Here is a 386,323-nt window from a genome sequence, read left to right as displayed (position 1 = left end):
GAACGGACGCTTCCATCACAACCCTGCCACAGGCCACTCCGGGCGCTTCCCTCTCGGTGTCACTACTTTAGCGGATTCTCTCGCGGGCTCCTAATCGGAACCTTAGGGCCGGTTTTTGGCGCACCAAAAAGCCGACCCCGTTGGGGAAAATCGTAGGTAGTGTTTGGTCGCATCCGGGGCGGCGTCTCCTCGGCTTCGAGGCCGTGGCTACCGCCAATCCGTTTCAGCGACTCGGTCAACATTAGGTCTTCGGGCCTCCGGAGTCAAGCGACCTTGGACGGTGCCTCCGTTGGTGTGGCCGGTACGGGCTCACCGTGGGGTCCTGGTCGATCCAGTACCGCCAGGGGTGTACTGCACCGGCTCCCCCCACACCCGTGCGAGGACCGCTGCGGAGCCGGTCGGCGTCGAAGCTCTCACCAGCCAGAACGCTCAGCGGCGCGTGCTTTTCCGTCGAGCAGACATCCGTACCGTTCAGAGTCCTGTCGACGTCGAGGGCCGTCGCCAGCCGGGCCGGACCCTTGGCCAGTTCCGTGCCCTTCCGCGCCTTCGGCCGTCGCTTCCGTGCGTGCTCCTCGCCCGTCAGGATCTCGCCGGCCCGCAGCAGCACACCGCTCGCGTGGCCCTCCCTGCCGCAGACGAGGTTGAGGCTGAACCACATCCCGTAGATGAAGTAGACGTACGCGTGCCCGGGCGGACCGAACATGGAGGCGTTGCGCTGCGTCCTCCCCTTGTACGCGTGCGACCCCGGGTCGGCCTCCCCCGCGTAGGCCTCGACCTCCGTGATGCGCAGGACGATCCGTCCGTCCGGCGCCGTACGGACGAGGTACCGGCCCAGAAGCTCAGGGGCGACTTCGAGGACCGGGCGGTCGAAGAAGGACCGGGGCACTGGTGTGTGGTTGTCGTCGTTCCCTCGCGTACCGTCTCCGCCGGTGATCATGCCGACCGAGGGTAACCGAGCCCGGGGGTTGTGCTTCGAGGCGGTGGGCCGATCATTCTGCTGAAGCCGGAACCGCCGGCCGTCCTCGGGCGTACCTCGTACCGGAGGACGTCGAGTACGTCACGAGTGATCCGAAGAGACGCACAGGAAGTGCCTGGGAGGGACTTGAGAGATGGGTTTCAAGAAGCTGTTCGCGAGCCTGGGGGTCGGAAGTGCGTCGGTGGACACCGTGCTCCACGAGCCGAACGTGGTGCCGGGCGGTGTCGTTCAGGGAGAGGTCCACATCGAGGCGGGCTCGGTGGACCAGCAGATCCAGGGGCTGTCCGTCGGTCTCATGGCGAAGGTCGAGGTGGAGACCAACGACGGTGAGCTGAAGCAGAACATCGAGTTCGGCCGGCAGCAGCTGGGGGGTGCGCTCGACCTGAAGGAAGGCGCCAGGCACACCGTGCCCTTCCGGCTGGAGGTGCCGTGGGAGACACCGATCACGATGTTCATGGGGCAGCAGCTGACCGGCATGAGCATCGGTGTGTCCACGGAGCTCGCCATCGCGCAGGCCGTCGACTCCACGGACATCGACCCCGTGAACGTCCACGCGCTCCCCGCCCAGCAGGCGATCCTGGACTCCTTCGGGACGCTTGGCTTCCGCTTCAAGACGGCCGACATGGAGAAGGGGCGGATCCGGGGCACGCGGCAGCAGCTGCCCTTCTACCAGGAGATCGAGTTCATGGCGCCCCAGCAGTACCGGGGGCTGTCGCAGGTCGAGCTGTCGTTCGTGGCCGACGGGCGTCAGATGGACGTCGTGATGGAGATGGACAAGACGCCGGGGATCTTCACCGGGGGAAGTGACTCGTACCGGGCGTTCCAGGTGGACCTGACCGACTTCCACCAGACGGACTGGACGGCGTTCATCAACCAGTGGCTCACGGAGGTCGGAGGGCGCCGCAACTGGCTGTGAGGCCGGACGCGCCTGCCTCCGCCGGACCGGCACCCGCAGGCGACGGGGGTCAGCCCAGGAGTACCGACAGAGGCGCGTCCCGCACGGCCCAGTAGCCGACCGCCGCCGTGAAGACGTTCACGGCGGTGGCGGCGGCCTTCGGGTCGGCCTGTTCGAAGCCGGGCCAGCCCGCGGTCATCAGCAGGTATCCGTCTGTCTCTCCCCACCAGGAGAGGTCGGTGAGGGAGTCGGCGAGGGCGTCCCAGTTGTGGCCGAACCAGCCGGGGAGTTCGAGGCCGGTCGCACAGCGGTTCATGAACTCGGCCTTGTCGGTGACGTCGCTGAGGTCGATCACCGCCCCGGTCCAGTTCGCGGCGTCAGCCTGCATCAGGACGTCGGGGCCGACGGAGTCGCAGCGGTACACCCCGGGGGGCACGGTGCCTTCGAAGAGGCCCGGCAGACCGCCGTCGGGCAGTTCGGGCAGTTCGGGCAGGTCCACGGGACTGGTCATCGTCGCACCATCGCTTTTTAGGTCTCGTCGTGCCTCCCATGGTGACAAAGACCGGGACAACGGCTCGTTAGGCTGGCCGGTGCAGCGATTCGCGCCATCAGGAGGTACCGACGTGACCGAGCAGAAGCAACCGCCGCTCCCGCACGACTTCCATCCGCCCGTCGCCTCTTTCCAGGTGGTGAGCGATGACGTCTCGGAGGGCGGACGGCTGCGCCCGGACCAGCTGTTCTCGGAGGGGAACACCTCTCCTCATCTGCGCTGGGACGGATTCCCCGCGGACACCCGCAGCTTCGCCGTCACCTGCTTCGATCCGGATGCCCCCACGGGCAGCGGCTTCTGGCACTGGTCCGTCTTCGACATCCCCGTATCCGTGACGGAACTGCCCCGGGGCGCGGCCAGCGGTGAGATGCAGGGGCTGCCCGAGGGTGCAGTCCACGTACGCAACGACTTCGGCACCCGGAACTTCGGCGGTGCCGCGCCGCCGCCCGGGGACGGCCCGCACCGTTACGTCTTCACGGTCTACGCCGTCCAGGACGAGAAGCTCGGGCCGGACGGGGACGCCTCTCCCGCGTTCGTCGGTTTCAACCTGCGTTTCAAGGCGATCGGGCGGGCTCAGCTGATCGGTCTGCACGAGGTGCACGCCGAGGGCTGAGCGGCGGGCGTGCGGTGGACGTCGCACGCCGAAAAGCCTTTGCGCCCCGTCGTTCCGGGATCGCACAGTGGTGACGGGCAGTCGGCACCGCAGTGCGGGGACGGCGGGGCGCTTGTGTCTGCGCCGGCAGTCCGTCGGAGCCTGGCCGAGGGCCGGCGACCGCGCCGACTGCCCTTTGGATTTCCGCTTTCCATACGCCGGCCGGCCTTCTGGCCATGCGCATTCCCGGGTTCTGTCCTTTTCTCCCGTTCTCTTTTCTCCGTTCTCTTCCCTTTCACCGTGCCGCCGGACGGCCGTCCGCTTACGTACGGCGGGCGGAAATTGCGTTGTCGGGGGATTCCCGTGGCGGCAGAGTGGGGCCACCGCCGCAGGGGCGGGAGGGAACCGGGAGGTGGAGGGAATGCGCGAGACCTTGATCCTGAACGCGGGCTTCGAGCCGCTTTCGACCGTGTCGCTGCGGCGGGCCGTGGTGCTGGTCATGCAGGACAAGGCCGTCGTGGAGCACGCCCACCCGGGGCTCCGCGTGCGGGCGGCGAGCATCGATCTTCCGGTGCCACAGGTGATCAGACTCTGCAGATACGTGCGTGTTCCGTTCCGACAACGGGCGCCGTGGTCGCGTCGCGGCGTCCTCGTACGGGACCGGCACCGGTGTGCGTACTGCGGGCGCAGGGCGACCACGGTGGACCATGTGGTGCCGCGTTCGCAGGGCGGTGGCGACACCTGGCTCAACACCGTCGCAGCGTGTGCGGCGGACAATCACCGCAAGGCGGACCGGACACCGTCGCAGGCCGGGATGGCCCTGTCGGTGAAGCCGTTCGAGCCGACGCCGGCCGACGCTCTGCTGCTCGCCCTGGGCCTCAAGGACGGCGAGGGCCTGCCGGAGTGGCTCGCGGTTCCCGGTCCGTCCGTCTCCGCGCCCGCGTTGCCCGCCACGGCCTGACGGACGGGCGGGGTAGGTGCGCTACGTACGCAACGTGCGCAACTCCGGTTCTCAGCCGAGGAGTTGCTGCAGGAGCGCCGCCACGCCGATCGTGACGACGACCGCACGCAGCGCGGCCGGCGGCAGTCTGCGTCCCACGAGGGCGCCGAACTGGCCGCCGACCGCGCTGCTCACGGCGATGAGCAGGACGGCCGTCCAGTCGAACTCGGCGACGAAGAGGAAGAAGACCGCGGCCGTTCCGTTGACGAGTGCGCCGAGGACGTTCTTCACGGCGTTGATCCGCTGCATGTCCTCGTCCAGGAACAGCCCCATGAGGGCGAGGTAGATGATGCCCTGGGCGGCGCCGAAGTAGCCGCCGTACGCGCTTGAGAACAGCATGCCCGTGGACAGCATGACGCCCCCGTTGGGATGCGGTGTCCTGCCGCGCTTCTCGCGGCGGCGTTCCGCGACGCGCGCGAACCACGGCTGTACGGCCACAAGCACCAGCGCGATCCCGATAAGCGCCGGAACGATCATGTCGAAGGCGCTGGAGGGCAGGGCGATCAGCAGTGCCGCTCCCGTCAGCGCGCCGACGAACGCCACGCCGCTCAGAAGCAGCACGCGGCGCCGCTGCCCGCGCAGCTCCCGCCGGTATCCGATGGCGCCGCTGACCGAGCCGGGGACGAGGCCGAGCGCGTTCGACACATTGGCGGTGACGGGCGGGAGACCGACGGCGAGCAGCACGGGAAACGTGAGCAGTGTGCCGGAGCCGACGACGGTGTTGATGGCGCCCGCGCCGACACCGGCCGCGCAGACGGCCACCATCTCCCAGATGGTCACGCGAAGCCCCTTCGAGATCAGTGCCGTACACACTGATCATGCCGGAGGGGCTTCCGGCGTGCGTGGGCGGGGCTCAGTCGATCTTCGGGCTCTCCCTCGGCGGCTTCACCATGCCGGCGGCCGGGGACCCCGCGCCCGCGCCGCTGCTGCCGCCGCCGGGCTTGAAACCGTCCAGCGCGCCGCCGAGGCCCTTGAGCGCGTCGCCGATCTCGCTGGGGACGATCCAGAGTTTGTTGGCGTCGCCCTCGGCGATCTTCGGAAGCATCTGCAGGTACTGGTACGAGAGCAGCTTCTGGTCCGGGTCGCCGGCGTGGATCGACTCGAAGACCGTACGGATGGCCTGCGCCTCGCCCTCGGCGCGCAGCGCCGCGGAGCGGGCCTCACCTTCGGCGCGCAGGATCGAGGACTGCTTCTCGCCCTCGGCGGTGAGGATCTGCGACTGCCGCACGCCCTCGGCCTGGAGGATCGCCGCGCGCTTGTCGCGGTCGGCGCGCATCTGCTTCTCCATCGAGTCCTGGATGGACGTCGGCGGCTCGATGGCCTTGAGCTCCACGCGGTTCACGCGGATGCCCCACTTGCCGGTGGCCTCGTCGAGCACTCCGCGCAGCGCGGCGTTGATCTCCTCGCGGGAGGTGAGGGTCCGCTCCAGGTCCATGCCGCCGATGATGTTGCGCAGCGTGGTGACCGTGAGCTGTTCGATCGCCTGGATGTAGCTGGCGACTTCGTACGTGGCGGCGCGGGCGTCGGTCACCTGGTAGTAGATGACCGTGTCGATGTTGACGACCAGGTTGTCCTGGGTGATGACGGGCTGCGGGGGGAAGGGCACGACCTGTTCACGCAGGTCGACCCTGTTGCGGACCGTGTCGATGAACGGAACCACGATGTTCAGGCCCGCGTTGAGAGTGCGGGTGTAGCGGCCGAAGCGCTCGACGATGGCGGCGCTCGCCTGCGGGATGACCTGAATCGTCTTGATGAGTGCGATGAAGACCAGCACCACCAGGATGATCAGGACGATGATGATGGCGTCCATCCGCCCCCCTGCGTCCATGTTGCTGTCACTGATATGACGTCATCGGGACCGACACGAATCGTCCCTCGCAAGTCGCTGTGTACTCGCGGTTGTTGAGGTTAGCCGCTGTCTGTCATCCCATCACGACCGCCGTGGCTCCGTCGATCTCCACCACGTCGACCTGGGAGCCCGCCTCGTAGGTCACGTCCGAGTCCAGGGCCCTTGCCGACCAGACCTCGCCGGCGAGTTTGATCCTTCCGCCCTGCCCGTCCACGCGCTCCAGCACGGTGGCCTGGCGCCCGCGGAGCGCGTCCACACCGCTGCTGAGCTTCGGATGCTCCCTGCGGGAGCGGCGGGCCATGGGCTGCACGACGAGGATCAGAGCCGTCGAGACCACGGCGAAGACGAGGACCTGCGCCACCATTCCGCCGCCGAGCCCGGCCGTGACTGCTCCGGCGACGCCGCCCATGGCGAGCATGCCGAATTCGGGCATAGCGGTGAGGACGAGCGGAATTCCCAGCCCCACGGCGGCTATCAGCCACCAGATCCATGCATCCACACGGCCATGGTAGGCGCGCGATCAGCTCAGTGGCAGACCCTGAGCGGTCCAGCGCTCTCCCCGGTTCTCCACGACGAGCGGCAGCCCGAAGCAGCGCGAGAGATTGCGCGAGGTCAGCTCGGTCTCCAGCGGTCCGGCGGCGAGCACCTGCCCTTGACGGATCATCAGAACATGCGTGAATCCGGGGGCGATCTCCTCGACATGGTGGGTGACCATGAGCATCGACGGTGCGTACGGGTCACGCGCTAGCCGGCCCAGTCTGCGTACGAGATCCTCGCGGCCGCCGAGGTCGAGCCCCGCGGCCGGCTCGTCCAGCAGAAGCAGCTCGGGGTCGGTCATCATGGCGCGTGCGATGAGGGTGCGCTTGCGCTCGCCCTCGGAGAGGGTGCCGAACTTGCGGTCGAGGTACTCGGTCATGCCGAGCCGGTCGAGGAAGGCACGCGCGCGTTCCTCGTCCACGTCCTCGTACTGCTCCTGCCAGTGCGCCGTCATGCCGTACGCGGCGGTCAGCACGGTGCGCAGCACGCTCTGGGATCGCGGGAGTTTGTCCGCCATGGCGATGCCCGCCATGCCGATGCGCGGGCGGAGTTCGAAGACGTCGACGGCGCCGAGCCTGTCGCCGAGGACGGTGGCGGTGCCCTTGCTGGGGAAGAGGTAACTCGACGCGAGGTTGAGCAGGGTGGTCTTGCCGGCACCGTTGGGGCCGAGGATGATCCAGCGTTCGCCTTCCTTGACCGACCAGGAGACATCGTCCAGCAGAGCGTGGCCGTCGCGGACCACTGATACGTCCACCAGCTCCAGTACTTCGCTCATGAGCGCGTTGTCTCCCAATGCAGTCGCCGTTACCCGTGCCTTGTGAGCAGAGTCCCCAGCCAAACCTACGCCACGCGTTCGAGGGTCCGTTCCCTAGGCTGGGGTCATGCTCGATGAACCTCGTTCGGGACGCCTCGCCGCTTGGGGAAATGCTCTGTTCGCCGCACTCGTCTCTCCCGATGAGGCCGCGCAGCGGATCGTCGGCGAGGACGCGGTGCACCGCGTGGTGGGGCTTCCCGCTTCGGCGGGGCCCTACGCGGATTCCGAGCCGGAGCCTGTGGGTCTGACCCTGGCGCTGGGGCGGCTGCGGTCGCTGGGTGCGCGGGGGCTGCGGGTCGCGCTGCCCGTCCCGGGGCATCCGCTGGGCCTGAGCGGGCCGCCGGAGTTCAACTCCTCCGCTCTGGAGGCCGGTGAGGCCGTGATCGCGGTGGGCGCCGGTACCGGACTGGTGCCCGAGATCCACGAGGCGGGGCCGCAGGGCGATGTGCACGTGGAGGTCACCTGGCGCTGTCTGCCCGTACGGGAGGCGCCGCCCGCCGACGTCCCCTCGCTGGCTGAGGCGGAACGCGAGCTGGCCGAGGCGATGCGGGAGGCCACCGAGGTGCTCACGGAGCTGGACGTGGCCGGCTCGGGCCCGGCGGCGGACGCGGCGCTGGAGGCGTACCGGGCACGTATGGAGGCCGGGAGGCGGCTGCTGGCGCCGGGGTATCCGCCGCGTGCGGTGCGGGTGCTGGAGCTGGGCCAGCGGGTGCGGGCGCTCGTCGCCATCGCGTACGGGGAGGAGAGCGGGTCCGGGCACGCCGGCGGGCCCGGAGCAGGAGGCGCCGGTGACGGCCGTGAGCACGGCGGTGCGGTGAGCGCCTCGCAGATCGCGGCGCGTGCGGAGGCGTTGCGGCCGGTGGAGCGTACGGCGAGGCGGGCGCAGGTCGCGGCGTACAACGCCTACGCGGAGGAGCTGGAACGCAAGAGGTCGTGACGTGTCGCCGGTCATGACGGCAAGGGCATGAGGTGACGCGCGCGGGGGCGGGCGCGCGAGCGGGCCGGGTGCGCTCACCCGGCGTGCGTGCAGGCACGTGGCAGCACGGGGTCGGCCGCGCCCCGCGCCTGTCAGTCCGTCAGCCCGTGCCGCACGGCCCACAGTGCCGCCTGCGTACGGTCGGCGAGGTCGAGCTTCATCAGGATGTTCGACACATGGGTCTTGACCGTCTTCTCGGAGAGCACCAGGGTCCGGGCGATCTCCCGGTTGGAACGCCCGTCCGCGATCAGCTCCAGCACTTCGCGTTCGCGTTCGGTGAGCACCGAGCCCCGGCCGGAGCCGCCGCCTCCGCCCGCGTCGTCCGCGAGCAGGGCGCCCGCCACCTCCGGCTGGAGGAGCACATGCCCGGCATGTATGGAGCGGATCGCTCCGGCCAGGGCGTCGGGGTCGACGTCCTTGTAGACGTATCCGGCCGCGCCGGCGCGCAGGGCGGGAACGACGGTGCGCTGCTCGGTGAAGCTGGTGACGACGAGAACCCGTGCCGGATTCTGCAGCCTGCGCAGCTCGCGCAGCGCCTCGATGCCGTCGGTGCCGGGCATCTTCACGTCCATGAGGACGACGTCGGGGCGCAGCTCCTCGGCGCATGCGACGCCTTCGTGCCCGTCCGCAGCCTCGCCGACGACCTCGATGTCGTCCTGGATCTCGAGGAAGGTGCGCAGTCCGCGCCGTACGACCTGGTGATCGTCGACGATCAGGACCCGGATCGGATCAGCCACCTGGTACCTCCAGTTCGACGACCGCCCCCTTGCCGGGCCCGGATTCGACGGTCAGGGCGCCGCCGACGCCGCCCGCTCTGTCCCGCATCGAGACCAGGCCGAGGTGGCGTCCCGCCTTGCGTACGGCCTGGGGGTCGAAGCCCCGGCCGTCGTCGGTGACGCGCAGCCGGGCTCCGGTGCTGCCGTAGGCGAGCGTCACCCCCACGTGTGATGCCGCGGCGTGGCGAAGGGCGTTGTGCAGGGCTTCCTGCGCGACGCGCAGCAGGGCCTCTTCCTGTGCGGCCGGCAGGGCGCGCGGGGCGCCCTCGCTGACGAACGTGACCTCCGCGGAGTGCGCCCTGTCGAGCACCTGGGTCTGGGTGCGGAGTGTGGCCACGAGTCCGTCCTCGTCGAGTGCCGCGGGACGCAGTTCGACCACGGCGGCGCGGAGTTCTTCGGACGCGTCGGCGGCGAGGCGGCCGATCTCGTGGAGCTCCTCCTTGGCGCGTGCCGGGTCGCGGTCGACCAGCGCCGTGGCGGCCTGGGCCGTGAGGCGGAGCGAGAACAGCTTCTGGGCGACCGCGTCGTGCAGCTCGTGGCCGATACGTGCGCGCTCGCCCGCGATGGTCAGCTCGCGGCTGCGCTCGTAGAGACGGGCGTTGGTGAGGGCGATGGCGGCGTGCTGGGCGAGGAGGCGCAGCAGGCGCTCGTCCTCCTCGGTGAAGGCGCAGCGCCCGCCCCGCTCCACTCCCCCGCCGGCCGGCTCCGCTCCGTCCGCGGCCGTTTCGTCGTTCTCCGCGCGTCCGGCAGCCCCGTCGCTCCGCTGCCGTTCGGGTGTGCACCTCTTGTTGGCGAGGAAGAGGGCGCCCAGCACCTCCTCACCGTCCGCGATGGGCATCCCGAGGAAGTCCGCGAGTTCGGGGTGCGTGCGGGGCCAGCCCCCGAAGCGCGGGTCCGTCCGTACGTCCACGAGGCGCTGGGGGGTCGCCTCGTGGAGCATCGCGGCGAGGATGCCGTGCTGACGGGGCAGCGGGCCGATGGACCTCCACTCTTCGTCCGTCACTCCGTCCACCACGAACTGGGCGAAGCCACCGTGGTCGTCGGGCACGCCGAGGGCCGCGTAGCGGGCGTCCAGCAGGTCACGGGCCGAGGTGACGATCGTCTGCAGGACGTCGCGCACTTCGAGCTGCCTGTTCATGGAGAGGATCGCGGCGCTGACCGCTGCGAGCCCTGAGCTGCGGAGCATGCCGTCACGGTACCGGCGGAGCGGGTCCTCCGGATCGGGCCCGGGAGGGGCGCGGGCGGGGGTCCGGAGACCTAGGCCCTGAGACCAGCAGTGTGACCCTGAGTTTATCGCTTCTACACACTGCGTACATGTAACCGGGTGTGTGGTGTGAGTCGCCGCATAGGACCCAGATCACGTACGAGCCTACTTAGTAGATGTTGTCCACTGACCGGACGTGCAGCGCAGGCACGTCAAGGCATCCGCTCTGCTCCAAATCCACTACCAAGGTTAGTAATGGTGATTTTTGCCCGGTGACTGACGGCAGCTGAGAATGACTGCCGCCGCAGCGGCCACCGTCGCTGCGGTCCGCGAACTGGAAGAGGTTTCCTCCCATGAGCGTTCCCAATCCCGAACGCCACGGCAGGCTGTCCCGTCTGCACAAGATCTCTGCGGCGACCGGAGCCGCAGCCGTCGGTGTCACCGCAATCGCGTTCACCGTCGTGCCAGGTCAGAAGAGCAGCGGAAGCGTGACTGCCGGATCGGAGATGGCGGCCCAGCCCATCGCCCTGCAGACTGCCGCGGACAGCCCGGCCGAGCAGAAGGCGAGCATCGACGCTCAGACCTCTGCCGCGAACGACCGCGCACGCGCCCACGCCAAGGCCGAGGCTCGCAAGAAGGCCGAAGCCAGGGCGGAGGCACGGCAGAAGGCGGCGGCCAAGGCCGAACGGGACCGTGAGCGCAAGCTGGCAGCGAGCCGCTCGGCGGAGCGCAGCAAGGCCAAGGCACCCTCGGGGTCGCCGAAGCAGATCGCACGGCAGATCATCGGCAACGAGTCACAGTTCCAGTGCTTCTCGAACATCGTCGAGAAGGAGAGCGGCTGGGACGTACACGCGCAGAACCCCAGCGGTGCGTACGGGCTGGTGCAGGCGCTGCCCGGCTCCAAGATGGCCTCGGCCGGCCCTGACTGGCGCAACAGCGCCGCCACCCAGGTCAAGTGGGGTGTGGGTTACATGAAGGACAGGTACGGCAGCCCCTGCGGCGCCTGGTCCTTCTGGCAGTCCAACAACTGGTACTGAGCGGCGGCCGAAGGGCCCGGGTCACGGCTCGGGCCCGTCGGCGTGAGCGCCGGAGGCGGCGGCATCCTCGTCCGGGATGCCGCCGCCTCCGTGTGCGGTGCCGTCTTCCTGTCTGCTCGCTACTTGCGCATGACCTCCGGCTCGTGGCGGCGCAGCAGCCGCGCCACGACGAAGACCAGAGCGACGCCGAGGCCCAGCAGTACGGCCATGTCCAGGACGTACGTACCGGCCGTGTGGTCCCACAGCGGGTCCGGATTGCCCTTCTCCCACGGCAGCAGCGTGTTCATGTCGGCGGTCGCGCCCATCGCGGCGACGGCCCAGCGGGAGGGCATAAGCCAGGAGACCTGGCCGACGCCCGGGGTGTCGAACAGCTGGAAGAGCACGCCGGTGAAGACGACCTGGACGATGGCGAACATGACCAGCAGCGGCATGGTCTTCTCCGCCGTCTTCACCAGGGCGGAGATGATCAGGCCGAACATCATCGAGGTGAAGCCGAGGACGATCACGGCGACGGTCATCTCGACCGCGGGGAGGTTCTCCCCGATGACGCCCTCGTCCGGCATCTCGCGCGGGACGAAGCCGATGGCGGCGATGATCACGCCCTGCAGGGCGGTGACGATTCCGAGCACGAGCACCTTGGACATCAGATAGGCCGAGCGTGAGAGGCCGGTGGCCCGTTCCCGCTCGTAGATGACCCGCTCCTTGATCAGCTCACGTACGGAGTTGGCGGCGCCGGAGAAGCACATTCCGACGGCGATGATGAGCATGATCGTGCTGGCGTCGCGGTTCGTACGGCCGTTCTTGAGCGGGCCGTAGCCCAGGCCGTAATCGCTGGGGATGAGCGTGCTGACCCCGCCGAGCACGACGGGCAGGATCACGGTGAGCGCGAGGAAGCCCTTGTCGGAGGCGATGACCGAGACGTAGCGGCGCACCAGCGTCCAGAACTGGGAGCCCCAGCTCTGCGGTTTCTGCGTACGGGCCGGCGGCGCGTGGACCTGCTGGGCCTGCTGCGGAGTGACGGAGTCGAGGTCGGCGGCGTACATCTGGTAGTGCTGCGAGCCGTGCCAGCGGCCCATCCAGTCGTAGTCGCGGTAGTTCTCGAAGGCGGAGAAGACGTCTGCCCAGGTCGCGTAGCCGAAGAAGTTCAGAGCCTCCTCGGGCGGGCCGAAGTAGGCGACGCCGCCGCCGGGCGCCATCACCAGCAGCTTGTCGCACAGGCCGAGTTCGGCCACGGAGTGGGTGACGACGAGCACCGTGCGGCCGTCGTCCGCGAGGCCCCGCAGCAGCTGCATGACGTCGCGGTCCATGCCCGGGTCGAGGCCCGAAGTGGGCTCGTCGAGGAAGATCAGCGAGGGCTTGGTCAGCAGCTCCAGTGCGACGGAGACGCGCTTGCGCTGGCCGCCGGAGAGGGACGTGACCTTCTTGTCGGCGTGCACGTCGAGCTTCAGCTCGGCGAGCACCTCCTCCACACGGGCGTTGCGCTCGGCCTCCGCGACGTCGCCGGGGAAGCGGAGCCGGGCGGCGTAGCGCAGCGCGGTGCGGACCCTCAGCTCCTTGTGGAGGATGTCGTCCTGCGGGACCAGACCGATGCGCTGCCGGAGCTCGGCGAAGTGCTGGTAGAGGTTCCGGTTGTCGTAGAGGACCTCGCCGACGTCGGCGGGGCGGTAGCCGGTGAGCGCGCGCAGCAGCGTCGACTTGCCGGAGCCGGATGGGCCGATGACACCGATGAGCGACTTCTCCGGGACGCCGAAGGTGACGTTGTCGAGGATCACCTTCCCGTTGTCGACCTTCACCGTGAGGTGGCGGGCCGAGAAGGTGACCTCGCCGGTGTCGACGAACTCCTCGAGCCGGTCGCCGACCAGGCGGAAGGTGGAGTGGCCGACGCCCACCGTGTCCTGCGGAGTGATCACTGTGGAGCCGGACTTGGGCAGCGGCTGGCCGTTGACGTACGTCCCGTTGTGCGAGCCCAGGTCGTGGATCTCGAAGCGGCCGTCGGGCGAGGCGTGGAACTCCGCGTGGTGCCGGGAGACCTGGAGGTCGGAGACGACCAGTTCGTTCTCCAGGGCACGGCCGATCCGCATCACCCTGCCGAGGGCCAGCTGGTGGAAGGTGGTCGGGCTGCGATCGCCCCCCTGCTGCGGTATCCGTCCCTGCTGGGCCCGCGGATGCGATCCGGGGTGCTGCTGGGGCACGCCGGGCTGATGTCCCGGGTGGCCCTGCTGCTGGGGCACGCCGGGCTGCTGTTGCCGGTGCTGCTGCTGCGGCTGGTGAGGCGCCTGCTGCTGGGGGTGCTGCGGCGGTTGTTGCTGCTGTTGCCAGCCCGCGTGCTGCTGCGGCTGCTGCTGCCAGCCCTGGGCCTGCTGGGCCTGCTGCTGAGGCGGTTGCTGCTGAGGCGGCACCTGTGCGGCCCTCGCCTGCGGCGCACCGGGGTGCCCGCTCCCCTGCTGCTGCTCCGGCACCGCCGTCCGGGCGCCGTGCACGTCCGCGTGGGGAGCCTGCTCGGCGCCGCTTCCCGAGAGGTCCAGCCTCGGTCCGTCGGTGGCGTTGCCCAAGTGCACGCTCATGCCGGGGCGGAGCTCCGTCTGCTGGACGCGCTGCCCTTGTACGTACGAGCCGTTGGTGCTGCCCTGGTCCTCGATGAGCCAGCTGTGCCCGCCCCATCTGATCGTGGCGTGCCGCCAGGAGACCCTGGCGTCGTCGATCACCACATCCCCCTGCGGATCGCGCCCCACGCGATACGGCCTGGACGGTTCGAGAGTCCAGGTCTTTCCGTTCAATTCCAGTACGAGTTCCGGCACTCCATGCCCCACAAAGTTGTCCCCCGAGTGACTCCCTGCGCGGGGAGCCTAGGGATGGTGAACATCGTGAGGAACTATTTCAGGCCCGGGGCCCGGACAGGAAGTCGGCCCATGTCACAACCCCACGTCAGCTGTGACGGGCCGGGAACGGCACCTTCCGGGGCGGAAACACGGCTGCTCACGGGACCCGCGCGGGCCGGCGGGCGCCGGGGAGTGCTTTCCGCTTGGCGGGAACCCGGAAGGTGTCCCGCTCCCACCGGCGATACCGTGGGACCACCATGACCACATCGCCGGCCACCCCGCCCTCGTACGCCGACACTCCCACCCTCCTGGTCAAGATCTTCGGAAGGGACCGGCCCGGCATCACGGCCGGACTCTTCGAGACCCTCGCCGCCTTCGCCGTCGAGGTCGTCGACATCGAACAGCTCGTGACCCGTGGCCGTATAACGCTGTGCGCCCTGGTCACCGCTCCAGGCCATGGAGCGGGCACGGCTGCCGCGCCCGTCACCACGGGCGAGGGCGAGCTGAGGGCCACCGTGCACGGCTGGGCCGAGTCGATGGGCCTCGAGGCCGAGATCATCTCCGGCACCGGGGACAACGAGCCGCGCGGCACCGGCCGTTCGCACGTGACGGTGCTCGGCCAGCCGCTCACCGCCGGTTCGACCGCCACCATCGCCGCCAGCATCACCGCCACCGGCGGGAACATCGACCGTATCTTCCGGCTCGCCAAGTACCCCGTGACGGCAGTGGAGTTCGACGTCTCCGGCGCCGAGACCCCCACCCTGCGCACGGCCCTCGCCCTGGAGGCCGCCAGACACGGCGTCGACATCGCGGTGGTCGCCTCGGGGCTGCAGCGCAGGGCGCAGCGGCTGGTCGTGATGGACGTCGACTCCACGCTCATCCAGGACGAGGTGATCGAGCTCTTCGCGGCACACGCGGGCTGCGAGGACGAGGTCGCCGCGATCACCGCCCGCGCGATGCGCGGCGAGCTGGACTTCGAGCAGTCGCTGCACGCGCGCGTGGCGCTGCTGGAGGGCCTCGACGTCTCGGTCGTGGACCAGGTGCGCAAGGACGTACGGCTCACACCCGGCGCGCGGACGCTCGTACGCACCCTCAAGCGGCTCGGATACCAAGTGGGCATCGTCTCCGGCGGGTTCACCCAGGTCACCGACGCGCTCCAGGAAGAGCTGGGCCTCGACTTCGCCGCCGCCAACACCCTGGAGACCGTTGACGGCAAGTTCACGGGACGGGTCACGGGTGACGTGGTGGACCGGGAGGGCAAGGCACGGCTGCTGCGCCGCTTCGCCTCCGAGGCGGGCGTGCCGCTGGTGCAGACGGTCGCGATCGGCGACGGCGCGAACGACCTCGGCATGCTCAACGCGGCGGGCCTCGGCGTGGCCTTCAACGCCAAGCCGGTGGTGCGTGAGGCCGCACACACGGCCGTCAACGTGCCCTTCCTGGACACCGTTCTGTATCTGCTCGGTGTGACGCGGGAAGAGGTCGAGGCCGCGGACTGCACGGGCGAGGACGACGACGGGCCGGACGCCGAACACGACGGCGGCACGGACCGGAACGCGGCCGGGGCGGCTGGAGCGGCTGGGGCCGCCGGGGCCGCCGGGGCGCGTCCCTCCGCCGGCTTCTGACCACGCGGTGCCGCGGCGGACGGGCCCGCACCGGACCCGGAACGCCGGTGACCCCGGGCCGGAAGGCCAGGGGTCACCGGAGGGCTGACGGATCGCGGATGCGGGCTCACTCGGGGGGCTCGTGCGGCTCCCAGTAGTCGGTGAGCGTGGCGACGCCGGGCTCGACCGACTTCCACGAGCCGTCGAAGCGGAGCACCGCGACGGTCGAGGTCGGGAAGCCGTTGCGCGACATCCGCTCCAGGGCGTCTCCCTTGGCGTCGCCTGTGAGGGCTTCGGCGACGCCCTGGATTCCGGGGTTGTGCCCGATGACGAGCAGATCCCGGACTTCCTCGGACACGTCGTTGAGCACTGCGATGATCTCGCCGGGCGAGGCCTCGTACAGACGCTCCTCGTAGACGGTCTTGGGGCGCTGCGGCAGGTGGTGGACGGCCAGTTTCCAGGTCTCACGGGTGCGGACGGCTGTCGAGCAGAGGGTCAGTCCGGGGGTGATGCCGTGGGTGGCGAGCCACTCACCGACGGCCGGGGCGTCCTTGCGGCCGCGGTCCGCGAGGGGACGCTCATGGTCTGCCACGTCAGGCCAGTCGGCCTTGGCGTGCCGGACAAGGACGATACTGCGGGGCACATCGACGCTCATGTTTCCCAGCTTCGCACGAAACGCGGCCCCGGGCGGAGGGTGTTGACAGTGCACAGACGGGTGCGGAGTGCTGACGTCTCCCGTTCGTCAGCCCAGCAACGCGTTCGCCACACGCTCCAGGACGGCCGCGATCACCTCTCCTGCCGGACTCTCCGCCTGCTGCGCCGCGCCGGCCTCGGAGCCGCCGAGGAGCAGGGCCAGCAGCAGCGTGAAGGCCAGTACGGGCAGTGCGGCGCCCCACCAGGGAAGCCGGGTCCTGCCCGCCCCGGGCGGGGAGTGCTGCCGCACCGGCGGCGCCGGGGCAGCGGGGCGGTGGCTGCGGGGTGGGGCCGTGGTCATGGGGCTCGCCTCCCGGTTTCCTGTATCGCCGACGGTGTGATCCGACGCTACGGAAACCGGCGGGCGAACCCCATCCGGTGATCCACCCACTTCCCCCTGACCCAGGCCCCCGAGGGGTGGTGGGGCCAGCACCACCCCGCCCGGTCCCCTGCCCCGGGGGACCACGGGCTCAGGCCCGGTCAGAGGGTCAAGGGCTCAAGGGCTCAGGGTCTCCGGAGGGATCGGTGGGGATCACGGGCCGGAGGAACAGGCGCCCGCAGGCGCCCAAGGGTCACGGTGCCGCGACGGTGGCGATGATCCCGATGAGGATCATGATGCCGAAGATCAGGGCGAAGATCTGGAGCAGCTTCTTCTGCCCGTTCTGCGGATCGGGTTCGAGCACTGGCATGGGCTCAGTCTCGCACCTACCGCCCGTCCTCGATGACGCGGTCCCGTCCGGCCAGTACGCCCGTCAGCGTCTGCGCGAGCAGCAGCCCCGCCATCAGCAGCAGCGGTACGTGCCAGCCGCCGGAGGCGTCGCGCAGGACCCCGACGAGCAAGGGCCCGGGGATGGACAGCAGATACCCGGTGCTCTGCGCGAAGGCGGAGAGCTTGACCACGCCGGCGCTGGAGCGCGACCGGAGGCTGATCATCGTAAGGGCAACCGGGAAGGCGCAGTTGGCGATCCCCAGCAGCAGGGCCCACAGCCACGCGCCGCCGGCCGGAGCGAGCCACAGCCCCGCGTAGCCGGTGAGCCCGCACAGGCCGAGAGCGACGACGAGCGGGCCCTGGTGCCGCATGCGGGCCGCCAGGCGCGGGACCACGAAGGCCAGCGGCACGCCCATCCCCATCGTGACGGCGAGCATCAGACCGGCGGACGAGGCGGAGACGCCCGCGTCACGGAAGATCTGGGGCAGCCAGCCGAGAATGATGTACGCGGCGGACGCCTGCAGACCGAAGAAGACGGCGAGCGCCCAGGCCGTGGGCGAGGCGCCGATGCGGATGCGGGCGGCCTCCCCCTCCGCGGTGGAGGCCGCCGCGGAATCACCGCCCGCCGGCGCCTCCGTACGACGGCTGCCCGGGTCCTTGAGCACCACCGCCCACGGCAGTATCGCGAGCACCCCGAGCAGCGCCCACGCTCCGAGCCCGGCACGCCAACTGCCGCCCAGCGCATCGGTCATGGGGACGGTGACGGCGGCCGCGCAGGCCGTGCCGAGCGCCAGCCCCATCGAGTACAGGCCCGTCATCGAACCGATCCGGGAGGGGAACCAGCGCTTGACGACCACCGGCATCAGTACGTTGCTCACCGCGATGCCGGCGAGCGCGAGCGCGCTCGCGGCGAGAAAGGCGGCCGTACCGCCGGCCAGTGGCCTCAGCGTCAGACCCGCGGCGATCGCGACCATGCCCGCGAACACCACGGGGGCGGGGCCGCGGCGGCGTGCGAGCCGCGGCGCGAGGCTGCCGAACGCGGCGAAGCACAGGGCGGGCACGGAGGTCAGCAGCCCGGCCACGGCGCCGCTCATCCCCAGGTCGCCGCGTATCTCCTTCAGCAGCGGGCCGAGCGCGGAGATCGCGGGACGGAGGTTGAGCGCGGCCAGGACGAGGCCCACCGCGACCACGCGTACCGCCCAGCGCGGGGCGGGGCCTGCTGCCTCGTGACGTACGGGCGCGCGGCGGGAGCGGGCCGGCCCGCGCCCAGAGGCCGCGGAGGCCCGGGGCTTCCCGTTTCCGTCGGTACGCTTCAGGCCGTCTTCCGTCATCACCATGGGCCCATCATAGAATCATGGGATGAATAGACTCTAACGGGTTCCTCCGTACCGGAGAACCCGCCGTGACGAAACCGGCTCCACCGGGAGCCGGCTCCGCCCCTGGGAGCTTCAGATGACCCTGTCCTCGCCGCAGCGATCCGCCCTGGCCGACCAGGTGATCGCCGCGCTGCGCACGCAGATCACGTCGGGAGAGTGGCCGGTCGGCAGCCGGATCCCCACGGAGCCGGAGCTGGTGGAGGAACTGGGGGTGGCACGCAACACCGTCCGTGAGGCGGTCCGCGCGCTCGCGCACAACGGTCTGCTGGACATCCGTCAGGGCTCGGGGACGTACGTCGTCGCGACGAGCGAGCTGGCCGGGGTCATGCAGCGCCGCTTCGCCGACGCCGACCCGGGCCATGTCGCGGAGATGCGCGCCGCGCTGGAGACCTCGGGGGCGCGGCTGGCGGCGCTGCGGCGCACCGAACAGGACCTGGCGCAGCTGGACGCGCTGCTGGCCAGGCGCGAGGCGGCATGGGAGTCGGGCGACGCGGAGCGCTTCGTGGAGGCGGACGCCTCACTCCACCTGGGCGTCCTCGCCGCGTCGCACAACGACGTACTGACGGCGGTCTACGCCGACCTCGGCGAGGTCATGCGCGACTTCCTGCGGCTGGACATCGGCGAGGAACTGCGCCCCGAGGCGCACATGGACCACGCGCGTCTGATCGAGGCGGTCCACGCGGGCGACGAGGAGGCGGCGGCACGGGAGGCCGCCTCCCACACCCAGGAGTGGCGCTGCGGTTCGGGACGCAAGGGCAACAAGGCGACCAAGAGCCCCAGGACTGCCGGGAGTCCGGCCGAGCGCCCCTGAACCGCGGCCACGCATTCGTGCGTACGGGGCGGGGTCAGGCACCCATCATGTGGACGCCGCCGTCGACGTGCACGATCTCCCCCGTCGTCTTCGGGAAGAAGTCCGAGAGCAGGCCCACGACGCCGCGCCCCGCCGGGTCCGGGTCCGTCAACTCCCAGCCGATCGGCGCCCGGTGGTTCCACACGTCCGCCAACTCCTCGAAGCCCGGGATGGACTTGGCGGCCATCGACTTGATGGGGCCCGCCGAGACAAGGTTGCAGCGCACGTTCCGCGCACCCAGGTCACGTGCGAGGTAGCGGCTGGTCGACTCCAGCGCCGCCTTGGCCACGCCCATCCAGTCGTACTTCGGCCAGGCGATCTTCGCGTCGAAGGTGAGGCCGACGACCGAACCGCCGCGCGGCATCAGCGGAAGACAGGCCATGGTGAGGGACTTGAGCGAGTACGCCGAGACCTGCACGGCCGTGCCGACGTCCTCCCAGCTCGCCTCCAGGAAGTTGAAGGCGCCCTGCGGCCCGAAGGCGATGGAGTGGACGATCCCGTCCAGCTCGGCACCCTCTCCGAGGTGTTCGCTCACCTTGTCCGCGAGGGAGTCGAGGTGCTCCTGATTCGTCACGTCCAGTTCGATGACCGGGGCCTCCTTCGGGAGGCGCTTGGCGATCCGCTGCACCAGGGACATCCGGCCGTAGCCCGTGAGCACGACCTCCGCACCCTCCTCCTGCGCGATCTTCGCCGCGTGGAAGGCGATCGAACCGTCGGTCAGGACACCCGTGACGAGGATGCGCTTGCCTGCGAGGATTCCGCTCATCTCAGTGCCCCATGCCCAATCCGCCGTCGACAGGAATGACGGCTCCGGTGATGTACGCGGCCTCCTCGGAGGCGAGGAAACGGACGGAGGCGGCGACCTCCTCCGGCTGGGCGTAGCGGCCCAGCGGCACCTGCTCGACGATGTTCGCGCGCTGCTCGTCGCTGAGCGCCTTCGTCATGTCGGTGTCGACGAAGCCCGGCGCGATCACGTTGCAGGTGATGTTACGGGAGCCCAGCTCACGGGCGAGCGAGCGGGCGAACCCGACGAGACCGGCCTTGGAGGCGGCGTAGTTGGCCTGCCCCGCCGAACCGAGCAGCCCGACCACCGAGGAGATCAGCACGATACGGCCGGTGCGCGCCCGCAGCATCCGCTTGGCCGCCCGCTTCGCCACCCGGAAGGTGCCGGTGAGGTTGGTCTCCAGCACCGTGCTGAAGTCCTCTTCGGACATGCGGAGCAGCAACTGGTCGCGGGTCACACCGGCGTTGGCGACGAGCACCTCGACCGGTCCGTGCTTCTCCTCGATCTCTTTGTAGGCCCCCTCCACCTGTTCGGGATCGGTGATGTCGCACCTGACCGCGAGGCAACCCAGGTCGGTGAGTTCCCTGGGGGGTTCGCCCGTACGGTAGGTGACGGCGACGGCGTCGCCCGCGTCGGCGAAGGCCCGCGCGATGGCGAGGCCGATGCCGCGGTTGCCTCCCGTGACGAGTACCGAGCGGCTCAAGGTGGGACCACCCTTTCTGCGATGTGGGCGCTGACTCTGCGATGCGGCGCTGAACTCCGCCGCCGCGTGCGTGACGAGGAGCCGGCGGGTGTCTGTCACTGTGAAAGCTATATGCGCACGGCTCGATTCAGGGAATCGGGCGGAGACAGGGGGACGTACGGTCTCCTGTGGGGTCCCCACAGATACCCGCGGAAACCGCGGCGAAGGAGCGGACGGCGGCCGACGGCGGACCACCGGGCACGAATAGACTCTGCGGCGACCCGATCCGCTCCTAGCTCCAGGACAGAACGTGACACGCCTCGGCGACTCCGTACAGCGCGCCAGCGGCCTGCTGGCCCAGGACCTCTCCTCCGACACCACCGTCGGGAAGCTGCTCGACGAGACCGGGTCGCGGCGCTATCTGGATCTGAGCGATCTCCCGGCGAAGGAGCAGGCGGCGCTGATCGGTGCGCGCGCGGTGGAGATCCTGCCGTCGGTGGAGAAGCTCGCCGAGACGATCGAGGCCAAGCAGGAGCAGGGCAGGGGCCTGCATGTGAAGCTCGGCATCGACCCGACCGCCGCGGACGTACATCTGGGCCACGCGGTGCAGATGATCATCCTCAGCCGCTTCCAGCGGATGGGGCACGATGTCACGCTGATCATCGGGGACTTCACCGCGAAGATCGGCGACCCGTCGGGGCGTACGGCCGAGCGGCCCGCGCTGACCGACGAGGACATCGCGAAGAACCTCTCCGGCTACCAGGACCAGGTGAGCCCGTTCTTCGACTTCGAGAACGTCAGCTTCCGGAACAACAGCGACTGGCTCGGCGAGATCGGCTTCGCCCAGCTCATCACCCTGCTTGCGCAGGTGCCCGCCTCGGCGCTGCTCCAGCGCGAGGACTTCCGCAACCGGCTCGCGCAGGGTTCCGGCCTGACGATGTCGGAGCTGATCTACCCCGTGGCGATGGCACTGGACTCCGTCGAACTGGACTGCGACATCGAACTGGGCGGCGTCGACCAGCTGTTGAACATGCAGATGGGACGGCGGCTCATGGAACTGCACGCGCAGCGCCCGCAGATGATCGCCGCCATGCCGCTCATCGAGGGCACGGACGGCTCGGGCGCCAAGATGTCGAAGTCCAAGGACAACTACATCGGCCTCACCGCCGGCGCGGACGACGTGTACGGCAAGATCATGTCGATTCCCGACCGGCTGATGGTGCCGTACCTGCGTGCCTGGACGGAGTGGACGGACGCGGAGATCGACCAGGCGGTCGCCCGTATCGAGGCGAAGACGCTGCACCCGATGGACCTGAAGAAGGTGCTGGCGGGCGATGTCGTCATGGCGCTGCACGGGGCGGAGGCGGCGAAGGCGGCGCGCGCGCACTTCAGGGCCCAGTTCTCGAAGAAGTCCTTCGCGGACGTGGAGACGCTGCCGAGCGTGGACGCCGGCGAGCACGGCGGCGAAGGGATCGCCGCGATCCTCACCCGGGTGCTGGAGTTCACGCCGAGCGCTTCCGCCGCACGGCGCATCGCCAAGCAGAACGGGCTGCGGCTGGTGGTCGAGGCGGAGGACGGCGGCGAACAGCACACCATCGTGCTGCCGGAGGCGGACGCGCTGCGTCCGCTCGCCGAGGTGGTGCCCGAGAAGCTGGCCGAGGCGGGCGTCGGCGGGACGGTGTATCTCAAGGCCGGGCGGCGGATCGCGCAGATCGAAGGTCTGTGAGGGCTTTCGCGGGCACGCCTTCCCGGGTGAGTTCGTCCTCCGGGGCGGGCGCGCGGCCGAGGGCGAGGTCGTCCTCCTCGGGGGCGGAGGCGCCTTCCTGCGGGAGCGCGCCGCGGTGGGCGAGGGGTTGCCGGTCCGTTGGCCCTCACCCTCCGCAAGGGCGGGAGCGGCCCGCGCGCCTCACATGCGCTGACGCTGCCCCCGCCTGCTCTTCCCTCTGATCCTCGCCCACAGCGGCGAGCCGACCGCCACCAGCAGTACGGCCCCGCCCAGTTGGAGCCCGTGACGGATCCAGTCGAAGCCTCTGGTCACGCCGACCCCGGCCCAGCTGGCGACCGCGTTGCCCAGGACGGCTCCCAGGAGGCCGAAGACCACCGTCAGCCAGAGAGGGATGGCCTGTCTGCCCGGGATGATCGCCCGGGCGATGACGCCCAGAACCAGTCCCACGATGATCGCCCACAACCAGTTCATCGCACCTCCATAGGGGCACAGGCGCCTCCGTGGACGCCTGGGCGCCATTTGCCGGGGCCCGCGTGGACCCTGGCCCCGCGTGGGCCCTGCGCCGTGCGCCGTGCGCCGCCAGCTTGGCGCCGTACGGAATACGCCGCATTGCGGAGTAGCCCGTACGGCCCCGGCCGCAGACCACCCGGTCCGCACGGCCGGTGGGCCCGGTCTCGAACCCGTCCGACCCGAGGCGTACGGTGAGAGAGGTTGCGAACCCCTGGCGGCAGGCCAGGCGGCCGGCCCGGGCGAGGTGGTGAGTGTGATGCGGAAGCAGCGCGGAGCCGAGGTCTTCCGGATCACCGGAGCCCGTCAGTCGCTGGCCGACGACGTACGCGGCAGGCAGCGGCGCTACGTGATCTCGATGCTGATCCGGACGCTCTCGGTGCTGCTGACCGTTCTCCTGTGGAACGTGCAACGGCCGTTGGCCGTTGTGACGCTTGTGGTGGGCGCACTGCTGCCGTACGTGGCGGTGGTGGTCGCCAACGCGGGCAGGGAGAACGCGACTTCGATGCCGTCGTCCTTCGTGCCGACGCACACGCGCCCGGCGCTCCCCGCTGCCGACGCCGTACCGGAAGGAAGCCCGGAGACTGCCGACCGGCCTTCCGGCGACCGCAGTTGAGCCTGCCCACGGCCTGCACGAGCTCTTCACACGGCGCTCCCCCTGCGTAAAAGCTCAAGAAAAGCTCAGATCAATCATGTTGTTCCGCTGCACCTCGCAGGGGTCCCCGTGCCATACTTCATAGGCGCTCCGCATCCCCCGTCGGAGCGACAGACCGACGCCGGGCGGCTCCCCCCGTGGCTGCCCGGCGTCGCTTGTGTCCGGACCCCGGGTGTTGGATGGGGGCCGTGTCTTCTTCGTCTTCGTCCTCACCGTTCCCCCCTGCAGGCGCCGGTGAAGGCCCCGAGAGCCCGATCTGCTCCGCGAAGGGCTGCCGCGCGCCCGCCGTGTGGGTACTGGCCTGGAACAACCCCAAGCTGCACACTCCCGAGCGCCGCAAGACATGGCTCGCGTGCGAGGAACACCGGGAGCACCTCTCGTCCTTCCTGGGCATGCGCGGCTTCCTCAAGGACGTGGTCCGACTCGAGGAATGGGAGGAGGGCGGGGGCCGGCCGGGCCCCGCCCCCGGGACCTCACCCGCCGATGGCTGACATCGGACGGTCCGGCTGCACGAAGGACGGGTCGTCGATGCCGGCGCCCGCCTTCTTGCCCCACATCGCCAGCCTCCAGCGCGAGGCGATCTCCCCGTCCTCCGCGCCCGAGCGCAGAGCGCCGCGCAGATCGGACTCCTCCGTGGCGAACAGGCAGGTGCGGACCTGGCCGTCGGCCGTCAGACGCGTACGGTCGCACGCGCGGCAGAAGGGCCGGGTGACCGAGGCGATGACGCCGACGCGGTGCGGACCGCCGTCGACGATCCAACGCTCGGCGGGGGCGGCTCCGCGCTTCTCCTCGCCCTCGGGGGTGAGCGTGAAGTGCTTGTTCAGCGACTCCAGGATGTCCCCCGCGGTGATCATGCCGTCGCGCTGCCAGCCGTGTTGCGCGTCGAGCGGCATCTGCTCGATGAAGCGCAGTTCATAGCCCTCCTGCATGGCCCAGGCGAGCAGCGCGGGCGCCTCGGCGTCGTTCAGCCCGGGCATGAGGACGGAGTTGACCTTGACCGGGGTGAGGCCCGCCTCCTGCGCCGCGGTCAGACCGCGCAGCACGTCCGCGTGCCGCTTGCGGCGGGTCATCCGCTGGAAGACCTCCGGATCGAGCGTGTCCAGCGAGACGTTGACCCTGTCCAGGCCGGCGTCGCGAAGGGCGGCCGCCGTACGTTCGAGCCCGATCCCGTTCGTCGTCAGGGAGAGCTTCGGGCGCCGCGGCAGCGCGGCGCAGCGCTCGACGAGGCCGGTGAGCCCCGGTCGCAGCAGTGGCTCTCCGCCGGTGAACCGGACCTCCTCGACACCCAGTTCGGTCACGGCGATGCGGACCAGGCGGACGATCTCGTCGTCGGTGAGCAACTCCGGCTTGGCCAGCCACTGCAGGCCTTCCTCGGGCATGCAGTAGGTACAGCGCAGATTGCAGCGGTCGGTCAGCGAAACACGCAAGTCGGTGGCGACCCGGCCGTAAGTGTCGAGCAGCATTGCTGGCGGCCTTCCCACGGTTGTGCCGATGCTTCGCAGCGTACGGGACGCCACCGACATTCAACAGATCGTTGAAGCCGGTGGCGTCCCGCAACTGTGGCGCTCAGAGCGCGCCGTGGCCCGTCAGCGAGCGCACCTCCAGCTCCGCGTGCTTCTTGACCGCTTCGTCCTCCTTGCCCAGGATCGAGCCGATCCAGCCCATCAGGAAGCCGAACGGGATCGAGATGAGGCCCGGGTTGGCCAGCGGGAAGAACGCGATGTCGGCCTCGGGGAACATCGCGGTCGGCGCACCGGAGACGACGGGCGAGAAGAGCACCAGCACCACGGACGAGGTGAGTCCGCCGTAGATCGACCAGAGCGCGCCCTGCGTGGTGAACCGCTTCCAGAAGAGGCTGTAGAGGATCGTCGGCAGGTTCGCCGACGCGGCGACCGCGAAGGCGAGCGCGACGAGCCCGGCCACGTTCAGGCCGCCGGCGAAGATGCCGAGGCCGATCGCCACGCCGCCGATGATCACCGAGGAGATACGTGCGGCACTGACCTCCTCCTTGTCGGTCGCCTTCCCCTTCCGGATCACGTTCGCGTACAGGTCGTGCGCGAACGACGAGGACGAGGCGAGCGTGAGCCCCGCGACCACCGCGAGGATCGTGGCGAAGGCGACGGCCGAGATCATCGCGAGAAGGATCGCCCCTCCGGTCGAGTCGGCGCCGCCGCCGATCTCCTGCGCGAGCAGTGGAGCCGCTGTGTTGCCCGCCGGGTCCGACTCCGTGATCGTCTTCTGGGAGAGCAGCGCCGCGGCGCCGAATCCCAGCGCGATGGTCATCAGGTAGAAGCCGCCGATGATGCCGATCGCCCAGTTCACCGACTTACGGGCGGCATTGGCCGTCGGAACGGTGTAGAAGCGGATCAGGATGTGAGGCAGCCCCGCGGTGCCCAGGACGAGCGCGAGGCCCAGCGAGATGAAGTCGATCTTCGACGTGGTCGAGACGCCGTACTTCAGGCCCGGCTCCAGGAACGCGGCGCCCTTGCCGCTGTTCTCGGCGGCGGCGCCCAGCAGGCTGGAGAGGTTGTAGTTGAACTTGTGGAAGACCAGCACCGTGACGACGAGCGTGCCGCCGATGAGCAGGACGGCCTTGATCATCTGCACCCAGGTGGTGCCCTTCATGCCGCCGATGGTCACGTAGAGGATCATGACGACACCGACGAGCACCACGATCAGGTTCTTGCCCGTCTCACCGGAGATGCCCAGCAGCAGGGCGACGAGTGCGCCCGCGCCGACCATCTGGGCCAGCAGGTAGAAGATCGAGACGATGATCGTCGAGATGCCCGCAGCCGTACGGACGGGGCGCTGCCGCATCCGGAAGGCCAGGACGTCGCCCATCGTGTAGCGGCCGGAGTTGCGCAGCGGCTCGGCGACGAGCACGAGGGCCACCAGCCAGGCCACGAGGAACCCGATGGAGTAGAGGAAGCCGTCGTACCCGGACAGCGCGATCGCGCCGGCGATGCCGAGGAAGGAGGCGGCCGACATGTAGTCGCCGGAGATCGCCAGACCGTTCTGGAAGCCGCTGAACTCGCGGCCGCCGGCGTAGAAGTCCGTGGCGTCCTTCGTCCTGCGGCCGGCCCACACCGTGATGCCGAGGGTGAGCAGGACAAAGACGGTGAAGAGTGTGACGATCAGAGTGCGGTGCTGGCTTGCGCCCTCGGCCGCGAGCTGCAGCTGCCCCGGTGACGAGGCCAGCGAGTGCGTGAGGCTCATGCTTCACCGTCCAGACGGTTCTTGATGGCCTCGCCCTTCGGGTCGAGCTTGGCCGCAGCGTGACGGGAGTACCACCAGGCGATGAGGAAGGTGGTCAGGAACTGGGCGAGCCCCAGGACGAAGGCGATGTTGATGTTGCCGACGACCTTGGTCGCCATGAACCCGCCGGCGTAGTTCGACAGCAGCACGTACAGCAGGTACCAGGCGATGAACCCCACGGTGAGGGGGAACGCGAATGACCGGAAAGCGCTTCGCAGCTCTCCGAACTCGGCGCTCTGCTGCACCTGCGCGTAGTCCGTGCCACCCGGTGGCGCGGACCTTTCGTTCTCTGGTGCTGAGTCCACGGGAACTCCAGTCGGTGTGAGTCTTCGGTGAGGAAAAGAGCAGGTCGGGGTGTAGATGCCACCAGTGCAGTGCGGCGCATCGTAGATCTTCACAAGGGGCTGGCAACAGGGGGAGGTCCTTGAATCACGGAAGAGTTATCGAAGACAAACCTGCCCATCTTCGGGATTCCGTTGCTGAGCGGCACCGACCGGCGCTAAGTTCCCATCTCTGTGGTCAACTTCGGACAACATGGAGATCCCATGGATTCTCAGCCTTCCAGGCGGTGGCGAAGACTCGCGATGCCGCTGGGACTGGTTCTCACTGCTTCGCTCGGACTGGCGGGAGCCGCCGTGGCCAGCGGACAGGACTCGCCCGCATCCTCGAAGAAGGACGGCGAGAAACTGAGCTACGTCGTCAACACCCAGGCGGACGCCGGCACGGTCAAGCGCGTGAAGAAGGAGATAGCTAAAGCGGACGGCAAGGTCGTCACCGCTTACGAGAAGATCGGCGTCATCGTGGCGCACTCGTCGGACGCGAAGTTCGGCGCCACCATGCGCTCGGTGAAGGGCGTGGAGACGGCAGGCGCGACCCGCACCGCTCCCCTCAAGGCCGCCACCACCACGGATGTGGGGAAGCCGAAGTATCTGAAGGTGCCGAAGTCTGCGACCGGCGCCCAGGCCAGGGCCCGGGCCGAGGCGGAGGGCAAGGAGCCCCTTGAGTCCCTGCAGTGGGACAAGCGGGCCATCCGGGCCGACAAGGCGAGCAAGATCAGCGAGGGCAGCAAGGACGTCACCGTCGGTGTGATCGACACCGGTGTCGACGACACGCACCCGGATCTCCAGCCCAACTTCGCGGCCGACCAGTCCGCGAGCTGCGTGGGCGGCAAGGCCGACACCAAGGACGGCGCCTGGCGTCCCTTCGACCCGGCCAACGACTACCACGGCACGCACGTGGCGGGCATCGTCGCCTCCCCGCGCAACGGGGTCGGCATCGCGGGTGCCGCACCGGGCGTGAAGGTCGCCTCACTGAAGGTGTCCGAGCCGGAGACCTCGCTCTTCTACAGCGAAGCGGTGGTCTGCGCGATGGTCTTCGCCGCCGATCACGGGGTCGAGGTCACCAACAACAGCTATTACACGGACCCCTGGCTCTACGCCTGCCCCGACGACCCGGACCAGAAGGCGATCGCCGACGCCGTCGGCAGGGCCGTGAAGTACGCGACCGACAAGGGCGTCGCGCACGTGTCGTCCGCGGGCAACTCCTCACACGACCTCGCCGCGAGCGAGATCGTGGACGACAGCAGCCCCAACGACACCAAGCCCGTCGAGCGCACCATCGACCCGGCGGAGTGCCCGGACCTCCCGAGCATGCTGCCCGGAGTGACCTCGGTCTCCTCCACCGGCGGTGAGGACGGCAAGTCCTACTTCTCCAACTACGGGCTCGACGAGGTCGACCTCTCGGCTCCCGGCGGCGACCGCCGATACCAGACGCCGAAGGACCCCGCCAAGGACGGCGGCGTGCTCTCGACCATGCCCGAGGGCGACTACGCCTACCTGCAGGGCACCTCGATGGCCGGGCCGCAGGTCGCCGGCGTCGCGGCGCTCATCAAGAGCAAGCACCCGGAGGCCTCCCCGAAGGAGATCGCCTGGATGCTGAAGGCACAGGCGAAGAGCGTCGCCTGCCCGGACGAGTACGACCCGGACGGCAAGGGCACGTACAAGGCCGACTGCACCGGGCTCAAGGGCAACAACAGCTTCTACGGTCACGGCATCGTCGACGCCCTCGCGGCCGTCAAGAAGTGAGAACACCTCCGGCACGGTGAACGGCGGTGCCCGCGCCGCCTCTTGACCTTCCGGGTCAGGAGGTGACGCGCGGCACCGGCGCATCGGCCGGTGAGGGGCCGGGCTGCTCAGGCGGCCCGGCCTCTTGCGTGCCGTCGGCGCTCCCCGCATGTGTGCCGGCATGTGTACCGCCGGCCCCCTCCGTGTCCGTGCCGGCTGCGGACTGCTCCGCGGGAGCCCACCCGGGCCCGCGGAAGAGCCTTCCCGCACGCTCGTGCCAGCTGCGTGCCGCACGCAGGTCGCGTCCGATCGCGGCGTACTCGTGCGTGGCCACGCGCAGCGGGTTGAACGTCGAGATGTTCTTCGTGAGCCCGAAGACACAGGGCTCCGTCTCCGGTGTGAAGGAGCCGAAGAGCCGGTCCCAGACGATCAGGATGCCGCCGAAGTTCCGGTCCAGATAGCCGCCTTGGGAGGCGTGGTGGACGCGGTGGTGCGAGGGCGTGTTGAAGACGAACTCGACCGGGCGCGGCAGCTTGCCGATCCGCTCCGTGTGGATCCAGAACTGGTAGACGAGATTCACCGACGAGCAGAAGGCCAGCGCCGCCGGATGCACTCCGAGCGCGATCATCGGCACGTAGAAGGGCCAGACCGTCCAGGTGGTCCACGGCTGGCGCAGCGCGGTGCTGAGGTTGAACTTCCGGCTCGAGTGGTGCACCACGTGGCAGGCCCACAGGATGCGGATGACGTGGTGCCCGCGGTGCGACCAGTAGTAGAAGAAGTCCTGCGCGAGCAGCATCAGCGGCAGCGTCCACCACTCGATCGGCACGCGCAGCGGCGTCAGCTCGTAGATGCCCACGTAGATCGCCACGATCGGGATCTTCCACAGGGCGTCGAAGACGAGGCTGCCGAGCCCCATGCTGATGCTCGTAGTGGCGTCCTTGGCCTCGTATCCGGCGGAGTCCTCGTCCGGATGGAGGCGGTAGCTCACGATTTCGATCACTGTGAGCAGGATGAAGGCTGGTATCGACCAGAGAACGACGTCAGGCAACTGAGACGGCATGTCAGCAAGGTAAGCGCGGACGGCGCCCCCCGCCAGGGGTTGTTACCGACTAGTACAAACTGAGTGACCGTCAGCCCTGCCGCCCGGCCCCGTCCCTCCCCCGGCGCGCGGCCCGCCACGGAGCGCTGCGGACCGCTCCCACCGGTGCGTCCGTGCGGCTTCCACGTGCGCCTCCGCGGGTGCCCGGGCGTCTGATTCCATGACCGCCGCCGCGCGTGCTTCCGTCCCGAAACTCCCGTGTAAGCACGGACATTGACGCATGGTCAGGACTTCTCCCCGATGCCCCGCATCCGGGACACTCCCCGGCAGGCCCCGCGGGAAGTGTCAGTGCCGCCCCGTATTCTCTGTGACCATGCTCGAAGACCAGACGGCACTCCCGGGCGAGCCCGAGGACCAGCCGGCGGCAGCCGGCCGTATCCCCGCTCAGTCACCAGCCGTCGGCGCCGGAGCCGGGCCCGTCTGGCCGGACGGCTATCCGCAGAGCTACGCGGTGGTGGACGTGGAGACGACGGGCCTGGCCCGCGACGACCGCATCGTCTCCGCCGCCGTCTACCGTCTGGACGCCCGGGGCGAGGTCGAGGACCACTGGTATTCGACGGTCAACCCGCAGCGCGATCCGGGCCCCACCTGGATCCACGGCCTCACCTCCGAAGACCTCGCCGACGCACCGCTGTTCACGGAGATCGCCGACGATCTGGCCACCCGTCTCGACGGCCGCGTCCTCGTCGCGCACAACGCCGTCTTCGACTGGTCGATGATCGCGCGGGAGTACGCACGTGCGCGGCGCACACCGCCCGTCCGCCAGCGGCTGTGCACGATCGCCCTCTCCAAGCAGCTCTCGCTCCCGCTGCCCAACCACAAACTGGAGTCGCTCGCCGCGCACTACGGGGTCGCCCAGCAGCGGGCGCACCACGCCCTCGACGACGCGCGCGTGCTGGCCGAGGCGTTCCGGCCGAGCCTCCATCTCGCCGTCCAGCAGGAGGTGCGGCTGCCGTTGCACGCCTGCCGGCCCCTGTCGGAGTGGCCGGAGCGGCCGGGGCCGCGTCCTGAGGGCACCGGCGGCTTCTTCGGGAGCCGGCCGTGGGGCGTGACGGGGCCGCGTCCGTACGGGTACGGCTGGCGCCGCTCACGGAAACGGCCCGCCTGCCCCTTTCCGAACCCGGGGCGCTTCGAGGAGGGCGGCCGGCTCGTGCAGGGGATGCGGGTCGCCATCTCGGGGGACACCTCGGTCGACCGCGAGCTGCTGGAGGACCGGGCGACGGATGCGGGGCTGCACATCTCCTCCCATGTCTCGCGTCTGACCAGCCTCCTGGTCACGAACGACCCGGAGGCCCTCACCTCGAAGGTCGTCAAGGCGCAGGCGTACGGCACGCCCGTGCTGGACGAGGCGGCCTTCCACCGGCTCCTGCAGGACGTGGCCCCAGCCTCGGAGCTGTGAGCACCGGGGAGTACCGTCGTCAGACGTGTACCGCTTCCTGTTGTCCAGGCAGTGGGTGATTCTCACCCTTCTCGGCCTCGCGCTCATCCCCGCGATGATCAAGCTGGGCTTCTGGCAGCTGCACAGGCACGAGTCGCGGGTGGCGCACAACGAACTGATCGCCTCCAGCCTCGCGGCCGCGCCGGTACCGTTCGACCGGGTCAGCGGCACCCGGCACGGCCCCGCGGAGGACGACCAGTTCCGTACGGCGAAGGCCACGGGGCGCTACGACACCCGCCACGAGGTCGTGGTGCGGCAGCGCACGGGAGCCGACGAGAAGTCGATCGGATACTTCGTCGTCACACCGCTCATCCGTGACGACGGCAGCGCCGTCCTGGTCAACCGCGGCTGGATCGAGGCGGGCGGCGACCTCACCCGCTTCCCGGAGGTGCCCGCTCCGCCCCGTGGCGAGGTGACCGTCACCGGCCGTGTCATGACCGATGAGACGAGCGAGGCCAGCGGCATCAAGGACAAGCCGGGTCTGCCGCCCCGGCAGGTGATGCTGATCAACAGCCGGCAGCAGGCGGAGGCGCTCGACCGTCCGGTGCTGCACGGGTACCTCCAGCTCACGGCCACATCGCCGGAACCGGGAGCAGGGCAGCCGCAGCGGATCGCCGAGCCGGACCACAGCAGCATCGGCGCGCACATGGCCTACGCCGTCCAGTGGTGGCTCTTCGCCGCGGCGGTGCCCGTCGGCTGGGTGGTCCTCGTACGGCGCGAACGCCGGGACCGCCGGGCCGCGGAGGCGGCGGGGTCCTCGGAGGCGGACGGCGCGGACGGCGCGGACGGCGCGAAGCCGTCCCCGGCAGCGGGCGCGGCAGCAGACCCGGCTGACGCCGCAGGCGCCGCGGACGGAGCGGACACCGCCGACACCACGGACCGTGCCGCCCCCGTACGTGCCGACAGCGAGCCGGAGACCGCCCCCTCCGCGGCGCCGGCAGGAGGCCGCACGGGCGCGGACTGACCCTGCGTGCGCGCGCCGGGATGCGGTGGAGCACACTGTGAGCCATGGATCTCGGGCTGAAGGACCGCGTCTACGTCATCACCGGAGCCACCCGCGGACTCGGTTACGCGGCGGCGGAAGCGCTTGTCGCCGACGGGGCCAAGGTGGTCGTCTCCGGCCGTACCGATGAGGCCGCCACCGAGGCCGCCGCGCAGCTGGGCTCGGGAGCGGCCGTCGGGATCGGCGCCGACAACGCCGCACCGGACACCGCGGAGCGCCTCATCGAGACGGCCAGGAGCAGCTTCGGGCGCTTCGACGGTGTGCTGATCAGCGTCGGGGGTCCGCCCGCCGGCGTACCGGCCGACTCGCTCTCCGACGAGCAGTGGCAGTCCGCGTTCGAGACGGTGTTCCTCGGGGCGGTGCGGCTGGCCCGTACGGCTGCCGGCGAGCTGGGCGAGGGCGGCGTCATCGCCTTCGTCCTCTCCGGTTCGGTGCACGAGCCGATTCCGGGACTCACCCTGTCCAACGGCCTGCGCCCGGGGCTGGCCGGCTTCGCCAAGACCCTCGCCAACGAGGCGGGGCCGCTGGGCATCCGCGTGCTCGGACTGCTGCCGGGCCGGATCGACACCGAGCGGCTGCAGTACCTCGACTCGCTCTCCGGCGACGGCGACGCCGCGCGTGAGCGCAACGAGGCCACGATCCCGCTGCGCCGCTACGGGACTCCGGAGGAGTTCGGGCGTACGACGGCGTTCGCGCTGTCACCGGCGGCGTCCTACCTCACGGGCGTCATGCTGCCCGTCGACGGGGGCGCACGGCGCGGGTTCTGAGCCGCGCACCCGCGGCCGCACACCCTCACCGCACCCGCGAAGAGCCGAAGACCGTGAAGCCGGGGTGCCGTGGAAGACGGCGAACCGTCAGACCACCCGCTCCGGGCGGTGCTTGGCCGCGCCCAACCGGACCTCTGCCGGCAGTCCGTCCAGCGACGCCGAGGTCCGTGCGTGTTCGAGCGCCTCGTCGGTGACGCGGCCCAGCACCGGCCCCGGCTCGGCGTGCGCCGAGAGCAGCAGTTCCACCGACGCGCGCGGAGAGGTGCGCTTACCGCTCAGGCGCACCGCTGCCTTGTCGACCCCGGGCAGCGAGGCGGCCTCGGCCTCCAGCACGTTGGAGAGCGCCCTTCCGCGCAGCAACGCGCCCTCGCCGTCGCCGCTTTCGACGAGGACCTCGCCCAGCCTGCGCCGTCGCAGAGTGACCAGCAGCCACCACAGCAGCAGGATCACCAGGAGGGCCAGAGCGGCGATCACGGCGGACCACCACCAGCTCTCCGAGCGCCATTGCGTACGGTCGGCGCGGGACAGCAGCACGTCGTCCGGTTCCGTCCACGGCCAGCCCGAGGGCATCGCGAGGTTCCACTGCCGCGCCAGGTCGAACCCGCCGGCCAGCAGCGCGAGTCCGAGAGCGAGCAGCAGCACACCCGCCAGTGCCAGCAGCACCCGGTTGCAGCTCCGCAGGGCCCGGTCCATTCCGCTCACCGCTTCTTCGGACGTTGTACGTGCACGGACAGCCCTGGCTGACGGGCCAGTCCGAGCTGCCGGATGCCGTCGCCCAGCGCGGAGTCGAGGTCTCCGCGTACCTCGTGAAGATCCCTGAAGTGCGCCTGGGCACTCGCACGTACCTTGCGCCGCCCCACGGCGACCCGAACCGACTGCACACCGGCCACCCGCATGGCCCGGTCCCGCAGCACCAGCGAGGCGGCACTGCGCTCCAACCCGGCCCGCACACCGGTGACTTCGCGGCGCATGGGAAGCAGCCCCCGGCGCCCGGGAGTGACGGCGAGCGCGATCAGCCACAGGCCCAGCAGCGCCACGACGGCGGCGGCCACGCGGACCTTGACGTCGTCCACGGGCGTCGCCGCCATCTCGTCGGCGAGCGTACGGCGCCAGGTCATGGCGGAGTTGCCGAGCCGTACGGACACCACGTCGTAGAGGAGCAGCCCCGCGACGGCGAGCGCCAGCAGCGAGACGATGCCGGCGGGCAGACGCCGCACCGACCAGAACCGCCCTGCGCGGCCCGCCTGTCCGGGCCGGCTTCCAGGGTCGTAGCCGGCGGCGGACGTGGCCTGCTCGAGGTCGCCCCCGCCCGCTCCCGGAGCCGTAGGCGGCTCCTTCTCCAGCGTCGGCAGCCGCTGGGTGCGCTCGTCACTCACCGGACCCTCCCGGACCTCTCGCCGTCCAGTTGCTCGGAGTGCAGCCGTCCCACGCCCACGGCCACCTCCGGCACATCCATGCCGACCAATTCCTTTACCCGTGAAACGACTTGTCGACGCACCGCGGCACACTGCGCGCCGATGTCGGAAGGGTAGCCCAGCTCGACGAGGACCCGGACCCGGGCGGTCCGGTCCCGCACACGGGCCGAGGCGCGGGGCCAACTGCGGGGCCCGGACGGCACTTTGAAGGCAGCGGGCGAGGTACGGAGTGCCTCCCTCGCGGCCTGCACGGCGACCTTCGCGACCACCCTCTCGACGACGGTGGTCGCGCCGCGTTCCGCTCCGTCGGTCTCCCCGCCTTTCGCGGACCCGGTCTCCGCGGGGTCCGGCTCTTCCGTCTCCGCCTGTGTCACCGTCCTGGTCCCGTCATCTGCGCCGGCTCTCGTCACGCATGCGGAAGAAGTCTTCCGCTCGCAGATCACCGTCGAGGAAGCGGCCCACGACGAAGCCGAAACCGCCCAGCGCCGCCACGAGCAGGAAGGCACCGAACCCGCCGAAGTACCCGGCGAAGCCCAGTGCCATCCCTGCGATCAAGCCGATCACGGCCATGCTCATCGTGCGCCCCTTCGTTCAGTACACATGTGTGCGCGGCCGGGTGGTCCGCCGCGCTGCTATTGCAGCCTCGAACGGCCGCCCGAGCCGCTCGACCCCTCTGATTCCTCGTCCTGTTCGTCGGGCAGCTTGACGTCGCTGACGGCGATGTTGACCTCGACGACTTCCAGGCCGGCCATCCGCTCGACCGCGGAGATGACGTTCTCCCGCACGGAACGGGCGAGATCGGTGATGGCGACCCCGTACTCGACCACGATCTCCAGGTCGAGCGCCGTCTGGAGTTCGCCGACCTCGGCGCTCACGCCGCGCGCGGCGGAACTGCTGCCGCCGGGAACGCGGTCACGCATGGCCCCGAAGGTGCGGGCCATCCCGCTGCCCAGCGCATGGACTCCGGGCACGTCACGCGCCGCGAGGCCCGCGATCTTCTCGACCACTCCGTCGGAGATGGTGGTACGCCCCCGGCTCGCCGGCTCGACCTTGGGACGGCGGGACTCCCCCGCGCCGTCACGTGAAGCCGTACGCGATCCCTGGCCGGGAGACTCGAACCGGTTTCCGGTCTTGGTGTCGGCCATTGCCTTCACCCCTTTCCGAGAAGGAAGCGGCCCTGAATCACCGCTCTCGTGCCACATTAGGTCTGATTCTTCCGGTTCGCCGTGTATGTACACCCGGCCCGGACGACTCGGGCTCCGCCGGGTCGTGCGCGGGAAGCCGTTGCCGGCACACGGCCGCACAAGGATTCACAAGAGGACGGAGCGTGGCTCGCATGGACGCCGAAGGGCTGTCACGGGCGGTACGGCAGCAGGTCGGGATGGGACGGCTGCTGCCCCTCGGGGACGCGGCGGACGGGGCGTGGCTGGCGGAGACCGCGGCGGTGACGACTCTGCGTACGGCCGGTTCGCGGGACCTGCCGGACGTACGCCTGGGCGCACTGCGGCTCTCCGCGGCCGACCCTGGGCGGGCAGTCGCCCCGGTCGTCACGCCTCCGCCCTCGGCACTGCCGCCGGGGCCGCTGCGCGTCGGCGCCGAGTTCGAATCGACCCCGCACGCACCGCTGACGACGATGGCGGAGCTGCTGCGCGCCACCCTGCTGACGGCGGCCGACCGGGAGCTGGGGCTGCGCGTGACCACCGTGGATCTGCGGATCACCGACCTGCTGGAGAGCGGGGACGGACACAACGGCCACGGCTCCCCCGGCACCTCAGGCGCGCGGAACCCGGCCGGGAACGGCGGCGGCGCGGGCGCGGGCACCGGCAGGCGGCAGGAAGGGCGGAAGCGGCACCCTCCCGGCGGCGGAGAGCATCCGCCGCCGGCCCCGGCGGACGATCCGCGCGGTACGGCGACGGCGCAGGCCGTCATCGCCGTACCGGGCGTCGCGCGGCTCGCGCCGGTGCTGGGGCCGCTCGGCCGCCTCCCCACCGAGGCGGTCGACGTCACGGACACCGTGGACCGGGACGGCTGTACGGCGGCCAGGCATCTGCTGATCCAGCTGGCGGTCGCCGAGGGCGCACGGGCTCTCGACGTGGTCCGGGCCGTACGCCGGGCCGCCGAGAAGGCCGCCGCCTGGGACGCGGAGGAGGAGGCGCTGCCGGTGACGGTGGCCGTACTGGTCAGCGCGATCGACCCGGCCGCCGGCCGGAGCCGGTGATCCGCGGGAGTGGGGCGGCACCCGGTCGGCACGGACGGTGCGCCGGAAGCGCCCCCCGCTGATCACCCGGCGACGCTCAGCGGCGGAGGCTCGCCCGGCTCCGCCCCTTCCCCGGCCTCGCCCCTCCGGCCCGACAGCCCAAGGCCCGTACACCCGGCGCCGGGTGTACGGGCCTTGGTTCACCCGGCGCGGCTCACTCGCCGATACCCGCCAGGTCGCGGAGCCTGCGCGTCTGGGCAGCCCGCTCGGCGGCGCACTGTTCCTCGTACGTGTGCCCGACGGCGCCCTGCAGCAGGGCCTTGGTCTCGACGACGGCGTTGCGCGGAGCTCCCAGCAGCGCGGCGGAGAGGTCGGCGACCGCGCCGTCCAGTTCCGCCGCGGGGACGACGAGATTCGCCAGCCCCGTGCGCTCCGCCTCCGAGGCGTGCACGTAGCGGCCCGTGGCGCAGATCTCCAGCGCACGTGAGTACCCGAGGATGGCCACGAGCGGATGCGTGCCCGTCAGGTCGGGCACGAGACCGAGGCTGGTCTCCCGCATGGCGAACTGCACGTCGTCGGCGCACACCCGCACGTCGGCGGCCAGCGCGAGCTGGAAGCCCGCACCGATGGCGTGCCCCTGCACGGCGGCGATGCTTATCAGGTCGGGCCGGCGCCACCAGACGAACGCCTCCTGGAAGCCGGCGATGGCCTCGTCGAGCGTCTCGTCGGACGCGTGCGCAAGATCGGCGAACGACAGCTCGCCGTCGATCCCACCGGGGCTGAACGCCTGCTTGTCCAGGCCCGCCGAGAAGGACTTGCCCTCGGCGCGCAGCACCACGACCCGCACGTCGCCCGGCAGGATGCGCCCGGCTTCGGTGAGGGCCCTCCACAGGGCCGGGGACTGGACGTTGCGCTTGGCCGGATTGGAGAGCGTGACCGTGGCCACGGCGCCGTCCACGGCGAGACGCACGCCGTCCTTGTCCAGCAGGGTCATCGACATCCTCCGGTGGTTACTCAGCGGTCAAGTAACCGAAGAGTAACCACCGGACGCGATGCCTGGAAGCCCTGTCAGGCCGAGGCGGACTTCTTGCCTCGTGTCGCTCCGCCGCGACCCCGCAGGGCCACGCCGGACTCGCTGAGCATTCGGTGCACGAAACCGTATGAACGGCCCGTCTCTTCGGCCAGCGCCCGGATGCTCGCGCCGCCGTCGTACTTCTTCTTGAGGTCTGCCGCGAGCTTTTCGCGCGCGGTGCCGGTCACCCGGCTGCCCTTCTTCAGAGTCTCGGCCACCCGTGCCTCCTCATGGGAAGTGCGCTTTGTGACTCTCATGATCACCCCTCCCCCTGCTTCTGGCCACCCATTCGGCAAGGTCCGTGGAAGTGCCGTGACCGGCGGACTACGGGCCGTTCCTGGTGGAAGGAGGGATTCCGGTGGCCGGATCTGCCCGGTCCGCCGCCGGGGCCCCTGTGAACGTCCTGGTCAGCGAGGGAGATCTTCGTCACGCAGCCACGGCCGGGGCTCCTGTCACAGGTGCGCGGGCACGGCGGGCGGCCACGCCGGGATACGAGCCGCCCTCACTCATATGAAGGATCAAGCGTCGGCCGAATGATCCAGCAGAGATTGATCAAGGCGAGGGCCGGGCCGTCAGGCCAGGGCGACAAGATCGGCGTACTCGTCGTTCCACAGGTCCTCGACGCCGTCCGGGAGCATGATGATGCGCTCGGGCTCCAGTGCCGCGACCGCGCCCTCGTCGTGGGTGACCAGTACGACGGCGCCGGTGAAGGTGTGCAGGGCGCCCAGGATCTCCTCACGGCTGGCCGGGTCGAGGTTGTTGGTCGGCTCGTCGAGAAGCAGCACGTTGGCCGACGAGACGACGAGCGTGGCCAGCGCGAGACGCGTCTTCTCGCCGCCGGAGAGCACCGCGGCGGGCTTGTCGACGTCATCGCCGGAGAAGAGGAACGAGCCCAGCGTCTTGCGGATGTCGACGAGGTCCATGTCGGGTGCGGCGGAGCGCATGTTCTCCAGGACCGTGCGGCCGGGGTCGAGGGTCTCGTGTTCCTGCGCGTAGTAGCCGAGCTTGAGGCCGTGCCCCGGTACGACCTTTCCGGTGTCGGGGTCCTCGATGCCGGCGAGCAGGCGCAGCAGCGTGGTCTTGCCCGCGCCGTTCAGGCCCAGGATGACGACGCGTGAGCCCTTGTCGATGGCGAGGTCGACGCCCGTGAAGATCTCCAGGGAGCCGTAGGACTTGGAGAGGTCCTCCGCCATCAGCGGCGTCCTGCCGCAGGGGGACGGGTCGGGGAAGCGCAGCTTGGCGACCTTGTCGGCCTGGCGCTCCTCCTCCAGGCCGGACAGCAGCTTCTCGGCGCGGCGGGCCATGTTCTTGGCGGCGACCGCCTTGGTGGCCTTGGCGCCCATCTTGGCCGCCTGCATGGAAAGGGCGGCGGCCTTCTTCTCGGCGTTGGCGCGCTCGCGCTTGCGGCGCTTCTCGTCGTCCTGGCGCTGGATGACGTACTGCCGCCAGCCCATGTTGTAGATGTCGATGGCCGAGCGGGTGGCGTCGAGGTAGAAGACCTTGTTCACGACGGTCTCGATCAGCGCCAGGTCGTGGGAGATCACGACCAGACCGCCACGGTAGGTCTTGAGGAAGTCCCGCAGCCAGACGACGGAGTCGGCGTCGAGGTGGTTGGTCGGCTCGTCCAGGAGCAGGGTGTCCGCGTCCGAGAAGAGGATGCGGGCGAGCTCGACACGGCGGCGCTGACCGCCCGAGAGGGTGTGCAGGGGCTGGCCCATCACCCGGTCGGGCAGACCGAGGCTGGCGGCGATGGTGGCGGCCTCCGCCTCGGCGGCGTAACCGCCCTTGGTGAGGAATTCCGTCTCCAGCCGCTCGTACTTCTTCAGCGCCCGCTCGCGGGTGGCCCCCTGGCCGTGTGCGATGCGGTCCTCGTTCTCCCGCATCCGGCGCATGACGACGTCGAGGCCGCGTGCGGAGAGGATGCGGTCGCGGGCGACGACGTCGAGGTCACCCGTGCGCGGATCCTGCGGAAGGTAGCCGACCTCGCCGCCGCGGCTGATGGTGCCCGCGGCGGGCGTGGCCTCGCCCGCGAGGCACTTGGTGAGGGTCGTCTTGCCGGCGCCGTTGCGGCCGACGAGGCCGATGCGGTCGCCCTTGGCGATTCGGAAGCTCGCTGATTCGATCAGGACGCGGGCGCCGGCGCGCAGCTCGAGGCCGGTTGCGGTGAGCACTGACTACTCCAGGCAGGGTGAGGTCGTACGTACGGACGGGGACGGGCGCGTACGTACGTCGCTAATGCGTCAGGTGAGTAGCCATGCGGCCATTCTAGCGGCGCACCGCAACTGCTTTCCCGGGCGATGTCAGTGGCCGCCGCCACACCGCGGACCGTCGCCGTTCCCGTTGTGAACGTGCTGTTCGCGCCGGCCGCCGGGCAGCTGTCAGACCCCGCCCGTGTGCACCTGGAAGGCCGCGCGGCGGACCGCCTTCGCGAGGGCGGGGTCAGGGTGTGCGGCCGCGAGGGCGACCAGCACCTGCACGGTGCGGGGATGTCCGACGGCGCGCACCTCCTCCAGCAGCTTCGGCACGGTGCCCTGCACGGCGGTCTCCAAATGGTCGACGAGCAGCCGCTGTTCACCGTGGTCCGTGACGGCTGCCGCGGTGTCGACCCACAGCCACGTCGCCTCCTGACGGCTGAGCACCCCCGGTGCACCGCCCGCGAGGTCCTCCGGGTCGGCCCCGTCGAGTTCGGCGAGCCAGAGCAGCGCGTAAGGGCGGAGGGCCGGCTCCGCTGCCGCTTCCCGTACGGCCGGTTCGGCGGGGGCTCCCACGACGCGCAGGGCCTCGAAGGCCAGTCCGCGGATGAGGGCGTCCTCCCCGCGGGCCGCCGCCAGGAGTTCGGTGACGGCGGAGCCGCCCGAGCGGGCGGCGATCCAGGCGCGGTACTCGTCCCGTGCCGGGCCGGGCGTGAGCCGGGCGCAGCCGCGCAGCATGTCCTGGGCGGCCTGTTCGATGTTCCCGGCGGGGCTCTGGGCCGCGACACAGATCTGTTCGAGCTTGGTCCACACCGCCCAGTTGCCGAGCGGGGTGAGCACCGCCGAACCCTGCCGTACGGCGGTCGTGGCAGCTGCGTCCGGTGCTTCCTGCCCGGCGGGCGGAGCCGCCCCCATGTCGGCGCAGCGGGTCAGGGCTCCCACGGCGGCGAAGCCGTCCAGCGCCCAGTCGAGCAGGCCGGGCAGGAGCACCTGCTCGGATTGGTCAGGGGCGGTGCCGGGGGCTGTGCCGGATGCGGCCTCCTGGGCGGAGGCCTCGTCGACGGCGTCGCGCTCCGCGCGCAGCTCGGTCACGCGCTGGGCGAGCAGGTCGTGCAGCGCGGGGAAGGTGACGGGCCCGGCGGTCAGATGCATCACCGACAGCAACTGGGGCGCGGCTTCGACCACTTCGGCGACGAGTGCGGGATCGGTGGGTGTCGGTGCCGGGTAGGCCAGTGACCAGGCGTCGAAGAGCGCCATCCAGCCCCGCAGCACCGCGCTGTCGTCCCGCTCCCATGCACGCAGCCGCCAGCCGGGGCGCGCGGTGTCGCCGTGCAGCTCGATCAGCCCGGCGAGACGGGCACGGTCCCAGTGGGTGCGTACGTGTTCGACGGGCATCCGCAGGGCGGCGGCCGCCCGTTCGCGTTCCGCTCCGCTGCCCGGGAGCGCCTCGTTCCGCTCGGCCCAGCGCGCGAGCACGACGGCGTCGGCGAGCGCGGCCCTGGCATGCCGGGCGAGCTGCTCGCGCGGCGGCAGCCCCGCGGGAGGCGGCGGGGACGGACGCGCGCGGCGGGCGGTCACGGTGCGCCGGGCCGCGGCGATCGGCCGCGTGGGGACGAGGCGGAGCGGGTTGTCTCGCGGGGTACGGGACGGCGTCACAGGAGCAGTCTTCACGGTCGGCGGGGCAAACCCAAAACGGGGGCCCGGAATTGCCGGATCCGCTTCCTGGAGCGGGGCGGATTTCCATGCAGCGATGAGCATTTGAGGTGCCAAACCGGGCGACGTCCGCGTGCTGTCCGCCTCCTGCGCGCGGCGCGGCCGGTGCCCGGGTCGCAGCCGCCCGGCGGCCCTTCGGCCGTGCCGCTGCCGCCGCCCCCGTCCACCTCCCGAAGGGAGCCGTACGCCCCTCACGGCGGGCTACATCAGAGGGGTCAGGAACTGGCGCAGCCGCTCCTCGTACGCCTCGGGGTCCGCGTTCCACATCGCCGCGTGCGGAGCGCTGGGAACCGTGTGCAGAGTTACGAACTCCTCACGGGCAGCGGCCAGTTCCTTGGAGCGCTGCCATGAGGCGACGGTGTCGTCCGGCCCGTGCAGCAGCAGCGCCGGGACGTCCAGAGCGTCCGGGTCCGCGACGTGCCGGAGCCTGTCCTGCTCCACGTGTGCACGCCCTTGCGCCGCGCGTACGGCCAGCGGCAGCAGCGCACGCGGAGTGTGCCGGGAGGCCGCCAGCACACGGACGGTGGCCCACCAGTCCAGCACGGGCGAATCGAGCACGAGGCCGGCGATCCTTCCGGCGGCGCTGCGGGCGCCCGGGCCGGGGCGGCGGCCGCTCAGCTCCTCCGCGGCCCGCAGCGCCATCGACGCGCCGCTGGACCAGCCGTGCAGGACGACCCGCTCAGCGCCGTTGCGCACCGCGTACTCGATCGCCGCTTCGGCATCGCGCCACTCCGTCCCGCCGAGGTGGCGTACGCCGTCGGGCGGCGGCGGCGCCCCGGCGTCGCCGCGGTAGGCGAGCCCGAGCACCGGGAGCTGCAGGTCCGCGTAGAACGGGAGCAGGGGCAGGGCCTGTGCGGTGGTGGCGCCGAGGCCGTGCAGCGTGACGATCCAGGTGGCGCGCTCGCCGGGCACGAACCAGGCGGGCAGCGGGCCGTGTTCACCGGGCACCTCGACCGAGGCACGGGCGGGGAGCCTGCCCGTGAAGCTCCTTCTGCGGTCCGCGCCGTCCGTGCTTTGCGTGCCGCGCGTGCTGTCCGCACCGTGTCCGCCGTCCGCACCGTCCTCGCTCTGGCCGAAGTCGTCCGTGCACACCTGCGGCGTGAACCACACCTTGGTGCCGGGCCTGAGTTCGCCGTGCCCGGCCCACTCCAGACGGCGTACGACCGTGTCGGCGGGCGCCTTCGCGGGCTCGCCGTCCACGACGGGCCCGACGACGGCGCGGCAGCCGCGCCCGACGAGGCCGTAGACGCCGGGCAGCTGCGCGGTCAGGGAGCGGGTGAGGGAGATCCGCCCGTCTCCGACGGAGTGCACCGTCAGCGGAGGCCCGCCGAACCCCGCGGGCAGCTGACCGCGCCCCGCGGGCGACCCCCGGCGAACGGGCCGCAGGGCCGCGTCGGCGGCATACCGTCCGGCGGCGACGGCCGCGGCACCGGCGGCCGTCACGGAGGTGGCGGCGAGGGCCGCGGTTCGCAGACGCATCCCGCCAGTGTCGTGGACGGAGCGACCGCCGGGCCAGTAGGAGGTGCCGCCCGGGTGGACGGATCCAGGCGCGGCGGGGGCACGGCGCCCGGCGGGGCCCGGCGGAGCGCCGGCGAACCGGGCGGCGCGCGGGCTCACTCCGGTGCGCGCCGCTGGCCGTATCCCTTCAACTTCTCCTTCACGCGTGCGAGTTCATCGTCCGGAATGAGCGAAGGCGTACGCCCGGGCAGTGACGAGGCCGCCAGCCAGACCTGGCACATCCACTCCAGCTGTGCGGTGCGGTCGTAGGCCTGGCCCAGGCCGTCGCCGAAGGCGACGGTGCCGTGGTTCTGCAGCAGACAGGCGTTGCGCCCCTCGAGCGCGGCGAGCATGTGCCCGGCGAGTTCGTCGCTGCCGTAGGTGGCGTACGGAGCGACGCGTACCGGGCCGCCGAGCTCGGCCGTCATGTAGTGGACGGCGGGGAGTTCACCGACGAGGGTGGACACGGCGGTGGCGTGCACGGCGTGCGTGTGCACGACCGCGCGGGCGGCGGTGTGCCGGTAGACGGCCAGATGCATGGGGAGTTCGCTGGTCGGGGACAGGCTCCCGGCGACGCGCCGGCCTTCGAGGTCCACCGCGCACAGATCGTCGTCGTGCAGGCGCTCGTACGGGACACCGCTCGGGGTCACGAGCACCGTGTCCCTCACCCGCACGGAGACGTTGCCGGAGGTGCCCACGACGAGCCCCGCGTCGTTCGTACGGCGCGCAGTTTCCACCAACTCCCGCCAGGCGCCGAGCATTTCAGCCGATCCCACTGTCTCCGCCTCCATATCCTGCGAACTTCGTGCCCCCGGTACAGGGCCGCACGGAGGTGGCCGGCGAGGGCGATGACACGCGGGGACACACGTGTGACGCCGCTCATAGTTGCCGTCGCGGGGTGACATCCGTATGCCCGCCGCAGTTCATCTTCCGTTCACTCACCATCCTTACGTTCACCTGGACATCAACCTTCGAGCTGATTGCGTCTGGGTGAATGGAACACATCACGCTTCTGATCGGGATCGTGATCGTCACGGCCTTGGTGTTCGACTTTACGAACGGCTTCCACGACACGGCCAACGCCATGGCCACCACCATCTCCACCGGGGCGCTCAAGCCCAAGACCGCGGTGGCGATGTCGGCGGTCCTCAACCTCGCCGGAGCCTTCCTCTCCATCGAGGTCGCCAAGACCATCTCATCGGGAATCATCGACGAAGGCTCCGGGATCCAGCCTGAAGTGATCTTCGCGGGCCTGGTCGGAGCGATCATCTGGAACCTGCTGACGTGGCTCGCCGGGCTCCCCTCCAGCTCCTCGCACGCGCTGATGGGCGGCCTCCTCGGCGCCACCGTCGCCTCCGTCGGCCTCGGCGCCGTGAACGGCGGCACCGTCGTGATGAAGGTGCTCATCCCGGCGATCGCGGCCCCGCTCGTCGCGGGCCTCGCGGCACTGCTCGCGACGCGGCTGACCTACCGTGCCGCCCGCAACGCCGACGAGCAGCAGACCGCCAAGGGATACCGGACGGGGCAGATCACCTCCGCCGCGCTGGTCTCCCTCGCGCACGGCACCAACGACGCACAGAAGACCATGGGTGTCATCACCCTGGCCCTGATCACCGGCGGCGTGATCGCCCCCGAGGCGGACCCGCCGATGTGGGTCATCGTCTCGGCCGGTCTCGCCATCGCGCTGGGCACGTACCTCGGCGGCTGGCGGATCATCCGCACCATGGGCAACGGCATCACGGACATCAAGCCCCCGCAGGGATTCGCCGCGCAGACCTCCGCCGCGGTCACGATCCTCGCCTCCTCCCACATCGGCTTCTCGCTCTCCACCACTCACGTCTGCTCCGGTGCCGTCATGGGCTCCGGGGTCGGCCGCAAGGGCGGCGTCGTGCGCTGGTCGACGGCGGGCCGCATGGTGGCGGGCTGGGGTCTGACCCTTCCGGCGGCGGGGATCGTGGCCGCCGGCGCGGCCCTGCTGGCACAGCAGGGCGACTGGGGCGTCACCACGGTCGCGGTGCTCGCCGTGGCGACGAGCGCCGGCATCTGGCTGCTCTCCCGCCGCCAGCCCGTCGACCACACCAACGTCAACGACGTCTCGCTGCCCGGGACTTCAGGGCCGGAGCCCGCCGGCGTGGTCACGGCGGCGCTGCGCAGCGTCTCTCCGCCGCCGCCCGCCGCGGCACCGGCACCGGCACCGGCACCGGCACCGGCGAACAGCAAGGCCGGCAGCAACGGCGGTCCGCACAGCACACCGGAGGACGCCGCGGCGCCGGGGCAGCACTCGGAGGCTGAGGCCGAACGGCAACGGGCCGCCTCCACGCTCGGCTAGAGCCGAGAAGGGCACCGGACGCGCCGGGCCCGCCCCACAGACCTTCGCAATCCACACAGCAGACAGGGAAACGCTATGGACATCGACTGGGCAGCGCTCGGCCAGGTATTCGGCGTCAGCCTCGTGGCCACGATCGCTCTGGTGGGCGTGTTCACGCTCGGCATCGTGGGCGCCTCCTCCGGCAGGACGCAGAGCGCACACGGCGGTGGCGCCTCCGTGCTGGCGCGCACCGGCTCGTACGCCTGCTTCGCACTGTGCGCCGCGGCCGTCGCGTACGGCATCTACATCATCACCGCGCCCTGAACAGCGCTGTACCGGCGGACTCTTGAGGGCGACGCCGACGCGAAGGGGGTACGGAGCGCTGCTCCGTACCCCCTTCGTCATCTCCCGGTGCACCCTGCCCGTGTGTCTCCTCACACTCTCCCGTCGCAGGTCAGCGGTTAGTTGACGCCCCTCCCGGTACGTGGTGGACTGCCGAATGCCCAACGGCGGCTGGGGAGGAAGCCGGTGCGAATCCGGCGCGGTCCCGCCACTGTCACCGGGGAGCGCACCCCCAACCGACGGCCACGGCCCACATGTTCGACGGGCTGGAAGGCCGGGGGACGCAGCGATCCGGGAGCCAGGAGACTCTCACCGCCGGCACGTCGAACCAGGGCGCGGACCCTGAGTGAGGACTCCGTCATGCTTGGCTTGCCAGCCTCTCCCACACCTGTGTCCGCCCTCGCTCCCGTACACGTCACGGCCCGCGCCCGCGGCATCGCCCGGCACCGCGACCGGCGGCCGGGCGCCGGCCCGCTGCTTCTCCGAGGCACGACGACGGCACGCTGACGGTGCGGGCTCATCGCACCCAACTCTGCGGCGCGGCCCTCGGTCATCTGGGCGATCTGCTGCTGGGCGACCCGCGCCGCGGACACCCGGTGGCCGCCTTCGGCCGGGCCGCCGCCGCTGCCGAGCGCGTCCTGTGGCGGGACCACCGCGGTGCGGGGGCGCTGCACACCGCGCTGTGCGTCGCGGGTGCCGTCACGGCCGTCACCGCGCTCTCGCGCACGGCACGCACCCTCGCCGGGGCCGGCGGCGCCACCCTCGTCGACGCGGCGGTGACCTGGACGGTGCTCGGCGGCACCGGGCTGCGGCAGGAGGCACTGGCCGTGGCCCGGGCCCTGCACGCGGACGATGTGGAGGGCGCACGGCGGCTGTTGCCGAACCTGTGCGGACGCGACCCCCAGGCCCTCGACGCGGACGGCGTCGCGCGCGCCGTCGTGGAGTCGGTCGCGGAGAACACCTCGGACGCCGTCGTCGGCGCCCTGGTGTGGGGTGCGGCAGCCGGTGCGCCGGGCATGGCCGCCTTCCGCGCCGTCAACACCCTCGACGCGATGGTCGGCCACCGCTCGCCCCGCCATCTGCGCTTCGGCTGGGCGGCGGCGCGCCTGGACGATGCCGCCGGCTGGCCGGGCGCGCGGCTCACGGCCGTACTCGCCGCGCTCGCCGGGCCGTCGCCGCGCGGGGCTCTGCGTGCGTGGCGCGCCGACGCGGGCAGCCACCCCAGCCCCAACGCGGGCCCTGTGGAAGCCGCGTTCGCCGGGGCTCTGGGCGTACGGCTGGGCGGCACCCTCAGCTACGGCGGACGCACCGAGCACCGGCCGGTGCTCAACTCCCGGGGACGCGCCGTCCGTAGGGAAGACATCGCCGCAGCGGTGCGGCTCTCGCGGCGGGTCGGCGCGCTGGCGCTGCTGGTGACGTCGGCCGCCGGCGCACTGAGGGCCGGCCGCCGGGCGGAGAGGGGCGCCCGGTGACGCACACGGGAGCGCACGCCGGGCGCCACGGCCGCCGCCCGGGCAGGTCCGCGGACGGAACGGGCGGCGGGCTGCTCGTGGCCGGCACGACCTCCGACGCGGGCAAGAGCGTGGTGACCGCGGGGATCTGCCGCTGGCTGGCGCGCAAGGGCCTGAAGGTCGCGCCGTTCAAGGCGCAGAACATGTCGCTCAACTCGTACGTGACGCTGGACGGCGCCGAGATCGGCAGGGCACAGGCCATGCAGGCGGCGGCGGCCCGCACCGAACCGGCCGCTCTGATGAACCCGGTGCTCCTCAAGCCCGGCAGCGACAGCAGCAGCCAAGTGGTGCTGCTGGGCAGGGCGGTCGGCGAGATGAGCGCAAGCGGCTACCACTCCGGCAAGCAGGAACGTCTGCTCGGCACGGTCGCCGACTGTCTCGCCGAACTCCGGCGCACGCACGACGCGGTGATCTGCGAAGGCGCCGGCAGTCCCGCGGAGATCAATCTGCGGCGCAGCGACATCGTCAACATGGGCCTGGCCAGGGCCGCGAGACTGCCGGTCGTCGTCGTGGGCGACATCGACCGCGGTGGCGTCTTCGCCTCGTTCTTCGGTACGACGGCACTGCTGGCCGAGCAGGACCAGGCGCTGCTGGCGGGCTATGTGGTGAACAAGTTCCGCGGCGACGTCGCCCTGCTGGAGCCGGGCCTGGAGATGCTGCACGGCCTGACGGGACGGCCTGTGCTGGGAGTTCTGCCCTTCCGGCACGGGCTGGGCATCGACGAGGAGGACGGCCTGCGGGTGTCCCTCCGCGCCACGGTCCGCGAGTCGGCGGCTGCCGCCCCGTACGGAACCGACGTGCTGCGCATCGCGGTCGTGCCGGTGCCGCTGATGTCCAACTTCACCGACGTCGACGCGCTCGCCGCCGAGCCCGGCGTCGTCGTCCGCTTCACGGACCGGCCCGAGGAGCTCGCCGACGCCGACCTGGTCGTGCTGCCCGGCACCCGCGGCACGGTGCGGGCCCTGGCGTGGCTGCGCGAGCGCGGACTCGCGGACGCGGTGCGGCGCCGGGCGGCCGAGGGGCGACCCGTACTGGGCGTCTGCGGCGGCTTCCAGATGCTGGGAGAGCGCATCGAGGACGACGTCGAGTCGCGGGCCGGGACCGTCGAAGGGCTGGGGCTGCTGCCGGTACGGGTGCGCTTCGCGCACGACAAGACCCTCGCCCGTCCGTCGGGCCGGGCCCTGGACGAGCACGCCGAGGGCTACGAGATCCACCACGGGGTCGCCGAAGTGCTCGGCGGCGAGGCCGTGTTCACCGGCGTGGACGGCACGGCGCTCGACGGCTGCCGGTACGGCGCCGTGTGGGGAACGCACTGGCACGGGTCGCTGGAGAGCGACGGATTCCGGCGGGCCTTCCTGCGCCGGGTCGCCGCCGACGCGGGCCGTGACGGGTTTCTGCCCGCGCCGGGTACCAGCTTCGCGGCGCTGCGCGAGGAGCAACTGGATCGCCTCGGCGATCTCATCGAAGAACACGCCGACACGGACGCGCTGCTGCGACTGATCGAGTCGGGCCCGCCCACGGGCCTGCCGTTCGTCGCGCCGGGTGCGCCGGAGGCACAACACGCGGGAGCCTCTTGATGAGCACTGTTCTGCTGCTGTCCACCTCCGACACGGATCTGCTCGCGGCCCGGGCGTCCGCCGCCCCGTACCGGATCGCCAACCCCACGCGGGTCGACGCGGACGCGGAACTGCCGGGCCTGCTGGAGGGCGTGGACCTCGTGGTCGTACGGCTGCTCGGCGGCAAGCGCGCCTGGGAGGACGGGCTTGCCGCGCTGAAGGCGTCCGGGGTGCCCACGGTGCTGCTGGGCGGTGAGGCCGTACCGGACGCGGAGCTGATGGCGGAGTCAAGCGTGCCGTCGGGCGTGGTCGCCGAGGCGCTGAAGTATCTCGTGGAGGGCGGCCCGGAGAATCTGCGGCAGCTCGCGTGCTTCCTCTCGGACACGGTGCTGATGAGCGGCGAGGGCTTCGAACCGCCCGCCGCCATGCCGGAGTTCGGGGTGCACGGCGCGTACGAGCGGCAGCCGGGGCGGCCCACGGTGGGTGTGCTCTTCTACCGGGCGCACGAACTGGCGGGCAACACCGCTTTCGTGGACACGCTGTGCGCGGCGATCGAGGAGGCGGGCGCCAACGCGCTCCCGGTCTACTGCGGTTCGCTGCGCAGTGCGGACCCGGCGCTGTACGAACTGCTGGGCCAGGCCGACGCGCTGGTGACCACGGTGCTGGCCTCCGGAGGCACACGGGCCGGTGACGCCTCCGCCGGCGGCGACGACGAGACGTGGGACATCGGCGCCCTGGCGGAGCTGGACGTACCGCTGCTGCAGGGGATGTGCCTGACGAGCACGCGGGAGGCGTGGCTGGCCTCCGACGCGGCGCTCTCGCCCATGGACGCGGCGATGCAGGTGGCGATCCCGGAGTTCGACGGACGGCTGATCACGGTTCCGTTCTCCTTCAAGGAGGAGGGGCCCGACGGCGTCCCCGTCTACGCGGCGGACCCGGAGCGCGCCCGCCGCGTCGCGGGAATCGCCGTACGGCACGCGGTACTTCGTCACAAGCCGAACGCGGAGAAGAAGCTCGCGGTGGTCTTCACCGCCTACCCGACGAAGCACTCGCGGGTCGGCAACGCCGTCGGCCTCGACACACCGGCCTCCGCGGTGAAGCTGCTGGACGCACTGCGCGACGCGGGATACGCCGTAGACGGACACCCCGACGAGGGCGACGAGTTGATCCACCGGCTGATCGCCGCGGGCGGCCACGACGTGGAGTGGCTGACGGAGGAGCAGCTTGCCGCCGCACCCGCGCGCGTGCCGCTGAAGGACTACCAGGAGTGGTTCGCGCGCCTCGACCCTGGCCTGCGCGAGGAGATGACGCAGGCGTGGGGCGAGCCGCCGGGTGAGCTGTACGTCGACGGGGACGAAATCGTCCTGGCGTCACTCCAGTTCGGCAACGTCGTCGTGCTCATCCAGCCGCCGCGCGGCTTCGGCGAGAACCCGATCGCCATCTACCACGACCCGGACATGCCGCCCTCGCACCACTATCTGGCCGCCTACCGGTGGATCGAGTCCCCGGTCTCCGAGGGGGGCTTCGGCGCCGACGCCGTCGTGCACATGGGCAAGCACGGAACGATGGAGTGGCTGCCGGGCAAGGGCCTCGGGCTCTCCGCGGCGTGCGCCCCGGACCCGGTGCTCGGTGAACTGCCGCTGGTGTACCCGTTCATCGTCAACGACCCCGGCGAGGGCACACAGGCCAAGCGCCGCGGCCACGCCACGGTCGTCGACCACCTGGTGCCGCCGATGGCACGCGCCGACTCCTACGGCGATCTGGCGAAGCTGGAGCAGCTGCTCGACGAGTACGCGCTGGTCTGCGACCTCGATCCCGCCAAGGCACCGGCGGTACGGAGCCAGATCTGGACGCTCGTGCGGGCCGCCGAGCTCCACCACGACCTCCATGTAGAAGAGCAGCCCGGCGAGGACGACTTCGACGACTTCGTCATGCACGTCGACGGCTGGCTCTGCGAGATCAAGGACGTCCAGATCCGCGACGGTCTGCACGTCCTCGGCGGTGGCCCCGTGGGCGAACCCCGCGTCAACCTGGCGCTGGCGGTGCTGCGTTCGGCGCAGGTGTGGGGCGGCGTCTCGGGTGCGCTGCCGGGGCTGCGTGCGGCGCTCGCGGCCCATTTCGGCCTGTCCGAGTCCGGCTTGCTGGCGGAGCCGGGTGCGCGCGCCGACGTGCCGGAGACGCTGACGAAACTGGTGGACGGGCCCGCCCGTACGGCCTCGGACGCCGTCGATCTGCTGGAGCGGCTGGCGCGCGCGCTGGTGGAGGAGATGGAGGCGCGCGACTGGGCGGAAGGGCAGGCGGCGTCGGTCGTCTCCGGCGTTCTCGGGGTTCAGCTGGACGACGCCGCGGACGTGCTGGAGTTCGCCGCGAAGGAGGTCGTGCCGCGGCTCGCGCGCACCACGGACGAGATCGGCAACGTGCTCCACGCCCTCGACGGCGGCTACATCCCGGCGGGCCCCTCGGGCTCCCCCACGCGCGGCCTCGTCAACGTGCTGCCGACGGGGCGGAACTTCTACTCCGTCGACCCCAAGGCCATTCCGTCCAGGCTGAGTTGGGACGTGGGCAGCGCCCTCGCGGACTCGCTGATCCAGCGGCACCTCGACGACACGGGCGAGTATCCGAAGTCGGTCGGGCTGACGGTGTGGGGCACCTCCTGCATGCGCACGCAGGGCGACGACATCGCGGAGATCCTGGCGCTGCTGGGCTGCCGTCCCCTCTGGGACGACGCCTCACGCCGCGTCACCGGATTCGAGGTGGTCGCCCTCGAGGAGCTGGGGAGGCCGCGCATCGATGTGACGGTGCGGATCTCCGGCTTCTTCCGCGACGCGTTCCCGCATGTGGTGGGCATGGTCGACGACGCCGTACGGGCGGTCGCGGACCTGGACGAGCCGGCGGGAAGCAACTTCGTACGGGCGCACGCGGACGAGGACACCGAGGCACACGGCGACCGCCGCCGCGCCACCTCCCGCATCTTCGGCTCCAAGCCGGGAGCGTACGGCGCGGGTCTGCTGCCGCTGATCGACGCCCGCAACTGGCGTTCCGACGCCGACCTCGCGGAGGTCTACGCGGTGTGGGGCGGTTACGCCTACGGGCGCGGCCTGGACGGGCGTCCGGCGCGCGGCGACATGGAGGCGGCGTTCCGCCGCATCCAGGTGGCGGCGAAGAACGTCGACACCCGCGAGCACGACATCGCCGACGCCGACGACTACTTCCAGTACCACGGAGGCATGGTCGCCACGGTGCGGCATCTGACGGGCGAGTCCCCCGAGGCGTACGTCGGCGACTCGGCCGTGCCCGACCGCGTGAAGACCCGCACGCTGGGCGAGGAGACACACCGCGTCTTCCGCGCGCGTGTGGTCAACCCCCGCTGGATGGCGGCCATGCGCAGGCACGGCTACAAGGGCGCCTTCGAGATGGCGGCGACGGTCGACTATCTGTTCGGCTACGACGCCACGGCCGGAGTGGTCGACGACTGGATGTACGAGAAGCTCGCCGCCGAGTACGTATTCGACCCGGAGAACCAGGAGTTCATGAAGCGCTCCAACCCGTGGGCGCTGCGCGGCATCGCCGAGCGGATGCTGGAGGCCGCCGAGCGGGGGCTGTGGGCGGAGCCGGACCCGCGGACGCTGGAGCAGCTGCGGGCCACGTATCTGGAGCTGGAGGGCGACTTGGAGGACGAGGGATGACCGTCCGGAGCGCACGCGCCGGCTGCGGCCGTGCCGAAGGCCGTTCGCACCGAAGCCGGCAAGGTCAGCCACAGGGAGGGAAGAGGGCATGAGCATCCCGTACCCGTTCACCGCACTCGTCGGAATGCGGGACATGCAGCTCGGGCTGCTGCTGAACTCGGTGAATCCCGCCATCGGCGGCGTCCTCATCCGCGGTGAGAAGGGCACGGCGAAGAGCACCGCCGTACGGGCGCTCTCCGCGCTGCTGCCCCGGCTGGAGGTCGTGCCCGGGTGCCGCTTCTCGTGCGACCCGGCGGCGCCGGACCCCGGCTGCCCGGACGGTCCGCACGAGAGCGGAGCCGAGGGCTTCAGCAGGGCCGCGCACATGGTGGAGCTGCCGGTCGGGGCGTCCGAGGACCGTCTCGTGGGAGCGCTCGACATCGAACGGGCCCTGTCGGAGGGCGTGAAGGCCTTCGAGCCGGGTCTGCTGGCCGACGCGCACCGCGGGGTGCTCTACGTGGACGAGGTCAATCTGCTCCACGACCACCTCGTCGACCTGCTGCTGGACGCGGCGGCCATGGGCTCGTCGTACGTGGAACGCGAGGGTGTCTCCGTGCGGCACGCGGCGCGCTTCCTGCTCGTCGGCACGATGAACCCCGAAGAGGGGGAGCTGCGGCCGCAGTTGCTCGACCGTTTCGGCCTGACGGTGGAGGTGTCGGCCTCGCGGGAGACCGACGAACGCGTCGAGGTGGTGCGGCGGCGCCTCGCCTACGACGCCGATCCGGCCGGCTTCGCCGCGGGCTGGGCGGCCGAGGAGGACGCGCTGCGCCGGCGGATCGCCGGAGCGAGGGAGTTGCTGCCGCAGGTACACCTTGGTGACGCGGCGCTGCGGCAGATCGCGGCGACGTGCGCGGCGTTCGAGGTGGACGGCATGCGCGCCGACCTGGTGATGGCCCGCACCGCGACGGCGCTGGCCGCCTGGTCGGGGCGTACGGAGGTGACGGCCGAGGACGTACGTCAGGCGGCGCTGCTGGCCCTGCCGCACCGGCGCAGGCGCAACCCGTTCGACGCACCCGGGCTGGACGAGGACAAGCTCGACGAGACGCTTCAGCAGCACGCCGGCCCCGAGGAGGGCGAGGACGAGGGAGACGGCGGGGACGGCGACGACGACCCGGACCCCGACGGCCCCGGCGACGGCGGTGGACAGCCCCCGCAGGACGGCCCTCCCGAAGATCCGCCCGAAGGGGACTCCCAGCGCGAGACGTCCCTGCCCGCGCAGCAGTCGCAGACGCAGGACGAGCGGCAGGACCAGCGGGCTCCGGTGCCTCCCCCCACCTCGGCCGGGAACGACGAGAACGGCGAGCAGGACGAGGACACGTCCGCGGGCGCCGCGCCCGAGAAGCCCGCGGCGCCCGCCTCCGAGCCCTTCCGTGCCCGCGCCCTCACCGTGCCGGGCCTCGGCGAGGGCGCCTCGGGCAACCGCTCCCGCGCCCGTACCGCGCACGGCCGGACGACCGGCGCGCGCAAGCCGCGCGGCACCCTGGGCCGGCTGCATGTCGCGGCCACCGTGCAGGCCGCGGCACCTCATCAGCGCGCCCGCGGACGTGAGGGCCGCGGGCTGTTGCTCCGGCGTGACGATCTGCGCGAGGTCGTACGGGAGGGACGCGAGGGCAATCTCGTCCTGTTCGTCGTGGACGCCTCCGGTTCGATGGCGGCACGGCAGCGGATGAGCGCCGTCAAGGGAGCCGTGCTCTCGCTGCTTCTGGATGCCTACCAGCGGCGCGACAAGGTCGGCATGGTCACCTTCCGGCGCGCGGAGGCGGAGGTCGCGCTGCCGCCGACGTCGTCCGTCGACGCGGCCGCCGCGCGGCTGGAGTCGCTCCCCACCGGGGGACGTACACCGCTCGCGGCGGGGCTGCTCAGGGCACGGGAGGTGCTGCGCGTGGAGCACCTGCGCGACCCGGCGCGCCGCCCGCTCGTGGTCACCGTCACCGACGGCCGGGCGACCGGCGGCGCCGAGCCGGTTGAGCGCGCACGGCGGGCGGCCCGCCTGCTGGCCGCGGACGGTACGGCGTCGGTGGTGCTCGACTGCGAGGCCGGGCCGGTGCGGCTGGGCCTCGCGGGCTCCCTCGCCGCCGAACTGGGCGGCACCGCCGTGACGTTGGAGGAGCTGCGTGCGGAGGCGGTCACGGACCTCGTACGGCACGCCACCGGCAGCACGCGCGGCCACGCTGCTGCGACGGCCCCCGCGCCGCCCTCCCCGGACGCCACGGCGGCCCCGCCGACCAAGCAGAACCGGAGGGCCGCGTAATGCCGAAGGGACAGCCGAGCGCCGTACCCGACGACGGGCTCACCACACGCCAGCGCCGCAACCGGCCCCTCCTCGCTGTGCACACCGGCGTCGGCAAGGGAAAGTCGACCGCCGCCTTCGGGCTCGCGCTGCGCGCCTGGAACCAGGGCTGGCCGATCGGGGTGTTCCAGTTCGTGAAGTCGGCCAAGTGGAAGGTCGGCGAGGAGCGTGCGCTGCGGGTGCTGGGAGCGAGCGGAGAGGGCGGCACCGTCGACTGGCACAAGATGGGCGAGGGCTGGTCCTGGATCCAGCGGGACGGCGAGATGAGCAGCGAGGAGGCCGCCCGCGAGGGCTGGGAGCAGGTCAAGCGCGACCTCGCCGCCGAGACCTACCGCCTGTACGTGCTGGACGAGTTCGCCTACCCGATGCACTGGGGCTGGGTCGGCACCGACGAGGTCGTGGCGGCGCTGCGGGAGCGGCCGGGCACCCAGCACGTGGTCATCACCGGCCGAAACGCGCCCCGGGAGCTCATCGACTCCGCCGATCTGGTCACCGAGATGTCCAAGGTGAAGCACCCCATGGACACGGGCCAGAAGGGCCAGCGGGGCATCGAGTGGTGAACACATGAACCGGCACCCGAACGGCCACGGGAACGAGCGCTGCGTGAACCCTCCGCGTCTCGTCGTCGCCGCGCCCTCCTCGGGCAGCGGCAAGACGACGGTGGCGACGGGGCTGATGGCCGCGTTCACCGAGGCCGGCCTGACCGTCTCGCCCCACAAGGCCGGCCCGGACTACATCGACCCCGGCTATCACGCCCTCGCCACCGGCCGCCCCGGACGCAATCTCGACGCGTACCTGTGCGGCCCCGAGCGGATCGCGCCGCTCTTCGCGCATGCCGCCGCGGGAACCCAGCTCGCCGTCGTCGAAGGCGTGATGGGCCTGTACGACGGTGCCGCCGGAGCGGGAGAGCTGGCCTCGACCGCGCAGGTGGCGAAGCTGCTGAAGGCGCCGGTCGTGCTGGTGGTGGACGCCTCGTCCCAGTCGCGTTCCGTCGCCGCGCTCGTGCACGGCTTCGCGTCGTGGGACCCGGAGGTGCGGGTGGCCGGCGTCGTGCTCAACAAGGTGGCCTCCACGCGCCACGAGGCCCTGCTGCGGGACGCGCTGGACGGCTCCGGCGTGCCCGTGCTGGGTGCGCTGCGGCGCGACGCCGGCGCGGAGACGCCGTCCCGTCACCTGGGCCTGGTGCCGGCCGCCGAACGGCACGCCGAGGCCGTGGAGTCCGTGGCCGCGCTGGCCGCCCGTGTGCGTGCGGGCTGCGACATGGAGGCACTGCTCGCGCTCGCACGCAGCGCTCCCCCGCTGCCGGTGACCCCGTGGGAGGCGGCTGCCGAGGTGCGCGGGCGGAGCGCCCCCGTACTCACCCATGGCCGGCCGCCCCGCATAGCCGTCGCGGGAGGCGCCGCGTTCACCTTCTCCTACACGGAGCACACCGAACTGCTGCAGGCCGCGGGTGCGGAGACCGTCACCTTCGACCCGCTGCGCGACGAGAGACTGCCCGAGGGCACACGCGGCCTCGTCATCGGCGGCGGCTTCCCCGAGGTGTACGGGCAGCAGCTGTCGGCGAACGAGCCGCTGCGCGTCGCCGTACGCGAACTCGTCGCCGCCGGCCGCCCCGTGGCGGCCGAGTGCGCGGGACTGCTGTATCTCTCCCGCGAGCTGGACGGCGAGGCGATGTGCGGGGTGCTGGACGGCTCGGCCCGTATGACGGAGCGCCTCACGCTCGGCTACCGCGAGGCCGTCGCGGTCGACGACAGCGTGCTGGCACCGGCCGGCCTGCGGGTGCGGGGGCACGAGTTCCACCGCACCGTCCTCACGCCGGAGGCGGGCGGCGAACCCGCGTGGGGGATCGTGCGCCCCGAGAGGCGCAGGGAGGGCTTCCTCGGCGGCCCGTCGGGCAACGTCCACGCCTCGTATCTGCATGTGCACTGGGCCGCCGCTCCCGTGATGGCCCGCCGGTTCGTGGAGAGGTGCGTCCCATGCCCAGACTGACCGGAGTGGGCGTGGGCCCCGGCGATCCGGAACTGGTGACGGTCAAGGGCGTGAGCGCGCTGCGCGACGCCGGAGCCGTCGTCGTACCGGTGATGGAGGACGGAGGCACGGGCCGCGCCGAGGCGACCGTGCTGCACTACGTCGAGGCCGGGAAGGTCGTCCGCGTCGTCTTCGCGCTCAACGAACGCAGCGACCGTGCCCGGCGGGAGGCCGCGTGGGACGCGGCGGGCAGGCGCGTCGCCGAACTGCTGGGCACACACGGGACGGTGGCCTTCGCGACGATCGGCGACCCCAACGTCTACTCCACCTTCGGCTATCTCGCGCAGACCGTCCGCGAGTCGGTGCCGGGGGTGGTGGTCGACACGGTCCCGGGTGTCACCGCGATGCAGGATCTGGCCGCGCGCAGCGGCGCGGTCCTCACGGAGGGGACGGAACCGCTGACGCTGGTGCCGGTGACGGCCGGAATCGCCGTGCTGAAGCGGGCACTTGAGGGCCCCGGGACCGTCGTGGCGTACAAGTTCGGACGGCAGGCCACCGAGGTCGAGGCCGTGCTTCGGGCGACGGGGCGCACGGAGGGCGCGGTGTGGGGCTCCTCCCTCGGCCTGCCCGCCGAATCGATCCGTACCGCCGCCGGACCGGACCCGTCCGTGGGCGAGCCGGAGGAGACCGGGCGGCTGCCGTATCTGTCGACGCTCATCGCGCCCGCCCGTCGTGAGGGACGAGGAGGAAAGCTGTGAGCGTGAACTCCGGTGGTACGGCGGCGAGTCCGGCGGCCGGTACGGCGGACGGTCCCGCAGAGGGCGGAGACACGGCCCGTACGGCGAGCGGGGCGGGCCGGGCGAAGGTGACGATCGTCGGCGCCGGTCCCGGTGCCGCCGATCTGCTCACCTTCCGCGCCGCACGTGCCATCGCCGAGGCGGACGTCGTCATCTGGGCGGCGAGCCTCGTGCAGGAGGAGGTGCTGGAACACGCGCGCCCCGGCGCGGAGATCCTCGACTCGGCGTCGATGTCGCTGGAGGACGTCGTCGCCGTCTACGGACGTGCGCTCCGCGAAGGGCTGCGAGTGGCCCGTATCCACTCCGGCGACCCGGCGCTGTGGGGCGGCACGCAGGAACAGGCCGACCGGTGCGCCGAGTTGGGCATCCCGGTGGAGATCGTGCCGGGCGTCGCGTCGTTCTCGGCGGTCGCGGCGCTGGCCGGACGGGAGCTGACCGTCCCCGAGGTGGCGCAGTCGGTGATCCTCACCAGGCTGGGCGGCGGCAAGACACCGATGCCGCCGGGCGAGGAGGTACGGGAGTTCGCACGGCACGGCACGACGATGGCGCTCTTCCTCTCCGCCGCGCGGTCCGGGCAGCTCCGTGACGAACTGCTCGACGGGGGCTACCCGGAGGACACGCCGGTCGTGGTCGCCTATCAGGCCACCTGGCCGGAGGAGCTGCTGCTGCGCTGCACGGTCGGCACCCTGGAGGAGACCGTCAAGGAGCACAAGCTCTGGAAGCACACGCTCTTCCTGGTGGGCCCGGCGCTCTCCGCCGAAGGCACGCGCTCGCATCTGTACCATCCGGGCCACTTCCACGGTTTCCGGCGGGCGGACCCCGAGGCGCGGCGCGCGCTGCGCGCCGCGCGCACGGCCGCGGCGGACGGCTGAGGGACGGCTGAGACATGACGACCGGTCACGGCACAGCCGACGACGGCGAGACATACGGGCCTGCCCCGGCCGAGGAGGCGGGCCGAGGGTCCGGTTCGCAGGGCGTGCACGGCTCGGGCCCGGGTTCGGGCTCCGCGGGCGTGGCGGGCACGGGCTCGGGGGGCGAGGCGGGCACGGGCTCCGGCGGCCTGCACGCGCGGCGGCGAGGGGCTGCTGCCGTGATCACGGTCATCGGCGCCGGGACGGGCACGGTCACCACGTACACGGGTAGGGGTGGCACGCCTGCAGATGCGGCAGCCGGCGACGGGCCGGCGCCCGCGGAGGCGCTGGCGCGGGCGACCCTCGTCGTGGGAGCGCGCCGGCATCTGCGGGATGCCCGGCTCCCGGACGGTGCCGAGCGCGTCGTGCTGGGCCCGCTCGCACCGGCGCTGGACGCCGTCGAGGACCATTTGTCCAAGTCCCGGGCCGGGGACGGCGGTCGGAGAGCGCCTCGCGTGGTGGTGCTCGCCTCCGGCGACCCCGGGTTCTTCGGGATCGTACGTGCCCTCGCCGAACGCTTCGGCCCCTCGGCGCTGCGCGTGTGGCCGTCGGTGCCCTCCGTCGCGCTGGCCTTCGCACGCGCGGGGCTGTCCTGGGACGACGCGGTCGTCGTCAGCGCGCACGGCCGTGACCCCCGTACGGCCGTCAACCTCTGCCGGGCGCACCCGAAGACGGCGGTCCTGACGGGGCCCGGCTGCGGACCCGCCGACCTGGGAGCCGCCCTCGCGCACACGGGCATCCCCCGCGTCCTCGTCGTCGCCACCGCCCTCGGCGGCGCCGGCGAGCAGGTCGAACGCCTCTCCCCCGCCGAGGCCGCGGAGCGCACCTGGTCCGACCCGGTCAGCGTCGTGCTCTGCTTCGACCCCGCCCGCGCGGTGCCGTCCGCGCAGCGCGCCGTCGCCGGCGGGCACCCGCGGCCCGCGGTGTGGGCGCTGCCCGAGGAGGAGTTCGAACACCGCGACTCGATGGTCACCAAGTACGAGGTGCGCGCGCTCGCGCTCGCCCGCATGGCCCCGGGCCCCGGCGACCTGGTCTGGGACGTCGGCGCGGGAAGCGGCTCCGTCGCGGTCGAATGCGCGCGCCTCGGTGCCGCGGCGGTCGCCGTCGAGCAGGCCGCGGACGGTGTCGGACGCATCCGCGCGAACGCCGCCGCCCACGGCGTCGACGTGCAGACGGTGCACGGTGCCGCGCCCGACGCGCTCGCTCAACTGCCCGATCCTGACTCGGTGTTCATCGGGGGCGGCGGACGGCGGCTGCCCGCGGTCGTCGCGGCCTGTGCCCGGCGTGCACGCCGGTGCGTCGTCGTCACACTCGCCGCGGTCGACCGGGTGCCCGAGGTACGGGACGCGCTGAACGGCGCGGGCCTGCGGACGGAGGGCGTACTGCTCAACTCCTCCCGGCTCGCGCCGCTTCCGGGCGAGGTGACGCGGCTCGCCGCGACCAACCCGGTCTTCGTCCTGTGGGGCACCGCCACCTCCTCCGGAACGTCGGGCACCTCCGGCGTCCCCGGCACGCCGGGCACGGCAGAGACGTCCGGCACGTCACGTACGAGCAGAACCACCGGGGACACCCCCGGGCCGCCCGGCACCACCGACACCCTTGAGAATCCCGGCACTTGCGAAGGAGCCGCACCGTGATCGGCCTCATATCCGCCACCGCCGCCGGCGCGGCCGCCCGCGACCGGCTGGCCACGGCGTGGCCGGACCGTACACGCGTCTACGGAGGCGTTCCGGTGCGCGAAGCCGTCGAGCGGGCGTTCGACGAGTGCGACGCGCTGGTCTGCTTCCTCGCCACGGGAGCCACCGTCCGCCTCCTCGCACCGCTCCTGGGCGACAAGCGCACCGATCCGGGTGTGGTGTGCGTGGACGAGGCGCAGCGGTACGCGGTGGCGCTGCTGGGCGGCCACGAGGGCGGTGCCAACGAGCTGGCGGCGTCCGTCGCCGGGGCCCTGCCGGGCTGCGAGCCAGTCGTCACCACGGCCACGGACGCCACGGGTGTGCCCGGCCTGGACGCACTCGGCTGGCCCGTCGAGGGCGCGGTGCCGTCCGTAACGCGAGCGATCCTGGACGGTACGCCCGTGACCCTCCGGGCGACCGCGCAGTGGCCGCTGCCCGCGTTCCCGGACAACGTGTCGCCGCCCCCGGCGACGGCTGCGCCGGAGGCGCCAACCGGCCTGCCGGACACAGCCGTCGAGGACCTGGCCGTGGCGGACGGCCCCCGTACGACGCTGTGGGTGACCGACGAAGTCCTCCCGCTCGGCCCGGACGAGGCGGTGCTGCGCCCGCCGTCACTGGCCGTCGGCATCGGTGCCAGCCGCGGCGTCAGCAGCGACGAGGTGATCGGCCTCATCGAGCAGACGCTCGACGACGCGGGCCTCTCCATGCGTTCCGTCGCCGAACTGGCCACCGTCGACGCCAAGGCAGGCGAACCCGGGCTGCTCTCCGCCGCGGACCGGCTGGATCTGCCGCTGCGCACCTACGCCGCCGGGGTGCTCGCGGACGTCGAGGTGCCCAACCCCTCCGACGCGCCGCTGGCGGCTGTCGGCACACCCTCCGTCGCGGAGGCGGCGGCCCTCACGGCAGCAGGCGAGGAGGCACGGCTGATCGTGCCCAAGGCCAAGTCGGTGCGCCTTGACGGCGCTCCCGCCATGGCGACCGCGGCCGTGGCCCGCCGCCGTCCGCGCGGCAGGCTGGCGCTCGTCGGCCTGGGACCGGGCGCCCGCGACCTGATGACGCCGCGCGCCCGCGACGAGCTGCGGCGGGCATCGGTGCTGGTGGGGCTGGACCAGTACGTCGAGCAGATCCGGGACCTGCTGCGTCCCGGAACCCGCGTGCTGGAGTCGGGCCTCGGCAGCGAGGAGGAGCGGGCGCGCACGGCGGTGGCCGAGGCCCGTGCCGGACGGTCCGTCGCCCTGATCGGCAGCGGCGACGCCGGCGTCTACGCGATGGCCTCGCCCGCGCTCGCGGAAGCGAGCACGGACATCGACGTGGTCGGGGTGCCCGGCGTCACCGCGGCGCTGGCCGCCGCGGCCGTCCTGGGCGCGCCACTCGGACACGACCACGTCTCGGTCAGCCTCTCCGATCTGCACACGCCGTGGGAGGTGATCGAGCGACGGGTGCGGGCCGCGGCGGAGTCGGACACGGTGGTGACCTTCTACAACCCCCGTTCGCGGGGCCGCGACTGGCAGCTGCCGAAGGCGCTGGCGGTCCTCGCGGAGCACCGGTCCCCCGGCACACCCGTCGGTGTCGTGCGGAGCGCGAGCCGCCACGACGAGCAGGTCACGCTCACGACGCTGGGCGCACTCGACGCCACGGTCGTCGACATGATGACCGTGGTGACAGTGGGCAACACCGCGACCAGGACGGTCGCCGGCCGGATGGTGACGCCGCGCGGCTACAGGTGGCAGACATGACGCGCGAGGACCGTCCGGGCAGGGCGGGCACCGTCGCCGTCCGTGTGACCGGCTGTGTGACCGGCCGTGTCGCCGGCCGCGCCGCGGGCAACGGCGAGCGCGTGGGGACCTTCCGTGTCGTCGCGATGGACGAAGTCCCGGGCGCGGTCCCCTTCCCGGCCGGTACGTTCGCCGCCGGGCTTCGCGCCATCTGCCGTACGGGAGGCCGCAGTTGACCAGTCCGACCGGCTCGCACAGCTCTCCGGGCACACACGGTCCGCCCGGCCGGACCGGCCCGGCCGGGCGGACCGTCCATCCCATCGAGCAGGAGTCGTACCGCATCCTGCGCTCACGCCTCGACACCTCGGCGCTGCCTCCGCTCACCCGCGCCGTGGTGGAGCGCGTCGTCCACTCCAGCGCCGACCTGGACTACGCCGCCGACCTCGTCACCGACGAGGAGCAACTGCGTGCCGCGCACACCGCGTTGCACCGTCCGGAGCCGGTGCCGGTCGTGGCCGACGTCGAGATGGTGGCCTCGGGGATCACTCGTCGCCGGGCGGTGTGCCGTCTGGCGGACGCGAAGTCCTCGCCCGGGCTGACGCGTTCGGCTCATGCCGTCCGGCTGGCGTACGAGGAGGTGGGCCCCGGTGCCGTGTGGGTGATCGGCTGCGCGCCCACGGCACTCTTCGAACTCATCGGACTCGGTGTCTCGCCCGCTCTCGTCGTCGGAATGCCGGTGGGCTTCGTCGGTGCCGCCGAGAGCAAGGCCGCGCTGCGCGAGAGCGGGCTCCCGGCCGTCAGCAACATCTCGGAGAAGGGGGGCTCGGCGGTGGCCGCCGCCGCCCTCAACGCCCTGCTCTACGCCGGGGGTTCCACAGGCGAAGGCTCACGGCACGGCCGGGGCCACGCCCCGGAGAACGCCCACGTCCCGGAAATTCAGCACAGCAAGGAGAACCAGTGACGACCCCTCCCGCCCTCCTCCTGGTCGGCCACGGCACACGTGACGACGACGGCGCCGAGGCCTTCCGTTCGTTCGTCGGCGACCTGGCGAAACGCAACCCCGAAATGCCGGTGGCCGGTGGCTTCATCGAGCTGTCGCCTCCGCCGCTGGCCGACTCCGTCGCCGAGCTGGTCGAGAGCGGCGTGGCCAGCTTCGCCGCCGTGCCGCTGATGCTGGTCTCCGCCGGTCACGCGAAAGGCGACATCCCGGCAGCGCTGGCCCGCGAGAAGTTGCGGCACCCCGGCATCTCCTACACCTACGGCCGTCCGCTCGGCCCGCACCCCGCGCTGCTGTCCGTGCTGGAGCGTCGCGTCGAAGAGGCGCTGGACGGGAACGCCCGTACCGACGGCACAGGCACAGGCACAGGCACGGGTACAGGCACAGACACCGGATCGGGCACGGCCCGTCGCTCCCCCGGTGACCGGGCCGATACGACCGTGCTGCTCGTCGGGCGGGGCTCCACCGACCCCGACGCCAACGCCGAGGTGCACAAGGCCGCCCGGCTGCTGTGGGAGGGGCGCGGATACGCGGGCGTAGAGGTCGCGTTCGTCTCGCTGGCCGCGCCGGACGTCGCCTCCGGACTGGACCGCTGCCGCAAGCTGGGCGCGAAGAAGGTCGTGGTCCTGCCCTACTTCCTCTTCACGGGTGTGCTGCCGGAGCGCGTACGGATGCAGTCGGAAGGCTGGTCCCTCGCCAACCCGGATGTCGAGGTTCTCAGCGCCGATGTCATCGGCGGCACCGACGAGTTGGCGGACCTCGTCGTGGAGCGCTACCAGGAGGCCGTCGAGGGCGAGGTCCGCATGAACTGCGACGCCTGCGTCTACCGCATCACGCTGCCCGGCTTCGAGGACAAGGTCGGGCAACCGCAGCAGCCGCACTTCCATCCGGGCGACGACGGCCACACGCACGGCCACGGTCACGGTCACGGTCACAGCCATGGAGAAGGCCACGGGCACGGCCACGGCGGCGGTCATTCGCACAGCGACGCCGGCGATGTGCACGCCCACTGAGTCCGTGCCCTCACAGGACGGCGCAGACGACGGGCTCCGGCATCACGGAGACGCCGAGGTCCGCGACGCCGGGCGGGAGTTGACCGATCTCGCGGTCAACGTCCGCGCGGGCACTCCCCCGCCCTGGCTCAGGTCCCGCATAGCCGCCTCGCTCGACGCGCTCGCCGCCTACCCGGACGGCCGTACCGCCCGCCGTGCCGTCGCCGCCCGCCACGGTCTCTCCGAAGAGCAGGTGCTGCTCACGGCGGGCGCGGCCGAGGCGTTCGTACTGCTGGCCCGCGCGACGCCCGCGCACCGGCCCGTGGTGGTACACCCGCAGTTCACCGAGCCCGAAGCGGCGCTGCTGGACGCCGGTCACAAGGTGGACCGCGTGCTGCTCCGCGCCGAGGAGGGGTTCCGGCTGGACGCCTCGGCAGTTCCGGCGGACGCGGATCTCGTCGTCGTCGGCAACCCGACCAATCCCACATCCGTACTGCACCCCGCCGGGACGCTCGCGTCCCTCGCGCGCGAGGGACGCACCCTCGTCGTCGACGAGGCGTTCATCGACGCCGTGCCCGGCGAACAGCAGTCCCTGGCACCGCTGTTGGGCCGAGAGGCGGCACCGTCGTCTACGCCGTACCCGCCAGCCCCGCCGTCCCCACGGCCTTCGCAGGCACCGCTTCCCGGACGCGTCGTGGTGTTGCGCAGTCTCACCAAGACCTGGGGCCTGGCAGGGCTGCGCATCGGCTACGTGCTCTCCGATCCCGCGACGGTGGCCCGTCTCGCCCGGCACCAGCCGCTGTGGCCCGTATCCGCTCCGGCCCTGGCCGCTGCGGAGGCGTGCTGCGAACCTCACGCGCTCGCCGAGGCCGAGGAGGCGGCGCGGCGTCTCGTCCACGACCGGAGCCATCTGCTGGCGCGACTGGGCGAGTTCGCACCGGCGGGTCTGTCCGTGGAGGGGGATCCGCGGGCACCGTTCGTGCTGGTACGGCATCCGCGTGCGGCCGCCCTCCGTGAGGGCCTGCGGTCGCTCGGATTCGCGGTGCGCCGCGGTGACACCTTCCCGGGGCTGGGAGCGCCGTGGCTGCGCATCGCCGTACGGGACGAGGAGTGCTCGGACCGGCTGACGGCCGCGCTCGGCCGGCTGCTTGCCGGGGACCGCTGAACGGGCGCACCGCACACGCCCGGCAGCTCACCCGGTCGCCCGCTCGCCCGGTACGCCGGCCCGCCGCTGACAGCAGGGCAGTCGCGTACAGCCCGTAGACAGGCGCGACGCACGCGAAGCCGTGCGAACGGGCCCCGCTTCAGGCCGCGTTGCTTTGGTGCCCTCCGGCCCGTACTCCGACGACCCCCCGCGCGACGCCCAGCCGCACCACGTCCTGGGGGCGCAGCATGAGTTCGTCCGCTGTCGCCGCGGCTTCCCGCTCCGGGCGCTTCAGGATCGCAGCGGCGAGCTCGGGAGCGATCACGGAGAAGTAGCTGTCCGGCGTGACCCACAGCCGTCCGGGGGCGGCGAGAGCCAGCGCCCCGCCCGAGCCGCCCTCCCCGATCAGGAGCGAGGTCACGGGGACTTCGGACTCCGCCACGGCGGCGAAGACCTCGGCGATGGCGGGTCCGGCGCCGGCGCTCTCCGCGTCTGCGTCGTTCGCCGCGCCGGGGGTGTCGATGAGCGTGAGGACGGGGATGCCGAGCCGGTCCGCGGTCCGGATGAGGCGGGCCGCGGTGCGGAAACCGGCGGGCCGCGTAGCGGTGCCGGTCTGTGCCGCGTAGGCGACCGTGCGGCCCTCCCGCAGACCGAAGCCGCAGATCATCCCGTCGTCGGTTCCTCCGCAGCGGTCGCCCCGTACGTCCTCTCGCCAGTCGAAGTAGGCGTCCAAGTAGGCGGTGGCGCGCGGCCGCTGAGCGCTACGGGCGCGCACCACCGCCTCCTGCCCGCTCAGGGGGACGGAGTCCGCGGGATGGATTCCGGCGGGCAGGGTCTGCGGGGACCCGGCGGACGGTGACGAAGAGGGGGACAAGGACGGTGACAAGGAAGGGCACTGGGCCTCGGCGTCGGCGGAAACGGCCTGACCCGACAGGGACGGAGCCTGCGGCGGCAGCGCTTCCGGGGTGGGTGCCGGTACGCCGGAGCCCGACGTCAGCAGGGTGAGCCAGCGCTCCAGCACCCCGGCCAGCCCGTCCTGCTCCACGATCCGGTCGATGTGCCCGGCGGCGTACTGGCCCTCGGCCGTGTACGCGGCCGGGTCGGCGCCCTCGGGCCGTACGCGGGAACCGGCGAAGGCGACCTGCGCGCCGGGGAGCGCCAGCACGACGTCCGCGCCCGCGCCGAGCGTGGCCCAGCCGCCGCCGGTCGCCGGGTCGCGCAACACGGCGACCTGCGGAACCCCGGCCCGGCGGGCGAGCACCGACTCCCTTGCCACGCGCTGCAGTTGGCTGAGGGCGACCATGCCCTCCTGCATGCGGCTGCCGCCCGTGGCGATGAGCGACACCAACGGCAGCCGGTGCGTGCGGGCGTGTTCGTAGGCGGCGACGATCCGGTCGCCCGTGCGTGCGCCGAGCGAACCGCCGAGATATCCGAACTCGAAGGAGACCAGCACCGCTTCGACACCCGCGGCGCCCTCGCCCGTACCGGCCGCGCCGGCACCGGAACCGGTGCCGCCAGTGATCCGGGCCGTGCCGCACACCACGGACTCGCATTCGCCGGTGCGCTCACGTGCCCGTTCGCGAGCCGCGCCGTACCCGCGCCAGCCGAGCGGCCCGTCCGGCTCTCCGCCGCTCCTGGAGGCCACGCTCTGACCGGCCGGCGGCTCCAGCTCCGTGAAGCCGGTCGCGACCGCCCGTACGGCGGCGCGCGCCGAACCGCCGGACGGACGGGACTCGCGGGACTCACGGGCGGGTTCACTCATGGAGCGCCCGCTTCATCAGCTTGCCCATGTCGTTGCGCGGCAGCGCCTCACGGAAGCGCACGACGCGCGGCCGCTTGTGCGGCGAGAGCTGCCGCGCCACGTGGTCGGCCAGCTCCTGCTCGCCTGGACGGCGCGCTCCGGGAACGGGAACGATCCAGGCGACGATGCGCTCGCCGAGGTCGTCGTCGCTCTCGCCGGTCACGGCCGCCTCCGCGACCTCGGGGTGTTCCAGCAGCGCGTTCTCGATCTCGCCCGCGCCGATCTTGTAGCCGCCGCTCTTGATGATGTCGGTGGCCTTGCGGCCGACGATCCGTACGTATCCGTCGGGATCGCGGGTGGCCATGTCGCCCGTACGGAACCAGCCTCCGTCGAAGGCCTCGGCCGTGGCGTCGGGCCGGTTGAGGTACTCGGTGAAGAGGTTGCGCCCGCGGACCTGGATCTCGCCCACCGTCTCCCCGTCCCACGCGTCCAGGGTCCGGCCGTCCTCGTCGACGAGCCGCAGCTCCACCCCGCCGAGGGGCAGTCCCACGGTGCCGGGCCGCCGCTCCCCGTCCGCCCGGACGCTGGTGTTCATCAGCGTCTCCGTCATGCCGTACCGCTCGACGATGCGCGCCCCGCTGGCGGCGGCGATCCGTTCGTGGTCGTGCACGGGCAGTGCCGCGGAGCCCGAGACGAGCAGCCGTGCGCCCGCGAGCGCCTTGGCCAACTGCCCGTTCCCGCCCACCTCTTCGGCGATGCGGTGGTACATCGTCGGTACGCCGAAGAGCATCGTGCCGTCCCCGTCGAGCGCCTCGCGCACACCCTCGGTGGAGAAGCGGCCGAGGTGGTGGACCGTGCCCGCCCGGCGCAGCGGCCCGAGCACGCCGAGGATGAGCCCGTGCACGTGGAAGAGGGGCAGCCCGTGGACGAGCACGTCCTCCTCCGTCCACTGCCAGGCGTCCTGGAGCGCGTCGAGGGTCGCGGTCAGGGCGCGGCGCGGCAGAACGGCGCCCTTGGGCGGGCCTGTGGTGCCGGAGGTGTAGACGATCACCGCGGGAGCTTCCTCGTCGGGCTCGGCCGGAAGCGGAACCGTGACGGGCGGGGGTGCCGTATCGATGCCGGCGCGGGGCAGCGTTTCGAGTGCCGCGGGCAGCTCCGCCCGGTGCTCGGCCAGTACGAGGGCGGGCTCGCTGTCGCCGATGATGTGGGCCAGTTCGCGCTCGCCGGTCTTCGGGTTGAGCGGCACCACCGGCGCTCCCGCGAGCAGCGCCGCGACGACCGCGACGCTCGTCTCCATGGTGGGGGTCGCCCAGACGGCGACCCTGCGGCCCGGGGCGAGTTCACCGGCGAGTGCTCCGGCGACGTCGGCGAGCTCTGCGTAGGTGAGGGACTGTTCGCCGAATCGCAGCGCGGTCTTGGCGGACGGCGTGCTCAGCGCCGGGAAGAGGGTGGACACAGGCGACTCTCCTCGCAGTCTTGCTCGCCGGTGGTGCGGCGTGTGTGCGGTCGGTGCGTCAGGGACGTGGGGCGGGCTCGCGGGCCGTGCGGCCGGACGGCGGACGGCCGGGCCCGGGTCCCTTCACGGTCCCGGTGCCCGGGGACCGGCAACCCGAACCCGGGTACGGCCATGGCCGGCCGGATCAGCGCCGGCACCGCCGCGGCCACCGCCGCGCAAACAGAAACTGTGACGCACTGGCGCAATGGCCAAGTGGCTGAACCACTCTCCTCGCGCGCGGTCCGGCTGTCAATCCTCGGAGCCGAATTGGTCCAACCACTCGACCAATCGGCCATCAGTCCGTTGATCCCCGGTGTTAGGCTCCTGACCTGTTCACCCAGGGGGCTGAGGGGGCCGCATGACCGACGACGCACTGCGACCGATGGCCCGCCCACGCCTGTACGAGCAGGTCCTGGACCGGCTGCGCGCTTACGCCGTCGATCATGACCTGAGCGCGGGCGACCGGCTTCCGCCCGAGCGCGAACTGGCCCAGCGCCTGGGCGTCAGCCGCTCCTCCGTCAAACAGGCCGTGGTCGTCCTGGAGGTGCAGGGGCTCGTCGAGACGCGGCACGGCGGCGGCACGTACCTCGTGGGCGACACTCTCGACGCGGAGCCGGTCGAGCGGCTCGTGGAACGCCGGCGGCGCCTGCCCGACGTGCTGGAGGCACGCGAGGCGCTGGAGACCAAGCTCGCCGAACTGGCAGCGGAGCGCCGCACCGAGGAGGACCTCGAAGCGATGCGTTCCGCCCTGCGCGCCATGGAAGCGGACATCGTGACGGGCGGCCACGGCGTGGACGGTGACCGCCGCTTCCACGCGGCCGTCACCGCCGCCGGACACAGCACGCTGCTCGCGGAGTTCATGGGCTCGATCTCCGAGTCCGTCGCCGAGAGCCGGAACGAGTCGCTGCGCCAGCCAGGCCGGCCCACCCGCTCGCTGGACCAGCACGCGCGCATCCTCTCCGCCATCGAGCGGGGCGATCCGAAGGGCGCGGCGGCGGCGATGCGCCGTCACGTGCGTACGGTCGCCAAGGTCCGTCTGCTGGAGTGGAATCCGGAGGAGACCGGCAAGGGCGGGACGGACGCGGCGGCCGGCGGGACGGACGACGGCAGCTGATCCGCCCCCTGGCTCCGCACAGGCTTCCGCCCCCGCCTCCGCCGCACGCGGGGGCGCACTTTTCAGCACTCAGCCGAGCAGCGCCGGCTTCACCCGCTCCACCCAGCCCGTCTCCCGCTCGTACGCGTGCGCAAGGCGCAGCAGCCCGGCGTCGTCGCGGTGCCTGCCGACGAGCTGGACGCCCATGGGCAGGCCGTCCTCGCCGAATCCTGCGGGCATCCCGATCACCGGTACTCCCGCCAGCGTCCAGGGCACGACGGTCTCCATCCACCGGTGGTAGGTGTCCATCCGCCGTCCCCCGACCCGGTCGGGCCAGTGCGTCTCCTTGGCGAAGGGGAACACCTGCGCGGCCGGCGCGAGGACGTAGTCGTACTCGGAGAAGAAGTCCGTCAGCGCCGCGTACCAGCGCTCCCGCGCCGCCGCGGCGGCCGCTACGTCCAGCGCGCTGAGCGTGAGGCCGCGCTCGATCTCCCAGACCGCCTCGGGCTTCATGCGCGCACGCGCGTCCGGGTCGGCGTACAGCTCGTGCCGCTCCAGATTGGCCCACCCGCGCCACGTCAGGAACGTCCGCCAGAGCTCCTCCGGCGGGAAGTCCGGCCGCGCCTCGGCGACTTCGCACCCCAGCGACTCGAAGACCGTCAGGGACCGGCGGCACACCTCCAGCACGCCCGGGTCGGTGGCCAGGTGACCTCCCCAGTCCCCGGCCCACGCGATGCGGACGCCCCGGAAGCCCCCGCCGCTCCGGCCGCCGGAGCTGCTCCGGCCGCCGGAGCCTCCCTCAAGGCCCTCCTCGAAGCGCCCGCCCGGCTCCGTCGCGGCCAGCGGGGCACTCATGTGGGGCCCCGCCATGACGGACAGCAGCGCCGCAAGATCCGCCGTCGTACGCGCCATCGGCCCCGCCGTGCTCAGCTGCGCGGTGAAGCCGGGCGCGGGGACGAGGCCCCAACTCGGCCGCATGCCCAGCACGTTGTTGAAGGCAGCGGGGTTGCGAAGCGACCCCATGTAGTCGCTGCCGTCCGCCACGGGCAGCATCCTCAGCGCGAGGGCCGACGCCGCGCCGCCGCTGCTGCCGCCCGCCGTCCGTGCGGGATCGTGAGCGTTCCCCGTCGTTCCCCACACCTCGTTGTACGTCTGTGAACCCAGCCCGAACTCGGGGGTGTTGGTCTTCCCGATCACCACCGCACCGGCAGCCTTGAGGCGTTGCACGATCAGCGCGTCCTGCTGCCCCACCCGGTTCGCGTACAGCGGCGAGCCTTCCGTCCACGGCAGCCCCTCGGCCTCCGTCAGGTCCTTCACCGCGTGCGGGAAACCGTGCATCCAGCCCAGGTGTTCGCCGCGGCTGAGCTGCTCGTCGCGCTCGCGCGCCTGCCGCAGCGAGATCTCCGGGTCCTGCTGGCCGACTATCGCGCCGACATGGGGATTGATCGCGCCGATGTGCGCCAGGTACGCCTCCATGACTTCGACGCACGAGACACGGCGCCCCGCGATCGCGCGCGACAGCTCGGCGGCGTCCCACGAGACGATCTCCTGCACTGTGGCCTCCAGCCGTCGCCAGTACCCCTCCGGTAAACACCGCCGGTCACGGCACTACCGCATCACCCGTCCCCGCAGCACCACATGCCGCGGATCCCCCAGCACCCGTACATCGGCCCGCGGGTCCTCCGCGAAGACGACGAGGTCCGCCGGTGCGCCCTCCTCCAGCCCGGGCCGCCCGAGCCAGCGGCGCGCGCCCCAGGTCGCGGCGGAGACCGCGTCGGCGGCCGGGATACCGGCCGTGACCAGCTCGGCGACCTCCACGGAGACCAGCCCGTGTGCCAGCGAGCCCCCGGCGTCCGTGCCCGCGTAGACGGGGATGCCCGCGTCGTAGGCGGCGCGCACGGTCTCATACCTGCGCTCGTGGAGCCGGATCATGTGCTGCGACCAGCGCGGATACTTCATGCCGCCCGCCGCGAGCTGCGGGAACGTGGCCGTGTTGACGAGCGTGGGGACGATGGCGACGCCGCGTTCGGCGAACAGCGGGATGGTCTCCTCGGTGAGACCGGTCGCGTGCTCGATGCAGTCGATGCCCGCCTCGACCAGGTCCCGCAGCGAATTCTCGGCGAAGCAGTGCGCGGTGACCCGGGCGCCTTCCTCATGTGCCGCCGCTATCGCCTCCTCCAGTGCCCAGCGGGGCCAGCAGGGGGCCAGGTCGCCCTCTCCGCGGTCGATCCAGTCCCCGACGAGCTTCACCCAGCCGTCGCCGAGCCTCGCCTCGCGGCGTACGTACGCGGCCAGGTCGCCGGGCTCGATCTCGTGCGCGTAGTTGCGGATGTAGCGCTTCGTACGGGCGATGTGCCGTCCCGCGCGAATGATCCGCGGGAGGTCCTCGCGGTCGTCGATCCACCGGGTGTCGGACGGCGAGCCCGCGTCGCGCAACAGCAGGGCGCCGGCCTCGCGTTCGGTCAGCGCCTGCTTCTCGCTGGTGGACTCGTCCACGGGGCCTTGCTGGTCGAGCCCGACGTGGCAGTGCGCGTCGACGAAGCCGGGGAGCACCCAGCCCTCGACGGTGAGGGTCTCCCGGCCGGTACGGGTGGGACGTTCATAGGTGATGCGCCCGTCCACCACCCACAGCTCGTCCCGTACGTCCTCGGGCCCGGCCAGAACGCGCCCCTTGATGTGGAGATTGCCGCGGTCGCTCATGCCACGCACCCTATGAGGCGGCACCCTTGTTCCTGCACCCGTCCGGCAAGGGCACTACGCTGGGGGCCCGTACACACAGTGGTGATCCCATTGCGTGCTCCGGGAAAAGATGCGACATCGAAGCCATCGGCGGAGAATACAATTCCACAGCCATGCGGAGCGTAGCGTCCTGTATTCTTCTTCCCGCTTTGGGATTCTTTAAACGCTAAGATTTTTCACCGGTTATCCCGGCGGAATTCGGCCGTGGATCGGCCTCGTTACGGCAATGTGACGGACTCCACAGGCCGCCCGGTCCGCCCTGGAAAATGCTGATATACGGGGACGAAACGTCCCCCTGGACGCACGTGCGCGCCTGCGCGCGATAACACAGGATCCCCCTTCCGCGTAACCCTGCCCCGCCGTGCGTTTTTGCAGTCTGCTGGGTAAATTTAATACCCATGACCGCCGCACAAGCAGACCATGCACGTGCCCACAGAGATTTCCTGGAAATGCCGGAAGGGCTGATACTCGACGCTCCGCGACTGGAGGAGGGAGCGGCGCTCTGGCGCATCGCCCGCGACTCCCGGACGCTCGACCTCAACTCTTCGTACAGCTATCTCCTGTGGTGCCGCGACTTCGCCGCCACCTCCGTGGTGGCACGCGACGCGGGCGGTGAGCCGGTCGGATTCATCACCGGCTACGTGCGCCCGGCGCGCCCCCGGACCCTCGTTGTCTGGCAGGTCGCGGTCGACGAGGCGGCACGCGGCCGCGGGCTGGCTGCGGCGATGCTGGACGGGCTGGCCGCCCGCACGGCCCGGGAACTGGGCGTCGACGGGATCGAGACCACCGTCACCCCCGACAACACTCCGTCCAACCGCCTCTTCACCTCCTTCGCGGAGCGCCACGGCGCGGCGCTGGAGAAAGAGGTGCTCTTCGATGCCGGAGTGTTCCCGGAGAGCGGTCACGAGCCCGAAGTGCTGTACCGGATCGGCCCGGTGGCGTCCCTGGCGGACATGGGCCGGCCAGGCGCGCACTGATAGTGCGCGCCCCGCCGCTCCGGCGCCCGCTTCGCACCCCCACCCATGGACTTCGAACCATCCGCGACCCCCTAGTCCGCGACGATCCGAACCCCCCGACCGAACTTCTTCGCACGCAACTCACTCCCAGGAGCATGCCGTGACCATCACCCAGCCCGACCTCAGTGTCTTCGAGACCGTCGAGTCGGAAGTCCGCAGCTACTGCCGTGGCTGGCCCACGATCTTCGACCGGGCCCAGGGCTCACACATGTACGACGAGGACGGCCATACCTACCTCGACTTCTTCGCGGGAGCCGGGACGCTCAACTACGGCCACAACAACCCCGTACTGAAACGCGCGCTGCTGGACTACCTGGAGCGTGACGGGGTCGTGCACGGCCTCGACATGAGCACCTCCGCGAAGCGGGCGTTCCTGGAGGCCTTCCAGGAGAAGATCCTCCAGCCCCGCGGCATGAACCACAAGGTGATGTTCCCGGGCCCGACCGGCACCAACGCGGTCGAGGCCGCCCTGAAGCTGGCCCGCAAGGTCAAGGAGCGCGAGTCCATCGTCTCCTTCACCAACGCCTTCCACGGCATGTCCCTCGGCTCGCTCGCCGTCACCGGCAACGCCTTCAAGCGCGCCGGCGCGGGCATCCCGCTGGTGCACGGCACGCCGATGCCCTTCGACGACTACCTGGGCGGCACCACCGACGACTTCGTCTGGTTCGAGCGGCTGCTGGAGGACCAGGGCTCCGGCCTGAACAAGCCCGCGGCCGTCATCGTCGAGACGGTGCAGGGCGAGGGCGGCATCAACGTCGCGCGCGCCGAGTGGCTGCGCGACCTGTCGGACCTGTGCCAGCGGCACGACATGCTGCTCATCGTCGACGACATCCAGATGGGCTGCGGCCGTACCGGCGCCTTCTTCTCCTTCGAGGAGGCGGGGATCAAGCCGGACATCATCACGCTTTCCAAGTCCATCGGCGGATACGGGATGCCGCTCGCGCTCACCCTGTTCAAGCCGGAGCTGGACATCTGGGAGCCGGGCGAGCACAACGGCACCTTCCGCGGGAACAACCCGGCCTTCGTCACGGCCACCGCCGCGTTCGAGACGTACTGGACCGACAGCCAGATGGAGAAGCAGACGCTCTCCCGCGGCGAGCAGGTCGAGGCGGTTTTGCGGGCGATTTCGGAGGAACACAGCGAGGACGTCGCCGACTTCCGCGGCCGCGGACTCGTGTGGGGCCTGGAGTTCCACGACAAGGACCGCGCCGACGCGGTCGCGAAGCGGTGCTTCGAACTGGGCCTGCTCATCGAGACGTCGGGCCCCGAGAGCGAGGTCGTGAAGCTGCTTCCCGCGCTTACGATCACTGCCGAGGAGCTGGACGAGGGCCTGCGTGTGCTGGCCCGGGCGGTGCGCGAAACCGCGTAGCTCACCCGTTCACGGCCCGCCCCGGTTGCGTCCGGGGCGGGCCGACCCCGTAATGAAGAGAGAAAGGTACGCCAGAACCGTGATTGTTCGTTCTTTCAAGGACATCGAGGACACCGACCGTCACATCAAGTCCGCATCCGGTACCTGGGAAAGCAAGCGGATCGTGCTGGCCAAGGAGCGTGCCGGCTTCTCCCTGCACGAGACCGTGCTGTACGCCGGGACGGAGACGTCGATGTGGTACGCAAATCACATCGAAGCCGTACTGTGCGTCGAGGGCGAGTCCGAACTCACCAACGATGAGACGGGTGAGAAGCATCTGATCACCCCCGGGACGATGTACCTGCTCGACGGGCACGAGAAGCACACGATGCGCCCCGTCACCGACTTCCGGTGCATCTGTGTCTTCAATCCGCCCGTTACGGGCCGGGAGGATCACGACGAGAACGGCGTCTACCCGCTTCTCACCGAGCCTGACGACTGAGCCCCACGGCTCGGCCGGCACAGGCCGCTCAGGCGGCTCCGGTCGCCGCGGCTTCGGCCGCTCGCCCACCGAACAGGGCCGTACGAGAGGAGAGGAAGGCAACACCATGACCACCGCACCCGAGCGCACCGCCGACCTGTACCCGACGCGCGGAGCCACCGAGGTGGCCACCCCACGCATGGACCCCGTCGTGTGGTCCGAGGCGGGTACTCCGGGGCCCATCGAGGCCGCGGTCCTGGCGGAATACGAGCGGGACGGGTTCCTTGCGGTCGACCAGCTCATCACCCCCGATGAGGTCGACATGTACCGCATGGAACTGGATCGGCTCACCACGGATCCGGAGGTCCGTGCCGACGAGCGCTCGATCATCGAGCCGCAGTCGGACGAGATCCGGACCGTGTTCGAGGTGCACAAACTCAGTGAGGTCTTCGCCGACCTGGTGCGGGACCCGCGTGTAGTGGGCCGGGCTCGACAGATCCTGGGATCGGACGTCTACGTCCACCAGTCCCGGATCAACGTCAAGCCGGGCTTCGGTGCCACTGGCTTCTACTGGCACTCCGACTTCGAGACCTGGCACGCCGAGGACGGACTCGCGATGATGCGAACCGTGTCGGTCTCGATCGCGCTGACCCGGAACTACGACACCAACGGCGGCCTGATGATCATGCCGGGGTCGCACAAGACCTTCCTCGGCTGCGCGGGCGAGACGCCGAAGAACAACTACAAGAAGTCCCTGCAGATGCAGGACGCGGGCACTCCGTCCGACGAGTCCCTGTCCAAGTTCGCCGACGCGCACGGCATCAAGCTCTTCACGGGCGAGGCCGGTTCGGCGACCTGGTTCGACTGCAACTGCATGCACGGGAGCGGTGACAACATCACTCCGTACCCGCGGAGCAACGTGTTCATCGTCTTCAACAGCGTGGAGAACGAGGCCGTGGAGCCCTTCGCGGCGCCGGTCCGCCGTCCCGAATTCATCGGGGCGCGTGATTTCACCCCGGTGCGGTGACGCGGCGCGCGGCGCGCTGAGTCCGCTGGATGAGGGGGGAGGCCGCATGACGGCTTCCCCCCTTTTCCGCCGGGCGGATCTTTGATGTGATCTCTGCCGGAACGGTCCATGGACCCCTCCGGAAGGAGAGCACAGTCATGGCCGGCACTGCCGCCGCCTACCAGGCCGAAGAGGGCGGTCCGCTCGACGTCGACCGCGCCTTCTACGACAGAGTCTCCGCGGACGCGGGCCGCGAACTCGTGGACAGCTTCACCGTTCCCGTGCGTTCAGGCCGCGCGTGGGAGGTGCCTGCCGGACATCTGTGCCGTCTGGTGACGGTGGACGGGCCCCAGGTCGGCGACCTCAACGTATGGAACCGGCACGACCCGCGCGAGCGGCTGTGGGCCTCCCGCACGCGGCAGTTGCAGCGTGCGCATGTGAGCGTCCACGACCGGCTGTGGTCCACGCTGCCCTTCCTGCGCCCGCTGCTGACCGTCACCGGCGACACGCTCGCCTCGTACGGCCGGGACGCCGAGGGCGGCAGGGTGCACGACCTGCTGGGCACGCGCTGCGACCCGTACGTCAACCGCATGCTGACCGGTGAGGACTTCGACTTCCACTGCCACTCGAATCTGGTGCGGGCCGTACTGCCGTACGGACTCACGGAGTTCGACGTGCACGACGTGCTGAACGTCTTCCAGTGCACCGGACTCAACGAGGACGACCAGTACTTCATGAAGGACTGCCCCGCACGGCCCGGCGACCACTTCGAGTTCTTCGCCGAACTGGACCTGCTGTGCGCGCTGTCGACGTGTCCGGGCGGCGACCTGTCCGTACCGATGTGGGGGCCGGGGTCCGATGTGGACCCGGTGGAGTTCTGCCATCCGATCGGGGTGGAGATCCACCGCGTCGACCCCGGGCTGCTCACCGGCTGGGCGCCGCCGGAGCGGGCCGCCTACCGCGGACTGCACGGCATCGCCCGCCCCGACTGGCGCAGTTGAGCACCGGGCGCCGCCGACTCCCTTGCGCGTCAGCGGCGTTCAGTTCTCCCAGCGGCCGTCCACGCGACGCGGCAGCCCCAGCGGGTTCGCGTCACGCAGCTCCGGGGGCAGCAGCGCCTCCGGCGCGTCCTGGTAGGCGACCGGGCGCAGCCAGCGCTCGATGGCAGTGGCACCCACGGAGGTCGACGTGGACGTCGTGGCCGGGTACGGCCCGCCGTGGTGCTGTGCCGGCGCGACGGCGACGCCGGTGGGCCAGCCGTTGACCAGGACACGGCCCGCCAGCGGCGTAAGCGCGGCGAGCAGCCGCGTGCCCTGGCCGCCGTCGCCCGCCGCCTCGGCACCGCTGAGGTGCAGGGTGGCGGTGAGGTTGCCGGGCAGCCGGGAGAGCGCCGCGGTGACCTCGTCCTCGTCCCGGTAGCGCGCGACGACGGTCACGGGCCCGAAGCACTCCTCCAGCAGCAGCTCGTACTGCGGCTGCGAGAGCTTCTCCGCGGGGACGGTGAGAAAGCCGGCGCTGACCGAGTGCTCGTCCTCGCCCGCGCCCGCGGGTACGGGCGAGGCCACGCCCTCCAGTTCGGCACGGGCGCTGATTCCGGCGAGGAACGCCTCCCGCATACGGGCGTCCAGCAGCGGGCCCTGCGCGGACTTGCTCACCGCGTCCCGCAGGGCGTCCAGCAGGCGGTCGCCGGCCTCGCCCTCGGGTGCGAGCACGAAGCCCGGCTTGGTGCAGAACTGGCCCGTGCCCATCGTCATCGAGCCGGCGAGGCCCTCCCCGATCTCCTCGGCGCGCTCGGCCGCGGCGGCGCCCGTGACGACGACCGGGTTGAGGGAGCCGAGTTCGCCGTGGAAGGGGATGGGCGTGGGCCGTGTGACGGCGGCGTCGAAGAGCGCGCGCCCGCCTCGTACGGAGCCGGTGAAGCCGACCGCCGTGACCAGCGGGTGCTTGACGAGTTCGACACCGGCCTCGAAGCCGTGCACGACGCTCAGCACGGCCTCGGGCAGGCCCACTTCGGCCGCGGCGCGGCGCAGCGCGGCACCCGTCAGCGCGGACGTCGCCGGGTGGTCCGGGTGTGCCTTGACGACGACGGGGCATCCGGCGGCGAGCGCGCTGGCGGTGTCGCCGCCGGGCACGGAGAAGGCGAGCGGGAAGTTGGACGCGGCGTACACGGCGACGACGCCCAGCGGGATCTTGTAGCGGCGCAGGTCGGGGCAGGGCGGCGTCGCGTCCGCGTCCTTGTGGTTGATGGTGACGCCGAGGTAGGCGCCGTCCTCGATCTCGTCGGCGAAGGCGCGCAACTGCGCCTGGGTGCGGGCCAGTTCACCGGTCAGCCGGGGCCGCCCGAGGGCGGTCTCCGCGTCGGCGGTGGTGATGATCTCCTCGCTCGCCGAGCCGAGCTGCCCGGCGGCGGCGCGGAGCAGCGCGGCCCTCACGGTGCGGTCGGCGAGCGGCTCCCTCGCGGCGTGTGCCGCCCGTACGGCCGCGTCGACCTCGCCGGCCGTCGCCTCCGTGCCGACCTGTTCCCGCTGCTTTCCGGTCCGGGGGTCGACGCTCCACACTGGTGCTGCTGCCACCGCGATTTCCTCCTGCCACGTGCTTGTCTCTGCGGAGACGGCGTTCGATATGCTGAACACCATCTCTGTCAGTGAACCTGCCGGGGAGCCTATGAGCGCCACAACAGAGGGGTCAAGGACGATGTCAGCTGGCGAGACGGGTGCATCGCAGGTCAAGTCCGCCGTGCGCACTGTGGAGCTGCTCGAGTTCTTCGCGGGAAGGCCGGGGATGCACTCCCTCGCCGACGTCCAGGAAGCGGTCGGGTACCCCAAGTCCAGTCTCTACATGCTGCTTCGGACCCTCGTCGATCTGGGCTGGGTGGAGACGGACTCCACGGGCACGAGGTACGGAATCGGCGTGCGCGCCCTGCTGGTCGGCACCTCCTACATCGACGGGGACGAGGCCGTGGCCGCGGCCCGGCCGACCCTCGACCGGCTCTCGGACGACACCACGGAGACCATTCACATGGCGCGGCTCGACGGCACGAACGTCGTCTATCTCGCCACCCGCCAGTCGCAGCACTATCTGCGTCCCTTCACTCGCGTCGGGCGCCGGCTGCCCGCGCACTCCACGTCCCTGGGCAAGGCGCTGCTCGCGACGTACGACGACGAGCAGGTGCGCAAGATGCTGCCCGGGACGCTCTCCGCGCTCACCGAGAACACCCTCACCGACCGCGAGGCGCTCATCGAGGAGCTGGCCCTCGTACGGGAGCAGGGCTACGCGGTCGACCGCGAGGAGAACACACTCGGGCTGCGCTGCTTCGGCGTCGCGATCCCGTACCGGACGCCCGCCCGGGACGCCATCAGCTGCTCGGTGCCCGTCGCCCGGCTGACGCCCGCGCACGAACAGATGATCAAGGACGCGCTCTTCGACGCCCGCGACCGGCTGACCCTGGCCACGCGCCGGCTGTGAGCGGGGCCCGCGGCTAACGTGGGGGCATGGCTGAGCTGTTGCACATCACGGAGCGTTCCGTGTGGGAGGCCGCCCGAGCGTCGGCGTCCGGCACGTACGAGATGTCCACGCGGGGCCTCACCCTGGAGGAGGTCGGGTTCATCCACTGCTCGCAGCGGCACCAACTGCCGCAGGTGGCGCGGATGTTGTACGGCGGACAGGACCCGGCGGAACTGGTGGTGCTCGTCATAGAGAGCGAGCGGATCTCCGCGCCGGTGCGCTACGAACCGCCGGAGCCGGCGGCTGCCTGCGCTGGCGACGCCAACGACGCGGACGGCGCGGACGGCGCGGACCGGGCGGGCGGCTCAGAGCGTCCGGAGGACGCGGCGGCCGGCGGGGCCCAGTTGTTCCCGCACGTCTACGGGCCGCTGCCGGTCTCCGCGGTCGTCGCCGAGGAGCCGTGGACCTGGAACTCCCCGGAGGTCTGACCGTTCGGCGGCCGTGCACCCGTGCGGTGCACGCCGCGGGCGGCCACGTCCCTCACTCCGCGCCGCCCGCGGCCGTACGGCCCGCAGGCCTCCCCCGGCTCAGGTCCCGCGGCTCACGTCCCCCGGCTCAGGAGGTCGCGGCGCCCCTCTCCCCCTTCTGCACGGGCCGCACCGCGCACTGGTCGGAGAAGCCCTGACCGGTGAGGCCGAGGGCGGCGTTGATGCGGGAGCGGCTGTTCTCGACGGCGACCATCGCGGTCAGCTCGACGAAGGCGCTCTTCCCCAGCCTGCCGATGAGGGCCTCCGCCATCTCGTCGGTCACCGTCGGCTCGGTGTCCGTCATCGCCTCGGCGAACTCCATGACGAGCAGCTCCAGTTCGGTGAAGCGCTCGCGGTGCTCGCGCCAGGCCGGCACGTACTGGATCTTCTCCATCGGCATGCCCAGGTCCTCGGCCAGCCAGTAGCCGAAGTCCACGCACCAGGAGCAGCCGATGCGGGCGGCGGAGACCATCTCGGCGAGGTGCTTGAGGCCCGGATCGAGGTCGCGCCACTTCGCGATCCGGGACTCGTACAGGAGGGTGGCGCTCAGCACCTTCGGGTTGTGCGCGACGGCCCTGACCGGGTCCATGGCCTTGCCGTACTTGCGGCGGGAGTACCACTCGGCGATGCGAAGCGAGATGCCTCGTGGCGGATCGAGCGAGATGCGTGCCATGGCTGGCGCTCCTTCGTCCCTTGGTTCGCGGGTGTCCGTTCCGGAGCGTGCGTGCCGTGCTCCGGCTGACACCTGTACGACGGGACGGCGCCCGCGGATGTGACACGCGCCGGTGGGTCACCCTGGCGGGTTGCCGGAACCGGCGTCCGCGGCGAGGCCCCGCAGGGCCTCCGCCACGGCCGAGAGGTCGGATTCCGGGGCCGGCCCGGCGTGATAGAGCCGCAGCTCGTCCGCGCCCAGAGCGCGGGCGTGAGCCGCGTCGGCGGCGAGGGTGTGCGGGGAGCCGCCCATGCCGGAGACGACGGTGAAGTTCGCGGCGACGGTGAAGGCCCGCGCCCCGGCGTCCCCGCCCGCGCCCTCGTGCCCGTGTCCCCGGGCGGCGTACGGCCCGAACGGGCCGAGCGCACCGGTGCGCTCGGCTGCGCCGCCGGTGCAGGGCACGACCACTCCGTCCGCGTCCTCGACGGCCTCGGCCGGTGCGATGCCCGCGTTCGCACCGACCCGGTGCGCCGCCGGGTCGGCGTGCAGCAGCACGCGGAAGCCCTGCCCGGAGTCCCCGCCGGATTCACGGCCGGGGTCCTGACCCGCTCCGGCCCGGTCCGCCGCGGCGCTCCGCACCGCCGCGACCGCCTCCCTGCGCAGCCGGCGCGCCGCCTCTCCCCGCCAGGACGCGCAGACCGCGGCCGAGTCGTCGCCCAGCAGCTCACGTACCCGCGCCCACTCCGCCTCACGGGCGCCGCCCGCCGCGTCCGTCTCCGTCGCCGCCGCCGGTGCTTCGCCGTTCCACACCGGCTCCAGGGCCGCCGCGACCCGGGCCCGAAGCTCGTCCGGACCGGCGCCGAGCGAGGTGTACCCGTCCCGGCACACCTCGCAGAAGCACAGCGACATCAGGTACTGGGCGGCGCCGTCCAGCCGGACTCCCGCGGTCTTGTCGTGCGCGCTGAGATGCGGCCATCCGTACCAGCCGCACGACTCCAGCTCCGTACCGCTGGTGTGGGGCCGCACGGCCGCCTCGCCCGCCAGGGTCACGGCGTATTCGCGCACCTCCGGGCGGGCGATGCACGGCGCCCAGGGATAGCGGTCGCCGTAGGCGTTGCGGACGGTGACGTGCCCGTGCTCCTCGCCGAGGCGGGAGTTGTGGGCCAGCACGACCCAGGAGTGCACTTCCAGACCGGCCTCGCTCAGCGCGCGTGCCGCCTCGCCGTACGCGCCGCCAGGATGGTCGCTGTTCACCCAGCCCTGCTCGTACGGGCGCAGCCCCCGACCGCGCCAGTTCTCCGTACGGGGCGGGTAGAGCACCGCGGAGTGCCGGGCGGTGACGACGCGGTGGCGCGGATGGCGCGGCGTGAGGGCCCGCACGGAGTGATACGCGGAGGCGAGGGTGACCTGCTGGACCCCGAGCGCCGCGAGGCGCCCCGGCGCGTCGGGGTCGCCCACGACGTCCCAGGGGTAGACGAAGGCGCCGGCCCGCATCAGCGGGCGCCGCCGTCCGCGTTCGGCGCCGCGCCGCCCCCCGGCCCGTCCACGGGTCCGTCGCCCGCGACCAGCGCGAGCCCCCGCTCGATCAGTCCGGCCAGCTCCCTCACATGTGCGGCGGAGGGTTCGGACAGCGGCGGACGCACCTCGCCCACGTCCTGGCCGCGCATCCGCACGCCGGCCTTCACCAGGGAGACGGCGTAGCCGCGGCCGCGGTCGCGGAGCTCGACCAGGGGACGGAAGAAGCCGTCGAGCAGCCGGTTCACGCAGGCGTCGTCGCCCGTGGTGAGCGCACGGTGGAAGGCGAGGGCGATCTCGGGGGCGAAGCAGAAGACGGCGGAGGAGTAGAGGGTCACGCCCAGGCTGCGGTAGGCGAGGCCCGTCTGCTCGGCGGTGGGCAGCCCGTTGAAGTAGCGGAAGGAGTCCGCCACTTCGGCCGGCACCTCGGTGCGGACCGCGCTGATGATCCGCTGCATCAGGTCGAGATCGCCGTGACCGTCCTTGAGCCCGATGACGCCCGGTGTGCGGGCGAGCCGCGCGACGGTGGACGGGGCGAAGACGGCGTTGTCGCGCTGGTAGACGATCACGTCCAGGGAGGTGGCCGCCGCCAGCGCGGTGTAGTGCCTGAGCAGCCCTTCCTGCGAGGGGACGACGAGATACGGCGGCATCGCCAGCAGGCCGTCCGCGCCCGCCTCCTCGGCGAGCGAGGCGAACTGGCGGGCGAGGGCCGTGCCGTAGCCCGCGCCGGCGACGACGGGCACCCGGCCCTGCGCCTCGTCGACCGCCGCGGCCACGCAGTCGTGGAACTCCTGCGGCGTGAGCGCGTGGAACTCACCGGTGCCGCAGCAGGCGAAGACGGCTCCCGCGCCCGCGTCCAGGCCCCCGCGCACATGTGCGCGGAACGCGTCGAGGTCGAGCCCGCCGTCGGGCCCGTACGCGGTCACCGGAAAGAAGAGCAGTCCTCCGAGGCGTTCGGCGAGCGGCCGGCGCCCCGGTGCCGCCGCCCCTGACGAGGAGGACGACGAGGACGACGAGGACGACGAGGCCGAGGACGCTGAGGAGGACGAGGCGGGTGAGGTCATTGCGCGCTCCTGCTCGGGGCGGTACGGAGGCGGGTCACGGCGCCGCACCGCCCACACCCCCGGATGCCGTACACGTTCGTACACGTTTCTGATCTGCGTCTATATTTCTGAACACACCAACGGTAGGCCAGCCCGACCGCACAGGTCAAGGCCGCACCGGGCGTCTGCCACCTCATCGGGCGACCGCCGACGACGGCTGCGACCTCTGCCCGGCCACCCTTGACGCCTCCGTCGAGCCTCCCTAGCGTGTCTCCATATATGAACCGTGTCTATGGACGGAGAATGCGTCGATGCCCGCTCCCCGCACCGTCCTGCTCACCGGCGCCGCCGGCGGCCTCGGCACCCTGATGCGCGGCCTGCTTCCCCGCCACGGATACCGGCTGCGCCTGTTCGACGTACGCCCCGTCGAGAGCGAACCCGGCGCCGTCACCGCGGACCTCGCCGACACGGACGCCCTGCGCGCGGCCGTACGGGGCGTGGACGCGGTGATCCACCTCGCGGGAATCTCCCTGGAGGCGCCCTTCGAGAAGATCCTGCACTCCAACATCGAGGGCACGTACCGGCTTTACGAGGCCGTGCGCGAAGAGGGCGTGCGCCGCGTAGTCTTCGCCTCCTCCAACCACGCGGTGGGCTTCACGCCCCGCCCGGCCGACGGCGGCCCCCTCATCCCCGTCGCCACGCCGCACCGCCCCGACACCTACTACGGCCTCTCCAAGTCCTTCGGCGAGGACCTCGCACAGCTCTACTGGGACCTGCACGGCATCGAGACCGTCTCCGTACGCATCGGGTCCTGCTTCCCCGAGCCGACCTCCGTGCGGATGCTGTCGCTGTGGCTGAGCCCGGCCGACGGCGCCCGCCTCTTCCACGCGGCGCTGACGGCGACGGACGTACGCCACACGGTGGTCTACGGCTCGTCGGCCAACACCCGCCTGTGGTGGGACCTTTCCTCCGCCCGCGCGCTCGGCTACGAACCGCGTGACGACTCCGAGCCGTACGCTGCCGAACTCATCGCGAAACAGGGAGAACCGGACCCGGACGATCCCGAACACGCCCGGCTCGGCGGGCACTTCTGTACCCGGCCGCCCATCTGGCCGCACTGAAGGAGCAGTCGGGGGGCATGATGGACCAGAACCGATCACGCAGGTCGCTCACGGGGAGGGCCCACCATGAACTTCATCGCAGACACCGATCCGGAATCCGCACTGTCGGGACTCATGGACTCGGGGCTGCTCAGCTGGCTGATCCTCGGCCTGATCGCGGGCACCGTCGCGAAGGTCATCCTTCCGGGACGCGACCCGGGCGGCCTGTTCGGCACGATCCTCATCGGCATCGCGGGCGCGTTCATCGGCGGCTGGCTCTCCTCCACGTTCCTGGACCGCTCCGTGGACCGGGACTTCGTCGACCCGGCGCTCTGGGTCTCGGCCATCGCGGGCTCCCTGGTGCTGCTCATCGGATACAGGATCTTCTTCGGCCACTCCCGGGAGCGCCGTCGCTGAGAGCCGCGGTCGCCCCGAGCCGCTGACGGCGGGCCGTCAGCCGCCCCAGCCCTTCCCCGTACGGTCCTCGAACACATCGGTGTCGGACGGCAGTACGGGCGTGTAGCCGGAGTCGATCAGCCGGGGAAGGAAGTCGCGCAGCGCGGCGACCGTCTGCGAGCGGTCTCCGCCCCCGTCATGGGCGAGCAGGACCGAGCCCGGGCGTACGGTCTCCAGGACTGTCGAGGTGATCTCCCGCGCGCCGGGCTCCTCCCAGTCGCACGTGTCCACCGACCAGCCGAGCGGGCTCATGCCGAGGGAGGCCGAGATCCCCAGGGCCCGCTTGTTCCACTCGCCGAAGGGGGCGCGCGCCAGGGCCGGCGCCTTGCCCACCGCACCCTCGACGACGTCGCAGGTGCGGGCGAACTGTTCATGTATCTCGTGGGAACGCATCCGCGTCAGCAGCGGGTGGCTCCAGGAGTGGTTGGCTATCTCGTGACCGGCGTCGGCTATGGCGTTGAGCAGCCAGGTGTGGGCGGCCGCGTCACTGCCTATGACGCAGAAGGTGGCCTGCACACGGCAGCGCCGCAGCACCTCCAGCACCTGAGGGGTGTAGACGGGGTCGGGCCCGTCGTCGAAGGTCAGGGCTATCTCGCGCCGGCGCGTGTCCAGGGTGTGTGCGACGGACGTGCTTCCGCGCACCTTCGGGCCTGTCTGGCTCACCTCCGGCTGCAGCCGGTAAGCCTGCGGGCGTGACGCGGGACGCGCGTGGCGCATCGCGTGCCGGGCGCCCCCTTTCGCGTCCGCGCCGGAGGAGCCGGAACCGCCCCCCGCGGCGTGCGCGCGGTTCGCGGCGCAGGCGCCGGCTATGAGCATCCCGCCGAGAAAGACGCGTCTGGTGTTCATGCGTGTCTCAGATGTCATGCGGGACGTACTGCCACGCCGGAGCGTAGTCACACGTAATCGGACGGTGACGCCGGTGGATTCCACCCGGATGCCGCAGTACGCCTCCGGCTCCGGCGGAAGTGCCTCTGCTATTGGACCTGTCTGCTACTGGGCCTGCGCGCCCGCGCCGCCCTGGCAGCCCTCCCGCACGAGGGCACCGCGGGCCATCGAGCGGGCGGCGGCGACCGGCCCGGCCACGACGTGCAGTCCGCCCAGCACCGTCGCCCCCTCGTGCAGCAGCACGAGCTCGTCGGCGAGCCGGCCGGGGTCGGCGGCGCCGGCCTCCACCGCCAGCTCCCGCAGGAAATCCCGCAGCCAGCGCTTCTGCCCGGTGATCACCTTCCGGCCGGGATGCCGCGGATCGGGCAGCTCCGCCGCGGCGTTGACGAAGCCGCAGCCCCGCGGGTTCTCACGGCGCACCCATTCCTCCAGGGCGTCGAAGGTGCGCAGGATGCGCTCACACGGACCCGCGCCGGCGTCACCGGAGAGCACCCGCGCGGTCAGCCACTCCCGCCAGCGCTCATCACGCTCTCCCAGGTACGCGGCGACCAGGGCCTCCTTGGAGCCGAACCGGTCGTACAGGGTCTTCTTGGTGACACCCGCCTCCTTCGCGATCAGGTCGACCCCGACGGCCGTGATGCCGCGCCCGTAGAACAGCTCCGCCGCCGCGTCGAGGATCTTGCGGGCCGCCGGCGTGAGCTCCGCCGCCTGCGTCATGGGGCCTCCCTGCACCGCGCTTGCATTAAACCGATCTGTTTAGTTCACTCTATACCCGGAGAGGTAAACAGATCGGTCTACCTCATTGATCCCGGCCCGATGACAGCCCGACGGCAGGACAGACCGTCCGACGACAGGAGCAGCCGATGCCTCCTCTCCTCCGCCCGCGACCCCCGGCCGGTGCCGCCGGCACCCACCTCACCGGCGCCGGGCTCGTCGTGATGTGGAGCTCCGGCTTCATCGGCGCGGAACTCGGCACCCGGCACGCCCCGGCGGACACGCTCCTGATGTGGCGCTTCCTCGCCGCGGCCGCACTCCTGGGGGCGGTGGCGCTCGTACTGCGGCTGCGGCGGCAGCGGCTGCGGACAGCGCGGCAAGGCACGCAGGGGGACGGTCACGACGAGGGCCGGCTGCCGCCGCGCGCCCTCGCGGAGCAGGCGTTGATCGGCCTGCTCTCCCAGGGCGCCTACCTCGGCGCCGTCGTCTGGGCGGCGGGCCTGGGCGTGCCGGCCGGATCATCCGCGCTGATAGCCGCCCTGCAGCCGCTCGTCGCCGGTGCTCTCGCGGGCAGGCTGCTCGGCGAGACGGTCACGCGACGCCAGTGGGCAGGGCTCGCGCTGGGCCTGGCCGGGGTCGCGGCGGTCGTACGGGACGACCTCACCTCGGCGTCGGCAGCGCCTCTCGCCTATCTGCTCCCCTTCGCGGGGATGGCCGGCCTGCTGGCCGCCAGCTTCCTGGAGCGCCGTGCCCGCCACCGGGTCGGCGCCCTCGACGCGCTGCCGGTGCACTGCCTGGTGAGCGCGGTCGTCTTCACGGCGCTCGCCGCCGGCGCGGGCGACGGGCACATGACTCCGCCGGTCACCGGGGCCTTCTGGCTGGCCGTGGCCTGGGTCGTGGTGCTCTCCACCTTCGGCGGCTACGGCTTCTACTGGCTGAGCCTGCGGCGCAGCGGCGTGACCCGTACGAGCGCGCTGATCTATCTGACGCCTCCCACGACTGTCGTCTGGGCGTACGCGATGTTCGGGGAACGCCCCGGCCTGTTCGCCGTCGCGGGGATGGCGGTCGCGGTGCTCGGGGTCGTCGTCGCGGTACGCACCCCCGCTCACGCGCGGGAGCGGAGCCGCACACAACCGGCACCCACGACGCCGCCGGCAAAGGAACCGCAAAGCACGGCCGCTCGTTACGACCGGCATGACGGCAATGACTCCCGGCTCGAACCTCCCGCTCAGCACTGCCCAGGTGGCGGTGGAGGTGACCGCACCGTCCCGCCTGGACGTCTCAGGACTGCTCCTCGGCGAGAACGGAAAGGTCCGCTCCGATGACGACTTCGTCTTCTACAACCAGCCGGCGGCACCCGGCGTGACGCACAGCAGCGGTGGCGCCGACGCCATCACCGTCGACACCGCCAAGGTGCCGGCCGATGTGCAGAAGGTCGTGGTCACGGCGAGTCCCGACGCTCCCGGCGCGTCCTTCGCGGGGATCGAGCCGACCGCCACGGTCCGCGACGCCTCCACGCGGGAGGTGATCGCCACGTTCACTCCGCCCGCCCTCGGCAACGAGACGGCGCTCGTCGTCGTCGAGGTCTACCGCCGCGGCAACGACTGGAAGGTCCGTGCCGTGGGCCAGGGCTACGCCAACGGACTCGGCGGCATCGCAACGGACTTCGGCGTCAACGTGGAGGAACCGGCCGCGCCGGCGGCCACCCCGGCACCCGCCCCCACTCCCCAGGCGCCCCCGCCGCCGCAGGCCCCGCAGGCCGTCCCGGCTCCCCCGCCCACTCCCGCGGCCCCGGCACCGGCTCCCGCGGGCAGCGGCAAGATCAACCTCGACAAGGGCAAGGTCAGCCTCCAGAAGAACCAGACGGTCTCGCTCACCAAGGGCGGCAGTCCGGTGCTCAGCAGCGTCCGTATGGGCCTCGGCTGGGAGCCCGTCTTCCGTGCGGGCGGCCGCGCCAAGGAGATCGACCTGGATGCGTCCGTCATCGCCTACGACGCCAATCGCAAGAAGGTCGACGCCTGCTACTTCGGCAAACTCGCCATCCTGAACGGCACCGTGCAGCACTCCGGCGACAACCTCACCGGAGAGGGCGGAGGCGACGACGAGGCCATCACCGTCCACCTCGGCAACCTGCCGCCCCAGGTCTCCGGCCTGGTCTTCACCGTCAACTCCTTCTCGGGGCAGAAGTTCACCGAGGTGGCCAAGGCGTACTGCCGTCTCGTGGACGCCGCCACCGACCAGGAGCTGGTCCGCTTCGACCTCAGTAACGCCGAGCCGCGCACCGGGGTGCTGATGTGCAAGCTCGTGCGGCAGTTCTCCGGTGAGTGGGACATGACGGCGCTCGGTGAGTACGTCGACTCCCGTACGGTGCGCGGCATGGTCAAGCCGGGCGGGGCCGCACTCTGAGCCCCGGCGAGCCTTAGCGCCGCGAATCCGGGGTACCGCGAGGGCACGGACACACGAGTGCGCGTACGCCCTGCGGGCCCCGGTTCGCCGTGCCCGGCTCCCGGCTCGCGGTGCCCCGGCCGCACGGGGCCGGACGGCTGCGCGTTCGTCGTGCACAGGCACCGAAGCAGCCGAAGGAGGCGCTCACATGGCCATCGCCACGGTGAATCCGGCCACGGGCGAGACCCTGAAGACATTCGAACCGCTCAACGCCGGCGAGATCGAAGAGCGCCTCTTCAGGGCGGAGCGCGCCTTCCGCGAACACCGCCTGACGAGCTTCGCGCAGCGGGCCGCGCTGATGCACCGGGCGGCGGACCTGCTGGAGGCGGACCGGGACGCCATCGCCCGCACCATGACGACGGAGATGGGCAAGCCGCTCGCCGCGTCCCGCGCCGAGGCGGCCAAGTGCGTCAAGGCGATGCGCTGGTACGCGGAGCATGCCGAGGCACAGCTCGCCGACGAGCACCCCGCACCCGCGGACGTGAAGGACTCGGGCGCGTCGCGGGCGTTCGTGCGCTACAGGCCGCTGGGCACAGTGCTGGCGGTCATGCCCTGGAACTTCCCGCTCTGGCAGGTCGTGCGCTTCGCCGCGCCCGCCCTCATGGCCGGCAACACCGGGCTGCTCAAGCACGCTTCGAACGTGCCGCAGACCGCGCTGTACCTGGAGGACCTCTTCCGCCGTGCGGGGTTCCCCGAGGGCGCCTTCCAGACTCTGCTCGTCGGCTCCGGCGCCGTGGCGGACCTGCTCCGCGACGAACGGGTCGTGGCCGCGACCCTCACGGGCAGCGAGCCCGCGGGCCGCTCGGTCGCCTCGATCGCCGGGGACGAGATCAAGAAAACGGTCCTGGAGCTCGGCGGCAGCGACCCCTACGTGGTGCTCCCCTCGGCCGACCTCGACAAGGCCGTACGCACCGCGGTCACCGCCCGCGTGCAGAACGCCGGTCAGTCCTGCATCGCCGCAAAGCGCTTCATCGTGCACACGGACATCCACGACACGTTCGTATCCAGGTTCGTGGAGCGGATGTCCGCGCTGAAGGTCGGGGACCCCATGGCCGAGGACACCGACGTCGGCCCGCTCTCCAGCGCGCAGGGCCGCTCCGACCTGGAGGAGCTCGTCGACGACGCCACACGCCGCGGCGCCACCGCCCTGTGCGGCGGCGGACGTCCGCTGCATCTTCCGGACGGCTGGTACTACGAGCCGACGGTGCTGACCGGAGTCACCGACGAGATGAGGATCCACCGCGAGGAGGCCTTCGGTCCCGTCGCGACCGTGTACAGCGTGGACGGCCTGGACGAGGCCGTCGAACTCGCCAACGACACCTCGTTCGGCCTCAGTTCCAACGCTTGGACGCGCGACGCCGCCGAGCAGGAGCGCCTCACCCGTGACCTGGAGGCGGGCGGCGTCTTCTTCAACGGCATGACGGCCTCGCACCCGGGCCTGCCGTTCGGCGGTGCCAAGCGTTCCGGTTACGGACGGGAACTGGCCGGCCACGGCATCCGGGAGTTCTGCAACGCGACCACGGTGTGGTTCGGGCCGGAAGAGTGACAATGGTGATGTCCGGCCCGTGAGAGCGACGGGCCGGACCGGCAGCACGCCGGGTCCGGCGGGGACCGGACGGGCGGGCCGCACTCCCGCTGAGGCGGAGCGGTCCGCTCGCCCGGCCTCTGCCGTACGGGACCGCCGTACGCGACCGGCGCGCCCGCACACCCGCACCCGCACGGCGCGCGGGCTCAGCAGGCCCCGTCGCGAGGTGCCGGATTCCCCAGCCCGAACAGCGGGCGCAGCTTCAGCCCCGCGACGGTGCCGAGCAGTGCCGCCGCACCCCAGACCCAGCCGTGCAGGCTGCCGGAGGCGATCCCCGCGAGGTACGCGCCGATGTTGCAGCCCCCGGCGATCCTCGCGCCGATACCCATCAGCAGTCCGCCGGCGACCGCGCCCACGGCCCGGCGCCACGGGATGCCGCGGTGCAGCGTCCAGACGCCCCCGGCGGACGCGGCCAGCGCGGCCCCGATCATGATGCCGATGTCGGTGAGGCTGGTCTTGTCCGCGAGCACGGGACCGGCGAGCTGAGGCGCGTTGTCCGGCTGCTGCCAGTACGCCCACGTCTCCGGCGAGGCACCCAGCACACCGGCGAGCTTCGAGCCCCACAGCGCGAAGGCGCCGGTAACTCCCCAGGCGCCGCCGGAGACGAGCAGCACCGCCGCACCCAGTACGCCCAGCACGAGGGCACCGGCCGCCATCGGCCAGGAACCGCGCACCACACGCGCGAGGGCGCCGCGCGCGGAGGGCGGCGGCGCCACCGGCGGCGGGTTCCGCCGGGCCTGTACGCGGCGTGAGACCAGGACGACCACAGCGAGCAGGGCGAGAGTCAGTGCCAGCGACCCCGGCCAGCCGAGCCCGTCGGAGAAGAGGACCGGGCCGAGTGCGGGCAGATCGCTCCACACCCCGTACTGCCATGCCGCGAGCGTCGAGCCGGCGATGAACCCGCCGAGGGTAAGCACGATGGCGCTCTGCCCGGAGCCCACGGCGAAGAGCGTGCCGGAGGCGCAGGCGCCGCCGATCTGCATGCCGACGGCGAAGAGGAAGGCACCGGCCAGCAGCCCGATGCCCAGCGGACCGGTGCTGGGTGCCGGTGCCGTGCCGAACAGGCCGGTGCCGGTGCCGATGACCAGGGCGAAGAGGGTCGCCGTGGTGCCGAGCAGCAGGGCGTGCGCCCGGAGTCCGGTCCCGTTGCCGACGGCCACCAACTGCCGCCAGGCGGAGGTGAATCCGAAGCGTGAGTGGAACAGCGCCAGGCCCAGCCCGACGCCGAGCAGGAGCAGGATTCCGGGTCGGGCGCCGTGCGCGGCCCACACGAAGACCGTGAGCGCGGCGCCGAGCACGCCGGCCACGGCGAGCGGCGCGCGCCGCGCGGATGGCAGTGCGGCCGCCTCGGGGACGGGCACGCGTGTGGGCGGGGGCGGCGGCAAGGCCGGCAGGCGGGAAGGACGGCTGGCACGGGGCGGCGCCCCGGAGGGGGGAGCGGTAGTCACGTGGCGACCTCGCAGGACGTGGTTGACCGAGGTGGGGGCCGGTGCTGCCCGCGCGGAGCGGGAGCTGGAACCGGCGGCCGGGAGGGATGATTCCCGTCGGTACGGGCGCGCGGAGGCGGGGAACGGAGAGCGGCGCCTGGCGGGCGGGCCGGTCGCGAACGGTCCGTCAGCGGGGACAGAGCGCGTCGTCGACGCTCCACGCCGTGGCCGCGAAGAGCGCGAGTGCCAGATGGCGTGCGGTACCGAACATGCACGGCAGGCTAGATCAAGCCTTCCATATGACGGAAATCCGTCTCGTCATCCGGGATACCCTCCGGGATCGGTCACCCGCGAGAGTCCGCCGGAGAGGCGCGCGGGGCCCGCCGGTAGTCTCAGCACCGCTCTCTCCCCGCCGCATGAAGCGGACCGCGCCGGCACGCCCCGTCATTCCCGGAGGTCGCCCCACCATGGCCGTACGTACCGAGAGGCAGGGGCCGGTCACCACGGTCGTCCTCTCCCGTCCCGCCGCACGCAACGCCGTGGACGGTGCCACGGCTGCCGAACTCGCCGACGCCTTCCGCGACTTCGAGGCCGATCCGGAGGCGCTGGCCGCGGTGCTGTGGGGCGAGGGAGGCACGTTCTGCGCCGGGGCGGACCTCAAGGCCATCGGCACCGACCGCGCCAATCGCGTCGCACCGGACGGCGACGGCCCGATGGGGCCCACGCGGCTGCGGCTGTCCAAGCCGGTCGTCGCGGCGGTCGCCGGCCACGCGGTCGCCGGCGGCCTCGAACTGGCCCTCTGGTGCGATCTGCGCGTCGCCGAGGAGGACGCGGTCTTCGGAGTCTTCTGCCGCCGCTGGGGAGTCCCGCTGATCGACGGCGGCACCGTGCGCCTTCCCCGCCTGATCGGCACCGGCCGCGCACTCGACCTCATCCTCACCGGCCGTCCGGTGCCGGCGGCCGAGGCGTACGACATGGGGCTCGCCAACCGCCTCGTACCGCAAGGGGAGTCACGCGCCGCGGCCGAGGAACTCGCCGCGCAGCTCGCCCGGTTCCCGCAGACCTGTCTGCGCGGCGACCTCGCGTCCGTACACGAGCAGGAAGGTCTGCCCGAGGACGAGGCGATGGCCCGTGAACTGCGGCACGGACAGGCCGCGTTGCGAGAGGCAGCGGAGGGCGCGGCCCGCTTCGCCGCGGGCGCCGGGCGCCACGGCGACTTCGAGTCGATCTGACCGCGCCCGGCTGTTCAGGCCAGCCGGCTGCGGGCCTTGAAGGCCGCCTTGCGCGCGTCCTTGGCGGTCTGCTTGTCGGGGTGTACGCGGCCCATCGCTTCGAGCACGTCGCCCGTAGCCGGGTGGTCGACCTTCCATGCCTTGTCGAAGAACCCCGCATGCTGGTCGACCAACCCCTGTACCAGGCCCTGGAGTTCGGCCGCCTCGCCCGCCGTCGCCAGCTGCGCGGCGATCGTGTCGACGGTCAGCCAGAAGACCATCTCCTCGTCGGGCTGCGGGACGTCCTGCTCGCCGTGCTCGACGAGCCATACCCGCGCCAGTCCGCCCAGTTGCCGGTCCTCCAGCACTTCGCGCAGGGCCGGCTGTGCCTCCGTACCGATGAGGGAGAGGGCCTGCTGGCATGCCAGCCGGCGGGAGGGCGCGTCCTCATCGGTGCCGCGGGACGCGGTGAGCAGTTCGCGGGCGGACTCCAGGGGCGTACGGGCTGCGAGCCAGGACTCGATCTCCGCCTGTGCGTTCTCCTCCGTGTACGCGGTCAGCGCGCTCAGCAGCGTCTCCGCGTCCGCTTCGGCGAGGTGGCCGACGGCCGGGGCTTCGACGCCCGCCTCCCGCATTCGTACGCGCACGCCGTGGATTCCCAGCGGGGTCAGCCGCACCATGCCGTACCGGGAGACGTCCTCCTCGTCGAGGTTCTCCGGCAGTTCGGCTTCCTCGTCCATCTCCTCCGTCAACGCCTCGTCCACGGGCTGGTATTCGACGAGCCCGGTCGGCGCGAGCATCCGGAACTGCTCGTCGAGCTTCATCATCGCCGCCGAGACCTCTTCGAGTACGGCGTCCGTGGGCTCCTCCATGTCGTCCGGGACGATCATCGAGGCTGCAAGCACCGGCAGCGGCACCATCGCACCGGCGGAGACGGCCTGATCGCTCGCGGTGAGGACGTAGAGATTGCCCAGCGTGCCGTCGAGGAAGTCGGCTTCCTTCTCCGGGTTCCAGTCGAGGGAGTCGAGGTCGATGGCTTCCGGATCGATCTGCCCGTCCTCGCCCGTGACGCCGTCGAGGCCGCCGATGAGGTCCTCGAAACTCGGGGTGGCGGCGTCGGCGAGCACGCTCTCCAGGCCGCCCTGCCAGATCTCCAGCACGTCCTGCGGACTGCCGGCGCGGAACTGGTCCAGCTCGTCCCCGGGCCGTGCGGTGCCCACGGGCTCCTCCGTGATCGTGACCGCCCGCGCCGCACCGGCCTCCGCGCCCGCCTCACCGCCTTCGGCGGCGCTGTCGCCGCCGTCCTCCTCGACCTCCAACAGACCGGTGTCGACGGCAAGTTGCCATGCCTGAGCCGTGTGCATCTCCCCGTCCTCGTCCTCGGAGAGCCCGAGACGGGCGACGGCCTCCTTCAACTGCTCCGCGAGCAGCTCACCTCCGGCACCGACGGGCACACCCGCGGCACCCTCACGGCCGGTGGCGCCGCCCTCTTCCCCGGCCCAGACCGCGAGGCGTGCGGCCCACGAGAAGAGCGGTGCGGCCAGTGCGTCCCGCGCGAGTTCGGCTTCGGAGGACAGCCGCACAGGCGGCATGGCGGGACGGTCGCCCCCGGTCGTTTCACCGGACATCAGCGCGTTCATCTCCTACGGGTGCTACATGCTGCGGGAAAGATGCGGCCCCCAGCGTAGACGGGAAGTGTCCCGCACTGCCCGAATCGCGCGGCCGTCACTCTCGCGCCTGTCGGTGACCGCGTGAGGACTCCGTGTGGCACCGGGCGGCGGCCGCCCGGGAGTTGTGTGGCACACGTGCTCAATGGTCCGCATCTGCTTGACAAGTGAGATGAGCACGACAGACTTTTACGCGCGTAGAGATTACCCGTCCGTAATGACCGCACGGACCTGGAAAGTTCGTAATCCGCCACCCCCCGGAGGCACCGTTGTCGTCCCGTCTCGCCCGTACCTCCGCACTCACCGTCGCGGCGGTGTGCGGATCAGCACTGCTCGTCATGACCGCCGTATCCGCGTCCGGGAACACGGCCGAGGAGCCGCGTCTCCACGACATCCAGGGCAAGACCCGGATTTCGCCGTTCGCCGGCAAGCAGGTCACGGATGTGCCGGGCGTCGTCACGGCGGTGCGCGGATTCGGCAAGGCGCGGGGCTTCTGGCTCCAGGACCCGAAGCCGGACGACGATCCCGCCACCAGCGAGGGCATCTTCGTCTTCACGGGCGAGAAGACGCCCGACGTCGAGGCGGGTGACTCCATACGGATATCCGGCGAGGTCGCCGAGTTCTACCCCGGCGGCGAGGAGGCGGGCGGCCAGTCCGTCACCCAGCTGACGGGCGCCGAGTGGAAGGCGGCCTCGAAGAAGAAGGCGAAGCTGCCCAAGGCCGTCGGCCTCGGCGCGGACCGCGTCCCGGACGCGTACGCGCCCGAAGGCAAGGGCGACGAAGGCAACATCGAGTCGCTGAAGCTGCAGCCGCGCAAGTTCGCCCTGGACCTCTACGAGTCTCTCGAAGGCATGCGCGCCGGCCTCAGGAACGCCCCCGTGACCGGCCCGAGCACCGAGTTCGGCGAGCTGTGGGTCACGGCCGACCCCGGCGAGAACCCCACCCCCCGCGGCGGCACCCTTTACGGTGCCTACGACCAGCACAACGGCGCCCGCATGAAGGTGAGTTCGCTGCTGCCGCGCGAGGAGAACCACTTCCCGAAGGCTGACGTGGGCGACGAACTGCGCGGAGCGACCACCGGGCCCCTCGACTACGACAACTTCGGCGGCTACACCGTACGGGCCACGGCCATGGGCGAGTTGAAGGACAACAAGCTGAAGCGGGAGAGAACCCGCAAGCAGAGCAAGGACGAACTCTCCGTCGCCACCTACAACGTCGAGAACCTCTCCCCCGAGAGCGAGCCGGCGAAGTTCGAGCGGCTCTCCGAGGCCCTGGTGAAGAACCTCGCCTCCCCCGACATCGTCGCCCTGGAAGAGGTGCAGGACGACTCCGGCCCGCAGGACGACGGCACCGTCGCCGCGGGCAAGACCCTCAAGACGCTCACCGACGCGATCGAGAAGGCGGGCGGCCCGGCGTACGAGTCGCGCCAGATCGACCCCGAGGACAACGCCGACGGCGGTCAGCCCGGCGGCAACATACGCGTCGCGTTCCTCTACAACCCGGACCGGGTCGACTTCACCGACCGCAAGGGCGGCGACGCGACCACGCCCGTGAAGGTCGGCGACGACGGCGGCAAGCCGAAGCTGTCGGCCAACCCGGGCCGCATCGAGCCGCAGGAAGAGGCGTGGAAGGAGAGCCGCAAGCCGCTCGCCGGCGAGTTCACCTTCAAGGGCCGCCAGGTCTTCGTCGTCGCGAACCACTTCAGCTCCAAGGGCGGCGACCAGCCGATGGAAGGCCGCTTCCAGCCGCCTGTGCGCGAGTCCGAGAAGCAGCGCACCGCGCAGGCGAAGCTCGTCAACTCCTTCGCCAAGAAGGTCGAGGCGATCGACAAGGACGCCGCAGTCATCGCCGCCGGGGACTTCAACGACTTTCCCTTCTCCCCCAGCCTCGACGCCATTCGCGAAGGCGGAGTCCTCACCAGCCCCATGGACGAGCTGCCCGCGGACGAGCGCTACGGCTACGTCTTCAACGGCAACTCGCAGGTGCTCGACCACGCGGTCACCAGCCCGGGCGTCGGCCCGGTCAAGTACGACATCGTGCACATCAACGCCGAGTTCCACGACCAGGCCAGCGACCACGACCCGTCGGTCGTCCGGATGAAGCCGTAAGCCGGCTCATACGGGCTGCACACGGCCCGTCCCGCCGGCGGGCACCTTCAAGGGGGTCCCCGCCTGCCGGCGGCCTACCGGGGGCTTCCCCCGTGAGGCCACGGGTCCTGGGACCCCGGCGTCTTCGGAGCGCTGATTCCGGGTGCCTGTGCCCGTGCGGGTGCCTGTGCCTGCGCCGGGCCCGGGCCCGGAGGCGGTCCGAACTGCCCGCCCTCGTCGCCGTACCGGCTCTCGCGCCGCTCGTTCTCGCCGGTCAGATCCCGTACGAGCAGCGCAGCGCCCGCGACAGCGCCGGGCATCAGCACGACCGCGACCAGCGGGACCAGGAACAGCAGCACCAGCGGGACGCCGAAGCCCAGCGCCAGCGCCCTGCGCGTACGCAGCATCCGCAGCCTCTCCCGTACGGGAATGCCGCGGCGCTGCATGGCCACGGAGACCAGTTCGAGGGTGAGGAAGAAGCCCGAGACGCAGAAGCCGAGCGCCGGGACGACGGTCTGGCCGACCGCCGGCAGGAAGCCGAGGAAGAAGAGCGGGACGGTGAAGAGGAGCATGCGCCACAGCACGAAGAGGCTGTCGCACAGCGAGATCCACACCTCCCGCCACAGGGGACGGTCCTGGCCGGGCGGTGCGCCGCCCTCCGACTCCTCGACCTGCTCCGAAAGCTTCTCGTAGAAGGGGTCGCCGATCACGAGCGTGACAGCGGTGAAGGTGACCACCGACAGCAGCAGCGCACCGACCCAGAGGAGCACCGCGAAGAGCCCGCGCAGGGAGTCCCGCCACAGCTCGTCCCAGCCGTCCGCGAAGGGTGTGGCCCAGGCGGCGACGTCCCCCGCGTAGAAGGCGAGCGCGGTGAGCGCCGCCGCATAGAGCACGAGAGCCAGCAGCGCGGGCAGCAGCCCGAAACCGAACCACCGTCCGTGGCCCAGCGCCCACCGCTGCCCACGCCCCAAGTACCGCATCCCCGCGGCGAGATCACGCATGCCCGTAAGCCTATGGCCTACGGGCATGCGAGGAGCAAGGCGGTCGGGCGCGCAGCGGCCCGGATGAGCGGCCGGACTAGGCGGGCAGCCGGTGAACGGTGCCCGCCCCGCGGTCAGTTGTTGCTGTGGAGCGCCTCGTTCAGTCCGCCCCAGGAGCCGCTGCGCTGGAGGACCTCGACCCTGCCGGTCGTGGAGTTGCGGCGGAAGAGCAGATTGTCCGCGCCGGAGAGCTCCAGCGCCTTGACGATCTGCCCGTCCGGCAGCGATACGCGCGTGCCGGCCGTGACGTACAGCCCGGCCTCGACGATGCAGTCGTCTCCGAGCGAGATGCCGATACCGGCCTCGGCACCCAGCAGGCAGCGCTCCCCGATGGAGATCCGCTGCTTGCCGCCGCCGGAGAGCGTGCCCATGATCGAGGCGCCGCCGCCCACGTCGGAGCCGTCGCCGACGACGACGCCCGCGCTGATGCGGCCCTCCACCATGGACGTGCCGAGGGTGCCGGCGTTGAAGTTGACGAAGCCCTCGTGCATGACGGTGGTGCCCTCGGCCAGGTGCGCTCCGAGGCGTGCACGGTCGGCGTCGGCGATACGCACGCCCTTCGGCGCGACGTAGTCGGTCATGCGCGGGAACTTGTCCACGCTGGTGACGCTCAGATGCCTGCCCGCGGCGCGCGCCGCCATCCGCACCTGCTCCAGCCGCTCGACGGCGACGGGCCCGAGGCTCGTCCAGGCGACGTTGGCGAGCAGTGCGAACTGGCCCTCCAGGTTCAGCCCGTGCGGCCGTACGAGGCGGTGGCTGAGCAGATGCAGCCGCAGGTACGCGTCGTGCGTGTCCGCCGGCTTGTCCTCCAGCGAGCCGATGACCGTACGCACGGCCACGATCTCGACGTCGCGCACGGCGTCGGAACCAAGCGCCCCCCGGGCGGTCTCGCCCAGTGCCTCGGCGGCCTGCTCCGGGCTCAGGCGCTCGCTCCCGACGGGGCCCTCGGGAGCCTCGACGAGCTCGGGGGCGGGGAACCAGGTGTCGAGGACGGTCTCCTCGCCGTCGCTTCCGCGGGAGACGGTGGCGAGCCCGGCGGCGACGGCGCCGGTCGTACGGGATGGGGTGGCTGCTTGGGTCATGCCGCGCACGTTATCGGCCCTCCCGCGGGCGAGGCCAACCGGTCTCAGCGGTCGGAAGACACCGGGTCGGGGCGAAGGGACGGGGCGGAGGCGGCACGGACGCGGGCCGTAGGCCGGGCGGCAAGCGGGCCGGGGCGGGGCGGCGGCGCACAGGCCACGCATCCCGCCGGGCTCTCAGCTCTCGCCCGTGACGCGGCCCAGCGCGGACCGCACCGCCGCACGGTCGAACGGCCGGTCGGTCAGCAGCAGTTGCAGCAGCAGCCCGTCGATCAGCGCGACGAGGACCCGCGCGGTGGCGGCGTCCGCGGTGTGCCGGCCGATGACTCCGGCCATCTCGTCCAGCCAGGCCGCGGCCACGGGCTGCAGTGCCGGACGCCGGAGGGCGGCGAGGTAGAGCTCGTACTCGAGGCGGATGCGGCCGCTGCCTCCACGCGCGTACTCCTCCAGAAGCCGGGTGAGCACATCGGCGAGCGGCGGTCCGCCGCCGGGCCGGGCGTCCGTCCCGGACAGCGCCTCCGCCCAGTCCTTCATGCCGCTGCTCGGCCCGCTGCAGACCCGCTCCAGCGCGGCGACGAGCAGGTCGTCGAGACCGGCGAAGTGGTACGTGGTCGACCCGAGCGGCACACCCGCCTCGGCGGCGACGCTGCGGTGGCTCAGCCCTCCGATTCCCTTGAGTTCGACGATCCGGATGGCGGCGTCGATGATGCGCTCGCGGCGCTCCGGATCGTAACGGCGTGCCATCAGTGGATCCCGCCGAGGTTGAGCACGACGACTCCCCCGATGACGAGCACGATGCCGATGATCTTCGCCACGGTGACCGACTCCCCGATGAAGACGATGCCGATCGCGGCGATGGCCGCGGTCCCCACCCCCGCCCAGATGGCATAGGCGGTGCCGACGGCCATCGTCTTGAGCGTCTGGGCGAGCAGTATGAAGGCCACGGCATAGCTGAAGCCCGTGATCAGGGACGGCACCAGCTTGCTGAAGCCGTTGCTGTACTTCATCGCGGTGGTGCCCACTACCTCGGCCAGGATCGCGCCGGCGAGCGTCAGGTAGACCATGCGTACGAGCGTACACAACGTTGTGTACGGGTGTACATACCCGGCGGCCCGGCGCGTCGCGCTTACCGGCACGCGAAACGGCCATGCCGCCGGGATTCCGGCGGCATGGCCGTTGATGCGTGACCTGCGCACAGGTACGGGGACCTGGGGCGGCCGAGGCCGTGTGAGCGGCGGCGTCAGACGTTGAAGCCCAGCGCCCGCAGCTGCTCGCGGCCGTCGTCGGTGATCTTGTCCGGACCCCACGGGGGCATCCAGACCCAGTTGATCTTCAGTTCGTCGACGATGCCCTCGGTCGCGGACTTCGCCTGGTCCTCGATGACGTCCGTCAGCGGACAGGCCGCCGAAGTGAGCGTCATGTCGATCGTGGCGATGTTCGACTCGTCGATGTGGACCCCGTAGATCAGGCCCAGGTTGACGACGTCGATGCCCAGCTCAGGGTCGACCACGTCGAGCAGCGCCTCGCGGACCTCGTCCTCGCTCGCGGGCTTCGCGGTGGTCTCGGTCATGCGGTCCTCTCCTTTACCGAGTCCTCGCCCAGCGCCTGGGCGGTGGCGTCCTTCCATGCCATCCAGCTCAGCAGAGCACACTTCACACGCGCCGGGTACTTCGAGACCCCGGCGAAAGCGACGGCGTCCTCCAGCACGTCCTCCATGGCCTCGTCCGGCTCCAGCTGCCCCCTGGACTGCATCAGCTCCAGAAAGGTCTCCTGAATCGTGCGGGCCTGGCCGAGCTCCTTGCCGACCAGCAGCTCGTTCAGCACGGAGGCGCTCGCCTGGCTGATGGAGCAGCCCTGGCCCTCGTAGCTGACGTCGCTGATCGTCTCGCCGTCGTAGCGCACACGCAGCGTGATCTCGTCACCGCACGTCGGGTTGACGTGGTGCACCTCGGCGTCGCCCTCACGCAGGCCCTTGCCGTGGGGGTTCTTGTAGTGGTCCAGGATCACTTCCTGGTACATGGAGTCCAGCTTCACGAGTCAGTCCGTCCGTCCAGTCCTCTGCGGCCCACGCCGTCGTCCTAGGCGAAGAAGTTCCGTACGTGTTCCACGCCTTCGGCCAGGGCATCCACCTCGGCCGGTGTGGAGTACAGATAGAACGACGCCCGCGTGGTCGCAGGAATTCCGTACCGCAGACAGACCGGCCGCGCGCAGTGGTGTCCCACGCGGACGGCGATGCCCTGTTCGTCGAGCACCTGGCCCACGTCGTGCGGGTGGATGTCCCCGAGCGTGAAGGAGATCGCGGCGCCCCTGTCCTCGGCCGTGGTGGGGCCGATGAAGCGCAGGTCCGGGATCTGGCTCAGCTTGCTGACCGCGTACGCGGTCAGCGCGTGCTCGTGCTCCTGGATCCGGTCCATGCCGATGGCCGACAGGTAGTCGACGGCCGCACCGAGACCCACGGCCTGTGCGATCGGCGGCGTGCCGGCCTCGAACTTGTGCGGGGCGGGCGCGTACGTCGAGGCGTGCATGGTGACCGTCTCGATCATCTCGCCGCCGCCGAGGAAGGGAGGCAGGTCGTCGAGGAGCTCCTGCCGGCCCCACAGCACGCCGATGCCCGTCGGGCCGCACATCTTGTGCCCGGTGAAGGCCACGAAGTCGGCCTGGATCGCCTGTACGTCCAGCACCATGTGCGGTGCCGCCTGCGAGGCGTCGACGACGACGAGCGCGCCGACCTCCTGGGCACGCCGGACGATGGCGTCGACCGGGTTGATGGTGCCCATGATGTTGGAGACGAGCGTGAAGGAGACGACCTTGGTCTTCTCCGTGATGACCTCGTCGACCGCGGACAGATCGAGCCGGCCGTCGTCGGTGAGGCCGAACCACTTCAGCTTCGCGCCCGTACGCTGCGAAAGCAGCTGCCAGGGCACGATGTTGGAGTGGTGCTCCATCTCCGTGATGACGATCTCGGTGTCGTGCTCGACCTTGTAGGGCTCGTCCGCCCAGCCGAGCATGTTCGCCACGAGATTGAGCGACTCGGAGGCGTTCTTGGTGAAGACGACCTCGTCGCGGCTCGGCGCGTTGATGAAGCCCGCGACCTTGTCGCGTGCCCCCTCGTACAGCGCCGTGGCCTCCTCGGCGAGGACGTGGACACCGCGGTGGACGTTGGCGTTGTGGCGCTCGTTGTAGTCGCTCATCGCGTCGAGCACCTGGCGCGGCTTCTGCGAGGTCGCCGCGTTGTCCAGGTACACGAGCTTGTGCCCGTCGTGGACCGTGCGGTCCAGGATGGGGAAGTCCTTGCGGATCGCCTCGGTGTCGAGCAGACCCGGAAGCGTCACGTCGCTCACGAAGCGGCGCCCCCCTTCACGTACTCCTCGTAGCCCTCTTCCTCCAGCTTGTCGGCCAGCTCCGGACCGCCGGACTCGGCGATCCGGCCCTTGGCGAAGACGTGGACGTGGTCGGGCTTGATGTAGCGCAGGATGCGTGTGTAGTGGGTGATCAGCATGGTGCCGACCTCGCCGCTCTCGCGGACCCGGTTGACGCCCTCGGAGACCACCCGCAGCGCGTCCACGTCGAGGCCGGAGTCGGTCTCGTCGAGGATCGCGATCTTCGGCTTGAGAAGCTCCAGCTGGAGGATCTCGTGGCGCTTCTTCTCACCGCCGGAGAAGCCCTCGTTGACGTTCCGCTCGGCGAAGGACGGGTCGATCTGGAGACGCTCCATGGCCTCCTTGACCTCCTTCACCCACAGACGCAGCTTGGGCGCCTCGCCGCGCAGCGCCGTGGCCGACGTACGCAGGAAGTTGGAGACGGAGACACCGGGAACCTCGACCGGGTACTGCATGGCGAGGAAGACGCCGGCGCGGGCGCGCTCGTCCGGAGTCATCTCCAGGACGTCCTCGCCGTCGAGGGTCACCGAACCGCCGGTGATCGCGTACTTGGGGTGGCCCGCCAGCGAGTAGGCGAGCGTGGACTTGCCGGAACCGTTCGGCCCCATGATCGCGTGCGTCTCGCCCTGCTTCACGGTCAGGTCGACGCCGCGCAGGATCTCGTTCGGGCCGTTCTCGGTCTCGACGGAGACGTGCAGGTCGTTGATCTCAAGCGTTGCCATGGGGACTTCAGGACTCCTGTGTGACGGAGACGAGCACGGCCGCATCGGGCCCTTCGCCTTCGATTCGTACGGGGTAGACGGGGATGGGGCGGGTCGCGGGCAGACCCGAGGGCTTGCCCGTGCGCAGATCGAAGCTGGAACCGTGCAGCCAGCACTCGATCTGGCAGTCCTCGACCTCGCCCTCGGACAGCGAGACGTTCGCGTGCGAGCAGATGTCGTTGACCGCGAACACCTCTCCCTCCGTATGGACGAGGGCGACCGGCACGCCTTCGAGCTCCACCCGCTTGGGGGTGTCCTCCTCCAGCTCGCCGAGGGACGCCACGCGCACGAAGCCTTCGCCGCTCATACGGACGCCTCCAGCTCCGCCTCGATCTTCTCGATGAGGCGCTTCTCCACGTCCGGCAGACCGATCTGCTGGACGAGTTCGGCGAAGAAGCCCCGCACGACCAGCCGCCGTGCCTCCTGCTCGGGGATGCCCCGGGCCTGCAGGTAGAACAGCTGCTCGTCGTCGAACCGGCCGGTGGCCGAGGCATGGCCCGCCCCGACGATCTCGCCGGTCTCGATCTCGAGGTTGGGCACCGAGTCGACCCGCGCGCCGTCCGTCAGGACGAGGTTGCGGTTCAGCTCGTAGGTCTCGGTGCCGGTGGCGGCGGCACGGATCAGCACGTCGCCGATCCAGACCGCGTGCGCCTCCGCACCCTGCAGAGCGCCCTTGTAGACCACGTTGCTGCGGCAGTTGGGTGTGTCGTGGTCGACGAAGAGCCGGTGCTCCTGGTGCTGGCCGTTGTCGGTGAAGAACAGGCCGTAGAACTCCGCCTCGCCGCCCGGGCCCGCGTAGTTCACACGGGGGTGGAGACGTACGACGTCACCGCCGAAGGTGACGACGACGGACTTGAAGGAGGCGTCCCTGCCCACCAGCGCGTTGTGCTGTGAGCAGTGGACCGCCGTGTCGTCCCAGTCCTGCACGGAGACGACGGTCAGCTTGGCGCCGTCGCCGAGGACGAACTCGACGTTGGCGGCGCGCACCGCGTCACCGGTGTGGTCGATGACGATGACGGCTTCCGCGAAGTCCTTGACCTCGAAGACGGTGTGCCCGTAGGTGACGCCGCCTTCACCGTGCAGGGAAACCCGCACCGGCTCCTTGAGCACGGCCTCCTTGGGCACCGTGACGACCGTGGCCTTCTCGAAGGAGGAGAACGCCTGCGCCGCGACCCGGTCGACCGGCGTACCGGCCCGGCCGACGCGCGAGTCGTCCCGCCCCACGGTCTCCAGAGTCACGCCCTCGGGCGCGTCCACCTCGGCCTTGAGCGAGCCGGACGCCTCGGCCGTGCCGTCGTGCAGCCCCTTGAGCCGCTCGATCGGTGTGAAGCGCCACTCCTCCTCCCTGCCGTGCGGCACGGGGAAGTCCGCCACGTCGAAGGAGGGCGGTGCGCTCATCCGGGTGGCGACGGTGGACTCAGCTGCCACCGCGATCGAGCCGGTGGTGTTCGAACCGACCGGTGGGGGTCCCCCCTGGACCGTGTTCTCGGGGGAGTTCTGAGCCTCAGCCATGGCGCTCGTGTTGCTCACTCTCTGGGATCGGAAGCCTCGCAGAGGCTCTGCGGAAGCTGCCTCGGGTCAAGTCGCTTGCGGTGCGGGCCGCCCGGCGCGCGCGGACCGGCGTCAGCCGACCGCGCCCTCCATCTGCAGCTCGATCAGCCTGTTGAGCTCCAGCGCATACTCCATCGGGAGCTCCTTCGCGATGGGCTCGACGAAGCCGCGGACGATCATCGCCATCGCCTCGTCCTCGGACAGGCCCCGGCTCATCAGGTAGAAGAGCTGGTCGTCGCTGACCTTGGAGACGGTGGCCTCGTGGCCCATCGTCACGTCGTCCTCGCGGACGTCGACGTACGGATAGGTGTCGGAGCGGGAGACCGTGTCCACGAGCAGTGCGTCGCACAGCACGTTGGACTTCGAGCCCTCGGCGCCCTCGGCGATCTCGATCAGACCGCGGTAGGACGTACGGCCGCCGCTGCGGGCCACCGACTTGGAGACGATGTTGGAGGACGTACGCGGCGCCATGTGCACCATCTTCGCGCCGGCGTCCTGGTGCTGGCCCTCGCCCGCGAAGGCGACCGAGAGCGTCTCGCCCTTGGCGTGCTCGCCCATCAGGTAGACGGCGGGGTACTTCATCGTGACCTTCGAGCCGAGGTTGCCGTCGACCCACTCCATGGTCGCGCCCTCGTAGGCCACCGCGCGCTTGGTGACCAGGTTGTAGACGTTGTTCGACCAGTTCTGGATCGTCGTGTAGCGGCAGCGGCCGCCCTTCTTGACGATGATCTCGACGACGGCGGAGTGCAGCGAGTCCGAGTCGTAGATCGGAGCCGTGCAGCCCTCGACGTAGTGCACGTAGGCGTTCTCGTCGACGATGATCAGCGTCCGCTCGAACTGGCCCATGTTCTCGGTGTTGATGCGGAAGTAGGCCTGGAGCGGGATGTCGACGTGCACGCCCGGCGGCACGTAGATGAACGAACCGCCCGACCACACCGCGGTGTTGAGCGCGGCGAACTTGTTGTCACCGGGCGGGATGACCGTGCCGAAGTGCTCCTGGAAGATCTCCGGGTGCTCGCGCAGCGCCGTGTCGGTGTCCAGGAAGAGAACGCCCTGCTGCTCCAGGTCCTCACGGATCTGGTGGTAGACGACCTCCGACTCGTACTGCGCGGCGACACCGGCGACCAGGCGCTGCTTCTCCGCCTCCGGGATGCCGAGCTTGTCGTAGGTGTTCTTGATGTCCTGAGGCAGGTCGTCCCAGGTCTGGGCCTGCTTCTCCGTGGACCGGACGAAGTACTTGATGTTGTCGAAGTCGATGCCCGACAGGTCCGAGCCCCAGTTGGGCATGGGCTTCTTCTCGAAGAGGCGGTGCCCCTTCAAGCGCAGCTTCAGCATCCAGTCCGGCTCGTTCTTCTTCCCCGAGATGTCGCGGACGACCTCGTCGGAGAGGCCACGCTTCGCGGTGGCACCGGCCGTGTCGGAGTCGGACCAGCCGTACTCGTACTTGCCCAGCCCTTCGAGCTCGGGGTGAGCAGTCTCCGTAGGAGAGGTCATGCGGGGTTCCTCCCGGCGGTGTTCGCAGGTGCTGTGGTGGCGTTGCTCGCCTTGGTCTTGCTCTTGTCGGTCTTGCTTGCGTTCTTGCTCGTCTTGCTCGGGGCCTCACCGGCGGGCCTGCCGGTGGTCGTGCTGCTGGTCTCTGTGACGTTCCGGGGCTGTGACGGGGATCCGCCTCGGTGTCCCCCCGCGGAGGACGCGGGAAGGCTTCGCGGGACGAAGGTGGTGCACACCCCGTCACCGTGGGCGATCGTCGCCAGCCGCTGGACGTGGGTGCCGAGCAGGCGGGAGAAGACCTCCGTCTCCGCCTCGCACAGCTGCGGGAACTGCTCGGCGGTGTGCGCCACCGGGCAGTGGTGCTGGCAGAGCTGCTCTCCCGCGGGGGCGCCCGCGGAAGCGGGCGCGCTGCGCGCAGTGGCAGCGTACCCGTCCTTGGTCAGTGCCTCCGCCAGAGCCCGGGTGCGCTCCTCGGGCGGCACGCGCTCCAGTGCGCGCCTGTACTGCTCCGCCTGTGCGGCCACACGGGCGCGGGCGAAGTCCGCCACCGCCGCGTCGCCGCTCTCGCCGCCGCCGGCGCTCTGCGCTATCCAGCGAAGGGCGTCCGCGGCCAGCTTGTCGTAGTCCTGGTCGAAGGCGTCCCGGCCGCAGTCGGTCAGCGCGAAGACCTTCGCGGGCCGGCCCCGGCCGCGGGAGCCGTAGACCCGCTTCTCATGCGGTTCGACGACGCCGTCGCCCACCAGCGAGTCGAGATGGCGGCGGACGGCGGCCTGCGTCAGCTCCAGGCGCAGCGCCAGCTCGGCGGCGGTGGAGGGGCCGTGGTCCAGGATGGAACGCGCCACCCTGTTGCGCGTGCCGCGCTGCTCGTCCTGGCCACCCGGGCCTCCGGACTGGCCGGCCGAGCCGGGCACGGACGAACCGCCGACGGCCGCACCGGCCGCCGATCGCGTCTCGTGTCCCTCAGCCGTCTTTTTCACAACGTCATTGTTGCGTAATTCTTCGTGACGCGGCAAGCCGCCTCCTGACCTGGCGGAATGTTCTGCATCACGTAAGGGGAGCCTTACTTCCCGCTCACGGCCGCCGCACGACCGCCCCGTGCCGGGGCCCGTCACGCATCTCAACCCCCGGCAACGGACGGCACTTCGGAATCCTTAGACTCCCCCGTATGGGTAGCGGAGGGGCTCTCGAGGTCGCGGGCCTGGTGAAGCGGTACGGCAGCAGGACAGCAGTCGACGGGCTCGACCTGTCCGTCCCGCACGGCACCGTCACGGCGGTCCTCGGCCCCAACGGAGCGGGCAAGACCACCACCGTCGAGACCTGTGAGGGGTACCGCAGACCGGACGCGGGCACCGTCCGCGTCCTCGGACTCGACCCCGTCGCACAGGCCTCCCGGCTGCGCCCCCGCATCGGCGTCATGCTGCAGAGCGGCGGGGTGTATTCGGGGGCGCGCGCCGAGGAGATGCTGGCCCACATGGCCGGCCTGTACGCGAACCCGCTGCCGGTCGACTCGCTCGTCGGCACCCTCGGCCTTGAGAGCTGCGGCCGTACGCCCTACCGGCGGCTCTCCGGCGGCCAGCAGCAGCGGCTCTCGCTCGCCATGGCCGTTGTCGGCCGCCCCGAGCTGGTCTTCCTCGACGAGCCGACCGCCGGCCTCGATCCGCAGGCGCGCCGTGCCACCTGGGAACTGGTACGTGCGCTGCGCTCCGACGGAGTCACCGTCGTACTGACGACGCACCACATGGACGAGGCCGAGGAACTGGCGGACGACGTCGTCATCATCGACGACGGACGGATCGTCGCCGGCGGCTCACCCGACGAGCTGTGCCGTGGCGGCGCCGAGAACTCACTGCGCTTCACCGGACGGCCCGGCCTGGATCTGGCGTCCCTGCTCAAGGCCCTGCCCGACAACTCCGCCGCCGCCGAACTCGTCCCCGGCGGCTACCGCGTGACCGGCACCGTCGACCCGCAGCTGCTGGCCACGGTGACCTCCTGGTGCGCGCAGAACGGCGTCATGCCGGACCGCATCTCGGTCGAGCGCCGCACCCTGGAGGACGTCTTCCTGGAACTCACAGGCAAGGAGCTTCGATCGTGAGCGCCGGCACCTACTCCCCTGCCCCGGGCGCGGCGCCGCTGTGGCGCATGATCGGCACACAGGCGGCCCTCGAGACCCGGATGCTGCTGCGCAACGGCGAACAGCTGCTCCTCACCGTCGTCATCCCGACGCTGCTGCTGGTCCTCTTCAGCTCGGTCGACGTCGTGGAGCTCGGCGGCGGCGCCCGCGTCGACTTCCTCACCCCCGGCATCCTGGCGCTGGCCGTGCTCTCCACCGCCTTCACGGGCCAGGCCATCGCCACCGGGTTCGAGCGGCGCTACGGCGTACTGAAGCGGCTCGGCGTCTCACCGCTCCCCCGCTGGGGTCTGATGGCGGCGAAGACCTGCTCGGTGCTGGTCGTCGAGGCGCTGCAGGTGATGCTGCTGACCGTGGTCGCGCTCGCGCTCGGCTGGTCGCCGCACGGTGATCCCGTGGCCGTGGCTCTGCTGCTGCTCCTGGGCACGGCCGCGTTCTCCGGTCTGGGGCTGCTGCTGGCGGGGACGGTACGGGCGGAGGCCACCCTCGCCGCGGCGAACCTGATCTTCGTCCTGCTGCTGGTGGGCGGCGGTGTCGTCGTGCCTCTCGACCGCTTCCCGGACGGGGTGCAGAGCGTGCTCGGGCTGCTGCCGATTTCGGTTCTCTCCGACGGCCTGCGCGAGGTGCTCCAGCACGGCGCGGGTGTCCCGTGGGGCGGCCTCGGCGTGCTGGCCGCGTGGGCGGTGGCCGGGCTCGCCGCCGCGGCGGCTTTCTTCAAGTGGGAGTGAGGGGCTCACGCTTCAAGTGGGAGTGAGGGGCTCACGCTGACGGTTCCGCGCCCCGTCCGCCCCTCTCCCGACCCCTCGTGAATGCGCGCACAAGCTCGCCCCTACGATGTCTCCCGTGCCTCACCTGCCGAACCCGCCGAAGCTGCTCGAACTCCTGCGCAACCCGGTCGCGTACGTCGCGAAGCGCTGGACGCCCGCCCCGGGCACCGTCCGCCGGGCAGCCCTCTCGGCGCTCGTGATGAGCGTCGTCATCATCGTGACCGGCGGCGCCGTGCGCCTGACCGGCTCCGGGCTGGGCTGCGAGACGTGGCCCAAGTGCAGCAGCGACAGCCTCTACGCCACGTCGGAGATGGGCGTGCACGGGGCGATCGAGTTCGGCAACCGGATGCTGACGTACGTGCTCAGTGCCGCCGTCGGCTGGACCATCGTCGCCGCCCGGGCCGCCAAGCCGCGCCGCAGGAGCCTGAGCCGCCTGGCCTGGTCGCAGTTCTGGCTCGTGATGGGCAACGCCGTCATCGGCGGCGTCACCGTGCTGACGGAGCTCAATCCGTACACGGTCGCCGGTCACTTCCTGCTCGCCACCGGGCTGCTCACGGTCGCCACGCTGACCTGGCTGCGCGCCGGTGAGGGCGACGTACCGCCTCGTCCGCTGGCGGGCCCGCCGGTGAAGAAGCTCGCGGTCATGCTGACCTCCGTGGCCGCGGCCCTGGTGGTCGCCGGCACCGTCGTGACCGGGGCCGGGCCGCACGCGGGCGACAGCAGCGAGGTGCCTCGCATGCCCGTCGACGTCGAGGTGGCCGCTCAGGTGCACGCCGCCCTGGCCTGGATCGTGGTCGCTCTGACGCTGGCGGTGTGGCTCGTCCTGCGCGCCTTCGACGCGCCCGAGGGCCCGCGGCGCCGCACCCGCGAACTGCTGACCGTGCTGCTCGCGCAGGGAGTCATCGGCTACGTCCAGTACCTCACGGACGTGCCCGAGGTCCTGGTCGGACTGCATCTGCTGGGCGCGGCCCTCGTGTGGATCGCGACGCTGCGCCTTCTGCTGTCGCTGCGGGAGCGCGGACTCCCGGTCGGCATCACCCCGGAGAAGCTCCGCACGGCGGCACCCGGCGGAACGCCTCGCGACGCCGGGTCCGCGTCCGGCGGCCCCGCCCCGGCGGCAGCTGTGCCGGCCCCCGCGGACGTTGACCGGGACAGGCCCGCCGCGGCCTCGCCGTCCGGTCAGTAGCTCCCGCCGGACCGTGCGCCGGTCCCTGCCGGACGTGCTCCCGGCGTGTGGCATCGGTCTCCCGTCCCGCGGGCCCGTGGCCGCCCCGTATACCCGCCGGTAGCATCGAGACATGGCAGACAGCAGCAAGCGGGCCGCCAAGCTCGCCAAGGAGATCACCGCGTTCGCGCAGCGGCACGGCGGCAGCGCGGACGGACAGATCGCCTACGTGGGTCAGGCCGGTGCCCGTATCTCCCTCGTCGGCGCGGACGGGACCTGGGGCGACCTGATGGCTCCGTCGGCCGGGACGGCCCGCCAGGCCACGGAGCTGGCGGGCATCACCGTGCACGAGTCGTTCGACGGCGAGATGGCCGCGAAGATGGAGACCGGCCCCTACGAGTGGAGCCGTATGGCGGGCATCCAGCTCGGCGGGGAGGCCGGCGGCAGCCGCAGCTCCGCCGGCGAGGGCTCCGCGAGCCCGGCGGGCTCTTCCGGCTCCGCAGGCGCCACTGGCTCGGCGGGCTCCTCCGGCTCCGCGGACGCCTGACGCCCGGCACCTGACTCAGCGCACCACGAACCGTTCCGGGGGGAGCGGTGAGGGCCCGGACCACCGTCACTGGTCCGGGCCCTCACGTGTGTACGGGCGGGACGTCGCGACGGGCGCCGCCTCCCGGCGCAGGCCGCGCCTCCCTGCGCGGGCCGCTCTTCCTCAGCGCAGGAAGGGGTCGACCGCGACCGCTACGAACAGCAGCGAGACGTAAGTGATCGACCAGTGGAAGAGCCGCATCTCCTTCAGCTTGGCGCCCGTCGCCCCGGACTTGGCCCGCGACAGCAGCGCGTGGGCCTCCCAGAGCCACCAGCCGCCCGACGCCAGGGCGACGCTGGTGTAGAACCAGCCGACGTACCCCAGCGGCCACAGCAGCAGCGAGACCGCGACCATCATCCAGCTGTACAGCACGATCTGACGTGCCACCGCGGAGTTCGTCGCGACGACGGGAAGCATGGGCACGCCGACGCGCGCGTAGTCCTCGCGCACCTTCATCGACAGCGGCCAGTAGTGCGGCGGCGTCCAGAAGAACATGACGAGGAAGAGGATGACGGCGGCCCAGCTGACCTCGTTGCGCACCGAGGACCAGCCGATGAGGACGGGCATGCAGCCCGCGATGCCGCCCCACACGATGTTCTGTGAGGTGCGCCGCTTGAGCACCATCGTGTAGAGCAGGACGTAGAAGAGCAGCGCGCCCAGGGAGAGCGCCGCCGAGAGCCAGTTGACGAGCAGTCCGAACCACAGAGTGGAGCCGACGGCCAGTGTCAGCCCGAAGACGAGGCCCTCGCGCGGAGTGAGGACCCCGGTCACCAGGGGGCGCTTCTCGGTGCGGTGCATCAGCGCGTCGATGTCGCGGTCGACGTACATGTTCAGCGCGTTGGCGCCGCCCGCGGAGAGATAGCCGCCGGCACAGGTCGTCACGACGAGCCACATGTCGGGGACGCCCTGGGCGGCGAGGAACATCACCGGAATCGTGGTGATGAGCAGCAGTTCGATGATGCGGGGCTTCGTCAGAGCGACGTATGCCTTGAGGCGGGCACCGAACGACCGGTCCACGGTGCTGGTCTCGAGCACCCCCGCTGGACGGGATCCGACGGCCGTCACTTACACCCCTGATGACTTCATGAATGCGAGCGTGAACGGGCCACGTTCCGTAGGGCTCGCGCGTACCAAGCCACTTTAGACCGCGCCGGTGTCCGGCCTGCGCGGGGGGTGCGGCGGCACTCCCGGAGCCGCCATCGGGGGGCAGGGGCGGGGCCTCCGGTCCGGCTGTGCCACGTGCGCCACGGCTGTGCTGAATGGCGCCCGGAGGGAATCCCGTCCGGGCGGTTCGCTGTTGCCGTAAGTGTCGGTGTGCCGTTGGTGAGCACCCGGAAGAGATGCGTGTAGCACAGGGGTACGCTCGACACCGCCGGTGAGCGCAACGCACCGGACACCGAACTTGTGGAGAGGAGCCCTGACCCAGGGTGAGCACGAAGCCGACCACCACAGACCTCGAATGGACCGATCTGGACCAACGGGCTGTCGACACCGTCCGGGTTCTGGCCATGGATTCCGTGCAGAAGGTCGGCAACGGCCACCCCGGCACGGCCATGGCACTCGCACCGGCGGCCTACCTGATCTTCCAGAAGCTGATGCGCCACGATCCGGCCGACCCCGACTGGCCGGGCCGCGACCGGTTCGTCCTCTCCGTCGGCCACTCCAGCCTGACGCTCTACATCCAGCTCTACCTTGCCGGTTACGGCCTGGAGCTGGACGATCTCAAGACCTTCCGCACGTGGGACAGCAAGACGCCCGGCCACCCGGAACACGGCCACACGGTCGGTGTGGAGACGACGACCGGCCCGCTGGGCCAGGGCGTCGCCAACGCCGTGGGCATGGCGATGGCGGCCCGCTACGAGCGCGGCCTCTACGACCCGGACACCCCCGCCGGCGAGTCCCCGTTCGACCACACCATCTGGGCGTTCGCCAGCGACGGCGACCTCCAGGAAGGCGTCTCGGGTGAGGCGTCCTCCCTCGCGGGTCATCAGAAGCTCGGCAACCTCGTCGTGATGTGGGACGACAATCACATCTCCATCGAGGGCGACACCGAGACCGCCTTCTCCGAGGACTCCGTCAAGCGGTACGAGTCCTACGGCTGGCACGTGCAGCGCGTCGATCCGCTGCCCAACGGGGATCTCGACCCCCACGCCCTCTACAAGGCGTTCAAGGCCGCGAAGGCGGAGACCTCGCGCCCGTCCTTCATCGCCGTACGCTCCATCATCGCCTGGCCCGCGCCCGACGCGCAGAACACCGGTGCGGCGCACGGGGCGGCGCTCGGCGAGGAGGAGGTCGCCAAGACCAAGAAGGTCCTCGGCTTCGACGCCGAGCGGCACTTCGAGGTCGGCACGGACGTCCTGGAGCACACCCGCAAGGCGTGGGACCGCGGACGCGAGTCACGTGCCGCCTGGGAGAAGCACTTCGCGGAGTGGCGTTCGGCGAACTCCGAGCGTGCGGCCGAGTTCGACCGCATCCGCGCGGGAGACCTGCCCGACGGCTGGGAGAAGGCGCTCCCTTCGTTCGAGCCCGGCAAGGACATGGCCACCCGCAAGGCCTCCGGGGCAGTGCTCAAGGCCCTCGGTCCGAAGATCCCGGAGCTGTGGGGCGGGTCGGCCGACCTCGCCGGCTCCAACAACACCTCGTTCGACGAGAGTTCGTTCCTGCCGGAGGGCAACCCGCTGCCCGGTGCGGACCGTTACGGGCGCACGGTCCACTTCGGCATCCGCGAGCACTCGATGGGCGCGACCATGAACGGAATCGCGCTGCACGGCAACACCCGCGTCTACGGCGGCACGTTCCTCACCTTCTCCGACTACATGCGTCCAGCCGTGCGGCTCGCGGCGCTGATGAAGGCCCCCGTCACGTACGTGTGGACGCACGACTCCATCGGTCTCGGCGAGGACGGCCCCACGCACCAGCCGGTCGAGCACCTGCCGGCTCTGCGCGCCATCCCCGGCCTGAACATCGTCCGCCCGGCGGACGCGAACGAGACGGCGATCGCCTGGGCCGAGGTGCTGCGCCGGCACGGCGACAAGCCCGCCCCGCACGGCCTGGCGCTGACCAGGCAGAACGTCCCCACCTACGAGCCCAACCACGAGGCCGCCAAGGGCGGGTACGTGATGTTCGAGGCGGACGGCGGCGAGCCGCAGGTGATCCTCATCGGCACGGGCTCCGAGGTCCAGCTGGCGGTCGAGGCGCGAGACGTCCTCCAGGCGGAGGGTGTGCGTACGCGGGTCGTGTCGATGCCGTCCGTGGAATGGTTCGAGGAGCAGGACCAGGCGTACAAGGACAGCGTGCTGCTGCCGACCGTGCGGGCGCGGGTGGCGGTCGAGGCGGCGGTCGGTCTGACCTGGTACCGGTACGTCGGTGACGCGGGGCGGATCGTCTCGCTGGAGCACTACGGCGCGTCCGCCGACTACAAGACGCTCTACCGGGAGTTCGGGCTCACTGCCGAGGCGGTCGTCTCGGCCGCGCGGGAGTCGCTCGATGCCGCCTCCCGCTGACGCCGCGCCCCGGCACGTACAGCGAAGCTACGACAAGCAGGAGATGCAATTCCCATGACAGACGCTCTCAAGCGCCTCTCCGACGAAGGCGTCGCGATCTGGCTGGATGACCTGTCCCGTCACCGGATCACGTCGGGCAACCTCGGCGAACTCATCGACGAGCAGCACGTGGTGGGCGTCACCACGAATCCGACGATCTTCCAGAAGGCCATCTCTTCCGACGACAAGTACGACCAGCAGGTCTCCGACCTCGCCTCTCGCGGCGTCACCGTCGAGGAGGCGCTCCGCATGATCACCACCGCCGACGTGCGGGACGCCGCGGACGTGCTGCGGCCGGTCTTCGACGCCACCGGCGGCAAGGACGGCCGTGTCTCCATCGAGGTCGATCCCCGGCTGGCGCACAAGACCAAGCCGACCGTCGCCGAGGCGCGTCAGCTGGCCTGGCTGGTGGACCGTCCCAACACCTTCATCAAGATCCCGGCGACCAGGGCGGGCCTGCCCGCGATCACCGAGACCATCGGCAAGGGGATCAGCGTCAACGTGACGCTGATCTTCTCCCTGGAGCGGTACCGCGAGGTCATGGACGCCTTCCAGGCCGGGCTGGAGAAGGCCAAGGCCCTCGGCCTCGACCTCTCGGCGATCCACTCGGTGGCGTCCTTCTTCGTCTCCCGCGTCGACACCGAGATCGACAAGCGGCTCGACGCGCTGGGCACCGACGAGGCGAAGGAGCTGAAGGGCAAGGCGGCCGTCGCCAACGCCCGCCTCGCCTACCAGGCTTACGAGCAGGTCTTCGGCCCCGCCGACGGTTCCTCCGAGCCGCCCGAGCGCTGGCGCGTCCTGGAGCGCGCCGGTGCCAACAGCCAGCGCCCGCTGTGGGCCTCCACGGGCGTGAAGGACCCCTCGCTCTCCGACACCCTCTACGTGACGGAGCTGGTCGCGCCGAACACGGTCAACACCATGCCGGAGGCGACCTTGAAGGCCACCGACGACCACGGTGAGATCACCGGCGACACGGTCCGCGGCAGCTACGCGGACGCGCAGGCGGTGCTCGACGCCGTCGCCGCCGCGGGCATCTCCTACGACGACGTGGTCCAGGTCCTGGAGGACGAGGGCGTGGAGAAGTTCGAGGCGTCCTGGAACGAACTGCTGTCTTCCACCGAGGCGGAGCTCAAGCGCCTCACGCCGAAGGAGGCGTAAGGAAGTTGACCGACGCAGCCAATCCGCTGCGTGACGCACTGGACCGGCGGCTCCCGCGCATCGCGGGACCGTCGGGGCTGGTCATTTTCGGCGTCACGGGTGATTTGTCACGTAAAAAGCTGATGCCCGCCGTATACGACCTCGCGAACCGCGGCCTGCTCCCGCCGGGTTTCTCCCTCGTCGGCTTCGCGCGGAGGGACTGGGAGCACGAGGACTTCGCACAGGTCGTACACGACTCCGTGAAGGAACACGCGCGGACGCCCTTCCGCGAGGAGGTCTGGAAGCAGCTCTCGCAGGGGATGCGCTTCGTGCCCGGCGTCTTCGACGACGACGAGGCGTTCCGCACGCTGAAGTCGACCATCGAGGAGCTGGACAAGTCCCGTGGTACGGGCGGCAACTTCGCCTTCTATCTCTCCGTGCCGCCGAAGTTCTTCCCCACCGTCGTCTCCCAGCTGAAGAAGCACGGCCTCTCGGAGAGCGCCGAGGGCTCGTGGCGCCGCGCGGTCATCGAGAAGCCCTTCGGGCACGATCTGCCCAGCGCCCAGAAGCTCAACGCGATCGTCCACGACGTCTTCCACCCCGACCAGGTCTTCCGCATCGACCACTACCTGGGCAAGGAGACCGTCCAGAACATCCTGGCGCTGCGGTTCGCCAACACGATGTTCGAGCCGCTGTGGAACCGCAGTTACGTCGACCACGTACAGATCACAATGGCCGAGGACATCGGCATCGGCGGCCGCGCGGGCTACTACGACGGCATCGGCTCGGCCCGCGACGTCATCCAGAACCACCTGCTCCAGCTCCTCGCCCTCACGGCGATGGAGGAGCCGGCCTCCTTCGGCGCCAAAGCCCTGCTCACCGAGAAGCTGAAGGTGCTCAACGCGGTGCGTCTGCCGCGTGAGCTGGGCAAGCACACCGTCCGCGGCCAGTACGCGGCCGGCTGGCAGGGCGGCGAGAAAGTGCGCGGCTATCTGCAGGAGGAGGGCATCGACCCGAAGTCGAACACCGACACCTTCGCCGCGATGCGTCTGGAGATCGACAACCGCCGCTGGGCCGGGGTGCCGTTCTACCTCCGCACGGGCAAGCGCCTGGGCCGCCGCGTCACCGAGATCGCGGTCGTCTTCCAGCGCGCACCGCACTCCCCCTTCGACGCGACCGACACCCAGGAACTGGGCCAGAACGCCCTGGTCATCCGCGTACAGCCGGACGAGGGCATCACCATCCGGTTCGGCTCGAAGGTGCCCGGCACGCAGATGGAGATCCGGGACGTGACCATGGACTTCGCCTACGGCGAGTCCTTCACCGAGTCCAGCCCCGAGGCGTACGAACGCCTCCTCCTCGACGTCCTGCTCGGTGACGCGAACCTCTTCCCGCGCCACCAGGAGGTCGAGCGGTCCTGGGAGATCCTCGACCCCGTCGAGCACTACTGGGACAAGCACGGCAAGCCCGAGCAGTACGCCGCCGGCACCTGGGGCCCTCAGGGCGCCGACGAGATGCTCGCACGCGACGGACGGAGCTGGCGCCGGCCATGAACATCGACCTCACGGACACCACTTCGAGCCAGATCAACACCACACTCGTACAGGCGCGCCGTTCGATCGGCTCCCCCGCCGTCGGCATGGTCCTCACGCTGGTGATCGTCACGGACGAGGGCAATCACTACGACGCCCTGAAGGCGGCGAGCGAGGCCTCGAAGGAGCACCCTTCGCGCATCCTCGTCGTCATCCGCAGGCCCGGCCGCTCTCCCCGTGACCGCGCGTCGGCCAGGCTCGACGCCGAAGTGCGGGTGGGCAGCGACTCGGGCACCGGGGAGACCGTACTGCTGCGCCTGCACGGCGAGTTGGCCTCACACGCCTACAGCGTCGTGCTTCCGCTGCTGCTGCCGGACGCGCCCGTCGTCGTCTGGTGGCCGGAGGACGCCCCCGAGCATCCGTCGGAGGACAAACTCGGCACGCTCGCACAGCGGCGCATCACCGACGCCGCGGCCGCGGAGGACCCGGTCGGTGCGCTCAAGCTGCGCGGCGAGACGTACGCGCCCGGCGACACCGACCTGTCCTGGACCCGGCTGACTCCATGGCGCAGCGTGCTCGCCGCGGGCCTGGACCAGCAGTCGCTGAAGGTGCGTTCCGCGGTGGTCGAGGGCGAGGGCGACAACCCCTCGACGGAACTGCTGGCGCTGTGGCTGGCCGAGCGCCTGCGCGTATCCGTGGAGCGCAAGGTCACGGAGGGCCCCGGCATCACCGCCGTACGGATGGGTACAGCCGACGGCGACATCTGCCTGGACCGTGCGGACGGCTCGCTCGCCGAGCTGGCCGTGCCCGGGCAGCCCGACCGCCATGTGGCACTGCACCGGCGCGGCACGGCCGAGCTGATCGCGGAGGAGCTGCGCCGTCTGGACCCGGACGAGGCCTACGCGTCGGCCGTGCAGTACGGCATCAAACAGCTGGCCAAAGCAGGCGGCAAGGGCAACGGCGGCGCAGCACGGAGCGCCGGACCGCCGCAGCCGGGCGCGGCGAAGAAGACCGCCAAGACCCCGGCGAAGAAGGCGACGAAGAAGTGAGCGCAGCCGCCCAGGTCTTCGTGCACCGCGACAAGGACGAGATGGCCCGGGCGGCCGCCGCGCGCCTCTCCGCCCGCATCGCCGAAGCACAGTCGGCGCGCGGCAGCGCCTCGGTAGTGCTGACGGGCGGGCGCAACGGCAACGGTCTGCTCTCCGCTCTGGCCTCCTCCGCCGGACGGGAGTCCGTCGACTTCTCCCGGCTGGACCTGTGGTGGGGCGACGAGCGGTTCCTGCCGGAGGGCGACCCGGACCGCAACGTCACACAGGCCCGCGAGGCCCTTCTGGACTCGGTGCCGCTCGACCCTGCGCGCGTACACGCCATGGCCGCGTCCGACGGTCCGTACGCGGGGGACGTGGAGGCCGCGGCCGAGGCGTACGAGACCGAACTGGCCGCCGCCGCACGCTCCGAGGACCGTCCCGGGGGCCGGGCGCGCGTCCCCGCCTTCGACGTGCTGCTGCTGGGCGTGGGCCCGGACACCCATGTGGCGTCGCTCTTCCCGGAGCTCCCGGGCGTACGGGAGACCGAACGCATGGTCGTCGGTGTTCAGGACGCCCCCAAGCCGCCGCCCGTACGCATCTCGCTCACGCTGCCGGCCATCCGCGCGGCACGCGAGGTGTGGCTGCTGGCAGCAGGCGAGGACAAGGCGCAGGCTGCGGCTCTCGCCATGTCGGGCCCCGGCGAGGTGCAGGCACCGGCGTCAGGCGCGTACGGCACGGAGCGCACGCTGTGGCTGCTGGACGAGGCCGCCGCGGCACGGCTGCCGGGCGACCTGATCCAAGGCGGGTGAGTCACGGGGATTGTTCTCCGGATCTCCGGATCTCCGCGGGACCGCGGCGGTCCGGAAACACCTCCCCGACCCGAAACCCAAGTGCCCTGCGACCGGCGGAAACCGGTGGCAGGGCACTTCCCGTTGCGCGTCAGCCCGGCTCAGGGCTGGGCGGAGTCCGCTTCGTCGGCGGGGCCCGGCCAGTACGCCGGGTAGGCGGCGGCCGGTTGCCGTCCGGCCTCCAGGGTGTTCTCGACCACGGCCGACCCCGGGAAGGCCGCGTTCGGGGCGTGCATGACGGCCTCGGCGAGGTCGGCCGCCTGGGCCTCGGTGATGTCCGGGGCGTGCGAGAGCGTGGCGGCCGCTTCTGCGGCCACGTCCGGGATCTGCGTCCCCTGCGGCGTCTCGGGGAAGAGGTCGCGGAAGGCCACGGCTCCGCCCATCTCGTCGATCATCCGCTGCGAGTTCTCCTTCGCGAAACGCACTCCCGCGGTCCGCACGGACGTCCCGCTCTCCGCGGCCCTGCTCAGCAGGTTCCGTACGAGCGGACGCATCTGCTCGGACAGCCGGGCGCACGCACCGGCGGGGCTGACCACCTCGCCGAGGATGACCCACCAGGCTCCGGCGGCGGCACCGGTGTTCGCGATGAAATCGGGGATCACCGTCACCCCGCGCTCCAGCAGACGCTCCTCGGCCTCGGGGGTGGTGGGCACGTTCGCCGCCTCCACCACGAACCTGCCGCGGATGCGGTCGCAGTTGTCCGAGGTGATCGTGTGTCCGACGGCCGCGGGCACCAGCACGTCAGCGTCCATGTCCAGCCACTCGTCGCCGGGTGCCTCCATGTCGTCCTCGCGCAGCACGGAGCGGTCGATGACACCGCCCGTCGTCCGTGCGGACAGCAGGAGTTCGACGTCGAGACCGCGCGAGGTGTTGAGGATCAGGCCCCGTGCGTCGGTGATGCCGACGATCTTCACCCCAGCACGTGCGAGGTAGAGCGCCGTCGATCCGCCCATCGCACCGAAGCCCTGCACGACCGCGCGCGCCGTCTCCGCCGGGATGTCCTCGTGCTCCAGGGCCGCCAGGGCGGACTCCGCGACGCCGTAGCCGCCGATGAGTTCCGAGAGCAGGAGCCCGTCCGTCCGCGTGGTGAACGCCTGCTGGATACGGGACCGGACCTCGGCCTGGTCCGGTGAACGGACCACGGCGGCGTGGAAGGAGGTCTCACCGATGCCGACCCGGGAGAATGCCCGGTCGAGCTGCTCCTGCTGCGTACCGAGGTCGCCGGCGGTGACCCAGAAGCGTTCGAGCAGCGGCCGGACCCCCTGGAGGAAGCGCTCACGCACCTCCTCGGCCCGCGGGTCCTCGGAGTCGAAGTCGATGCCGCCCTTGGCGCCGCCGACGTGAATCCCGAAGGCACCCATCTTCAGGGTCATCTCCCGGGCCAGTTCCGCCACTTCGCCGAGTGTGCACCCCGGCCGCATGCGCAGTCCGCCGGTGGCGATGCCGGTCACCAACTGGTCGATGACGACGAACCCGCGAGCCGAGGTCTGGTTGTCACGCCACGTGATCTGCAGATAGGGCTCATGCTCAAGCACCTGCAGTTGCGTCTCGACAGCTGTTTGTGTCACTTGGCACTCACCCTTTCTAGTTACTGATAGGCAGTTACTCACGCGTGGTGACTACTCACACGTGGGACTTACGGCGACCCGGCCGGAGAACCGGCAGTCGCTTTGTTACTCCCGGGGAACTGAAGACAGGAATTGTTGCGTTGAATCGAGCCGCTGCGCGCGCTCGGAAACCAGCGACGACCGTACAGGCAGGACGAATTACGCTCGCAGGGCACACTTGTGGCGAGCCCTCAACACGAGCGCAATAAAAGGTTCATCGGAATACGCAGAGAACGCATCTGGTTGCGTTGTGCGTAGCGCCCACTGTGAGGTCGGGCTTCATCCCTTGTCAAGCGGTCTCTTGGGTTGAGTCCGGGGCCGGTTTTCGCCCTCCGCACGGCCCTTTCGGACCGGAAAGAAAATGCAGCTCAGGGCGGTCGGCAGAACCGCCCGGGAGGGGGCTGACGGAAAATCAGCCCCGTACGGCCCTGACGGCAGAGGACGCCCTCGCGCGGCGAAAGCGTCCCCCATCGGTCACCGGCTTGGTCCGGCGGCCCCTCCGGCACAGCCGGAGGGGCCGATTAGGGTCTCAGCGGCCCCGCAGCCGGCGGTACCGGGCGACCAGTCCGGCCGTGGAGCTGTCGAGCCCCTCGACGTCCGCGCCGTCCGTCAGGGCCGGCTCCAGCCGCTTGGCGAGGACCTTGCCCAGCTCGACGCCCCACTGGTCGAAGCTGTCGATGTCCCACACCGCGCCCTGGACGAAGACCTTGTGCTCGTACAGGGCGACGAGCTGACCGAGCACCGAGGGGGACAGCTCCTCGGCGAGGATCGTGGTCGTCGGGCGGTTGCCGGGGAAGGTCCGGTGCGGCACCTGCGCCTCGGGGACGCCCTCCGCCCGTACTTCCTCCTCGGTCTTGCCGAAAGCGAGCGCCTGCCCCTGCGCGAAGAGGTTCGCCATCAGCAGGTCGTGCTGCGCGGCAAGGCCGCCCAAGCCGGGTGCGGGGCGTGCGAAGCCGATCAGGTCGGCGGGGATCATCTTCGTGCCCTGGTGGAGCAGTTGGTAGTAGGCGTGCTGGCCGTTGGTGCCGGGTGTGCCCCAGACGACGGGGCCCGTCTGCCAGCCCACGGGACGGCCCCCGCGGTCGGTCGACTTCCCGTCGGACTCCATGTCCAACTGCTGCAGATAGGCCGTGAACTGGGAGAAGTAGTGGCTGTAGGGCAGCACGGCGTGGGTCTGGGCGTCGAAGAAGTTGCCGTACCAGATGCCCAGGAGCCCCATCAGCATCGGTGCGTTGGCCTCGAAGGGCGCCGTGCGGAAGTGCTCGTCGACAAGGCGGAAGCCGCTCAGCATCTCGCTGAAGTGATCGGCGCCGATGGCGACCATGAGAGAGAGCCCGATGGCTGAGTCGTAGGAGTAACGACCGCCGACCCAGTCCCAGAACTCGAACATGTTCTCCGTGTCGATGCCGAACTCGGAGACCTTCCCCGCGTTCGTGGAGACCGCCACGAAGTGCCGGGCGACCGCCTCCTGCGCGCCGCCGAGGCCCGCGAGGAGCCACTCGCGGGCCGCGGTCGCGTTGGTGATCGTCTCGATGGTGGTGAAGGTCTTCGACGCCACGATGAAGAGCGTCTCGGCCGGGTCGAGGTCCCGCACCGCCTCGTGCAGGTCGGCGCCGTCCACGTTGGAGACGAAGCGGAAGTCCATGTCGCGCTTCGTGTACGGCCGCAGCGCCTCGTACGCCATCTTCGGCCCCAGGTCCGAACCGCCGATGCCGATGTTGACGATGTTACGGATGCGCCTGCCGGTGTGGCCTGTCCACTCCCCGTCGCGGACCCGCGAAGCGAAGAGCGCCATCTTGCCGAGCACGGCGTGCACATCTCGGACGACGTTCTCACCGTCCACCGTGATCTCGGACGAGACCGGGGCCCGCAGCGCCGTGTGCAGGACCGCCCGGTCCTCGGTGATGTTGATCTTCTCGCCGCGGAACATGGCGTCCCGCAGCGCCGCGACCGAGGTGCCGCCCGCCAGCTCGCCCAGGAGCCGCAGCGTCTCGTCGGTGATCAGCTGCTTGGAGAAGTCCAGGTGAAGATCGCCCACCTGCAGCCCGTACCGCTCGGGGCGCTGCGCGTCGTCGGCGAAGAGCGTGCGCAGATGTGTGCCGCCGAAATCCTCGCGGTGCTTGGCCAGCGCGTGCCACTCGGGCAGTTGATCGAGCCGGGCGGGGCGTGCTGCGTTCATCGGCGGTCGTCACCTTCTCCTCGTACTGAATACGCCGCGCACCAACCTAATTGACGGCAACGCGGGCCGCGCGCACCGCACGGGGCGGCCGGGGCGGTGACGGTGGACGGTACGGAACGCCCGCGGCGCGGAGGTGAAGGGAGGACGACGGGGAGCCGTCAGATCTCGCCGCGGAGCTTGGCGAGGGCCTCGGCGAGGATCGCCTCGCCGTCCTCGTCGCTGCGGCGCTCGCGCACGTAGGCGAGGTGGGTCTTGTACGGCTCGGTCCGCGGCGGGTCCGGCGGGTTCTCCTCGTCCGTACCGGCCGGGAAGCCGCAGCGGGGACAGTCCCAGGTCTCGGGGATCTGCGCGTCGCTGGCGAAGCTGGGCTGCGTCTCGTGCCCGTTGGAGCACCAGAAGGAGATGCGCAGGCGGGGCGCGGAATCGCCTCGCTCGGCCTCTCCCATCGGCCCCGCACCGACCCGGCTTCCCCGGATCGCGTTGCCACTTGCCACGGTCGTAACTCCCTGCCTCGCGGTGCCGCGGAACATCGACGGTGAGTCCGTCGCGGGCGCCCTAGTGTACGTAGGGCCCAACGCGCGTCCAGTGACCGGAGTTACTGCGTCGGCTCCGGACGCGAGCCTCATGATAGGCCGGGTAAGGCGACTTGCGGCTGCTCTTGCAAGGGCGGAGAAGCCCGCTGCGGCCCGGGCCGGCGCCCATGGCGCGCAAGCGGCAGGTGAGGGCGGGACGGCTCGGGCGCCGCCCCGCGTCAGGGCTCCGGTTCGGTCAGCTCTCCAGCTTCATCAGCAGACCGAGCACGACGATGATCGCGAACCAGACCAGCCCGACCACCACGGTCAACCGGTCCAGGTTGCGCTCGGCGACCGAGGAACCGCCGACGGACGACTGCATGCCTCCGCCGAACATGTCGGAGAGGCCGCCGCCCTTCCCCTTGTGCATCAGCACCAGCAGCGCCAACAGGAAGCTGAAGACGATGAGGGCGATAGAGAACCCCATGATCACGGCTGGACCAACTCTCTCGGACTTCGGCGGGACTACTTCACATGTGGGGGGGCCGGACGCGGGCCCGGCCCCCGACAGGGTACGACGGGCCGGGGCCCGGCGTCATACGGCTGCCCTTTCGGGGACGCCCCGGCTCTGCTCGTGCCGGGGTGTGCCACCGGTCGGGGCACCGGTCAGTTCACTGGTCGCGGAAACGCACGATCTTGACGAACTCCTCCGCGTCCAGGGAGGCACCGCCCACCAGCGCACCGTCGATGTCGGGCTGCGCCATGATCTGGGCGACGTTGCCGGACTTCACCGAGCCGCCGTACTGGATGCGGACGGCGTCGGCGGTCTGCTGCCCGTACAGCTCGGCGAGGCGGCCGCGGACGGCGCCGCAGACCTCCTGTGCGTCCTCCGCACCGCAGGTCTTGCCCGTGCCGATGGCCCACACCGGCTCGTAGGCGATCACGATGGTGGCCGCCTGCTCGGCGGTCACGTCCTTCAGCGCGCCGTCGACCTGGGCGAGGGTGTGCGCGACGTGGTTGCCCTCCTCGCGCACGGGGAGCTCTTCGCCGACGCACAGGATCGGCGTCAGGTCGTGTTCGAAGGCCGCCTTCACCTTCGCGTTGACCAGCGGCTCGTCCTCGCCGTGGTACTGACGGCGCTCGGAGTGGCCGACGGTGACGTAGGAGCAGTTCAGCTTGGCGAGCATCGCGCCGGAGATCTCTCCGGTGTACGCGCCGGAGGCGTGCGCGGACACGTCCTGGGACCCGTACTTGATCTTCAGCTTGTCGCCGTCGACCAGGGTCTGGACGGAGCGCAGGTCGGTGAACGGCGGCAGAACCGCGACCTCGACGGCCGCGTGGTCCTTGTCCGTCAGGGCGAAGGCGAGCTTCTGCACGTGGGCGATGGCCTCGAGGTGGTTGAGGTTCATCTTCCAGTTGCCCGCCATCAGCGGGGTGCGGGTGGTCACGGGGTCGGTCCTCCATTGTTCGCTTCTCCGCCCCTGCGGTGCGGAGGTGCGGGCAGAGTTGCCGCCTGCGGCTGGGCGGCCGCACGCGCGTCGCTCACGAATCCTCCAGTGCGGCGAGGCCGGGCAATGTCTTGCCTTCGAGGTATTCGAGGCTGGCGCCGCCGCCGGTCGAGATGTGGCCGAATGCGTTCTCGTCGAAGCCGAGCAGGCGTACGGCGGCGGCGCTGTCGCCACCGCCGACGACGTTGAAGGAGCCGCTGTCCAGCAGCGCCCGGGCGACGGCGCTGGTGCCGGCGGCGTAGTCGGGGTGCTCGAAGACACCCATCGGGCCGTTCCAGAAGACGGTCGCGGCGTCGGCGAGCTTCGCGGCGTACAGCTCCCGGGTCTCCGGCCCGATGTCCAGGCCCATCAGTCCCGCCGGGATCGCGCTGACGGGGACGGTGGAGGGCCCGGCCGGCGCCTTCGTCTTCAGGTCGGGGAAGCTCTCCGCCGCCAGCACGTCAACGGGCAGCACGAACTCGACGCCCAGTTTCTCCGCCTGCTCCAGGTAGCCCTTGACGGCGGGGATCTGGTCCTCCTGCAGCAGCGAACCGCCGACCTCGTGGCCCTGGGCCTTGAGGAAGGTGTACGCCATGCCGCCGCCGATGAGGATGCGGTCGGCCTTGTGCAGGAGGTGCTCGATGACGCCCAGCTTGTCCGAGACCTTCGCACCGCCGAGCACCACCGCGTACGGGCGTTCCACGTCCTCGGTGAGCTTCTTGAGCACCCCCACCTCGGTGGCGATGAGGCCGCCGGCGGCGTGCGGCAGACGCGCCGGAAGGTCGTAGACGGAGGCGTGCCTGCGGTGCACGGCGCCGAAGCCGTCGCCGACGTAGAGGTCGGCCAGCGCGGCGAGTTCACCGGCGAAGGCCGCACGCTCGGCGTCGTCCTTGCTGGTCTCCCCGGCGTTGAAGCGCAGGTTCTCAAGGAGCGTCACGCCGCCGTCGGCGCTCGCCTCCACCGCGGCCTTCGCGCTGTCGCCGACCGTGTCGGACGCGAACTCGACGTCCTTGCCGAGGAGTTCACCGAGCCGCTTCGCGACGGGCGCGAGCGAGAACTGCGGGTCGGGCGCTCCCTTGGGCCGGCCGAGGTGCGAGGCGACGACGACGCGCGCACCGCCGTCGGCCAGCTTGCGGATGGTGGGTACGGCGGCCCTGATGCGGCCGTCGTCGGTGATGTTCTCGCCGTCGAGCGGGACGTTCAGGTCGGCGCGGACGAAGACCCGCTTGCCGCCCACTCCCCCGGCGATGAGTTCGTCGATCGTCTTCATGCTTGCTGGTGCTCTCCTTGGAGTTCAGGCCCTCGTTGTCGCACGGCCGTACTCACGTGGCAGGGCTCGCAGGGCGCGTCGTCGCGCCCTGCGAGCCCTGCCACGGTCTGCCATCTCCCGGCGCTGCCCGGCCTCGTGTTCGGGAGTGCTCAGAGCTTGTCGCCGACGAAGGTGGTCAGGTCGACGAGACGGTTGGAGTAGCCCCACTCGTTGTCGTACCAGCCGACGATCTTCGCCTGCTTGCCCTGGACCATCGTGAGCGACGCGTCGAAGGTGCAGGACGCGGGCCAGTTGACGATGTCCGAGGAGACGATCGGGTCCTCGGTGTACTCCAGGATGCCCTTCAGCTGGCCCTCCGCGGCCTTCTGGAAGGCGGCGTTGATCTCGTCCTTGCTCGCCTCGCGGTCCAGCTCCAGGACCAGGTCGGTGACGGAGCCCGTGGGCACCGGCACGCGCATGGCGATGCCGTCCAGCTTGCCCTTGAGGTGCGGGAGCACGAGGGCGGTGGCCTTCGCGGCGCCGGTCGACGTCGGGATGATGTTCTCGGCGGCGGCGCGGGCGCGGCGCAGGTCCTTGTGCGGGAAGTCCAGGATGCGCTGGTCGTTGGTGTAGGCGTGGACCGTCGTCATCATGCCCTTGACGAGGCCGAAGTTCTCGTCGGCGATCTTCGCCATCGGCGCCACACAGTTGGTGGTGCAGGAGGCGTTGGAGATGACGTGGTGCTTGGCGGCGTCGTACTTGTCCTCGTTGACGCCCATGACGACGGTGATGTCCTCCTCCTTGGCCGGGGCCGAGATGAGGACCTTCTTCGCGCCGGCGGCCAAGTGCTTCGCCGCGTCGTCGCGCTTGGTGAAGATGCCGGTGGACTCCACGACGATGTCGGCGCCGAGCTCGCCCCAGGGAAGCTGGGCCGGGTCCTTCTCCGCCATCGTCCTGAAGGTCTGGTTGCCCACCGTGATCGTGTCGTCGGTGTGGCTGACCTCCTGCTTGAGGCGGCCCAGGATGCTGTCGTACTTCAGCAGATGCACCAGGGTCGCGTTGTCGGTCAGGTCGTTGACACCGACGATCTCGATGTCCGCCCCCTGCTCGAGCAGTGCGCGGAAGTAGTTGCGACCGATGCGGCCGAAGCCGTTGATGCCTACGCGGATCGTCACGAACCGATCTCCTCGTTGGTACGCCGGTACGGACACCGGCAAAGCTGTATGGGATGTCCCCGACCGCTTCCGACCCTACCGCGCTCCACTCTTTACGGTGACATCGGCCACCCGCCGTCCACGGGCCGGGACGCGGGGCGGCCGGAAGGGGCGCAGCCGGGGAGCGCGGACGCCCCGGGGCACGCGGCGCACCCCTGTAACGGAGGTGGAGGCACCCGAGCCAGAGGGACGAGGTGGGGCCCCAGGCCCCGAGGACCTGGGGGGAGAGGTCAGCCCACCATCTCTTCGGTGAGGCTCGTCTCCGTGCCCGGAATGCCCAGGTCCTGAGCGCGCTTGTCGGCCATCGCCAGGAGCCGGCGGATACGGCCGGCGACGGCGTCCTTCGTCAGCGGCGGATCGGCCAGAGCGCCCAGCTCCTCAAGCGAGGCCTGCTTGTGGTCCATGCGCAGGCGGCCCGCCGCGGCCAGGTGCTCGGGCACGTCGTCGGCGAGGATCTCCAGCGCACGCTGCACGCGCGCGCCCGCAGCGACGGCCGCGCGCGCCGAACGGCGCAGGTTGGCGTCGTCGAAGTTGGCCAGGCGGTTGGCGGTGGCGCGGACCTCGCGGCGCATCCGCCGCTCCTCCCACGCCAGCACGGACTCGTGGGCGCCGAGCCGCGTCAAGAGGGCGCCGATGGCGTCACCGTCACGGACGACGACGCGGTCCACGCCGCGCACCTCGCGTGCCTTCGCCGCGATCTGGAGCCTGCGCGCCGCACCGACGAGTGCCAGCGCCGCCTCCGGGCCGGGACAAGTGACCTCCAGCGACGAGCTGCGGCCCGGTTCGGTCAGCGATCCGTGCGCGAGGAACGCACCGCGCCAGGCGGCCTCGGCGTCGCAGGTGGCCCCCGAGACCACCTGCGGCGGAAGGCCGCGGATCGGGCGTCCGCGACTGTCCACCAGCCCCGTCTGGCGTGCGAGCTGGTCGCCGCCGGCCACGACCCGTACGACGTAGCGGCTGCCGCGGCGGAGGCCGCCCGGCGCCATCACGACCAGGTCGGAGCTGTGTCCGAAGATCTCCAGAACGTCCTTGCGCAGGCGGCGGGCCGCGATGCCCGTATCGAGCTCCGCCTCGATCACGATCCGCCCGCTCACCAGGTGCAGGCCGCCCGCGAACCGCAGGATCGACGAGACCTCGGACTTCCGGCAGCAGGTCCGGGTGACGGGGAGCCGGGAGATCTCGTCCTTCACTGCAGCCGTCATCGCCATGGGCCGATCCTTCCATGCATCCGAAAAATACGGTCGTACGCGGCGGCCAGCAGCTCCGGATCGTGCCTGGCTGCACCTCCCCCGGGGCCTTCGCCCTGGGCGGCACCTCCGGCCGCCGCGACCGGTGACAGCTGAGCCGTCGCTCCGAGCCTCTCGGCGGCCTGACACAGGGAATCCCGGTCGGGAACGGCGTTCTCGTCGGCCAGCACCACGTCGAAGGCGAGTTTAGGGGCGTGTCGGGCCAAAACGTCCAAATGACGCTGCGGGGAGAAGCCTTCTGTTTCTCCGGGCTGCGGAGCGAGGTTCAGCGAGAGCACCTTGCGGGCCTTGGTCTGCGTCAGGGCGTCGAGCAGTTCAGGGACGAGCAGGTGCGGGATCACCGAGGAGAACCAGGAGCCGGGGCCCAGTACGACCCAGTCCGCGTCGAGCACGGCCTTGACCGCCTCGGTGACGGCGGGCGGGTCGTGCGGAACGAGATGGACCTGCTGCACCTCGCCCCGGGTCAGGGCGACCGTGGCCTGGCCCCGTACGGTCGAGACCTCGTCGGGGCGCTCCGGGTCGTGGCCGCGCACCAGTGCCTGGAGCTCCAGCGGGACCGCGGACATCGGCAGCACCCTGCCGTGCGCCCCGAGCAGCTTGCCCACCAGGTCGAGGGCCTGGACGTGGTCGCCGAGCTGCTCCCAGAGCGCGACGATCAGCAGATTCCCCACCGCGTGGTCGTGCAGGTCGCCCCGGCTGACGAACCGGTGCTGGACCACCTCCGCCCAGGTGCGGCCCCACTCGTCGTCGCCGCACAGCGCCGCGAGCGCCTTGCGCAGGTCGCCGGGGGGCAGCACGCCGAGCTCGTCGCGGAGCCGGCCGCTGGAGCCGCCGTCGTCGGCGACGGTCACGACGGCGGTGAGGTCTCCTGTGATGCGGCGCAGTGCGGTGAGCGACGCGGACAGGCCCGCGCCGCCGCCGAGTGCCACGACCTTCGGCTGGGCGCCCTGCCGTGCCGTGCGTGTGTTCACCGGACGCCGCAGCCGGATGGTCCTACGAGGCATTCGCGCTTCTCACGTCCTCATTCACGTCCCATGTCGCGGTGCACCACGACGGTCTCCACGCCGGCGTCGGAGAGCCGGCGGGCCAGCTTCTCCGAGACGGCGACGCTGCGGTGCTTTCCGCCCGTGCAGCCGACCGCGACGGTGACGTAGCGCTTGCCCTCCCTGCGGTACCCGGCGGCGACGAGCTGGAGCAGTTCGGCGTAGCGGTCCAGGAACTCCTTCGCGCCCGGCTGGTCGAAGACGTAGTCGGATACCTCTTCGCTCGTGCCGTTGTAAGGGCGCAGCTCCGGGACCCAGTGAGGGTTGGGGAGGAAGCGGCAGTCGGCGACGAGATCGGCGTCAACGGGAAGCCCGTACTTGTACCCGAAAGACATCACCGTGGCGCGGAGTTCGGGCTCCTCCTCGCCCGCGAAGCGGGCGTCGAGCTTGGCCCGCAGCTCGTGGACGTTCAGGCCGGAGGTGTCGATGACCATGTCGGCGTCGCCGCGCAGCTCCCGCAGCAGGTCGCGCTCGGCCGCGATGCCGTCGACGATCCGGCCGTCGCCCTGCAGCGGGTGAGGGCGGCGCACCGACTCGAAGCGGCGTACGAGCGCCTCGTCGCTCGCCTCCAGGTAGACGATGCGGCGCTTGACCTGCCGCTGGGAGAGGTCCGCCAGGGACTCCTTGAGGTTGTCGAAGAAGCTCCGCCCCCGGACGTCGACGACGACGGCGATGCGGGCGACGTTGCCCTGCGAGCGCGCCCCCAGGTCGACCATGGTGGGGATCAGCTCGGGCGGGAGGTTGTCGACCACGAACCAGCCGAGGTCCTCCAGGCACTTGGCGGCGGTGCTGCGTCCGGCGCCGGACATGCCGGAGATGATCACAAGTTCCGGGATCACGGTCTCCCCGGCGGCGTCCGTGAGCGGGGACGCGTCCGCCCCCGTGGCTGTGTCCGCACCGGTGGCTCTGCCCGCGCCTGTGCCCGTGCCTGTGCCGGGGACCGGCTGCGCCGGTTCTCCGGCCCGGCCGGCGTCTCTGGCCTGTTCTTGCTCCTGCTCGCTGCTCATGCTCTCCGCCCCCCGTCCTCGTGACTCACTCTTCTTCAACGATCTCACCGGTCGCTGTGTTCACGGCCGGCCCGGAAGACTTCGTGACAAGCGCGGCGGCTACGGTCTCCGCCGTCTTGCGGCCCACTCCCGGCACCTCGCAGATCTCCTCGACGGTCGCCGCGCGGAGCCGCTTCAGGGACCCGAAATGCTTCAGCAGCGCCTGCTTGCGGGAGGCCCCCAGGCCGGGGACGGCGTCGAGCGGGCTCGCCTTCAGCGACTTCGAGCGTTTGCTGCGCTGATACCTGATCGCGAAGCGGTGCGCCTCGTCACGTACTCGCTGAAGGAGATACAGGCCCTCACTCGTGCGGGGCAGCACGAGTGGATCCTCCTCCTCCGGCAGCCACACCTCTTCGAGGCGCTTGGCGAGCCCGCAGACGGCGACGTCGTCGATGCCCAGCTCGTCCATCGCGCTGCGCGCCGCTGCGACCTGCGGGCGGCCGCCGTCCACAACGATGAGCTGGGGCGGGTAGGCGAACTTTCTGGGCCTGCCGTCCTCGTCACGCGCTCCGGCGCCCGCGGCGGAGCCCTCCGCGGGCTCCGGGCCCTCGCCCTCGGCGGGCTCCTCGCCCTCGCCGCCCCACTCGCCCGTGCGGCGCTTCTCCTGGAGATAGCGACGGAAGCGGCGGCTGACGACCTCGTGCATCGAACGTACGTCGTCCTGACCGGCGACCGACTTGATCTGGAAGCGGCGGTACTCGCTCTTGCGGGCGAGGCCGTCCTCGAAGACGACCATGGACGCGACCACGTCGTCGCCCTGGAAGTGGGAGATGTCGAAGCACTCGATGCGCAGTGGCGCCGAGTCCAGGCCGAGGCCCTCGGCGATCTCCTCCAGCGCACGCGAGCGGGTCGTGAGGTCGGACGCGCGCTTGGTCTTGTGCAGGGCGAGTGCCTGCTGTGCGTTGCGCTCCACCGTCTCCATCAGGGCCCGCTTGTCGCCACGCTGCGGGACGCGCAGGCTGACGGCGGAGCCGCGGCGTTCGCCCAGCCACTGCGCGGCCGGCTCCGGAGGCTCGGGAAGCGCGGGGACCAGGACCTCCTTGGGGACGCCCTCGCCGCTCTCCTCGCCGTAGAGCTGCTGGAGCGCATGCTCGACCAGTTCCGGTGTGGCGATCTCCTCGACCTTGTCGGTGACCCAGCCGCGCTGGCCCCGCACGCGGCCGCCGCGCACATGGAAGATCTGGACCGCTGCCTCCAGCTCGTCCTCGGCGACGGCGATCAGGTCGGCGTCGGTGGCGTCCGCGAGGACCACGGCGCTCTTCTCCATGGCGCGCTTCAGAGCGTCCATGTCGTCGCGCAGGCGTGCCGCCTTCTCGTACTCCATCTCCTCGGACGCCTGTTTCATCTCGCGTTCCAGGCGGCGCAGGTACGAGCCCGTGTGCCCGGCGACGAAGTCGCAGAACTCCTCGGCCAGTTCGCGGTGCTCCTCCGCGGTGACGCGGCCGACGCAAGGTGCGCAGCACTTGCCGATGTACCCGAGCAGGCAGGGGCGGCCGATCTGGGCGGAGCGCTTGAACACACCGGCCGAGCATGTGCGTACGGGAAACGCACGCAGCATCAGGTCGACGGTCTCGCGGATCGCCCACGCGTGTGCGTACGGACCGAAGTAGCGCACGCCCTTCTTCTTCGGGCCGCGCATCACCTGGACCCTCGGATACTCCTCGTTGAGGGTCACCGCGAGGGACGGATAGCTCTTGTCGTCGCGGTACTTGACGTTGAAGCGGGGGTCGAACTCCTTGATCCAGGAGTACTCCAGCTGGAGGGCCTCGACCTCCGTGGAGACCACCGTCCACTCCACCGAGGCGGCGGTCGTGACCATGGTGCGGGTACGCACATGGAGCCCGGCCAGGTCCTGGAAGTAGTTCGCGAGCCGCTGGCGCAGGCTCTTGGCCTTCCCGACGTAGATCACCCGTCGGTGCTCGTCCCGGAACCGGTAGACCCCCGGTGAGTCGGGGATCTCACCCGGTTCGGGACGGTAGGTGGAGGGGTCTGCCATGCCGCACAGCCTACGTCCGTGCGATGACAGCCCCGCTGCCTGCCGCCGGTGCCCGGCCTGTCAGCGGCGACGTGCGGCGGCCCTGCGCTGCCGCACCGTCAGACCGGCCGTGTCACCAGCCGCGCTCGCGCCACTCGGCGAGGCTGGGGCGCTCGGCGCCCAGGGTCGTGTCACCGCCGTGGCCGGGGTAGACCCAGGTCTCGTCGGGGAGTTGGGCGAAGAGCTTGGTCTCGACGTCGTGGAGCAGGCTCGCGAACGCCTCGGGGTCGTCGTGGGTGTTGCCGACGCCGCCGGGGAACAGGCAGTCGCCGGTGAAGAGATGCGGATGCCCGTGCGGGTCGTCGTAGACGAGCGCGATGGAGCCGGGAGTGTGACCGACGAGGTGCCGTGCGGTCAGCTCGTTCTCACCGACCCGGACGGTGTCCCCGTCCTCGACCAGTACGTCCGTCGCGACCGGGATCCCCTCGGCGTCGAAGCGGCCGGCGCACGTACGGGCGCCCGTGGCCTCGACGACCGGGCCGAGCGCCTGCCAGTGGTCGCCGTGCCGGTGGGTGGTGACGACGGAGCCGATGCCGTCGGAGCCGATGAGTTCGAGCAGAGTCTCCGGTTCGTTGGCCGCGTCGATCAGCAGCTGTTCGCCGGTCCTGCGGCAGCGCAGCAGGTAGGCGTTGTTGTTCATGGGGCCGACCGCGACCTTGGAGATCATCAGGTCGGTCAGCTCGTGCACGTCGGCAGGTCCCCCGACCTGCACCTCTCCGGTGTAAGCCATGACGACAGCCTAGGCGGTGCCCCACGGGGCCGCGCCAGAGCGGCGGCGTGGCGGATATGCGGACATGCGGTGGGGCGCGGGCGTTGATGCGCGCGGGCGGGCGGGGGCATGGGGGCGTACGGGCATGGCCGTGGCGCCGCCGGGCACCGCCGGAGCGCCCCCGGAGCGCCGCCGGTGCGCCGTCCGAGCGCCGTCGGAGGACCCGGCCGTACTACAGAGCCGGCAGTTCCGGGAGCGGGTCGCGCGCGGAGAGCCCGGTGCCGGAGCTGCGCCCCGTCAGCCAGGCGACCAGGGCCGTGGGAGTTCCGGCGACGACGACGGTCTTCGCGCTGTCGTCGCCGGCCGCGCCCGTACGCCAGCTGACGCCGTCCTCCGTACGGAGCTCGATGGGCGCGGCGATCCCGGGGTGACCGGAGAAGCGCCGCGCCATGTTGGCCAGTTCGCGCTCGATGAACGTGGCGGGCAGGTCGTCCATGGCGTAGCCGATGCCGAGGTCGACGTGGTGCAGCTCGACCTCGATCCAGCGCCGGAACGGCAGGGAATAAGCGCGGTCCGTCACGCCGTTACGCAGTTCCACGGTGCGCTCCCAGGCGGCGTCGCTCTGGGCGGCGAAGGCGCCGTCGAGGCGGGTGGCGCTCTCGCGCAGATCCGCGAGGTGCTCGGCCACGCTGCGTCCGGCGTCGCGCTCGATGTCGCCGTCGCGGCTCTCGGCGCTCGCGTACATCGGCCGGGCGGCGAAGACGTTCACCAGGGCGTCGGCGTTACGCGCGAGGTGGGCCAGCACATGGCCGCGGGTCCAGCCGGGCAGCAGCGAGGGCTTGGCGGCGGTGGCGTCGTCGAGCTGCTCGACTTCGGCGAGGAGCCTGCCGGTGGCGGCCCGCAGCGCGGCGGCGTCGGCGACGGGGTCGGGAGCGGAGGCGGCGGGGTTCGCTGACTGCGTCATGATCTCCAAGCTAGCCCCGGCACTCCTCCGGGTGGAAGACGGGGAAAGCGGCACGAGCCGAGGGACTTGCGCGAGGGAGGCTCAGAATCGAATGCACGTGCTATAAGCTCTGAGGGCGGTACCGACACGGTCCGGGACACACTCGGGCGGCACCGCCTCTAGTCTTGAGCCGGGGGGCTCCTGCGCAGTCGGGTCACCCTGCTTCTCACACGAAAGGTGCCAACCGGCGTGGCCTCTGACCGTCTCCTTGTCCGTGGCGCTCGCGAGCACAATCTCCGGAATGTCTCGGTCGACCTCCCGCGCGACTCCCTCATCGTCTTCACCGGTCTGTCGGGGTCGGGCAAGTCCTCCCTGGCCTTCGACACGATCTTCGCGGAGGGCCAGCGCCGCTACGTCGAGTCGCTGTCCGCGTACGCCAGGCAGTTCCTCGGTCAGATGGACAAGCCCGATGTGGACTTCATCGAGGGTCTCTCGCCCGCGGTGTCCATCGACCAGAAGTCGACCTCGCGCAACCCGCGCTCGACGGTCGGCACGATCACCGAGGTCTACGACTACCTCCGGCTGCTCTTCGCACGCATCGGCAAGCCGCACTGCCCGGAGTGCGGCCGCCCCATCACCCGCCAGTCGCCGCAGGCCATCGTCGACAGGGTGCTCGGCCTGGAGCCGGGCACCCGCTTCCAGGTGCTCTCGCCGCTGGTGCGCGAACGCAAGGGCGAGTACGTCGACCTCTTCAACGAGCTGCAGACGAAGGGCTACAGCAGGGCGCGCGTCGACGGGCAGACCGTCCAGCTGTCCGAACCGCCGAAGCTGAAGAAGCAGGAGAAGCACACGATCGAGGTCGTCGTCGACCGTCTCACCGTCAAGGAGAGCGCGAAGCGGCGGCTGACGGACTCCGTCGAGACGGCGCTCGGACTCTCGGGCGGCATGGTGATCCTCGACTTCGTCGACCTGGACGAGGACGACCCGCAGCGCGAGCGGATGTTCTCGGAGCACCTCTACTGCCCGTACGACGACCTCTCGTTCGAGGAACTGGAGCCGCGCACCTTCTCCTTCAACTCGCCCTTCGGCGCCTGCCCCGACTGCACGGGCATCGGCACGCGGATGGAGGTCGACCCGGAGCTGATCGTCCCGGACGAGGAGAAGTCGCTGGACGAAGGGGCCCTGCACCCGTGGTCGCACGGGCACACCCGGGACTACTTCGGCCGCCTCATCGGCGCGCTCGCCGACGCGCTCGGCTTCCGTACGGACATCCCCTGGGCCGGACTGCCGCAGCGGGCCAAGAAGGCACTCCTGCACGGGCACAGGACGCAGATCGAGGTGCGCTACCGCAACCGGTACGGGCGGGAGCGCGCCTACACCACGGCCTTCGAGGGTGTCGTGCCCTTCGTCAAGCGGCGTCATCAGGAGGCGGAGACCGACAGCAGCAGGGAGCGCTTCGAGGGCTACATGCGTGAGGTGCCCTGCCCCACCTGCGACGGCACCCGGCTGAAGCCGGTCGTGCTCGCGGTGACGATGCAGGGGAAGTCGATCGCCGAGATCTCGGCGATGTCGATCAGCGAATGCGCCGACTTCCTGCGGGAGATGACGCTCACCGACAGGGACAAGAAGATCGCCGAGCGGGTCCTGAAGGAGGTCAACGAGCGGCTCCGCTTCCTCGTCGACGTCGGCCTGGACTATCTGACGCTCAACCGCGCCGCCGGGACGCTCTCCGGCGGCGAGGCGCAGCGCATCCGGCTGGCCACACAGATCGGTTCGGGCCTGGTGGGTGTGCTGTACGTGCTGGACGAGCCCTCGATCGGGCTGCACCAGCGCGACAACCACCGTCTGATCGAGACGCTGGTGCGGCTGCGGGATCTGGGCAACACGCTGATCGTCGTCGAGCACGACGAGGACACCATCAAGGCGTCCGACTGGGTCGTGGACATCGGTCCGGGCGCCGGCGAGCATGGCGGCAAGGTCGTGCACAGCGGCCCCATGAAGGAACTCCTGGAGACCGCCGAATCGGTGACCGGCGACTACCTGGCCGGGAGGAAGAGCATTCCGCTTCCGCAGGTGCGCAGGCCGGCCGATCCGGAGCGTCAGCTGACGGTGCGCGGGGCGCGGGAGAACAACCTCCGCGACATCGACGTCTCCTTCCCGCTGGGCGTGCTCACGGCGGTGACCGGCGTCTCCGGGTCGGGCAAGTCCACCCTCGTCAACGACATCCTCTACACCCATCTCGCCCGCGAGCTGAACAACGCCAAGTCGGTGCCCGGGCGGCACACCCGGGTCGACGGCGACGATCTGGTGGACAAGGTCGTGCACGTCGACCAGTCGCCGATCGGCCGCACACCGCGCTCCAACCCCGCGACGTACACAGGGGTCTTCGACCATGTGCGCAGGCTCTTCGCGGAGACGACGGAGGCGAAGGTGCGCGGCTATCAGCCGGGGCGCTTCTCCTTCAACGTCAAGGGCGGCCGGTGCGAGAACTGCTCCGGCGACGGCACTATCAAGATCGAGATGAACTTCCTGCCGGACGTGTTCGTGCCGTGCGAGGTCTGCCACGGCGCGCGCTACAACCGGGAGACACTGGAGGTCCACTACAAGGGCAAGAGCATCTCCGAGGTGCTGGAGATGCCCATCGAACAGGCGACGGAGTTCTTCGAGGCGGTGCCCGCCATCGCCCGCCATCTGCGGACGCTCAACGACGTGGGCCTGGGTTACGTACGGCTCGGGCAGCCCGCTCCGACGCTCTCCGGCGGCGAGGCCCAGCGCGTGAAGCTGGCGAGCGAGCTGCAGAAGCGCTCCACGGGGCGCACCGTGTACGTGCTCGACGAGCCCACGACGGGGCTGCACTTCGAGGACATCCGCAAGCTCATCTCGGTGCTGGACGGCCTGGTCGACAAGGGCAACACAGTGATCGTCATCGAGCACAACCTGGACGTCATCAAGACCGCGGACTGGGTCGTCGACATGGGCCCGGAGGGCGGGTACGCCGGTGGCCTCGTCGTCGCCGAGGGCTCCCCGGAGCAGGTGGCGGCGATCCCTGCGAGTCATACAGGGAAGTTCCTGCGGGACGTGCTGGGCGACCGGGTGAGCGACGCGCCGCCGCCGGCCGGCAGCGGCAAGGCCCCGGTACGCAAGGGTGCTTCGTCCGGCGGGAGCGCGGCGCGGAAGCGGGCCTCGAAGACCAAGCGGTAGGTAGCCGCCCGCGGCCCGTCCGGCAGGGCACGTTGCCGGTCCCGTACGTTCACAGTTCACATCCGCCGCGCGGCGGCGGGGGATTCGGGAACATCTCCGGACTCCCCCGCCGCCGCGCGGTGCTCCGTCTTCGGCTCCCGTTTCCCCCGTGTGCTCCAACTGGACGGCACAGCACGGGAGTTGACGGCCACGGTTCTTTTCGAATTTTCTTCCGGACATCTGGTGCGGACCGGTCACCGCTGAGACCCTTTGCGGCGCTGTGCGCAGATAGCGCACGGAACACCCGTGTTTACAGGGGATGTTGTGATACGAGTAAACGTACGCAGAAGAGTCCTCGCCCGGTCACTGCTCAGCGCAGTGACCGCTTTTTCGTTTCTGACGGTGATTCAGCCGCCGTCGGCGAACGCGGCCGCGGCCGCCCCCGTACTCCCCGCGACCACTCGGATCAGCGCAGCGCAGCCGGCGGCGACGGGCGACCCCGTCGGCGTCCCCGGCGGCGAAGGCATGGAGCTGTCCCGCACCAGCCGCCCCGTGGCACCCGGCGCCCGGCTCACCTCGTTCCAGCGGCTGGAGCCGGACAAGTGGCTGCGGGCCGACGCTCTCAGCGTCGAACTCGGCGACGGCGGCAGCGCCGACGGGCACAGCAACAGCGACAGTGGCGGCGGCACCCGTGCCGACTACCTCTCCTCCGGTGAGGTCTCCACCCGCCGGCCGCTGAGCGAGCAGGCGGAGGCCCACGATCCGGGCGAGGGCCGCCGTACCGTCGCGGCCTTCAACGCCGACTTCTTCGACATCGACGAGACGGGGGCGCCGCTCGGCCCGGGCGTGCGCAACGGCCACGTGACGCACTCCCCCGCCGCCGGCAACAGCGACTCCCTCGGCTTCGGCCGGGACGCGGCCGGCCGGATACTGGGGCTCTACTTCGAGGGCACCCTCACCCTCCCCGGGGGCAAGCACTCGCTGACCGCCTACAACGCGGCCAACGTCCCGGAGAACGGCATAGGCGCCTACAACTCCCGCTGGGGAACGGCAGACCGGGCGCTCACCACCGACAGTGATCCCGAATCGACCGAGGTGCGGCTGCGGCACGGCCGCGTGACCCAGGTCGTCGACGAGCCCGGCAGCGGCCCGATAGCCGAGGGCACCACCGTGCTGGTCGGCCGGGACACCGGCGCGCAGAGACTGGACGGGCTGCGGGTGGGTGACCGCGTCTCGCTCGAATACCACGCCCGTACGGACGACGGCAGTCCCGTACCGCGCACCGCGGTCGGCGGCCGGGGCCTGCTGGTCGTGGACGGGCAGCCGCAGAACTGGGAGGGCAGGCCCAACAACGCGACGGCTCCGCGTACCGCGGTCGGCTTCTCCAAGGACGGCACGACGATGCACGTGATGTCGGTGGACGGACGCCAGGCGGCCTCCGGCGGTGTGACGCTCACCGAACTCGCCCTGATGATGGAGGACTTGGGTGCCTACAACGCCCTCAACCTGGACGGCGGCGGCTCGTCCACCCTCCTTGCGCGGGAACCGGGCACCGAACGCCTCCAGTTGGAGAACGCTCCGTCCGACGGGGAGGAGCGCGAGGTGCCCAACGGGCTGGCGCTGACCGCTCCCGAGGGCAGTGGAGCGCTCAAGGACTTCTGGGTGGAGACGGCGGCCGACCCGGCAGCCGCGCCCACCGCGGACAACATGCCGACAGGTCACCCCGAGCGCGTCTTCCCGGGCCTGACAAGGAAGTTGACCGCGTCGGGCTACGACGAGTCCTACGGTCCGGCCGACGGCAGTCCGCGCTGGTCGGCGGCCCGTCCCGGCGTCGGACGGGTCGACGGCGACGGTGTCTTCCATGCCCGCCGCGCCGGCTCGACCCGGGTCATGGCACACCGGGGCGAGGCGCGCGGATCCACGCATCTGTCGGTCATCGGCGGTCTCTCCCGCATCAGCCCGACCCGTGAACGTGTCGGACTGGCGGACGGCGGCGCCGAGGGTTCGTTCGGCATCGTCGGTTTCGACGCCGGCGGCACCAGCGCGCCCGTGGACCCGGCCGACGCGCGCCTGGAGTACGACCGTTCGCTCTTCTCCATCCGTCCGGACAGTGCCCGGGGCGGCTTCACCGTGACGGCACGGCCCGGCCAGGAGTCGGCGTCCGGCCTGGTGACGGTCGAGGTCCAGGGCCGCACGACGAAACTGGCCGTCACGGTCGGGCTGCACGAGGAGCGGACCGCCGGCTTCGACGACGCCGCGGACTGGAAGTTCAGCGCTGCACGTGCCGAGGGCTCACTCGCCGCAGATCCCGGCGGCAGGGAGGGCACGGGGCTGAGGATGACCTACGACTTCAGCCGGTCCGACGCCACCCGCGCCGCGTACGCGACACCTCCGGCGGAGGTGCCCGTACCGGGGCAGCCGCAGAGCTTCACCATGTGGATCAAGAGCGACGGCAAGGGCGCCTGGCCCTCGCTGCACCTGAAGGACGCCGGCGGCACCGACCATGTGCTGCGCGGCACCCATCTCACCGAGGAGGGCTGGCAGCAGATCGCCTTCGAGGTCCCGGAAGCAGTCAACTACCCGCTCAGGCTGCACCGCTTCTACCTCGCCGAGACCAGGCCCGCCGAGCAGTACACCGGCGAGGTCGTTCTCGACGAGCTGACGGCCCGCATTCCCCCGGACGTCGAACTGCCGGAGACGGCACGTCCGCACGATCCGCTGATCTCGACGGCGGCCGATGTCGCGGGACGCGACTGGCGCTTCGCCGTGATGTCCGACGCGCAGTTCGTGGCCCGCGACCCGGACAGCGCGGTCGTACGGCAGGCCCGCCGCACTCTGAGGGAGATACGGGCGGCGGCGCCGGACTTCGTCATCGTCAACGGTGACCTGGTCGACGAAGGGTCGAAGGAGGATCTGAGCTTCGCGCGCCGCGTACTGGAGGAGGAACTGGGAGAAGCCGTCGAGTGGTACTACGTGCCGGGCAATCACGAGGTGATGGGAGGCAGCATCGCCAACTTCACCGCCGAATTCGGCGCACCACAGCGCACGTTCGACCACAAGGGCACCCGGTTCATCACCCTCGACACCTCCTCTCTCACCGTCCGCGGCGGCGGGTACGCCCAACTGCAGGCACTGCAGAGGCAGTTGGACGCCGCTGCGGATGACCCCTCCGTCTCGTCGGTGACGCTCGTGCAGCACGTGCCTCCCCGGGACCCGACGGGACAGCAGGCGAGCCGGCTGACGGACCGCATGGAGGCGGACCTGCTGGAGGACTGGCTGGGCGACTTCCGCGCCCGTACCGGCAAGGGGGCCGCCTTCATCGGCGCGCACGCGGGCGTGTTCGACGCGTCCCGGGTGCGTGGCGTGCCGTACCTGGTCAACGGGAACTCGGGCAAGGCGCCGGCCGCACCGCCGGAGCGTGGCGGCTTCACCGGCTGGTCGCTGCTCGGCGTCGACCAGGACGCCCATCGGCACACCCGGGACTGGATCGCGGCTCAGACCAGGGCACATGTCGACGGCCTCGCGATGGAGGCTCCGGCCCGGCTGCGAGTCGGCAAGTCGGCCCGGGCGGCGGCCACCGTCACCCAGGGCGAGGGCGAGTCCGCACGGAAGGTGCCGGCCGGCTGGCCGCTCAGCGCGGACTGGTCCGGCTCCGGCAACCTCTGCGTCAAGGGCGGCCGGAACGCCGCGGACCAGGTCCGCTGCTCGGCTTCGTACGATCCGGGGACCGGCACGCTCACCGCGCACCGGCGGGGGACCGTCACGCTGGAGGTGGAAGTGGCGGGTGAGCGCACGGAGCGGCAGGTGACGATCACCCGCTGATCGCGGAGGGCGGGCGGAGCGGTGCCCGGCCGGGCCTAGCCGGGCCGGGCACCGCTCCGCTCAGGCGTCCACGTCCTTCTTGTCAGGTGAGGCCGCCTTCTTACGGGAGGCCGCGAGGCTCGTGAGGGTGGTGACGACGAGCACGGCGCAGATGACGCCCAGGGACACGGGGATGCTGATCTCCGGCACATGCACGCCGGCCTCATGCAGCGCGTGCAGCACCAGCTTGACGCCGATGAAGCCGAGGATGACCGACAGTCCGTAGGACAGGTGCACCAGCTTCTGCAGCAGGCCGCCGATGAGGAAGTACAGCTGCCGGAGGCCCATCAGGGCGAAGGCGTTGGCGGTGAAGACGATGTACGGATCCTGGGTGAGGCCGAAGATCGCCGGGATGGAGTCCAGCGCGAAGAGCACGTCGGTCGAGCCGATCGCCAGCATCACGATCAGCATGGGCGTCATCAGGCGCTTGCCGTTCTCGACGACGAACAGCTTCGTGCCGTGGTAGTCCTTCGTGGAGGGAAAGCGCCGCTCGACCATCTTCAGGAAGCGGTTCTCCTCGTACTCCTCCTCGTGGCCTCCGCGGGCGTCCTGGATGAGCTTCCAGGCAGTCCAGATGAGGAAGGCCCCGAAGATGAAGAAGATCCAGGAGAAGGCCGAGATCATCGCGGCCCCCGCGGCGATGAAGACGGCCCGGAGAACCAGCGCGATCAGCACACCCACCATCAGCACCCGCTGCTGATAGGCGGCCGGCACCGCGAACTTCCCCATGATCAGCACGAAGACGAAGAGGTTGTCGACGCTGAGCGACTTCTCGGTGATGAACCCCGCGAAGAACTCACCCGATGCCTCGGGCGTCCCGAAGAGCCAGAGCCCGACCCCGAAGAGTCCGGCCAGGACGATCCAGACTGTGGTCCACGCCCCGGCCTCCTTGAGGGAGACCTCGTGCGGTTTGCGGCCCCCGATGAAGAAGTCGGCGGCGATGAGGGCGCAGAGACCGACGATCGTCAGTGCCCAGACGTTCAGGGAGACATCCATGTATCAATCCTCCGGCTCGCGTGTGCGCATCGGCCGGAGGTCTCCTCCACCTGGCGTACGCCGTCGCGTGGCCGGGCCGGCGCCCCGGGACCGGTCACATCCGGTCCGTACTGACGGGGACACCGCTGGTGCCGGGAGTACTCCCCTCCGCACAAGGAAGAGTAAAGCAATGCCAAAGAAACGTAAAGAGAGCCAGGTCAGGGCATAGACCGAGAAGAACCGTGACTCAAGTCAGTGCTCAAGTCACGGCACAGTGCAGGCCGCAGGACCGACCGTGGCTCAGGAGGGGCCGGCCGCGAGGACGGTGGCCGTGAATGCGTGCAGCTCGGCCCGAACCGCTGTCCGGCTCAGCCCTCCGCCTCGTGCGTGCGCCGTGCGCGCTCCGACGCGACCTGGCCCAGCACCTGCGTCAGCACCTGGCTGCCGGGCGGCACGAGCGGAGGCTCGTACGTCCAGTGGTGGCCGACCCACGGATCGGCCAGGTGATCGTCCGGAACGGGCGTGATGCGCAGCAGCGCCCGCCACAACGGTGAGAGCACCGGGCCGTAGGCGCGGGCGTCCTCCAGGTCGGCGACCATCATCAGATGGACTCCGACGGACGGGCCCTCGTCGGCGAGATAGCGCAGCTGTGTGACGGCGCGGTCGTCGAACCCGTGCGGGAAATCGTGGACGACGAGGAGCTGTTCGGCGGTGTCGAGATCGGCGGGCAGCGCGTCCGTGGCGCGGCTGCGGACCGCCATCTGCACCAAATCGACGCGGCGGGTGAGCTGTTCGAGCACGGTGCTCACACCGGCGGCGCCCGCGGCGGGCGGCTCGGGCAGCACACCGCTCTCCACGAGCGGCGCGAGCGCGGCCGAGGCGGAGCCCGCCGGATCGATCACGTGGAGCGTGAAGTCGCCCGCGGGATGGACCGCTGCCAGCCGTGCGGCGACGGCTGTCGCGGTCTCGGCCGCAAGACGGCGCAGTTCGTCGGAGCTCACGACCGAGGCGGCGGCCGGGCCCGGCGAGGACGAGCCGGACGTGCCGCTGCGGCCGCTGTCGATCCACAGGCCCCGCTCAAGCGGCAGGCGCACCAGCATCGGGATGCGGAGGCCGGCGCTCTCGGGAAGGGCGAGGTCGCCCAGGCGCATGGCCATCGGCGTCTCCAGGGGCGGCCGGTATCCGTGCCAGACCGGGTTGTCCCAGCGGGCGTAGGCGGGCGGCAGCGCCGGCTCGACGACCTCGGCCTCCGCGCTCAGCTGCCCCAGGTCGCGGTCGAGAACCTCACGGGCCTGTTCGACGAGCCGGGCCTGCTTGGTGCGCGCCTCGCCGCGCGCCGCGTCGGCCGCGGGGCCGACGCGTGTGCGCGGATCGGAGAGCACCTTGTCCAGCTCCTGCTCCATCCGCGACTCGGCGAAGTCGACCGCGGAGCGGTAGGCCGCGACCGTACGGGCCAAGTCCTCGAACATGTCCCAGATCTGGTTGTAGAGCCGCTCGTCCATGCTCCAGCCATTGGCGTCGCCTGCGACCGGTACGTGCGGGCCCGGCTCCGGTGACCCAGGAGACCCAGGAGACCCCGGTGTCGCGGATGCGGCCGCCGGTGTCCGGCCGGGTGCGGCGGACGTACCGGGAGACGACGGCACGGAAGGCGGCGGCCCGGAAGGCGGCGTGGTGGCGCGGCCTGGATGCCGGTAGCTGATGGGGGCGTCTCCGGCGCCGGCCACGCCCGCGCCGCTGTCGGGGGCGCTCGCTGCGACGCTTCCCGCGGCGCCGACGGCGGCTTCACGGGAACGTTCCCCGTCCGTACGGGGCGGAGGCGGAGCCACGGAACGGTCCCGGCCGGCGGCCACCGCCTCGTTGATCGTCGCGGCCAACTCCTGGGCGCGGCCGAGTCCTTGGTCCGCGAGCATCGCGGAGAGCCCGCCCGCGTAGCCCTGCCCGACCGCGCGGACCTTCCACCCGCCCTGCCGGCGGTAGAGCTCCAGCGCGAGGACGGCGGACTCCGCGTCGAGCCCGGTGAGCGTGCAGTTCGCGACCCCGGCTCCGTCGAGCCCGGTCACGGTCACGAACGGCGGTGCCAGCTCCCCGAAGCGCACCGGCCCGCCTGCCCCGGCGGGCAGGGCCAGCAGCACGTTGACGCAGTGGACGGACTCGGGCAGGGCGTCGAGATCGACCGCCAGGCGGTGCTCGGCCGCCGCCTGCCGGGACACCTCCAGCCCGGGCAGCTGCGGCTGCGCGGGGTGGGCGATCCACCCCTCCTCCCGCATCCTGCCGTCCTGGTCGTTGAGCGTCGCACCGGCGATGACCGGACGCTCCGAGGTGACCCGGATCTCCAGACGGGACTGCGGCAACGGGTGGTTCTGTCCCCGTACCAGCTCGGCCGTCATCCTCACTCCCCCTCTTCTCACCGTCCGGCGACGGCCGCCCCCGCGGCCGTCTCTCCGTGCTCCCTGCTGAGCTGCGCCGCTCCCCCGCGGATCAGAGGTGGGGCACCAGCGCGGGCATCAAGTCCTGGAACGTACGGCCGTTGGCGGGCGCGCCGACGGCCGTCATCTGCCAGCCGCCGCCCTGGCGGTGCACCTTGGCCATGATCTGAGCGGTGTACTGGCCGCCGCCGGTCAGCGTGTAGCGCGCCAGCTCCTGCCCGTTGGTCTCGTCGACGAGACGGCAGAAGGCGTTCTCCACCTCTTCGAAGGTCTGTCCCGTGAAGGAGTTGACCGTGAAGACGATCTGGTCGATGTGGACGGGAACGCGCTGCAGATCCACCATGATCGCCTCGTCGTCGCCGCCCTGACCGGCACCGCCGACGAGGTTGTCGCCGGTGTGCCGCACTGAGCCGTCGTCGCTGACGAGGTGACGGAAGAAGACCACGTCCTTCGGCTCGGTGCCGGCGAACAGCACCGCCGAGGCGTCGAGGTCGATCTCCTTGCTGCGCTTGCCGAACAGACCACGCCGCGGGGCAGACTTCCAGCCGAGTCCCATACGCACTGCAGACAGGTTGCCCCCGTCGTCCTTCTGCAGGCTGATGGCCTGTCCCTTGGACAAGTTCACCGACACGTGACTACCCCTCTCACTTTCCGCCGCCGTCCGCTCGCGACGGCGGTCACTCTCCGACCCTACGCATGCACACGAAGCACCGGTCAGGGCCTCCGGCTTTGTGTCGCTCTTGCAACACTCCCCCGCGTCCCACCTGCGCCGCCGCCCCCGCCCACAGCTCCGCACGCACCGCAGCCCGCAGCGGCGCGGGGGCGCAGCGGGCTACTTGAGCCCTGCCTCCCTCATCTGCCGCAGCTCCTTCTTCAGTTCCGACACCTCGTCGCGGAGCCGGGCCGCCACCTCGAACTGGAGCTCCGCCGCTGCGGCCCGCATCCGCTCGGTCATCTGCTCGATGGTCTCGGCCAGTTCACTCGCGGGCCGGTCCGTGAGGACCTCCGCACCGCGTTCCTTGCGGCCAGCCGACTTCGCCGGAGTGGGCGCCTTGCCCTTGCCCGTACGGTCGCCGCCGGCCTTCTTCTCCTGGCGGTACCCGGAGCCCAGCAGCTGCTCGGTGTCGATGTCCTCGCGGGCGATGTCCGCGACGATGTCACCGATCTTCTTGCGCAGCGGCTCGGGATCGATGCCCCTTTCCTTGTTGTACGCGATCTGCTTGTCGCGGCGGCGGTTCGTCTCCTCGATCGCCTTCTCCATCGCGGGCGTCGCCTTGTCCGCGTACATGTGCACCTGGCCGGAGACGTTGCGCGCGGCGCGGCCGATCGTCTGGATCAGGGAAGTGCCGGAGCGCAGGAAGCCCTCCTTGTCGGCGTCGAGGATCGCGACCAGCGAGACCTCCGGCAGGTCGAGCCCCTCACGCAGCAGGTTGATGCCCACCAGCACGTCGAACTCGCCGGAGCGCAGCTCCCGCAGCAGCTCGATGCGGCGCAGCGTGTCGACGTCGCTGTGGAGATAGCGGACCTGGATCCCCAACTCCAGGAAGTACTCGGTCAGGTCCTCCGCCATCTTCTTGGTGAGGGTGGTGACCAGCACCCTCTCGTCCTTCTCAGCACGCGTACGGATCTCGTGCACGAGGTCGTCGATCTGGCCCTCGGTGGACTTGACCACGACTTCCGGATCGACGAGCCCGGTCGGGCGGATCACCTGCTCCACGAAGCCGTCGCCGCGCGAGAGTTCGTACGGCCCGGGTGTCGCCGAGAGATAGACCGTCTGGCCGATGCGCTCCAGGAACTCCTCCCACTTCAGCGGCCTGTTGTCGATCGCTGAGGGCAGCCGGAAGCCGTGCTCCACCAGAGTGCGCTTGCGGGCGGCGTCGCCCTCGTACATCGCGCCGATCTGGGGAACCGTCTGGTGCGACTCGTCGATGACGAGAAGGAAGTCGTCGGGGAAGAAGTCGAGCAGGGTGTGGGGCGCTGTGCCAGGGTCACGGCCGTCGATGTGGCGGGAGTAGTTCTCGATGCCCGAGCAGGTGCCGATCTGGCGCATCATCTCGATGTCGTAGGTGGTACGCATCCGCAGCCGCTGCGCCTCCAGCAGCTTCCCCTGCTTCTCCAGCGACGCGAGCTGCTCCTCCAGCTCGGCCTCGATGCCCGTCACGGCACGCTCCATGCGCTCGGGCCCGGCGACGTAGTGCGACGCGGGGAAGACATAGAGCTGCTCGTCGTCCGAGATGACCTCGCCGGTGAGGGGGTGGAGCGTGGAGAGGGCCTCGATCTCGTCGCCGAACATCTCGATGCGGACGGCCAGTTCCTCGTAGACGGGGAAGATCTCGATGGTGTCGCCGCGGACCCGGAAGGTGCCGCGCGTGAAGGACATGTCGTTGCGCGTGTACTGCACCTCGACGAAGCGGCGCAGCAGTTCGTCCCTGTCCGTTTCCTGGCCGACCTTGAGCGGCACCATGCGGTCGACGTACTCCTGGGGGGTGCCCAGACCGTAGATGCAGGAGACGGAGGCTACGACGACCACGTCGCGCCGCGTCAGCAGCGAGTTCGTGGAACTGTGCCGCAGGCGCTCGACCTCCTCGTTGATGGAGGAGTCCTTCTCGATGTAGGTGTCCGTCTGCGGGACGTACGCCTCCGGCTGGTAGTAGTCGTAGTACGAGACGAAGTACTCCACCGCGTTGTTCGGGAGGAGCTCGCGGAACTCGTTCGCCAACTGGGCGGCCAGGGTCTTGTTCGGAGCCATGACCAGCGTCGGCCGCTGGAGCTTCTCGATCATCCAGGCCGTCGTGGCCGACTTGCCGGTGCCCGTCGCGCCGAGCAGCACGACGTCCTTCTCGCCCCCGCTGACGCGCTGCGCCAGCTCACTGATGGCGGTGGGCTGGTCACCGCTCGGCTGGTAGGGGCTGACGACCTCGAAAGGCGCCACCGTACGTTCGATCTGGGTCTGCGGCCGCATGCAGACCACCGTACGACTCCGCACTGACAACCGGCTCACGCAGCGGGACGGAACAGTCGCACCACGTTCACACCCACGACACTCCGCTTCTGCTTCCGTGTATCGCACAACGGGAAGCCTTTAGCTGACAGTGTTCGCACGAACGCGAGGAGTCCCCGTATGTCGATGCGCCGTGCAGTAGCCGCCGCCACCGGTGTGCTCCTGGGCATGTCCGTTCTCACTCTCACCGCGTCCCCGGCCCAGGCGGCCCCGCGGCAGGACACCAAGAGCAACAAATCACCGGTCACGGTGGCACACCGCGGAGCTTCCGGTTATGCGCCGGAGAACACGCTCGCGGCGGTCAGCAAGGCCGACAAACTCGGCTTCGACTGGGTCGAGAACGATGTACAGCGCACCAAGGACGGCGAGCTCGTCGTCATGCACGACACCACGCTCTCCCGTACGACCAACGCCGAGTCCCTCTACCCGAAGCGCTCACCGTGGAAGGTCTCCGACTTCACGGCCAAGGAGATCTCACGCCTGGACGCCGGGAGCTGGTTCAGCGACGACTACGCGGGTGAGAAGGTCCCCACTCTGGAGCAGTATCTGAGGCACATCACCAAGAGCGGCCAGAAGCTGCTGCTGGAGCTCAAGGCCCCTGAGCTGTACCCCGGCGTCGAGGCGCAGACGCTCAGGGAGCTGCGCAGCGAGGGTTGGCTGGACAGCTCGCACCTGAAGAGCAAGCTCGTCATCCAGAGCTTCAACGCCAACTCGGTGAGGACGACGCACGTCCTGAACTCGGGCGTGAAGACGGGGTTCCTGGGCAATCCGAAGGTCTCCGAGCTGGACTCGTACGCGCAGTTCACCGACCAGATCAACCCGACGCACTCGACCGTGACGAAGGACTACGTCAAGGCGGTGCACGCGCGCAAGGGACCGCTCGGCAAGCAGATGCAGGTCTTCACGTGGACGGTGAACGACGCATCGACCGCGCGCACGGTCGACAAGGCCGGGGTCGACGGCATCATCAGCAACTTCCCCGACGTCGTACGGGACGCGACGGGCGGCTGAACCGGACCGTTCGCGGACGGATCCACACCGGACCGCTCCGCTCCGCGGCCCGTCCCACGGCCGCTTCCGTTCCCCACCCCCCACTTCTCGGCCCCACTCCCTGACCCGTACTTCCCCGACCCGCCGCTGTCCTGTCCCTCCGCTTCCCCGTCCCCTCCTTTCCTTGGCCCCCACTCCCCCCTGCCCGCATCTCCTTGATCGTCATCACGCATCCGGCAACTGTCAGAGGAGCCCTCTACGGTTGCCGCATGAGTGAGAGAACGGCGAGTACGGCAGCCCGCGCCTCCAGCTGGACGGTGCGGGACACCCCTGTCGGCCCCCTGCTGCTCGCCGCGACCGACGAGGGTCTGGTCAATGTCGTCTTCCACGCCGGACCGGCGACGGCTGACCGGGCCCTCGCCCGGATCACCGGCCGGCTGGGTTCGCCCCCGGTCCGCGTGGACGGGCCCGCGGATCCGGGATCCGTGGCAGGCGCCGCGGATCACGCCGGGGGCCACGTCCTCGCGGGCGCCGCCGCGGAGCTCGACTCCTATTTCCGCGGTGAGCTCCGCGAGTTCACCGCGGCGCTCGACTGGTCGCTCTCGGGCGGCTTCAACGAGAGAGTGCTCCGCGAGCTGCTGGCATCAGTGCCGTACGGAGCCACTGCCGGCTATCAGGATCTCGCCGACCGCGTGGGCGAACCGGGAGCCGCCAGGGCCGTCGGCACGGCCATGGGCTCGAATCCGCTCCCAGTCCTCGTCCCCTGTCACCGGATCGTCGAGAGCGGCGGCGGCCTGGGCGGTTTCGGCGGCGGGCTGGAGACCAAACGCACGCTGCTCGCCCTTGAAGGGCTGCTTCCGGAGCCGCTGTTCTGATGCGGGCGGCTGCGGAGGCCCGGCGAGGCGCGAAACCCCGTAGGCGTATGCGCCCGGGCCTGCCAGACTGCCTGGCGTGACCGACACCAACAACGCCGCGGACGCACCTGACAGGTCAGGCACCCGTGCCGGCTTGCCGCCGCTCCCCCGGGGCGCTGAGCTGACGCGGCTCCGCCGCCGTACCGCGGTCGTGCTCATGGTCAGTCAGATGCTCGGCGGTCTCGGCGTGGCCACCGCCGTGACACTGGCGGCCGTGCTGGCCAAGGAAGTCAGCGGTTCCGAGGCGCTGTCCGGGCTCGCCTCGACCTCGGCCGTCATCGGTACGGCACTGGTGTCGCTGCCCCTCGCGTCACTCATGGCGTCGCGCGGCCGCCGCGCCGGGCTGACTCTCGCGTACGTCATCGGGGCCGCGGGAGGCGCCGTGGTCGTCGCCGGAGCCGGGCTCGGCAACTTCCCGCTGCTGCTGCTCGGCACGACGGCGTTCGGCGCGGCCAGTTCGGCCAACCTCCAGGCCCGGTACGCAGCCGCGGACCTTGCCGAGCCGGGGCAGCGTGCGCGCGCCATCTCCCTCGTCGTATGGGCGACCACGGTCGGGGCCGTGCTCGGTCCGAACATCGCCGCACCCGCGGGCGACACGGTCACCTGGCTCGGCGTCCCCGCTACGGCAGGCGCGTTCGCGTGGGGCGCGGCGGTCTTCCTCCTCACCGCCGTCCTGGTCCATGTGCTGCTGCGTCCCGATCCGCTGCTCACGGCCCGCGCCCTCGCCGAGGCCGACGAGCCGGACGGCACCGTGACCGCCGCCGAGGCCGAGGCCGTCGCCGAGGCGGACGCCGATGCCGCTGCCGCCGCCTCCGCCGCCGGATCGGGCGAGACGGGCACCGTCGGCACGAGCCCGCGGCCGCCCGTGGTCGCGAAGCTCCGTCCCGGGAGCGCGGACCGTTCGCTGCGCGCCGGTTTCGCCGCTGTCGCCGCGTCCGCGCATGCCCGGCTGGCCCTGGTGACGATTGCCGTCGCGCACACCGCGATGGTCTCGATCATGGTGATGACACCCGTCGATCTGGGTCGGCACGGTGCCGGCATCGAGCTGATCGGCGTCGTCATCAGCGCGCACATCGTGGGCATGTACGCGTTCTCTCCGGTGATGGGCTGGCTCGCCGACCGCTTCGGCCGGCTCGCCGTCATCCTGTTCTCCGTCGTGCTGCTCGCCTGTGCCGCCGCGCTCGCGGGCACCGCGGGCGGCCACCACACCCAGTCGGGCGTGGGGCTGTTCCTTCTCGGCCTGGGCTGGTCGGCGGGGCTCGTATCGGGGTCGGCGCTGCTGACCGACTCGGTGCCGCAGCCGGCCCGTGCCGCCGTACAAGGCCTGTCCGATCTGACGATGAACGCGGCAGCGGGCGCCGGCGGCGCGCTGTCCGGGCTCGTCGTCGCGCAGGCGGGCTACGGCTGGCTCAGCGCGCTGGCGGCGGCGCTGCTGGTGCCGGTGCTCGTCCTGACGCTGCGAGGAATGCTGCCCCCAGCGGCCGTCACCGCGGATACAGCTCGAAAGTGACGCAGTCCCGGCCGCCGAACCGATCCGCGCCGAGTCCGACGGCCCACTCGGTGAAGGAGCGCGCATAGCTCTCCACGGGCTCGTCGCTGAGCGCGGTGATGTACGCACGGTGCTCGGACAGCGAAGCCACGGCCCGGTCGACCGCTTCCTTCCCCACCGGCACGGCATGCGTCGCCTGCGGTGAACCGGCCACGGCGACCCAGCGCACACCGCCCCAGGCGCCTTCGCCACCGGAGGCGAGCTGCTCGGGGAAGATCCAGCGGTTCCCCGCGTCGCCGGCCGCGTCCAGTACGGCCCGGCCCACGGCGCGGTGGTCGGGAGTGTTCCAGGACGTGCCGCCCCAGGTCTCCCTGTGATTGAGCGTCACGACGAGCTCCGGCCGCCACTTCCGCATGGCGGCGGCGATGTCACGGCGCAGCGGCACGCCCTCCTCGATCACGCCGTCCCTGTGGCCGAGGAACTCGACCGCGGTGACGCCGACCGTACGGGCGCTGGCGTGCTGCTCGGCCTCGCGCACCCGGGCGCACTCCGCGGGTTCCAGCCCGTCGATGCCCGCCTCGCCCCGCGTGACCATGAGGTAGGAGACCTGCTTGCCGGCGGCGGTCCATTCGGCGACCGCCGCGGCCGACCCGTACTCCATGTCGTCCGGGTGCGCCACGACCGCGAGGGCACGCTCCCAGTCGTCGGGCATCGCCGCCAGCTGGTCAGCGGTGTTCGGAGCCACCGTTCCACCTGCCTTCCGGTTCATGGGGTCCCGCCGCGCGTGCCGCCGTACGGGCCGTCGAGGTCAGCGCTGTTCGAAGGGGATCCATTCCAGTTTCTCCCCGGTGCCTTCCCCGGGACGTGTTCCCCACTTCCGCCTGCCGTCCCGCTCCATCATCGGATCGAGGCTCACGAACAGCGTGATCAGCAGCAGCAGAAGCACGGGCCCGATGAGTACGGGCGTGAGCGTGCCCAGCGACGATGAACTGCCGACCGCGCCGTCCTCGCTGTAGAGGCGTACCGACATCCCCGCCATGCCGGTGTAGTGCATCCCGATGAAGCCGAGCCCCAGGATCAGCGCGGCGGCCAGCGAGGCACCCATGTGCCTCACCCGCGTCGCGCACCACAGTCCCGCGGCCGTGACGACGACGGCGAGGGCGACGGAGATCGCCATGATCCGCTCGTCGTACCGGACCGTCCCCGGGACGCGCATGCCCATCATGCCCAGGTAGTGCGTGGCGGATACGCCGAGCCCGAGGACCGGGCCCCCGCCGAGGACCGTCAGCCAGGCGCGACGGCCGGCGACCAGGAACAGCGCTACGGCGGAGACGACGACGGCGAGGGCGAGGCTCCCGTACGTCATCACCATGTCGTACTCGATCGGCGCCTGACCGACGCGGAAGCCGATCATCGCCACGAAGTGCATGGTGAAGATCCCCATGCCCACGGCGACGGAGCCGAGGAGAAGCCATGCCGTGCGTCTGCGGCGTGCCGCGCCCGGTGTCCGGATGGCGCACCTCAGCCCGAGGGCACTGCCCAGGCAGGCCATGGCGTACGCCAATAACGGCGTGACAGGTCCGTACGTGAGTAACTCCGGCTGCGCCGCAGCGGTACGGAGCATCGTCCGTCACCCCATCAGGAAGGTGCGTGAACGGCCACAGAACCGTCACATGGTCAACACACGTGCGGGGGACTCATGTTAGGTTCCCGCGCCGCCTCGCGCGCCCCATTGGACAAGACCTTCACAGCCGATCCCGGGGTGTTTCGCCCGCCTTGCCCCGGTCCGCCCGACCGGCGGGGCCCGGGACGGGCCTGGCCCCGGTCCGCCGGACCGGAGAGGCCCGGGACGCTCCCGGGCCGGATGGCTCACCGCCAGGCGTAGATCTGCTGCAGGCGGTGCACGACGCGGTTGAACCGCGCCCTGTCGAGCGCGCACGCCTCACGCCGCATCCCGTCCGGGTGGACACGCAGCACCCGCTCCGTGCCCACCCAGGAGTCGCGTCCACTGCGGTCCCACGGGCCCGTGCCGAGAGGCAGCCACCCGGCCTGGCCGTCGCGTTCCCGGGAGGTCAACTGGACGCCGAGCACCGTTCCCCGGTCCTCCCGGGCCACTATCAGCACGGGACGGTCCTTGCCTCTGCCGTCGTCCTCCTCGTAGGGAACCCACGTCCAGACGATCTCGCCCGGGTCCGGGTCGCCGTCCGGGTCCGGGGCGTAGGCGGTGCGCACCCGGCCGACATCCGCCGGTTCCACTTCCTGCGTCGCCGCATGGCCGCTCCTTCCCGGGTACTCCGGTGCACCGTCGTGGAGCTCGTTGCTTGAATGGCTCATGCCGGGAACCTATCGCCGTCCCGGGGCAGGGGCTGACGACGGAAGGCGGGCGGAACGGTGCGTGCTCTCGTGGTGCAGAACACCCCGACGGGAGGTCCGGGCCGGTTCGGGAGCCGGCTCGCCCAGCAGGGTCTCGGCCTGGACGTCGTCCACGCCTGGGACGGCGGGCGGCTGCCGGAGGACCTGACGGGCCACCGGAGTCTGATCGTGCTCGGCGGCGGCTACATGCCGGACGCCGACGACCGCGCCCCGTGGCTCGCCCCCGTACGCGCACTGGCGGAGGAGGCGCTGCGTACGGGAGTGCCGGTTCTCGGAATCTGTCTGGGCGCACAGCTCCTTGCGTACGTCGCCGGCGGGACCGTACGGGCGGAACACGGGCTGCCGGAGTCGGGCAGCACCGAACTCACGCTGCGCCCCGAGGCGTTGGACGATCCGCTCTTCCAGGGGCTGCCCGCGCGCGTGAAGGCGGTCGAGCACCGTGTCGACGCGATCAGCAGGCTCCCGCGGAACGCGCGCTGGCTGGCGAGCAGCGAGCGCTGTCCCGTACAGGCGTTCCGTGTCGGGGAGTCCGCGTGGGGCGTGCAGTTCCATCCCGAGGCGACGCCGCAGCACATCAGGGGCTGGGACGCGGAGGCGCTGCGCCGGCAGGGCTTCGACCGGGACGAACTGGTCCGCACCGCCGAACGGGACGAGCCTGAATCCCTCAGGAACTGGCAGGGATTCGCGGACCGGTTCGCGTCCGTCGCTCTGAACGGCGCCTGAACAGCCGGGCGTTCCTCCTGCGGCGCCCGGCCCGCCGTCACGGCGGCGGCGGACTGCCGTGCCGTGGTGGGCCGTTCCACGCCGGGTGCCGCGGCTTGTCGGCGCGGACGCACACGTCGGCAGCCTCTTCGGGGGCCACTTCCTCGGCGTACCGGGCGAAGGCCGGCAGTCTCCACCGTTCGCCCACCGGGGTCTGCCGCTCCAGCGCCTTCGCGGAGAGCCCGAGATGTACCGACAGGTCGAAGGGGAACCAGTGCCCGAGCAGGAACGGCCCGTGCAGCACCATCACGCCGCCTCGGGGAAGCAGCACGTGCGGGCTGCGGGTGGGCCGGTCCACGGAGGGAGCGCGCAGATCGGGCAGGACGCGGCCGTCGCCGCCGCGGTCGAGAGGGCCGAAGACCTCACGCCACAGGGCTCCGGTGTCGTACCAGAGGTCGTAGTAGGCGTCGGGGTCCTGCTTGCCGAACTCGAAGCGAAGGGAGTCCGCGCGCAGGAACCCGTCGGCGTCCACGACCAGGACCGGCCTGCCGCGCAGCCGCAGGGCTTCGGCCAGCTCTTCCGCCAGCTCGCCGGTGGGTGCGGGCGGCGCGCCGTCGACGGCGACGCGCCGCCATGCACTGCCGTCCCCTGAGGCGGATGCCTGCCCGGCGACGTGTTCGGCGAGCTGTTCGGTGAGGATCTCCCAGGTGACCGGTTCGAGTCGCACCCGTCCATCGTGACGTGTGCCGGCCGCGACGCGCACGCGCGCCCATCCCGGAGAGCGGGGCGAGGCGGTGGCGCGGAGGGCGGCCGGCTCCGGCGTGGGACACGGCAGCCGCGGGCGGCGCCCATGACACAGGTCTCAATTCGGTTGACATCTCCGCTTTTTCATCACTACTTCTCCTCAACTTCCCCATAACGGGCCACACTTGCGGCCTCACTTCGCGAGGGGAGTCCTCATGCATCCCGGTCAGCCTCAGCCCCGGCCGTTCCCGCCGCACCCCGGCCCGCCCCGCTCTCCGGGATGGGCGCGCAAACGCGTCCTGATACCGGCGCTCTTCCTCACCTGGTTCTTCGGTTTCGCCCTGGGCACGACCGGTGCGGCCGGATCAGCTCCCGACGACGGCAGGAGGACGTCCGCGACACCCCGCCCGACGGCCACGGCGACCGTCACCGAGACGGCGACGCCGGAGGCCGGTCCGGCACCCACCGTCACCGAGACCAAGAAGGTGAAGGTCAGGACGACGGTCACCGTCACGGCGAAGGCGCCCGCCGCCGGAGACCCGGGCCCGGGAGACTCCGGCTCCGTTCACTACGGCAACTGCTCCGAGGCACGGTCCGCGGGCGCGGCACCCGTGCACCGGGGCGAGCCGGGCTACGGGCGGCATCTGGACCGCGACGGGGACGGCGTCGGCTGCGACATCTGACCGGCCCCGGAGACGGCGGTGCGGCCGCTTCCGGTGGATCACCCGCCCGGGATGTCCCTATCCTGGACGAGATCCACCGGAGTCAGCGCCCCGACCGCACAGGGCACAGGATGATCCACCGGAGGTGTCCGGCCGATGTACCGCAAGCGCGTGATCGTCTCAGGCGCCGTGCAGGGCGTGTTCTTCCGCGACACCTGCCGTGCGACGGCCACCGCCCAGGGCGTGAACGGATGGGTCCGCAACCTCCCGGACGGCGGCGTCGAGGCCGTCTTCGAGGGCGAGACGGGCGCCGTCGAGCAGCTCGTCGACTGGGCGCACGAGGGCCCGCCGACGGCCACTGTGGAGAAGGCGGAGGTCTACGAGGAGCAGCCGCAAGGACTCAAGGGCTTCGAGGTACGTCCGACGCCGCACGGTTCCTCTCCCCCGCCCGACGACGGCACGTGACACACGCGCAGCACATCCGGCTCCGCTTCGCCGGCGGTCTGCGCCTCTTCCTCGCCGCGCGGCACCGGCGCTCCGGCGGAACCGGCATGTCCCATGACGGCACGTCGACGCTGGGCCATGTCATCCAGTCCCTCGGCGTGCCGCTCACGGAGGTGGGCGGGCTGACCGTGCGGGGGCCGGGTGAGTCCGCGGGGCGCCGGGTCACGCCCGCGTACCGCCCGCGCGACGCCGAGGTCGCCGACGTGGCAGGCGTCCCGCGTCCGCAACCGGTTCCCGCTCCGGGGCCGCCCCGTTTCGTACTGGACGTCCATCTGGGTGCGCTGGCCAGGCGGCTGCGCCTGGTGGGGCTCGACACCGCCTACGGCAACGACGCCGCCGACGACGCGCTGCTCGCCCAGGCCAACGCCGAGCGCCGGGTGCTCCTCACTCAGGACCGGGGGCTGCTGCTTCGCAGGTCGCTGTGGCTGGGCGCGTATGTGCGGGGCGACCGTCCCGACGACCAACTCCTCGACGTCCTCGACCGGTTCGCACCTCCGCTGGAGCCGTGGAGGCGCTGCATGGCCTGCAACGGGACGCTGTCACCGGTCGCCAAGTCAGAGGTCGCGCCGCTGCTCCGGCCGGGCACGCGGCGTACGTACGACAGCTTCGTACGTTGCCGCTCCTGCTCCCGCGTGTACTGGCGGGGCGCGCACAGCGACCGGCTGGAGAGGCTGGTGGCGGCTGCCCGCGAGGCGGCGCTCGCGCGTACGGGCACGGCGGGCGGCGAAGGCACGGGCGGCGCGGAGAACGGCGCCGGTGCCAACGGCTCGCACCCGGGGACGCGTTCGGAGCCGGGCAGGGACCCGGGTTCGGACCCGGAACAGGCATAAGCCGCAAACCTGCCGCCGCCCTCCGGGGCCGGGCTCAACACCCCTGCGCCGCCTGCCGGTTGCTGGCCCTCCGGCACGGCGGCCGTACGGCTCGCGCGCAACGCGCGTCACATCCCAGGTCACAGGACCGGACCGATTTTGCCCGGAAGCATCACGAGGGGTGCGCGAGTGCTGCACGATGCGGTATGGCCGCGAGGTGCGGCCTTGACTCTCCCACTGGAGCTCGGATGAAAAGAAGACGCGTGATGGCCGTCTACGGCGGCGCGGCGGTCGTGCTGGCCGGACTGATCACGGCCATACCGGTCGCGGCGAACGCCGGATCCGCCGACGCCGACGGGCCGTCGGCCGGCGCCGGCAAACTCAAGTGGTCCGACTGCGCCACGGAGGACTACCCGGACCTGCAGTGCGCCAAGGTCCGCGTACCGCTGGACCACGGCAAGCCGGACGGCAAGAAGATCACCATCGCTCTCTCCCGTGTGCAGCACACCGCAGAGAAGTCCCAGGGTCCGCTGCTGGTCAACCCCGGCGGCCCCGGCGGCAGCGGGCTGACTCTCGCGGGCTTCGTCGCCAAGTCGCTGCCGAAGAAGGTCGCGTCACAGTACGACGTGATCGGTTTCGACCCTCGCGGAGTCGGCAAGAGTGAGCCCGCACTCGACTGCAAGCCCGGCTACTTCGACCCGGTGCGCCCCGACAGCGTGCCGCGGAGCAAGAAGGACGAGCTGGCCAACATCGAGCGCGCCAAGGGCTTCGCCGAGGCGTGCGGCAAGAAGCACGGCAAGCTGCTGCGCCACATCAACACGGTCAACGCGGTCAAGGACATGGAGCGCATCCGCACCGCGCTGGGCAGCAAAAAGATCAACTACTTCGGCTACTCGTACGGCACCTACCTCGGAGCCGTCTACGCCAAGCTGTACCCGGACCGCGTACGCCGCGCCGTGCTGGACAGCATGGTCGACCCCGACGGGGTCTGGTACGACGCCAACATCGCCCAGGACCACGCCTTCGAGTCCCGCCACAAGGCCTTCATGGCGTGGGTCGCCAAGCACGACGCGGACTACAAGCTCGGCAAGGACCCGGCCGCCGTGGAGAAGGCCTGGTACAAGATGCGCGACGCGCTGCGGAAGAAGCCCGCGGGCGGCAAGGTCGGCGCCTCCGAACTCGAGGACACCTTCATCCCGGGCGGGTACTTCAACGGCTCCTGGCCCGATCTGGCGGCGGCCTTCGCCGCGTTCGTCAAGGACAAGGACACCGCCCCGGTCGTCGCCGCCTACGAGGCGATGGGCACCGTGGACGCCGAAGGCGACAACGGCTACTCCATCTACACCTCGGTGCAGTGCCGTGACGCGTCCTGGCCGCGCGACTGGGGCACCTGGCACCGTGACATGGAGGAGACCTACGAGAAGGCACCCTTCATGACGTGGAACAACGCCTGGTACAATGCTCCTTGTGCCTTCTGGCCGGTGAAGTCCCAGAAGCCGCTGGACGTTTCGAACAAGAAGCTTCCGCCGCTGCTGCTCTTCCAGGCCACCGACGACGCGGCCACCCCGTACGAGGGCGGCGTCAACATGCACCGCAAGCTGCGCGGTTCGAGCCTCGTCGTCGAAGAGGGAGGCGGCAACCACGGCATCAGCCTGAGCGGCAGCAAGTGCCTCGACGGTCACCTGGCCGACTACCTCGCGACCGGCAAGGTCCCGAAGGGCAAGGGCAGCGGTGAAGCGGAGGCCACCTGCGAGGCGCTGCCGGATCCGGAGCCGCTGAGCCCCGAGGACGCCAAGGCAGCCGTTCCGGCACCGTACGGCTCCGAGGGCACCGCCGACCGCGGCGCCGAGCTGCACCGCCTGCTCGGAACCCGCGGCTGATATCCGGCGGCCTGTCGTCGGGCGGCGAGCCCGACGGCAGGCCGGCCGGCAGGTCAGCTTCACCCGTGATCGGCGCCTGGCACCCGGGTGCGGAGGCAGCAGTCCCGCTGCCCGGGGCCGGTCACGGACTGACCGGCCTAGCCGCCGAAGGTGATCGGCCCGGAGAAGTCGCGGCCCTGGATGACGGGACCGCTGACGCGGGCGTCGCCGGAGATGGTGTTGCTGACGGAGCCGCTGTCGACCCGGAGGGGGAACCCGTGCTGCGCGGCCCAGGATTCCAGGCCGGCGGCGAAGTCCCCGTCCCGTTCGCTCTCCTCGATCACGCGGGTGGTCAGGACGCGGACCTGTTCCTCGTCGCCCTCGTCCTCGGGAAGTGCGATCCCGTCTCCCGGCTGCCTCCCGCCGACGCGGCGGCACAGGGCGAGCAGCGACTCCCACGCGTGCCTGCCCGCTTCCGTACCGACGGAGCTCGCCGCCCCGCTGACCGCCGCGGCGATCGCGCTCGCTGAAGCCGTGTCCATGCTCTCCCCCTGCAAGTCCGCGCAGACGTCCAGCAGTTGATGGTACGCCTCACGCGCACAGCGGCGGGGCGCACACAGCCCGGCTCTCAGCCCTCCGTCAGGGCGTTCAGGGCCGCGACCGGGTCGCTGTCCGCGGGGCCCTCGGGCCACCACTCCTGCCGCTGCCCGTCGCCCGTGCGTTCGCTGCGGTACGGGTACCAGCGGCCGTCACGGCCGTAACGGAGCTGGAGGGTGCCGGTGGCGTCGGTGAGACGGTTGTGACGGATCGTCATGCGGGGCAGGCCGGCGGCGGCGAGCGCACCGCGTGCGCGGTCGAAGCCGCCCGCGGGCGGATCCCAGACGGTCTCCAGGACGGACAGGCCCTCGTCTCCTTGGCGCCAGGCCGCGGCGGCCCTGGCCAGACCCTGCGCGGTGTGCCCGCTCCCGCGCGCCAGCCGGGCGAAGAGGTCCGAGAACGTGCCACGGCCGGTGAGTTGAGGGTGGGTGGCCGCGAGACGTACGGCGTCGTGCGGTGGGGGGAGCCGTTCGAGGGCGGCGGGCCCGGTCGTGAGGGCCGCGTGGGCGCGCCGTGCCGCGCCGGTGGCGAGGAAGGTGAGGGCGGCGGGGTCGGGTGCGCCGGGAAGCTCGGGCAGCAACGGCGGTTCGCCGGGCGCGGCGGGCGGCTCCAGGGGTGGGGGCAGCGGCGGACGTACGGACGTGGCCAGCGCGTCCCGGGCCGGGATGCCCGGCGGGCTGTACGGGATTCCCTCGCCGGTGCCGGTGCCGGTGCCGGTGCCGCTGCCGGTTCCGGCGTGCGTGTCCGTGCCCGCACCTTGCGCGCTCAACTTGGCGTTGCGGCGGGCCAGTTCGTCGATCAGCCCCTCCTCGTCCTGTCCGCGCAGAAGCAGCAGCACGAAGGGGTCCGCGTCCAGGAAGCGGGCCGTCTGGTAGCACAGGGCCGCAGCGTGCTTGCAGGGGCGCCCGCTGTCGGGGCAGGAGCAGGCCGGGTCGGGTTCACCTGGCCCCGGCAGCAGCCGTACGCCCGCGGCAGCCGCCGCGTCCACCAGCGCGTGCGGCATGTCCTTGTCCAACAGCGCTGCGATGTGGGCGGGTTGGGCGCAGACAGCGTCCAGGAACGCCTCCCGTTCCCGCTCGGTCAGCACCCTCATGCGGATCACCGTGCGGTACGGGCGGGGGCGGCTGCCGCTCACGGGTGCGGAGATCCGGCCGGGCGTGACGGTGATCGTCCCGACGTGCCCGCCGCGCGCGTACGTACGCCCCCGGGAGAGCCGTCCGGCGTCCAGTGAGGAGTCCTCCAGGGCCCGCACCCAGGCGTTGCCCCACCAGGATTCCGCGAAGGGGCCACGGGCGCCCGGGCGGGGAGGCGCCGGCGGAAGGCTGCGCGCGCGGGCCGACGCCGGGCCGGACCCGGCAGCCGCACCGCCGGCCGGAGACCCGTCCGCCCGGATGCCGGGCCGCCCGTTCACGCCGTCCTCCAGTTCACGCCGTCCTCCTCAGCGAGACGAGGTCGGCGAGCTCCGCGTCCGTCAGTTCGGACAGCGCGGCCTCACCGCCGCCGAGCACCGCGTCGGCCAACTCCCGCTTGGAGTCCAGCAGCTGGGCGATCCGCTCCTCGACCGTGCCCTCGGTGATGATGCGGTGGACCTGCACAGGCTGGGTCTGGCCGATGCGGTAGGCCCGGTCTGTCGCCTGCTCCTCCACGGCCGGGTTCCACCAGCGGTCGTAGTGGATGACATGCGCGGCGCGGGTGAGGTTGAGCCCCGTACCCGCGGCCTTCAACGACAGCAGGAACACCGGGACCTCACCGCCCTGGAAGCGGCGCACCATCTCCTCCCGCCGCGGGACGGGAGTGCCCCCGTGCAGCAACTGCGCCGGCACGCCCCGCTGTTGCAGGTGGCGCTCGATGAGCCTGGCCATCGCGACGTACTGCGTGAAGACCAGCACCGCGGCGCCCTCCGCGAGGATGACGTCCAGCAGTTCGTCCAGGAGCTCCAGCTTCCCCGAACGGCCGGCGAGCACGGCGCTCCCCTCCCGTCCCGGCGCCGCGGCAGCCTCCTTCAGATACTGCGCCGGGTGGTTGCAGATCTGCTTGAGCGCCGTCAGCAGCTTCATGACCAGACCGCGGCGCGCCATGCCTTCGGCCGTCTCGATACGGGCGAGGGTCTCGCGTACGACTGCCTCATACAACCCGGCCTGTTCACGTACGAGCCCGACCGGGTGGTCCGTCTCGGTCTTCGGCGGCAGTTCGGGCGCGATGCCGGGGTCGGACTTCCTGCGCCGCAGCAGGAACGGCCTCACCAGCCGGGCAAGCCGCTGTGTCGCCTGCTCGTCCTCACCGCCCTCCACTGCCCGGGCGTACCGGGCGCGGAAGGACTTCAGCGGACCGAGCAGCCCCGGCGTCGTCCAGTCGAGGAGCGCCCACAGCTCGGAGAGGTTGTTCTCGACGGGTGTGCCGGTGAGGGCGACGCGTGCGGGAGCGGGCAGGCTGCGCAGCGCTCTCGCCGTGGCGGAGTGCGGGTTCTTCATGTGCTGCGCCTCGTCGGCGACGACCATTCCCCAGCGGTGGGCGGCCAGTTGGGAAGCGGCGGAGCGCATCGTGCCGTAGGTGGTGAGGACGAAGCCGCCTGCCTCCCCTTCCTCCGCGCCGCACGGGAGGCTTCGCCCCGGCCCGTGGAAGCGGGAGACGGGAACGCCCGGCGCGAAGCGTTCGATCTCGCGCTGCCAGTTGCCCAGCAGCGAGGCGGGGCAGACGACGAGGGTGGGCTCCCGTGAACCGGCCGCTGCGCGGTGCAGATGGAGCGCGATCAGTGTGACGGTCTTGCCCAGCCCCATGTCGTCGGCGAGGCAGCCGCCCAGACCGAGCGACGTCATCGTCTCGAGCCAGGCCAGTCCGCGCAGCTGGTAGTCGCGGAGAGTGGCGTGCAGCCCGTCCGGCTGGCCGAGCGGCGGCAGTTCGGCGGTCAGCCTTGCCCGCAGCCGGGCCAGCGCCCCGGCCGGTACGGCCTCCACGGTCTCCCCGTCGGCCTCCGCGGTGCCGGTGAGCGCGGCCGCCAGCGCGTCGGCCGGCTCCAGCAGACCAAGGTTGCGCTTGCGGGCCTTGCGTACGAGCCCGGGGTCGACCAGCACCCACTGGCCGCGCAGCCGCACGACGGGCCGGTGGGCCTCCGCCAGCGCGTCCATCTCGGCCTCGGTCAGCGGATCGCCTCCGAGGGCCAACTGCCAGCTGAACTGGAGGAGTTCGTCCGCCTCGAAGAAGCCGAAGCCGTCCGAGGCCGAGCCCGGAGCGGGCCGGATCACGGCGGTGGCGGTCAGCTCCCTTGCCACTTCACGCGGCCAGTGCACGGCGACACCGGCGGCGGCCAGCCTGGTCGCGGCTCTGCCGAGCAGGTCGCTCAACTCGTCCTCCGTGAGCGGCAGTACGTCCGGGACGGGTCGCTCCAGAATCCGGGCGAGCGGCGGCCACACGCGGGCGGCGCGGCGCAGCGCGAGCAGGGTGTCGATGCGGGCACGCGGGCCGAAGTGCTCGGCGCCGGCCCACAGTTGGGCCGCGTCCGCGACGAGCACGGGGTCGGCGAGGCTGTGCACCTGCACGACGGCCGCCGAGCCCCTGCGGACCTGCCCGTTACGGCCCCCCGCGGAGGGACCGTCCCCGGAGCGCGGAGCGTCACCGGAGGTTTCCTCTGCGGGCCCCGCGTCGAACAGGTCGTCGGCGGAGAGGTCGAGGCGGAGCGAGATCCGCACGCCCGTGTCCATGCCTGCCGCGACCTCGGCCGCCCATTCGCGTGCCGCCTCCGGCAGCCGCTGCGGCTCCCATGCGGCGAAGGGCGCACCGACCGCTTTCGGCGCCGCAGGCGTACGCGGCAGCGTGTCGGCCACGGCGTCGAGGAAGGACCGCAGCAGGCTCTCGGGAGCGGGCAGCAGCAGGGGCCTGCGGCTGCCCGGCACGGGCACCGCGTGGGCCTCGGCCGGCATGGCCGCAGCGATCGCCCGCACCTGGGCGGCGTCCTGGGCGTCGAGCGGCCCGGCCCGCCAGGCGTCGGAGTTCCCGCTGCCGAGGCCGGGCAGCAGACGGCCGCGCGCCACGAGATGCAGCGCGTGCAGCGCGGCCGCTCCCCAGCACGCGGCCGCGGGATGGGCTCCGGGGTCCTGCCGCGCACGGACCAGCAACGGAAGCGCCTCGGCGACTCCCGTGCTCAGCGCCTCGGCCGTACGGGCCCTCGCGCCCTTGCCGTGACGCCGCGCGACCGTCAGCGTCAGCCGCTCCGCACCCGGAACCCCGGCGTCACCCGGCTCCGGGAGCGCGCCGCCGTCCGGACGCCAGAAGGCGACTCTTCCGGTACGGGACGGGCCCGGCTCCCCCGGCAGGAAGACCGCCGCGCACCGCGCGAGACCGCCCCCCGGGGGCACTGCCATCCGCGCCACCGCTTCCGCTTCTCGTGCCGTGCGGACCGTGCGCTCCCCTGTGACGCACGGTCCCCACTCGAACGCGCCTGAGTCTACGGCGCACCACTGACAGTGCCCGCACACTTTTCCGACCAGCGATGTCCGTCCGGAAACCGCAGAGCGCGGACACCCGCGGGGTTGGTACGTTCGCGCAATGCCGGACGACGACGCGAGAGACCCTGCCCCTGTGGTGACCGTGACCGCCGACGACGTGCGCACGGCCGTACGGCTCGCCGTCGCCGCCCTCAGCACGGGAACGGGGGCGGACTGGAGCGTCAAGGCGGGCTCGCTGGAGTGGGACTGCTGGGAGACCGTCGAGCATCTGAACGACGACCTGTTCGGCTACGCCGCCCAACTCACCCCGGACAACCCTCCGTTGACGGACAGCATCCCTTTCGGCTTCACGCGGCGGCAGCCGGACGGTCCCGCCAACGTGGTGTTCGCGGACCGCGACGCCGGCCCGGAAGGACTGCTGCGAGTCATGGAGGCCTGTGGCTCGCTGCTGACGGCCATGGTGCGCACGGCACCGGCGGAGCTGCGCGCCTGGCATCCGTACGGCGTCTCCGACTCCGCGGGGTTCGCCGCGATGGGCGTCGTGGAGACGCTCGTCCACGTCCACGACGTCGCTCAGGGCATCGGCGTCCCCTGGGAGCCTCCGGAGGACCTGTGCCGGCGAGTGCTCGTGCGGCTCTTTCCCGATGTGCGGGTGGACGCGGCTCCCTGGCCCGCCCTGCTCTGGGCCACGGGCCGTACCGACCTCCCGGGCCACCCCCGCCGGACGGAATGGCGCTGGTACGGGGAGCCCGCCCCGGAGGAAGCCCGGGCTCCCGCCGCAGGCTGAGCCGCCGCCCGCCGCTCCCGTACGCGGGCGCGCGGAGGCCGCCATCTGCCCGTACGGCGTGTCCTCAGAGCACCCAGATCATGTAGAGGCACACCGCGATTCCGCCGCCGCCCCCGATGTACAGGTACTTCATGACCACCGCTGCCCGTGTGCCGCGGACACGCTGTCCGACGGCGAACGCCTGCTGCCTGCCGGGGAAGATGCCGGTCGCGGCGAAGGGCACGCCCAGGGCGGCGACGATCCACGCGAAGAAGAAGAGCGCGTTCCAGCGCCAGATCTCGCGGAATCCGACGGGCACGAAACCGTTCCCCGACTGCTGGACCTCGATCTTCTCGCCCTGGCGCAGCTCTCGCGTCACCTCCGCGCCGGGCACGGCCCGTGACCCGTCCTCGGGCCGGAAGGTGCCTGAACAGACCGTTGTGTCACTGGAGTTGCGGCTTCCCTGCTCGACCCTGCAGGCCTCGACGGTGATGGTTCCCTGCCGCCCGGCCATGCCCGCGGCGTGCGCACCGTTGTAGACGGAGAAGCACACGCAGACCAGAGCACCGAGGAAGAACAGCGCGCCCAGTGCTCTGCCCTTCCAGCTCGGGGCGGGCAGTGCCGCGTACGGGCTCGTCAGACCGAGTTCGGGAGTCAGACCGGACCGTCCTCCCCCGGTGCCGGAGCTGCCGAAGATCCCCTGTCGCCCCGTGCCCGACATGCTCTCCCCCTGTCACTGCCGCTGGTGCTGAAACGCGGCCGGTGCGGCACGTCCGCGCGGCAGCACACCCTAGCGGGGCGGCCCTCAGGAGGAGCGGGGAGGGTCGAAGGCCGCGGCCTCGACGAAGTCGGGCCGCGGATCCAGGGCCGCGGCCAGCCGGAAGTGCCGCCGCGCCTCGTCCTTGCGGTCGGCGCGCTGCAGCGTACGCGCGAGCGCGAAATGAGCGAACGCGTTGTCAGGCTCGCGCTCCAGGACGGTCTGGAACTCCATCTCCGCCGGACGCAGTTGCGCGCCGAGAAAGAATGCGCGAGCGCGCAGCAGCCGCGCCGCCGTGTTCTCCGGGTGCGCCGCGATGACCGTGTCGAGCAGCTTCAACGCGCCCCGCGGGTCGTGCGCGTTGAGCAGCTGCTCCGCAGCGCGGAACTCGATGACCAGGGTCTCAGGGGTGGCCTCGGACACGGTGCCTGCCTCCTCACCGGTGCCGGTGTGACGGTTGCGGTGCACTGGCGCCAGAACGCCTCATCCCCTGTAGCTATTCCCAGTCGCAACCGGCGGCACTCCGCTCCCACCGGAGCGGACTACGCACGGGTGGGCTGCCCGGTCCGTGGAACGCCCGGTCCCGGCGGGCGCCGGGCCGCCCGGGTGGTCGCCCCTACGCCCGTCGGCGCAGCTCCTCCCACACCTCACGCACCCGTGCCTCCAGCTCCTCCAGCGGGCCGTCGTTGCCGATCACGATGTCGGCCAGCGCAAGCCGCTCCTCGCGTGTCGCCTGTGCCGCCATGCGGGAAGCAGCCTCCCCCTCGGTCATGCCGCGCAGCCGCACGAGCCGGTCGAGCTGCGTCTTCGGGGAGGCGTCGACGACGAGGACGAGTTCGTACAGCGGCCCGAGCCCGTTCTCGGTGAGGAGCGGTACGTCGTGGACGATCACTCCGCCGCTGTCCTCCTCTTCCGCCTGACGTTCCAGCTCGGCGGAGCGTTCACCCACGAGCGGGTGAACGATGGCGTTGAGCGCGGCGAGCCTGTCCGTGTCGGTGAAGACGACGGCCCCGAGCCTGGGCCGGTCCAGACTGCCGTCCGGTGCGAGGATCTCCTCCCCGAACTCCGCAACGACGGCGGCCAGCCCCGGCGTTCCGGGCTCCACCACCTCCCGGGCGATCTTGTCCGCGTCGACGATCACGGCACCGTGCTCGTCCAGCAGCCGCGAGACCTCGCTCTTCCCGGCGCCGATACCGCCCGTCAGGCCCACCTTCAGCATGACGGCAACGCTATACGGTGCCCGGAATCCGGCCACGCCCAGGCCAACCAAACCGGGAGGACCCGTTCGCTCCGCCCGGCCGCTCTGCCTCGCCGGTCAGCTCGCGCTGTCCCCGCCGGTGCCTCCGTCGGCGCCGCCTCCGCTGCTGCTCCCGCCGCCCTCGTCCTCACGCTCGGCGAGGAAGCGTTCGAAGACCGCGCCGAGCTCGTCGGCCGAGGGCAGTTCACTGGGTTCGGCCACCAGGTTTCCCCGCGTCTCGGCACCGGCGAGGGCGTCGTACTGCTGCTCGAGGCCCCGTACGACCGCCACGAGGTCCTCGTCCCCCTCGGCGAGCTGCCGTTCGATCTCGTTCTGCGTCTTGAGCGCCTCGTTGCGCAGGGCGTGCGCGACGTCGGGCAGCACGAGCCCCGTCGCGGAGGTGATGGCTTCGATGATGACGAGCGCGGCGTCCGGGTAGGCCGAACGGGCGACGTAGTGCGGCACGTGCGCCACGACGCCGAGCACGTCGTGCCCGGACTCCGCGAGCCGCAGCTCGATCAGGCCGGCGGCACTGCCGGGGACCTCGGCCTCCTCGAAGAGGGCGCTGTGGCCCGGTACGAGATCCGTTCGCGTGCCGTGCGGCGTGAGGCCCACGGGACGGGTGTGGGGAACGCCCATCGGGATGCCGTGGAAGTTGACGGACATGCGCACGCCCAGGCGTTCGGTGATCTCACGGACGGCCGCGGTGAAGGCCTCCCACTGCACGTCCGGTTCCGGTCCGGACAGCAGCAGGAACGGCACCCCTGTCGCGTCCCGTACGAGGCGGAGCTCCAGCCGGGGCGTCTCGTAGGAGACCCAGCGATCGCTGCGGAAGGTCATCGTGGGGCGGCGCGCACGGTAGTCCACGAGCCGGTCGGCGTCGAAACGCGCGACGGTGACGCAGGGCTGGCTGTCCTTCACACGCTCGACGATCTGCTCTCCCGCCTCGCCGGCGTCCATGTAGCCCTCGAAGTGATACAGCATCACCAGGCCCGCGCCGTCGGGACCGCCGATGACGGCGTCGACAGCTTCGAGCCCGCTCTCGTCCCACGTGTACACGCTCTGCCCACTGTGCGGTTCAAGCACTGCTGGCGCCCCTAACTAGTCGCGTTCACACAGGACAACGGTGTGTGAGCCGCCGGCATTCCTGCGGCAGGCGCGCACGGGTGCGGACAGCGAAGTGGGGCCCGCTCCGCGAAGGAGCAGGCCCCACTCTCTGTACTGTCAGCCGACGCCGCCGCTCAGCGGCGGACGCTCAGCTTCGGCTTCAGCTCTGGCCGCCGGCGAGCTTCTCGCGCAGCGCGGCCAGCGCCTCGTCCGAGGCGAGGGCACCGGAGTCGTCGTTCGACTCGGAGGAGTACGAGCCGCCGCCGGAGGCGCCGGCCTGGCCACCGCCGCCGCCGTTGCCGCCCTGCTGCGGCTGCGCGCTGCCGCCGCCGGCACCGGCACCCTCGGCCGCCGCCTGCTCGTCGGCCTCGCGGGACTTGATGACCTGCGCCTGGTGCTGCTCGAAGCGCTGCTGCGCCTCGGCGTACTGGCGCTCCCACTCCTCGCGCTGCTTCTCGTAGCCCTCCAGCCAGTCGTTGGCCTCGGGGTCGAAGCCCTCGGGGTAGATGTAGTTGCCCTGGTCGTCGTACGACGCCGCCATGCCGTAGAGCGTGGGGTCGAAGTCGACCGTGCTCGGGTCCGCACCGAAGGACTCGTTGGCCTGCTTCAGCGAGAGGCTGATGCGGCGGCGCTCCAGGTCGATGTCGATGACCTTGACGAAGATCTCGTCGTTGACCTGGACGACCTGCTCCGGGATCTCCACGTGGCGCTCGGCCAGCTCGGAGATGTGGACCAGACCCTCGATGCCCTCGTCCACGCGGACGAACGCGCCGAACGGCACGAGCTTCGTGACCTTGCCGGGCACGACCTGGCCGATCTGGTGCGTGCGGGCGAACTGCTGCCACGGGTCTTCCTGCGTCGCCTTCAGCGACAGGGAGACGCGCTCGCGGTCCATGTCGACGTCGAGGACCTCGACCGTGACCTCCTGGCCGACCTCGACGACCTCGGACGGGTGGTCGATGTGCTTCCAGGACAGCTCGGAGACGTGCACCAGGCCGTCCACACCGCCGAGGTCGACGAAGGCGCCGAAGTTGACGATGGAGGAGACGACGCCGGAGCGCACCTGGCCCTTCTGCAGGGTGGTGAGGAAGGTCTGGCGGACCTCGCTCTGGGTCTGCTCCAGCCAGGCACGGCGGGAGAGAACCACGTTGTTGCGGTTCTTGTCGAGCTCGATGATCTTGGCTTCGAGCTCCTTGCCGACGTACGGCTGCAGGTCCCGGACACGGCGCATCTCGACCAGGGAGGCCGGCAGGAAGCCCCGCAGGCCGATGTCGAGGATGAGGCCGCCCTTGACGACCTCGATGACCGTGCCGGTGACGATCCCGTCCTCTTCCTTGATCTTCTCGATGGTGCCCCAGGCACGCTCGTACTGAGCGCGCTTCTTCGAGAGGATCAGGCGCCCCTCCTTGTCCTCCTTCTGGAGAACCAGGGCTTCGATCTCGTCACCGACGGCGACGACCTCGTTGGGGTCGACGTCGTGCTTGATCGACAGTTCGCGGGACGGGATGACGCCTTCGGTCTTGTAACCGATGTCGAGCAGGACCTCGTCCCGGTCGACCTTCACGATGACGCCGTCGACGATGTCGCCGTCGTTGAAGTACTTGATCGTCTCGTCGATCGCGGCGAGGAAGGCTTCCTCGGAACCGATGTCGTTTACCGCAACCTGCGGAGTGGTGGCGGTGGTCTCGGTGCTGCTCGTCATGTGTGAAAGGGTCTCCGGGTACGGACATGAAGTCGTAGGTTCTGCTACGCCGAGAGCCCGTTATCGCACCGCGCATGCAAGCCAGCCGGACACAGCCTTGAGAGCCACTAACCCGAGGGGATACACCACTGATGCGAGCGCGGCCTGCTCCGTCCGAGGCACGCAGGCCCGCAGCGCAACTTGTAGCATACGGGGGCCGCTGGGCATGGTCAATGCGCGAAAGAGCACAGCTGGGGTGGAACGTCCCATAACCGGCGCGCCCGTTACCGCGTGCACCCGTCAGAGCACTGAACGGCGTCCCCGCAGCCCCGCGGCGACAAGTGATGGAACGAGCGTACGACGGCGGGCCCGATGACCCAAGACCACGGCGGCGGCAGCAGCACGGCGGACCGGCCGGAGCCGGAGGCGGTGCGCAGGCACGCCGGAAGCACCGAGAGCAGCAGAGCCAGTCGCGGCTGGTGGGACCGCAACGCCGACGAGTACCAGGACGACCACGGCGCCTTCCTCGGCGACGACCGTTTCGTGTGGTGCCCGGAAGGACTCGACGAGGCGAAGGCCCGGCTGCTCGGGCCTGCCACCGAGCTGCGCGGCATGCGTGTGCTGGAGGTCGGAGCCGGCGCCGCGCAGTGTTCGCGCTGGCTGGCGGCTCAGGGTGCCCGTCCCGTCGCACTGGACCTCTCCCGCCGGCAGCTCCAGCATGCGCTGCGCATCGGCGACGGCCGGGGCGGCCGGTCCGGCTTCCCGCTGGTCGAGGCGGACGCGAGGGCGCTGCCGTTCGCCGGAGGCTCCTTCGATTCGGCCTGCTCGGCGTTCGGTGCTCTGCCCTTCGTCGCCGATCCGGTGCACGTGCTGCGGGAGGTACGGCGGGTGCTGAGGCCGGGCGGCCGCTGGGTCTTCTCCGTCACGCACCCGCTGCGCTGGGCGCTGCCGGACGAGCCGGGCCCGGAAGGGCTGACGGTGCTCAGCTCCTATTTCGACCGGACGCCGTACGTCGAGGAGGACGCGCGGGGCCGCGCGGTCTACGTCGAGCACCACCGCACGATGGGTGACCGGGTGCGGGACGTGGTGAGCGCGGGGTTCCGGCTGCTGGACGTCGTGGAACCGGAGTGGCCGGACTGGAACACCCAGGAGTGGGGCGGCTGGTCGCCGCTGCGGGGGCGGCTGATCCCCGGGACGGCGATCTTCGTGTGCGAGCGCGACGAGACGGCAGGGCCGGCGTAGGCCCGTGCGGCAGGCGCCGCCGGGCCGGCGCGTCCGGCTGCTATTCCTTGGTGACCGTCAGCTCGATGTCGTACGTGGAGCCGTCGGCGGTGGTGAGGCGCAGGGTGAATGTGCCGGTGCTGCCGTCGGTGTGGACGGTGGGGAGGTCGAGGACTCCCTTCTCGCCGAGCAGGTCGCCCGTGGACTTGGTGATGGCGCGGTCCTCATTGCCGAACAGGTCCTTGAAGTAGGGGCCCTTGGTGTTCTCCTCGCCGTCCTCGTCGACCATGGTGGCGGTCACCTGGACGCCGTCGGTGGCCTTGCTCTGGTGCTTGACCGTGACCTTGATGTCGGTGAACTCCGAATCCACCGGGGCCTTCAGCGCCCCTTCGGGTTCACGGGCGAAGGTGTACTTCGGTGCGACCTCGGCGCCCATCGTCACAGTGCGCAGGTCGCGGCCCACTGCCGTGGCGGTGACGGTGAACTTCCCTGCCTGCTTGCCCGCGGCGATGAGGGGAGCGGTGGCGAGACCATCCGCGCCAGTGGTGGCGGTGGCTTCTTTCTTGCCGCCGGGGAACCGCGCGCCGGTCGTGCCCTTGATCGTGTACTTGATGCGGATGCCGTCGACAGCCTCACCGGCCTTGTCGACGGCCCGTACGCGGGCACGGTTCTCGAAGTTCTCGCCTGTGAAGGCGTCCAGTTCGCCTGCGAGGACCGGCTTCAGGGCCGTCGCGGTGCCGGGGGCCGGGGACTCCTCGCCGCCACCGCCGTCCGGTCCGCCGCCGTCTCCGTCGCCGCCTTCGCCCTTGCCCGGCTTGCCGGAGCCGGAGCCGCCGTCCGGCGAGCCCTTGCCCCCCTTGCCCGGCCCGTCCGAGGCGCCCGCTCCGGGTGAGCCGGGCAGAGCACCCGAACCGTCGGGGACCTCGTGTGTGCCCTTGCGGTAGAACTCGTACCAGGCCAGCACCGTACGCAGGTAGTCCTGGGAGTTGTTGTAGCTGAGGATCGCGCGGTCGAGGCCGGCCTTGGTGCTCAAGTCCCGTTCGCCGGCGCAGAGGTATCCGGCCGCGGCCAGCGCGGCGTCGTGGATGTTGCCCGGGTCGCGGGTGCCGTCGCCGTTGCCGTCGGCGGACCAGCGCGCCCACGTGGAGGGTATGAACTGCATGGGCCCCACGGCGCGGTCGAAGCGCTTGTCGCCGTCGAGCCGTCCCCCGTCGGTGTCGGTGATGCGGGCGAAGCCCGCGCCGTTCAGCACCGGGCCCAGGATCGGCTTCAGGGTCGTGCCCGCCTTGTCGACCGCTCCGCCGCGTGCCTGCCCGGACTCGACCTTGCCTATCGCGGCGAGCAGTTCCCAGCGCAGCCCGCAGGCCGGGTCGGAGGCGTTCTGCGAGCGCGCAGCCTTCTTGTACGCGGCGAGCACCGACGCCGGGATGCCGGACTCGGAAGGCGTGTCCACTGAACTGCGGGGCGGGGCGGGGGATTCGAGAGGCGGCAGTTCGGTGTGGTACGAGTCGTCGCCCGGCGCGCGGTCGGGCTGGGCGTCGTCCGGGCGCTCCTTGCCGGGCCCGTCGGCACGGTGGTCCACCTCCGCGCCGGGCGCCTGCGAAGCGGTCAGCGCCGCCATCGTCGCGGCGGCGATGGCCGTGCCCGCCACTCCACGGCGGATCTTCCTGCCACCGCCGAGAAACCCGCGATACCGCACCATTGCCGGACCCCCTGCTTCTGCCCTGCGGTCGTCAACACGGTGACACTACGACAAGTGCCGGGCCACGTCTGCGGGTCGGGGCATTCCGCCCGGTGCGGAGTACGGGGTCAGTGCGCCGCGGACTCCCAGTCGTCGCCGACGCCGACGGACACGTCCAGCGGTGCGCGCAGCTGGACCGCGCCCGCCATCTCGCGGCACACCAGCTCCTCCACCGCGTCCCGCTCGCCGGGGGCGACCTCCAGCACGATCTCGTCGTGGACCTGCAGCAGCATGCGTGAGGAGAGCTTCTCCTCGCGCAGCGCGGCGTCCACGCGCAGCATCGCCACCTTCACGATGTCCGCCGCGGTGCCCTGGATCGGTGCGTTGAGCGCCATCCGCTCGGCCATGTCGCGGCGCTGGCGGTTGTCGCTGTTGAGGTCGGGGAGATAGCGGCGGCGGCCCATGATGGTCTCGGTGTAGCCGGTGGCGCGGGCCTCGGAGACGGCGCGGTGGAGGAAGTCGCGGACGCCGCCGAAGCGTTCGAAGTAGTCGTCCATCAGCTTGCGGGCCTCGTCCGGGGTGATGCCGAGCTGCTGGGAGAGCCCGAAGGCGGACAGGCCGTAGGCCAGCCCGTAGGACATGGCCTTGATCTTGCGGCGCATCTCGGCGTCGACCTTGTCCTCGGTGACGTCGAAGACCTGTGAGGCGACGGTGGTGTGCAGGTTCTCCCCGGAGGTGATGGCCTCGATCAGCTTCTCGTCGTCCGACATGTGGGCCATCACGCGCAGTTCGATCTGGCTGTAGTCCGCGGTCATCAGGCTCTCGTAGCCCTCGCCGACGCGGAAGGCGCGGCGGATGGCGCGGCCCTCGTCCGTACGGACGGGCACGTTCTGCAAGTTGGGGTCGGTGGAGGAGAGGCGGCCGGTGGCGGCGACGGTCTGGCTGAAGCTGGTGTGGATACGGCCGTCGGGGGCGATCGTCTTGATCAGGCCCTCGACGGTGGTGCGCAGCTTCTGCTGTTCGCGGTAGCGCAGCATCAGCACGGGCAGTTCGTGCTCGGTCTGCGCCGCGAGCCACGTCAGCGCGTCGGCGTCCGTCGTCCAGCCCGTCTTCGTCTTCTTCGTCTTGGGCAGGCCCAGCTCCCCGAAGAGCACCTCCTGGAGCTGCTTGGGCGAGCCGAGGTTGAACTCGTGGCCCACGGCGGCGTGTGCGTCCTTCACCGCCTGCTGGGCGGCGTCGGCGAACTGCTGCTCCAGGTTCGTCAGCCATTCGCGGTCGGCGCAGATGCCGGAGCGTTCCATCCGTGCCAGCACCGCGGAGACGGGAAGCTCCAGGTCGCGGAGCAGATCGGCGGCGCCGACCTGGTCGAGCCTGTCCTCGAAGACCTCGCCGAGGTCGAGGATCGTACGGGCCTTGACCATCAGCGCCTGCGCCTCGGCCTGTTCGTCGACGCCGAAGGCCAGCTGTCCGCCGCCCGCGTCCGCCGGGCCCAGCTCGCGGCCCAGATACTCCACCGACAGGGCTTCCATGTCGAAGGAGCGGCGGCCCGGCTTGTCGAGATACGCGCCGAGGGCCGTGTCCATCGTGACGCCCGCGACGCTCCAGCCGTGCTCGGCGAAGACCCGCGCGACCGCCTTGGCGTCGTGGACGACCTTGGGGCGGGCCGCGTCGGCGACCCACGCGGAGAACGCCCTCTCATCGGCCTCGCCCAGCTGGGCGGGGTCGAACCATGCCGCGGGGCCGCCGGCTGCCGCGAGGGCGATCTCGCTCACGCTGCCTGTGCCGAGCTTCCACACATCGACGGTGGCCAGCCCGAGCGTCCCGCCGGCGTGCTCCTCCAGCCACCCGGCCAGCTCCCCGGAGCCGAGCACGGTGCCGTCGATCTCCACGCCTTCCACCGACGGGGAGACCTCTTCCTCCTGCGCGCCCGGATCGACGGCGAACAGCCGCTCGCGGAAGTTCTGATGGCGGAACTCCAGGGCGTCCAGCACGACGTTCAGCGTGTCCCGGTCGTAGGCGAGGCGCTCCAAGTCCTCCGGGCCGCAGCTCAGTTCGACGTCGCGCACGAGCTCTGTGAGGTGACGGTTGAGCGTGACGGACTCCAGGTGTGCCCGCAGGTTCTCGCCGGCCTTGCCCTTCACCTCGTCCGCACGGCGGGACAGCTCCGCGAAGGAACCGAACTGACTGATCCACTTCGTGGCCGTCTTCTCGCCGACGCCGGGGATGCCGGGGAGGTTGTCCGAGGGGTCGCCGCGCAGCGCGGCGAAGTCCGGGTACTGCTCGGGTGTCAGGCCGTACTTCTCGAAGACCTTCTCCGGGGTGAAGCGCGTCAGCTCCGAGACGCCCTTCGTCGGATAGAGCACCGTGACGTCGTCGCCGACGAGCTGCAGGGCGTCACGGTCGCCGGTGACGATCAGGACCTTGAAGCCCTCGGCCAGCGCCTGCGTGGTGAGCGTGGCGATCACGTCGTCCGCCTCGAAGCCCTCCACCGCGAAGCGGCGCACCCGCATCGCGTCGAGCAGCTCCCCGATCAGCTCGACCTGCCCCTTGAACTCGTCCGGGGCCTTGGAGCGGTTCGCCTTGTACTCCGCGAACTCCGCGGAGCGCCAGGTCTTGCGGGAGACGTCGAAGGCGACCGCGAAGTGCGTGGGCTCCTCGTCACGCAGAGTGTTGGACAGCATCGACGTGAAGCCGTAGATCGCATTTGTCGTCTGGCCCGTGGAGGTGGAGAAATTCTCCGCGGGCAGGGCGTAGAACGCGCGGTAGGCGAGCGAGTGCCCGTCCATCAGGAGCAGGCGCGGTGCGGTCTTCTTCGATGCCTTCTCAGTCACGTAGCCGATCCTCCCACGGCCCACCGACAACGCCGTCCGCGAGCGCCCGCCTCAGCGTCCACGTCTGCGCGAGGCCCGGCGGCTCGCACTGCGTCACCGGTGGCAAGTCACCGGTGATCCGCGTCACTTCGACCTGAGCGCACGCTCAGCCACCTGATATGACGGTGCGGAACACCCGACCGCATCGACCGGTTGACCCTCACGTCACGACGTCGACCGACCACTGTGATCGGAGCCGCTGCTCATGGGCGAGCACACCAGGACCACGTTCCCTCAGGAGATCCTCGACCAGTGGGCGGGGCTCGGGCTCGATCTGCCCGGCCTCTTCTCGGCGGGGCACCTCGGTGAACGCATGGACCTGCGGATCCTCCATGCCTCGCCCGGGAAGGTCACCGGCACGCTGCCCGTCGAGGGCAACACCCAGCCCTACGGACTGCTCCACGGCGGCGCCTCCGCCGTGCTCGCGGAAACCCTCGGCTCCGTCGGCGCGATGCTGCACTGCGGGCCGGGCAGGCTCGCCGTCGGCGTCGACCTCAACTGCACCCACCACCGGGGCGTCCGTTCCGGGCTGATCACCGGCACGGCCACGCCCGTGCACCTGGGGCGCTCCACCGCGACGTACGAGACCGTCATCACCGACGACGACGGCAGGCGCGTGTGCAGCGCCCGGCTGACGTGTCTGCTGCGTGACGCCCCCACCGATGCCGATGCCGATGCCGCCACCCTGGTCACGCCGCCGGAAGGCCGCTAGCTTCCCGCACATGGGAGGCACGGGACGCAGACGCGGAGGGGCCGGCGACACCCCTCGAAGACCCCGCGCCCGGGGCCGGCCCGCATCCCCGGAGCCGTACCGCAGCCCGTACCCCGACCCGTACCAGGACCCGAACCAGAACCCGGTCCCCTACCAGGGTCCGCGGCAGCCCCCGCGCCAGGTCCCGTACCCGCCGCTGCCGCAGCCCCGGTCCCAGCCGCCACGACTGCAGCCGCTCCGGCCGCCGCTGCCACCGGCCAGGAGACAGTCATCGCCGCCGCGGCACCCCGAGGTGCTGGCCTCCGGAGGCGAAGGCCCCGGGATCGGCGAGCTCTGGTACGGCCTTCCCACGCGCGCCCGCCGCACCGCCGTCACCGCCGCCTGCCTCCTCCTGCTCGGCGCCGGCGGCTACGCGGTCGCCACGCAGATGCCCGGCTCCGGCGCACGGACGCAGCAGGAACAGGAAGGGGGAGAGGAAGCCGGACCCGCGCCGGGACCGGGCACGCCCTCCGCCACGCACAGACGCATGCCCTACCCGGCGCAGAGCGCCCGCATCACCTTCGACCGCCTCGCCGTCTCCGACCGCGCCCGACGCACCTTCACCGTCCAGCTGCACGCGACGGCCACCTCGCCCCTGACCGTCCTGGACGTGGGCCAGGGCTACGAGGGGGTCGACCTGAGCCTCGCCGGGCGGCCGCCGGTCACCGTGAACCCCGGCAACGCACGGACCCTGCTCCTCGAAGCGAAGGTCACCAACTGTGACGGTGTGCCGCTCCGTGCCCGTTCACCCTTCCTCAATGTCACGCTCCGTAACGATCGCGCGCGTCAGGAGTTGAGCGTGATCCCCGGCGAGCGCTACGCCGACGCGCTCGCGCACGCATTCCGGACGCTCTGCCGGCCCGACAGCCCCGCTGCCGCCCTCCAACCCTGAAACGATCTGCTGCTTCGCGCCTCCGAAACGTGTCCGCTACACGCGCGTCACACACCGGACCTTCCCGGACGCTTCCGTACGGACACGCCGCGGTCGGCCCTCAATAACAAGAACGTCACACCTTTGACTGGACCTCTGCCCCCCGCGATCCGACGGCCATAGAGTCACCGCCAGTCACCGCGCAGCCGGGTGTGCAGTGCAAAACCTGAACCGTTCCAGGCTCAGGGGCCCCGGCGCGCGACACGGCCCTTCATCTCCGAAGGCCGCGCCAGGGGAAAGGACTGATCGTGCGCCACCGTTCATTGCTCATCATCAGCACCGCGGCGGTCGCCGCGGGATCTCTCACGCTGTCGGCATGCGGCTCACGCGGCGAGGACAGCGGAAAGAGTGGTGGGGAGACCACTCTGACCATCGGTCTCGACGCCCCGCTCACAGGTGATCTCTCCGCGCTCGGCCAGGGCATCAAGAACTCGGCCGACCTCGCCGTCAAGCAGGCGAACAAGGAAAAGACCGTCGAGGGCGTCAAGTTCAAGCTGGAGGCGCTCGACGACGCCGCCCAGCCCTCCGCCGGGCAGCAGAACGCCAACAAGTTCGTGGCCGATGACAAGGTTGTCGGCGCCGTCGGCCCGCTGAACTCCAACGTCGGCCAGTCGATGCAGAAGGTGTTCGACAAGGCGAAGATGGTCGAGGTCTCGCCGGCCAACACCGCCCCCGAGCTGACGCAGGGCGTCGACTGGCGGACCGGCAAGAAGGAACGCCCCTTCGAGACGTACTTCCGCATCTGCACCACGGACGCCATCCAGGGGCCGTACGCCGCGCAGTACATGTACAACGAGAAGAAGCTCAAGAAGGTCTACGTCATCGACGACAAGAAGACCTACGGCAAGGGCCTCGCCGGCACCTTCAAGTCGGAGTTCGAGGACCTGGGCGGCGAAGTGGTCGGCACCGACCACGTCGACCCGAAGGAGAAGGACTTCACCGCGGTGGTCAACAAGGTCGCCAAGGCCAAGCCCGACTTCGTCTACTACGGCGGCGAGTACCCGGCCGGCGCCCCGCTCGCCGACCAGGCCAAGAAGGCCGGCCTCGAAGGCCCCGTCGTCGGCGGCGACGCACTGTTCAGCGCCGAGTACGTCAAGCTCGCCAAGAAGAACTCCGAGGGCGACATCGCCTCGTCCGTCGGCGCACCGCTCGAGACCCTCGACAGCGCCAAGAAGTTCGTCAAGAACTACGAGGCCGCCGGCTACAAGCTGCCCTACGAGGCATACGGCGGCTACGCCTACGACTCCACCTGGGCAATCATCCAGGCCGTCAAGGCAGTCGCCGAGAAGAACGACGGCAATCTGCCCGAGGACATGAACGAGACCCGCGAGCAGGTCGTCGAAGCCATGCAGGACGTCAAGTTCGACGGCGTCAGCGGCAAGGTCGGCTTCGACGAGTACGGCGACACCACCAACAAGCAGCTCTCGCTGTACGAGGTCAAGGACGGCGTTCACAAGCCCGTCAAGACCGGCACCTTCGAAGAAGACTGAGCAGGGCGACCGCCCCGTTCATCCACACCACTACGCCGCGCGGGGACGCGAACAGCGCCCCCGCGCGGCTGTATCCAGACACCACTCGGAGGCCCCGCGGTGAACGACCTGCCGCAGCAACTGGCCAGTGGACTCATCCTCGGCGCGATGTACGGCCTCATCGCGATCGGCTACACGATGGTCTACGGCATCGTTCAGCTCATCAACTTCGCCCACGGCGAGATCGTCATGTTCGGGGCCTTCGGCGGCCTGACGGCCTGGCTGCTTCTCCCGCAGGGAACAGCCCTCACCCTCGCGCTCCCCCTCATGCTCGTGATGGCCGTGGGAGTGTCCGTCCTCGTCGGCATCGGAGCGGAACGCTTCGCCTACCGGCCGCTGCGCAACGCACCCCGCCTGGCGCCGCTCATCACCGCGATCGGCCTGTCGATCATGCTCCAGCAGCTGATCTGGAGCTTCTACCCCGACGCCAAGAAGGCCCGCAGCTTCCCCCAGTTCAGCGGCGAAAGCGTCCAGCTCCTCGGCGCCAACGTCCAGCGCGGCGAACTCTTCCTCCTCATAGCCGCGCCCATCTGCATGATCGCCCTCGGCTTCTTCGTCGCCAAGACCCGCACCGGCCGCGCCATGCAGGCCACTTCGCAGGACCCCGACACCGCGAAGCTCATGGGCATCAACACCGACCGCATCATCGTCACCGCGTTCGCCATCGGCGCCGCGTTCGGCGGGGTGGCGGCCATCGCCTACGGCCTCAAGTACGGGCAGATCGACTTCAAGATCGGCTTCATCCTCGGCCTCAAGGCCTTCACCGCAGCGGTACTCGGCGGCATCGGCAACATCTACGGAGCCATGGTCGGCGGCGTCGTGCTCGGCCTCGCCGAATCACTCGCCACCGCGTACATCGAACACATACCCGGCATGGAACTCTTCGGCGGCGGCGCCTGGAAGAACGTATGGGCATTCGTCCTGCTGATCCTCGTGCTGCTCGTACGACCGCAGGGCCTGCTCGGCGAACGCGTCGCGGACAGGGCGTGATAGCGATGGCAACCACCGACCCCCAAGCGGGAACCACCGCCACCACCGCACCCGCCGAACCCCTCGACCCCACCGGCGCACCCGGCACCCTGCCGCTGCCGCCCAAGGCCGCCCGCACCCTCACCCTCGCGGGCGCCGTCGGCACGTTCGCGAGCACCATGCTCGCCTGGACCTGGACCGCCGAATTCCCCGGCGACCTCACCTACTACGGCTCACCCGTCGACCTGCAGACCCTCACCCTCGCCGGGTCGCTGCTCACCATCGCCTTCCTGCTCGCCGGCAACGGCGTACGCGGACTGCGCTGGCTCACCCCCGGCGGCCGGACCGCGCCCGTGACCCTGGCGGCCCTCGGCACATTCGGCGTCGCCTGGTTCACCGCCGGAGCCATCGCCGTCGTACTCGGCGGGTTCATCCACTTCGAACCCGGCATGTGGGTCGCCGTCTTCACGAGCCTCCTCACCGTCGTCGGCGCCCTCGGCCTCCGCGCCGACGAACCCTTCGACCCCGCCGACCCCGCACTGCGCGACCCCGGACCCTGGCAGCGCTTCCGCCACTCCCTCAAAGCACCCGCACCCGCCGCCGCGCGGGAACTGCCCGGCTGGGCCGAACTGCTCACCATCGCCGTCACCTTCGGCGTCGGGCTGTTCGTCTTCACCTACGGCATCGACACCCCGTACGGCGAACTCTTCATCGGCTTCCTGATCCTCGTGGGCTTCGGCGCCACCGCCCTCGCACGCGCCGGACTCAGCCAGCGCCTGTCCAAACTCACCGCGAAGCACCGCAACATCACCTTCACCGCGGCATTCGTCGCAGCGGCCTGCTTCCCCTTCACACAGAGCAGCGACCAATACACCTCCGTCGCCGCCAACATCCTCATCTTCGCCACCGTCGCACTCGGCCTCAACGTCGTCGTCGGCCTCGCCGGACTCCTCGACCTCGGATACGTGGCCTTCCTCGGCGTCGGCGCCTACGCGGCGGCACTCGTCTCCGGATCCAACACCTCCGTACTCGGCGTCCACTTCCCCTTCTGGGCCGCCGTCCTCACCGGAGCAGGCGCCTCGCTCATCTTCGGCGTCGTCATCGGCGCCCCGACACTGCGGCTCCACGGCGACTACCTCGCCATCGTCACCCTCGGCTTCGGCGAGATCTTCCGCATCGGCATGGAGAACCTCGACGGCTCCTCAGGGCCCGCCGTCACCAACGGCGCCAACGGCATCGCCAACATCCCCGACCTGGTGATCTTCGGCTTCAACCTCGGCGAGGACCACACGGTCCTCGGCGTCGAACTCGGCCCGTTCGCCAACTACTACCTGCTGATGCTCTTCTTCACGATCATCATCGTGACGATCTTCCGCCGCGCCGACCGCTCCCGCATCGGCCGCGCATGGGTAGCCGTACGCGAGGACGAGACCGCCGCACGCGCCATGGGCATCAACGGCTTCCGCGTCAAGCTCATCGCCTTCGCACTCGGAGCCACCCTCGCCGGTATGGCCGGAACCGTGCAGGCACACGTCACCTCGTCCGTGACACCCGAGCAGTACCAGTTCGTCGAAGTCGTACCGCCCAACTCCGCCTTCCTGCTCGCCGCGGTCATCCTCGGCGGCATGGGCACCGTGTCGGGACCCCTCATCGGCGCCTCACTGCTCTACCTCATCCCCGCCAAACTCCAGTTCATCGGCGACTACCAACTCCTCCTCTTCGGACTCGCGTTGGTACTCCTCATGCGCTACCGCCCCGAAGGCCTCATCGCGGACCGCCGCAAGAAGCTCGAATTCCACGAAACCGGCCAGCTCGACGTACCCACCGGCGGCCCCGGCCTCAGCAAGACGGAGGCATAGACGATGACCACCACGACCACCACCGGCACACCGCAGGCCCAACCCGCAGGACGCACCGACGTACTGCGGGCCAGCGGAGTCACCATGCGCTTCGGCGGCCTCACCGCAGTGCGCAACGTCGACCTCGACGTCGACAGCGGCGAGATCGTCGGACTCATCGGCCCCAACGGCGCCGGGAAGACCACCTTCTTCAACTGCCTCACCGGCCTGTACATACCGACCGAAGGCCAGGTCGCCTACAAGGGGAAAGTGCTGCCGCACCGCTCCCACCTGGTCACGAAGGCAGGCATCGCCCGCACCTTCCAGAACATCCGCCTCTTCGCCAACATGACGGTCCTCGAGAACGTCCTCGTCGGCCGCCACACACGCACCAAGGAAGGCCTGCTCTCCGCGCTCCTGCGCGGCCCGGGCTTCCGCAAGGCCGAACGCGGCTCCGAAGAACGCGCCATGGAACTCCTGGAGTTCACCGGCCTCGCCGGCAAGCGCGAACACCTCGCCCGCAACCTCCCCTACGGCGAACAGCGCAAGCTCGAAATCGCCCGCGCCCTCGCCAGCGAACCCGGACTGCTGCTCCTCGACGAGCCCACGGCAGGCATGACGGCCGGCGAGACCAGCGCCACCCGCGACCTCGTCCTCGCCGTACGGGAACAAGGCACAGCCGTACTCGTCATCGAGCACGACATGCGCTTCATCTTCAATCTCTGCGACCGCGTCGCCGTCCTCGTCCAGGGCGAGAAACTCGTCGAAGGCTCACCCGAGGCAGTGCAGGCCGACGAACGCGTCGTCGCCGCCTACCTCGGCACACCCTTCGAAGGGGAACCCGGCGAAGCCGAAGCAGCCGAAGTCCGCGAAGCGGAAACCCGCGAAGCCGCGGCACACGACGGCGGACAGACCGGGACAGGCGAGAACCCGAAGGGAGAGCAGCACTGATGCCACTCCTCGAAGTCGAAGACCTCCGCGTCGCCTACGGCAAGATCGAAGCCGTCAAAGGCATCTCGTTCAGCGTCGAAGCCGGCCAGGTCGTCACGCTCATCGGCACCAACGGCGCAGGCAAGACAACCACCCTTCGCACCCTGTCCGGCCTGCTCAAACCCCTCGCCGGAAAGATCACCTTCGACGGCGAAGTGATCAACGACATGGGCGCACACAAGATCGTCGCCAAGGGACTCGCACACTCCCCCGAAGGCCGCCGCATCTTCCCCCGCCTCACCATCGCCGAGAACCTCCAACTCGGCGCCTTCCTCCGCAAGGACGCCTCCGGCATCCAACGGGACATCGAACGCGCCTACACCCTCTTCCCCATCCTCGGAGAACGCCGCGGCCAAGCCGCCGGCACCCTCTCCGGAGGCGAACAGCAGATGCTCGCCATGGGCCGCGCGCTCATGTCCCAGCCCAAGCTGCTCATGCTCGACGAACCCTCCATGGGCCTCTCCCCGATCATGATGCAGAGGATCATGGAGACCATCACCGAGCTCAAGGCACAGGGCACGACGATCCTTCTCGTCGAACAGAACGCCCAAGCCGCGCTCTCCCTCGCCGACCACGGCCACGTCATGGAGATCGGCACCATCGCCCTCTCCGGCACCGGCCAGGAACTCATGCACGACGAGTCGGTACGCAAGGCCTACCTCGGCGAGGACTGACCCGGCGAGGACTGACCCACACAAACTGACCCGACACGGAACGGGGCCGCCCCAGCAGGGGCGGCCCCGTTCCCACGCACCCGGCTACTTCTGCTGGCTCTGCCCCTTGCGCTCCTCGCCGTCCGCGATCACGGCCTCCGCAACCTGCTGCATCGACAGCCGCCGGTCCATCGACGTCTTCTGTATCCACCGGAACGCCGCCGGCTCCGTCAGCCCGTACTGCGTCTGCAGCACACTCTTCGCACGGTCGACCAGCTTCCGCGTCTCCAGCCGCTGCGAGAGGTCCGCGACCTCCTTCTCCAGCGCCCGCAACTCCGTGAACCGCGACACCGCCATCTCGATCGCAGGCACCACATCGCTCTTGCTGAACGGCTTCACCAGATACGCCATCGCCCCCGCGTCCCGCGCACGCTCCACCAGCTCACGCTGCGAGAACGCCGTCAGCATCAGCACCGGCGCGATGCTCTCCTCCGCGACCTGCTCCGCAGCCGAGATCCCGTCCAGCACCGGCATCTTCACATCGAAGATGCACAGATCCGGACGGTGCTCCCGCGTCAGCTCCACCGCGCTGCGGCCGTCACCTGCCTCACCGACGACGGAGTAGCCCTCCTCCTCCAGCATCTCCTTGAGATCCATCCGGATCAGCGCCTCGTCCTCCGCGATCACCACTCGCGTGGTCAGCGGCGGCACATGCGCGTTCTCCTCCTCGGCACCGGAGGCGCCGGCGCCGGAGTGGTCAGGCTCGGGGATGTCCGCGGTGCTCACTGGGCTCCTCGTTTCCGCACAGGTGGAAGGTACGAGGGTACCGGGGTCCTGTAAGGTGGTCGCACAGCAGGTGGTCGCGAACCTTCGATTTGCACCTCGCCCCGGTAGACCAACGGCAGAGTCGATGGATTCAAAACCCATACAGTGTCGGTTCGAATCCGACCCGGGGCACTTCACCTTCGATTCGCGGGCTGCAAGCGATATCGCATTTCTCCGCTCGCACGAAGTAACGCAGCCTCGAATTCCCGCACGTCGCACATGCGCTCGCCAAGCTCGCGTACATGTACGACGTCACAGTGCGTGAACGGGCACTTGCACTTGTAGGGCAAGGGCGCAGCCTCAACTCCGTGAGCAAGCAGACCGGCATCTCCCGGTCGGCGCTCCGTGCCTGGCAGAAGCGGCTCCTGCCGGCCTCATCCGGTGCGGGCCGGTGCATCAGATGTGCGGACCCTCCCACGACTCCTTCGGACACCGCCAACTACGCCTATCTGCTCGGTCTATATCTCGGCGACGGCTGCGTCAGCCGGCTCGCCCGCACCTACTCCCTGCGCATCGCCTGCTCCGATGCCTGGCCGGGGCTCATCGACGAGTGCGCCAAGGCCGTCAAGACGATTCGTCCGTGCAATGCGGTATTTCGCGTACGAGGGAAGGGCTGCGTCATGGTCACCGCGTACAACCCGCACTGGCCTTGTCTCTTCCCGCAGCACGGCCCGGGACGCAAACACGAGCGGCGCATCGAACTCGGCGCCTGGCAGCAGGAGATCGTCGATGCGCACCCTTGGGAGTTGATCCGGGGACTCGTGCATTCCGACGGGTGCCGCATCACCAACTGGACGACGAGGATGGTGGGCGGGAAGCGCAAACGCTACGAATATCCCCGGTACTTCTTCACCAACAGATCCGACGACATCAGGAAGATCTTCAGCGACACTCTGGACGGGCTCGGAGTCCAGTGGACCACCCTCGCCCGCGGCAGCGATCCGCTCAACATCTCCATAGCCCGCCGCGCCTCCGTCGCGTTGATGGACGCGCACGTCGGGCCCAAGTACTGAGCCGGAGCTGCGGATTACTGCGGTGCGCCCGGACCACGGCGTGCGGGAGCATGGCGCGCATGTCAGCACTGACGCGCGATGAGGCGCAGACGCGGGCCGGGCTCCTCGATGTGGAGCGGTATGTCATCGATCTGGATGTGACGTGCGGCGAGGAGGTGTTCGCCTCGGCCACGACGGTGCGGTTCTCCGTGAAGGAGGGCCGGGGCGGGGCGGATTCGTTCGTGGAGGTGCGGCCCGAGGAGTTGCTGAGCGCGGAGCTGGACGGGGTGGCACTGGATCCGGAGACGGCTTTCGCGGACGGCCGGCTGTGGCTGCGGGGCCTGGCTGAGGGGGCCCATGAGCTGCGTGTCGGGGCGCGGATGCGCTATTCGCGGGTCGGTGAGGGGATGCACCGTTTCACGGATCCGGCGGACGGTCGTGTGTATCTGTACTCGATGTGTTTCCTGGCGAACGCGCCGCTGGTGTTCGCGTGTTTCGACCAGCCGGATCTGAAGGCGGTCTTCGAGGTCTCGGTGACGGCGCCGGACGACTGGACGGTGCTGGGGAACGGTGTTGCGCGGAGGGCGGCCGGGGGGCGCTGGGAGTGTGCGCCGACGCCTCCGCTGAGCACGTATCTGGTGGCGGTGGTGGCGGGGCCGTATCACTCGGTGCGTACGGAGCACGCGGGGTTGCCGTTCGGTCTTCATGTGCGGCGTTCGCTCGCGGAGTTCCTGGAGGCGGATGCCGATGAACTGCTGGACATCACGCGGCGGTGTTTCGACCGGTATCACGAGATCTTCGACGAGCCGTATCCGTTCGACTCCTACGACCAGGCTTTCGTGCCGGAGTTCAATCCGGGGGCGATGGAGAATCCGGGGCTTGTGACGTTCGCGGACACGTATGTGTTCCGGTCGGCGGTCACGGAGCTTGACCGGCGTACGCGTGGTGTGACGGTGGCGCACGAGATGGCGCACATGTGGTTCGGGGATCTGGTGACGTTGCGCTGGTGGGACGACATCTGGCTGAACGAGTCGTTCGCGGAGTACGTGGGTTATCAGACGTTGTTCGAGGCGACGCGCTTCTCGGGGATGTGGGCCGATTTCGCGGCGGAGCGGAAGAGCTGGGGTTACGACGCGGATCAGCGTCAGTCGACTCATCCGGTCGCTCCGGTGCCGGAGTCGGTTCCGGACGCTGCTTCGGCTCTGCTGAATTTCGACGGCATCTCGTATGCGAAGGGCGCGTCGGTGCTGCGTCAGCTGGTGGCGTGGCTGGGTGAGAAGGATTTCCTGGCGGGTGTGAACAGGCATCTGTCGCGGCATCGTTTCGGGAATGCGTCGCTGGCGGATTTCATCGATGCGCTGGCGGGTGCGTCGGAGCGTGATGTGCACGGGTGGGCGGAGCGCTGGCTTCGTACGACGGGGGTGGACCGGCTGTCGCCGCGTGTGGCCGAGGGCAGTGGTCAGTGGTCGGTGGCGCTGCGGCATGAGGGGAGCCGCCCGCACCGTGTGGGGCTGGGTCTCTACGATCTGGCGCCGGCGGATCCGGGGCGGCTGGTGCTGCGGGAGCGTCTTGAGCGTGAGGTGGCGGCGGACGAGGCGGAGTCGGTGGTGGTCGCCGGGGGGCCGCGTCCGGATCTGCTGCTGGTGAACGACGGGGATCTGACGTACGCGAAGGTGCGCCTGGACGAGGTGTCGTGGCGGTCGGTGCGTGGTGCGCTGTCGGGTCTTCCGGATGCGATGTCGCGTGCGGTGGTCTGGAACGCGGCGCGGGACATGGTGCGGGACGGTGAGCTGCCGCCGGGCGAGTTCCTGGAGGTGGTGCGTGTGCATGCTCCGGCGGAGGGGGAGGTGGCGGTGCTGGAGGGTGTGCTGTCGTTCGCGTGTGACACGGTCGCGGAGCGTTTTCTGCCGGCGGCGGGCCGTGGTGCGGCGCTGGAACTGCTGGGCGGTGTGTGCCGTGAGGTGTTGTCGGGTGCCGGGGCTGGGCGGGCGGCGGGTGCCGAGGGGGGTCCGGGCGGTGGTGGCGCGCACGCCGGCGGGGATGCCGCGGGGCGGCGGTTGACGGCGGTGCGACGGTTCATCGACTGCGCTGTGGATCCGGTGGAGTTGTACGGCTGGTGGGAGGCGGGTTCGGTGCCCGGGGGGCCGGTGCTGGATCCGGAGTTGAGGTGGCGGTTGTTGCTGCGTCTGTCGGTGCTGGGCGCGGTGGGCGGTGCGGAGATCGATGCGGAGCTGGCTGCTGATCCGAGTGCTGCGGGCGAGGAGGGTGCTGTCCGGTGCAGGGCCGCGTTGCCGGACGCCGGGGGAAAAGAGGCGGCGTGGGAGGCGATGTTCTTCTCGGACGGTCTGTCGAATTATCTGCTGAAGGCGACGGCGGAGGGTTTCTGGCAGGCGGGGCAGCGGGAGTTTCTGGACGGCGGGGGCTTCGCGGAGCGGTATTTCGCGGATGCGGTGCCGGTGGCTGCGCGGCGTGGTCCTGCCGTTGCGGCGATCGTGGGGCGGACGGGGTTTCCTCGTACGGTCGTTGACGAGTGCGTGCTGCGTCGTGGGGCGGAGTGCGTGGAGGGGGCGGGTGTGACGCCGGCGTTGCGCCGGGAGTGGATGGATCAGCTGGATGATCTGCGGCGTGCGTTGCGGGTGCGGGGGCTCGCGTAGCGGGGGTGGCCGAGGGGAATCGGCAGTGGTCTGCCGGCCGGTTGAGGCCGGCGGCGGTGCCGTACGGGGTTCGGTCGGTGTGGCCTGCGCCCTACTTTTCTCAGGTCTTAACTTTAGTCTTGACCAATGATTGGTCCAGGCCTACGGTCCTCTCACCATCCTGACACCGTCGAGGAGTTGGACCCCCCATGTCCCCCACTTCGCATTCGCCCCGCGGCGCCGAGGAGCCCGGTGAGACGCCGGCCGCCGTGGGCGCCCCCGCCTCGCTGCGGCGGCCCGCTGTCCGCCGCCGTACGGTGCTGGCGACGCTGGCCGCCGCCGGGCTCGGCGGCCTCGGTGCGGCCACCGCTCCCCGGGCCGCCTCCGCCTTCGGTCTCTCCGCGGGTTCCGGAACTTCCGCCGCGGAGCCCGACTTCGGCCCGAACGTGGCGGTCTTCGGCCCGGAGACCTCCGCCGAGGACATCCAGGCGAAGGTCGACTCGGTCTTCAAGGAGCAGGAGGAGGCCCAGTTCGGCAAGGCCCGCCATGCCTTCCTCTTCAAGCCGGGTTCGTACGAAGTCGACGTGAACGTCGGCTTCTTCACCCAGGTCGCGGGCCTGGGTCTGACCCCCGGCGACGTGAAGGTCTCGGGGTCGGTGCACGCCGAGGCCGACTGGTTCGACGGGAACGCCACGCAGAACTTCTGGCGTTCGGCCGAGGGCATCTCCGTGACCCCGTCGGGCGGCAAGGACCGCTGGGCGGTCTCCCAGGCCGCTCCGTACCGCCGCATGCATGTGAAGGGGGACCTGGAGCTGGACGACGGCGGCTGGTCCAGCGGCGGCCTGATGGCCGACACCGTGGTGGACGGGCAGGTGCGTTCCGGCTCGCAGCAGCAGTGGCTCTCGCGCAACACCGAGTGGAAGAGCTGGGAGGGCTCGAACTGGAACATGGTGTTCGTGGGTGCGAAGAACGCCCCGAGCGGCGGCGGCTTCCCGTCACCCCCGTACACGACGGTCGAGGCGACGCCGAAGGTGCGCGAGAAGCCTTACCTGTACGTCGACGGGGACGGCGGATACCGGGTGTTCGTTCCCGCGCTGCGCCAGGACGCCACGGGCGCGAGCTGGTCCGGCGGCGCCCCGGAGGGCGAGTCGCTGCCTCTGGAGGACTTCCACATCGCGAAGGCCGGCGACGATTCGGCCGCGACCCTCAACGCGGCGCTGGGGGACGGCAAGCATCTGCTGCTGACGCCGGGCGTCTACGAGCTGTCCGAGCCGCTGGCGGTGACGAAGGCGGACACGGTCGTGCTGGGTCTCGGACTGGCGACGCTCATGCCGACGGGCGGTCACGCCGTGCTGAAGGTGGCCGACGTGGACGGCGTGAAGCTCGCCGGGTTCCTCGTCGAGGCGGGCAAGGAGAATTCGCCGACGCTGGTCGAGGTCGGTCCGGAGGGCGCGGACGCGGATCACGCCTCCAACCCGACGTCGCTGCACGATGTGTTCATCCGCATCGGCGGCGCCGGCGCCGCGAAGTCCGAGATCAGCATGGTCGTCAACAGCTCCCACGTCATCGCCGACCATCTGTGGCTGTGGCGCGCGGACCACGGCGACGGCGTCGGCTGGGACACCAACCCGGCCGACACGGGCCTCGTCGTCAACGGGAGCGACGTGACGGCGTACGGGCTGTTCGCGGAGCACTACAAGAAGTACCAGGTGATCTGGAACGGCGAGGGTGGCCGCACCTACTTCTTCCAGAACGAGATGCCCTACGACCCGCCGGACCAGGGCTCCTGGATGAACGGTGACAGCCGTGGCTACGCCGCCTACAAGGTCGGCGGCTCCGTCACCGACCACCAGGCCTTCGGGCTGGGGAGTTACTGCTTCTTCAACGTCAACGAGTCGGTGGTCGCCGACCGTTCGTTCGAGGTGCCGCAGGCCGAGGGCGTGAAGTTCCATCACATGACGTCGGTGTCGCTCGGCGGCACGGGCACGATCCAGCACGTCATCAACGACACGGGCGGTCCGGCGGACGCGGGCAGCAACGTGGCGACGGTGACGGCGTACCCGTAACACCGGCGCGGCGCGGCACGGGCGTCCGCGACCGGGTGTTGCAGGGGAAGGCTCCCCGGGATGTGGGTCCCGGGGAGCCTTCGTCGTGAGCGGCGCCGGAGCCGCGGGGCCCCGTCCGGCCCGCCGGAGCACGCCGGGCCCGGCCGCCCGCTCACGCCCCGGCCACAGGGATCACCCCTTCGGGCGAACAAGGCCCGTAACGAGATCAACAGGTCCGGTACGCACGTAGGTTAGGGCCACCTCACCACTCCTCCCGGTCCGGCGGGCACCGCTTGTGTGCGCGCCGGACCGAGGGGTTGTGGGACCACGACGGCGAAGGATTCCCGCTCATGCCGCTCCCGCCCGTGTCCGCGTACTCCGACGGTGCCCGTGCCCCGCTGCTCGCGGGTGGCACCGAAGGGCCCGCCGCGCTGCGTCCGTTGACCGGCGTGGTGATCGACGCACTGGAGGAGGGGGCGGCGCGGCGCTGTGGTCCCCTGCCGCGCGGGGGGCCTCGGCGGGTGGCCGCCGCCGTCGGTGCGGCGCTGGCAGGCGGTGTGATCCCGGAGCGGGGCACGGGGCCGCACGAGGCCCTGGATTCGCTGGTGCGGCTGGTGGCGGAGGGGGCCGCCGATCCGGCTGACCCGCTGTGCGCGGCGCATCTGCACTGTCCTCCGCTCGCGGTGGCGGCAGCCGCCGATCTCGCTGCGAGCGCGCTCAATCCCTCGCTGGACTCGTGGGATCAGGCGCCCGCCGCTTCGGAGTTGGAGGCGCTCACCTGCCGCGCGCTGGCAGGGCTGGTGTACGGGGACGGAGGCGTCCCCGGGTCCGGGGACGGGCCCCGGGACAGGCCGGGCGGCAGCCGGTCCGCGCGGCCCGACGCCCTGGTGACGACCGGCGGCACCGAGTCGAATCAGCTCGGCGTGCTGCTGGCACGTGAGCGGCTCGGCCCGGACGTCCGCGTCGTCTGCGGTGCCAACGCGCACCACAGCGTGCACCGTGCCGCCTGGCTGCTGGGGCTGCGCGAGCCGGTACGGGTCCCGGCGCCCGGCGGTGTGCTCTGCCCCCGGGCGCTGCGCGCGGCGCTGGCGGCTCTGGGGCCGTGCGCTCCGGTCCTGGTGGTCGCGACGGCCGGGACGACGGATGCGGGAGCGGTCGATCCCCTGGCCGAACTGACCGGTGTGACGGCGGAGTTCGGCGCACGGCTGCATGTGGACGCCGCGTACGGCGGCATGCTGCTCTTCAGCACCCAGCTGCGCGCTTCCCTCGCCGGTCTCGAACGGGCGGACAGCGTCACCCTCGATCTGCACAAACTGGGGTGGCAGCCCGTCGCCGCAGGGGTGTTCGTGGTGCCCGACGGGCGGGATCTGTCGCCGCTGGACCACCGCGCCGACTATCTCAACGCCGGTGACGACAGCGACGCCGGGCTTCCGGATCTGCTGGGCCGTTCGCTCCGTACGACGCGCCGCCCCGATGTACTGAAGGTCGCCGTCACGCTGCGCGCCCTGGGCCGCACCGGGCTGGCGGCTCTCGTGGAGCGTACGTGCACGGTGGCGCGTTCGCTGGCCGAACTCATCGCGGCGGACCGGCGGCTGGAGCTCTTCGCGATGCCGGAGCTGTCGACCGTGCTGTTCCGTCCGGCCGGTGCGGACGGTGCGGCGGTGGCTTCGGTCCGGCGCCGTCTGATGGCGGAGGGCCGGGCGGTGCTGGGCCGGGCCGACATGGGCGGATTCGCCGCCGGGCGGGACGGCGGAAGCGGCGGAGGCGCAGGCGGAAGCAGCGCAGGCGCAGGTGCAGGTGCAGGCGCAGGCGCAGGCGCAGGCGCAGGCGCAGGCGCAGGCGCAGGCGCAGGCGCAGGCGCAGGCGCAGGCGAGGATCTCTGGCTGAAGGTCACCCTGCTCAACCCCTACGCCCGGCACAGCGATCTGGAGTCGCTGCTCAAGCTCGTGTGCGACGCCACGGCGGACGGCCCGGCGGGGCCCGCCGGCTCACTGCCCTCCCCGTCCCCGCCGAAGTCCGCGCCGCCGTCCGCCCGGCCCGCGCCTGCCACGAGCACCACCGGCACCCGCAGCAGCAACACCAGCAGCACCGCAAGGAGTCACCGGTCATGACGACAGCCGACGAACCGCGCATCGCCCTCCCCCTCACGGCGCCCGAGCTGACGTCCACGGTGCCGGGGCAGCGCCGCCCCGACGGCGCAGCCGAGAGCCCCGACGGGCCGCCGCTGGATCTGGCGGGAATCGGCGTCGGGCCGTTCAACCTCTCCCTGGCCGCCCTCGCGCACGGCGTTCCCGGCCTGCGCACCGCGTTCTACGAGCAGAGCGACGGCTTCCACTGGCATCCGGGCATGCTCATCGAGGGCGCCACACTCCAAGTGCCCTTCCTGGCCGACCTGGTGACCCTGGCCGATCCGGCGAGCCCCTGGTCCTTCCTCAGCTTCCTCAAGGCGCAGGAGCGGCTCTTCCCGTTCTACTTCGCCGAGCGCTTCCACATCGAGCGCGCCGAGTACGACGCGTACTGCCGCTGGGTCTGCGAGGGCCTGGGCGACGGCGTCCGTTTCGGGCACCGCGTCGACGCCGTGCGCTGGCATCCCGAACTGCGCCTGTTCGAGCTCGACTTCACACGGCAGAAGGCCGACGGCCCAGCCGCGCAGGGCCGTTCGTACGCGCGGAATCTCGTGCTCGGCGTCGGCACGGAACCGCACGTGCCGGAGCCGCTGCGTGCGCTGGCCTCGTCGGTGGGTGCGGGTGCGCCGGTCATCCACTCCTCCGCCTATCTCGACCACCGTGAGCGGCTGCTGGAGGCGGCGCACGTCACGGTCGTCGGGTCGGGCCAGTCGGGCGCGGAGGTCTTCCTCGATCTGCTGCGGCGCCGGCCCACGGGCCGGGAGGGGCTGCACTGGATCACGCGCAGCGCGGCGTTCGCGCCCATGGAGTACAGCAAGCTGGGCCTGGAGCACTTCACGCCGGACTACACGAGCTACTTCCACGGCCTGCCCGAGTCCGTACGGGACGGGCTCGTCCCACGCCAGTGGCAGCTGCACAAGGCGGTGGACCACGGGACGCTCGCCGCCGTCCACGACGAGCTGTACCACCGCACGCTCGGCGGCGGCTGGCCGGACGCGGTGCTCACGCCCGGCGTGGCGGTCCGCACGGCGGGGCGCATCGGCGCGACACGGGTGGAGCTGCATCTGGAGCACACCGAGCAGGACATGCGTACGCGCCTGGCGACGGACGCGGTGGTTCTGGCGACGGGATACCGCGAACGTCCGCTGGGCGGCGTGCTGGCCTCGCTGGAGCCGTGGCTGCAGCGGGACGCGGCGGAGCGGATCCGTGTCGACGAGCACTACCGGCTGGTGACGGACCGGTCGGTGTCGGGGGCGGTCTATGTGCAGAACGCGGAGCGGCACACGCACGGTGTGGGCGCGCCCGATCTGGGGCTCGCGGCGCACCGCAGCGCCGTGATCCTCAACTCGCTGACGGGGCAGGAGCGTTACCGGCTTCCGCGGCGTACGGCCTTCACGACGTTCGGGCTGCGCCCGGAGGGTGCGCTGGCCAACGGCTCCCCCGGCGTCGCCGTGCGGGCGGATCCGGAGCACGCGGACTTCCGCCCGCTGCGCATGACGTAGTGCGCCGCACGGCAGGGTCCGCGGGTCACGGCACCAGCCGTGGGGACGGATTCGGCGGAGCCGCTGACAGAGCGGTGACTCCCTGGAAGACTGCCGGGATGTTCGATCACATTTCGATTCAGGCGCAAGATCCTTCAGCCTCGGCTGCCTTCTACGACACCGTCCTGGCACCGCTCGGCGCCGGCCGCGTTCTCGACTTCGGTGAGGTCATCGGCTACGGCAGCGCCGGCCCGGCCTTCTGGCTGGGCCCGGCTGACGCCGCGGCCGAGGCCCGTGAGGTGCACATCGCCTTCGCGGCGGCGGACCGCCGGACCGTCGACGCCTTCCACGAGGCCGCGGTGAAGGCGGGCGCGGTGGTTCTGCACTCGCCGCGGCTGTGGCCCGAGTACCACGAGTCGTACTACGGCGCGTTCGTCCGCGACCCGGACGGCAACAACGTGGAAGCGGTCTGCCACCGGCCCGACTGGCCCGAGTGACGAGCCGGCGGGCGCGGGTGGTCCGCCGTGATGCCCGGCGCTCGCCGAGCCGGTTCTGCGAGAGTGACCGTATGACGAACACACCCGGTCACTCCGCAGCCTCAGGCCCTCTCCCCTACGGCACGGCCGACGAGCCGCGGCTCGCCGTGCGCGGAGAGGCGAGTCTCGAGTTCGATCCGGAGATCGCCCGCATCGCGGTCACGGTCAGTGCGCGCGGCACGAACCGGAAGGAGGCTCTGAAGTCGCTGACGCGCCGCAACTCGGAGGTGCTGGAGCTGATCAAGGGGTACGGAGAGGCCGTGGAGAAGCTCGCGACGGGCACGTTCTCCGTCTCGCCGGAGCTGACGGAGAAGGGCCGCCGCGAGCGCGTACGCACGTACAACGGACGCGTGCAGATCACGGCCACCGTCGGCGATTTCACGGCACTCGGTGAGATGACCACACGCCTCGCCGATCTTGAGCTGACCCGGGTGGACGGGCCGTGGTGGGCGCTGCGCGAGGATTCCCCCGCGCACCGTGAGGCCCGGCAGCAGGCGGTGCGGGAGGCGGTGACGCGAGCCCGGGAGTACGCGGCGGCGCTGGACGCGGATCTGGTCGCGCTCGTGGAGCTGGCCGATCCGGGCGCGGAGAGCGCTCCGCCCTCCTCGCCCCCGCCGCTCGCTGCACGCGCCGCCGGTTACCGTGGCGCGCCGTCCGGGGAGGCGGCCGGCGCGCTGGATCTCGAACCGCAGCGGCAGCAGGTGCAGGCGCAGGTCAACGCCCGTTTCCTGATGAGCAGGCCCACGCTGTGAGCGCCGCCGCGGCTCCCGGCCGGCCGGACCGGTCCGGGACGGCCGGGAGCCGTGGGCGGCGGCCCGGACGCCCCGGCTCCGGCGGTCGGTGAAGGTCTGAAGGGCGCTCATCGGAGCGAGCTCTCCCTCACTTTAGAAGTTGTCAATGGCTGCGTCGGTAAAGGACGTTGACGAATCCTCCGGGAGCAGGTCTCTACCTGTGGGTAAGCCGTAGGCTCGTGGCATGCGCCGCGCAAGGATCGTCAGCACACTGGGCCCCGCCAGCAACTCGTACGAGCAGATCAAGGCACTGGTCGACGCCGGCATGGATGTGGCCAGGTTCAACATGAGCCATGGCTCGCACGCCGAGCACGAAGCGCGTTACCACCGGGTGCGCAAGGCCGCGGAAGAGACCGGCCGTTCCGTCGGCGTCCTCGCCGATCTTCAAGGTCCGAAGATCCGTCTCGGCTGTTTCCGCGAGGGACCGGTACTGCTTGAACGCGGCGACGAGTTCTCCATCACGGTCGAGGAGGTGGACGGCGACCGCACCCGTTGCGGCACGACCTACCCCGGCCTGGCCTCGGACGTCTCGTCCGGCGAACGCATCCTCGTCGACGACGGCCGGGTGACGCTGGAGGTGACCGCGGTCGAGGGGCCTGTGGTGCGGACCGTCGTCGTCGAGGGCGGCATGGTCTCCGACCACAAGGGCCTCAACCTCCCGGGCGTCGCCGTGTCCGTGCCGGCCCTGTCCGAGAAGGACGTCGAGGACCTGCGGTGGGCGCTGCGCACCGGCGCCGACATCATCGCGCTGTCGTTCGTGCGCAGCGGCGACGACGTCAAGGAGGTCCACCGGATCATGGCGGAGGAGGGCCGGTACCTCCCCGTGATCGCGAAGCTGGAGAAGCCGCAGGGTGTGACGAACCTGGAGTCGGTCGTCGACGCCTTCGACGGGGTGATGGTGGCCCGTGGCGATCTCGGCGTCGAGATGCCGCTGGAGTCGGTGCCGCTGGTGCAGAAGCGCGCGATCAAGCTGTGCAGGCGGAACGCGAAGCCCGTCATCGTCGCCACGCAGATGCTGGATTCGATGATCGAGGCGTCCCGGCCGACGCGCGCGGAGGTCTCGGACGTCGCGAACGCCGTCATGGACGGCACGGACGCGGTGATGCTCTCCGGCGAGACGAGCGTCGGCAAGCACGCCTCGGAGACGGTCAGGACGATGGGACGCATCGTCGAGGCGGCGGAGGAGGAACTGCTCGCCAAGGGTCTGCCGCCGCTGACCGAGCACAGCAAGCCACGCACCCAGGGCGGAGCCGTCGCGCGCGCCGCGGCGGAGATGGGCGACTTCCTCGGTGCGAAGTACCTGGTGGCCTTCACACAGTCCGGGGACACGGTGCGCCGCCTCTCCCGCTACCGCTCGCCGGTCCCGGTGGTGGCCTTCACACCGGACCCGGCGACGCGCGCGCAGCTGAGCCTGACGTGGGGTGTCGAGGCCTTCTTCGGGCCGACGGTGCAGAGCACGGACGAGATGGTCGACCAGGTCGACGAGCAGCTGCTGAAGCTCGGGCGCTGCGAGAGGGGCGACCTGGTCGTGATCACCGCGGGCTCGCCGCCCGGTGTGGCCGGCTCCACCAACCTTGTACGCGTGCACCACATCGGCGAGGACGACACCCCCGCACGCTGACCGCGGGACGGTGCGGGCCGCGGGTCGCGGTCAGCGGCACCTCAGGTGCGGGCGATCGTCTCGTGGTGGCGGATCACCTCGGCGATGACGAAGTTCAGCAGTTTCTCCGCGAAGGCCGGATCGAGCTTCGCGCTGACGGCCAGCTCCCGCAGCCGTGCGATCTGGCGGGCCTCCCGGGCGGGGTCGGCGGGAGGCAGGTCGTGGTCGGCCTTGAGGCGGCCGACGCGCTGTGTGCACTTGAAGCGTTCGGCGAGCATGTGCACGACCGCGGCGTCGATGTTGTCGATGCTGTCGCGCAGTGCGGTCAGCTCGGCGCGCACCGACTCGTCGATGCCTCCTGTGGTGTCGCGGTCGCCGGAACCGGAGCCGGGGCCCGTGCCCGGACCGGAGCCGCTGGTCTCGCCGTGGGTCTTCGCCATGCCTGCCGTTCCAGGTCGCCGGGATGGTTTTCTGCTCCGACCCTATGCCGCCCGCGCCGGAGGCCGGCGCCCGTACAGTGACAGTGACCGAGCGAACTGGCGGGGGTGGTGTCGATGACGGCACAGGGCGCGCCGACGGGGCCTGCCGCGGACCCTGTCGAGCGGGGGTTCCCGCACCTGACGACCGTACGGGCCGCGATCACCGCGCTCTACAAGCGCCTCTCGTGGGACACCGTGCGGATCTTCGACGTCAGCGTGCCGCCCGGCGACGTGGCCTTCTCCGACTCGGAGGATCTCTACGCGGGGGTGCAGCGCGTCGCCCGGGTCATGGTGCAGCAGTTCCGGCTGCCCGACGCCCGCATGATCGTCAGCTTCCGCGAGATGGAGCACGCCGCGCACGTCGAACTCGCCGCGGGCCCCGAGTACTTCATCGAGCTGAACGACCGTTTCAAGCGTCACCGCCGCGACATCGGCGCCGCCCTCGCGCACGAGGTGATGCACGTGTATCTGCACCGCCTGGGCCTCGCCTTCCACGGAACGCGGGACAACGAGATCCTCACCGACACCGCCACCACCTACCTCGGCGCCGGCTGGCTGCTGCTGGACGCCTTCCGGCAGGACCAGGTCTCCTCGCAGAAGCTGGGCTATCTCACGCCGGAGGAGTTCGGTTACGTCCTGGCGAAGCGGGCCGCGGTCTTCGGTGAGGGCCCCGAGGTGTGGTTCACGAGCCCGCAGGCGTACGAGGCGTACCTCAAGGGCAGCGGCATGGCCCGGTCCGACGAGGCGCGGCCGCCGCTGGCCGCCTCGGGCTGGGCGGGCCGGCGACGCTACGTCCGGGACCGCCGTCACGCGCTGGCACATCCTGGAAGCACTCCGTATCCGCCGGACGCCGACGCCTACTCGCACGTCTTCGAGAGCCGCTCGCCGCTGCGGGTGTCCTTCCCGTGCCCGACGTGCCAGCAGCGCATCCGCGTGCCGGTGCGCGGGAGGATGCGGGCACGGTGCGGGCTGTGCCACTCGGTGCTGGACTGCGACACCTGAACCCGCCCGGAGGGCTCGGAGCCCGGCGCGCGGGCGGGGTCGCATGACGTACGTTCGGCGGTATGAGCCCTTCCATCGCCACCAACACCCGTGTCGAGCTGGCCGGTCTGCTCGACTTCGTACGCCCCCGTCACCGGGCGCTCCTCATCACGCGCCGGTCCGACGGCTCACCGCAGGCGTCGCCGCTCACGTGCGGCGTGGACGACTCGGGAAGGATCGTCGTCTCGACCTATCCCGAGCGTGCCAAGACCGCCAACGCGCGCCGCGACCCGCGGGTGAGCGTCCTCGTCCTCTCCGACGAGTGGAACGGCCCGTGGGTACAGGTCGACGGCGACGCCGAGGTCATCGACGCCCCGGATTCCGTGGAACCCCTCGTCGAGTACTTCCGCAACATCTCCGGCGAGCACCCCGACTGGGACGAGTACCGCGCCGCGATGCTCAAGCAGGGCAAGTCCTTGATCCGCGTGACGCCGCGGCACTGGGGGCCGATTGCGACAGGCGGCTTCCCGGCGCGGCTGGCGGACTGAGCGGCCGTTCCCCGCTCGCTGCCTGGGCGTATGCGGACGGTGACCGCCGGCTGAGTGCTCCGCCGCAGGTCGGCACCGCGTGCCGGTCTGTTCCGTCGGGCTGCGGGGTGGGCCCGCGCGGGTCAGAATCGAGACGCGGGGGCCATTCGGGAGGCGGCCGCACCCCAGGGTCCGTTGTGCCTGGATGCCCGCTGCGCCCGAGTCGTACAGGGGAGTTGACGCAGAGATGACCACGACAGTGTCCATGGCCACGGTTTCGCCGTCACGGTCGCTTGGTGCGGTACGCACCACGGGCCAGGACGAGCTGCCACTGCCGCCGGGAGTGTGGCTGGAGGCGCCGCTGTGGCTGCTGGCGGGTGTCGAGGACGAGGAAGAGATCAGCTTCGAGCCGAACATCTGGCGGGGCATCGACTGAGGTCCCGCACAGGCGCCGGGCGCGGAAGGCCGCGCCCGGCCCGTGAGAGGCGGCCCTCCCGCAGTGGTCAGGGCATGCGGGCCACGCCGGCCCAGATGCATGATTCCGCGTCGCTGATCGTGCTGGGCCCGTCGGGCCGCCAGCGGTGCGCCGGCACCAGGCCGGGGTCGATCATCTCCAGCCCTTCGAAGAAGACTTCGGTCTCCGCCTTGGTGCGGAGCTGCACCGGCGTCCCGCTCTCGTCGTAGACCTTCTTGACCCGCTCCAGATGCCCTTCGTCGTCGAAGTCGGCGGTGGCGTGGGAGAGAAGCAGGAAGCTGCCGGGTGCGAGCCGGTCCAGCATGGAGCGGATGATCTCCTGCGGGCCGTGCTCGTCCGGGACGAAGTGCAGCAGGGCCAGCAGTGACAGCGCGACCGGCCTGTCCAGGTCGAGGACTTCGCGTGCCTCGTGGCTGTCGAGGACGGAGTCGCGTCGCACGTCGGCCTGCACGTAGGCGGTGCGGCCCTCGGGGGTGCTCTGCATGAGCGCGCTGGCGTACTCGAGTACGAGCGGATCGTGGTCCGCGTAGACGACCCTGGACTCCGGAGCCACTTCCTGGGCGACCTGGTGGAGATTGGGAGCGGTGGGTATGCCGGTGCCTATGTCGAGGAACTGCCTGACACCGAACTCGCGGACGACGTGGCGCACGGCGCGGTGCATGTAGTCCCGGTTGGCGCGCGCCTGCGTCACCACGTGGGGGAAGATCTTCTTGACCTGCTCGCCTGCCTCCTTGTCGACGGGGAACCAGTCCTTGCCGCCCAGGATGTAGTCGTACATGCGCGCCGAGTGGGGTCTGCTGGTGTCGACCTCGGAGGACTCGTTCACCGGTTGAACTCCTTTCGCAGATGATCGAGGTACGAGCGGGTGTCGGGGAGCAGTTCGGTGGCCAGACGCGAGATGCGGGTGTAGGCCTCCAGGTGCGCCACCACGTCCGGCCGCTGGTCCAGATACACGGCGCTGGTCAGGCCGACCTCGGTGTAGACGATGTCCTGCAACTCCGGTTCCTGGAAACGGAAATACGTCACGTGGCCGCTCGCCCCGGAGTGCGCGCCGGCCGCCAGCGGGAGGATGCGCAGGGTGATACGGGGGTCCTGCGCGGCCTCCATCACATGCTCGATCTGCGCGCGCATCACGGCCGGTCCGCCGACCTCGCGGCGCAGCGCGGCCTCCTCCAGCACGACCCACAGCGTGGGGGCGTCGTCCTTGGCGAGCAGCGCCTGTCTGCGCAGCCGCAGATCCACGCGGTGTTCGAGGGCGTCGTCCGGCTCGTACGGGAATCCGGCGCGGATGACGGCCCTGGCGTAGTCGCGGGTCTGCAACAGGCCCGTCATGTAGTGCGGTTCGTAGACGCGGATGACGCCGGCGGCCGTCTCCAGCGAGACGTAGGCACGGAACCAGTCGGGCAGGGCCGTCCTGTAGTCGTGCCACCAGCCGGGCTCGTTGGCCCGCGCGGCCATGTCGGTGAAGTCGCCGGCTTCCTCGTCGGAGACCTCGTAGAACCTGAGCAGCTCTCTCACGTAGGGGAGTTTCAGGCTCACTTGGGCGTTCTCGATGCGGCGGATCGTCAGATGGCTGACGCCCAGCGCCCTGGCTGCCTCCTCCAGCGAAGCGTCCCGGCTCTCCCGCAGCTCCTTCAGCCGCTTGCCGAGGACGATACGCAGCACCGTGGGCGCACTCTGGCCGCTAGGCAGTGCCTCGCTCACGCACAGGCTCCTGTCCGCGACAGGCACAGGAGAGCACGGACCCGGGTGCCCTCAAGTCCCCCTGACTGCCGCGTAGTTGTGATGTCGATCGGAGAAAAGGACGAGGTCGTTCCGAAAGCTATCAGAGCAGCCTGCGCATACGGCAGGCCCCGCACCAGGAAGGAGGGGTGCGGGGCCTGCCAGCCGGGAGCCACCGGCGTCCGGGCGGTCAGGGTCGTCGCGGCGCGCGTTCCGCGCTGCCCTGACGCTGTGTCGGGTCAGCCCTTGAGGAGTTTCTTGCCTGTGGCGGCGTCGACCACGGTGCGCTCGCCCAGTTCGCTCTTGAGCTCGACCTTCGTCTTGTCGGTCACGATCTGCTTGGTGCAGAAGTCGGCCTTCTTGTCCTTCTTCGACCAGCCCGAGACGATCACGAGCTTGTCGGTCTCGCGCACATGTGCGCCGTACTTCGTCTCGCAGCCCCCGTGGCCCACGGTCACGGTCAGGGAGTCGTCCTTGCCCTTGACCGGCGGCTGGGCGGCCTCCAGCGGCAGCATGTCCCTGTGCCTGCCCTCGGTCTTGTCCACCTTCGGCCATTCCTGCTCGATCTGCGCGGCGCGCTTCTCGAAGCGGGTCTGCTTCTCCGGGGGCTCGCTGCTCACGGTCTGCTCGCTGCCCCCGCACGCCGTCGCCGAGAGCGCCACGGCGACCATCGCCGGGGCCAGGACGAGAGCGGCCTTGCGTCGGGTGGTGCCTGTCGTGCTGCGTCGCATCTTCTATCTACCTCCTGCTTCACCGCTCTGACGGAAGCGCTGCCCAGCCGGTTCCGCCCGGCCGGCGTCCAGGGTGACCCCAGGGCGACCGCAGAGGTGTTCGCGCTGGTCAGCGCGGGCGGTGAGCGATCGCGAGCATGTGGGAGCCGGCCGCCGGCAGCTCGGGATACGGCTCGGCCATCCTGGCTGCGGCCAGCGCCGAGTCGAACAGCGCCGTACCGACGACGGGCTCCCCGGTGTGGCTCTCGACCGCCTTCAGCAGGGACCACACGGGGCCTTCGACGCCGAAGACCTGGGTCTCGCGGAATCCGGCTGCGGTCACCTCGTCCCGCAGTTCGCCGCCGCTGTGTAAGCAGGCCGCTGTGAACGCCTTCTTACCGTCGTGGACACGTGACGCGAGGATGCCGTCGATGCTCGCGCGGACGCCCTCCTCGTGGAGGTGGGCGTGTGCCGTGTGCTCGAAGAGGGAGGAGCAGCGGTTGATCCCGGCCGCCGCGATCAGTCCGCCGGGCCGCAGCACCCGGTAGGCCTCTGTGAGCGCCTGCGCCCGGTCGTCCCGCTCCAGCAGGTGGTACAGCGGCCCGAGGACGAGCACGACGTCGAAGGAGGCGTCCGCAACGCTCAGCTCGCGTGCGTCGCCGAGTAGCGCCGCGCAGCCGGGTACCTGCTCCGCCTCCCTCACGTGCCGTGGCACGGGGTCGACGACGAGCACGTCGTGGCCGTCCTCGGCGAGCCGGCGCGCGTGCGTTCCCGGGCCGCCGCCCACGTCCAGGATGCGCGCGGTCGCCGCCGGCAGGTATCGCCGCAGAAGTTCCTGCGTCCGCAGCATCTCCAGCCGTCCGTCGGCCGAAGCCGACAGCCGCTCCCCCTCGTTGAAGGTCGACTCGTAGTACGTCATGACGTCGGGCGCGATCTCAGCAGCCATGGGGTGCATTTATCGCCAGGCGCCGCTTTGGCGGGCGCGGAATTTTCCCCGGCGCCGGGGGCGAGCCCTCGAACGCACCGCGGCGCCCGCCCCGGTCGGGAGGGGCGGGCGCCGCGGCCGTCGTACGAGGGCGGGCCGGCGGACCTCGGGGTCAGACGGCCATCGCGCGGTCCGTCGGGCCGACGGGCGCCGGGAGGGCGCTCGTGCCCATGAGGTAGCGGTCCACGCCCTTGGCCGCCGAGCGGCCCTCGGCGATGGCCCACACGATGAGGGACTGGCCGCGCCCCGCGTCCCCGGCGACGAAGACGCCGTCGACGTTGGTGGCGTAGTTCCCGTCGCGGGCGACGTTGCCACGCTCGTCGAGCTCGACGCCGAACTGCTCCACCAGGCCGTTCTCACGGTCGACACCGGTGAACCCCATGGCCAGGGTGACCAGTTGGGCCGGGATCCTCTGCTCGGTGCCGGGCTTCTGCTCCGGCTTGCCGTCCTTCATCTCCACCTCGACCAGGTGCAGCCACTGGACGTCGCCGTTCTCGTCGCCCTCGAAGTGGGTGGTGCTGACGGAGTAGACCCGCTCGCCGCCCTCCTCGTGCGCGGAGCTGACCTTGTAGAGCATCGGGAAGGTCGGCCACGGCTGGTTCTCCGAGCGCTCCTCGCCCGGCTTGGGCATGATCTCCAGCTGGGTGACGGACACCGCGCCCTGGCGGTGTGCCGTACCGACGCAGTCGGCGCCGGTGTCGCCGCCGCCGATGACGACGACGTGCTTGCCCTCGGCGCTGATCGGGGAGACCGTCAGGTCGCCCTCCTGCACCTTGTTGGACGGCGGCAGATACTCCATCGCCTGGTGGATGCCGTTCAGGTCACGGCCGGGCACCGGCAGGTCGCGTGCGGTGGTGGCGCCCGCCGCGATGACGACCGCGTCGTGCCGCTTACGCAGCTTCTTCGCGTCGATGTCGCGGCCGATCTCGACCTCCGTACGGAACTTGGTGCCCTCCGCGCGCATCTGCTCGATACGCCGGTTGATGTGCCGCTTCTCCATCTTGAACTCGGGGATGCCGTAGCGCAGCAGCCCGCCGAGGCGGTCGGCGCGCTCGTAGACCACCGCGGTGTGCCCCGCGCGCGTCAGCTGCTGCGCCGCCGCGAGCCCGGCCGGGCCGGAGCCGATGACGGCGACGGTCTTGCCCGAGAGCCGCTCCGGCGGCTGCGGGGTGACGTAACCGTTGTCCCACGCCTTGTCGATGATGGTGACCTCGACGTTCTTGATGGTCACCGGCGGCTGGTTGATGCCCAGCACGCACGCCGACTCGCACGGCGCGGGGCACAGCCGCCCCGTGAACTCGGGGAAGTTGTTGGTCGCGTGCAGCCGCTCGCTCGCGGCCGACCAGTCCTCGCGGTAGGCGTAGTCGTTCCACTCGGGAATGAGGTTGCCGAGCGGGCAGCCCTGGTGGCAGAAGGGGATGCCGCAGTCCATGCAGCGCCCGGCCTGCTTGCTGACGATCGGCAGCAGCGAGCCCGGTACGTAGACCTCGTTCCAGTCCTTCACCCGCTCCTCGACGGGACGGGACTGCGCGACCTCACGGTCGGTGTTCAGGAAGCCCTTGGGGTCAGCCATTGATCGCCGCCTCCATCATCTTCTCGTGGGTCTCGGACTCGCTGAGTCCGGCTCGCTCGGCGGCGTCCTTGGCGGCGAGCACTGCCTTGTAGGTGGCGGGGATGACCTTGCCGAAGCGCGTGAGAGCCGTGTCCCAGTCGGCCAGCAGGGCCTCGGCGACGGTCGAACCGGTCTCCTGGTGGTGGCGGCGCACGACGTCGTGGAGCCACGCCTTGTCCTCGTCGTCGAGGTCCTCGTGGCCGTGGACGGCGTCCCGCAGGCCCGCGTTGACGTTGTCCGGGTCGAGATCGACGACGTACGCGGTGCCGCCGGACATGCCGGCGCCGAAGTTGCGGCCCGTCTCCCCCAGTACGACGGCCGCGCCGCCCGTCATGTACTCGCAGCCGTGGTCGCCGACGCCCTCGGAGACCACGAGCGCGCCGGAGTTGCGGACGCAGAACCGCTCGCCCACCTTGCCGCGCAGGAACATCTCGCCGCCGGTCGCGCCGTAGGCGAGGGTGTTGCCGGCGATCGTGGAGAACTCGGCGAGATGGTCGGCGCCGCGGTCCGGGCGGACCACGAGCCGTCCGCCCGAGAGGCCCTTGCCGACGTAGTCGTTGGCGTCGCCCTCCAGGCGCAGCGTGACGCCGCGGGGCAGGAACGCGCCGAAGGACTGGCCGGCCGATCCTGTGAAGGTGATGTCGATGGTGTCGTCGGGCAGTCCGGCGCCGCCGAACTTCTTCGTCACCTCGTGTCCGAGCATCGTGCCGACGGTCCGGTTGATGTTGCGGATCGCCAACTGGCCGCGTACGGGCTGCGCGTCCTGACCGGAGTCGGCGGACAGCGCGTCGGCGGACAGTTTGATCAGCTCGACGTCGAGCGCCTTGGCCAGGCCGTGGTCCTGCTCGGTGACCTGGTGCATCACGGCGCCGTCGGGCAGGTCGGGCACGTGGAGCAGCGGTTCCAGGTCCAGGCCCTGGGCCTTCCAGTGGTCCACGGCGCGGCTGACGTCGAGGAGTTCGGCGTGCCCGATGGCCTCGTCCAGGCTGCGGAAGCCGAGCTCGGCGAGGAGCTCGCGGACCTCTTCGGCGATGAACTGGAAGTAGTTCACGACGAATTCGGCCTTGCCGTTGTAGCGCTCGCGCAGCACCGGGTTCTGCGTGGCGATGCCGACCGGGCAGGTGTCCAGGTGGCACACGCGCATCATGATGCAACCCGAGACGACCAGCGGCGCCGTCGCGAAGCCGAACTCCTCCGCGCCGAGGAGCGCGGCGACGACCACGTCACGGCCGGTCTTCAGCTGCCCGTCCGTCTGTACGACGATGCGGTCGCGGAGCCCGTTGAGCAGCAGCGTCTGCTGAGTCTCGGCCAGGCCCAGCTCCCACGGTCCGCCCGCGTGCTTGAGCGAGGTGAGCGGGGAGGCGCCCGTACCGCCGTCGTGACCGGAGATGAGCACCACGTCGGCGTGTGCCTTGGAGACGCCGGCGGCGACCGTGCCGACGCCGACCTCGGAGACGAGCTTGACGTGGATACGGGCCTGCGGGTTGGCGTTCTTCAGGTCGTGGATGAGCTGGGCGAGGTCCTCGATGGAGTAGATGTCGTGGTGCGGCGGCGGCGAGATGAGGCCGACGCCGGGCGTGGAGTGCCGCGTCCTGGCGACCCACGGGTAGACCTTGGGGCCGGGCAGCTGCCCGCCCTCGCCGGGCTTGGCGCCCTGGGCCATCTTGATCTGGATGTCGTCGGAGTTGACGAGGTATTCGCTGGTGACGCCGAAGCGGCCGGAGGCGACCTGCTTGATCGCCGAGCGGCGCGCCGGGTCGTAGAGCCGTACGGCGTCCTCGCCGCCCTCACCGGTGTTGGACTTGCCGCCCAGCTGGTTCATGGCGATGGCGAGGGTCTCGTGCGCCTCCTGCGAGATGGACCCGTAGGACATGGCGCCCGTGGAGAACCGCTTGACGATCTCGCTGACGGGCTCGACCTCCTCGATCGGGACCGAGGGGCGCTCGTCCTTGAGCTGGAAGAGCCCGCGCAGCGTCATCAGACGCTCGGACTGCTCGTCGACGCGCTGCGTGTACTGCTTGAAGATGTCGTAGCGGCGGGCGCGCGTGGAGTGCTGGAGGCGGAAGACCGTGTCCGGGTCGAACAGGTGCGGCTCGCCCTCGCGGCGCCACTGGTACTCGCCGCCGATCTCCAGCGCGCGGTGCGCCGCTGTGATGCCGGTGACCGGGTAGGCCTTGGCGTGGCGGGCGGCGACCTCCTTGGCGACGACGTCCAGGCCGGCGCCGCCGATCTTCGTGGTGGTGCCGTGGAAGTAGGTGTCGACGAAGGACTCGTCGAGGCCGACGGCTTCGAAGACCTGGGCGCCGCGGTAGGAGGCGACGGTGGAGATGCCCATCTTGGACATCACCTTCAGCACGCCCTTGCCGAGTGCCTTGATCAGATTGCGGATCGCGTCCTCGGCCGGCATGTCGCCGGGCAGGAAGGTGCCGTCCCGTACGAGGTCCTCGACGGTCTCCATGGCCAGGTACGGGTTGACGGCGGCCGCGCCGTAGCCGATGAGCAGCGCGACGTGGTGCACCTCGCGCACGTCGCCGGCCTCGATCAGCAGGCCGACCTGGGTGCGCTGCTTGGTCCGGATCAGGTGGTGGTGGACCGCGGAGGTCAGCAGCAGCGACGGGATCGGTGCGTGCTCGGCGTCGGAGTGGCGGTCGGAGAGCACGATCAGCCGGGCGCCGGCCTCGATGGCGGCGTCGGCCTCGGCGCAGACCTCCTTGATCCGCTCGGACAGGCCCCTGCCGCCCTCGTGCACGCGGTAGAGACCGGAGAGCGTCGTGGACTTGAAGCCCGGCAGATCGCCGTCGGCGTTGATGTGTATGAGCTTGGCCAGCTCGTCGTTGTCGATGACGGGGAAGGGCAGGGTCACGCTGCGGCAGGACGCGGCGTTCGGCTCCAGCAGGTTGCCCTGCGGCCCGAGCGAGGAGTGCAGGGAGGTGACGAGCTCTTCGCGGATGGCGTCCAGCGGCGGGTTGGTGACCTACGCGAAGAGCTGCGTGAAGTAGTCGAAGATCAGCCGCGGGCGGTCGGAGAGCGCGGCGATCGGCGAGTCCGTGCCCATCGAGCCGATCGGCTCCGCCGCGGTCCTGGCCATGGGCGCGAGCAGGACGCGCAGCTCCTCCTCGGTGTAGCCGAAGGTCTGCTGGCGGCGCGTGACGGAGGCGTGCGTGTGCACGATGTGCTCACGCTCGGGCAGGTCGGCCAGGTCGAGGAGCCCGGCCTCCAGCCACTCCTCGTACGGCTGCTCGGACGCGAGCTGCTGCTTGATCTCGTCGTCCTCGATGATGCGGTGCTCGGCGGTGTCCACGAGGAACATGCGGCCCGGCTGGAGACGTCCCTTGCGCACGACGCGGGAAGGGTCGATGTCGAGGACGCCGACCTCGGAGCCGAGGACGACGAGACCTTCGTCGGTGACCCAGTAGCGGCCGGGGCGCAGCCCGTTGCGGTCGAGCACGGCGCCGACCTGGGTGCCGTCGGTGAAGGTGACGCAGGCGGGGCCGTCCCAGGGCTCCATCATCGTGGAGTGGTACTGGTAGAAGGCCCGGCGTGCGGGGCTCATCGAGTCGTGGTTCTCCCACGCCTCGGGCACCATCATCAGCACCGAGTGCGGCAGTGAACGCCCGCCCAGGTGCAGCAGTTCCAGCACCTCGTCGAAGGTGGCGGAGTCGGAGGCGCCGGGGGTGTTGACGGGGAACGTCCGCTCCAGGGCCTTGCGCTGCTCGGCCTGGTCGCCGCCGCGTCCGAAGAGCTCGGAGGAGAGCTGGGACTCGCGGGCGCGCATCCAGTTGCGGTTGCCCTGCACCGTGTTGATCTCGCCGTTGTGCGCGACGAAACGGTACGGGTGCGCCAGCGGCCAGCTCGGGAAGGTGTTGGTGGAGAAGCGGGAGTGCACCAGGGCGATGGCGCTGGTGAAACGGCGGTCGGACAGGTCGGGGAAGAAGGGCTCCAGCTGACCGGTGGTCAGCATGCCCTTGTAGACCAGGGTGCGGGAGGAGAGCGACGGGAAGTAGATCCCCGTCTCGCGCTCGGCGCGCTTGCGCAGCACGAAGGCGAGACGGTCCAGCGCGATGCCCGTACGGGGGGCGCCGGCGTCCCCTTCCGTCCCGGCGTCCGTCGCCGCATCGGTCACGAAGAGCTGCCGGAAGGACGGCATGGTCTCCCTGGCGCCCGGCCCGAGGAGTTCGGGGGCGACCGGCACCTCGCGCCAGCCGAGAACGGTCAGTCCCTCTTCGGACGCCAGCGTCTCGATCTGCGAGACGGCCTCCGCGGCCTCCGTCTCCTCGGCGGGGAGGAAGGCGATGCCGACGGCGTAGCCGCCGGCCTCCGGTAGCGGGAAGCCGGCGGTCTCGCGCAGGAAGGCGTCGGGGACCTGGAGCAGCAGGCCCGCGCCGTCGCCGGTGTCGGGGTCGGAGCCGGTGGCGCCGCGGTGCTCCAGGTTGCGCAGTACGGTCAGCCCCTGCTGGACGAGGGCGTGGCTGGGTTCACCGCTCAGGGTCGCCACGAAGCCGACACCGCAGGCGTCGTGCTCGTACCGGGGGTCGTACATGCCCTGCTTGGCAGGGTGGGCGGCCTGAAACGATGCACGCATCGGCTCTCCCGTCGTCGTGGCTCGAGGCTCCCCCGGCGGGAGCCTGGGGGGCTTTGGGGTCGGTCCCCCTGGGTGCCCGAGGGGGTGCCGAGGGACGACGTTGGCCCTCTGTAGAACAAATTTCCGTGAAGATTACATGGTGGACCACACCTCGAAAAAAAGATGCGTCGTCTCGGATCGTGGGCGCGACGACCACATCGCGATACAAGGAGGGTTGGTCCCCAGGGCCTGCGGCGGGGGTACGGGTGGCCCCCTGCGCAGCGGCTCGGCATGCGGCCCGTCGCGGGCGTCATTGCTCGCGGACCTCCGGGCTTTTGCCCCGCTCCAGGCGGCCTGAAACCGTGAGGTAACAAGTAGATCGTACCGGGAGTGCCGCCGAACGGGCCATGGCTCACCCCACGGCCACACCGAAGGCGGCACCCAGCCCGTACGTCACGGCCGCGGCGGCGGCGCCCAGCCCCAGCTGCCGCAGTCCGCTGAACCACCACTGCCGCGCGGTGACACGCGCCACCATCGCGCCGCAGGCGAAGAGCCCGGCGAGAGCCAGCACCACCGCGTACCACAGCGAGGTCGCGCCCAGCAGATACGGGAGGACGGGCAGTACGGCGCCGACCGAGAAGGACAGGAACGAGGAGACCGCAGCGGTCGTCGGCGAGGGCAGATCGCCCGGATCGACGCCGAGCTCCTCACGGGCGTGCGTCTCCAGCGCCTGCTCGGGGTCCTCGTGGAGCTGCCGGGCGACCTCCGCGGCGAGCCGGGGCTCCACCCCGCGCGACTCGTACACCGCCGCGAGCTCCTTCAGTTCGTCCTCGGGGTGCCGCCGCAGCTCCCGCCGCTCGACCTCCAGCTCGGCCTGGACCAGTTCGCGCTGCGAGGCGACCGAGGTGTATTCGCCCGCCGCCATCGAGAAGGCGCCCGCGACGAGCCCCGCCAGACCGGAGATGACGATGACCCGGTTCGAGGCGTCGCTGCCCGCGACGCCCGCCACGAGTCCGAGGTTGGAGACGAGCCCGTCCATGGCGCCGAAGACGGCCGGACGCAGCCAGCCGCCGTTGATGTCCCTGTGGGTGTGGGTGTGATCCGCGCCGTCCGCTGTGTCCCGCTCCATGACCGCCATGTCTTGTCCGCATCGTCCTTCTGCCACGGGCGGAGCCGACCGCCCGCTCCGCGCCTTTTCAGCACTTCGAAGGTATGCGCGAAATGACCGCTCCCGCCAGCAAGGAAGGCCGAACTTACCTGGTGGGAACGGGGGCACCGCGGCGTCGGGGCCCGGGGCGCGCACCCGCCGGGGGCGGAGCAGAGAGGGGCGTGCCCACACGCAACCGCGCGGCCCGGGCCGAAGGGCAGCCAGGGCCCGGGCCACGGTGCCCACCCCCGTCCGGCCCCGCTCCCGCCTGTTCCAACCCCCGCTCCCGCCGGGCAGCCGCGGGCTGCTGCGGCGCGCGCAGACCGCGCCGTTCGCGGTGCCGGCCCGCGCCCTTCGCGCCGAGGACGTGCGTACGCAGGGGTTGACGGCGGCTCTGCGTGGCCGCAGGATGCCTGACCGTGGCTGTAAACGTTTCCAGTTCTCGTCGGCGCGTCCACGACCCGGGACTTACAAGGCCGGACCGCGCCGGGCCGGACCGCGCCGGGCCGGTGTCGGCGTCAGGGCCAGGATCAGCGGGTGGAAGGGGCGGGAAGCCGTGGTGACGACAGGCGGGCCTCCCACCGTCGAGACGATCGCCGAACGGGCCGGGGTCTCCATCGCCTCGGTCTCCCGCGTGCTCAACGGCCACGGAGCCCGGCCCGAGACCGTACGCCGCGTGGAGCGTGCCGCGGCCGAGGTCGGCTACGTGCCCAACGCGGTGGCCCGCTCCCTCAAGGGAGGCCGCACCAAGCAGCTGACGTTCGCCATGCAGGACATCGGCAACCCCGTGTACGTCGCGATGGTCCGCCAGATCCAGACGATCACCAAGGCCCAGGGCTACCGGCTGCTCCTGCACTCGACCGACGCCGTCGCGGAGGACGAGCTCGCCGTCGTGCGCAGCCTCGCCGACCGTACGAGCGACGGGCTGATCCTCTGCCCCATCCGCATCACCCCCGAGCACGTCGAGGCGCTGCGCACCGCAGCCCAGCCGGTCGTCGTCATCGGTTCCCTGCCCGAGGACGCCCCCGTCGACAGCGTGCGCGCCGACTCCGTCACCGGCGCCGAGCTGGCCGTACGGCACCTGGTGGCCACGGGCCGCCACCGGATCGCGTTCATCAACGGGCCCGCGGACACCGTCCCCGGACACAACCGCAGCCAGGGCTACCGGCGGGCTCTGGACGCGAGCGGCCTGCCCGCCGACCCGGAGCTCGTCGTGACCACCGAATTCACCATCGAGGCGGGCGCCCGCGCCCTGCACCGGCTGCTGGAGCGGTCACCAGGGCAGGAACCGGGGCGGAGAGCAGCGGCCGAGGGCGCCGCCGACCGCGCCCGCCCCGTCGACGCCGTCTTCTGCGCCAACGACCAGCTCGCACTCGGCGCCTCACAGGCACTGCACTCGCGCGGTCTGCGCATCCCCGAGGACGTCGCGGTCGTCGGCATGGACGACACCGTCCTGGTGCGGGCCGGCTGGCCGCCGCTGACCAGCGTCGACCTGGGCTCCGCGGAGCGCGGGAAGATCGCGGCGGAGATGCTGCTGGAGCGGATCTCCGGTGCGGAACCGGCCTTGCCGCCGCGCGTGCGGACCGTCACGCCCCGGCTGGTCGTACGCGCCAGCTCCGCACCGCCCGCCCCGCCGGGCTCCGCCGGGACCGCGGGAGCCGCCGGGCCCCCCGAACCCGCCGGACCCTCCGGACCCGCCCCCGAGGAGCTGACCCCGTGAGCGTCACCGCACCCGGCACCTCCGCGAGCACCGCGAGCGCCGGCACCCCGCCGCCCAGGTCGGCACCGGAGCGCAGGAGAGCCCTCGGCCTGGACCGCGACGCGTGGTTCCTGCTGCTGCCCGCCCTGCTGCCGATCCTGCTGCTGAGCGCCGGGCCCCTGCTGTACGGACTGTCGTTGGCCTTCACCAACGCGCAGTCGGGCCGTACGTCGAGGACCGAGTTCACGGGCCTCGCCAACCTCGCGGACCTGCGGCTGGACTCCCTCTTCTGGGACTCCTTCAAAATCGGCCTCGTCTGGGCCGTCTGCGTGACGGCGCTGCAGTTCCTGCTGGCGCTCGGCCTGGCCGTCCTGCTCAACCAGAATCTCCGCTTCCGCTGGCTGGCCCGTACGCTCGCGCTCGTACCGTGGGCGATGCCGGAGGTCGTCGTCGGCATCATGTGGCGGCTGGTCTACAACCAGGACGCCGGGATCCTCAACGCCACCCTGCGCGACCTGCATCTGATATCCGAGAACGTCGACTGGCTCGCGGGCATCTCCCTCGCCCTCCCCGCGGTGATCGTGGTCGGCGTGTGGGCGGGGATGCCGCAGACGACCGTCGTACTGCTGGCCGGACTGCAGAACGTACCGCTGGAGCTGCACGAGGCCGCCGCGCTGGACGGTGCCGGTCTCTGGCGCCGCTTCCGCGCCGTGACCTGGCCGGCGCTGAAGCCCGTCGTGCTCGCGATCACCGCGCTCAACTTCATCTGGAACTTCAACTCCTTCGGCCTGGTCTACGTGCTCACCGGCGGAGGACCGGGCGGCGAGACACGGCTGCCGATGCTCTTCGCCTACGAAGAGGCCTTCCGTTACGGGCAGTTCGGCTATGCCGCCGCGATGGGCCTGGTGATGGTGGCCGTCATCGCCGTGCTGCTGACGGTCTTCCTGCGCAACCGCCTCAAGGAGGACGACCAGTGATCACCTCCCGGTCCGCCGCCGCACGAGCCGGCCAGTATCTGGCGCTGCTGTGCTATCTGGTCTTTCTCGCCTTCCCGCTCTTCTGGCTGCTCTCCACCGCTTTCAAGTCCCCGCAGGAACTGGGCTCGGTGGACGCGGCATGGCTGCCGCGGCACCCCTCGCTGGACAGCTTCAGCTCCGCCTTCGAGCAGCAGCCGCTGGCGCGTTCGGCTCTCAACAGCGTGATCGTGGCGTCGTGCGCGGCGGCCGTGTCGGTGGCGGTCGCGGTGCCCGCGGCGTACGTGATGGTCCGGTACCGCTCGGCTGTCAGCAAGGCCGCGACCGGCTGGATCCTGGTCAGCCAGATGTTCCCGTTCGTACTGGTGATCATCCCGTTGTTCCTGGTGCTGAAGAGCTTCCACCTCATCAACTCCCTCGCCGGGCTGGTCCTCGTGTACGTGGTGTGGAACCTGCCGTTCGCGCTGTGGATGCTCCAGGGCTACGTACGTGCCGTGCCCGCCTCGCTGGAGGAGGCCGCCGCGATCGACGGCTGCAGCCGCTTCCGAACCCTGCTGAGCGTGGTCTTCCCCCTGCTCACACCCGGTGTGGTGGCCACGGTGATGTTCTCCTTCGTCACCGCCTGGAACGAGTTCTTCTTCGCCCTGGTCCTGCTCAAGTCCCCGGAGAAGCAGACGATGTCCGTGATCCTCACCCACTTCATCGGCGCGGAGGGCGCCGCCGATCTGGGGCCGCTCGCCGCGGCCGCGCTCATGGCCACCCTCCCGAGCCTCCTGTTCTTCGCGCTGCTCCAGCGACGCCTGGTCAGCGGCATCATGAGCGGGGCGGTGAAGGGCTGATGCGGCGCCGCGACTTCCTCACCACGGCGGCGGCCGGAGCCGGCGCCCCCGCCCTGCTCGGCGCCTGCGCCTCGTCCGCGGGAGGCGACTCGGGTCCGCTGGAGTATCTGAGCCTCGCCTGGCAGAAGGAGTCCATCGAGGTGAACAAGGCGCTGGTCGCCGAGTGGAACAAGCGCAACCCGTCGGTGAAGGTCCGCTATGTGCAGGGCTCCTGGGAGAGCGTCCACGACCAGTTGCTGACGTCCTTCGAGGGCGGCGAGGCGCCCGACATCATCCACGACGAGGCCAACGACCTCACCGACTTCGCGCACGGCGGCTATCTCGCCGATCTGCGCACGCTGCTGCCCGAAGGGCTCAAGGGGCAGATCTCCAAGGCCAATTGGGACACCGCCACCATCGCGGGCGGCATCTACGGTGTGCCGTTCCTGCACGATCCGCGGGTGCTGATCGCCAACCGGAAGATGCTGGAGAAGTCCGGCGTGCGGATTCCGGCGGCCGGACGGCCGTGGAGCTGGGGCGAGTTCGAGGACGTGGCGAAGGAACTGACGGTCCCCGGGCGCCGGTACGGCGTCGCCTGGTCGATGAAGGAGCCCGTCAACCAGTCCGTGAACCTCGCCATGAGCACCGGCGGAGCCGTCTTCCACCGGGAGCGCGGCAAGGACGTCGTCCGCCTCGGCGAAGCCGACTCCCACGTCATCGAGCTGATCCACCGGCAGGTCAACGAGGACCGGACGGCGGCCAGAGGCAGCCTCGGCATGGCGGGTTCCGACACCCTCCCGGGCTTCTTCGCCGGAAGGTACGCGGTCCTGCCGCTCAACTTCTCCTTCCGGCAGCAGGTCATGCAGCAGGCGCCGGACGGCTTCGAATGGGTGACGCTGCCGATGCCCGCCGGGCGCGCGGCGGACGGCGGGGGACAGCTTCAGGGTGTGAGCCCGCAGACCCTGTCCGTCTCGCAGGACACTTCGCGGAAGAAGGCAGCCATGGCGTTCATCGCGTTCATGACCCGGCCCGGCCACATGGCGCGCCTCGCCGAGGGCGACTGGCTGGTGCCCACCGGGCGTGAGGCGCTGCGCGATCCAGCCCTCAACACCGACGAGCACGGCTGGAGCACCGGCCTCCGCATCGCCTCGGACCTGCGCGCCTCGCCCGTACTCGGCGTACGCGGCTATCCCGAATGGAAGGACAAGGTCGCCACCCCCGCGCTCCAGGAGTACTACGCGGGCGGGATCGGCCTGCGAGCCCTCCGCGAAAAGCTCGTCGGCGACGGCAACCGCATCCTCGCCAGATACCAGCGCTGAACGACGCGACATCCACCGGCCCGCACCTGCCTGCACCCGGAGCACGGGCCCGCACCCGCACCGCCACAGCACAGAACGGCAGCCCGCACCATGAGCGCAGCCCCCGCCTCCTCCTCCGTCTCCTCCCCCGGCACGTGTTCCCCGTCATCCGACCCCGGTCCCCCGGTCACGGCTCTACCGCCCGCGGCGCTGCGCGAGCGGGCCCGTGGCGGGATGCTCGGGCTCGCGGTCGGCGACGCCCTCGGCGCTCCCGCGGAGAACATGAAGCCCTCCCAGATCAGGGAGCGGTGGGGACGCATCGAGGGGTTCGTCGAGGAGGAACCGTCGGGCACGGACGACACCGAGTACGCCATCTTCTCCGGGCTGATGCTCGCCGAGCACGGCTCGGACCTGACCCTCGCCCACGTCGAGGAGGCGTGGCACCGCTGGATCGCCAACCTCGACGAAGGCCCCTTCCGCGGCGCCGGGTTCAGCGAGCGCGGCACCCTGGAGAACCTGCGCCGGGGCCTGGCCGCTCCCATCTCCGCTCAGCACCGGCACGCCTGGAGCGACGGACTCGCCATGCGTGCCGCCCCGTTCGGCATCTTCGCCGCGGGACGCCCCGCCGAGGCCGCCCGGCTCGTCGCGCTCGACGGCACGGTCAGCCACGACGGCGAGGGCATCTACGGCGGGCAGGCCGTGGCCGCGGGTGTGGCCGCCGCGATGGTGGGCCGCAGCACGGACGTCGTGATCGCGGCGGCGCTCTCCGTCGTGCCCGAGGACTCCTGGACGGCTCGCTCCCTGCGGCGCGCCGTCGCCACCGCTCAGCGCGCCCGCAGCGACCGCGACGCCACCCGGCTCGGACGGGAGCGCGCCGTGCGCTCCGCCGTCGTGATCGGCGGCTACCCGTGGATGGATCTGGCACCGGAGGCCGTCGGCCTCGCCTTCGGAGCGTTCGCCGTCGCACGCGGCGACTTCAGGGACTCCGTTCTGACCGCCGTCAACATGGGCCGCGACGCCGATACGACGGCTGCCGTCGCCGGCGCGCTCGCGGGCGCCCTCGGCGGAGCGCGCGCCGTACCGGAGGAGTGGGCGGCGGCGGTCGGGCCCGCGCGGGGCAGCTGTCTGCCGTCGATGGCGGGCTACCACGTCCTGGACGTCGCGGAGTTGCTCACTCCTCCGTCCCCTCCGCCGTCGCCGCCGCTCCCCTGCCGGGACGGCGACGGGACGACGGAGGGACGCCGGAAGGACGGACGGCGGACGGACGGGGCGACGGAGGGACGGGGCGATGAGTGAGGCGGGAACGGACGGCAGAGTCGTCAGAGCCCGCGGAAAGCACCCGCTCCGCTGCGGTTCCGCGGGCCCCCGGGCGAGCGCCGGCGCCACGGTGGCCGCCGCCTCCGGCGCGCCACGCGGCGGCGGGGAACCGGCCGGGGACCCGCACCGCATCGAGGGGCTGCTCCTCGGGATCGCCGCGGGTGACGCGGCCGGTTGGCCGGCCGCCCGGCACCGCGCCTCGCGGATGCCGGAGTGGACGCGGCGGCTCACCCGCGAACTCGACACCTTCGCCGAGCACAACGCCACCACCACCCTCCCGGTGCCCATCGCCCTCAACCAGCCGCCGGAACCGCTGCGGCTGGGCCCGTCCGACGACGCCGAATGGGCGGCGTTCACCGCGGAGTCGGTGCTCACGGCCGCCGGGGCGCTCCTGAGCGACCTCGGCCGGGACCGGCGGATGCGCGCCGCCCTCGACCTGGCCTGGAACGAGCTGGCGGGCGAGGTCGCCGCCGCCGCGGGCCGCGCCCCGGAGGTGGAGTCCGCGGTGCTGCCGCTGCGTGCCCGCATCTCCGTACGGGCGGGGCTGGGCAACCTCGCGACCGGGCTGCGGCCCCCGGCGACCGGCCACGACAATCCGCACTACTTCGACGACGCGGCCTGCGTGCGCGCGTCCGTGCTGGCGACGGTGCACCCCGGGAATCCCGCCGCCGCGGCCGACCTCGCCGAGTGCGACGCCCGCTATACGCAGGACGGCGACGGCGTGCACGGGGCCCGCGCCATGGCGTCCGCCGTCGCCGAGGCGCTGGGCGGCGCGGACGCCGAGGCGTGCGTCGCGGCGGCGCTGGAGCAGCTGCCCCCCGGCACGGAGATCCTCCGCAACGCGCGGCACGCCGTGCGCCTCGCCCGCGAGGCGGCCGCCGACCGCGCGGGCAGACCGGGCGGCGCCTTCGCCCTGGTGCCGGTGCTGGAGCACGAGATCGTCGACCACATCTACAGCTACGGCATCGCCGCCGCGGAGACCGTGCCCGTCGCCCTCGCGCTGTCCCTGGCGGGCGGCGGCTCGGTCGCGGAGGCGGTGCCGGCCGCGGCGTGCCTGTCGCGGGTGGCGGACTCCGCTCCCGCGCTGGCGGGCGCCCTGACCGGGGCGATCGGCGGCGGCGCGGACATTCCCGCCGGATGGCGGGAGGCCTGCCGCACGCTCTCCGGATGTGCGTTGCCGCGCCTTGCCGGACGGGACCTCGTCGAGCTCGCCCAACTCCTCGCGCGTACCGAACTCACCACGCCCGAGGGCACTTCCGTGGAAGGAACGAACTGCGCATGACGTCCACGCCCACCTCCAGCCCGACCTCCGCCCCGACGTCCGCACCGACGCCCACGTCCTCGCCGGCCCTGGAGGACCGCGCCACCGGCTGCCTGGTGGGAGCCGCGGTCGGTGACGCCCTCGGCGGGCCCGTCGAAGGCTGGAGCCCGGAGCAGATCGTGGAACGCCACGGCGGGCGGGTGCAGGGCATCGTCGGCCCCTTCTACGAGGACTGGCGCAACGCCCGGCCCATCGCCCCGTACCACAAGGGCGACGGGCACGTCACCGACGACACCCTCATGACGCACGCCCTGGTGCGGGTCTACGAGCAGGTGCGCGACCACCTGGGCGCGTACGACGTCGCCGAGCGTCTCGTGCCGGACCTGATGGGCAGTCCGCGCTGGATTCCCGAACTCGAAGCCGAGGCACTGCCGTTGCAGCGCATCTTCCTCGCGGAGAAGTGGATCGTCGCACGGCTGCACTACGGACACGCCGATCCCAGGGAGGCGGGCGTCGGAAACATCGTCAACTGCGGTGCCGCGATGTACATGGCGCCGGTGGGCGTCGTCAACGCCGGTAATCCGGCGGCTGCTTACGCGGAGGCGCTGGATGTCGCCGCCGCCCACCAGTCCTCGTACGGAAGGGAGGCAGCCGGGGTGTTCGCGGCGGCCGTCGCCTCCGCGTGCCGGCCGGGCGCGACGCCGCAGTCGGTCGTCGAGGACGTGCTGGCGCTGGCGAAGGACGGCACCCGGGAGGCGGTCGCGGCGGTCTGCGAAGTGGCCGCGCGGCACGGCGACTTCGAGGCTGCGCTGCAGCCGCTGCGGGACGCCGTCGCACCGTACGACACGGTCGGCCCCGAGTACCGCAGCCCGTCGCTCGGTGCGCGCCGCCCTTCCCGGCTGCACTCCATCGAGGAACTGCCCGTCGCCCTGGGCATGTTGCTGGTCGGCGGCGGCGACTTCCGCACTACGGTGCTCGGTTCGGTCAACTACGGCCGGGACTGCGACTCCATCGCCACCATGAGCGGAGCCCTCGTCGGCGCGATGCGGGGTGCGGCGGCCGTCCCGGAGGAGTGGAGCGCGGAGGTCGCCCGGGCCAGCAGGCTCGATCTGCACGCCCCTGCGGCGTCCCTCGCCGGGGTCGCCCGCGAGGTCTTCGGCCGTGACCAGGAGCGCCGCCGCGCCCACGAGGCCGCCTTCCGGGCGATCGCGGCGGACGCCGGGGACTCCCCTGACACGGCGGACTCCCCGGACACGGCAGTCGCGGCAGGGCCCGTGGAAGCGGCACGTGCGGCGGGCGGGGATTCGTGATGCGGCTGACGTGGGTACAGCCCGAGGACCTGCTCGGGCACGAGCTGCGGCAGGCCGCCGAGGACGGCCGCGACGCGTCGGCCGTCGAGCGCGTGTGGCGCGACGCGGGCGGCGCGGACGCACCGGAGCGAGCAGGCGCGTCCGCAGCCCCGGCGGACGGACGGCTTCGTGCCACGGCGCTGCGGCTGCTCGACGAACTCGCCCTGCTGCCCTCACCGTTGGCCGCCGACGAGCCGGCGGATCTCGCCGCCGTCAAGGCGGCGTGTCCCGACTGGCCCGCGGCGCGCACCACTCGGGAACCCCTCGCGCACGGCGGGCTGCGCGAGCGTCTGGAAGCGGCCTGGCTGGGCCGTGCGGCGGGCTGCCTGCTCGGCAAACCCGTCGAGAAGATGACGCTCGCCGGCATCCGCGAGGTCGCGCGCGCCACGGGCAACTGGCCGCTGGACGGGTGGTTCACCCAGCGGGGACTCCCCGAGGAGACCGCGCGCCGCCTGCCCTGGAACCGGCGCAGCGCGCCGACGTCCCTCGCCGAGAACATCGACGGCATGCCGGAGGACGACGACCTCAACTACCCGCTGCTGGGGCTGCTGCTGCTCCAGCGCCACGGCCACGGCTTCACCACCGCCGACGCCGCCGCGCTCTGGCTGGACGAACTGCCGGCGGGCCGTACGTTCACCGCGGAGCGCGTCGCGTACCGCAACCTCCTCGACGGCCTGGTGCCTCCGGAGACCGGCCGCCGGCACAACCCCTTCCGCGAGTGGATCGGCGCGCTGATCCGCGCCGACGTCTTCGGCTGGACGCACCCCGGCGACCCGGCGGCCGCGGCCGAACTGGCCTGGCGCGACGCCACGTTGAGCCACACCGGCAACGGCGTGTACGGGGAGATGTTCGCCGCCGCCGTCGTCGCGGAGGCGGCCTCCGGCACCGGGGCGGACGTCCTGGCGTGCCTCCGTACGGGCCTGCGCGTCGTGCCTGCAAGGTCCCGTCTCGCCCGCGCCGTCACCTTCGGAATCGACACGGCGCTCGCCGAGGCGACCGGCACCGCCGCCGGGTTCGAGTCCGTCGTCGACCGGCTCCACGAGGAGTACGGACACCACCACTGGGTGCACGTCCTGCCCAACGCCGCGCTGCTGGCCGCCGCGCTCACCCACGCCCGCGGCGACTTCACCGGCTCCGTCTGCCGTGCCGTCTCCGGCGGCTGGGACACCGACTCGGTGGGCGCGACCGCGGGCTCCGTCGCGGGACTCCTCGCGGGCTCGCCCGGCGCGCTGCCCGCACGCTGGACGGCCCCGCTGAAGAACCGCCTGGCCACGAGCGTCGGCGGTTTCGACGGAACCGGCTTCGACACCCTCGCCCGCCTCACCTGCGATCTCGCACTCCCACTCCCCCGCCCGTCCACGGACCGACAGGAGATCCCCGCACCGTGACTCCCACGACGCCGGCCCCGACGCCGGCCCCGACGTCACCGCCGGCCCTTGCCGCACCGGCCATCACGGTGCTGGGCAGCACCAACATGGACCTCGTCGCGTACGTCGCGACCGCGCCCCGGCGCGGCGAGACCGTCACCGGTCACGCCTTCCGCACCGTCCCCGGCGGCAAGGGCGCCAACCAGGCCGTGGCCGCGGCCCGTTCGGGCGGTGCCGTCTCGATGATCGGTGCGGTCGGGGAGGACGACTTCGGGGTGCGCCTGCGGGCGTCGCTCACGGAGGCGGGCGTGGACACCGGCGGTCTGCGCACCGTCGAAGGTGAGAGCGGCACCGCTCACATCGTCGTGGACGGCGAAGGGGCCAACTCGATCGTCGTCGTACCGGGCGCCAACGGCACCGTCGACGGCCTCGCCCACGGCGACGAGCGCCGCATCGCCGCCGCCGACGCGCTGCTCCTGCAGCTGGAGATCCCCCTGACGGGCGTGCTCGCGGCGGCACACGCGGCACGCGAGCACGGCGTCCGCGTCGTGCTCACTCCCGCACCCGCACAGCCCCTGCCCCCCGAACTTCTCGCCGTCACCGACCTGTTGGTCCCCAACGAACACGAAGCGGCCGTCCTCACCGGCAAGTCCGACCCGTACGACGCGGCGTCCGCCCTGCTCGCCTCCGTGCCCGAGGCCGTCATCACGCTCGGCGCGAAGGGCTCGCTGTACGCCGTACGGGACGCGGAGCCGGTGCATGTACCGGCTCCCCGCGTGAAGGCCGAGGACACCACCGCCGCCGGGGACACCTTCGTGGGCGCGCTGGCCGTGGCCCGCGGCGAGGGCCGCCCCGTACAGGACGCCCTGGCCTGGGCGTCGGCCGCCGCCGCCCTGTCCGTACAGCGAGCCGGAGCGTCCGCGTCCATGCCGCACCGCGCCGAGACCGACGCCTTCGCCGCAGGGCTCCTGGAAGGCCGGACATCCCGATGAACCGGACACCCCGATGAAGGACGTGTACGCCATGCACGACGCGACCGGCCCCCGCGGCACCACCACCGCGGACGCGGCCCCTGCGGTCCCGGCCCGGCCCGCACCGCTGGAGGGCCTCCGGGTCCTCGACCTCGCCACACTCTTCGCAGGTCCCCTCGCGGCCACCATGCTGGGCGACTTCGGCGCCGACGTGATCAAGATCGAGCATCCGCGCAGGCCCGACCCGTCGCGCGGACACGGACCCGCCAAGGACGGCGTCGGCCTGTGGTGGAAGCTGCTCGGCCGGAACAAGCGCAACCTCACCCTCGACCTGTCCACGCCCGGCGGACGTGACGTGCTGCTGCGCCTGGTTGCCGGAGCCGACGTCGTCATCGAGAACTTCCGCCCCGGCACCCTGGAGAAGTGGGATCTGGGCTGGGATCAGCTCTCGGCCGCCAATCCGCGCCTGGTGCTCGCCCGCGTCACCGGCTTCGGGCAGTTCGGCCCGTACGCGCGCCGGCCCGGTTTCGGCACCCTCGCCGAGGCGATGAGCGGCTTCGCCGCCGTCACCGGCGAGCCGGACGGTCCTCCGACGCTGCCGCCGTTCGGGCTCGCCGACTCCGTCGCCGCCCTGGCCACTTCGTACGCCGTCATGACGGCGCTGCACAGCCGGGAACGCACCGGTGAGGGACAGGTCGTCGACATGGCGATCATCGAGCCGATGCTGGCGGTGCTGGGCCCGCAGCCCATCTGGTACGACCAGCTCGGCTACGTGCAGCCCCGCACCGGAAACCGGTCGTCGAACAACGCCCCCCGCAACACCTACCGCACCGCGGACGGCGCGTGGCTCGCCGTCTCGACCTCGGCGCAGTCCGTCGCCGAGCGGGTGCTGCGCCTGGTCGGGCACCCGGAGTTCCTCGACGAGCCGTGGTTCGCCACGGGAGCCGGGCGGGCCGCGCACGCGGACGAGCTGGACGAGGTGGTCGGCGGGTGGATCGCGCGTCACGGCCGTGACGAAGTGGTCGCCGCGTTCGAGCAGGCCGAGGCGGCCGTCGCCACCGTCAACGACATCCGCGGCGTCATGGACGACGAGCAGTACCGGGCCCTCGGCTCGATCACCGAGGTCGAGGACGACGAACTGGGCAAGGTCCGCATGCAGAACGTCCTCTTCCGGCTCTCGCGGACGCCGGGCGCCGTCAGATGGGCGGGACGGCCGCACGGCAGCGACACGGACTCCGTCCTCGGCGAACTCGGCCTGACCGAGCGGGAGATCACCGCGCTGCGGGACGGCGGGGCGCTGTGAGCGGCGGGCAGCTGCGGGACGCGGCCGACGGCACGCCGGACGGCCGGGTGAGCCCGCTCCCCCTGACCTGGCTCTACGCGCCGGGCGACCGGCCGGACGTCGTACGCAAGGCCCTCACCTCGGGTGCCCACGTGGTGATCGTCGACCTGGAGGACGCGGTCGCCCCGGACCGGAAGGAGTACGCGCTGCGGGCCACGGCCGAGCTGCTCGCCGATCCGCGTCCCGGGCCCGTACCCGTCCATGTCCGCGTGAACGCCCTGGACGGTCCGCTGTCCGCGGCGGAGGTCCGCAGCCTCGCGGCCCTGCCCGGACTGGCGGGGCTGCGGCTGCCGAAGGTGGACGGCGCCGCGGACGTCGTACGCGTCGCGCGGTGGGCGCGTGCCGTGCACGCCGGGGACCGGGAGGCGGTGCCGGCCGCGGCAGGCGTTCCGGCGCTGTACGCGCTGCTCGAATCCGCGCTGGGCATCGAGAACGCCTTCACCGTCGCGACCGCGCATCCCGCCGTACGGGGCATCGCGCTGGGCGAGGCCGACCTGCGGGCCGTGCTCGGGGTGACCGGGGAGGCGGGCCTCGCCTGGCCGAGGAGCCGGGCCGTGGTCGCCGCACACGCGGCCGGACTGGATCCGCCGCCGCAGTCCGTCTACCCGGACGTCTCCGACTCGGAGGGGCTGGCCAGATCCTGCGCCGCGGGCCGCAGCCTGGGGTTCCTCGGACGCACCGCCATCCACCCGTGCCAGCTGGAGATCATCGAACGGGCGTATCTGCCCTCCCCTCAGGAGGTCGAGGCCGCGGAGGAGGTCCTGAAGGCCGCGGCCACCGGCGCGGGCGCGCTGGCGCTCCCCGACGGACGGTTCGTCGACGCGGCCGTCGTCGCGGGCGCCCAGCGGACGCTCGCCCTCGCCAGGCGCCGCCCCTGACGTGGACGACCCGTGCCGGGCGCCTGTGGCGGCCTCCGGCACGGGTCGTCGTGCTTCAGCGTGTGCGGTTCAGCTGGTGCGGTTCAGCTCGGGCCTCAGGTGGCTCCGCCGGAACTCTCCGGGGCGGACACCGCGGAGGGCGGGCCGCTGCCGGTCCCGTCGCCGTCGGATCCGCCGGTGGTCTTCGCGGAGGCCGGCGAGGCGGGCGAGGCGGGGCCGCTCTTGTCCTTGCCGCTGCTCTTCCCACCGGACGAGGAGCCGTCGCCCGGGGCCTCCGGCTCGACGATCTCCTCACGGCCGGGCCGCGTCCGCGCGGAGATGACGATGCCGACGACGGCGGCCACGAAGACGACGAGCGACGTCCAGTCGTTGAGCCGCAGCCCGGCGATCTGGTGGGCGTCGTCGACGCGCAGGTACTCGATCCAGAAGCGGCCGAGGGTGTAGGCGGCGATGTACAGCCCGAGGACCCGGCCGTGCCCGAGCTTGAAGCGGCGGTCCGCCCAGATCACGAGGGCCGCGACGCCCACGCACCACAGGGACTCGTACAGGAACGTCGGGTGGTAGGTGACCAGGTTCGGGGTGTCGACGGGCCGGTGCTGGGCGTCGATCTCCAGCGCCCAGGGGAGATCCGTGGCCCGTCCGTACAGCTCCTGGTTGAACCAGTTGCCCCACCGGCCGATGGCCTGCGCGAGCGCGACGCCGGGGGCCACCGCGTCCGCGTATGCGGGGAGCGGGATTCCGCGCCTGCGGCAGCCGATCCAGGCACCCAGCGCACCGAGGGCGACGGCGCCCCAGATCCCGAGGCCGCCGTCCCAGATCTTGAAGGCGTCGAGCCAGTTGCGGCCTTCGCCGAAGTAGAGCTGGTAGTCGGTGATGACGTGGTAGAGACGTCCACCGACCAGGCCGAACGGCACAGCCCACACGGCGATGTCGGCGACGGTGCCGACACGGCCGCCGCGCGCGACCCAGCGCCGGCCGCCGAGCCACACGGCGACGAAGACGCCGAGGATGATGCAGAAGGCGTAGCCGCGCAGCGGAACCGGGCCGAGATGAATCTCGCCGGCCGAGGGGCTGGGGATGAATGCAAGGATCTCCATGGCGGTCCCGACGCTACATTGCCCGGCCTCGCCATCGGCAATGCACCCTGTGCAACAGCTCCATAACGGCCGATCGGCGCAGGCCCCGGCCCCGGCCGTCCGCACGGCCTCACCGACCGGGACGCCGGTCCTGCCACGGGCGGCGGCGTGGACGAGACCTTCGCCACACCCGGGCCCGTCGCCCGGACCTGCCGTCCGGGCGACGGAACCCGCGCCGAAGCCGTTTCAGCTCTTCGCGGCGACCTTCTTCTTCAGCGACGCCGGAGTCAGCGGCTCGCTCTTCCCGTAGACGCTCTCCCCGTCGAGCAGCACCGTGGGCGTCGACTGGTGGCCCGACTTCTTGAAGTCGGCGCCCGTCTTCTTCACCCAGTCCTTGTGCGTGCCGTCGTCGACGCACTCGCGGAAGCGCGGGCCGTCGAGGCCGTCGACCTTCCCGGCGAGCGCGATGAGCTGCTTGCCGCTGCTGAAGGCGTCTTCCTGCTCGGGCGGCTGGTTCCGGTAGAGCACGTCGTGGAACTGGCGGAACCTGCCGGCGTCCCGCGCGCACGCCGCCGCGTTCGCCGCACGGTGCGAACCCCTGCCGCCCAGGTTGTCGTCGATGATCGTCACGAGGTGGTACTCGGTCCTCAGCTTGCCCTGTTTCTCCAGGCTCCGGATCGTGCCGCGGAACTGCTCCTCGAACTGGGCGCAGGCCGGGCAGCGGAAGTCCTCGTAGACGGTGAGCGTCGCCGGGGCGTCCCGCTTGCCCACGGCGATGGGCTTGGCGTCGTCGGCTCCGCCGCCCTTGGAAGTCTGCTGCGCCACCAGGGCGCCCACTCCGCCGCCGACGACGAGCAACGCGACGACCACGCCGCCCACCTTCAGCTGCCTGCCCCGCTTGCGCGCGGTGCGCTGCCGCTCGCGCGCGGCCCGCATGCGCTCGGTGGCTGCACGGTTCCCCTGGTGACGTTCTTCGTTCTTCTTCTGGCTCTTCACACCGTGAGCCAACGAACGGGAGCCCGGGCCGCCTGCGCGACCGCCCCGCGTTTCGCCCGAAAGAGCGAGACGCGGGGCGGTCGCAGCTTCAGCGGCCTTGGTCCGCGGCCCTCCGCCGTACGCCCGCGGCGAGTTCGGCCGCCAGGGTACGTACGTCCGCCAGCCCGGAGCCCAGGTCGTCCGGGTGCGCGAGCAGCTTCTTCACGAAGGCCGAACCGACGATGACGCCGTCCGCGAAGGCGGCGACCTCCTCCGCCTGAACGGCGTTCGAGACACCCAGCCCGACGCAGACGGGCAGCCGCGTCGTCGCCCGCGTACGCTCCACGAGCTGCTGCGCTTCACGGCCCACCGACTCCCGGGTCCCGGTGACGCCCATCAGCGAAGCGGCGTACACGAAGCCGCTGCCCGCCGCCGTGATCTTCGCCAGCCGCTCGTCCTTGCTGCTCGGGGCGACGACGAACACCGTCGCCAGTCCGTGCTGTTCGGCGGCCTTGCGCCAGCCCTCCGACTCCTCCACGGGAAGATCCGGCAGGATGCAGCCGGCCCCGCCCGCGGCGGCCAGTTCGGCGGCGAAGCGCTCCACGCCGTAGCGGTCCACAGGGTTCCAGTACGTCATGCACAGCACCGGCTTGCCCGTGGCGGCGTGAGCCTCGCGGACCGTACGGATGACGTCGGCGATGCGGACGCCGCCACGCAGGGCGATGTCGTCGGCGGTCTGGATGACGGGGCCGTCCAGCACGGGGTCGCTGTGCGGCAACCCGACCTCGACGATGTCGCAGCCGCTCTCCAGCAGCGCGACGCACGCCTCGATGCCGCCGTCGACGGTGGGGAACCCGGCGGGCAGATAGCCCACGAGGGCCGCCCGGTTCTCCGCACGCGCCCCTGCCAGTACGGAGTCCAGCAGTTCGACGCCGCCGGTGGCCGCGCCCGTTGCCGTTGCCGTGGCGGTGTGCGCGGGTGAACCCGCCCCGGCCGTCGCTCCGTTCACTTCCGCGCTCACTGGTCCGCCCCCTCGTCGTACAGGCCGAAGTAACGCGCGGCGGTGTCCATGTCCTTGTCGCCGCGCCCGGAGAGATTCACCAGGATCAGCCCGTCCGGGCCGAGTTCCCTTCCCAGCTCCAGCGCACCGGCGAGCGCGTGTGCGCTCTCGATCGCCGGGATGATGCCTTCCGACTCGGACAGCAGCCGCAGGGCGCGCATGGCTTCGTCGTCGGTGACAGGCCGGTAGTCCCCGCGTCCCGACTGCTTCAGATACGCGTGTTCCGGCCCGATGCCCGGGTAGTCCAGACCGGCCGAGATCGAGTACGGCTCGGTGATCTGCCCCTCGTCGTCCTGCAGTACGAAGCTGCGCGAGCCGTGCAGGATGCCGGGCTCGCCGACGGACAGCGTTGCGGCGTGCTCCCCGGACTCCACGCCGTGCCCGGCCGCTTCGAGGCCGACGAGCCGTACCTCCTCGTCGTTCAGGAACGCGTGGAAGAGCCCGATGGCGTTGGAGCCACCGCCCACGCACGCGGCGACTGCGTCCGGCAGCCGCCCGGCCCTCTCCAGGATCTGGCGGCGCGCCTCGACGCCGATCACACGGTGGAAGTCGCGTACGAGCAGCGGGAAGGGGTGCGGGCCCGCGACCGTGCCGAAGAGGTAATGGGTGCGGTCGACGTTGGCGACCCAGTCGCGGAACGCCTCGTTGATGGCGTCCTTGAGGGTGCGGCTGCCGGAGGCGACCGGTACGACCTCGGCGCCGAGCATCCGCATCCGGGCCACGTTCAGCGCCTGGCGCCGGGTGTCGATCTCGCCCATGTAGACGGTGCATTCGAGGCCGAAGAGGGCGCAGGCGGTGGCCGTGGCCACACCGTGCTGACCCGCGCCGGTCTCGGCGATGACGCGGGTCTTGCCCATGCGCTTGGTCAGCAGGGCCTGACCGAGCACGTTGTTGATCTTGTGTGAACCGGTGTGGTTGAGGTCCTCGCGCTTGAGGAAGACGCGGGCGCCGCCCGCCTGTTCGGCGAAGCGCGACACCTCGGTCAGCGGGCTGGGACGGCCGGTGTAGTTGACCATCAGGTCTTCGAGTTCGGCGGCGAAGGCGGGGTCTGCCTTCGCCTTCTCGTACTCGACGGCCACCTCGTCGACGGCGGCGACGAGCGCCTCCGGAATGAACTTGCCGCCGAAGGCACCGAAATAGCCTCCGGTATCGGGGACCCGGCCCTCGGGGTCGGGAATGAAGTAGTCGGACATCCGACGTGCTCCTCGTGAAGTGCAGATGTGCGGAAGTACGGACGGGTCGGTGTCATGCGCGTGCGGCAACGCCTCGGCGGCCGTCCGTGCTGCCACGGTCCGCCGGTCGTCCGGGGCGCCCGGTTCGTCCGGGGCGCCCGGCAGCTCATCGGCCCAGCGGCCCAGCGGCCCAGCGGCCCAGGCGGCTCCGGAACCCGGAGGCCGGCAACTCAGCGGTCCGGCCGGCGAACCGCCGGCTCAGCGGTCCGCCCGGCGGGCGGCCGTCCACGCGCATGCGGCCGCGCGCCATCGGCGGCCGTTGATCTGCCCCGGCTCGCAGCCGATGTGGTAGCGCACCCGCCGTCCGTGCACCCGGCGCGCGGGAGCCCGGCACCCGCGCGGCCTGCAGCCCCGCGCCAGCGCCGCGTACGGGCCGCGCGGATGCCGGTGCCGTTCGGGGGCGGCGGTCATGCGGGGAGGCATACGGAGGTCAGCCCCTCCCGTGCCCGTGCCGCAGAGCGGGGTGGGCTCCCGCCGCGACGAGGTCCGCGACGGCCGACTTCGGGTCCTTGCCGGTGACCAGCGACTCGCCGACGAGCACCGCGTCCGCGCCGTCGTTGGCGTACGCGATCAGGTCGTGCGGCCCGCGGACACCCGACTCCGCGACCTTGACGACGTGAGCGGGAAGCTCCGGCGCGATGCGGGCGAAGTTGCCGCGGTCGACCTCGAGCGTCTTGAGATTACGCGCATTGATCCCGATGATCCGGGCTCCGGCGTCGAGAGCGCGCTGGGCCTCGTCCTCGTCGTGCGCCTCGACCAGCGGGGTCAGCCCGATCGACTCGGCACGCTCGATCAGCGAGACCAGAGGCTGCTGCTCCAGCGCGGCGACGATCAGCAGCACCATGTCGGCGCCGTGCGCCCGGGCCTCCCACAGCTGGTAGGCGGAGAAGACGAAGTCCTTGCGCAGCACGGGGATGTCGACCTTGGCACGTACGGCTTCGAGATCCGCGAGCGAACCGCCGAACCGCCGCTGCTCGGTGAGTACGGAGATGACGGAGGCGCCGCCCGTCTCGTAGTCGACCGCCAGCGCCGCCGGGTCCGCGATCGCGGCGAGCGCGCCCTTCGAGGGGCTGGATCGCTTCACCTCGCAGATGACCCGCACGCCCTCGCCCTTCAGGGCCGCGGCGCCGTCCTTCGCGGGAGGACCGGCAGCGGCGCGCTCCTTGAGGTCGTCGAGGCTGACGCGCGCCTGCCGCTCGGCAAGGTCCTCACGCACGCCTTCGATGATCTCGTCGAGCACACTCACCGAGCGGCCTCCTTCGGGTTCGGGTCCGGCCTCCGCGCGACGGGCGGGGCAACGGTCAGATCGGGCACTGCGATGCTATCGGGCGGGAGCCGGAGGACTCACATCCGCCTGGCTGGAATTCCGCATTCCGGACAAATCGCCTCCTGGGTCCGGGCCGCCCTTCCGTGCGTACGCGGCAGGCGTCACGGTGAGAGCGCGGCCCCGGCGGGCAGGTTGCGCACCACCGTGAAGGCCAGCGCGAGGACGCCCAGCACCCACCAGTGCGTGCTGCGCAGCGGCACCGTCACCGGCCGGGAGCGCACTGCCCGCACCACCCAGAAGACCATGAAGAGCGCGAAGGCGGCGAACCCGGCCACGGCGAGGGCGTTCGAACCGAGCGCGGCGGCGAAGTCGCCGTGCACGACGGCGTGGGCGCTGCGCAGCCCGCCGCAGCCGGGGCAGTAGAGACCGGTGAAGTGCAGCAGCGGACAGACCGGGTAGTGGCCGGGCTCGCCCGGATCCACGGCCCCCACGTACGCGAAAGCCGCGCCGACGGCCACGAGAGTGCCGGCCGGCGCGGCGAGGCGGGACACCGGCGCAGTGCTCCGGCGTCCCGCGGGAACGGGTTCCTGCCCGCTCAGGACGACTGCTCCTGAGGCTGTGCCGCCTTGCCGGTGCGGCCTGCCTCCTTGGGCTGGCCGAGGCCCGCGGCCTTCATCAGCAGTCCGACGACGCCGCCTGCGGCGACCACGACAAGGCCGGCCACGAAACCGATCGGTTCGGCCACCACCGTGTAGATACCGGAGATGCAGAAGCCGATGAAGCTGATCGTCACGCCCGTCCACGCGGCCAGGGTGTGACCGTGGCTGTTGCCCGCCATGTGTGTGCTCCTCGTAGTTCAACCGACTGGGCCATGCTCCCCCTCCATTCTTCCCGGTGCCCGCGGAGGCCGCCGAACCAGGGGTGCACAGAGAGGCGGGGGGCTTGGTTCCGCTGGTGACCCGGGCGCCGCCGGGCTTCCTCGGGCCGGCTCCGTCAGGCGCGTTCAGGGGCGCTCAGGCAGCGCCTCCGTCCGCGCCGTCGGCGCGGGCGGAGGTCCCCTCAGTGCCCCCGGTGGGGTCCTCACCGCGGTCGAGGGCCTTCCACAGGTCCTCGGGACGGTCCGGGTCGGCCGGCGCGGACGGGGCACCGCGAGATGCGCGAGGACCACGCGGGGTGCGGCCGGTCCGCTCGTAGCGTGCGCTCCCCGACATCGAGGGCCAGGCCCGTCCGTACCGCAGTGCCAGCACACCGGCGAGGAGCAGCAGCAGGCCACCCGCGGCCGAGACGTACGGCCAAGCGCTGACCTGCACCGCCTCGACACCGGTACGGGCGAGGCCGCTCGCCCTGGCTGCCTTCTCCTCCAGCGCGGCGCGATCGCCCGCACCGAGGAGCGCGGCGGCGAGAGCGCCGGTGCCGCAGAGCGTGAGCAGCGCGGCGACGAGGACGCGGACGGCGCGCCCGACCGCGAACACCGCGACGAGAGCGGCCAGTCCGACGAGGGCGAGGGCGCTGGGCAGCCCGGTGACGTCGCCGCCCTTGGCCTCGACGGGAAGCCCGCCCTGGGCGAACGACGCCGTGGCGTGACTCCACACCTGACCGCTGGCGAGCAGCGCGAGCGCGGCGCCCAGCGCACCGCACAGCAGCGCGAGGGCGAGGGCGCGGCGCGCCGCCCGTGCGCCGGCCGGCGCGGGGGCGTGCGCGGAGGGAGCGTGCACAGAGGAGTCCGGGGCTGCCGTGGCCGCCTGTCCGGTGCGGCTTTCGTCGTCCTGTGCGGCGCCCGAGGAGCGTGCCTTTGGTACGGAAGTCACCCGTCCACGCTACCGCCGAGCCTCTCGGCGGAGGCGACCGCCCTGAGGACCGCGGCGGCCTTGTTCCGGCACTCGGTGTCCTCCGCGGCGGGGTCGGAATCGGCGACGACGCCGGCGCCCGCCTGTACGTATGCCGTGCCATCGCGCAGCAGGGCCGTGCGGATGGCGATGGCCATGTCGGCGTCCCCGGCGAAGTCGAGATAGCCGACGCAGCCCCCGTAGACACCGCGGCGGGTCGGCTCCAGCTCCTCGATGATCTGCAGGGCGCGTGGCTTGGGGGCGCCCGAGAGCGTCCCCGCGGGGAAGGTGGCGGTGAGCGCGTCGAAGGCGGTGCGGCCGCGGGCGATCCGGCCGGTCACGGTGGAGACGATGTGCATGACGTGGCTGTAGCGCTCGACGGACATGAAGTCGACGACCTCGACGCTGCCCGGCTCGCAGACCCTTCCGAGGTCGTTGCGGCCGAGGTCGACCAGCATCAGATGCTCCGCGCGTTCCTTGGCGTCGGCCAGCAGTTCGTCGGCGAGCGCCGAGTCCTCCTGCGGGGTGTGGCCGCGGGGGCGGGTACCGGCGATGGGGTGCATCATCGCGTGCCCGTCCTCGACCTTGACCAGCGCCTCGGGGCTGGAGCCCACGACGTCGAAGCCGCCGCTTCCGTCCCCGTCACCGTCCGGACCGCCGAAGCGGAACAGGTACATGTACGGGCTGGGGTTGGTGGCCCGCAGCACCCGGTACACATCGAGGGCGCCGGCTGAGCAGCCGGTCTCGAACCGCTGGGAGGGCACGACCTGGAAGGCCTCGCCCGCGCGGATGCGTTCCTTGATGTCCTCCACCCACGCCCGGTAGGTCTCGCCGCCCGAGCGTGCCGTGAACTCCGGCAGCCGGGAGGGAGGCAGGACGGCGGGGGCGGCCGGGGCGGGCCGGGCCAGGTCCGCGGCCATCGTCTCCAGCCGGGACACGGCGTCCGCGTACGCCTCGTCGACGCCGGTGTCCAGGTCGTTGTGGTTGATGGCGTTGGCGATCAGCATCACCGTGCCGTCGCGGTGGTCGAGGACGGCGAGGTCGGAGGCGAGCATCATGGTCAGCTCGGGCAGTGCCAGGTCGTCGGCTGTGGTGTCGCTGTCGCCGACCTTCTCCAGTCGCCGCACGATGTCGTAGCCCAGGTAGCCGACCATGCCGCCGGTGAACGGCGGCAGCTCCGAGTCCTCGTGCAGGTCGCGCGGCGTGTGCAGGGCCTCGACCGTCTCGCGCAGCGCCCGCAGCGGGTCGCCCTCGACCGGCACACCGACGGGCGGCGTGCCCAGCCAGCGCGCCGAACCCTCGCGCACGGTGAGCGTCGCGGCGCTGCGTACGCCGATGAAGGAGTAGCGCGACCACGTACGCCCGTTCTCCGCGGACTCCAGCAGGAAGGTGCCGGGCCGTTCGGCGGCGAGCTTGCGGTAGAGCGCGATGGGGGTGTCGCCGTCGACGAGCAGGCGGCGCGTCACGGGGATGACGCGGCGGTCCTTCGCGAGCGTACGGAAGGTGTCGAGGTCCGGGGTCGTCATGGTCGGTGACCTTACTGGCCATCACCGCTCGCGGGTGTGCGGCCCGCCTCGGATTCCCGTCCCGCCGAAGGCGCGGAGACCGGCAGCACATCCGCGTCGAAGCAGGTGCGGTCGCCCGTGTGGCAGGCGGCGCCGACCTGGTCGACCTTGACGAGCACCGTGTCGCCGTCGCAGTCGAGCGCCACGGACCGTACGTGCTGGACGTGGCCGGAGGTGTCGCCCTTGACCCAGTAATCCTTGCGGCTGCGGCTGAAGTAGGTGGCGCGGCCGGTGGTGAGGGTGCGGTGCAGGGCCTCGTCGTCCATCCAGCCGAGCATCAGCACCTCGCCCGTGTCGTGCTGCTGGGCGACGGCGGGGAACAGTCCGTCGGCGTTGCGCCTGAGGCGTGCGGCGATCTCGGGATCGAGCGACCCCGCGGAGGAACGTGCGGGCATGGGGACCATTCTCGCGCATGCCGCGCGCGGGCGTGCAGGCGGTGCACGTCCGCCGCGCGCGGTGCCGCAGGTGGTGTGCGTACCGGCTGGGCAAGCAGCATCGGCGGTGTGCGGCATAGAGGGAATCTATGGCGCTTCTTTGATTTTTCTATTCGACACCATGAGCCTTTCTCACTCATCGTGTGGCAGGGAGACCGCCATGGAATGGGCACCTCCCACGCCGGAGGCGTAGGGGGAGGGAGGAGTGCGGCAGATGACACCGATGCTGACGCCCGGCGAAACGGACCCTTGGGCAAAACCCGTGAAGCCGCCGCTTCCACGGAAGGAACTCAAGGGGCTGCAGCGGCGGCGCAACGGCCCGGCGCTGCGCTACATGGCGGGGCACCTGGCGGCCGGCGCCGCCACCACGGCCCTGGTCGCCTGGAGTTGGGGCACCTGGTGGATGCTCCCGGCGATGTTCGCGCAGGGGGTCGTCGTGGTGTTCCTGTTCGCGCCGATGCACGAGTGCACGCACGGCACGGCTTTCCGCACGCGCCGTCTGAACAGCACGGTGGCGACATTCTGCGGCGTCCTGATGATGCGGCCCGCGCTTTATTTCCGTTACCGTCACGCGGCGCACCATTCCTACACACAGGACCCGGAACGCGACCCGGACCAGGTGCCCATGCCGGACGGTATTTCCGGGTATCTCGGCGAGGTTTTCGGAATGGAATTCTGGCCGAAAGTCGTGGGCACGCTGTACCGGGGCTGCACCGGGCGCTTCAACGACCGCGAGCGGTTCTTCCTCCCCGAGTCCGAACGCCCCCGCGTGGTGTGGGAGGCCCGGCTGATGGTGGGTCTGTACGTGCTCGTCGGAGCCGTCTGCGCCGTCACCGGCACATGGGCCGGGCTGCTCGCGTTCTGGCTGGTCCCGCGCGTCGTCGCGGAGCCGGCACTCCGCCTCGTACGCATGGCCGAGCACACCGGCATGGCCGAGGGTGCGGACCCGCTGACCAACACCCGGACCACGCTCACCAATCCGGTGATCCGCTTCCTGTACTGGAACATGCCGTACCACGCGGAGCACCATCTGGCGCCGTCCGTACCGTTCCACGCGCTGCGGCGGCTGCACCGGGCGCTTCCCGACGCGCCCGCGGAGCGGCAGTACGTGGTGAGCAAGGGGTACGTACGTGCCCACCGCGACATCGTCGGCAATCTCGGCAACGGGTCCGGATCGACGGTGCCGACCAGCACGTCCGCTGCGGTGACCGGCTAGCAGGGACCGCCCGCGCGGGCACCTCACGCGGCACGGCGGCCAGGCCTCGCCGCCGTGCCGTTTCCCTTTCCGTGATGCAAAGGAGCATCCGTTGTCCGGACACCTCTCGCTCGGCATCGACATAGGCACCACCAACGTCAAGGCGTGCATCCTCGACACGGCGGAGGGCACCGTCGTGGCCTCCGCCGCGGCGGAGCACCCGCTGCACCACCCGCACCCCGGGTGGGCGGAGCAGGACCCCGACGACTACTGGCGGGCGGTCTCCTCCTGCACAGCCCGCTGCGTGAGCCAGTACCCGGGTCCGGCCTCGGACGTGGCCGGGGTGTCGGTCTCGGGCCTGGTCGGCGTGACGCTGCCGGTGGACCGGGACGGACGGCCGCTGCGGCGCGCCATGATCTGGATGGACAGCCGCTCGCACCGCGAGTGCGACGAGATCCGCGAGCAGGTGGGCGAGGACCGGATCAAGGCCGTCAACGGCAACCGCGTCGCCTCCTGGTTCATCGAGCCCAAGGCGATGTGGCTGCGTACGCACGAGCCGGAGGTCTTCGCCGCGACCCACAAGCTCCTCTCCCCCGCCGGCTACTGCACGATGCGGCTGACCGGCGAGTACGCCATGAACCATGGCGACGCCGGGCTGTTCTACCCGTACGAGCACCGCAACGCGCGCTGGGACCACTCCCTGACCGAGGCGCTCGGCCTCCCCCCGGACATCTATCCGGACATCCACACCTCCGACACGGTCATCGGCGCCGTCACCCCGCAGGCGGCCCGCGAGACGGGCCTGGCCGAAGGCACCGCGGTGGTGGCCGGCGGCACCGACATCGGAGCGGCCGCGCTGGGGGCGGGCGCTACGGAGACGGGGCAGGCGTACTACTCGATGGGAACCGGCTCCAACTGGGGCGTGATCGTGCCGCGGGACGAACTGCCCGAGGAGTACCGCATCCTCAAGTGGCCACATGTGCTGGACGGGATGACGCTGTTCGACGCGCCGATGGCCTTCACGGGGGCCTCCCTGAAGTGGTTCCGCGACAAGTTCGCCGACCCCGAGAGCGCACTGGCGGAACGCATGGGCCGTAACGTCTTCGACCTCGTCACCGCGCAGGCCGAACGCATCACCCCCGGCGCCGACGGGCTGATGTATCTGCCGTACCTCGGCAACTCCCTCTCGCCTCGCTGGAACGGGCAGGCGTGCGGCGTCTTCTTCGGGATGCAGCCGTTCACGAGCCGCGCCCATGTGATCAGAGCGCTGATCGAAGGCGTCGCCTACGACCTCTACTCCAACGTGCGCATCGCGGAGGAGGGCGGCGCCGACTTCCCCGAACTCGTGCTCAACGGAGGCCCTGCCAAGAGCCCGCTGTGGAACCAGATCACCGCCAACGTCACCAACCGGCGGCTGCTGATTCCCGACGTGGACGAGGCGGCGCCGCTGGGCGACGCCGTGATCGCCGCCTCGGGCGCCGGGCTCTACGCGGACATGCGCGAGCCGATGAAGGACCTCGCCCCGGTGCGCGGCGTGGTCGAACCGGACCCCGAACTGCACGCCATGTACGTCGACTTCTTCGAGCTGTGGTCGCAGCTCTACGACGACCTCAAGCCGAGCATGAGCCGCCACAACGCCCTGGTCAACCGCTACAGCGACCCGGAGCCCAGCGCCATCAGCGGTGCGGGAGGCAGCACTTGACGTCCGTGGCCGCACACTGCCGGCCCCCTGGCGGTGCGGGCCGCCACGTCCGTACGAGGCCGAACCGGCGAGGAGCGAGATGAGCGACACCGAAGAGGGCTGGTGCGCCCTGACCGACGCGTCCGAGGTCGAGGAGGACGACGTCGTCTGCGTGAACCTGCGCGGTCACGCGTACGCGGTCTTCAACATCGGCGGCGACTACTACGTCACCGACGACTGCTGCACCCACCAGGAGGCATCCCTGTCCGAGGGCTATGTACAGGACGACACCGTCGAATGCCCCCGCCACCAGGGCGTGTTCCACATACCGACCGGAAAGGCCATGGGCCCTCCGCTGACGCGGCCCTTGCGCGTCCATCAGGCACGGGTCGACCATGGAAAGGTCTGGGTCCGCGTCTCGGAGTAGTCTCGGAGTAGGGGTGACGGAGCTTATGCCCGAGGCCGTCCCCGTCCCCGCCGGCACCACGTCCGCCGTCCCTTCGAGGACCGCAGGGACGCGTCCGAACACTCTGCCGTACGTCTCCTTCAACCAGCTCCGCTCGTTCCACGCGGTGGCCGTCGCCGGAAGCATCACGGCGGCGGCCTCACTGCTGCACGTCAGCCAGCCGACGGTGACGATCCAGCTGCGCCAGCTCGAAGCCCACTACGGCGTGGAGCTGGTGCGCCGCACGCCTCGCAGGGTCCGCCTCACCGAGCTCGGGGAGTCCCTCTTCACCATCACCAGGCAGCTCTTCGCCCTGGAGGGCGAGGCGGTGGAGCTGCTGAACTCGGCGGGCAGCACCCTGCGGGGGAGGCTCCGGGTGGGCGGTGTGGCGCCGTACTTCGTGATGCGCCTGCTGTCCGCGTTCAACCGGGCCCACCCCGGCGTGACGCTCTCCCTGCTGCTGGACAACTCCGCCACCGTCATCCGCAGACTCACCGAGCAGGAGATCGACGTCGGCATCGTCGGCCAGACGACGCTGGACAGCCGGCTGCACGCCCTGCCCTACAGCAGGCAGGACGTCGTGCTCTTCTGCCGCGACGACCATCCCTGGGCCGCCCGTGACGGCGTGCGGCTCGCCGAACTCGACGGCACGGCAGTGGTTCTGCGGGAAAGGGGCTCCACCTGCCGACTCACCCTGGAGCAGGCGCTGCAGGAGCGCGGCATCGTCCCGCGGGTCACCCTCGAGGTGTGCCGCGAGGGCGTACGGGAGGCCGTCGTGGCCGGGTTCGGGGTGGGCATCACCACCGACATCGAGTACGTCCCGGACCACCGCACCCGCATGCTGCGCATCCTCGATGCCGACATCTTCACCGAGGCCTTCGCCGTGTGCCTGCGCGAGCGCCGTTCGGTCTCGGTGACCCGCGCCTTCATGACGACGGCCGAGGAGTTCTTCGACCGGGGACGCGAGGAGCGTAGCCGGGACAAGCACGGTGGCGGGGAGCGCAGCCGGGAGAAGGACGGCGGCGAGGAGCGCAGCCGTGAGGACCCCGGCCCGGAGTACCGCGACAGCACCGGGGACCGCCACAGCCGCGAGTGCCACGGGCGCGGCTAGCGGCCCTCCCGGGCCACCGGTCCCGGCGGGCGACGCCTGCCGGGCGGGCCCGAAATCAACGCTCCGGCGCGCGGCCCGCCGTACCCTTGGCGGCATGTCGACCCATGCCAAGCGTGAACGTCTCATCCTGGCGGACCTGTTGGAGAGCAGCGGACCGGAGGCCCCGACCCTCTGCGAGGGCTGGAAGGCTCGCGACCTCGCGGCGCACGTCGTGGTGCGCGAACGGCGGGCGGACGCCGCCGGCGGGCTCGTGCTCAAGGCGCTCGCCCCCCGACTCGACCGTGTCCAGGGCGAGTTCATCTCCAAGCCGTACGAGGAGCTGATCCAGCTCATCCGCACGGGGCCGCCGCGGATGTCCCCGTACGCGCTCAAGCAGGTCGACGAGGCCGCGAACACCGTCGAGTTCTACATCCACGCGGAGGACCTGCGCCGCGCCCTCCCCCAGTGGACGCCGCGGGAGCTGGACTCCGTCTTCCAGGACGCGCTGTGGAAGCGGATGGAGAGCATGGCCCGGGTGTTCGGCCGCAAGTCGCCCGTGGGACTGGTGCTGCGCCGCCCCAACGGCCAGACGGTCGTGGCCCGCAAGGGCACGCCGGTGGTCACCGTCACCGGCGAGCCGAACGAGCTGGTGCTCTACGCCTCGGGACGCCAGCGCGTCGCGCAGGTCGAGGAGGAGGGCGAGAAGGAGGCCGTCGCGCGGGCCCACGACGCGGAACTGGGCATCTGAGCCCCTGACGGCACACGGCCCCCGCCTCTACCGCCCCCGGAACTCGGCGGGAGAGGCGGGGGTCCGTCACGACGAGGACGCTCGCCGGCGGCGGGAACCGTCCCGGTTCTCCCGGCGCGCCCCGCCGTCCGCCTACGGCGTGCCCTGGCCCTGGCCGCTCCGGCTGCGGCGCCCGCCCCGCTCCGGGCCGACCCGCGCGCCGATGGCGAGCTCCGGCCTGTCCCGTTGCCTTGAGCATCGAATTCCGCAGCAGCACTGAAGGGCCCGAATTCGCGCGGTTTCGTCGGTGTGGGCGAGAACGTAATCCGGCGGAGGAAAAGACCGGTGAGCGCACGAGGAGACATATGTCCGCCCAGGTCCGCCACGGGGAGCGGTAGGGCGCAAACGCCAGGTCAAGTTCTCCTGCCAACTGTCTTGAATTCAAAGACGGCTGACGTATCTTGACTTACCACCCTTGCCCTCCTGCGGACCGGCTCGTGACGTGCTTGACCCCTCTCCCGACCGGCGAACTCGCTCCTGCTTGAGGATCTGATGATGCGCATCTCGGACGTAGCGATATGGCTCGCGCCGTTCCTGGCTGTAGCCGCCCTCGTGGCCTTCGTCGCGGCACTCCGGCACCGCAGGAACGCCGCCCGGAGTGCGGAGCGGGCCCAGGCCCTCGAAAAACGCGTCCGCATGCTCGAACAGGAGACGCTGTACCTCGTACAGCAGCGCCTCAAGGCGATGTCGGAGGCCCAGTGGCGGGGGCCGCGTTCGGGTGTTCCGGGTCCCTTGTACGAATCACTCGCGGGCACGGAGTTCGCAGAGGCGCACGACTCGGTGCTGGAGATGTTCAGCCACGCGACCGAGAGAGCCGAGCAGGGTGCCGAGGGCCTGCTGCTCGCGGTCGCCAGGAAGCTTCAAGGGCTGGCGAACGGGCAGCAGTTGAAGATCAATGAGATGACGGGGCGCCACGACGACTCCGTCTTCCTCGAAGACCTGATGCAGCTGGACCACACGAACGCCCAGATCCTGCGCCGCGCGGTCGGCATGGCGGTGGTCTGCCGGGCGTGGCCAGGCCGTCAGCACAACGCGACCCCGCTCCACGACATCGTCCGCGGCGCCATCGGGCGGATAATGGACTACAAGCGCGTCCACATCGTCCGGATCGAGGACACCCGGGCCGTGACGGGCCGGGTGGTCGAACCCCTCGTCATGACGATCGCCGAGCTGCTGGAGAACGCGACCCGCTCCTCGCACCCGCAGACCCCCGTACAGGTGCACGTCCAACTCACCCACAGCGGGCTGGCCTTCGTGATCGAGGACGCCGGGGTGGGCCTGAACGCCGCGGAGCAGGAGAAAGCCACGCGGCTGCTCAACGACGACTCCCTGAGCATCGCGAAGCTGGGAGACCCCCCGCGCTTCGGACTCGCCGCCTGCGGTGCGCTGGCCCGGCGCTACGGATTCACGGTCTCCGTCGACACGGCCTCGGCGTTCGGCGGGGTGCGCGCGGTGGTCAATCTCCCCAGGACCCTGCTGACGGACCCGGTACGGTCCTCCGCCTCCCCGGCCGCGTCGGCGCCTCCCCGCGACACGCTCCCCGGCGAGGCCCCCCGCGAGGCCCCGGCCAAGGCGCAGGAACCTGCCCGGGAGACCGTCCCGGAGACGGCCCCGTCCACCCGGGACGACGACGAGACCCCGGCGCCTGTCACGACCACCGCCAACGGACTGCCCAAGCGGACCCGGAAGAAGGCCGCCCCGAGCGCCGGACCGGCCGGGCAGCCGCGCCCCGCCTCCAGGCCGGCCGCGGAGCGCACGCCCCGCGAAGCGGCGGCATCGATCGGTGCGTTCCAGCGAGCAGGCAAGGCGGCGGCCGACCGCCTCCGTCCGTCCACTGAAGGGACCCCCGAGTCATGAACCAGAACCGGGACGCATGGATGCTCAATCAGGTGCTGGACCAGCCCGAGGTCCATGACGCGATCCTCATCACCGCCGACGGCCTGGTGAAGGCGTTCTCCCCGGGGCTGGACCAGGACCAGGCCGACAGCATCGCCGCCGCTCTCGCGGGTGTTCAGTCCACCAGCAGTGCGACCGCGATGTTCTGCCGCGCCCCTGCCGACTCGTGGCGGCAGAGCATGGTCGAGTTCGACGGCGGATTCGTCGTCACCATCCGCGCCCACGACTCGACGTTCCTGTCGGTGGCGACATCCGGGGCCGCGGACGTCGGGCAGGTCGCGTACCGGATGCACGAGGTCGTGGCCCAGCTCGGGCGGGAGATGGGCACCGGACTCCGCGAGGACGTCGGCAGCAGCACATGACGCACCGACACAGGCATGACCTGGTGAGGTCGTTCGTGCTGACCGGCGGGCGGGCCCAGCCCACCGGGACGGCCGACGAGCTGGACCTGATCACGATGGTCACCGCGGTGCCGGGCAAGCCACGCACCGGGCTGCAGCCCGAACACCTGCGGGCGATCGATCTGTGCCGCGGCGGCTATCTGACCGTCGTCGAGGTCGCCGGGCACCTGGGGCAGCCGCTCACCATCACGCGCATCCTGCTCGGCGACCTGATCGACTCCGGTCTGCTGTCGGTCAAGGGCGACCAGGGCGACCAGGCGGGTTCCGGGATCGGGCCGGCCGCCGGCACGCCTGCGGGCCCCGAACATCTGCGAACCCTGGAGAGGATGCTGCATGGGCTCCAGGCTCTCTGACGGCGTCTATGTCCGCGACACCGTGCAGATCACGGCAAAGCTCATGGTCGTGGGCCCGTTCGGCGTCGGAAAGACGACTCTCATCGGAGCGGTCAGCGAGATCGAGCCGCTGCGCACCGAGGAACTGATGACGCAGAACGGCGCCGGGGTGGACGACCTGACGGGAGTGCCGGACAAGCACTCCACCACCGTGGCCCTGGACTTCGGCCGGCTCACGCTCGCCGAGGACCTCGCGCTGTATCTGTTCGGCACGCCGGGCCAGCAGCGCTTCACACAGATCTGGGAAGACCTCTCCCGCGGCGCCTACGGGGCCCTCGTGCTCGCCGACTCCCGGTTCCTGGACCAGTCGTTCGAGGCCCTGAGCCTGGTGGAGAAGAGCGCGCTGCCGCACATCGTCGCCCTCAACACCTTCCCCGACACCCCGGACTACCCCGGCACCGAACTCCGCGAAGCCTTCGACCTCGATCCCGGCACACCGCTGATCACATGTGACGCACGGGACCGCCGGTCCGCGAAGGCCGCACTGATCGCGCTCGTCCAGCATCTGTACGCCGGCCACCAGGAGTCGTCGTGACCTCCTCGCCCCTCTCCGGACCGGACGCAGCGGCGTCCGGCTGCCCCGCCCACCGCGCGGGCGGCTCCGACAGCAGCACGGCCGGGCCCGGGCCCGGGTCCGAATCCGGGCTGCCGAAGCTGTACGACGACGACTTCGCCGCGGATCCGGGCGCCCTCTACGCGCGCCTGCGTTCACAGAGCGGCCCCGCCCAGTGGGTGGAGCTGGCGCCCGGTGTCGAATCCATCCTCGTCACCGGCTACCAGGCGGCTCTGGAAGTGCTCCGCAGCCCCTACTTCAGCAAGGACGCACACCGCTGGAAGGCGCTGGCCGACGGACGCGTTCCCAGCGACAGCCCGATCCTTCCCATCATGGGGCCGCGCAAGAGCCTGTGGTTCGCCGACGGCCAGGACCATCTGCGGCTGCGGACCCCGGTCGACCGCGCTCTGAGCGGGATCGACCCGCACCAGCTGCGGTCCTGCGTCCAGCGCAGCGCCACCCTGCTGATCGACGAGTTCGCGGCGGACGGCACGGCCGATCTCGTCTCCCAGTACGCGGCGCGGATCCCGGTCATGGTCCTGACGCAGCTCTTCGGCTGTCCCGACCATCTCAACGGCCGTATCTCCAGGGCCTTTCTGCAGATGGTCAACGCGGTCGAACCGGACGCCGCCCAGGAGGGCGTCCAGGACCTGGTGGCATGCCTGACCGAACTGATCGAGATCAAGCACCGCGCTCCCGGCGACGACGTGACGACGCGGCTGCTGCAGCACTCCGCCGACGTCACCCAGGAAGAACTCATCGACCAGCTCGTGGTGATCACCGGCGCGGGCCAGGTGCCCGGCACCGCCTGGATCTCCACCGCCACGATGATGCTCCTCTCCGACGACCGCTTCGCCGGCGATCTGACGGGCGGGAACCTCACCGTCACCGACGCGCTCAACGAGGTGCTGTGGCTGCACGCACCGCACTCGAACTACTCGTTCGTGTATGCCATCGAGGACTACGTCCTGCGCGACCCGGACGACGGATCGGAGACCCTCATACCCTCCGGCGTCCCGGTGACGATCAGCCACGCCGCCGCCAACCTGGACCCCGCCCTGCCGACCAGCCAGGAGCAGCGGGCCGTCAACACCGCACATCTCGCCTTCAGCGCGGGCCCGCACGCCTGCCCCGCTCAGGACACCGCCGGCGTCATCGCCGAAGTGGCCATCGACACGCTTCTCGACCGGCTGCCCGAGATGGAGCTCGCCGTTCCCGTCGACGAACTCACCTGGCGGCCCGGCCCGTTCATCCGCGCGCTGACCGCTCTGCCGGTACGGTTCGCGCCGGCACCGGCGACGCCGACCGCACCCCCTGGCCCCGGAACGCCCTCCGGAGCCGCGGCGCCGTCCGGACCGCCGGACACGGGGCCCGGCCCGGCCGAGGAGGAGTCCACCGTGCCGCCCCCGCAGACGCCCGGTACGCCGGGGCCCCCGGCTGCCGGGTCCGGGAACGGACGGCGCCGGTGGGGCTTCGCGGCCCGGCGCGCCGGCCGGTGATCCTTCGCCGCACCGCACGGACCGGCCGGGCGCCGCGCTGAGCGGCGCGCGTGTGCCCCCGACGCTCAGCGAACGGGAGCGCCCGCCTCGCGCAGCGCGTCCTTGACCTGGCCGATCCGCAGATCGCCGAAGTGGAAGACGGATGCGGCCAGCACCGCGTCCGCGCCTGCCGCGACCGCCGCCGGAAAGTGCTCCAGACGTCCGGCACCGCCCGAGGCGATGACGGGAACCGACACGTGCCTGCCCACGGCTTCGACCATCTCGGTGTCGTAGCCGTCCTTGGTGCCGTCCGCGTCCATGGAGTTCAGCAGGATCTCCCCCGCGCCCAGCTCCGCGGCCCGCTGCGCCCATTCGACCGCGTCGATGCCGGTGCCGCGCCGGCCGCCGTGCGTGGTGACCTCGAAGCCGGACGGCGTGGCCGCGCCAGCGGAGTCCGGGCCGCCCCCGTTGTCCGGCCCGCCGCAGCGCCGCGCGTCCACCGAGAGCACCAGCACCTGGCTGCCGAAGCGTTCGGCGATCTCCCTGATCAGCTCGGGCCGGGCGATCGCCGCCGTGTTCACGCCGACCTTGTCCGCGCCCGCGCGCAGCAGCCTGTTGACGTCGTCCCCGCTGCGTACGCCGCCGCCGACCGTCAGCGGGATGAAGACCTGCTCGGCGGTGCGCCGCACCACGTCGTACGTCGTCTCGCGGTCGGAGGAGGAGGCGGTGATGTCGAGGAAGGTCAGCTCGTCGGCGCCCTCCTCGTCGTAGATCTTGGCCATCTCGACGGGGTCGCCCGCGTCACGCAGGTTCTTGAAGTTCACGCCTTTGACGACCCGTCCGGCGTCCACGTCCAGGCAGGGAATCACTCGTACGGCCACGGACATGCTGTGCTTGCTCCTTGCGGGGACGGTGCGTGGAAGAGGTACGGCGTCGGCCCGTGCGGGCCGCCGGTCAACGGCCTTGTCACGTACGGCTGTCGCCGCGGAAGGCCTCCAGCTCGACCTCGACCAGGACCCTGGAGTCCACGAAGCCGGAGACGACCACGACGGTGGCTGCGGGAGAGACGTCGCCGAAGATCTCGCGGTGGGCACGCGCCACGTCCTCCACGTCACGCGCGTGCGTGAGATACATCCGGGTGCGGATCACGGACGAAGCGTCGAGCCCGAACGGCCCGAGAGCCTCCAGGGCGTTGCCGAAGGCCGCCTTCGTCTGCCCGTACGGCGAACCCTCCCCCAGCAGCTTGCCGTCCGACAGCGGCATCGTGCCCGCCACCAGCACGCGGTCACCGGCCGCGACGGCGCGTGCGAAGCCGATCGTCTCCTCCCAGGTGCTGCCGGAACAGTCCCGCTGCACGTCGAGGTCACGCCGTTCGGACTGGGTCATGAAGACACGGCCTCCAAAGCCTCTTCAAGTGTGAACGCCTCGGCGTAGAGGGCCTTCCCCACGATGGCGCCCTCGACGCCTTCTGGTACCAGCGTGGCGATCGCGCGCAGATCGTCAAGGGAGGAGACGCCGCCGGACGCGACGACGGGACGGTCGGTGACGGCGCAGACGTTGCGCAGCAGTTCGAGGTTGGGGCCCTTGAGGGTGCCGTCCTTGTTGATGTCGGTCACGACGTAGCGGGCGCAGCCCTCCGAGTCGAGCCGTGCGAGCGTCTCGTACAGGTCGCCGCCGTCGCGCGTCCAGCCGCGGCCGCGCAGCGTCGTGCCCCGTACGTCCAGGCCCACGGCGATCTTGTCGCCGTGCTCGGCGATGACCTTGGCGACCCACTCGGGGGTCTCCAGCGCCGCCGTGCCCAGGTTGACGCGGCGGCAGCCCGTGGCGAGGGCGGCGGCGAGCGTGCCGTCGTCGCGGATGCCGCCGGACAGCTCGACGTCGATGTCCATGGCGCGGGCCACCTCGGCGATGCGTGCGCGGTTGTCGCCCGTGCCGAACGCGGCATCGAGGTCGACCAGGTGCAGCCAACGGGCGCCCGCGCGCTGCCAGTTGAGGGCCGCCTCCAGCGGGTCGCCGTAGGCGGTCTCGGACCCCGACTCGCCGTGCACGAGGCGCACGGCCTGACCGTCGCGTACGTCGACGGCGGGGAGGAGTTCCAGCGTGCGGGCTGTGGGGGCGGACTGCCCGGACTGCGTGGACGGAGGCGTGGACACAGGCTCTCTCGGCTCTCTGGTGGGGCGGAACGGTGTCGTGGAGAGGTTCACAGGTTCACGGCTTCACAGTTTCACAGGGTCGCTGCCCAGTTGGAGAGCAGCCGCGCACCGGCGTCACCGGACTTCTCCGGGTGGAACTGGGTCGCCCACAGCGGACCGTTCTCCACGGCGGCGACGAACGGCGCGCCGTGCTCGGCCCAGCTGACCTTGGGCGGGGCCATCGCCGGGTTCGTGACCGTCAGTTCCCAGTCGTGGACGGCGTAGGAGTGGACGAAGTAGTAGCGGTCGCCGCCGGAGAGCCCGTCGAAGAGGCGTGAACCCTCCGCGGGCGAAACGGTGTTCCAGCCCATGTGGGGAACGGCGTGATCGGCGTCCGCCTTCAACGGCCCCACGGTGCCCGGCCATTCGCCCATGCCCTCGGCCTCGACGCCGTGCTCGATGCCGCGCGCGAAGAGGATCTGCATGCCTACGCAGATGCCCAGTACGGGACGGCCTCCGGCGAGCCGCCGCTCGATGATCCAATCGCCGCGGGCGGCACGCAGGCCCTCCATGCAGGCCGCGAACGCGCCGACGCCAGGCACCAGCAGCCCGTCGGCCGCCATGGCCGCGTCGTAGTCGCGGGTGATCTCCACGTCCGCGCCCGCGCGCGCCAGCGCGCGCTCGGCCGAACGCACGTTGCCGAAGCCGTAGTCGAAGACGACGACCTTCTTGCCCGCGCCGCTGCCTTCTCCACCGTTCCCGGTGCTCACGTCCACACCTCCAGCCGCAGGATTCCGGCGAGCAGCGCGAGCGCGGAGCCCGTGCCGAGCACCGCGACCACGCCCTTGGGCAGCTTCTGCCTCCAGAAGGAGACCGCGCCGCCGAGCAGGAAGAGACCGACGAAGATGAGGAGCGCCGACAGACCGGTCACAGCGCGCCCTTCGTCGACGGGATGCCGCTCTGCCGCGGGTCGATCTCGCTCGCGTAGCGCAGCGCCCGTGCCAGCGCCTTGAACTGGCACTCCACGATGTGGTGCGCGTTGCGCCCGTACGGCACGTGCACGTGCAGCGCGACCTGCGCCTGCGCCACGAAGGACTCCAGGATGTGCCGCGTCATCGTCGTGTCGTACTCACCGATCATCGGCGCCATGCCCTCGGGCTCGCTGTGCACGAGGTACGGGCGCCCCGACAGGTCGACCGTCACCTGGGCCAGCGACTCGTCCAGCGGTACGGACGCGTTTGCGAAGCGCACGATGCCGCTCTTGTCGCCGAGGGCCTGCTTGAAGGCCGCGCCGAGCGCGAGCGAGGTGTCCTCGATGGTGTGGTGGCTGTCGATGTGCAGATCGCCCTCGGTCTTGACCGACAGGTCGAAGAGGCCGTGGCGGCCGAGCTGGTCGAGCATGTGGTCGTAGAAGCCGACGCCGGTGGAGACGTCGGCCTTGCCGGTGCCGTCGAGGTTGATCTCGACGAGGACCGAGGTCTCCTTGGTGCTGCGCTCAACGCGGCCCACACGAGCCAGAGTCATCGGGGGGTCTCCTTTGTCACTGCGCGTACCGCGTCGAGGAACGCGTCGTTCTCTTCGGGCGTGCCGGCGGTCACCCGCAGCCGGCCCGGCACTCCGTTGTCGCGCACGAGCACGCCGTGCTCCAGCAGGGCGCGCCACGTCGCGTGCGCGTCGTCGAAGACTCCGAACTGGACGAAGTTCGCATCGGATTCGGTGACTTCGAGACCGAGGGCCCGCAGCTCACGCACCAGCCGGTCCCGCTCGTCCTTGAGCCGCTCGACGTATCCGAGCAGCGTATCGGTGTGTTCGAGGGCGGCCAGCGCGGTGGCCTGCGTGACCGCCGAGAGGTGATACGGGAGCCGCACGAGCTGCACTGCGTCCACGACCGCCGGGTCGGCGGCGAGATAGCCGAGCCGCAGCCCCGCGGCTCCGAAGGCCTTCGACATCGTACGGCTGACGACGAGGTTCGGGCGGCCCTCGATCAGCGGCAGCAGCGAGGGTCGGTGCGAGAACTCGCCGTACGCCTCGTCCACGACCACCATCGACGGGCCGGCGGCCTGCGCCGCCTCGTACAGCTCGGTCACGGTCCCGCGGTCGACGGCCGTGCCCGTGGGGTTGTTCGGCGAGCAGACGAAGACGACCTCGGGCCGGTGCTCCGCGATGGCGCGCACCGCGGCACCGGTGTCGATGGTGAAGTCCGCACGGCGCGGCCCGGACAGCCAGCCGGTGCCGGTGCCGCGGGAGATGAGGCCGTGCATCGAGTAGGAGGGCTCGAATCCGATGGCCGTGCGGCCCGGCCCGCCGAAGGTCTGCAGCAGCTGCTGGATGACCTCGTTGGACCCGTTGGCCGCCCAGACCTGCTCCCGGGAGACCTCGAAGCCGGTGGTGCGGGTCAGATACGCGGCCAGAGCGGTGCGCAGCGCGAGGGCGTCCCGGTCCGGGTAGCGATTCAGCGTGCGGGCGGCGTCGGTCACGCGCTCCGCGATGCGCTGCACGAGTTCCTCGGGCAGCGGGTACGGGTTCTCGTTGGTATTGAGCCGTACGGGCACGTCGAGCTGCGGGGCGCCGTACGGGGTCTTGCCGCGCAACTCGTCCCGGACGGGGAGCTGTTCGATGCCGGTCACTTGCTCTGCGGCACCTTTCCTTCGCTCGTGCCTCTCGGTTCGCCTCCGGCACCCGTGCCTCTCGGTTCGCCTCCGGCACCCCGGCCTCTCGGTTCGCCTCCGGCACCCCGGCCTCTCGGTTCGCCTCCGGCACCCCGGCCTCTCGGTTCGCCTCCGGCACCCCGGCCTCTCGGTTCGCCTCCGGCACCCCGGCCTCTCGGTTCGCCTCCGGCACCCCGGCCTCTCGGTTCGCCTCCGGCACCCCGGCCTCTCGGTTCGCCTCCGGCACCCCGGCCTCTCGGTTCGCCTCCGGCACCCCGGCCTCTCGGTTCGCCTCCGGCACCCCGGCCTCTCGGTTCGCCTCCGGCACCCCGGCCTCTCGGTTCGCCTCCGGCACCCCGGCCTCTCGGTTCGCCTCCGGCACCCCGGCCTCTCGGTTCGCCTCCGGCACCCCGGCCTCTCGGTTCGCCTCCGGCACCCCGGCCTCTCGGTTCGCCTCCGGCACCCCGGCCTCTCGGTTCGCCTCCGGCACCCCGGCCTCTCGGTTCGCCTCCGGCACCCCGGCCTCTCGGTTCGCCTCCGGCACCCCGGCCTCTCGGTTCGCCTCCGGCACCCCGGCCTCTCGGTTCGCCTCCGGCACCCCGGCCTCTCGGTTCGCCTCCGGCACCCCGGCCTCTCGGTTCGCCTCCGGCACCCCGGCCTCTCGGTTCGCCTCCGGCAAAACGTGCCTTCAGGGCCGCCCCGTGCGCGGGCAGGTCCTCGGCCTCCGCGAGCGTGACGACGTGGTGCGTGACGTCCGCGAGTGCGTCCCGCGAGTAGTCCACGACGTGGATGCCGCGGAGGAAGGACTGCACGGACAGACCGGAGGAGTGGCAGGCACAACCGCCTGTCGGCAGCACGTGGTTGGAGCCGGCGCAGTAGTCCCCGAGCGAGACGGGGGCGTACGGCCCGACGAAGACCGCCCCCGCGTTGCGTACCCGGGAGGCCCACTCCGCCGCGTCGGCGGTCTGGATCTCCAGGTGCTCCGCCGCGTAGGCGTTGACGACGGCGAGGCCGTCCTCCAGGGAGTCGACGAGCACGATGCCCGACTGCCGCCCGGCCAGGGCCTCATTGATCCGCTCGCGGTGCCGGGCCACCGCGACCTGTTCCTTCAGCTCGGCCTCGACCGCCTCCGCCAGCCCGGCGGACGGCGTCACGAGCACCGCGGCCGCGACCGTGTCGTGCTCGGCCTGGCTGACCAGGTCGGCGGCGACGTGCGCCGGGTCGGCCGTGTCGTCGGCGAGCACGGCGATCTCGGTCGGCCCTGCCTCGGAGTCGATGCCGAGGGTCCCCCTGAGCAGCCGCTTCGCCGCGGCGACGTAGACGTTGCCCGGGCCGGTCACCATCTGCGCCGGCCGGCACTCCTCGGTCCCGTAGGCGAACATCGCGACGGCCTGCGCTCCGCCCGCCGCGTACACCTCGTACACACCCAGCAGCGCGCAGGCTGCCAGGACCGTGGGGTGCGGCAGGCCGCCGGACGCCGGCTGCGGCGGCGAGGTGACGGCGAGGGAGCCGACCCCGGCCTCCTGCGCGGGCACGACGTTCATCACGACCGACGACGGGTAGACCGCACGGCCGCCCGGCACGTACAGCCCGACCCGCTCGACCGGCACCCATCGCTCGGTGACCGTGCCGCCGGGCACGACGGTGACCGTCGAGTCGCTGCGGCGCTGCGCACGGTGGACGGTGCGGGCGCGGCGGACCGACTCCTCCAGCGCCGCCCGTACCTCCGGGTCCAGCCGCTCCAGCGCCTCGTCCAGGGCCTCTCTCGGGACGCGGACGCGCTCCAGCGTCACGCCGTCGAACCGCTGCGCGTACTCCAGGAGCGCCGCGGTGCCGCGATGCCGCACGTCGTCGCAGATCGGCCGCACCTTCTCCAGGACGGCCTCGACGTCGAGCTCGGCGCGGGGCAGCAGATCACGGTCGATCCCGCCGTCGGCGGAGACGGCGGAACCGCGCAGGTCGATTCGGGAGATCACGGCTCCAGTCTCTCAGACGGCGTCCGCCCACCGGTCGCGCGTATCAGTGAGTGATACACACCCCTGGAGAAGATCCTCGCCTCTGGCGTTCATACGGTCACTCAGGGGGAAGGAAGCGGACGGACACCGGGCGCAGCCTGCCCGGCTACGTCAGACCGAGGGCAGAGCCGGGGCACGACCAGGCCCGCGGCGGAGGAAGAGGGGGACGTGTACCGGTGAGCGAGCCGCTGGAATCGAGGGAACCGCCGTCCTGGCTGACGAGGGCGGAGTGGGGCATGTGGCAGGCCTTCCTCAACGGCAGCGAGTACGACCTGCGCAGCGGCGAAGCGGAACTCGACGACCCCAACGGCGACCACGACTGGGGCCCGGAGCGCACCGTGCGCGCCCGCGTCATCGCTCTGCTGCTGCTGCACGGGCCGCCGCCGCTGCTGGGGCGGGTGGCCTCACTGCACATCTCCGGGGCCAGGATCACCGACGTGCTCGACCTCTCGGGCGGCGTCATCGAGCCGTACTTCGAGCTGCGGCAGTGCCGATTCGAGCGGGAGGTGCGGATCTCCGAGGCGCGGATGCACACCGCCCGCCTCGTCGACTGCTACATACCGCGCCTCGAGGCCGCGCGGCTCAGCACCGACGGTGATCTGCACCTGCCGCGCTGCTCGATACCCGAGGGCATCAAGCTCACCGACGCCACCATCGGCACCGACCTGATGCTCAACGAGGCGACGGTCGGCAGCGGCCGCCGCATACGCGCGATCGCCGCCGACGGCATCACGGTCTCCCAGGAGCTTCAGGCGAGCCTGCTGGTCACCGACGGCGAAGTGAGCCTGCGCGGGGCGACGATCGGCAGCTCGCTCCACATGTTCGGCTCGGTGCTGCGCAACACCAAGGGCCGCTACGCCCTGCACGCCCCGCAGATGACCGTCGAGCACGTCGCGAGCTTCGCCGACGCCAACCGGGGACGCTCCTCGCAGCTGCAGGGCAGCACCACGCCGGCGACCGGCACTCCGGTCCCCTTCATCTCGGAGGGCGGCGGCCGATGGCGTACGAAGCACTTCGAGTGCACGGGCGGAGTGGTGCTGGACGACGGCCGGTTCAACTCCTCGCTCGTCATCGAGAACGCCCGGTTCGAACTGAAGCGGGACCAGGAGCTGTCCCTGCGCCGCATCCAGACACCCGAGTTGAACTTCACACCCCGCGCACCCGAGCGCGGCCTGATCGTGCTGTCCGGTGCCACCGTCGAGAAGCTGCTGGACCGAGTGGGCAGCTGGCCCAGGGACCAGCGGCTGTGGATGGCGGGCTTCACCTACCAGCAGGCCATCCCCAAGGAGGGCCACTTCAACGTCCGGGAGCGGCTGCGGTGGCTGGCGGCGGCCACGCCCGAGTATTCGCCGCTGCCGTACGAGCAGTTGGCGCTGATGTACCGCAACAGCGGCGAGGACACCAATGCCCGCGCGGTGCTGCTGGCCAAACAGCGGCGCCGCCGGGAGACGCTTCCGCTGGTGGGCAAGGTCTGGGGCTACTTACAGGACTGGACGGTCGCCTACGGATACCGCCCGGCGCAGGCCGCGCTGTGGATGGCGATGCTGTGGGCGGCGAGCGCCATGTACTTCGGGGCGCATCCGCCGGACCCGCTCAAGGGCGACGAGTCCCCGCACTGGAACGCCGCGCTGTACGCGCTCGACCTGCTGCTTCCCGTCATCAGCCTCGGGCAGGACAACGCGTGGGACCCCAAGGGCGGACCGCAGTGGGTGGCGGCCGGCCTGATTCTGCTGGGCTGGGTCCTCGCCACGACCGTCGCGACGGGCGCCACGCGGCTGCTTCGCCGTCAGTGAACCGCCGGACGCTCCCCTGCCGGTGGCAGCACTCGTGATCGACCGGAAGCACCCGGCACGCCCTGAAGGCTTTAGGCTTACGCGTTGTGACAACCGCGCTTCCGCTCTTCCCGCTCAACTCGGTGCTGTTCCCGGGCCTGGTGCTGCCGCTGAACATCTTCGAGCAGCGATACCGCGCGCTGATGCGGGACCTGCTGAAGATCCCCGAGGACACGCCCCGCCGCTTCGGCGTGGTCGCCATCCGCGACGGCCGGGAGACCGCGCAGACGTACAAGGGCCTGCCGGAGAGCGCACCGCCGCACGGCGCCGAACCGACGGCCGGCTTCGGGCCCGACCTGATGGCGTCCTTCTACTCCGTCGGCTGCATCGCCGACGCCTCGACGATCCGCGAACGTACGGGCGCGGCAGGCGGGATCACGCCGGGCGGCCCGGCCGCGCAGGGTGCGCCCGGCGCGGCCGGCGGCACGGGGGCCGGCACCGACGACGCGTCCGTGGAGGAGGACGAGGCTTCCGCGGACGGTCCGGGCTACGAGGTCCTGGCCACCGGCACCACGCGCTTCCGGCTGCACTCCGTGGACACCGGCGGCCCGTATCTCATGGGCGAGATCGAGGAGTTGCCGGAGGAGGAGGGCGACGGGGCCGGGGCGCTCGCGTCGGGGGTGCTGCGTGCCTTCCGCGGCTACCAGAAGCGGCTCGCGAGCGCCCGGGAGAGGACACTGGCCGCCGGGCAGGAGCTGCCCGACGACCCGTCGGTGGTCTCGTATCTGGTGGCGGCGGCGACCATCCTGGACACACCCACGAAGCAGCGCCTGCTCCAGGCTCCTGACACGGCGACACGGCTCGCGGACGAGCTGAAGCTCCTCCGCCGGGAGACGGCCGTCATCGGGAAGCTGCCCTCGCTCCCGGCGGCGGATCTCACGCGCGATCCGACCAACCCGAACTGAGCGGGCGTCAGCCGGCACGGGACGGCGGGAGCACGGCGGCGCACCGGAACGGCGCACCGGCGGGAGACAGCGGACAGCAGGCAGCGGCAGGCAGGGCAGCGCCATGGCGAAGAAGAAGCAGCGGCAACAGCGGCAGCAGCAGGGGGCGACTCCGGCGACGCTGGCCGCGGCACGGGCGGGCGTGGACTTCACCACGCACTCCTACGAGCACGACCCCTCCGCCGCCTCCTACGGCGCGGAGGCCGCCGAAGCTCTGGGCATCGCCCCCGAGCGGGTGTTCAAGACCCTCGTCGCCGAGGTCGACGGCTCGATGACTGTCGCGATCGTGCCGGTCTCCGCATCGCTGGACCTGAAGGCCCTGGCGTCGGCGGCAGGCGGCAAGCGGGCCGTGATGGCCGACCCGCCGTCAGTCGAACGCAGCACGGGCTATGTGCTCGGCGGCATCTCACCGCTGGGACAGCGCAGGCGCCTGCCCACCGTGCTCGACACCTCCGCCCACGCGCACGCCACCGTCTGCGTCTCCGCGGGCCGCCGCGGTCTGGAGATCGAACTCGCGCCGGGCGACCTGGTGGACCTCACCGGCGCGGCGAGCGCGGCCATCGCCCGTGCGAGTGACGCGTCGTGAGCGGCACGACCGGCCGGCGAAGCCCGGTCGGCCGGGAAGTCCGGTGGACGGGGAAGGCGCCCGCGGCCGCCGACGCTCACCAGTAGCGTTCACCAGTGCTGTGCGGCCCCGCCGTCGCTGGGCGGCAACGGCGACGGCACGGGTTCGGGTTCGGGATCGCGGCGCCCGAAGACCGCCATCAACGCCAGATGCGTGCCGAGCGCGAAGAACGGCCAGACCACCAGTGCGCCCTTGGCCTGCAGCTTCAGCGGCCCGTCGAAGGTCTTGTTCTCACCCGCCGCCTTCGCGGACGCCGCCAGATCGCTGCCCGGGCCCAGCCAGACCCCGAGCTGCCACGCCAGTACGGACCCGAGCAGCGCGCCCACCGCGAGTCCGACGACGATCCCGATGCCGCCGCCACGGCTGCGCAGGAACGCCACCAGGCCCGTCACCACACCGAACGCGACGGCGAGCAGCACGAACGTGCCGTCCGCCCCGATCGCCTCCTCGCCTTCCGGGTCCTTGAGGAAGACGCTGTCATCGACGCTGACGAGCGGCACGCGCGGCGCCAGCCACAGCCACAGCAGCCCGAGCCCCACCCCGAGGACGAGCACGACGAATGCCCACAGGGCACCGCCACGGACCTCGCGGCGCACGTCGGTGCGCGGCTCGTCCGGGTCGCCGGGAAAGGCCGGGTCCTGTGCCCCGTACGCCGGGTGCGAACCGGGGTGGCCGTACGCGCCGGAGCCCTCGTGTTCGCTGCCGTAGGACCCGGCGGACCCGTATCCCCCGGACGCCCCGTAACTCCCGGACGACTCGGAAGCGCCGTGCGGCGCGGCGGAGTGATCACCGCCCGTGGGTTCGCCGCCCGCGGGATCGCCGCGCCTGTGCGAGCCCGTCCGTCCGCCGCCGTGCCGGCCGCCGCGGCCGGAGTACGGGCGGGAGGAGCGACGCGAGTGGTCGGGGTCGGGTGAGGAAGGCGTTGGTGCGGTCACGACGCCATCGTGCCAGTCCCGGGCACCAGTTCGGGCGGCGGGCGGCAGATGGCTCCGCGCCGTACGTGCCGCGCCTGCTGCTGTCGCCGCCCGGTGCCCGCCCGGTTTCCGCCGAGTGCCTGCTCAGTACCTGCTCAGTACCTGCTCAGCGAACCGCGGCCCGCCGGTACGCCCACGTAGCCAAGGCCAGGGACACCACGCCCACGGCGGCGCAGACGCCGAGGTCCAGCGCCGCGTGCCCCCAGTCGGGCCGTGTCTGGAAGCCACGGGCCAGCGCCTCGACCCCGTACGTCGAAGGCAGCAGGTCCCGGAGCAGACCCACCGGCTGCGGCAGGTGCCCGCCCGGCAGCACGCCCAGCAGCAGCGCGGCGGACATGCCCAGCTGGCCGCAGAGCGTGGCGATCTCCGGCTTGGGTGCGAGGAGGCCCAGCGCCGCGCCGAGCCCGGCCAGAGCCGCGCCCGCCAGCGGGACGACGGCGACGAGCACCCACAGCCCGCTCAGCGGCAGCTGGTACAGGACACCGCCGGCGACGGCGGTGACGAGGACGCCCGGCACGGTGAACGACGCGTACGCTCCGGCGGCGCCCAGCACGACGGCGGCGGCGGGCACCGGAAGCGTCGCGTAGTGGTCGAGGCCGCCTCCGGCGCGCAGCCGGCCGAAGTACTGGGCCAGCAGATTCAGCGCGACGAACGCCACCACGAGGACGGCGGACCCGGCGACCACGGCCCGCGACTCGGCGCCGCCGTCGACGACGCCCCTCATCAGGACCATGATTCCCAGCGACTGGAACGTCGCCACGAACAGCAGCGGGATGCGGGCGACGCGCGCACGCGAGAGCTGCGCGCGGTAGACGGCCGCCAGCGCGGGCCACAGGCGTGCGCGGGGCGCCAGAGGAGCCGGGGCCACGGTGGCGGCAGCGGTTGCCGCGTCCGCGGCGTCCGCCGTCGCAGCAGGCGCGGCCGGGCCGCCCCGCTTGGGCTCGTCGCCGCTCTGCGCGCGCTCTCCGGTTCCGTTCCTTCCGGCCTGCGCGGCCTGCGCCTGCGCCGAGGCGACCGTGCTCACACCTTCACCAGACCTTCCCCGCTGCCGCCCAGCGCGAGATACACGTCCTCGAGACTGGGCGTCGCCAGCGAGAAGTCGTCGAGCGCCGCGAACGCCCTCCCGGCGGTGACTGCGTCGACCGCCGCGCGGGCCTCCTCGGGTGCCAGGCGCAGCGTCCACCTGCGTCCCGAGACGGTCGCGTGCGCGGCGAGCGCGGCGACCTGCGGCACATCGAGGGGCGCGCGGTCGCGCCAGACCAGGTCCAGCCGTACGTCCCCGCCGACCATGGCCTTGAGGCCTCCGGGGGTGTCGCAGGCGATCACGCGTCCGCGGTCCAGGACCGCCACCCGGTCGAGCACGGTCTCGGCCTCCATGACGTTGTGCGTCACCAGCACCACCGTCGCGCCGCGCTCGGCACGCCTGCGTTCGAGGGCCGACCAGACGGCGCGCCGCGCGACCGGGTCCATGCCGGTCGTCGGCTCGTCCAGTACGAGCAGCGGCCGCTCCCCCACCAGCGCTGACGCGACGCACGCCAGCCGCCGCTGTCCGCCCGAGAGCTTCCTGAGCGGACGGCCCGCGAGGGCGGTCAGGCCCAGCTCGTCCAGCACGTCGTCCCGCTCACGGCGCGCGGCCGAGGCGTCCAGGCCGCGCAACCGTCCTGTTGTCTCCGCGGCGAGGGCGACGGTCAGTTCGTCGAGCGCTGCGGACTCCTGGCCCAGGTAGGCGAGAATCCGCGCGGCACGCTCCGGATGCCGCACCAGATCGTGCCCGAGGACCTCGACCGTGCCCGAGTCGGGCCGCATCAGGCCGGTCAGCTGCCGCACGACGGTGGACTTGCCGGCTCCGTTCGGGCCGAGCAGTCCGAAGATCTCGCCCTCACGCACGTCGAGGGTGACCCCGTCGCAGGCCCGCACACCCGCCGCGCCCGGCACATCGGTGGTCCGGGGAGCACCGCGCAGGAGGTTCAGGCCCGGCCCGTGGCGCCGACGACCGCTCGCGGGGTACGTCTTGACCAGGCCGGCTATGCGCACAGCGGCCCGCGTCGGCGTCCGTACGCTCTCCGCCGTCTGCTGCCGTGTGCCGGTTCCCACGAGCGACGAGCCTACGCTCCGGCACCGGCGCTGTTTCCGGAAGGGTCGTTCCGGGGCGGATACGGGGCTTCCGGCCCTTGTCCGGACCGGCTACTGCTCCGCGACGGAGGCGTCCTCGTCGGGGACGGTCTGCCCTGGCTGCCCTGCCTGTCCGGTCTGCCCGGTCTGCCCGGTCTGCCCTGCCACGGGAGCGTCGACCTCGCGCCAGAAGCCCGCGCGGATCGCGTACCGGTCGTGCTCGTCGATCTGGTCGTCCTTGTGCGCGAGCAGCCCGAACCGTGCCGCGTAACGGAGCAGCTCCCCGTCGATGCGGTGCGGGATGCGCGGATACTCGCGGGCCAGGATCTGCACGTGCCCGGGCGAGGAGAGCCGCTCCTGCCAACGGCGGGCGAAGACCTGACCGACCTCGAACGGATCGCCGCTGACGGCGGTGATGTCCTCCTCGCGGTCGGCCCAGCGCTGCTCGGCCGTGGTCAGCTGGGCCAGCATCGGCAGGGCGGCGACCTCCTGGGACTCGCCGGGCGTGCCACGCTCCACCCAGCCCCGTTCGGAGGACCAGCGCAGAGTCGCTCCCGGCGGGGTGCCGTGGCCGGGCTGCGGTGGCGCGGGGCGGCCGAGGCCGGCGAGGTCCTTCGGCGTCGGTACGCCCGTCGTGCTCCTGCCCGAATCGGCGGGCTCCCCCTCCTCGCCCTCCGCTTCCGCCGCGGCCGCGTCGTCCGCCGTCTCGGAGGCGGGCGGCGCGGAGGCCGCTGACGGCGGTACGGGGGCCGCGGGATGCGGGGGCACCGGCGGCACCGGGGCGCTTCCGTTCTTGGCGGATTCGGGCAGCGGCGCGGAGAGGATCGCGGCGATCTCCGGCCGGGAGGCGGACCTGGGCGGGTAGGCCCCGGAGGGTTCCGTGGCGCGTACGGCCTCCGTGATCCAGCTGCGGTCCAGGACGCGCCGCTCGTCGGCCTCGGCCACGAGATCCTCGGACTGGTTGTAGTCGCCGTCCGCCGCCTGTACGGCCCACAGATGCACGGCGACGCCGTGTTCCTTGGCCGACATCAGGCCCGGCAGCAGGTCACCGTCCCCGGTGACCAGGACGATGTCGGAACAGGCGCGGTTACGGGCCAGCTCGGTGAGTTCGGCGTGCATGGCCGCGTCGACGCCCTTCTGGGCCCAGCGGCCGTCGCTTCTGGTCAGCGCACCGAGACGGACGGTGACCCTGGGCATCACACGGAGCCGGCGGTGCTCGGGCTGCGGCACGCGGTCCGGAGCGCCGTCGAACCAGTAGATACGCAGAAGATCGCACCCGGTGTCGGCTTCGGCCCGCTCGCGGAGCCCGCGGATCAGGGCGGCGTGATCAACGCTGATCTGGGAGCGCATCGGCTCTCCAGCCAGCAGACTCGCGGCGGCGCCCAACAGATATCCGGCATCCACCAGGACGACGCAGCGGTCCACGGTCCACCCACTCTCGGTCACCGACCGCGCCCCTGGGGCCTGGTCGTGTGTTTCGCCTTCGAGTCTGCCCGACCGTACAGGGCTTGTCGGCGGTGCACGATCATCGGCGTGGCGGCACACATGTGCTGGACGCGCAACAGCGCGAAGAACCGCCTCACTCACGGTGATTGTCCGACATGCGCGCTTCATACCCCCATGCCAGGCTGAATTCGGCCCAAAGTTCAACGGTCCCCAGGAGGCGATCATGGCCAAGGGCAGGAATCAGGAACGCAGTCAGAAGAAAGCCGGCAACGGCGAGCGCGAGGAGACCAGGACCGAGAGCGGCTCTGCGGAAGGCTCGTCGCGCCCGGCGTCGGGCAGAGGCGTCAGCCCTGCCGACGTCGCCCGTAAACACCAGCGGCGCTTCGGACACAACTGACCCTGCCTGGCGCAGAGGTCGACAACAATCCGTTTGATTCACCTGTGCCCTTGGGCACCGCACGTCGGCGCGTACCAAGAGGAGGGCGGCCCCAGCCCCGGGGCCGCCCTCTCCTTTCGGCACTCGGTCTTCCCGCGCAGGCCTCCGGTGCGGGAGGGGTGTTGGCGCAGTGGGGCGGGGGCGACGCCCCTCGCCCGTGACCCCGTCGTACGGCGGCGGTCAGCCCGCCATGCAGGAAGGACCCAGCAGTTCCTTGAGATCGCCGAAGAGCGCCGGCGCCGGCGTGACCCGGTGCTTGTCCAGCCGCAGGACGGTGGTCTTGCGGGCTCCCTGCAGCCGCACCCGTACCTCGCTCGATCCCCGGTGGTGGGTGAGGACTTCGCCGAGCTTCTCCACGAGCGGCGGTGTGATCTTCACTGTGGGGATCGTGATCGTCACGGGCGCGCTGGCCGACGCCTCGCTCAGATCGGGGATCATCAGCTCCATCGCGACCAGCCGCGGCACGTCCTCACGCTTGTCCAGACGGCCCTTGACGAAGACCACGGCGTCCTCGACGAGTTGGGTGGAGACGAGCTGGTAGGTCGCCGGGAAGAACATGCAGTCGATGGAACCGGCCAGATCCTCCACGGTGGCGATCGCCCACGCGTTGCCCTGCTTGGTCATCTTGCGCTGCAGCCCGGAGATGATGCCGCCGATGGTGACGATCGCGCCGTCCGAGTGCTCACCGCCGGTGAGCTGGGCGATGGCCGCGTCCGCCTTGTCGTTCAGCACGTGCTCCAGGCCGAAGAGGGGGTGGTCGGAGACGTAGAGGCCGAGCATCTCCCGCTCCTGGGCGAGGAGATACGTCTTCTCCCACTCCTCCTCGGAGAAGGTCACATCGAGCCCGAAGCCGGGCGTGTCCTCTCCTTCGTCGCCGCCGAGGTCCCCGAACAGGTCGAACTGGCCCTCGGCCTCCTTGCGTTTGACCTGCACGACGTTGTCGATCATCGGCTCGAACTGGGCGGTCAGGCCCTTGCGCGTGTGCCCCATCTCGTCGAACGCACCCGCCTTGATGAGGGATTCGACGGTGCGTTTGTTGCACACGACGGCCTCGACCTTGTCGAGGAAGTCCGGGAACGAGGTGTACTTCCCCTTCGCCTTGCGGCACTTGACGACCGAATCGACCACGTTCTGGCCCACGTTCCGCACGGCAGTGAGGCCGAAGACGATCGTGTGGTCGTCCCGCGAGGTGAAGTTGGCCTCCGACTCGTTGACGTCCGGCGGCAGCACCTTGATGCCCATCTTGCGGCACTCGTTGAGATAGACCGCCGACTTGTCCTTGTCGTCGCGCACCGAGGTGAGCAGCGCCGACATGTACTCCGCGGGGTAGTTGGCCTTGAGGTACGCCGTCCAGTAGGTGACCAGGCCGTACGCGGAGGAGTGCGCCTTGTTGAAGGCGTACCCGGCGAAGGGGACCAGGACGTCCCAGACGGCCTGGACGGCCTGGTCCGAATAGCCGTTGTCGCGCATGCCCTTCTGGAAGTTCACGAACTCCTTGTCGAGAACCTCCTTCTTCTTCTTGCCCATGGCGCGGCGCAGCAGGTCGGCCTGGCCGAGCGAGTAGCCCGCGAGCACCTGCGCGGCCTTCTGCACCTGCTCCTGATAGACGATCAGGCCGTGGGTGATGTCGAGGACCTCTTTGAGCGGCTCCTCCAGCTCCGGGTGGATCGGGGTGATCTCCTGCTGGCCGTTCTTTCGCAGCGCGTAGTTGATGTGGCTGTTCATGCCCATGGGGCCGGGCCGGTACAGCGCCGAGACGGCGGAGATGTCCTCGAAGTTGTCGGGCTTCATCATGCGCAGCAGGGAGCGCATGGGACCACCGTCGAACTGGAAGACGCCCAGGGTGTCGCCCCGGCAGAGCAGTTCGAAGGTCTTGGCGTCGTCCAGCGGCAGGTCGAGCAGCCTGAGGTCGACGTCCTTGTTCTTGCGGATCATCTTGACCGCGTCGTCCATGATCGTGAGGTTGCGCAGGCCGAGGAAGTCCATCTTCAGCAGGCCCAGCGCCTCACAGCTGGGGTAGTCCCACTGCGTGACGACGACTCCGTCGTTCTTCGGCGAGAAGACCGGCACGTGGTCGATCAGCTTCTCGCTGGACATGATCACGCCCGCGGCGTGCACGCCCATCTGCCGCACCAGGCCCTCGATGCCGCGGGCGGCGTCGATCACCTTCGTCACATCCGGCTCGTTCTCGTACATCGCCCGGATCTCGCCCGCTTCGCTGTACCGCGGGTGGTCCTTGTCGGTGATGCCGGAGAGCGGGAGTCCCTTGCCGAGGACGTCGGCGGGCATGGCCTTGGTGATCCGGTCGCCCATCGCATACGGGTAACCCAGCACGCGCGCCGAGTCCTTGATGGCGTTCTTCGCCTTGATGGTGCCGTAGGTACCGATCATGGCGACCTTGTCCGCGCCGTACTTCTCCGTGACGTACCGGATGACGTCGCCGCGCCTGCGCTCGTCGAAGTCGATGTCGACGTCGGGCATGGTGACGCGCTCGGGATTGAGGAACCGCTCGAAGATCAGCCCGTGGGTCACGGGATCCAGGTCGGTGATGCCCATCGCGTACGAGACGATCGAGCCGGCGGCCGAGCCGCGGCCGGGGCCGACCGCGATGCCGTTGTCCTTGGCCCAGTTGATGAAGTCGGCGACGACGAGGAAGTACCCCGGGAAGCCCATCGAGACGATGACGTCCATCTCGTACTCCACGAGCTCCTGGCGGTCCTGCGGGACGCCGCCCGGGTAGCGGACGGCCATCCCCCGCTTGACCTCCTCCTTGAACCAGGAGACCTCGTCGAACCCTTCGGGCACGTCGAAGCGGGGCATCAGGTTCCTGGTCTCGAACATGCCCGTGGTGTCGACGCGTTCGGCGATCAGCAGCTGGGTGTTGCGGCAGCCCTGCTGCCAGGCGTCCGAAGAGTCGATTGCGTACATCTGCTCGGCCGACTTGATGTAGTAACCCGCGCCGTCGAAGCTGAAGCGGTCGGGGTCGGAGAGATTGCTGCCGGTCTGGATGCACAGCAGGGTGTCGTGCGCCGCGGACTCGTGTTCGTAGGTGTAGTGCGAGTCGTTGGTGACGACGAACGGGGCGTCGATCCTCTTCGCGACCTCTTCCAGCCCGGCCCGCGCCCGCTTGTCGATCTCGATGTCGTGATCCATCAGCTCGACGAAGAAGTTCTCCTTGCCGAAGATGTCCTGGAACTCTCCGGCGGCCTGGATGGCCTCCTCCAGCTGCCCGAGACGGATCTTCGTGCTCACCTCGCCGGAGGGGCAGCCGGTGGTGGCCATCATCCCCTTCGCGTATTCGGCGAGCAGCTCGCGGTCCATCCGGGGCTTGCGGAAGAAGCCCTCAAGACCGGCACGTGACTGGGCGCGGTAGAGGTTGTGCAGGCCCTCCTTGTCGCGGGCCCACATCGTCATGTGCGTGTACGCACCGTTACCGGAGACGTCGTCACGCTTCTGGTGCGGGGTGCCCCACTTGACCGGGCGCATGTTCCGGCGGTGGTCCGGGGCGACATACGCCTCGATGCCCATGATCGGGGTGATGCCCGCGTCCTTGGCCTGGTGGAAGAAGTCGTACGCACCGTGGAGGTTGCCGTGGTCCGTCATCGCCACGTGCGACATGCCCATCTCGCCGCAGGCCTTGAACATGTCCTTCAGCCGCGCCGCGCCGTCCAGGAGCGAATACTGAGTGTGCACGTGCAGATGTGTGAACGGCTGGTCGGTCACGGCGCGGAACACCTCCGGGCAGGATTCTGCTGGAACGGCTCCGGAGTCTACGGCCCGCCACCGACAACCGCGTCCTGCGGGCGCGGGGCCCAACTCGCCCGCGCCGCCGAGGCGTACGGGCCGCGCCGGGCACCCGGACGGCACGGTCCGCCGTCGCTCACGGCGGCCCGTGCGAGAGGATCCCGGTGGACGCCGCGGCACCCCCCGCCCGGTATCCGGCACCGTCGGCACCCCTGAAGGGCGGCACTCATGGCAACGCAGCAGAGCGGCACGGCGGAGGCCCGCGCCGAGCGGATCCTCGAAGTCTTCGACAGCGCCTTCGGGGAGCTGCTGGCGGCGGACCCGGCCGCGTTCCAGGTCAAGTTCCGCAAGATGGCCGCCTCCGCGTTCGCCTTCTACCGCGGCACCGCCTGCCTCTTCTACGCCGACGCCACCGAGGGCGACGGGCGCGGCGCCGAAGGGACAGGACGGACCGGCCCGTTCCTCGACGAGCACACCGGCAGGGTCTGGATCCACGGCGACCTGCACGCCGAGAACTTCGGCACGTACATGGACGCCAACGGCCGGCTCACCTTCAATGTCAACGACTTCGACGAGGCCTTCATCGGCCCGTTCACCTGGGATCTGCAGCGTTTCTCCGCCTCCGTGGCCCTGCTCGGCTACGGCAAGGCTCTCAGCGACGGACAGATCACCGGCCTGGTGCGCACGTACGCGGACGCGTACCGCGAGCGCATCCGCGCGCTCGCCGCGGACGCCGGCGCCGACGGCGGCAACGACGGCGCGCGGGCGGGCACCGCTCCCTCCCTCACCCTCGACACCGCACAGGGCCCCGTACTGGCGGCGCTGCGCTCGGCACGCACCAACACCCGCTTCGGGCTGCTGGAGAGCATGACGGAGATCCGGGACTGGGAGCGCCGCTTCACCCCTGGCGGCGGTGCGGTCGAGCTCGACCGGGCGACCCGCTCGGAGGTGCTGGACGCGTTCGGCGGCTACATCGCCACCCTTCCCGGCAGTACCCGCCTGCGTACCGACGCCTACCGCGTCAAGGACGTCGTCGGGCGACGGGGCGTCGGCATCGGCAGCGCGGGACTGCCCTCGTACAACATCCTCCTCGAAGGCCACAGCGACGCCCTCGAGAACGACCTCGTGATCTACATGAAGCAGGCGCAGGCCCCGGCCGTCGCCCGCCACATCACCGATCCCGCGATCCACGGCTACTTCCGGCACGAGGGCCACCGCACGGTGATCTCGCAGCGCGCCCTGCAGGCGCACGCCGACCCGTGGCTGGGCTGGACGGAGCTGCGCGGCACGGGCCAGCTCGTCGCGGAGGTCTCGCCGTACGCCGTGGACCTGGACTGGTCGGATCTGGACGACCTCGCCGAGATCACCCAGGTCGTCGGCGACCTCGGCCGGGCCACCGCCACCATGCACGCCGCGGCGGACGACGAGAGCGGCCACACCCTCGTGCCCTTCTCCACGGAGCGCGCCATCGACGCCGCGATCTCCGGGGACGAGGAGGGCTTCCCGCAGATGCTGGCCGACTTCGCTCACGAATACGGTTCGAGGACGCGCCGCGACCACCAGATCTTCGTGGACCTCTTCCGCAACGGCCGCATCCCCGGGCTGTAGGCGGGCGCCGCAATTCACGGCCCGCTTTTAGAGACCGCTTACGCCTCCGCATGGCACACTTCCCGGCGATGGACATGGATGCGGCAGGCATACGGACAGCACGGGCGGTCGTCTTCACCGTGCTGTGCGTCACCCTGTCCGCCGGGTCGCACGTGCTCCTGTCCGGAGTGCCGCTCCCCCTCGGTCCGCTGCTTGCGGTCACCGGCGTGATCTTCCTGCTGGCATTCGCCCTCGCCGACCGCGAGCGCGGATACGGGCGCATCGCCGCCGTCCTGATTCCGCTCGAGCTGCTGGCCGACACCGTCTTCACCGCCGGTCAGCACACCTGTTACGGGCAGGCGGGCGGCCCCGTCACCGGCCCGCTGCGCACCGTCGGCGTCGATCTGCTGTGCGGCGGCAGCGGCGTCGGCACCCCGCTGGCCCACCTCGCCGCGCAGAGCGGCGGGCGGGACGCCGCCGAGACGCTCTCCCAGGGCGACGGGAACGGCACGCTGGAGGCGCTCGGCCCGGTCGGGCCGCTGGAGGCCGCGCCGTCGGCCACGCCGTTCGTGCTGCTCGCGGCGCACATCGCCGTCGGGCTGCTGGCCGCCGCCTGGCTCCGGCGCGGTGAGGCCGCACTGGCCGGGCTGCTGCGCGCCGCTTCGGTGACGGCGTTCCGGCCGCTGCGGCTGGCGGTCGCCGCCGGGTGCCGTACGTGCGACTCCGGCGAGCCGGCACCGGCCCCCCGTTCGCTGCCGGTGCTGGGCCCACGCACGCTTCCCCTGCTCACCCACTCCGTGCACCGACGAGGGCCGCCGCCGCTCGTGCTCGCCGCCTGAGGTCTCGGTCCCGGGGCCCGAACAGGCGCAGCGGCACCGTGCCCCCGTGTGAACGGGCGTGAACGGGCCGCGCGAGCCGAGCCGTTGCGAGACCGTCCATCGTCGTCCCCTCGCGCACACGCACACACCGCGTACGCAGACCACGGAGAAGGAACCCATGAGCAAGCGCAACAGCCAGGAAGCCAAGCGCGCCGCCCGCGAGCGGCTGCGCGCAGAACGTGAACGGCAGGCCAAGAAGGACAAGGCGCGCCGGCAGGCGCTCGTCGGCGTCGCGGTACTCGGCGTCCTCGCCGTGGCCGGCGGCATCTTCCTCGCCGTCACCAAACTGACCGCACCCTCCGGCTGGGAGGCGGCCAAGGAGCAGAAGCTCGTCAAGCCCGCCAACTCCTCGGGCAAGGACGGCGAGTACATCCTCGTCGGCAACGAGAGCGCCAAGAAGAGCGTCGACGTCTACGAGGACCTGCGGTGCCCGGCCTGCGCCCAGTTCGAGCAGGGAGCGGGCAAGCTCCTCGTCAAGGGCGCCGAGGACGGCAAGTACAAGCTCCGGGTGCACCTCGGCGACCTGATCGACGGCAACCTCGGCGGTGAGGGCTCGAAGAACGCCATCAGCGCACTGGGCGCCGCGCTCAACGTCAGCAAGGACGCCTACCGCGACTACCACGAGAAGCTGTACTCGCCGCAGTTCCACCCGCAGGAGACCCAGGACAAGTTCGCCGAGGACGACTACCTGATCAAGGTCGCGGACACCGTGCCCGCGCTGAAGAAGGACGCCGGCTTCAAGAAGGCCGTGGAGGACGGCAAGTACGACAGGTGGGCGCTCGACATGGTCGCGGACTTCAAGAAGAGCAAGGTCAACGGCACGCCCACGATCCGCATCGACGGCAAGGACGTCGACCAGCAGCAGCTCCCGGGCGAACTGGAGAAGCTGGGCGTGAAGATCCCGGGTGGCGGCCAGCCCCAGAAGCAGTGACGGCGGCCCGGCGCCGGTGACACGGCGCCGGGGCCCCTGAGTTCCCGGGGTTCCTGAGTTCCCGGGTCACTGAGTTCCCGTGTTCGCCGGAGCGGGCGCCTGCTGTACGGCAGGCGCCCGCTCCGTGCTTGCCGTCCTGTGGCCGAACATGCCCCGACCGGCAGCTGAACTCTTGCGAGTCACCTGCCCGTTGGGGCTACTTGTGCGTAACATCAAGGTCCGTGACGAACACACATCGTGAACCTCCCACCTCAGTTCCGGCGGAGAGACCCTCATCCGGACTCCCAGGACGTCCCGGACGCCGCACCGTCGTTGCGGCCACCGCGGCCTCCGCGGCCCTGCTCCCCCTCACCGGCGGCACGGCGAACGCCCGTACCGCAGCGGCCCCCGAGTTCCTGCACGGCGTCGCCTCCGGCGACCCGCTGCCCGACGGCGTCCTGCTGTGGACGCGCGTCACGCCCGCCCCGGACGCCCTGCCCGGATCGGGCAAGGGCGGCCCCACCAGCGTCACTTGGGAAGTCGCCGAGGACGAGGCCTTCAGCAAGGTGGTCGCCCACGGCACCACCGGGACCACCGCCGCCACCGACCACACCGTCAAGGCGGACGTGCGCGGACTCGCGCCCGACACCGCCTACTGGTTCCGCTTCAGCGCCGGAGGCGTGAACTCCCCCGCCGGACGCACCCGTACGGCACCGGCCGAGGACGCCGACGCCGCCAACCTCCGCCTGGGCGTGGTCTCCTGCGCGCAGTACGAGGCCGGCTACTACGCCTCGTACAGGCATCTGGCAGGACGCGCGGATCTGCACGCGGTCCTCCATCTCGGGGACTACATCTACGAGTACGGGCACGAGGAGTACCCCCTGGAGGGCGGCGCCGTCCGCACCGTCCAGCCCGAGCACGAGACGGTCACCCTCGCCGACTACCGCGTCCGGCACGGCCACCACAAGCTCGATCCCGACCTGCAGGCCATGCACACGGCCCACCCGCTCATCGCGATCTGGGACGACCACGAGATCGCCAACGACACCTGGTCCGGCGGCGCGGAGAACCACACACCGGGCGTGGAGGGCGAGTGGGCGGACCGCCGACGGGCCGCGAAACAGGCCTACTTCGAGTGGATGCCGGTACGCACCTCCACCGAGGGCAACACCTACCGCCGCATCCGTTTCGGCCGGCTCGCCGATCTGCACCTGCTCGATCTGCGCTCGTTCCGCGATCAGCAGGCGAGCATCGGAGACGGGGACGTGATCGACGACCCCGACCGCAGCATCACGGGCCGCAAGCAGCTGGACTGGCTCAAGTCCGGGCTCTCCTCCTCGACGGCGCGCTGGCGCATGGTCGGCACCTCGGTGATGATCGCCCCGATGGCCTTCGGCTCCGTCCCGGCCCATCTCCTCGGCCCGCTCGCGGAGTTGCTCGGTATCCCGAAGGAGGGCCTGGCCCTCAACGTCGACCAGTGGGACGGCTACACCGACGACCGGCGCGAGCTGCTGACGCACCTGCGCGACCAGCGCATCGACAACACCGTCTTCCTGACCGGCGACATCCACATGGCCTTCGCCAACGAGGTCCCCGTCAAGGCGGCGACGTATCCCGAAGACGCGCCGGTGGCCACGGAGTTCGTCGTCACGTCCGTCACGTCGGACAACCTCGACGACGTCATCAACGCCGCACCCGACACCGTCTCGTCGGTGGCCGAGGCGGCCGTCAGAGCCGCCAACCGCCACGTGCGGTGGCTCGACATGGACTCGCACGGCTACGGCGTCCTCGACATCGACGCCGAGCGGGCGCAGATGGACTACTTCATCCTCTCCGACAAGGAGGACCGCGGCGCCACCAGCGAGGTCCGCCGCTCCTATCGCACCCTCTCCGGCACCCAGCGCCTGGAGAAGGCGGACGGCCCGCTGGCGCTCTGAACGCACCGGGGCGCCGACCGCACGGCGGCCGGCGCCCCGGAAGGACCGGTCCCGTGGCCCCGCCGCACTCCCGGCGGGGCCTCGGGCCGCCCCGGCCGCCGTGCGTCAGCCCACGCTGTCGAGGAACCCCAGCGCCGTGCGCCAGGTGCGCTCTGCCGCCTCCGGCTCGTGGTCGTCCAGGTCCTCGTCGGTGAAGAGGTGGCCCGCTCCCGCGTACCGGAAGATCTCGACGTCCGCCCCCGCCCGCCGCATCTGCAGATACCACGCGTTCAGCCAGTCGTCCGGCTCGAAGGCGTCCGGTTCGGCGATGTGCAGCTGTACGGGGAGATCGTCCACGGCCGCGTCCTCGGGCAGGTCCGAGGTGCCGTGCAGAAGCAGCAGCGCCCGCGCGCGGTCGTCGGCGAGGGCGAGGTTCTGGGCGATCGAACCGCCGAGGGAGAAGCCCGCGTAGACCAGGCCGCGGTCCGAGAGCGGAGCCGTGACCGTCACGGCCCGCATCAGCAGCTCGTCCCGGCCGATCTCGTCCTTCAGCACCATGCCCTCCTCCACGGTGGCGGCCGTGCGACCGTCGAAGAGGTCGGGCGTGTGCACCTCGTGCCCCGCGGCACGCAGCCGGTCCGCCGCCTTGTGCACGGCGGGTCGCAGCCCGTAGGCGGAGTGGAACAGCACGACGGTGGCCAAAGTGTCACTTCCCTCACATAGCGCCGGTGGGCCCGTTCCGGGTCGGGTCCCCGCACATGGTGGCAGGTACGGTCAGCAGTGCCCGTCAATCCCCGAGGAGTCACCCGCCATGGAGAACGTGCTACGGCCGCTCATCGTGTTCGGCGGTGCGATCGTGCTCGCGTTCGTCGTCGCCTGGGCCGTCGACCGGCTGCTGCGCCGCATCGACGCCCGCCATCCGGAGACCCCGCTGTGGGGGCTGCTGCGACGCGGGCGCGTGCCCCTGCAGGCCGTCGTGTTCGTGGCTCTGCTCAACATCTTCTACGACCACGCTGAGATCGCCCGCAGCTACCGCCCAACCGTCAACCTGTGGCTGCACATCATCCTCATCGCGGCCACCGCGTGGCTGGTCCTGAGGATCCTCGCCGGCATCGTGGAGACGACCACCGTGCGGTACGCGGGCGTGGCGCACGACCCGGCCCGCGCGAGGCGTGTGAAGACCCAGCTCACGCTGATCCAGCGGCTGGTCACCACGGTCGTGGTCGTCATCGCCGCCTCCGCCATCCTCCTCCAGTTCGACGCCATGAAGACACTGGGCACGTCGATGCTCGCCTCCGCGGGTGTGCTGGGAATCGTCGCCGGTATCGCCGCCCAGGCCACCCTGGGCAACCTCTTCGCGGGGCTTTCCATCGCCTTCGGCGACATGGTGCGCATCGGCGACGAGGTCGTCGTGGACGGGGAGTTCGGAACTGTCGACGAGATCACCGTCTCGTATCTGGTGATCCGCACATGGGACGAGCGGCGCGTGACGATGCCCGTCTCGTACTTCACCAGCAAGCCGTTCGAGAACTGGTCCCGCGGCGGCCCGCAGATGACCGGCACGGTCTTCTTCCAGCTCGACCACTCCGCCCCGGTCGCGGAGCTGCGCAAGCGGACGGAGGAGCTGGTACGGGCGAACGACTACTGGGACGGCCGCAACTGGAGCCTCGTCGTCACCGACACGACGCCCACCACGATCGAGGTGCGCGCCGCGGTCTCGGCCCGTACCTCCGACGACCTGTGGACGCTCCGCTGCGACCTGCGCGAGCAGCTGCTCGACTGGCTTCAGCGCGAGCACCCTTACGCGTTTCCCGGCATCCGCGTCTCCTCCGCGGGCAGCTCCGCCGGCGATCCCGGCGTGCACTCCAACGGGCGCGTGGAGAACAGCAACCACCGGGAGAACAGGCTCTCCTGAGCGAGCTCCACCGCTCCCCATGGCCACCGGCCCGACCGCCGGTGGCTTCAGACCCGGAAACTGCGCAGATCGAGCTGGTGCAGCACGCGGTCGCACACCTCGGGGTCGACGCCGGCCTCGCTGCGCGCGGCGATGATCTCGTGCCGGGCGGCGGACAGCAGCTCGCCGCCCAGCCGGTGGACCTTCTTCATCCGGGCCGTCCGCTTGGAGTGCGCCTCGCGCCGTTCCTCGTCCACGATGTCCGGCGAGATGCGCACGCCCACGTCGTGGGCACGCCGCAGCAGCGCCTCGGAGACCTCCTCGGGAAGGTCCTCGGCCGCCTCGATCTCCCGCAGCCGCGTCCGCGCCGCCTTCGCGCACCGCAGCGCGAGCTGCCGCTCCAACTCCCGCTCGGCGGCACTGTCCGCGCGTACGTGCAGCAGTCTGACCAGCCACGGCAGGGTCAGCCCCTGGATCACGAGCGTGGCGAGCACGACGGCGAAGGCGATGAACAGAATGGCGTCCCGCTCGGGGAAGCTCCCGCCGCCCTCGACGGTCAGCGGCACTGCGAGCGCCAGCGCCACCGATGCCACGCCCCGCATCCCGGCCCACCAGACGACGGTCGTCTCACGCCAGTTGAGCGGGATGTCCTCGTCCAGGTCCTTGCGGCGGTGCAGTCTCTTCGCCAGCCACGCCGCCGGCAGCAGCCACAGCAGACGCAGCACGACCACGGCCGCGATCACGGCGAGCGCCGCCGGGAGCAGTTCGTCCCAGCGTCCGCTCACGGGGCCGACGACCACGGCCAGTTCGAGCCCGATGAGCCCGAACGCGACTCCGGTGACGAGCGTGTCGACGATCGACCAGAAGCTCTGCCCGACCAGCCGCCCCTGCACGTCGTCCGCGTCCACGGCCCGTCCGGAGGAGAGATATAGCGCGGTCATCAGTACCGCCAGCACGCCGGAACCGTGCAGCTCCTCGGCCAGTACGTACGAGGCGAAGGGCACCAGCAGAGTCAGCCCCGTCTGCAACGTCGCGTCCCCGAGGAACCCCGAGAGCTTGTTCGCGGCCCATCCCAGCGCCAGACCGACCACGACGGCGACGACCGCGGAGAGGACCAGCTCCCCGGCGGCGGCGGGAAGCGAGAACGTCCCGGTGACGGCAGCCGCGACGGCGACGTGGTAGAGGGTGATCGCCGTGACGTCGTTGAAGAGGCCCTCGCCCTCCAGGATGGACACCAGCCGCCGCGGCAGCCCCAGCTGTCCCGCGACGGTCGTCGCGGCGACAGGGTCGGGCGGCGCGACCAGCGCGCCCAGCGCGACGGCAGCGGCTATCCCGAGCCCCGGCACCAGCGCGTGCGCCACAGCTGCGACCACCGCGGTCGTCACGAAGACCAGCGCCACCGCCAGCAGAAAGATCGGCCGCTTGTTCGCGGCGAACTGACGCCAGGACGTACGGTGCACGGCCGCGTACAGCAGCGGCGGCAGCACCAGCGGCAGGATGAACTCCGGCGGGACCTCGATGTCCGGGACGAACGGCAGCAGCGCCAGGACACCGCCCAGCAGCGTCATCAGCAGTGGTCCCGGCACGCCCAGCCGGTCACCGAGCGGGACTGTCAGAACAGCGCCGAGCAGCAAGGCGAAGAGCAGTGCGAGCTGATCCACGTCTACGTGCTCTCTCCCCGCACCAGCTCGAGCGCCCGCTGAAGATCATCCGGGTATTCGCTCTCGTACTCCGCCCACCGCCCGTCGGAGGGGTGCTCGAAGGAGAGCCGCACGGCATGCAGCCACTGCCGCTCCAGCCGCAGCCGCTTCGCGAGCGTCGGATCGGCACCGTAGGTGAGGTCGCCGACGCACGGGTGGCGGTGCGCGGACATGTGCACGCGGATCTGGTGCGTACGCCCGGTCTCCAGCTTGATGTCGAGCAGGCTGGCCGCACGGAAGGCCTCGATGAGGTCGTAGTGCGTGACGGACGGCTTGCCCTCGGCGGTGACCGCCCACTTGTAGTCGTGCTGGGGGTGCCGCCCGACCGGGGCGTCGATCGTGCCGCTCAGCGGATCCGGATGCCCCTGTACGAGCGCGTGGTACCGCTTGTCGACGGTCCGCTCCCGGAACTGCTGCTTGAGCAGCGTGTACGCGCGCTCGGACTTGGCGACGACCATCAGCCCCGACGTCCCCACGTCCAGCCGGTGCACGATCCCCTGCCGCTCGGCGGCGCCCGAGGTCGCGACCGAGTATCCGGCGGCGGCGAGCCCGCCGATCACGGTGGGGCCGCTCCAGCCCGGACTGGGGTGCGCCGCGACACCCACCGGCTTGTCGACCACGACGACGTCGGCGTCGTCATGGACGACCGTCATGCCCTCCACGGGCTCGGCCACGATCCGCGGGGGCTCGGGCGGAGGCGGCAGCTCCACCTCCAGCCACGCCCCGCCGTGCACCCGGTCGGACTTGCCCGCCTCGGCGCCGTCCAGCAACACCTTGCCGTGGGAGGCGAGTTCGGCGGCCTTCGTGCGGGAAAAGCCGAACATCCGGGCGATGGCGGCGTCGACGCGCTCGCCTTCCAGGCCGTCCGGTACGGGCAGGGTGCGGATTTCGGGGATCGTGCTCACCCGATCGAGTATGCCGGACGCCCGGGTGCTCTCCGTCACCGCGGGCTGCCGGCCGGTCAGTCCCGGTGGACCGTTCCGTCCGGATCGAGGCCGCGGAAGGAGAGGATCACGATCAGGATGCCCCCGCACACGATCGCCGAGTCCGCGAGGTTGAAGACCGCGAAGTGCGTGGGTGCGATGAAGTCCACGACGGCGCCCTGGAAGACTCCGGGCGAACGGAAGACGCGGTCGGTGAGATTCCCGAACGCACCGCCCAGCAGCAGCCCCAGCGCGATCGCCCAGGGAGCGCTGTACAACCGCCTGGCGATCCGCGCGATGACGACGATCACCACGGCGGCGATCGCCGTGAGCACGATGGTCAGGGCCTCACCGATGCCGAAGGCCGCGCCCCTGTTCCGTACGACGTCCAGCTGGAGCACCGTGCCGATCACCTGGATCGGGGCGTGCTGCTCGAGGACGGCGACCACGATCAGCTTGGTGATCAGGTCGAGCGCGTAGGCGATGGCGGCGACCGTGATCAGCACACCGATCCGCCGCCTGCCCCGTGAGGCGGTCGCTACGTCTTCCTGCACGCCCTCGCCGCGAGCTCCGTCGGCGGGCTCATCCGTGGTCCCGTCAGGAGTACCGATAGTCCGCTCCACCTCTGTCACCCGACGAGGGTACGACATGTGAGGACGGCCGACGCCCCCTTCACCCCCCTCCCGCCCCTTCTGCGACAACTAGCGCCGCTCCTGCTGCTGCTTGCACTCCACACAGAGCGTCGCCCGCGGGAACGCCTGCATCCGGGCCTTGCCGATCGGGTTGCCGCAGTTCTCGCAGAGGCCGTACGTGCCTGCGTCGAGCCGGTCGATGGCCCGTTCGGTCTGGTAGAGCATCTCGCGGGCGTTGGCCGCGAGCGCCATCTCGTGCTCGCGGGTGATGTTCTTGGTGCCGGTGTCGGCGTCGTCGTCCCCCGCACCGTCACCGGAGTCGCGCATCAGCCCGTCCAGCGCTTCCCCGGAGGCGACGAGCTCGTCACGCAGCCGCTGCGCCTCGCTCTGCAGTTCGCTGCGGGCCTCCTCCACCTCTTGCTGCGTCCACGGCTCCTCACCGGCGCGTACGGCGAGTTCGCCCGGTTCCGCCGGGGCGGCGACCGCGCGTGCTGTGGGAACCTTCTCGGCCTTCGCCACCGGAGTCTTCTTCGCCACCTTGTCGGCTCCTGTCGTCTGCTTCTTCGCCGTGGACTTACCGGCGGCGGTCTTCTTCGCCGCGGTCTTCTTCGGTGCGGCCTTCTTGGCGGCGGTCTTCTTCGCCGCCGTCTTCTTCGGTGCAGCCTTCTTGGCGGCGGTCTTCTTCGCTGCCGCCTTCTTCGCCACGCTCTTCTTCGCGGGCGCCTCCCCCTCCGCCGTCCTCCCGGCCTCCCCTGCTGTGACCTTCTGCGCCGCCTTCTTGGGGGCGGCCTTCCTTGCCGTCTTCTTGGCCGCAGTCTTCTTGGCCGTCTTCTTCGGTGCGGACTTGCCGGCCGCAGAGGTCTGCTTCTTGGCCGCGGCCTTCTTCGTGGACTTGTCAGCAGCTGCCGGGGAACTCGCGGCAGATCCTCTCGCCACCATGGCCGTGGCCCCTTCACATATTGTGATCTTGCTCGCGAAACGTGACCGGAACGATAAATCGACTCCGAACGCTCGACAACGGGGGCACGCCGGTCTCCAATCCGTTGTGCCCCGCCCGGCCCTGCGAAAACCGCCCCGCCACAGCCCGCTGAGCCCCGTACACTGGGCTCAGCGACAGGCGATGAAGGGGACGAGTAGCGTCCGTGAGCAGCCGCGAGCGACCTGGGGACGGTGTGAGCCCAGGGGTCTGCAGGACGTGAACATCACCCCGGAGCCGCCGGAAGAAAGCACCGGCCGGACCGGCGCGAGTAGAACCGGCAGCGCACCTCAAACGAGGGGGCAGTGGCACGCCCCCGGGCCTGGCGGCCCGGGGTCCGTCGACTGCCAAGGAGGGTGGTACCGCGGGCCCGCCGCCGTTCAGGCAGACGGTCTCGTCCCTCCGACGGAAGCTGAGATTGTCCGCCGGAGGAAGTTCCGATGCCGCAGTACCGCCAGGTGCCAGCCCAGGTAGACCTGCCCGCCCTCGAGCACGCCGTGCTCGACTTCTGGCGGGACCAGAAGGTCTTCGCCCGTACCCTCGAACAGTCCGAGGGGCGCCCCGAGTGGGTCTTCTACGAAGGTCCGCCCACCGCCAACGGCATGCCGGGCGCACACCACATCGAGGCCCGCGTCTTCAAGGACGTCTTCCCGCGCTTCCGCACGATGCGGGGATACCACGTGGCGCGCAAGGCCGGCTGGGACTGCCACGGCCTCCCGGTCGAGCTGGCCGTCGAGCGCGAAATGGGCTTCAACGGCAAGCAGGACATCGAGAATTACGGCATCGCGGAGTTCAACGCGCGCTGCCGGGAGTCCGTCACCAGGCACACCGACGCCTTCGCCGAGCTGACGACGCGCATGGGCTACTGGGTCGACATGGACGACGCGTACCGCACCATGGACCCGGAATACGTGCAGTCGGTCTGGTGGTCCCTGAAGCAGATCTTCGAGAAGGGCCTGCTCGTACAGGACCACCGCGTCGCTCCCTGGTGCCCGCGGTGCGGCACGGGGCTCTCGGACCACGAACTGGCCCAGGGGTACGAGACGATCGTCGACCCGTCGGTCTACGTGCGCTTCCCGCTGACGTCGGGGCCGCTCGCCGGTGAGGCGTCGCTCCTGGTGTGGACGACCACTCCCTGGACGCTGGTCTCCAACACCGCTGTGGCGGCCCACCCGGAGGTCACCTACGTCGTCGCGACGAACGGCCTGGAGAAGATCGTCGTCGCCGAGCCCCTGCTCGAAAAGGCGCTGGGCGAGGACTTCGAGGCGACCGGACAGCGCTTCACCGGCGCCGAAATGGAGCGCTGGAGCTACGAACGCCCCTTCAACATCGTGGAGATGGAGGGCGCCCACTTCGTCGTCAACGCCGACTACGTGACCACCGAGGACGGCACAGGCCTGGTCCACCAGGCCCCCGCCTTCGGTGAGGACGACATGCGCGCCTGCCGCGCCTACGGCCTGCCGGTGGTCAATCCGGTGCGTCCGGACGGCACCTTCGAGGCCGGACTGCACCTGGTGGAGGGGCAGTTCTTCAAGAAGGCCGACGAGGCCCTCGTCGCCGATCTCGACGCCCGCAACCTGCTGCTGCGTCACATGCCGTACGAGCACAGCTATCCGCACTGCTGGCGCTGCCACACGGCTCTGCTCTACTACGCCCAGCCGTCCTGGTACATCCGCACGACCCGGATCAAGGACGCGCTGCTGGAGCAGAACGAACTCACCAACTGGTATCCGGAGTCGGTCAAGCACGGCCGCTACGGCGACTGGCTCGACAACAACGTCGACTGGGCGCTCAGCCGCAACCGCTACTGGGGCACGCCGCTGCCCTTCTGGCGGTGCGGGGAAGGCCACTTGACGTGCGTCGGCTCACTCGCGGAGCTGACGCAGCTGACGGGAAGCGACCAGTCGGCGCTCGACCCCCACCGCCCGTACATCGACGAGGTCACCTTCGGCTGCCCCGCGGAGGGCTGCGCGCTGGAGGCGACGCGCGTCCCCGAAGTCATCGACGCCTGGTACGACTCGGGCTCGATGCCCTTCGCGCAGTGGGGATACCCGTACAAGAACAAGGAGCTGTTCGAGAAGCGCTACCCCGCGCAGTTCATCTCCGAGGCGATCGACCAGACCCGCGGCTGGTTCTACACGCTGATGGCCGTCGGCACGCTCGTCTTCGAGAAGTCCTCGTACGAGAACGTGGTCTGCCTCGGCCACATCCTCGCCGAGGACGGCCGCAAGATGTCCAAGCACCTGGGCAACATCCTGGAGCCGATCCCGCTGATGGATCAGCACGGGGCGGACGCGGTCCGCTGGTTCATGGCCGCCGGCGGCTCACCGTGGGCGGCACGGCGCGTGGGCCACGGCACGATCCAGGAAGTCGTACGGAAGACGCTGCTGACGTTCTGGAACACCGTGGCCTTCCAGGCCCTGTACGCCCGCACGTCCGGCTGGTCGCCGTCCGAATCGGACCCGGCCCCCGACACCAGGCCGCTGCTGGACCGCTGGCTGCTCAGCGAACTCCACGCGCTGGTCGACCAGGTGACGGTCGCCATGGAGGGCTACGACACCCAGCGCGCCGGCAAACTGCTCTCGACCTTCGTCGACGACCTGTCCAACTGGTATGTACGCCGCTCCCGGCGCCGTTTCTGGCAGGGCGACCCGGCAGCGATGCGCACCCTCCACGACACCCTGGAGACGGTGACGCGTCTGATGGCCCCCATCGTGCCGTTCGTCACCGAGCGCGTCTGGCAGGACCTGATCGTCCCGGTCACGCCCGGGGCGCCGGACTCGGTGCACCTGGCCGACTGGCCGGAGGCGGACCTGGACAAGGTCGACCCCGAGCTGTCCCAGGACATGCTTCTCGTGCGCCGCCTGGTCGAACTGGGGCGTGCGACCCGCGCCGAGTCGGGCGTCAAGACGCGCCAGCCCCTCTCCCGTGCACTCGTCGCCGCGCACGGCTTCGAGACGCTCTCGCCCGACCTGCGCAACCAGATCACCGAGGAGCTCAACGTCACCACGCTCGCCTCCCTTTCGGAGGTCGGCGGCTCACTGGTGGACACCACGGCCAAGGCCAACTTCCGTGCCCTGGGCCGCCGTTTCGGCAAGGGCACCCAGGCCGTGGCCAAGGCGATCGCCGACGCGGACGCCGCTGCCCTCTCCTCGGCCCTCCGCGAAGGCACCGCCGCGGTCGAGGTGGACGGGAAGCAGGTGCCGCTCTCACCGGAGGAAGTGATCATCACCGAGACCCCGCGCGAGGGCTGGTCCGTCGCCTCCGACTCCGGAGCCACGGTCGCCCTGGACCTGGAGATCTCGCCCGGCCTGCGCCGCGCGGGCCTCGCGCGGGACGCGATCCGCCTCATCCAGGAGGCCCGCAAGAACTCCGGCCTCGACGTCGCCGACCGCATCGCGCTGCGCTGGTCCTCGACGGACGAGGAGGTCGAGCGGGCGCTCGTGGACCACTCCGCGCTGATCTCCGAGGAAGTCCTCGCGACGGAGTTCACCCCCGCCGGTGCCGACGAGGGCACCGGGGAGCCCACCTTCGGCCCACCCTTCGAGGACGAGTCGCTCGCCCTCACCTTCCGTCTGCGCAAGGTCTGACGGAACGGCCCGCACAGGGCGCGGCGAGGCCGCGGATGCCGTCCGCACAGCGGGCGCTCCCCGGCCTCGCCGGCGTCTCGTGCACAGCGCGGCGGGACGCCGGACGGCAGGGCTGCCGGAAAAGCCTCTGAGCGTCCGGCTGACGGAGTGAGAGCCCGCGCGCGGAGCTTGGAAGGGAAGAGGCCGCCGCGCGGCCCCTGAGGGCGCCGTGTTGCTCCAACGGACAACGGCAGGCCACGGACGCCCGTCCAACGCCTCCACACATGGGCAAGGGCCGGGCCCGGAAGCGAGTGGCTTCCGGGCCCGGCCCTTGCCTTGTGCCGGCGAGTGCGCCGTCAGTCGATCAGTTGTCGTCCTCGTCGATCAGGAAGCCCCGCATCGGTGACGGAGCCTGCTGCGGCGCGGGGCCGCCCTGGGGACGTACGGGCGCCATCGGCTGCGTCATGGCCGGGGACATCTGCTGCTGTCCTCCGCCGTAGCTCGGGCCGCCCTGCGGGGGGCCGCCGTGACCGCCCATGCTGTGGCCGTTGCCCCCCATGGACTGGTGGCCACCCATGCTGCCGACTCCCGCACCGGCGGGTGCGCCCGCCATCGACGGGGACGGCGGGAGAGAAGCGGTGGCGGGCGTACGCGGCGGGGCCAGCGAGTCGTCCGCCTGGTTCTCCAGCTGACGCAGCTGGCTCTCCAGGTACGACTTCAGACGCGTGCGGTACTCCCGCTCGAAGCCGCGCAGGTCCTCGACCTTGCGCTCCAGCGTCGCCCTGGCGGACTCCAGCGAGCCCATCGCGACGCGGTGCTTCTCCTGGGCGTCCCGCTCAAGGGCGTCGGCCTTGGCGCGGGCGTCACGCTCGAGACCCTCGGCCCGGCTGCGCGCCTCACCGACGATCTTGTTCGCCTCGGAACGGGCTTCGGCAATGGCCTGGTCGGCGGTCTGCTGTGCGAGCGACAGCACACGGGCGGCGCTGTCGTTGTTCTGCCCGCCGCCACCTGGCATCTGCGGGCCACCGGGACCCATCGGGCCGCCGGGGCCGCCCTGGGGCCCACCGGGAACCATGGGACCACCGGGACCGCCCTGAGGGCCGCCGGGTCCGGCAGGAAGCTGCGGCTGCCCGCCGGGCAGCTGAGGCGGACCGCCCATGCCCTGCTGCGGGCCGTGCTGACCCGGGTGCTGCCCCGGGTGCTGGCCAGGATGCTGGCCGGGGTGCTGCCCAGGACCGCCGTGCTGACCCGGCGGCACCGGCTGCGGACCTGATATGGCGGCGGGCACGGGGCCCCCGCCTTGCCGGTCCTGCGGCTCCGGCTTGCGCATCCCGCCCTGCTGCTGGTTCTGCGCGGCGGCACGGGTCGCTGCGGCGAGCTTCGCGCGCAGGTCCTCGTTCTCGCGCAGCAGGCGCGTCAGCTCGGCTTCGACCTCATCAAGAAAGGCATCGACTTCGTCCTCGTCGTAACCTTCTCGGAGGCGGACGGTCGTGAACTGCTTGTTCCGCACGTCCTCGGGGGTCAGTGGCATCTCTTCACCTCAACGTAACTCGTCGGCATGTCGGCAAGACCATTTCGATCGTTCACAGCCTGGCCACGACGTTGATCAGGATGTAGACGATGATCATCAGTACGAAGAAGGACAGGTCGAGCGCCACGCCCCCGAAGCGCAACGGCGGGATGAACCGCCGAAGCAGCTTGAGTGGCGGATCAGTGACAGTGTAGGTCGCTTCGAGAACGACCACCATCGCCTTGCCGGGCTGCCATGAGCGGGCGAACTGGAAGACGTAGTCCATCACCAGTCGGAAGATCAACACGAGCAGGAAGCAGTACAGCGCGACTTGGACCACCTCGAGTGCGGTACTCACTGCGCTTCCCTCTCCCCTCGCCTCGTTGGGCGCTCGCGTGACCTTACGGCCCGTTCCGTTGATCCTTGCGTCTTCAGCTCTGGTTGAAGAACCCGCCCTCTGCGATGCGGGCCTTGTCCTCCGCCGTGACATCGACGTTAGCAGGAGACAGCAGGAACACCTTCTGCGTCACTCTTTCAATACTCCCGTGGAGACCGAAGACCAGACCGGCCGCGAAGTCGACAAGTCTCTTCGCGTCCGTATCATCCATCTCCGTCAAGTTCATGATCACGGGGGTACCCTCGCGGAAGTGTTCCCCGATGGTACGGGCCTCGTTGTACGTCCGGGGGTGCAACGTGGTGATCCGGTACGGCTCCCGTTCGGACACGACTTTGGGCATGATCACCGGGGCGCTCTTCTCCAGACTCTGACGTTCAGGTGTGATGGATGACACGGGGGCAATTCTCCCGGATCGTCCGTTTTCGACGATCGCAGGGGGAGACGGCTGCTCCCTCTCCCGCTGGGCGGGAGGATGCATCACGCGCACCGGCTCGGCCGGTTCGTCCTTCTGCAGGGAGTCGTGCGACTGCAGCGGCTCGTGCCGCCGGCGGTCCCTCTCGGGCTCCGGTTCGGGTTCGAACTCGTCGTCGGGATCGAAACCCGGGCCGTCGTACCCATCGTCCTCCACGAGGCCGAGGTAGACCGCCATCTTGCGCATAGCGCCGGCCATTCTCTGCGTCCTCCGCTCTGTGGTGGGCCCCCGCCTCCGATGGGGAGACCCCTGGCTCCGTCACCGGTGGCCTGGATCCCGGCGGGTCTGTCCGCCTGCTGTCTTCCAAACGGAAATGACCATATTTTGTGCCGTGGTCCGACTTGTTGGCGACGTTACCCGAGCCGGGGTCGCTCTCCGAGTACCGCACTGCCGACGCGCACATGTGTCGCCCCGGCGGCCACGGCCTCTTCGAGATCCGAGCTCATCCCTGCTGACACCATGGTTGCAGCAGGATGCCTTGTACACAGGCCGGTTGAGATTTCCCGCAGCCGTTCGAAGGCCGCGGACGGGCGTCCCGCGTAAGGCCCGGTCAGCGGCGCGACCGTCATCACCCCTGCCAGCCGCAGACCTTGGGCGGCTTCCACCGCATCGCCGAGCTTTGCCACGGACCCCGGTGCGGCACCTCCCCGCCCTCCGGCGGTTTCTGACTCCGCATCGAGTGCGACCTGGACGAGGCAGTCCAGGCGGCGGCCTTGATGTGCGGCGGCACTGCTCAGGGCGTTGACGAGCCGGGTGCGGTCGACGGAGTGGATCACGTCGGCGTAACCCGCAACGGAGCGGACCTTGTTGGTCTGCAGCTGTCCCACGAAGTGCCACGTCACAGGGGTGCCGGCGCACTCGTCTGCCTTCGCCGCCGCCTCCTGGTCCCGGTTCTCGGCGACGTGCCGCACTCCCAGCTCCGCCAACAGCCGTACGTCCCGGGCGGGATAGGTCTTCGTGACGACGATCAGAGTGACCTCGTCACGACTGCGCCCCGCCGCGGCGCAAGCGCCGCGGATGCGCTCCTCCACCCGTGCGAGGTTCTCCGCGAGTTCGGCCTGACGGGCCGTGAGGTCCGTCACGGTTCAGTTCGCCTCCAACCAGACATAGCTTGCGAGGCGACCGGTGATCTTTTCACGTCGGTACGAAAAGTGATCAGCCGACTCCATGGTGCAGACGTCGGACTGTTCCAGAGTTGTGACACCGCAGGCTTCGAGCTGTGCCCGTACACCGGCGGCCACATCGACCGACGGGGTGCCCCAACTCGTCGTGGCGTAGGCCCCGGGGACCGCCTCGGCGACGGCCGCGCGCATCTCCTCGGGCACCTCGTAGCACTCGCCGCACACTGCCGGTCCGGTACGGGCGACGATTCGCTCCGGCGCCGCCCCGCGGTCCCGCATCGTCTCGACCAACGCGGGCACCACACCGGCGACCAGGCCGGGCCGCCCGGCGTGCGCCGCGCCCGCGACGCGTGCGACGGGATCGGCCAGCAGCACGGGAGTGCAGTCGGCGGTGAGCACCGCGAGGGCGAGCGCGGGACGCTGGGTGACGATTCCGTCGAGCGGTGGCGCCTGGTCCCCGAACGGGCCGTTGACCAAAGCGACATCGCGCCCGTGCACCTGGTGCATCCAGACCACCCGGTCCGGTGCCAGTCCGAGCGAGGCGGCGGTACGGGAGCGGTTCTCCCGTACGTGCGCCGCGTCGTCGCCGACTCTGCCGCCGAGATTGAGCGACTCATACGGAGCGGCGCTCACCCCGCCCCACCTGTCGGTGAATGCGAAGTGCGCGCCGCTCGTGGAGTCGTGCGTGCCTATCACTTCAGGAAGTCCGGCACATCCAGTTCCTCGGCCTGGCTGTCCTGGTAAGGGCGGGCCGGCGGGACCGTCGGAGGCAGCGAGTCGCGGCCGGCGCCGGTCGATTCGCCCACCGGCTCGGGCTCGCTCTCGCGCGGGGTGACGCTGCCGAGGCCGCCGAACGACGGACGGTCGCCGTCGGGGTCGCCGCTGCCGAAGCCTGCCGCCGAGGACGACTCGTCCTTCGAGGTGTGCGAACCCAGCGCCTTGTCACGGTTCTTGGACGGCGGCTGTCCGCCGTCGAAGCCCGCCGCGATGACCGTCACCCTCACCTCGTCGCCGAGCGCGTCGTCGATCACGGCACCGAAGATGATGTTGGCTTCGGGATGAGCCGCCTCGCTGACCAGCTGCGCGGCCTCGTTGATCTCGAACAGGCCGAGGTCGGAGCCGCCCGAGATGGACAGCAGCACGCCTCTGGCACCGTCGATCGACGCCTCCAGCAGCGGCGAGGAGATCGCCATCTCGGCCGCGGCCACCGCGCGGTCGTCCCCACGGGCCGAACCGATGCCCATCAGAGCCGAACCCGCCTCCGACATCACGGACTTGACGTCTGCGAAGTCGAGGTTGATCAGCCCCGGGGTGGTGATGAGGTCGGTGATGCCCTGCACACCCGAAAGGAGCACCTGGTCCGCGGACTTGAACGCGTCCAGCACGCTGACCTGCCGGTCCGAGATGGACAGCAGACGGTCGTTGGGGATGACGATGAGGGTGTCGACCTCGTCGCGCAGGCCCGCGATGCCGTCCTCGGCCTGATTGGCGCGGCGGCGGCCCTCGAAGGTGAAGGGCCGGGTGACGACGCCGATCGTCAGGGCGCCCAGCGAGCGGGCGATGTTGGCGACGACGGGAGCGCCGCCGGTGCCGGTGCCACCTCCCTCGCCGGCGGTGACGAAGACCATGTCGGCCCCCTTGAGGACCTCCTCGATCTCCTCGCGGTGGTCCTCGGCGGCCTTGCGGCCCACATCGGGGTTGGCGCCTGCTCCCAGACCGCGTGTCAGTTCACGGCCCACATCGAGCTTGACATCGGCATCGCTCATCAACAGGGCCTGCGCGTCAGTGTTGATCGCGATGAACTCGACGCCCTTGAGACCGACCTCGATCATCCGGTTGATGGCGTTCACGCCACCGCCGCCAATGCCGACGACCTTGATGACTGCGAGGTAGTTCTGCGGTGCTGCCACGTCGAAGGCCTCTCGCCTCGAGTTACGTATCCCTGTCGGGCGGTCCACGTCGACCCGAACCCTAAGTGTGAAGTTTAGGGTTACCGGTGTCTGTCTTCCCTGGAGTCTTGGGAACGGACACTAAGTCGACAAGTGGTGGGTGTTCAACGAACACGCCGAACCTCCCGTTTTTCTTTTCACCCTATGTGATCAGGCCCAGGGGTGGTCATCCAGGGTGCTGGCCTGCGCTGACGCCCGTCAACTCCCTGACGACGCAGGGGCGCTGGGAACACTCACGTCGAAGTGCCGCGCCCCCTTGGACGCTTTCATCAGCGCGGTCAGCGACTCGGCCTTCGCGCTCCCCTGTTCACCACTGCCCCACAGCACCGTACGGCCTCCGGTCAACTCCAGTGTGATGGAGTCGTAGGAACGCACCCGGACCGTACGGGTGTCGCGCGCCACGGAATCGGGCAGCGAGGTGGTGGCCCGGACGGCTTCGCGGCGCAGGCGTTCCTTGCCGAAGTGTCTCAGGCCCGGTGAGCGCTCAACTTCCATCACAAGAAGCGGAACGCCCTTCGGTTGCTCCGGAACTACGTCGAAACGCACACCTTCAACGTCCACTTCGACGAATTTCCCGTCATGCTTCATGACCGCTTCCGGCTTCCGTTCGGTCACCTGGATACCGATTCCGTGGGGCCAGGCCCGTAGGACACGCACCTCGTCGAGGCGGGGAAGCGCGGACTTGAGGCGGCGCTCGGCCGCGGCCCTGTCGACGGACAGCAGCGGAGTACCAACCGGAATACGGGCCGCATCGCGCACCTGTTTCTCTGTCAGCACTTTCTCACCGCTGACGGAAACACGTTCGACAAGCACCCAGTTCGACCCGTAAAGGGCCCATGCGCCGAAACCGGTGAGACCGAGCGCCAGCGCGAAGACGACAAGCAGGGCACGCAGCCGGACCATTCGCGCCCCCGCCCGTGGCCGCGCCCCGCGCGAACCGGACGGTGGCGGGCCGGAGTCGGCGTCCGCCGGCGGACGGGCCGCCGGACTGCTGCCGCGCCGCTGGGCGCTCTTCGTCGGCCCCGTGGATCCGGCCACGCTTCCCTGCCTTCTCTCACGCCCCTCGGCGGGCCGCGATCGCCTCGTACACCATGCCGACCAGAAGCTCGTCGGCGTCCGGACGGCCGAACTCCGCCGCGGCGCGCGCCATGTCGTGCAGCCGGTGCGGATCACTGAGGACCGGAAGCACGTTGCCCAGGATCCACTCCGGCGTCAGTTCGGCGTCGTCGACGAGCAGTCCGCCGCCGGCCTTGACGACCGGCTGTGCGTTCAGCCGCTGTTCGCCGTTGCCGATCGGCAGCGGAACGTAGGCGGCCGGCAGCCCGACCGCCGACAGCTCCGCGACGGTCATCGCGCCCGCACGGCAGAGCATCATGTCGGCCGCGGCGTACGCGAGATCCATCCGGTCGACATACGGTACCGGGACATAGGGCGGCATTCCGGGCATGTTGTCCGGCTGCGGCAGTTCGTTCTTCGGTCCGACGGCGTGCAGGGTCTGGATTCCCGCGCGCTGAAGGTGCGGCACGGCGTGCTGCACAACCTCGTTGAGACGGCGCGCACCCTGCGAGCCGCCCGTGACGAGCAGGGTCGGGAGGTTGGCGTCCAGGCCGAACGAAGCGCGCGCCTGGGGCCTGGCGGCGGCGCGGTCGAGCGTGGCGATGGCGCGGCGCAGCGGGATGCCGATGTAGCGGGCGTTGCGCAGCTTGCTGTCGGGCGAGGAGACCGCGACGTGGCGCGTGTAGCGCGAGCCGATCTTGTTCGCCAGACCGGGCCGTGCGTTGGCCTCGTGCACGACGATGGGAACCCCGAGGCGCTTGGCCGCGAGGTAGGCGGGGAGCGCCACGTATCCGCCGAATCCCGCGACGCAGTCGGCCTTGGTGCTCTCCAGCACCTGCTCGGCCGCCTTGATGGTGCCGCGCAGGCGCCCGGGGACGGTGATCAGTTCGGCTGTGGGTTTGCGCGGCAGCGGTACGGCGGGGATGAGTTCGAGCTGATAGCCGCGGTCGGGCACCAGGCGTGTCTCAAGGCCGCGTTCGGTTCCGAGCGCGGTGATCCCCACGGTCGGGTCCCGCCTGCGCAGCGCATCCGCGAGGGCGAGCGCGGGCTCGATATGGCCGGCGGTGCCCCCACCGGCGAGTACGACGTGCACTCTGATTCACCGCTCTCCGGACGGCCGCCGATCCGCGCGCCGCCTCATCGTGTTCGTTCTCACCCCTGCCAGCCTTCTCTGCAGGCGCTGCCGCAGAGCAGGCTGCCGCATGGCCAGAGCCGCTCTGGCCGCGGGGTCGCTTCGCGCGAAGGCGATCAGCAACCCGATGGCGAACATCGTCGGCAGCAGGGCGGAGCCTCCGTAGGAGAACAGCGGGAGGGGGACACCGGCGATCGGCAGCAGCCCGAGCACCGCACCGATGTTGACCACGGCCTGCGCCGTGATCCAGGTGGTCACACCTCCCGCGGCATACCTCACGAAGGGCTCCTCCGTGCGTCCGGCCACGCGGATACCCGCATAGCCTAGAGCCGCGAAGAGAGCGAGCACCGACAGCGTCCCCGCGAGACCGAGTTCCTCCCCGGTCACGGCGAAGATGAAGTCGGTGTGCGGTTCCGGGAGTTGGCCCCATTTTTCCACACTGGCACCGAGTCCGGAACCGAACCATCCGCCCGATGCGAGGGCGTAGATCCCGTGAACCGCCTGCCAGCACTGGTCGTTGGCGCCGGGGTCGGTGGCTCCGATGCAGCCCAGCCGGGCCATCCTGTTGGGGCTGGTCATGATGAGGAACGCGCCGATGACGACGGCCACCGCCATCACTCCGGCGAACAGCCGGGTGGGCGCGCCGGCGAGCCAGAGCAGCCCGAAGAGGACCGCTGTGAGAATGATCGCGGTCCCCATGTCGCCGCCGAGCATGATGAGCCCCAGCAACAGCAGTCCGACGGGCACAAGCGGCACGAGCATGTGTTTCCACTGGTTCAGCAGCCGCCGGGAACGCTTGCGCGCGAGCAGGTCGGCCCCCCACAGCACGAGCGCCAGCTTGGCGAATTCGCTGGGCTGCAGCTGGAACGGTCCGCCGAAATAGATCCAGTTGCGGTTGCCGTTCACCTCGTGCCCCATCCCCGGTACCTGTACGAGGCACATCAGAACGACGGAGACGGCGAGCAGCGGGTAGGCGAGCGCCCGGTGCAGTCTGATCGGCATACGGGAGGCGACCAGCAGCAGTACGCCGCCCACGATCGCGGCGACGAGCTGCTTGCGGAAGAAGTACGTGGAGGACAGGCCTGATTGGAGCGCCTCGATCTGCGACGCGGAGAAGACCATCACGAGCCCGAGCACGGTGAGCAGGAGGCTGCCGCCGAGGATCAGGTAGTACGCGGTGAGCGGCCGGTCCCACGCCCGCCTGGCCTTCGCGAACAGCGCCGGTGTACCGCGGCCGCCGCCTGGGCCGGAAGGGCGCCGTACGGGGCGGCGGGGGCGCAGCGAGCGGCCGGGACCCGCGGCGGCCGGGGAAGTGCCCTTGCCCGGGCGGGGCTTGGCCGTGCGGGAGCGCTGCACCTCGCGGGCCAGCAGAAGCGTTCCGGCGGTGTTCTGGTACTGCTGCGGAGCGCCCGCGAACGCCGGCACCCCCGGTACGGTCCCCCGGAGCCTCTTCGGCGCCGTCAGCCCGGTCATCGCGGGCCTCAGCGGCGTCAGGACCCGCCGGAGCACCCACCGCCGCGCCCGCCGGGTACGGGAACCGCTCGCGCCGACTGTGCCCGTGACCGCGCCGGCAGGAGCGTCACCGGGGGCGCCCGCGCCGTTCCCCTCGGGCTGCCGCCTCTTGGACGCCCCCGGAAGGGAGACGGCTGAAGTGCCGCTGTCGGGCGTCATCTGTCGCTTCCCCTCCGTCTGTTCCCGCGACGCGGTCCGCGGGACCGGCGGGCTACTCCACGTCGTGTGCGCCGGCCGCTGCCAGTGCACGCACCGCGTCGGTGAAGGCGTCACCGCGCGCGTTGTAATTGACGAACATGTCCATCGAGGCGCAGGCCGGTGCCATCAGCACCGTATCCCCGTGACCGGCGAGCCGCGCCGCTTCATGGACTGCCGCAGCCATCGCCCCAGTGTCGGTCCGCGCCAGGTCCACCACCGGGACATCCGGGGCGTGTCGCGTGAGGGCTTCGTGGATGAGGTGACGGTCGGCGCCGATGAGGACCGCACCGCGCAGACGCGGCGCCGATTCCCGTACGAGTTCGTCGAATGTGGCGCCCTTCGCGAGGCCGCCCGCGATCCACACGATCGAGTCGTACGCGGCCAGCGACGCCTGTGTGGCATGGGTGTTGGTCGCCTTGGAGTCGTCGACGTAGGCGACGCCGTCGATGTCCGCGACGTGCGCGATGCGGTGCGCGTCGGGGCGGAAGGCGCGCAGCCCGTCCCGTACGGCCGCGGGCGGGACACCGTAGGCGCGTGCGAGAGCGGCGGCGGCAAGGGCGTTGGCGATGTTGTGGGGCGCGGCCGGGGTGACGTCGGAGACCTCTGCGAGCTCCTGCGCCTGTTCACGGCGGTTCTCGACGAAGGCGCGGTCCACCAGGATGCCGTCCACGACGCCGAGTTCGGACGGGCCCGGGGTGCCGAGCGTGAAGCCGACGGCGCGGCAGCCCTCCTCCACATCCGCACGCCGAACGAGTTCTTCGGTCGCGGGGTCGGCGCAGTTGTAGACGCAGGCGACCTGATTGCCTTCGTAGACACGGCCCTTGTCGGCGGCGTACGCCTCCATCGAGCCGTGCCAGTCGAGGTGGTCGGGGGCGAGGTTGAGCACGGCGGCCGAGTGCGCGCGAAGGCTCGGAGCCCAGTGGAGCTGGTAGCTGGAGAGCTCCACAGCGAGCACGTCCGGGGGCTCTTCGGCCAGGACGACGTCGATCAGGGGGGTGCCGATGTTGCCGACGGCGGGTGCCCGCAGGCCCGCGGCACCGAGGATCGAGGCGAGCATCTGCACCGTGGTCGTCTTGCCGTTGGTGCCGGTGACGGCGAGCCAGGGCGCGGGCGGGGCGGACCGGGCGGCGCGCAGCCGCCACGCCAACTCCACGTCACCCCATACGGGTACGCCTGCTGCACCGGCTGCCGTGAAGAGCGGGCTCTGCGGTTTCCAGCCGGGTGATGTGACGATCAGATCAGTACCCGCGGGCAGGTTCTCCGCGTCCGCGAGGCGCACGGTCACGTCCTGGGCGCCGAGTTCGACTGCGCGCGCCCGGTGCGCGTCGCTGTCACCGCCGTCGACGACGGTGACCTGAGCGCCCATCCGCCTCAGGGCACGAGCCGCGCTGATGCCACTGACCCCGAGCCCCGCGACCGTCACATGCCTGTCCCGCAGAGTCTCCCCGTCCGCCGCACCGCGGATGTCCTCGGAGCCCAAGGGGTCGTGCCGGTCGTTCACTTGCTGGCCGCCCACCCTGCGTAGAAGATCCCGACGCCGAGGATGGCGCACATGCCCTGGATGATCCAGAAGCGGACCACGACAAGGACCTCGGACCAGCCCTTCAGTTCGAAGTGGTGCTGTAGCGGCGCCATCTTGAACACCCGCTTGCCCGTGAGCCGGAAGGAGCCGACCTGGATGACGACGGACATGGTGATGAGGACGAAGAGCCCGCCGAGGATCGCCAGCAGCAGCTCCGTGCGGGAACAGATGGCGAGCCCGGCGAGGGCGCCTCCCAGCGCGAGCGAGCCGGTGTCGCCCATGAAGATCTTGGCGGGCGAGGTGTTCCACCACAGGAAGCCGAAGCAGGCCCCCATCAGCGCGGCCGCGACGACCGCCAGATCGAGCGGGTCCCGGACCTCGTAGCAACCCGGGCCCGCAGTGAAGGGGTTGGCGCAGGATTCCTGGTACTCCCAGACGCAGATGAAGACGTACGCGCCGAAGACCATCACGGAGGCGCCGGTGGCCAGACCGTCCAGACCGTCCGTCAGATTCACGCCGTTGGACATGGCGAGGATCATGAACAGGGCCCAGATGACGAAGATGACCGGGCCCAGCGACCAGCCGAAGTCCTGGGTGAAGGAGAGCTTGGTGGAAGCCGGCGTCAGCAGGCGGAGGTTGGGGAAGTTCAGCGAGAGCACCGCGAACGAGGTGCCGACGATGAGCTGTCCGGCCATCTTCGCCTTGGCCCGCAGGCCGAGGCTGCGCTGCTTGACGATCTTGATGTAGTCGTCGAGGAAGCCGACGAGGCCCATGCCGGCGAAGAGGAAGAGCACCAGCACACCGGAGAAGCTCGGCTGACTGCCGGTCAGCACCTTGGTGAGGGCGTACGCGGCGACCGTGGCCAGGATGAAGGCGATGCCGCCCATCGTCGGGGTGCCGCGCTTGCTGTGGTGGTTCTGAGGTCCGTCGTCACGGATGAACTGTCCGTAGCCTCTGCTCGCGAGCAGTTTGATCAGCAGAGGAGTCCCGATCAGGGACAGGAAGAGTCCGATGACTCCCGAGAAGAGGATCTGGCTCATACCCATCGGGCGGCGACCTCACCCTCGTCGGTCCCGGGCTCCGCCAGCGCGTCCGCGACGCGCTCCAGACCCACCGAACGGGAAGCCTTCACCAGTACGACATCCCCCGGGCGCAGTTCGCTCCGCAAGAGCTCGACCGCCGCCTCAGCGTCGGACACGTGCACCGACTCCTCACCCCACGAACCCTCGTTCTTCGCGCCCATGTCCAGCCAGACGGCCTCCTGGCCACCCACCGCCACGAGCTTGCTGACGTTGAGCCGGACGGCGAGCCGTCCGACCGCGTCGTGCTCGGCAAGCGACTCGTCGCCGAGCTCGGCCATCTCACCGAGCACCGCCCAGGTCCGCCGGCCCCGACCCATCGCGGCCAGCGCGCGGAGCGCGGCCCGTGTCGACTCGGGGTTGGCGTTGTAGGCGTCATTGACGACCGTGACTCCATCGGCGCGCTCGGTGACCTCCATCCGCCAACGCGAGAGCGTGCCCGCGGCGGAGAGCGCGGTGGCGATGTCCCCGGCGGGCATGCCCAGTTCGTGGGCGACGGCCGCCGCGGCGAGCGCGTTCGACACGTGGTGCTCACCGTACAGGCGCATGGTCACGTCACCGCACCCGGTGGGTGTTCGAAGCGTGAAAGTGGGCTGTCCCCGGTCGGTGAGCCGGACATTCTCGGCACGTACGTGAGCGTCCGCGGCCTCGCCGAAGAGCACGACACGGGCGCTGGTGCGCTCGCTCATGGCCCGTACGAGAGGGTCGTCGGCGTTGAGCACGGCGACGCCGCCGCTGCCGCCGTCCGCTTCCGCGGGCGGCAGGGCCTCCACCAGTTCGCCCTTCGCGACGGCGATCTGCTCACGGCCGCCGAACTCGCCGATGTGCGCCGTCCCGACGTTGAGCACGACTCCGATGCGCGGCGGGGTGAGCTGCGCGAGGTAACGGATGTGGCCCACGCCGCGTGCGCCCATCTCCAGTACGAGGTGGCGGGTGCCGGATTCGGCGCGCAGGGCGGTGAGGGGCAGCCCGATCTCGTTGTTGAGCGAGCCGGGCGTCCACACCGTCGGCCCGAGCTGCTCCAGCAGCTGGGCGATGAGGTCCTTGGTGCTGGTCTTCCCGGCGGAGCCGGTGAGCGCGACGACCTGCGTGCCCAGCCGTTCGACCGCGTGCCTGGCCAGGGCACCCAGTGCGCGGGTGACGTCGTCGACGACGACGGCCGGTACGCCGACCGGCCGGGTGGCCAGCACGGCAACGGCACCCGACTCGACCGCACCGCGTGCGAAGTCGTGTCCGTCGGCGCGTTCACCCGCGAAGGCTGCGAAGAGACTGCCTTCGGCCACTTTCCGTGAGTCGATGACGACGGGGCCTGTGACCTGGGCGTCGGGATCCGGTATGTCGCTCTGCTGTCCTTCGACGACAGCGGCGATCTCGGCGAGGGATAGGGGGATCATCGGTCTTCGGCGTCTGTCCCTTGGGGTGTGGTGCTGCTCTTCGCGGTCGTGCCGGCCGGCACTGCCGCCGCCGGCGCCGCGACGGACGCTTCCTGCTTGTCCCGGATGGCTTCGCGCAGCACGAGGGTGTCGTCGAACGGTCTGACGACCCCGGCGATGTCCTGCCCCTGCTCGTGCCCCTTTCCGAGCACGATCACGGTGTCGCCGGGTTCGGCGCGGTCGACCGCGAGACGGATCGCTGCGGCTCTGTCCTCCTCCAGCAGTACGGTGCCGCGGTCGTACGCGGGCACCTCGGCCGCGCCCGCGAGCATGGTGGCAAGGATCGCGAGAGGGTCCTCGGTGCGCGGGTTGTCGGAGGTCAGCACTGCTGTGTCGGACAGCCGCGCGAGCGCGGAGCCCATGGCGTTGCGCTTGTGCGGGTCGCGGTCGCCGCCGCAGCCGAGGACGGCGTGCACCCGGCCCTCGGTGACCTTCTGGATCGCGTAGAGCACGGATTCGACGGCGTCGGGCTTGTGCGCGTAGTCGACGATCGCGAGGTAGTCCTGCCCGGCGTCGACGCGCTCCAGCCGCCCCGGTACGCCCGGCACGGACGCGATGCCGTCGGCCGCCGTCTGCGGGTCGATGCCCGCGGCGACGAGGGCGGTGAGCGCGGCGAGCGCGTTGGCGACGTTGAAAGGTCCGGCGATGGGGGCGGCGGCCCGTACGGACTCGTCCTTGGGCCCCACCGCGGTGAACGTGGAGCCGAGCGGGCCCACTTCGACGTCCTGGGCACGCCAGTCGGCATCGGGGTGCCCCTCGGCGGAGAACGTCGTGACGGGCACCTCGGACTCGGTCACCAGCCGCTGTCCGTACTCGTCGTCGATGTTGACCACGCCCGCGCGGGAGCGCGCGCGTGTGAACAGCTGCCGCTTCGCCCGGAAGTAGTCCTCCATGTCCGGGTGGAAGTCCAGGTGTTCGGGGCTGAGGTTGTTGAAGACGGCGATGTCGAAGACGCAGCCGTCCACCCGGCCGAGCACCAGCGCGTGACTGGAGACCTCCATGGCCACGGCTGTGACGCCGCGTTCCCGCATGACGGCGAAGAGGGCCTGGAGGTCGGTGGCCTCCGGGGTGGTGCGTTCGGACTTCAGCCGCTCGTCCCCGATCCGGGACTCGACGGTGCCGATCAGCCCCGTCAGCTCGCCTGCCTTCTCGGCCGCCTTGCGGAGCCCGCCGTCCACCAGGTAGGCGGTGGTGGTCTTCCCGGAGGTGCCGGTGATGCCGATCTGCAGCAGGTCCCTGCCCGGCTCGCCGTAGATCGCCGCGGCCAGTGCACCCATACGGGCCCGGGGGTCAGGCACGGTGAGAACCGGCAGGCCGAACTCGGCCGAGCGTTCGGTGCCCGCCGGGTCGGTGAGCACCGCTACGGCGCCGAGGCTGGCGGCCTGCGAGGCGAAGTCGGCACCGTGGAAGCGTGCGCCGGGCAGCGCCGCGTAGACGTCGCCGGGCCGTACGGCTCGTGAGTCGTGGGTGATGCCGGTCGCCGCGGCTTCCTCCGCGCCCTGTGGGGCGGCGGTCTTCAGCAGGCGGGCCAGCTCCGCGAGGGGGACGGGCCGTACGTGCGCGGGCCGGGGCGCTCCCGAGGTGACCTCTTTGGTCGTCCCGGGAGCCGTCTCCGGAGAGGCAGAGGCTTGAGGGCCTCCCGCCGAGGGCGAGAGGGAGTTCTGATCAGCTTGTGGCACGGCGGTGAGCGTACCGGGCGGGAGGGCCGTGCCGCGAAGCGAGGGGCGTCACGGAGGGGCGTCGTCCGGCGGGTCGTACCGGTCCGGGGAGTGGGCGGCGACGCGGCGGGCGGGACGCCGGCGGGCGGTCTTTCCGGCTCATCGGTCCTTCTTCTTGCGGTCCTTCTCGGCGCTTACAGGCAGGGGGTCGGCCGTTGCGCCGGTCGGGGGGATCTGCAGGGACTTCAGGGCGAACTTCATGACCTTCTTGTAGACCGGGCCGCAGACGTCGCTGCCGAAGTAGCTTCCCTTCTTCGGGTTCTGCACGGCGCAGTAGACCGTCACGCGGGGCTTGTCTGCGGGGGCGAAGCCGGCGAAGGACGAGGTGTACCCGTCGTAGCGGCCGCTGTCGGGATCTACCCGGTTGGCCGTACCTGTCTTGCCGGCCACGCGGTAGCCCGGGATCTTCGCCGTGGTGCCGGTGCCCTCCATGTCGCTGACGACCGACTCCAGCATCCTGGCGAGGGTCTTCGCGGTCTTCTCGCTGACCACGCGGCGCTCGCCGGGTTCGGGTGCGGGCGTGAAGTCGCCGTCGGCGCCGGTCGTTCCCCGTACGAGCGAAGGCACGTTGCGCACACCGCCGTTGGCGATCGTGGAGTAGATCGAGGCGGCCTGCACGGCGTTCAGCGACAGCCCCTGGCCGAACGGGATCGTGTACTGCTGCGAGGCGCTCCACTTGCCCGGCTTCTCGAGGATCCCGGACGTGGCGCCCGGCAGCCCGAGCCCGGTGGGCCTGCCGATTCCGAACTTGCTCATGTAGCGGTACAGGACCCTGTTGGCTTCCTTCTGGTCCTTCCCCAGCTGCTCCGTGGCGAGGATCGTGCCGATGTTGCTGGACTTGGCCAGTACGCCGTTGAGCGTCAGGTGCCAGGTCTCGTGGTCGACGTCGTCGGCGAAGGCGCGGTCGGCCCGCTTGAGCCGGTTGGGCACGGTGACTTCCGTGAGAGGCGTGGCCTTGTTCTCTTCGAGGACTGCCGCCATCGACATCACCTTGCTGGTGGAGCCCGGCTCGTACACGTCCTGGGCCGCGGCGTTGCCGAGTGCCTTCGGGTCGGCGCGTGAGATGTCGTTCGGGTCGAAGTCGGGGGCGCTGGCCATGGAGAGGAGCTCACCGGTGCGGGTGTCCTGGACGACCACGTAGCCGCTGTCGGCGTCGGACTCCTCGACCTGCTCGCTGATGGCCTGCTGCGCGGCCCACTGGATGTCGCGGTCGAGGGTGAGCTGCACGTCCGCGCCGGCGCGGGCCGGGTGTTCGCGTACGCCCGCGGTGGGGACCTGACGGCCGCCCGACTGGGCATAGGTGATCTTGCCGTCCTTGCCCGCGAGCTTCTTGTCCAGCAGGGCTTCGATGCCGGCGCCGCCCTTGCCCTCGGAGTTGACGAAGCCGAGGACGGAGGAGGCCAGTTCCCTGTTCGGGTAGACGCGTTTGGGGTGCTTCTCGCGGTAGACGCCCGCGAGGACGTCGGCCGCTTCGCCCGCGCGGCCGGCCGCGGACTCCTCCGCGCCGGCCGAGCCCGCCGGCCTGCCCGCCTCGGCCGCCTTCTCGGCGACCTCCTTCTTGAGCTTCTTGATCCGCGTCCAGGTGCGCGGTGACTGCTGGCGGGCGAGGAGCACGTAGCGGGTGTCCTTCTTGGACAGCTTCTCGGTGAGCTCCTGCTCGTCCTCGTGGAGTACGGGCGCCAGGAGGGCGGCGGCGCGCTCGGGCGCGTCCGGGACGCCGGTCTGCTTGGGCGTGAAGAGGTACGGGTCGGCCGTGACGTCGTAGGCGTCGACGGTCGTGGCCAGCGCCGCGCCGTCACGCGAGGAGATGGTGCCGCGCTCGGCGGCGAGGGGCACGGTGATGTAGCGGTTGACCGCAGCCTTGTCGGCGAAGGCGCTGGCGTCGACGGCCTGCACCTGGAGCAGCCGGGCGGTGAACGCCAGCATGATCAGGGTGAGGCCGAAGGCGATCAGCCGCAGCCGGGGCCTGGCGCGCGCGAGCCGCAGCTTCGCGACCTGGGCGGGCACGGGCGGCCTGGTGCCGCCGCCGGATGTACGAGCGGACGTACGAGCGGGCTTGGCCGGCTTGCCGAGCCTGGCCGCGGACTTGGCGGTCCTGGCCGGGGAGGTGCCGGCGGGCTTCGGGGACCTGACGGGCTTCGGGGAGCTCACGCCCTTGGGGCGGCCGCCCACGGGGGGCTTGCCGCTGCCGCTGCCCTTGCCGCTGCTGCCGGACTTGCCCTTGTGGTTGCTGCCGCCTTCACGGCCCGGGTCACGGGGACGTTCGCTCACCGCTCCTCCTGCTGCGGGTCGCGGGTCGCCGGCTGCGGGTTCCCCTTGACGGTGCCGTCCGGCGCGAGGAAGGCAGGTGTGCCGCCCGGCACGAGTCCCTGATCACGGGCGCGCCTCTCCAGCGCGCCGGGAGCGGAATAGGAGTCGACCTCCTGCTGCAGCGACTGCTGCTCGTCCGTCAGTTCGTCGGTCTGCCTCTCCAGCTTGCTCAGCCGGAAGGAGCCCTGATTGACAGCGGCGTTGAGCAGCAGCAGACCCAGCAGTCCCGCGCCCAGTATCAGCACGACGAGCAGCACGAAAGGAGTACGGGCGGCCGTCGATGTGCCGGCCGGCACGAGACGGGCGAGCCGGGAAAGCCGCTGCTGTGCACTCATGAGGTGTGTGCCTCCCTGATGCGCTCCGCGCCCCGCAGCCGGGCCGGTGCGGCACGGCGGTTCTCGGCGATCTCGTCCTCGGTGGGGAGCTCCGCACCGCGGGTGAGCAGCTTGAGCCGTGGCTGGTACTGCTCGGGGACAACCGGCAGCCCGGGCGGCGCGGTGCTGTCGGCGCCCGCGGTCAGCACCCGCTTGACGAGCCGGTCCTCCAGCGAGTGGTACGACAGCACGGCGATGCGCCCCCCGACGGCGAGAGCGTCGACGGCCGCCGGTACCGCGCGCTCCAGCACGTCGAGTTCGCCGTTGACCTCGATCCGCAGGGCCTGGAACGTGCGCTTGGCCGGGTTGCCGCCGGTGCGCTTGACCGCCTGCGGCAGGGCGTCCCGGATCAGCTCCACCAGCCGTGCGCTGTGGCTGAACGGCTCCTTCTCCCGCTCCCGTACGACCGCCTCGACGATGCGCTTGGCCTGCTTCTCCTCGCCGTACGAGCGCAGCACACGGACGAGTTCGCCCGGCGGGTAGGTGTTGAGCACGTCGGCGGCGCTCCGGCCGCGCGTCTGGTCCATGCGCATGTCGAGGGGGGCGTCCTGCGCGTATGCGAAGCCGCGCTCCGCCTCGTCCAGCTGCATGGAGGAGACGCCGAGGTCGAACAGGACGCCCTGCACGCGCGGGACACCCAGGCGGGCCAGGACATCGGGCAGTTCGTCGTACACGGCGTGCACGAGGGTGGCCCGGTCGGCGTACGGTGCGAGGCGCTCCCCCGCCAGGCGCAGCGCCTCCCGGTCCCGGTCGAGCGCGATCAGCCTGGCCGCGGGGAAGGTGGAGAGCAGGGCCTCGCTGTGACCGCCGAGGCCGAGGGTGCAGTCGACGACCGTGGCACCGGGCTCCGCGAGCGAGGGGGCCAGCAGATCGAGGCAGCGCCGCAGCATCACCGGACGGTGCCGCTCTCCGGCGGATTCCTGGAGGGAGTCGCGGAACGGACCGCCACCGGCGGGATCCTGACCCACGGCCACGTCCGGGGCACCGGTGGGCTCTTCGCGGGCGGGCTGCTCTTCGGTCGTCATGCGCCTTTCCTGCCCACGTGCTGCTTGGTCCCCGCCCGCTCGAAGGGGAAGCGGCCGCCGGAGCCGGGGAAGAGGGCACCGAACGGCCATGAGCGGGAGGAGGCCGAGCCGCACGTACGCGCCTGCGCACTCCGGGAGAACCGGACCCCGGGAAGCGTCCCGCCTCCCACTTCGCGCCACTTTAGTCCACTCGTCCCTTCGGTCAACAAGCGCCGAGCCGCGTTGACCGGGGGGTACGGCAGCCTGTGGAGCACCTCACACAACAGCGGAAAGCCCGATTGGTCCGGCCCCGAGGGGCGCCGCTCTCGGCCTCGCGGTCTAACGTCGTCACATGTCGACGCAACAGCGGAACCCTCAGCCGCTCTCCCAGAACCCCGCCGGCGACCGGCGTCCCGGCACAGTCACCGACCGGCTCGTCGAAGCCAACGAGAACTACGCGGCCGAATTCACCGATCCCGGCATGGATGCCCGCCCCGTCCTCGGCGTCGCCGTCGTCGCCTGCATGGACGCCCGCCTCGACCTGTACGCGGCCCTCGGCCTCGAACTCGGCGACTGCCACACGATCAGGAACGCCGGCGGCGTCGTGACCGACGACACCATCCGTTCGCTGACGATCAGCCAGCGTGCCCTGGGCACCCGTTCCGTGGTCCTCATCCACCACACCGGCTGCGGACTGCTCAACCTGACCGAGAACTTCCGGCACGAGCTGGAACTGGAGGTGGGGCAGCGTCCGTCCTGGGCGGTCGAATCGTTCCCGGACCTGGACCAGGACGTCCGTCAGTCCATGCAACGTGTGCGTACTTCGCCCTTCCTCCTGCACACGGACGACGTGCGTGGTTTCGTCTTCGATGTGAGGACGGGGCTGCTCCGCGAGATCGACCCGGAGATCGCCCCGGAACCGTGACGCGAAGGCACGTGGGCGTGAAGAATGCGTGTACAGGCAGCAGATGAGAACAGCAGCCGGAAACGGGGACGGGCCGAGGAGGGCCGGGTGACGACCTTTGACGAGCGAGCAGACCTCAGCGATCTGAGCAGCACGGCGGATCGGGTGCGCCGCTCGATGGAGTCGGTGATCGAGGGGAAGCCCGACGTCGTGCGGCTGTCGCTGACGGTGCTGCTCGCCGAGGGGCATCTCCTGATCGAGGATGTGCCGGGCGTGGGCAAGACCATGCTGGCCAAGGCCCTCGCCAGATCGGTGGACTGTTCGGTACGGCGCATCCAGTTCACTCCGGACCTGCTGCCGTCCGACATCACCGGAGTGAGCATCTACGACCAGCAGCGGCAGGACTTCGAGTTCAAGCCGGGTGCGGTCTTCGCGCAGATCGTCATCGGCGACGAGATCAACCGTGCCTCCCCCAAGACCCAGTCGGCGCTGCTGGAGTCGATGGAGGAGCGCCAGGTGACCATCGACGGCCAGACCTACGACCTGCCGTCGCCCTTCATGGTCGTGGCGACGCAGAACCCGGTCGAGATGGAGGGCACCTACCCGCTGCCCGAGGCGCAGCGGGACCGGTTCATGGTGCGGGTGTCCATCGGCTACCCCAGTGCCGCCGCCGAGCTGGAGATGATCGACGTGCACGGCGGTGCGTCACCGCTGGAGGATCTGCAGCCGGTGGCGCACGCGCACGAGATCGGCAAGCTGATCGACGCCGTGCGGGGTGTCCATGTCGCCGACCGGGTGCGGCGCTACGCGGTGGAGCTGGTCGCCGCCACGCGCACGCATCCGGAGCTGCGGCTGGGAGCATCGCCGCGGGCGACGCTGCATCTGCTGCGTGCCGCGAGGGCGGGGGCCGCGCTGAACGGCCGTGACTTCGTGCTTCCCGACGATGTGCAGTCGCTGGCCGTGCCCGTACTGGCGCACCGCCTCCTGCCCACGTCGCAGGCCCAGTTGAGCAGACGGACCGCCGAGCAGGTGGTCACGGAGATCCTTCAGCGCGTGCCCGTACCGACGGCGGCGTCGGGTGCCGCGAGCGTTCCGCCTCACCCGGACGGTTACGGACAGCAGCCGCCGCGGGGTTACTGATGTCCGGGAGTCCCGGGCCGGGTTCCGTGCCCGCCGAGCGGCGCACGGGACACGGCGGGCACGGCCCGGACGCAGGGCCCGGCAAAGGCACGGAGCCCGGCAAAGGCGCCGGGCACGGCAGGGACACCGGCCCCGGGCACGAACAGGGCACCGGGGAAGGGAAGAAGCAGCCCGGCAAGCTGCGCACCGCGCTCGGCGGCCTGACGACCCGCGGCCGGTCGTTCCTGGCGGCGGGCATGGCCGCGGCGGTCTGCGCTTACGTGCTCGGGCAGGCCGACCTGCTGCGCGTCGGGATGCTGCTCTCGGCGCTGCCGCTGGTGTGCGTGCTGGTGCTGTACCGGACTCGCTACCGGGTCTCGGGCTCCCGCAGGCTCGCACCGGCGCGGGTCGCGGTCCGTACGGAGGCGCGGGTGCATCTGGGCGTGGACAACGTCTCGCGGCTCCCGACGGGCCTGCTGATGCTGGAGGACCGGGTGCCGTACGTGCTCGGGCCGCGCCCGCGTTTCGTGCTGGACCGGGTCGAGCCGGGCGGCAAGCGCGAGGTGTCGTACAGGGTGCGCTCGGACATGCGGGGTCGCTTTCCGCTGGGGCCGTTGCAGCTCCGGCTGACCGACCCGTTCGGGATGTGCGAACTGACCCGCTCCTTCAGCACGTACGACACGCTCACGGTGGTGCCGCAGACCGTGCAGCTGCCGCCGGCACGGCTCACCGGGGACGCCACCGGTTACGGCGACGGGCGGCACCGTTCGCTCGCGCTCGCCGGCGAGGACGACGTGATCCCGCGGGGCTACCGGCACGGCGACGATCTGCGCCGCGTGCACTGGCGTTCCACGGCCCGGTACGGCGAACTGATGGTGCGCCGCGAGGAGCAGCCGCAGAAGGCGCGCTGCACGGTGCTGCTCGACACCCGCCGCGCCGCCTACACCGGTTCGGGACCGGACTCGCCGTTCGAGTGGGCCGTCTCCGGCGCCGCCTCGGTCTGCATGCATCTGCTGGAGCGCGGCTACGCGGTCCGGCTGCTGACCGACACGGGCACGATGGTGCCGGGTCCGGAAGGGGTCGGTTTCGCCGGGGACCCCTCGGACGCCGCCGGGCTGCTGCTGGACGCCCTCGCCCTGCTGGAGCACTCCGACCAGGCGGACATGTCGTACGCGTACGACATGCTGCGCGGAGGGGTCGGCGGGCAGGAGGGCCTGCTCGTCGCGTTCCTGGGCGACCTCGACGAGGGGCAGGCCGTCACCGTGGGGCGCATGCGGCAGAGCACGAACAAGGCGGTGGCCTTCTGCTGCGCGGCCGCCACCGCCGCGGACGACGCGGCACCGCAGGACCCCGGATACGGCGGCGAAGCGGCCGGGGCGGGCGGCGCCGCCTACAGCGCCGCCGACACCGGCGGCAATGGCGTCACGGGCGGCGCATCCGCGACCGCCACCGTTCCTCCCCCGCCGGCCGCCGCCCCGGACGACGAGGCCCTGCGGGTGCTGCGCGAATCGGGCTGGACGGCGCTGCGGGGCGGCCCCGGTCTGGCCATGCCGGCGCTGTGGCAGGAGGCGGACCAGGTGACAGCGAAGGGGATGGACCGATGAGCGGACGTGGACGGCTCGCCCTGTGCGCCGCGCTGGCCACACTTGCCGCGGCGTTCGCACTGCTGCCGCTGGTGGAACCGGCCACCTGGATCCTGCAGACGGCTCTGCTGCTCGGAGTGCAGACACTGGTCGGCGGGCTGGCCCGACGGGTGCCGCTGGCGCGTCCGCTGACCCCGGCGGTGCAGGCCCTGGTCACGCTGGTGCTGCTGACTTTCTTCTTCGTACGGGACGAAGCCGTCCTCGGGCTGCTGCCGGGTCCCGCTGCGTTTGCGGAGTTCGGTCATCTGCTCGCCGAGGGCGGCCATGACGTGGGCAGGTACGCGATACCGGCTCCGGTGACCGACGGCATAGGGCTCATGCTGGTCGGCGGTGTGGTCGTGATCGGCCTTCTGGTCGACGCGCTGGCGGTGACCTTCCGCAGCGCGGCGCCCGCCGGGCTCCCACTGCTCGCGCTGTACTCGGTAGCCGCCGGGCTGGCACCGGACGGAGCCGGCTGGCCGTGGTTCCTGTGCGCCGCGGGCGGCTATCTGCTGCTTCTGCTCGCCGAGGGCCGCGAACGGCTCTCCCAGTGGGGCCGTGTCTTCACCGACCGCGGAAGGCCGGGCTCCGGCTCGTACGAGCCCGGAGGCGTCGACGGACCCGCGACCGCTCCCGTACGCACCGGGCGGCGGATCGGCGCGCTGACGCTCGGCCTGGCGCTGATCGTGCCGGCGCTGATGCCCTCGCTCGGGAGCGGCCTGCTGGACGCGGCACGCAACGGCGGCGGCGGAGCCGGACAGGGCGGCGGCACGGTCTCCGCCGTCAACCCGCTGGTCGCGCTGCAGGACAGCCTCAATCAGGCAGAGGACCGCACCGCGCTCTCCTACACGACCAACACCCGCAGCACCGAGGAGATGTATCTGCGGATCGTCGCCCTGGACCAGTTCGACGGTGCTTCCTGGAAGCCGTCGGAGCGCCGCATAGACGCCGTCCCCGATCCGCTGCCGGCGCCGCCGGGGCTGTCACCGGACGTGCGCACGGAGAAGGTCCGCAGCAACGTGGTCGCCGCCGACTGGTACGCGCAGAACTGGCTGCCGATGCCCTATCCGGCCAACCGCGTGCGCCTGGGCGGGCAGTGGCGCTTCGAGCCGGAGGGCCGCACCCTCGTCGGCGACCGCGGGCAGACCACGCGGGGCGCGCGCTATGAGGTGGAGAGCCTCCTCGTGCAGCCGACGGCCCGTCAGCTGCGCCAGGCCCCGGAGCCGGCGCGTGCCGTCTCCGAGGAGTACACGAAGGTGCCGGAGTCGCTGCCGTCGGTGGTGCAGCGGACTGCTGAGCGCGTCACCCGCGACGCCTCCGACGACTACGAGCGGGCTGTGCGCCTCCAGGACTGGTTCGCGGCGGACGGCGGCTTCATCTACGACACGCGTGTACGAGCCGGCAGCGGATCCGCCGCCATCGCCAACTTCCTTGAGCAGAAGGAGGGTTTCTGCGTCCACTTCGCCTTCTCGATGGCGGCCATGGCCCGCACGCTCGGCATCCCGGCCCGGGTTGCGGTCGGCTTCACTCCCGGCACGGCGGCGGCGGACGGGCGGATGAACGTGGGCCTGAAGGACGCGCACGCCTGGCCGGAGCTGTACTTCGAGGGCGTCGGCTGGACGAGGTTCGAGCCGACGCCGACGCGCGGCTCACCGCCCCCGTACGCACAGCCGGACACCCCCGACCCAAGTGACAACCCGGCGGAGCAGCTTCCGGACCGTGGGCAGACCGACGAACCGACGCCCGTCCCCTCGGAGTCCGAAAGCTGCGACGCCGAGGCCAAGCGGCTCGACCCGGAGTGCGGGCAGACGGCACCGGCCGAGAACGGCGGGGGCGGCGACGGCGGCTTCCCGGTGGGCACGGTCGCCGGGGTGACCGCCGCGTCGCTGCTCGGGCTGGGGCTGCTGATGCTGCCGATGCTGTGGCGCGTACGTACGAGAGCGAGACGGCTCGGCATGCGGGGGGCCGGCCTTCCGGCGTCCGGGAGGGATCCGGGCGGCGCGGTGCTGGACGCCTGGCGTGAGCTGGTCGACAGCGGCTGGGACTACGGCGTGGTCCCGGAGGAGTCGGCGACGCCGCGCAAGGCCGCGGAGCGCATCGTCCGCATCGGTGATCTGGGGCCGGAGGCGGCGGAGGCCGCGTTCCGGGTCGCCCTGGAGGTGGAGCAGGTGCTGTACGCGCCCCGGCCGCGGCCCGGGACCGGTGTGCGCGAGGACGTACGGCGGGTGCGGGAAGCGCTGAGGGAAGCCGCGCCGCGCAGCCTGCGGATCCGTGCACTGCTCCTGCCGCCCTCGGCCATCCGGGTGATGTGGACGCTGACGGAGGGCGTGACGGCGGTCCGCGACCGGTGGATCGGCGCGCTGCGGGTCCGCTTCGCGAAGTAGCGGCGTGAAGGGCGAGGCCGGTGCGGCGCACGGTTCGCACCGGTCCGGACCCGTGGAGCCCGCCGGACGGTGCGTGGGTGCCAGGCAGGGCGCCGGGACGGCCGCGGGACCTGCACGACCTCGGCGGCCCGGGGCGGAGCAGGCTCCGGCCGTCGGCGGGGCCGTGGGCCCGGCCCCGGCATGGCTGTGGGGCTGTCCCCCGGGAGATCCCGGAAGGCAGCCCCACAGTCGTGTTCGTCGCTCGTGTCGTCAGCAGGAGGAGTAGTAGGACGCCGCACCGGCGGCGGTGGTGCTGTGCTCGGTGGTGCCTGACGTTCAGCTCTGTGCTACTGGGAGCCCTCATCGCGGCGGCGCTGCCACCGCTCCTCGATGCGGTTCATCATCGACCGGCGGGAGCGTGGCTGGCGGCGCGTGGGCGCCGAGCTGCCTCCGCTGCTGCCCTGCTGCGCGCCTCCCTGCCCCTGTTGCTGCTGTTCGCCGTTCTTGGGGGCCTTGCGCCAGCCGGTGACCGCGAGGACGGCGCAGCCGAGCATGACGAGGAAACCCACGACGCTGATCCAGATCTGCTGCGCGACCATTCCGGCCATGAGCAGGGCGATGCCCACCAGAAAGCCTGCGACCGCTTGGTAGACCCGCTTGCGGGTGTACCTGCGCAGCTCACTTCCCTCGAGCGCTGTCGCGAACTTGGGATCTTCTGCGTACAGCGCTCGCTCCATCTGCTCGAGCATGCGCTGCTCGTGCTCAGAGAGCGGCACGGAGTCCTCCTACTCGTCGGTCGCGGGGGCGACCGGGTGCGACCATCCAAGGATAAGCAGGGAATCGCCCCCGTGAAACCCGCCCCTCTGCGCCATTGCCTCCCACCAGGACCGAGATGACGGACGCCGGCGAGGGAGCGTTCAATCCGTGCATTCCCGCACCGCCTTTCCGCCATGCCGAACGGTGTGCCTCGATCATACGGCGGTCAACAGCTGATCGGGTGAGGTACGAACCACTGTGATACCGATCGGTCACTTCTGCATGTCAGCTCGGCCGGGCGGACTTGCCCCGGCCGGGCTCACCGGTCGTGGTACCGCGGCTCGGCCAGGACATGCAGCTGACTCGCGACCGCCTGGAAAGCGGGCAGTTCGGAGGCAGCGCTCTCCAGCCGTGCGAGGGCCTCCGCCGCGTCCGGTTCCGTGTCAACTAGCGCGCCCGGGACCAGGTCGGCGAACACGCGGACGCCGTGCACAGCCGTGACGGCCAGGCCCGTGGCGTCCACGAGCGCGGTCAGTTGCTCGGCGGTGAAACGCCGGGGCATCGGGTCGCCGGTGCCCCAGCGGCCCTCCGGCCCCGTCAGCGCCTGCCGTGCCTCGGTGAAGTGGCCTGCGAGGGCCCGTCCGAGCACGGCGCCGCCCAGGCCCGCGGCGAGAAGGCTGAGGGTGCCGCCCCCGGGACGCAGCGCCGCGACGACGTTGCCGAGGCCGTCCGCCGGATCGTCCACATACTCCAGGACGCCGTGGCAGAGGACCACGTCGAATCCGCCGCGCTCCACGACGTCGAAGAGGCCGTGTGCGTCGCCCTGGACACCGCGGACCCTGTCCTCCACGCCGGCCTCGGCGGCGCGGCGTTCGAGCCCGAACAGGGCGTTGGGGCTGGGGTCCACGACGGTGACCCGGTGCCCCAGCTCGGCGACCGGCACGGCGAAGTTGCCCGTGCCGCCCCCGGTGTCGAGGACGTCGAGCGTCTCCCGGCCTCCGGCCTTGACCCGCTGGTCGAGGGCGCCTCGCAGTACCTCCCAGACCACGGCTGTACGGCTGGATGCGCTGGGGCGGGACATGACGTGCTCCTCGGCGGCTCAGGGGCGTGCAGCCACCACCCTATTGCCTCCGCCTGCACGACGTTCCCGCCGCGAACGGCCGCCGTATCCCCGGCCGGCCGGGAGGCCGCGGCGGGCTCCTCACCCGGCGCGTGGCCGCCGGTGACCCGGCTGCGCTCGCGGCGGCCGTATCCGGGCCGTGGACGTCACCGTCTGCGGCTCCGCCGTGGTGACGGAGGCGCTCCCGGCGGTCATTCCGTCGTCGGCGGGGGCGACGCGCGGCTGCGGCAGCGCGGGCTGCGAGACGAGCATCCGCTCGACCATCCGCAGAAAGACCCCGGTGTCACGGACGAGGTCGTCGGCCTCACGCCAGGTGACAGCGCCCTGTATGCCGGCTTCGGCACGAGCGCGCTTCCGTGCCCCGGAGGCGAACAGCACGCTCCACTCGGACAGTTCGGGTGCGGCCTCCGGCAGCACCTCCCAGGCGCTCCTTATGGCTCGCCTGCGTCGCTCGCTGCTCTCCGGGCGCCCGCGGACCGCCAGGACGGCGGCGGCCGTGCGCAGCGCGGCCAGATGTGCGGTGGCGAACCGCTCGTTGGCCGTTTCCATGGCCGCGGCCTCGTCCAGCCCGTGCTGCGCCTGTGCGAGCAGGTCGAGGGCGGCGGGCGGCGCGGCCGCGCGGCGCAGCACGGGATGGACATCGCTTGCCGGCGGGGAGTTCGGGGGCGCTCCCCGAGAGGGTCGCTGCACGGGAACCAACCTCCTGTCGTCGTCCGACTTCCGAATGAACCGGCGCATGTACACATCGTGAGGCACACCACTGACAATCCGGTCCGACCTGCACAGACGCCCTGTACAGACGGTCGCCTTCCGGTTGTGCGGACCGAGACGGCGAAGTGCACCGGGGGCCGGCACAGGACCCCCGGCACCGTGCTGTACCTTTTAGACTGACCAGTCAGTTCAATTTTGAGGGGTGGACTCGTGGGCGACACCGCACACGACTCCGGTGGGGCCGGACGTACCGAACCCGGCATATCCGCAGAGGACTTCGGGCTCGACGGTCCGCGGGGGCAGGTCTTCGCCGGCATCCGTTTCGAGGCGCCGCCCGGCTCGGTCGTCGCCCTGGAAGGCCCGTCGGGCTCGGGACGCACCTGTCTGCTGCTGGCGCTCACCGGACGCATGAAGGCGACCGCGGGGCACGCCCTCGTGGACGGGCGCCGGCTTCCCGGGCAGCTCGCCGCCGTGCGCCGGATCAGCGCCCTGGCCGCCGTGCCGGGAATCACCGACCTCGAACCGTCCCTGTCGGTCGCCGAGCAGTTGCGTGAACGCACGCTGCTGCAGCGGCGGTTCGGCGGTTCCCTGCGGGCGCTGCTGCGTCCCCGCAGGGAGCGTGCCGCGGCATCGCGCGACCGCGTCGACCGCGCTCTGAGGGCCGCCGGTCTCGACCTGGACGACCTGCCGAAGGGCCCCCGTACCCGCGTACGCGACCTGGAACGTCTGGAATCACTGCGGCTGTCCCTCGCACTCGCCCTGATCGGCGAGCCCCGTGTACTCGGCGTCGACGACGTGGACTTGAAGCTCTCGGGGGACGAGCGGGACCAGGCGTGGTCGCTGCTGCGTTCGGTCGCGTCGTCGGGCGTCACGGTGCTGGCCGTGTGCAGCGAGGCACCGCCGGGGGCGGTGGCCGTCCGTACGGGGGCGGGGAGCACGCGGCAACAGCCCCCGCCGGCAAGGGAGTACGCGGGAACCGGCAAGGAGAGGAAGGAGGCAGCGGATGCGCTCGCCGAGACTGGCCGCGCTTGAACTCAAGCGGTTCGGGAGGGGACGGCTGCCGCGTGCGGCGATGGCGGCCATGCTGCTTCTGCCGCTGCTCTACGGGGCGCTGTACCTCTGGTCGTTCTGGAATCCGTACGAGCGCCTCGACAAGGTCCCCGTCGCTCTCGTCAACGAGGACAAGGGCGCCCGGGCGGACGGAAAGCGGATCGCGGCCGGTGACTCCGTCGCCGAAGGGCTGCACGAGAGCGGCACCTTCGACTGGCAGGAGACCGACGCCGCGGACGCCCGCGAGGGAGTCGAGGACGGCCGCTACTACCTGTCGCTGACCGTGCCCTCCGACTTCAGCGAGCGGATCGCCTCCAGTTCGGGTGACGACCCGCGGACCGGCGCCCTGAAGGTGCGTACGAACGACGCGGGCAACTACGTCGTGGGGCAGATGTCCCGCACCGTCTTCTCCGAGGTGCGGGCCTCCGCCTCCAGCAAGGCGTCACGCGGCTTCTACGACCGGATCTTCGTCTCCTTCTCCACTCTCCACGACCGGACCGCGAAGGCGGCGGACGGCGCGGACCGCCTCGGCGACGGCATCGGCCGTGCCAAGAAGGGGGCCGGAGAGCTGAAGAGCGGCCTGGGCGAGGCCGAGCACGGCAGCGGGAAGCTCAAGAACGGCACTTCGCAACTGCACGCCGGTGCGGACAAGTTGGAGAAGGGCTCGAAGCGGGTCGCCGACGGTACGCAGAAGCTCTCCGACAAGGCGGACAAGGCGGCCGGCAAGCTGGGCCCGTTCCTCGACGAACACGGGGACGAGATCGGCACCGCCGCCCGCGACGTGGCCCGTGCGAGCAAGACGCTCAAGGAGAACCTGCGCGAACTGCCCGACGCGGCGCGCAAGGCCGAGACCGACTCCCGCAAGGCCGCCGATACCCTGGACGCCCTCTACCGCGCGCGGTGCGAAGGACCGGTCGAACTGGACACCTCATGCCCGCAGTTGAAGAAGGCCAGGGACGCCGCGGACACCGCGGCGGACGTCGCGGCGGACGTGAACGACGTCATCAAGAAGCAGGACGGCCTCACCCGGCTGGGTGAGAGTCTCGACGACCTGCACAGCCACGCGAACGCACTCGCAGGCCGCGCCCCCCACCTCGGTAAAGACCTCGACAAGGCCGTGGCCCGGATACACGCGCTCAACAAGGGCGCGCAGAAGGTCCACGCGGGCGCGGGCCGGCTGGACAGCGGCCTTGCGAGTGCCGAGAGGGGCGCCGCCGGCCTCGACGCGGGCGTCGGCAAGCTGGCGAAGGGCGCAGGCACGCTCGACGGCGGGATGTACAAGCTCGCGGACGGCTCGTCGCAGCTGTCCGGCGGGCTGCACGACGGCGTGAAGAAGATCCCCGACTACGGCAAGCAGGAGCGTGACGACCGTACGGGCGTGATGGCCGACCCCGTCGGTCTCTCCTCCACCAACGCGCATCCCGCGGCCAACTACGGCACGGGGTTCGCGCCGTACTTCATCCCGCTCGCGCTCTGGGTCGGTGCGATGATCGCGTACATGCTGCTGCAGCCGCTCAACAGACGCGCACTCGCGGCGGGCGCGCCCGCCGTCCGCATCACGCTGGCCGGTTGGCTGCCCGTCGCCGCGATAGGTGCACTGCAGGCGGGGGCTCTGCTGAGCGTGCTGCACTGGGGGCTGGGGCTCAGGCTCGCCCAAGGAGCAGGCACGGTCGGCTTCCTGCTGCTGGTGACGCTCTGCTTCACGGCGATCGTGCAGTTCCTGGGCGCCCGGTTCGGCCCGGCCGGCCGCGTCCTCGTGCTGGCGGCGCTGATGCTCCAGCTGACGTCGGCGGGCGGCACGTATCCGATACAGACCAGCCCTGACTTCTTCAACGCCATCCATCCCTTCCTGCCCATGAGTTACGTCGTGGAGGGGCTGCGGCACCTCATCACGGGCGGCGGTCTGTGGCCGGTGTGGCAGGCCTGCCTCGTACTGCTGGCCTTCACCGCGGGGGCACTCGCGCTGACGGCGCTCACGGCGCACCGCAGACAGGTGTGGACGGTGGACCGCCTGCACCCGGAGATCGCGCTGTGAGCCGCCTCGCCACCCGCGAGAAGCTGTTCCAGGCGGCCGTGACCCTCATCGCCGAACAGGGCTTCTCCGCGACCACGGTGGAGGAGATCGCCGAGCACGCCGGCGTCGCCAAGGGGACCGTCTACTACAACTTCTCCAGCAAGAGCGAGCTGTTCGAAGAACTGCTGCGGCACGGCGTGGAGTTGCTGACGGCGGATCTGCGCGACGCGGCCGCGTCCGCAGCGGAGGCGGGCGGCAGCCACGTCGACGCCCTCGACGCGATGGTCCGCGCCGGGCTGGTCTTCATCGACCGCTATCCGGCCTTCACGCGGCTCTACGTCGCGGAACTGTGGCGCACCAACAGGGCGTGGAACTCGACCTTGCTGGTCGTCCGCAGGGAAGCCGTCGCAGTCGTGGAGCGGGAGCTGCGGGCGGGTGTGGAGGAGGGCGAGCTGAGCGGCGACATCGACGTCACGCTGACCGCGGCGGCGCTGGTCGGCATGGTGCTGGTGGCGGCCCTCGACTGGAAGGCTTTCCAGGCGGAGCGTTCACTCGACGACGTTCACGGTGCGCTGTCGCTGCTGCTGCAGGGCCGGGTCGGAGGGTGTGCGCAGCCCCGGTAGCCGATGACCACCCGGTCCTGAGGCTGCGCACGCCTTCCCCCGTATCCCCCGACCCCCGTTATGGACGCGGGGCCCCGTGCCCCCGCGTCCCCCTTGCAAGGGAGCCGCCCCGTTCCGCCGCCCCGTGTCGGCGGTGCCGGAGCGTTGCTCCCTTGCCACGTGCATCACTCTGCCGTCAGCGGCGGTCTTCGCCCATCCGCTGTGCTACTCAACCGGCGGGCTAGGTAGCCGTACTCAGCCGTAAGGGTCCGCCCCCGGGGCGTAACACTCAGGCGGCGCCCGCGCGCTCCGGCGCCCCGGCTCACATGGACGCCGTGTCAGGCGGCGCCCCGCCGCCCGCCGCGAATGCCCGCCCCGCGTCCGGCTAAAGTCCCCCGTCATGGCACGCATTGCGGTGATCGGCGCCGGACTGGGCGCCATGGCGGCGTCCGCGCGGCTCGCCACGGCCGGGCACCGGGTGACGGTGTACGAGCGCACGGAGACCTACGGCGGCGGCGTCCGGCGCTACGAACGGGACGGCTTCCGCTTCGACACCGGCCCCGGGATTCTGCACCTGCCGGCCGTCTACCGCGACCTGTTCGTCAAGACCGGCAGGGAGAAGCTCGAGGACCGCCTGGACCTCGTACGCCTCGATCCGGCCGTCCGGCACGTCTTCCCCGGCGGCACCGCCGTCTCGCTGCCCTCCGGCTCCCGCGCGGGAGTCCTCGCGGCCCTCGACGAGGCGTTCGGTGCGGGCGCGGGCGAGCGCTGGACGGACATGCTCGCCCGCGCCCGTACCGTCTGGGACGCCACGAGGCGACCGCTCCTGGAGGAGCCGCTGACCGAGGACGGCGTCCCGGCACTGCGCGAGACCCTCGCCCACGACCCCTATCCAGCGTTGCGCTCCAGGCATCCCGCGCTGCGCGCCAAGGGGCTGCTGCGCCGCCGCACCCCCGCACTCGCCGACGCCGCCGCAGTCGAACTGCGCGACCCGCGCCTGGTGTCCATGCTGAACAGCTGCGCATGGGCCTACGGCCTGGACCCGCGGTCGGCGCCGGCCGGTGCGGCCGTACTCGCGTACATGGAGCACACCTTCGGCAGCTGGTACGTGCGCGGCGGGATGCGGGCCCTCGCCGAGGCCCTGTACACGCGCTGCATGGAGCGCAAGGTGGACTTCCGCTTCGGCTGCGAGGTCGTCGACGTCCTGGAGAAGAACGGCAGAGCGGTGGGCGTGAAACCGGCCGGGGAGCCCGAAGTCCCCGCGGACAGCGTCGTCGTGGGCGGCGCCCGCGTACCGGGAGAGGCGGCCGGAGCGGACCCGGTGACGGCGACGCCCGCGGCCCCCGCACGGTCGCGTGTCACCGTGCTGCTCGCGCTGCGCGGCGGGAGGCCCGCGGAGACCGTGCACCGCACCGTCGTGCACCGCGAGGACGCGCCCGGGCAGCCGCTGACGGTGCTGCGTCCTGACGATCCCGGCCTCCGTCCCGGCGCCGGGCACGAGACCGCCGTGCTGTCGGTCCCGGTCGCACCGGACGAGATCCGCGGTGAGGACGACGCTTCGCGGCTCGCCGACCGGCTCACGGCCGCGGCCGACGCGGCCGGACTGGGCCTGGGCGGACGCGTGCTGTGGCGGGAGGTGCGTACGCCCCGGGACGTCGAGGCGGAAACGGGGGCGCCGGGCGGCCTGGTGCCGGCACCGGTGCTCGCCGGACCGTACGGCGGCGGGAGCAGCGGTGGCCGCGGAGGCCGCGCCGGGTGGTCCCGGCAGGACGCCGGAGCGGTGGATGTGCGCCCGCCCAACAGGACGGCGACGAAGGGGCTTTACCGCGCCGGCGGCTGGGCGCACCCGGGCGGCGGTGCCGCACACGCGGGAATGTCCGGCGCACTGGTGGCCGGACTGATCGTGGAGGGCGACGACTGGCGCGGCTCGCACTGAGCGGGCTGTGCGGCCGCGTGGCGGGACCACGGACGGCCGGCGGGAGGCGCTGCCGGCCGTGGCCGGTCAGCAGCAGCCGGTCAGTAGTAGTAGCCGTTCCCCGCGCCGTACCCGTTGCCGACTCCGTAGCCGTTGCCCTGGCCCTGAGGTCCGTAGCCGTACGGGTCGTCCTGGTAGGGGTACTGCTCCTGCTGCATCGGGTCGTTCGGGTCGCGCTGCTGCGGTACCCAGGCGCCCGCACCGCCCGTCGGGGCCTGCGGGAAGTAGGACTGGCCGTCGGCGTACGTCTCGCCGTTGCCGTACATGGACCCGTAGGCGTCGGCGCCCGAACCGCCCGCACCCAGGCCGCCGCCTCCGCCGAAGGTGTCGGAGATCCCGTACGGGGACTGCTGGGGGCCGTAGCCCTGCTGGTCGCCGAAGCCGCCACCGCCGTAGCCGCCGGCGTCGTAGCCGTTGTAGGCGGGGGCGTCGTAACCGCCGTAGCCGCCGTACGAGTCGTAGGAGGGGCCGCCCGGGGGCGGTGCCCCGCCCGCGTCGAAGGCCGCGTACGGGTCGGAGAACCCGCCGCCGTACTGCTGGCCGCCGAACTCCTGGTATATGCCGGGCTGTTGCACGGGGCCCGGTTGCACGGGGCCCGGGTAGCCGTAGCCGCCGTAGCCGCCGGGCATGAACTCGCCGGTCTCGTCCGGCAGCGGGCCCGGCTGGTAGACGGGGACCTGCTGCTGGCCGTTGTCCTGCGGTCCGTAACCGCCGTTCGCCGGGGGGAAAGCGCCCGTCTGGTAGCCGTCGGTCTCGGGGCTGAACGGGCTGAACGCCTGTGTCGCGTCGAAGCCGTTGGGGCCGGCGCCGCTGGGCGCGGACCCGTTGGGACCGGCGCCGGCGAATGCGGCCGTGTCGTAGCCGTTGCCGTTCGTGCCGAAGCCGTTCGGGTTGTCGTAGCGGTTCCCGCTCGTGCCAAGGCCGTTCGGGCTGCTGAAGCCGCCCTGGGTGCTCATCGGGTCCATGCCGCCGAACCCGGTTCTGTCGTAGCCGTTCGGGCTGCTGAAGCCGCTCGGCGCGCTCATCGAGTCCACGGCGGCGAAACCGGCGGTGTCGTAGCCGTTCTGCTCCAGGCCGTTCTGCTGGAACCCGTTCGAGCCGTAGCCACCGGACGCCGTCAGGGCCGGTACGGGCTCGGGCGCGTCCATGGCGTCGAACGCGGGGGCCGGACCGAGTTCGGCCTCGGGCTCCGGCTCTTCACGGCGGCGGCTGACGCCCGGCACTCCGGTGAGTGCCCAGCCCGCCACGAAGCCCCGGCGGTAGGAGAGCGTCACGAAGGTCTGGCCCGTGGCGAAGGCGGCGATCCCGATGCCGATCACGACGACCGAGGGGATCAGCGCCCCCGCCACGACGCACAGAAAGCCGGTGAAGGCCAGCACTCGCCAGCGCAGCCGCGCCTTGTACTGCAGGAGCACCTCGCCCAGCAGCCACAGCGCGACGACGCCGAACGCGATATAGAGGACTGTCCAGCCCATGTGCGCCCCCTTCTCACTGCCTCGGCCGGCTACTTCGGCTCAGGGTCGGTTGTGGAGACCAAGATTCTGATGGATTTCCAACGTTGCCGTGGAGTTGTTGAGCGTAATGAAGTGAAGTCCCGGGACGTCTTCGGCCATCAGCGTCGCACACATCTCCGTCGCGTACTCGATCCCGACCGAGCGTACCGCCGCCGGATCGTCTTCGACCGCCCGGAGCCGGTCCGCCAGTTCGCCCGGAATCGTCGCGTTGCTCAGCTGTGCGAACGTCTCGATCTGCTTCACGTTGGTGACCGGGATGATCTCCGGGATGATCGGGGTCTCGCAACCGGCTGCCACCGCGCTGTCCCGCAGCCGGAGGTAGTCCTCGGCCCGGAAGAACATCTGCGTGATCGCGTAGTCGGCGCCTGCGCGGCACTTGGCGGCGAAGTGGCGCACGTCGGTGTCCCAGTCGTCGGAGCGCGGGTGCATCTCGGGGAAGGCCGCCACGCCCACGCAGAAGTCCCCCGACTCCTTGATCAGCTCGACGAGTTCGGAGGCGTAGGTGAGGCCCTCGGGGTGCCTGATCCACTCGCCCATCGGGTCACCGGGAGGGTCGCCCCTGATCGCGAGCACGTTCCGGATGCCCGCGTCCGCGTACTGGCCGATGACGTTGCGCAGTTCCGCCCTGGAGTGATTGACGGCGGTGAGGTGTGCGACGGGGGTGAGCGTCGTCTCGTTGGCGATCCGCTCGGTGTTCCGTACGGTGCCCTCCCGCGAGGAGCCTCCCGCTCCGTAGGTCACGGAAACGAAGGTCGGTGATACCGCTTCGATCCGCCGCAGGGCGTTCCACAGCGAGCGCTCGCCCTTCTCGGTCTTCGGGGCGAAGAACTCGAAGGAGTACGAGGGCTTCCCCGTCGCGAGGAGCTCACGCACAGTCGTCGTGCTGTCTGTCCTGGTAGCTGAGATACCGATGGCCATGCTTGCAGGCTATCGGCCTTGGCTAGAGGGCGACGGGCCGTGAAGAGCGCTTACGTCCCTTCCGTCCGCCCTTGTCGGCGCAGATTCTTCACTCGGGCACCTGCCGTGTACGCAGCGGAAACGTCCCGGAGACGCGGTGCCGCAAGCGGTTTCGGCGCCCGGCGGAGAGCAACTTCCGTTCTGTAGCACCGCTCTCAGTGCAGAGCGCTGCTCTCGCATGCCTCGCCCGTCCCACCGGGCCCTGCCTGTCTCAGCGGGCCAAACCGGGCCCGTCCGCCGCGGCCCGCTCCCGGAGCCGCACGGCCAGCCCGGCCGCGGCGCCCTCCGGATCATCGGCGGCGGTCAGGACGCGTACGACGACGACGCGCCTGGCGCCGGCGTCGAGCACCTCGTCCAGGTTGGCGGCGTCGATGCCGCCGATGGCGAACCAGGGACGCTCCGTGGCCCGCGACGCCGTGTACCTCACGAGATCCAGGCCGGGGGCGTGGCGGCCCGGCTTGGTGGGGGTCGGCCAGCAGGGGCCGGTGCAGAAGTAGTCCACGCCGGGCTCGGCCGTCGCGGCGTCGACCTCCGCCACGGCGTGCGTGGAGCGGCCTATGAGGACGTCCTCGCCGAGGAGCGCACGGGCGGCGGGTACGGGCAGATCCCCCTGGCCCAGGTGGAGCACGTCGGAGCCCGCGGCGTGCGCGACGTCCGCACGGTCGTTGACGGCGAGCAGCTTCCCGTGGCGCCGGCAGGCGTCCGCGAAGACCGAGAGGTGTTCCAGCTCCTCGGCGGCCTCCATGGTCTTGTCGCGCAACTGGACGATGTCGACGCCGCCGCGGAGGACCGCGTCGAGGAACTCCGGCAGGTCGCCCTGCTCCTTGCGCGCGTCGGTGCACAGATACAGCCGGGCGCCGGCGAGCAGACGGCGGGCGTTGGTGGTGCTCATGAGGGACGTCCCCCGGGACGAGGGCGTGCGGGCCCGGCGCAGCAGGCGCTGCGGCGGGCCCGCACGCAGGTGGATGTGTGCGGTGTGACACCAGGTGCCCGGCCGGTCCAGCCGGCGGGTCCGGCCGGTCGTCCGGCCCTGGGCCGGAACGTCCGGCCCTGGGCCCCGCCTTAGGGCCCTGCCTGTTCCGGCTCGTGGGTCCGGTCCGTGGCGTCCGTTGCGTGATGCGGCGCCGCGTGCGGCGCGGCTCTTGTGAGGTACGGCGGTTGAGGCGGTGCCGTGATCCGTGCTGTGCCGGAAATCACACGGCGAGTGCCTGGGCCCGCCGCTTCACCTCTGTCCCGCGGTTCTCACGCAGGGCCTGGGCCGGGGTGCCGGGCAGGCTCTCGTCCTCGGTGAAGAGCCACTCCAGCATCTCCTGGTCGCTGAAGCCGTCGTCCTTGAGGAGCGTGATCGTGCCGACCAGGCCCTTCACGATGCGGCCGGAGCCGATGAAGTCCGCCGGGACCTGCAAGGTGCGCTCCTCCCCTCTGCGGACCGCGATCAGCTGGCCCTCCTTGACCAGCTGGCGGGCGCGGGTCACCGGGACGTCCAGCTTTTCGGCGACGTCGGGGAGAGTGAGCCAGGAAGGGACGAGAGCATCGGTCTTTGCATCAATCTCTGTCACGCCACCAGCGTGCCATCCCGCTGTGACAGTCACTACTGTGCGGCCGCCACAAGTCCGTCCTCAGCACGTCATCCGAGGTCGTCCGCCGGCCCCGGCCGGCCGCCGGTGCGTTCCGCGGCCCACCGCCACCGCCCTGCCGCCGCCCTGCCGGGCGGCCTTTGGCACCGGCCCGTGTCCGCCGTCAGCGGACGGCCTTCTTCAGCGCCACCGCCGCGTCCGCCACCCGCTCCCGCTCGACCGCCGCACCCCGCTCGATCAGCCTTCTGCCCTGGGCCAGGTCGCGGGGCCGGCCGACGGCGAGCAGCGCCGTGAGGGCTCCCTCACGCAGCCAGCAGACGGACCAGGCCGCTTCGCCCGGGTCACCGCGCCAGACCAGTTCGTCCCCGCCCGTCTGGTGTCCCGCGTACTGGATGAAGCGGCCGAACTGCTCCGACCAGAAGTAGGGCACCGGGTCGTGGACCGCCAGCTCCGCCTCGCCGTCCGGCAGCGTCGCGGCGATGATGTTGGCGGCCACGACGCGCGGCCCCTGCAGCGCGTTGTCCCAGTGGTGCACGAGCAGCCGTTCGCCGTACCGGGCGGAGGGAAAAGAGGCACAGTCGCCGACCGCGTACACGTGCGGGGCCGAGGTGCGCAGCCACTCGTCCGCGAGCACTCCCCCGTCGCCGCCCAGCTCGATGCCCGAGCCCGCGAGCCAGCCCGTCGCGGGACGCGAGCCGATGCCCACGACGACGGCGTCGGCCCGCAGCCTTGTGCCGTCGGCCAGCAGCACCCCGCCGCGCTCCACCGAGCGCACGGCGACGCCCGTACGCAGCCGCGCGCCGCTCTGCTCGTACCAGTCGCGCATGTGGACCGCGACCTCGGGCGGCAGCGCCCCCGGAAGCGGCTGCCCCGCGGCCTCCACGACGGTGACGGCGCAGCCCGCCTCCCGTGCCGCGGTGGTGAACTCGGCGCCGATCCAGCCGGCTCCGACCACGACGACCTCGCCCCGCGCCGCCAGTACGGGCCGCAGCCGGGCCGCGTCGTCCAGGGTGCGCAGCAGACGGACGCCGCGAACGCCCTCGCTGCCGGGCAGGGCCACGGGTTCCGCCCCCGTCGCGATGACGAGATGGTCGTAGCCCACGGTGCCCGCGGCGGTCTCCAGCATGCGTTCGGCGGTGCGCAGTCCGGTGATCTCCCGGCCCAGCTCCAAGTCGGTGCCGAGAGAGGCGAAGTCGACGTCGAACGCGGCGTCCTCGCTCTTGCCGAGCAGTACCGCCTTGGACAACGGCGGCCGGTCGTACGGCTGATGGTGCTCGCTCCCGATCAGCCGGATACCTCCCGGCCATCCCTGCTCACGCAGTTGCACGGCCGTCTGTACGCCGGCCATCCCCGCACCGACGACAACGACCCGCTGTTCGCTCCGACTGTCGCCCACCCGATCATCCTAGGACGGCGCGGGGAACGCTCCGGAGCGGTCGCCGCTGCCGCTGCCGGTCACACAGCCGCGGCGGCGCAGTACGCTGGCGGACAGCGGCACGGCGAGCCGGGCACGGTCCGGCACCGTCAGCCACGGCAACGGCCCTTCGGCGCCCGTCGCCGGTGCCGCACAACACGACATGGCATACGCGGGAGTCCGGCGCACCGGACTGAGAGGGAGGCTGCGGCCTCCGACCGTACGAACCTGATCCGGGTCATTCCGGCGAAGGGAGGAGCAGCTTTCTCATGCGTCCCGGCAGCACACACCCGACCACGCGCGCACAGCGTGATTCCGGCGGGCGGACACACGCCGACGTGGCCGTCGTCGGCGGCGGCATCATCGGCCTCGTCACCGCCTGGCAGGCGGCCCGTCGCGGGCTGGACACCACGGTCGTCGACCCCGCACCGGGCGGCGGCGCCGCGCGGGTGGCGGCCGGAATGCTCGCCGCCGTCACCGAACTCCATTACGGCGAGGAGGCGCTGCTCGCGCTCAACCTCGCCTCCGCCGCCCGCTATCCGGACTTCGCGGCGGAACTGGAGGAGGCGAGCGGTCAGGACATCGGCTACCGCTCCTGCGGGACGCTCTCCGTCGCTCTCGACGCGGACGACCGTGCGCACCTGCGTGAACTGCACGCGCTGCAGGGGCGTTGCGGGCTCGAATCGCAGTGGCTCACGGGGCGGGATTGCCGCCGCCTGGAGCCGATGCTCTCTCCGTCCGTACGGGGCGGGCTGCGCGTCGACGGTGACCACCAGGCCGACCCGCGACGGCTCGCGACGGCGCTGCTGCTCGCCTGTGAGCGCGCGGGCGTGACCTTCCGGCGGGCCGCGGCGCTGCGTCTCACGGTCACCGGCGGGCGCGCCGCAGGGGTGACGCTCGACGACGGTACGACGGTCGAAGCCGGCCAGACCGTACTGGCGACGGGCTCCTGGGCCTCCCGTCTGGAGGGCGTGCCGCCCGAACTCCTGCCGCCCGTAAGGCCGGTCAAGGGCCAGGTGGTGCGGCTGCGCATGCCGCAGACGACCGCGTACGGACCGTTCCTCTCCCGCACCGTCCGGGCGATCGTGCGCGGCGGGAACATCTATCTGGTGCCGCGCGCCAACGGCGAACTGGTGATCGGCGCGACGAGTGAGGAGATGGGCTGGGACACGACAGTCACGGCGGGCGGCGTCTACGAACTGCTGCGCGACGCGCACGAACTCACGCCCGGCCTCACCGAACTGCCGCTGACCGAGACCACCGCGGGCCTGCGCCCGGCCTCCCCCGACAACGCGCCGCTGCTGGGGCCGACGGCGCTGCCGGACCTCCATCTGGCCGCCGGCCACTACCGCAACGGCGTGCTGCTCACGCCCGTCACCGGTGACGCGATGGGCGAACTGCTGGCGACGGGTGAACTCCCCGAGCAGGTCCGGCCGTTCACTCCCCGGCGGTTCGGCGGTTCCGTCCCCGAAGCGGCGGGTGTCCTCTCCGGAAGCGAGCCACAGGAGCGTTCAGCATGACGACCGTCCCCTCAGACGCACCGTACGGCGCGGACGGCGCGGGTTCAGCGGGTTGCGCAGGTGCGGCGGGTGCCGTGAGCACCGCGACCGTCTCCGTGTCCGTGAACGGCGACTCCCGCGACGTCCCGTCCGGCTCCACCCTCGACCAGCTCGTGGCGGGCCTCACGTCCGCACCCTCGGGTGTGGCCGCGGCCGTCAACGAGGCCGTCGTGCCACGGGGCGAATGGCCCCGGACACGACTGGCCGACGGCGACCGCATCGAGGTACTGACCGCAGTCCAAGGAGGCTGATCCTTATGACCGGCACCGCGGTCCACACCACACCGCAGCCCGAACCGCACACGTCCCCGTCCGTCCCGTACGCGGCCGCCCCGTCCCCCTCCGGCTCCGCCGTGGAGGACCCGCTCGTCATCGGCGACCGCGCCTTCGGCTCCCGGCTGATCATGGGTACGGGCGGAGCGCCGAGCCTCGACGTCATGGAACGCTCGCTGGTCGCCTCCGGGACGGAACTCACGACGGTCGCGATGCGCCGCCTCGACCCGGCCGTTCAGGGCTCCGTGCTGTCCGTGCTGGAGAGGCACGGCATCGCGGTACTGCCGAACACGGCGGGCTGCTACACGGCCGGTGAGGCCGTACTCACCGCCCGGCTGGCCAGGGAGGCGCTCGGCACCGACTGGGTGAAGCTCGAAGTCATCGCCGACGAGCGCACGCTGCTGCCCGATCCCGTCGAACTCCTCGACGCGGCCGAGACGCTGGTCGACGACGGCTTCACCGTGCTGCCGTACACGAACGACGACCCCGTTCTGGCACGGAAGCTGGAGGACGCCGGCTGTGCTGCCGTCATGCCGCTGGGCTCCCCCATCGGCTCCGGCCTCGGCATCCGCAATCCGCACAACTTCCAGCTGATCACCGAGCGCGCCGGGGTGCCCGTCGTCCTCGACGCGGGCGCCGGGACGGCCTCGGACGTCGCCTTCGCCATGGAGCTGGGCTGTGCCGCCGTGATGCTCGCCTCCGCCGTGACCAGGGCGCAGGAACCCGCTCTGATGGCCGAGGCGATGCGGCACGCGGTCGCGTCGGGCCGCCTGGCCGCACGCGCGGGCCGCATCCCGCGCCGTCACTTCGCGGAGGCGTCCTCCCCGGTGGAGGGCGTGGCCGCGCTCGACCCGGAGCGCCCGGCCTTCGGCTGACCGGGACGAAGGTCCCGGAGCGCGAAAGGACGGAAGTCCCGGACGGGGCAATTCGGAGAGCGGGTGGAAGCGGGAAGAAAGAAGAAAGGGAAGAACAGAGAGGAGAAGGCGGGAACGAAGAGGGAAAAGGGAAAGAGGTCCGGAGATACGGCGGCCGGAACCGGAAAGTCCACACGTCCCGGCGAGCCGCCCGGGCTCTGTTACCGACCAAGGTCCCGAACAGGGCATAACGGGCGCATACCGGATGATGCGGATGATTCACCTTGTCATTCGGCCGTATCGCCCACCGCATGGCGCACCACGGATTTTCGTCACCGGGATGACTCGTAGACTCTTCGTCGATGGATACGAGCCTTCAGGACTCCTCCTCCGGCCCCGCCGGGGAGACGCCCCCGGTCGGCCAGGTGCTCGACGGCCGGTACCGGGTCGAGTCACGCATCGCCGTCGGCGGCATGGCGACGGTCTACCGCGCTGTCGACACCCGCCTCGACCGCCGGCTGGCCCTGAAGGTCATGCACCCCTCGCTGGCCGGCGACAGCGCCTTCGTCGACCGCTTCATCCGCGAGGCGAAGTCCGTCGCCCGTCTCGCTCACCCGAACGTGGTCGGCGTCTACGACCAGGGCACCGACGGGACCTATGTCTACCTGGCCATGGAGTACGTCTCCGGGTGCACGCTGCGGGACGTCCTGCGCGACCGCGGCGCGCTGCGCCCGCGCGTCGCCCTCGACGTGCTGGAGCCGATGCTGGCCGCGCTGGGGGCCGCGCACCACGCGGGCATGGTCCACCGCGACATGAAGCCGGAGAACGTGCTGATCGGCGACGACGGCCGCGTCAAGGTCGCGGACTTCGGCCTCGTGAGGGCCGTGGACAGCCAGACGTCCGTCGGATCCGACACCATCCTCGGCACCGTCTCGTACCTCGCCCCGGAACAGATCGAGCAGGGCACGGCCGACACCCGTACGGACCTCTACGCGTGCGGCGTGATGTTCTACGAGATGCTCACCGGTGAGAAGCCTCACGCCGGCGGCACACCGGCGCAGGTCCTCTACCAGCATCTGCACGAGGACATGCCCGCGCCGTCGGCGGCCGTGCCCGGCCTGGCGCCGGAGCTGGACGCGCTGGTCGCACGGGCCACGGCACGCGCGGCGGACGGCCGCCCTCAGGACGCGGCCGCGATGCTCTCGGAGACCCGCGACGTACGGGCCCGCCTCACCGCCGCACAGCTGGACTCCGTCCCACCGCGGGCGAAGGACCCGCAGCCGGGCCTCGCCGAGGTCCTCTCGGCGGGCACCGCCCTGGGCGAGGGCCGCATGCGATCGGGGTTCGGGCCCTCGGCGGGGCCCGAGGAGAGCACCAGCGTTCTTCCGCGCCCGGCCGCGGCCATGCACGAGTACGGGCACGGCCACGGCCCCGGAGACGGCCACGGCGACGACGACCTGAACCGCACCGCCCGCTACGCCGCACCGCCGCGCGACGGCGGACCGGCGCACGACGGCGGACCGGGAAGGCGGCGCGGCGGCGGACGGGTCTTCCTGGTGACTCTCACGGCGATGCTGTTGCTGCTGGTGGGCACGGGCGTCTGGTACATCAACTCCGGCCAGTTCACGCAGACGCCGGCCGTGCTGGACAAGACCGAGTCGGAGGCCAGGAAAGTCCTCGGCGACTCCGGGCTCGACGTGAAGGTCACCCGGGACCACAGCGAGCGCGTCGAGCGCGGCCACGTGATCGAGTCGAACCCGGACCCGGGCGACCGCATCCGCAGGACCGGCACCGTCACGCTCGTCGTCTCCCGCGGCCCTGAGATCGTCAAGGTGCCCGGCCTGGCGGGGACGCCCCTCTCCGAGGCCCGGAGCAAGCTCAAGGCGGCCGGCCTGGAGGCCGGCACGGTGCGGCAGAAGTTCAGCGAGGACACCCCGCGGGGCTCCGTGATCGCGAGCGAGCCGGACGCGGGCAGCGAGCGCCGTCCCGGCTCGCCCGTAGCCCTGACCGTCTCCAGGGGCGCACCGGTCGACGTGCCGGACGTCGTCGGGGACGACGAGGACTCCGCGACGGAGGACCTGCGGGAGGAGGGCCTGAAGGTCCGCATCGCCCCCGAGCGCGTCTTCTCGGAGGAGGACGAGGGCAGCGTCGCCCGCCAGACGCCCGCGGAGGGCTCCCCCGCCGCCGAGGGCGACACCGTCACGCTCACCATCTCCAAGGGCCAGGACACGGTGGACGTCCCGGAGGTGGAAGGCATGAAGCAGAAGCAGGCGCGCAAGAAGCTGGAGAACGCGGGCTTCGAGGTCACCGTGCGCAAGATCTTCTTCGGCAACAAGGTCTTCAGCCAGTCGCCCGGGGGCGGGGACGAGGCTCCGCGTGGCTCGCGCGTGACGATCTGGCTGCGCTGAGGCCTGAGACGGCCGGAAGCAGAGCCCGAGGGGCGCGCGGCCGGGCACGCATGACGCTCCCGCAGCCCTCGGAGTGCCGCGAGGACCGCTGACACCCCGCGCAGAATCCCTCACCGGCCGTGAACACGGGCGTCCCGCGTGTGACTCCGGACATAGGGCCCATATCACTTACGACGGCGCTTAGTGCATATCCGCACCCTTCGCCCGCCGCGCCGAGGAGGGCCCGTATGGCGCCCGCGGCACCCCCGCGCGTGCCGCGAAGAACGAGCCGGGATAGTACGTCACACTTTTGGGCTGTGTTTTCGGAGCCTTTAACAATTGCTCTCGGTCGCACGCGCCGGGGATTCGGAACTCGGCGTACTACGCCTTTCCGGCCTCTGCGACGCAAGCAATGTTGAAAGGTTCGACACGATGCCCAGCATTCCCGGCTACGTCCGCAGTCCCAAGTTCGCCCGTTTCTCTGCCGTCGGTATATCCACCGTGGGCGTGGCGGCAATCGCACTGACCGTCCTCCCCGGCACCGCCGACGCGGGCAACCAGAGCCAGTCCGGCGCCAAGAAGGTGAGCGCCTCGACGGCCGCCGCAGAGAGTACGAAGGATTCCCAGGCCAACAAGGTGCTGCTCTCCTCTGCCAAGCAGGGCACCCTGGACGCCGACGTCCAGCGCACCAACGACGCCGTGGCCGACCAGAAGGAGGCGGTGGCCGAGCAGAAGGCCGTCGCAGCCGAGCGCGCCGAGGCCGCCAAGGCCAAGGCCGCCAAGGAGGCCGCCGCCGAGCGCAAGGCCGAGGCCGCCAAGGCGTCCCGCGACGCCGAGCGCGCCAAGCCCGAGAAGAAGACCTACCCCGAGAACCTCGACGGTTGGATCCGCGAGGCCCGCGACATCATGGCGAAGCACGACATCCCCGGGTCCTACGACGGCATCAAGCGGAACATCATCCGCGAGTCCGGCGGCGACCCCAACGCCGTGAACAACTGGGACATCAACGCCCAGAAGGGCACTCCGTCCAAGGGTCTGCTCCAGACCATCAAGCCGACCTTCGACGCATACCACGTCCCCGGCACGTCCACCGACATGACCGACCCGGTCGCCAACATCGTGGCCGCCTGCAACTACGCGGCGGACAGGTACGGTTCGATGGACAACGTGAACTCGGCATACTGATGGTGTGACGACTGAGCGAAACCGCAATCCCATTGGCGGCCACGTCCCCGTAGCAGGGGGCCTGGCCGCCAATGGCATTTCCTACGCCGACGACATCGGGGCGGAGACCGTACAGGTTTTCGTCGCCAATCCCCGTGGCTGGGCGACGACTTCCGGATCCCCACAGCAGGACGAGCAATTCCGTGCAGCGTGCGAGGAAAGGGAACTCCCCGTATTCGTGCACGCCCCCTATCTCATCAATTTCGGCTCACATACGGAGGCCACGGCTCACAACTCCGTTTCCTCGCTGCGCCATTCGCTCCGCAGGGGACGTGAGATCGGTGCCTCCGGCGTCGTGGTCCACACGGGTTCGGCGACGGGCGGGCGCGACCCCGCGACCGCCCTCGCGCAGGTGGGCCGGCTGCTCCGGCCGCTGCTGGAGGAACTGACGCACGAGGACGACCCGTGGCTGCTGCTGGAGCCGACGGCCGGCCAGGGGTTCTCGCTCTGCTCCCTTGTCCGGGACCTCGGGCCGTACTTCGAGATCCTGGGCCGGCACCCCCGGCTCGGCGTCTGCCTCGACACCTGTCACATCTTCGCCGCCGGGCACGACCTGGCGGCGCCGGGAGGCGTGAAGCGGACGCTGGACGAGCTGGAGTCGGTCGCCGGGCCCGGACGGCTCAAGCTCATCCACGCCAACGACTCCAAGGATGTCGTCGGCGCCCGCAAGGACCGCCATGCGAACATCGGCTCCGGCCACATCGGGCACGGACCGTTCGCCGATCTGATGACGCACCCGGCGACCGAGGGCGTCCCGCTCGTCATCGAGACCCCCGGCCGCAAGGAGGGCCACGCCGCGGACGTGGCACGGCTGAAGGAACTGAGAAAGGGCGGAGGCTGAGCGTGCGGCACGGTGGCGAGACCTCGTGGGGGACGGCGGCCCGCGCCACGCTGCACTGCCTCACGGGCTGCGCCTTCGGGGAGATCCTGGGCCTCGTCATCGGCACCGCCTTCGCCTGGCACGACGTGCCGACGATGGCGACGGCCATCGCCCTCGCGTTCGTCTTCGGCTACAGCCTCACGCTGTACGCCGTGCTGCGGGCCGGACTGGGCGTGAAGGCGGCGGTCAAGGTCGCGCTCACGGCCGACACCGTCTCCATCGTGGTGATGGAGGCGGTCGACAACTCGGTGGTGGTCCTGGTCCCCGGAGCACTGGACGCGCATCTGACGGACTTCCTCTTCTGGGGCGCCCTGGCGCTCGCGTTCGCCGTGGCCTTCCTCGTCACGACTCCCGTGAACCGGTGGATGATCGCCCGGGGCAGGGGCCACGCGGTGCTGCACGAACACCACTGACCGCGCTACATCTCCGGCCCTTCACCGGGCTCCTCCTGGTAGGAGTAACGCTGTTCCTTCCAGGGGTCGCCGATGTTGTGGTAGCCCCGCTCCTCCCAGAAGCCGCGGCGGTCGGTCGTCATGTACTCCACGCCGCGCACCCACTTGGGGCCCTTCCACGCGTACAGCTGCGGCACCACCAGCCGCAGCGGGAAGCCGTGTTCGGCGGTGAGCAGTTCACCGGCGCGGTGGGTGGCGAAGAGAGTCGTCGCAGCGGCGAAGTCCGGCAGCCGCAGGTTCGAGCTGAACCCGTACTCGGCCCAGACCATGACGTGCGTGACGTCGTCCGCGGGAGGCGCCAGCTCCAGCACCGTACGGGCGAGCACACCGCCCCATTCGGCGCCCAGCATGCTGAACTTGGTGACACAGTGCAGGTCGCCCACGACGGTCTCGTAGGGCAGCGCCGTGAACTCCTCGTGGTTCCAGGAGTGCTTAACGCCGTCCGCCGTCGCCCCGAAGACCCGGAAATCCCACCGGTCGGCCTTGAACTTCGGCACCGGCCCGTAGTGCGTGACCGGCCATCCGCGCTGGAGCCGCTGCCCTGGCGGAAGCGCTTGCTGCTCCTCCCCAGGACTCTGCGACTGACCCATCGCCCCATGGTGACAGACCCCTTTGACGCCGCTCACCGGCACCCCGGCAAAGGTTGCCCGAAGGCTTTCCGATCGCCAATTCGGGCGATTTCGGTAAGCCTTCGCTTACTGGACCGGGTGACGACACGGTGCGAGGATGCGCGGGCGCGCACCCACCTGGCACGTTTTCTTTCCTGGAAGGAGCCCGCAGACATGCAGGGCGACCCCGAGGTCATCGAATTCCTCAACGAGCAGCTGACGGCCGAGCTGACGGCGATCAACCAGTACTTCCTGCACGCCAAGATGCAGGAGCACTTCGGCTGGCCGAAGCTCGCCCGGTACACCCGTGCGGAGTCCTTCGACGAGATGCGTCACGCCGAACGGCTCACCGACCGCATTCTGTTTCTCGAAGGGCTCCCCAACTACCAGCGTCTCTTCCACGTCAACGTCGGGCAGACGCTGACGGAGATGTTCACTGCCGACCGGCAGATCGAAGTCGAGGCCATCGACCGGCTGCGGCGCGGGGTGGAGGTGATGCGGGCCAAGGGCGACATCACCTCGGCGAACATCTTCGAGGACATCCTGGCCGACGAGGAACACCACATCGACTACCTGGACACCCAGCTCGAACTGGTCGAGAAGCTCGGTGAACCGCTCTACATCGCCCAGCTCGTGGAGCAGGAAGCCCCGTCGGAGAACTGACTCAGGCGGCTTCGGCGACCGAGGCTGCGGGCGCGTGCGCGGGCACGGATGCCGGCTCGGGTGTCCCGACGGCGCTCTCCAGCTCACCGCGGGGGCATCCGCCGCGTCCGAGAAGCCCCTGGATGCGGCGCACGCACGAGCCGCAGTCCGTCCCGGCCTTGCTGAGAGAGGCGATCTGCCGCGGTGTGCAGGCACCGGCTTCCTGGTGCTCGCGGACCTGCCGGTCCGTGACGCCGAAGCAGGAGCATACGTACACGCGGTCCTCCTTCGGGCCGGGGCTCGTTCGCCGGGCGGCGATCTCGTTCGGGTCTGAGGCCGGGGCTCGGGCCCCGCATCAGAGGTGCTCTTGCACCGGGCAACGCTCAGGTTTGATGAGGTTAACCTAACCTTGGTTAAGCTAACCTTACCTGGCGGCCGCTGTCCACACGAGCCGGGGCCCGCATCACTGTGATGCGGGCCCCATTTCCGTGTTCCGTAGGTCGGTTCCGTGCGTCGGTTCAGTGCGTCGCGCTGCCGCGTTCCGCTGCCGCCGGACGGCTACTGGTCGCGGTACATCTCAGCGACGAGGAAGGCCAGATCGAGCGACTGGCTGCGGTTGAGACGCGGGTCGCACGCCGTCTCATAGCGCTGGTGCAGGTCGCCGACGAAGATCTCGTCGCCGCCGCCCACGCACTCCGTGACGTCGTCGCCGGTCAACTCCACGTGGATGCCTCCAGGGTGCGTGCCCGCGCCCTTGTGCACCTCGAAGAAGCCCTTGACCTCGTCGAGCACGTCGTCGAACCGGCGGGTCTTGTGACCGCTCGCGGCCTCGAAGGTGTTGCCGTGCATCGGGTCGCACACCCACACCACCTGGGCGCCCGAGGCGGTGACCTTCTCCACCAGCGTGGGCAGCCGGTCCCGTACGGTGCCGGCTCCCATGCGCGTGATGAAGGTCAGCCGGCCCGGCTCGCGGTCCGGGTCGAGCTTGTCGATCAGCGTGAGGGCCTCTTCGGGCGTCGTGGACGGGCCGAGCTTCACACCGACCGGGTTGCGCACCTGCGAGGCGAACTCGATGTGGGCGCCGTCCAGTTGGCGTGTGCGCTCGCCGATCCAGACCATGTGCCCTGAGACGTCGTACAGTTTGCCGCTGCGCGAGTCCGTACGGGTCATGGCCGACTCGTAGTCCAGCAGCAGCGCCTCGTGCGAGGCGAAGAACTCGACGGTCTTGAGCTCCTCCGGGTCCGTGCCGCACGCGTGCATGAACTTCAGCGCCTGGTCGATCTCGCGCGCCAGCGCCTCGTAACGCTGCCCGGAGGGCGAGCGCTTCACGAAGTCCTGGTTCCAGGCGTGCACCTGGCGCAGGTCCGCGTAGCCGCCGGTGGTGAAGGCGCGTACGAGGTTCAGCGTGGAGGCGGACGCCTGGTACATCCGCTTCAGCCGCTCCGGGTCGGGCATGCGCGCGGCCTCGGTGAACTCGAAGCCGTTGACCGAGTCGCCGCGGTACGACGGCAGGGTCACGCCGTCCCTGGTCTCGGTCGGCTTGGAACGCGGCTTGCTGTACTGACCGGCGATCCGGCCGACCTTGACGACCGGGACGGATCCGGCGTACGTCAGCACGGCGCCCATCTGCAGCAGCGTCTTGAGCTTGTTGCGGATGTGCTCGGCGCTGACCTGGTCGAACGCCTCCGCGCAGTCCCCGCCCTGGAGAAGGAACGCCTCGCCCCGTGCGACGGCACCCAGCCGGGAACGCAGCTGGTCGCACTCGCCGGCGAAGACGAGGGGCGGATAGGACTCGAGCTCGGCGACGGTCTCGCGCAGAGCTTCCTGGTCCGGCCAGTCGGGCTGCTGCGCCGCGGGAAGGTCTCGCCAGGTGCGGGCACCGGCGTCGGGGTTGGCGTTCACACTCACGCGCCCCAGGTTACGGGGTCGCACGGGGTGTCCTCGGCCGTGCCCGGGTGCTGAGACGGAAACCACCCGCCCGCCGCCTGCTGGGGTAGTCTCGCCGCCATGTCCGCGCAGACCCTCCCGCTGGTGCTCCCGCTGCCTTCGGCAGCGATGCTCCTGAGCGACTGGTGGTGGACCGCTCACCCGGCGGCCCACTGACTGCGCGCGCACCACGAGAAGCGACAGACGCGAAGGCCGCCCGAGGGGCGGCCTTCGGTGTGTGCACGGCTGTTCCTCCCGCGCGAACCCGCGTGACCCGCGTGACCCACGCATCCCGGGAATCCCAGGAAGGAACGTCCGATGGCCGAGCACCATCCGCACAGCCACAGCCACAGCCACAGCCGGACCCGCGCCCATTCACCTTCACCCTCACCGTCCGCGGCCGAGCTCGTAGGGCGGCTGCTGCGCGACGACGCCCCGCCCTTCGCGCTGCTGCGCAGAAGGACGCCCGGCCGCCCGCACGACACCGTCGAGGTCCTGACCGGGCCGGTCCACGAGGCCGCCCGGCTCGCGGACATCCCGGACGGCGGACTCGGCGCCCTCGCCCTCGTGCCGTTCCGGCAGATCCGCGAGCGCGGCTTCGGTGTACGCGACGACGGGACGCCGCTGGCCGTACTCGTGCCGCGGGAGGTGCACGAGCTGCCGCTTGAGGACGTCGAGGCGGCACTGCCCGCGCACCGGGTGCGGGTGGAGGACGGCGCCTTCGACGTCTCCGACGAGGAGTACGCCCGTACCGTGCGCCGCGTCGTCGAGGACGAGATCGGGACGGGCGAGGGCGCCAACTTCGTGGTGCGGCGCACCTTCGAGGGCGGCATTCCGGGCTTCCGCCGGGCGGACGCGCTCGCGCTGTTCCGGAGGCTGCTGGCCGGTGAGCGGGGCGCGTACTGGACGTTCGCCGTGCACACCGGCGACCGGGTCCTGGCGGGGGCGAGCCCCGAGGTGCATGTGCGAATGGCGGGCGGCACCGTCGTGATGAACCCCATCAGCGGCACCTACCGCCACCCTCCGGGCGGGCCCACCGCCGAGGGTCTGCTGGACTTCCTCGCCGACCGCAAGGAGAGCGAGGAGCTGTCGATGGTCGTCGACGAAGAGCTGAAGATGATGTGCACCGTCGGCGACAGGGGCGGTGTGGTGGTCGGGCCGCGGCTGAAGGAGATGGCGCATCTCACCCACACCGAGTACGAGCTGCGCGGACGCAGCACGCTGGACGTGCGGGAGGTGCTGCGGGAGACGATGTTCGCCGCCACGGTCACCGGCTCGCCCGTGGAGAACGCCTGCCGCGTCATCGAGCGCCACGAGCACGGCGGGCGGGGCTACTACGCGGGTGCCCTGGCACTGACCGGCCGGGACGCGGGCGGTGCCCAGACCCTCGACTCGCCGATCCTCATCAGGACCGTGGACATCGACGCCCGGAGCGGCCGGCTCCGCCTCCCGGTGGGTGCCACGCTGGTCAGGGCCTCGGACGCGGCGAGCGAGGTGGCCGAGACCCACGCGAAGGCGGCAGGCGTGCTGACGGCGCTGGGCGTGCGCGAATCCCCCGCGGGCAGTACGCGGGCGGGCCGGCGGCCCGGGCTGTCGGACGATCCCCGCGTACGGGCCGCCCTCTCCGCCCGGCGTGCGGACCTGGCGCCGTTCTGGCTGCGGCTGCAGACGGGCGGCGAGGGCGAACGGGAGCGCGCGTCCGGCCCCGTCCCGCCGTCCGGGAAGCTGCTGGTGGTCGACGGTGAGGACACCTTCACCTCGATGCTCGCCCACCTGCTGCGGGCCACAGGCGCCGAGGTGGAGGTGCGCCGCTTCGACGAGCCCGGGCTGCGTGAGACGGCGCTCGCGCACGACGGCCCGGTCGTGCTGGGCCCGGGCCCCGGCGATCCGCGTGACGGGGCCGATCCGAAGATCCGCGTTCTGCGGTCCCTCGCGGCGGAGCTGCTGCGGGACCGCCGGCACGGGCTGCTCGGGATCTGCCTCGGGCACGAACTGATCGCCGTGGAACTGGGGTTGGAGATCGTACGGAAGGCACAGCCGTATCAGGGCGCGCAGGAGACCGTCTCAGTCTTCGGACGGCAGGAGACCGTCGGCTTCTACAACTCCTACGCCGTGCGCTGCGGGCCCCGGCAGGCGCGGGAGTGGGACCGGGCGCCGGGGCCGGAGCGGGTCGAGGTCAGCCGGGACGCCCGTACCGGTGAGGTGCACGCGTTGCGCGGCGCGGCGTTCGCGAGCGTGCAGTTCCACCCGGAGTCGGTGCTGACGCTGGACGGGCCGGGGATCGTGGCGGACCTGCTCGCGGCGGTGACGGCGGCCGGTACGGCCGGTACGCCCGATCGGGCAGGTACGACCCGTACGGCAGATACGACCCGTACCACCGGCACGACCGGTCCTCGGCGCTGACGAGCGGGAGCCCCGGGCCCCGCGGGGGGCTCGGGGCTCCGGAAGTCCGGAAGTCCGGGCTTCTCCGTGGCCGCGTCTGCGCCACGGCGGGCACTTCGCCATGGCGGGCGGCCTCGCTCGGCCGTCGCAGCTCAGCCGAAGAAGACCTCGGCCTCCTCGTACAGCTCGGGGTCGACCGTCTTCAGCGTGGCAGTGGCCTCCGCGATGGGGACCCGCACGATCTTCGTACCCTGCAGCGAGACCATCTTCCCCCAGTCCTGGTCCCGTACGGCGTCGATCGCGTGCAGCCCGAAGCGGGTGGCCAGCCAGCGGTCGAAGGGCGTGGGGGTGCCGCCCCGCTGGATGTGCCCCAGCACGGTCGTACGGGCCTCCTTGCCGGTGCGCCTCTCGATCTCCTTCGACAGCCACTCGCCGACGCCCGAGAGCCGGACATGGCCGAAGGAGTCGTGCGAGTCGTCCTTGAGCACCATCTCGCCGTCCTTCGGCATCGCGCCCTCCGCGATGACGACGATGGGGGCGTAGCTCGCCTTGAAGCGGGACTCGACATGGCGGCAGACCTCGTCGACGTCGAAGCGCCGCTCGGGGATGAGGATGCAGTTGGCGCCGCCGGCCAGGCCGGAGTGCAGGGCGATCCAGCCCGCGTGCCGCCCCATGACCTCCACGACGAGCACGCGCATGTGGGACTCGGCGGTCGTGTGGAGCCGGTCGATGGCGTCGGTGGCGACGCCGACGGCCGTGTCGAAGCCGAAGGTGTAGTCCGTGGCGGACAGGTCGTTGTCGATCGTCTTGGGGACGCCGACGCACTTCACGCCGAACTCGTCGGTCAGGCGGGCGGCGACGCCGAGGGTGTCCTCGCCGCCGATCGCGATGAGGGCGTCGACGTCGAGCTTGACCAGGTTGTCCTGGATGCGGCGTACGCCGTTCTCCTCCTTGAACGGGTTCGTGCGCGACGAGCCCAGGATCGTGCCGCCGCGGGGCAGCGTGCCGCGCACAGCGGGGATGTCGAGCTGAACGGTGTCGCCCTCCAGCGGGCCCCGCCAGCCGTCGCGGAACCCCACGAAGTCGTAGTGGTACCGCTGGACGCCCTTACGGACGACGGCCCTCATCACCGCGTTGAGCCCGGGGCAGTCGCCGCCGCCCGTCAGCACTCCGACCCGCATGGGATCTCCCTTCTCACATCGCCGCACGCGCGCTGCGCCGCACGGCCTGTACGCAACTGCGGCCACGCTAGCGGTGATCCACATCACGAGGGGCCGGCTGGTGGGACGTTTTCCGATCAGTTACGGGACGCGGGCCGGCCCGGAAGCGGAATCACTCCTCGTCGAGGCCGCGCTGGATCGCGTACCGCACCAGTTCGACCCGGTTATGGAGCTGGAGCTTGCCCAGAGTGTTCTGCACGTGGTTCTGCACGGTGCGGTGCGAGATGACGAGGCGTTCGGCGATCTGCCGGTACCCCAGGCCCTTCGCGACGAGCCGCAGCACCTCGGTCTCCCGCTCGGTGAGCCGCGGCGCCGCGGGCTCGCCGGAGCCCGCGGCGGGCGCGGGGTCCGATGCGAGCCTGCGGTACTCACCGAGGACGAGGCCGGCCAGGCCGGGCGTGAAGACCGGGTCGCCCACGGCGGTCCGGCGCACGGCCTCCTGCAGCTCCTCCATGCTCGCCGACTTCACGAGATAGCCCGTGGCCCCGGACTTCACCGCCTCCAGGACGTCGGCGTGCTCACCGCTCGCGGAGAGCACCAGCACGCGCAGCCCCGAACCGGGGCCGACCAGCCGGCGGCACACCTCCACCCCGGGGATGCCGGGCAGGTTCAGATCCAGTACCAGCACGTCGGGGGCGGCGGCACGTGCGCGGCGCACGGCCTGGGGGCCGTCGCCCGCCGTGGCGACCACCTCGAAGCCGGCCTCGCCCAGGTCGCGGGCCACCGCGTCCCGCCACATCGGGTGATCGTCGACGACCATCACCTTCACCGGGGGCTGCGGGCCCTCCGCGCCGCCCGCGGCGTCCGCCTCGTCCTTCGCGGCGTCCGCCGCCTGGTCCTTCGCGGCGTCCGTGACGCCGTCCCTCATGCCGTCCTTCGAGCCGTCCGCCCGGCCGTCCGTCGCGGAGTTCGCCGCGTCGCCGTTCGTGTCCGTCATCGCCCCCGCCGTCTCTCCTCCGTCACTTCACGCGGCTCCCCGACCGCTTCGGCACCCGCAGCTCCACCTCGGTGCCCTGACCGGGAACCGAGACCAGCTCGGCGCCGCCGCCCAGGTCCCGCAGCCGCCCCCGTATCGAGAGCGCGACTCCCATCCTGCCTTCGGCCTCCGCGTCCGCGAGCCTTCCTTCCCGGATCCCGGGGCCGTCGTCGCGCACGGTGACGAGCACGGTGTCCGGCTCGTCCTCCAGCAGGATCCACGCCCGGGCCTGCGCGCCGTCCGGTCCGCCCGCGTGCTGCCGCACATTGTCCAGGGCGGCACTGACGGCGGCCGAAACCTCCTGAGCGGCGGCGGCGGGCAGCAGTACGGGCGCGCCCGGCTCGACGAACGTGACGCGGGCACCCGCGTACGGCGAGAGCAGCGCGCGCAGGTCGCACTCGGACGTACCGGCGGGCTCCGCGGCTCCGTGCACGGATCCGCCCGCGCGGCCTCCCCCGTCCGCCGCCCGGACGGACTGAGCCGGGACCGTCTCACGCGATACGAGGCTGCGCAGCGCCACCTCCTGCTCCCCGGCCATCCTGCCCAGCTCCGCGGCCTCGCCGCCGATCGCGGTCCCCCGGCGCTGCACCATGGCCAGTACCTGGAGCACGCTGTCGTGGATGTCCCGGGCCAGCCGCTCCCGTTCACGGGTCGCCGCCTCGATCTGGAGGGCGTGGGCGAGGGTCCGCTCACTCGCCCTGGCCACCTCGATGACGTAGCCGATGCCGATGCTGGCAACGCACACCAGCAGCACGTTGTGCAGGGTGGGCCGCGTGACGGTGCCCTGTTCGAGGATGTTGGCGAGCCCGACCACCGCGGCGGCGACGGCACCCCAGCGCCAGCCCCCCTTGATCGCGAAGGCCAGCACGGGCCCGGCGACCCAGATGGACGGGAGGGTCGGTCCGATGCTGCCGTGTGCGTCGACGTGGACGGAACCGAGGATGCCCGCGACGGCCAGGGTGATGTCCACGGCGAGGAAACCGTTCGTGCAGCGCCGTGCGGAGAGGACCCTGGGGATGGTGGCCAACGTCCACACCGTCAGCACGGCGAGATAGAGCGCGCCCGGAAGCGGATGGGCGAGACGCCCGTACGACCAGGCGAAGACCGAGAGCGCATAGCCGAGCGCCAGCAGCCGGTAGCCGAGCAGTGCCCGCCACAGCGGCCGTTCCACGGATGTTCTCAGGACCATCTGTGCCGGCCCGCCCCCCTGTTCGTGTGCTGCGTCTGTTCAGGCCGCCCTGTCGCGTCAGGCCACCTCGTGGCGTCAGGCCGCCCTGTCGCGCTCGCTCATCCTGCGCCGGACCGCCGCGAGTCTGGCCGCCGGTCCCGCCGGCCGTCCCCCGGGGTGGCGCGGCCGGCCGGAGGCGCCCCTCCCCGCGTCCTGGTCCGCCTGCTTCTCCGCCTCCCGGCCGGCTTCCTTCGCGGCCTTCTCCGCGTCGGCCTTCCGCTTGGCCTCCTCGGCGAGTTGGCGCTTGGCGGCGGTGGCGTACATGTCGACGTACTCCTGGCCGGACAGTCTCATGATCTCGTACATGACCTCGTCCGTGAGGGCCCGTTGGATGAAGCGGTCGTTCTCCATGCCCTGATAACGGCTGAAATCCATCGGCCTGCCGATCCTGATGCCCGGACGCATCAGCTTCGGCACGACCTGCCCGGGTGGCTGGATCTTCTCGGTGTCGACCATCGCCACGGGCACGACCGGGGCTCCCGAGCGGAGCGCGACCCGCGCCAGTCCGCCCGGCTTACCGCGGTAGAGGCGGCCGTCCGGCGAACGCGTGCCCTCGGGGTAGATGCCGAACAGCTCGCCGGCGGCGAGCACTTCGAGCCCGCTGCGGATCGCCGCCTCCCCGGCGCCGCGCACGCCGGAGCGGTCCACGGGCAGCTGCCCGACGCCCTTGAAGAAGGCCGCGGTGAGCTTCCCCTTCACACCCGGCGACGTGAAGTACTCGGCCTTGGCGATGAATGTGACTTTGCGGTCGAGCACAGCGGGGAGGAAAAAGGAGTCCGAGAAGGACAGATGGTTGCTGGCGAGAATGGCCGGGCCCTCCACGGGCACGTGCTCAAGCCCTTCCACCCAGGGCCGGAAGGCAAGCTTGAGCCCGTTGCCTACCGACAGTTTCATCGCTCCGTAGAACAAGCCGAGGACCTCCTGATTCCGGTACGGCGAGCCTATCTCGCCCTCACGGAAGCAGCGCTCCTGCGTCGGGCAGTGCTGAACTACCCGGCGTCCATCCCCCACGCGTAGGCTGGCACCGGCCCGCTCGCGAGCGGGCGCCGCGCACTGGCACCACCTTCACAGCGCCGACCGACTCGACGACGACCGGCTGGAGGCCGACGTGTCCATCCTTCCCGGGGCCGAGCCCATGCGCCATGACGGATCGGAGACGGGCGTCCTGGTGTGCCACGGGTTCACCGGCTCCCCCCAGTCCGTACGCCCCTGGGCCGACCATCTGGCCGCGAAAGGGCTGACGGTCTCGCTTCCGCTGCTGCCGGGGCACGGCACGCGCTGGGAGGATCTGGCCGTGACGGGCTGGCAGGACTGGTACGCGACCGTCGACCGTGAGCTGCGCATGCTGCTCGGCCGCTGCGAACAGGTCTTCGTCTGCGGTCTGTCCATGGGCGGCGCCCTCGCCCTCCGGCTGGCGGCACGGCACGGGGACGCGGTGAGCGGCGTCGCGGTGGTCAATCCCGCGGTGACGTTCCCGCGACTGCAGGGGTACGCGCTGCCGCTGGGACGCTTCGTCCTTCGCTCGGCGAAGGGCATCACCAGTGACATCGCCAAGCCCGGTGCCAGGGAGGTGGGTTACGAGCGGGTGCCGACCCATGCCGCCTACTCGGCCCGGGACTTCTTCCGCCGTGTGCTCGGCGAACTGCCGCAGGTGACACAGCCGCTGCTGGTCATGCACAGCAGGACGGACCACGTGGTGCCGCCGACGGACTCGGCGCTCGTGCTCAGCAAGGTCTCCTCGGACGACGTGACGGAGACCGTGCTCGAGGACAGCTATCACGTGGCCACACTGGACAACGACGCGGAGCGCATCTTCGCGGACTCCTACGGATTCATCACCCGGCTCGCAGCTCAGAAGACGGAGACGGCACGCGATGGAGCGTAACCCCGGCGCGGAGGACCACGGCCACGGCGAGGACGACCCGGAGCACCCGGCACGTGGCCGCGAGGAGCGCGGCCACGAGGAACCGGGCCGCGAGGAACCGGGCCGCGAGGAACCCGGCCACGAGGAACCCGGCCAGGACGGCCTCGGGCACGAGAGGCCCGGCCGGGCCGAGAGCGACGACGGGGGGACACCCGTGCCCCTCGACGAGGCGGCCGCCTGGGAGCAGATCGTCGCCTCGTACGGGGACCACCCCAAGGCCGATGACATGGCACCGGCGCCGGAGCCCGGCGGTGACGCCCGCACCGGCACGGCCGCGCGTCCCACCCCCGGTCCTCGTCCCGACAGTGAGAGCGAGGGCGACGAGGGCGGCACTTCGGTGCGCAGCTTCACGGTCTACTCGGCCGGTTCGGGCCCCCGCGACTGGAGCCTCCCGGCGGCCGACGACGACTTGGGCGGCCCGGGCGAGGAGGACGAGGAGGGCCACTTCGTCCCGCCGGAGCCGCCGCCGCTGCCGCAGGCCGACACGACGGGGAAGTTCGCCTGGATCGCCGTGCTGGGCGGCCCGCTGCTGCTGGTCTTCACGGTCCTTCTGCAGCAGGACCTGACGTGGTGGATCACCACGCTCGGCATCGGCGGCTTCCTGGGCGGTTTCGCCACGCTGGTGGCCCGGATGCGGGACGGCCGGGACGAGGACGACTGGGACGACCCGGGGCGCGGCGCCGTGGTGTGAGCCGCCCCTCTCCGGTGCGGGGCCGTGCCCGTCCGGTCAGACCCCGGGCACCGGCGGCACACGCAGCGCGGCCAGTACCGGCAGATGGTCCGTGGCGGTGCGCAGATCCGCGGGCGAGACGCCGGCCAGGCCGTCCGGTACGCCGCAGCCGAGCACCTCCACACCCCCGGACGCCAGCACGGCATCGATGCGCTGGTGCGGGTGCAGCGGCGTCGAGGTGTACTCGCCGCCCCACGGCGCCACGGCCCATCCGTCCTGCAGTGCGGCGGCGAGCGAGCGGAAGGTACGGCCCCGGGGGCGTTCGTTGAGGTCCCCCGCCGCCACCGTGTGCGGCGTGCCCAGTGCCGCGAGGCGGTCGAGGAGCTTGCGCCCCTGTGCATGCCGCTCGTCCTTCTGCAGGCTCAGATGGCAGCTGAGCACCCCGAGCCTCGCGGCGGGTCCGAACTGCAGCACCGCTGTGGCGAAGCCCCGCCTGTGCAGGCCGGGCGTGTGAGGCAGCAGCACGTCCTCGGTGCGCAGGACCGTGGCCCGCAGCGTCGCCAGGATCATCGGCCCGGTGGCGGGTGCCCCGCCCGTCACGTAGACCATCCCGCACTCGCGTGCGAGCCACGCGGCGTGCTTGCGCCAGCGGAAGAAGCGCGGGGCCTCCTGCACGCACATCACGTCGGGGGCGCACGCCCGGATGACCCGGGCGAGCGCCTTCCGGTCGTCCCGCATGGAACGGATGTTGTAGCTGAGCAGGCGGACGACGGCCGAACCGTCAGGCTCGGTACGTCCCGCGGGCAGATCCGCCAGCGTCATCGGCGCGGCTCTCACATTCCTCGGTCGTTCGGCTTCACCCGTCGACGGGCTCCGTCCCGGCGCTCAGCCCTGCCGCGCGAGGTCGGCGACGCCCACCATGCCCGCCTTGCCGCCCAGTTGGGCCGCGAGCACCTCGGCGTGCGGACGCCAGCGGCTGCCGACGAGCCAGCGCCGGTAGGACTTACGGATCGGGTCGAGCACCAGATCGCCCTCGTCCGAGACGCCGCCGCCGACGATGAACGCTCCCGGGTCGAAGAGCGAGGCCAGGTCGGCCAGGCCGGCTCCCGCCCAGCGCGCCAGCTCCCGGAAGGAGTCCACCGCGACGGGGCAGCCGCGGCGGGCGGCCTCACTGATGTGCTTGCCCTCGACGCCCTCCGGGGTGCCGTCGCCGAGCCCGAGCAGGATCGCGGCGTTCTCCGGTGTGGCCGTGGCGCGCTGCCGTGCGTACCGCACGAGCGCGCTGCCCGACGCGTACTGCTCCCAGCAGCCCTGGTTGCCGCAGCCGCAGAGCAGGCCGTCCGGCACCATCCGGATGTGCCCGAACTCGGCCGCGACGCCGAAGCGTCCGCGGTGCAGCCTGCCGCCGATGATCACTCCGCCGCCGAGGCCCGTGCCGATGGTGATGCAGACGACGTCCTCGTGGCCGGTGCCGACGCCGAACTTGTACTCGCCCCAGGCTGCGGCGTTGGCGTCGTTCTCGATCACGACCGGCAGGTCGATCCGCTGCTCGACCTTGTCCTTGAGCGCCTCGTGCCGCCACGTCAGATTCGGCGTGAACAGTACGGTCGCCCGCTTGTCGTCCACATAGCCGGGCGCACCGATGCCGACGGCGTCCACCTCGTACTCGGCGCTGGCGTCCCGCACCGCGTCGCCGATGGCGTCGATCACGCCGTCCGCCGTGGGCGGGGTTGGAACGGTGCTGGTTTCCAGGATCGTCCCGCGCTCATCGACCACGCCGGCCGCGATCTTGGTGCCGCCGATGTCGACGCCGATAGTGAGTCCCATGTGTCCCTCGGTTTTTCCGGTCCTGCCCCGCTGCGCAACACCGTACCGGAGGGGCCGCACCGCCCGATCCCGCGCGGGGGCAGGGGGCTTGGGAGTCAGGGCATCCGGTCAGGACATCCCGTGAGGACGACCCGTCAGGGCTTGTCGGGACCCTCGTTCGCCGGGCCCGGTCCGTCGGGGCCGTCGGCGTCGGTCTGCCCGGCCTCGCCCGTCGCTCCGGCCCCACCGGCTTCTCCGCCCTCTCCCGGGTCCTTGTCCAGGTCGATCCGCTCGATCCCGGACGGACGGGACGGCCCGGAGGTGACGCTCCCGCGCGGCCCTGCAGCACCGCCCGAACCCGTGCCGGGGGTGCCGGTGGTGTCAGGGGAGCCTGCCGTCCACCGGCCCTCCGCTTCCTGTACGGCCGCGCGGTAGGCGGCGAGCAGTTCCCCGCCGGCGGCTGCGAGGTGGTCGAAGACCTGCGGGTTCCGCTCGACGACCGGCTCGATGGCCGCCCTGGCCTGCGCGATCAGCTGCTGTGCCATGCCCTGGGCGGCGGATGTGGCCATCGTGCCGCCCAGGGGCCTGCCCAGCTCGGCGACCTTCTCGGACACGGCGTCCGCGAGACGCCTCAGCTCCTCGGCGGCGCTGCCGTACTGCTGTCCGTGCTGCGCGCGCCGGCGGGCCTTCTCGGCGGCGAGGTCTTCCTCGCAGGCGGTGGCCCAGGCGTCGGCGTCCGGCGCTTCCGGCGCTTCTGACTCGGCGGCATCGCTCATGGCGGCGCTCCTACGGCGGAGAGGAGGGAAGTCGACTCGTATCCGACGTTACCCGAACGGCCGGGCGGCGGAGACGGTACGGGACCCCGGACCGGGCCACGGAGGGCACCGACACCCCGGGCGGCAGCCGCGTCAGCGGTCCGTACCGTGCGGCCACAGCGCGGGGTCGGGGGCGCAGCGCACCCGCAGCTCGCCGCCGTCCAGCGAGGCACCCACGACCCTGCACCGGCGCAGCGCGGACGGCAGAGGGAACACCCGCCGGTACGGTCCGGCGCCGAGGATCAGCTCGTCCCCGCGGCGTACGAGATCCAGCTCCTCCTTGCGCACCGCCGGCAGCGCGAACCGCCACACCAGCAGGCCGTCCTGTGCCAGCCGGTCCTCGACGGCACCGGCCGGGCCGGTACTGCCGGTCGGTCCGCTGGGTCCGGTCGTGCCGTCGGTCCCCCCGTCCGTGCCTGCCGTCTCCGGGGCGAGGCGCAGCAGATCGCCGGCGCCGCGCGGTTCACGTCCCAGATGCGGCAGCTCGCGGACGGGCACACCCTCCGAGGCGCACTCCTCGCGCCACGCCTTGAGCACCGTCTGCTGCTGCCCGGACAGCGAGGCCGTCCAGGCGTCCGGACTGCCCGACGGGACCACCCTGTTGGCGACGACCGCCTCCAACGGCAGTCCGTACAGCCCCAGCCCGGCGCGGCCGAGGCGCAGCGCCTCCGCGGCGAGCGGGCCGGGTTCGGCGACGAGCCGCACGGTCGTGCCGGGCGAGGCCATCAGGCCCTGCACATCGGCGAGTTCGACGTCCCAGCGGTCAGCGGTGGCGTACAGCGCGTCCGTGGGCATCGGTACGCCCACGAGCTGTGCGAGCGCGGGCCGCAGGGCCCGCGCTGCCTGACGCTCGGCCGGCAGCAGCCTGCGCAGGTAGCGGCGCAGCTGCGCGGGCAGCGCCAGGGTGCGCAGCGCGACGGGCGTGGGCGGCAGATCGACGACGAGGGTGTCCCACTCCCCCGCGGCGTGGGCGGCCCGCACGGCGCTGAGCAGCGCGAATGCGTCCGCGCCGGGCAGTTCGGTCAGCTCGTCCCCGTCCAGCGGCTCCGAGCCCAGCAGGTCCAGCACCTTGCGGCCCCGCTCCTGCAGAGCGACCGCGGCTTCCCGGAAGTGCGCCCCCGAGTCGGTACGGGCGGCGTGCAGCAGCCCGTCGGTCCCGGGAACGGCCGGGCCGGGCCCACCGGCGGTGCCCATGGAGCCGGGCGCCCCGGTGGCGTCGAGGGCTCCGTCCGCCATGCAGAGCATGGCCTCCAGCGTCCCCGGCGCCTCCCCGCTCAGCAGCAGGGTCCGCCGGCCTCTGCGGGCGGCGGCGACGGCGCTTGCGGCGGCCACGGTCGTACGTCCGGAGCCTCCCGCACCCGTGACCAGCACCGTCCGCGTCGCCGTTCCGCCGTAGCCGGCACCGGACTCGCGCGCACCACGGCCCTGCGGCCCGGCGCCGTTCTCCGGCGCGCTCCGTCCCGGTTCGCCGTCCGCCGGTACGCCCCGGTCCTCCGGCCCTTCACCGTCCGCCGGTACGCCCCGGTCCTCCGGTGCGTCACGCGGCCCCGGTACGCGGCGGCCGTCCTCCCCGTGCCCGTGCACCCCCGCGTCAGCCTTTGGCGGCGTCCGCGCCCGTACCGGCGCCACCGCCCGACTCGACCCGCTTCTTCAGGCCGGACAACGCACGGTCGATGATGACCTTCTCGGCCTTGCGTTTGATCATCCCGAGCATCGGGAGCTTGACGTCGACGGTCAACTGGTAGGTGACCTCGGTGCGTTCGCCCCCGGCCACCGGCACCAGCCGGTAGACGCCGTCCAGTTCGCGCAGCATCTGGGACTTCACCAGCGACCAGCGGACCTCGTTCTCGCCGATCCACTCGTAGGCCAGGGTGTGTTCGTCCTTGATGGCGCCCGCGTCCAGCAGCAGCCTCACCTGCTCGGCGCGCCCGTGCGCGTCCTCGGAGAGGACCTCGGCCTCCTTCACCTCACCCGTCCACTCCGGGTAGCGGGCGAAGTCGGAGATCACTCCCATCACGGCGGCCGGGGCCGCATCGATGGTGATGTTCGAGCTCGTGTGTTCCGCCATCGCCGTGGCTCCTCCATATGCTGCGCGCGGCCCCCGATTCCCGCTGGCAGGCTACCGCGCGTGTCCGCCACGGGACGTACCGGCCTCGTCCGCCCGGGAGCGGCCGCGGGGCGCCACGACGCGTCTCACCGCTCCGGTCACCACTCCAGCACCCAGGGCGTGCCCGTCGCGTTGAAGTGGCCCACGTTCACGCACTCGGTGGGACCGATGCGCATCCGCTGCACCAGCGGCTGGTGCACGTGTCCGAAGAGGTGGAAGCGCGGCCGAACGGAACGGACCGCCCGCAGCAGCGCCTCACTGCCGCGCTCGAAGCGGCGCGCGACGACGTCGTAGCACAACTCCGGTACCTCGGGCGGGATGTGCGAGCACAGCACGTCGACCTCGCCGAGCGCCTCGACCTTCGCCGCATACGTCTCGTCGTCGATCTCGTACGGGGTGCGCATGGGCGTCCGCAGCCCGCCGCCCACGAAGCCGAACCGCAGCCCGCCGATGTCCGCCGTCTCGCCGTCCAGGACGGTGGTGCCCTCCCGTGCGTACTCGGGCCACAGGGGCGGCATGTCGACATTGCCGTAGGTGGCGTACGTAGGCGCCGGGAAGGCCGCGAACAACTCGGCGTACTGCTTGCGTACGGCCCGCTCCGTCGCCGCCGCCCTGTCGACTCCCGCCCAGAGACTGCGGGAGAACTCGCGGGCCTCAGCGAAGCGGCGGGCGGTGCGCAACTCCACTATGTGGTCCGCGCTTTCGACGCCGAAAAGGTCGGGGAAGATGCCCCGGGAGTGGTCGGCGTAGTCGAGGAAGAGAATGAGATCTCCCAGGCAGACGAGCGCGTCGGCGCCCTCGCCGGCCGTCGCGAGGTCGCGGCTGTTTCCGTGCACATCGCTGACCACGTGGACTCGCATGGCCACACCCTAGAGCGCAGGACCGCCCGCATGGCACCCCCGCTCCGGCCCCTCCCCACCTGCGGTTACTTCCCCCTCACCGCGTGCGTGGATTACGCTTTCGGGCGACGCCCCCGCGGCACCCCCGAGTCGTGTGACGCATCAGACATCTGAGTACAACCCCCTACCCCGCTCACTCTACTCGTGGGTAACGTCCGGGCCGTCAGACATCCGGAGCCTTCCCCCGGCCCGGATCCGAGCCATCGGAGGCCGCCCCCCACGGTCGCCGTCCTCCGGCCGCGACGAGGAGCAAGAGTCTTGCGCGAGTTCAGCCTTCCGGCGCTCTACGAGGTGCCGGCCGACGGCAATCTGACGGATCTCATCCGCCGCAACGCGGCTCAGCATCCCGATGTCGCCGTCGTCGCACGCAAGCAGGGCGGAGAGTGGGCCGACGTCGGCGCCGCCGCCTTTCTGGCCGAAGTGCAGGCTGCCGCAAAGGGTTTGATCGCCGCCGGTGTCCAGCCCGGCGACCGCGTGGCCCTGATGTCCCGTACGCGCTACGAGTGGACGCTGCTCGACTTCGCGGTCTGGAGCGCCGGCGCCGTCACCGTCCCCGTGTACGAGACGAGTTCGCCGGAGCAGATCGCCTGGATCCTCGGCGACTCGGGCTCGGTCGCCTGCGTCGTCGAGTCGGAGGACCACACCCGGGCCGTCGAGTCCGTACGGGACCGGCTGCCCGCTCTCGCCCACGTCTGGCAGATCGAACCGCAGGCGGCCGCGGCCGGCACGGGGGCGGTCGAGCAGCTCACGGCCGCCGGTGCCGGCGTGGACGACGCGACGGTCGACGTCCGCTCCTCCAGTGCGCACGCCGACTCCCCGGCCACCATCGTCTACACCTCCGGCACGACCGGCCGCCCCAAGGGCTGCGTGCTCACCCACCGCAGCTTCTTCGCCGAGTGCGGCAACGTCGTCGAGCGGCTGCGCCCGATGTTCCGTACGGGCGAGTCCTCGGTGCTGCTCTTCCTCCCCATCGCCCATGTATTCGGTCGGCTGGTGCAGGTCGCGGCGGTGATGGCGCCGATCAAGCTGGGTCATGTCTCGGACGTGAAGTCCCTGACGGACGAACTCGCCGCCTTCCGGCCGACGATGATCCTCGGCGTGCCCCGCGTCTTCGAGAAGGTCTTCAACTCCGCCCGGGCGCAGGCCCAGGCGGGCGGCAAGGGCAAGATCTTCGACAAGGCCGCCGAGACCGCGACGGCCTACAGCCGCGCGCTCGACGACCCTTCGGGTCCGTCGCTCGGACTGAAGCTGCGGCACAAGCTGTTCGACGTGCTCGTGTACAGCAAGCTGCGCGCCGTGCTGGGCGGGCTCGCCACACACGCGATCTCCGGCGGCGCGCCCCTGGGCGAGCGGCTCGGGCATTTCTACCGGGGCATCGGCTTCACCGTGCTGGAGGGCTACGGCCTCACCGAGTCCTGTGCTGCGACGGCTTTCAATCCGTACGACCGGCAGAAGATCGGCAGCGTCGGACAGCCGCTGCCCGGCTCCGTCGTGCGCATAGCGGACGACGGCGAGGTGCTGCTGCACGGCGAACACCTCTTCACCGGCTACTGGAACAACGAGCAGGCCACGCAGGAGGCGCTCGCCGACGGCTGGTTCCACACCGGCGACCTGGGCACCCTCGACGCGGACGGCTTTCTGGCCATCACCGGGCGCAAGAAGGAGATCCTGGTGACCGCGGCCGGCAAGAACATCGCGCCCTCGGTCATCGAGGACGGCATCCGCGGGCACGCACTGGTCGCCGAGTGCATGGTCGTGGGCGACGGCCGTCCCTTCGCCGGCGCACTCCTCACCGTCGACGAGGATTTCCTGCCGCGGTGGGCCGAGAAGCACGGCAAGACGGAGCTCTCGCACGAGGAGCTGCTGAGCGACGAACAGCTGCTCGCGGAGCTCCAGGTGGCCGTGGACGGGGGCAACGCCCTGGTCTCGCGGGCGGAGTCCGTACGCAAGTTCCGTGTGCTGGACGTCCAGTTCAGCGAGGAGTCGGGGCACATCACGCCGTCCCTGAAACTCAAGCGCGGGGTGGTCGCCAAGGACTTCGCGGACGAGATCGAGGCCCTGTACGTCTGAGTGCGCGCCGGATGCGAGCACGGCCCGGCGGGGCCTGCCCGTCACGCGCCGCGGGCCCTGCCGTCCCCTGCCGGACAGGGCCTAGAGCAGAGCCTTCAGCTGCTCAGCGAGCATGTCCCAGCGCCACCGCTCCACGACCCACTCCCGGCCCCTTTCCCCCATGCGGGCGCGCAGAGCGGGATCCTTCAGCAGCGTGATCACGCGGTCGGCTGCCTCTTCGGGGGCGCCGCCGCGTACGACCCAGCCCGTCTCCCCCTGCAGCACGGCGTCCGGTGCGCCGCCGGAGTCGCCCGCGACGACGGGCAGTCCGGTCGCGGAGGCCTCCAGATAGACGATGCCGAGGCCCTCCACGTCCAGTCCGCCCCGGCGGGTGCGGCACGGCATGGCGAACACGTCACCGGCGCCGAAGTGCGCGGGCAGCTCCTCCCAGGGGACGGCTCCGGTGAAGCGTACGGAGTGCTCCACCCCCGTTGCCGCCGCCAGCTTCTCCAGGTCACCGAGGTACGGGCCGCCGCCCACCACCAGCAGTACGGTGCCGGGTACTTCGGCGATGATCCGCGGCATCGCCCGGATCAAAGTGTCCTGCCCCTTGCGCGGCACCAGCCGGGATACGCACACGACCACCGGCCGCCCGCTCAGACCCAGCCTTTCGCGCACCGAGTCGCCCCCGGAACCGGGATGGAAGGTCTTCTCGTCGACGCCGGGCGGCAGCTGCACCATCCGGGACGCCGCCTCGGGGGTGAGGGCGCGGGCGATCCTCGACCGCGTGTACTCGCCGAGGTAGGTCAGGACGTCGGTGCCCTCGCCGATGCGGCGCAACAGCTGCCGGGAGACGGGCAGTTGGGCCCACGCGGCTTCGTGCCCGTGCGTCGTCGCCACCAGCCGGCGGGCACCCGCCCGCCGGAGCGCCGGCGCCATCAGCCCGAGCGGGGCGGCGGCGCCGAACCAGACCGAACCGCAGCCGTGTTCACGCAGCAGCTCCACGGCGCGCCGGGTGACCCTCGGCGTGGGCAGCAGCATCGTGCTGCGGTCGCGTACGACGGTGAAGGGCTGCTCGTCGTCGAACCGTGCGGTCTCCTCGTACCCCGCACGGCTCCGCTTGAAGGTGGAGGCGTAGACGACGACGCGGGAAGGATCAAGGCGCAGCGCCATGCTGTGCAGGAACGCCTGGATACCGCCGGGCCGCGGCGGGAAGTCGTTGGTGACGATCAGGGTCTTGTTCATCGACGCCGACAGTACCGTCCGGGTGACCGGCGGCCTCCGCCTCCGGCCTGTCACCTGCGGCGTACGGACCGCCGGGCATGATGAGGCGCAGCGGCCACTCGAACGGGCAGACGCACGGTCGGACGGGCAGGCGGACGCGCGGGGAGACGGCGCACGGGGAACACGGTGAACGGGGCTCCGTGGCGAGGCCACGGCACGGCAGGTGACGGCAAGGTGGGTATGACGGACAGCACGGCGGCTCCGGCACCACGGGGGGCCGGGACGGAAGCGCCGAAGACCAGCGGCGGCAGTCGGGCGGGCGGCCGCGGCAGCCACAGACGACGGGGGCGCCGGCCCGCCTTCATCGCGCTCGCCGGGCCCGTCGCGGTCTGGGCGCTCACGCGCACCGTTCTGCTGCTGTGCGTGTTCAAGGTGGTCACCCTGCCCGGTCCGGATTTCACCAACGACGTCAACGTCATCTACCGCGGCTGGTTCGAGGTACTGAAGTCCGGTGTGTTCCCGGAGAACGACGTCACCTGGCAGTACCCGCCGGCGGCCGCCCTGGCGATCCTCTCCCCCGCCCTGCTGTCCTTCCTCGACTACGCGGCGGCCTTCTACCTGCTGGCCTGCGCCGCCGACGCCGTCGCATTCGGTCTGCTGCTCCATGCGTCCGGGCGCCACGGGCGCACCGGGGGCGCCGGACGCCCAGGGGGCTCCGGGCGGCGCCGCGCGGGCGTCTGGGGCTGGGTGGCGGGGGTGGCCGTGCTGGGCCCCACCGCGTACGCGCGCTACGACCTCATGGTCACGGCCGTCGCCATCGGGGCGCTCCTCGCCGGGGCGCGCCATCCGCGTGCGGCCGGAGCGCTCGTGGCCTTCGGCGCCATGCTGAAGATCTGGCCTGGGCTGCTCCTGCTGGGGACGCCGCGAGGCCGTGCGACGCGCGCCGCGTGGACCGCCGCCCTGATCACGGGTGTCGTCGTCATGGGCCTGTTCGCCGCGACGATGCCGGGCACGTTCGCCTTTCTGGGGTTCCAGCAGAGCAGGGGCACCGAGGTGGAGTCGCTGGGCGCCATGGTCTTCCATGTGGCACGGCAGTTCGGCTGGGAAGGACAGGTGCTGCTCAACTACGGCTCGATGGAGTTCGTCGGCCCGTATGTGAATCTCGTGAGCGACGCCGCGCTCCTGCTGACGTTCGCCGGCTTCGCGTGGCTGGTGCTGTGGCGGCTGCGTGCCGTCAAGTGGACGGAGGCGACTCCCGCGGACGCCGCGTTCACAGCGGTCCTGCTCTTCACCACCACCAGCCGCGTCATCAGCCCGCAGTACATGATCTGGCTGGTGGGTCTCGCCGCCGTCTGTCTGACGCTGCGCACGAGCCGTCAGACGCTGCCCTCGGTGCTGGTGCTGGCGGCCACGGCGGTGACGCTGCTGGAATTCCCGCTGGGCTTCGCCCATGTCGTCGCCAGCGACTGGCTGGGCGTGCTGCTCCTGGCCGTCCGCAACGGCCTCCTCGTCGCCGCGTCGCTGCTGGCGTGCCGGCGGCTGTGGCGCTCGACGAAGCCCGCGCCGCACGAGGCTCTTCCGGAGGACGAGGACGGCTCAGGCGATACGGAGAGTCCCGACGGTCCCCACGGCCGGGACGTCACCCCAGCTCCTTCTCCACGTACGAACGCCACCGCTCCGTGAACTCCTCCAGGCTCAGCCCCAACTCCGCCTGCATGGCCTCGTCGACGGCCGCGTCCTGTCTCTTCTGCGAGGAGCCGACGCGCAGATAGAGGGCCATCAGCTTCTTCTCGCCCCACTCGTCCGCGATCAGGCGGCACGCCAGCCAGCCGCTCTCATATGCCCGGCCCAGCGCCTCGGGGTCGCTGCCGAAGCGGAAGTCGCGGTCGGCGGGGAGTTCGTGGGGCAGCTTCCCGTCCTCCGCGGCGCGTACGAGTTCCGCCGCGGCCTCTTTGGGGCCACGGCCCCTGGCGCCGTAGCCGATCCAGTCGGCGAGCCCTTCCGACAGCCACAGCGGCGTGGCGCGGCCCGTGTGGGTCCGGCTGGCGACGTGCACCGTCTCGTGGGTGACGACGACCTGCTGTCCCTCGCCGCTCAGCTCGCCGTACGCCTCGGGGTTGACCACGATCCGGTCCGCGGGCGCGTCGGTGTACTCCCCGGCCTCGCCGGTGGTGACGGCGGCGATGCCCTCGTAGGAGGAAGCCGGTGCGTCCAGGAGCTGCGCCATGTTCCGCAGCGACGAGGGCGCTTCGACGACGACCCTGCGCGGCCAGCCGCGCGGCCACTCGCGGTCGACCTCGGCAACGGCCCTGTCCGCCTTGCCGGCGAGGGCGCGGAGTGCCTCGCGGCTGCGGTCCGCTCCCAGGACCAGGCTCTGCTTTCCGCGCACCACGGTGACCTCGCCCTGCTCCCACAGCTGCCGGTCGCTGTCCGGCAGTTCGGCGCTCACGTACCACTTGCCGCCACGTTCGGTGAAGGCCAGGCGTTCGGTGGCGGAGACCGGGGTCTGGTCGTCGCCGCGCAGCTTGTAGCGCAGGCGCACGTCGGCCTCGATGCGACTCCGGCTTCCGTCCTTGCCGCCCTCGTCGCCGTCCTCCCCGGCCTCACCGGTCCGCTGTACGTTCCCCACCTGATACGTCCACTGCGTCAGGGGCAGCCTGCGCAGGTTCTCAAACACGCGCCGCTGCGCGCTGCGGTAGCTCTCCTCACGCGGATCGACGGTCGCCAGGTAGGCGCCCTCTTCCCCGCCGCGCACCGCCGCAGCCTGCCGGTCAAGCACGCGCTGCACCGCGGCACGTTCACTGCTCTCACGACTGGGCTCGGCGCCCGAGCCACAGCCGCACGCCACGGCCAGCACGACGCCTGCCAGAGCCGCACTCAGCGCACGTCGGCGTCCGGCGCTTCTCGCGTCACGACACTTCCCAGGTCCAGCCACGCGCACGATCGTACGGCGATGCCTCTGAGCGGGCTCACGGCCGGGTCACGGAGGAGACCGGCATCATGTTCACCGGGTCGTAGCGCACGGGCGCACCCGGGTGCGGTGCGTGCACCACCTGGCCGTCGCCGGCGTACATGCCGACGTGGCTGGCGTCGTCGCGGTAGACCACCAGATCGCCGGGGCGTGCCTGGCTCATCGGCACCTGCCGGCCGGCCGAGCGCTGCGCCTGCGACGTACGCGGAATGGACACACCTGCCTTGCCGTACGCCCACTGGGTGAGACCCGAGCAGTCGAAGGAGGCGGGCCCGGCGGCGCCCCACACGTACGGCCTGCCGACCGCCGAGCGTGCGGCGGCGAGGGCGGACGCGGCGCGCTGGGAGGAGGCCTGCGCACCGCTGCCGGGTTCGAACGACCCGCCGCGCCCGTCCGAGCGGGAGGCGCGCTCGCGCTCCGCCCGCTCCGCGGGGGAGAGTTCGCGCAGCAGCTCGCGGGCCGCCTTGAGCTTCTTCAGCACGGCCTTCTTGTGGCGCGCACGGTCCGCGCGCTCCCGCTCCAGCATGGTGAGCTTCGCCCCCGCCTCGGTGCGCTCCTGCTTCAGGGACCGCTGGGAGCTCTTGAACCGCTGCAGGTCGTCCTGCTGGCGGCTGCCGATGCGGTCGAGGGTCGCGGCCTTGTCCAGATACCCGTCGGGGTCCTCGGTGAGCATCAGGGCGACCGACGGGTCGATGCCGCCGGAGCGGTACTGCGCGCCGGCGAGCGAAGCGAGCGCGGAGCGGAGGCGGTTGACCCGCTGCTGCTTCCTGGCGGCGCTCTCCTGTGCGTACTCGACCTGCCGTTGCAGCTCGCGGGCGCGCTCGTCGGCCGCGTTGTACTTCTCGGTGGCGGCCTCGGCCTGCGCGTAGAGCCTGTCGATCCGGGAGCCGACCGCGGCCCGGTCCGCCTGCGCCCCCGGGTCGGCCGGCCTGGCGCCCGCGGGCGCGGCCGGGGACAGGGCGGCTGCGGCACCCGCCACCGCTGTCAGCACGGCGATGCGGCTCGGCCAACTTCGCCCACGCTGGGAGGGTTTTCGATGACTCCGGTAAGCGACCACGGCGGACGCGCTCCTTCCGTTACGGCGCGGCGAATCTAGCCGCACCGCCAGGAAGGTTCCACGCACCGCGCGCGACGCGGTAGCCCGGACATATGCACGGACCCCGCCGATAGACGCAGGTCAACGGCGGGGTCGGGGATCATTCCGGCGTGTTCGCTTTCACCCGTACGAACGACCTTGTCCGATGGGCGAGATGACGCATGTGTTGCCGGAGTGGCCCAAGTTGCAGTGGAAACGGTGCCAGGAGGCGGAGAGTCAGCCGATCCGCACGCCGAACTGGAACGGCATGTTGTTGATCGACTCATAGCGCACACCTGCGCCCGGCTTCGGCGCGTGCAGGATCTGCCCGTTGCCGGCGTAGAAGGCGACGTGGTGCTGGTCGCCGTAGAAGATGACCAGGTCGCCGGGGGCGAGTTCACCTCGGCCGATCTGGGTTCCCGCGCGCGCCTGATCCTGGGATATGCGGGGCAGGGAGACGCCGGCCTGCTGGTATGCCCACTGGGTGAGGCCGGAGCAGTCGAAGGAGCTGGGACCGGTCGCGCCCCACACGTACGGCGAACCGATCTTGCCCTTGGCGGCGGAGAGCGCGGCCGCGGCACGCTGCGAGGCGGAGGCGTCGCTGCCGAGGTCCACGCGGGAGGCGGAGGCCCGGTCGGCTCTCGCCTGCTGGGCGGCGAGCTTCGCGCGGTCGTCGGCGGTCAGGGTGTTGAGAAGCGAACGCGCCTTGGAGAGCTTCGCCTGGATGTCCTTCTTCTTCTCGCCCAGCTCCTTGCGGGTGTCCTCGAGATCCCGCAGCTTGTCCGAGGCCTCCTGGCGCTGCTGCGACAGATTGCGCTGCTTGGCCTGGATCTTCTTCAGCGCCTCGGCCTGCTTGCTGCTCAACTGGTCGAGCGTGGAGGCCTTGTCGAGGTAGCTGTCCGGGTCGGAGGAGAGGAAGAGCTGCACGGACGGGTCGACGCCGCCGGTGCGGTACTGCGCGGTGGCCATCGAACCCAGGCCGTTGCGCATGTCGTTGAGGTCGTCCTGGCCGCGCGCCACGCTGTCCTGGAGGTTCGCGACCTCCTTGTTCAGCTTGCTCTGCTTCTCCTTGGCGCCGTTGTACTTCTCCGTCGCGCCTTCGGCGTCCTCGTAGAGCTTGTCGACCTTCTCCTTGACCTCCTTCTTGGAGGCCTTGGGGTCGGCTTGTGCCGCCTGAGTGGTGAGGGCCACGGCTGCCGCGGCGGTTGCCGTGAGCACGGTCACGCGGCGAGTACGGCTGGGCTGCTTGGGTCGACGGTGGGACGCCACTGGGGCGAGCTCCTTCTTCCTCAGCCGCCTGCCGGACTGACACTCCGGCTCCACTTCGCCTTGGGCGGGGCTCTGCGGAACGAGGCGGTCCCCCACCGCCGTCCCGGATGGACGGCCAACGTTGCGGAGGTTCGGGGCCAGACATTAGCCACGGGTAATCGTCGGATCAAATCACTCTGAGAAAAAACCCGTCACACAAGCGGATTCTTTACTCAGCTCGCACAGCGAGCGATGAGTGTGTCACGCAGGGGTGCGAACGCTGCCCAAGTGCGCCCGAGTTGGGCACCTGCGTCAGGAGTTGGGTGCGGCACGCCCAGGAGGGGACAAGCAGGTCGATGACTGCCCTGAGCAGTACATCTGGGTACATCTAGGTGCGTCCGAGGCGGCGCAGAAGGAGAGTTGAGGAGACGGGGCGGGCACCGGCCGCCGCGCAGCCGTCCGCCACCTCACGGTCCGAGGAGACGACCACCACGGCACGCCCCGCCGGTTCCGCCCGTACCAGTTGGCGGATGAGTTCGTCCGCGGTCTGCCCCGGCTTGCTGAAGAGCACCCGCACGCCGCGCGGCGGCGCCAGCAGCACGGGAGCGGCGAGTTCCGCACCGTCGAAGACGCATGTGACCTCGGCGCCGGACTGGGCGGCGAGACCGGCCAGCCCGCCCAGCAGCCGCAGGCGCTGCTTGTCCAGCGGCATCGTGGGATAGCCGGTCTTGGTGACGTTGTAACCGTCGACGACAAGATGCGACTGGGGCAACGCGAGGAGCTGGTCCAGGAGTTCCGGATCGGTCTCCGAGAGGGCACGCGCGGCGATGTCACGCGGCGTCATCCGGCCGGGCTCGACGGCCTCGACCGTGTCGGCGGGCCTGCTCGTCGTCGGCGGCAGAGCCAACTCGCGGCGCAGGCCCTGTGCTGCGTCCAGCACGCTGTCCAGGAGCAGCCGCACCCGCATGTCCTCCACGCTGCGCCCCTCGCGGGCGGCACGGCGCCCGGCCTCCAGCGCCGATTCCGCTTCCGCGAGGCGGGTACGGAGCCTGCGGCTCTCGCTCTCCGCTGCCGACTTCTCCGCGGCGGACGAGGAGCGCAGCTCGTCGAGCGCGGTCCGTAGCTTCCGCGCCTCGGCCTCGCGTCGCTTCACATCGCTCTGTGCGCTGCGCAACTTCCGCCGGGTCGCTTCCAGTTCCTTGCGCAGCGACTCCAGTTCGCCCCGGCCCCGTTCGGCCTCCGTGCGCGCGGCGGTACGTGCTTCGGTCAGTTCTCCGCGGAGCCTGGCCAGCTCCCGCTGCGCCTCCTCGCCCGCCTGTTCGGCCTGCGCGCGCTGCGCCTCCTCACCGGCCGCCGCGACGAGCTTGGGCCAGTCGACGGGGCGCAGTACGTACGCCACGGCCGCGACGTCGACCGGGTCCGCGGCCGGCGGCGGGGTGCCGGTGGTCAGCGCCTCGGTGAGCTCCGGAAAGCGCTCACGCAGCTGTTCGGCGATGCGCTCGCGGAAGGCGGGCTCGCTCTCGAGAGCGGCGGCCATCGCATTGGCGCCGAACCGGATGCGGCGCTGCGGGGTGAAGCGTGCGTACTGGCGCAGCGGGGCGGGCAGTTCGCCGACGGTCAGGCTGCCGAGCGCGTCGCCGGTGAACGTCACCACCCTTCTGCGCACCTTCTCCGGCAACGGCTTGTCGAAGGGCTCGGCGTCCCCGGCGCGCGGCGGACCGGCGGGTCCGGGCTCGCCACCGCCCCCACCAGGAGCCGGCGCCGTGCCGGGCCCACGCTCCGGCTCGGCGCCCGGTGCCGACGGCTCGCGCTCCGAGCCGCCGGCGGTCCCATCCACCACCGTTCACACCTGCCGTTTCTCAGACCTGAGCGCCCGGCCGGTCCACGAGCTCGACCTGGTCGGCGGCGTCACACCACCGGCAGCGCACGGATTCGATGCTCTCACTGAGCACCTCCTGCTCCTCGATCCGCGCCTCACCGGCCAGGTCCAGGTGGACGTACTCGACGACCTTGCTGGAGCGCGTCACGTCGAAGCGCGTCAGATTGCCGCAGAGAGTGCAGCGCCACCTGGTTCCGTCCGTGGGCTTGGGGACCGTCATGGTCTCGACCTCATTCCTTCGAGCGTTCACGGGCTTCGGAGCGGTGCGACCACGAGTGCGTGCGGTAACCGGACGAAAGCGCAGCATCGCCTGCCGTAACCCTAGACCTGCCGCACACCCGTGTGTCCCGAGGAGCCTGCCCAGTGGCCGAGCCGTCATGAACCGCACCGCGCCGAAGCTTCCAGTTGTGACCTGTGCTCTTGTCCTCCTGTGCGCCGTGATCTTCCTCACCGGCCCGGTCTCGGGCTTCCTGCCGGTCTACGGCACCGGCTCCGCCCTGCACCGGGCACAGGTCTCCTATCTGAACGACTGGGGCGTCGTACCGCGCGCGCTGTGGAGCGGCGCCCTGCGGCCCCTGATCACGCCGCTGACCGCGCTCTTCCTGCACGGCAGCTGGCTGCACCTGCTGGGGAACCTGCTCTTCCTCCACGTCTTCGGCGGCCCGGTCGAGATGCGCATGGGCCGGCTGCGCTTCGCCGTCTGCTATCTGACCGTGGGCTACGTCGCCATGCTCTGCTACGCGGCGGCGCACCACCAGTCGGCGGAGACGCTCGTGGGGGCCTCCGGGGCGGTCTCGGGGGTGCTCGGCGCCTTCCTGTACCTCCACCCCACCGCCCGGGTCACCAGCCTCTTCCCGTTCCTGTATTTCCTGCCGCTGCGCTTCCCGGCCTGGCTGGTGCTGGTCTTCTGGCTCGCCGTGCAGTGGGTCGCGGCACGCGGCGACACCGACGGGCCGGGCGTGGCCTACCTCGCCCATGTCGTCGGCTTCACCCTCGGCTTCCTCTACGCGTGGGCGCGTTTCCGCCGTTTCCGTACGGCTACAGTGGGCACGCCCGCTCCGGCGACCCAGGGAGAGTCGACACCGTGATCACCTCGATCGTGCTCATCAAGACCAGCACCGAACGCATCCCCGAGATCGCCGAGCAGATCGCCGCGCTCGAGGGTGTCAGCGAGGTCTACTCGGTCACCGGTGCGCACGACCTGATCGCGATGGTGCGGGTGGCGCGGCACGACGACCTCGCGGACGTCATCCCGGGCCGGATCAGCAAGGTGCCAGGCGTGCTCTCCACGGAGACCCACATCGCCTTCCGCACCTACTCCCAGCACGATCTGGAGTCAGCCTTCGCCATCGGCCTGGACGCCTGACGGAGCGGCCCTCCCCCGCGGACGGGCTGCCGGCATCCGTCTTCTCCGTCGGGCCTGCCTCCGCCGTCTGCGTCCACCGCTCGGTCCGCCACTCCGCCGGCCGTTCCGTCCGCCGCCCGCGTCCCGCCTCAGGCCGTGGGCACCCGGCCGGTTCCGGGCTCGTGGGCGGTGCCGCCGGGCTCCGGCACGCAGCGGCCGTCCTCCGTGCGGTAGCGCCACCGCGCGCCGTCCCGTACGAGTTCGCGCACCGCCCGTACGAACCGATCCACGTGCTCCTCCGGCGTCCCCGCGCCGAGGCTCACCCGTACGGCGTTCAGCGACTGCCCCTCGGGCGCACCGCAACCGCCGGTGTCCCCGCCTCCGGCTCCCAGCAGCGCGCCCACCAGAGGGTGAGCGCAGAACAGGCCGTCGCGTACGCCGATTCCGTACTCCGCGGAGAGGGCGGCGGCCAGATGCGAGCTGTTCCAGCCCGCCACGACGAACGAGACGACGCCGACCCTGCACGCCGCCCGGGCTTCGGCCCGCGAACCGGTGCCCGTGCCCTCGTCGTCCCCGAAGAGGGAGAGCACCTCCACCTGCGGCACCTCGTCCAGTCCGGCGAGCAGCCGCCGCGTCAACTCCACCTCGCGTGCTTCCAGCCGGGCGAATCCGGCCTCCGAGAGGGCCCGGCAGGCGGACGCCACGGCGTACGCCCCGATCATGTTCGGCGACCCGGCCTCGTGGCGGGCGGGCCCGCTCTGCCACTCGACCTCCACGCCGCCGTCCGTGCCCCGTGCGACCTTGCGGCTCGCGCCGCCGCCCGCCAGGTACGGCTCCGCCGCGTGCAGCCAGTCGGTGCGTCCGGCCAGCACACCGGCCCCGAACGGGGCGTACAGCTTGTGCCCGGAGAACGCCACCCAGTCGACGCCCAGTTCACCGATGTGCACGGGCCGGTGCGGCACGAGCTGCGCCGCGTCGAGCACGATGCGGGCTCCGTACCGGTGCGCGGTCGCGGCCAGTCCGCGTACGGGCCAGATCTCGCCCGTGACGTTCGAAGCCCCCGTCACACACACCAGCTTGGGGCCGTCGGGTGCGGCACTGAGCGCGCTCTCCAACGTCTCGACGGCCTCACGCGGCGACCGGGGCGCGTCCAGGAAGACCGTCGTCGCGCCGGCGCTCTGCCAGGGGAGCAGCGCCGCGTGGTGTTCGGTCTCGAAGACGAACACCCGTGTGCCCGCCGGCAGCGCCGACGCAAGCAGGTTCAGCGAATCGGTGGTGGAGCGGGTGAAGACGACCTCGTCGCCCTCGCGGCAGCCGAGGAACCGGGCCACCGTGGCCCTGCTCCGTTCGAAGAGCGCGGTCGAGTGCTGGGAGAGGTAACCGGCACCGCGGTGCACGCTGCCGTAGTACGGGGCGTAGGCGGCGACTTCGTCCCACACGCTCCGCAGCACGGGCGCGCTCGCCGCGTAGTCCAGTGCGGCGTAAGGGAGTTCGCCGCCCGTCACAAGCGGCGCGGGGACGTCCAGCCCCAGCACCGGCAGCGGTTCCGGGAGGGCGGGAACGGCAGCGGACCCGGAAACGTGCGCGGAAAGGGACCCGGAAACGGGCGCGGGCGCGACGGACAAGCTCATGCGATGACTCCCTCAAGACCAGGGACCCCTGCTTGGGGACTCCCCGCCGGAGGCAAGGGAAGAGGGATCCGTGCTTGCCGAACGGCCCTGCTGCCGTACGGCCCGGTCATCACCCGGGGCACCCCACCACGGAAGGAGGGTTGCCGGACAGCGGGCCGGGGCCTTCGTCGCTGTCACTCGTGACCTGGCGGGAAGTATGGCACAGCGCGCGGGCGGCCCTGCACCGCGTCCGTATCCCGGACAGGGACGGCAACGGGGCAGGGCCGGAGGCAGGTGCCAGGTGTCGGGTGTCAGGTGTGGCTGGCCGTCACCCAGCGGTCCAGCGCGGCACGTGCGGCGCCGCTGTCGACGGACTCGGCGGCCCGTTCCATCGCGGCGCGGATCTGCTCGGCGAGCGGAGCCTCCCGTGGCTCCAGGGCGACGAGAGCCGCCGCCGAGTTGAGCAGTACGGCGTCCCGCACCGGGCCGCGCTCGCCGTCCAGCACACGGCGGGCGACATCCGCGTTGTAGGCCGCGTCGGCACCTCGCAGGGCCTCGACGGGCACGATGCCGAGCCCGACGTCACGCGGGTCGAAGGACTCCTGGCGCACCGTTCCGTCCCGTACGACCCACACCGTGGAGGTGGCGGTCGTGGTCAGCTCGTCCAGGCCGTCGTCGCCGCGGAAGACGAGAGCCGAGGAACCGCGCTCCGCCAGCACGCCCGCCATGATGGGCGCCATACGGGCGTTGGCGACGCCCGTCGCCTGTGCCTGCACACGGGCGGGATTCGTCAGCGGGCCGAGGAAGTTGAACGAGGTGGGAATGCCCAACTCCCCGCGCGCATTGGCCACATGCCGCAGCGACGGATGGAACTTCACCGCGAAGCAGAAGGTGATGCCCGCCTCCGAGGCGACCTCGGCGACTCGCTGCGGGCTCAACTCCAGGTTGACGCCCAGCTTTTCCAGTACGTCCGTGGCACCGCTGGCGCTGGAGGCGGCGCGGTTGCCGTGCTTGACGACCTTCGCGCCGCATCCGGCGACGACGACGGCCGACATCGTGGAGATGTTGACCGTACGAGCCCTGTCGCCGCCCGTGCCGACGATGTCGACCGTCGGGCCGGGCACCTCGATCACGTTGGCGTGCGCGTACATCGCCTGCACGAGGCCGGCGATCTCGCCGACCGTCTCGCCCTTGGCGCGCAGGGCCACGGCGAAGCCCGCGATCTGGGCGTCGGTCGCCTCGCCCCGCATGATGCAGTCCATCGCCCACGCGGTGGCGTCGGCGCTCAGATCCTCACCGGCGAGCAGCGACGTCAGTACGTCGGGCCAGGTGCGCAGACCCCCGGGAGAGCCGGCTGACGGAACGGCACTCATGATCCCTCCTGAGGTCCTCGGATCGGCTTGGCCCCGCGCGCCGGTGTCCCCGGCCGGAGCTGCGGAGGCATCGCGGCGGACCGGCATGCGAGGTACGGCGTGGGGGCGGCCCGGGCTCCGGGCCCGGCCAGCCACCACCCTAGCGGCACACGCCCCCGGCCAGGACATCCGTTTCCGCGAGCGGGTCGGGCGCCGCCGCCGGCAGGGGCGGCACGGCCCGCCCGCACCCGGACGCCACACCCCGGGAGCCACTCCCGCTCCCGGGCACACGCGAGGGGCCGGGCTCCCGTTCGGGAAGCCCGGCCCCTCGTGCGTGACGGCCGTACGTGACGGCTCGTGCGCCTCGGCTCAGTGGTGGCCGTGGCCGCTGGTGAGCTCCTTGTACTCCTCGGCGGTCGGCTTGGGGATCTGCGCCTGCTCGCCGTAGTAGCCCTTGGAGAGCCGCGCCCGCAGCTTCTGCGCACGGCCGACCTTGCGCTGGACGCCGTTCTCGTCGACCTCGGGACCGGCCTCGTACGGCTTGTGCTGCTCATGCGAGGTGAGGGTGTGCAGCTGCTCCTGCGAGAGCTGCTCGTGCACCTCGATGAACTCGCCGTGCGGAAGCCGCTTGATGATGCCGGACTCGCGCCCGTGCAGCACCTTCTCCTTGTCGCGGCGCTGCAGGCCGAGGCACACGCGCCGGGTCACGAAGAAGGCGATCACCGGCACCACGAAGAACGCGATCCGCACGAACCATGTGATCGAGTTGATCGACAAGTCGAAGTGCGTCGCCACCAGGTCGTTGCCGCCGCCGATCAGCATCACGAGGTACCAGGCGATCCAGGCCACGCCGAACCCGGTACGGGTCGGGGCGTTCCGGGGGCGGTCGGCGATGTGATGCTCGCGTTTGTCGCCCGTCACCCACGACTCGATGAACGGATAGACGGCGATCGCGGCCAGCACCAGCGGGAAGACCATGAGCGGGACGAACACGCCCATCACAAGCGTGTGCCCCCACAGATGGATCTCCCAGCCGGGCATGATGCGGATCAGCCCTTCGGAGAAGCCCATGTACCAGTCGGGTTGGGCGTTGGTCGACACTTGATCCGCACGGTACGGACCGAGCGCCCAGATCGGGTTGACCGTGAAGGTCGCCGAGATGACGGAGATGACGCCGAAGACGAGGAAGAAGAAGCCTCCCGCCTTCGCCATGTACACCGGCAGCAGCGGCATGCCGACCACGTTCTTGTTCGTACGGCCGGGACCGGCGAACTGCGTGTGCTTGTGGTAGAAGACCAGGATCAGGTGGGCCACCAGCAGGCCCAGCATGATGCCCGGCAGCAGCAGCACGTGCACGGAGAAGAACCGCGCCACGAAGTCGTGCCCTGGGAACTCGCCTCCGAAGAGAAACATCGACAGGTACGTGCCGACGATCGGCACGGAGAGGATCGCGCCCTCCATGAACCGCACGCCGGTGCCCGAGAGCAGGTCGTCCGGCAGCGAGTAGCCGGTGAAGCCGGTGAACATGCCGAGCACGAACAGCAGGAAGCCGAACAGCCAGTTGATCTCGCGCGGCTTGCGGAACGCGCCGGTGAAGAACACGCGCATCATGTGCACGAACATCGCGCCGAGGAAGATCAGCGCCGCCCAGTGGTGGATCTGCCGCACGAGCAGACCACCGCGTACGTCGAAGCTGATGTCCAGCGTGGAAGCGAAGGCCTCCGACATGCGCACGCCCTGCATCGGCACGTAACTGCCGTGGTATTCCACCTCGTTCATCGACGGGTGGAAGAACAGCGTCAGATACACGCCGGTCAGGATGATGATGATGAAACTGTAGAGCGCGACCTCACCCAGCATGAAGGACCAGTGGTCCGGGAAGATCTTGCGCATGTTGGCCTTGGCCAGGGTGTAGATGCCCAGGCGGCCGTCGGCCCAGTCCGCGACCCGCTCGCCGGCGGGTGCCTTGCGCTTCGGGGCGGTGGTCTCGGTTCCTGTACTCATGCTCGACGCTCCCAGTAGGCCGGGCCCACGGGTTCTTCGAAGTCGCCCAGCGCTTCGAGGAATCCGTCGTTGTTGACGCTGATCTTCAGCTGCGGCAGCGCGTGGCCTGCAGGGCCGAAGATCACTCGCGCACCGTCCGCCAGGTCGAAGGTCGACTGGTGGCACGGGCAGAGCACGTGATGTGTCTGCTGCTCGTAGAGGCTGACAGGACAGCCGACATGGGTGCAGATCTTGGAGTAGGCGACGATCCCCTCGTGGGACCAGTCCAGCTCCCGCTTGTCCTTGATGTCCTCGGGTTCGAGACGCACCAGCATCAGGGCCGCCTTGGCGACCTCCTTCTGGAACTCCTCGTCATCCTCTTCGAGCCCCTCGGGCCATGCGAAGGTGAGCGATCCGACGCTGATGTCCTCGGGGCGCAGCGGCTCATGGGTGTTCTCGTTGATGAGCAGCTTGCCCTTGCTCCACAGCGTGTGCTCCAGCTTGTCCTCGGGCAGCGGGCCGAGGTCGCGCAGCAGTACGACACCGGAAAGCGGCAGCAGGGTCAGCGCGCCGAACATGGTCTTGCGGATCAGCGAACGGCGGCCGAGACCCGACTCCTTGGCACCCTGCGCGAAGTCCTCCATGACCTTCGTGCGGGTCTCCGGCTCGGCGGAGACGGCGTGCCGCTCGTCGACCAGTTCGTGGTCGGACATCAGGGTGCGCGCCCAGTGGACCGCGCCGGCGCCGATGCAGAAGAGCGCGACACCGAGGGTCGTGCCCAGCGCGAAGTTCAGCGCGCCGATGTTCCCCGCCGGCCATACGTAGATGTACTTGTCGACGGGAATCAGCACGAAGCTCGCGATGAAACCCAGCGTCGCCAGCATCGACGTGGTGAAGAGCATGGCCACGACGCGCTCGGAGCGCTTGGCGGCACGCTCGTCGATGTCCTGGATCCGTGGCTCGTGCGGGGGCATTCCCGGGTCGGCGAACGGGTCGTCCGCGACGGCTACCGCGCCGTGACCGTTTTCCTGCTCTTTCGGCAGGTGCTTCTCTGACACGTTCTCGTGTGATCCAGTCTCGCTCATGACTTCTTGGCCTTTGCGGTGCGAGCTGCGACCCAGATGGCGACGAGGATGAGGACGCCGAGACCGAAGATCCAGGCGAAGAGGCCCTCGATGACGGGGCCGAGGCCGCCCAGCTTGTAGCCGCCGGGGTTCTCGGAGTCCTTGCTGTTCACCGCCTTCATGTACGCGGCGATGTCCCGCTTGTCCTGCTCGGGCATCACCTTGTCGGGGAACGCCGGCATGTTCTGCGGGCCTGTCTGCATGGCCTCGTAGACGTGCTTGGGATCGACGTCCTCCAGATTCGGCGCGTACTTGCCGTGTGTCAGCGCGCCGCCCTCACCGGTGAAATTGTGGCACTGGGCGCAGTTGGTGCGGAAGAGCTCACCGCCGTTGGCGATGTCCGCGCCGCTCGGGTCGTACTGGCTCTTGGTGGGCGTGACGGGACCGGAGCCCAACGAGGCGACGTAGGCGGCGAGCTGGTCGGTCTCGTGCTGGCTGTAGATCTTCTTCTTCTTCGGCACCTGGGCACCCGGCTGCTGGGCGGGCATGCGGCCGGTCCCGACCTGGAAGTCCACGGCGGCGGAGCCGACGCCCACCAGGCTGGGGCCGTCGCTGCTTCCCTGGCCGCCCGTTCCGTGGCAGCTGGAACAGCCGACGTCGTAGAGCCTCTTGCCCTCCTCGATGGCGAGGGACCGGCTCGATGACTGGTCGGCCTTGGCTTCACCGGCAGGGGCGAACGCGGCGTACAGCCCCCCGGTGGCCGCCAGCGCGAAGATGAGAACGACGAGCGCCGCCAGCGGATGGCGCCGTCGTGCGGAGAGCTTTTTCACGGATTACCCCGGTGTCAGGATCTTCTGCGTCGATGCTTTTGCTGTGTGTCTGTCACTGCCCGGCACGCGCTCGCGCACGGACCGGTGCCCGATCAGCTACTTGATCAGGTAGATCGTGGCGAAGAGGCCGATCCAGACGACATCGACGAAGTGCCAGTAGTAGGACACGACGATGGCTGCAGTGGCCTGCTGATGGGTGAAGCGCTTGGCCGCGTACGTCCTGCCGAGCAGGAGCAGGAACGCGATGAGACCGCCCGTCACGTGCATCCCGTGGAAGCCGGTGGTCAGGTAGAACACCGATCCGTAGGGATCCGAGGAGAGGGTGATGCCGTCCTTCTCCACCAGCTCCGTGTACTCGAAGATCTGGCCACCGATGAAGACCGCGCCCATCACGAACGTGATGATGAACCAGCCCCGGAGCCTCTTCACGTCGCCGCGCTCGGCCGCGAACACACCCAGCTGACAGGTGAGCGAGGAGAGCACCAGGATCGTCGTGTTCGCCGCCGAGAAGGGCACGTTCAGCGAGTCGGCGTGCTCCTTCCAGAAGTCCGCACCCGTCACGGACCGCAGGGTGAAGTACATCGCGAAGAGGGCCGCGAAGAACATCAGCTCGGAACTCAGCCAGATGATGGTTCCGACGCTGGTGAGGTTCGGCCTGTTGACCGACGGGTGCGCGTGCCCGGTTTCTACTGCTGTTGCTGTCGCCACGACCGACATTATGTCGGTCGCTCATACGGCCCTTACTGCCGGGGTGCCGTTCGGTGTGTCCAGCGCGTGTGCACAGCTCAAACAGGCCTTTCCCGCGGGCGGACCGAGCGCTGTCGACCGGGCGCACGAGGGAGTAACATCCGCGCTGCGGCCCCTTGCCGCTACGTGTTCACGTGCGAGACGTCCAGCGGAGGAACGATGCAGCCGACCGCCACGGTGCTGGTCTACAGCGACAACGCCGACACCCGCGAGCAGGTCCGGCTCGCCGCCGGCCGCCGCCCGGCCGCGGACGTTCCGCCCGTCGAGTACGTGGAGTGCGCGACGCTCCCCGCCGTCCTCACCACACTGGAGAAGCACCGCATCGACGTGTGCGTGCTCGACGGGGAGACGGCACCGGCCGGCGGGATGGGTGTGTGCCGGCAGATCAAGGACGAGATCTTCGACTGCCCGCCCGTGCTGCTGCTGATCGGACGTCCCCAGGACGCCTGGCTGGCGTCCTGGAGCCGCGCGGAAGCCGCCGTCTCGCACCCGGTCGACCCGGTCGCCCTCGCGGGCGCCCTGGCGGGGCTTCTCCGTGAGAGCGACGGGGCGTCTGCCCAGGTGCAGCCTCTCTGAGCCGTTCCGGCCCCCTCTGAGCTGCTCCGGCCCTGCGGTGCCGGTCAGACCTGGGGGCGGAGACGGTTCACTCCGTTTGCGGAATCGCCGTCGCCGTGGTCAGGGGTGCCGCGGAGCAGGGCGCTGCCCTTCTTCCACTTCGCCCAGGACAGGTTCCAGTCCCCGAACCCGTTGCCGAACGGCGCCATGTCGTCGCCGGAGGAGTTGACGTACTTCACGGGCACGCCCTGCCGGACGTTGTCGAAGAACCACTTGGCGTTCCCGGTGCTCATGCCGGTGCAGCCGTGGCTGCTGTTGGACACCCCGTGCGAGCCGGCCGACCAGGGCGCGGCGTGCACGTACTCGCCGCTCCAGGTGAGCCGCGACGCCCAGTGGACGCCGAGGTCGTAGGATTCGCCGCCGCCGATGCCGACGCTGCCGCTGCGCATCCGTACGTACGACTCACGGCCCAGGATGACCTTGGTGCCGTTGCGGGTCTCGAAGCCGGCCTTGCCGGTGGTGATCGGTATCTCCTTGACGACCTTGCCGTTCTTGCTGAACTTCATGGACAGGCCGGACGCGTCCGCGAGCGCCTCCACCCGGGCGCCGGTCTTCAGCTTGACGGGCTTGGCCTTGTCGCCGTAGAGGCCCTCGCGCACCTTCAGGCCCTTGAGGCGGGAGCTGACGCTGATGGTGGTGTGGGCGGGCCAGTACTCCTTCGGGCGGTAGTGGAGCTCCTTGCTGTCCACCCAGTGCCAGGCTCCCTCGACGTGGGGCGAGGACTTCACCCTGAGTGCTCCCTCGACGAGCTTGCGCTGCTTGGCGCCCTTGACCTTGTGGCTCAGCTCGGCGGTGACGGGCTGGCCCACGCCGTACGTGCCGCTGTCCGGTCCGAAGGTGACGCCGAGCCGCTTGGCGTGTGCGGGCTTGGTCTGGAAGTTCAGCGTCCGGCGCCCCTGCTCACCGGAGCCGTTCTCGGTGCTGATACGGACGGTGTAGCGGACGCCCGAGGCGAGGTCCGAGGTGCTCCGCCAGCGGGTCCCGTCCTCGGAGAGCTTGCCGCTGAGGAAGCGTCCCGCGGTGTCGACGGCGGTGACGTCGGCTATTCGTCCCTCGTCTCCGGTCGTGGTCACTTCGAGGGGCTTGGAGGGGTCCACGACGGCCCCCTCCTCACCCGCGCTGACGGATATCTGGTTGCTCGCGTCGTACGGGGCACCTGCGAGCGGGCTCCCTTCGCTGCCGACACTGCACGCGGACAGTCCGACGGCCATGGGCGCGAGGGTGAGGGCACAGCCGGCTGAGATCCGGCGCTTCATCCTGTTCGAAGAGTGATTCATAGGCCCAAGGTAGGAAGTGTCGCCATTCAGGGCCTGTTGGGCGCATGCAAACGGGTCGGCCCCCGGTGATCACCGGGGGCCGACCCGTTTGCGGACTGCCTATGCCTGGAGCCTCACTGGGTGCGATTCTCGCCGTGGTAGTACTCGAAGACCCAGCCGAAGAGGCCGACGAAGAGCAGCGGCGCCGAGACGAACACCAGCCACCATCCGAAGGCCACGCCCAGGAAACCGAAGGCGGCTCCGAGCCCGAGGGCCAGCGGCTGCCAGCTGTGCGGGCTGAAGAACCCGACCTCGCCGGCGTCGTCCGCCACCTCGGCCTCTTTGTTGTCCTGCGCGCCGACGTCGACGCGGCGGGCCGTGAAGGCGAGGTAGTAGCCGATCATCACGGCCAGGCCGAAGGCGAGGAACAGCCCGGTCGTACCGACCGGCTCCTTCGACCAGGCCCCGTAGATGATCGCCGTGGCCAGCAGGAAGACCGCCAGGCCGAGGAACATCTTGCCCTGGATCTTCACTTCGAGTCCTCCTTGCCGCCGACGAGCGTCCGGGCGCCCGCGGCCTGCTGCTCACCGAGCTGGTCGAGAGCCGCGACCTCCGGGTAATGCAGATCGAAGGCCGGAGACTCCGAACGGATGCGCGGCAGCTGGAGGAAGTTGTGCCGCGGGGGCGGGCAGCTCGTCGCCCATTCGAGGGAACGGCCGTAGCCCCACGGGTCGTCGGCCTCGACCAGCTTTCCGTACTTGGCCGTCTTCCAGATGTTGTAGAGGAACGGCAGGACCGACAGCCCCAGCACGAAGGAGCTGATGGTCGAGACGGTGTTCAGGGCGGTGAAGCCGTCGGCGGCCAGATAGTCGGCGTACCGGCGGGGCATGCCCTCGGCGCCCAGCCAGTGCTGGACGAGGAAGGTGCCGTGGAAGCCCGCGAACAGCGTCCAGAAGGTGATCTTGCCGAGCCGCTCGTCGAGAATCTTTCCGGTGAACTTCGGCCACCAGAAGTGGAAGCCGGCGAACATCGCGAAGACGACCGTCCCGAACACGACGTAGTGGAAGTGCGCCACCACGAAGTAGGAGTCGGAGACGTGGAAGTCCATCGGCGGCGCGGCCAGGATGACGCCGGTCAGACCGCCGAAGAGGAACGTGACCAGGAAGCCGATCGACCAGAGCATCGGTGTCTCGAAGGACAGCGAGCCCTTCCACATCGTGCCGATCCAGTTGAAGAACTTCACGCCTGTCGGCACCGCGATCAGGAACGTCATGAAGGCGAAGAAGGGCAGCAGCACCCCGCCGGTGACGTACATGTGGTGCGCCCAGACCGTCACCGAGAGCCCCGCGATGGCGATCGTCGCGCCGATGAGGCTGATGTAACCGAACATCGGCTTGCGGCTGAAGACCGGGATGATCTCGGAGATGATGCCGAAGAACGGCAGCGCGATGATGTAGACCTCTGGATGGCCGAAGAACCAGAACAGGTGCTGCCACAGCAAGGCGCCGCCGTTGGCCGCGTCGAAGATGTGCGCCCCGAACTTGCGGTCCGCCTCCAGTGCGAACAGCGCCGCGGCGAGAACCGGGAAGGCAAGCAGCACCAGCACACCGGTGAGCAGCACGTTCCACGTGAAGATCGGCATCCGGAACATCGTCATGCCGGGTGCGCGCATGCAGATGATCGTGGTGATGAAGTTGACGGAGCCGAGGATGGTGCCGAAGCCGGAGAGCGCCAGGCCCATGATCCACAGGTCGGCGCCGATGCCCGGTGAACGGACCGCGTCCGAGAGCGGCGAGTAGGCGAACCACCCGAAGTCCGCGGCGCCCGACGGCGTGAGGAAGCCGCCGACGGCGATGAGCGAACCGAAGAGGTAGAGCCAGTACGCCAGCATGTTCAGCCGCGGGAAGGCCACATCGGGCGAACCGATCTGGAGCGGCATGATCCAGTTCGCGAAACCGGCGAACAGCGGGGTGGCGAACATCAGCAGCATGATCGTGCCGTGCATGGTGAACGCCTGGTTGAACTGCTCGCTCGACATCACCTGTATGCCGGGGCGGGCCAGTTCGGCACGCATGAACAGCGCCATGACGCCGCCGAAAAGGAAGAAGACGAACGACGTGACGAAGTACAGCGTCCCGATCTTCTTGTGGTCGGTCGTGGTGGCCCAGTCGACCACCATGGCGCCGGGCGTCTTCTGCCGTACGGGCGGTGCTGCCTCGGCCGTCGCGGCGGCACCCTTGGGTTCGTTGAGGATGCTCACGGGTTATTCGTCTCCGCATTCCTGGCGTCGCCGGTGGTGGCGGTGCCCGACGGGATGTAGCCGGTCTGGCCCTTCTTGGCCAGGTCCTTCAGATGCTTCTGGTAACGCTCCGGGGACACGACCTTCACGTTGAAGAGCATCCGGGCGTGGTCGACGCCGCACAGTTCGGCGCACTTGCCCATGTAGGTGCCCTCCTTGGTGGGGGTCACCTCGAAGCGGTTGACGTGACCGGGGATGACGTCCTGCTTCATCAGGAACGGCACCGGCCAGAAGGAGTGGATGACGTCGCGTGAGGTGAGGATGAACTGCACCTTCTCGCCCTTGGGCAGCCAGAGCGTGGGGCCCGGGTTGCCGTTCTGCGGGTTGCGCTCACCGGGCGTCCCGACGGTGTAGACGCCGTCGGCGCCCTTGGGGAAGGTCGTCCTCATCCGGTCCGGGATCGCGGAGAGTTCCTTGTCGCCGGTGTTCGAGGTGGAGGCCTTGCCGTCCACGTCCTCGATGTAGTTGAAGCCCCAGCTCCACTGGAAGCCCACCACGTTGACGACGTGGTCGGGCTTCTTCGTCGTCGCCAGGAGCTTGGTCTCGTCCCGCGCGGTGAAGTAGAAGAGCACCGCCACGATGATGATGGGAACCACCGTGTACAGGGCCTCGATGGGCATGTTGTACCGGGTCTGCGGGGGAACAGCGACCTTCGTCCTGGAACGGCGGTGGAAGACCACGCTCCACAGGATCAGGCCCCACACCAGAACGCCCACGGCGAGCGCTGCCGCCCACGATCCCTGCCACAGGGAGAGGATCCGCGGAGCCTCGTCCGTGACCGGGGTGGGCATGCCGAGACGGGGGAAGTCCTTGTATGTGCAACCGGTAGCGGTCGCCAGGACCAGGCCCGCGGCGAGCGCCTGCTGCAGCTTCCGCCGCATCGGGCGCCGCGACATGGGGGTACCGCCCACGCCCGGCGGGCGGTGGGGGAGGTCGGAGCCGTTGGGACTCACGTAGCGCCTTCCCGAGAGTCTCGCCCGCCCATGCCGGCTCGGCCGTCTTGCAGGTCGGGCGCGGGTCCTGGCGCGGGCAGGGGTTTGGATGTTTATGCGGGGCAAACCTTACTGGACCGTTCTCGGGGCCTCGCGGGGAGGGTCCCCAACGCGCCGCACCCCCTTCAACAGGCGGTCTGCGGCGGTCCGTCGGGCATCACGGGACACCCGCGGGCCGGTACGTCCGCGGCGCGCTAGCGTTCCTGTGTGCCCTACTTCGACGCCGCGTCCTCCGTGCCTCTGCATCCCGTCGCCCGCGAGGCGCTCGTCGCCGCGCTTGACGAGGGCTGGGCGGATCCGGCGCGTCTGCACAGCGAAGGACGGCGGGCGCGGATGCTGCTGGACGCCGCACGCGAGACGGCCGCCGAGGCGGTGGGGTGCCGCCCCGACGAGCTGGTTTTCACCCCATCGGGTGCCCGTGCCCTGCACACCGGGATCGCGGGTGCGCTGGCGGGGCGTCGCCGTACGGGCCGGCGGCTGGTCGTCTCCGCCGTCGAGCACTCCGCGGTGCTGCACGCGGCGGCCGCTCACGAGGCCGCGGGCGGTGCCGTGGCCGAGGTGCCCGTCAGCCGTACGGGCCGGGTGGCGGCGGCGGACTTCGGCGCCGCGCTCGGCGAGGACACCGCGCTGGCCTGCCTGCAGTCCGCCAACCACGAGGTGGGCACCGAACAGCCCGTGACCGAGGTGGCCGAGGCGTGCGCCGACGCGGGTGTGCCGCTCCTGGTCGACGCGGCGCAGTCGCTGGCCTGGGGCCCGACCGGCGGCAGTTGGTCGCTGCTCGCGGGCAGCGCGCACAAGTGGGGCGGCCCGCCCGGCGTGGGGCTGCTGGCCGTCCGCAAGGGTGTGCGCTTCGCGGCGCCACCGCCGGTGGACGAGCGGGAGGCGGGGCGTGCCGCAGGCTTCGAGAACATTCCGGCGATCGTGGCCGCTGCCGCCTCGCTGCGTGCCGTACGTGCCGGGGCCGAGGCCGCGGCCGCCCGGCTGCGCCGCCTGACCGACCTGGTGCGGTCGCGCGTGCCGGAGCTGGTGCCGGACGTCGAGGTCGTCGGCGATCCGGTTCGGCGCCTGCCGAACCTGGTGACCTTCTCCTGCCTGTACGTCGACGGCGAGGCGCTGCTGCACGCGCTGGACCGGCAGGGCTTCTCGGTCTCCTCGGGATCGTCCTGCACGTCGAGCACGCTGACCCCGAGCCATGTGCTGCGAGCGATGGGGGTGCTGTCCGAGGGCAACATCCGGCTGTCGCTCTCTCCTTCTGCCGGGGCGTCGGCGGAGGAGGACGTGGAGCGCTTCCTGGACGTGCTCGCGGAGACGGTGCGCGAGGTGCGCGGGCAGCTCGGCGCGGCCGGCGGCGCGACCGGCGGCGCGACCGGCGGCGCGGCGGCGGAGCCGCGAAGGGAACAGGACGACCAGGAGGAGCCAGCGTCGGCAGGTTCTCCGGCCGTGACGGTGGACGCGCTCGGTTCGCTGTGCCCGCTTCCGGTGATCGAGCTGGCGAAGGCGATCGGCGACGTGCCCGTGGGCGGCGTGATCACGGTCCTCGCGGACGACGAGGCCGCACGCGTGGACATCCCGGCCTGGTGCGGGATGCGCGGCCAGGAGTATCTCGGCGCCGACGGCACGGAGTTCAGGGTGCGCCGGCTCAACTGACCCTGTGCGGCGCCCCGTAGGGACGCTCACGAATCCGGAACCGGGAATCCGGAACCCGGAGATCCCGAGCCCGGACCGTACGGGAACCCGGAGGTCCGGTGTGTGTCAGCGCGTCAGTTGAGGTGCGCGGCGACCTCGGCGGCCGCCTCCTCGCCGTACTGCTTCGTGAAGCGCTCCATGAAGTGGGCCCGCTTGAGCTCGTACTCCTGCGTGCCCACCGTCTCGATGACGAGAGTGGCCACCATGCAGCCCACCTGGGCGGCGCGCTCCATGCTCACACCCCAGGCGAGGCCGGAGAGGAAGCCCGCGCGGAAGGCGTCGCCGACGCCCGTGGGGTCGGCCTTGGCCTTCTCCTTGGGCACACCGACCACGATGGGCTCCTCGCCCTCGCGTTCGATGCGGACGCCCTTCGCGCCCAGCGTGACGACCCGGGTGGCGACCTTGGCGAGTATCTCCTTGTCGCTCCAGCCGGTCTTGGTCTCGATGAGCTCCTTCTCGTACTCGTTCGAGAAGAGGAAAGTGGCGCCCTCCACGAGGGCGCGGATGTCCTCGCCGCCCATGCGCGCGATCTGCTGCGAGAAGTCCGCCGCGAAGGGGATGTTCCGCTTGCGGCACTCCTCGGTGTGCCGGGTCATCGCCTCGGGGTCGTCGGCGCTGATGCAGACGAGGTCGAGGCCGCCGACGCGGTCCGCGACGGTCTGCAGCTCGATCTGGCGGGCCTCGCTCATCGCGCCCGTGTAGAAGGAGCCGATCTGGTTGTGGGCCTCGTCGGTGGTGCAGGTGAAGCGGGCGGTGTGCCGCAGCTCGGAGATGTGGACGGACTCGGTGTCCACCCCGTGCCTGTCGAGCCAGGCGCGGTACTCCTCGAAATCCTCGCCCGCGGCGCCGACCAGGATCGGGTTCGCTCCGAGCTGCCCCATGCCGAAGGCGATGTTGGCACCCACGCCGCCCCGCCTGATCTCGAGCGAGTCGACGAGGAAGGAGAGCGAGACGGTGTGCAACTGGTCGGCGACGAACTGGTCGGCGAACCGGCCAGGAAACGTCATCAGGTGGTCGTTCGCGATGGAGCCGGTGACTGCGATACGCACGGCGAAAACTGCTCCTGTCGGAGGACGCTGTCGGATGGCACCATCACGCTACCTGCTCCTCCCCCGTAACCGAACAGGACGTAACTACCAGATAGTAGGGCCTTCCAGACGCCTCACCTGCTGCGTAGCGTCGGCCGCATGCCCGATCCGACGCGGCGCTCGGCCGCGGACCCCGAGTCGATGGACCAGCTGCTTGGTGACTGTGCGCACATGGCGCGGCACTGGACGGTGCCCGCGTGCGACCCCGCGCTCGACCTGCACTCCCCCTGGGCGCCGCGGCCCGGACGCCACCCGCAGGACGGTCCCGGCGGCACGGCCGTCGCCCCGGCCTCGTACGAGGCACTGCGCGGAGTAAGGGTCCCGGCGGCCTCGGCGCGGATCCTGGAGGGCATGTCCGAGTACGGGGTCTGGTGACCGTACGGACGAGGGCGCCGGCGCCGGCGGGCTCCGCCGCGCGTGCCTTCGGGCCTCCGGCCGCACGGGCCGCCGCGCTTCGCTGAGACCTTCCGGGGAGTTTCCGGGAACCTTCCGGGCCCCGGCTCCGTCACATGGGTGTCCATCGCGGTTCTCGCGCAGGCAGGTGCGGGAGAAGGCGCGATGAGCGGAGCCGAAGGAGCATGCCGTGAGCACCGAACCGTCCCCCGCTTCCGGCGCGGATACCTCTTCCGCCCTGGGGGCACCGCCCGGGCCGCAGGGCCCAGGGGGAGAGCGGGCCGTCCGGCAGCGGCGGCACCGGCTGTCTGTGATCACGGTGGCCACGGCCGTACTGGTGGCCGGCGGCGGCGGTGCCTGGTGGGCCTCGACCGCCGGAGGGGAACGCTCCGCGGGAACGGGCAGCGGCAGCGCGTCCGAGCCGCCCAGGCTCGCGCTGGACGGCCTCGTCTCCGCCGAGCAGAGCGGTGAGGACGGACGCGAGGGGCCGGGGATCGCACCGGGCGAACCGCATCCGCAGGTCTACCGCGCCAACGGCGAGCTGCCGGGCGGACCGGACGCCGCGGCCGTCTACCGGAATCCGGCCTCCGTCGAGCGGGGCTCCGTCTCCGCGCTCGCCGGGGCGCTCGGGGTGAACGGGAAGCCGGAGAAGAAGGCCGGCCGCTGGGTCGTCGGCGAGGACGAGAAGTCCCCGGGCGGCACGGCCCTGACCGTGAACGACGACCGGATGGCAGGCAACTGGACGTACCGGTCCGGGGACTGGCCCGCGATGCGCTGCGGCAAGCCGCCGGTGAGCGCCGGCCTCGTGCCGCCCGAGGGCGGCGGCGCCCCGGATTCCTGCTCCGCGATGCCGGGGTCCGGCGAGGGCGACCCGATCTCGGAGGACAAGGCGAAGAGCGCCGTACGGCCTGTCCTGAAGACGCTGGAACTCGAAGGCGCCGAGCTGGATGCGGGCGTGACAGCGGGCGCGCTGCGCATGGTGACCGCCACCCCGAAGGTCGGCGGCATGAAGGCGCAGGACTGGAACAGCACCTTCACTGTGAACAAGGACGGCAAGGTCGTACGAGGCCACGGCAATCTCGGCGAGCTCAGGAAGGGCGCCTCCTACCCGGTGATGTCGGCGGAGAAGACGCTGAAGCACCTCAACAAGCAGGGCTCGGCGGGGTCCGGCGCCGGTGCGAGCACCGTTCGTGAACCGTGGGCCCACGACGGGAAGGCCGAGCCCGGCAAGAAGACGGCGAAGCCCGAGTCCACGGAGCCCGAGCCGGGGAAGGTCCGGCCGCGCAAGGCGCTGAAGGTGACCGGCGCCGAGTTCGGGCTGGTCACGCGCTACACGGTCGGCAAGCCCGTGCTCGTACCGTCGTGGATCTACGAAGTGCGGCTGGACGGCGGCCACACGGCGAGCGTGGCTCACCCCGCGGTGGAGCCCCGGTACCTCAAGCCGGCGCGGCCCGCGCAACCGGGCTCCGGTGGTGCGCCGGGTTCGGGCTCCGGTTCCGGATCGGCACCGGAGCCGGGGCCGGATTCGGGACCGGGAGCGGGTTCCGGCCAGGCCGGGGAACCGGGGTCGCCGCCCGCACAGGCCGTCAACTCCTACGAGGCGGACGGCCGCAAGGTGAAGCTGACCTTCTGGGGCGGCGTCTGCAGCGGCTACGAGGCGGTCGCAGAGGAGTCCGGGAAGACGGTGAAGGTGACCGTGCGTCAGAAGGAGAAGGACAGCAAGAAGGTGTGCGTGAAGATGGCCAAGCTCCAGAGCGTCGAGGTCGAGCTGGACAAGGCGCTCGGCGACCGCGAGGTCGTCGACGCGACCGACGGAGAGGGCCTTCCGCGCAAGTGAACCGGCGAACGTTGGGTAGACATAGCGACATACCGACGGCCGTCGGGATCTGAGGACCGCAGAGCACGGGGGCGGGAACGACGAAGGCGGCGGACCCCTGGTGGGGGGAGTCCGCCGCCTTCGTCCTGTTCAGATGTGCGGCCGCGCCCGTCGGCGGCGCCTTCTCAGTTGAAGGAGTCGCCGCAGGCGCAGGAACCGGTCGCGTTCGGGTTGTCGATCGTGAAGCCCTGCTTCTCGATGGTGTCGACGAAGTCGATGGAGGCGCCGCCCAGGTACGGGGCGCTCATCCGGTCGGTGACGACCTTCACACCGTCGAAGTCCTTGACCACGTCGCCGTCGAGCGACCGCTCGTCGAAGAAGAGCTGGTACCGCAGGCCGGAACAGCCACCGGGCTGGACGGCGACCCGGAGCGCCAGGTCGTCACGGCCCTCCTGCTCGAGCAGGTTCTTGACCTTCGCCGCGGCGGCGTCGGACAGGATGATGCCCTCGCTCACAGCGGTGTCGTCCGATACGGACATCTGCTTCTCTCCCGGGTTGTTCGGACTGCTCTACCGTCGAATGCAACCGACGGCGTCCCGGATTCATTCCAGGGGGACACGTTCCTTTGTACGTCGTTCTCCTCCCTCATGCTCGCACACGCCGGGAGCGGCCGGGAATGCGTCACATCGACGCGAACCCCATCGTCAAAGTGACATGAAGCGGCTATGATTAATAGCGTCAATTAGACGAAAAGCCGCTTGCGGCGATGGAGAAAAGGGAGGGTGGGTGCCGTGACCGCCCCACTGGACGTACAGCCGACTCCGCTTGCGCTGCTGCTCCTCGGCCGCGAGTCCGATCCGAAGAGCGAGCGTGGCGTCGACTGCCCCGGGGACCTGCCCGCTCCCTCGGACCCCGGTCTGGTCGAACGTGCGCGTGCGGCCAAGGAGAAGCTCGGCGAGCGCGTCTTCGTGCTCGGCCATCACTACCAGCGTGACGAGGTGATCGAGTTCGCCGACGTCACAGGGGACTCCTTCAAGCTGGCACGGGACGCGGCGGCCCGGCCCGGCGCGGAGTACATAGTCTTCTGCGGCGTGCACTTCATGGCCGAGTCGGCCGACATCCTCACCTCCGCCCGGCAGAAGGTCGTCCTCCCCGACCTCGCAGCGGGCTGCTCCATGGCGGACATGGCCACCGCCGAGCAGGTCGCCGAGTGCTGGGACGTGCTCACCGAGGCCGGGGTGGCGGACGTGACGGTGCCCGTCTCGTACATGAACTCCTCGGCCGACATCAAGGCGTTCACCGGCAGGCACGGCGGCACGATCTGCACGTCGTCCAACGCGCGGCGCGCCCTGGAGTGGGCCTTCGGGGAAGACGACCCACGGCAGAGCCGGCGGAAGGTGCTCTTCCTGCCGGACCAGCACCTCGGACGCAACACCGCCGTACGGGAACTGGGGATGTCGCTGGAGGACTGCGTCGTCTACAACCCGCACAAGCCGGACGGCGGGCTGACGGCGCAGCAGCTGCGCGACGCGAAGATGATCCTCTGGCGGGGGCACTGCTCGGTGCACGGGCGCTTCTCGCCGGACTCGGTGCGGGACGTGCGCGAGCGCATCCCGGACGTCAACGTCCTGGTGCACCCGGAGTGCAAGCACGAAGTCGTGTCGGCGGCCGACCAGGTCGGCTCGACGGAACACATCATCAAGGCGCTGGAGGCCGCGCCATCCGGTTCGAAGTGGGCCGTCGGCACCGAACTCAACCTGGTGCGGCGGCTGGCCGCCCGCCACGCCCCCGACAAGGAAGTCGTCTTCCTCGACCGTACGGTCTGCTTCTGCTCGACGATGAACCGCATCGATCTGCCGCATCTGGTCTGGGCGTTGGAGTCGCTGGCGGACGGCAAGGTCGTCAACAGGATCGAAGTCGACGCGGAGACCGAGAAGTTCGCGAAACTCGCCCTGGAGCAGATGCTGGCGCTGCCGTAACCGGCGGCGGGGGCCGGGGCGGCCGGCCGCGCCGGATCAGTGCGTGCCGGGCCGCACGAGGCCGTTCTCGTACGCGGCGACCACGAGCTGCGCCCGGTCCCGCGCCCCCAGCTTCGACATGGTGCGGTTGACGTGCGTCTTGACCGTGAGCGGGCTGACGGCGAGCCGCTGCGCGATCTCGTCGTTGTTGAGGCCGCCCCCGATCAGCGTCAGGACCTCGCGCTCCCGGCCGGTGAGCACGTCGACCGGGCGCTGCTCCTGCGTCCCGTCCGCGCTCGCCTCTTCCTCGGTGTCCATCGTCGCGTACGGGCCTCCCTGCGCCAGGAAGGAGGCGATCAGGCCCTTGGTGGCCGCCGGGGAGAGCAGGGCGTCGCCCTTCGCGGCCGTACGGATCGCGGCGAGCAGCTCCTCCGGTTCCGCGCCCTTGCCGAGGAAGCCGGAGGCGCCGGCGCGGAGCGCCTGCACGACGTAGTCGTCCACCTCGAACGTGGTGAGGATGACGACCCGCACCTCTGCCAGGGCCGGGTCGGCGCTGATGGCACGGGTTGCGGCGAGACCGTCGGTGCCCGGCATCCGGATGTCCATGAGCACCACGTCGGCACCCGACTCTCGCACCGCTTCCACGGCTTGGGCTCCGTCGGAGGCCTCGGCGACGACCTCCATGTCCGGCTCGGAGTCGACCAGCACCCTGAACGCGCTGCGCAGCAGTGTCTGGTCGTCCGCCAGCACCACGCGGATCGTCATGCGGAGGCGCCTTCCTCGGCTCGGGGCTCCCGGTCGCGGCTGCGTGGCTGCACCGGCAGCCGTACGTGGACGCGGAAACCGCCGTCCGGCAGCGGCCCCGTCTCACACTCTCCGTGCAGCGCCGCCGCACGCTCCCGCATTCCCATCAGGCCGTGGCCGCCGCCCGGCTCGGATACGTCGTCCGTACGAGCGTCGTCGGCGGCTGAGGACCCTCCTCGTGCCGTCCCGGTGGTCTCCGCAGACCCGGTCGCCCCGGCCGCGCCGGGCGGCGGTCCTGCCGCACCGTCCGGGGAGGCTCCCTCCCGGCCGGCGCCCGCGTGGCCGGTGCGGCTGTCCTCGCCGCCGCCCTGGCCGTCGCCCTGGCCGTCGTCGGTCACGGTGATCTCCAGGGCGCCGGGCCGGTTGACGATCCGCACCTCGGCACGGGCCCCGGTGCCGACGTGCTTCTGCACGTTCGTCAGGGCCTCCTGCACGACCCGGTAGGCGGTGAGATCCACGGCGGACGGCAGTCCCGCTGCCGCCGCGGCTCCGACGGAAGCCTCGCCTCCGGCGCCCTCCCCCGCGGGCGCCCGTTCGGCTTCCGGCGCGGGACGCAGTTCCGGTTCCGGCTCCGGCGGCCGTACCGCATCCGGTGACCGCTCCTGCTCGCGTTCCCGCTCCGGCTCCCCCTCCGGCTCCGCGGTGACGTCCACCGAGACCACGAGCCCGGCCCTGGTGAAGCCGTCGACCAGTTCGTCCAGGACGCCGAGCCCCGGCGCCGGCTCCGTGGGCGCCGTGCTCTCCCCGGACTGCCGCAGCAGCCCGACGGTGGCCTGCAGCTCGTTCAGCGCGTGCCGGCTCGCCTCCCGTACGTGTGCCAGCGCCTCCTTGGCCTGGTCCGGCCGCTGGTCCATGACGTGCGAGGCGACACCGGCCTGGACGTTGACGAGCGCGATGTGATGGGCGACGACGTCGTGCAGCTCGCGGGCGATGCGCATGCGCTCCTCCGCGACGCGCCGTCTGGCCTCCTCCTCGCGTGTGCGCTCGGCCCGCTCGGCCCGCTCCCGTATGGCGTCGACGAAGGCGCGCCGGCTGCGCACGGCCTCCCCGGCCGCGGCGGCCAGCCCCGTCCAGGCGAAGGTCGCGAGATTGTCCTGCGCATACCAAGGCCGGCTGCCCAGCAGCATTCCCGCGGCGGTGAGCACCCCCACCGTGACGGCGCCGACGCGGACGCTGGTGACGCGGTCGGTGCGGTTGGAGACCGTGTACAGCGCGATGATCGCGGCGATCACGATGGGTGCCCGGTGCCCCTCTTCGGGAGTGCCGCCACCGGGATCGATGACGTGGCCGGCCACCGTGACGAGGCTGGTTATGCACAGCACCGGCATCGGAGCCCGGCGGCGCAGCACCAGCACCGCGCACGCCAGCGCCGCGGACACGACCGTCTGCGGCGGCACCTCGCGCCTGCCGAAGTGGGGGCGGACCTCCTCGCCGGAGGACTCGGCGGCCGCGCCCAGCAGGATCGCGAGGAAGGCGCCCAGCGCGATCAGCGCGTCGACGGCGTAGGGATGCGCGCGCATCCACTGCCGCACATCGGTCAGGGCGCCTGCTGCGGGCTTCGCCGTCATATCGGGCACGTCTGCTGCGTCAGGCTCGTCGGGTTGTGCATCGGACCATGGGGCGGGCTTGCTGTGTACTGCCAGGGCTTGCGCTCGCCGGTGCGTGCCGGGCGGTGCCGGCCGTGAGGACCGTGCGAGCCGTGAAGGCCGCACGGGCGGCCCTCACGGAAGGACTCAGTTCGGGATGAGGCCGTCGTCGGTGAGCATCTCGCGTACCTCTTCGAGGGTGGCGTCCGGGGCCGGAAGGATCAGCTCCGACGGCTCCAGGGCGTCGTCGGGAAGCGACGAGCCCATCGTCCGTACGGCGTTGAGGAGCGCCGTCAGCGTGCGGCGGAAGCCCTCCTCGTCTCCGGTCTCCATCTCGGAGAGCAGCTCGTCGTCCAGCTTGTTCAGCTCGGCGAAGTGGCTGTCGTCCAGCTTCACCTGGCCTTCCCCCATGATCCGTACGATCATGTCGCTCTCCTTCTGGCGCGGGGCCGTCAGCTGCTGCTTCTCGGTGTCGCTGCCCGTGGGAGCCGGGGAGCCCGTGCCGCGCACGGCGCTCCCCCGCGCTGAGTACGGCCGCTACTTCTCGAACTTCGGGGTGTCCTGGGACTGCTGCTGCTCCTGGCCCTGGCCCTGGGCCTGCCCGGTGCCGCTGCCGCCCTCAATGGCCTGCTGTCCGCCGCTCTCCGAGCCGCCGGCCAGCTCGGCCTTCATCCGCTGCAGCTCCAGCTCGACGTCCGAGCCGCCGGAGAGCCTGTCCAGCTCGGCGGTGATGTCGTCCTTCGAGGTGCCGGACACGTCGTCGAGCGCGCCGGAGGCGAGGAGCTCGTCGATGGCCCCGGAGCGGGCCTGCAGCTCCGCGGTCTTGTCCTCCGCACGCTGGACCGCCATGCCGACGTCGCCCATCTCCTCGGAGATGCCGGAGAAGGCCTCCCCGATGCGCGTCTGGGCCTGGGCGGCGGTGTAGGTGGCCTTGATCGTCTCCTTCTTCGTACGGAAGGCGTCCACCTTCGCCTGCAGCCGCTGGGAGGCGAGAGTCAGCTTCTCCTCCTCGCCCTGCAGCGTCTGGTGCTGCGACTCCAGGTCGGTGACCTGCTGCTGGAGCGCGGCACGGCGGGAGAGCGCCTCGCGGGCGAGGTCCTCGCGGCCGAGCGCGAGAGCCTTCTTGCCCTGCTCCTCCAGCTTGGAGGACTGGCCCTGGAGCTGGCTCATCTGCAGTTCGAGGCGCTTCCGGGACGTCGCCACGTCGGCGACGCCGCGGCGCACCTTCTGCAGCAGCTCCAGCTGCTTCTGGTACGAGTAATCGAGCGTCTCGCGCGGGTCCTCGGCCCGGTCCAGGGCCTTGTTGGCCTTCGCGCGGAAAATCATCCCCATACGCTTCATGACACCGCTCATGGGCCTCGCGCGCCCCCTTCGTAACGGACTGAGCCTCAGCAGCACACCTTCAAGACCCAAGACTACGGGCCCTGGTTCCATTACCGCACTGTTCGGCCGCGGATGCGCTCCTCCTGAAGGACGATCGGGCCGCGGGGCCTCCGGCGCAGGGAGTAGGGCGGGGCCCGTTCCGGCTGCCGCAACCGGGGCGATACGGGCCGTCACGGACGGTTCGGGGCTTCAGGGGGTCCGGCCCGCGGCCGCGGGGGCGGCGGGCTTGCCGGGCCGCACCGCTGACGGTGTTGCGAGATCGTTCCCGGCAAGGGCCTGGGGGCACCTCGCACGGCACCGTAGTCTTGGGAGCGTGTTCCGAAGCCGTTCGAAGGACGGGCAGGCCGCTCCCACCACCCAGGTGACCGCCGCCGAGCCCCAGCAGACCCGTGATCCCGAGGCCCCCAAGGGCCGGCCGACGCCCAAGCGCAGCGAGGCGCAGTCTCAGCGCCGCACGCTCGCGAAGGCCCCGGCCAGCCGCAAGGAGGCCGCCAAGCGGCAGCGCGAGGCGCGCCGCAGCGACATGGCGCGGCAGCGTCAGGCCCTGGCGGGCGGGGACGAGCGTTACCTGCCCGCGCGCGACAAGGGCCCCGTGCGGCGCTTCGCCCGCGACTACGTGGACTCGCGCTGGTCGGTCGCCGAGTTCTTCCTGCCGCTCGCGGTGATCATCCTGGTGCTGAGCATGATGCCCTCGCTGCAGCTGAAGAACATCTCGCTGCTGCTCTGGCTCTTCGTGATCGTGATGATCGTCCTCGACTCGATCGGGCTCGGCTTCCGGCTCAAGAGGGACCTCCGGGAGCGCTATCCCGACGAGCCCAAGCGCGGCGCCGTCGCCTACGCCCTGATGCGTACGCTCCAGCTGCGACGGATGCGCCTGCCCAAGCCGCAGGTCGCACGCGGCGAGAAGCCCTGAACGGGCGGCAGGGTCCCCGGTCGCGGCAGGACCTGCGGAGCCGGTCCGTACCCCTCGCACATCCCGGCGTCACGCCCGCGCAGGCACTCGCCCGCGGCGTCGTGACCGCGCCCTGGACGTGCCGTGGACCTGAGTGACCCCGGACAGCTCGGGCAGAGGATTCTCGCCCGTCAGCTGGACGAGCAGATATCGGCCGGTTTCGAGGTGGGGCGCAGGCTGCGCGTGCTCGACGTCGGCCTCGGGCGCGGCGTACAGGCCCTGCGGCTGGCGCGTGCCGGCCACCGGGTGACCGGCCTGCAGTCCGACCCCGACCTGCGCGAGCTCTTCGAGAAGGACCTCGCCGAGGAGCCCGAGGGCATACGTGAGCGCGTGCGCCTCGTCGCGGGCGGCAGCGAGGACACCGGCGCCCACTTCCTGCCCGGCACCTTCGACGTCGTGCTCTGCCACGACGGACTGATCCAGGCGCGCGACCCGGGCATCACCCTCGCGGGTCTCGCGCGGGTCCTGGACGCGGGAGGCCTGCTGTCGCTGCTGATACGGAACGACGCCGCGCTGGCCATGCACCCGGGGCGCTCCGGCGACTGGGACGCGGCACTGGCCGCCCTCGACTTCCCGGAAAGGACCGGGAGCGCCCTGCGCCTGGAGACGCTGACCAGGGGGCTCGCCGGAATCGGCACACCGCTGCGGCAGTGGTACGGGGTGGGGATATTCGGCAGCGACGACTGCCCCGCCGAGGAGGAGAAGGCGGACCGGATGCTCGCCGCGGAGGAGCGTGCGGGGCGCAGCGACCCGTACCGCTCGGTGGCGGCGATGCTGCACGTCTGCGGGGCACGGGGCGGCGCCGGCTGAGTCCGGCGCGGGCCGGGGAGCGTGAGCCGGCCGACGGCTGACCGCTGCCGCGGGACGCGGGACGCGGTCCGGCTGATGCCGTCGCGGGCCGCGCGTCGCTCCGGGAGCGCCGCCCGGCGCGGATGCAGACACACGACGGCGCCCTCCGACGGAGCCGGGGGCCTCGCCGGAGGGCGCCGTCGGGGCGCGAGTCCGCGGCTACACGTTCTCGCCCTCGTAGCCGTCCTGGGCGTGCAGGCTCATCGGGCCGTAGACCTTGCTGCCGTCGTCCAGCAGCGTCACCTGGTCGGTGCCGCCTTCGAGCAGCTCCTTCCACACCTCGCCGATCCAGGACTCGGCGTCGCCCTGGGTGGGGAACTCCTCGGGCGCTACGGCAGGTTCGGTCTCCGATCCGTCGGCCTTCTCGAACCGCCACGTCCACGCCATGTGTGCCTCCAGAGATCGACTGTTGCTGCCCGCAGACTAATCCTGAGTGGGCGGGCGCCGACCGCGCACGAGACGATCGGGGTGTGGAACTCACTCTGCTCGGCACGGGAGCTCCCGCGGGACTCCCCCGGCCCGACTGCCCGTGCGCCGTGTGCGCCGCCTGCGTCAGGGGCCGTACGAACGCGCGCGCCGCCACCGCCGTCCTGGTGGACAGCACCGTGCTGCTCGACCTCACGCCCGGTCCCGCCTTCGCCGCCGCCCGCGCGGGGCGTTCACTGCACGGCGTACGGCAGGTGCTGCTCTCGCACCCGCACGACGGTCCGGTGATGGAGCTCCCGGCCGGGCTGCCCGCACCGCTGCGCGTCTCCGAGCGGCAGGACCTCGCCCTGATCAGCGGCCACCGGATACGCGCCGTCGCCCTGGACTCGCCCGGCACCGGCTACCAGGTGACCGGTCCCGGCGGAGAACGCCTCCTCTACCTGCCCCCTGCGGCGGCGCCCGCCGGCCTCGAGGAGGGACGCGAACCGGCCGCCTCCCCCTACGACATGGTGCTCCTCGACGTGCTCGGGCGCCCCGAGGCCCTCGCCCGCCTCCGCGCAGCCGGCGCCGTGGGCCCGGCGACCGACGTGGTCGCCCTCCACATCGACCACGACGTGCCGCCCGGGCCCGAGCTGCACCGGCGTCTCGCCGCGGCGGGAGCCCACACGGAACCGGACGGTACGACCCTCGTCGTCGGCGACTACCCGGACGTCCCCGAGATCCCGCGGCGCACGCTCGTACTCGGCGGGGCACGGTCCGGCAAGTCCGCCGAGGCCGAGCAGCGGCTGGCTTCCTTCCCCGGAGTCGTGTACGTGGCCACCGGCGGCGCTCGCGAGGGCGATCCGGAGTGGGCCGCCCGCGTGAGCGCGCACAAGGAACGCCGCCCCGCGTCGTGGCGCACGGAGGAGACCTGCGATCTCGTCCCGCTGCTGGAGGAGCCGGGCCCGCCGCTGCTCATCGACTGCCTCGCGCTGTGGCTCACGGACGCGATGGACTCCGTCGGGGCGTGGGACGACGAGCGCTGGGCGACGGTCGGTTCGCGGATGCTGCGGGAGCGGGTCTCCGCGCTGCTCTCGGCGCTGCGCCGGACCCGGCGCACGGTGGTGGCGGTGAGCAACGAGGTCGGTTCGGGCATCGTGCCCGAAACGTCTGCGGGGCGGCGCTTCCGCGACGAACTGGGCCGCCTGAACGCGGAGTTCGCGGCGGAGTGCGAGCACGTGCTGCTCGTCACCGCGGGCGTGGCGCAACCGCTGCGCGGCTGACGGCGCGGTTCGCCGGAGCCGTACTGCGGTCCGGCAGCCCCCCTGGCGGCGCCCCCGCACGTGCGTCCGCACCGCGCCGCCGTGGGCGCCCGGCCGTACCGTACGCTTCGCCAACATGACTGACCGCACCCTCGACCTGGATGACTTCTCCGACCTCATCGAGCGCCCGCACGGCGGACTGCGCCGGGACGCCGAGGAGCGGAGGGCACGGACCGGGCTGCCTCCCGAGGCGCTGGGCAGGCTGGACGAGCTGGGAGAGTGGCTGACGGCGGCTCAGGGACGGCTGCCCGTCCAGCCAGTGCGGCAGCCGCGCCTCGTCGTCTTCGCGGGCGATCACGGCGTGGCCTCGCTGGACGTCTCCTCCCATCGCGCCGGCTCCGCGCACACGCTCGTGAGGGAGGCCCTGGAGGGCACCACACCCGCCGCGATCCTCGCCAGCCGGCTCGAAGTCCCGGTCAGGGTCGTCGACATGGCGCTCGACTGCGATCCGGAGGAGTTCCCCGCCGAAGTGACCCGGCACCGGGTGCGGCGCTCCTCGGGCCGCCTCGACATCGAGGACACGCTGACCGCTCAGGAGGCGGAGGCGGCCTTCCGCGCGGGGATGGCCGTCGCGGACGAGGAGGCGGACGCGGGCACCGATCTGGTCGTCCTCGGTGATCTCTCGGTCGGCGGCACGACGGCGGCCGGGACGCTGATCGCGGCGCTGTGCGGCACCGACGCCTCGGTCGTCACGGGCAGGGGCGGCGGGGAGATCGACGACCTGGCGTGGATGCGCAAGTGCGCGGCCATCAGGGACGGGCTGCGCCGCGCACGGCCCGTGCTGGGCGATCAGCTGGAGCTGCTCGCCGCGGTCGCCGGCGCCGATCTCACCGCGATGACCGGGTTCCTGCTGCAGTCCGCGGTACGGCGCACCCCCGTGGTGCTCGACGGCGTCGTCTCCGCGGCGTGCGCGCTCGTGGCGCAGCGGGTCGCGTTCCGCGCGCCCGACTGGTGGGTGGCCGGGCACGCGGGCAGCGAACCCGCGCAGGCGAAGGCTCTCGACCGCATGGCGCTCGACCCGCTGCTGGAACAGCGGGTGGAGGTCGGCGGCGGCACGGGCGCGCTGCTCGCCCTGCCCCTGGTGCAGGCGGCCGCCGAACTCGCGGCGGGGCTGCCCGTACGGGACGACGGGGACGAGAAGGACGGGGACACCGGCGGAGACGGAGACGACGGCGGAGGCTCGGACTCGCCTGCGCTGGACGCGACTTGAGATTCGCCCACGACCCCCTTCGCGGGCCGGTGGCGGCCCGGGTGCCTGCGGTACGGCGCGGGCCCGCGGGCAAGGGGCAGCGCCCCCGGTGGGCGCCGAACCGGCCCGCGACGGGGAGCTTCGGCGTCCTGCGGCGATCGGCCGGCGTGAACGGCCGTGCACGGACGGTGCCGTTGCGGACCGTGAGGCGCTAGCCTGCGCTCCGATGGACACCACTCCCCCGGACGGGCCCGAACCGGCCGCCAGGCCCGACAAGTCCGGTCAGAGCGACGGTCGCCCTGGCGAGCCTGCGCCGGCCCGCGGACCCGAGGACCGCGAAGCCGGGCATCGCGCGGCCGCGGACCCGGAAGCGGAGGGCGGCGCGGCCGGAGACGGCAACGCCGAGGCCAAGAAGGCCGAGAACGACAAAGCCGAGGGCGACAAGGCCAGGGACGACGAGGCACAGGCAAGTCAGGGCGCTGCCGGAAAGGCGGCGAAGGCGGGCGCCTCCGCCGAGGACGGCATCCGCTTCGCTCTGGGCACACTCACCGTCCTGCCCGTCGGCGTCCCCCGCTGGGACCGCGGGTCCGCCCGCCGCGGAATGGAGTGGGCACCCTTCGTGGGTCTCCTCGTGGGGCTGACGGCGGCCGCAACAGGGCTGCTGGCACTGTTGCTCGGCACGTCCTCGCTCCTCGCCGCCGTCATATCGGTGGCCGTGCCCGCCGTGCTCACGCGCGCGCTGCATCTCGACGGTCTCGCGGACGTCGCCGACGGCCTGGGAAGCGCGAAGCCCGCCGGGGAAGCGCTGCGCGTCATGAAGCGTTCGGACATCGGCCCGTTCGGCGTTCTCACTCTCGTCCTCGTACTGCTGGCGCAGGTAGCGGTCGTCAACGAGCTCTACGGCGAAGGGGGTTGGGCTCAGGGCGCGCTCGCGGTCGTCGTCTCGTGCGTCGTCGCGCGCACGGCGCTGACGCTCGCAGCTCGTTCGGGTGTTCCTGCCGCACGCCCGGACGGGCTCGGCGCTCTGGTCGCGGACACCGTTCCCGTACGTACGGCCGTGCTCGTCGCCGCGGGCGTCGCCGTGGTGAGCGCGGCCCTCGGCGCGGTCGTCAACTGGTGGAACCCTCTCTTCGGCGCCGTCTCGTACCTCTTCGCCGTGGTTCTCGGACTGGCCGCCGCCGAGCTGCTGTTGCGCCACTGCCGCCGCCGTCTCGGGGGCGTCACGGGCGACGTCTTCGGTGCGCTGGCGGAGTGCGCGGCCACCGTGGCTCTGGTGGTGCTCGCCTTCGGCTGACCCCGGCACCCGCCGCGGGACGAGGCCGCCGGGTCCGTCATCACCGGCCCCGGCGCCCGGGGTTGACGCCCCGGGTGAGCGTAGGGTCTCCCGCATACGACGTTTTTCGCGGGCATACGATGCCCGGTGCCGGAAGCCGCTCACCGTGTCCGGCGGTCCGCGCTTCCGGCGTTCCGAAGAAGGAAGAAGGTCCCTCACACCGTGTCTGCTCTGACTCTCAGCACCTCGTCCGCCACGACTCAGCGTGCGGACGTAGTCGTGATCGGCGTCGCCAAGGGCGCCAAGGGCCCCGTCGTCGCTCTCGGCGGCGAGACCGTGGACAAGGCGTACGGCGGGAAGCTCGCCACGACCCTTGACGCACTCGGCGCGGGCGGCAGCGAGGGCGAGACCACCAAGATCCCCGCGCCGCCGGCCGGGATCAAGGCGCCGGTCGTGCTGGCCGTCGGCCTGGGCGAGGCACCCGGGAAGCACGAGTCCTACGACCTGGAGACGCTGCGCCGCGCCGCGGGCACCGCCGCCCGTGCGCTGTCGGGCACGAAGAAGGCCGCCTTCGCGCTGCCCGTCGAGGACGCGGCGGCGGTGGCGGCCGTGACGGAGGGCGCGCTGCTCGGCGCGTACTCGTTCACCGCCTACCGCAGCTCCGGCGAGGGCAAGAACGGCAAGAAGAGCGACAAGGACGGCCGCAAGGAGAAGGACGGAGCGAGCGCACCGCTCGCCGAGATCACCGTCGTCGGCGCCAAGCCGCGGGACAAGGCGCACAAGGCCGCGGCCGAGCGTGCGGAGGTGCTGGCCTCCGAGGTGGCACGCGCCCGCGACCTGGTCAACACCCCGTCCAACGACCTCACTCCGGCCGTCTTCGCCGACCGCGCGAAGGAGACCGCGAAGCAGCACAGCCTCGACATCGAGGTGATGGACGAGGGCGCGCTCACGAAGGGCGGCTACGGCGGCATCCTCGGAGTCGGCAAGGGTTCGGGCAACCCGCCCCGCCTGGTGCGCATCGCGCACACCCACCCCAAGGCGAAGAAGTCCGTCGCACTGGTCGGCAAGGGCATCACCTACGACTCCGGCGGCATCTCGCTCAAGCCCGTCGGTCACAACGAGACGATGAAGTGCGACATGAGCGGCGCCGCCGCAGTCTTCGCCGCGGTCGTCTCGGCCGCCCGTCTCGGCCTGCGCGTCAACGTGACGGGCTGGCTGGCGCTCGCCGAGAACATGCCGTCGGGTACGGCCACTCGTCCGGGTGACGTGCTCAGCATGTACAGCGGCAAGACCGTCGAGGTCCTCAACACCGACGCCGAGGGACGGCTGGTGCTCGCCGACGCGCTGACCCGTGCGTGCGAGGAGTCCCCGGACGCCGTCGTCGACGTCGCCACCCTGACGGGCGCGATGGTGCTCGCCCTGGGCAACCGCACCTTCGGCGTGCTCAGCAACGACGACGACTTCCGCAGCACCCTGCACGAACTCGCGGGGGAGGCCGGCGAGGCGTCCTGGCCGATGCCGATGCCGACGCACCTGCGCAAGGGCATGGAGTCGCCTGTCGCCGACATCTCCAACATCGGCGAGCGCCCGGGCAGCGGGCTGGTGGCGGGCCTGTTCCTCAAGGAGTTCGTCGACGAGGACGTCCTGTGGGCTCATCTCGACATCGCGGGACCGGCGTTCAACGACTCGGGCCCCTTCGGCTACACCCCCAAGGGCGGCACCGGCTCCGGTGTGCGCACTCTGGTGCGTCTCGCCGAGCGTGCGGCGGCGGGCGAACTGCCCTGAGGCCCCGGAGGGCTGTCCGCCCGCGGCCCGCGTGACCCTGACGTGAGCAGGGTCACACTTTCCGCTCCGTTACACGGGTACATCAGGCAGTCGCCCGGCGGTACGGCCGAGTTCGCCGAAAGCGATCGCGCCCGTACCGCCGGGTACACGGCCCCGCGTCCCGCTGCCCGCCGACAAGTGCGAAGATGGGTCCCCGGCAGGACAGGGCCCCAGCGCGGCTTCACCAAGCCGAGTCCAGGGCCGAGCAGAACAGCGGCCGCAATACAGCCGCCCGGTCTGAAGGAGACCGGCTCCGGCGTACCCATGCATGGAGGACGTGACGTGGCGAACGACGCCAGCACCGTTTTCGACCTAGTGATCCTCGGAGGCGGCAGCGGCGGCTATGCCGCCGCACTGCGCGGGGCGCAGCTGGGTCTGGACGTCGCCCTGATCGAGAAGGACAAGCTGGGCGGCACCTGTCTGCACCGGGGCTGCATCCCCACCAAGGCTCTTCTGCACGCCGGTGAGCTGGCCGACCAGGCCCGCGAGGGCGAGAAGTTCGGCGTGAAGAGCACCTTCGACGGCATCGACATGGCCGGGGTGCACAAGTACAAGGACGGCGTGGTCTCCGGGCTGTACAAGGGCCTGCAGGGCCTCGTCGCATCCCGCAAGATCACCTACGTCGAGGGCGAGGGCCGGCTGTCCTCCCCCACGTCGGTCGACGTCAACGGCCAGCGCTACGAGGGCCGCCACATCCTCCTCGCGACGGGCTCCGTACCGAAGACGCTGCCCGGCCTGGAGATCGACGGCAACCGCATCATCTCCTCCGACCACGGGCTGCACCTGGAGCGCGTGCCCGAGTCCGCGATCATCCTGGGCGGCGGCGTCATCGGCGTCGAATTCGCCTCGGCCTGGAAGTCGTTCGGCACGGACGTGACCATCGTCGAGGGCCTTCCCCACCTGGTGCCGGCCGAGGACGAGAGCAGCTCCAAGCTGCTGGAGCGCGCCTTCCGCAAGCGCGGCATCTCCTTCTCCCTGGGCTCGTTCTTCGAGAAGGCCGAGTACACGAACGACGGCGTGAAGGTCAGCCTCGCCAACGGCAAGGAGTACGAGGCGGAGGTGCTGCTGGTCGCCATCGGCCGCGGCCCCGTCTCGCAGGGCCTCGGCTACGAGGAGGCCGGGGTCGCCATGGACCGCGGCTTCGTCCTCGCCGACGAGTACTGCCGCACGAACGTGCCGACCGTCTCCGCCGTCGGCGACCTCATCCCGACCCTCCAGCTCGCGCACGTCGGCTTCGCCGAGGGCATCCTCGTCGCGGAGCGGCTGGCCGGGCTGAACCCGGTGCCGGTGGACTACGACGGCGTGCCCCGCGTGACGTACTGCCACCCGGAGGTCGCCTCCGTCGGCATCACGGAGGAGAAGGCCAAGGAGATCTACGGGGCCGACAAGGTCGTCACCCTCAAGTACAACCTCGCCGGCAACGGCAGGAGCAAGATCCTCAACACCACGGGCGAGATCAAGCTGGTCCAGGTCCGCGATGGTGCCGTGGTCGGCGTCCACATGGTCGGTGACCGGATGGGCGAACAGGTGGGCGAGGCTCAGCTCATCTACAACTGGGAGGCGCTGCCGGCCGAGGTCGCGCAGCTCATCCACGCACACCCGACGCAGAGCGAGGCCCTCGGCGAGGCCCACCTCGCCCTCGCGGGCAAGCCTCTGCACTCCCACGACTGACCTTGGGGCCTCCCCTGGAGGCACCTCCCTGGAGACACCTCCCCTCGAATCGAGGGGGAGAAGCCAGGGGGAGTAGCCGTAAGGGAACGGGCGCTACCCCGCATCCGCACCATTCCGTTAGGAGCAACCGAAACCATGGCGGTTTCCGTAACCCTGCCGGCGCTCGGCGAGAGCGTCACCGAGGGCACCGTCACCCGCTGGCTGAAAGCCGAGGGTGAGCAAGTGGAGGCCGACGAGCCGCTGCTCGAGGTCTCCACAGACAAGGTCGACACCGAGATTCCGGCGCCCGCCGCCGGCACGCTCTCCTCCATCAAGGTCGCCGAGGACGAGACGGTCGAGGTCGGCGCCGAGCTGGCCGTGATCGACGACGGGGGCTCCCCGGCGCCGGCGGCCGAGGCGCCCGCCGCCCAGCCGGAGCCGCAGCCCGAGCCCGAGCCCGCGCAGCAGGCACAGCCGGAGCCGCAGCCGGCAGCGGCACCCGCCGGCGGTGGCGGCGGCGGCTCGGCGCAGGGTACGGACGTCGTCCTTCCCGCGCTGGGCGAGTCGGTCACCGAGGGCACCGTCACGCGCTGGCTGAAGCAGGTCGGCGAGGAGGTCCAGGCGGACGAGCCGCTGCTGGAGGTCTCCACGGACAAGGTCGACACGGAGATTCCCGCTCCGAGCGCAGGCACGCTGCTGGAGATCGTCGTAGCCGAGGACGAGACCGCCGAGGTCGGCGCCAAGCTGGCCGTGATCGGCAGTGGGGTCTCCCCGGCGCAGCCAGGGGAAAGGCCTGCTCCAGCGGCCGAGCCGGCACCGGCGCAGCCCGAGCCCGCACCGGAGCCGGCCGAGCCCGAGCCGGCCCCCGCGCCGAAGGCACAGGCCGCTCCGGCACCGGCCGCGCCGGCTCCCGCACCGGCACCGGCTCCCGCCGCCCCGGCCGCTCCCGCTGCTCCGGCCGTGAGCGAGTCCGAAGGCGCGTACGTCACGCCGCTCGTGCGGAAGCTCGCCAACGAGCAGGGCGTGGACCTGAGCACGGTCAAGGGCACCGGCGTCGGCGGCCGCATCCGCAAGCAGGACGTCACCGCCGCGGCCGAGGCGGCCAAGTCGGCCGCACCGGCACCGGCCGCCGCTGCAGGCACCGCTCCGTCCGGCCCCAGGTCGCCGAAGCTGGAGCCCTCTCCGCTGCGCGGCCAGACCGTCAAGATGCCGCGTATCCGCAAGGTCATCGCGGAGAACATGATGAAGGCGCTGCACAACCAGGCGCAGCTGTCGACCGTGGTGGAGGTCGACGTCACGCGCGTGATGCGGCTGCGCGCCCGCGCCAAGGACTCCTTCGCGAGCCGCGAGGGCGTCAAGCTCTCCCCCATGCCGTTCTTCGTGCAGGCGGCGGCTGAGGCGCTCAAGGCGCACCCGTCCGTCAACTCGCGGCTCAACGACGACGGCACGATCACCTACCATGACGTCGAGAACATCGGCATCGCGGTGGACTCCGAGAAGGGCCTGATGGTCCCGGTCATCAAGGAGGCCGGAAACCTCAACCTCGCGGGCATCGCGCGGAAGACGGCCGAGCTGGCGAAGAAGGTCCGCGAGGGCGGGCTGGGCCCGGACGACATGTCCGGCGGCACGTTCACGATCAGCAACACCGGCTCGCGCGGTGCGCTGTTCGACACGGTCATCGTGAACTACCCGCAGGTCGCCGAGCTCGGCATCGGCGCCACCGTCCGCCGTCCGATGGTGATCGACCACCCGGAGCTGGGCGAGACCGTCGCCATCCGCGACATGGTCTACCTGACCCTCTCCTACGACCACCAGCTGGTCGACGGTGCGGACGCGGCCCGCTACCTCGGCGACGTCAAGGCCCGCCTGGAAGCAGGCGAGTTCGAGGGCGAACTGGGTCTCTGACCCGGCCGCGCCGACGGCCCCGCGCCGACGGCCTCACGGGCGTCTTCACGGCGGCCCCGCACGGACAGCTCCGGCTGCTCCGCGCGGGGCCGCCGTCGTTGCTGCGGACAGGCCCGTCGCGGCTTCGCGGGGACGGGCCCGTCCCCGCGAAGAGCCCCGGAGGCCGTATGCCGGGAAGAGCCCCGGAGGCCGTGTGCCGGAACGAGTGCGCGTACGATCGGCACCCGGCAGGAACCACCGGAGAACACCGCATGCTGCGCATCCACTTCACCGGTACGGATCTGGCGCGCACACACGTCGCCGAGAGCCCCGATCCCCTCTGGGAGACGGTCTTCAGCCTGCACATGCTGCGCGCCCGCTACGGCCGTCTGCCCTTCGCCGACTGGCGCCGCACGGTACGGGCCGACCTGCGCCGGCACGGATGCGCGGACGACGTACGGCAGTTGCTGCCGCTCGTGCCCGACGCGAGCTACTTCCCCGACTTCCTCACCCCGCCCGAGGGCCTGCTCGGCCTGGAAGAGGGCATCGAGGCGGTCGTCGCGACGCCGCGTGAGCGGATCTCGTACGAACTCGGCATCCTGCACGAGCGCGTCGGCGCCCCCGGCTGGGCGCAGGACCTCACCGACCACTCGCCGCACGCCCGCCGTCGCCTCGGCGAGATGATCTCCGGCTATCACGCCAGGGCGCTCACCCCGTACTGGCCCGCGATCAGACGCCGCGCCGCCGCCGACCGCGCGGTCCGCATCCGCGCTCTGCGTACGGGCGGAGTGGGCGGCGCCCAGGGCCTGCTGGCGAGCTTCCGGCCGGCGATGCGCTGGCGGCCTCCGGTACTGGAGATCCCCGCGCACCCCGTGGACCGCGATCTGCTTCTGCGCGGACGCGGACTGCTGCTGG

The 386,323-nt window shown here is 71.2% G+C and carries 335 protein-coding genes, 1 tRNA gene, 4 pseudogenes and 3 riboswitches (1 of these 343 only partly in view); of the genes and pseudogenes, 155 read left to right on the top strand and 185 right to left on the bottom strand.

The window, feature by feature from the left end; all coding sequences use genetic code 11:
* Positions 1-241 precede the first annotated feature (241 nt).
* The gene (locus AN215_RS20815; RefSeq protein WP_070012278.1) at positions 242-937 is read right to left on the bottom strand and encodes a DNA-3-methyladenine glycosylase; all 696 of its coding nucleotides are present in this window, start codon (positions 935-937) and stop codon (positions 242-244) included.
* 172 nt (positions 938-1,109) lie between these two features.
* Between AN215_RS20815 and AN215_RS20810 the strand changes: the two genes are divergently transcribed.
* Positions 1,110-1,892 carry a sporulation protein gene (locus AN215_RS20810; RefSeq protein WP_070012277.1) on the top strand — a complete coding sequence of 261 codons (783 nt, stop codon included), beginning with the start codon at positions 1,110-1,112 and terminating at the stop codon, positions 1,890-1,892.
* Between the two features lie 49 nt (positions 1,893-1,941).
* Here AN215_RS20810 and AN215_RS20805 read toward each other — a convergent pair whose 3' ends face one another.
* A complete protein-coding gene (locus AN215_RS20805) occupies positions 1,942-2,382 on the bottom strand; it encodes a barstar family protein (RefSeq protein WP_070012276.1) in 441 nt (146 codons plus the stop codon).
* A 112-nt stretch (positions 2,383-2,494) separates the two neighbouring features.
* On the opposite strand from AN215_RS20805, the gene AN215_RS20800 reads away from it, so the two are divergent.
* Both AN215_RS20800 and AN215_RS20795 read left to right on the top strand, forming a co-directional pair.
* Positions 2,495-3,034: a YbhB/YbcL family Raf kinase inhibitor-like protein gene (locus AN215_RS20800; protein WP_070012275.1), complete on the top strand. Its 540-nt coding sequence runs from the start codon at positions 2,495-2,497 to the stop codon at positions 3,032-3,034.
* A gap of 400 nt (positions 3,035-3,434) precedes the next feature.
* Positions 3,435-3,974 carry an HNH endonuclease gene (locus AN215_RS20795; RefSeq protein WP_070012274.1) on the top strand — a complete coding sequence of 180 codons (540 nt, stop codon included), beginning with the start codon at positions 3,435-3,437 and terminating at the stop codon, positions 3,972-3,974.
* 51 nt (positions 3,975-4,025) lie between these two features.
* On the opposite strand, the gene AN215_RS20790 is transcribed toward AN215_RS20795, so the two are convergent.
* The 4 genes from AN215_RS20790 to AN215_RS20775 form a co-directional block, all read right to left on the bottom strand.
* Positions 4,026-4,793 carry a sulfite exporter TauE/SafE family protein gene (locus AN215_RS20790; protein WP_070012522.1) on the bottom strand — a complete coding sequence of 256 codons (768 nt, stop codon included), beginning with the start codon at positions 4,791-4,793 and terminating at the stop codon, positions 4,026-4,028.
* Positions 4,794-4,866: 73 nt separating this feature from the next.
* Positions 4,867-5,823: an SPFH domain-containing protein gene (locus tag AN215_RS20785; protein ID WP_070012273.1), complete on the bottom strand. Its 957-nt coding sequence runs from the start codon at positions 5,821-5,823 to the stop codon at positions 4,867-4,869.
* Between the two features lie 112 nt (positions 5,824-5,935).
* Positions 5,936-6,361: an NfeD family protein gene (locus AN215_RS20780; protein ID WP_070012272.1), complete on the bottom strand. Its 426-nt coding sequence runs from the start codon at positions 6,359-6,361 to the stop codon at positions 5,936-5,938.
* A gap of 21 nt (positions 6,362-6,382) precedes the next feature.
* Entirely contained in the window at positions 6,383-7,174 is a 792-nt protein-coding gene (locus AN215_RS20775; RefSeq protein WP_070012521.1) for an ABC transporter ATP-binding protein, read from the bottom strand.
* Positions 7,175-7,280: 106 nt separating this feature from the next.
* Here AN215_RS20775 and AN215_RS20770 point away from each other — a divergent pair, with 106 nt between their 5' ends.
* Positions 7,281-8,150, top strand: a complete 870-nt coding sequence (locus tag AN215_RS20770; RefSeq protein WP_070012271.1) for a hypothetical protein — start codon at positions 7,281-7,283, stop codon at positions 8,148-8,150.
* A 131-nt stretch (positions 8,151-8,281) separates the two neighbouring features.
* Here the strand turns inward: AN215_RS20770 and AN215_RS20765 are convergent, their stop codons facing one another.
* Positions 8,282-8,926, bottom strand: coding sequence for a response regulator (locus AN215_RS20765; RefSeq protein WP_070012270.1), 645 nt, complete (start codon positions 8,924-8,926; stop codon positions 8,282-8,284).
* On the bottom strand, positions 8,919-10,151 hold the full coding sequence (locus AN215_RS20760; protein WP_070012269.1) for a GAF domain-containing sensor histidine kinase: 1,233 nt from the start codon (positions 10,149-10,151) through the stop codon (positions 8,919-8,921). Before AN215_RS20760 ends, AN215_RS20765 begins: the two co-directional genes overlap by 8 nt.
* Before the next feature lie 371 nt (positions 10,152-10,522).
* Here AN215_RS20760 and AN215_RS20755 point away from each other — a divergent pair, with 371 nt between their 5' ends.
* A complete protein-coding gene (locus tag AN215_RS20755) occupies positions 10,523-11,206 on the top strand; it encodes an aggregation-promoting factor C-terminal-like domain-containing protein (protein ID WP_070012268.1) in 684 nt (227 codons plus the stop codon).
* A gap of 119 nt (positions 11,207-11,325) precedes the next feature.
* Here the strand turns inward: AN215_RS20755 and AN215_RS20750 are convergent, their stop codons facing one another.
* Positions 11,326-14,016, bottom strand: coding sequence for an ABC transporter ATP-binding protein/permease (locus AN215_RS20750; protein WP_245694569.1), 2,691 nt, complete (start codon positions 14,014-14,016; stop codon positions 11,326-11,328).
* A gap of 266 nt (positions 14,017-14,282) precedes the next feature.
* Here AN215_RS20750 and serB point away from each other — a divergent pair, with 266 nt between their 5' ends.
* Positions 14,283-15,647 carry a phosphoserine phosphatase SerB gene (gene serB / locus AN215_RS20745; RefSeq protein WP_079123231.1) on the top strand — a complete coding sequence of 455 codons (1,365 nt, stop codon included), beginning with the start codon at positions 14,283-14,285 and terminating at the stop codon, positions 15,645-15,647.
* Positions 15,648-15,753: 106 nt separating this feature from the next.
* Here the strand turns inward: serB and AN215_RS20740 are convergent, their stop codons facing one another.
* The 4 genes from AN215_RS20740 to AN215_RS20730 form a co-directional block, all read right to left on the bottom strand.
* Entirely contained in the window at positions 15,754-16,281 is a 528-nt protein-coding gene (locus AN215_RS20740) for a SixA phosphatase family protein (RefSeq protein ID WP_070012266.1), read from the bottom strand.
* A gap of 87 nt (positions 16,282-16,368) precedes the next feature.
* Positions 16,369-16,620 carry a hypothetical protein gene (locus AN215_RS20735; protein WP_070012265.1) on the bottom strand — a complete coding sequence of 84 codons (252 nt, stop codon included), beginning with the start codon at positions 16,618-16,620 and terminating at the stop codon, positions 16,369-16,371.
* A gap of 271 nt (positions 16,621-16,891) precedes the next feature.
* Positions 16,892-17,008: an SGM_5486 family transporter-associated protein gene (locus tag AN215_RS30680; RefSeq protein ID WP_253186506.1), complete on the bottom strand. Its 117-nt coding sequence runs from the start codon at positions 17,006-17,008 to the stop codon at positions 16,892-16,894.
* Positions 17,009-17,024: 16 nt separating this feature from the next.
* A complete protein-coding gene (locus tag AN215_RS20730) occupies positions 17,025-18,359 on the bottom strand; it encodes a CynX/NimT family MFS transporter (RefSeq protein WP_079123285.1) in 1,335 nt (444 codons plus the stop codon).
* 121 nt (positions 18,360-18,480) lie between these two features.
* Between AN215_RS20730 and AN215_RS20725 the strand changes: the two genes are divergently transcribed.
* Positions 18,481-19,215: a FadR/GntR family transcriptional regulator gene (locus tag AN215_RS20725; RefSeq protein WP_070012264.1), complete on the top strand. Its 735-nt coding sequence runs from the start codon at positions 18,481-18,483 to the stop codon at positions 19,213-19,215.
* 34 nt (positions 19,216-19,249) lie between these two features.
* Here the strand turns inward: AN215_RS20725 and fabI are convergent, their stop codons facing one another.
* Positions 19,250-20,020, bottom strand: coding sequence for an enoyl-ACP reductase FabI (gene fabI, locus AN215_RS20720; protein WP_070012263.1), 771 nt, complete (start codon positions 20,018-20,020; stop codon positions 19,250-19,252).
* 1 nt (position 20,021) lies between these two features.
* Positions 20,022-20,741: a 3-oxoacyl-[acyl-carrier-protein] reductase gene (gene fabG, locus AN215_RS20715; RefSeq protein ID WP_070012262.1), complete on the bottom strand. Its 720-nt coding sequence runs from the start codon at positions 20,739-20,741 to the stop codon at positions 20,022-20,024.
* A 289-nt stretch (positions 20,742-21,030) separates the two neighbouring features.
* On the opposite strand from fabG, the gene tyrS reads away from it, so the two are divergent.
* Positions 21,031-22,446, top strand: coding sequence for a tyrosine--tRNA ligase (tyrS, locus tag AN215_RS20710; RefSeq protein ID WP_070012261.1), 1,416 nt, complete (start codon positions 21,031-21,033; stop codon positions 22,444-22,446).
* A gap of 180 nt (positions 22,447-22,626) precedes the next feature.
* Here tyrS and AN215_RS20705 read toward each other — a convergent pair whose 3' ends face one another.
* Complete coding sequence (locus AN215_RS20705) at positions 22,627-22,917, bottom strand: GlsB/YeaQ/YmgE family stress response membrane protein (protein ID WP_070012260.1); 291 nt, start codon at positions 22,915-22,917, stop codon at positions 22,627-22,629.
* 295 nt (positions 22,918-23,212) lie between these two features.
* On the opposite strand from AN215_RS20705, the gene AN215_RS20700 reads away from it, so the two are divergent.
* Both AN215_RS20700 and AN215_RS20695 read left to right on the top strand, forming a co-directional pair.
* Positions 23,213-23,569: a DUF3099 domain-containing protein gene (locus AN215_RS20700; protein WP_070012259.1), complete on the top strand. Its 357-nt coding sequence runs from the start codon at positions 23,213-23,215 to the stop codon at positions 23,567-23,569.
* Positions 23,570-23,787: 218 nt separating this feature from the next.
* Positions 23,788-24,099, top strand: a complete 312-nt coding sequence (locus AN215_RS20695; RefSeq protein ID WP_245694566.1) for a hypothetical protein — start codon at positions 23,788-23,790, stop codon at positions 24,097-24,099.
* Here AN215_RS20695 and moaA read toward each other — a convergent pair.
* From moaA to AN215_RS20680, 3 genes are all read right to left on the bottom strand, one after another.
* Entirely contained in the window at positions 24,082-25,071 is a 990-nt protein-coding gene (gene moaA / locus AN215_RS20690) for a GTP 3',8-cyclase MoaA (protein ID WP_070012258.1), read from the bottom strand. The genes AN215_RS20695 and moaA overlap by 18 nt on opposite strands.
* Positions 25,072-25,174: 103 nt before the next feature.
* Positions 25,175-26,824: a solute symporter family protein gene (locus AN215_RS20685; RefSeq protein WP_070012257.1), complete on the bottom strand. Its 1,650-nt coding sequence runs from the start codon at positions 26,822-26,824 to the stop codon at positions 25,175-25,177.
* Positions 26,821-27,168 carry a DUF485 domain-containing protein gene (locus tag AN215_RS20680; RefSeq protein ID WP_079123230.1) on the bottom strand — a complete coding sequence of 116 codons (348 nt, stop codon included), beginning with the start codon at positions 27,166-27,168 and terminating at the stop codon, positions 26,821-26,823. The genes AN215_RS20685 and AN215_RS20680 overlap by 4 nt, the downstream gene beginning before the upstream one ends.
* 240 nt (positions 27,169-27,408) lie before the next feature.
* Here AN215_RS20680 and AN215_RS20675 point away from each other — a divergent pair, with 240 nt between their 5' ends.
* A complete protein-coding gene (locus AN215_RS20675; RefSeq protein ID WP_420856200.1) occupies positions 27,409-28,947 on the top strand; it encodes a S8 family peptidase in 1,539 nt (512 codons plus the stop codon).
* A gap of 55 nt (positions 28,948-29,002) precedes the next feature.
* Here AN215_RS20675 and AN215_RS20670 read toward each other — a convergent pair whose 3' ends face one another.
* Positions 29,003-29,986: a sterol desaturase family protein gene (locus AN215_RS20670; RefSeq protein ID WP_070012254.1), complete on the bottom strand. Its 984-nt coding sequence runs from the start codon at positions 29,984-29,986 to the stop codon at positions 29,003-29,005.
* 352 nt (positions 29,987-30,338) lie between these two features.
* On the opposite strand from AN215_RS20670, the gene AN215_RS20665 reads away from it, so the two are divergent.
* Genes AN215_RS20665 through AN215_RS20655 form a run of 3 tightly spaced genes read left to right on the top strand, consistent with a single transcriptional unit; the run spans position 30,339 to position 33,233 of the window.
* On the top strand, positions 30,339-31,424 hold the full coding sequence (locus AN215_RS20665; RefSeq protein ID WP_079123284.1) for a DEDDh family exonuclease: 1,086 nt from the start codon (positions 30,339-30,341) through the stop codon (positions 31,422-31,424).
* A 25-nt stretch (positions 31,425-31,449) separates the two neighbouring features.
* Positions 31,450-32,427 (top strand): SURF1 family cytochrome oxidase biogenesis protein, encoded by a 978-nt coding sequence (locus tag AN215_RS20660; protein WP_070012253.1) that lies wholly within the window; start codon positions 31,450-31,452, stop codon positions 32,425-32,427.
* A 44-nt stretch (positions 32,428-32,471) separates the two neighbouring features.
* Positions 32,472-33,233, top strand: coding sequence for an SDR family oxidoreductase (locus AN215_RS20655; RefSeq protein WP_070012252.1), 762 nt, complete (start codon positions 32,472-32,474; stop codon positions 33,231-33,233).
* Between the two features lie 87 nt (positions 33,234-33,320).
* On the opposite strand, the gene amaP is transcribed toward AN215_RS20655, so the two are convergent.
* From amaP to AN215_RS20630, 5 genes are read right to left on the bottom strand one after another with little or no spacing between them, the layout of a single operon-like run.
* Complete coding sequence (amaP, locus tag AN215_RS20650) at positions 33,321-33,926, bottom strand: alkaline shock response membrane anchor protein AmaP (protein ID WP_070012251.1); 606 nt, start codon at positions 33,924-33,926, stop codon at positions 33,321-33,323.
* Positions 33,927-33,931: 5 nt separating this feature from the next.
* The gene (locus AN215_RS20645; protein WP_070012250.1) at positions 33,932-34,609 is read right to left on the bottom strand and encodes a DUF6286 domain-containing protein; all 678 of its coding nucleotides are present in this window, start codon (positions 34,607-34,609) and stop codon (positions 33,932-33,934) included.
* Entirely contained in the window at positions 34,606-35,022 is a 417-nt protein-coding gene (locus AN215_RS20640) for an Asp23/Gls24 family envelope stress response protein (RefSeq protein WP_420856199.1), read from the bottom strand. Before AN215_RS20640 ends, AN215_RS20645 begins: the two co-directional genes overlap by 4 nt.
* A 13-nt stretch (positions 35,023-35,035) precedes the next feature.
* On the bottom strand, positions 35,036-35,224 hold the full coding sequence (locus AN215_RS20635; protein WP_070012249.1) for a hypothetical protein: 189 nt from the start codon (positions 35,222-35,224) through the stop codon (positions 35,036-35,038).
* A gap of 56 nt (positions 35,225-35,280) precedes the next feature.
* Positions 35,281-35,793 (bottom strand): Asp23/Gls24 family envelope stress response protein, encoded by a 513-nt coding sequence (locus AN215_RS20630; RefSeq protein ID WP_070012248.1) that lies wholly within the window; start codon positions 35,791-35,793, stop codon positions 35,281-35,283.
* 191 nt (positions 35,794-35,984) lie between these two features.
* On the opposite strand from AN215_RS20630, the gene AN215_RS20625 reads away from it, so the two are divergent.
* The gene (locus AN215_RS20625) at positions 35,985-36,866 is read left to right on the top strand and encodes a hypothetical protein (RefSeq protein WP_070012247.1); all 882 of its coding nucleotides are present in this window, start codon (positions 35,985-35,987) and stop codon (positions 36,864-36,866) included.
* A gap of 193 nt (positions 36,867-37,059) precedes the next feature.
* Here the strand turns inward: AN215_RS20625 and AN215_RS20620 are convergent, their stop codons facing one another.
* From AN215_RS20620 to AN215_RS20595, 6 genes are all read right to left on the bottom strand, one after another.
* A complete protein-coding gene (locus AN215_RS20620; protein WP_070012246.1) occupies positions 37,060-37,839 on the bottom strand; it encodes an enoyl-CoA hydratase/isomerase family protein in 780 nt (259 codons plus the stop codon).
* A gap of 74 nt (positions 37,840-37,913) precedes the next feature.
* A complete protein-coding gene (locus tag AN215_RS20615; RefSeq protein ID WP_028435537.1) occupies positions 37,914-38,135 on the bottom strand; it encodes a helix-turn-helix domain-containing protein in 222 nt (73 codons plus the stop codon).
* Between the two features lie 354 nt (positions 38,136-38,489).
* Positions 38,490-40,088 carry a ribosomal protection-like ABC-F family protein gene (gene abc-f, locus AN215_RS20610; RefSeq protein WP_070012245.1) on the bottom strand — a complete coding sequence of 533 codons (1,599 nt, stop codon included), beginning with the start codon at positions 40,086-40,088 and terminating at the stop codon, positions 38,490-38,492.
* 207 nt (positions 40,089-40,295) lie between these two features.
* Complete coding sequence (locus tag AN215_RS20605; protein WP_245694565.1) at positions 40,296-41,765, bottom strand: hypothetical protein; 1,470 nt, start codon at positions 41,763-41,765, stop codon at positions 40,296-40,298.
* 258 nt (positions 41,766-42,023) lie between these two features.
* Positions 42,024-43,301: an alpha/beta hydrolase gene (locus tag AN215_RS20600; RefSeq protein ID WP_070031210.1), complete on the bottom strand. Its 1,278-nt coding sequence runs from the start codon at positions 43,299-43,301 to the stop codon at positions 42,024-42,026.
* A 134-nt stretch (positions 43,302-43,435) separates the two neighbouring features.
* Entirely contained in the window at positions 43,436-44,080 is a 645-nt protein-coding gene (locus tag AN215_RS20595) for a class II aldolase/adducin family protein (protein WP_070012243.1), read from the bottom strand.
* 233 nt (positions 44,081-44,313) lie between these two features.
* Between AN215_RS20595 and AN215_RS20590 the strand changes: the two genes are divergently transcribed.
* The 16 genes from AN215_RS20590 (at position 44,314) to AN215_RS20515 (ending at position 65,272) form a co-directional block, all read left to right on the top strand.
* Positions 44,314-45,648 (top strand): inorganic phosphate transporter, encoded by a 1,335-nt coding sequence (locus AN215_RS20590; RefSeq protein WP_079123229.1) that lies wholly within the window; start codon positions 44,314-44,316, stop codon positions 45,646-45,648.
* A gap of 75 nt (positions 45,649-45,723) precedes the next feature.
* Positions 45,724-45,951, top strand: a complete 228-nt coding sequence (locus tag AN215_RS20585) for a hypothetical protein (protein ID WP_070012242.1) — start codon at positions 45,724-45,726, stop codon at positions 45,949-45,951.
* A gap of 147 nt (positions 45,952-46,098) precedes the next feature.
* Positions 46,099-46,297: riboswitch (cobalamin riboswitch) on the top strand.
* A 181-nt stretch (positions 46,298-46,478) separates the two neighbouring features.
* Complete coding sequence (locus AN215_RS20580) at positions 46,479-47,441, top strand: cobalamin biosynthesis protein (protein ID WP_070012241.1); 963 nt, start codon at positions 46,479-46,481, stop codon at positions 47,439-47,441.
* A 77-nt stretch (positions 47,442-47,518) separates the two neighbouring features.
* Positions 47,519-49,057, top strand: coding sequence for a cobyric acid synthase (locus AN215_RS20575; RefSeq protein WP_245694613.1), 1,539 nt, complete (start codon positions 47,519-47,521; stop codon positions 49,055-49,057).
* Positions 49,057-52,722: a cobaltochelatase subunit CobN gene (cobN, locus tag AN215_RS20570; RefSeq protein WP_070012240.1), complete on the top strand. Its 3,666-nt coding sequence runs from the start codon at positions 49,057-49,059 to the stop codon at positions 52,720-52,722. Before AN215_RS20575 ends, cobN begins: the two co-directional genes overlap by 1 nt.
* 88 nt (positions 52,723-52,810) lie before the next feature.
* Positions 52,811-55,012 (top strand): putative cobaltochelatase, encoded by a 2,202-nt coding sequence (locus AN215_RS20565; RefSeq protein WP_079123227.1) that lies wholly within the window; start codon positions 52,811-52,813, stop codon positions 55,010-55,012.
* Positions 55,012-55,611, top strand: coding sequence for a cob(I)yrinic acid a,c-diamide adenosyltransferase (gene cobO, locus AN215_RS20560; protein WP_070012239.1), 600 nt, complete (start codon positions 55,012-55,014; stop codon positions 55,609-55,611). The genes AN215_RS20565 and cobO overlap by 1 nt, the downstream gene beginning before the upstream one ends.
* 4 nt (positions 55,612-55,615) lie before the next feature.
* A complete protein-coding gene (locus tag AN215_RS20555) occupies positions 55,616-57,040 on the top strand; it encodes a cobyrinic acid a,c-diamide synthase CobB (protein WP_171904233.1) in 1,425 nt (474 codons plus the stop codon).
* On the top strand, positions 57,028-57,777 hold the full coding sequence (gene cobI / locus AN215_RS20550) for a precorrin-2 C(20)-methyltransferase (RefSeq protein ID WP_070012238.1): 750 nt from the start codon (positions 57,028-57,030) through the stop codon (positions 57,775-57,777). Before AN215_RS20555 ends, cobI begins: the two co-directional genes overlap by 13 nt.
* A gap of 107 nt (positions 57,778-57,884) precedes the next feature.
* A complete protein-coding gene (gene cobM / locus AN215_RS20545; RefSeq protein WP_070012514.1) occupies positions 57,885-58,688 on the top strand; it encodes a precorrin-4 C(11)-methyltransferase in 804 nt (267 codons plus the stop codon).
* Positions 58,689-58,906: 218 nt separating this feature from the next.
* The gene (gene cbiE, locus AN215_RS20540; RefSeq protein ID WP_431306312.1) at positions 58,907-60,364 is read left to right on the top strand and encodes a precorrin-6y C5,15-methyltransferase (decarboxylating) subunit CbiE; all 1,458 of its coding nucleotides are present in this window, start codon (positions 58,907-58,909) and stop codon (positions 60,362-60,364) included.
* Positions 60,361-62,139 carry a precorrin-3B C(17)-methyltransferase gene (gene cobJ / locus AN215_RS20535; RefSeq protein ID WP_070012236.1) on the top strand — a complete coding sequence of 593 codons (1,779 nt, stop codon included), beginning with the start codon at positions 60,361-60,363 and terminating at the stop codon, positions 62,137-62,139. The genes cbiE and cobJ overlap by 4 nt, the downstream gene beginning before the upstream one ends.
* Positions 62,136-62,354, top strand: coding sequence for a hypothetical protein (locus AN215_RS20530; RefSeq protein ID WP_070012235.1), 219 nt, complete (start codon positions 62,136-62,138; stop codon positions 62,352-62,354). Before cobJ ends, AN215_RS20530 begins: the two co-directional genes overlap by 4 nt.
* Positions 62,355-62,437: 83 nt before the next feature.
* The gene (locus AN215_RS20525) at positions 62,438-63,079 is read left to right on the top strand and encodes a precorrin-8X methylmutase (protein WP_245694612.1); all 642 of its coding nucleotides are present in this window, start codon (positions 62,438-62,440) and stop codon (positions 63,077-63,079) included.
* Positions 63,076-64,128, top strand: a complete 1,053-nt coding sequence (locus AN215_RS20520; protein ID WP_070012234.1) for a sirohydrochlorin chelatase — start codon at positions 63,076-63,078, stop codon at positions 64,126-64,128. Before AN215_RS20525 ends, AN215_RS20520 begins: the two co-directional genes overlap by 4 nt.
* Positions 64,112-65,272: an aminotransferase class I/II-fold pyridoxal phosphate-dependent enzyme gene (locus AN215_RS20515; protein WP_070012512.1), complete on the top strand. Its 1,161-nt coding sequence runs from the start codon at positions 64,112-64,114 to the stop codon at positions 65,270-65,272. The genes AN215_RS20520 and AN215_RS20515 overlap by 17 nt, the downstream gene beginning before the upstream one ends.
* 139 nt (positions 65,273-65,411) lie before the next feature.
* Here AN215_RS20515 and AN215_RS20510 read toward each other — a convergent pair whose 3' ends face one another.
* Positions 65,412-67,013: a carboxyl transferase domain-containing protein gene (locus tag AN215_RS20510; RefSeq protein ID WP_070012233.1), complete on the bottom strand. Its 1,602-nt coding sequence runs from the start codon at positions 67,011-67,013 to the stop codon at positions 65,412-65,414.
* The gene (locus AN215_RS20505) at positions 67,006-68,448 is read right to left on the bottom strand and encodes an acyl-CoA synthetase (RefSeq protein WP_079123224.1); all 1,443 of its coding nucleotides are present in this window, start codon (positions 68,446-68,448) and stop codon (positions 67,006-67,008) included. Before AN215_RS20505 ends, AN215_RS20510 begins: the two co-directional genes overlap by 8 nt.
* A 397-nt stretch (positions 68,449-68,845) precedes the next feature.
* On the opposite strand from AN215_RS20505, the gene AN215_RS20500 reads away from it, so the two are divergent.
* Positions 68,846-69,601 (top strand): FadR/GntR family transcriptional regulator, encoded by a 756-nt coding sequence (locus AN215_RS20500; RefSeq protein WP_070012231.1) that lies wholly within the window; start codon positions 68,846-68,848, stop codon positions 69,599-69,601.
* 69 nt (positions 69,602-69,670) lie between these two features.
* On the opposite strand, the gene AN215_RS20495 is transcribed toward AN215_RS20500, so the two are convergent.
* Positions 69,671-71,134 (bottom strand): amidase, encoded by a 1,464-nt coding sequence (locus AN215_RS20495; RefSeq protein WP_216093852.1) that lies wholly within the window; start codon positions 71,132-71,134, stop codon positions 69,671-69,673.
* A gap of 54 nt (positions 71,135-71,188) precedes the next feature.
* Entirely contained in the window at positions 71,189-72,280 is a 1,092-nt protein-coding gene (locus tag AN215_RS20490; RefSeq protein WP_070012229.1) for an amidohydrolase family protein, read from the bottom strand.
* A 437-nt stretch (positions 72,281-72,717) separates the two neighbouring features.
* Here AN215_RS20490 and ectA point away from each other — a divergent pair, with 437 nt between their 5' ends.
* The 5 genes from ectA (at position 72,718) to AN215_RS20465 (ending at position 77,171) form a co-directional block, all read left to right on the top strand.
* Positions 72,718-73,296 (top strand): diaminobutyrate acetyltransferase, encoded by a 579-nt coding sequence (ectA, locus tag AN215_RS20485; protein ID WP_420856198.1) that lies wholly within the window; start codon positions 72,718-72,720, stop codon positions 73,294-73,296.
* Between the two features lie 139 nt (positions 73,297-73,435).
* Positions 73,436-74,704 (top strand): diaminobutyrate--2-oxoglutarate transaminase, encoded by a 1,269-nt coding sequence (gene ectB, locus AN215_RS20480; protein WP_070012227.1) that lies wholly within the window; start codon positions 73,436-73,438, stop codon positions 74,702-74,704.
* 79 nt (positions 74,705-74,783) lie between these two features.
* Entirely contained in the window at positions 74,784-75,185 is a 402-nt protein-coding gene (locus AN215_RS20475; RefSeq protein WP_070012226.1) for an ectoine synthase, read from the top strand.
* A gap of 106 nt (positions 75,186-75,291) precedes the next feature.
* Positions 75,292-76,191, top strand: a complete 900-nt coding sequence (thpD, locus tag AN215_RS20470; RefSeq protein ID WP_070012225.1) for an ectoine hydroxylase — start codon at positions 75,292-75,294, stop codon at positions 76,189-76,191.
* Between the two features lie 137 nt (positions 76,192-76,328).
* Complete coding sequence (locus AN215_RS20465; protein ID WP_070012224.1) at positions 76,329-77,171, top strand: urea carboxylase-associated family protein; 843 nt, start codon at positions 76,329-76,331, stop codon at positions 77,169-77,171.
* 39 nt (positions 77,172-77,210) lie between these two features.
* Here AN215_RS20465 and AN215_RS20460 read toward each other — a convergent pair whose 3' ends face one another.
* The gene (locus AN215_RS20460; protein ID WP_070012511.1) at positions 77,211-78,743 is read right to left on the bottom strand and encodes an aldehyde dehydrogenase (NADP(+)); all 1,533 of its coding nucleotides are present in this window, start codon (positions 78,741-78,743) and stop codon (positions 77,211-77,213) included.
* Positions 78,744-78,864: 121 nt separating this feature from the next.
* Here AN215_RS20460 and AN215_RS20455 point away from each other — a divergent pair, with 121 nt between their 5' ends.
* Both AN215_RS20455 and AN215_RS20450 read left to right on the top strand, forming a co-directional pair.
* Positions 78,865-79,635, top strand: coding sequence for an IclR family transcriptional regulator (locus tag AN215_RS20455; RefSeq protein ID WP_070012223.1), 771 nt, complete (start codon positions 78,865-78,867; stop codon positions 79,633-79,635).
* Between the two features lie 26 nt (positions 79,636-79,661).
* Positions 79,662-80,102: a DUF952 domain-containing protein gene (locus AN215_RS20450; protein WP_070012222.1), complete on the top strand. Its 441-nt coding sequence runs from the start codon at positions 79,662-79,664 to the stop codon at positions 80,100-80,102.
* A gap of 127 nt (positions 80,103-80,229) precedes the next feature.
* Here the strand turns inward: AN215_RS20450 and AN215_RS20445 are convergent, their stop codons facing one another.
* The 3 genes from AN215_RS20445 to AN215_RS20435 all read right to left on the bottom strand — a co-directional run bounded on the left by AN215_RS20445 (position 80,230) and on the right by AN215_RS20435 (position 83,372).
* Positions 80,230-80,814 (bottom strand): carboxymuconolactone decarboxylase family protein, encoded by a 585-nt coding sequence (locus tag AN215_RS20445; protein WP_070012221.1) that lies wholly within the window; start codon positions 80,812-80,814, stop codon positions 80,230-80,232.
* A 117-nt stretch (positions 80,815-80,931) separates the two neighbouring features.
* Positions 80,932-82,287 carry a hypothetical protein gene (locus AN215_RS20440; RefSeq protein WP_070012220.1) on the bottom strand — a complete coding sequence of 452 codons (1,356 nt, stop codon included), beginning with the start codon at positions 82,285-82,287 and terminating at the stop codon, positions 80,932-80,934.
* Positions 82,287-83,372 carry a 5-dehydro-4-deoxyglucarate dehydratase gene (locus tag AN215_RS20435; protein ID WP_079123223.1) on the bottom strand — a complete coding sequence of 362 codons (1,086 nt, stop codon included), beginning with the start codon at positions 83,370-83,372 and terminating at the stop codon, positions 82,287-82,289. Before AN215_RS20435 ends, AN215_RS20440 begins: the two co-directional genes overlap by 1 nt.
* A 290-nt stretch (positions 83,373-83,662) precedes the next feature.
* Here AN215_RS20435 and AN215_RS20430 point away from each other — a divergent pair, with 290 nt between their 5' ends.
* Positions 83,663-84,472, top strand: coding sequence for an NAD-dependent epimerase/dehydratase family protein (locus AN215_RS20430; protein ID WP_070012219.1), 810 nt, complete (start codon positions 83,663-83,665; stop codon positions 84,470-84,472).
* A 66-nt stretch (positions 84,473-84,538) separates the two neighbouring features.
* Positions 84,539-84,868: a GlsB/YeaQ/YmgE family stress response membrane protein gene (locus AN215_RS20425; RefSeq protein ID WP_070012218.1), complete on the top strand. Its 330-nt coding sequence runs from the start codon at positions 84,539-84,541 to the stop codon at positions 84,866-84,868.
* Positions 84,869-84,904: 36 nt separating this feature from the next.
* Here AN215_RS20425 and AN215_RS20420 read toward each other — a convergent pair whose 3' ends face one another.
* On the bottom strand, positions 84,905-85,753 hold the full coding sequence (locus AN215_RS20420; RefSeq protein WP_079123222.1) for a polysaccharide deacetylase family protein: 849 nt from the start codon (positions 85,751-85,753) through the stop codon (positions 84,905-84,907).
* A gap of 144 nt (positions 85,754-85,897) precedes the next feature.
* Complete coding sequence (locus tag AN215_RS20415) at positions 85,898-86,509, bottom strand: TetR/AcrR family transcriptional regulator (protein WP_070012216.1); 612 nt, start codon at positions 86,507-86,509, stop codon at positions 85,898-85,900.
* Positions 86,510-86,655: 146 nt separating this feature from the next.
* On the opposite strand from AN215_RS20415, the gene AN215_RS28800 reads away from it, so the two are divergent.
* The 3 genes from AN215_RS28800 (at position 86,656) to AN215_RS20405 (ending at position 90,497) form a co-directional block, all read left to right on the top strand.
* Complete coding sequence (locus AN215_RS28800) at positions 86,656-87,831, top strand: DMT family transporter (protein WP_245694564.1); 1,176 nt, start codon at positions 86,656-86,658, stop codon at positions 87,829-87,831.
* A complete protein-coding gene (locus tag AN215_RS20410) occupies positions 87,761-88,912 on the top strand; it encodes a TerD family protein (protein ID WP_245694563.1) in 1,152 nt (383 codons plus the stop codon). Before AN215_RS28800 ends, AN215_RS20410 begins: the two co-directional genes overlap by 71 nt.
* 187 nt (positions 88,913-89,099) lie before the next feature.
* Positions 89,100-90,497, top strand: a complete 1,398-nt coding sequence (locus AN215_RS20405) for an NADP-dependent succinic semialdehyde dehydrogenase (protein ID WP_070012214.1) — start codon at positions 89,100-89,102, stop codon at positions 90,495-90,497.
* A gap of 185 nt (positions 90,498-90,682) precedes the next feature.
* On the opposite strand, the gene AN215_RS20400 is transcribed toward AN215_RS20405, so the two are convergent.
* The gene (locus AN215_RS20400; protein WP_070012213.1) at positions 90,683-91,984 is read right to left on the bottom strand and encodes a YeeE/YedE family protein; all 1,302 of its coding nucleotides are present in this window, start codon (positions 91,982-91,984) and stop codon (positions 90,683-90,685) included.
* 446 nt (positions 91,985-92,430) lie between these two features.
* Here AN215_RS20400 and AN215_RS20395 point away from each other — a divergent pair, with 446 nt between their 5' ends.
* Positions 92,431-93,195: a crotonase/enoyl-CoA hydratase family protein gene (locus AN215_RS20395; RefSeq protein ID WP_070012212.1), complete on the top strand. Its 765-nt coding sequence runs from the start codon at positions 92,431-92,433 to the stop codon at positions 93,193-93,195.
* A 14-nt stretch (positions 93,196-93,209) separates the two neighbouring features.
* Here AN215_RS20395 and AN215_RS20390 read toward each other — a convergent pair whose 3' ends face one another.
* Positions 93,210-94,802, bottom strand: coding sequence for a hypothetical protein (locus AN215_RS20390; protein ID WP_070012509.1), 1,593 nt, complete (start codon positions 94,800-94,802; stop codon positions 93,210-93,212).
* Positions 94,803-95,110: 308 nt separating this feature from the next.
* Between AN215_RS20390 and AN215_RS20385 the strand changes: the two genes are divergently transcribed.
* Positions 95,111-96,949 carry a DUF8508 domain-containing protein gene (locus tag AN215_RS20385; RefSeq protein WP_070012211.1) on the top strand — a complete coding sequence of 613 codons (1,839 nt, stop codon included), beginning with the start codon at positions 95,111-95,113 and terminating at the stop codon, positions 96,947-96,949.
* Between the two features lie 74 nt (positions 96,950-97,023).
* Here the strand turns inward: AN215_RS20385 and AN215_RS20380 are convergent, their stop codons facing one another.
* The 12 genes from AN215_RS20380 to AN215_RS20325 all read right to left on the bottom strand — a co-directional run bounded on the left by AN215_RS20380 (position 97,024) and on the right by AN215_RS20325 (position 107,141).
* Positions 97,024-97,929, bottom strand: coding sequence for an EI24 domain-containing protein (locus AN215_RS20380; RefSeq protein WP_079123221.1), 906 nt, complete (start codon positions 97,927-97,929; stop codon positions 97,024-97,026).
* A gap of 113 nt (positions 97,930-98,042) precedes the next feature.
* A complete protein-coding gene (dapD, locus tag AN215_RS20375; RefSeq protein ID WP_070012209.1) occupies positions 98,043-99,050 on the bottom strand; it encodes a 2,3,4,5-tetrahydropyridine-2,6-dicarboxylate N-succinyltransferase in 1,008 nt (335 codons plus the stop codon).
* Positions 99,051-99,224: 174 nt separating this feature from the next.
* A complete protein-coding gene (locus AN215_RS20370; RefSeq protein ID WP_070012208.1) occupies positions 99,225-99,791 on the bottom strand; it encodes a TetR/AcrR family transcriptional regulator in 567 nt (188 codons plus the stop codon).
* Entirely contained in the window at positions 99,791-100,111 is a 321-nt protein-coding gene (locus AN215_RS20365) for a DMT family transporter (RefSeq protein ID WP_070012207.1), read from the bottom strand. The genes AN215_RS20370 and AN215_RS20365 overlap by 1 nt, the downstream gene beginning before the upstream one ends.
* A gap of 176 nt (positions 100,112-100,287) precedes the next feature.
* The gene (locus AN215_RS20360; protein ID WP_070012206.1) at positions 100,288-100,617 is read right to left on the bottom strand and encodes a metal-sulfur cluster assembly factor; all 330 of its coding nucleotides are present in this window, start codon (positions 100,615-100,617) and stop codon (positions 100,288-100,290) included.
* Complete coding sequence (sufU, locus tag AN215_RS20355; RefSeq protein ID WP_070012205.1) at positions 100,614-101,081, bottom strand: Fe-S cluster assembly sulfur transfer protein SufU; 468 nt, start codon at positions 101,079-101,081, stop codon at positions 100,614-100,616. Before sufU ends, AN215_RS20360 begins: the two co-directional genes overlap by 4 nt.
* 44 nt (positions 101,082-101,125) lie before the next feature.
* Positions 101,126-102,379, bottom strand: coding sequence for a cysteine desulfurase (locus AN215_RS20350; RefSeq protein ID WP_070012508.1), 1,254 nt, complete (start codon positions 102,377-102,379; stop codon positions 101,126-101,128).
* 5 nt (positions 102,380-102,384) lie between these two features.
* Positions 102,385-103,149, bottom strand: a complete 765-nt coding sequence (gene sufC, locus AN215_RS20345) for a Fe-S cluster assembly ATPase SufC (protein WP_070012204.1) — start codon at positions 103,147-103,149, stop codon at positions 102,385-102,387.
* Positions 103,150-103,156: 7 nt separating this feature from the next.
* Positions 103,157-103,495: a non-heme iron oxygenase ferredoxin subunit gene (locus tag AN215_RS20340; protein ID WP_070012203.1), complete on the bottom strand. Its 339-nt coding sequence runs from the start codon at positions 103,493-103,495 to the stop codon at positions 103,157-103,159.
* Complete coding sequence (sufD, locus tag AN215_RS20335; RefSeq protein ID WP_070012202.1) at positions 103,492-104,700, bottom strand: Fe-S cluster assembly protein SufD; 1,209 nt, start codon at positions 104,698-104,700, stop codon at positions 103,492-103,494. Before sufD ends, AN215_RS20340 begins: the two co-directional genes overlap by 4 nt.
* A gap of 111 nt (positions 104,701-104,811) precedes the next feature.
* Complete coding sequence (sufB, locus tag AN215_RS20330; protein WP_070012201.1) at positions 104,812-106,233, bottom strand: Fe-S cluster assembly protein SufB; 1,422 nt, start codon at positions 106,231-106,233, stop codon at positions 104,812-104,814.
* On the bottom strand, positions 106,230-107,141 hold the full coding sequence (locus tag AN215_RS20325; RefSeq protein WP_070012507.1) for a helix-turn-helix transcriptional regulator: 912 nt from the start codon (positions 107,139-107,141) through the stop codon (positions 106,230-106,232). The genes sufB and AN215_RS20325 overlap by 4 nt, the downstream gene beginning before the upstream one ends.
* A gap of 254 nt (positions 107,142-107,395) precedes the next feature.
* On the opposite strand from AN215_RS20325, the gene AN215_RS20320 reads away from it, so the two are divergent.
* From AN215_RS20320 to AN215_RS20305, 4 genes and pseudogenes are all read left to right on the top strand, one after another.
* Entirely contained in the window at positions 107,396-108,322 is a 927-nt protein-coding gene (locus tag AN215_RS20320; RefSeq protein ID WP_070012200.1) for an ABC transporter ATP-binding protein, read from the top strand.
* Between the two features lie 47 nt (positions 108,323-108,369).
* On the top strand, positions 108,370-109,086 hold the full coding sequence (locus AN215_RS20315; RefSeq protein WP_079123281.1) for an ABC transporter permease: 717 nt from the start codon (positions 108,370-108,372) through the stop codon (positions 109,084-109,086).
* A 106-nt stretch (positions 109,087-109,192) separates the two neighbouring features.
* Positions 109,193-110,311, top strand: a complete 1,119-nt coding sequence (locus tag AN215_RS20310; protein WP_070012199.1) for a COX15/CtaA family protein — start codon at positions 109,193-109,195, stop codon at positions 110,309-110,311.
* Between the two features lie 112 nt (positions 110,312-110,423).
* Positions 110,424-110,735, top strand: a pseudogene (locus AN215_RS20305) (hypothetical protein); the annotation flags it as partial.
* 264 nt (positions 110,736-110,999) lie between these two features.
* Here AN215_RS20305 and AN215_RS20300 read toward each other — a convergent pair.
* Positions 111,000-111,941 (bottom strand): heme o synthase, encoded by a 942-nt coding sequence (locus AN215_RS20300; RefSeq protein ID WP_070012198.1) that lies wholly within the window; start codon positions 111,939-111,941, stop codon positions 111,000-111,002.
* A 362-nt stretch (positions 111,942-112,303) separates the two neighbouring features.
* On the opposite strand from AN215_RS20300, the gene tkt reads away from it, so the two are divergent.
* From tkt to pgl, 5 genes are read left to right on the top strand one after another with little or no spacing between them, the layout of a single operon-like run.
* The gene (gene tkt / locus AN215_RS20295) at positions 112,304-114,379 is read left to right on the top strand and encodes a transketolase (RefSeq protein WP_070012197.1); all 2,076 of its coding nucleotides are present in this window, start codon (positions 112,304-112,306) and stop codon (positions 114,377-114,379) included.
* A gap of 54 nt (positions 114,380-114,433) precedes the next feature.
* A complete protein-coding gene (tal, locus tag AN215_RS20290; protein WP_070012196.1) occupies positions 114,434-115,576 on the top strand; it encodes a transaldolase in 1,143 nt (380 codons plus the stop codon).
* Positions 115,577-115,581: 5 nt separating this feature from the next.
* Positions 115,582-117,108 (top strand): glucose-6-phosphate dehydrogenase, encoded by a 1,527-nt coding sequence (zwf, locus tag AN215_RS20285; protein WP_070012195.1) that lies wholly within the window; start codon positions 115,582-115,584, stop codon positions 117,106-117,108.
* Entirely contained in the window at positions 117,105-118,136 is a 1,032-nt protein-coding gene (gene opcA, locus AN215_RS30475; protein WP_070012194.1) for a glucose-6-phosphate dehydrogenase assembly protein OpcA, read from the top strand. Before zwf ends, opcA begins: the two co-directional genes overlap by 4 nt.
* A gap of 41 nt (positions 118,137-118,177) precedes the next feature.
* Positions 118,178-118,924, top strand: coding sequence for a 6-phosphogluconolactonase (pgl, locus tag AN215_RS30470; protein WP_245694610.1), 747 nt, complete (start codon positions 118,178-118,180; stop codon positions 118,922-118,924).
* A 140-nt stretch (positions 118,925-119,064) separates the two neighbouring features.
* Here the strand turns inward: pgl and AN215_RS20270 are convergent, their stop codons facing one another.
* From AN215_RS20270 to AN215_RS20210, 13 genes are all read right to left on the bottom strand, one after another.
* Entirely contained in the window at positions 119,065-120,531 is a 1,467-nt protein-coding gene (locus tag AN215_RS20270; protein ID WP_171904231.1) for a Glu/Leu/Phe/Val dehydrogenase, read from the bottom strand.
* A gap of 568 nt (positions 120,532-121,099) precedes the next feature.
* The gene (gene pgi, locus AN215_RS20265) at positions 121,100-122,749 is read right to left on the bottom strand and encodes a glucose-6-phosphate isomerase (RefSeq protein WP_070012191.1); all 1,650 of its coding nucleotides are present in this window, start codon (positions 122,747-122,749) and stop codon (positions 121,100-121,102) included.
* Positions 122,750-122,907: 158 nt separating this feature from the next.
* Positions 122,908-123,243 carry an RNA polymerase-binding protein RbpA gene (locus tag AN215_RS20260; RefSeq protein WP_079123219.1) on the bottom strand — a complete coding sequence of 112 codons (336 nt, stop codon included), beginning with the start codon at positions 123,241-123,243 and terminating at the stop codon, positions 122,908-122,910.
* Positions 123,244-123,517: 274 nt separating this feature from the next.
* Positions 123,518-123,748 (bottom strand): preprotein translocase subunit SecG, encoded by a 231-nt coding sequence (gene secG / locus AN215_RS20255; RefSeq protein WP_070012505.1) that lies wholly within the window; start codon positions 123,746-123,748, stop codon positions 123,518-123,520.
* A 184-nt stretch (positions 123,749-123,932) separates the two neighbouring features.
* Positions 123,933-124,709 carry a triose-phosphate isomerase gene (tpiA, locus tag AN215_RS20250; protein ID WP_070012189.1) on the bottom strand — a complete coding sequence of 259 codons (777 nt, stop codon included), beginning with the start codon at positions 124,707-124,709 and terminating at the stop codon, positions 123,933-123,935.
* Positions 124,710-124,803: 94 nt separating this feature from the next.
* Complete coding sequence (locus tag AN215_RS20245; protein WP_070012188.1) at positions 124,804-126,018, bottom strand: phosphoglycerate kinase; 1,215 nt, start codon at positions 126,016-126,018, stop codon at positions 124,804-124,806.
* A gap of 149 nt (positions 126,019-126,167) precedes the next feature.
* On the bottom strand, positions 126,168-127,172 hold the full coding sequence (gene gap / locus AN215_RS20240) for a type I glyceraldehyde-3-phosphate dehydrogenase (RefSeq protein ID WP_070012187.1): 1,005 nt from the start codon (positions 127,170-127,172) through the stop codon (positions 126,168-126,170).
* 269 nt (positions 127,173-127,441) lie between these two features.
* Positions 127,442-128,419 carry a DNA-binding protein WhiA gene (gene whiA / locus AN215_RS20235; protein WP_045864271.1) on the bottom strand — a complete coding sequence of 326 codons (978 nt, stop codon included), beginning with the start codon at positions 128,417-128,419 and terminating at the stop codon, positions 127,442-127,444.
* Positions 128,410-129,462 (bottom strand): gluconeogenesis factor YvcK family protein, encoded by a 1,053-nt coding sequence (locus tag AN215_RS20230; protein WP_070012186.1) that lies wholly within the window; start codon positions 129,460-129,462, stop codon positions 128,410-128,412. Before AN215_RS20230 ends, whiA begins: the two co-directional genes overlap by 10 nt.
* Positions 129,463-129,479: 17 nt before the next feature.
* Positions 129,480-130,508, bottom strand: a complete 1,029-nt coding sequence (gene rapZ / locus AN215_RS20225) for an RNase adapter RapZ (RefSeq protein ID WP_107374401.1) — start codon at positions 130,506-130,508, stop codon at positions 129,480-129,482.
* A gap of 25 nt (positions 130,509-130,533) precedes the next feature.
* Positions 130,534-132,543 carry an excinuclease ABC subunit UvrC gene (uvrC, locus tag AN215_RS20220; RefSeq protein WP_070012184.1) on the bottom strand — a complete coding sequence of 670 codons (2,010 nt, stop codon included), beginning with the start codon at positions 132,541-132,543 and terminating at the stop codon, positions 130,534-130,536.
* A gap of 112 nt (positions 132,544-132,655) precedes the next feature.
* Entirely contained in the window at positions 132,656-133,312 is a 657-nt protein-coding gene (locus tag AN215_RS20215) for an MBL fold metallo-hydrolase (RefSeq protein ID WP_070012183.1), read from the bottom strand.
* 211 nt (positions 133,313-133,523) lie between these two features.
* Complete coding sequence (locus AN215_RS20210) at positions 133,524-134,255, bottom strand: maleylpyruvate isomerase family mycothiol-dependent enzyme (RefSeq protein ID WP_070012504.1); 732 nt, start codon at positions 134,253-134,255, stop codon at positions 133,524-133,526.
* Between the two features lie 216 nt (positions 134,256-134,471).
* Here AN215_RS20210 and uvrA point away from each other — a divergent pair, with 216 nt between their 5' ends.
* Both uvrA and AN215_RS20200 read left to right on the top strand, forming a co-directional pair.
* Entirely contained in the window at positions 134,472-137,435 is a 2,964-nt protein-coding gene (uvrA, locus tag AN215_RS20205; RefSeq protein WP_079123218.1) for an excinuclease ABC subunit UvrA, read from the top strand.
* A 504-nt stretch (positions 137,436-137,939) separates the two neighbouring features.
* Complete coding sequence (locus AN215_RS20200) at positions 137,940-141,236, top strand: phosphodiester glycosidase family protein (RefSeq protein WP_070012503.1); 3,297 nt, start codon at positions 137,940-137,942, stop codon at positions 141,234-141,236.
* Positions 141,237-141,296: 60 nt separating this feature from the next.
* On the opposite strand, the gene AN215_RS20195 is transcribed toward AN215_RS20200, so the two are convergent.
* The 4 genes from AN215_RS20195 to uvrB form a co-directional block, all read right to left on the bottom strand.
* On the bottom strand, positions 141,297-142,271 hold the full coding sequence (locus AN215_RS20195) for a TerC family protein (protein ID WP_070012181.1): 975 nt from the start codon (positions 142,269-142,271) through the stop codon (positions 141,297-141,299).
* 347 nt (positions 142,272-142,618) lie between these two features.
* Positions 142,619-144,637: a TerD family protein gene (locus AN215_RS20190; RefSeq protein WP_070012180.1), complete on the bottom strand. Its 2,019-nt coding sequence runs from the start codon at positions 144,635-144,637 to the stop codon at positions 142,619-142,621.
* Positions 144,638-144,728: 91 nt separating this feature from the next.
* The gene (locus tag AN215_RS20185; RefSeq protein ID WP_070012179.1) at positions 144,729-145,307 is read right to left on the bottom strand and encodes a TerD family protein; all 579 of its coding nucleotides are present in this window, start codon (positions 145,305-145,307) and stop codon (positions 144,729-144,731) included.
* A 201-nt stretch (positions 145,308-145,508) separates the two neighbouring features.
* Complete coding sequence (gene uvrB, locus AN215_RS20180; protein WP_070012502.1) at positions 145,509-147,638, bottom strand: excinuclease ABC subunit UvrB; 2,130 nt, start codon at positions 147,636-147,638, stop codon at positions 145,509-145,511.
* 159 nt (positions 147,639-147,797) lie between these two features.
* On the opposite strand from uvrB, the gene AN215_RS20175 reads away from it, so the two are divergent.
* The 3 genes from AN215_RS20175 (at position 147,798) to AN215_RS20165 (ending at position 151,091) form a co-directional block, all read left to right on the top strand.
* Entirely contained in the window at positions 147,798-148,688 is an 891-nt protein-coding gene (locus AN215_RS20175) for a glycerophosphodiester phosphodiesterase (RefSeq protein ID WP_070012178.1), read from the top strand.
* A gap of 248 nt (positions 148,689-148,936) precedes the next feature.
* Entirely contained in the window at positions 148,937-149,542 is a 606-nt protein-coding gene (locus AN215_RS20170) for a methylated-DNA--[protein]-cysteine S-methyltransferase (RefSeq protein WP_070012177.1), read from the top strand.
* Between the two features lie 133 nt (positions 149,543-149,675).
* Positions 149,676-151,091: an MFS transporter gene (locus AN215_RS20165; protein ID WP_070012501.1), complete on the top strand. Its 1,416-nt coding sequence runs from the start codon at positions 149,676-149,678 to the stop codon at positions 151,089-151,091.
* Here AN215_RS20165 and AN215_RS20160 read toward each other — a convergent pair.
* The 3 genes from AN215_RS20160 to AN215_RS20150 form a co-directional block, all read right to left on the bottom strand.
* Positions 151,066-151,839: a PIG-L deacetylase family protein gene (locus AN215_RS20160; protein ID WP_070012176.1), complete on the bottom strand. Its 774-nt coding sequence runs from the start codon at positions 151,837-151,839 to the stop codon at positions 151,066-151,068. The genes AN215_RS20165 and AN215_RS20160 overlap by 26 nt on opposite strands.
* A 39-nt stretch (positions 151,840-151,878) precedes the next feature.
* Positions 151,879-152,694: an MHYT domain-containing protein gene (locus tag AN215_RS20155; RefSeq protein ID WP_070012175.1), complete on the bottom strand. Its 816-nt coding sequence runs from the start codon at positions 152,692-152,694 to the stop codon at positions 151,879-151,881.
* A gap of 245 nt (positions 152,695-152,939) precedes the next feature.
* Positions 152,940-153,404: a type II toxin-antitoxin system PemK/MazF family toxin gene (locus AN215_RS20150; RefSeq protein WP_070012174.1), complete on the bottom strand. Its 465-nt coding sequence runs from the start codon at positions 153,402-153,404 to the stop codon at positions 152,940-152,942.
* A 57-nt stretch (positions 153,405-153,461) separates the two neighbouring features.
* Between AN215_RS20150 and AN215_RS20145 the strand changes: the two genes are divergently transcribed.
* A complete protein-coding gene (locus AN215_RS20145) occupies positions 153,462-154,166 on the top strand; it encodes a type 1 glutamine amidotransferase (protein ID WP_070012173.1) in 705 nt (234 codons plus the stop codon).
* Positions 154,167-154,203: 37 nt separating this feature from the next.
* Here AN215_RS20145 and AN215_RS20140 read toward each other — a convergent pair whose 3' ends face one another.
* Positions 154,204-154,872 (bottom strand): nucleoside/nucleotide kinase family protein, encoded by a 669-nt coding sequence (locus AN215_RS20140; protein ID WP_070012500.1) that lies wholly within the window; start codon positions 154,870-154,872, stop codon positions 154,204-154,206.
* Between the two features lie 232 nt (positions 154,873-155,104).
* Between AN215_RS20140 and AN215_RS20135 the strand changes: the two genes are divergently transcribed.
* The 4 genes from AN215_RS20135 to AN215_RS20120 all read left to right on the top strand — a co-directional run bounded on the left by AN215_RS20135 (position 155,105) and on the right by AN215_RS20120 (position 158,744).
* Positions 155,105-155,572: an excalibur calcium-binding domain-containing protein gene (locus tag AN215_RS20135; protein ID WP_070012172.1), complete on the top strand. Its 468-nt coding sequence runs from the start codon at positions 155,105-155,107 to the stop codon at positions 155,570-155,572.
* 135 nt (positions 155,573-155,707) lie between these two features.
* A complete protein-coding gene (locus AN215_RS20130; protein ID WP_171904230.1) occupies positions 155,708-156,016 on the top strand; it encodes an acylphosphatase in 309 nt (102 codons plus the stop codon).
* Complete coding sequence (locus AN215_RS20125; RefSeq protein WP_070012171.1) at positions 156,013-156,885, top strand: Mut7-C RNAse domain-containing protein; 873 nt, start codon at positions 156,013-156,015, stop codon at positions 156,883-156,885. The genes AN215_RS20130 and AN215_RS20125 overlap by 4 nt, the downstream gene beginning before the upstream one ends.
* Positions 156,886-157,112: 227 nt before the next feature.
* A complete protein-coding gene (locus AN215_RS20120) occupies positions 157,113-158,744 on the top strand; it encodes an alpha/beta hydrolase (protein WP_070012170.1) in 1,632 nt (543 codons plus the stop codon).
* Positions 158,745-158,881: 137 nt separating this feature from the next.
* Here the strand turns inward: AN215_RS20120 and AN215_RS20115 are convergent, their stop codons facing one another.
* The 3 genes from AN215_RS20115 to AN215_RS20105 all read right to left on the bottom strand — a co-directional run bounded on the left by AN215_RS20115 (position 158,882) and on the right by AN215_RS20105 (position 163,678).
* Positions 158,882-159,265 carry a hypothetical protein gene (locus AN215_RS20115; protein WP_070012169.1) on the bottom strand — a complete coding sequence of 128 codons (384 nt, stop codon included), beginning with the start codon at positions 159,263-159,265 and terminating at the stop codon, positions 158,882-158,884.
* Between the two features lie 86 nt (positions 159,266-159,351).
* Positions 159,352-160,731, bottom strand: coding sequence for an SWIM zinc finger family protein (locus AN215_RS20110; protein WP_245694562.1), 1,380 nt, complete (start codon positions 160,729-160,731; stop codon positions 159,352-159,354).
* 13 nt (positions 160,732-160,744) lie between these two features.
* A complete protein-coding gene (locus AN215_RS20105) occupies positions 160,745-163,678 on the bottom strand; it encodes a DEAD/DEAH box helicase (RefSeq protein WP_070012168.1) in 2,934 nt (977 codons plus the stop codon).
* A 184-nt stretch (positions 163,679-163,862) separates the two neighbouring features.
* Between AN215_RS20105 and AN215_RS20100 the strand changes: the two genes are divergently transcribed.
* Positions 163,863-164,549: a DinB family protein gene (locus AN215_RS20100; protein WP_070012167.1), complete on the top strand. Its 687-nt coding sequence runs from the start codon at positions 163,863-163,865 to the stop codon at positions 164,547-164,549.
* 64 nt (positions 164,550-164,613) lie between these two features.
* On the opposite strand, the gene AN215_RS20095 is transcribed toward AN215_RS20100, so the two are convergent.
* The 5 genes from AN215_RS20095 to rpsA all read right to left on the bottom strand — a co-directional run bounded on the left by AN215_RS20095 (position 164,614) and on the right by rpsA (position 169,331).
* Positions 164,614-165,249, bottom strand: a complete 636-nt coding sequence (locus AN215_RS20095; protein ID WP_070012166.1) for a hypothetical protein — start codon at positions 165,247-165,249, stop codon at positions 164,614-164,616.
* A gap of 84 nt (positions 165,250-165,333) precedes the next feature.
* Positions 165,334-165,708, bottom strand: coding sequence for a tetratricopeptide repeat protein (locus tag AN215_RS20090; RefSeq protein ID WP_107374435.1), 375 nt, complete (start codon positions 165,706-165,708; stop codon positions 165,334-165,336).
* 193 nt (positions 165,709-165,901) lie between these two features.
* Positions 165,902-166,504 carry a dephospho-CoA kinase gene (gene coaE, locus AN215_RS20085; protein ID WP_070012164.1) on the bottom strand — a complete coding sequence of 201 codons (603 nt, stop codon included), beginning with the start codon at positions 166,502-166,504 and terminating at the stop codon, positions 165,902-165,904.
* Positions 166,505-166,600: 96 nt separating this feature from the next.
* On the bottom strand, positions 166,601-167,581 hold the full coding sequence (locus AN215_RS20080; protein ID WP_245694561.1) for a proteasome assembly chaperone family protein: 981 nt from the start codon (positions 167,579-167,581) through the stop codon (positions 166,601-166,603).
* 208 nt (positions 167,582-167,789) lie between these two features.
* Positions 167,790-169,331: a 30S ribosomal protein S1 gene (gene rpsA / locus AN215_RS20075; RefSeq protein ID WP_070012162.1), complete on the bottom strand. Its 1,542-nt coding sequence runs from the start codon at positions 169,329-169,331 to the stop codon at positions 167,790-167,792.
* 351 nt (positions 169,332-169,682) lie between these two features.
* Here rpsA and AN215_RS20070 point away from each other — a divergent pair, with 351 nt between their 5' ends.
* On the top strand, positions 169,683-170,552 hold the full coding sequence (locus AN215_RS20070; RefSeq protein WP_070012161.1) for a class I SAM-dependent methyltransferase: 870 nt from the start codon (positions 169,683-169,685) through the stop codon (positions 170,550-170,552).
* Positions 170,553-170,592: 40 nt separating this feature from the next.
* Here the strand turns inward: AN215_RS20070 and AN215_RS20065 are convergent, their stop codons facing one another.
* On the bottom strand, positions 170,593-172,233 hold the full coding sequence (locus AN215_RS20065; protein ID WP_070012160.1) for a lytic murein transglycosylase: 1,641 nt from the start codon (positions 172,231-172,233) through the stop codon (positions 170,593-170,595).
* 107 nt (positions 172,234-172,340) lie between these two features.
* On the bottom strand, positions 172,341-174,998 hold the full coding sequence (polA, locus tag AN215_RS20060; protein ID WP_079123278.1) for a DNA polymerase I: 2,658 nt from the start codon (positions 174,996-174,998) through the stop codon (positions 172,341-172,343).
* Positions 174,999-175,287: 289 nt separating this feature from the next.
* Between polA and AN215_RS20055 the strand changes: the two genes are divergently transcribed.
* The 7 genes from AN215_RS20055 (at position 175,288) to AN215_RS20025 (ending at position 182,764) form a co-directional block, all read left to right on the top strand.
* Positions 175,288-175,794 (top strand): PaaI family thioesterase, encoded by a 507-nt coding sequence (locus AN215_RS20055; protein ID WP_070012158.1) that lies wholly within the window; start codon positions 175,288-175,290, stop codon positions 175,792-175,794.
* Between the two features lie 10 nt (positions 175,795-175,804).
* The gene (locus AN215_RS20050; RefSeq protein WP_139140765.1) at positions 175,805-176,725 is read left to right on the top strand and encodes a hypothetical protein; all 921 of its coding nucleotides are present in this window, start codon (positions 175,805-175,807) and stop codon (positions 176,723-176,725) included.
* Between the two features lie 287 nt (positions 176,726-177,012).
* Positions 177,013-178,254: a branched-chain amino acid ABC transporter substrate-binding protein gene (locus AN215_RS20045; protein WP_070012156.1), complete on the top strand. Its 1,242-nt coding sequence runs from the start codon at positions 177,013-177,015 to the stop codon at positions 178,252-178,254.
* A gap of 99 nt (positions 178,255-178,353) precedes the next feature.
* Entirely contained in the window at positions 178,354-179,283 is a 930-nt protein-coding gene (locus tag AN215_RS20040) for a branched-chain amino acid ABC transporter permease (protein ID WP_070012155.1), read from the top strand.
* 5 nt (positions 179,284-179,288) lie between these two features.
* The gene (locus AN215_RS20035) at positions 179,289-181,121 is read left to right on the top strand and encodes a branched-chain amino acid ABC transporter permease (RefSeq protein ID WP_070012154.1); all 1,833 of its coding nucleotides are present in this window, start codon (positions 179,289-179,291) and stop codon (positions 181,119-181,121) included.
* A 3-nt stretch (positions 181,122-181,124) separates the two neighbouring features.
* On the top strand, positions 181,125-182,051 hold the full coding sequence (locus AN215_RS20030; protein ID WP_070012153.1) for an ABC transporter ATP-binding protein: 927 nt from the start codon (positions 181,125-181,127) through the stop codon (positions 182,049-182,051).
* Positions 182,048-182,764, top strand: a complete 717-nt coding sequence (locus tag AN215_RS20025; protein ID WP_107374433.1) for an ABC transporter ATP-binding protein — start codon at positions 182,048-182,050, stop codon at positions 182,762-182,764. Before AN215_RS20030 ends, AN215_RS20025 begins: the two co-directional genes overlap by 4 nt.
* A gap of 84 nt (positions 182,765-182,848) precedes the next feature.
* Here the strand turns inward: AN215_RS20025 and AN215_RS20020 are convergent, their stop codons facing one another.
* On the bottom strand, positions 182,849-183,514 hold the full coding sequence (locus tag AN215_RS20020; RefSeq protein WP_070012497.1) for an ANTAR domain-containing response regulator: 666 nt from the start codon (positions 183,512-183,514) through the stop codon (positions 182,849-182,851).
* Positions 183,515-183,627: 113 nt separating this feature from the next.
* On the opposite strand from AN215_RS20020, the gene AN215_RS20015 reads away from it, so the two are divergent.
* The 9 genes from AN215_RS20015 (at position 183,628) to pyk (ending at position 195,793) form a co-directional block, all read left to right on the top strand.
* Positions 183,628-183,700 (top strand) — tRNA-Leu (locus AN215_RS20015).
* Between the two features lie 110 nt (positions 183,701-183,810).
* Positions 183,811-184,581, top strand: coding sequence for a helix-turn-helix domain containing protein (locus AN215_RS20010; RefSeq protein WP_070012151.1), 771 nt, complete (start codon positions 183,811-183,813; stop codon positions 184,579-184,581).
* 50 nt (positions 184,582-184,631) lie between these two features.
* Positions 184,632-187,214, top strand: a complete 2,583-nt coding sequence (gene pepN / locus AN215_RS20005) for an aminopeptidase N (RefSeq protein WP_420856197.1) — start codon at positions 184,632-184,634, stop codon at positions 187,212-187,214.
* Positions 187,215-187,402: 188 nt separating this feature from the next.
* Positions 187,403-189,259: a coagulation factor 5/8 type domain-containing protein gene (locus AN215_RS20000; protein ID WP_079123216.1), complete on the top strand. Its 1,857-nt coding sequence runs from the start codon at positions 187,403-187,405 to the stop codon at positions 189,257-189,259.
* Positions 189,260-189,588: 329 nt separating this feature from the next.
* Entirely contained in the window at positions 189,589-191,349 is a 1,761-nt protein-coding gene (locus AN215_RS19995; protein ID WP_139140764.1) for a pyridoxal phosphate-dependent decarboxylase family protein, read from the top strand.
* Positions 191,346-192,866: a lysine N(6)-hydroxylase/L-ornithine N(5)-oxygenase family protein gene (locus AN215_RS19990; protein WP_079123277.1), complete on the top strand. Its 1,521-nt coding sequence runs from the start codon at positions 191,346-191,348 to the stop codon at positions 192,864-192,866. Before AN215_RS19995 ends, AN215_RS19990 begins: the two co-directional genes overlap by 4 nt.
* A gap of 98 nt (positions 192,867-192,964) precedes the next feature.
* Positions 192,965-193,342 (top strand): VOC family protein, encoded by a 378-nt coding sequence (locus AN215_RS19985; protein WP_070012149.1) that lies wholly within the window; start codon positions 192,965-192,967, stop codon positions 193,340-193,342.
* Between the two features lie 71 nt (positions 193,343-193,413).
* Entirely contained in the window at positions 193,414-194,133 is a 720-nt protein-coding gene (locus AN215_RS19980; protein WP_070012148.1) for an SIMPL domain-containing protein, read from the top strand.
* Positions 194,134-194,356: 223 nt separating this feature from the next.
* On the top strand, positions 194,357-195,793 hold the full coding sequence (pyk, locus tag AN215_RS19975) for a pyruvate kinase (protein WP_070012147.1): 1,437 nt from the start codon (positions 194,357-194,359) through the stop codon (positions 195,791-195,793).
* Positions 195,794-195,834: 41 nt separating this feature from the next.
* On the opposite strand, the gene AN215_RS19970 is transcribed toward pyk, so the two are convergent.
* Positions 195,835-196,212: a chorismate mutase gene (locus AN215_RS19970; RefSeq protein ID WP_245694560.1), complete on the bottom strand. Its 378-nt coding sequence runs from the start codon at positions 196,210-196,212 to the stop codon at positions 195,835-195,837.
* A 114-nt stretch (positions 196,213-196,326) separates the two neighbouring features.
* Here AN215_RS19970 and AN215_RS19965 point away from each other — a divergent pair, with 114 nt between their 5' ends.
* The 3 genes from AN215_RS19965 (at position 196,327) to AN215_RS19955 (ending at position 198,195) form a co-directional block, all read left to right on the top strand.
* A complete protein-coding gene (locus AN215_RS19965; RefSeq protein WP_070012146.1) occupies positions 196,327-197,253 on the top strand; it encodes a hypothetical protein in 927 nt (308 codons plus the stop codon).
* 62 nt (positions 197,254-197,315) lie between these two features.
* On the top strand, positions 197,316-197,780 hold the full coding sequence (locus AN215_RS19960; RefSeq protein ID WP_070012145.1) for a PPOX class F420-dependent oxidoreductase: 465 nt from the start codon (positions 197,316-197,318) through the stop codon (positions 197,778-197,780).
* 226 nt (positions 197,781-198,006) lie between these two features.
* Positions 198,007-198,195: a hypothetical protein gene (locus AN215_RS19955; protein WP_070012144.1), complete on the top strand. Its 189-nt coding sequence runs from the start codon at positions 198,007-198,009 to the stop codon at positions 198,193-198,195.
* 67 nt (positions 198,196-198,262) lie between these two features.
* Here AN215_RS19955 and AN215_RS19950 read toward each other — a convergent pair whose 3' ends face one another.
* The 7 genes and pseudogenes from AN215_RS19950 to AN215_RS19920 all read right to left on the bottom strand — a co-directional run bounded on the left by AN215_RS19950 (position 198,263) and on the right by AN215_RS19920 (position 208,962).
* Complete coding sequence (locus AN215_RS19950; protein ID WP_079123215.1) at positions 198,263-199,060, bottom strand: SAM-dependent methyltransferase; 798 nt, start codon at positions 199,058-199,060, stop codon at positions 198,263-198,265.
* The gene (locus AN215_RS19945; RefSeq protein ID WP_070012143.1) at positions 199,057-199,938 is read right to left on the bottom strand and encodes a Sco1979 family transcriptional regulator; all 882 of its coding nucleotides are present in this window, start codon (positions 199,936-199,938) and stop codon (positions 199,057-199,059) included. Before AN215_RS19945 ends, AN215_RS19950 begins: the two co-directional genes overlap by 4 nt.
* Positions 199,939-200,195: 257 nt before the next feature.
* A complete protein-coding gene (locus AN215_RS19940; RefSeq protein WP_070012142.1) occupies positions 200,196-200,687 on the bottom strand; it encodes a hypothetical protein in 492 nt (163 codons plus the stop codon).
* 109 nt (positions 200,688-200,796) lie between these two features.
* Positions 200,797-201,612: a class I SAM-dependent methyltransferase gene (locus AN215_RS19935; protein ID WP_070012141.1), complete on the bottom strand. Its 816-nt coding sequence runs from the start codon at positions 201,610-201,612 to the stop codon at positions 200,797-200,799.
* 151 nt (positions 201,613-201,763) lie between these two features.
* Complete coding sequence (locus AN215_RS19930; protein WP_070012047.1) at positions 201,764-203,224, bottom strand: glutamate synthase subunit beta; 1,461 nt, start codon at positions 203,222-203,224, stop codon at positions 201,764-201,766.
* Positions 203,217-207,845, bottom strand: a pseudogene (gltB, locus tag AN215_RS19925) (glutamate synthase large subunit). The gene AN215_RS19930 and the pseudogene gltB overlap by 8 nt, the downstream one beginning before the upstream one ends.
* Before the next feature lie 391 nt (positions 207,846-208,236).
* Positions 208,237-208,962 carry a VIT1/CCC1 transporter family protein gene (locus AN215_RS19920; RefSeq protein WP_070012045.1) on the bottom strand — a complete coding sequence of 242 codons (726 nt, stop codon included), beginning with the start codon at positions 208,960-208,962 and terminating at the stop codon, positions 208,237-208,239.
* A gap of 565 nt (positions 208,963-209,527) precedes the next feature.
* Between AN215_RS19920 and AN215_RS19915 the strand changes: the two genes are divergently transcribed.
* From AN215_RS19915 to AN215_RS19865, 11 genes are all read left to right on the top strand, one after another.
* The gene (locus tag AN215_RS19915; protein ID WP_245694559.1) at positions 209,528-210,691 is read left to right on the top strand and encodes a LacI family DNA-binding transcriptional regulator; all 1,164 of its coding nucleotides are present in this window, start codon (positions 209,528-209,530) and stop codon (positions 210,689-210,691) included.
* Complete coding sequence (locus tag AN215_RS19910) at positions 210,688-211,647, top strand: carbohydrate ABC transporter permease (protein WP_070012044.1); 960 nt, start codon at positions 210,688-210,690, stop codon at positions 211,645-211,647. The genes AN215_RS19915 and AN215_RS19910 overlap by 4 nt, the downstream gene beginning before the upstream one ends.
* Positions 211,644-212,483 (top strand): carbohydrate ABC transporter permease, encoded by an 840-nt coding sequence (locus tag AN215_RS19905; protein ID WP_171904229.1) that lies wholly within the window; start codon positions 211,644-211,646, stop codon positions 212,481-212,483. Before AN215_RS19910 ends, AN215_RS19905 begins: the two co-directional genes overlap by 4 nt.
* The gene (locus tag AN215_RS19900) at positions 212,483-213,781 is read left to right on the top strand and encodes an ABC transporter substrate-binding protein (RefSeq protein ID WP_070012043.1); all 1,299 of its coding nucleotides are present in this window, start codon (positions 212,483-212,485) and stop codon (positions 213,779-213,781) included. The genes AN215_RS19905 and AN215_RS19900 overlap by 1 nt, the downstream gene beginning before the upstream one ends.
* A 213-nt stretch (positions 213,782-213,994) precedes the next feature.
* Positions 213,995-215,056 carry an ADP-ribosylglycohydrolase family protein gene (locus tag AN215_RS19895; protein ID WP_245694608.1) on the top strand — a complete coding sequence of 354 codons (1,062 nt, stop codon included), beginning with the start codon at positions 213,995-213,997 and terminating at the stop codon, positions 215,054-215,056.
* Positions 215,049-216,359, top strand: coding sequence for an ADP-ribosylglycohydrolase family protein (locus AN215_RS19890; RefSeq protein WP_070012042.1), 1,311 nt, complete (start codon positions 215,049-215,051; stop codon positions 216,357-216,359). Before AN215_RS19895 ends, AN215_RS19890 begins: the two co-directional genes overlap by 8 nt.
* Positions 216,356-217,648, top strand: a complete 1,293-nt coding sequence (locus AN215_RS19885; protein WP_079123212.1) for an ADP-ribosylglycohydrolase family protein — start codon at positions 216,356-216,358, stop codon at positions 217,646-217,648. Before AN215_RS19890 ends, AN215_RS19885 begins: the two co-directional genes overlap by 4 nt.
* Positions 217,648-219,075 carry an ADP-ribosylglycohydrolase family protein gene (locus AN215_RS19880; protein ID WP_070012041.1) on the top strand — a complete coding sequence of 476 codons (1,428 nt, stop codon included), beginning with the start codon at positions 217,648-217,650 and terminating at the stop codon, positions 219,073-219,075. Before AN215_RS19885 ends, AN215_RS19880 begins: the two co-directional genes overlap by 1 nt.
* 86 nt (positions 219,076-219,161) lie before the next feature.
* Entirely contained in the window at positions 219,162-220,046 is an 885-nt protein-coding gene (locus AN215_RS19875; protein ID WP_070012139.1) for a PfkB family carbohydrate kinase, read from the top strand.
* Between the two features lie 31 nt (positions 220,047-220,077).
* Positions 220,078-221,328: a CaiB/BaiF CoA transferase family protein gene (locus tag AN215_RS19870; protein WP_070012138.1), complete on the top strand. Its 1,251-nt coding sequence runs from the start codon at positions 220,078-220,080 to the stop codon at positions 221,326-221,328.
* 47 nt (positions 221,329-221,375) lie between these two features.
* A complete protein-coding gene (locus tag AN215_RS19865; protein ID WP_070012137.1) occupies positions 221,376-222,245 on the top strand; it encodes an HpcH/HpaI aldolase/citrate lyase family protein in 870 nt (289 codons plus the stop codon).
* A gap of 95 nt (positions 222,246-222,340) precedes the next feature.
* Here the strand turns inward: AN215_RS19865 and lgt are convergent, their stop codons facing one another.
* From lgt to hisI, 11 genes are all read right to left on the bottom strand, one after another.
* Entirely contained in the window at positions 222,341-223,342 is a 1,002-nt protein-coding gene (lgt, locus tag AN215_RS19860; RefSeq protein WP_070012040.1) for a prolipoprotein diacylglyceryl transferase, read from the bottom strand.
* A 225-nt stretch (positions 223,343-223,567) separates the two neighbouring features.
* Positions 223,568-224,317 carry a DsbA family protein gene (locus AN215_RS19855; protein WP_245694558.1) on the bottom strand — a complete coding sequence of 250 codons (750 nt, stop codon included), beginning with the start codon at positions 224,315-224,317 and terminating at the stop codon, positions 223,568-223,570.
* 88 nt (positions 224,318-224,405) lie between these two features.
* Positions 224,406-225,221 carry a tryptophan synthase subunit alpha gene (gene trpA, locus AN215_RS19850; protein ID WP_070012135.1) on the bottom strand — a complete coding sequence of 272 codons (816 nt, stop codon included), beginning with the start codon at positions 225,219-225,221 and terminating at the stop codon, positions 224,406-224,408.
* 92 nt (positions 225,222-225,313) lie between these two features.
* On the bottom strand, positions 225,314-226,549 hold the full coding sequence (trpB, locus tag AN215_RS19845) for a tryptophan synthase subunit beta (RefSeq protein WP_070012039.1): 1,236 nt from the start codon (positions 226,547-226,549) through the stop codon (positions 225,314-225,316).
* Positions 226,550-226,786: 237 nt separating this feature from the next.
* On the bottom strand, positions 226,787-226,999 hold the full coding sequence (gene trpM, locus AN215_RS28790; protein ID WP_079123210.1) for a tryptophan biosynthesis modulator TrpM: 213 nt from the start codon (positions 226,997-226,999) through the stop codon (positions 226,787-226,789).
* A 19-nt stretch (positions 227,000-227,018) separates the two neighbouring features.
* Positions 227,019-227,834, bottom strand: a complete 816-nt coding sequence (gene trpC, locus AN215_RS19840) for an indole-3-glycerol phosphate synthase TrpC (RefSeq protein ID WP_070012038.1) — start codon at positions 227,832-227,834, stop codon at positions 227,019-227,021.
* A 182-nt stretch (positions 227,835-228,016) separates the two neighbouring features.
* On the bottom strand, positions 228,017-228,406 hold the full coding sequence (locus AN215_RS19835) for a DUF2752 domain-containing protein (protein ID WP_420856193.1): 390 nt from the start codon (positions 228,404-228,406) through the stop codon (positions 228,017-228,019).
* Positions 228,407-228,450: 44 nt separating this feature from the next.
* A complete protein-coding gene (locus AN215_RS19830) occupies positions 228,451-228,693 on the bottom strand; it encodes an HGxxPAAW family protein (RefSeq protein ID WP_070012037.1) in 243 nt (80 codons plus the stop codon).
* A 175-nt stretch (positions 228,694-228,868) separates the two neighbouring features.
* Positions 228,869-229,663: a TIGR02234 family membrane protein gene (locus AN215_RS19825; protein ID WP_079123209.1), complete on the bottom strand. Its 795-nt coding sequence runs from the start codon at positions 229,661-229,663 to the stop codon at positions 228,869-228,871.
* Entirely contained in the window at positions 229,660-231,207 is a 1,548-nt protein-coding gene (locus AN215_RS19820; RefSeq protein WP_070012035.1) for an anthranilate synthase component I, read from the bottom strand. Before AN215_RS19820 ends, AN215_RS19825 begins: the two co-directional genes overlap by 4 nt.
* 11 nt (positions 231,208-231,218) lie before the next feature.
* Positions 231,219-231,641: a phosphoribosyl-AMP cyclohydrolase gene (gene hisI, locus AN215_RS19815; protein WP_070012034.1), complete on the bottom strand. Its 423-nt coding sequence runs from the start codon at positions 231,639-231,641 to the stop codon at positions 231,219-231,221.
* A gap of 253 nt (positions 231,642-231,894) precedes the next feature.
* On the opposite strand from hisI, the gene AN215_RS19810 reads away from it, so the two are divergent.
* From AN215_RS19810 to AN215_RS19765, 10 genes are all read left to right on the top strand, one after another.
* Positions 231,895-232,896: a fatty acid desaturase gene (locus tag AN215_RS19810; RefSeq protein WP_079123208.1), complete on the top strand. Its 1,002-nt coding sequence runs from the start codon at positions 231,895-231,897 to the stop codon at positions 232,894-232,896.
* Positions 232,897-232,987: 91 nt separating this feature from the next.
* On the top strand, positions 232,988-234,577 hold the full coding sequence (locus AN215_RS19805) for a xylulokinase (protein ID WP_070012032.1): 1,590 nt from the start codon (positions 232,988-232,990) through the stop codon (positions 234,575-234,577).
* 79 nt (positions 234,578-234,656) lie between these two features.
* The gene (locus tag AN215_RS19800) at positions 234,657-234,983 is read left to right on the top strand and encodes a non-heme iron oxygenase ferredoxin subunit (RefSeq protein WP_070012031.1); all 327 of its coding nucleotides are present in this window, start codon (positions 234,657-234,659) and stop codon (positions 234,981-234,983) included.
* A 13-nt stretch (positions 234,984-234,996) separates the two neighbouring features.
* The gene (locus AN215_RS19795; RefSeq protein ID WP_171904227.1) at positions 234,997-236,112 is read left to right on the top strand and encodes a LysR substrate-binding domain-containing protein; all 1,116 of its coding nucleotides are present in this window, start codon (positions 234,997-234,999) and stop codon (positions 236,110-236,112) included.
* Between the two features lie 94 nt (positions 236,113-236,206).
* A complete protein-coding gene (locus AN215_RS19790; RefSeq protein WP_070012029.1) occupies positions 236,207-236,839 on the top strand; it encodes a TIGR03085 family metal-binding protein in 633 nt (210 codons plus the stop codon).
* A gap of 534 nt (positions 236,840-237,373) precedes the next feature.
* Positions 237,374-238,735: an ATP-binding protein gene (locus AN215_RS19785; RefSeq protein ID WP_070012133.1), complete on the top strand. Its 1,362-nt coding sequence runs from the start codon at positions 237,374-237,376 to the stop codon at positions 238,733-238,735.
* The gene (locus tag AN215_RS19780) at positions 238,732-239,136 is read left to right on the top strand and encodes a roadblock/LC7 domain-containing protein (protein WP_070012028.1); all 405 of its coding nucleotides are present in this window, start codon (positions 238,732-238,734) and stop codon (positions 239,134-239,136) included. Before AN215_RS19785 ends, AN215_RS19780 begins: the two co-directional genes overlap by 4 nt.
* Entirely contained in the window at positions 239,133-239,528 is a 396-nt protein-coding gene (locus AN215_RS19775; protein ID WP_070012027.1) for a DUF742 domain-containing protein, read from the top strand. Before AN215_RS19780 ends, AN215_RS19775 begins: the two co-directional genes overlap by 4 nt.
* On the top strand, positions 239,509-240,102 hold the full coding sequence (locus AN215_RS19770; protein ID WP_070012026.1) for a GTP-binding protein: 594 nt from the start codon (positions 239,509-239,511) through the stop codon (positions 240,100-240,102). Before AN215_RS19775 ends, AN215_RS19770 begins: the two co-directional genes overlap by 20 nt.
* Positions 240,099-241,619, top strand: coding sequence for a cytochrome P450 family protein (locus tag AN215_RS19765; protein WP_070012025.1), 1,521 nt, complete (start codon positions 240,099-240,101; stop codon positions 241,617-241,619). The genes AN215_RS19770 and AN215_RS19765 overlap by 4 nt, the downstream gene beginning before the upstream one ends.
* A 65-nt stretch (positions 241,620-241,684) precedes the next feature.
* On the opposite strand, the gene hisF is transcribed toward AN215_RS19765, so the two are convergent.
* The 8 genes and pseudogenes from hisF to hisD form a co-directional block, all read right to left on the bottom strand.
* On the bottom strand, positions 241,685-242,485 hold the full coding sequence (gene hisF, locus AN215_RS19760) for an imidazole glycerol phosphate synthase subunit HisF (RefSeq protein WP_070012024.1): 801 nt from the start codon (positions 242,483-242,485) through the stop codon (positions 241,685-241,687).
* A 79-nt stretch (positions 242,486-242,564) separates the two neighbouring features.
* Complete coding sequence (locus tag AN215_RS19755) at positions 242,565-242,984, bottom strand: RidA family protein (protein ID WP_070012023.1); 420 nt, start codon at positions 242,982-242,984, stop codon at positions 242,565-242,567.
* Positions 242,981-243,751, bottom strand: a complete 771-nt coding sequence (priA, locus tag AN215_RS19750) for a bifunctional 1-(5-phosphoribosyl)-5-((5-phosphoribosylamino)methylideneamino)imidazole-4-carboxamide isomerase/phosphoribosylanthranilate isomerase PriA (protein WP_171904226.1) — start codon at positions 243,749-243,751, stop codon at positions 242,981-242,983. Before priA ends, AN215_RS19755 begins: the two co-directional genes overlap by 4 nt.
* Before the next feature lie 71 nt (positions 243,752-243,822).
* On the bottom strand, positions 243,823-244,500 hold the full coding sequence (hisH, locus tag AN215_RS19745; protein WP_070012131.1) for an imidazole glycerol phosphate synthase subunit HisH: 678 nt from the start codon (positions 244,498-244,500) through the stop codon (positions 243,823-243,825).
* Entirely contained in the window at positions 244,497-244,661 is a 165-nt protein-coding gene (locus tag AN215_RS29915) for a hypothetical protein (RefSeq protein WP_171904225.1), read from the bottom strand. The genes hisH and AN215_RS29915 overlap by 4 nt, the downstream gene beginning before the upstream one ends.
* A complete protein-coding gene (gene hisB, locus AN215_RS19740; RefSeq protein WP_070012130.1) occupies positions 244,658-245,248 on the bottom strand; it encodes an imidazoleglycerol-phosphate dehydratase HisB in 591 nt (196 codons plus the stop codon). Before hisB ends, AN215_RS29915 begins: the two co-directional genes overlap by 4 nt.
* Before the next feature lie 2 nt (positions 245,249-245,250).
* Positions 245,251-246,357 carry a histidinol-phosphate transaminase gene (locus AN215_RS19735; RefSeq protein ID WP_070012022.1) on the bottom strand — a complete coding sequence of 369 codons (1,107 nt, stop codon included), beginning with the start codon at positions 246,355-246,357 and terminating at the stop codon, positions 245,251-245,253.
* A 674-nt stretch (positions 246,358-247,031) separates the two neighbouring features.
* A pseudogene (gene hisD / locus AN215_RS19730) lies at positions 247,032-248,354 on the bottom strand (histidinol dehydrogenase); the annotation flags it as partial.
* 215 nt (positions 248,355-248,569) lie between these two features.
* Between hisD and AN215_RS19725 the strand changes: the two are divergent.
* From AN215_RS19725 to ybaK, 3 genes are all read left to right on the top strand, one after another.
* Entirely contained in the window at positions 248,570-250,186 is a 1,617-nt protein-coding gene (locus AN215_RS19725) for an oxidoreductase (protein ID WP_070012021.1), read from the top strand.
* A gap of 86 nt (positions 250,187-250,272) precedes the next feature.
* Complete coding sequence (locus AN215_RS19720) at positions 250,273-251,130, top strand: LON peptidase substrate-binding domain-containing protein (RefSeq protein WP_070012020.1); 858 nt, start codon at positions 250,273-250,275, stop codon at positions 251,128-251,130.
* Positions 251,131-251,233: 103 nt separating this feature from the next.
* Positions 251,234-251,755, top strand: a complete 522-nt coding sequence (gene ybaK / locus AN215_RS19715; protein ID WP_070012019.1) for a Cys-tRNA(Pro) deacylase — start codon at positions 251,234-251,236, stop codon at positions 251,753-251,755.
* An 89-nt stretch (positions 251,756-251,844) separates the two neighbouring features.
* On the opposite strand, the gene AN215_RS30465 is transcribed toward ybaK, so the two are convergent.
* The 4 genes from AN215_RS30465 to AN215_RS19695 all read right to left on the bottom strand — a co-directional run bounded on the left by AN215_RS30465 (position 251,845) and on the right by AN215_RS19695 (position 256,305).
* Complete coding sequence (locus AN215_RS30465) at positions 251,845-252,729, bottom strand: hypothetical protein (RefSeq protein WP_245694556.1); 885 nt, start codon at positions 252,727-252,729, stop codon at positions 251,845-251,847.
* Positions 252,730-252,874: 145 nt separating this feature from the next.
* Positions 252,875-253,792 (bottom strand): ABC transporter permease, encoded by a 918-nt coding sequence (locus AN215_RS19705; RefSeq protein ID WP_079123205.1) that lies wholly within the window; start codon positions 253,790-253,792, stop codon positions 252,875-252,877.
* Entirely contained in the window at positions 253,789-254,802 is a 1,014-nt protein-coding gene (locus AN215_RS19700; protein WP_420856196.1) for an ABC transporter ATP-binding protein, read from the bottom strand. The genes AN215_RS19705 and AN215_RS19700 overlap by 4 nt, the downstream gene beginning before the upstream one ends.
* Before the next feature lie 150 nt (positions 254,803-254,952).
* Positions 254,953-256,305, bottom strand: a complete 1,353-nt coding sequence (locus AN215_RS19695) for an NYN domain-containing protein (RefSeq protein ID WP_070012017.1) — start codon at positions 256,303-256,305, stop codon at positions 254,953-254,955.
* Between the two features lie 244 nt (positions 256,306-256,549).
* On the opposite strand from AN215_RS19695, the gene AN215_RS29905 reads away from it, so the two are divergent.
* Positions 256,550-256,723, top strand: a complete 174-nt coding sequence (locus AN215_RS29905) for a hypothetical protein (RefSeq protein WP_171904224.1) — start codon at positions 256,550-256,552, stop codon at positions 256,721-256,723.
* A 219-nt stretch (positions 256,724-256,942) separates the two neighbouring features.
* On the opposite strand, the gene dnaE is transcribed toward AN215_RS29905, so the two are convergent.
* Positions 256,943-260,485, bottom strand: a complete 3,543-nt coding sequence (dnaE, locus tag AN215_RS19690; RefSeq protein WP_070012127.1) for a DNA polymerase III subunit alpha — start codon at positions 260,483-260,485, stop codon at positions 256,943-256,945.
* Positions 260,486-260,734: 249 nt separating this feature from the next.
* On the opposite strand from dnaE, the gene AN215_RS19685 reads away from it, so the two are divergent.
* The 4 genes from AN215_RS19685 (at position 260,735) to AN215_RS19670 (ending at position 265,818) form a co-directional block, all read left to right on the top strand.
* The gene (locus tag AN215_RS19685; protein WP_070012016.1) at positions 260,735-262,114 is read left to right on the top strand and encodes a DUF2252 domain-containing protein; all 1,380 of its coding nucleotides are present in this window, start codon (positions 260,735-260,737) and stop codon (positions 262,112-262,114) included.
* A 68-nt stretch (positions 262,115-262,182) separates the two neighbouring features.
* Positions 262,183-262,932, top strand: a complete 750-nt coding sequence (locus tag AN215_RS19680; protein ID WP_070012126.1) for a hypothetical protein — start codon at positions 262,183-262,185, stop codon at positions 262,930-262,932.
* Between the two features lie 157 nt (positions 262,933-263,089).
* Positions 263,090-263,902 (top strand): thioredoxin domain-containing protein, encoded by an 813-nt coding sequence (locus tag AN215_RS19675; RefSeq protein ID WP_070012014.1) that lies wholly within the window; start codon positions 263,090-263,092, stop codon positions 263,900-263,902.
* 221 nt (positions 263,903-264,123) lie between these two features.
* Entirely contained in the window at positions 264,124-265,818 is a 1,695-nt protein-coding gene (locus AN215_RS19670) for an alkaline phosphatase D family protein (RefSeq protein WP_070012013.1), read from the top strand.
* A 105-nt stretch (positions 265,819-265,923) separates the two neighbouring features.
* Here the strand turns inward: AN215_RS19670 and AN215_RS19665 are convergent, their stop codons facing one another.
* On the bottom strand, positions 265,924-266,499 hold the full coding sequence (locus AN215_RS19665) for a dienelactone hydrolase family protein (RefSeq protein ID WP_070012012.1): 576 nt from the start codon (positions 266,497-266,499) through the stop codon (positions 265,924-265,926).
* Between the two features lie 109 nt (positions 266,500-266,608).
* Here AN215_RS19665 and AN215_RS19660 point away from each other — a divergent pair, with 109 nt between their 5' ends.
* Positions 266,609-267,712: a mechanosensitive ion channel family protein gene (locus tag AN215_RS19660; protein ID WP_070012011.1), complete on the top strand. Its 1,104-nt coding sequence runs from the start codon at positions 266,609-266,611 to the stop codon at positions 267,710-267,712.
* A 47-nt stretch (positions 267,713-267,759) separates the two neighbouring features.
* Here the strand turns inward: AN215_RS19660 and AN215_RS19655 are convergent, their stop codons facing one another.
* The 4 genes from AN215_RS19655 to AN215_RS19640 all read right to left on the bottom strand — a co-directional run bounded on the left by AN215_RS19655 (position 267,760) and on the right by AN215_RS19640 (position 271,885).
* Entirely contained in the window at positions 267,760-269,352 is a 1,593-nt protein-coding gene (locus tag AN215_RS19655) for a Na+/H+ antiporter (protein ID WP_070012010.1), read from the bottom strand.
* A 2-nt stretch (positions 269,353-269,354) separates the two neighbouring features.
* Positions 269,355-270,296, bottom strand: coding sequence for an RluA family pseudouridine synthase (locus AN215_RS19650; protein WP_070012125.1), 942 nt, complete (start codon positions 270,294-270,296; stop codon positions 269,355-269,357).
* Between the two features lie 56 nt (positions 270,297-270,352).
* The gene (gene lspA, locus AN215_RS19645; protein WP_070012009.1) at positions 270,353-270,946 is read right to left on the bottom strand and encodes a signal peptidase II; all 594 of its coding nucleotides are present in this window, start codon (positions 270,944-270,946) and stop codon (positions 270,353-270,355) included.
* A gap of 69 nt (positions 270,947-271,015) precedes the next feature.
* Positions 271,016-271,885 carry a TraR/DksA family transcriptional regulator gene (locus AN215_RS19640; RefSeq protein WP_070012008.1) on the bottom strand — a complete coding sequence of 290 codons (870 nt, stop codon included), beginning with the start codon at positions 271,883-271,885 and terminating at the stop codon, positions 271,016-271,018.
* 477 nt (positions 271,886-272,362) lie between these two features.
* Here AN215_RS19640 and ileS point away from each other — a divergent pair, with 477 nt between their 5' ends.
* Positions 272,363-275,512: an isoleucine--tRNA ligase gene (gene ileS, locus AN215_RS19635; protein ID WP_070012007.1), complete on the top strand. Its 3,150-nt coding sequence runs from the start codon at positions 272,363-272,365 to the stop codon at positions 275,510-275,512.
* 343 nt (positions 275,513-275,855) lie between these two features.
* Here the strand turns inward: ileS and AN215_RS19630 are convergent, their stop codons facing one another.
* From AN215_RS19630 to rsmH, 16 genes are all read right to left on the bottom strand, one after another.
* The gene (locus AN215_RS19630; RefSeq protein ID WP_070012006.1) at positions 275,856-277,022 is read right to left on the bottom strand and encodes a DivIVA domain-containing protein; all 1,167 of its coding nucleotides are present in this window, start codon (positions 277,020-277,022) and stop codon (positions 275,856-275,858) included.
* Between the two features lie 52 nt (positions 277,023-277,074).
* Entirely contained in the window at positions 277,075-277,359 is a 285-nt protein-coding gene (locus tag AN215_RS19625) for a YggT family protein (RefSeq protein ID WP_028435711.1), read from the bottom strand.
* A 73-nt stretch (positions 277,360-277,432) separates the two neighbouring features.
* Positions 277,433-278,068 carry a cell division protein SepF gene (locus AN215_RS19620; RefSeq protein WP_070012005.1) on the bottom strand — a complete coding sequence of 212 codons (636 nt, stop codon included), beginning with the start codon at positions 278,066-278,068 and terminating at the stop codon, positions 277,433-277,435.
* 155 nt (positions 278,069-278,223) lie between these two features.
* A complete protein-coding gene (locus AN215_RS19615; protein WP_070012004.1) occupies positions 278,224-278,952 on the bottom strand; it encodes a YggS family pyridoxal phosphate-dependent enzyme in 729 nt (242 codons plus the stop codon).
* Between the two features lie 3 nt (positions 278,953-278,955).
* Positions 278,956-279,687 (bottom strand): peptidoglycan editing factor PgeF, encoded by a 732-nt coding sequence (pgeF, locus tag AN215_RS19610; RefSeq protein WP_070012003.1) that lies wholly within the window; start codon positions 279,685-279,687, stop codon positions 278,956-278,958.
* Positions 279,684-280,901 (bottom strand): cell division protein FtsZ, encoded by a 1,218-nt coding sequence (gene ftsZ, locus AN215_RS19605; RefSeq protein ID WP_070012002.1) that lies wholly within the window; start codon positions 280,899-280,901, stop codon positions 279,684-279,686. The genes pgeF and ftsZ overlap by 4 nt, the downstream gene beginning before the upstream one ends.
* Before the next feature lie 237 nt (positions 280,902-281,138).
* Positions 281,139-281,843, bottom strand: coding sequence for a cell division protein FtsQ/DivIB (locus tag AN215_RS19600; RefSeq protein WP_070012001.1), 705 nt, complete (start codon positions 281,841-281,843; stop codon positions 281,139-281,141).
* A gap of 151 nt (positions 281,844-281,994) precedes the next feature.
* Complete coding sequence (gene murG, locus AN215_RS19595) at positions 281,995-283,089, bottom strand: undecaprenyldiphospho-muramoylpentapeptide beta-N-acetylglucosaminyltransferase (protein WP_070012000.1); 1,095 nt, start codon at positions 283,087-283,089, stop codon at positions 281,995-281,997.
* Positions 283,090-283,095: 6 nt separating this feature from the next.
* Positions 283,096-284,601 (bottom strand): putative lipid II flippase FtsW, encoded by a 1,506-nt coding sequence (gene ftsW, locus AN215_RS19590; RefSeq protein WP_079123275.1) that lies wholly within the window; start codon positions 284,599-284,601, stop codon positions 283,096-283,098.
* 250 nt (positions 284,602-284,851) lie between these two features.
* The gene (gene murD / locus AN215_RS19585) at positions 284,852-286,276 is read right to left on the bottom strand and encodes a UDP-N-acetylmuramoyl-L-alanine--D-glutamate ligase (protein WP_070012123.1); all 1,425 of its coding nucleotides are present in this window, start codon (positions 286,274-286,276) and stop codon (positions 284,852-284,854) included.
* 59 nt (positions 286,277-286,335) lie between these two features.
* A complete protein-coding gene (gene mraY / locus AN215_RS19580) occupies positions 286,336-287,400 on the bottom strand; it encodes a phospho-N-acetylmuramoyl-pentapeptide-transferase (RefSeq protein WP_070011999.1) in 1,065 nt (354 codons plus the stop codon).
* Complete coding sequence (locus tag AN215_RS19575) at positions 287,397-288,833, bottom strand: UDP-N-acetylmuramoyl-tripeptide--D-alanyl-D-alanine ligase (protein WP_070011998.1); 1,437 nt, start codon at positions 288,831-288,833, stop codon at positions 287,397-287,399. The genes mraY and AN215_RS19575 overlap by 4 nt, the downstream gene beginning before the upstream one ends.
* Positions 288,830-290,551, bottom strand: coding sequence for a UDP-N-acetylmuramoyl-L-alanyl-D-glutamate--2,6-diaminopimelate ligase (locus AN215_RS19570; protein ID WP_079123204.1), 1,722 nt, complete (start codon positions 290,549-290,551; stop codon positions 288,830-288,832). The genes AN215_RS19575 and AN215_RS19570 overlap by 4 nt, the downstream gene beginning before the upstream one ends.
* Positions 290,552-290,689: 138 nt before the next feature.
* Positions 290,690-292,861, bottom strand: coding sequence for a peptidoglycan D,D-transpeptidase FtsI family protein (locus AN215_RS19565; RefSeq protein WP_245694555.1), 2,172 nt, complete (start codon positions 292,859-292,861; stop codon positions 290,690-290,692).
* Positions 292,858-293,235: a cell division protein FtsL gene (gene ftsL / locus AN215_RS29345; protein ID WP_070011997.1), complete on the bottom strand. Its 378-nt coding sequence runs from the start codon at positions 293,233-293,235 to the stop codon at positions 292,858-292,860. Before ftsL ends, AN215_RS19565 begins: the two co-directional genes overlap by 4 nt.
* The gene (rsmH, locus tag AN215_RS19555; protein WP_079123202.1) at positions 293,232-294,299 is read right to left on the bottom strand and encodes a 16S rRNA (cytosine(1402)-N(4))-methyltransferase RsmH; all 1,068 of its coding nucleotides are present in this window, start codon (positions 294,297-294,299) and stop codon (positions 293,232-293,234) included. The genes ftsL and rsmH overlap by 4 nt, the downstream gene beginning before the upstream one ends.
* Positions 294,300-294,630: 331 nt before the next feature.
* Here rsmH and AN215_RS19550 point away from each other — a divergent pair, with 331 nt between their 5' ends.
* The 4 genes from AN215_RS19550 (at position 294,631) to AN215_RS19535 (ending at position 300,307) form a co-directional block, all read left to right on the top strand.
* Positions 294,631-295,203 carry a beta-class carbonic anhydrase gene (locus AN215_RS19550; protein WP_070011996.1) on the top strand — a complete coding sequence of 191 codons (573 nt, stop codon included), beginning with the start codon at positions 294,631-294,633 and terminating at the stop codon, positions 295,201-295,203.
* Positions 295,204-295,290: 87 nt separating this feature from the next.
* Positions 295,291-296,322, top strand: coding sequence for an AAA family ATPase (locus AN215_RS19545; protein ID WP_070011995.1), 1,032 nt, complete (start codon positions 295,291-295,293; stop codon positions 296,320-296,322).
* Positions 296,322-297,905 (top strand): DUF58 domain-containing protein, encoded by a 1,584-nt coding sequence (locus AN215_RS19540; protein WP_079123201.1) that lies wholly within the window; start codon positions 296,322-296,324, stop codon positions 297,903-297,905. The genes AN215_RS19545 and AN215_RS19540 overlap by 1 nt, the downstream gene beginning before the upstream one ends.
* Positions 297,902-300,307, top strand: a complete 2,406-nt coding sequence (locus AN215_RS19535; RefSeq protein ID WP_070011994.1) for a transglutaminase TgpA family protein — start codon at positions 297,902-297,904, stop codon at positions 300,305-300,307. The genes AN215_RS19540 and AN215_RS19535 overlap by 4 nt, the downstream gene beginning before the upstream one ends.
* Before the next feature lie 326 nt (positions 300,308-300,633).
* Here AN215_RS19535 and AN215_RS19530 read toward each other — a convergent pair whose 3' ends face one another.
* The 3 genes from AN215_RS19530 to AN215_RS19520 all read right to left on the bottom strand — a co-directional run bounded on the left by AN215_RS19530 (position 300,634) and on the right by AN215_RS19520 (position 302,900).
* On the bottom strand, positions 300,634-301,062 hold the full coding sequence (locus AN215_RS19530) for an SCO2097 family morphological protein (RefSeq protein WP_070011993.1): 429 nt from the start codon (positions 301,060-301,062) through the stop codon (positions 300,634-300,636).
* 299 nt (positions 301,063-301,361) lie between these two features.
* Positions 301,362-302,123, bottom strand: coding sequence for a class I SAM-dependent methyltransferase (locus AN215_RS19525; protein WP_070011992.1), 762 nt, complete (start codon positions 302,121-302,123; stop codon positions 301,362-301,364).
* Positions 302,124-302,243: 120 nt separating this feature from the next.
* Positions 302,244-302,900, bottom strand: a complete 657-nt coding sequence (locus AN215_RS19520) for an SAV_6107 family HEPN domain-containing protein (protein ID WP_079123274.1) — start codon at positions 302,898-302,900, stop codon at positions 302,244-302,246.
* A 183-nt stretch (positions 302,901-303,083) separates the two neighbouring features.
* Here AN215_RS19520 and AN215_RS19515 point away from each other — a divergent pair, with 183 nt between their 5' ends.
* The 4 genes from AN215_RS19515 to AN215_RS19500 all read left to right on the top strand — a co-directional run bounded on the left by AN215_RS19515 (position 303,084) and on the right by AN215_RS19500 (position 308,475).
* Complete coding sequence (locus AN215_RS19515) at positions 303,084-303,905, top strand: ATP-binding cassette domain-containing protein (protein ID WP_171904223.1); 822 nt, start codon at positions 303,084-303,086, stop codon at positions 303,903-303,905.
* Positions 303,877-305,958 (top strand): YhgE/Pip family protein, encoded by a 2,082-nt coding sequence (locus tag AN215_RS19510; RefSeq protein ID WP_070011991.1) that lies wholly within the window; start codon positions 303,877-303,879, stop codon positions 305,956-305,958. The genes AN215_RS19515 and AN215_RS19510 overlap by 29 nt, the downstream gene beginning before the upstream one ends.
* Positions 305,955-306,560, top strand: coding sequence for a TetR/AcrR family transcriptional regulator (locus tag AN215_RS19505; RefSeq protein ID WP_245694553.1), 606 nt, complete (start codon positions 305,955-305,957; stop codon positions 306,558-306,560). Before AN215_RS19510 ends, AN215_RS19505 begins: the two co-directional genes overlap by 4 nt.
* A gap of 379 nt (positions 306,561-306,939) precedes the next feature.
* Entirely contained in the window at positions 306,940-308,475 is a 1,536-nt protein-coding gene (locus AN215_RS19500) for a phytoene desaturase family protein (protein ID WP_070031208.1), read from the top strand.
* Positions 308,476-308,555: 80 nt separating this feature from the next.
* On the opposite strand, the gene AN215_RS30460 is transcribed toward AN215_RS19500, so the two are convergent.
* From AN215_RS30460 to AN215_RS19475, 5 genes are all read right to left on the bottom strand, one after another.
* A complete protein-coding gene (locus tag AN215_RS30460) occupies positions 308,556-309,989 on the bottom strand; it encodes a hypothetical protein (protein WP_070011988.1) in 1,434 nt (477 codons plus the stop codon).
* Between the two features lie 39 nt (positions 309,990-310,028).
* Positions 310,029-310,946 carry a methylenetetrahydrofolate reductase [NAD(P)H] gene (metF, locus tag AN215_RS19490; RefSeq protein ID WP_070011987.1) on the bottom strand — a complete coding sequence of 306 codons (918 nt, stop codon included), beginning with the start codon at positions 310,944-310,946 and terminating at the stop codon, positions 310,029-310,031.
* 250 nt (positions 310,947-311,196) lie between these two features.
* On the bottom strand, positions 311,197-311,877 hold the full coding sequence (thiE, locus tag AN215_RS19485; protein ID WP_070011986.1) for a thiamine phosphate synthase: 681 nt from the start codon (positions 311,875-311,877) through the stop codon (positions 311,197-311,199).
* A gap of 301 nt (positions 311,878-312,178) precedes the next feature.
* Positions 312,179-312,544 (bottom strand): Rv2175c family DNA-binding protein, encoded by a 366-nt coding sequence (locus AN215_RS19480; RefSeq protein WP_070011985.1) that lies wholly within the window; start codon positions 312,542-312,544, stop codon positions 312,179-312,181.
* A gap of 181 nt (positions 312,545-312,725) precedes the next feature.
* Positions 312,726-313,910 carry an NAD(P)/FAD-dependent oxidoreductase gene (locus tag AN215_RS19475; RefSeq protein ID WP_070011984.1) on the bottom strand — a complete coding sequence of 395 codons (1,185 nt, stop codon included), beginning with the start codon at positions 313,908-313,910 and terminating at the stop codon, positions 312,726-312,728.
* Positions 313,911-314,138: 228 nt separating this feature from the next.
* A riboswitch (TPP riboswitch) is annotated at positions 314,139-314,248 on the top strand.
* Here AN215_RS19475 and thiO point away from each other — a divergent pair.
* The 7 genes from thiO (at position 314,246) to AN215_RS19440 (ending at position 321,565) form a co-directional block, all read left to right on the top strand.
* Entirely contained in the window at positions 314,246-315,496 is a 1,251-nt protein-coding gene (thiO, locus tag AN215_RS19470) for a glycine oxidase ThiO (protein ID WP_070011983.1), read from the top strand. It overlaps the preceding riboswitch by 3 nt.
* 74 nt (positions 315,497-315,570) lie before the next feature.
* Positions 315,571-315,786 carry a sulfur carrier protein ThiS gene (thiS, locus tag AN215_RS19465; RefSeq protein ID WP_070012120.1) on the top strand — a complete coding sequence of 72 codons (216 nt, stop codon included), beginning with the start codon at positions 315,571-315,573 and terminating at the stop codon, positions 315,784-315,786.
* A gap of 152 nt (positions 315,787-315,938) precedes the next feature.
* Complete coding sequence (locus AN215_RS19460; RefSeq protein ID WP_070012119.1) at positions 315,939-316,682, top strand: thiazole synthase; 744 nt, start codon at positions 315,939-315,941, stop codon at positions 316,680-316,682.
* 341 nt (positions 316,683-317,023) lie between these two features.
* Positions 317,024-319,069, top strand: a complete 2,046-nt coding sequence (gene pknB, locus AN215_RS19455; RefSeq protein ID WP_070011982.1) for a Stk1 family PASTA domain-containing Ser/Thr kinase — start codon at positions 317,024-317,026, stop codon at positions 319,067-319,069.
* A gap of 411 nt (positions 319,070-319,480) precedes the next feature.
* Positions 319,481-320,233: a transglycosylase SLT domain-containing protein gene (locus tag AN215_RS19450; protein WP_070011981.1), complete on the top strand. Its 753-nt coding sequence runs from the start codon at positions 319,481-319,483 to the stop codon at positions 320,231-320,233.
* Between the two features lie 4 nt (positions 320,234-320,237).
* Positions 320,238-321,113 carry a deoxyribonuclease IV gene (locus tag AN215_RS19445; protein WP_070011980.1) on the top strand — a complete coding sequence of 292 codons (876 nt, stop codon included), beginning with the start codon at positions 320,238-320,240 and terminating at the stop codon, positions 321,111-321,113.
* Positions 321,110-321,565: a DUF4396 domain-containing protein gene (locus tag AN215_RS19440; RefSeq protein WP_070012118.1), complete on the top strand. Its 456-nt coding sequence runs from the start codon at positions 321,110-321,112 to the stop codon at positions 321,563-321,565. The genes AN215_RS19445 and AN215_RS19440 overlap by 4 nt, the downstream gene beginning before the upstream one ends.
* A 5-nt stretch (positions 321,566-321,570) precedes the next feature.
* Here AN215_RS19440 and AN215_RS19435 read toward each other — a convergent pair whose 3' ends face one another.
* On the bottom strand, positions 321,571-322,194 hold the full coding sequence (locus tag AN215_RS19435) for a sulfite oxidase-like oxidoreductase (protein ID WP_070011979.1): 624 nt from the start codon (positions 322,192-322,194) through the stop codon (positions 321,571-321,573).
* A 192-nt stretch (positions 322,195-322,386) separates the two neighbouring features.
* Between AN215_RS19435 and bfr the strand changes: the two genes are divergently transcribed.
* Entirely contained in the window at positions 322,387-322,875 is a 489-nt protein-coding gene (gene bfr / locus AN215_RS19430; protein ID WP_070011978.1) for a bacterioferritin, read from the top strand.
* A 1-nt stretch (position 322,876) separates the two neighbouring features.
* On the opposite strand, the gene AN215_RS19425 is transcribed toward bfr, so the two are convergent.
* Together AN215_RS19425 and AN215_RS19420 are read right to left on the bottom strand one after the other, a co-directional pair.
* Positions 322,877-323,131, bottom strand: a complete 255-nt coding sequence (locus AN215_RS19425; protein ID WP_070011977.1) for a (2Fe-2S)-binding protein — start codon at positions 323,129-323,131, stop codon at positions 322,877-322,879.
* Positions 323,132-323,412: 281 nt separating this feature from the next.
* A complete protein-coding gene (locus tag AN215_RS19420; RefSeq protein WP_070011976.1) occupies positions 323,413-324,762 on the bottom strand; it encodes a class II 3-deoxy-7-phosphoheptulonate synthase in 1,350 nt (449 codons plus the stop codon).
* Between the two features lie 99 nt (positions 324,763-324,861).
* On the opposite strand from AN215_RS19420, the gene AN215_RS29335 reads away from it, so the two are divergent.
* Positions 324,862-324,957: a trp operon leader peptide gene (locus AN215_RS29335; RefSeq protein ID WP_107374399.1), complete on the top strand. Its 96-nt coding sequence runs from the start codon at positions 324,862-324,864 to the stop codon at positions 324,955-324,957.
* Between the two features lie 141 nt (positions 324,958-325,098).
* Complete coding sequence (locus AN215_RS19415; RefSeq protein WP_079123197.1) at positions 325,099-327,183, top strand: anthranilate synthase family protein; 2,085 nt, start codon at positions 325,099-325,101, stop codon at positions 327,181-327,183.
* Positions 327,184-327,314: 131 nt separating this feature from the next.
* On the opposite strand, the gene AN215_RS19410 is transcribed toward AN215_RS19415, so the two are convergent.
* From AN215_RS19410 to AN215_RS19395, 4 genes are all read right to left on the bottom strand, one after another.
* Positions 327,315-328,343: a 6-phosphofructokinase gene (locus tag AN215_RS19410; RefSeq protein WP_070011975.1), complete on the bottom strand. Its 1,029-nt coding sequence runs from the start codon at positions 328,341-328,343 to the stop codon at positions 327,315-327,317.
* A gap of 151 nt (positions 328,344-328,494) precedes the next feature.
* The gene (locus AN215_RS19405; RefSeq protein ID WP_070012117.1) at positions 328,495-329,142 is read right to left on the bottom strand and encodes a response regulator; all 648 of its coding nucleotides are present in this window, start codon (positions 329,140-329,142) and stop codon (positions 328,495-328,497) included.
* A gap of 199 nt (positions 329,143-329,341) precedes the next feature.
* Entirely contained in the window at positions 329,342-330,547 is a 1,206-nt protein-coding gene (macS, locus tag AN215_RS19400; RefSeq protein WP_070011974.1) for a MacS family sensor histidine kinase, read from the bottom strand.
* 75 nt (positions 330,548-330,622) lie between these two features.
* Positions 330,623-331,480 carry a lysophospholipid acyltransferase family protein gene (locus tag AN215_RS19395; protein WP_079123272.1) on the bottom strand — a complete coding sequence of 286 codons (858 nt, stop codon included), beginning with the start codon at positions 331,478-331,480 and terminating at the stop codon, positions 330,623-330,625.
* Positions 331,481-331,694: 214 nt separating this feature from the next.
* Here AN215_RS19395 and AN215_RS19390 point away from each other — a divergent pair, with 214 nt between their 5' ends.
* Positions 331,695-332,471 (top strand): alpha/beta hydrolase, encoded by a 777-nt coding sequence (locus AN215_RS19390; protein WP_070011973.1) that lies wholly within the window; start codon positions 331,695-331,697, stop codon positions 332,469-332,471.
* Positions 332,461-333,201 carry a hypothetical protein gene (locus AN215_RS19385; RefSeq protein WP_420856192.1) on the top strand — a complete coding sequence of 247 codons (741 nt, stop codon included), beginning with the start codon at positions 332,461-332,463 and terminating at the stop codon, positions 333,199-333,201. Before AN215_RS19390 ends, AN215_RS19385 begins: the two co-directional genes overlap by 11 nt.
* A gap of 36 nt (positions 333,202-333,237) precedes the next feature.
* Here the strand turns inward: AN215_RS19385 and AN215_RS19380 are convergent, their stop codons facing one another.
* From AN215_RS19380 to AN215_RS19355, 6 genes and pseudogenes are all read right to left on the bottom strand, one after another.
* On the bottom strand, positions 333,238-334,002 hold the full coding sequence (locus tag AN215_RS19380; RefSeq protein ID WP_070011972.1) for an endonuclease/exonuclease/phosphatase family protein: 765 nt from the start codon (positions 334,000-334,002) through the stop codon (positions 333,238-333,240).
* 63 nt (positions 334,003-334,065) lie between these two features.
* On the bottom strand, positions 334,066-335,007 hold the full coding sequence (locus AN215_RS19375; protein ID WP_070011971.1) for an ROK family glucokinase: 942 nt from the start codon (positions 335,005-335,007) through the stop codon (positions 334,066-334,068).
* Between the two features lie 254 nt (positions 335,008-335,261).
* Positions 335,262-335,762: pseudogene (locus AN215_RS29900) on the bottom strand (DUF5304 domain-containing protein); the annotation flags it as partial.
* Positions 335,763-335,894: 132 nt separating this feature from the next.
* Positions 335,895-337,172 (bottom strand): ArsA family ATPase, encoded by a 1,278-nt coding sequence (locus tag AN215_RS19365; RefSeq protein WP_070012115.1) that lies wholly within the window; start codon positions 337,170-337,172, stop codon positions 335,895-335,897.
* A gap of 220 nt (positions 337,173-337,392) precedes the next feature.
* Positions 337,393-337,869, bottom strand: a complete 477-nt coding sequence (locus AN215_RS19360) for an SRPBCC family protein (protein WP_070011969.1) — start codon at positions 337,867-337,869, stop codon at positions 337,393-337,395.
* Between the two features lie 137 nt (positions 337,870-338,006).
* Positions 338,007-338,768, bottom strand: a complete 762-nt coding sequence (locus AN215_RS19355) for a metallophosphoesterase family protein (RefSeq protein ID WP_070011968.1) — start codon at positions 338,766-338,768, stop codon at positions 338,007-338,009.
* Positions 338,769-339,065: 297 nt separating this feature from the next.
* Here AN215_RS19355 and AN215_RS19350 point away from each other — a divergent pair, with 297 nt between their 5' ends.
* Positions 339,066-340,877: an AMP-dependent synthetase/ligase gene (locus AN215_RS19350; protein ID WP_070011967.1), complete on the top strand. Its 1,812-nt coding sequence runs from the start codon at positions 339,066-339,068 to the stop codon at positions 340,875-340,877.
* An 81-nt stretch (positions 340,878-340,958) separates the two neighbouring features.
* Here AN215_RS19350 and AN215_RS19345 read toward each other — a convergent pair whose 3' ends face one another.
* On the bottom strand, positions 340,959-342,101 hold the full coding sequence (locus AN215_RS19345) for a glycosyltransferase family 4 protein (protein ID WP_070011966.1): 1,143 nt from the start codon (positions 342,099-342,101) through the stop codon (positions 340,959-340,961).
* Positions 342,102-342,320: 219 nt separating this feature from the next.
* On the opposite strand from AN215_RS19345, the gene AN215_RS19340 reads away from it, so the two are divergent.
* Complete coding sequence (locus AN215_RS19340; RefSeq protein WP_070011965.1) at positions 342,321-343,763, top strand: glycosyltransferase family 87 protein; 1,443 nt, start codon at positions 342,321-342,323, stop codon at positions 343,761-343,763.
* Here AN215_RS19340 and AN215_RS19335 read toward each other — a convergent pair.
* The 5 genes from AN215_RS19335 to AN215_RS19315 form a co-directional block, all read right to left on the bottom strand.
* Complete coding sequence (locus AN215_RS19335; RefSeq protein ID WP_245694552.1) at positions 343,720-344,859, bottom strand: hypothetical protein; 1,140 nt, start codon at positions 344,857-344,859, stop codon at positions 343,720-343,722. The two genes, AN215_RS19340 and AN215_RS19335, sit on opposite strands and share 44 nt — an antisense overlap.
* 190 nt (positions 344,860-345,049) lie before the next feature.
* Positions 345,050-346,042, bottom strand: coding sequence for a C40 family peptidase (locus tag AN215_RS19330; protein WP_070011964.1), 993 nt, complete (start codon positions 346,040-346,042; stop codon positions 345,050-345,052).
* A 321-nt stretch (positions 346,043-346,363) separates the two neighbouring features.
* Positions 346,364-347,395 carry a C40 family peptidase gene (locus AN215_RS19325; protein ID WP_070011963.1) on the bottom strand — a complete coding sequence of 344 codons (1,032 nt, stop codon included), beginning with the start codon at positions 347,393-347,395 and terminating at the stop codon, positions 346,364-346,366.
* A 367-nt stretch (positions 347,396-347,762) separates the two neighbouring features.
* Complete coding sequence (locus tag AN215_RS19320) at positions 347,763-349,052, bottom strand: NYN domain-containing protein (protein WP_070012113.1); 1,290 nt, start codon at positions 349,050-349,052, stop codon at positions 347,763-347,765.
* Positions 349,053-349,233: 181 nt separating this feature from the next.
* The gene (locus AN215_RS19315; protein ID WP_070011962.1) at positions 349,234-349,473 is read right to left on the bottom strand and encodes a hypothetical protein; all 240 of its coding nucleotides are present in this window, start codon (positions 349,471-349,473) and stop codon (positions 349,234-349,236) included.
* A 187-nt stretch (positions 349,474-349,660) separates the two neighbouring features.
* On the opposite strand from AN215_RS19315, the gene AN215_RS19310 reads away from it, so the two are divergent.
* Entirely contained in the window at positions 349,661-350,341 is a 681-nt protein-coding gene (locus AN215_RS19310) for a rhomboid family intramembrane serine protease (protein WP_070012112.1), read from the top strand.
* Positions 350,338-350,619, top strand: coding sequence for an Lrp/AsnC family transcriptional regulator (locus AN215_RS19305; RefSeq protein ID WP_070011961.1), 282 nt, complete (start codon positions 350,338-350,340; stop codon positions 350,617-350,619). Before AN215_RS19310 ends, AN215_RS19305 begins: the two co-directional genes overlap by 4 nt.
* A gap of 128 nt (positions 350,620-350,747) precedes the next feature.
* Here the strand turns inward: AN215_RS19305 and AN215_RS19300 are convergent, their stop codons facing one another.
* The 6 genes from AN215_RS19300 to ctaE all read right to left on the bottom strand — a co-directional run bounded on the left by AN215_RS19300 (position 350,748) and on the right by ctaE (position 358,154).
* Positions 350,748-352,229 carry an aminotransferase class V-fold PLP-dependent enzyme gene (locus AN215_RS19300; protein WP_070011960.1) on the bottom strand — a complete coding sequence of 494 codons (1,482 nt, stop codon included), beginning with the start codon at positions 352,227-352,229 and terminating at the stop codon, positions 350,748-350,750.
* 65 nt (positions 352,230-352,294) lie between these two features.
* Positions 352,295-352,414, bottom strand: a riboswitch (SAM riboswitch).
* Positions 352,415-352,519: 105 nt separating this feature from the next.
* Complete coding sequence (gene trpD / locus AN215_RS19295; protein ID WP_070011959.1) at positions 352,520-353,581, bottom strand: anthranilate phosphoribosyltransferase; 1,062 nt, start codon at positions 353,579-353,581, stop codon at positions 352,520-352,522.
* A 348-nt stretch (positions 353,582-353,929) separates the two neighbouring features.
* A complete protein-coding gene (qcrB, locus tag AN215_RS19290) occupies positions 353,930-355,564 on the bottom strand; it encodes a cytochrome bc1 complex cytochrome b subunit (protein WP_070011958.1) in 1,635 nt (544 codons plus the stop codon).
* Positions 355,561-356,628 carry a cytochrome bc1 complex Rieske iron-sulfur subunit gene (qcrA, locus tag AN215_RS19285; RefSeq protein ID WP_070011957.1) on the bottom strand — a complete coding sequence of 356 codons (1,068 nt, stop codon included), beginning with the start codon at positions 356,626-356,628 and terminating at the stop codon, positions 355,561-355,563. The genes qcrB and qcrA overlap by 4 nt, the downstream gene beginning before the upstream one ends.
* Entirely contained in the window at positions 356,625-357,437 is an 813-nt protein-coding gene (gene qcrC, locus AN215_RS19280; protein ID WP_070011956.1) for a cytochrome bc1 complex diheme cytochrome c subunit, read from the bottom strand. Before qcrC ends, qcrA begins: the two co-directional genes overlap by 4 nt.
* A gap of 96 nt (positions 357,438-357,533) precedes the next feature.
* Positions 357,534-358,154, bottom strand: a complete 621-nt coding sequence (gene ctaE / locus AN215_RS19275) for an aa3-type cytochrome oxidase subunit III (protein WP_070011955.1) — start codon at positions 358,152-358,154, stop codon at positions 357,534-357,536.
* 189 nt (positions 358,155-358,343) lie between these two features.
* On the opposite strand from ctaE, the gene AN215_RS19270 reads away from it, so the two are divergent.
* Positions 358,344-358,760 carry a hypothetical protein gene (locus AN215_RS19270; RefSeq protein ID WP_070012111.1) on the top strand — a complete coding sequence of 139 codons (417 nt, stop codon included), beginning with the start codon at positions 358,344-358,346 and terminating at the stop codon, positions 358,758-358,760.
* Between the two features lie 44 nt (positions 358,761-358,804).
* Here AN215_RS19270 and AN215_RS19265 read toward each other — a convergent pair whose 3' ends face one another.
* The 4 genes from AN215_RS19265 to ctaC all read right to left on the bottom strand — a co-directional run bounded on the left by AN215_RS19265 (position 358,805) and on the right by ctaC (position 363,307).
* Entirely contained in the window at positions 358,805-360,076 is a 1,272-nt protein-coding gene (locus AN215_RS19265; RefSeq protein ID WP_070011954.1) for a L,D-transpeptidase, read from the bottom strand.
* 113 nt (positions 360,077-360,189) lie between these two features.
* Complete coding sequence (locus tag AN215_RS19260; protein WP_070011953.1) at positions 360,190-360,588, bottom strand: cytochrome c oxidase subunit 4; 399 nt, start codon at positions 360,586-360,588, stop codon at positions 360,190-360,192.
* Positions 360,585-362,315, bottom strand: coding sequence for an aa3-type cytochrome oxidase subunit I (gene ctaD, locus AN215_RS19255; protein ID WP_070011952.1), 1,731 nt, complete (start codon positions 362,313-362,315; stop codon positions 360,585-360,587). Before ctaD ends, AN215_RS19260 begins: the two co-directional genes overlap by 4 nt.
* Positions 362,312-363,307 (bottom strand): aa3-type cytochrome oxidase subunit II, encoded by a 996-nt coding sequence (gene ctaC, locus AN215_RS19250; RefSeq protein WP_420856191.1) that lies wholly within the window; start codon positions 363,305-363,307, stop codon positions 362,312-362,314. Before ctaC ends, ctaD begins: the two co-directional genes overlap by 4 nt.
* Before the next feature lie 246 nt (positions 363,308-363,553).
* Between ctaC and AN215_RS19245 the strand changes: the two genes are divergently transcribed.
* A complete protein-coding gene (locus tag AN215_RS19245; RefSeq protein WP_070011950.1) occupies positions 363,554-364,993 on the top strand; it encodes a cysteine desulfurase/sulfurtransferase TusA family protein in 1,440 nt (479 codons plus the stop codon).
* Positions 364,994-365,106: 113 nt separating this feature from the next.
* Here the strand turns inward: AN215_RS19245 and AN215_RS19240 are convergent, their stop codons facing one another.
* Positions 365,107-366,081: a carbohydrate kinase family protein gene (locus tag AN215_RS19240; RefSeq protein ID WP_070011949.1), complete on the bottom strand. Its 975-nt coding sequence runs from the start codon at positions 366,079-366,081 to the stop codon at positions 365,107-365,109.
* Positions 366,082-366,219: 138 nt separating this feature from the next.
* Here AN215_RS19240 and AN215_RS19235 point away from each other — a divergent pair, with 138 nt between their 5' ends.
* Positions 366,220-366,495 (top strand): hypothetical protein, encoded by a 276-nt coding sequence (locus AN215_RS19235; protein ID WP_107374397.1) that lies wholly within the window; start codon positions 366,220-366,222, stop codon positions 366,493-366,495.
* A 208-nt stretch (positions 366,496-366,703) separates the two neighbouring features.
* A complete protein-coding gene (locus AN215_RS19230; protein WP_139140763.1) occupies positions 366,704-368,350 on the top strand; it encodes a hypothetical protein in 1,647 nt (548 codons plus the stop codon).
* 164 nt (positions 368,351-368,514) lie between these two features.
* Here the strand turns inward: AN215_RS19230 and AN215_RS19225 are convergent, their stop codons facing one another.
* Complete coding sequence (locus AN215_RS19225; protein WP_070011947.1) at positions 368,515-368,868, bottom strand: HesB/IscA family protein; 354 nt, start codon at positions 368,866-368,868, stop codon at positions 368,515-368,517.
* A gap of 252 nt (positions 368,869-369,120) precedes the next feature.
* Between AN215_RS19225 and nadA the strand changes: the two genes are divergently transcribed.
* Complete coding sequence (gene nadA / locus AN215_RS19220) at positions 369,121-370,308, top strand: quinolinate synthase NadA (protein ID WP_107374428.1); 1,188 nt, start codon at positions 369,121-369,123, stop codon at positions 370,306-370,308.
* A gap of 36 nt (positions 370,309-370,344) precedes the next feature.
* Here nadA and AN215_RS19215 read toward each other — a convergent pair whose 3' ends face one another.
* From AN215_RS19215 to AN215_RS19200, 4 genes are all read right to left on the bottom strand, one after another.
* A complete protein-coding gene (locus tag AN215_RS19215; RefSeq protein ID WP_070011945.1) occupies positions 370,345-371,052 on the bottom strand; it encodes a response regulator in 708 nt (235 codons plus the stop codon).
* Entirely contained in the window at positions 371,049-372,659 is a 1,611-nt protein-coding gene (locus AN215_RS28775; protein WP_107374396.1) for a sensor histidine kinase, read from the bottom strand. The genes AN215_RS19215 and AN215_RS28775 overlap by 4 nt, the downstream gene beginning before the upstream one ends.
* A 165-nt stretch (positions 372,660-372,824) precedes the next feature.
* Positions 372,825-373,103: a PspA-associated protein PspAA gene (pspAA, locus tag AN215_RS19205; protein ID WP_070012109.1), complete on the bottom strand. Its 279-nt coding sequence runs from the start codon at positions 373,101-373,103 to the stop codon at positions 372,825-372,827.
* Positions 373,104-373,214: 111 nt separating this feature from the next.
* A complete protein-coding gene (locus tag AN215_RS19200; RefSeq protein ID WP_079123192.1) occupies positions 373,215-374,111 on the bottom strand; it encodes a PspA/IM30 family protein in 897 nt (298 codons plus the stop codon).
* A gap of 262 nt (positions 374,112-374,373) precedes the next feature.
* Here AN215_RS19200 and AN215_RS30455 point away from each other — a divergent pair, with 262 nt between their 5' ends.
* Positions 374,374-374,973: a DUF3043 domain-containing protein gene (locus AN215_RS30455; protein WP_079123191.1), complete on the top strand. Its 600-nt coding sequence runs from the start codon at positions 374,374-374,376 to the stop codon at positions 374,971-374,973.
* A 123-nt stretch (positions 374,974-375,096) separates the two neighbouring features.
* The gene (locus AN215_RS19190; protein WP_245694551.1) at positions 375,097-375,822 is read left to right on the top strand and encodes a class I SAM-dependent methyltransferase; all 726 of its coding nucleotides are present in this window, start codon (positions 375,097-375,099) and stop codon (positions 375,820-375,822) included.
* 198 nt (positions 375,823-376,020) lie between these two features.
* On the opposite strand, the gene AN215_RS19185 is transcribed toward AN215_RS19190, so the two are convergent.
* The gene (locus tag AN215_RS19185; protein ID WP_070011942.1) at positions 376,021-376,248 is read right to left on the bottom strand and encodes a hypothetical protein; all 228 of its coding nucleotides are present in this window, start codon (positions 376,246-376,248) and stop codon (positions 376,021-376,023) included.
* Positions 376,249-376,331: 83 nt separating this feature from the next.
* Here AN215_RS19185 and AN215_RS19180 point away from each other — a divergent pair, with 83 nt between their 5' ends.
* The 7 genes from AN215_RS19180 to AN215_RS19150 all read left to right on the top strand — a co-directional run.
* Complete coding sequence (locus tag AN215_RS19180) at positions 376,332-377,549, top strand: bifunctional adenosylcobinamide kinase/adenosylcobinamide-phosphate guanylyltransferase (protein WP_070011941.1); 1,218 nt, start codon at positions 376,332-376,334, stop codon at positions 377,547-377,549.
* 115 nt (positions 377,550-377,664) lie between these two features.
* Complete coding sequence (locus AN215_RS19175) at positions 377,665-378,798, top strand: nicotinate-nucleotide--dimethylbenzimidazole phosphoribosyltransferase (protein ID WP_070011940.1); 1,134 nt, start codon at positions 377,665-377,667, stop codon at positions 378,796-378,798.
* A gap of 502 nt (positions 378,799-379,300) precedes the next feature.
* Positions 379,301-380,071 (top strand): adenosylcobinamide-GDP ribazoletransferase, encoded by a 771-nt coding sequence (locus AN215_RS19170; RefSeq protein WP_070012107.1) that lies wholly within the window; start codon positions 379,301-379,303, stop codon positions 380,069-380,071.
* A 201-nt stretch (positions 380,072-380,272) separates the two neighbouring features.
* Positions 380,273-381,835, top strand: a complete 1,563-nt coding sequence (locus AN215_RS19165; RefSeq protein WP_070011939.1) for a leucyl aminopeptidase — start codon at positions 380,273-380,275, stop codon at positions 381,833-381,835.
* A 321-nt stretch (positions 381,836-382,156) separates the two neighbouring features.
* Positions 382,157-383,545, top strand: coding sequence for a dihydrolipoyl dehydrogenase (gene lpdA / locus AN215_RS19160; protein WP_070011938.1), 1,389 nt, complete (start codon positions 382,157-382,159; stop codon positions 383,543-383,545).
* Positions 383,546-383,680: 135 nt separating this feature from the next.
* Positions 383,681-385,429, top strand: a complete 1,749-nt coding sequence (gene sucB, locus AN215_RS19155) for a 2-oxoglutarate dehydrogenase, E2 component, dihydrolipoamide succinyltransferase (RefSeq protein ID WP_070031207.1) — start codon at positions 383,681-383,683, stop codon at positions 385,427-385,429.
* Positions 385,430-385,680: 251 nt separating this feature from the next.
* Positions 385,681-386,323, top strand: partial view of an ArsR/SmtB family transcription factor gene (locus AN215_RS19150; RefSeq protein ID WP_070011936.1) — the 5' portion only. The gene runs 392 nt beyond the window's last position; 643 of the gene's 1,035 nt are visible here — the first part of the coding sequence; its start codon is at positions 385,681-385,683; its stop codon lies beyond the right edge, outside the window.

The sequence above is a fragment of the Streptomyces abyssalis genome (assembly GCF_001751365.1).
GTDB classification, from domain to species: domain Bacteria; phylum Actinomycetota; class Actinomycetes; order Streptomycetales; family Streptomycetaceae; genus Streptomyces; species Streptomyces abyssalis.
This window is presented reverse-complemented; position numbering and strand designations above follow the sequence as displayed.

Bases quoted from the DNA above. Each gene is read 5' to 3' on its own strand.
- AN215_RS20815 (WP_070012278.1), bottom strand. From the start codon at position 937: ATGATCACCGGCGGAGACGGTACGCGAGGGAACGACGACAACCACACA.
- AN215_RS20810 (WP_070012277.1), top strand. From the start codon at position 1,110: ATGGGTTTCAAGAAGCTGTTCGCGAGCCTGGGGGTCGGAAGTGCGTCG.
- AN215_RS20805 (WP_070012276.1), bottom strand. From the start codon at position 2,382: ATGACCAGTCCCGTGGACCTGCCCGAACTGCCCGAACTGCCCGACGGC.
- AN215_RS20795 (WP_070012274.1), top strand. From the start codon at position 3,435: ATGCGCGAGACCTTGATCCTGAACGCGGGCTTCGAGCCGCTTTCGACC.
- AN215_RS20785 (WP_070012273.1), bottom strand. From the start codon at position 5,823: ATGGACGCCATCATCATCGTCCTGATCATCCTGGTGGTGCTGGTCTTC.
- AN215_RS20775 (WP_070012521.1), bottom strand. From the start codon at position 7,174: ATGAGCGAAGTACTGGAGCTGGTGGACGTATCAGTGGTCCGCGACGGC.
- AN215_RS20770 (WP_070012271.1), top strand. From the start codon at position 7,281: ATGCTCGATGAACCTCGTTCGGGACGCCTCGCCGCTTGGGGAAATGCT.
- AN215_RS20760 (WP_070012269.1), bottom strand. From the start codon at position 10,151: ATGCTCCGCAGCTCAGGGCTCGCAGCGGTCAGCGCCGCGATCCTCTCC.
- AN215_RS20755 (WP_070012268.1), top strand. From the start codon at position 10,523: ATGAGCGTTCCCAATCCCGAACGCCACGGCAGGCTGTCCCGTCTGCAC.
- serB (WP_079123231.1), top strand. From the start codon at position 14,283: ATGACCACATCGCCGGCCACCCCGCCCTCGTACGCCGACACTCCCACC.
- AN215_RS20740 (WP_070012266.1), bottom strand. From the start codon at position 16,281: ATGAGCGTCGATGTGCCCCGCAGTATCGTCCTTGTCCGGCACGCCAAG.
- AN215_RS20735 (WP_070012265.1), bottom strand. From the start codon at position 16,620: ATGACCACGGCCCCACCCCGCAGCCACCGCCCCGCTGCCCCGGCGCCG.
- AN215_RS30680 (WP_253186506.1), bottom strand. From the start codon at position 17,008: ATGCCAGTGCTCGAACCCGATCCGCAGAACGGGCAGAAGAAGCTGCTC.
- AN215_RS20730 (WP_079123285.1), bottom strand. From the start codon at position 18,359: ATGACGGAAGACGGCCTGAAGCGTACCGACGGAAACGGGAAGCCCCGG.
- AN215_RS20725 (WP_070012264.1), top strand. From the start codon at position 18,481: ATGACCCTGTCCTCGCCGCAGCGATCCGCCCTGGCCGACCAGGTGATC.
- fabI (WP_070012263.1), bottom strand. From the start codon at position 20,020: ATGAGCGGAATCCTCGCAGGCAAGCGCATCCTCGTCACGGGTGTCCTG.
- AN215_RS20705 (WP_070012260.1), bottom strand. From the start codon at position 22,917: ATGAACTGGTTGTGGGCGATCATCGTGGGACTGGTTCTGGGCGTCATC.
- AN215_RS20700 (WP_070012259.1), top strand. From the start codon at position 23,213: ATGCGGAAGCAGCGCGGAGCCGAGGTCTTCCGGATCACCGGAGCCCGT.
- AN215_RS20695 (WP_245694566.1), top strand. From the start codon at position 23,788: ATGGGGGCCGTGTCTTCTTCGTCTTCGTCCTCACCGTTCCCCCCTGCA.
- moaA (WP_070012258.1), bottom strand. From the start codon at position 25,071: ATGCTGCTCGACACTTACGGCCGGGTCGCCACCGACTTGCGTGTTTCG.
- AN215_RS20685 (WP_070012257.1), bottom strand. From the start codon at position 26,824: ATGAGCCTCACGCACTCGCTGGCCTCGTCACCGGGGCAGCTGCAGCTC.
- AN215_RS20675 (WP_420856200.1), top strand. From the start codon at position 27,409: ATGGATTCTCAGCCTTCCAGGCGGTGGCGAAGACTCGCGATGCCGCTG.
- AN215_RS20670 (WP_070012254.1), bottom strand. From the start codon at position 29,986: ATGCCGTCTCAGTTGCCTGACGTCGTTCTCTGGTCGATACCAGCCTTC.
- AN215_RS20665 (WP_079123284.1), top strand. From the start codon at position 30,339: ATGCTCGAAGACCAGACGGCACTCCCGGGCGAGCCCGAGGACCAGCCG.
- AN215_RS20655 (WP_070012252.1), top strand. From the start codon at position 32,472: ATGGATCTCGGGCTGAAGGACCGCGTCTACGTCATCACCGGAGCCACC.
- amaP (WP_070012251.1), bottom strand. From the start codon at position 33,926: ATGGACCGGGCCCTGCGGAGCTGCAACCGGGTGCTGCTGGCACTGGCG.
- AN215_RS20635 (WP_070012249.1), bottom strand. From the start codon at position 35,224: ATGAGCATGGCCGTGATCGGCTTGATCGCAGGGATGGCACTGGGCTTC.
- AN215_RS20630 (WP_070012248.1), bottom strand. From the start codon at position 35,793: ATGGCCGACACCAAGACCGGAAACCGGTTCGAGTCTCCCGGCCAGGGA.
- AN215_RS20625 (WP_070012247.1), top strand. From the start codon at position 35,985: ATGGACGCCGAAGGGCTGTCACGGGCGGTACGGCAGCAGGTCGGGATG.
- AN215_RS20620 (WP_070012246.1), bottom strand. From the start codon at position 37,839: ATGACCCTGCTGGACAAGGACGGCGTGCGTCTCGCCGTGGACGGCGCC.
- AN215_RS20600 (WP_070031210.1), bottom strand. From the start codon at position 43,301: ATGCGTCTGCGAACCGCGGCCCTCGCCGCCACCTCCGTGACGGCCGCC.
- AN215_RS20595 (WP_070012243.1), bottom strand. From the start codon at position 44,080: ATGCTCGGCGCCTGGCGGGAGTTGGTGGAAACTGCGCGCCGTACGAAC.
- AN215_RS20590 (WP_079123229.1), top strand. From the start codon at position 44,314: ATGGAACACATCACGCTTCTGATCGGGATCGTGATCGTCACGGCCTTG.
- AN215_RS20585 (WP_070012242.1), top strand. From the start codon at position 45,724: ATGGACATCGACTGGGCAGCGCTCGGCCAGGTATTCGGCGTCAGCCTC.
- cobN (WP_070012240.1), top strand. From the start codon at position 49,057: ATGAGCACTGTTCTGCTGCTGTCCACCTCCGACACGGATCTGCTCGCG.
- AN215_RS20565 (WP_079123227.1), top strand. From the start codon at position 52,811: ATGAGCATCCCGTACCCGTTCACCGCACTCGTCGGAATGCGGGACATG.
- cobO (WP_070012239.1), top strand. From the start codon at position 55,012: ATGCCGAAGGGACAGCCGAGCGCCGTACCCGACGACGGGCTCACCACA.
- AN215_RS20555 (WP_171904233.1), top strand. From the start codon at position 55,616: ATGAACCGGCACCCGAACGGCCACGGGAACGAGCGCTGCGTGAACCCT.
- cobI (WP_070012238.1), top strand. From the start codon at position 57,028: ATGCCCAGACTGACCGGAGTGGGCGTGGGCCCCGGCGATCCGGAACTG.
- AN215_RS20530 (WP_070012235.1), top strand. From the start codon at position 62,136: ATGACGCGCGAGGACCGTCCGGGCAGGGCGGGCACCGTCGCCGTCCGT.
- AN215_RS20515 (WP_070012512.1), top strand. From the start codon at position 64,112: ATGTGCACGCCCACTGAGTCCGTGCCCTCACAGGACGGCGCAGACGAC.
- AN215_RS20510 (WP_070012233.1), bottom strand. From the start codon at position 67,013: ATGAGTGAACCCGCCCGTGAGTCCCGCGAGTCCCGTCCGTCCGGCGGT.
- AN215_RS20500 (WP_070012231.1), top strand. From the start codon at position 68,846: ATGACCGACGACGCACTGCGACCGATGGCCCGCCCACGCCTGTACGAG.
- AN215_RS20490 (WP_070012229.1), bottom strand. From the start codon at position 72,280: ATGAGCGACCGCGGCAATCTCCACATCAAGGGGCGCGTTCTGGCCGGG.
- ectA (WP_420856198.1), top strand. From the start codon at position 72,718: ATGACCGCCGCACAAGCAGACCATGCACGTGCCCACAGAGATTTCCTG.
- thpD (WP_070012225.1), top strand. From the start codon at position 75,292: ATGACCACCGCACCCGAGCGCACCGCCGACCTGTACCCGACGCGCGGA.
- AN215_RS20465 (WP_070012224.1), top strand. From the start codon at position 76,329: ATGGCCGGCACTGCCGCCGCCTACCAGGCCGAAGAGGGCGGTCCGCTC.
- AN215_RS20455 (WP_070012223.1), top strand. From the start codon at position 78,865: ATGTCAGCTGGCGAGACGGGTGCATCGCAGGTCAAGTCCGCCGTGCGC.
- AN215_RS20450 (WP_070012222.1), top strand. From the start codon at position 79,662: ATGGCTGAGCTGTTGCACATCACGGAGCGTTCCGTGTGGGAGGCCGCC.
- AN215_RS20445 (WP_070012221.1), bottom strand. From the start codon at position 80,814: ATGGCACGCATCTCGCTCGATCCGCCACGAGGCATCTCGCTTCGCATC.
- AN215_RS20440 (WP_070012220.1), bottom strand. From the start codon at position 82,287: ATGCGGGCCGGCGCCTTCGTCTACCCCTGGGACGTCGTGGGCGACCCC.
- AN215_RS20435 (WP_079123223.1), bottom strand. From the start codon at position 83,372: ATGACCTCACCCGCCTCGTCCTCCTCAGCGTCCTCGGCCTCGTCGTCC.
- AN215_RS20430 (WP_070012219.1), top strand. From the start codon at position 83,663: ATGCCCGCTCCCCGCACCGTCCTGCTCACCGGCGCCGCCGGCGGCCTC.
- AN215_RS20425 (WP_070012218.1), top strand. From the start codon at position 84,539: ATGAACTTCATCGCAGACACCGATCCGGAATCCGCACTGTCGGGACTC.
- AN215_RS20420 (WP_079123222.1), bottom strand. From the start codon at position 85,753: ATGAACACCAGACGCGTCTTTCTCGGCGGGATGCTCATAGCCGGCGCC.
- AN215_RS20415 (WP_070012216.1), bottom strand. From the start codon at position 86,509: ATGACGCAGGCGGCGGAGCTCACGCCGGCGGCCCGCAAGATCCTCGAC.
- AN215_RS28800 (WP_245694564.1), top strand. From the start codon at position 86,656: ATGCCTCCTCTCCTCCGCCCGCGACCCCCGGCCGGTGCCGCCGGCACC.
- AN215_RS20405 (WP_070012214.1), top strand. From the start codon at position 89,100: ATGGCCATCGCCACGGTGAATCCGGCCACGGGCGAGACCCTGAAGACA.
- AN215_RS20395 (WP_070012212.1), top strand. From the start codon at position 92,431: ATGGCCGTACGTACCGAGAGGCAGGGGCCGGTCACCACGGTCGTCCTC.
- AN215_RS20390 (WP_070012509.1), bottom strand. From the start codon at position 94,802: ATGTCCGGTGAAACGACCGGGGGCGACCGTCCCGCCATGCCGCCTGTG.
- AN215_RS20380 (WP_079123221.1), bottom strand. From the start codon at position 97,929: ATGCGTGATCTCGCCGCGGGGATGCGGTACTTGGGGCGTGGGCAGCGG.
- dapD (WP_070012209.1), bottom strand. From the start codon at position 99,050: ATGACCCAAGCAGCCACCCCATCCCGTACGACCGGCGCCGTCGCCGCC.
- AN215_RS20370 (WP_070012208.1), bottom strand. From the start codon at position 99,791: ATGGCACGCCGTTACGATCCGGAGCGCCGCGAGCGCATCATCGACGCC.
- AN215_RS20365 (WP_070012207.1), bottom strand. From the start codon at position 100,111: ATGGTCTACCTGACGCTCGCCGGCGCGATCCTGGCCGAGGTAGTGGGC.
- AN215_RS20360 (WP_070012206.1), bottom strand. From the start codon at position 100,617: ATGACCGAGACCACCGCGAAGCCCGCGAGCGAGGACGAGGTCCGCGAG.
- sufC (WP_070012204.1), bottom strand. From the start codon at position 103,149: ATGGCAACGCTTGAGATCAACGACCTGCACGTCTCCGTCGAGACCGAG.
- AN215_RS20340 (WP_070012203.1), bottom strand. From the start codon at position 103,495: ATGAGCGGCGAAGGCTTCGTGCGCGTGGCGTCCCTCGGCGAGCTGGAG.
- sufD (WP_070012202.1), bottom strand. From the start codon at position 104,700: ATGGCTGAGGCTCAGAACTCCCCCGAGAACACGGTCCAGGGGGGACCC.
- sufB (WP_070012201.1), bottom strand. From the start codon at position 106,233: ATGACCTCTCCTACGGAGACTGCTCACCCCGAGCTCGAAGGGCTGGGC.
- AN215_RS20320 (WP_070012200.1), top strand. From the start codon at position 107,396: ATGGGTAGCGGAGGGGCTCTCGAGGTCGCGGGCCTGGTGAAGCGGTAC.
- AN215_RS20315 (WP_079123281.1), top strand. From the start codon at position 108,370: ATGATCGGCACACAGGCGGCCCTCGAGACCCGGATGCTGCTGCGCAAC.
- AN215_RS20310 (WP_070012199.1), top strand. From the start codon at position 109,193: ATGTCTCCCGTGCCTCACCTGCCGAACCCGCCGAAGCTGCTCGAACTC.
- tal (WP_070012196.1), top strand. From the start codon at position 114,434: ATGACAGACGCTCTCAAGCGCCTCTCCGACGAAGGCGTCGCGATCTGG.
- opcA (WP_070012194.1), top strand. From the start codon at position 117,105: ATGAACATCGACCTCACGGACACCACTTCGAGCCAGATCAACACCACA.
- pgl (WP_245694610.1), top strand. From the start codon at position 118,178: ATGGCCCGGGCGGCCGCCGCGCGCCTCTCCGCCCGCATCGCCGAAGCA.
- pgi (WP_070012191.1), bottom strand. From the start codon at position 122,749: ATGAACGCAGCACGCCCCGCCCGGCTCGATCAACTGCCCGAGTGGCAC.
- secG (WP_070012505.1), bottom strand. From the start codon at position 123,748: ATGGGGTTCTCTATCGCCCTCATCGTCTTCAGCTTCCTGTTGGCGCTG.
- AN215_RS20245 (WP_070012188.1), bottom strand. From the start codon at position 126,018: ATGAAGACGATCGACGAACTCATCGCCGGGGGAGTGGGCGGCAAGCGG.
- whiA (WP_045864271.1), bottom strand. From the start codon at position 128,419: ATGGCGATGACGGCTGCAGTGAAGGACGAGATCTCCCGGCTCCCCGTC.
- AN215_RS20230 (WP_070012186.1), bottom strand. From the start codon at position 129,462: ATGCCTCGTAGGACCATCCGGCTGCGGCGTCCGGTGAACACACGCACG.
- rapZ (WP_107374401.1), bottom strand. From the start codon at position 130,508: ATGAGCAGCGAGCAGGAGCAAGAACAGGCCAGAGACGCCGGCCGGGCC.
- uvrC (WP_070012184.1), bottom strand. From the start codon at position 132,543: ATGGCAGACCCCTCCACCTACCGTCCCGAACCGGGTGAGATCCCCGAC.
- AN215_RS20215 (WP_070012183.1), bottom strand. From the start codon at position 133,312: ATGGCTTACACCGGAGAGGTGCAGGTCGGGGGACCTGCCGACGTGCAC.
- AN215_RS20210 (WP_070012504.1), bottom strand. From the start codon at position 134,255: ATGACGCAGTCAGCGAACCCCGCCGCCTCCGCTCCCGACCCCGTCGCC.
- AN215_RS20200 (WP_070012503.1), top strand. From the start codon at position 137,940: ATGGAGCTGTCCCGCACCAGCCGCCCCGTGGCACCCGGCGCCCGGCTC.
- AN215_RS20195 (WP_070012181.1), bottom strand. From the start codon at position 142,271: ATGGATGTCTCCCTGAACGTCTGGGCACTGACGATCGTCGGTCTCTGC.
- AN215_RS20190 (WP_070012180.1), bottom strand. From the start codon at position 144,637: ATGACGGCCGAGCTGGTACGGGGACAGAACCACCCGTTGCCGCAGTCC.
- uvrB (WP_070012502.1), bottom strand. From the start codon at position 147,638: ATGCGGCCGCAGACCCAGATCGAACGTACGGTGGCGCCTTTCGAGGTC.
- AN215_RS20175 (WP_070012178.1), top strand. From the start codon at position 147,798: ATGTCGATGCGCCGTGCAGTAGCCGCCGCCACCGGTGTGCTCCTGGGC.
- AN215_RS20170 (WP_070012177.1), top strand. From the start codon at position 148,937: ATGAGTGAGAGAACGGCGAGTACGGCAGCCCGCGCCTCCAGCTGGACG.
- AN215_RS20160 (WP_070012176.1), bottom strand. From the start codon at position 151,839: ATGAACCGGAAGGCAGGTGGAACGGTGGCTCCGAACACCGCTGACCAG.
- AN215_RS20155 (WP_070012175.1), bottom strand. From the start codon at position 152,694: ATGCTCCGTACCGCTGCGGCGCAGCCGGAGTTACTCACGTACGGACCT.
- AN215_RS20150 (WP_070012174.1), bottom strand. From the start codon at position 153,404: ATGAGCCATTCAAGCAACGAGCTCCACGACGGTGCACCGGAGTACCCG.
- AN215_RS20135 (WP_070012172.1), top strand. From the start codon at position 155,105: ATGCATCCCGGTCAGCCTCAGCCCCGGCCGTTCCCGCCGCACCCCGGC.
- AN215_RS20130 (WP_171904230.1), top strand. From the start codon at position 155,708: ATGTACCGCAAGCGCGTGATCGTCTCAGGCGCCGTGCAGGGCGTGTTC.
- AN215_RS20120 (WP_070012170.1), top strand. From the start codon at position 157,113: ATGAAAAGAAGACGCGTGATGGCCGTCTACGGCGGCGCGGCGGTCGTG.
- AN215_RS20115 (WP_070012169.1), bottom strand. From the start codon at position 159,265: ATGGACACGGCTTCAGCGAGCGCGATCGCCGCGGCGGTCAGCGGGGCG.
- AN215_RS20105 (WP_070012168.1), bottom strand. From the start codon at position 163,678: ATGGCAGTGCCCCCGGGGGGCGGTCTCGCGCGGTGCGCGGCGGTCTTC.
- AN215_RS20100 (WP_070012167.1), top strand. From the start codon at position 163,863: ATGCCGGACGACGACGCGAGAGACCCTGCCCCTGTGGTGACCGTGACC.
- AN215_RS20095 (WP_070012166.1), bottom strand. From the start codon at position 165,249: ATGTCGGGCACGGGGCGACAGGGGATCTTCGGCAGCTCCGGCACCGGG.
- coaE (WP_070012164.1), bottom strand. From the start codon at position 166,504: ATGCTGAAGGTGGGCCTGACGGGCGGTATCGGCGCCGGGAAGAGCGAG.
- rpsA (WP_070012162.1), bottom strand. From the start codon at position 169,331: ATGACGAGCAGCACCGAGACCACCGCCACCACTCCGCAGGTTGCGGTA.
- AN215_RS20070 (WP_070012161.1), top strand. From the start codon at position 169,683: ATGACCCAAGACCACGGCGGCGGCAGCAGCACGGCGGACCGGCCGGAG.
- AN215_RS20065 (WP_070012160.1), bottom strand. From the start codon at position 172,233: ATGGTGCGGTATCGCGGGTTTCTCGGCGGTGGCAGGAAGATCCGCCGT.
- polA (WP_079123278.1), bottom strand. From the start codon at position 174,998: ATGGACGGGCACTCGCTCGCCTACCGCGCGTTCTACGCCCTGCCCGCG.
- AN215_RS20055 (WP_070012158.1), top strand. From the start codon at position 175,288: ATGGGCGAGCACACCAGGACCACGTTCCCTCAGGAGATCCTCGACCAG.
- AN215_RS20050 (WP_139140765.1), top strand. From the start codon at position 175,805: ATGGGAGGCACGGGACGCAGACGCGGAGGGGCCGGCGACACCCCTCGA.
- AN215_RS20035 (WP_070012154.1), top strand. From the start codon at position 179,289: ATGGCAACCACCGACCCCCAAGCGGGAACCACCGCCACCACCGCACCC.
- AN215_RS20030 (WP_070012153.1), top strand. From the start codon at position 181,125: ATGACCACCACGACCACCACCGGCACACCGCAGGCCCAACCCGCAGGA.
- AN215_RS20010 (WP_070012151.1), top strand. From the start codon at position 183,811: ATGTACGACGTCACAGTGCGTGAACGGGCACTTGCACTTGTAGGGCAA.
- pepN (WP_420856197.1), top strand. From the start codon at position 184,632: ATGGCGCGCATGTCAGCACTGACGCGCGATGAGGCGCAGACGCGGGCC.
- AN215_RS20000 (WP_079123216.1), top strand. From the start codon at position 187,403: ATGTCCCCCACTTCGCATTCGCCCCGCGGCGCCGAGGAGCCCGGTGAG.
- AN215_RS19995 (WP_139140764.1), top strand. From the start codon at position 189,589: ATGCCGCTCCCGCCCGTGTCCGCGTACTCCGACGGTGCCCGTGCCCCG.
- AN215_RS19990 (WP_079123277.1), top strand. From the start codon at position 191,346: ATGACGACAGCCGACGAACCGCGCATCGCCCTCCCCCTCACGGCGCCC.
- AN215_RS19985 (WP_070012149.1), top strand. From the start codon at position 192,965: ATGTTCGATCACATTTCGATTCAGGCGCAAGATCCTTCAGCCTCGGCT.
- AN215_RS19980 (WP_070012148.1), top strand. From the start codon at position 193,414: ATGACGAACACACCCGGTCACTCCGCAGCCTCAGGCCCTCTCCCCTAC.
- pyk (WP_070012147.1), top strand. From the start codon at position 194,357: ATGCGCCGCGCAAGGATCGTCAGCACACTGGGCCCCGCCAGCAACTCG.
- AN215_RS19970 (WP_245694560.1), bottom strand. From the start codon at position 196,212: ATGGCGAAGACCCACGGCGAGACCAGCGGCTCCGGTCCGGGCACGGGC.
- AN215_RS19965 (WP_070012146.1), top strand. From the start codon at position 196,327: ATGACGGCACAGGGCGCGCCGACGGGGCCTGCCGCGGACCCTGTCGAG.
- AN215_RS19960 (WP_070012145.1), top strand. From the start codon at position 197,316: ATGAGCCCTTCCATCGCCACCAACACCCGTGTCGAGCTGGCCGGTCTG.
- AN215_RS19955 (WP_070012144.1), top strand. From the start codon at position 198,007: ATGACCACGACAGTGTCCATGGCCACGGTTTCGCCGTCACGGTCGCTT.
- AN215_RS19940 (WP_070012142.1), bottom strand. From the start codon at position 200,687: ATGCGACGCAGCACGACAGGCACCACCCGACGCAAGGCCGCTCTCGTC.
- AN215_RS19935 (WP_070012141.1), bottom strand. From the start codon at position 201,612: ATGGCTGCTGAGATCGCGCCCGACGTCATGACGTACTACGAGTCGACC.
- AN215_RS19930 (WP_070012047.1), bottom strand. From the start codon at position 203,224: ATGGCTGACCCCAAGGGCTTCCTGAACACCGACCGTGAGGTCGCGCAG.
- AN215_RS19920 (WP_070012045.1), bottom strand. From the start codon at position 208,962: ATGGCGGTCATGGAGCGGGACACAGCGGACGGCGCGGATCACACCCAC.
- AN215_RS19900 (WP_070012043.1), top strand. From the start codon at position 212,483: ATGCGGCGCCGCGACTTCCTCACCACGGCGGCGGCCGGAGCCGGCGCC.
- AN215_RS19895 (WP_245694608.1), top strand. From the start codon at position 213,995: ATGCTCGGGCTCGCGGTCGGCGACGCCCTCGGCGCTCCCGCGGAGAAC.
- AN215_RS19890 (WP_070012042.1), top strand. From the start codon at position 215,049: ATGAGTGAGGCGGGAACGGACGGCAGAGTCGTCAGAGCCCGCGGAAAG.
- AN215_RS19885 (WP_079123212.1), top strand. From the start codon at position 216,356: ATGACGTCCACGCCCACCTCCAGCCCGACCTCCGCCCCGACGTCCGCA.
- AN215_RS19880 (WP_070012041.1), top strand. From the start codon at position 217,648: ATGCGGCTGACGTGGGTACAGCCCGAGGACCTGCTCGGGCACGAGCTG.
- AN215_RS19875 (WP_070012139.1), top strand. From the start codon at position 219,162: ATGGACCTCGTCGCGTACGTCGCGACCGCGCCCCGGCGCGGCGAGACC.
- AN215_RS19870 (WP_070012138.1), top strand. From the start codon at position 220,078: ATGCACGACGCGACCGGCCCCCGCGGCACCACCACCGCGGACGCGGCC.
- lgt (WP_070012040.1), bottom strand. From the start codon at position 223,342: ATGGAGATCCTTGCATTCATCCCCAGCCCCTCGGCCGGCGAGATTCAT.
- trpB (WP_070012039.1), bottom strand. From the start codon at position 226,549: ATGTCCGACTACTTCATTCCCGACCCCGAGGGCCGGGTCCCCGATACC.
- trpM (WP_079123210.1), bottom strand. From the start codon at position 226,999: ATGACCGCCGCCCCCGAACGGCACCGGCATCCGCGCGGCCCGTACGCG.
- AN215_RS19830 (WP_070012037.1), bottom strand. From the start codon at position 228,693: ATGGCGGGCAACAGCCACGGTCACACCCTGGCCGCGTGGACGGGCGTG.
- AN215_RS19820 (WP_070012035.1), bottom strand. From the start codon at position 231,207: ATGACGACCCCGGACCTCGACACCTTCCGTACGCTCGCGAAGGACCGC.
- hisI (WP_070012034.1), bottom strand. From the start codon at position 231,641: ATGCCCGCACGTTCCTCCGCGGGGTCGCTCGATCCCGAGATCGCCGCA.
- AN215_RS19810 (WP_079123208.1), top strand. From the start codon at position 231,895: ATGACACCGATGCTGACGCCCGGCGAAACGGACCCTTGGGCAAAACCC.
- AN215_RS19800 (WP_070012031.1), top strand. From the start codon at position 234,657: ATGAGCGACACCGAAGAGGGCTGGTGCGCCCTGACCGACGCGTCCGAG.
- AN215_RS19790 (WP_070012029.1), top strand. From the start codon at position 236,207: ATGTCGACCCATGCCAAGCGTGAACGTCTCATCCTGGCGGACCTGTTG.
- AN215_RS19785 (WP_070012133.1), top strand. From the start codon at position 237,374: ATGCGCATCTCGGACGTAGCGATATGGCTCGCGCCGTTCCTGGCTGTA.
- AN215_RS19780 (WP_070012028.1), top strand. From the start codon at position 238,732: ATGAACCAGAACCGGGACGCATGGATGCTCAATCAGGTGCTGGACCAG.
- AN215_RS19775 (WP_070012027.1), top strand. From the start codon at position 239,133: ATGACGCACCGACACAGGCATGACCTGGTGAGGTCGTTCGTGCTGACC.
- AN215_RS19770 (WP_070012026.1), top strand. From the start codon at position 239,509: ATGGGCTCCAGGCTCTCTGACGGCGTCTATGTCCGCGACACCGTGCAG.
- hisF (WP_070012024.1), bottom strand. From the start codon at position 242,485: ATGTCCGTGGCCGTACGAGTGATTCCCTGCCTGGACGTGGACGCCGGA.
- AN215_RS19755 (WP_070012023.1), bottom strand. From the start codon at position 242,984: ATGACCCAGTCCGAACGGCGTGACCTCGACGTGCAGCGGGACTGTTCC.
- ybaK (WP_070012019.1), top strand. From the start codon at position 251,234: ATGGCGAAGAAGAAGCAGCGGCAACAGCGGCAGCAGCAGGGGGCGACT.
- AN215_RS29905 (WP_171904224.1), top strand. From the start codon at position 256,550: ATGGCCAAGGGCAGGAATCAGGAACGCAGTCAGAAGAAAGCCGGCAAC.
- AN215_RS19685 (WP_070012016.1), top strand. From the start codon at position 260,735: ATGGCAACGCAGCAGAGCGGCACGGCGGAGGCCCGCGCCGAGCGGATC.
- AN215_RS19680 (WP_070012126.1), top strand. From the start codon at position 262,183: ATGGACATGGATGCGGCAGGCATACGGACAGCACGGGCGGTCGTCTTC.
- AN215_RS19675 (WP_070012014.1), top strand. From the start codon at position 263,090: ATGAGCAAGCGCAACAGCCAGGAAGCCAAGCGCGCCGCCCGCGAGCGG.
- AN215_RS19660 (WP_070012011.1), top strand. From the start codon at position 266,609: ATGGAGAACGTGCTACGGCCGCTCATCGTGTTCGGCGGTGCGATCGTG.
- AN215_RS19640 (WP_070012008.1), bottom strand. From the start codon at position 271,885: ATGGTGGCGAGAGGATCTGCCGCGAGTTCCCCGGCAGCTGCTGACAAG.
- ileS (WP_070012007.1), top strand. From the start codon at position 272,363: ATGCCGCAGTACCGCCAGGTGCCAGCCCAGGTAGACCTGCCCGCCCTC.
- AN215_RS19630 (WP_070012006.1), bottom strand. From the start codon at position 277,022: ATGCCACTGACCCCCGAGGACGTGCGGAACAAGCAGTTCACGACCGTC.
- AN215_RS19620 (WP_070012005.1), bottom strand. From the start codon at position 278,068: ATGGCCGGCGCTATGCGCAAGATGGCGGTCTACCTCGGCCTCGTGGAG.
- AN215_RS19600 (WP_070012001.1), bottom strand. From the start codon at position 281,843: ATGGTCCGGCTGCGTGCCCTGCTTGTCGTCTTCGCGCTGGCGCTCGGT.
- ftsW (WP_079123275.1), bottom strand. From the start codon at position 284,601: ATGACCGGGCTGACGGCGCCGAAGAGGCTCCGGGGGACCGTACCGGGG.
- mraY (WP_070011999.1), bottom strand. From the start codon at position 287,400: ATGAGCCAGATCCTCTTCTCGGGAGTCATCGGACTCTTCCTGTCCCTG.
- AN215_RS19575 (WP_070011998.1), bottom strand. From the start codon at position 288,833: ATGATCCCCCTATCCCTCGCCGAGATCGCCGCTGTCGTCGAAGGACAG.
- ftsL (WP_070011997.1), bottom strand. From the start codon at position 293,235: ATGAGTGCACAGCAGCGGCTTTCCCGGCTCGCCCGTCTCGTGCCGGCC.
- rsmH (WP_079123202.1), bottom strand. From the start codon at position 294,299: ATGACGACCGAAGAGCAGCCCGCCCGCGAAGAGCCCACCGGTGCCCCG.
- AN215_RS19550 (WP_070011996.1), top strand. From the start codon at position 294,631: ATGTCGACGCAACAGCGGAACCCTCAGCCGCTCTCCCAGAACCCCGCC.
- AN215_RS19540 (WP_079123201.1), top strand. From the start codon at position 296,322: ATGTCCGGGAGTCCCGGGCCGGGTTCCGTGCCCGCCGAGCGGCGCACG.
- AN215_RS19535 (WP_070011994.1), top strand. From the start codon at position 297,902: ATGAGCGGACGTGGACGGCTCGCCCTGTGCGCCGCGCTGGCCACACTT.
- AN215_RS19525 (WP_070011992.1), bottom strand. From the start codon at position 302,123: ATGTCCCGCCCCAGCGCATCCAGCCGTACAGCCGTGGTCTGGGAGGTA.
- AN215_RS19520 (WP_079123274.1), bottom strand. From the start codon at position 302,900: ATGCGCCGGTTCATTCGGAAGTCGGACGACGACAGGAGGTTGGTTCCC.
- AN215_RS19510 (WP_070011991.1), top strand. From the start codon at position 303,877: ATGCGCTCGCCGAGACTGGCCGCGCTTGAACTCAAGCGGTTCGGGAGG.
- AN215_RS19500 (WP_070031208.1), top strand. From the start codon at position 306,940: ATGGCACGCATTGCGGTGATCGGCGCCGGACTGGGCGCCATGGCGGCG.
- AN215_RS30460 (WP_070011988.1), bottom strand. From the start codon at position 309,989: ATGGGCTGGACAGTCCTCTATATCGCGTTCGGCGTCGTCGCGCTGTGG.
- metF (WP_070011987.1), bottom strand. From the start codon at position 310,946: ATGGCCATCGGTATCTCAGCTACCAGGACAGACAGCACGACGACTGTG.
- thiE (WP_070011986.1), bottom strand. From the start codon at position 311,877: ATGAGCACCACCAACGCCCGCCGTCTGCTCGCCGGCGCCCGGCTGTAT.
- AN215_RS19475 (WP_070011984.1), bottom strand. From the start codon at position 313,910: ATGGCCGGCGTACAGACGGCCGTGCAACTGCGTGAGCAGGGATGGCCG.
- thiO (WP_070011983.1), top strand. From the start codon at position 314,246: ATGCGTCCCGGCAGCACACACCCGACCACGCGCGCACAGCGTGATTCC.
- AN215_RS19460 (WP_070012119.1), top strand. From the start codon at position 315,939: ATGGGTACGGGCGGAGCGCCGAGCCTCGACGTCATGGAACGCTCGCTG.
- pknB (WP_070011982.1), top strand. From the start codon at position 317,024: ATGGATACGAGCCTTCAGGACTCCTCCTCCGGCCCCGCCGGGGAGACG.
- AN215_RS19450 (WP_070011981.1), top strand. From the start codon at position 319,481: ATGCCCAGCATTCCCGGCTACGTCCGCAGTCCCAAGTTCGCCCGTTTC.
- AN215_RS19435 (WP_070011979.1), bottom strand. From the start codon at position 322,194: ATGGGTCAGTCGCAGAGTCCTGGGGAGGAGCAGCAAGCGCTTCCGCCA.
- bfr (WP_070011978.1), top strand. From the start codon at position 322,387: ATGCAGGGCGACCCCGAGGTCATCGAATTCCTCAACGAGCAGCTGACG.
- AN215_RS29335 (WP_107374399.1), top strand. From the start codon at position 324,862: ATGTCCGCGCAGACCCTCCCGCTGGTGCTCCCGCTGCCTTCGGCAGCG.
- AN215_RS19415 (WP_079123197.1), top strand. From the start codon at position 325,099: ATGGCCGAGCACCATCCGCACAGCCACAGCCACAGCCACAGCCGGACC.
- AN215_RS19410 (WP_070011975.1), bottom strand. From the start codon at position 328,343: ATGCGGGTCGGAGTGCTGACGGGCGGCGGCGACTGCCCCGGGCTCAAC.
- AN215_RS19405 (WP_070012117.1), bottom strand. From the start codon at position 329,142: ATGGTCGTCGACGATCACCCGATGTGGCGGGACGCGGTGGCCCGCGAC.
- macS (WP_070011974.1), bottom strand. From the start codon at position 330,547: ATGGTCCTGAGAACATCCGTGGAACGGCCGCTGTGGCGGGCACTGCTC.
- AN215_RS19395 (WP_079123272.1), bottom strand. From the start codon at position 331,480: ATGAAACTGTCGGTAGGCAACGGGCTCAAGCTTGCCTTCCGGCCCTGG.
- AN215_RS19385 (WP_420856192.1), top strand. From the start codon at position 332,461: ATGGAGCGTAACCCCGGCGCGGAGGACCACGGCCACGGCGAGGACGAC.
- AN215_RS19380 (WP_070011972.1), bottom strand. From the start codon at position 334,002: ATGACGCTGGCGGATCTGCCCGCGGGACGTACCGAGCCTGACGGTTCG.
- AN215_RS19375 (WP_070011971.1), bottom strand. From the start codon at position 335,007: ATGGGACTCACTATCGGCGTCGACATCGGCGGCACCAAGATCGCGGCC.
- AN215_RS19360 (WP_070011969.1), bottom strand. From the start codon at position 337,869: ATGGCGGAACACACGAGCTCGAACATCACCATCGATGCGGCCCCGGCC.
- AN215_RS19355 (WP_070011968.1), bottom strand. From the start codon at position 338,768: ATGCGAGTCCACGTGGTCAGCGATGTGCACGGAAACAGCCGCGACCTC.
- AN215_RS19345 (WP_070011966.1), bottom strand. From the start codon at position 342,101: ATGAACAAGACCCTGATCGTCACCAACGACTTCCCGCCGCGGCCCGGC.
- AN215_RS19340 (WP_070011965.1), top strand. From the start codon at position 342,321: ATGACGGACAGCACGGCGGCTCCGGCACCACGGGGGGCCGGGACGGAA.
- AN215_RS19315 (WP_070011962.1), bottom strand. From the start codon at position 349,473: ATGACGGTCCCCAAGCCCACGGACGGAACCAGGTGGCGCTGCACTCTC.
- AN215_RS19300 (WP_070011960.1), bottom strand. From the start codon at position 352,229: ATGAGCTTGTCCGTCGCGCCCGCGCCCGTTTCCGGGTCCCTTTCCGCG.
- trpD (WP_070011959.1), bottom strand. From the start codon at position 353,581: ATGAGTGCCGTTCCGTCAGCCGGCTCTCCCGGGGGTCTGCGCACCTGG.
- qcrB (WP_070011958.1), bottom strand. From the start codon at position 355,564: ATGAGTACAGGAACCGAGACCACCGCCCCGAAGCGCAAGGCACCCGCC.
- qcrA (WP_070011957.1), bottom strand. From the start codon at position 356,628: ATGAGCGAGACTGGATCACACGAGAACGTGTCAGAGAAGCACCTGCCG.
- ctaE (WP_070011955.1), bottom strand. From the start codon at position 358,154: ATGTCGGTCGTGGCGACAGCAACAGCAGTAGAAACCGGGCACGCGCAC.
- AN215_RS19270 (WP_070012111.1), top strand. From the start codon at position 358,344: ATGCAGCCGACCGCCACGGTGCTGGTCTACAGCGACAACGCCGACACC.
- AN215_RS19265 (WP_070011954.1), bottom strand. From the start codon at position 360,076: ATGAATCACTCTTCGAACAGGATGAAGCGCCGGATCTCAGCCGGCTGT.
- AN215_RS19235 (WP_107374397.1), top strand. From the start codon at position 366,220: ATGCCCGATCCGACGCGGCGCTCGGCCGCGGACCCCGAGTCGATGGAC.
- AN215_RS19225 (WP_070011947.1), bottom strand. From the start codon at position 368,868: ATGTCCGTATCGGACGACACCGCTGTGAGCGAGGGCATCATCCTGTCC.
- AN215_RS19215 (WP_070011945.1), bottom strand. From the start codon at position 371,052: ATGACGATCCGCGTGGTGCTGGCGGACGACCAGACACTGCTGCGCAGC.
- AN215_RS28775 (WP_107374396.1), bottom strand. From the start codon at position 372,659: ATGACGGCGAAGCCCGCAGCAGGCGCCCTGACCGATGTGCGGCAGTGG.
- pspAA (WP_070012109.1), bottom strand. From the start codon at position 373,103: ATGATCGTACGGATCATGGGGGAAGGCCAGGTGAAGCTGGACGACAGC.
- AN215_RS19200 (WP_079123192.1), bottom strand. From the start codon at position 374,111: ATGGAACCAGGGCCCGTAGTCTTGGGTCTTGAAGGTGTGCTGCTGAGG.
- AN215_RS19185 (WP_070011942.1), bottom strand. From the start codon at position 376,248: ATGGCGTGGACGTGGCGGTTCGAGAAGGCCGACGGATCGGAGACCGAA.
- AN215_RS19175 (WP_070011940.1), top strand. From the start codon at position 377,665: ATGACTGACCGCACCCTCGACCTGGATGACTTCTCCGACCTCATCGAG.
- sucB (WP_070031207.1), top strand. From the start codon at position 383,681: ATGGCGGTTTCCGTAACCCTGCCGGCGCTCGGCGAGAGCGTCACCGAG.